Source organism: Sphingopyxis sp. OPL5, from assembly GCF_003797775.2.
GTDB lineage: Bacteria > Pseudomonadota > Alphaproteobacteria > Sphingomonadales > Sphingomonadaceae > Sphingopyxis.
In genome coordinates this window covers 3,868,639-4,326,654 of sequence record NZ_CP060725.1, presented here as the reverse complement: position 1 = coordinate 4,326,654, position 458,016 = coordinate 3,868,639, and the positions used below count along the sequence as shown (strand labels likewise).

The following is a 458,016-nucleotide window of genomic DNA, read 5'->3' as shown; positions in this document are numbered from 1 at the left end:
GCAGCACAAGGTCGACGGGATCGATATCGCGACCAATAGCGCGGGCGAGCGGCGGGTGCAGGGCGTACATCTGGCGGGTGGCGATTATATCGAGGCCGATCGCGTTGTGATGGCGGTCGGGCACAGCGCGCGCGATACCTTTGCCATGCTCTTGGCTGCGGGCGTGTATGTCGAGGCCAAGCCCTTTTCTATCGGCGTCCGCATCGAGCATCCGCAATCGTGGATCGACACGTCGCGCTTCGGCGCCGATGCGGGCAACCCGATATTGGGCGCCGCCGAATATCATATCTCGCACCACTGCAAGAACGGCCGCACCGTCTACAGCTTCTGCATGTGCCCCGGCGGCACCGTGGTCGCCGCGACGTCGGAGGAGGGGCGCGTCGCGACCAACGGCATGAGCCAATATTCGCGCAACGAACGCAACGCCAATTCGGGCTTCGTCGTCGCGATTGACCCGGCGCGCGACTATCCCGGCGATCCGCTCGCGGGCATCGCCTTCCAGCGGCATTGGGAATCGCTCGCCTTTGTTGCCGGCGGGTCGAACTATCGGGCGCCGGCGCAGCGCGTCGGCGATTTCCTGAAGGGGCGCGCGTCGACATCGCTGGGCAGCGTCATCCCCTCCTATCGTCCCGGCGTCACGCCGACCGACCTCGCGGCGTGCCTGCCCGATTTCGCGGTCGAGGCGATGCGCGAGGCGATCCCGGTCTTCGGGCGCCAGATCGCGGGATACGACCACCCCGACGTCGTGATGACCGGGGTCGAGACGCGCACCTCGTCGCCGGTGCGCTTCACCCGCGGCGACGATTTTCAGAGCCTGAACACCGCCGGGCTGTTTCCGGCGGGTGAGGGGGCGGGCTATGCAGGGGGCATCCTCTCGGCGGCGGTCGACGGCATCAAGGTCGCCGAGGCCGTGGCCCAAAGTCTCATGCGAGCCTGATGCCGTGACGCTAATCCTGTTCAACAAGCCTTATGACGTGCTCAGCCAGTTCACCGATCGCGGCACCGCAGGGTCGACGCGCCGCACGCTGTCGGATTTCATCGACCTGCCCGGCGTCTATCCGGCGGGGCGGCTCGACCTCGACAGCGAGGGGCTGATGCTGCTCACCGACGACGGGCGGCTGCAGGCACGCATCGCCGACCCGAAATACAAGATGCCCAAGACCTATTGGGCGCAGGTCGAGGGTGAGGTGAGCGAGGAGGCGCTGGTGGCGTTGCGGCGGGGCGTGAAGCTCAAGGACGGGCTGACCCGTCCGGCCGAGGCCGAGGCGATCGCCGACCCCGGCCTGTGGCCGCGTGATCCGCCGATCCGGGTGCGCAAGAGCATTCCCGATGGCTGGATCAGCCTGACGATATCCGAGGGGCGCAACCGCCAGGTGCGGCGGATGACCGCCGCCGTCGGGTACCCGACCCTGCGGCTGGTGCGCTGGCGCATCGGCGACTGGACGCTGGGCGATCTGAAGCCCGGCGAATGGCGGCGCAGCGACGACTAGGACGACCTCACCCTTCCGGCGCTTTGCGCCTCTCTCCCTCTCCCGGCGGGAGAGGGAAGGGGCCCGCCGGCAACGCCGGTGGGAAGGGTGAGGGTGGCCCGAGCAATCTACACATAAGAAAAGGGCCGGTCGCTTCGCAGCGCCGGCCCTTTCTTTTTCGTTCGCCGTCCGGTTCAGAACAGCTTGGTCACCGTTGCCGTCCGGCGCTCCGGCTCGGCTTCGCCGGTGTAGAGGCTGGCCATCGGCTCGTCGCTGACGACATGGGTCTCGTCGGCGCCGAAGCCGTTGAACTTGGTCCGCATCGCGCAGCCATAGGCGCCGAGCATGCCGATCTCGATGAAATCGCCCGCCTTGATGTCCGCCGGCAGGAAAAACGGACCCGCCATATGGTCGAGGTCGTCGCAGGTCGGGCCGTAGAAGCTGAACGCCGTCATTTCGGCGTCGCTCTCGGGCTCGCGCAGCAGCGTGACCGGGAAGCGCCAGCCGACATGCGCCGCGTCGAACAGCGCGCCGTAAGCGCCGTCGTTGATGTACAGCTCGTCGCCGCGGCGCTTTTCGACGCGCACGATCAGCGAGCTATACTCGGCGGCGAGCGCGCGGCCGGGTTCGCACCACAGTTCGGCCGAATAGCTGATCGGCAGGCTTTCGAACGTGCGGTGGATCGTTTCGAAATAGGCGCCGAGCGGCGGGGGTTCCATGCCCGGGTAGGACGAGGGGAAGCCGCCGCCGACATCGATGATGTCGACCGTCACCGATGCCGAAACGATCGCGGCGCGGACGCGCTCCATCGCCTGCGCATAGGCATGCGGGGTCATCGCCTGGCTGCCGACGTGGAAGCAGATGCCGAGCGCGTCGCTGGCCTGGCGGGTCGCCATCAGCAGTTCGGCGACATCCTCGGGCTCGGCACCGAACTTGGCGGCGAGGCTGAGCTTCGAATGGTCGGACGAGACCCGGAGACGGACCAGCAGGTTGAGATCCTGAGCACCCTCGGTCGCGCGGACGATCTTTTCGAGTTCGTCCATCGTGTCGAGCGAGAAGGTACGCACGCCATGCTTCCAATAGGCTTCGGAAATCGCTTCCTCGGCCTTCACCGGATGCATGAAGCAGAGCGTCGCCTTGGGCAGGGTGCGCGCAACGAGGCGGACCTCGGCGATCGAAGCGACGTCATAATGCGTGACACCCGAATCCCACAGCACGCGCAGCAGGTCGGGCGACGGATTCGCCTTGACCGCATACATGGTCGTGCCGGGAAATCGCTCGATGAAGAAACGCGCTGCGCGCGCCGCAGCGTGCGGGCGGACAAGCGTGACAGGTTCGACCGGCGAAAGTGCCTGAATCAGCCCGTGGGCGCTATGATGCTGGTGCAACTCAAGGGACCCCCAAAAAATACGTTAAACATCCGAGGCTGCCTTGCGGTTATTGGAAGTCCCCCTGGGGCAGCGGAGGGCGATATATGCAGGGGGGTCCCCCCTGTAAAGACCCTATCGCGCAATTTTGTAACGCAGCGGTAACAGTCGCGCCAAAGCGGGCCTGACGCACGGTAACCGGGGGACAAAGGGGCGGTTTCCGGCTATTGCGGGCATCTTCTCCCGCCGAAGGACCGCGCCGCATGACCGCACCCGCCGACGTCAATCACACCTTTGCCGATGCCGAGATCGACGAACTGCTCGCGTTCGGCACGGTCGAATCGCACAAAGCGGGCGATCTGATCCTCGCCGAAGGGACGATGGCGCCCGACTGTATCCTCACCCTGTCGGGACACACCGACATCTTCGCGACGACCGACGAGGGCCCCAAGCGCGTCGGCTGGATGGAGCGCGGGCAGTTTGCGGGCGACCTGTCGGTGCTGACCGGACAACGCCATTCGTCGCGGATCGAAATGGGCGCCGACGGCGATATTCTGCGGATCGCGCACGCCGATTTCCAGCGGCTGATCGCGGGCAACAGCCATTTCTCCGACGTCTTTGTGCGCGTCTTTGCGGCGCGGCGCGAGTTCGGCAACAGCCGCGGCTTCGCCGCGATCATCGTGATCGGCGCGGCGATGGACCGCGGCGTCTATGCGCTGCGCGACCTGTTGATGAAACATGGCGTCGCGCATCGCTGGTTCGACCCGGCCGACGGACCGGTCGCCGGGCATTTGATGGCCGAGCGAGGGCTGACCGACGAACAATTGCCGCTGGTGATCCTGGGGGCGACCGAGCCGCTTGTGCAGCCGACCCCCGAGCAGCTTGCGGTGGCGCTCGGACTCGACCTGCTTCCCGACGGCGCGACCGCCGACGTGCTGGTGGTGGGCAGCGGGCCGGGCGGGCTGGCGGCGGCGGTCTATGCCGCGTCCGAAGGGCTGACGGTGATCGCGCTCGATTCGCTCGCGCCCGGCGGACAGGCCGGTACCTCGTCGAAGATCGAGAATTATCTGGGCTTTCCGACCGGCATTTCGGGCAACGAACTGGCGCGGCGGGCGACGGTGCAGGCGCAGAAATTCGGCGCGCGGCTGGTGTCGCCGGTGCGCGCGGCGTCGATCGGGCGCGACGGCGATGCCTATTGCCTGCACCTCGTCGACGGCCGCAAGCTACGCAGCCGCGCGGTGGTGGTCGCGAGCGGGGCGCAATATCAGCGGCTGCCGATCGAGGGTATCGAGGCCTATGAAGGCCGCGGCATCTATTATGGCGCGACCCCGATGGAGGCGCAGCTGTGCGGCAATGCCGAGGTCACCGTCGTCGGGTCGGGCAATTCGGCGGGGCAGGGGGCGATCTATCTCGCGAGCGTCGCAAAGAAGGTTTACGTCATTTTCCGCCGCAAGAGCCTGCGCGAGACGATGTCCGAATATCTGGTCAAACGGCTCGAGGAACATCCGAACATCGAAATCATCGGGTCGACCGATGTCGTGGCATTGCACGGCGAGGATCGCCTGGGCGGCCTGACCTATCGCTGCCGCGAGACGGGCGCCGAGGATCATTGCGATTGCGGCTTCCTGTTCCTGTTCCTCGGCGCGACCCCGAACACTGCCTGGCTGCCCAAGGAAATGGTGTGCGACGATCGCGGTTTCGTGAAGACCGGCACCGACATCGCGCCGATCGAACTGGTCAGGGCCGGGTGGGCGCTCGACCGCATGCCGAGCCGTTACGAGACGAGCTGGCCGCGCATCTATGCGATCGGTGACGTTCGCAAGGGATCGGTCAAGCGCGTCGCTTCGTCGGTCGGCGAGGGATCGGTGGTGGTCAGCGATATCCACCAGGCGCTGGCGGAGGTCGCATCCTGATTTTGTGATGGAAAGCGCGGGTATCGTTCGATAACCTTCTGTTATCCATAAGAGTCGGTGAGGAGAGCATCATGGCGTTCATTCCTGGCGGTCCGGGCGACGATATCCTTCCGGGCACCCCCGATGCGGACGTGATCGAGGGTTATGACGGCAACGACCGGATCAACGCCGGCGAGGGCGATGATGTCGTCAAGGGCGGCCGCGGCAATGACGTGATCGACGGCGGGGGCGGCAACGACACGCTCTATGGCAATGGCGGCAGCGATACGCTCATCGGCCGCGACGGCAACGACATCATCTATGCCGGCGGCGGCGCCGACACGGTTCAGGGCGGCGACGGCGACGACAGCATCTATGATATCGACTCCCCGGCGTCGCCCGGCAGCGGCGGCGGCGTCGACCGGTTCGACGGCGGCGCGGGCAACGACAGTTTCTTCATCGATCGCGCGACCCCGTCGACGCTTTCGGAACGCATTACCATCTTCGCCGACCCCAGTCCGACGGTGATCGGCAACGACCTCGTCGATTATCGCAACGCGCATAACGACATCGCGACGATCAGGCTCGAGGGCGGCGCGGACACCTTCATCCTGCGCGACAGTGGCGGCGGGCGGGTCGATCTCGACCTCGGCGCGGGGCCCGAACAGGATAAGATCATCTTCATGGATACGACGCCGGGCGTGGCGGGTCAGGCGGGGCTGGTCGTTTCGGACTTCGGCACGGTGGCGCGGCAATCGTCGCTGACCGGGCTGGACGTCGTCGACCTGTCGCCGCTGCTGTCGTCGCTCACCAATTGGGACGGTGCCAACCCGTTTCTGACCGGGCACTTCCGGCTGGTGGAAGCGACGGGCGGCACCGTCCTGCTGCAGGCCGATTTCGATGGCGCGGGCTCCGGGGGCTATTCGACGCTGATCCAGTTCAAGCCGCTAAGCCTGTTCGCCTCCGACCATCTGCGTGTTTCGGACTTCGGCGAGGCCAATTTCATCAATATCCCGCTGGGCGGCGCGACCAAGGTCGGCGGCTCGGGCGACGACGAATTGAATGGCACCCCCTACGGCGACACGCTGTCGGGCGCGGGGGGCGACGACAGCCTCTACGGTTTCGCCGACGATGACGTGCTGAACGGCAATGACGGCAACGATCTGCTCGACGGCGGCGCGGGCGCCGACACGATGACCGGCGGGACCGGTGATGATGTCTATTATGTCGATAATGTGCTCGATGTCGTCGTCGAAGGGACGAATGGTGGCGAGGACCGGGTTGTCTCTTCGATCAACTACACGCTCGGCGCCAATCTCGAGCTTCTCGACCTCCGGGCGGGCGCGGGGTTGGCGGTGACCGGCATCGGCAACAATCTCGACAATAATATCCAGGGCAATGCCCAGAATAATTCGCTGATCGGTGGAGCGGGCAACGACGTGCTCGCGGGCGGCTATGGCAATGATACGCTCAACGGCGGCGGAGGCAACGACTCGCTGCTCGGCAACGAGGGCAATGACGTGTTGAACCCGGGTCCGGGGCTCGACGTGATGGACGGCGGCGAGGGCGCCGACCGCTATGTCTTCATTCCGTCAGGGATGAGCACGACGCAGATCGACCGCATCTATTTTTCGACGCCCGACGGCGACGTCATCGACCTCAGCCTGATCGACGCGATCGCCGGGGGGGCCGACAATGCCTTCAGCTTCATCGGTACCAACGCGTTCAGCGGCACGGCGGGCGAACTGCGCTACGACTATCTCGGGGTCTGGGACGAGGGCCCGCGCGCGGGAACGACCTATCATGTCAGCGGCGACGTCGACGGCGATGGAATAGCCGATTTCATCATCGAGATTTCGCAGTTGGGCACAACGCCGCCCGGCCTCGGCGACTTCATCTTGTAGCGTGCGCGACGCGGCCTCGAGAGGGCCGGTGCCCACAGCGTGCCTCGTTCAATCGCAGGACGGTTTGAAACTGCGACACTGCCTTAGTCGGAAATCGGCGATCAACTGCTGCACCTCGGGCGCATCGCCGGTCCAGTCGCCTTGACTGCACAACAGCTCCCGGTGCGGGAGCAGCCGTTGTTCCATGGTTTCCTGCCAATCGGGCAGCGTCTGCAATATCTGCTCGGAGGTATAGAGCAGATATTCCACATATATCTCATACGCCGCCTCGTTCGGCGTCCCGCGGATGGCGCAATAATTGGGATTGGCAAACTCGGGCTTGCTGATCGAGAGGTTCAAAAATTCCCGGTAGATGTCGCGCGCGGACTGCTCTCGCTGTTGCCGCGCGCTGGCGTCGATCTGGAATTTGACGCTGACAAGCGCGACCACTGCCGCCAGAATCGTGACGATCACCCCCACCGATTGCATCGCCTTGGCATGGCGTTCGAGCCATTTTTTCACCTCAGGCACCTTTCGGCTGCTGCTGCGTGGCGCAGTGAATGCCGCCCCCCGATTCGCCGATCGCATCGATTTCGATCATTTCCACCGTCCGCCCAGGATAGAGGGATTGGAGCAGCTCGCGCGCATGGCCATCCGCCGCGCGGTCGCCGAACTCGGCTGCGATGACGGCGTCGTTGCAGACATAATAATTGACATAGCTGGCGACGAAATCGGCTTTGGTCGAGCGGATGTCCATCGGATCGGGCAGCCGGACAATCTGGAGCTTCTGCCCGCGTGCGTCGGTCGATTTCTGCAGGATATTCAGCGTTTTATGTCCCGACACCGACCAGGGATCGTCGGGGTCGATTTCGTCGCCCAATTGGATCAGCACCTTCCCCGGTCCGACAAACCGCGCGAGCGCGTCGATGTGATAATCGGTGATGTCCTTCCCCGCGATGCCCGGGGCCCAGATCATCTTTTCGCCGCCAAGCGCTCGCAGCAGTTTTTCGCCAATCTCGCTCTCGCTCATGCGATTGCGGTTTGGGTTCGCCCAGCAGCTTGCGTGGGCGAGCAGCGTGCCCGCTCCATCATGCTCGACGCCGCCCTGCTCGCCGACCAGGCCCGTTTCGATCAGCGGCAGGCCCAGGCGCTCGGCGACGCGTTCGGCGATCCGCGCATCATGGTCGTGTGGCTGCTTGTTCCCCCAGCCGTTGAACCGGATATGGGCGACGGCCAGCTTGCCGGCGGCGTCGCGCACGAAGGTCGGTCCGGAATCGCGACACCACAGATCGTCGGTCGGAATGTCCCAAAGCTCGACCGCACCGGACAACTGCGTCCGGGCGCTTGCCGCATCGCCGCCCGCGACCAGCATGGCCACGGGTTCATATTGCGCAATGCGGTTGGCGATCCGCGCGATGGCGCTTTGCACGCGCCCGAGCGATGCCCTGTCATAGATATCGAGATTGACGGGCCACTGCATGATCGTTCGTTCATGCGGCCCTGATTCCAAGGGCATTTCGTAGCGCGTGTCGATATCGGTCCTCGCGTCGCTTGCCGGCCCGCAGCCCCCTATCGCGGGTGAAAGCATCACGCCTGCGCCGGTGTACAGAAATTGCCGACGATCCATTGCGCTCCACCCCGTTGCGCGCGCCACGCTTTGCTCGTTCAACTCAGGCGCGTCTTGAAATCCTCATAACCGAACTCGCGGACCAGTTGGAGTTCGTCGCTCTCGCTGTCCCACAACCAGATCGACGGCAATGGCACGCCGTTGAATGTGTTGGTCTTTACCATAGAATAATGCGCCTGGTCGAGAAAGGCGAAACGCTGACCGACCGCCGCGCCGCCGGGCAGACGATAGTCGCCGATCACGTCGCCGGCGAGGCATGAGGGACCGCCGAGGCGGGTCGGCGCGCCGTCTGTTTCCTCGCCGAGCATCGCCGGGCGGTAGGGCGCCTCGATGACGTCGGGCATGTGGCAGGTCGCGCTGATGTCGGTGATGCCGATGTTCATGCCATTGTCGAACAGGTCGAGCACTTCGCCGATCAGGATCCCGGCGTCGAGCGCGACCGCCTCGCCGGGCTCGATCATCACGTCGCAGCCGGTCGCTTCGCGCACGCCCTTGAGGAAGGCGATCAGGTCGTCGACCTGATAATCGGCGCGGGTGACATGATGACCGCCGCCGAAATTGATCCATTTTAGCTGGCCGACATAGGGCGCGAGCAAGGGTTCGACCGCCGCCCAGGTGCGCGCGAGCGGCGGGAAATCCTGTTCGCACAACACGTGCATGTGGATGCCGTCGACGCCTTCCATATGCTCGGGCTTGAGCTGGTCGATCGGGAAGCCGAGCCGGCTGCACGGCGCGGCGGGGTCATATTTCGCAACCTCGCCCTCGCTGTGCAGCGGGTTGATGCGCAGGCCGACGTCGAACGTCTCGCCGGCCATGCGCGCGGCTTCGAGCAAAGGGCGGAAACGGGCGTGCTGGCCGGGGGAGTTTAAGATCAGATGGTCCGACAGGCGGCAGATCTCGGGCAGATCCTCGGCCTTGTAGGCGGCGCAATAGGTCGCGACTTCACCGCCATATTCCTCGCGCCCCAGCCGCGCCTCGTAGAGCCCCGAGGCGCAGACGCCGTCGAGCGCGCCCGCGACGGTCGATCCGAGCGACCACATCGAAAAGGCCTTGAGCGCCGCGAGCACGCGGGCGCCCGACGCGTCGCCGATATGGCGCAGGACCGCCAGGTTTGCGCGGACCTTCGCCGCATCGACGACGAAGGCGGGCGAGGGAACGCGGGTAAGGTCGAACTGCGCAAAGGCTCCGGGATCGCCGGCTCTGGTTTCCATGGGTCGAATGTTCCTGTCAGGCCGCGATCGGCCCCTTGAAGATGAAGAAGGCGCCGCCGGCGATGAGCAGGAAGCCGACGAGATGGTTGATCGTCAGCTTCTCGCCGAGCCAGAAAACGGCGAAGCCCGCGAAGACGATCAAGGTAATCACCTCCTGCATCGTCTTCAACTCGGCGGTCGAATAGACGCTGTGGCCGATGCGGTTGGCGGGGACGGCGAGGCAATATTCGAAGAAGGCGATGCCCCACGCGAGCAGGATCGCGAGCCATATCGGGCGCGAGACATCGCCGAGATGCCCGTACCAGGCGATCGTCATGAAGATGTTCGAGATAACGAGCAGGCCTATCGGCGCAAGATAAGCGGTCATTTCTTGCCTTTCGGCTCTTTGGTGAGGGGCAGCACGTCGCGGAGCAGCGCGGCGAGGAAACGCCCCGGCTCCTCGACCATCGGCATATGCGCCGAATGTTCGAGCCAGACGAGCGTCTTCGACGGCGCCTTGACCTTGGCGAACCAGTCGGCGGCGACCGGCGAGGGGACGGTATAGTCGTGGCGGCCGAGCAGGAAGACGATCGGCACGTCCATCTTCCTCACCGGCCTGAAGCTGACGTCGGCGAGGCGTGGCCAGAGTGTCGTCACCGAAAATTCGCTGCCCTTGCCCCACGCTTGCCGGTCGGCTTCGCTATATTCGGGCGAGAGGCGCGGGGTCTGGAAATAATAGCTGAGGTCGGGTTTGCCTGCGATCAGCGAGCCATAGGGAATCGCATATTTGCGCCAGCCGTCGGCTTTGGCGATGGTGAAGTCGCCCGCCGGATAAGGCGCGAGCGCGTCGATCGCGGCGACGGCCTCGGCGTTTCCGGCCGCGACCGCCTTGGCGCGGGTCCATGCCATGCCGACCTTTTCGCCTTCGCGAAAATCGATGCCCTGACCGACACCGACATAAGCGTAGAGCAGGTCGGGACGCTTGACCGCGACCGACAGGCCGACGATCGAGCCCCAGCTGTGGCCGAGCAGCACGACCTTGCGCTTGGCGTAACGCTTTTTCAGCAGCTCGATCAGTTCGATGGCGTCGTCGCGGTAGCGGTCGACCGTCATCGTTGGCGCGAGCGTCGCGGGGTCGTTGAGCGGATAGGAGCGCCCGGCGCCGCGCTGGTCGTAATGGACGACGGTGAAGACATCCTCCCACGGACGCTGAAAGGCCCAGGCAAAAGGCATTTCGACCGCGCCGGGGCCACCGTGAACGAAGATCAGGATCGGGTTGTCGCGGTCGGCGCCGCGCACATTGACGACTTGCCGCGCGCCCCCGAGCGTGACCTCGAAGGTTTCCTGCACGCCGTTCGGGGTGACGATCCTGCCGATATCGGCGACGATCGCGCGGGCGGGGGCATAGGCCTCGTCGGGTTGCGCGGCGGCGGGGGTCGCGAGGGCGGCGAGCAGGGCAAACGCTGCAGTAAGAATTTTCATCGAAAACAGCCCTTCGTCATCCCCGCGAAAGCGGGGACCCAGTCCTGCCGTCGCTACTGGGTTCCCGCTTTCGCGGGAATGACAAAAGTGGGTTGGGATCGCGGCGATCAGAAATCCAGCGGCCCGTCCAGTTCCTTCACCTGCCAGGGCAGGCCATGATTGTTCAGCATGTCCATGAAGGGATCGGGATCGAACTGCTCCATGTTGAACACCCCGGTGCCTTCCCAGGCGCCGGTCACCATCATCGCGGCGCCGATCATCGCGGGCACGCCGGTGGTATAGCTCACCGCCTGGTTGCCGGTTTCGGCATAGGCGTCCTCATGGTCGCAGATGTTATAGAGGTAGAGCGTCTTTTCCTTGCCGTCCTGACCCAGGCCGGTTGCGATGACGCCGATATTGGTCTTGCCCTTGGTGGTCTCGCCCAGGCTCGACGGTTCGGGCAGCACGGCTTTCAGGAACTGCAGCGGGATGATCTCACGGCCTTCGTAAATCACCGGGTCGATCCGGGTCATGCCGACATTCTGCAGCACGTTGAGGTGGGTGATATACGCCTCGCCAAAGGTCATCCAGAACCGGATGCGCTGGATTTCGGGCAGGTGCGTCTTCAGGCTTTCGATTTCCTCATGATACATGAGGTACATCGTCTTTTCGCCCACCGCCTCGAAGTCGAAATTCTGCTTCACCGACATCGGCGGGGTTTCGACCCAGTCGCCATTTTCCCAGTGGCGCGCGACCGCGGTCACTTCGCGGATGTTGATCTCGGGATTGAAGTTGGTCGCGAAATGCTGGCCATGGTCGCCGCCGTTGCAATCGAGAATGTCGAGCGTGTCGATGCGGGTAAAATGATGTTTCTTGAGCCAGGTGGTGAAGACGCTCGTCACCCCGGGGTCGAAGCCCGAGCCGAGCAGCGCCATCAGCCCGGCGTCCTTGAAGCGGTCCTGATACGCCCATTGCCAGTGATATTCGAACTTAGCCTCGTCGCGCGGTTCGTAGTTCGCGGTGTCCATATAATGGGCGCCGGTCGACAGGCACGCCTCCATGATGGTGAGGTCCTGGTAGGGAAGCGCGAGATTGACGACATGCGTTGCGCCTATCGAGCGGATCAGCGCCGCGGTCGCGTCGATATGGTCGGCGTCGACCTCGGCGGTGTCGATGGTTACGCCGGTGCGCGCCTTCACCGATTCGGCGATCGCGTCGCATTTGAACTTGCGGCGGCTCGCCAGCGTGATGTGCGGAAAGATGTCGGGGTTCATCGCCATCTTGTGCACCGCGACCGAACCGACGCCGCCTGCGCCGATCACCAAAACCTTGCTCATGAAAATCTCCTGCGCCTGTCTATGCGGCTTGTCTTGTATGACCGGCCCTATAGGACGAAGCGATGACACAGCAAAGCCCCGAACCCCTGCTCGATCCGGCGCGCGCGCCGAGCCTCGCGGGGGTCGAACGCGCCGCGGCGAAAGTCGCTGCATTGTTGCCGCAAACCCCGCTGCTGCCGCTCGAGGTCGACGGCGTCACGATCTGGTGCAAGGCCGAATGCCTGCAGCCGGTTGGCGCCTTCAAGATTCGCGGCGCCTGGCACCGGCTGTCCGACCTGACCCCTGAGCAGGCCGGCGCGGGCGTCGTCGGCGTGTCGAGCGGCAATCATGCGCAGGGCGTCGCCTGGGCGGCGAAGCGGCTGGGGGTCAAGGCGACGATCGTGATGCCCAGCAACGCGCCCGCGATGAAGCTGGCGGCGACGCGCGCGCTGGGGGCAGAGGTGGTGCTCTATGACCGCGTCACGGAATCGCGCGACGCGGTGGCGACGAAGCTACTTGAGGAACGCGGCGGGACGCTGGTGCATGCCTATGGCGATCCGTGGATCATCGAAGGGCAGGGGACCGCGGGGATCGAGGCGCGCGCGCAGATGGCGGAGCGCGGGATCGATGGCCCGGACAAGGTGATCGCCTGTTGCGGTGGCGGCGGCTTGTCGGCGGGGCTGGCGCTCGCCTGTCCCGAGGCCGAGGTGATCGCGGTCGAGCCCGAGGGTTGGGACGATGTCACCCGCAGCCTGGCGGCGGGGGAGATCTTGTCGGTCGAGAACCTGGTCTATCCGACCGAATGTGATGCGCTGCAGACGCCCGAGACCTGGCCGATCAATTTCGCGGTGTTGCAGGCGCGCGGGGTTCGCGGCGTCGTGGTGACGCGCGAGGAAGTGCGTCATGCGATGCGTATGGCGTTCGAGAAATTGCACCTCGTCGTCGAGCCCGGCGGCGCGGCGGCGCTTGCGGCGGTACTCGCGGGCAAGGTGTCGCCGGGCAAGGCGACGCTGGTCACCCTGTCGGGGGGCAATGTCGACCCGCAGAAATATGCGGAAATTTTGGCCGGATATTAATCGGCCCCGGTGCGTTGTAAGGGCAAAGGAGATATATGATGCAGAAGAGCATGATCCTGTTCGGAGCCACCGCGATGGTGTTGCTGGCCGGCTGCGAAAAGGCCGAGGCCCCCGCGCCCGCGCCGACCGAAACCACGGTGGTCCCGGACGAAACCGTTCCCGCCGACGACGCGACCGATCCCGAAGCCGACCCCGCGACCGCGCCGCACCGCTTCGCGAGCTGGGCCGGAAAATGGACGGGGGTCGAGGGCATGTTCGTGACCATCACCCCCGGCGAACCCGGCAAATACAAGCTGGAGATGCAGTCGGACCTCGACACCAAGGGGACCTATGACGGCAACGACAGCGAGCATGGCATCAAGTTCAAGCGCGGCAACGAGGAATTGAGCCTGCGCCGCGGCAATGGTGACGAAACCGGACTGAAATGGCTGGCGGGCAAGAAGGAATGCCTGATCGTCAAGGACGGCGAGGGCTATTGCCGGGATTGACCTGGCCGTCATCCCGGCCTTCGCGGGCGCGCCCACGCTACTGCTCCACCGGAATAGCCATTTGAGTCCGCGTGCCATTCGAAGAATTGGCGACTTTGCCGGCCCTCAGATCTTTCGGCAGCTCCTCTTCAGGCGGCGAGCAGTTCGTCGGCCGGACCGAAAAACTCGTAGTGAATATGGTCGGACGGCACACCGGCGAGCGACAGGCCGGCCACCGCGGCGCGCAGGAAGGGGCGCGGGCCGCAGATATAATAGTCCGCCTCGCCCACCGGGGTGTTTGCGACCAGCCATTCTTCGGTGATCAGGCCTGCATGGTCATAGTCGCGGCCCGCCACCTCATCGGCCAGCGGCGTCTGGTGGAAGTCGATGACGCGAACCGTACGCCCCTTCGCCGCCAGCGCGCGGACATGATCGCGCATCGCGTGGGTGTCGCGATCGTGCGTGCCATGAATATACTGGACGGGGACATCGCCGCCGCCCTCGACGAGAGCCTCCAGCATCGACACCATCGGCGTCAGGCCGACGCCGCCCGACAGCAGGACGACGGGGCGCTGCGGCGACTGGCCTAGGAAAAACTCGCCGGCGGGCGCCGCGACTTTCAGGATCGTGCCGACATCGACGCTGTCGTGAAGCCAGCCCGATGCAAGCCCCTGCGGCTCGCGCTTCACCGAGATGCGATAGGTTTCCCCATTGGGTGCGGCCGAGATCGAATAGTTGCGCTTGACCGGCGGATGTCCGGGAATCTCGAACCAGAAGGTCAGATACTGACCCGGCTTGAAGGCCATGGCCGCGCCGCCATCGGCGGGGCGCAAGGTGAAGGATTTGATCACGCTGCTCTCGCGCGTCACCGTCTCGACACGGAAATCGCGCCAGCCGTTCCAGCCCCCGGTCGTCGCCTTCTGCTCGCCATAGACCCGGGCCTCGCGCGCGATCAGGATGTTGGCGAGGAACCAATAGGCTTCCCCCCAGGCGGCCAGGATTTCGTCGGTTGCCGCGTCGCCGAGTACGGCCTTGATCGCGCCGAGCAGCGCGTCGCCGACATGCGGATAATGTTCGGGCAGGATCTGAAGCCCGACATGCTTCTGGGCGATGCGCTCGACGGCGGGCGCGAGCGCCGCCAGATTGTCGATGTTGCCGGCATAGGCGAGGATGGCCCCGGTCAGGGCGCGCGGCTGCGATCCCGTATCCCCATGATGCGACTGGTTGAACAGGTCGCGGATCTCGGGGTTTTCGAACATGCGCGCATACATTTCGTGGACGATGTCGAGACCATGCGCTTCGAGCGCCGGGACGGTGGCTTTGACAAGCGCGATGGTGCGATCGCTGAGCGGCTGTGACATGGTATCTCCTGTGGATATGGGAAAAGCGGCCCGACTCGATTAAACATGTATTAATTGCGCATGTATGGCGATCGATTGAAACATGCAATAGAAATGCATATTATTGGCGACGAGCCGGTGAAAGGAATGTGCGATGCGCCTGACGCGCTACTCCGACTATGCGATCCGGGTGCTGCTCTATCTGGGTAGTCAGCCCGACGACCGGCTGTCTTCGATCGGCGATATCGCGCGAAGCTATGGCATTTCGCAGAATCATCTGATGAAGGTCGTCAACGATCTGGTGAACGCCGGTTATCTGGAAAGCGTGCGTGGGCGGTTCGGGGGCATCCGTCTCGCCCGCGCACCCGAGGCGATCAACATCGGGGACGTCGTACGCCATACCGAGGATGGCTTTGACCTGGTCGATTGCGCGAACTGTATCATTGCTCCGGCGTGCGGGCTGACGGGGGTGCTGCACGAAGCGCTGGCGGCGTTCATGCAAGTCCTCGACCGCTACACACTCGCCGATCTCCGAGCCAACCGGGCTGGCCTATGGACGATTCTGGAGACAAAGAGCGCAATCCCGGATTGAGCCGGCCCAATCCTGTGGGGTCAGGCCGATGGCTGGCCAAGGGTCGGGACACATTAGACAGCGCCAGACGATGACGGTTGCGGCGAGAGCGATGGCGGAGAAATAGACTCTATTCAGGCTCCTCGCAGCGAGCCTGAATCACCGCCATCAACGTAAATCAATGGGTCCTGACCCTGGGCGTCACCGAACCGGATGCGGAGAAGTTTGATCCAGCGCAAATTCATTGGCGGCTACTCTGCTATCTCGCAGAGCGGGGAGGCGAGGCAAACCCATGGAGGATAGACGATGTTCTGCCCGGAATGCGGCGAAGTGATCGGATCGGGGCCGCTCGATGTGCGGCGTGCGCGCCACTCTGGCAATGACGGCGTCGGCGTCGCGAAAGCCGTCGGCCAATGGTTTCGCATTCTCCTTCGCTCTCTCCGTCGAGGCGACTGAGCATGGCGCCGCACCATTGCCGGCCCGGCGCGGGTGGCGATCCGGCGACGGCCACCGCGGCGCTTGCCTGCCCCTCGGCTTTCGAAACGACCCAAATGGTGGCGCGCGCCGGTCAGTCGATCGCGCCGGAATGACCATAGGCGCGAACGTGACGGAGGCGGCCGGCGGCTCGGGCGCCGGGGCGCCGCTCTGGCTTCAGGGCGGCTATCGCCTGCTCTTCGCCTGCGGCGCGTTGTGGGCGGCGCTCGTCGTGATTCTGTGGGTTGGCGCGTTCGGCGGTCGCTGGACGCTCCCGACCGCGATGGCGCCGCTCGCCTGGCATCAGCACGAGATGCTGTTTGGCTATCTGGGCGCGATCATCGGCGGCTTCGTCAGCGCCGCCATCCCCAACTGGACGGGGCGCCCGACGGTGACCGGGTGGCGCATCGCCGCAGTTGTCGGCCTGTGGCTGGCGGCGCGGCTGGCAATCCTCTTTTCGGCGACGGTGCCGCCGCTGATCGGCGCAGCGCTCGACAGCCTCTATCTCCTTATCCTCCTCGCCTATGCGGCGCGCGAGATTTTCGCCTCGGGCAATCGCAACAAGCCGATCCTGATCATCCTCTTTCTGTTCGCCGCCGCCTCGGCGCTCGATCACGCCGCGATGATGGGCGCGCTCGCCGATCCGATGCTCGGGATGCACATGGGCTTTGCGCTGGTCCTGCTGTTGATCGCGCTCATCGGCGGGCGCATCATCCCCGCCTTCACACGCAACTGGCTGGTACGGCAGGGCGCCGCCGAAGGCCTGCCGACGATGCCGAACCGTTTCGACATGATCGCGATGGGAACGACCGCGCTCGCGCTCGCGGCGTGGGTCGCCGGCCCGGCAAGCCCCGTCGCGGCGGGATTGCTGATCGTCGCGGGCGGGCTTCAGGCAGTCCGCCTCACGCGCTGGGCCGGGTTGAAGGCGTTGCGCGACCCGATCGTCTTTGTCCTTCATCTTTCCTACGCTTGGCTGCCGGTCGGGCTGATCTTGCTGGGGAGCGCGATGCTGTATCCGCTCCTGCCCGTGTCGAGCGCCGTCCATGCGCTCGGCGCCGGGGCGATGGGGACGATGACGCTGGCGGTGATGACGCGCGCGACGCGGGGGCACACCGGTCGCCCGCTCGTGGCCGACCGCGCGACCGTCCTCATCTATGTTCTGATCCATTCGGGCACGCTGCTGCGCGTGATCGCGCCGTTGCTGCCGTTCGAATATTTGCGGGTCATCGCGCTCGCGGGCGCGCTGTGGGCGACGGCGTTCCTGCTGTTCCTGATCGCCTATGTCCCGATGGCGGTGCGGCCGGTTTCCGGCGCCCATCTGGCATGATCGACGCACCCGTCACGGGTTCGCGCCGGACGCGCATGGCGATGGCGGCAAACCCATCGTCCCTTCCCACGACCGCCGCAGTCGACTACGGGGGAGGGGTGATCGACTGTACCACCTGCGTCGTCCGCAACCGGGCAATTTGTGCAAGCCTCGACGCCGACGAACTGGCGCTGCTCAGCAAGCTGGGTCGGCGCCAGCGCGTGAAGGCGGGCCATACCTTGTTGTGGGAGGGCGATGATGCACCCGTCGTGGCCAATGTCCTCGACGGCGTGCTGAAACTGGTCGTCGCGTCCGCTGACGGCCGCGAACAGATCGTCGGCGTCGTTTTTCCGTCCGATTTCATCGGCCGCCCGTTCGGCAAGGAAAGCCCGTACAGCGCCACCGCGATGACCGATGCCGAGGTTTGCATCTTCAATCGCAAGAGTTTCGACGATTTCGCCTGTGCGCACCCAGATTTGCAACACAAGCTGCTGCGCCGCACGCTCGACGAACTGGACCGCGCGCGGCACTGGATGATGCTGCTCGGCCGCAAATCAGCCGAAGAGAAGGTCGCGTCCTTCCTGCTCGAAATGTCCGAGCGCTTGTCGGGGCAAGGGTGCGGCGGCGGCGCGCGGAGCAGTTTTGAGCTTCCGTTCGGCCGCCAGCAGATCGCCGACATATTGGGGCTGACGATCGAGACGACGAGCCGTCAGCTCACCCGGATGCGCGCTGCGGGCCTGCTCGACCTGCCGTCGCGCCGCGAGATCGTCATTATCGACCGTGCGGCGATGGAGACCCTCGCGGGCTGACCGCCCGCGCATGGTGTTTTTCTGGGGCAAATCGCCCCGTTGATGCGCCGCAACATTTTTCGTTGATCCAGGTCAATGTTCGGTGGCGCTCGCACCGCCATGGACGATCGTGAACGCGCGGGATGGAGCCGCGCCGAACAGGGATTCGCGATGATGGACGATCTGGTTTTCAAGGCTGGCGGCTGGCTGGCGCTCGCGCTGCTGGCGCTGGTCTTCGCGGCGCTGGCTGTCGACGCGCCCTTTGCGGTTCATATGATCATCATCGCGATCACCTGCATGATCGCGCTGTGGTTCCGCGTCTCACGCGCCGATTATGCGGGGATGGCGCGCGGGCTGCTGAAGATGCCCGCGGACCAAGGCGTCTATGATGACGATCCGGTGCGCTGGGGCGTCATCGCTACCATCTTCTGGGGCGTCGCGGGGCTGGCGGTCGGCCTCTATATCGCGTTGCAACTCGCCTTTCCGGCGCTCAATCTTGGGATCGAATATACCAGCTTCGGGCGGCTGCGCCCGCTCCACACATCGGCGGTCGTCTTCGCCTTTGGCGGCAATGCCCTGATCGCGACGAGCTTTTATGTCGTGCAGCGCACCTGCCGCGCGCGGCTCGCCTTTCCCGGCGCCGCGCGCTTCGTCTTCTGGGGTTATCAGCTCTTTCTGGTTCTTGCCGCCACCGGCTATGTCATGGGCGTCACCGAGGCGCGCGAATATGCCGAGCCCGAATGGTATGTCGACCTGTGGCTGACGATCGTCTGGATCGTCTATTTCATCGTCTTCGTCGGCACGATCGTCAAACGCCGCGAGCCGCATATCTATGTCGCCAACTGGTTCTATTTGAGCTTCATCGTCACCATCGCGATGTTGCACATCGTCAACAATCTTTCGATTCCAGTGACGATTTTCGGGTCAAAAAGCTATTCGGCTTTTGCGGGGGTGCAGGATGCGCTGACGCAGTGGTGGTACGGGCATAATGCGGTCGCCTTTTTCCTGACCGTGCCCTTCCTCGCGATGATGTACTATTTCGTTCCCAAGCAGGCGGAACGGCCGATCTACAGCTATCGCCTGTCGATCCTGCATTTCTGGTCGCTGATCTTCCTCTATATCTGGGCCGGGCCGCACCACCTCCATTACACAGCGCTGCCCGACTGGGCGCAGACGTTGGGCATGGTGTTTTCGGTCGTCCTGTGGATGCCGAGTTGGGGCGGCATGATCAACGGGCTGATGACGCTGAACGGCGCGTGGGACAAGATTCGTACCGACCCGATCATCCGCATGATGGTCGTCGCGCTCGCCTTCTATGGCATGGCGACGTTCGAGGGGCCGATGCTGTCGGTGAAGGCGTTCAACAGTTTGAGCCACTATACCGAATGGACGATCGCGCACGTTCACGCCGGGGCGCTCGGCTGGAACGGCATGATCACCTTTGCCGCGGTCTATTATCTGGTGCCGCGCCTGTGGGGACGCCCGCGCCTCTATTCGCTGCGCATGGTCAACTGGCACTTCTGGCTCGCGACGCTGGGGATCGTCTTTTACGCCGCCTCGATGTGGGTGGCGGGGATCATGCAGGGGCTGATGTGGCGCGAATATGGGGCCGACGGCTACCTCGTCTACAGCTTTGCCGAGACCGTTGCGGCGATGCACCCGATGTATCTGATCCGGGCCGCGGGCGGAGCGATGTATCTCGCCGGCTTCCTGCTGATGGTCTTCAACGTCTGGGCGACGCTTGCGGGCAGGGTCCGCGAGGAAAAACCGATGACCGAAACGCCGTACAACGCCGCCGCGGACCGTCCGCTGGCGCCCGTTCCCGCCGAATAAGGAGCCAAGGCAAATGGCGATCCAACCCGCCGAAAAACGCTTCAGCCACAAGAAGCTCGAACGCAACGTCAGCCTGCTCGGCTTCTTTTCGCTGATCGCCGTTGCGATCGGCGGCATCGTCGAGATCGCGCCCCTGTTCTGGATCGACAACACGATCGAGAAGGTCGACGGGATGCGCCCTTACACCCCGCTCGAGCTTGCGGGGCGCAACATCTATATGCGTGAAGGCTGTTACACCTGTCACAGCCAGATGATCCGCCCGTTCCGCGACGAGGTCGAACGCTATGGCCATTACAGTCTGGCGGCCGAGAGCATGTACGACCATCCGTTCCAGTGGGGGTCGAAGCGGACCGGGCCGGACCTCGCCCGTGTCGGCGGTCGTTATTCGGACGAATGGCACAAGGCGCATCTGATCGACCCGCGCAGCGTCGTCCCCGAATCGATCATGCCCGGTTATGCCTTCCTCGCCGAGCGCGATCTTGCCCCGGGCGACATGAAGCGCGACCTGACCGCGCTCACCCGCGTCGGCGTTCCGTATACGAAGCAGGACATTGCCAAGGCGAACGACGACATCCGCGCGCAGGCCGATCCCGACGCGGGGGCCGGCGACCTCGTCAAACGCTACCCGAAGGCGCAGGTGCGCGATTTCGATGGCGACCCCGCCCAGGTGACCGAAATGGACGCGCTGATCGCCTATCTCCAGATGCTCGGCACGTTGGTCGATGTCGAAAAGGCGGCACCGCAGGAACAGGCGCACGCGCCTGCCGCGGCTTCGGGAGCGGTGCGATGAGCTATGACGAGGTGCGGCATTTCGCCGACAGCTGGGGCCTGATCGTCATGGTGGCGATGTTCCTCCTCTTCATCGCCTGGCCGTTTCGCAAGGGCGCCCGCCGTCACCATGACGAAGCGGCAAATATGATCTTCAAGGACGATGAGCATGGCCGATCATAAACGTATCGACGAAGTGACCGGCACGCACACGTCGGGTCACGAATGGGACGGCATCGAGGAACTCGACACGCCGATGCCGCGCTGGTGGCTATGGTCGCTCTATGCGACGATCGTCTGGGGCATCGTCTATGTCATCCTCTATCCCGCCTGGCCGATGATCCATGGCGCGACCGAGGGTGTGCTCGGCTGGAGCAGTCGCGGCCAGCTCGAACAGGAGATGCAGGCCGACGCGGCGCGCCGCGCCCCGGTGATGAACGCGATCGCCGCGACCTCGATCGCCGACCTGCCCGCAAAACCCGAACTGATGCAGGCGGCGGTGCAGGGCGGGGCGGCCGCCTTTCGTGTCCATTGCGTCCAATGCCACGGCGCGGGCGGCGCGGGGGTGAAGAAGCTCTATCCCAGCCTGACCGACGACGACTGGCTGTGGGGCGGCGATCTTGCGACGATCGAATATACGATCACCCATGGCATCAGGAATCCCGATCACAAGGCGACGCGGACCAGCCAGATGCCCGCCTTCGGACGCGACGGCATCCTCGAGCCAACGCAGATCGCCGACGTGGTGAGCTTTGTCCGCACGATCAGCCATCAGGAAAAGCGGAGCGCATCGTCAGCGCGCGGCGCGGTGCTGTTCGAGGCGAATTGCGCGGTATGCCATGGCTCGACCGGCAACGGCGGGCGCGAGGTCGGCGCGCCGAAGCTGAACGATGCGATTTGGCTCTATGGCGGCGACCGCGCCAGCATCACTGCGACGGTGACTCAGCCGCGCAACGGCGTGATGCCGCGCTGGAACAGCCGGCTCGACCCGGGGACGATCAAGATGCTCGCCGCTTATGTCTATTCGCTCGGCGGCGGCGAAAAGGCGCCGGCGCCGGCCTTGGCCGCCGCCGCGGCGGAAGGACCGGGAGCCGATGGCCAGCCCTGACGACCTGACCGGCGAGCATGGATCGCTCTATGCGGCGCGCAAGGGCGTCTACCCCAAGAAGGTGGACGGCCCTTTCCGGCGTTTCAAATGGGCGATCATGGCGGTCACGCTGGCGATCTATTACGGAACGCCGTGGATCCGCTGGGATCGCGGCCCCCATGCGCCCGACCAGGCTGTGCTCGTCGATCTGGCGAACCGGCGCTTCTACATGTTCCAGATCGAGATCTGGCCGCATGAATTCTATTATGTCGCGGGCCTGCTCATCATGGCGGGGATCGGGCTGTTCCTCGTCACCAGTGCGGTCGGGCGCGCGTGGTGCGGTTATGCCTGTCCACAGACGGTGTGGACCGACCTGTTCCAGCATGTCGACCGGCTGATCGACGGCGACCGCAACGCGCAGATCCGCCTCGCGAACGCTCCATGGACGGCCGAGAAGATCGTCAAGCGGACGCTGAAATATGCGGTCTACCTGACCGTCGCATTCTGGACCGGCGGTGCGTGGATCATGTATTTCGCCGACGCGCCGACGCTGACGCATGATTTCTGGACCGGGCAAGCCGCGCCGGTCGCCTATGTCACGGTGGCGGTGCTGACCGCGACGACCTTTGTCCTCGGCGGCTTCCTGCGCGAACAGGTGTGCATTTATATGTGCCCCTGGCCGCGCATCCAGACCGCGATGATGGACGAGAAATCGCTGCTGGTGACGTACAAGGACTGGCGCGGCGAGCCGCGCGCCAGCGTCAAGAAGGCCGAGAAGAACCCCGGCGCCTTTGGCGACTGTGTCGATTGCAACCAGTGCGTCGCGGTCTGCCCGACCGGCATCGACATTCGCGAGGGGCCGCAGATCGGCTGCATCACCTGCGCGCTGTGCATCGACGCCTGCGACAGCGTGATGGCGCAGGTCGGCCGACCGCGCGGCCTGATCGACTATTGCACGCTCGACGACGCCGCGACCGAAAAGGCGGGCGGGGTCGCGCCGCCGATCCGCAAGACGCTCTTCCGCCCGCGGACGCTACTGTATTTCGGCCTGTGGGGGGCGATCGGCCTCGCGATGCTCTTCACCCTCGGCCAGCGCACCCGTCTCGATCTTGCCGTCCAGCACGAGCGCAGCCCGCTCTATGTTCAGCTTTCCGACGGCGCGATCCGCAACAATTACACGCTGAAGCTGCGCAACATGGAACTCCGCCCGCGCATGATCGAGGTCACGCTGAGCGGCCTGCCCGGCGCGCGGTTGTGGACCGACGGCGGCGCGCGCGAGACGGCGCGGCAGAGCCTGCGCATGTCGCTCGCGCCTGACCGGGTGACGAGCGCGCGGCTGTTTATCGTCGCTCCTGGCGCGGGCCCGGCGCGGCAGGAATTCATGATCGCGGTGCGCGCGCTCGACGACGATCCGCGCGGCGACAGCGAGACCATCCAGTTCGACCGGCCGGGGACCGAACCATGACCGACAAGCGCGAACGAAAGCCCTTCACCGGGCGCCATGCGGCGATCATCCTGATCGCCTTCTTCGGCGTCGTCATCAGCGTCAATATCGTGATGGCGAGCTTTGCGCTGTCGACCTTTGGCGGCACCGTGGTCGACAACAGCTATGTTGCGAGCCAACATTACAATGAATGGCTCGCGCGGGCCGCGGCGCAAGAGCGGCTCGGCTGGGACAAGAGCGTCACTGTCGACTCTGACCGGCATGTCCGGCTGATCGTCCGCAAGGACGGCGCGCCGCTGGACGGGCTGCGCATCGTTGCGACGCTCCGTCATCCGCTCGGTCAAGCGCCTGCGCGCGCGATGCGCTTCGTACCAGCTGCAGGCGGCGCTTTGCGTTCGGCCGAGGCCTTGCCAGCCGGGCGCTGGCAGATCGACCTGTCGGTGCATCACGGTGCCGACGAGGCGCGCTATCGGATCGATCTCCAATGACCGCGGTCGCGAACTCGTTGATCGAACGCGATTTCGCGGTGCCCGACATCCGCTGCGCGGGCTGCATCGCCAAGCTGGAGCAGGGGTTGGTGCGCGACCGGCGGATCGCCGCCGCGCGGGTCAATTTCACCGAAAAGCGCGTGCATCTGTCCTGCACCCCCGACGCCGAAACGCCCGAGTTGATCGGCGCCTTCTCGCGGCTCGGGTTCGAGGCGCATCCGATCGGCGACGGTCCGCCGGAGGTCGATCGTGGAGCCTCCGACAGCCGCGCGCTGCTGCGCGCGGTCGCGGTGTCGGGCTTCGCGATGATGAACATCATGCTGCTGTCTGTGTCGGTCTGGTCAGGCGCAAGCGGCGCGACGCGTGACCTGTTCCATTGGCTGTCGGCGGCGATCGCGCTGCCGACGGTCGCCTATGCCGGGCGGTCCTTCTTCCGTTCGGCGTGGCGCGCGGTTCGCCACGGCCGGACCAATATGGACGTGCCGATCAGCATCGGGGTGCTGATCGCGACCGCGCTCAGCCTGTACGAAACTGCGACCCACGGCCCCCACGCCTATTTCGACGGCGTCGTGATGCTGCTGTTCTTCTTGCTCTGCGGCCGCTGGCTCGACAGCGTGATGCGCGACCGCGCGCGGGGCGGGGTGACGGCGCTGCTCCGCAACATGGGCACCGGCGCGATGGTCGTCGACCCGGACGAAGCAAGCCGCTGGGTCGACGCCACTGCGATCGAACCCGGCTTGGTCATGCTGGTCGCCGCGGGCGAGCGGCTGGCGGCCGACGGCGTGATCGTCGGCGGTGCCAGCCAGATCGACCTGTCGCTGCTGACCGGCGAAAGCGCGCCGCGGGAGGTGCTGAGCGGCGATCCCGTTCACGCCGGGACGCTGAATATCGAAGCGCCGATCCGTGTCCTGGTGACTGCGGCGGGCGCCGACACCGCGATCGCCGACATTGCGCGTCTGATGGGCGAGGCGGCGCAGGGCAAGTCGCGTTATGTCCGCATCGCCGATCGCGCGGCGCGCTATTATGCGCCTGCGGTCCACACCCTGGCTTTGCTCGCTTTCGCCGGCTGGATGATCGCCGGGGCCGGCTGGCACCACAGCTTGCTGATTGCAGTCGCGGTGCTGATCATCACATGTCCCTGTGCGCTCGGCCTCGCGGTGCCTGCGGCGCAGATCGTCGCGGCGGGCGCGCTGATGCGGGTCGGGGTGCTGGTGAAGGACGGATCGGCGCTTGAACGGCTGGCCGAGGTCGATCGGGCGATGATCGACAAGACGGGAACGCTGACTCTCGGGCGACCGGTCGCGGCCAATCTCGATGCCGCCGACGCCACCGCCCGCGCGCTGCTGCTCGCGCTGGGGCGCGCCAGCCGTCATCCGCTCAGCGAGGCGCTGACCCGCGACCTGACGGCGGCGGGCGTGACGCCGCTTGCGGTCGAGGCGATCCGCGAAACCCCCGGCGCCGGGATCGAGGCGCGGTGGGGGACGCGCCGGGTGACGCTGGGTCGGCCCGCGCAGACCCTCGCCGACAGCGCGCTCGCGACCGAGCTGGCGATCGACGGCGTGCCGGCGATCATCGTCCGCTTCTCCGACACGCTTCGTCCCGACGCCCCCGACACGATCGCGGCGCTGCGGCGCGCCGACGTCGTGCCAACGATCTTGTCGGGCGATCGTGCCGCAGCTGTCGCGCCGGTGGCGCGCGCGCTCGGGCTGACCGCCCAGACCAGCATGAGCCCGCAGGACAAGCTCGCCGCCATCGCGCGGCAGGCCGCAATGGGACATAAGGTGTTGATGATCGGCGACGGGCTGAACGATGGTCCGGCGCTGGCCGCCGGTCATGCCTCGATCGCGCCGGCCTCGGCGAGCGATGCGGGCAAGAATGCCGCCGATTGCATCTTCCTTGGCGACCGGCTGATGCCGGTAATGCAGGCGATCCGGGTGGCGCGGCGGACGCAGGCGATCGTGCGACAGAATTTCGCGCTCGCGATCGGCTATAATGTCGTCGCGGTCCCGCTCGCTTTTCTCGGCTATGTAACACCGTTGGTCGCCGCCATCGCAATGTCGGGATCGTCGCTGATCGTCGTCGGCAATGCGCTGCGGTTGAAGGGCTCGGCGCGATGAACGGGCTGCTCGTCCTGATCCCGGTCGCACTCGGCCTCGGGCTCATAGGCCTCGCCGCTTTTTTCTGGTCGCTGCGCGGCGGGCAGTTCGACGATCTTGACGGCGCGGCGCTGCGCATCTTCGTCGAGGATGAGGAGAAGGACGTCCCATGATCGCGCGGTATTTCGTTCTGGCGTTGGCCGCGGCGGTGCTGATGCAGCCGCCCGGTGCAGCCGAAGCGCGCGTCCTGACCGTTCCCTCGTGCGGCGGCGCGGCGCACCGGATGATCGTACCGGGCGATCCCGCCGACCCGAAACAGCGGCGCGACTGTGCCAAGGCCTGCCACATGATCGGCGAACGTCGCGGCAAGCGGGCGGGGTCGTTGGGCTGCTGCTGATTCCGTCGCCGTTGATCCCGATCAATGTCGTGGTGCCGGTTCGGGCATAGGGTGCGTGCATGTGGTCCTATCATCCCGATCTGCTCGCAAAGCCGGTTCCGCGCTACACCAGCTATCCGACGGCGATGGAATTCGCCGAAGATGTTGGCGCGGACGATTATGCGCGCGCCCTTGATGCAGTCGAACCGGCGACGCCGGTCTCGCTCTATGTCCATATCCCCTTTTGCGAGAGCATCTGCTGGTATTGCGGCTGCAACACCGGCGCGGCGGGTCGTAAGCAGCGGCTCGACGATTATCTGACGGCGCTCAGGTCGGAGATCGCGCTGGTCGCGAAGCGGCTGGGCGGACGCGGGCGCGTGAGCCGCATCGCTTTCGGCGGCGGCAGCCCCAATGCGATCGCGCCGGTCGAACTGGTGCGCTTGCTCGACCTGCTGCTCACCGTTTTCGATGCGCACCGGCCCGACGTCTCTATCGAGCTGGATCCGCGTGGCTTCTCACCCGAATGGGCGCTGGTGCTCGCGGCGGCGCATGTCACGCGGGTCAGCCTCGGCATCCAGACCTTCGCGCCGCACGTCCAGCAGGCGATCGGGCGCATCCAGCCGCTTTCGCACATCGAGCGCGTCGTCGCCGCGCTGCGCCTGCGCGATATCAACGCGATCAATTTCGATCTGATGTACGGCCTGCCCGGACAGGAACTGGCCGATGTTGAATCGACGATCGACGAGGCGCTGGCGCTGGCGCCGAGCCGCATCGCCTTTTTCGGTTACGCCCATCTTCCGCAGATGATCGCGCGCCAGCGGCGGATCGACGCGAGCCGGCTGCCCGACCAGCGCCTTCGCTTCGAGCAGGCCGAGCTTGGCTATCGACGGCTGACCGCGGCTGGTTATCTCCCCGTCGGCTTCGATCATTTCGCCCGGCCCGACGATTCGCTCGCCCTCGCAGCTCGCGAAGGCCGGGTGAATCGCAATTTTCAGGGCTTTACCGAGGACGCCGCCCCCATTTTGCTTGGTTTCGGCGCCAGCGCGATCAGCAAGTTTCCCGATCTGATCGTCCAGAACGAGAAGCGGTCCGGCTCCTATCGCGATCTTGTCGGCGGGGGGCGACTCACCGCGGTGAGAGGCGTCCGGGTCGAGGCGGGAGAGCAGCGGCGCGCGCGGCATATTCGCGACCTGTTGTGCAACGGGCGCGCGCATTTGAGTTTCGATGAGCTCGCGCCGGCTCGAAGCGCCCTGACGGATTTCGAACGACGAGGGATTGTCGAGTGGGATGGCGATGCGCTCGTGATTCGCGACCACGGCCTGCCCTACGCGCGGCACGTCGCCGCACGGTTCGATCGCATCCGGGGCGACATTCGGCCGATCTAGCAGCGGGGCGCGGCTTCCGGGCGACAATTGGCAATTCACGCCCAAAAGCTTTCTGACCGCAAACGTGAAGGGTTTACGGTCAGCAGCGCGACGCCATGGATTCGCCGGGATGACGATGCGAGTTTTTTCCGCCGTCCCCGATTTGTCATCGAACCGACGCGGGAATCGCAAGAATCGCTGCCATGGGCGAGGCCGGATCCACCTTTCTCCGGGAGACCTGCCATGGCCAGCCAGCCCAATCGCAAGATCGCCGCCGCCGTCGTTCGCGAGGACGCCGAGCAGAAGCAACGCCTGCTCGACCGCGCCTTCGCGTTCGCCTTTCGCGGGCTCGTCTACGCCCAGATCTGGGAGGACCCGGTGGTCGACATGGAGGCACTGGCGATCCGGCCCGGCAACCGCATCGCGACGATCGCGAGCGGCGGGTGCAATGTCTTCTCCTATCTGACCGCCGATCCCGCCGAGATCGTCGCGGTCGATCTCAACACCGCGCATGTGGCGCTGGGCCATCTCAAGCGCATCGCGGCGGCCCGGCTGCCCGATTATGCAAGCTTTCGCCGCTTTTTCGCCGACGCCGACAGCCGCGACAATGTCGAGGCGTACAAGGCGTATGTGCGGCCGCATCTCGACGAGGTCAGCCGCCGTTACTGGGAAGGCCGCGACCTTGTCGGACGCCGCCGCATCAACGGCTTTGCGACCGGGCTCTACAAGCGTGGACTGCTCGGCAATTTCATCGGCGTCGCGCATTTGCTGGCGCGGCTGATGAAGGCCGATCCGCGCGCGCTGCTCGAGGCGCGCGACATCGACGAACAGCGCCACATCTTCGAAACGAAATTCGCGCCCTTCTTCGACAGGAAGTTCGTGCGCTGGGTCACCGACCAGCGCTCGTCCTTGTTCGGACTCGGCATCCCCCCCGCGCAATATGACGCGCTGGCGGGTGGCAAGCCGATGGCCGATGTGCTGCGCGCGCGGCTCGAGAAACTGAGCTGTGATTTCGACCTCAAGGACAATTATTTCGCCTGGCAGGCGTTCGGGCGCGGCTATGGCCGCGACGCGCAGGCGCCGCTGCCGCCCTATCTGCAGGCGGACAATTATGCCGCGGTCAAGGCGCGCGCCGAACGGGTGACGATGCTCCACGCCAACATGACCGACATGCTGGCGGCGGCGGATGACGCCAGCTTCGATCGCTATATCTTCCTCGACGCGCAGGACTGGATGAGCGACCCGCAACTGCTTGCGTTGTGGAGCGAGGTCCTGCGCACCGCGCGACCGGGCGCGCGGGTGCTGTTCCGCACCGCCGCCGAGCCCAGCCTGCTGCCCGGGCGTCTGCCCGACGCGCTGCTCGACCGCTGGGACTATCGCGCCGCAGAATCGCGCGATTATACGCGGCGCGATCGGTCGGCGATCTATGGCGGCGTCCATCTCTATGTGCTGAAAGCCTGATCGTGGCGGCGGCACAGGGGCATGCCGCGTTGATGGACAATGTCTATCGCGGCCAGCGCCATATCTATGACCTGACCCGCAAATATTATCTGCTCGGGCGCGACCGGCTGATCGACGAACTGCAGCCGCCGGTCGGCGGTCATGTGCTCGAGGTCGGCTGCGGCACCGGGCGCAACCTGATCGCGGCGGCACGCTGTTGGCCCGGCGCGCATATTCACGGCATCGACATTTCGGCCGAGATGCTGAAAAGCGCGCGCGCCGCGATCGCCCGGGCGGGGCTGGAGCGGCGGGTGACGGTAGCGCAGGGCGACGCCACCGGGTTCGACCCCAAGGCGCTGTTCGGCGTCCCGCACTTCGACCGGGTCTTTCAGAGCTATACGCTGTCGATGATCCCCGACTGGCAGGGCGCGATCGGCGAGGCGGTGCGCCATCTGTCGCCGAACGGATCGCTGCATATCGTCGATTTCGGCCAGCAGGAGCAACTGCCCGGCTGGTTCCGCGCTGCGCTGTTCGGCTGGCTGGCGCGTTTCCATGTCGCGCCGCGCGCGATGATGATCGACGCGATGCGCGAATTGTCGGCCGACGCCGGCGGCCGGCTGGTCGTGACACGCCTCTATCGCGGTTATGCCTGGTCGCTGCGGTTCGACAGGAGGCGACGCTGATATTGCCAAAGCGCGCGCGACCTGCTCCCATCGGCGACGGAGGGAATGATGAGCGAGACAATAGGACCGGTGGGTCCGGCCGACCAGCCGGCCGTGATCGAGACATTGGCACAGGCATTCCAGACCGATCCGGCGCTGTCGTGGATATTGCCCGACCCCGATCATCGTGCGCGGGCGCTGCGCGGCCTGTTTCGCGTACTGGTACCCGCCGACATGCGCGCGGGAGTAACGCTGCGATCCGAAGGCGACGCGGCGGCGGCGCTCTGGCGCGCGCCGGGGCAGGCGCATAGCGGGACACTGGAGTTCCTGCGCACCGTCATCCCGCTCGTCGCGACGTTCGGTACCGCCCTGCCACGCGGACTGAAGGTGCAGGCCAGCATCGACGCGCACCGCCCAAAGGCGCGCTTCTGGTATCTTCATTATGTCGGCGTGCGGACCGCGCATCAGGGCAAGGGCCATGGCGGCCGGATCATCCGCGCGCAGACGGACGTCGCCGACGCCGAGGGACTGCCGTGCTGGCTGGAAACCGCGACGCCGGAAAATGTGCCGCTCTACGAACGGCTGGGGTTCGTCACGCAGGTCGAATGGGATGTACCGGGCGGCGGCCCGCATTTCTGGGGCATGATGCGCCCGGTGTGCTGAGCGTCAGTCGTCGAACCCGACGAAGCGCACCGCTTCTTCGACGCTCTTGCGGTTCGACACCACGGCGTTGGCGGGGAAATCCGCTTCGGGCCAGCCCATCGCGACGCAGATCATGATCACCTGGTCGTCGGGGATGGCGGCATGTTCGCGCACCACCGGGCTTTGCATGATGCCCTGGCTGTTGATGACGCAGCCGAGCCCGCGCGACCAGGCGGCGTTGACCAGCGCGTTGGTCACCGCGCCGCAGTCGAAGGGCGCGATGTCGCTGCCGAGCAATATGCGGTCATAGGTGACGACGATGCTGACCGGCGCGTCGAACTGGCGGAAGCCGCGGAGCACCCAGTCCTGGCGCGCGTCCTTGTCGTCGCGCGCGATGCCCATCGCACCGAAGAGCTGCTTGGCGATCTCGATCTGGCGTGCGCGATGGTCGTCGGCGATGCCGTCGAAGCGGCGGAATTCGCGGCTGTCGGGCTTGCCGGCGAGAATGCCGTCGGTGTTACCCCGGCGGATCGCGTCAAGCGGATCGCCGGTGACGACCGAGAAATTCCAGCACTGGTTGTTGAACGACGAGGGCGCGCGCATCGCGACTTCGATCACCTCGGCGACCAGCGCCTTGGGAACGGGCTTGTCGAGGAAGCCGCGAATGCTGCGGCGTCCCCGGACAACCTCGTCAAAACCCGGTGCGGCGCTCACGCGGCCTTGCGCAGTTCCAGACGATCCCAGATTTCGGTGAGAGCCTGGGTCAGGTCGCGCATCATCGCCTCGTCATGCGCCGGGCCGGGGGTAAAGCGCAGCCGTTCGGTGCCGCGCGGCACGGTCGGGAAATTGATCGGCTGCACATAGACGCCATATTCGGCGAGCAATATGTCGCTGATCTTCTTGGCGCGCACCGGATCGCCGACCATCAGCGGGACGATGTGCGTGGTCGAATCCATCACCGGCAGGCCGGCGTCGCGGAAGCTCTGCTTGAGGTAAGCGGCGGCTTCCTGCTGCGCGTCGCGCTCGACGCTCGAGGCCTTGAGGTGGCGCACGCTCGCGAGCACGCCGGCGACGAGCACCGGCGACAGGCTGGTCGTGAAGATGAAACCCGGCGCATAGCTGCGGATCACGTCGATGATATTCTTGTCGGCGGCGATATAGCCGCCCATCACGCCGAACGCCTTGCCGAGGGTTCCCTCGATGATCGTGATGCGATCGGCGGCTTCGTCGCGATCGCTGATGCCGCCGCCGCGCGGGCCGTACATGCCGACGGCATGGACTTCGTCGCAATAGGTCAGCGCATTATATTTGTCGGCAAGGTCGCAGATCGCGTGGATCGGGGCGACGTCGCCGTCCATCGAATAGACGCTTTCGAAGGCGATCAGCTTGGCGGCTTCGGGATCGTCGGCGGCCATCAACTCTTCGAGATGTGCGAGGTCGTTGTGACGCCAAACGCGCTTTTCGCAGCCCGAGTTGCGGATGCCCGCGATCATCGAGGCGTGGTTGAGTTCGTCCGAATAGATGATGCAGTTGGGCAGCAGCTTGCCGAGCGTGCCAAGCGTCGCCTCGTTCGAGATATAGCCCGACGTGAAGAGCAGCGCGCCGTCCTTGCCGTGCAGGTCGGCGAGTTCGGCTTCGAGGTCGATATGATAATGGGTGTTGCCGCCGATGTTGCGGGTGCCGCCCGAACCGGCGCCGACGTCATGCAGCGCTTCTTCCATCGCGGCGACGACCTTGGGATGCTGGCCCATGGCGAGATAGTCGTTCGAACACCATACGGTGATCGGCTTCGGGCCGTTGTGACCGGCGAAGCAGCGTGCGTTGGGAAAGGACCCGCGATTCCGGAGGATGTCGATGAAGACGCGATAGCGCCCTTCTTCGTGCAGCCGGTCGATGGCGCGTGCGAAAATATCGTTATAGTTCACGTATCAGCCCCGCAGTCAGGTGCCAGTCCAAGCCATTGGGCCGCTCCCTCCGGGCGGCTATTAACACGGGGGCCAATAACGCCGAAACAACCCGAAATCCAGTGCGAACGATTCGCAACTTCTGCGCCAAATCAGTGTGATCGAGCCGCTAGATCAGTTCGATGCGAGCGAGGCCGTAGGGCGCCAGCGCGGCCAGCGGCGGCGGCGGACGCTCGTCGCTACGCGTGAAGACCGCGAGGCCGGGGGCGACCGCCGCGGGCCAGGGCTGGCCGTCGGTCAGGTGGGCGATGCGGCGGGCAATGCCCTGCGCCCCGTCGATCAAGCGGACGTGCGATCCCGCCTCGGCCTGCAATTCGTCGGCGAGCAGCGGGAAGTGGGTGCAGGCGAGGACGATGACGTCGAGCTTGTCGCCGCCGGGCTGGCTTGTCAGGCCGGCGATGGCGCGCGCAATGACGTCCATATCCACGGGGTCGCCGCGCAGCTTCGCTTCGGCGGCGGTGACGAGGCCGGGGCTGCCGTGGCGCAGCACCGTCTTGCCCGCTGCAAAGCGCGCGCTGAGATCGTCGACATAGGGCTGGCGCACCGTCGCTTCGGTGCCGAGCACCCCGATGACGCCGGTCTTCGTCATCTCGGCGGCGGGCTTGATCGCGGGCACGGTCCCGACGATCGGCAGGTCGAGTGCGGCGCGGACATGCGTCAGCGCGATCGTCGACGCAGTGTTGCACGCGATTACCGCGAGGCGTGGCTGGTAGCGCTCGACGAGGCGGCCGAGCAGCGCGGGAACGCGCGCCGCGAGTTCGGCCTCGCTCTTCTGGCCATAGGGCAGGCCGGCATAATCGGCGGCATAGACGATCGGCGCGGTCGGCAGCAGCGCGCGCGTCGGGCCGAGCACGGTGAGGCCACCGAGGCCGGAGTCGAAGAACAGGATCGGGGCGTCGGCGCGGGGGGTGGGCATCCACGCGCCCTAGCAGCGGCGACGGGGCCGCTCAATGGCCGCCACGAGTTTGTCCGATTTGGCGGTCATCATGCGCGAAAGCGTTGATTGCTACGCGTAAAATCGCCACAAAGGCGCAAAGGGAGCAGGGGTTGCCATGACGACATATTTGCTGATCGCCGCGGGCTATCTGCTCGGATCGATCCCCTTCGGGGTCATCCTGACGCGAGCCTTCGGGGCGGGTGATTTGCGCCAGATCGGGTCAGGCAATATCGGTGCGACCAATGTGCTGCGCACCGGGCGCAAGGGGCTGGCGGCGGCAACCTTGATCCTCGACGGTGCGAAGGGCGCGGTCGCGGTGCTGCTCGCTCGGCATTTTTTCCCCGAAACCGGCGACCATGGCGCGATGGTCGCGGGCGCGGCGGCGATGATCGGCCATTGCTACCCCGTCTGGCTGAAATTCAAGGGCGGGAAGGGGGTTGCGACGCTGCTCGGCCTCTCGCTGGCGCTCGCCTGGCCGATCGGGCTGGTGTTTGCGGGCGTCTGGCTCGGCGCCGTCCTGCTGTTGCGCATCTCGTCGCTCGGCGGGATGCTGGGGGCCGTCGCTGCGCCGCTTGCCGCGCTGGCGCTCGGCTATCCCATCTATGCGATCGGTCTGGCGGGACTCGCGGCCATCGTGCTCTGGCGCCACCGCGAGAATATCGCGCGGCTGCGCGCGGGAACCGAACCGCGCGTCGGCGTGATGAAAAGCGCCGAATGACCGACGCCGAAAGGCTGGCGCGGTTGCGGCTCATCCGCACGCCGCACGTCGGCCCGGTCAGTTGGCACCAGCTGATGGCGCGCTTCGGATCGGGCGAGGCGGCGCTCGCCGCGCTGCCCGATCTTGTGCTGCGCGGTGGCGCGGGCCGCGCGCGTATCGCGCCTTCCGAAATCGCCGAGCGTGAGATCGAGCGCGTGGCCTCGCTTGGCGCGCGTCATGTCTTCAGTGACGAGGCGGATTATTCGCCGCTGATGCGCGAGGTCGAGGGTGCCCCGCCGGTGATGATTGTCCGCGGCGATACCGCGATGCTCCGGCACCCCTGCGTCGCGATCGTTGGTGCACGCAACGCCTCGGCGGTCGCGTGCCGCTTCGCGCGGCAGATGGCGGCCGAGCTGGCGGGGCAGGGCATCACGGTGGTCAGCGGACTGGCGCGCGGGGTCGACACCGCGGCGCATGTCGGCGCGCTGGGTGGACGGACCGCGGCGGTGATCGCGAGTGGCATCGATATCGCCTTTCCGCCCGAAAATGCCGGGCTGCAGGAAAAGCTCGGCGCCGACCAGTTGTTGATCGCCGAACAGCCGCCGGGCACCGAACCGCTGGCGCGCCATTTTCCGTCGCGCAACCGGATCATCGCCGGACTGTCGCACGGGACCCTGGTGATCGAGGCGGCGCCCAAGTCGGGGTCGCTGATCACCGCGCGCCGCGCCGGCGACTATGGGCGCGAGGTGATGGCGGTGCCCGGATCGCCGCTCGACCCGCGCGCGCAGGGCTGCAACCAGCTAATCCGCGAAGGCGCGACGCTGATCCAGACGGTCGACGATGTGCTTGAGGCGCTGGGTCCGATCGATGCGCGCATGGTGCGCGAACCGGTGCGCAGCTATGCCGCGACGCCCGCCGTGCACGACGCCGGCGAAGGGGACCGCCGGATCGTCGTCGAACTGCTCGGGCCGACCCCCGTCGCGGTCGACGAGCTCGCCCGCCAGTCGGGCTGCGCAGCCGCGACGGTGCAACTGATCCTGCTCGAACTCGAACTCGCGGGGCGTATCGAGCGCCACGCGGGCGCCAGGATTTCACGGCTGTGATGACCCGCACAGCGGCCTAACCTGCAGCAATCTAACCATTCATCGCGGTTCAGCCACGGTTCAGCGGTCGGGTCACAGGTTCATGATATTGTATCACATGGCGGGGAGTTCGATGATGCGAAGCCGATTTCTGACGGGCGTGACGATGATCGCCGTTCTCGCGGGCGGCCTCGCCCCCGCGCCCCTGACCATCGCTTATGCCAAGCCGGGTGCGCCGCAGCAGGGCTTCTGCCGCAACGCCGACCCGCTGCCGCGCCTCGATGCCGAGGTGCAGCCGCCCCGGCCGCAACAGACGGGCGTGCCCATGACCAAGGGCGGCAAGCGCGAGCGCGATGACAAGTCGAGCGCCGACTATGCGCCGATGGCGCCGCCGCCACCCCCGCCACCTCCGCCGCCCCCACCGCCGCCGATGGCGCCGCCACCACCCAGCTATGACAGCGCTGCCGCCGACGTCGTCGTCACCGGCTCGGCGCGATCCGGATCGTCGGCTGCGGTCAGCGCGGTCGGCAGCGGCGAGTCGGTACGGGTAGCCCCGACCGCCCCGCCGCCGGCGTCGACGTCGCCCGTTCCCGGGTCGTCGTCGGACTATACGGGGCGACCCGTGCCGGTGCCGCCGCGCTATATCCCGCCCCAGCCACAATCGGGCATCCTGACCGCGGGCGAGCATGACGACCTGCTCAATCCGGAACTCTATGCGGCCTATGTCAACCGCACCGACTTGGGCCAGGACATCCGCGCCCTGCCGCGCGTCGACACGATGCGCGTCGTCACGGTGAAGGTGAACGACCGCAACGGCCAGCCGATCCCCTTCGCCGACGTCGTCGTCACCTGCAGCGACGGCAACAGCATCATCATGGCGACGCAGGCCGACGGCAGCGCGGTCTTCTTCCCCGGGCTCGACCGGCTGAGCGAACGGATCACCGTGTCGGCGAAAAAGGCGGGCCGCGGCATCGCCGATGCGCGGCCGGTGCTCGTGTCCGATGCGCCGGGCGGACAAGTCGTGGGGCTGACCGCCAATCAGGCGGCGACCAAGGCGACCAAGCTCGACCTGATGCTCGTCATCGACACGACGGGCAGCATGGGCGACGAGATCCGATACCTGCAGTCGGAAATGCGCGCGATCATCGCGTCGATCACCGCCAAGCACCGCGACCTCGATATTCGCGTCGGTTTTGTCTTCTATCGCGATATCGGCGACGAATATGTTACGCGCACCGTGGTGTTCGACCGCGACATCGGCCGCGCGCAGGGCACGCTGGCGGCGCAATATGCGACCGGCGGTGGTGATTATCCCGAGGCGATGGACCAGGCGCTGATCCGCGCGGTCGGGCAGGAGTGGCGCCCCGACGCGGTGAAGTCGCTGCTGCTCGTCGCCGATGCGCCGCCGCACAACGAACAGTTCGGCCGCACCTGGGCCGCCGCCGAGGCGGCGCGCGCCAAGCGTATCCACATCACCCCGGTCGCCGCCTCGGGCGTCGCCGACGAGGCTGAATATGCGATGCGCGCGATGGCCGCGGCGACCCAGTCGCGTTATCTGTTCCTGACCGACGACAGCGGTGTGGGCAATGCCCATGCGGCGCCGGCGATCGACTGTTATCTGGTGACGCGGCTCGACGCGCTCGTCCGCCGCGTGATCGACAGCCAGATCAGCGGTCGCCGCATCGAGCCCGAGGACAGCGAGGTCATGCGCAGCGTCGGCAATTACGACGCCGGCAAATGCATCCTGCCCGCCGACTTCAAATGGCAGAACCAGTAAGCCGTTGACTTGCCCCCGCATCTGTTCGATGCGGGGGCAAGGGTCGCTTCGGGAACCCCCGCCGACCGGATATATCCGGTCCGTGAGGGTCGGAGGACCAATCCATGAAAAAACTGCTGTCGGCCGTCGCCATCACGGCGATGCTGCTCCAGCCCGTCGCCGTGATCGCCAAGGACAAGGAACCGGTGAAGATCGCTGGTCCCGCCAATGCGAAGGGCGTCACCACCGTCACCGTCGGCGCCTTCAATGTCGGCTTCATCTTTGAATCGACCGACGAGACCGCGGCGTCGGGCGGGTTGATGGGGGCGTTCGGCGGTACCACCAAGGCGAAGAGCGAGCTGGTCGGGGTGACCCCCGAAATGATGCAGGCGGTCACCGACGCCGCCTATGCCGACTTCGTGTCGCAGCTGACCGCCAGCGGCTATGCGGTGCAGGTACCGACCGACATGTTCGGCCACGCCGCGCTCGCCAAGACCAAGTCGCAGGACATGCCGCTCGACATCAACATCGCGCTCGAAAAGGGCAGCAAGGGCAAGGCGACCTATTACAAGCCGACGGCGCTGCCCTCGCTGTTGATGATTCCGGGTGATTTCGTCGGGTCGGGGATGAGCAGCATCGGGATGAACATGGCGGCGGGGCAAGCGGTCGGGGCGCTGAACGCCTACGCAAAACAGGCGGGAGTCGGCGTGATCGACGTCGTCTATCTGATCGACTTTTCGCAGCAGAAGCGCCCCGGCGCCTTCAGCTTCGGCGGGTTGGAGGTCAACAGCGCGCTGTCGGTCAGTGCCGACTATTCGCGCATCACGCTGATCGCGCCCAGCGGCAAGCAGTCGGTGATCACCGTCAAGGCGCCGGTCGCGGTCGAGGGCGAGTTCGTCGAAAAGAGCGACGCGACCAGCGGCACCGACAAGGCGATGCAATCGGCCGGCAATGTCGTGGGCGGCCTCGCCGCGGTCGCGGGGTTCGGGGGCTTGCGCTTCGGCAAGACGCGCAAGTTCGCCTTCACCGCCAAGCCGGGGAATTACGAAGAAGGCGCGGCCAAGGCGGCGAGTCTGGCGAGCGCGATGCTGATCGGACGGCTCGCGCCGCTGCGCTGATTTTCACAACCACTTTGCTGGGGCGGGCGCGCCGAAACCCTCTTGACGACAGGACCGGACGCCCGCCACCCTCGCGCGTACATACGTGAGGCACAGCAGGACAACGCTTTTACATGCAATTGGTTATTGTGGAATCGCCCGCCAAGGCGAAGACGATCGAGAAATATCTCGGGCGCGATTTCAAGGTGCTGGCCAGCTATGGCCATGTTCGCGACCTGCCGCCCAAGGACGGGTCGGTAAATCCCGACGACGGTTTCGCGATGCAGTGGCAGCTGTATCCCGACAAGACGAAGCGGATGAAGGAAATCCAGGACGCGGCGAAGGGTGCCGAGCGCCTGATCCTCGCGACCGACCCTGACCGCGAGGGTGAGGCTATCAGCTGGCATGTGCAGGAACTGTTGCGCAGCAAGAAGGCGCTGCCGGCCAAGGTCGACCGGGTCACCTTCAACGCGATCACCAAGGACGCGGTGCTCACCGCGATGGCGGCCCCGCGCGCGCTCGACGACGATCTGATCGACGCCTACCGCGCCCGCCGCGCGCTCGATTATCTGGTCGGTTTCACCCTGTCGCCGGTGCTGTGGCGCAAGCTGCCCGGCGCCAAGTCTGCGGGGCGTGTCCAGTCGGTGTCGCTGCGGCTGATCGTCGAGCGCGAGCGCGAGATTGAAGCATTCGTTGCACTGCAATACTGGTCGATCACCGGCCTGTTCGAAATGTCGGGCACGCCGTTCAAGGCGCGCCTGGCACGCTGGCGCGGCGACAAGATCGAGCGGCTGACGATCACCAGCGAAGCCGATGCGCGCGCCGCCGAGGCCGATGTGAAGGCGGGGCATTTCACCGTCGAGAATGTCGAGACCAAGCCGCTGACGCGCAACCCGCCGCCGCCCTTCACGACGTCGACGCTGCAGCAGGAAGCCGCGCGCAAGCTCGGCTTCTCGGCGAGCCACACGATGCGCATCGCACAGGGCCTCTACGAGGACGGCGCGATCACCTATATGCGTACCGACGGCGTCCAGATGGACGGCAGCGCGATCAGCGCCGCGCGCAAGGCGATCGCGACGCGCTACGACGGCGGCTATGTCCCCGACCAGCCACGCCAGTATCAGACCAAGGCGAAGAATGCCCAGGAAGCGCATGAAGCAATCCGTCCGACCGATTTTTCGAAGGACAAGGCCGGCAGCGGCGACCATGGCCGACTCTACGAGTTGATCTGGAAACGCGCGATGGCGAGCCAGATGGCGTCGGCACGCCTCGAACGCACGAGCATCGACCTCAGCGACGGCACCGGCAAGACGATGCTGCGCGCGACCGGGCAGGTCGTGAAATTCCCCGGTTTCCTCGCGCTCTATGACGAAAGCCGCGACGACGCGGGCGACGATGACGATGCGCGCCTGCTGCCCGCGATGGCGAAGGGCGACGCGCCGGCCAAGACCGGGGTCGAGGTCGAAAGCCACGAAACCCAGCCGCCGCCGCGCTATTCGGAAGCGAGCCTGGTCAAGAAGATGGAGGAACTCGGCATCGGGCGCCCGTCGACCTATGCGTCGATCCTGCAGGTATTGAAGGACCGCGCCTATGTGACGGTCGAGAAGAACCGCTTCATGCCCGAAGAGAGCGGGCGGCTGCTCACCGCCTTTCTCGAACGCTATTTCACCCGTTATGTCGAATATGACTATACCGCCGGGCTCGAGGAAGAGCTCGACGATGTGTCGGGCGGCCGCGCGCAGTGGCAGGCGGTGCTCGATGCCTTCTGGCGCGACTTCAAGCCGCGCACCGGCGAGGTGATGGAACTCAAGCCGTCGGAGATCACCGCGGCGCTCGACGAATTCCTTGGCCCTTATCTCTTCCCCGACAAGGGCGACGGCAGCGATCCGCGGCTCTGCCCCAATTGCGGCACCGGCAAGCTGGCGCTGCGCGGCGGCAAGTTCGGGCCGTTCATCGCGTGCAGCAATTATCCCGACTGCAAGTTCACGCGCAAATTCGCGCAGCCGGGCGGCAGCGACGGCGCCGACACGGGTCCCGAGACGATGGGCAACGATCCCGAATCCGGGCTGGAAGTGACCAAGCGCAGCGGACGCTTCGGCCCCTATATCCAGCTCGGGGACGGCAAGGAGGCGAAGCGTTCGTCGATCCCCAAGGACATCCCGGGCGAGGATTTCGACCTCGACTATGCGCTGCGGCTCTTGAGCCTGCCGCGCGAGGTCGGCGTGCATCCCGAAAGCGGCAAGGTCATCATGGCGGGGTTGGGGCGTTACGGCCCGTACCTGCTCCATGACGGCAAATATGCGAAGCTGACCGGGACGACCGAAATCTTCGACATCGGCATGAACGCCGCGGTCGTCCGCATCGCCGAAGCGGCGGCGGGCGGCGGGCGCGGGCGCACCAAGGCCGAACCGCTCAACACCTTTGGCCCGCACCCGACGAGCGGCGGCGAGATGAAGCTGATGGAAGGACGCTTCGGTCCCTATGTCACCGACGGCACGACCAACGCGACCTTGCCCAAGTCGATGGAACCCGCCGCGCTGACGCTCGAGGAAGCGATCGCGCTGATCGACGCGCGCGCCGCGAAGGGGCCTGCAAAGGGCAAGAAAAAGGCGGCGCCCAAGAAGGCGGCGGCGAAGAAGCCGGCGGCCAAGAAAAAGGCGCCCGCAAAGAAGGCCGCGGCGACAGAATAAGCCTCGTCATTGCGAGCGAAGCGAAGCAATCCAGAGCGGCCTTACACCGCTCTGGATTGCCGCGTCGCTACGTTCCTCGCAATGACCGGTTGCTGGCCCCCTAAGGCCGCTGCTCGTTCCACGCCGTGCCGGTCACCGGTGCGCCCGCGAACGTCCCCGCCGCGGTCGCCACGCCTTCATAGACATTGGCGTTGAAGGCGTCGAAGACCTGATCGGGGATCGACGAGGTGATCGTGATCGCCGCGTCGAAATCGGGGATCTGCACGAGGAATTCGAGAAAGAAGACTTGTCCGTTCGGCGCGGTCCACGTCGCCTCGCCGGGAGTCGTGATGCAATCCTCGAGGAAATAGGTCGTGCCGTCGGGAAACTGGATCGTCGCGTTCGACTGGTGCGGCTGGCCGCCCTGCGGCGGGGTCTCGGCGCTGACCGTCATATAGCTCGAGATATGGATGCCATTGTCGAGCTGCATGTCTTGCAGATACCACAGGATGGGGTTCGCTGAAGAACCGAACAGGCCATATTCATGGTCCATCCACGTCTGGCCGGTGACCGCGAACACCGTATCGCCGATCGCCACCGACCCGCTGACCTGGAGCCGCGTGAACGAGTAATAATAATTGTTGGTCTTCACCCCGCCGGGGTTCGCCGGGGTCGGATTGCACCCTGTGCCCCACACGATGAGCGGCGGACCCTGCTGCGCCATCACCAGGTCGAAGAGGATCGTCGATCCCGTCCCCTCGTCCTGGAACTGCGCCTTGACCGTCATGTTCGACGGGTCGGCTTGCGGCGCGGTCATCCACGCCCAATCATGATCGATCCCCGGATTGCCGAGTTTGACGTACCAGTCCTTGCTCGGGTCGGTTTCGGCCCATTCGCCGGGGGTGTGGGTCGCGGTGCTCTGATAATGGATCTGGTTCGCGACGTCGGACAGCATGATTTCGGTAAAGGCGAGCGGCGCGAAGCTCGCGGCGTTGATCTCGAAGCCGAAAACGCGGTCGCCGGCGACGAGTGTGCCGGTGTGCCACCACCATTCGGTGGGCGCTTCGGCGTGGCAATATTGGTCCTGCGGCAGCTTGATCGCGACTTCGGACGGTGGAACGGGAACGGGACTATTGGGCGACATGATCGATACTCCCCCTGTTGTGCCGCAAGATGCGGATGGTGATGATTATCATGCAGCATGTCTGGCGCGGACTTTTATTTGGTGACATCGCGAAAATATCGTCACCAATATTGTTATATTACCGCTGCATGACGTTTTTGCGGGAGAAAAGCGCAGATATTATTCGCTGCTCCGCGTAGTTCCCGCCTGCCGGAAGTCGTGATAGGATGCTCCCAACCGGGAGGTGTCCGATGCGCCGTTTGTGGGTTTTACTGTTGCTCCTCGCGGCCTCGTTCGCCGTCCCCGCAGCCGCGCAGCAGGCGGGCAGCCTGATCGCTGCCGAGCCGGTCGTCGACACGCCACCGGGGGTGCAGGCGTGGCGCGTGCAATATTGGACCTCCAACCAGAAGGGCGAACGGCTGCGCGTCACCGGCATCGTCGCCGCGCCGCGCGAGGCGGTGCCGCCGCGGCCGCGCCGCGTTATCGCCTGGACCCACGGCGCGTGGGGTGTCGCCGAAAAATGCGCACCGTCGCTCAGCCCCAATTTCTTTGCCGTGACGGCTGGAATCGATGCGGTGCGGCAGGGCTATGTCGTTGTCGCGCCCGATTATATCGGCCTCGCGAGCCCGACGATGCATCCGTTCCTCGTCGGCCCCGATACCGCGAATTCGGTGCTCGACGCGGTGCGCGCGGCGCGGGCGATCCCCGGCGCGGCAGCGGGCAACAGCTTTGCCGTGTGGGGCGAATCGCAGGGTGCGCACGCCGCGCTGTGGACCGCGATCGCCGCGCGCAGCTACGCGCCCGACCTGAACCTCGTCGCCACCGCCGCGGCCGCGCCGCCGACCGACCTTGCCGCCAATCTGCGCGACGGCAGCGACAAGAATGCGCGCGCCTTGCTGCTGTCCTTCACGCTGCACAGCTGGTCGACGCTTTATGGCTATTCGATGGACGGCGTCGCCAACCGTACGAACCAGGGCATCATCCACCGGCTGGCGGAAAACAACTGCATCAGCCTGGAAAAGAAGCCGAAGCTCGGCACGATCCTGGGCGTGCTGACCATCGTGCGCGCGACGAAGAACAAGGATATCGCCAAAATCGAGCCGTGGGGAAGCTTCGCCCGCGCCAACAGCGTCGACGCCGCGCGCGTTCCCGGCCCGCTGCTCATCGCGCAAAGCAGCAAGGACACGATCATCGCGCCCGCAGTGACGCGCAAATTCGCCAAGTCCGTCTGCCGGCGCGGCACGGCGCTGCGTTGGATCGACATGACCGGAGGCCATGTCGACGCGGCGCGCGACAGCGCCCAAGAAACGATCGGCTGGATCGGTGAACGGTTCGATGGGCAACCGCCGCCGAATGATTGTCGGCGGATTTAGCGCGTCAGCTGAAAATCCCGGGGTCGACGGGCGGCTTGCCGGACAGCCATGCGACGGCGTCGGCGCGGAACAGCACGGCTGCCGACGCGACCGAAAGCGCGGTCGAAAGCAGCGAGCCTGCGAGCGACAATGTCCCCAACCCGTCGGGATTGAACAGCCCGGCAATTGTCTGCAGCGCACCGATCGCGGTCAGCACGACGTAAATCCATTTCGCGACGTTGCTGCCGCGCCGCGCAATGGCGTACCAGAGCGCGAAAACGATCGCCAAGCTGATCACGAGGATGACAAAGACCACGCCGAACGACCCGCTTGATCGGCCGACGCCGGCCTCGCGGTCGAACGCCGTCGCCATCTCGTTCCAGGTGATGAAGGTGGTTACGATGCTGACCAAGGTCGACGACCAGAAGAGGCGTTCAAACAGGATGATCGACGGCGGTCGTTGCAAGATTTTTCCCCTTGATCGAAGCGGCTGCAGATCGATTAGCGACAAATATTGATCCGCGCCATTCAATCTCGGGCGATGCTCGGATCAGCATCTTATCAGTTGGCGCAGGCCACCAGTGCGGCGTGAAAAGTCCGGCCGAGGGAGTTGTCGCGCTGAATGATCCTGATTGCCGATCCAGTGCTGCAATTTGTTCGGCTAGGCAGCAGCACGACGGCTTCTGACCCATTAGCCAGCCGCACGACAGTACGGGTCTGCAATTGCCTCGTCCCGATTTGCTCGATACGAACGACCGTACCGCGAACAACCGTTTCTACGCCAGTTGCCGAAATATAGCCCCAGGCCAGGATCAGTGTCAGCGTGATCGATATGACGCCCAAGGCTATCCCATTGAGGAATATTGAACGAGGACGGGTGCCGGGTGTGTTCAACGGGTCGCTGGGCATGGCCCCGCCTCAATCCACCCAGTCAAGCCCCATGTCGCGGTACACGCCGCGGTCCTCGTCCCAGTTTGCCTTCACCTTCACATGCAGGAACAGATGCACCTTGCGCCCGAGCAATTCGGCGAGCTCGGCGCGCGATTTGCTGCCGATTTCCTTGATCCGCTCACCCTTGTGGCCGAGGATGATCGCGCGCTGATTGTCGCGTGCGACCAGAATCTGCTGGTGGATTTCGGCGCTGCCGTCCTTGCGCGTCGTGAATTTCTCGGTCTCGACGGTCGACTGGTAGGGCAGTTCCTCGTGGAGCTGGCGATAGAGCTGCTCGCGGGTGATTTCGGCGGCGAGCATCCGTTCGGGGGCATCGCTGACCTCGTCCTCGGGGAAATGCCAGGGTCCCTCGGGCATCAGGGCCGCCAGCGTCGTCTTGAGTTCGGGAACCCCGTCGCCGGTGCTCGCCGAGATGAAGAAGGTTTCGTCGAAGGCGACCCGCTCGTTGAGCTGGGTCGCGATCGTCAGCAGCTTGTCCTTCTTGGTCAGGTCGACCTTGTTGAGGACCAGGAATTTCTTCTCGGGGCGCCCCTCGATCCCCTGCAACACGCGTTCGGCGCGCTCGCCGAGCTTTGCCGCGGCATCGATCATCACCAGGATCGCCTCGGCCTGGTCGAGGCTGTTCCACGCCGCGGCGACCATCGCGCGGTCGAGCCGGCGGGTCGGGGCAAAAATGCCGGGGGTGTCGATCAGCACGATCTGCGTCTCGCCGTCCATGGCGACGCCCATCAGGCGGGTGCGTGTCGTCTGCGCCTTGGGGCTGACGATCGCGACCTTCTGGCCGACGAGCGCGTTGACGATGGTCGATTTGCCCGCATTCGGCGCGCCGACGACGGCGACGAAACCGCAACGATGGGTCATTCTTTCAATCCTTCCAGGATCGCGAGCATCGCGATCGCCGCGGCCTTTTCGGCCGCCTGTTTCGATGCGCCTTCGCCTTCGGCCTCGGCGAGCTTGCCGACGGTCACGCCGACGCGAAAGCGCGGGGCATGGTCGGGGCCTTCGCGGCGGATCAGGCGATATTCGGGGGGCTTGCGGCCCTTGGCGGCGGCCCATTCCTGCAGCGCCGCCTTGGGGTGTTTGGGCGCCGACACCTGGCCGTCGATCATCTCACCCCAATATTTGACGATGAAGGCGCGCGCGGGCTCGTCGCCATGGTCGAGCCACAGCGCGCCGATCAGCGCCTCGAGCACGTCGGCGGCGATATTGTCGCTGTACCGCCCGCCGTCGCCGATCGCCTGGGTGCCGAAGCGGACATGCGCGTTGAGGTCGAGCCCCTGCGCGATCCGCGCGCAGGTTTCGCCCGAGGCGAGCACATGGAGGCGCGACGACAGCTCGCCCTCGGTCGCCTTGGGAAAGCGGCGGAAGAGTTCGGACGCGATGACGAGGCCGAGCACGCGGTCGCCGAGATATTCGAGCCGCTGATAATCGGCAGCGCCGCTGCTGCCGTGGGTCAGCGCCTCATGATAGAGGCCGATGTCGCGCGGTTCGGCGCCGGTGATGGCTGCGATCGTTTCGGCGGAGGCGCCGCCGCTCAAAAGCCTTCCCCGATGCGCTCCCAGCGCGCCGCGGTGAACCAGCTGATCGGGTTGATCCAGCTTGCCGAACCATCGGTCGAGAACATGCCGACCAGCGCGTGGCCGACCAGATTTTCCTCGGGGACCAGGCCGATGCCGCCACCTTCCTGCGCCGGGAAGCGGCTGTCGGCGCTGCGGTCGCGGTTGTCGCCCATCAGGAACAAATGCCCCTCGGGCACCGTGACCAGCGTCGTATTGTCCTGCGCGATGCTCATGATGTCGAGCACGGCATAGCTTTTGCCGTTGGGCAGCGTTTCCTTGAACTGCGGATAGCGGCACTGGCGCTGGCCGTCGGCGGCGATTTCCTCGAACTGCATCGCGAAGCAGGGCAGGGTGCCTTCGTTGCGCGCGGCGTCGATCATGTTCGCGGTCACCGGGATCACGAAATCGGCCATCTTTTCGCGCGGCAGCGGCTTGCCGTTCAGCCAGACGATGCCGTCGCGGACCTGCACCGTGTCGCCGGGCAGGCCGATCACGCGCTTGATATAATCATTGTCGTTGACCGGCGGCGCCTTGAACACGACGACGTCGCCGCGCTCGGGGGTCTTGGCGAAGATGCGCCCGGGGATCAGGGGCACGCTGAACGGCAGGCTGTATTTCGAATAGCCATAGGCCATCTTGTTGACGAGCAGATAGTCCCCGATCAGCAGCCGTGGCTGCATCGATTCCGACGGAATATTGAACGGCGACAGGAAAAAGCTGCGGAAAATCAGCACCGCGATCGCCAACCAGGCGAGGAAGCGCACCGTGTCGATCGCCTCTTCCTTCGCGCTCATCGGAGCGGGGGCGGGCGTCGGGTTCGCGGGGCCGGCGGGGGCGGCGTATTGGCGGTCAGGCTGGCGTCGGTCATGGCGCGGCATTTGGCGATGAATAGGTCTTCGCGCAAGCAAATATCGGCGGATGGCACTGGCGTGCGCGGCAGCGCGGACCTATGGATTGAGCCATTATTCATCCCGTTCGCATCGAACGAAGTAGAGATGCCCGTCGGCCTGGCGCCGTGCTTCGGGGTGTCTCGACTTCGCTCGACACGAACGGAGAGAGGGAAGTTCGATATATGACCCGATCCGATCAAGCCTGGCAGGCGCTCGCCGACTGGCAGCCGCAGCGGCTGACCGACCTCGTCGCCGCCGACCCCGCGGCGCGACTGGGCAAGCTGGTCCGCAATGTCGCCGACATCCGCTTCGACTTCGCCAAGACCCATCTCGACGACGCCGCGATCGCCATATTGTCGGACCTCGCGGCTGCGCAGGATTTCGGCGGACGCCGCAAGACCTTGTTCGCGGGCGGCGTCGCCAACCCGAGCGAGGACCGCGCCGCCGAACATAGTGCCGAACGCGGCGACGGCGCGCCCGAGTCCGTGCACCGCGCGCAGGCGCTGCACCAGCGGATGCGGATGCTGATCGACGCGATCGAGGCCGGTGCGTTCGGCGAAATCCGCCATTTGCTGCACATCGGCATCGGCGGGTCGGCGCTCGGCCCCGACCTGCTCGTCGATGCTCTGGGGCGCGGCGGGGCGCGCTATGACGTCGCGGTCGTCTCGAACGTCGACGGCGCCGCGCTCGACGAGGCCTTCGCCAAATTCGATCCGGCCTGCACATTGATCGCGGTCGCGTCGAAGACTTTCACCACGACCGAAACCCTGCTCAACGCCGCCTCGGCGCTGCAATGGCTGGAGGAGGCCGGGGTGCCCGATCCGTTCGGGCGCGTCATCGCGCTCACCGCGATGCCCGAACGCGCGATGGAGTGGGGTGTCGACGAGACGCGCATCCTGCCCTTCGCGGAATCGGTCGGCGGACGCTATTCGCTCTGGTCGTCGATCGGTTTTCCGGCCGCGCTGGCGCTCGGCTGGGACGCCTTCGCCGACATGCTCGAGGGCGCAGCCGAGATGGACCGCCATTTTCGCCTGTGCGACGGCGCCGACAATGTCGGCCTGCTCGCCGCCTTTGCGGATCAGATCTACGCCAACCGCCTCGCCTGCCAGACGCGCGCGGTCTTCGCCTATGACGAACGGCTGCGCCTGCTGCCCTCCTATCTCCAGCAGCTCGAAATGGAATCGAACGGCAAGGGCGTGATGCTGGACGGCAAGCCGCTCGACCGCGCGAGCGCGTTGATCACCTGGGGCGGGGTCGGCACCGATGCGCAGCATGCGGTGTTCCAGCTTCTGCATCAGGGCACCCACCTGATCCCCGTCGAATTCGTCGTCGCGCGCGAGCCCGATCATCTGCTCGACGAGGCGCATCACGAAACGCTCGTCGCCAACTGCATCGCGCAGGGCGCGGCGCTGATGACCGGGCGCGCGAGCAGCGACGGCGCGCGCAACTACCCCGGCGACCGGCCGTCGACGACGATCCTCCTTGACCAGGTCACCCCGCGCAGCCTCGGCGCGCTGATCGCCTTTTACGAGCATCGCGTCTTTGCCAATGCGGTGCTGCTCGGCATCAATCCCTTCGACCAGTTCGGGGTCGAACTGGGCAAGGAAATGGCCAAGGGCCTGTCCGAAGGCACCGTCGAGTTCGACGCCGCGACACAGGCGCTGATGGCGGCGGCGCTGGGGGAATAGCCTTCGTCATTGCGAGAAGCCGAAGGCGACGAAGCAATCTCCAGCCATCGGCCTTGCGCGTGGTCGATAGCTGGAGATTGCTTCGCTTCGCTCGCAATGACGAGTTTGGACGGTCTGAGCGTAAAATTCGATTGGCAAGCTGCCGCCGCGTAACCACATAGGCGCTCGCTGCGAAGTGCAGCCACCATCCTTCAGGGGCCGTCCATGAGCAATTTCGACTATGATCTCTTCGTCATCGGCGCCGGGTCGGGCGGGGTACGCGCCTCGCGCATCGCCGCGTCGCACGGTGCGCGCGTCGCGGTGGCCGAGGATTATCGCGTCGGCGGCACCTGCGTCATCCGCGGCTGTGTGCCCAAGAAACTGCTCGTCTATGGCGCCCATTTCGCCGAGGACCTGAAGGATGCGCGCCATTTCGGCTGGGACGTCCCCGACTGCAAATTCGACTGGGACCGGCTGCGCGACAATGTCCAGGCGGAGGTCACGCGGCTCGAAGGCCTCTATGGCCAGACGCTCGAAAACCATAAGGTCACCGTCTTCAAGACGCGCGCGACGATCGCGGGGCCGCAGAAGGTGCGGCTTGCCGACGGCACCGAACTGACCGCCGAACGCATCCTCGTCGCGACCGGCGGCTGGCCGCATGTTCCCGAGTTTCCGGGCAGCGAGCATGCGATCACCTCGAACGAGGTGTTCCACTTGGATAAATTGCCCAAGCGCGTGGTGATCGCGGGCGGCGGCTATATCGCCAACGAATTCGCTGGCATCTTCAACGAATTCGGCAGCAAGGTGACGATCGTCAATCGCGGCGACACGATCCTGCGCGGTTACGACGAGCAGATCCGCGACCGGCTGCTGCAGATTTCGATGACCAAGGGCATCGACTTCAAGTTCAACGCGCCTTTCGAGAAGATCGTCAAGAATGACGACGGTACATTGACCGTGCATCTGGGCGGCTGCGAGCCGATCGTCGCCGATGCGGTGCTCGTCGCGGCGGGGCGTGTGCCGAACACCAAGGGCGTCGGGCTGGAGGAGGTCGGCGTCGACCTCGACGACCATGGCGCGATCAAGGTCGACGAAAGCAATCAGTCCTCGGTGCCGAGCATCTATGCCGTCGGCGACGTTACCAATCGCATCCAGTTGACGCCCGTCGCGATCCGCGAGGGGCAGGCCTTTGCCGACAGCGTGTTCGGCGGCAAGCCGACCGTGGTCGATTATCAGAATGTCCCGAGCGCGGTGTTCAGCCACCCGCCGATCGGCGCGGTCGGCATGACCGAAGCCGAGGCGCGCAACAAGCTGGGCAGCATCCGCGTTTATACCAGCGATTTCCGCGCGATGAAGAATGTCCTCGCCGGCCGTAACGAGCGCGCGCTGTACAAGATGGTGGTCAATGCCGCGACCGACCAGGTCGTCGGGCTCCACATGATCGGCCCCGACGCGCCCGAGATTTTGCAGGCGGCGGCGATCGCGGTGAAGGCGGGACTGACCAAGGCCGATTTCGACAACACCGTCGCGCTGCACCCGAGCATGGCCGAGGAACTGGTGCTGCTGAAATAAGGTTTCGGCCTGCAACGCAAATGCGCTACCTTCGCGGCCAGAACAGGCATGGAGGGGCGCATGGCGGGCACGGCATTGGTCACCGGGGGCAGCGGTTATATCGCGGGTTTCCTGATCCGGCAGCTGATCGACAATGGCTGGCACGTCCACACGACCGTGCGCAGCCTGAAGCGCGAGCCGGAGGTGCGCGGCTGGCTCGATGTCGACAACGACAAGCTCGACTTCTTCGCCGCCGACCTCGAGCATGACACGGGCTGGGCCGAGGCGATCACGGGTTGTTCGCATGTCGCGCATGTCGCCTCGCCGTTTCCGCTCGATGTTCCTAGACAGGCCGACGATCTGGTGATCCCGGCGCGCGAGGGGGCGCTCAGGGCGCTGCGTTTCGCGCGCGCTGCCGGGGTGACACGCTTCGTCCTGACCTCGTCGATGGCGGCGGTCGCCTATGGGCATGGCAAGGGCCGCGACCTCTATAACGAGGCCGACTGGAGCAATCTCGATAACCCCGAGGTCATGCCCTATCCACGCTCCAAGACCGTCGCCGAGCGCGCGGCGCGCGACTGGGTCGCGGCCGAGGGCGGCGATATGGAATTCGCCTCGGTCAATCCGGCAGCGGTGTTCGGACCTTTGCTCAGCGACGACCTGTCGACATCGATCGAGGTCGTGAAACAATTGCTCGAAGGCAAGGTGCCGATGTGCCCCGACGTCGGGTTCGGCATCATCGACGTGCGCGACGTTGCCGACATGCATTATCGCGCGCTGACGGTCGAGGGGATCCGGGACGAACGCTTCGTCTGCTCGGGCCCCTTCCTGAAATTCATCGATGTTGCGTATATCCTGACCGCCAATCTTGGCGAAGAGGCGCGCAAGGTGCCGACGCGTAAGATGCCCGACTGGCTGCTCAAGGCGCTCGCGATCTTTCGGCCCGAACTCAAACAGGTCGTCGCCGAACTCGGCAATGTGCGCGGCGGCGACAGCAGCCATGCGATGCAGCGGCTCGGTTGGTCGATGCGGCTGCCCGAGGAAGCGATCCTCGCGACGGCGCATGATTTGATCGGGCGCGGGATTGTGAAGGTCTGAAAATCCCCCTCCCATTTATGGGAGGGGTTAGGGGAGGGCCTGTTTCCTTCCAAAGGTAGGCGTCTTTGGACACGCCCTCCCCCAACCCCTCCCGCAAGCGGGAGGGGAGAAAGATCAAGCAATCGTCGGAACGATCCCGCCTTCGGCGCGGATCGCCGCGCCGTTGGTCGCCGCCGCAAGCGGGCTGGCGAGGAACGCTACCGTCGCGCCGATTTCATCGGCGTCGATCAGCCGGCGGATCAGCGACAGCGGGCGCAGTTCCTCGAAAAACGCCGTTTCGCGTTCGGCTTCGGGCGCGTCGGGGTTCGACACCACCGACTGGATGAAATCGACGATCCCTTCGGACCGCGTTGGCCCCGGCAGCACCGAATTGACCGTCACACCGCTGCCCCTGGTCTGCTCGGCGAGGCCGCGCGCGATGGTCAGCTGCGCGGTCTTGGTCATGCCGTAATGGATCATCTCGGCGGGCGGCAGCAGCCCGCTTTCGCTCGCGATGAAGATCACCCGGCCCCAGTTCTTCTCGAGCATCTTGGGGAAATAATGCCGCGACAGCCGCGCGCCGCTGACGACATTGACCTCGAAGATATGGTGCCAGTCGGCGTCGCTGATCTCCGCGAAGGGCTTGGCTTCGTAGATGCCGAGGTTGTTGACGAGGATATCGACTGCGGGAACCGCGGCGATCAGCGTCGCGGCGCCTTCGGCGGTCGCGGGGTCGGCGAGCACGGGGCGGATCGTCCCCGCCTGCGCCAGTTCGGCGGCGGCTTCGTCGAGCTTCGCCTGGTTGCGGCCGGTGATGACGACTTCGACGCCCGCCTCGGCGAGGCGCTTCGCGATGGCGAAGCCGATACCGGCGGTCGATCCGGTGACGAGGGCGGTCTTGCCTTGAAGTTTCAGGTCCATGATGCGTTTCCTTGGATAAAGGCCTGCTGATGGAGACGAAGATAGCGTTGCCGCTCATTGTTGATTAGAATGTCGCTTATCATTTCAGAAGTGATTCAAGATCATGGATAATCGGTTCGGCGATATCGAGACCTTCCTGGCGGTGGCGAGCGGCGGCAGCTTTGCCGCGGCTGCAAAGGCGCTGCGGCTCACACCCTCGGCGGTCAGCCGCAGCATCGCGCGATTGGAGCAAAGGCTCGGCACGATACTCTTCCGCCGCACGACGCGCTCGCTGGCGCTGACCGCCGAAGGCAGTGCCTATCGCGACCGGATGAGCGTGCTGCTCGCCGAGATCGAAACGGTTGAGAGTGACCTCGGCCGCGAGAAACAGGGGCCGCGCGGATTGCTTCGCGTCAACGCATCGCCGTCGATCGGGGTGCCGTTGCTGCCGATCCTGCCGCGCTTCACCGCGCGCTATCCCGAGATTATCCTCGACCTCGCGCTCTCGGACACAATCGTCGACCTGGTCGAGGAACGCGCCGACATCGCGATCCGCATCGGCCCGCTGCGCGACACCAGCCTGCGCGCCAAGAAGCTCGGGCACAGCCGGATGGTCCTCGTCGCGAGCCCGGCCTATCTCGCGCGCCGCGGCACCCCGCACACGCCCGACGATCTCGACGGACATGATTGCCTGCGTTTCAGCTTCCGCCGCTCGATCGACAGCTGGCCCTTCCTTGTTGGTGGCCGCGTCGTCCACCGACCGGTTCCCGGCAGCTTCTTCGGCAATTCGGGCGACCTCGTGCGCCAGATGGCGGTCGCTGGCGGCGGCATTGCGCGCCACGGCCATTTTCATGTCGCCGCCGATCTCGCGGCGGGGCGGCTCGTCGAGTTGCTGCCCGATTATCACCCCGGCGATGGCGAGGATATCCACGCGCTCTACGCGCCCGAGGACCGCGCCGCGACGCGCATCCGCGCCTTTCTCGATTTCCTCGACGAAGAGCTGGTGATCGACGGCTAGCCGATCCGGTACGGCACCACGTCGCGCCGGTCGGGATCGACCAGTATGGGTCGGTCGCTCGGCGGGAAGGCGCGTTGGTCGCAATCGTCGCGCGGGCAGATGCGGCACGACGATCCGATGCGCGTTGCCGCCTGCGGCGCGGCGACATCGACCCCGTCGGCATAAACGAACTCGCCCGCATATTGCGCCTCGCATCCCAGCGCGACGGCGTAGCGGCGTGGGGATCGTGCATAGCTGCCCGAGGGTTTGACCAGCCCCTTCGCCATCGACACATAGCGCAGCCCGTCGGGCGTCTCGGCGAGCTGGAACAATATGCGGTCGGGGATCGCGGCGGCTTCGTGGACGATCCACAGCGGACAGGCGCCGCCGAAACGCGCGAATTGCAGCCGCGTCGCGCTGTGCCGCTTGGTGATATTGCCCGCCATATCGACGCGGCAGAAAAACATCGGGATGCCGCGCGCGCCGGGGCGCTGGAGGGTCGAGAGGCGGTGGCACGCCTGCTCGAAACTGACGCCATAATCCATGCGCAGCCGGTCGATGTCGTGGCGCACGCTGCGCGCGCTGGCGCGGAATGGCGCATAGGGCATCAGCACCGCGCCCGCGGCGTAATTGGCCAGCCCGACGTGGAGCAACTGCCGCGCTGCCGCGGTGCGCAGCGGCGACGCCTCGACCACCGCCGCGATCTCGTTCGCGAGCGCCAGCGCGGCGAGCTGGTGCGCCAACTGAAACCGCCGGCTTTCGGCGGGCTGCGACGGGTCGATCACCAGATGGCGCATTGTCGCGTCATAATCGCGCAGCGCCTGCGTCTGGTTGTAGACGATCGAAATGCCGAGCGCGTCGCGCAGCCGCCGCTCGATCGTCTCGACCGCGGGAGAGGGCGATTTGCCGCGCAATTGCGCCGCCAGCACCTCGGCGGCGCGGTCGATGCTGTCGACATAATTGCCCGCGTCGTGAAACCAGTCGCGCACCTCTTCCCACGGCAGGCGGCTGCCCTCGGCGGTGCCGCCGGTCAGCGCCTCGTCGATGATCTGCAATCGCTGGCCCGCGCGGCGATAGGCGGCGTGGAGCGCGACGAATTGGTCGGCGAGCTGCGGCTGTTGCAGCGCGGCGCGTTCGAGCTGTTCGGGGGGCAGGGGCGAGGCGGCGAAGAGCGGATCGGCGGCGGCTTCGCGCAGCGCGCCCTGGCGGCGGTCGCCGGTGTCGGTTGCAACCTCTTCCCATTCGAGCGGAAACAGGCGTTGCAGCCGGTCGAGCAGCGCGGGGGTCAGCGGGCGGTCGTCATGCTCGATCTGGCTGAGGTAGGAGGCCGAGATGCCGAGCTGCGCGGCGAAGTCGGCCTGGCGGATCGCGCGGGTTTCCCGAAGTTGGCGAAGTTGTCGCCCAGCGTAGAGGCGGGTTGGGGTCATATGACGCAGGCTACTTTGCAAACTGTCACTTTGCAACTTTGCAAATTCGCATTTGCATCGCGGCCCCGGTGGGCGCAGACGGCATGTTCGATTTATCCGGAGAGACGCATGTCCGCCAATATCGCCGAAATGGAACGCCGCCGCGCCGCCGCCGCTTTGGGCGGCGGGCAAAAGCGCATCGATGCGCAGCACAGCAAGGGCAAGCTGACCGCGCGCGAGCGGCTCGACGTGCTGCTCGACCATGGCTCGTTCGAAGAGCTCGACACCTATGTCGAACATAATTGCACCGATTTCGGCATGGAAAATCAGAAGATACCGGGCGACGGCGTCGTCACCGGCAGCGGCACGATCAACGGTCGCCTCGTCTATGTGTTCAGCCAGGACTTCACGGTTTTCGGCGGCGCTTTGTCCGAGCGCCACGCCGAGAAGATCATGAAAGTCATGGACAATGCGATGAAGGTCGGCGCGCCGGTGATCGGCCTGAACGACAGCGGCGGCGCGCGCATCCAGGAGGGCGTCGCGTCGCTCGGCGGCTATGCCGAGGTGTTCCAGCGCAACGTGCTGGCGTCGGGCGTGGTGCCGCAGATCAGCCTGATCATGGGCCCGTGCGCGGGCGGCGCGGTTTACAGCCCGGCGATGACCGACTTCATCTTCATGGTGAAGGACAGCAGCTACATGTTCGTCACCGGCCCCGATGTGGTCAAGACGGTGACCAACGAGGTGGTGACGCAGGAAGAACTGGGCGGCGCGATCACCCACACGACCAAGAGCTCGGTCGCCGATATCGCGTTCGAGAATGATATCGAGGCGCTGCTCGCGACGCGCGACTTCTTCGACTATCTGCCCGAAAACAACCGCAGCGGGGTGCCCGAGCGCCCGACCGACGACCCGTGGGACCGCGCCGAGCCGAGCCTCGACACGCTGATCCCGCCCAATGCGAACCAGCCCTATGACATGCACGAGCTGATCCGCAAAACGGTCGACGAGGGCGATTTCTTCGAGGTGCAGCCGGCGCATGCGGGCAATATCCTCTGCGGCTTCGGGCGCATCGAGGGGCGCACGATCGGCATCGTCGCGAACCAGCCGATGGTGCTCGCGGGGGTGCTCGACATCAATTCGTCGAAGAAGGCCGCGCGTTTCGTGCGCTTCTGCGACGCGTTCGAAATCCCGATCGTCACCTTCGTCGACGTGCCCGGCTTCCTGCCCGGCACCGCGCAAGAATATAATGGCATCATCAAACATGGTGCGAAGCTGCTGTTCGCTTATGCCGAGGCGACGGTGCCCAAGATCACGGTCATCACGCGCAAGGCCTATGGCGGCGCCTATGACGTGATGGCGTCGAAGCATCTGCGCGGCGATCTGAATTATGCCTGGCCGACCGCCGAGATCGCGGTGATGGGCGCAAAGGGCGCGGTCGAGATCATCTTCCGCAGCGACATCGGCGACCCCGAGAAGATCGCGCAGCGCACCAGGGAATATGAGGACCGCTTCGCCAACCCGTTCGTCGCGGCGTCACGCGGCTATATCGACGAGGTCATCCACCCGCACAACACGCGCAAAAGGATCGCGCTGGGGCTGCGCAAGCTGCGGAACAAGCAGTTGGAGAATCCGTGGAAGAAGCATGACAATATTCCGCTGTGACCGATCAAAGGCGCAAGGATTTGAGAGTTGCGGCCTTTTTTGTGGTCGCGGTGATTCTGGTAGTAGTCGCTGTTTTCGTCGGTCAACCCGGTCGCCGGTCAATCGGCGGTTTGGTATTGGGACCGATGATGATTGGATACGCTTTGTACGGACTGTCGAAGGGCAATTTTACGGAGCTTTCGAAAAGCAACCGGGGGGCGAGCCCAGCGCAGTTTTGGTTCGTGTTTGGGGTCTTCGCATCGTGTGGAGTGGCGATGCTGGTCATCGGCATTGAAGCGTTGGTAAGGGATTGAATCGCATGAAACTGGGCCGACTGAGCCACATCGGTGCAATCTTACTTATTGCCGCGGTTCCGTCGGCCGCACAGGAAGGCGCCGATCAATGGGAGCGCGGCGACGATCCGGTGACGCTGACCAATGGATTGCGCCATATTGCGAGCAATATCTATGTTACCTGTTCGCCGCACGGCGGTTTCGTCCGCATATCGGTCCCCGCGGCGAGCGACCATGACATGGCACTGGCGGCGGGCGATGTGACGAGCAGCGTCTTCGAACGCACGCTGACCGACGGGCGGCTTCATGGTTTCACCAATGCCGACGATCCGCTCTACGCGGCGGCTCTTGCCCATCGCGGCCTGAACATCGACGGCAAGGCGCTCGGCTTTTCGGACAAGGATGTCCGCTATTTCTCGCTGCTGATGCGCGTGTGCAAGGACCCTTCATGATCGCCAAATTCGTTCTCCCCGCGCTGGTGCCGATCTTCGCCGCGCCGACCGCCGCGCTCGCGGCGGACAAGGCTTTCCCGATCCAGCTCGCCGACGAGGCGACCCCCGATCTTGCCGAAGCCTTTGTCGAGGCGTTCGAGACTCCGATGGCCGCGTCGAGCGACCTCGAAGCGGTGCGGGTGATCGACGAGCGGAGCTATCATTTCCGCCCTGTGGCGATGCACAAGATCGGCGACCATCTGTGGGCGCTGCTCAGCACCGGCAGTCTGGAGGATGCGGGGCATAGCGACGGCGGCATCAACGCGGTCCATTATCTGCGCGATGCCGAGGGCGGCTGGCAGCGGGCGGGCGAATGGCTGAACCTCGGTGCGGTCGGCACCGTCGGCAATGCCGCGACCGGCTGGGCGTTCAGCGATGCGATCGGCAAATATCCCTATCTGGTCACCTCGGGCGGCGGCGTGTGGCAGGGCTGCGCGATCAGCACCGCGACGCTGACCGAACTGGCGCCGGGTGGCCCGGTCGACCGCGCGGGCTTCACCGACGCGATGAGTTCGGGCGCGGGGACCGGGCAGGCGGACGGCGAATATGACGGCCGGATCGTCGCCGCCGAACCCGACAAGAGCTTTACCGTCGGTTACACCGGCACGCGATCGTTCACGCAGCGCTATGTGCTGAAGGACGGAAAATATGCGCTGGTCGGCATCGACCAGGTTCCGGGTTGCTGAGGCGGCGTGATGGAATGGCTCTGGGCCGCCATCTCGGTCTGCTGGACCATCGGTGCATGGGTCGTCGCGCGCGCGGTGTGGGCGATGGCGCAGAGTTGGAGCGCGAGCGGCATGGTCGATAGCGGGTTGGCCGGCGGCCTGTCGCGCGACGCCAACCCCGTCGGCTTTGCGCTGGCACGCGGCGCCGCGTTGCTGGTCGCGGGATTGGCGTTGCTTTTCGTCGCGATCGGGATCGCGATCACCTTGGGATGGATATCGAGGGCTTTATGAAACTGGGACGTTTGAACCATATCGGCGTTGCGACGCCGTCGATCGCCGACAGCATCGTCTTTTACCGCGACGTGATGGGCGCGACGAAGATCCACGCGCCGTTCGACCTGCCCGAGCAAGGGGTGAAGGTGTGTTTCGTCGATACGCCGGGCACCGACGGCGCTCTGAACGGGACGCAGATCGAGCTGGTCGAGCCGCTGCCCGGCAACACGTCGATCGCGAGCTTCCTCGAGAAGAACCCGGCGGGCGGGCAGCATCATATGTGCTACGAGGTGCCCGACATTCATGCCGCCAAGGCGGCGTTCGAGGCGCTGGGCAAGCGCGTGCTCGGCGAGCCCCGCATCGGGGCGCATGGGACGCTGATTTTCTTCGTCCACCCGCGCGATATGGGCGGGGTGCTGACCGAGATCATGGAGACGCCGAAGGGCGATCATTAATCCGTGTTCCCCGGCGCAAGCCGGGGCCCATGACTTCTGGACCCCGGCTTGCGCCGGGGAACATAAAAAGAGACTGCATATGACCGACAAACCAACGCTCGACCAATGGGCCGCCGCCGCGACCAAGGAAGTGAAGGGCAAGGACCTCACCTGGCACACCCCCGAGGGGATTGACGTCAAGCCGCTCTACACGGCCGAGGACGTCACCACCGACCCCGGCCTGCCCGGCTTCGCGCCCTTCACGCGCGGGGTGCGCGCGTCGATGTATGCCGGGCGGCCGTGGACGATCCGGCAATATGCCGGCTTTTCGACCGCCGAGGAATCGAATGCCTTCTATCGCCGCAACCTCGCGGCGGGGCAGAAAGGCCTGTCGGTCGCTTTCGACCTTGCGACCCACCGCGGCTATGACAGCGACCATCCGCGCGTTACCGGCGACGTCGGCAAGGCGGGGGTCGCGATCGACAGCGTCGAGGATATGAAAATCCTGTTCGACGGCATTCCGCTCGACCAGATGTCGGTTTCGATGACGATGAACGGCGCGGTGATCCCGATCCTCGCCTTCTTCATCGTCGCGGGCGAGGAGCAGGGAGTCGACCGCAAATTGCTCGACGGCACGATCCAGAACGACATCCTCAAGGAGTTCATGGTCCGCAACACGTACATCTATCCGCCCGAACCGAGTATGCGGATCATTTCGGACATTTTCGGCTATACCAGCCGCGAGATGCCGAAGTTCAACAGCATCTCCATCTCCGGCTATCATATGCAGGAAGCCGGCGCGACGCAGGTGCAGGAGCTGGCCTTCACCATCGCCGACGGCATGGAATATGTGAAATATGGCGTGGCGTCGGGGCTCGATATCGACAAATTCGCCGGGCGGCTGAGCTTCTTTTTCGCGATCGGCATGAATTTCTTCATGGAAATCGCCAAGCTGCGCGCGGCGCGCGTGTTGTGGCATCGCGCAATGACCACGCTGGGCGCGCAGGACGAGCGGTCGAAGATGCTGCGCACCCACTGCCAGACATCGGGCGTCTCGCTGACCGAACAAGACCCGTATAACAACGTCATGCGGACGACGATCGAGGCGATGGCGGCGATGCTCGGCGGCACGCAGAGCCTGCACACCAACGCGCTCGACGAGGCGATCGCGCTGCCGACCGATTTCTCGGCGCGTATCGCGCGCAACACCCAGATCGTCATCCAGGAAGAGACCGGGATGACCAAGGTCGTCGACCCGCTCGGCGGCAGTTATTATGTCGAAGCGCTGACCCAGCAACTCGTCGATGCGGCGCAGGAAATCATCGACCGCGTCCAGTCCGAAGGCGGCATGGCGAAAGCGGTCGCGGCGGGCTGGCCCAAGGCGATGATCGAGACCGCGGCGGCGTCGCGGCAGGCGCGGGTCGATCGCGGCGACGACGTCATCGTCGGGGTGAACAAATATCGTCTGAAGGACGAGGACCTGCTCGAAACGCTCGAGGTCGATAACGCCAAGGTGCGCGAGGGCCAGATCGCGCGGATCAACAAGACCAAGGCGAACCGCGACGAAGCGGTGTGCCAGGCGGCGCTGAAAGCCTTGCGCGACGGCGCGGCGGGGCAGTCGAGCATCGAGAACAACCTCCTCGCGCTCGCGGTCGAGGCGGCGCGCGCCCGCGCGACGCTCGGCGAAATCTCGTCGGCGATGGAGGAAAGCTTCGAGCGTTACGGCACCCAGCCGACCCCGGTGAAGGGCGTCTATGCCGCGCCCTATGAGGGCGACGCGCGCTGGCAGCAGGTGCTCGACGGCGTCGCGGCGGTTGAACGTCGCATGGGGCGCAAACCCAAATTGCTCGTCGCCAAGATGGGGCAGGACGGCCACGACCGCGGCGCGAACATCATCGCCTCGGCCTTCGGCGACATGGGCTTCGACGTCGTGTCGGGGCCGCTGTTCCAGACCCCCGAAGAGACGGTCGTGCTTGCGCTCGACAGCGGCGTCGATGTCGTCGGCGCGTCGAGCCTCGCCGCCGGGCACAAGACGCTGATCCCCGAACTGATCGGCAAGCTGCGCGAAGCCGGCCGCACCGACATCAAGGTGATCGCGGGCGGGGTCATCCCGCCGCAGGATTACGACTATCTGCGCGACGCCGGGGTGCAGGGCATCTACGGCCCCGGATCGAATGTCGTCGAATGCGCGGCCGATGTGCTGCGCCTGCTCGGCCACAATATGCCGCCGCTGGAGGATGCCGCATGACCGGACAGAAGCCTGAAACGCTGTCGGTCCATGCGGGGACCGCTCCCGATCCGACGACCAAGGCGCGGATCACCCCGATCTATCAGACCGCATCCTATGTCTTCGACGACGTCGATCATGCGGCGCGCCTGTTCAACCTGCAGGAATTCGGGAATATCTACACCCGGATCATGAACCCGACGAACGGCGCGCTGGAAGGCAAGATCGCCGCGCTCGAAGGCGGGCAGGCGGCGTTGGCGGTGGCGTCGGGCCATGCCGCGCAATTCCTGGCGTTTCACACGCTGATGGAGCCGGGCTGCGAGATCGTCGCGGCGAAGAAACTCTATGGCGGGTCGCTCAACCAGCTCGGCCAGAGCTTTCGCAAGATGGCCTGGCACACGCAGTTCGTCGACGCCGACGATGCGGGCAATGTCGCCGCGGCGATCAGCGACAAGACACGCGCGGTGTTCATCGAAAGCCTCGCCAATCCGGGCGGCGTCGTGCAGGACATCGAGGCGATCGCCAAGGTCGCGCATGATGCCGGGGTGCCGCTGATCGTCGACAACACGATGGCGACGCCGATCCTGTGCCGCCCGATCGAGCATGGCGCCGACATCGTCGTCCATTCGACCACCAAATTCCTCAACGGCCATGGCAATGCCATCGGCGGGGTGATCGTCGATGCGGGCAGCTTCGACTGGGCGAAGGGCGGCAAATATCCGACGCTGAGCGAACCCAATGCCTCCTATCACGGGCTGAAGTTCACCGAGGCGTTCGGCAATCTCGCCTTCATCCTCGCCGCGCGCACGCTGGGCCTGCGCGACCTGGGGCCCGCGCTCGCGCCGATGAACGCCTTCCTCGCGCTGACCGGCATGGAGACGCTGGCGCTGCGGATGGACCGGCATTGCAGCAATGCGATCGCGCTCGCCAAATGGCTGCAGGCGCATCCGGCGGTGAGCTGGGTGTCCTATGCGGGGCTGCGCGAAAGCCCGTACCACGAACTGGCACACAAATATCTCGGCGGCCGCGCCGGATCGGTTTTCACCTTCGGGCTCAAGGGCGGATATGATGCCGGGGTCCGGCTGGTGTCGTCGGTCAAGCTGTTCAGCCACCTCGCCAATCTTGGCGATACGCGCTCGCTCATCATCCACCCCGCATCGACCACGCACAGCCAATTGGACGCCGACGAACTGGCACAGGCGGGGGCCGGCCCCGACGTCGTGCGCGTGTCGGTGGGCATCGAGCATATCGACGACATCATCGCCGACCTGGCGCAGGCATTGGAGACTATCGCGTGACTGAGAGCCGTACCGACTGGACCCGCGAGGAAATCGCCGAGCTGTTCGACCTGCCGTTCGACGAGCTGATGTGGGAGGCGCAGGGCGTCCACCGCCGGCATCATGCGCGCGGGCAGGTGCAGCTGTGCACCTTGCTCAGCATCAAGACCGGCGGCTGCGTCGAGGATTGCGGCTATTGCTCGCAGTCGAAGCATGCCGACAGCGGGCTCAAGGCGACCAAGCTGATGGACGTGCGCGCGGTGCTGCAGGCCGCGGCGCAGGCGAAGGACGCGGGATCGCAGCGCTTCTGCATGGGTGCCGCCTGGCGCAACCCCAAGGACCGGGACATGCCCGCGATCGTCGAGATGATCGAGGGCGTGCGCCAGATGGGCATGGAAACCTGCATGACGCTCGGCATGCTCAACAAGGACCAGGCGCAGACGCTCGCGGTCGCGGGGCTCGACTATTATAACCATAATGTCGACACGAGCCCGGAGAATTACGAGAATATCATCTCGACCCGCACCTTCCAGGACCGGCTCGACACGCTCGAAGAGGTCCGCAATGCGGGCATCAACGTCTGTTCGGGCGGGATCGTCGGCATGGGCGAAACGCGCGCCGACCGCGTCGGCTTCATCCACGCGCTCGCGACCTTGCCGCGCCATCCCGAAAGCGTGCCGGTCAACGCGCTGGTGCCGGTGAAGGGCACCGTGCTCGGCGACATGCTGGCCGACACCCCGCTGGCGCAGATCGACGAGATCGAGTTCGTCCGCACCGTCGCGGTCGCGCGCATCTCCATGCCGCTGAGCATGGTCCGCCTGTCGGCGGGGCGCGAGAGCATGTCGGAGGCGACACAGGCGCTCTGCTTCATGGCGGGCGCGAACAGCATCTTCACCGGCGACAAATTGCTCACCACCGCGAACGCGGGAGACAGCAAGGACGCGGCGCTGTTCGCGAAGCTGGGCATCGTTCCGATGGTGAGCGAAGAGCCGATGCGGATGGAAGCGGCGGAATAGTGACCAGCAAGCCGCTCCTTGCTGTTTTGACCTCGGTGCTGTTGCTGCCCGCGTCTTGCGCGTGCGGCTATAGCGCGAACCGGATGCAGGGGGTGCGGATGGGGTCCGAGGGTGGCGCGGCGTCGCCCTTGTGGGCCGAGAATTTGCTGTGGATCGGCGCGCTGGCGCTGATCCTGGTGTGGGCACGGCAGGTGTCGAAAATCTATCGGACCGAGCCGGCGGTGAAGGAGACGGGCGAATGATGCTGATGTCGTTGATGCTGCTCGTCGCCGCGGCGCAGGACCCCGAGGTTGACTGCGAGAACCCACAATATCAGGTCGAAATGAACCTCTGCGCAGGCAAGGATTATGACGCCGTCGACGCGGAGCTCAACGCGCAGTGGAAGGCCACGGTCGCAGCGCTGAAGGCGCGCGATAAGACCATCGACCGCAGTTACGACAGCCAGCCGACGCATTACGACACTTTGCTCGCGGCTCAGCGCGCTTGGCTGACCTATCGCGACCAGCAGTGCCTCTCCGAAAGCTTCGCCGCCCGCGGCGGGAGCATGGCGCCGATGCTGCACAGCGGCTGCATGGCGCGGCTGACGAGGGAGCGGACGGTCGAGTTGAAAGAGTTGGCGGGCGAAAATTGATGATCTGGGAAAATCGTTGCGTTCGATGGGAGGCTGCCGGGTGACCGCTCAAAAGCCTTTCTGGACGATCGGAAAAGAACGGGAAAAGGCTCACGCAGCCAAATTTATCCCCCAAGAAGATCAGCAGGATTTGATTTTTCCTGTCATCGACGCGGCCCTCGATATCAACGATGGCCACGGCAACGAAGGGATGTTCCGCGAACTCGCGCGAACAGCGTTCGTTTCAGGCAAATCTGCGGTTTGGCAGGCAGCTGCTAACTGGTTGCGGAAAGTGGGTGGGCTCAAGCCGACGGTGCTGGATCTGTGGGATGAACTCGGCGCACATTCTGATTGGACGATCAGGTGGCGGGTAGCTTGCGTATTGTATGCCGACATTCCGGAACCGAAATCAGACCTCGTCTTCGGTGTCCTTCGCCACGACAAAAGTGCGAAGGTCCGTAGATATGCCGTAGATCGATATGAAAACAGGCCCGGCCCGGATCGCAATGTAGTTTTCAAAATGTTTGATGCGGGCGACTCATCGTCCCCGGGTTTCAGAAGAGGTTAGAGATGTTCAAGAAAATCCTGATCGCCAACCGCGGTGAAATCGCCTGCCGCGTCATCAAGACCGCACGCCGCATGGGCATCGCCACCGTCGCCGTCTATTCGGACGCCGACGCGCGCGCGCCATTCGTGCAGATGGCCGACGAGGCCGTGCATATCGGCGCGTCGCCGGCGTCCGAATCCTATCTGATCGCCGACAAGATCATCGCCGCGTGCAAGGAAACCGGCGCCGAGGCGGTGCACCCGGGTTACGGCTTCCTGTCCGAGCGCACCAGCTTCGCCGAGGCGCTGGCGAAGGAAGGCATCGCTTTCGTCGGCCCGCCGGTGAACGCGATCGCCGCGATGGGCGACAAGATCGAGTCGAAGAAGCTCGCGCTCGCGGCGGGGGTTAATGTCGTCCCCGGCTTCGTCGGCGAGATCGACGACACCGAACATGCGGTGCGGATCGCGAACGAGATCGGCTATCCGGTGATGATGAAGGCGTCGGCGGGCGGCGGCGGCAAGGGCATGCGCCTCGCCTATGACGAAAAGGACGTCCGCGAAGGGTTTGAGGCGACCAAGCGCGAGGGGCTCAACAGCTTCGGCGACGACCGCGTCTTCATCGAGAAGTTCATCCTCAACCCGCGCCATATCGAGATCCAGATCCTCGGCGACCAGCACGGCAATATCCTCTACCTCAACGAACGCGAATGCAGCATCCAGCGCCGCCATCAGAAGGTGGTCGAGGAAGCGCCGTCGCCCTTCGTCACTGAAAAGATGCGCAAGGCGATGGGCGAACAGTGCGTCGCGCTGGCGCGCGCGGTCGGCTATTACAGCGCCGGCACGGTCGAACTGATCGTGTCTGGCGCCGACCCGACGGGCGAGAGCTTCTACTTCCTCGAAATGAACACAAGGCTCCAGGTCGAGCATCCGGTGACCGAGGCGATCACCGGCATCGACCTGGTCGAGCAGATGATCCGCGTCGCTTACGGAGAAAAGCTCGACCTCAAGCAGGAAGATGTGAAACTCGACGGCTGGGCGATCGAGAATCGCGTCTACGCCGAGGATCCCTATCGCGGCTTCCTGCCCTCGACCGGGCGGCTCGTGCGCTATCGCACCCCGGTTCCGGCGTGGGAAGGCGACGAGCGCGGCGAGGACGGCGTGCGCGTCGATGCAGGGGTCGAGGAAGGCGGCGAGGTGTCGATCTTCTATGACCCGATGATCGCCAAGCTGATCACCTGGGGCAAGACCCGCGACGAGGCGGCCGACCTGCAGGTCGCGGCGCTCGACCGCTTCGAACTCGAAGGGCTCGGCCACAATATCGACTTCCTGTCGGCGATCATGCAGCACCCGCGCTTCCGCTCGGGCGATCTGACCACCGGCTTTATCGCCGAGGAATATCCCGAGGGCTTCCACGGCGCCGACACCGACGCCGATGTGACGCGCGCGCTGGCGGCGATCGCGGGCTTCATGGCCAGCGCCGAGGCCGACCGCGCGCGGCGCACCGACGGCCAGCTCGGCGACCGGCTGAACCCGCCGGCCAAATGGCAGGTGACGATCGACGGCAGCCCGCACAAGGTGAAGGTCGGCGAAAAGCATATCAAGGTCGACGGCGACAAGGTCGATATCGCGCTCGAATATACGCCGGGCGACAAGCTCGTCGTTGCCGACATCGACGACAGCGAACTGGCGGTGAAGGTCGCGAAGACGCGCACCGGCTGGCGCATGACGACGCGCGGGCGCATCCACAATGTCCGCGCCCTGCCCTGGCACATCGCGCCGCTGACCGCGCATATGATCGAAAAGGTGCCGCCCGACCTGTCGAAGTTCCTGATCTGCCCGATGCCCGGCCTGCTCGTCGCGCTGCATGTCGACGAGGGCGACAAGGTCGAAGCCGGCCAGCCGCTCGCGACGGTCGAAGCGATGAAGATGGAGAACATCCTGCGCGCCGAAAAGACCGGCACGGTGAAAACCGTCAACGCGGCGCAGGGCGACAGCCTGGCGGTCGACGCGGTGATTTTGGAGATGGAATAGCGCTCCCGCATTTCGTCATTGCGAGGAGCGAAGCGACGAAGCAATCCAGAGTGGGCGCAAGCCGGTCTGGATTGCTTCGCTTCGCTCGCAATGACGGAATTGGACAATGCACCTGAATCACGACAACCACACGCCCGCCGCCGCCTCGATCACCTTCGACGATTTCCTGAAGGTCGATATCCGCATCGGCACGATCGTCGAGGCCGAACCCTTTCCCGAAGCGCGCAAACCCGCCTTCAAGCTGAAGATCGATTTCGGTCCCGCAATCGGGGTGAAGAAAAGCAGCGCGCAGATCGTCGACCGTTATGCGCTGGACGAATTGGTCGGGCGGCAGGTCGCCGCGGTGGTGAACTTCCCGCCGCGCCAGATCGGCAAGTTCATGTCCGAAGTGCTGACGCTCGGCTTCGCCGATGAGGAAGGCGCGGTGATCCTGTTCGCGCCGGATCGGGTGGTGCCGAACGGGTCGCGATTGTTCTGATCGCGCTACCCGAAATACCGTCATTGCGAGCATAGCGAAGCAATCCAGAGTAGCGTAAACCGCTCTGGATTGCTTCGCTACGCTCGCAATGACGAGCTTTGGGACGCGGGGCAGGGGGAGAAACGATCATGACTTTACCGGTAACCGCCTTTGTGGCCGCCGTCTGCGCGCTGCTTTTGCTCGCGACCGCGATCGACACGGTGCGCCAGCGGCTGCGCGTACAGGCCGCCTTTGGCGATCATGGCGACGCGAAGCTGATCAGCGCGAGCCGCAGCCACGGTAATCTCGCCGAATATGCGCCGATCACAATCATCCTGCTCGGCCTGCTCGAAAGTGCGCGCGCCAATCATATGGCGCTGATGGTCATCGGCGCGATCTTCCTGATCGGCCGCGTCGCGCATATCGCGGGACTTTATGCGAAGATTGAGCCGGGCAAGGCACCGATCCCGCGCCAGATCGGCGTCGTCGCGACCTTTGGGACGTTGCTGGCGCTGGGCGGATGGACCTTGTGGATGCTGGCGACGGTTAAACGCGGCTCAACTTTCCACCAACGCCACCGCCCTTATCCACCCCGCGCTGGCGCGTTCGATCTTCACCGGGAAACAGCTCAGCGTCCAGCCGGTCGGCGGTAGCGCCGCGAGGTTGGTGAGTTTCTCTATCTGGTAATAGGGCTGGATGCGCCCCGCCTTGTGCCCCTCCCAGATGATCTTCGGGTCGCGCGTTTCGGCCCAGCGCCTTGCGGTGTGGCTGAACGGCGCGTCCCAGCTCCACGCGTCGGTGCCGACGACCTGTACGCCGCGTTCGGTCAGGTAGAGCGTCGCTTCCTCGCCCATGCCGCAGCCCTGGTCGGTGAAATTGTCGGTGCCATAGATGGCGCCCGACTGGACGAGCACGATGTCGAAGGGCTGAAGGCTATGCCCGATGCGCGTCAGTTCGGCTTCGACCTCGGCGGCGCTCACGACATGGCCCGCGGGGCGGTCCGAAAAATCGAGCTTCACCCCCGGCCGGAAGAAGAGGTCGAGCGGCGCCTCGTCGATGCTGGGCGCCGGCGTGGCGCCGCGGTCGGTGGTCGAGTGGAAATGCCAGGGCGCGTCCATATGGGTGCCGTTGTGCGTGCTCAATGTCAGGCTCTCGACCGCCCAGCCTTCGCCATCGGGCAGGTCGTCCTGCGTCAGTCCCGGGAAGAACATCGCGATCTGCTGCCACGTGTTTTCGTGGGTCATGTAGGTGATCTGCGGGCGCATCACCGGGGGGTCGGAGACGACGTCGTTGGTGATCGGGATCGAAAGGTCGATGAACTGGGTCATGCGGCGCAGTCTGCCACCGGTTTGACGCTACGCCAAGAAGGCTTGCGCAGCGCTCGCGCCCGACTAGACGTAGCAAACTGTTCGTGTCGAGCGAAGTCGAGACACGTTGGCGTCGCGCATGCCCTCCAGGCATCTCGACTTCGCTCGATGCGAACGGGAAGGGGAAAGGCCCGAGAGGCCAAAGGGAGAGCATATGACCGACGCAGCCGCTGTCGCCAGCCATGGCGCAGCCTATACGCCGACCAAGAAGGATATCCGCATGGTCATCGCCGCCTCGTCGGCGGGGACGATCTTCGAATGGTATGATTTCTTCATATACGGCACGCTCGCGGCGATCATCGGCAAGGCCTTTTTCCCCAGCGACAATGCGACGCTCGAAATCCTGCTGGTCTGGGCGGGATTCGCGGTCGGTTTCGGGTTTCGTCCGCTGGGCGCGGTGCTGTTCGGCTTTCTCGGCGACCGGCTGGGGCGGAAATATACCTTCCTCGTCACCGTCACGCTGATGGGCATCGCGACGGCGGGGGTCGGCATGATCCCGTCGGCGGCGACGATCGGCATCGCGGCGCCGATCATCGTCATTCTGCTGCGCGTGCTGCAGGGGCTCGCGCTCGGCGGCGAATATGGCGGTGCCGCCGTGTATGTGGCCGAACATTCGCCGCCCGAACGGCGCGGCTTCTATACCAGCTTCATCCAGGCGAGCGTCGTCGGCGGCTTCGTGCTCAGCCTGATCGTCGTGCTCGGGTGCAAGGCGCTGATGTCCGATGCGGTGTGGGAAAGCTGGGGGTGGCGCGTGCCGTTCCTGCTGTCGCTGATCCTGCTCGCCATCTCTTTGTGGATGCGGCTCAAGCTGTCCGAAAGCCCGGTGTTCCAGGCGATGAAGGCCGAGGGCGAACTGGCGAAGAACCCGCTCAAGGAAAGCTTCACCTTCCCCGGCAATCCGCGCCGCATCTTCATCGCACTGTTCGGCATCGCCGCCGGCCTGACGGTGATCTGGTACACCGCGATGTTCTCGGGCCTCGCCTTCCTGAAAGGCCCGATGAAGGTGGAGGATACCGCCGCCGAGATCATCGTCGGGTTCGCCGCCGCGCTCGGCATGGGCTTTTTCCTGTGGGCGGGGCATCTCTCCGACCGCATCGGGCGCAAGAAGCCGATCGTCTGGGGTTATGCCGCGACGCTGGTGCTGCTGTTCCCGCTGTTCTGGCTGATGGGCAGCGTCGGCAATCCGGCGCTGACCGCGGCGGCCGAAAAGGCGCCGGTGGTGGTCACCGGATCGCAGTGCAGCTTCGACCCCTTCGCATCGAAACAGGCGACCGCGTGCGGCAAGACGCTCGGCGAACTCACCAAGCTCGGCGTGCCGTACAAAGTGGTCAGCAGCGGCAACACCTTCGACAGCGTCAAGGTTCACATCGGCGGGCGCGAGGTCGCGGGCGAGGACCCGGCGGTACTGAAACCCGCGCTCGAGGCGATGGGCTATGATTTCGAAAAGCAGATCCCCGGCCCGCTCGGCATCGCGGTGATCTTGGTCGCGTTGCTCGGTCTCAGCGCGCTGTCGGGCTTCACCTATGGTCCGGTCGCGGCGCTGCTCTCCGAAATGTTCCCGCCGCACGTCCGCTATTCGTCGCTGTCGATCCCCTATCATCTGGGGACGGGCTATTTTGGCGGTTTCCTGCCGCTGATCGCGAGCTTCATCATCGCCAAGACCGGCGATGCCTATGCCGGGCTGTGGTACACCTGGGGCGTGGTTCTGGTGGCGTTCCTCGTTGCGGCGTTCATGCTCAAGGACCCCGTTGAGGGGCAGTGGGACAAGGTCGCACCGTCACCGGGGCCGGCCGTCTGAACAGCCATTGGCGCTGCCGCCAATCGCGGCTAGGGGCGAGAGGATGATCGACATCGCCTCGCCGCTCCGCCTCCGCCTCGATGCCGGGGCGCTCGTTGCCAACTGGCGCTGGCTGGCCGCGCAAAGCGGTGGCGCGGCGTGCGGCGCCGCGATCAAGGCCAATGGTTATGGGCTGGGCGCGCGCGACGTGATGCGCCATCTGGCGGCTGCGGGGTGCCGCGACTTCTTCGTTGCGACCTGGGCCGAGGCGGCAGCATTGATGCCGTTGCCTGTTGGGGTGTCACTGTCAGTGCTGCACGGGGTCGGGGAGGCCGACATGGTCGCGGCGTGCATGCTGCCGGTGCGCCCGGTGCTGAACAGCGTCGAACAGGTTGCGCGCTGGCGCGCGGCCGGGGACGGGCGGCCGTGCGACGTGATGGTCGATACCGGGATGAGCCGGCTCGGGCTGCGGATCGAAGAAGCGGTCGGCGGCGTGCTCGACGGGCTGGTGATCGAAACCCTGCTCAGCCATCTGGCGTCGGCGGATGAGGACAGCGGCCAGAATGCGCGCCAGCTCGCTGCGTTTCGCGCACTTCGCGATGCGATACCCGCCCGCCGCTACAGCCTGGCGAACAGCGCGGGCATCAGCCTCGGTGCAGATTACGCGTTCGACCTCACGCGCCCCGGCCTCGCGCTCTACGGCGGTACGCCGCGGATCGAGGCGGCTGGCCATATCCGCCAGGTCGTCTTTCCCGAGGCGCGCGTCCTGCAGGTGCGCGACGTGCGCGCGGGCGAGACGGTCGGTTATGGTGCAGCCTGGACCGCGCCGCGTGAGGCCTGCATCGCGGTCGCCAATCTCGGCTATGCCGACGGCTATCTGCGCTGCCACGCGGGCAGCGGCGGTGCGACGTGGAACGGCCATGCCCTGCCGCTCGTGGGGCGGGTGTCGATGGACTTGACCGCCTTCGACGCCGGCGCTGCCGGCGCGATCGGCGAGGGCGACTGGCTGGCGATCGATTACGACCTGCCGGTCACCGCGGCGGCGACCGGCCGGTCGCAATATGAATTGCTGACCGGACTCGGGCGCCGGTTCGAGCGCATCTGGGGCTGAGACCCGCGCGGACGCGCCTTCGCCCGACCGCTTCCTTCGATCGTAGACAAAGAAAAAGGCCGCCCTCCCGAAGGAAGGCGGCCCGTTTCCGTGGCCGGAGCCGACTGGCTTACCAGCTGGCTTTGATGCCGGCGTAGAAGTAGCGGCCGAAGCTGTCGAACGGATCGCCAGCGGCGGTGCCGAGCAGGCCGAGCGGCGGCAGCTTGTCGAACACATTGTCCACACCGATATAGAAGTTGAACTTCTTGTCGATTTCCATGTTGGCGCGGAAGTTGTGGTAGAACACGTCCGGGTAGTTGACTTCCGCGAATGCGTCCGGGTTCGTCGGCGGCAAGGTCACGATCGCACCCGGAGTGCAGGTGCCGCCGCCCAACGGAATGTTGCCGCTGGCCGGGCAAGCGCCTTGGTAGGAGTGCTGCGCCTCATAGGTGCCGATCGTCTGCTTGCCGATGTAACGCACGGACCAGCTGAGATCGAGTTCGCCGAAGTCATAGTTGACGCTGGCGTTCGCGGCCCAGCGCGGATCGCCGAGTTCGCTCATCTGGCGGTTCGGTTCAAGCGGGTTGAGCGGCTGCGTGTAGTTGTCGAGACGAATGAGGTGCGTCGCGATCGCGCGAAGCGAGAAGCGATGACCATTGTCGAACGTCCGACGATACTGGATGTCAAAATCGACACCTTCGGTCTTCTGCGCCGCAAAGTTCACGCCGCCCGAGATGACCGCCGGTTCGATGAAGAAGCCGGCGGCGTTACGCTGCACGGTCGCACAGAACGGGTTGTTGATCCCGGTCGAGCTATCATAGCACAGGTCGATGATCTGCTGCGCGCCCAGCGCCGAGATCAGCCTTTCGACCTTGATCTTGTAATAGTCGACGGTGAAGTTGAAGCCCGGCAGGAAGCTGGGTTCGACGACGACGCCGAGCGTCAGGCTCTTGCCGATTTCGTTCTGCAGGGTGGGGTTGCCGCCCGACAGGTAACCCGTCGTCTGGCTGTTCGCGATCGTGTTGATGAAACCGACCGGAACCCCCGCCGCGGCGCAGTTCGCTACGCGATTCGGACCGTTGTTGATGCGGCTGATGTCGCACGGATCCGCGATCTGCGCGAAGTTTTCGCTGTTCGTCGAGAACAGATCGCTCTGCGTCGGAGTACGAACCGACTTGGCGTAAGCGGCGCGGAAACGGACGTCGGGGATCGGCGCATACAGACCCTGGACGTTATACGCCCACACGGTACCGGCTGCACTGTTGTAATCCGAGACGCGCGCAGCGCCGCTGATCGACAGTTCTTCGGCGAAGGGCATGTTGGCGAGCAGCGGAAGGCTGATTTCGCCGAATGCTTCCTTCACGCTGAGCTTCGCCGGATCGAAAGGCGGGATCGCGTTGAGGAACGTACCGCCGCTGGCGACCAGATCGTCATACGCCGAATAGGCCGTTTCTTCGCGGTACTCGGCGCCGAAAGCGAAACCGATCGGGCCGCCGGGCAGTTCGAACAGCTGCGAAAGGTCGCCCGAGATGCTCGCCGAGGCGACGAATTCTTCGGCGCGTTCCTTGCGGAGCGAATTGACGTTGACGAAAGCCAGGGCTTCGGCGCTGGGTTTGCCTTGGCCGAACAGATTGATCGGCACGCAATCCGGACGGTCATTGGTCGTGATCGCGTCGGCGTTGACGCGGCAGACGATCTGACCGGCGTTGTTGCGGACGGCATCATAGGCGAGCAGGAAACCGTCCAGATTGCCGGCGGTATCATACAGCTTCAGGTTGTTCAGCGACTTCATGCGCGTGTCGAGGCGACCGTAGTTTAGCGAGACTTCATAGTTCCAGTCGTCGTTGAACGTACCTTCGACACCACCGACGATGCGGTAGGTTTCGCGCGTGTGATATTCGCCGCGGCCACCGAAGTCGGTGTTGAAGCGCGAAATCGCGAACGGGGTACCGTCAGGCGTCGCGCCGCAAACACCAAAGCCCGAGAGGGTCTGGAAGGCCTGCGTGGTCAGGAACGGGTTGTCGCAACGCAGTTCCGGAATTGCGTCGAACTGTTCGTCGGTGTTGGCGAAGAAACCCGCCAGCGAACCTTGGAAGAAGCTCGGCTGACCTTCCTGAACGGCGTTCACCCGCACATATTTGGCTTCGACGAAAGGACGGAAGGCGTCGCTGACGTCGTAGTGCGCGAGCAGGTTGATCGCGTAGCGCTTCAGGCCTGCAGCAAGCTGACCGGTGTTGCGCAACGTCGAGCCGGCGCCGCCCTGCTGGTTGCCGGTCGAGCCGATGTCCGAGAAGGAATCGTCAGGGGTGTCGATGAAGATATCGCCGTTCGAGGCGAAGCGGAGGTAACGGCGACGGGCGGCGGCGGTGCCGTCGATCGCGCCGAGGGTGCCACCATCGCTGATCGATGCGTTCTTGATGCCGCACAGGAAGGTGCTGTCGGGAATGCCGTCGCCTGCCTGGGTTTCATCGGTCGTGCGGTCGGTCTGCTGGAACTGGCAGCGGCCCGAATAGGCTCCGGTCAGGCTGTCGCGGTCGGTGAAATACAGCGGGTTGGATTCGGCATATTCGGCCGATACCGCGATGTTGCCGCGACCGTCGGCGAAATTCTTGCCCCAGGTGCCGCTGACGAACAGGTTGCCGCGATCGCCGCGCGACGAAACGCCGCCCTGCGCGCGCAGGTTCATACCTTCGAAGTTGCGCTTGGTGATGAAGTTGACGACGCCGGCGACGGCGTCCGAACCGTAGATCGCCGAGTTGCCGCCGGTCACGATATCGACGCGTTCGAGCAGGTCGACCGGAATGGTGTTGACGTCGACCAGATAGTCGCCCGGCAGCGCGGTGATGTGGCGCTTGCCGTTGACGAGAACCAGCGTGCGCGAAATGCCAAGGCCGCGAAGGTCGAGGATGTTCAGGCCGGCGGTGCCGATGAAGCGGGTCGAGTTGCCCTGGCTGAAGGTCGAGCGCAGCGACGGAAGGTCGTTCAGCGCGTCGCCCAGCGAGACGTCGCCGGTGTCGGTCAGTTCGCCGACGTCGACCGAGGTCAGCGGAACCGACGATTCGAGCGTCGGGCGCGAAATACGCGAGCCGGTGACGACGATGGCGCGGTCGGTATTTTCGTCCGAATCACAGACGCCATTCTCGTTGGCGTCGACGCAATCCGCGGTGCTCTGTGCGAGGACAGGCTGGCTCACGGACATTGCTACTGCAAAAGCAGCAGCACCCATAAGCAGGTGCGACTTGTTCATTTGGTAACTCCCCGGTTGCCCGTTCAAAAATAGAGATGAACGGATTGACAGCTAGAAAGCCGGAAAACGGAAAGCACACAAGCCCTTGGGGAAAAATTTATGACCGCTTCGCCGCATCGGTATGACATTGTGTCATTTTCGCAACAGTGGCCAAGGCTTGTGTCGAAAAACCGTCAAATAATAAGCTTATTGCAGCGCGACATGAAGCGGCTGACCTTGGTGCCTTGGCGCGATAATTATGTCGCGATGACAGTTTCTGTTGAAACTATGTTGCTTTAATGGCAGCGCGGCCGCGGCCCCTGCCTGTCAGGCCTTCTCGTTCGGGAGAGGGCGATCCGGCGGATTAAGACAGTGTCGCGACGGCACTAAAGCGAATCGCCGCCGCCGCGCCGCCTCATGTTGCGATGCATCATAGATTGGTGCTAATGCCCGTAACTCACTATTCAAAAGCCCGGAGCGGCGGGGTCGCCTTTGCCACCGGATCAGGGAGCAGCATCACCATGGCGAAGTCCAAGGCGTCCGCCGATGGCGACACGGTCATCATCAAGAAATATGCGAACCGGCGCCTCTATGACACCGAACGCAGCTGCTATATCACGCTCGAAGATCTCGGCACGATGGTGCGCGACGGCCGCGAATTCCGCGTCCTCGATGCCAAGAGCGGCGACGACATCACGCACAATGTGCTCACGCAAATCATCATGGACGAGGAAACGCGCGGCGAGACGCTGTTGCCGGTCAATTTCCTGCGCCACCTGATCGGCATGTACGGCGACAAGATGCAGTCGATGGTGCCGCAATATCTCGAAGCCTCGATGACCGCGTTCCGCAAGAACCAGCAGGATGTGCGATCGGCGCTCGAAGGGGCGCTCGGCGCCAACCCGCTCGCCGAGCTGACGCGCCGCAACATGGAAATGTTCCAGCAGGCGGCGGGCGCCTTCATTCCGGGCGCGGGGGGCAGCAAGGCCAAGGACGCCGAAATCGCGGCGCTCAAGGCCGAAATCGCCGAACTCAAGGCGGAACTCGCCAACAAGAAATGACAAGAAGGGCTTCTCCCGCCCTCAACGACGGAAAAAACGAATATCATGGTCAAACATGCGCTCAGCGTAACCCGGCAGGCCGACTTCGCGGCCTGGTATCAGGATGTCATTGCCGAAGCCGACCTCGCCGAAGAGTCCGGCGTCCGCGGCTGTATGGTCATCAAGCCGTGGGGCTATGGCATGTGGGAACGCATCCAGACTGTGATGGACGCCCGCATCAAGGATGCCGGGGTCCAGAACTGCTATTTCCCGCTCTTCATCCCGTTGAGCTTCTTTGAAAAGGAAGCCGACCATGTCGATGGTTTTGCCAAGGAAATGGCGGTCGTCACCCACCATCGCCTGATCGCCAACGACAAGGGCAAGCTGGTTCCCGATCCCGAAGCGAAGCTCGAAGAGCCGCTGATCGTCCGCCCGACCTCGGAGACGGTGATCGGCGCGGCGATGAGCCGCTGGGTGCAGAGCTGGCGCGATCTGCCGCTCAAGGTCAACCAATGGGCCAATGTCGTGCGCTGGGAAATGCGCACGCGCATGTTCCTGCGCACCAGCGAATTCCTGTGGCAGGAAGGCCATACCGCGCACGCCGACAAGGCCGACGCGATGGCCGAGACGCTGCGCGCGCTCGAAATGTACCGCGCCTTCGCCGAGGATGTGCTGGCGATGCCGGTCGTCGCGGGCGAAAAACCCGAGAATGAGCGCTTTCCGGGCGCCGTCGCGACCTATTCGATCGAGGCGATGATGCAGGACGGCAAGGCGTTGCAGGCTGGCACCTCGCATTATCTGGGCACCGGTTTCGCCGAAGCCGCGGGCATCCGTTATCAGGACAAGGATGGCGGCCACAGCCTGTGCCACACGACGAGTTGGGGCACGTCGACGCGGATGATCGGCGGGGTCATCATGACGCATGGCGACGACGACGGCCTGCGTTGCCCGCCGCGCATCGCGCCGCATCAGATCGTCATTGTGCCGATGCTGCGCGAGAATGAGGAAGACGCCGCGATCCTCGATTATTGCCGTGGTATCGAGGCGAGCCTCAAGGCGCTCGACGCCTTTCGCGAACCCGTGCGCGTCCATCTCGACGCCGGCGCCAACAAGGCGCAGACCAAGCGCTGGGGCTGGGTCAAGAAGGGCGCGCCGATCATCCTCGAAATCGGCCCGCGCGACGTCGCCGGCGGCAATGTCGCGGTGATCCGCCGCGACCGATTGTACAAGGACGACGGCAAGCTGAACACCGCGTTCGTCGGCAAGGACGAATTCGCCGCCGGCGCGGTCGCGATGCTTGAGGAAATCCAGGCGAACCTCTACGCCGAGGCCAAGGCTCGACTCGACGGCAATATTCGCCGCGATGTCACCGATTTGAAAGCGCATTTTGCCGGCGACGACAAATTTGTCGGCTGGACCGAAGTCCAATGGTCGCGCCCGACCGGCGTCGCGCTCGACAAGATCGTCGAGCAGTTGAAGGCGCTCAAGCTGACGATGCGCAACACCCCGCTCGACGCCGCACCCGCCGACGGCGCCTGCTTCTTCACCGGCGAACCCGCGGTCGAACGCGTGCTGATAGGACGGACCTATTAATTGGCAAAAGCGCAACGGCCCGCGGGGTTGCCCAAGCCCGACCAGATCCTCCGTTTCATCGAAACGAGCAGCGGTCCGGTCGGCAAGCGCGAGATCGCCAAGCATTTCGCGCTGCACGGCGCCGACAAGATCGCGCTGAAGGCGCTGCTCAAGGATATGACCGACGAGGGGCTCGTCGATCTCGCGGCGGGGCGTTCGTTCCACAAGCACGGCGGGCTGCCGCGCGTTACCGTGCTGCGCGTCACCTCGATCGACGGCAGCACCGTCTGGGCCGTCCCCGAACATTGGGAAGCCGCCGGTCCCGCACCGCGGCTGCGCGTGATGGAGCAGGGGCGCAAGGGCGCGCTCGGCGTCGGCGACCGCATCCTCGCGCGCACCGAGGAACGCGGCAGCGGCCATGTCGCGCACCCGATGAAGAAATTGCAGACGGGCGGCGAGACTGTGATCGGCGTTCTCGTCGAGGATATGGGACCCGGCGGCAAGCCGATCCTGTGGCTGCGCCCCGCCGACAAGCGCGCGCGCTACGACTTCGCGGTTGCCGACAAGGGTGATGCCAATGTCGGCGATCTGGTGCGCGCCGAACTGAGCGGCCGCGGACCGGCGATCAAGGCGAAGGTCGTCGAGCGCCTCGGCGATCCGTTCGCGCCGCGCGCGCTGAGCATGATCGCGATCGCGCGCCATGAAATCCCGCATGTCTTCGGCACCGAAACAATCGCCGAAGCCGAGGTCGCCGCGAAACTCCCGCTGACCCCCGACGGGCGCGAGGATCTGCGCGACCTGCCGATCGTCGCGATCGACCCGATCGACGCGCGCGACCATGACGACGCCGTCTGGGCGGCGCCCGACGAGGATGCGACCAACAAGGGCGGCTGGCGCGCGATCGTCGCGATCGCCGATGTCAGCTTCTATGTCCGCCCCGATGGCGCGCTCGACCGCGAGGCGCGGCGGCGTGGCAACAGCGTCTATTTCCCCGATCAGGTTGTGCCGATGCTGCCCGAGACTTTGTCGGCGGGTGTCTGCTCGCTGAAAGCCGGGCAGGACCGCGCCGCGATGGCGTGCCACCTCGTCATCGACAAGCATGGCAAGGTGACGTCATGGCGCTTCACCCGCGCGCTGGTGCGGCTGCGCGCGAACATCGCCTATGAACATGCGCAGGCGGCCTATGATGCCGATACGGCGCGGGACGATTGGGACGCCGAGGTGCTGCCGGGGCTGCGCAATCTCTGGGCCTGCTGGAAATTGCTGGCGACCGCGCGCGCCGCCCGCGCGCCGCTCGACCTCGACCTGCCCGAACGCCAGGTCATCCTCGACGAGAAGGGCGGCATCGCCGAAATCCGCGTCCGCGACCGGCTCGATTCGATGCGGCTGATCGAGGATTATATGATCGCCGCCAACGTCGCTGCGGCGAAGGCGCTCGAGGCGAAGAAATCGCCGGTGATGTACCGCATCCACGAGCCGCCGAGCCGTGAGAAACTCGTCAGCCTCAAGGATTATCTCGAAACCTTCGAACAGAGTTTCGCGCTCGGACAGGTGATCACCCCCGCGGTGTTCAACCGCCTGATCGACGGCTTTTCCGAAGACGACCGGCTGCCCGAAATCATGCAGGCGATCCTGCGCAGCCAGACCCAGGCCTATTATGGTCCCGCCAACGCCGGCCATTTCGGCCTCGCGCTCGGCAGCTACGCGCATTTCACCTCGCCGATCCGGCGTTACGCCGATCTGATCGTCCACCGCGCGCTCGTCGATGGCTATAAGCTCGAAGTGCCGGGCAAGCCCAAGGGCTTGCCCGAGCGCACCGGGCTCGGCGAGGCCGACGCCAAGGGCCTGTCGCGCATCGGGGAGGCGATCAGCGCCCTCGAACGCCGCGCGATGGAGGCCGAGCGCGAAACGATCGACCGCTATGTCGCGGCCTATCTGTCGAGCCGGAAGGGCGAGATCGTCCAGGCGCGGATCACCGGGGTGCAGCCGTTCGGTTTCTTCGCGACCGTCGACGGCCTCGGCGGCGACGGGCTGGTGCCGGTGTCGACATTGGGAGCCGAGCGCTTCTTCTATGACGAGGCGGCGCGCAGCCTCGACAGCGAGCATGGGCGGGTGAGTTTCACCACCGGCCAACGGCTCGATCTGCGGCTGGTCGATGCCAACCCGGTCAGCGGCTCTCTGCGTTTCGAACTGCCCGACGCGCCCGAAGGCGGTTTCCGGGGCCGCCCGCCGCGCCGCGACGGGTTGAAGGACAAGGCGGGCAAACACAGCGTCGGCAAGCGCGGGCGCCCGGCGAATATCAAGCATAAGGGGCGGCGGCGCTAAACCGCATCTCGTCATTGCGAGGAACCGAAGGCGACGCGGCAATCCAGAGTGGCGGTAACCGCCCTGGATTGTTTCGCTTCGCTCGCAATGACGAGGTTCAAGATTTCCCCGCCAACCTTGCCAACAACGCCGCACTCGCCGCATCCGCCGGGAAAAACGCCTCGATCGCCAGCTCCGACAGCGTGATATCGACCGGCGTCCCGAAGATCGTCACGGTCGATACGAACGCTATCCGCCCCGCGATGGTGTCGAGGATCAGCGGTACCGCGATGCCGCTCACCGGGCCGCCGTCATTGTCGTTCGCCTGCCGGTCATAACCCGCCAGTTCCTCGCGCAGTGCGATCAGCCCCGCGTCGGCGCTCGCCTCGATCTGCAAGTCGATCCGGTGCAGGATATGCGCGCGCCACGCGCCGAAATTGACGATCTGCGGCGCCAGCCCGTCGGGGTGCAGCGCGATCCGCAGCACGTTGACCGGCGGGACGAGCAGGGCGGGGGCTACTTGCTCGATCAGGATCGCGATCGCATCATTCGCCGCGACCATGTTCCAGTGGCGGTCGACCGCGAGCGCCGGATAGGGCTCGTGCCCCTTCAATACATGCTCGACGATCGCGCGCATCCCCGCCATTTCGGCGCTGTCGAGCGCGCGTTCCTGATAATCGGGCGCGTAACCCGCCGCGAGCAGCATGGCGTTGCGCGCGCGGTGCGGGACTTCGAGGCAATCGGCGATCCGCGCCAGCATCGCGGCGCTCGGTTTCGACCGCCCGGTCTCGATAAAGCTCAGGTGGCGGGTCGAAATCTCGCTGTCGAGCGCGAGGTCCATCTGGCTCATCCGGCGCCGCGTACGCCATTCGCGCAATTGCTCGCCCAGCGGTGCAACCTGCATTGACCTTCTCCTTCGCTGCGGGAGCTATACCTCCATCTTCCTCTTTTCCATTACCTCGGGCGTAATCGACTGGCGTTGTTTCGCGGCATAATTGGGCCCAGTTCGAAAGGAGAACCCGTCATGTCCTATTTCAATCTCAAGAATGTCCTGATCATCGACGCCATCACCTGCACGGGGCTGTTCGTGCTGGGCGTCTTTGCGACCGCGACGGTTGCGGCACTTCTCGGCCTCCCCTCCGAAGTCGTGACCGTCGCGGGATGGATCGGGCTGCCGAGCGCCCTGCTGATGCTGTTCGTCGCCACGCAGAAGGCGCCGAGCAAGGGGCTCGCGAACCTGATCGCGGTCGGCAATATCGGCTGGGTCGCCGCGAGCTTCGGCGTCCTCGCGGTGTTCGCCGGCCAGATGACATGGATCGGCATCGCGGTCGTCGTGGTGCAGGCGCTGGTCGTGCTCGATCTGGCTTTCTTCGAAGCGAAGGGCGCCGCCGCCCTGCCGCGCCTTGCGACCGCCTAGCTCAACGCATCGAGCCGGCTGATATCGATCCCGCCGGGCACCAGCATCACCGGACAGGGGAGCGTTCCCGCATCCTGTCCGGTGAAATGCGCAACCAGCGGCCCCGGCGCGCCGCTCGCCGCCGTCGCCAGCACCAGCGCAGCGACCTCGTCATTCTCGGCGATCACCTGGCACACGACCTCGGCGGGTTTGCCCGACTTGACCATGATCTGCGGCGTGACATTGGCTTCCTGCGCGACCGTGTCGGCCGCCGCCGCCACCAGCGCTTCGGCATGTTCGCGCGCCTCGGCCTCGATCGTCGCCTGCACCCCGCCGAACGCGACGAAGTCCTGTGGCGGGATGATCGCCAGCACCATCACGCCGCCGCCGGTGCGCGCCGCGCGGCGCGCCGCGAAGCGCAGCGCGAGGCTGGCCTCGGGACTGTCGTCGATCACCACCAGATAAGTCCGCATCGCCCCGACCCCCGCTATGCTTTTTATGAGGGGAGAGTGCGTCACATTCGTATGAAAGGCAAGTTTGACCCGATGGACCTTGACCCCGGCTCCGCTTATGGAGAGGTACAGGCCGTAACGGCAGGGGCAACCTGCCAGACTGACAGGGAACATGCCTCACCATGCCGATCGAACTCAAAATGCCCGCGCTCTCGCCGACGATGGAGGAGGGCACGCTCGCCAAATGGCTGGTCAAGGAGGGCGATACGGTTAAGTCGGGCGACCTGCTCGCCGAGATCGAGACCGACAAGGCGACGATGGAATATGAGGCGATCGACGATGGCGTAATCGCGCAGATATTGGTCGCCGAGGGCACCGACAATGTGAAGGTCGGCACCGTGATCGCGACGATCACCGGCGAAGGCGAGGATGCGGGGAGCGCCAAGGCGGCGCCCGCCGCTGCGACGCCTGCTCCCGAGGCGAAGGCTGAGCCTGCTCCGGCACCCGCCGCTACCCCCGCAGCGGCGCCCGCACCCGCACCGACCCCTGCTGCGGCGTCCGCCGCATCGGGCGACCGCATCAAGGCGAGCCCGCTCGCCAAGCGCCTCGCCGCCGAGCGCGGCATCGACCTGTCGACCATCACCGGCACCGGCCCCGGCGGCCGCATCGTCAAGGACGACCTCGACGGCGCCCCCGCCGGCGCCGCGGCTGTTCCCGCCGCGGCTCCGGTCGCTGCGGCCCCGTCGGCGGCGCCCGCTGCCGCCGCACCCGCCCCTGCCGCGCACGGCGAAATCCCCGATTTCGGCATCCCGCACGAGGACAGCAAGCTGTCGGGCATGCGCAAGACGATCGCGCGCCGCCTGACGGAATCGATGCAGCAATCGCCGCACATCTACCTGACGGTAGATATCCGCCTCGACGCGCTGCTCAAGCTGCGCGGTGAACTCAACGCCAGCCTCGAAGGCCGCGGGGTGAAGCTCAGCGTCAACGACATGCTGATCAAGGCGCTCGCGGTCGCGCTCGAACGCGTCCCGGCGTGCAACGTCAGCTTCGGCGGCGATGTGATGCGCCAGTACAGCCGTGCCGACATTTCGGTCGCGGTCAGCATCCCCGGCGGGCTGATCACCCCGATCATCACCGACGCCGGCGGCAAGTCGATGTCGAAAATCTCGACCGAAATGTCCGAGCTCGCCGCGAAGGCCAAGGAGGGCAAGCTCCAGCCCAGCGAATATCAGGGCGGCACCGCCAGCATCTCGAACATGGGGATGATGGGGATCAAGCAGTTCACCGCCGTCATCAACCCGCCGCAGGGTATGATCATGGCGATCGGCGCGGGCGAGAAGCGCCCCTATGTCGTCGACGACGCCCTCGCGATCGCGACCGTCATGTCGGCGACCGGCAGCTTCGACCACCGCGCGATCGATGGCGCGGATGGCGCGCTGTTGATGAAGACTTTCAAGGAACTAGTGGAGAACCCGCTGGGGCTGGTGGCGTAAAATGCCCGCAAGGGGCCAAAGCCCCTCTCCCCTTGCGGGAGAGGGGTTGGGGAGAGGGGTCCGCGCCGCGTCTGCGGCGCATAAGACTGTAACCGACGCTCTCGCCCGCAAGGCACTTTTGCTGGAACGCGCCCGCGACATGCGATCCCATCCCACCGACGCTGAACGTCGGCTTTGGTCGGTCCTGCGCGCCAAACGATTGGCCGAGCTGCGATGGCGGCGTCAGGTCATCATCGATGACCTCTACATTGCCGATTTCGTCTGCTTCGAGCATCGGCTGATCGTCGAGGCGGACGGCGGACAGCATGCGGAAAACGCGTATGATGCCGGTCGCGACGCCTATCTGGGCGCGCAAGGCTTTCGCATCCTGCGTTTCTGGAACAACGATGTATTGAACAATAGTGACGGCGTTGCCGAAGCCATATTGCACGCCATCGATTCTCTTGGCGCGCAGACGCGCGCCGACCCCACTCCCCAACCCCTCTCCCGCAAGGGGAGAGGGGCCTTAGAAGGAGCCCATAATGGCTGACACCAACTACGACCTCATCGTCCTCGGCTCGGGGCCCGGCGGCTATGTCGCGGCGATCCGCGCGGCGCAATTGGGACTGAAAACCGCGATCGTCGAGCGCGAGAATCTGGGCGGCATCTGTCTCAACTGGGGCTGCATCCCGACCAAGGCGCTGCTGCGTTCGGCCGAAATCTATCATTATATGCAGCATGCCGGCGATTACGGCCTGATCGCGCAGCAGATCAGCGCCGACATCGACGCGGTGGTGAAGCGGTCGCGCGGGGTCGCGAAGCAGCTTAGCCAGGGCGTCGCCTTCCTGATGAAGAAGCACAAGATCACCGTGCATATGGGCGAGGGCAAGCTGACGGCGCCGGGCAAGCTCGAGGTGAAGGGCGAGAAGGGCAGCGAAACCCTCACCGCCAAGAACATCATCGTCGCGACCGGCGCGCGCGCCCGCGACCTGCCGTTCGCGCCCGCCGACGGCAAGCGCATCTGGACCTATCGCCACGCGCTCGTCCCGCCCGAAATGCCCAAGAAGCTGCTCGTCATCGGTTCGGGCGCGATCGGGATCGAGTTCGCGAGCTTCTACAGCGACATGGGCGCCCAAGTGACGGTGGTCGAAATGCTCGACCGCGTCGTCCCGGTCGAGGACGCCGATGTGTCGGCCTTCCTCGAAAAATCGCTCAAGAAGCAGGGCATGACGATCTTCACCGGCGCCGGCGTCGAGGAATTGAAGGCGACCGCGACCGGCGTTACCGCGAAGATCAAGACCAAGGACGGCAAGACCGAAAGCGCCGAATTCAGCCACGCGATCGTCGCGATCGGCATCGTCCCGAACACCGAGAATATCGGGCTCGAAGCGCTCGGCGTGAAGACCACCAAGGGCCATATCGACACCGACGCGATGTGTCGCACCAACGTCCCCGGCCTGTGGGCGATCGGCGATGTCACCGCGCCGCCCTGGCTTGCGCACAAGGCGATGCATGAATCGATCATTTCGGTCGAGGCGATCGCGGGCGGCCACCCGCACGCCATGGACCCGCGCAACATTCCCGGCTGCACCTATTGCCGCCCGCAGATCGCGAGCGTCGGTCTGACCGAAGCGAAGGCGAAGGAACTGGGTTACGAGGTGAAGGCCGGCACCTTCCCCTTCATCGGCAATGGCAAGGCGATTGCCTTGGGCGAGTCCGAAGGCTTCACCAAGACCATCTTCGACGCCAAGACCGGCGAACTGCTCGGCGCGCACATGATCGGCGCCGAGGTCACCGAACTGATCCAGGGCTATACGATCGGCAAGACCGCCGAGCTGGTCGAGGATGATTTCATCGGCACCGTCTTCCCGCATCCGACGCTGAGCGAGACGATGCACGAAGGCGTGCTCGCGGCGTTCGGGCGGCCGCTTCACATCTAACCGCAGCCTCGTCATCCCCGCGCAGGCGGGGATCCAGCTGTTCGCAACAAGGAGCTGGGTCCCCGCCTGCGCGGGGATGGCGAAGGAGGATTGATGCCGAACAAGATCAACCGCTTCCTCATCGCCGCCGCCATCCTGCTCGCTGCCGTCATCCTGCTCGGCTTTGCGGTCGTCGCGGGCTGGACGCAGGCGATCGACCTGCGCATCTCGACCGACCTTGTCCTCCATGTCGGCAAGAGCGACCCCGCTTTCATCGCCTTCATGCAGGGCGCGAGCTGGATCGGCGGCGGCGCGGCGCGCTGGGTCATCGTCATCGGCCTGACCGCGCTCGTCTGGCGGCTCTGCGGGCAGCGCTGTGCGGTCGCACTGGCGGGGGCGTCGCTATTGTCGAATCTCGTGTCGAGCCTGCTCAAAATGGCTTTCGGCGTCGCACGCCCCGACCTGATCCCGCATCTCGACCATCAGACGAGCTTTTCCTATCCCAGCGGCCATGCGACGAGCGCCGCGGTCGTCTATCTGATGCTCGCCTGGCTGGTGCCGCCGCGCTGGCGCCGCGCGGCGTGGAGCCTTGCGGGGGTGATGATCGTGCTCAACGGCACCTCGCGCATGATGCTTGGCGTCCATTGGGCGAGCGACATCGTCGGCGGCACGATGCTCGGCACCGCCTTCGCGCTGCTCGGTGCCGCCTGGGTGCGGCGCGGCCGGCCCGCGACATAAGAAAATCCTAACCGCTTGGCGCTATGACCCTCTTTGAAAAGAGGAGGGTCTTCCTATGGGTGGTTCGATCGGCGGGGTGTTCCGCTGGCTGCTGGCGCTGATTCCGGTCGCCTATATCGGTTTCTTCCTGTGGCATTTCATGGGCGTCGGCGGCAATTCGATGGAGGGCATCGTTGGCATCGGACTCGGTCCGACCGTGCTCGGCCTGTCGATCATCGCGCTGCTGTTCCTGATCGGCCCGCTGATCAAGCTGCTCCGCGTCGCGTCGGGCGCGAACCGCGTGCCCGGTGCGGCGGTCAAGGTCGGTGACGACCTGCCGGCGACCGAGGGGTTCGACGCCGACGCCGCTTTCGCGCGCTATATGAGCAAGCGCGGCGAAGCGCCCGCTGTACCCGCGGAAGCGTCGCCGCCCGCCGACACGCCGCGCCCGCAATTCGGCCGCAAGATCGGCTGATCGCCGATGGTGATCGTCCAGTATAGCGGCGGCAAGCTCGTCACCCGCGCGCTGCTGTTTTTCTTCGGCGGCTTTGCGCTGATGGGCACGCTGATCGGCGCGCCGCTCGGGCTCTATCTGATCGCTTATGGATGCCGCGCGCTGTGGAAGGCGATGGCGCCGGACAAAGCGGCGATCACCCAGCATGCGCGCGGCCTCGAAATCCGCACGCTCTGGACCAAGCGTTTCGTCTCCTTCGACCATTATACGCATGTCGGCGCCGAAACGCTCTTCCTCAGCGCCGCTGGCCTGCCGATCCCGGGACCGGTCCTGCTGGTGATCCACAGCGACAAGGGCGGCATCGCCGGCAAGCGCAAGCTGCGCCTCCCGCTCGGTTATCTGAAGCTCGTCGAACGCGCGGTGCCGCTCGTCGGGGAAGCGATCGAAATCTTCGCGATGCCGCACCGCGAAGCGGGTGCCGTCTGGCATAAGGTGCTCGACGAAAAGCGCGCGGCCGAGGGTGGCCCGCCGCCGCCGCGCCAACTCGCCACCGCCGAGGAACGCGCGGCGGCGCGCCGTGACCCGCTCGAGGGCGCCGCCCGCGGCCGTCTCGACCGCCCGCCGCCGGGCAGTTTCGGGCGCAAGGTCGCCTGACCCCTCGACACCGGCGCGCCAGCGGCTAGGCTGGCGCCATGGCTCAAGGCACCCACGACTTCGTCCCCGATCCGCGCAACGACGCGATCCTGATCAACGTCAACGGCACGCTGGTGCCCCGCGCCGAGGCGAGCGTGTCGGTGTTCGACAGCGGCTTCATGCTCGGCGACGGGGTGTGGGAGGGGATCCGCGTCCACGACGGCCGCATGGCTTTCCTCGACCAGCATCTTGACCGTCTGTTCGAAGGCGCGAAGGCGATCGCGATGGACATCGGGATCAGCCGCGAGGCGCTGATCCAGCGGCTCTACGACACGATCGCGGGCAACCAGATGGACGCCTGTCACATCCGCCTGATGGTCACCCGCGGCATCCGCTCGACCCCGTATCAGGACCCGCGCGTCGTAATCTCGCCCGCGACGATCGTCATCATCGCCGAGCATAAGGACCCGCTGCCCGCGACGGTCGAAAAGGGACTGTCGCTGTTTACCGTCCATGTCCGCCGCGGCGACCCCGCGGTGCAGGACCCCAAGCTCAATTCGCACAGCAAATTGAACTGCATCACCGCGTGCATCCAGGCGGCGCAGGCGGGCGCCGATGAGGCGCTGATGCTCGACCCGCACGGCTTCGTCGCGACCTGCAATTCGACCCATTTCTTCATCGTGCGCAAGGGCGAGGTATGGACCTCGAGCGGCGATTATTGCCTCGCCGGCATCACCCGCAGCAACGTCATCCGCATCTGCCGCGAGGCGGGCATCCCGGTGTATGAGAAGAATTTCTCGCTCACCGACGTCTATGGCGCCGAGGAGGCGTTCGTGACCGGCACCTTCGCGGGGGTCGTGCCCGCGCACACGATCGACGGGCGGGTATTGACCGAGGGCCGGGGCCCGATCGTCGAGCGATTGCAAGGTCTATACAAGATATTGATCGAGCGCGATATTTCTGGCGAACTACATGGGTAAGCCGCCCTCCAGATCCCGTTTGTGTCGAGCGAAGTCGAGGCACCGTGCATGACTGAGGGGCGTCTCGACTTCGCTCGACGCGAACGGAAAAGGGGAGGATTCCTGTGACTATCCGCATCGCCATGTGGTCGGGGCCGCGCAACCTGTCGACGGCGATGATGCGCAGCTTCGGCAGCCGGACCGATACCCATGTCAGCGACGAACCCTTTTATGGAGCGTACCTGCGGCACACTGGCGATCCGCAGCCGATGATGGACGAAGTGATGGCGTCGATGGACTGCGACTGGTTTGGCGTCGCGCGCAGCATGACCGGCCCGAACCCCGCCGCGACGCAGATCTGGTACCAGAAACATATGGCGCACCATATGGTCGGCCCCATAAGGCATGACGACCTGCCGGGGCTGCGCCACGCCTTCCTGATCCGTGACCCGGCGCGCGTCGTCGCGAGCTATGCCGCGAAGCGCGTATCGGTACGCCCCGACCATCTCGGCACCGACAAGCAGGTCGAATTTTTCGACCGCGAGGCCGACCGGTTGGGCCATGCGCCGCCGGTGATCGACAGCGCAGACATCCTGCGCGACCCGCCCGCGATGCTCGCGAAATTATGCGCCGCGCTCGGCATCGAATGGGACCCGGCGATGCTGCACTGGCAGGCAGGGCTGCGCGACACCGACGGCATCTGGGCCTCGCATTGGTACGACGCGGTGATGTCGAGCACGGGTTTCGGGGTTCCGGACAAGCCGATCCCCGAACTGACGGCGGAAGCGCAGGCCGTCGCCGAGGCGTGCCGGCCGGATTATGATTATCTGGCGCGGTTCAAGATCGATCTCTGAGCACCAACAAACGTCATCCCCGCGAAAGCGGGGACCCGCCTTCTTCTTCCTTCTTCGTGCCTTTGCGCCTTTGCGTGAGATTTTATTTTTCTCGGACTCACGCAAAGGCGCAAAGGCGCAAAGAAAAGGCGGGTCCCCGCTTTCGCGGGGATGACGAAGCGCTATCGCATTTTCCGCTGTCCTAATTTCCCCGCCTTTGCCATCACGGAAGCGGGCAATAAAAACAGGCGGGTCAAACATGCAATCACGAGTAAAGTTCGGGACTTTTCTGCGGCGAATCGCTTTTGGCGGCACCGCGCTTCTGGCCGTCGCGGCGGCCCCTGCGCAGGCCCAGGACTCGACCGGCCAGACCGTCATCACCGCCGCGCGCTATGTCGATGTGCTGACCGGCAAGACGATCGACTATCCCTCGATCTTCGTCGGCGCCGATGGCCGCATCACCGGGGTTGCCGATGCGCGCACCGTGAAATGGGGCGCGAACGTCAAGCATATCGACCTCGGCGACAAGACGCTGCTGCCGGGCCTGATCGACATGCACGTCCACCTCGACGGCCCCGCTGATATCGGCGGATACAACGGGCTGGAATTCACCGACAGCTTCTGGGGCATGACCGCGGTCAAGAACGCCCACGACATGCTCGACGCCGGTTTCACCACCGTGCGCAATGTTGGCTCTAGCGACCGCAACGACATCGGGCTCAAGCAGGCGATCGAGGCCGGTTATGCGGTCGGGCCGCGCATCGTGCCCGCGGGTTATGCGCTCGGCGCCACCGGCGGCCATTGCGATTCGACCTTCTTCCCGCCGAGCTTCGAAAAGGAGGACGCGAAGAAGGAGGGGATCGGCGATACCCCCGACGAACTGCGCTATCAGGTTCGCCGCCAGCGCAAATATGGCGCCGAGGTCATCAAGGTCTGCGCCACCGGCGGCGTCTTTTCCCGCAACACCGAACCCGGCCAGTTGCAGGTGTCCGAGGTCGAGCTGCGCGCCATCGCCGACGAGGCGCATCAATGGGGCCTGCGCGTCGCCGCGCATGCGCATGGCGCGGCGGGCATCCGCGCCGCGATCAACGCCGGGATCGACACGATCGAGCATGCCAGCCTGGTCGACGACGAAGGCATCCGCCTCGCCGTCGCGCGCAAGCAGCCCGTGTGGTTCTCGATGGATATCTATAACACCGAATATACCCAGGCCGAGGGTGCGAAGAACGGCGTGCTTGAGGATAATCTGCGCAAGGACCGCGAGATCGCACAGGCGCAGCGCGACAATTTCCGCAAGGCGCACAAGGCCGGTGTGCGCATGGTGTTCGGCAGCGATGCGGGCGTGATGCCGCATGGCCAGGTCGGCAAGCAGTTCCGCGTCATGGTCGAATATGGGATGACCCCGATCGAGGCCATTCAGGCCGCAACGCGCAACGCCGCGCAGGCGCTGAACCGCGAAAAGGATGTCGGCGCGATTGCGGTCGGCCGCTACGCCGACATTATCGCGGTCGACGGCGATCCGCTGACCGACGTGCGCCAGCTCGAGGATGTCGATGCGGTGGTCAAGGGCGGGGTGCTGGTGAAGGGCGGCTGATCACCGTCGCCTCCGTGAAGGCGGGGGCCGCTATCGGCCTTTTCCGGCTTCGTTGAATAGATCTCCAGCGGCCCCCGCCTTCGCGGGGGCGACGAGGGCGCTCAGTAAACCACCAGCTTGTCGACGATCGCGTCGCGCATCTCGGGGGTGAAGTTCAGCACCGTCTCGGCATAGGTCGCGATGTCGCCATGGTCGCGGCGCACCGTCGCCAATGCGGCCTCGAGAAAGATCGGATTGACCGACATCAAAGTGCGGATCGCGTCATCGGGGATGTCCGCATTGTAGCGCGCCCGGATGACATCGCCGCCCTGCGCGATCCGCTCCTCGATGTTGCCAGCACTGTTGGTGAGCAGATAATCGTGCATCAGATCGTCCTCATGCACCCCGAGCAGGCGGTGGACGATCGCCACGGCAAAGCCGGTGCGGTCCTTGCCCGCGACGCAATGCACCAGGCTCGGCGCGTCATATTCGGCGAGCGCGGCGAGATACAGGCGCAGCGTCGCGACCAGCACCGGGCGGTACGGCATGCCGGCATAGGTATCGATCATCCGCGCCCGTGCGGTTTCGTTGTCGATCGTGCCCTTGGCGGCCTGCAGATGCGGCGCGAGGCCCGCGGTGTTGCCGTCGGCGAACAGCACCCGCGCCGAAAAGCCGTCGGACCTTTTGCACGGGTGTGCGGCGCGCTCGTCGTCGCCGCGCAGGTCGACGATCGTCTCGATCCCCAGCGCGTCGACCGCGCCAAGGTCGGCCGGGGTCGCATCCTGATGGTGCGCCGAGCGCCACAGCATCCCGCTGCGCAGCTTGCCGCCGCCCTCGACGTCATAGCCGCCATAGTCGCGGAAATTGTGGATGCCGGACAGCGGCAGGACGCGCTCGGCGAGCATGGTCAGTCTCCTGTAAAAACGGGGGGGCGTTTTTCGACGAAAGCGTTGATCGCCTCGCGGTTGTCGGCGGTTTCGTGGACGATCGCCTGATAGGCGGCGCTGAGTTCGAGGATGTCGCTCATCCGGCTGTGCTGCGCCTCGCGGAGCAGCCGCTTGGTGAGCCGCAACGCGCGCGGCGGGTTGCACACGATGCGCTCGGCGATGGCGATCGCGCGGTCGAGCAGTTCCTCGTCGGGCACCACCTCGGTGACGAGGCCGTACTCCTTGGCCTGCGCCGCGTCGAAGCGGTCGCCGGTCAGGAACAGTTCGGCGGCGCGCGGATAGCCGAGGATCTTCTGCAGCAGCCACGCCCCGCCATCGCCGGGGACGATGCCGACCTTGATGAAGCTGCACGCGAATTTCGCGCTCTCGGCGGCAATGCGGATGTCGCAGGTGCAGGCGAGGTCGGCACCGAGGCCGATGGCATGGCCGTTGACCGCGGCGATCATCGGCACTTCGCAGTCCATCAGCGCGCGGATCACCGCCTGCACGCCCTTGCGGTAGTTGGCGCGCGTCGAATCGGGCTGGTCGAGCACCCCGATGCCGGTGCGGTCCTGCATGCCCTTCAGGTTCCCACCGGCGCTGAACGCTTTGCCGCTGCCGGTGAGGATGATCGCGCTGACGCCACGGTCGTCGCCCAGCGTGCGCAGCGTGTCGATGATGTCCTGGCAATCCTCGTGCGTCCCGATCGCATTCATGCTCTCGGGCTTGATCATCGTCAGGATTGCGATCTTGCCGCGCCGCTCGACGCTCAGAAATTCGCCCATTATTCTCTCCTTATCGGCAACCCGCAGGCTACGCCTCGCGGCCGCCGCGTGCAAGTTCAGCGCACCGCGCCGCCGCTGCGCAGCGCCGCGATTTTGTCGGCATCGTAACCAAGCGCTGCGAGCACCGCATCGCCGTCGCCACCGACCGCCGGGGCGGGACGCGGGGTGTCGTTGACCGTCGCCGAATAGCGCGGGGCAGGGGCGGGATGCGGGACGCCCGCGACGCTGACGAAGGTCTCGCGCTCGACATTGTGCGGATGGTGCGGTGCCTCGCTCAGCGACAGCACGGGGGCGAAGCAGACGTCGGTCATCTCCATCAGCTCGCACCACTCGTCGCGGGTCTTGGTGGCGAAGAGCGCGGCGACCTTTTCCTTCTTGGCGGGCCAATTTTCCTGGTCGTCCTGCACGTCGAAAGCGGGGTCGGCGTCGAGCCCGGTCTTGGCGCGCAGCAGCGCGTAAAATTGCGGCTCGATCGACCCGATCGATATGAACTTGCCGTCGCTGCAGGTGTAGGTGTCGTAATAGGGGGCGCCGCCGTCGAGACGGTTGACGCCGGCCTCGTCCTTGAGCGCGCCCGCGGCGTGGAACCACCAACTCATGCCCGCGAGCAGCGCCGAACCGTCGGTCATCGCGCAGTCGATCACCTGGCCCTCGCCGGTCTTCGCCGCATGGAGCAGCGCGCTCGACATGCCGAAGGCGAGCATCATGCCGCCGCCGCCGAAATCGCCGACATAATTGACCGGCGGCACCGGCTTGCCGCCGCGCACGCCGACGGTGTGGAGCACGCCCGACAGCGAGATATAGTTGATGTCATGGCCGGCAGCTTGCGCATAAGGACCGAACTGGCCCCAGCCGGTCATGCGGCCATAGACGAGCTTCGGATTGTCCGCGAGCAGCACATCGGGGCCGAGGCCGAGCCGCTCCATCACGCCGGGGCGATAGCCCTCGATGATGCCGTCGGCGCTTTTGCACAGGTCACGCGCGGTCTGGACGGCTTCGGGGTTCTTCATGTCGAGCGAGATCGAGGTGCGGTTGCGCGACAGCGGATCGCGCGGGTCCATGAAGCCGCCCGGGCGGTCGATACGGATGACCTCGGCGCCATGATCGGCGAGCATCATGCCGCAGAAGGGGCCGGGACCAATGCCGGCGAATTCGATGATACGGATACCCTGAAGCGGACCTGCCATGTCTTTCTTCTCCCAATATGTCGCTTTGGCCATGCCGACGCAAAAGGGGCAGTGCAAGGGCGAAGGAACCCTTAGGAGGGAAAGGATTTCTTTGCTCCCAGGGCGCCGTGCGGGATGCGAACAGGGCGGCTGCGCCAAATGTTGCACTAATGTGCCAGCCAACTTCAAAATGTCGCCAAACTGTCAGGCTTCCGCAGCCCGGCTGTCACCTCATGCCCGTATCGCGCGGCCATGGAACGGGCATCCATCGCACTCGATCGCCGCGGCTTCGCCAAGGGGCTGATGGCCGCCGCCTTCGCCGGGCTAGCGCTGCACAGCCGCCATGTTTCCGCTGCGATGCTGGCCGAAGGGCAGGGCTTCGGGGCGCCGATCCCCGACCCGGCGCGGCTCCTCGACCTGCCAAAGGGCTTTTCGTACAAGATCGTGTCGCAATATGGCCAGCTGATGAGCGACGGGCGGCAGGTGCCGAACAGCGCCGACGGCATGGGCTGCACCACCTTGCCCGACGGACGGCTGTGCCTGATGCGCAATCACGAGCTTGGCGCCGACGAGCTGAAGCACGGTGCCTGTCCGGTGGGGGCCGCAGGCGATGCGGCGGCGTTCGACTGTTACCGTGCGGGAAGCGGCGAGGCGCTGCCCGGCGGCGTCTCCACGATCATCCTCGATCCCGCGACCCTCGACGTCGAGGAACAATATCTCTCGCTCGTCGGCACCATCTATAATTGTTCGGGTGGCATCACCCCCTGGGGCACATGGCTGAGCTGCGAGGAAGATGTTTCGCGCGGCGGCGGGCTGCACAAGGAAGACCATGGCTGGGTCTTCGAAATGCCCGTCGCGCCGGGCGGGCTGGTCACCGCCGAGCCGATCAAGGCGATGGGGCGTTTCAACCATGAGGCCGCAGTCGTCGATACCCGGAGCGGCGCGGTCTATATGACCGAGGACCGACAGGACAGCCTCTTCTATCGCTTCGTTCCCGCGGTGCCGGGACAGCTTCGCAAGGGCGGACGGCTGCAGGCGCTGGCGCTGGTCGATCCGGCGCTCGCCGACACGCGCAACTGGACGCGGCCGGTGCTGGCGAGCGGCGGCTGGCACGATGTGCGCTGGATCGACCTCGGCGACCCCGAAAGTCCCAAGGACGATCTGCGCAAGCGCGGCGCGCGGGCCGGTGCGACGATCTTCGCGCGCGGCGAGGGGATCCATGGCGGCGATGGCGAGATTTATTTCACCTGCACCTCGGGCGGTCCGGCACGGCGCGGGCAGATCATGCGTTATCGCCCGTCGCCGGCCGAAGGGACGGCGGCCGAGACGGCGCAGCCGGGGCAATTGCAATTGTTCGTCGAAACGACCGATCCCGCGCATTTCAGCTTCGGCGACAATCTGAGCGTTGCGCCGAATGGCGACCTGATGGTGTGCGAGGACCGGCGCGGCAGCCGCCCTGACAATTGGCTGCGTGGGGTGACGCCGGAGGGGAAGGTCTATCCCTTTGCGCGGGTGAGTGCGGCGACCAAGGTGTCGGGTGTGTGCTTCGCGCCCGACGGTAAGACGATGTTCCTGAACCTCTACAACCCCGCGCGGACGATCGCGGTGCGCGGGCCGTTCTGATCGAAGCCCCTCCCGCAAGGAGAGGGGCTTCGCTTCAGGATCAGATGCGTTCGATGATGATCGCCGGCGCCATGCCGCCTGCGGCGCACATGGTGACGAGGCCGTAACGACCGCCCGAGCGTTCGAGTTCGTCGAGCGCGGTGCCGATCAGGATCGAGCCGGTGGCGCCGATCGGGTGGCCCAGCGCCATCGCGCCGCCGTTGATGTTGACCTTTTCGCGGTCGAGTTCGAGGTCACGGATGAACTTCTCGGCGACCACCGCGAACGCCTCGTTGATTTCCCAGACGTCGATGTCGGCGACGGTCAGCCCGGCCTTTTCGAGGACCTTCTTCGCCGCGGGGACCGGGGCGTTGAGCATCAGCGTCGGGTCGTCGCCCTGGTTGGCATAAGCGACGATGCGGGCGCGCGGCTTCAGGCCGTGCTTGTCGGCATAGTCCTTCGAGGTCAGGAGCAGCGCCGCGGCGCCATCGACGACACCCGACGAGTTGCCGGCGTGATGGACGCCTTCCCATTCGAGGCCGGGATAGACGCGCTGGATCTGCTTGCCGAAGGTCACCCCGCCGCCGAGGTCGAAGTCCTTGAGCGCGCCGAAGCTCGCCTTCAGGCCGGCGAGGCCTTCGGCGGTAGTTTCGGGGCGGGGGAATTCCTCGCGGTCGAGCGCAACGCTGCCGTCTTCGTTATAGACCGGCACCACCGACTTGGCGAAGCGGCCTTCCTTGATCGCGCGGTCGGCGCGCTGCTGGCTGACGAGCGCGAGCGCGTCGACGGCTTCGCGGCTGATGCCTTCCTTCGCGGCGATCGCGTCGCCGCACACGCCCTGGTGCGACTGGGGGTGGATGGCGTCGAGTGCGGCGTTGCCCGACCCCATGCCGAGCGGCTTGAGGCCCGCATTGGCTTCCTCGGCACCGATCTGCGCGGTGTAGCTCATCATTTCGGTGCCGCCGGCGATGACGCAATCTTCCATGCCCGACATCACGGTCGCCGCAGCGAAATTCACGCTGCTGATGCCGCCGCCGCAGAAGCGGTCGAGCGTCGTGCCCGAGGCCTTGGTGTCATAACCCGCGGCGAGCGCGGCCATGCGGCCGAGGTCGCCGCCCTGCTTGCCCTTTTGGGTCGAGGTCGACCAGATGATGTCGTCGACGGTCGCGGTGTCGAGATTGTTGCGATCCTTGATCGCCTTCAGCACCGTCGCGGCGAGATGCTGCGGGTGGAGATGCGACAGCGCGCCCTTGCCGGGCTTGCCGATCCCGCGCGGGGTGCGGACGGCGTCGATGATATAGGCTTCGGACATTTCACAGGGTTCCTTCTTCGAGGGGAGTTTTCGGATTAACGCGGGGCCATGCGGATCGCGCCGTCGAGACGGACGGCCTGGCCGTTGAAATAGCTGTTGCGGAGCATCTCCATCGCCAGGCTGGCATATTCCTCGGCGTGGCCGAGCCGCTTGGGGAAGGGGACCGACGCGCCAAGGCTGGCGAGCACCGGTTCGGGCAACCCCGCGACGAGCGGCGTCTTGAACACTCCGGGCATGATCGAATTGACGCGAATCCCAAGGTCCATCAGGTCGCGCGCCATCGGCAGCACAAGCCCGTTCACGCCCGCCTTCGCCGAGCCATAGATGACCTGGCCGATCTGCGCGTCCTGCGCCGCGACCGACGCGGTGAGGACGATCGCGCCGCGTTCGCCGTCTTCGAGTTCAGGCAAGGTCGCCATGCCCTCGGCCGAGATCGAGGCGATGCGGTAGCTCGCGGTCAATATGCCGGCGACGCCAAAGGCATAATCCTCGGTCGGGGTGCGGCGGAAACTGCCGCTCGTCTTGTCGAAGGCAAGCGTCTTGCCGCGGCGCGAGGTCATCGCGCAATGGACGCAGATACGCTCCTGCCCGTGCGCGGCGCGCGCGGCGGCATAGCCGTCGAGTACCGATTGCTCGTCGGTGATGTCGACATGGACAAACAGGCCGCCGATCGATGCGGCGACTTCTTCGCCGAGCGCGTCGTTGATGTCGAAGATGGCGACCTTGACGCCCTGCGCCGCGAGCGCCTCTGCGGTCGCGCGGCCGAGGCCCGATGCGCCGCCGGTGACGACGGCTGCGGTGGTGGAATCGATCTTCATGCGCTGGCCCTCCTCAGGCCGGAATCTGGTTGAACGCGACGCCCTTGTCGGGGCGGTGGTCCTGCGGCAGGCCGAGGATCTTTTCCGCGATCGTGTTGAGCAATGTTTCGTCCGAACCGCCCGCGATGCGGCCGGTGGGGGCGTTGATCCAGCTTGCCGTCCAATCCTCCTTTTGCGAGGCGTGGTCGTCATAGGCAAAGCCGCCCGACCCCTGCAGGTCGATCGCAAGTTCGGACAATTTCTGGCGCGAACGCACCGCGACCAGCTTGTTCAGCGAGCCTTCGGGGCCTGGCGTCATGCCCGCCTGCATCAGCGCCATCGCGCGCGCCGTGATCGATTGCAGGCCGCTGCGCATCGCATAGTTGCGCGCGATCTGCTGACGGATGCGGCCGTCCTCGATCGCGGGCTTGCCGTTGAGTTCGGTATTTTTGGCAAGGTCGACGAACAGGTCAAGGTGCGGGCCGAAGCCGCCGCTGTCGGTCGCGACATAGCGTTCGATCATCAGCGTCGCGATGGCAACGGCAAAGCCGCCACCCACCGGCGACATACGGTGATCGTCGGTGATCTTCACATCGTCGAAAAAGACCTCGTTGACGTGGCTGTCGCCGCCGACCAGCTTGATCGGGCGGACGGTGACGCCCGGCGCCTTCATGTCGACCCAGAAATAGGTCAGTCCCTTGTGCTTGGGCACATTGGGATCGGTGCGCACGACGATGACGCCATAGTCGCTATATTGCGCCCAGCTAGTCCATACCTTCTGGCCGTTGATCTTCCAGCCGTTGCCGTCGGCCTCGGCCTTGGTGCGCAGGCCGGCAAGATCGGAACCGCCCGAGGGTTCGGAGAAGAGTTGGCACCAGATTTCCTCGCCCTTCAGCGCCTTCAGGACGCGGGTCTTCACGAAATCCTTGTCGCTGCCGAACTGCATCAGCACCGGGATCGGCATGCCGAGCGAGATGCCGAAATAGAAGCTGGGGAAGCCGTGCTTCATTTCCTCGCTGTCGAAGGTGACCTTTTCGAGGTGCCCGAGGCCCTGGCCGCCATAGTCGACCGGCCAGTTGATGCCTGCGTAACCCGCGTCGAACTTGGCGCGCTGATATTGGCGTGCGACGGCGAGGTCTTCCTCGACGCTCAGCCCCTTGCGGGCTTCCTTGCCGAAGGTCGGGACCATCGATTCCAGCCAGGCCGCGGCCTTGGCGCGATACGCTTCGAGATCGCTCATGCAGCTTCTCCGGTCAGGCGGTCGACGAGGATGTCTTCCCAGAACAGCAGATTGCCCTGTTCGATCGCGAGGCTGCGCGCGCGGCGGGTGTGGAGGTGGAGCCCGAGTTCCCAAGTCACCCCGATGCCGCCGTGAATCTGCACGCAGTCGCGCGAAGCGGTGTCATAGGCCTCGGTCGCCGAGATGCGCGCCGCGGCGGCGGCGGTGACGAAATCGGCCTGTCCCTCGCGCGATGCCGCATGGATGCAGTTGGCGCGCGCCAGTTCGACGAAGCCGTAGAGTTCGGCGATGCGGTGCTTGATCGACTGGAAGGCGCCGATGACCTGTCCGAAGGCGCGGCGGGTGACGGCATAGTCGCGCGCGATTTCCATCATCGCTTCGGCGCCGCCGGTCTGTTCGTGCGCGGTGATCACCGCCTGCAGGGCGAGGATGTGCAGCGCCGCCTCGCGCGCCGTGCCCCCGATGACCAGCGTGTCGGCGGGCGTGCCGGCGAAGGTCAGGTCGGCGTAGAGGCGGCTGTTGTCGAAGCTGTCGATCGCGCTGCGCGTGACGTTGGCCAGGTCGGCCACCACGAGCACCGGCATGCCGGGGCCATTGGCATAGACGACCGCGATATCGGCAGCGAGTCCGCCTGCGACGCCGGTCGATGTCCCGTCGAGGCAGTTATCGGTGAGCGTCACGCTCGGCAGCACCGGCAGCGCGTTCGATCCCGCGGCGAAAGCAATCGCACCGATCGTCTCGCCGCTGGCGAGGCCGGGTAGATATTTCGCTTTCTGCTCGTCGCTACCGTAAAGCTCGATCGCCTTGGCGGCGCCGAAGCTGCCGGTGAGGAAGGGCGCGCCGCTGAGGCTGCGGCCCGCTTGGTGCGCGATCAGCCCGAGTTCGACGAGGCCGAGATCGAGCCCGCCATAGGCTTCGGGAAGGGCGAGGGCGGTCCAGCCTTGTTCCTTCGCGGTGGTCCAGAAGCCGTCGTGGAATTTTCCGGTGGTTTCGAGCAGCGGCAGCAACTCGTCCTTGTTCATCCGGGCTTCGAGCACGCGCCGCGACTCGGTCGCGATCGCCTGTTGCCCTTCGTCGTATAAAATCGACATGCGCGTTCGAGTCCTCACCCTATGTGTTGAGACCATGACCGGACGTTGACGTAAACGTCAAGTAGAATTGCCGCTACGGCTATCGGACGGTGAATTTCTTGGCCTTGTCGGCCATCAGCGCGGCGCGGTCGACCTGCGGCACCCCGACCGGATTGCCGATCTGGCAATATTTCAGGCCCTGTTGCATCGCGACCGAGCGGGGGAGGTCGAGCGATTCCCAGATCGCCTTCACCGAACCCGCGGTCGCCGCGGGCGGCTTGGCAGCGATCGCGGTCGCCAGTTCCTGCGCGCGCGGCCACAGATCCTCGAGCGTCGTAATCTCGCTGACCAGCCCTATGCGCAGCGCGGTCCCCGCGCCGATTCGTTCATCATTGCCGAGCAGCACCATGCGCAGCACGTCGTGCAGCGGCATATGATAGGTCATGCCGATCGGCTCGAGCGCGCTCGTCATGCCATAGGTGACATGCGGGTCGAAGAAGGTCGCTTCTTCGGAACAGATGATGATGTCGCTCTCGTTGAGCCAGTAGAAGGCGCCGCCAGCCGCCATGCCATGGACTGCGGCGATCACCGGCTTCCAGCATTTCATCGACTTGGGGCCGAGGTAATTGCCGGGATCCTCGCAATGCCAGATATTGGCAAGGTCGACGACGGTTCCGCCTTCCTTCTGCGATTCCTTGACGTCGACCCCGGTGCACCAGGCCTTGCCCGGCGCCGCGCGCAGCACGACGCAATGGACGTCATCCTCGCGGCCAATCCACTTCCACAGATGCTCGAATTCGTCCATCATCCGCTTGGTGAAGCTGTTCATCGCGTCGGGGCGGTTGATCGTGATCGTCGCGATATGGTCGGCGACGTCGACCAGGATGGTTTCATATTGCATGACGGTGCTTCCTCTCCCGGCCCGGTTATCGCTGAGCGCTCATGGTTGACCTAGTTATACAACTCGCTATGACACAGACCGATATGAAGGGGCAAGGCCTGCGATGAATTTCGACCTTAGCGATGAACAGAAAATGCTCGGCGAGCAAGCCCGCGTGCTGCTTTCCGACCTGTCGCCGTTCGACCGGCTGCGCAGCCTGATCGATTCGGGCGCCGAATGGGACGAACCCTTGTGGCGAGCGCTCGCCGAAATGGGCTTCCTCGGCGCCGCTATTCCCGAGGACCATGGCGGACTGGGGCTCGGCGCGCTCGATCTCGGCGTCATCATGGAGGCGCTGGGCGGTGCCAATGCGGCGGTGCCCTTCATGAGCTCGATCATCCTCGGTGCCGAGGCGATTCGCCTTGCGGGTAGCGACGCGCAGAAGGCGGCGTGGCTGCCCAAGCTCGCGAGCGGCGAGGCGGTGGCGACCTTCGCTTATGCCGAAGGACCGGGGCCGGTATTCGCGAGCGGGGCGACGCTTGAAGGCGGCAAGCTCAACGGCAACAAGTCGCCGGTTGCCGACGCGGGCATCGCCGACATCGCGGTCGTGCTCGTCGCGGGCGGCACCTTCGCACTCGTCGAACTGAATCAGCCCGGCGTCACCCGCACGCGGCTCGACAGCTTCGACCAGCTCCGCCCGCACTACCGCCTCGACTTCGCCGATGCGGTTGCCGAAGCGCTGCCCGGCGCGGGCAAGCTCGACCAGCTGATCGACCAAGCCGCGGTGCAGGCCGCGTTCGAAGCCTCCGGCGCTGCCGAAGCCTGCCTCACCATGGCGCGCGACTATGCGATGGAGCGGCAGATGTTCGGCCGTCCGCTCGCGGGCTATCAGGCGATCAAGCACAAGCTCGCCGATGTCGCGGTCGCGACCGAACTCGCGCGCTCCAACGCTTATTATGGCGGCTGGGCGGCCGAATCGTCGCCCGATGACCTGCCTGCGGCAGCGGCGGCCGCGCGCCTGTCGGGGATCAAATGCCTCGAAATCGCGGCGCGCGAGAATCTGCAGGTCCATGGCGGCATCGGCTACACCTTCGAGGCGAACTGCCATTTCTATTACCGGCGCGAGCGGATGCTCGCGGTGCATCTCGGCAACCGCGGTTTCTGGGCCGACCGCCTGCTGAACGCCCAGCCGGGCAGCCAAGGGAAAGCGGCGTAAGATGGATTTCAACGACAGCCCGGCGGAAGCCGCCTTCCGCGCCGAAGCACGCGCCTGGCTCGCCGCTCACGCCCCCGCGCACGTGCTGACGCCCGGTGAGAAGATGCCCGACACCGAAGAGGCCGATCGCGGCCGCGCCTGGATGCGCGCGCTTTACGCCGGCGGCTGGTCGGGACTGACCTTTCCCAAGGCGCTCGGCGGGCGCGGCCTGTCGGGACCCGAAGCGGTGATCTTCGCCGAGGAAGAGGGCAAATATCAGCTGCCCAAGGGCCCCTTCACCTCGATCGGCACCGGCATGGCGCTGCCCGTCATCGCGAAGCACGGCAGTGACGAACAGAAAGCGCGCTTCATCGAGGCGACGCTGAAGGGCGACACCACCTGGTGCCAGCTCTTTTCCGAACCCGCCGCTGGCTCGGATCTTGCCGCGCTGCGCACCAAGGCGGTGCGCGCCGACGATGGTAGCGGCGACTGGATCGTCAACGGCCAGAAAGTCTGGTCGAGCTGGGCGCATCTGACCGACTGGGGCATCCTCGTCGTGCGCACCGACCCGACCTTGCCCAAGCACAAGGGGCTGACCTTCTTCGTCGTCGACATGAAGACGCCGGGCATCGAAACCCGCCCGATCCGCCAGATTTCGGGGGCGAGCGAGTTCAACGAAACCTTCCTCACCGACGTCCGCATCCCCGACGCCAACCGGCTCGGCGCCGAGGGCGAGGGTTGGGCGTGCTGCATGACGGTGCTGATGGGTGAACGGCTCGGCTCGGGCGCGCATCGCAGCGGGGTCGAGCCGCTGATCGACTATGCCGCCGCGACCCCCGATGGCCATGGCGGCACGATGCTCGACGACCGCGCGATCCGCCAGCAACTCGCCGAGGCGCTGGCCGAGGAGCAGGGCGAACGCTTTTTCCAGGCGCGGCTGCGCACGATGGTGTCGAAGGGCGAGAACCCCGGCGCGCTCGCGGGCATGGTCAAACTCGCCTATGCCGGTCGCTACCAGAAGACCAACGGCCTCGCGCTCGAACTGCGCGGCCTCGCGGGCATCGCGCCCGAGGCCGGGGATACCGCGACCGGCGACGTCCAGTACGACTATATCTATTCGACCGTGATGCGCATCGCGGGCGGTGCCGACGAGGTGCTGCGCAACCAAATCGCCGAACGCGTGCTCGGCATGCCCGGCGAGGTGCGCATGGACAAGAATGTGCCGTTCGAGACGTTGAAGGGTTAAGTCCCAATCCTCGTCATTGCGAGGAGCCGAAGGCGACGCGGCAATCCAGAGTGGCGTAAACCGCCCTGGATTGCTTCGCTCCGCTCGCAATGACGAGTGTTGGAGAGCTACGCCGCCCGCCGCCGCGCTTCCGCCGCCTTTGCCAGCGGCCCCGCCAGATCCTTCTTCAGGATCTTCCCGTTCGGGTTGAGTGGCATGTGATCCATCACCACCAAGGTCCGCGGCACCTTGTTGTCGCCGAGATGCGCCTTGCAGAAGGCGATGATGTCGTCGGCGGTCGCTTCGCCGCAGCCGGGGCGCAAAGTCACCGCCGCCGCGATATCCTCGCCCAGCACCTCATGCGGGACGCCGACCACCGCCGCCTGCTGGACCGCGGGATGCAAATGCAGCACCGTCTCGATCTCGAGCGGGGTGATGTTGTAGCCGCCGCGAATGATCAGTTCCTTCGACCGGCCGGCCATGATCAGATCGCCGTCAGCATCGACGAAGCCGAGGTCGCCGGTCTTGGTCCAGCCGCCCTTGAAGCTCGCTGCGGTCGCTTCTTCATCGTTCCAGTAACGCCGTGCATGCTTCTGCCAGCCGTAGATCTCGCCGACGACGCCCGCTTCGGTGATGACATTGCCGCCCTCGTCGCGGATCTGCATATGCGCGGGTAGCTTGCCGACGCAGCCGGGTTTGAGCACCTGTTCCTGGCTGGTCGTGCCCAAGCCCACGCCGCCCTCGGACATGCCATAGCTGTTACGTATGCGCAGGTGCGGCCACAGTTCGGCCGCGCGCTTCACCGAATCATGCGGCAGCGGCGCGGTGCCGGTCATCAGATATTTGACTCCCTCCATGTCGTAATCGGCGACATCGGGATGATCGAGCACGAGCCGCAGCATCGACGGCACCAGGTAGACAAGATTCGGCCGCTTTTCCTTCGCCAGCTCCAGAAAGCCCTTCGGATCGAATTTCTGCTGGGTGATCGCGGTCGCGCCGCCGCGCGCGGGCAGCATCACGATGCCGATGTTGCCGCCGGACCCGGTGAGCGGCAGCGCGTTCAGCGTCGAGCGCGAGCGGTCCATGTTGAGGCCGGTGACGCCGGTCATCAGATCGGGGTGCGATATCACCACGCCCTTGATCTTGCCGGTCGTGCCCGAGGTGCCGAGGATTTCGGCGTCGGCCGCCGGGTCGAGGCTCGTCTGGTCGGGCAGCGCCGCGATATCGCGCGGCATGGCATCGACGCGCCAGCAACCGGCAAGCGGCACATCCTTCATCAAATCGGGCGCATCGGTCAGGCAGAAGCGCGGTTCGCACAAGGCCGCATAATCGGCGATTTCCCGCGGGTTGAGGCGCGTGCTGATCGGGCAGGCGATGCCGCCGGCGCGGAACACCGCGAACACCGCGATCGCCATCTCGATCGCATGCGCATTGCTGATCGGCAGGAATACCCGGTCGCCGGGAACCAGCCCCGCCGCCGCCAGCCCGCCGCCCACTTCGTCGGCTTCGCGGTCCCATTCGGCGAAGGTGATTTGCCGCCGCGTGTCGTCGTGCGCGATGTCATTCGACTGGTGCGTCGCGCGCACCTTCAAGGCATCGCTGATGCGGCGAACTTCCATTGCGGCTTTATCCCCTTGCGTCATTCTTGAGCATGTATTACCTAGTTATACAACTCGTGACAAGGGAGATAGTGATGGCCGAGGCGAAAAGCGACATCAAGCAGAGCGATGAGTGGCAGAAAGCCGTCGCCTATGAGATTACCGACGAGGATATCGAGCGGCAGCGCAAATTGCTGGGATTCGATCAGGCGGCGAAGACTCGCGAATATATCCAGACCGCGACCGAGGATAATATCCGCAACTTCGCGCACGGCATGGGCGACGACAAGCCGCTCTACACCGATCCCAATTATGCCAAGAAGACCCGCTGGGGCAGCGTGATCGCACCGGGCATGATGGCGGGCATCATCAACAAGCCGATGAAGGGCGACCCGATTCCCGACGAGATCAAGGCTCTCAAGAAAAGCCTGTTCCGTGGCATCCACGTTTTCGTGTCGGGGTCGCAATGGGATTTCTATCGCCCGATCTTTCCGGGCGACACCATCTACAGCTTCAACGGCGACGAGACGTGCGAGGTCAAGCAGTCCGAATTCGCCGGGCGCTCGGTGATCACCAATCGCCGTGACGTGAAGATCAACCAGCGCGGCGAGGTCGTCGCGGTCTATCGCATCCTGCGCGTGCTAACCGAGCGCAAGACGGCGGCCAAGAAGGGCAAATATTCGGCGATCGAACCCGCGAGCTATACCGACGAGGAAATGCAGGCGATCGAGGGCATCTACGCCGCCGAACGCGTCCAGGGTGCCGAAAAGCGCTGGTTCGAAAGCGTCGCAAAGGGCGATTCGGTGGGACTGCAGGCGAAAGGCCCGCTGACCGTCACCGACGTCATCTGTTTCCACGCCGGCGGTTACGGCTTCGTGCCCTATGCCCCGACCGCCAACCGCCTCGCGCACAAGAACCGCCAGCGCATCCCGGCCTTTTACGTCAAGAACGAGCATGGCATTCCCGACGTCGCGCAGCGGCTGCACTGGGACCCGGTGTGGGCGCAGGCGATCGGCAATCCGATGGCCTATGACTATGGAGTCATGCGCGAAAATTACCTGTGGCAATATCTCAGCGACTGGGCCGGCGACGACGCCGTCATCACCCACATCCATGATGAGATCCGCAAGTTCAACTATATGGGCGACGTCCAGCGCGTCACCGGCGAAGTGCTGGCGAAGCGCCAGGAGGGTGGCCAGAACCTCGTCGATGTTGCGGTGAAATTCACCAACCAGCGCGACGAGGAAACGGTGCGCGCCACCGCGACGATCGCGCTGCCGAGCAAGGATCGCCCGCAGCCGCTCTATCCGCAGGTTCCCGAGGAACTCGCGCAAAAGGCGGTTCAGATGCTGGCGCGCCACCGCGAACTCGGCGGGGATTGACCGGAAGCCGATCGCCGATCGCGTTCACGTCGTCATTGCGAGGAGCGAAGCGACGCGGCAATCCAGAGCGCGCGTAAACCGCTCTGGATTGCTTCGCTTCGCTCGCAATGACGAAGTATTTGCGGAGCCGCCGAGGAACCAAACTCGTGATAAATGATGTGTCGCACGGGGAGGAATTATGGCTGACGAAATATTGATCGACGATGATGCGGGGGTCCGCACCATCACCCTCAACCGGCCCGACCGGCTCAACGCGCTGACCGGTTCGATCATGGCGCCGCTCGCCGACGCCTGCGCCGATGCGGCGCGCGATGCGTCGGTCGGCTGCGTCGTCGTCACCGGGGCAGGCAGGGGCTTTTGCGCCGGCGGCGATTTGAAGGAGGGCGGCGCCGACAAGGCGGTCGTTCCCGCCAATGCCGACAGCGGCAGCCGCACCGAACAGGGTCATGTGCGCCTCCGCACCTTCATGGAAACGTCGCGCCTGCTCCACGAAATGCCCAAGCCGACGATCGCGATGGTGAACGGTCCCGTCGCCGGGGCGGGCATCGGCATCGCGGGGGCGTGCGACCTGCGCTTCGCCGCGAAAAGCGCCAGCTTCCTGACCGCGTTCGACCGCATCGGCGCGGGGGGCGATTTCGGATCGACCTGGTTCTGGACCAAGATCGTCGGCACCGGCGTCGCGCGCGAGCTTTTCCTGCTCGGTGAAAAACTGACCGCCGATGAGGCCTTCGCCAAGGGACTCTACACCCGCCTGTTCGACGACGACGTGCTGGTCGGCGAAACGATGAAAGCTGCCCGCCGCCTCGCCGACGGCCCGCGCATGGGCTATCGCTATATGAAGGCGAACCTCAACAATGCCGAGGATTGGGCGTTCGAGGCCGCGCTCGATGCCGAGGCGCTCAACATGGGGCTGTCGACCAGCGCGACCGCGATGATCTGGCGCGAGAAGAAGAAGGCCGAAAACCCCGATGGCTGATTTTGCGCATATCCGCATCGACCGCCATGATGCCGGTATCGCCGCCGTCACCGTCGCGCGCGCCGACATCGGCAACGCTTCCTCGCCCGAAATGCTTGGCGAGATTCGTGATGCGTTTGTTACCCTCTCAGCCGACCGCGACGTCCGCGCAATCATCCTCGCGGCGGAGGGCAAGCATTTCTCGGTTGGCGCCGATTTCGCCTTCCTGCAAAAACTCACCGGCATGGCGGCGAGCGAGATCAAGGACACCGTCTACGCCAATTTTCAGGGCGCCGCCCGCGCCATATACCGCTGTCCGAAACCGACGCTCGCGCTGGTGCAGGGCGCGGCGGTGACGGTCGGCTGCGAACTCGCGCTCGCCTGCGATTTCCGCATCGCCGCCGACAGCGCGATGTTCCAGGAAAGCTGGATCAAGCTCGGCATCATGCCGCCGCTCGGCGGCACCTTCCTGCTGCCGCGCATCGTCGGGCTCGGCCGCGCGATGGAAATGTGCCTGCGCGGGAAACAGGTGCGGGCCGAGGAAGCGTTGAGCATCGGTCTGGTGAGCGAGGTGGTCGCGAAGGACGAACTCGCCGCGCGCGGCATGGACCTCGCGCGCGAACTCGCCGCATCGGCCCCGCTCGGCTATGCGACGGTGAAGCAATCGATCCAGCGCGCGCTCGAAAGCAGCATGGAGGCCGAATGGCAGGCCAATTTGCCCAATCAGGCGCTATTGCTCGGTAGCCAGGATCACCGCGAGGGGCTGGCTGCGGTCACCGAGAAGCGCGCGCCGGTTTTTAGGGGCGAATAACTCACCTCGTCATTGCGAGGAGCCGAAGGCGACGCGGCGATCTCCAGCTATCGGGCTTGCGCAAACTGGATGGCCGGAGATTGCTACCGCCGCGACCCCGGCGCGACGAAGATCGTCTGCGTGCCCTTGGCATAGACGCCGTCCTCGTCGGCGAAGAGATTCTGCGCCACCGCATGCCCGTTGCCCGCGCCTTCGGTGTGGGCGTCGAGCAGCAGCCATGCGCCGCGCGGCATGCGAAAGAACTGGATGCCGATGTCGAGGTTCGCATAGCTCCATTCATGCGCATGCGTCGCGCTGCCGACGCCATTGCCGAAATCGGCGAACAGGCACGCCTTGACGAAGGGCGACGCCGGCACGCCGCGCACGACCTCGCCGTTCATGCACATCCAAGCCACGCCGCGCCCCGGTTCGCGCACCTGGCCCATGACCGGCCGCGTCCGGATCGCCCCCGCCATGCTCGCGCCGATCAGGAAATCATCCTCGGGCACATCCTCGGGCGCGGGGTGCGGGTGTGGGGGATGGAATTCGGGGGTGTCGAGCTGCCGTGCCAGCAGCACATGCGCCTGCGCGACCATCTTCGCGCCCGCCAGCAGTTCGATGCGGTAAAGCTGCGCCTGTCGCCCCTGGCGCACCGGGACGATGCGCGGGACCAGCGGTGCGCGCGGCACGATGCCCAAAAAGTCGATCGTCACGCGGCAAATTTCGAACCCCGGATCGAAACCGGCTTGCTCGATCGCATGCGCGAACAGCGCCGAGATCGGCCCGCCCGCGACCGCATCGGCGAACCAGGGGTTGCGTGACAGGCCGGTGGGCTCGAAACCTTCCTCGGTGTGGACGAAATAATGGGGGATCGGGTCGGTGGTGCTGTTCATCGGCGCCTCCTACCATGCTTCGCACGCCGTACAACATGGTTGACGTAGTTATATAACTCAAGCATAGAATCACCATCGACAAGGGAGAGCGAGCGATGGATCTGAGCTATGGCGAGGCCGCCGAGGTCTTTCGTACGGAGGTCCGCGCCTTTCTGTCGTCGCGCTGGCCCCCGGCTGCCGACCTGCGCGGCGCCGATCTCAAGGCCTTCATCCGCACCTTTCGCGCCCAGGCGACCGACGCTGGCTATCTCTACCGCGCGATCCCGAAAATATATGGTGGATCCGAGCAAAGCGTCGACGTCATCAAAGCGCAGGTGATCCGCGAGGAGTTCGCGCGCGCCCGCGCCCCGATGGAAGTCGGCGGCAACGGCATGAACATGACCGTGCCGACCCTGCTCGAAAAGGGCAGTGACGAGCAGAAGGACCTTTTCATCCGCAAGACGGTGTCGGGCGATTATATCTGGGGGCAGGGCTATTCCGAACCCGGCTCGGGCAGCGACCTCGCGAGCGTGCGCACCAAGGGCGAGCTGTCGCCCGACGGCAAAAAATGGATCATCAACGGCCAGAAAATCTGGACGTCGCAAGGCATGCAATCGACGCACATGTTCATGCTCGTGCGCACCGAACCCGACGCGCCGAAGCATGACGGCATCACCTATTTGCTGATCGACCTCGACCAGCCCGGTGTCACCCGCCGCCCGATCCGCCAGATGACCGGCGAGGAGGGCGATCACACCTTCTGCGAATTTTTCTTCGACAACGCCGAGACGCCGGTGAGCTGGCAGGTCGGTGAACGCGGGCAGGGCTGGTACGTCAGCCGCACGACGCTCAAGCACGAACGCGCGAGCATCGGCGGCGCCGACGGGCTCGGGCGCCAGTTCGCCAAGCTGGTCGAATTGGCGAAGGAGGTCGGCCGCATCGACGATCTGATCGTTCGCGACAAGCTCGCCCAGATCGAAGGCTCGGTCCTTTCGCACCGCTACACCAGCTACCGCCTGTTCAGCTGTGCGGCGGCAGGCGAGGATCCCGGCCCGGTCGCGCTGATGATGAAGCTTTTGCTCACCGAAATCGGGCACGAGATGGCGCTGCTCGCGCAGGACCTGATCGGTGAGCATGGCTTCCTTGAGCCCGTGGGTGCGGGCGGACGCGGCAATCGCGGGCCGCGCGGGCCCGAAAAATGGCTCGACCAGATCATGGGTAGCCTCGGCAATTCGATCGCCGGCGGCGCGTCGAACATCCAGCGCAACATCGTCGGCGAACGCGGGCTCGGGCTGCCGCGCGACCTCGCGATGAGCGGGGAGCGCTGAGATGCATTTCCACCTGACCGAAGAACAGACGGCGATCCAGGACGCGGTGCGCGGCACGCTCGCCGGTGCCTGGCCGATCGAGCGGCTTCATGCCTTTGCCGATGGCGACGATGATTTCGACCGCACCAGCTGGGATGCGCTGATGGCGCTCGGCCTCGGCGGCACGCTCGCGCCCGACAGCGGGATGGGGCTGCTCGACGCCGCGCTGGTGTGCGAGGTCGTGGGCGAGGCGGCGGCACCGGGGCCGCTGATCGGCCAGCTTCTCGCCGTCGCCGCCGCTGCGTGCAGCGACAATGGCGCAGCAAAATCCCATCTCGAAACGCTGGCGAGCGGCGAAAAGGTCGCGACGCTGGTCCACGGCGGCAGCGCGTTTGTCCCTTGCGCGCGCGCCGCCGACTTTTTCCTGATTGTCGACCGCGAAGCCGGGGTCCGCCTTGTCGCCGCGGTCGACGCGGCGATCGAGGCGGTCAAGGCCGCCGACCGCAGCCGCCCTGTATCGAAGGTCGCGATTCCCGCCGATGCTGGCGAGACGCTCTTCGCCGCGAGCGACCCGATGACCGGTCGTCTCGCCGACGCGGCGCTCGTCCTCGTCGCCGCCGACGCGCTCGGCGGCGCGCAGAAGGTCACCGACATGAGCGTCGCCTACGCCAAGGAGCGCGAACAGTTCGGCCAGCCGATCGGGCGTTTCCAGGCGCTCAAGCACCAGCTCGCGCATATGGCGCTCGATGTGGAGCCGGCGCGTGCGCTCCTGTGGTACGCCGCCTATGCCTGGGATGCGGGCCTCCCCGACGCGCCGCGTGCGGCCGCGATGGCAAAGGCCCATCTGTGTGACATCTACGTCCGGTCGACCCGGGCGGCGGTCGCCGCGCATGGGGGCATCGGGTACACTTGGGAATATGGACTCCATTACTGGTTTCGTCGCGCGGCTTTTGACCGGGCATGGCTCGGAAGCCCGGCCGCGCATCGCGCGCGGGCGGCGGTCCTCGCGGGGTGGTGACGGGGTGAGCGGCGCTCGCGACCGGCTGCAACTTGTCCCCGGCGTCCGCCGGTTGCGCCCCGACGATCATTTCATGATCCTGTCCGAAACCGACGCGTCGCCGATGCATGTCGGGGCCCTGATAATGCTCGATGTGCCGCCCGACCGGCAGGACGTTTTCGCCGCTGCGATCCGCCGCCAATTCGCCGAGCGTCTGCCGGCGACGCCGCTGCTCGCGCGGCTGCACGAAGCGCCCGACGGTTTCGATTCGGACGTCTGGGCGGACCTCGCGAGTTGCAACCTCGACGCGCTCGTCGCGGTCCAGCCGCATCCCGGTGCGTGGGCCGACGACGAGCTTCATGCGGCCGTCGCGATGCTCAACATGCGGCGGCTCGACCTCGAAGGTCCGCCCTTCGCGGCGCATGTCTTCGAACGGCTCGCGCACGGCGGCAGCGCGCTCTACCTCAAGATGCACCACAGCGTCGCCGACGGTATCGGTTTTCAGACCGTCCTCGCCCTGCTCAGCGACGCCGCGCCACCGGCACCGCAGCGCACCGCCGACGCGGCGTTGCCCGACGGCGGGACGTGGCGCGTGCTGGCGCAAACGCGTTTCGCCGACGAGGCCGCGCAGCGCGCCGAACAGTCGGAGCGCCGCCGGGACGCGCTCGCCAAGCTCGAAGCCCATAAGGGCGACCGCGCCCCGACGCCGCAGCTCAAGATGTCGGGCTCGACCTCGGCACGCCGCCGCTACGCGACGATCAGCCTGCCGCTCGCGCGCGTGAAGGCGGTCGGCAAGGCTCTCGGAGCCACGGTCAACGATGTCTTCCTGACGCTCGCCAGCACGGCGCTCCGCGAATATCTGATCGAGATCGACGATCTTCCCGGCACGCCGCTCGTCGTCAATTCGGCGCGGTCCTATCGCCGTCCAGACCATGGCGATTTCGGCAACCGCATCGTCGCGCTGCATCCGCATCTCGCGACGCACCTCGCCGACCCCGTCGAACGCCTGCGCGCGATCCAGGCGTCGATGGCCGCCGAGATGCGCCGTACCCCGCACGACGAGGCGCTGCTCGACGCCGCTGAAAAGCCTTTCGGCGCCAAGGATCGCCGCATCGCCTTTGCCGAGCGGCTGGCGGGCGGCAAACGCCTGATCCCCGGCAATTTGACGTTGTCGAACGTGCCCGGCCCGGCCGAGGCGCGCAGCTATGCCGGCTTTCGCCAGCGCAACAATTACCCCGTGCCGATCATCGGCTCGGGCCGCTTTCTCAACATCACTTCGCGGCGTAGCGGCGACAATCTCGACATGGGCGTGATCGCCGATGCCGAAAAAATCGCCGACGCGGGCCGCATCGCGGCGCTGTTCGCCGCCGCGCTCGACGAACTGGAGACCATTGCATGACCGACGACCTGGCGTTCAAGCCGGAAGACGACCGTTACCATCAGCTATCCGATGATCCGTATGAAACCGAGACCAACTGGTGGTCGTTCAACATCCCCGAACGCAAGATCGGCTGCTGGATCCATGCGCCCTATTATCAGAACCGCAAGGCGGTCACCTGGCGCATCTTCGCCTGGGATGACGAGGGCTATGACCAGGCGCGCATGGCCTATTATCGCAAGGTCGAGGAAGCGGCGATGCCCGACGCGCCCGATCTCACCGACATCGTCTTTCCCGGCGACAAGAACGGTGGCGGCTACAGCCTCAAGATGATCGAGCCGGGGATGAAATATCACCTCCAGTACGAGGACGCGTCGCGCGGTTTCGCGCTCGATTTCACCCACACGGGCCTCCACGAACCGCACCGCTTCCCGCCGGGCAAGCCGCCGTTCATGGCGACCCCGCATTACGACCAACTTGGCCATGTCGAAGGCTGGATGACCCTGCGCGGCGAAAAGATTCGCATCGACGGCATCGGGGTGCGCGACCGCACCTGGGGGCCGCGCGGCGGGCCCTATGCGGCGAGCCCGAAAGTCTATGCCAGCGACATCGAACGCGTGAAGCACCCCGGCGGCGCGCGCTGGCGCGAGATCGAGCGTGAGCGCGGCCGCGGACGGATCCAGTATATCTTCGGCCACCGCCGCGACGGCACCGGCTTCCTCGGCTTCGCGCGCGTGCAGGACGGCGACGCCGACGGCTGGTCGCCGATGAACGCCGGCTGGATCCGCCGCGACGGGAGCTTTGGCAGCCTCGATTCGAGCCAATCGCGCATGCGCGTGTTTCGTAGCCCGAAAACCGGCTGGAGCACGCATATGCAGGTCGAACTGGTCGACGACCAAGGCCGCGAAATGAAGAGCGAAGGCTTCGTCGTCAGCACGATGAGCGAAGCGGGTTATGGCGTGAACCAGCTGATGCGCTGGGACATCGACGGCGGCATCGGCTGGGGCGAGGATCAGGACGTATGGAATCCGGTCCATTATGTCCGGGTGCTCGACGCGCTGAAGGCGACTGTCTGAAATAAGGGGGGATATGCGGAAAATCCTGATCGGGCTGACGGCGGCGGTTGCGCTAGCCGGATGCCAGCCAAAGCCCGAAGCCACGACGCCGGAGCGCGATGCCAAGGCGGTGATGGAAGCGTTCTGGAAGAACACGGACGCGAACCGCTTCGGCGCCAACGGGGCGCTGCTCGCCGACGACATCGTCTTCATCGACCCGATCTGGGGACGACATGAGGGCAAGGAAGCGGCGACCAGATTCCTCGCGCAGTTCGAAGGGGCGGGCGACGGCTGCTGCACGCTCGACCGGCTGGTCACCGATGGCAATGTCGGCTGGGCCTTCTGGACGCTGCATGCACCGAACGACGAACAGCCTTGGGTCGGGGTCTATCAGGTCAAGGACGGCAAGATCGTCTTTTATCAGGATATCCACCAGCGCGTCTATTCGGCGGAAGAGCAGGCCGCACACAAGGCTGCGTTCAAACAGGCGCAGGACGCGAAAAAATCTGCCAAGACGCGCGGATGACGATCTTTTCCAACCTCTCGCTTCCCCTGATGTGTGCGCCGATGAGCTTCGCCTCGTCGGTCCCGCTCGCGGTCGCCTGTTGCCAAGCGGGCGTGATCGGCGGCTGGCAGGGCGGCACGATCACGCCCTTTGAACAGTTCGAAAACTATCTGGCGGCGCTCGCCGGCATCGAAGGCGCCGCGCCGCCGATCGTCAACATGCCGGCGCGCTGGGGTGCCGATCCCAAGGCCGCCGACCGCCTTGCGCTGCTCGAACGCTACCGCGTCCCTCTCGTCCTCTCGAGCCTCGGCGATCCGTCGGCACTCGTCGAGCGTGTCCATGGCTGGGGCGGGCGCGTCGTCCACGACGTGACGACGATGAAACACGCCGAAAAGGCGATCGCGGCGGGGGCGGACGGGCTGATGCTGACCTGCGCCGGCGCAGGCGGGCATACTGGGTTTTTGACACCGATGGCGTTTGTTCCCGCGGTGCGGCGGATGTTCGGCGGGCTGCTGATTGTCGCGGGCGGCATCGCCGACGCGCATGGCATCGCCGCCTCGCTCGCGCTGGGCGGCGACATCGCCTGCATGGGCACGCGCTTTATCGCGACGCCTGAGAGCGGGGTGGTCGAGGGCCACCGGTCGATGATCCCGGCGGTGAGCGCCGACGATATCGTAGCCTCGGCGGCGATGAACGGCGTTCCCGCGCACTGGATGCGGCAATCTATCGAGGCGGTCGGCCTCGATGCGAAAACGCTGCCCAACACGCGCTCGCCGATGCCCGAGGGCGTGATACCCTGGCGCGACATTTGGAGCGCCGGGCAGAGTGCCGGGCTGATCGACGCTGTCGAGCCGGTGGATGCGTTGGTGGCACGGTTGAAGGGTGAGTTCGTGGACTTGCCGGCGGTGCCGGACTGGCGGTCCAATCTCGGGGCGCGGACCGCGGGCTGGGCGTAATCCCCCTCACCAAAAAGCCTCGTCATTGCGAGCGGAGCGAAGCAATCCAGAGCAGGCTACGCGACTCTGGATTGCCGCGTCGCTTCGCTCCTCGCAATGACGAACATGATTATCCCATCACCAACACGATCCGCCCTGCGCTCTTGCCCGCCGCCGCATCGGTCATCGCCGCGCGAAACTCTTCCAGCGGATAGGCCCGCGCCACCGCCGGTCGCAGCGTGCCTTCGCCCGCCAGCGCGAACACCGTATCGCGATTGGCCTCACTCTTCTCGGGTTCGAAAATGCCGAACTGGCGGATATCGACCCCGATCAGGCTCGCCCCTTTCAGTAGCGGCAAATTGGTCTTTAGCGCCGCGATCCCGCCCGGAAAGCCGATCACCAGATGCCGTCCGTTCCACGCCAGCGAGCGGAATGCCGGATCGGTCGCCTCGCCACCAACGGGGTCGAACACGACGTCGACGCCCTTGCCGCCGTTCGCCGCCTTGACCTGATCGCGCCAGTCGTCGCCGCGCGCGTCGACCACGGCATTGGCGCCGCCCGCAGTGGCCAGCGCGCGTTTTTCCTCGCTCGATGCCGACCCGATCACCCGCGCGCCCAGATGCTTGCCGATCTGTACCGCGGCATAGCCGGTTGCGCCGCCCGCGCCGAGCACCAGCAAGGTCTCTCCCGCCTTGAGGCTGCCGCGATCGACCAGCGCGTGCCACGCGGTCGCATAGCTCACGGGGAAGACCGCGGCTTCCGCGAACGACAGTGCTCCGGGCATCTTGCGCACCGTGCGCGCGGGCAGGTTGGTCGCGTCGGCGAACATCCCGCCCCAGCCGCTCGCGACGACCTTGTCGCCGACCGCCAATCCTGCGACCTCTGCCCCGACCGCGGTCACCACCCCCGCGCACTCGCTGCCCGGAATGAAGGGCACCGGCGGCTTCACCTGATATCCGCCACCCGCGGTCAGCACATCGACGAAGCTGATCCCTGCCGCCCTGATAGAAATGCTCACTTGTGTGGGCGCGGGCGGCCCCGGATCATGATCGACGAGCGCGTAATTTTCGGGCGGGCCGAGTTCGTCGGCACGAACGGCGCGGGGCAGGGGAGCGGTCATCGGACACCTCTTGTCATTGCGGATTTAGAAGTATAACCAAGTTATATAACTATTGGAGGGAAAGCTGATGGGTTTCAAGACGCGGATCACCGAAATGCTGGGGATCGAACATCCGATCGTCCAGGGCGGCATGCAGGCGGTGGGCACCGCCGAGATGGCGAGCTCGGTGTCGAACGCCGGCGGCCTCGGCATCATCACCGCGCTGACCCAGCCGACGCCGCAGGCGCTGCGCGACGAGATCGAGAAGTGCCGGTCGATGACCGACAAGCCCTTCGGCGTCAACCTGACCGTCTTCCCCACGATCAATTCGCCCGACTACAACGCCTATGCCGACGCCGTCGTCGAAAGCGGGGTGAAGATCATGGAAACCGCGGGCACCCCGGCGGTGCGCGAGATCTGGGCGCGGGTGAAACCGCACGGCGTCACCATCCTGCACAAATGCACGGCTGTCCGCCACGCGCTGTCGGCCGAGAAAGCCGGCTGCGACATCATCTCGATCGACGGTTTCGAATGCGCGGGCCACCCGGGCGAGGACGATATCCCCGGGCTGATCCTGATCCCCGCCGCCGCCGACAAGGTCAAGATTCCGATGCTCGCGTCGGGCGGTTTCGGCGACGGCCGTGGCCTGATCGCCGCGCTCAGCCTCGGCGCCGAGGGCATCAACATGGGCACGCGTTTTTGCGCGACCAAGGAAGCGCCGGTGCACGACAATGTGAAACAGGCCTATGTCGACAATGACGAGCGCGGCAGCTTCCTGATCTTCCGCAACTTCAAGAACACCGCGCGCGTCGGCAAGAGCGAAGTCAGCGAAGAAGTCGTCCGCCGTCTCGCCTTGCCCGACGCGAAGTTCGGCGACGTGCAGGAACTGGTCGCCGGCACCGCGGGCCGCGAACTGCTGACCACCGGCGACCTGTCGAAGGGCGTCTTCTGGGCCGGCATGATCCAGGGGCTGATCCACGATATTCCGACCTGTCAGGAATTGATCGACCGGATCATTTCGGAAGCCGAAGCGATCGTCGACCAGCGGCTGGCGGGGTTTCGCCGGTAAGCCTTGCGCAAAATCCTCCCCGTCGCGAAGCGATGGGGAGGGGGACCGCGCCCGAAGGGCGTGGTGGAGGGGCCGCGGCCTTGCACAGACATCGAGGGCGTCGGCCCCTCCGTCAGCGCTTCGCGCCGCCACCTCCCCATCGCTCCGCGACAGGGAGGATTATATTCACAGCTGCCCGCCATCCACTCGCACCAGCGCCCCCGTCGTGTACGACGACGCCGGGCTCGCGAGCATCAGTGCCGCGGTCACGATCTCGTCGGGGTTCCCCGGCCGCCTCAGCGCGACCGGCTGCGTCTCGCGCTTCCGCTCGTCCCACGCTTCGGCAATGTCGGTCAGGAATGGTCCGGGGCTGATCGTGTTCACCCGCACCTTGGGCGCATATTCGCGGCTCAACGACACGCTCATCGCGTTGAGCGCCGCCTTCGCCGACCCATAAGGAATCACCATCGGCAGCGCCATCAGCGCGCCGGTCGAACTGATGTTGATGATGGTGCCGCCATCGCCCTCGCTCATCCGGTGCGCGACCTGGCTCGCGAGCCGGAACGGCCCCTTGAAATTCAGGTTCAGCACCGAATCGAACAGGTTTTCCGGCATTTCGTGGCTGGGGCAGGCGGGCGACATGCCGGCGTTGTTGATCAATATGTCGACACGGCCGAATTCCGCATAAGTGGCCGCGATCAGCCCGTCGATCTCGTCCCAGCGTCCGCAATGTACCGAATGCGCCATCGCCCGGCGGCCGAGCGCGCGGCATTCGGCCGCCACCTCTTCGCATTTGTCGAGCTTGCGGCTCGCCACGATCACATCGGCGCCGCGTTCGGCCAGCGCCTTGACCATCCGGTAGCCCAACCCGCGCGATCCGCCGGTGACGAGCGCGACTTTGCCGGTGAAATCGAACAAGGGATCAGGCGTCATTTTTCGGTTCCTCATATTTTTGGGTATCCGACGCCGGGCGGCTGTCGGGGTGATCGGTTGGAATATCGTCAAAGGCGGCGACTACCCGCGCCATGCGGTCGGCGACGAGCCCGCGATGCTGTCCGTGGGTCACGATGTGCAGCCGGTTTTCGCGAATGCCGCGAACGACCATGTCGCCGACCATGGCCGGGTCCATCCCGCCGGCTCGGGGCGCACGCCCCGTGCTTCGGCCGAGGTTGGTCGTCACCAGTCCGGGACAGAGCACCGAAACGCCGATCCCCTCGGGCTCCAGTTCGGCGCGCAGCACTTCACTCAGGCCCACGACGGCAAATTTGCTCGCGGTATAACCTCCCAACTTTGCGCTGGCGATCAGCCCGGCCATCGACGCGGTGTTGACGACGTGGCCGCCGCGACCTGCCTCGCGCATTGCGGGGACGAAGCAGCGGACGCCATTATAGGTGCCGGTCAGCTTGACCGCGACGATCCGGTCGAAATGCGCTTCGGGCATCGCATCGAGCGGATTGAGATCGGGGCCGATGCCCGCGTTGTTGATGAGGATCGAGACCGGACCGAACCGCGCCTCGACAGCCTGCCGCGCGCGCGCCCAAGCATCGCGGTCGGTCACGTCGAGCGCAACCGCCATCGCCGCGTCGCCCAGCGCCGCCGTCTCGCGCTCGAGGGCTCCGCCGTCGATGTCTGCGAGCGCGACGCGCGCACCTTCCCGCGCTAGCGCACGGCCGATCGCAAGGCCGATCCCGCTGCCGCCACCGGTGACAAAGGCGGTCCGCCCCTCGATCGCAAAGGATGCGCGCATCGCGACTAGCGCGCCCGGATCGCCGCCAGCCGGGTCGGGATATGCTCGCTCGGAAACAGCCCCGCCGCCGGCGTGGCGTTCCGCAGATAAGCCTTGGCGACCTGCACCTTGTGCACTTCGGTCGGTCCGTCGGCCAGCGCCATGCTCGGCAGGCCCATCCACATGTCGGCGAGCGGCAGTTCGAGCGTCATGCCAAGGCTGCCGTGGAGCTGGATCGCACGCTGGATGATGTCGCGATAGACCTTCGCCATCTGCACCTTGCACATCGCGATGTGCGTGCGCGACGCGCCGTGCGGCATGCGGCCGGCCTCGACCTCGTCGATGATCCACGCGGTCTTGAGCACCAGCAGGCGGAATTGTTCGAGTTCGATGATCGAATCGGCGATCGCCCCCTGGACGAACTGATGCTCGCTGAGCTGCTTGCCCTGCGTGCGGCGCGACACCGCGCGTTCGAGCATCATGTCGATCGCGCGCTGGCATTTGCCGACGGTGCGCATCGCATGATGGACGCGCCCGCCGCCGAGCCGCGCCTGCGCGACCTTGAAGCCTTCGCCCGGCCCGCCGAGCATCGCGTCGAGCGGCACGCGCACCTTGTTGTAGCGGATATAGGCGTGGGTGCCGTCATCCTCGCCTTTGCTGTCGCCCATCGTCTGCGAATGACGGATGAATTCGACCCCCGGCGTGTCGGTGGGGACGATCAGCATCGACATCCGCTCGTGGGGCGGGCTTTCGGGGTTGGTCACCACCATCACGATCAGGAAGGCGGCGAAGCGCGCGTTCGACGAGAACCATTTTTCGCCCTCGATCACCCATTCATTCCCTTCCTGCCAAGCGCGGCAGGTGAATTCCTTGGGGTCGGCACCCGCCTGCGGCTCGGTCATCGAAAAGGTCGAGACGATCGTGCCGTCCATCAGCGGCTGAAGGTAGGTCGCCTTCTGTTCCGCGGTCCCGAACATCGCGAGGATCTCGCTGTTGCCGGTATCGGGCGCGGCGGTGCCGAACACCGTCGGTGCCCAGTAACTCCGCCCGAGAATCTCGTTCATCAGCGCGAGGGTGAGCTGGCCAAAGCCAGGGCCGCCAAGCTCGGTGCCGAGGTGGCAGCCCCACAGCCCCTGTGCCTTCACCTGGTCCTGCAGCGGCTTCATATACGCCCGCGATTCCCTGTTCGCGACGTCATAGGGCGCGCCGTGGCCGGGGAAGAGCAGGTCCATCGCTTCGCATTCGTCGCGTACGAATTTCGACATCCAGTCGAGCTTTGCCTGCAATTCGGGTTCGATGCGGAAATCGATCATGCGTCTGTCCTTGATTAGCCGATGAGGCGGATGAGTTTTTCGGCCTCGGCGAAATTGCCGCGGACCAGCCGGTCGAAGAAGCGCCCGGTCTCGGCGCTGAGAATGCCCTTGGCGGCCTGCGCGACCTTATATTCGAGGATGCAGCCGCCCTTGAACATCGCGAGGATCAGATAATAATCGAAGCTCGCCATGCTGCGCCCGGTTCCCGCGGCATAATGCGCCATCAGTTCCTGCCGCGTCGGCCAGTCCATGACATTGTACAGAGCCTTTTCGGGGACATGGCCGGGGAAACGATCGTCGCGGATGCCGTTGCAGAACCAGGCAAGGTCGAGCAGCGGATCGGCGATCGTCGACAGCTCCCAGTCGATCAGCGCGGTCAGCCGGCACGGCGGGTCGAAGGCGAACAGCGCGTTGGGCGTTCCGACATCGCCGTGGATGATTCCGGGGCGGAAATCCGCAGGCTTGTTCGCGCGCAGCCAGTCGCGCGCGAGCGCAAAACCGGGCAGCTCGCGCCATTCGAAATCATAGAGCTGCTTGTAGCTCTTGATCTGGCCTTCCCAGCGGTCGACCTGCCGTTCGAGGAAATTGTCGGGGCGTCCGAAATCTTCGAGACCGACGGCCTTATAATCGACATTGGCGAGCGCGATCAGCCCGTCGACCATCGCGAAGGGCACTTCGCGCGCATGCGGCGGCTTGTCGAAGGGTGGGCGGTCGTGGATGCGTCCGTCGGTGAGGTCGGCGGGCCAGCCCTCGACCAGATCCATGACATAGAAGGGCGCGCCGATCACATCGGCGTCGGCGCAGCTGCCGTGGCAGACGGGGTGGGGGACAGCGGTGCCGTTCAATGCGGTGAGTACCCGCGCCTCGCGCAGCACGCTCTTTGCGCTCCCCGGCGGCGGCACCGCTGGCGGGCGGCGCAGGATCAGCGTGTCGCCGCCGCGATTCAGCGACAGGATGACGTTCGACGTCCCGCCATGGATCTTGCGGGTCACCAGCGGCCCGTTCCCGAGCGCCGGAATATTGGCGTCGAGCCATGCGGTCAGCCGCACGGGATCGGCCAGCGCCGTCACATCGTCGCTCATCGCTCGCGCTCCCGCAAATAGGCTTCGATTTCGGTTCGGATCGCGTGCATCCGCGTCGCGGCGTCGGCGAAGGCGCTGCCGCCGACCCGCGCCATCACTGCGCGTGTTGCCACCTGCGCACGTTCATGATCGGCCGCCTTCAAGGCCCGCCCGGCCGCGGTCGCAACGATCAGCGACGCACGCTTATGCTCCGGATTGTCGGCAAAGGCCGCCAGGCCCAGCTCGGCGAGCCGGTTCGCCGCGCGTTGCACCACCTGGCGCGGATGGCCGAGGCTGCGCCCGATCTGTGCGACCGTGGGCGGCGCCGCGGCGTTCACTACCGCGGTCAGCACCATCAGCTCCATCTCGGGCAACCCGCTCTCGGCGCGCGTGTCGGCAAAAAGCGCCCGCATCCGCCCGCGCAGCCGCGCGACCTCGTCGGCGAATCGTTCGAAATCGGTGAAACGTTCTGACATGGCACTTTGATGTCAAAATGACACTAAGGTGTCAATATGCCAAAGGCGGCTGTGTTGAATTCGATTGGGGTTCAGCGCGACGTCATCGAGTCGAACAGCGACCCTTCGGCCTGCCAGTCGATCCGCACCCGGCGATGCGCAAAGCGCCAGCCGTCGGCGGTCCGTGTCAGCTTGTCGTCATAGGTGCCGCTATGGTCGGGCCCGAAATTGCTGTGCACCGCGAAATAGCTGCGCGCGGTCGCGCGATCGCCGTTGACCGCGATCAGCGGGTTGGTGATATGGTGGCGGATGAAGGTCAGCCGCGCATCGCGCGTTCCCGACGACAGTGCAGCCTCGATCGCGGCGGCACCCTGCGGCGCCTTACCGAGATATTCGAGCACGCCGTCGGCTGCGAAACACGCCGTCATTTCGTTCAGCCGCCCGCGGTCGCCATTGTAGGTGTAGCGCGCGAGCAGGTCGCGGATCGCGTCGCGATCACCGGCAAGATCAGCCATAATAATACAACTCCAACCCCGGCTCGTCCCAGCGTGTCTTCACCAGCCGGCCGGTGGTCGACAGCGTGATATAGGCATCGCGCATATCCGCGCCGCCGAAGGCGATATTGGTGACATAGGGTTCGCCCGCGATCGCGAACTTCGACACCGCGCCGTCGGGGGTGATCGTCGAAATGCCGCCGTCATAGAGCGTCGCGACGCAGATATTGCCCGCCGCCGTCACCGCGAGGCTGTCGAACCCGACGGGGCCGGGTGCGGTCGCGACCCACGCCGGGCGCTGCGGCTCGACCTTGCGGTCATAGCGCCACAGCCGCGCCTGGTGCGTGTCGGCGACATAGACGTGGAGCCCGTCGGGCGACAGGCCGACGCCGTTGTACGACACCGCATGGCGGTTGATCGCGACGATGTCCGACCCGTCGGGCAGCGTGCTGAACAGCCCGCTCGCGGTGCGGATGCCGTCGTGGGTCTTGCCGAGGTCGGTGAACCATATCCGCCCCTCGGCATCGAAGACGATGTCGTTCGGCGCTTCGAGCGCGATGCCGTCGCAGCTGTCGCAAATCCGCTCATACCGGCCGGTCGCCAGGTCGACACGCTCGATGCGGCCCTCATGCCCGGCCCCGCGCGCATTCTGGAATTTAACGAGGTCGAGCCCGCCGCTGTTGCAGACATAGAGCGCGCCGTCGGGCCCGATCGCCGCGCCGTTCGGTCCGCCGCCGATGTCGCAGACCGTCTCGGTCCGGCCGTTCCAGCAGCGCGTGATCCGCCCGCCTGCGAGTTCGACGACGATCACCGATCCGTCGGCCATCACCACGGGGCCTTCGGGAAAGGCGAGACCTTCCGCGATTATCTCCATCATCCTCTCCTATATAACCTAGTTATGTATGTCTTGACACGCACGTGGCTGAGGCGCAACCCTGCGCGAAGGGAGAGAAAATTGCCGGTTCCAGCACATCATATCGTGGCGGCCCCGCCGCCGTTCGACGCACCGCCCTATCCGGCGGATATCTTCGCGGGTCAGACGGTGCTCGTCACCGGCGGCGGATCGGGCATGGGGCTCGCGATGGCCAAGGCCTTCGCACAGGGCGGCGCCAATGTCGCGGTCATGGGCCGCAGTATCGAACGCGCGCGGGAAGGCGCGGCGGAAATCGCGGCGCTTGGCGTGCGCGCCCATGCGATGAGCTGCGACGTGCGGCTCCCCGAAGCCGTCGCCGCGGCTTTCGACGAGGCCGAAGAGGCGCTCGGCCCGATCGGCCTGCTCGCCAACAATGCCGGCGCCAATTTTCCGGTCCTCGCCGAGGATATCTCGCCCAACGCGTGGAATGCCGTCACCCGCATCGCGATCGACGGCACCTTCCTTTGTTCGACCGAATTTGCCCGCCGCCGCATCGCGCGGGGCAAAGGTGGCGCGATCGTCAACAACAGCGCCCAATATATCTGGACCGGCTTTCCCGGCGATGCGCACAGCGCCGCCGCCAAGACCGCGCAGGCGACGATGACCCGCAAACTCGCCGCCGACTGGGCGCCCTATGGCATCCGGGTCAACGCGATCGCCGCGGGGTTTTTCCCGCATGCGAGCTCGACCGCCGGAAACCGCGAAGGCGGCATCGAGCCGCTTCAGAATATGATCCCCGCGGGGCGCACCGGCAGCATCTGGGAATTCGGCTGGCTTTCGGCGATGACCTGCACACCCCTGTTTGGCGACATGACCGGGCAGGTGATCGTGCAGGACGGCGGCGAAAGCTTGCGCCGGTCGCTGATGATGCCCGACTTCGTGCCGCCGCGCGAACGCGCCGACGGGCCTTGGGGGTGGAAATGACGCGGGTGGAAATGAGCGGTTGGCTGGCGGGCAAACGCGCACGGATCGAGGGCGATAGCCCGGCGATCATTGCGGCCTTCCAAGCGGCGGGCGCGACGCTGGTGAGCGACGGCGACCATGATATCTGGGTTCATATCGCGCCGCCGCCCGCGACAAAGCTGGCGCAGGACCTCACCCATGCCGAATGGCGCGCCAGCCTCGACGTCGGTCTCGACCGCCGCTTCCTCGGCGCTAAGGATTTCGCCGAGGCCTGTCGCGCTCGCGGGCAGGGCGGGGCAGTGCTGTTTATCGGCGCCCCCGAACAGGCGCTTGGCGCCGACCATGCCGCCGCCGCGGGTGCGCTCGGCAACCTCACCAAGACGCTTGGCGTCGAATGGGCGCGCGACGGTATCCGCGTGAACAGCATTCTCACGCGCGAGACCGGCGACACGCTCGGAAAGCTCGCTGCCTATCTCGCCAGCGATTACGCCGCTTATGTCACCGGCGCGGTCATGGGCATCACCCTTGATGACTGACCGCATCCGCCTCGACGGGCAGGCGGCGTTCGTCACCGGCGGCGGCGGCGGCATCGGCCGTGCCATCGCAATCCGCCTCGCCGAAGCGGGCGCCGACATCGCGATCTTCGACATCTTTCCCGAGCGCGCCGAAGAGGCGGCCGAGCGGGTCCGCGAAGCGGGGCGCAAGGCGCTCGCCATCCCCGGCGACGTCATGGACGCCGACGCATTGCGCGCCGCAATCGACCGCACCGCCGCCGAATATGGCCGGCTCGACATTCTCGCCAACAATGCCGGCGGCGTCTCGGCGCGCCCCTTCCTCGAACAGAGCGAGCGCAGCATGCGCAAACATGTCGACATCAACCTGATGTCGATGCTGGTCGCCACCCAAGCCGCGGCGCAGCATATGGTCGCGGGCGGGCGCGGCGGATCGATCGTCAACGTCGCGAGCATCGAGGCGAGCCGCGCCGCGCCGAACTTTGCCGTCTATGCCGCGTGCAAGGCGGGCATGCTCAGCTTCACCAAATCGATGGCGGTCGAACTCTCGGGCCATGGCATCCGCGTCAACTGCATTGCCCCCGACCATACGATCACCCCGGGCAATCAGGGCAATCGCGCCGGCCCGGTCGATCCGGCGACCTGGAAACAGCATAGCGACGAGGCCGTCGATGCGATGAACCGCCTCATCCCGCTCGGGCGCGAGGGTGTCGACATGGAGTGCGGCGATGCCGCGGTCTTCCTGTCGAGCGCGATGGCGAGCTATATCAGCGGTGTCCTGCTGCCCGTCGATGGCGGCACCTGGGCATCGTCGGGCTGGGTGCGCGGGCAAAACGGCAAATGGACACTCAACGAAGGATTGTCTTTCGGCGCCTAAATGGAGGAAATGGCAGCAACATTGCGGGCTGGCACCAAAGCCACTAAAGACGCAGTTAGAGTAACGCATCCTTATAGAATGACCGGGTCAGGGGGCAGGAATTTTGCAGATGGATAGTGGCAATTCGCGCATCCGGGTTCCGAAGACGTCGGAACTGGTCGCCGACCAGATCAGGGCCCAGATCGTCCGCGGTGAGCTGAAAGAAGGCGACTCGCTGCCACCCGAGGGCACGTTGATGGCTACCCTCGGCATATCGCGCCCGACCCTGCGCGAAGCCTTCCGTATCCTCGAGGCCGAAAATCTGATCAGCGTCGTTCGCGGTTCGCGCAGCGGTGCGCGGGTGCACCAGCCGTCGGTCGAACTCGTGTCGCGTTACGCCGGCTACCTGCTTGAGGCCGAGGGGACGACGATCGCCGATCTCTATGCCGCGCGGCTCGCGATCGAGCCGACCGTCGTGCGCTGGCTCGCGACCTCGAAGGGCCAGACGCCCGGCTTCGCAAGGCTACGGCAAGCGCTTTCCGAGCTTGAGGACATGCTCAAGAATGAAGGCTATGCCGAATTCGTCGACAATGTGTCGATTTTCCACCAGACGCTGGTCGAGGCAACGGGAAACAAGACGTTGAGCTTGATGAACCGCATGCTGCTCAACCTGGGGCGCCATCATCAGAATGACTATCAGCGCCGCCACCCTCGCACGACCGAGGACAAGTACAAGAGCCTGCGCGCGGGGTTCAAATCTTTCGAGAAACTGGTCACGATGATCGAGGCCGGCGACGTTGAGGGTGCCGTCGCGCACTGGCGGCTCCACCTGCGCAACGCCAACGACACCTGGGCGGCGCGCGGCGAGGGCGAGCGGACCGTCGACTCCCTGCACGGATGAGTTCGAATTTCATCGAGGCGATGACCGCCGCCGCGGCGCGGGCGCCCGGCGCGTCGCTGACCGTTGCCTCGGATCGTCTGCCCTGCATCACCACGCTGAGTGACGTCGTCGCAGCGGGACGCCGCATGGGAACGCGAATGACAGCGGCGGGCGTCGGCCGCGGCGACATTATCGCTTGCATGCTCGCCAACTGGCGCGAATGGCTCGTCGTCGCGGTCGCCTCCGGGCAGGCGGGCGCCGTGATGCTGCCGATCGTCACCATCTATGGCGCGAAAGAACTCGGCTTCATCCTGCGCCAGTCAGGCGCGAAATGGCTGTTCACGCCCGACCGCTTCCGAAATGTCGATTATGCGCAGGTGGTAGCCGACTGCGGCGACCTTCCCGCGCTTGAGCGCCACATCGCCATCGGCCGCGCCTTCGCTGCGCTCGAAGCCGACGGGCCGATTGCCGATCCGGTGCCGGTCGATGCGAACGACCTCGCGCTGCTGGTCTATACCTCGGGCACCACCGCTGATCCCAAGGGTGTGATGCACAGCGCGCGCGGTTTCCTCGCCGAGCTTGAAACGATGCGCGCGATGCGGGCCGGCGGCGACGATGATGCGGTGATCTCGCCCTGGCCGCCCGGCCATGTCGCGGGCGCGCTGTCGATGTACCGCTTCCTTTGCCAGGGCACGCCGCTGATCCTGATGGACCAGTGGGATGCGGCGCTCGCCGCTGAGCTCATCGACCGCCACAAGGTGACCTCATCGTCGGGCACGCCCTTCCACCTGTCGGGCATGATCGCCGCCGCTGACATCCATGGCTATGACCTGACCTCGCTGCGCCAGTATCTCGTTGGCGCCGCGCCCGTGCCGCCTTCGCTGATCGAGCGCTGTCAGCGCCAAGGCCTCGCCGTCTATCATTGCTACGGATCGAGCGAGCATCCGACGGTGACTTCGGGGGTCGTCGACGACCCGCTCGACAAGCAACTCCATACCGAGGGCCGCGCGATCGCTGGCTCTGAAATGCGCTTCATCGACGACGACGGTCACGACGTCGCGCCGGGCGAAGACGGCGAAATCTGTACCCGCGGTCCCGAACTCTTCCTGGGCTATCTCGACCCCGCGCTGAACGAGACCGCCTTCCTGCCCGGCGGCTGGTACCGCACCGGCGACATCGGCCGCCTCGACGAGGGCGGCTATCTCCTCATCACCGACCGCAAGAAGGACATCATCATCCGCGGCGGCGAGAATATCTCGTCGAAAGAGGTCGAGGCGGTGCTGTTGGCGCATCCGGCGGTCGCCGACGTTGCCGTGGTCGCCGCACCCGACGACCGCATGGGCGAGGTAGTGCGCGCTTGCGTCGTGCTCGCGCCGGGTGGGTCGCTGACGCTCGATGAGGTGCGCGACCATTTCTTTTCGTCGGGCATCGCGAAACAGAAAACGCCTGAACGGCTGAGCATTGTCGACGAACTGCCGCGTAACGCTTCGGGCAAGGTGTTGAAGCACCAGTTGCGCGAAACCGCCTAGCGCTTCCTGGACTCGCCGAGTGGGACGAGCGGGAAGAGCAATTGCCGCCACCAGTCATGCTCGCCGCCGGGCAGGCCGTAACGCCACGGGCGACCTTCGGGCACATGCAGCGTCCCGAACATCCGATCATAAAAGCTGAGCATCGTGCAGAAGTTGCGATAGGCCTTGCCGTCTTTGCCATAACCATGATGCGTGTGGTGGATGCGCGGGGTCACGAACACCCATTCGAAGGCACGGACGAAGCGTGCGCCACCCGGCACCTTTCGCGCGATCACGTCGTCCCAGCGCCAGTCGCTGTGAGTGATCGCGTTCCACGCCATGATGGTGATGTAGAATATCGTCGTCGCACCGGTCATGCCGAGGTAAAATCCCAGCGCCGCCACCCAAGTATAAGCGTGGACCAGCGGCCAGACCAGATTGGTACGCCACATTAAGGTGACATTGACATAGGGCGCGCTGTGATGGGTGCGGTGCATGCCGTGGAGCCACGGGTGGTTGATCGTATCATGCGCCGAACGGTGGATCCAATATTGGCCGAACTCGGCGACAAGCAGCAGGCCCACGAACCCCGACCAGATTGGCACGTCGCCAAGCGCGCCTTTGCCTGTCGGCAGCAACAGGCCGACGATCCATGCCGTCAGCCACGCCATTCCGATGCGCGTCACCTGCGAGCCGAGAATTACCGAGCCGATGATGAAGAAATCATGCTTGCGATGGACGCCCTTGTGACGGCCCGTGGCCAGTTCGATCGCCAATATCGCGGCGATCAATATGAAGGTCCAATGTTGCGGCTGCATCGATATTCTCCCCTGCGATGCGGCAATCCATCCCACGACGCGGGCAATAAATCCAATGCATAGATATTGCATTTTTAATGCATAAACTGCATGATTGGTCATGGATTTGCGAAGACTTCGCCACGCCGTGTTTTTGGCCGACTGGGGCAATTTCACCGCCGCCGCCGCGCGGCTGCACCTGTCGCAATCCGCGCTCAGCCGCAGCATCCAGAGTCTCGAAGGCGAACTGGGGCTAAAATTGTTCGAACGCATTGCAACGGGCGTCGTCACCACGGCGGCGGGTTCGGCGGTGGTCGAAGAAGCGCGCACGCTGCTTGGGCAGGCGGAAGGGCTGAAGGCGCATGCGCAGCGGCTGTCGCGCGGCGAAACGGGGCGCGTACGCATCGGCCTCGGCCCGATGTTCGCCGGCCTTCTCACCGATTATCTGCAGGCCGTGTGGCAACCGTCGCAGGCGGTCGAGGTTCAGGTGCATATCCTGCCGGTCGAACGGCTGGTCAGCCGCCTGCTGTCCGATGATCTCGACTTCTTCGTCGCCGACGGCCGCGCGGCGCGCGATCACCCGAGCATCGCGGTCGAACCGATTGGCACGGCGCCGATCGGTTATCATGTACGCCCGGGGCATGAACTGCTCGACCGCAAGCGGCTTTCGGTTGCCGACATCGCCGCATATCCGCGCGCGTCGCCCAATCTGCCGATGGTGCCGCTCGATGCGGGGCCGGCCGTGCGCCAGTCGAGCCGCCCCGAGGCTGGCAGCGTGTATTGCGAACAAGTGTCGACGCTGGTCGAACTGACCGCGCGCAGCGACGCCGTCTTGCTCGCGATTTCAGCGGCCATCGCCGAGCATATCGACGCCGGGCGGCTCCTCACGCTTGCCATCCCCGAAATCGCCGACTGGTCGGCGCAGATCGTCATCGCCCGCCGCGCCCGGCTTTACCCCACCCCGACCGCCGAACGTTATGCGGTCGCGATGGCCACTCATGTTCGCAATCGCTGGATCGAGACGGCCCAGCCTAATTGCGCATTATGAACCCGCCATCGACGTTGAGCGCCTGACCGGTGATCCAGTCGCCCGCGGACGAGCACAGCAACAACAGCGCCCCGACCAGATCCTCCGGCAGCCCGCGCGGCTGCTTGACCACGCGCGCCATCGCCGCCTGAACGAACGGGCTTTCCTCGGGGGTCAGCGCCTTGCCCGCGTCGGACATCGTCATCCCCGGCGCGATCGCGTTGACGTTGACGTTCATCCGGCCGAGTTCGGTCGCCAGTGTCGTCGTCAGTCCGAGCAACGCCACCTTGCTGATCCCGTAGGTGGTCTGCGCGGGGAAGCCGCCCGCCGACAGCTGGTTGACGATCTTGCCGCCGCCGCGCGCCTGGAACAACGGCACAGCGGCCTTCGAACAGATCAAGGCACCGGTCAGATTGACGCGCATCAATTTGTCGAAATCGGCGATGCTCGTCTGAATCGCCAGCGTACCGACCGCCTCGACCATCAGCGCAGCGTTGTTGACGAGGATATCGAGCCCGCCGAAGGCTGCGGCGGTCGCCTCCATCATTGCCGCGACCGACGCCTCGTCGGCGATATCGACTTCCACTGCCAGCGCCTTGCCGCCTGCCGCTTCGATCTCGCCCGCGACGCGCTCGGCGCCTCCCTTGTTGAGGTCGGCGACGACAACGCTAGCCCCCGCGTTGGCGAGGCCCACTGCATAAGCGCGCCCGATGCTGTTCCCGCGCCCGCCGGCGCCGGTGACGATCGCCACCTTGCCGTCGAGCCGGAACTGGTCGTTCGTGAAATCGGCCATGGTCACGCCTCCTGCTTCGGAAAGATCGGCGCGCCGACGCCGATGGTCACCGTCTTGTAGTGCAGGAATTCGTCGATCCCCGCCTTGCCGCCTTCCTTGCCAAAGCCCGAAATGCCGACCCCGCCAAATGGCGTGTACGGATTGATCTGGAACCCACCGTTGACATAGACGCCGCCGGCATTGAGCCGCTCCGACAGACGGTGCACGCGCTGCAGATCGTTCGACTGGATCATCGCGGCGAGACCATATTCGCTGTTGTTGGCGATCGCGATCGCTTCATCTTCGGTGTGGAATTTCATCACCACCACTGCCGGGCCGAAAATCTCGACCTGGCTGATTTCATGGTCTGGATCGGCATCGACGATCAGCGTCGGCTCGATGAAATTGCCCTCGGCGAATTCGCCGCCGCAGCGCCCGCCGCCGAGCAGGAAGGTCGCGGCGCCGTCGGCCTTGGCGCGGTCGAACATGCCGGTGATCCGCTCGACCGCCGCCTTGTTGATGACGGGTCCGACCATCACCGTCGGGTCCATCGGGTCGCCGACCTTGAACTGGCCGATGATCGCTTTCACCCGCGCAACGAAATCGTCGTAGATATCGGCGTGGACGACCTGACGCGTGGGGAGGGCGCAGCCCTGCCCCGACAGGCAGCCGACGGTCCAGAACACCGCGCGCTCGGCCGCCGCCTGCACGTCGCAATCGGGGAAGACGAGGCTCGCCGACTTGCCGCCGAGTTCCATCACCGACGGCTTGATCTCCTCGGCGCAGGCGATGAGGATCTTGCGCGCGGTGATCGGACCGCCGGTGAAGCTGATCTTGCGGATCTTCTTGTGCCGCACGATCGCATCGCCCGCCTCGGCGGTCCCCGGAAAGATCGACAGCACGCCGTCGGGAACCCCCGCTTCAGCACATAGCCGTGCAAACAGCTCGGGGGCAAAGGGAGTCAATTCGGCGGGCTTGCAGATCACGCAATTGCCCGCCGCCAGCGCCGCCACGACCTTCATGCCGAGCGAGATCAGCGGCCCGTTCCAGGTGATGATGATCCCGACGATGCCGATCGGTTCGGGCACCGTGTACGACAGCTCGCCGCGCGTATCGAAGGTCGAGATCAGCTCGCCCGACATCTTGTCGCACCAGCCGGCGTAATAGCGCGTCCAGCCGACCGCGGTATCGACCCCGCGCTCGCCGACCATCAGCGTTGTGCCGCCGTCGAGCGCCGCCATGCGCGCCAGCTCGGCCTTGTTCGCCTTGAGCAGGTCGGCCAACCGGTTCAAGATGTCGCGCCGCGTCTCGGGCGCCGTGCGGCGCCAGGACTCGCGCACCGCCTCGGCCTTGGCGACCGCTTCCTCGACCTCCTTCGCACCGGCGAGCGGGATATCGGCTTGCGTCACTTGTGTAACGGGATGCAGATGCGGGTGCGTCCCGCCGCTGCCGCTGCTGCGTTGTTCGTGCCCCAGATGCAGGTGAACTGCGGGTGCTGCGCTGGCCATGATGATATCCTCTTCTCGGTTGTTCAGTGGGTTTCGGGCGTGGCGAGGACGAGTCCGCCATCGGCACCCGGACGCATCACCGGGCTCCAGACGATTTCCCAGCCATTGCCCTCGGGGTCGGCGAAATAGCCCGAATAGAGGCCGCCATCGCGGTCGCGGATCGGACTGGTAACGATGGCGCCGGCGGCGATTGCTCTGGCGAATTGCGTGTCGACGTCGGCCTTGGTCTCGACGAAGGTCGCGTTGACCGCGCGCGGCGCTGCGGCGAGATCGATGCCGCTTTCGGCCGCCAGATAGTCGCGCGGAACGAAGACGATCACCGCCGTCCCGGCACGCAGCATCAGCGAACCAGGACTGTCGGGACCCCATGGCTGCCAGCCGAGGCCGTCCAGATAGAAGGTACGCAGCGCCGCCATGTCGCCCGCGGGCACCATCAGCATGTGCAGGGCCTGATCCATCTTGCTCACCCCCACGCCAGATGCAGATGTTCGAGCGCCATCACGCTACCGCCACGGCACGTCTCGTCGCCTTTTGCGACCTGCCGGAAATGGCCGACGCGCGCGAACCAGGCGCGGTAGAAGACGATCAGTTCCATCCGCGCGAGGTGCAGCCCGAGGCAGGTGTGGATTCCCGACCCGAATGCCGCGTGGCGATAAAATTGCCGTTCGACCGACACCGTCTTCGGATCCTCGGTCAGCCCCTCGTCCCAGCCGACGAGCGGCAGCGGCGCGAGGATGCAGTCGCCGGCACGAAGCTGCGCGCCCTCCAGCACCGTGTCCTCGACGATGTAGCGCGGCGTCGCGACAAAGGCGTAGCGGCGCAGCAATTCCTCGACCATGTCGGGGATCACCGCCGGGTCGTCGATGGCGCGCTGGCGCAGTTTCTCGTCATGCGCGAGGTGGCGCATCCCGAAACTCATCGCGTTGGTGACGGTGTCGAGCCCGGCGAGGAACATCAGGAAGCCGATCGACATCAGCTCCTCGAAATTCACCTTGCGTCCATCGACCTCGCTCGCGACGATCTTGGAAATCATGTCGTCGCGCGGCTCGGCCATGCGCTGCTGGATCAGTTCGGCGAGATGACCGACGATCGCCTGCGCCAGATTGTTGCGCACCTCGTTGCTGGCCTGCGAGTGGAAAAAGCCGGTGACCAGACCGCGAAATTCCTCGAACTTCTCCATCGGAAAGCCGAACAATTCCATGAACACCGCGACGGGCAGCCGCGATCCGATCGCTTCGACGAAGTCGCATTCGCCCTTGCTGACCACTTCGTCGAGAAGCTGGTCGGTCCATGCCGACACGCGCGGCTCGAGCGGTTCGATCGCCTTGGATTCGAAAAAGGGCCGCAGCATCTGGCGATACGGCCGGTGCTCGGGCGGATCGAGCATTTCGGGGATCATCTTCGGCTGGTTCGGATTGGGCGGGATCGACAGATAGCGGCTCGAGAAAATCTCGGGATGCCGCACCACATGCTGCACCGACGCGCCGGTGTTGCACACCCAATGGCCGCCATGCGCGCTCGTCCAGAAAACCGGCGGTGCGGTCTCCTTCAGATCCCAGTAGCGCGCGTGACAATCGGCCAGAACGCCGGGGTCCGCGATATAATCGAATTCATGGACCGGCGAACGCGCCGGAGCCTGCGACTCGGTCATTTTCTCTCTCCCATTGACGTAAGTAAACGATGGTTTACATAACGAGTCAACGGGGAGATGTCATGACGACGACGATGGAAGCACCGACGCGCGATGCCGATCGCACAAAAGCGGCGATCCTTTTTGCTGCGCAGCAAATTTTCGCCGAAAAAGGATTTTCCGAAGCGGGCGTGCGCGACATCACCGCGCGCGCCGGGGTCAACCCGTCGCTCGTCAGCCGCTATTTCGGCGGCAAGCTCAAATTGTTCGAGGCGGCGCTCGACGCCGCGCTCAACACGCGGCTGATGACCGATCTGCCCAAGGAAGGCTTCGGCAAGATGATCGTCGCGCGCTTCGCCGACGACGACGACCGCGTCAGCCCGCTGCCGATGATGTTCAGCGCCGCCTCCGACCGCGAGGCGCGCGCGGTCGCGCAGCGCCTGCTCCGCGACCGCGTGTTCGAGCCGCTCAAAGACTGGTTCGGCGGCGGCGATGCCGATGTGAAGGCGGCGCGTTTCATGATGGTCTCGCTCGGCTTCTTCGCCTACCGCGACCAGCTCCCGCTCGCCGAATTCGCCGGCCGCGTCGAACCGCGGCTGCGTCAATGGCTGGAGCGCGAGTTCCAGGCCATTGTCGACGACTGACATCGTCAGCCGAGCAAGAGCGCCGCATCGGCGGGCGCGATGAACTGCAGCAGATGCGCGCGCTTGAGGCAGAGGTGCGGGGACGCCTCGTCGGTCATGCCGATGCCACCATGGACCTGGATATTCGCTCGGCCGTTGTCGAGCGCCGCCTGATCGGCAAGCCGCTTTGCTGCAGCCACATGAAAGACCGCATCCGCAGCATTTTCGTCGAGCGCGCACGCCGCATAGTATAGCTGCGACCGCGCCACCGCGGCGCGTACCGCCATGTCGGCGCACATATGCTTGATCGCCTGGAACGACCCGATCGGGCGCTCGAACTGTTCGCGCACCTTGGCATAATCGACGGCCATGTCGCGCGCGGCATCGGCGCAGCCGACCGCGAAGGCGACGGCGAGCAATTGCAGGTGAAGGGGCGGACGGACATCGTCCTCGGTCCACACCGCGGTCGTCGTCCACTCCTGCCAGCTCTGCATCGTCGAGGGGTCGAGTGAAGACCGGTGTTCGGTGACGTGCCGCTGTCCGCTATTCAGGTCGGTAAAGCTGTCGGGGATGTCGAACACGCGCACCGATCCGGGCTGCAGCATCAGCACCGCCGCCGAATTCTCAGGGTCGAGCACCCGGATCGGCTCTGGTTCCTGGGCGGTCAGTGCGAGCGCGACCTTGCCGTCGAACGGCTCGGCGAACCAGCGGTTCGCGACCGCCGAGGACAGGAGGCCTACTGGTGCCAGAAAGCGGCCGAGTTCGGCAAAGACCAGCGCCTCGGTCGCGTGATCGAGCGCTAGCCCGCCATTGGCCTCCGGCGCCGTGATGCGCGGCAGTCCCATCGCCTCGAGCTGCGCCCAAATATCGGCGGGCCGGCTGCGTGCCTGCTCCAGCGGCATCGCGTCGCGGCACCAGTCGGTGGTTGCCGCCACAAAGGCGGCCTGATCGTCGTTCGGGGTCAGGTCCATGCGGAGTCCTTCGTTCCTGGGCCCCGGCCTGCGCCGGGGCGCGATGCCCGCTGCGCGCTCATCGCGATTTGGGCAGGCCGAGCAAGCGCTCGCCGATGATGTCGCGCTGGATCTGGGCGCTGCCGCCCGCGATCGTGCCGGCAAAGCCGCGCAGATAGTCGCCGACCGCATTGTCGTCGCCATATTGGAAATCGAGCATTTCGGGTCCCATCAACGCCACCGCCATGCGGTCGAGCCGCTGGCCCAGTTCGGCGGTGAACAGGCGGATCAGCGACGCCTCTGGACCGGGCTGTCCGGTGCGGACCACTTCAGAAATATTACGATAGGTCATCGCGCGCAGCGCCGCGACCTCGGCGCGCATCTGCGCCAGTTCGTGCGCGATACGGTCGTCCTTGATCATCCCGTTGGCGCGCGCCGCCTCGATCAGGTCGGCGATTTCCTGGCTCTGCTTGACCTGGTCGGCGATGAAGCCGGTGCCGCGTTCGAAGCTCAGCGTCGACATCGCCACTTTCCACCCGTTGCCGAGTCCGCCGACGACATTCGCCAGCGGAATACGAACATCGTCGTAGAAGACCTGCGCGAACTCGACCTGCCCCGACATCTTGCGGATCGGGCGGACGTCGATCCCGGGCGCGTGCATGTCGCAGATCGCCCAGCTGAGGCCGGCGTGCCGCCGCGACCCGTCCTCGGTACGCAGCACCAATTCCTGCCAGTCGGCGACATGCGCGAAGCTCGTCCAGATCTTCGATCCGTTGATGACCAGTTCGTCGCCCTCGATCCGCCCGCGCGTCTTGATCCCGGCAAGGTCCGATCCCGCGCCGGGCTCGGAGAAGCCCTGACACCAGATCGCCTCGCCCGACAGGATGCGCGGCAGGTGCCAGGCTTTCTGGTCTTCGCTCGCGTTGATGATCAGCGTCGGCCCGCCATGGTTGATGCCGACGAAATTGGCGCCGATCCACGGCGCATGGGCCTTCGCATATTCCTCGAGCCAGATGACCTGCTGGACGATCGACAGGCCGCGCCCGCCATATTCGGTGGGCCAGTTGATCCCCGCCCAGCCGGCATCGAACAATTGCCGCTGCCACGCTTTGTCGAAATCGATCGCGTCGGCGGCGTGCAGCGGACGCTGTTCGGCGGGCACATTGGCGTGCAGCCAGTCGCGACATTCTTCGCGGAAACGCGTTTCGTCGGGGGAGAAGCCGATATCCATCAGACCGCCTTCTTCGCGGCGGCGATCGGCTCGCCCTTCTTGCGCATCGCCGGGTCGAACCCCGCGTTGCGCATCAGTTCGTGATTGAGGCCCGCCCCGATCGCCAGGCCATCGGTGTCGTAGATCAGCCTTTTGTTCTCGGCATTGCTGTGTCGGCTATTGCCGAGGATCAGCGCGGCCAGTTCGGCCACCTTCGCGTCAAGCGCTTCATCGGCGACGCAAGTATTGGCGAGCCCCATCGCGGCGGCATCCTCACCCGAATAGGGCTGGCACGTCAGCATCATCTCGAGTGCCTTTGCCTGTCCGACGCGGCGCGGCAGCCGCTGCGACAGCCCCCAGCCGGGGACGAGGCCCCATTTGCCATGCGTGTCGGCAAAGCGGGCGCTCGTCCCGCAGACGATGAAATCGGCGGCAAGCGCGAGTTCGAGCCCGCCGGTGTAGCAAGTGCCGCGGATCTTCGCGATCACCGGCTGGCGCAACTGGGTCAGCCGCTCGACGATCAGCATCTCCTGCCGCAGCCAGCCAAGCGCATCGGCGTGCGGCGGTGATTTCAAATCGTGCCCGGCGCAGAAATGATCGCCCGCGCCGGTGATCACCACCAGCCCGGCATCGCCGACACCCGCCTCGATATCGCGGATATGCGAGCGGAATTCGCGAAACAGCTCACGGTTGATCGCATTGCGCTTGTCGGGCCGGTTGAGCGTCAGCGTGCACACGCCGCCTGCATCCTCGCGCAGGACCAGCGCCGCGCTCATGCCTTGTCTCCGCGCGTTTTCGCGATGGCGTCTTGCGCGGTCCCGCTCTCTCGCGCGCGCTTGCCGAACTGTTCGCGGATCGGCACGAACTCGGGCATCACCAGCGACCGCCGCAGCCAGTTGGCGGCATCGACCACCAGCGTATGCCCGCTGATATAACTCGCATAGGGCGAGCAGAGGAAGGTCGCCGCCCAGCCCAATTCGCGGACTTCGCCGACGCGCATCCCCGGGATCGTATTGTCGCCGCGCTCGCCGACACGGTGGCGCGTCATATGGTCGGGCAGATCGTCGTGCGGGAAGCGCCCCGGCGCGATGCAGTTGACGCGAATGCCGTCGGGCGCCCATTCGACCGCCAGGCTCTGGGTGAGGTTGGTCACCCCAGCCTTCGCCGCCGCCGAATGCGACGTCCCCGGACCGCCGGTCCAGCTATATGTCGCCCCGATGTTGAGGATCGCCCCCGGCAGCCCCGCCGCCAGCCGCCGGATCGCGAATTCGCGGCTGCAATTATAGGTCCCGTTGAGCACGATATCGACGACGGTACGAAACCCGTTCGGGGTCATCTCCTCGGCCGGCGCGGGGAAATTGCCCGCCGCATTGTTGATCAGCACGTCGACCGGCCCCAGCTTCGCCTCGATCTCGTCGAACGCCGCCGCGATCGCCTCGGGATCGCGCACGTCGCACGCCACCGCGATCACGTCGCCACCGACGTCGCGGATCGCGGCGAGCCCGGCCTCCAGATGCTCGGGCTTGCGGCTCAGCACCGCGATCTTCGCGCCCAATCGCGCGAACTCGACCGCCATGCCCTTGCCAAGCCCGGTGCCGCCGCCGGTGACCGCGACCACCTGTCCGTCATAAGTGCCGTCGGGCAGCGCCTTGGCGCCGATCGGAGGAGGGGAAGGGAGGGCCATCTTATTTCCCCTTGTAGCTCGGCGCGCGCTTCTCGCGGATCGCGGCGCGGGCTTCCTGATAATCCTCGGTCTTGAACAAATAGCTTTGCGCGTAGAGTTCGGCGCGGGTGCCGGTGCGGATCGTCGATCCGTGCGTCAGATTGATCATCTCCTTCGCCAGCGCGAGGTTGATCGGCGGCTTGGCGGCGATATCGCGCGCCATCTCCAGCGCTTTCGCGTCGAGGTCCTCAGGCGCGACGACAAAATCGACCGCGCCCCATTCGAGCGCGGTCGCGGCGTCGATCTTCTGTCCGGTCATCACCATATATTTGGTTCGCGACGGCCCGATCAGCGCGGTCATCATCTGCGTCCCCCCGGTATCGGGCAAAACGCCGTACAGGATTTCGGGCAGTGCCATTTTCAGTGTCGTGTCGCTGATCCGGATATCGGCCGCGAGCGCCAGTTCGCACCCGCCGCCGATTGCACCACCCTTGACCGCGGCGATGATCGGCTTGGTCGATTCCTGCATCCGCAGCCGCCCCTCCTGATGCCGCCGCACGAAGTGGAAATCGCTCTCGTCGCGCGCGCGGTGCCCCAGCACATTGGTGTCGCGCCCCGAACAAAAGCTCTTGCCATTGGCGCGGATCAGGATCGCGCTCGACTCGGTTTCGTCGAGCGCTTCGCCGAGCAGCTTCTGGAACAGCGACGACATGTCGTCGTCCATCGCATTGTGCCGGTCGGGCCGGTTCAACGTCAGGATACGCAGCGCGCCTTCGCGCTCGCTCAGGATCAATTCGGACATGCCCGCTCCCATTTTCTTTGCGACGGGGCTTGCACGACATATATAACTAAGTCAATTACGTCGAACGATATGGGGAGAGACGAAATGGCGGAACTGAGCGGAAAGACCGCGCTCGTCACCGGCGCATCGCGCGGCATCGGCGCCGCGATCGCGCGCCGACTCGGCATGGCCGGCGCGCATGTCGCGGTGAACTATGCCGGCAGCAAGGACGCCGCCGAAACGCTCGTCGCCGAAATCGTCGCGGCCGGCGGCCGGGCCTTTGCGGTGCAAGCCGATGTCGGGACGATGGCGGGTATCACATCGATGCTCGCCGCGTGCGACACCGCGTTCGGCGGGGCGCCCAATCTCGATATCCTCGTCAACAACGCCGGGGTCGGCGGCGAGGGCGACGAGGGCAGCCTAAAAAAATGCAGCGAGGAGCTGTTCGACCGCATGATCGCGGTGAACCAGAAGGCGCCGCATTTCATTACCCAGCTCTGCCTCGATCGCCTGCGCGACGGCGGGCGCATCATCAACATCGGCTCGCTCGGCGGGCGTTCGGCGCTGCCGCCCTTCGCCGCCTATGCCGCGACCAAGCGCGCGCTGCAGAGCCTGACCATGTCAACCGCGGTCGTCGTCGGCCCGCGCGGCATCACCTGCAACCTCGTCGCCCCCGGCGCGGTCGATACCGAATTCAACAAGACGCTGTCCGAAAAACCCGGCTGGGCCGAGGCGACGTCGAAGCTCACCCCGATGAAGCGTCTCGGCGTGCCCGACGACATCGCCGGCGCGGTGATGATGCTGTGCCGCGACGAAGCGCATTGGGTCACCGGCCAGATCGTCGAAGCCAGCGGAGGATTGTTTCTATGAGTGATTTTACCGGAAAGACCGCGCTCGTCACCGGCGGTTCGCGGGGCATCGGCGCCGCGATCGTGCGGCGGCTTGGGCAAGCGGGCGCGCATGTCGCGATCAACTATGCGGGGAGCAAGGACGTCGCCGATGCCCTTGCAGCGGAGATCGTCGCGGCGGGTGGCAAGGCCTTTGCGGTGCAGGCCGACGTCTCGACCCTCTCGGGCATCGAGGCACTGTTCACCGCCTGCGATGCGCAGTTCGGCGGCGCGCCCAATCTCGACTTCCTGATCAACAACGCCGGCGTCGGACGCAGCGGCCGTGACGGCACGCTCAAGGGCGCGGGCGAAGACCTGTTCGACGAATTGTTCGCGGTCAACGTCAAGGGTCCGCATTTCGTGACGCAGGCGGCGCTGTCGCGCCTTCGCGACGGCGGCCGCATCGTCAACATCGGGTCGATGTCGGGCAAGGTCGGTCAGCCCTTCGCCGCCAGCTATGCGATGACCAAGCGTGCGGTGCAGAGCCTGACCTTCTCGACCGCGCTCGCGGTGGCGAAACGCCAGATCACCTGCAACTGCGTCGCCCCCGGCGCGGTCGCGACCGACTTCATCACCGCGCTGCGCGACCAGCCCGGCTGGGACGAGGCGACCGCGAAGCACACCCCGATGGGCCGCCTCGGCGAGCCCGAGGACATTGCTGGCGCGGTGATGATGCTGCTCGGCGACGATGCCCGCTGGGTCACCGGCCAGATCATCGAAGCGAGCGGGGGACTCGCGCTGTAATGGCCTTGATGACCGACAAACTGCGCGCGATCATGGCGCTCGAACCCGATCGGACCCAGATCGATTTCGAGGGCGTCGATTACAGCTGGCGCCAGATCGCCGACAATGTGGGCGCGATCGAAGAGGCGCTGGGCGCGATGGGCCTGCCCGAGGATGCACGCGTCGGCGTGATGCTGCGCAACCGTCCCGGCCATGTCGCGGCGGCAGCGGCGGTGCTCTCGACCGATCGCTGCCTCGTCACGCTCAATCCGGTCCTGCCCGACGCGAGGCTGTTCGCCGACGTCGAAACGCTCCGCCTTCCCGTGGTCATCGCCGATGCCACCGATCTCGCCCGTCCCGGGCTCGCCGAAGCGCTGACCCGGGCCGGATCGGCGATCATCGAGATCGGCCCGCGCCTCGAAGGCGTGCGCGTGGTGCAGCGCGACATCCGCGCCGCGATCCAGACCTCGCCTGGCGTCGCGATCGAGATGCTGACCAGCGGCACGACGGGCACGCCGAAACGCGTGCCGCTGAGCCGCGACGCCTTCGACGCGAGCTTCCGCGGCTTCGCCAAATATGAACGCGGCAAGAGCTTCGACGATCCGCCCCGGCTCGGTTCGGGCTGTACGATGGTGGTCAACCCGCTGACCCATATCGGCGGCATCTATGGCTGCATCGGCGCGCTGATGGCGGGGCGCAAGATCGCGCTGCTCGAAAAATTCAGCGTCGACGCCTGGCTCGATGCGGTCCGCCGCCACCGGCCCGCCGTCGCTTCCGCCGTGCCCTCGGCGGTGCGTATGCTGCTCGACGCCGATGTCGATCCCGCCGACCTGTCGAGCCTCAAGTCGCTGATCTCGGGCACCGCCCCGCTGGCGCCCGAATTGGTCGATGCCTTCTACGCGCGCTACGGCATCCCGATCTGCAGCAATTATGGCGCGACCGAATTCGCCGGTGCGATCGCGGGCTGGACGATCGATGACTTTCATCGCCACTGGGCGGAAAAGCGCGGCGCGGTCGGCCGCGTTCACGCCAATATGGCGGCGCGTGTCGTCGATCCCGACAGCGGCGCGGAATTGCCGCACGGCACCGAAGGCCTGCTCGAACTCAAAGGCGAGCAACTCGGCAACGGCCTGCGATGGCTGCGCACCACCGACCGCGCCGCGCTCGACAGCGACGGCTTTCTCTTCATCAAGGGCCGCGCCGACAATGCGATCATCCGCGGCGGCTTCAAGATCCACCCTGACGATGTGGTCCGCGCGCTCAATGACCATCCGGCGATCCGCGAGGCCGCCGTCGTCGGCGTCCCCGACGACCGCCTCGGTTCGGTTCCCGCCGCCGCGATCATCCTGAAGGAGGGCGCTGCCGAACCGCCCGCCGACGATCTCAAGGCATGGCTCAAGGACCGGCTGATCGCCTATCAGGTCCCGGTCCATATCCAATATGTCGTCGATTTTCCGCGCACCCCGTCGATGAAACCATCGGCACCGGGGCTGCGCGCGTTGTTCGAGGGGTAGGTCGATGCCGATCCGCGTCATCGCCTGGGGCATGGGCTATCTCGGCAAACAGGGATTGCTCCAGATCATTGGCGACCCCGCGCTGGAGCTTGTCGGCCTGCATGTCTCGGGCGACGACAAGCGTGGCCGCGACGCGGGCGAGATCGGGGGTACCGCTCCGACCGGCGTCATTGCGACCTCCAACATCGACGAGCTGCTCGCGCTCGGTGCCGACTGCCTCGTCTATTTTTCCAGCACCGTCGGTCGTGACGATGAAGCGACCGCCGAAATCCTGCCCTTCCTCGCCGCCGGGACGAACGTCGTCAGCATCTCGCACTTCGACTTGCAGTATCCGGCGCACGGCGACCCGCGCCATGTCGACCCGATCGTCGCGGCGTGTGAACGCGGCGGCAGCAGCTTCCTGCTCACCGGCGAGGAACCGGGCTTCGCCTTCGGCCAGCAACTTTTCGCGATCCTCTCGACCATCGCGCGGCTCGACGCGGTGCGCATCGTCGAGATGTCCGACGTGCAAGGCTATGGCGGCACCGACTCGCTGCTGATGTACGGCTTCAACGGCGACCCCGCGGTCGAGCCGCCGATGTTCACCAGCCAGGTCGGCGCGTCGTGGCACATCGCGACGCTCAAGGGCATTGCCGATTTCCTTGGCCTCGCGGTCGATCGGATCGAACAGCAATGGGATTCGATCGCGGTCGATTATCCCATCGACACCGCCGCTTTCGGGGAGGTTGTCGCCGGGCGGACCGCCGCGACCCGCTGGCGCGTCTCGGCGCATTGCCTCGGCCGGCCGATGATCCGCTATGAGAAAATTTTGCGCCTCCACCACGCCGCCGCGCCCGAATGGGAAACGCCGGCGCTCGCGAAAGGTGCGGGGGTGACCCACAAGATCTTCGTCGAAGGGGCGCCCGAGGTCAGCGAGGAATTGCACCGCCCGCGCGGCACGTCGGCGACGCCGACGATCGCGGTCAACGCTGTACCCTTCGTCTGCGCCGCGCCGCCGGGCGTGCTGACCCAGATGGATATCCCGCTGTTCCCGCCGCGCCAGTTCGGCGGCATCCCCGCAAAAGGAGTAAGCGCATGAGCGAGAGCTTCGCCGGAAAATCGGTGATCGTGACAGGCGGCGGCAAGGGCGTTGGGCGCGGCGTCGCCAAGGCGTTCGCCGCCGCAGGCGCCGAGGTCATGCTAGGCGCGCGTACCCTGTCTTCTGCGCAGGATGTGAAGGCCGAGATCGAAAAGGCGGGCGGCATCGCCGAATGCTTCGCCGCCGACATCGCGCGCCACGCCGATTGCCGCGCACTCGTCGAGGCGACCGCACAGGCGTTCGGCAGCGTCGATATCATCGTGCACGCCGCCGCCGACATTCCGCACGGCGGCCTCGGCCATGTCGACGACGAACGGCTCGAAGCGGGCTTCGCCAGCATCGCCAAGGCGGCCTGGTGGCTGCTCGACGCCGCGCGGCCCCATCTGGGTAAAGCGCAGGACGGTGGCCGCTTCATCGCGATCGGCTCGATCAACGGCACCTTCAACGTCGTCCCCAACATGACCGCCTATGGCATGGCCAAGGCGGCGCTCGACGCCTTCATCCGCGCCGCGGCGGGCGATGTGGTGGGCGAGGGGATCACCGTCAACGCGATCAACCCCGGCCTCGTCGCCAGCGACCGGGCGCGATCGGTGCTCGGCGACGAAGGGCTGGCGGCTTATGGTGCGACGGTGCCGGTCGGGCGCGCCGGAACCCCCGCCGACATCGCCCACGCCTGCCTGTTCCTCGCCTCGGCAAAGTCCGATTATATCACCGGCACGACGATCAAGATGGACGGCGGCTCGACCGTCGCCGCCTCGCCCGGCCGCAACGATATTTTGCAGGAGCGGCTCAAGCTCCAGCAAGGAAAGGCACCCTGATGGACCTCGGGATTTCCGGCAAGGTCGCGCTCGTCTTCGGCGGCTCGAAAGGCATCGGCCTCGGCTGCGCGCACGAGTTCGCGCGCGAAGGCTGCCGTGTCGTCATCGCGGCGCGCACGCAATTAACGATCGACGCCGCGGTCGCCGAGGTGCAGGTGGCGGGCGGGCAGGCGGTCGGCGTCTCCGCCGACTGCACGACCAAGGACGGCATCGGGCAGGCCGTACAGGCCGCGACCGAAGCTTTCGGCCCGCCCGACATCCTGATCTTCAACGTCGATTCCGGACCTAAAGGGTCGTTCCTCGAAGTCGACGACGACACCTTCGCCGCCGCGAACACCAACAATGTCATGGCGTTCCGCTGGGCGGTACAGGCGGTGATCCCGCATATGCAATCGCGCGGCTGGGGCCGCATCCTCACCATAGGCACCAATTCGGTCAAGGCGCCGCACCGCAAGCTCGCGCGCGCGGCGCAGAACACGTACCGCGTCGGCGCGCTCGCGCTGTCGAAGACGATCTCGGCCGAACTCGGCCCGATGGGCATCACCGTCAACACGCTCGGCACCGGCGCCATCGCGACCCCGCAGTTCAAGCAGGTCTTCACCAAGATCGCTGAGGCACAGGGCCAGACCTATGACGAGCATATCGCCGAGCGCACAGCGGCCTATCCGATCCCGCGCATGGGCACGCCCGAGGATATGGCGGCGGCCGCCGCCTTCCTCTGCTCGGACCGCGCCGGCTTCATCACCGGGCAGGTGCTCGTGATCGATGGCGGCAATCTCGAAGTTCTGCAATAATTAGCAATCAAAGGAATCGACATGAAACTGGGTAACGATATCGCGGCAGTGGTGACGGGCGGAGCCTCGGGCCTCGGCCGCGCGAGCGCCGAGGCGCTGGCGGGCGAGGGGGTCAAGGTCGCGATCTTCGACGTCAATGAAGAGGGCGGCAAGGCGGTCGCCGACGCGATCGGCGGCGTCTTCTGCAAGGTCGACATCACCAGCGAGGACAGCGTCGTCGCGGGTTATGAAGCCGCGCGCGCCGCGCACGGCCAGGAACGTATCCTCGTCCACTGCGCGCAAATCTCGAAAGGCGGCAAGACCGTCCGCTTTGACAAGGCCAGCGGCGGCTATGTCCGCTATTCGACCGACGATTACGCATTCTCGGCGCAGGGCATTCTCATCGCCAGCTACCGCCTCGCGTCGCTCGCCGCGCTTGGCATGGCGAACGCCGATCCGCTCAACGACGATGGCGAACGCGGCGCGATCGTGTTGACCGCGTCGGCGGCGGCGCAGGATGCGCAGATCGGGCAGGTCGGCTATGGTTCGCTCAAGGCCGGCGTCAACGGCCTCGTCCTGCCGCTCGCGCGCGACCTGATGGACCTCGGCATTCGCGTCAATTCGATCATGCCCGGCATCTTCGCGACCCCACCGATGCTCGCGGTCAAGGATCGTGCGCCGGCGATCTTCGAAGGCCTCGCCGCCTCGGTGCCTTTCCCGAAACGCCTCGGCCATCCGCATGAATTCGGCAGCCTCGTGCTCGAACTCGCGCGCAACGGTTATTTCAATGGCCAGACCTTACGCCTCGACGGCGCCATCCGCATGCCCCCCAAATAGGAATCCCGTTTTGAACGCACCCCAGCAATTCCCCTTCGCACGCCAGTCGGCGGGTCCGGCGCCGCTCCGCCGTCCGGGTTCGATCCGCCGCACCAGTTCGATCGACTCGGACTGGCCCGACGGTTTCGGCCAGCCGTGGATCATGTCGGGCCGCGCGCGCGACCTGCTCACGCCGTTCGAAGGGGAACCGGTTGTGCTGGATAGCGGCGAGTTCCGCATCCGCACCTCGCCGATCCGCGAGATCGTGGAGATCGACGTCGCTCCCCACCATGCGCGCGCGCAGGACATGGTCGGGGTGCGGGCAGGGGGCGCGAGCCGCCAGGCGCTGGCGGCGACGCTCGGCGACCTGCGCGGCACGCCTTTGTTCCAGGTCCTCGACGATTTCGCGGGGGCGAGCCTTGTCGCGGGGTGGATCTGGTCGCGCTGGACCGACGACTGGCACGCCCGCATGGCGAGCCAGAAGCTCAAATCGACCGCGGGCAACAAGGGGCGGATGGTCAATATCTGCACCGGCTTCACCGAAGGCGGCAGTTCGCTGTCGGAGGATGGCAGTGTCGATCACAGCGACCAGTCGGCAACCGAGGTCGGCCCGCTCGCCAACCCCGACGACCCCGCCGGCTGGCACGACATGCCGGTGCAGGAGGGGCGCCCGCTCGCCCGCCGCGCCCGCCGCATCGATATCTGGCGCGCCGAGGGCGTGCTCAAGGTCGACGCCGGGTTCCAGGACAGCGGCCCCAATCCGGGCGGCACGCGCACCGCGATCCACGAATATCGCGTTTATGCCGAAATCGACGAGACCGACGGCACCCTGCTCGCGCTGCAGGCGCTGCCGTTGATCCTGCCGTTTCGCGAATGTCCCGGCGCCTCGATGAAGGCGGCGCGCATGGTCGGGCAAAATGTCGGCGAATTCCGCCAGTCGGTGCTCGACACGCTCGTCGGCACGATCGGCTGCACCCACCTCAACGATGTGCTGCGTGCGCTCGCCGACGTGCCCGCGCTCGCGGCGATGTTGCCGAAAAACCACGATTGACACCGTTTCCGTAGCGTTTCGTGACAATGTGACGCAATCCACTTGTCTGACGTGTTAGACTTAGTTATATAACTGACGAAGCGAGGACGCCAGGAAGCCTCGCGGGGAGGATGTTGACCATGATTTTCAAGCAGAAGCGCGATTCGGCCCGAATGCTCGCCGCGGTATCGCTGGCGGCGATTGCCCTGTCGTCGACCCCGGCCTTTGCCCAGGCCACCACGCAGCCTGCCGCCGAAGAGACGCAATATGACGATGATGCCATCGTCGTCATCGGCATCACCAAGCAGGATGCCAACATTCAGGATACGCCGATCGCGATCACCGCATTCAGCGGCGAAAAGCTCACCGAGCAGGGCATCAACAAGGTCGACGAAATCGCGACCTTCACCCCCGGCTTCAACATTCGCGGCGCCGGCAACAACCCGACCGCGCTGACGCTGTCGATGCGTGGCCAGATCCAGGTCGACAATATCGCGACGCTCGAACCGTCGGTCGGCACCTATCTCGACGAACTCTATATCGCGCGCGCCTATGGCCTGAACACCGAACTCGTCGACGTCGAAAGCGTCCAGGTGCTCAAGGGTCCGCAGGGCACGCTGTTCGGCCGCAACACCTCGGCCGGCGCGGTGCTGATCCAGACCGCCAATCCGCGCTACGGCGAAGTTTCGGGCAAGGTCAGCGCGACCTATGGCCGTTTCGACGAACGCACCGGCCAGGCCGTCGTCAACCTTGGCCTGTCGGACGAGTTCGCGATCCGCGGCGCGATCTATTATCAGAAGCGCGACGGTTACAAGACCGATGTCGACACCGGCAAGAAATATGAAGGCCGCGAGACGATCAACGGTCGCCTCAAGCTCGGCTGGAAGCCGACCGACACGTTCGAGGTCATCCTGTCGGGCGAATGGTATGATACCGACATCGACGGCCCGGCCCGCCAGAACCTCTTTTTCAACGCACCGGCCGCGTTCGGCCCCGCTAAGCCGATCGTCGACGGCATCGCCGCGACCGACCGCGCACAGTTCGGCGGCAACCCGAACCTGGTGTCGATCACGCCGCCCTCGGCGGTCATCGGCGCCGACCCGCGCGGCATCTTCAACAAGACCAAGACCCAGACCTTCTCGGCGAAATTCATTCTCGACACGAGCTTCGGCCAGGTGCGCTGGATCAACGGCTATCGTGGTATCCAGAGCGAGAATCTTGTCGATCTCGACGGGTCGAGCTTCGCCGGTCACTTCACCGGCGGCACGCAGGACCTGAAGCAATATTCGTCCGAACTGCAGCTCACCGGAACGGGCTTGGACGACCGGCTGAACTTCGCGACCGGCCTGACCTATTTCCGCGAAACCGGCTTCGACCAGTCGCGCTCGAACCTGTTCAACGGCAAGTTTACCGCCGGTCCGACGGTTCCGGCGCAATATGTCGGCCGCACGAGCTGGTCGAACTTCTCCGGCGCGCTCGATAACGACAGCTTCGGGCTGTACGGCCAGCTCAACTACAAGCTGACCGATCGCTTCCGCGTGACCGGCGGCCTGCGCTATTCGATCGACGACAAGCGCGTGACCACCCAGACGGGCGACGTCGTCGACAATACCGACGAATTCGTGCGCTGCACGCCCTCGACGGTGGCGCTGCCCTGTCTGCGTTCGCGACAGAAGACCTTCTCGAACCTGTCCTATACCGCCGGCGTCGATTATGACGTCAGCGACGATATCCTGCTCTATGCCAAGCACAGCAAGGGCTATCGCTCGGGGGCGATGCAGCTGCGCACGGTGACGCTCGCGGACTCGACCCCGGCCGAACCCGAACTGGTCTACGAACAGGAACTCGGCGCCAAGCTCACCTTCATGGACGGCCGCGGCAAGTTCAACGTCGCGGGTTATCACAACGTCGTGAAGGGCGCGCAGCGCAGTCCGGTGCTCGCACCGAACGGCATCAGCCAGACGGTGATTGAAAATGCCGACACCGAAACCTGGGGCGTCGAGATCGACACCTCGTTCGAGGTCGTCGACGGCTTCACCATCTTCGCCAACGGCGCGCTGACCGATCCCAAATATACGCGCTACGAGGGCAAGGCGCTGGCCGGCAGCCCGCCGAACCAGACGATCGTGACGGTCGACAAAAAGGATTATCTGCTCGTCGGCATCGTCAAGAAGCAATTCTCGGTCGGCGCCAACTTCAAGCAGGATCTCGGCGGCGTCGGCCTCGATGCCAACATCGTCTATGCCTGGCAGGGCAAGATGCCGCAGATCGACATTCCGACGAACATGTTCACCTCGACCGGACCCGGCGGCCTCGCGCTGACGCAGGCTCAGGCCGATCAGGTCGCGGCGGTTGCGCAGTCGGGCTCGCTCGGCATCCTCAATGCGCGCGTCGCGGTGAGCTTCGGGCCGGAGAAGAACTTCGAGCTGGCGCTGTGGGGCAAGAACCTGACGGGCGATCAGGAACAGCAATACACGCTTTTGCTGAGCAACATCTACATCGGCACCTCGTACAACGAACCGCGCAGCTACGGCGTGACCGGTACATTCAAATTCTGAGGACCACAGGGCGCTCCTAGGAGCATTGGGGGAGGGACGGCTTGCCGGACCTCCCTCTTTTTTTGCCCGGGATTTTTAGACCTTCGTCCCCCCGCGAAAGGAAGAATATGTCTTCGGAAACCAGCAACCGCCGCGGCCTCACGCTGACCCTGCTCATTATCGTCGCGATCCTCAGTTACGTCGATCGCCAGGTTTTCACGTTGTTTCAGGACGACATCAAGGTCGAACTCGGCCTCGACGATGGCCAGCTCGGGCTGCTCACCGGCATCGCCTTCGCCGCCTTCTACGCGATCGCCGCGTTCCCGATCGCGCGCTACGCCGACCGCGGCGACCGCCGCCTCGTCATCGCGGTGTGCGTCTCGATCTGGAGCGCCGCGACCGCGCTCTCGGCCTTCGCGAACAGCTTCGTCCAGATGCTGCTCGCGCGCATCGGTCTCGCGGCGGCCGAGGCGGGGGCCGGGCCGGCGGGCATGTCGCTGCTCACCGACATCTTCCCCAAGGACCGCCGCACGACGATCATCTCGGTGATGCTCGCCGCCAATGCCGTCGGGCTGTCGGGCGGGCTCGCGCTCGCCGGCTGGCTGTCGCAATGGTATGACTGGCGCACCGTGTTTCTGATCGTCGGTCTCCCGGGCATCGGGGTTGGCCTGCTTGTCTATCTGCTCGCCGCCGAACCGCGGCGGCGCGGTGTGGTCGAACCGGTGGCGCCGCCGCAGACCAGCCTTGGCGAGGTCCTCCGCACCATGGGCGCCAGCACCTCGCTGCGCTGGGTCGGGCTGCTGCTCTGCATGGTCCCGCTCACCGGTTTCGCCTTCATCCTGTGGGGCGCCTCCTTCTTTCAGCGCGTCCATGGCATGGACAAGACCGAAACCGGCTTCTGGCTCGGCGGTGCGATGGCGGCGGGGCTGGTGATCGGCAATCTCGTCGCAGGATGGGTCAGCGACCGTTATGGCAAGGCCGACCCGCGCTTCAATGGCTGGTTTGCCGGGATCGGCCTGCTCGTCAGCTTCCCCTTCGGCGTCGGCTTCGCGCTCGCGGGCAACGCCTATGTCGCGCTCGCCTGTTTCGTCGTCGTGAAGTTCATGATGACGCTCCACCTCGGCCCGATCATCGCGCTCTGCTTCGCGCAGGTTCCGGTCCAGATGCGCGCGATGATGTCGGCGACGATCAATATGTTCATCGGGCTGGCCGGCGTCGGGCTGGGCGGCACCGTCGCCGGCTATCTCAGCAAGGCCTTCACGCCGGGCTATGGCGAGCTGTCGCTGCAGCCGTCACTGGCGATCCTGTCCTGTTGCCTGCTGGTCGGCGGTATCGCGGCGATCATGGCGGGGCGGACCGCGAAGCCGCTGGCGGAGTAAGCTTCTAAAGCCTCGTCATTGCGAGCGGAGCGAAGCAATCCAAGGCGGGTTTAGGCCAGCTCTGGATTGCTTCGCTCCGCTCGCAATGACGAAGTGAATTGGGCGATGCCCGTCAGGCCGCGACCCGCTCGCTCGTCGCCACCTTGGGCTCCAACCCGAACAGCCGCGCCGCGTTCAGCCCCAGGATGTTCCGCCGCACCTCGTCGCTGACCTCCATGCCCTCGAACAACTCGTCGATGATCCGGCGGCTGATCGGGAAGGTGCCTTCGGCGTGCGGATAGTCCGACCCCCACATGACATTCTTCGCCCCCGGCAGTCCGGCGGATGCCGACGCGATGCACGCGCGGTCGTGCTGGAAGCTCGCCCAGATCTGGTCGTCGACGATCTGGCTCGGCGAGCGCGACAGCTTCGGAAACACGAAATTCGCATGCGCCACCGACACCTCGTCCATCCGCTCGGCGAGCGCGACGAGCCAGCTCGCGCCGCTCTCTATAAAGGCGACCTTCGCCCCCGGATTGCGGTCGAGCACCCCGCCCGACACCAGATACATCGCGCTGTGCTGCGCATCGTTCATCTGGTTGGTGTAATTGATGATTCCCGCGCCGGGACCGCGCTCGACGATCACGCTTTCGAGGCCCGTGCCCGTGTGCATCACGAACACGATGCCGAGCGCTGCCCCCTTGGCAAAGATCGGGTCCCACGCGTCGCTGTTATATTTGGGCAGTCCCGGCGGCGTCACCGCGGGCAGCATCGCCGCGGTAAAACCTTTCGACGCCAGATAGTCGAGTTCGGCCAGCGTGTTCGAAAAATCGAGCACCGGCAGCATGCCGCAGCGCACGAAGCGGTTCGGATGGCCACCGAGGAAGCTGTCGTTCCAGTCGTTGTACAGCCGGGCCGACGCGGCTTCGGCCTCGGGGTTATCGAGGCAATAGAGCCACAGGCCGAGCGAGGGGAAACAGATTTCGCTGTCGATCCCCTCCATCTCCATATCCTCGAGTCGCCCCGGAATTTCGCGGATGCCCTTGCGCTGCGCATCGCCGAGTTGCTTTTCGCGATGCTGCCCGACGCGCAGGCGGTAGATGATCTTGTCCTTGGTCCCGGTGACCAGATATTCACCCTCCATCCGCGCATGGATCGCATGATCCTTGAGCGACGCGGGCAGGCCGTCGAGGAAGATATCCGCCGGTTCCATGATGTGGCTGTCGGCGCTGAACACAAAGGGTTTCATCACAGTCTCCTGTCGACTCGCTATCGGTCTTTGCGACATTAAAAGATACCTAGTTATATAAGTCAAGCGGCTCTTGGGATGGACATCGCGGCAAAGGGCTAATAAATAGATATCTGTTATGGCAACAAGCTCCGAACTCCACCGCCCCGGCGAAACCCTCGCCAGCCGTACCGCGCGCGACCTCGCAAATCTCAGCCTTGCCTCCGATCCGGGCACGCACCTCGGCGCCGAAGACGATCTGCTCGCGCGTTTCGGGGTCAGCCGCCCGACGCTCCGCCAGGCCGCGAAGCTCGTCGAGCGCGACCGCCTGATCAGCATCCGCCGCGGCGCGCAGGGCGGCTATTATGCCGAGCGCCCCGACGCGCGCGACGCGATCCATTCGCTCGCGCGCTTCCTGCGGATGAAGGGCGCGCATCTCGGCCATGTCATCCAGGTCACCCGTCCGGTGTCCGAAGAGGCTGCCGTCGCCGCCGCGCGGCTCCGCAGTGTTGCCGATGTCGAAGCGTTGCAGGCCTTCGTCGCCACGATCGACGACCGAGACACGCCGCGCGAATTGATCGCGGCCGAGGTCGAAATGGCGCGTCTGATCTCGGGCATGAGCGGCAATCCGGTCGTCGAACTGATCCTCGAAATCGGCTACAGCTTTGGCCTCGACGAACGCGGCAGCGACCTCTACGCCGATCCTGACCGGCGCGAACGCACGCGCGCCATGCAGCGCAGCCTGTGTACGGCGATCATCGACGGTGATGCCGATATCGCCCGGCTGATGATGCGGCGCCGGTCGGACCAGTTCGACGCATGGCTGCACCTGACCGGAGCGGCAAAGAAGGATCAGGCATGAGCATCGTTGAGTATCGCGGCTTCGCAGGTGTTCGGCTCGAAGCCGAGGTGATCGGCGCCGAGAATGACCCGGCGGTGCTGCTGCTCCACGGCGCCGGGCAAACGCGCGCGGTGTGGGCGAGCGTTGCGAATTCGCTCGAACAGGCCGGGCGTCGCGTCATCAGCCTCGACCTGCGCGGTCATGGCGGCAGTGAATGGCCCGAGGACGCGCGCTATGATTTCGAGGCGCTGGTCGAGGATCTGCGCGCCGTGCTGTCGCAGATGGGCACGCGCCCGGTCGTCGTCGCCTCGACCCTTGGCGGCTGGATCGCCAGCGCCGCGCTCGAACGCGACGCTGCGGTCCTCGCTTCGGGCCTCGTCCTCGTCGACTCGCCCGTCCATGTCGATCCGCAGGTGGCGCAGCGCGTCGGCGAGCGGCTGCGCGAAGCCGCGACGCTCGCGCCGGGACAGGCGCAATGGGACGTCCGCCTGTTCGACACGCTCGACACCTCGGCGATGGCCGAGCGGCTCGACGGGGTCGCGGCCAAGATCGCGCTGCCGACGCTCTATGTGCGCGGTGCGATCAGCGAACTGGTCTCAAAGGGCGATGCCGCCGCTTTCGTCGCCCAGCTTCCCGACGGCGAACTCGTCGAGGTCGAGAATAGCGCGCTCGTCGTCACCGACGACCGCGCCGACGCGCTCGGCGGCTATCTCATCGATTTCCTCGAACGCCGCGCCCCGCGCGGTTCGCCCGAATTTCGCGCCGGCAGCGATGCGCGCACCTTCCGTGACGCGCTCGGTTGTTTCGCGACCGGGGTCACCGTCGTCACCGCGATGTGCCCCGACGGCACCCCGATCGGGCTGACCGCGAACAGCTTCACCTCTGTCTCGCTCGACCCGCCGTTGCTGCTCGTCTGCATCGCCAACAATGCCGGCAGCGCGCCCTACCTCCGCGACGCCGAACGCTTCGCGGTCAATGTGCTCCAGATCGGCCAGCAGCCGACCTCGAATCGCTTCGCCGGCAAGGGCGAGGATCGCTTCGGCGTCACGCCATGGGAAGTCGGTGAATATGGCACCCCGGTGCTCACCGGGTCGCTCAGCAGCTTCGAATGTTCGCGCGACGCGGTGCACGACGGCGGCGATCATTTTCTCCTCGTCGGGCGCGTGCTCAAGGCCATTTTCGAACCGCGTCGTGACCCCTTGCTCTATTTCCGCGGCAAGTATCGCAAACTCCATTTCGCTTGACGGCTGGACAATATGGCCTAGGCATCATATCCAACCTAGTTAGATAACTGGGAATCGGGAGAGAAGCATGGCCTGGGTGAATCAGGACAAGTGCGCGATCGTCGGGGTCGGGGCGACCGACTATTATGTCCGCGGCAAAAGCTGGCCGCGCACGATCAACGACATGGCGGCTGAGGCGATCATGAACGCCTGCGCTGACGCGGGGATCAGCCACAAGCAGATCGACGGCTTCTCTTATTATTCGACCGCAGGCGCGGGCTATCTCGACAAGTTCGACACCGCCAGCCTGATGGAAACGCTCGGCATGCCGCACATCAGCTGGTCGGCGACGCTGACCAGCGGCGGCGGCGGCTGCCCTGGCGCGATCGGCCTCGCGACCGCGGGGCTGATGAACGAGGATTGCACCTATACCGTCACCCTGATGGCGCTGCAGCAATTGCCGCAGCATCGGCTCGGCGTCGTCTTCGGCTCGGCGGCGCCCAATCCCGAAAACAGCTTCCTCCAGCCCTCGGGCCTCGTCGGCCCCGGGCATCTGATGTCTGTCCTCGCGCGCCGCCACATGCACCTCTACGGCACGACGCAGGACGCGTTCGGCGAGGTCGTGATGGCGACCCGCGCGAACACCCACAACCGGCCGAAGGCGGTACGCAAGGAACCGCTATCCAAGGAACAATATGACGCCTCGGTGATGCTCGCCGATCCGCTGCGTCGCCTCGACTTCTGCCTCGAAACCGACGGCGCGGTCGCGGTGATCACGACGACGATGGACCGTGCCAAGGACTGTCGCCACAAGCCCGCGGTGGTCCACGCCGCCGCGCATGGCGGCCAGCGCGAATGGGGCAGGGCGTTCGCCTGGATGGGCATGCCCGATCCGCATTTCGCGAGCTCAGGCCACAAGTTCACCGCCGATCGCGTCTGGGCGCAATCGGGCCTGACCGCGAAGGACATGGACGTCGCGCTGATCTACGATCATTTCAGCCCGATGGTGCTGATGCAGCTCGAGGATTATGGCTTTTGCGAAAAGGGCGAGGGCAATGACTATGTCCTGTCGGGCAAGCTGCGCTACGATCCCGCGACGGGCAAGGGCGTCAATGGCGGCGTGCCCGTGAACACCCACGGCGGCAACCTCAACGAAGCCTATATCATCGGCATGACCCACATCGTCGAGGGCGTCGAACAGGTGCGCGGCACCGCGATCAATCAGGTCAAGGACGCCGAATTCGCGCTCGTTTCGGGCGGCCCGGCGTCGCTCCCCGTCTCCAGCCTCATCCTGCGCAAGGACTGACCCTCATGACCTATGGCCCCGCCCGCGCGCTTCCCGGCGACCAGATTCGCATCACCACCAACCCCGATACCGAGCCCTTCTGGCAGGCGGCGAAAGAGCATAAGCTCACCGCGTGCCAGTGCGGCGACTGCGGCCATTTCCGCATGCCGCCGACCGCGATCTGCCCCGAATGCGGCAGCCGCGCGAAGGAGTGGCCCGCGCTCCCCGGGACCGCGACGGTGTTCAGTTTTGCGATCTGCAACAAGAATCCGAAGAATGGCGAGGATTATGTCTATGTCCCCGTCGTCGTCGACCTCGACGGCGCGCCGGGCACCCGCCTGAATGCGAACGTCTCGGGCTGCGATGCCGAAGAAGTCCATATCGGGATGAAGGTGACCGTCGACTGGACCCCGATCCAGGACGACTGGGTCCTGCCCAACTTCAAGAAGGCCTGACCGATGCTCGGCGACCTTCGCATCGTCGAGATCGGCGAGGGCATGGCGGTCCAGGTCGCCGGGTTGATGATGTCCGAACTCGGCGCTGATGTCCTCAAGGTCGAACGCCCCGGCGGCGACCCCGCGCGCGGCACCGCGCCCTTCGCCAATTGGAACCGCGGCAAGAAAAGCCTCGGGCTTGATCTCGATACGCCCGAAGGCTTGACCGCGCTCGACGACCGCCTCGCCGGCGCCGACGCCTTGCTCCACCAGTTCACCCCTGCGCGCGCCAAGGCGCTCGGTCTCGACGACGCCAGCCTCGCCGCACGCCATCCGCATCTCGTCGTCACCGCGATCACCGGCTCGCCCGCGAACCACCCCGACGTCGAACGCAGCGACGACGAACTGCTCGTCGCCGCGCGCGTCGGCGCGATGTACGAGAATGACGGCTATCGTCCCGGCCCGATCGTCTACCGTTACCAGCAAGGCAGCTGGTCTGCCGCGCATCTCGCCGCCGCCGGCCTGCTCGCACGCCTCGTCATGCGGTTGCAAACCGGGCAGGGCGGTCCCGCGCACACCTCGATCTTCCAGGGCTTCCTCGCGACGCTGCCGCTCGTCTGGGCGCGCAACAGCGAAGGGCCGATGCCGAACCCGCTGACCTATCCATCCGGCGCCCGCCCGATTTCGCAGCAGCTGTTCCAATGCCAGGGCGGCGACTGGCTCCAGATCATGGATCCGACCCGCCAGTTCGATTACGCCACCATGCCGACGATGTGGGACGTCATGGCCGAGACCGACGTCGACCTTGAAACCGAGGCCGGGCAGGCGGCCGCCTTCAAACTCCGCCCGCTCGACAACTGGCTCGCCGACCTTCGCGCCGCCGACATCGCCGCCGAACCCGCCTTTCCGATGGGCGAGATGCTCCGCCACGACGACGTCGAGGCCAACGCCTATGTCGTCGAAGTCGACGACCCCGACCTCGGTCGGACCCGCCAGCCCAATGTCCCGTTCCACACCGACGCCGATCTGCCGCAGGGCCGCCCGGCGCCGCGCCTCGGCGAAGGTGGCGACACGATATGGACCGCCAAACCCGCGCCCGCTTCCAACGCTGCCCCCGCCGAAGTCCTCGAAGGCGTCCGCGTGCTCGACCTCGGCATGTTCCTCGCCGGGCCGATGGGGCCGTCGATGATGGGCGACATGGGCGCCAATGTCATCAAGGTCGAGGCGCTGACCGGCGACCGCATCCGCTTCATGCACCGCTATTATCAGGCCGCGGCGCGCAGCAAGCGCAGTCTCGCGCTCGACCTCACCAAGCCCGAAGCCCAGCCGATCCTCGAACGGCTGATCCAGTGGGCCGAACTCGTCCACCACAATATGCGCTTCAAGGGCGCGGCGAAGCTCGGCCTCAGCGAAGAGGGCATCCGCCAATACAATCCCGACGTGGCCTTCAACTATGCCAGCGCCTATGGCCAGCGCGGCGCGCGCGGCAACTGGCCCGGCTATGACTCGATCTTCAACGCGATCGCCGGCTGGGAATTCGAAAATGGCGGCGAAGGCAACAAACCCATCTTCAACCGCCCCGGCACGATGGACGTCTCGACCGCGCAAAGCTGTCTCGTCGAACTCATGGCCTCGCTCTATGCCAGGCGCACGACGGGCCGTGGCTATACGACGCAGACCTCGCTGCTCGGCATGGCCGCCTTCACCCAGGGCGAACGGTTGATCGGCGCCGACGGCGAACTCACCGAAACCTATCACCTCACCAGCGACCAGACCGGCTTTTCGCCTTACCACCGCATCTTCGAATGCGTCGACGGATGGGTCGCGGTCGCCGCGCTCAAGCCCGACCAGCAAGCCGCGATGCGCGATCTGCTCGGCGACGATTTCGCGGCCGCTGCGAAAGACCGCACCGCCAACGACCTCCTCGCTTCACTCGAAGCCGCAGGCGTCCCCGCCGACGCGGTCAATTTCGAAAATGCGATGCACCGCTTCTTCGACGATCCGCGCAATCGCGAACTGAACCTCGTCTCGGTGCTGCCGCAACCGCTCTACGGCATCGTCGAACAGCCCGGCGCCTTCTGGAATTTCGGCGAAATCCCTGTCGTCTTCAAACGCTGCTGCCCCGCGGTCGGCGAGCATAGCGACGAAATCCTGCGCGAAATCGGCTATTCGGACGAAGAGATCGCCGCGTTCCGCGAAGCGAAGATCGTCGGATGAACCCACACGACCTCCTCCCGCCGGGCCTCGCGTCGGCGGTCGAATCCGCCAGCGGCGCGCGCGTTGTCGCGGTTCGCCCACGCGGCGGCGGCGGCGCCTCGCGCGAGGGCGCCGAACTCGATCTTCAATGGCCCGACCGCCGCACCGCCAGCGCTTATATGAACTACGACGTCCACAAGGCCGGGGCAGGGGACGACGCCGCCTTCCTGCGCGAAGCCGCGGTGCTCCGCGCCCTCTCGGGTCCGCTTGCCGATGCCGGCGTCCGCGTCGCGCCCTATTACGCCTCGGTCCCCTATCAGCGCGCGCTGGTCTGCGGCATGATCCCGGGCAAGGACCGCTTCGGCGCGATCGCCGATACCGCGCAGCGCGACACGCTGGCGCAGGACTTCATGGCGCAGCTCGCCGCGCTCCACCGCATCGACGTCACCGCGCACCCGATCGACGGCATGGGCCCGGTCGAACCCGCCGAGGTCTTCATCCGCCGCCGCATCGCCGAACTGCGCGCGGGCAACGGCGGCAAGGGCTGGGACCCGCTGATCCACCTGTCGCTGAACTGGCTCGAGGCGAATATCCCCGCCGACATGCCCGCGCCGGTGATCGTCCACGGCGACGCCGGCCCCGGCAATTTCCTCTATGAAGAGGACCGCGTCACCGCGCTGCTCGACTGGGAACTCGTCCATTATGGCGACCCGATGGCCGACCTCGCGATGCTCGCGCTGCGCATGTTGTTTCAGGGCTTCGTGCCGCTCCCGCAGGCCTTCGCCGCCTATGAGGCCGCAGGCGGCCACAAAGTCGACCTGCCGCGCCTCCGCTATTGGCGGCTGCTGTTCCAGACCAGCTTCGCACGCCGCTCGCGCTACGACGATCCCGACGCGCCGCCGCCGCCCAATCTCGGCATGAACCTCGTCTATTCGACGATCCACCGCCGCGTCCTCTCGAACGCCTTGGCAGAAGCGGCGGGCATTGCGCTGCCGTCCGTCACAATGCCCGACGCGCCGCAGGGATCGCACGACCGCAGCTTCGCCATCGCGCTCGACGATATTCGTGACACCATCGTCCCGCGCCTCGCCGACCAGCAGGCGGCGGTAAAGGCCAAGGGCATGGCGCGCCTGATCAAATGGTGGCGCGCGATCGAGCGTTTCGAACCGGGATTTCACGCGGCCGAGAAGCAGGAAATCGAAGCCACACTCGGCGCCGAATTCGAAGACTATCGCGCCGCCTGGACGGCCTTTCGCACCGCCGTGGCGGCAGGCACCATCGCCACCGCTCCCGCGATCATCCTCTGCAACGCGCACGAGGTGCGCGAGGCGGCGCTGATGGCCGACGCGATGGGCGGCCTCGCGAACACGAAATTTGCCGCGCTCGCATAGCGGCGATCCGACATAATCAGGAAAGGTTTGGGACATGGCTACCGACATTTTGGGATATAAGGGCAAGCGCGTCGTCGTGATGGGCTGCTTCTCGGGCACCGGCGAAGCCGCCGCGCGCGCGCTCGTCGACCTCGGCGCCGAAGTGCATGGCGCCGACATCAAACCCTCGCCGGTCAATCTCGCGAGCTTTACCGAAGTCGACCTCAAGAACCCCGATGCCATCGCGGCGGGTATCGACAAGATCGGCGGCAAGATCGACGCCGTCTTCAACGTCTCGGGCCTGCCGCAGACCTTCCCCGGTGAGGATGTCGTCACCGTCAACTTCCTCGGCATCCGCGCCTGGACCGAGGGATGGATTCCGCACCTCAACCCCGGCGCCGCGATCGTCTCGGTCTCGTCGCTCGGCGGCATGAAATGGCTGACGCGCCAGCCGTTGCTGCGCGAATTCATCGCCATCGAGGATTTCGCCGAGGCGCGCCAATGGTATCTCGACCGTGCCGGGGAAGTGGGCGATCCGTACAGCCTCGCCAAGGAAGCGATCAACACCTGGACGCAGGTCCGCGCCCCCGACCTGATCGGTCGCGACATCCGCATCAACTGCACCATGCCCAGCCCGATCGACACCCCGATGCTCGGTGAATTCCGCAAGGTGGCGGGCGACGCCGTGCTCGGCGCCTTCGCCAAGGCCAAGGGACGCTATTCGACCGCCGAGGAACAGGCGCTGCCGCTGATCCTGCTCAACAGCGACGCCGCGAGCTTCATCAGCGGCGTGTGTTTGCCCGTCGACGCGGGCCTCGCGGGTGGTTTGGCGACCGGCGTACTCGACATCCAGAAGATGATCGCGGAAGCGGCGGGCTAATGTTCCCCTCCCGCTTGCGGGAGGGGTTAGGGGAGGGCCTGTGACCTCGCCAACCCTCCCCGCTGCGACTAGCGAGCAAGCTCGCAAGTCTCGCTGCCCCTCCCGCAAGCGGAAGGGGAAATATCTCTCACCCCCGCGCGCCCAGCATCATCGCGATGCTATGCGCCGCCGCCGCCTTCAGATCGGCATAGCCGACACCGTCCGAATGGCTGCTCATCGGCCCGATCGCCGACAGGCGCTCGAGGATCATCAGCACCGTGCCCGCGCACGACCGCGGCGACAGGTGCGCGGGTGTCCGTCCTGCGGCCTGCGCGCGTACGACCTGCTGGCTGATCGCATCCATCATCGGACGCGCCTGCGTCATGCGCGCCTCATAGAAACGCGCATCGCCCTCCTCGGCCGCGAGGTTGCGCACGACGAAGATCGTCCGGTTGCGATTCCAGATGCCGGTATATTCCTCGACGAACGCCGCCGCAGCTTCCTCGGCACCGGGGGCCAGCCAGTCGCGCGCGATCACCGCTTCGAGCGCGGGCGAGGTCTGGCTCGCATGCTCGAGCGCCGCCAGCACCACCTCGGGCACCCCTTTGAAATAGACATAGAAGGTTGCGGGCGACGTCTGCGCTGCGCGCGCGACGTCGACCACCGACACGTCGCGCAATCCGTGCGTTTCGAGCAGGTCGACCGTCGCCTCGATCAGTTGTTGCCGTGTCCGCTGCCCCTTTGCGCCGAGCTTGCGCTCGGGCGGGGTCGGTGCCGTCGTAATAGCCTGTGTCTGCGTCAAATAGGTGATCCTGCCCCGAAATCTTGCCGCCATCCTAACAGCGGGGTTGCGATATGGCAAAAAATTGACGTATCGTCAAAAATGAAACGAAAAGACCAAAAATCAGGGGATTCGGGATGGAAGGGCTGAGCGGCAAGGTCGCCGTCGTAACCGGCGCGTCAAAAGGAATGGGACGACATTTCGTCGCCGCGCTTGTCGCGGCGGGCGTGAAGGTCGCGTGCCTCGCACGTCCGTCGGAGGAGTTCGAGACCCTCGCCGCCGAGTTCGGCGATGCGGTGCTGCCGATCGCCTGCGATGTCGCCTCGTCGGAGGCGGTGAACGCCGCCGTCGCGCAGACGGCCACCCATTTCGGCCGCATCGATGTCGTCGTTGCCAATGCCGCCATCTTCCACCCCTTCGCCTTCGAAGCGGGCAGCGACGAGATGATCCGCAGCCATATCGACATCAACATCCTCGGCGTTTCCTGGCTGATCCGCGCCGCGATCCCGCATCTGCGCGCCACCAAGGGTCAGGTCATCGCGATCAGCAGCGAGTCGGTGAACATGCCGTTCCCGATGCTGGCGCTCTACGCCGCGACCAAGGCGGCGGTCGAAACCCTCTGCCATGGCCTCCGCGACGAACTGCGCAGCGACGACATTCGCGTCACCGTGCTGCGCTCGGGGTCGGTCAAGGGCGGTTCGGGAGGCAAGAGCTGGTCGCAGGAAACCGTCGCCGCCTTTTACAAAAAGATCGTCGAGACCGGCCATGCGTCGATGACGGGCGAGGGCGCGACCCCCGAATCGATGGCAAAGGCTTTGCTCTCGGTCATCGGCCTGCCGGCGGACATCGGCGTCGACCTGATCGAGGTCCGCGCCGCGCAGGTCGGGGTGCCCGAGGGCGCCAAGGCGATCGCGGGCTAGGGTGACACCGCGCCGTAACCTTCCGCTCATCATCGGCGCGCTCTGGATCGCCGAGGTCACGGGCTCGTTCGAGACCGCAATGATCCTCGCCGCGCTCAAAAAGCTGATCGAGGATTTCGGCAACCCCGCGATGGTCGGCTGGCTGATCACCGGCTATCTGATCGTCGGCGCGGCGATCGCCGCGATCGTCGGGCGTCTCGGCGACCTGTTCGGGCGGCGGCAGGTGCTCGTCGTGGTGCTGATCATCGGCGCGGTCGGCTCGCTGATCAGCGCGCTGTCGACCAATTTCCCGGTGCTCCTCGCGGGGCGCCTGATGCAGGGCGTCACCGGCGCGATCCTGCCTTTGTGCATCGGTCTCGTCCACGAAAATGCCGGCAAGGACCGCGCGCCGATGGCGATCGGGCTGATGATCTCGGGCGCCTCGATCGGCACCGCGGCGGGGCTCGTCGTCGGCGGCGTGATCGTCGACAATTTCAGCTGGCACGGCGTCTTCTTCGCCAGCGCGGGCCTCTGCACCGTCTCCGCGGTCGCGATCGCCGGCCTCTTGCCACGCTCGCCGCGCCAAGCCGCGAGCCAACCCGTCGACTGGCTCTCGGGCCTCGCCTTCGCGCCCGGTGTCGCGCTTGTCCTCGTCTATTTCACCATGGGCAAGGACTGGGGTTGGGCCGCCCCGCTGCCGCTCGCGGCGCTCGGCGCGGGGATCTTGCTCACCCTCTGGTGGTTGCGCGCCAGCCTCGCCAGCCCGAATCCGTTGATCGCGGTGCGCAGCTTTTCGGACCGCACCATCGCGGTCGGCAGCGCGGTGACCGCGCTCGTCGCGATGAGCACACTCCAGATCACCGTCTTCTTCTCGCTGCTGATGCAGGCGCCGCTCTGGACGCTCGCCGGCCTTGGTTTCACCGCGACGCTCGCGGGCGTCGCCAAACTGCCGTCGAACCTCAGCTCGGTCTTCGCCGGGCCACTCGGCGGCTGGCTCGCGGCGCGCGGTGGTGGACGTTTTGCGCTGATCGCGGGCGGGATCGTGACGGTCTCCGGCTGGCTGCTCTGGTTCGTCATGGACATCGACAGCTTCGGGAAGGTCGTCGTCCAGCTCATCGTCATCAGCTTCGGCACCACCATGCTCTTCTCGGTCGCCCCGACGATCATCGCCCAGGCCTCGCCGCCCGAACGGATCAGCGAGATTTCGGGCCTGCTCACCGTCATCCGCCAGCTCTTCATGGGCATCGGGGCGCAGATGGTGACCACGCTGCTGGCCGTCGACATCGCTCGCCGTGGCAAGGAAAGCTATCCGTCGCCCTTCGCCTACGACATCACCGTCATCGTCATCGCCGCGCTGTGCACCGCCGCCGTGCTGGTCGCATTGCTGCTGCCAAAGACGGCGGCTGCCGCAGGCGGAGAAGGCCGTGACCGTGCATGATCTGACGGGCAAGGTCGCCGTCATCACCGGCGGCGGGCGCGGCTTTGGCAAGGCGTTCGGCATGGCGCTCGCGGAGCGCGGCGCCCAGGTGGTGCAACTCGATCTCGACGAAGCTGCGGCAAAGGCGGCGGCCGCCGAAATTGGCCATGGCGCCGAGGCTATCATGGTCGATGTTGCGGACGAGGAGGGGGTTCACGCCGCGATGGCCGACATCGCCGATCGTCATGGCGGCATCGATATCTTGATCAACAATGCCGGCATCCATTCGGCCGAAGCGAATGAATTCATCGGTAAACTCGGTACCGCACGCACGCGGCAAATGTTCGAGGTCAATGTCTGGGGCGTCGTCTATTGCACGCTCGGCGCGCGGCCCTTCATGACCGGGCGCGAGGGCGCATCGATCATCAACATCGCCTCGATGGCGGCCTATGGCGCGCAAAAGGCCTATGGCGTCTCGAAGCTCGCGGTGCGCGGCCTGACCGTCTCCTTCGCGAACGAACTCGCGCCCGAGGGCATCCGGGTCAACGCGATCGCGCCGGGACTGATCTTCACCGACACCATCCGCGCCGAACTGCCTCAGCCGGTGGTCGACCAGGTGATGGCGATGCAGATCATCCAACGCGAAGGCGAGGAGCGCGACATCGTCGAGGCGATGCTGTGGCTCGTGTCGCCGGGCGCAAGCTTCGTCACCGGCGAAACGCTCCGCGTCAGCGGCGGTGCCACGCTCCAGGTTTGAACTTCCAAGATCGTTTTGCAGGAAAATCGATGCGACCACTCCCCGAACTTACCCCCGAAAACACCGCCTTCTGGACCGGCGGCGCGCAAGGCGAACTCATCATCGCCTTTTGCGGCGATTGCGATCATGCGATCCATCCGCCGCAACTCGTCTGCCCGAAGTGCTGGAGCGAAGCGGTTGAATTCAAAACGGTTCCCGGCACCGGTACCGTCTATACCTACACCGTGAACCACCAGCCATGGATGCCCGATATGCCGGTGCCTTTCGCGCTCGCGGTGGTCGATCTCGACGGCGCCCCGGGCGTTCGCGTCACCGCCGAGGTGGTGAACACCGACCCAGAAACCGTCAGGATAGGGCAGGCCGTGCGCGTGACCTTTGCCAACGTCGACGATGTCTGGTTCCCCCAGTGGGAGCCCGCGCAATGACCCTGAACGCCGCCATCACCGGCGTCGGCATGTCCGACATCGGCCGCAAGACGAACCGCCCTGCGATCCTCCATCTCGCCGAGGCGGTCAAACGCGCGCTCGACTGTGCGGGCCTCACCAAGGACGATATCGACGGCATCTCGACCTATCCGGGCAAGGCCGACAATTCGCCGGGCATGTCGCCGCTCGGCACCGGAGAAGTCCGCAACGCGCTCGGCCTCAAGACCCGCTGGCACAGCGCCGTCCCCGACGGTCCGTCGCAGATGGCGCCCATCCAGGTCGCGGCGATGGCGGTCGCGACCGGGCAGGCGCGCCATGTCCTCTGTTTCCGCGCGCTCACCGAAAGCAGTTCGCAGACCGCGACTCGGCGCGCCAGCATCCCCGGCGCCGGCCGCGCTCGGCTCGGCGGCTGGTACTCCTATCTCGTCCCCGCCAACGCGATGTCGGCGTCGAACTGGGCCGGCTGGATGGCGCAGCGCTATTTCCATGAATTCGGCATGACCCGCGAGCATCTCGGCCTCGTTGCCACCGGGCAGCGCGCCTTTGCGCAGAAAAACCCCTCTGCCGTCATGCGCACCCCGCTGACGATGGACGAGTATCTCGGCGCCCGCATGATCTCGTCGCCGCTCGGCCTGTTCGACTGCGACGTGCCGATCGACGGCGCCTGCGTCGTGATCGTCTCGGCCGCCGACGCCGCCAAGGATTGCGCCAAGGCGCCGCTGACGATCGAAGCGATGGGCGCCGCGCTCGGTTCGCAGGAAACATGGGACCAGCGGACCGACCTCACAACGATGGGCGCGCACGACAGCGCCGCCGACATGTGGAAACGCACCGACCTGAAGCCCGCCGATGTCGACATGCTCGCGCTCTACGACGGCTTCAGCATCTTCGTGCCCTATTGGCTCGAAGCGCTCGGCTTCTGCGGCCATGGCGAAGCGAAGGATTTCATCGCCGAGGGCAATATCGGCCCCGGCGGGCGCTTCCCGGTCAACACCGGCGGCGGGCAGTTGTCGGGCGGGCGGCTGCACGGCTTCGGGTTGCTGCACGAGGCGTGCATGCAGCTTTGGGGGCAGGCCGACGGACGTCAGGTCGCCGACGCCAAGGTCGCGGCGTGCGGCATGGGCGGCGGATTTATCGCGGGCTCGATGCTGCTGCGGCGGGATTGAAATCCAGCGATGGAAAAAGGGTCTGTGTCCCCGCGAAGGCGGGTACCCATCTCCGGTCGGTTCAAAGTGGCGCCGGCTGGTGATGGACTCCCCCATTCGCGGGAGCACGGGTTCTTTTTCTAAGCTTGAATATCGACCCAGCGCCGCTCGTCGCTCGCGCGCACCGCCGCTTCGACCACCTCCTGCACATGCAATCCCTGCGCGAAATCGGGCGCCGCCATACCCTCGCCATTGATCGCATCGCGCATCGCCGCAAAGATCGACGCGAGCGCGAACAGCCCGGTCTCGGGGCGCTCGGCCACCGCATGGCAACCCGCCACCGCCCGATAGTCCGCCTCGACCATAATCTCGTCCATTGCCGCCGTGCCCAGCGCCGCATCGCGCGTTCCGAACAATCGCGTATCATGCGCCATCGGAAACACCGGCGCGCGCGCTTCGAGGCGTCCCTTCGACCCCCAGACCGAAAAGCGGAACCCCTCGCCGCCGATCTTGCCCCAGTTCGCCTCGACCCGCGTCGGCAGGCCTGAAGCATGGCGCAGCAGCATCGACGCCCGGTCGGGCACTTCGGGGCGGATGATCTCGCCGTCCAGCGGCCATTCTTTCAACGCCAGCGACATATCGGACGTCACCGACGCCACCGGCCCGAAAAAATGCACCAGCAGGTGCAGCATATGGCTTCCCAAATTGCGCCCCGCGCTCGCGCCGTTGGCGGGATCGGCGAACCAGACATAGCCCGGCACATTGGTCTGCGCGGCGCTGAACAACGGCACCTCGAACGCGATATCGGCACCGAAGACTTCGCCGAGCCAGCCGGCGTCGACCATCGCCTTCATCTGCACCATCCCCGGCACCGCCTGCATGAAGGCATCGACCACCGCGACCGTCCCGGCCTTCCGCCAGGCGTCGGTCATCGCCCGCGCGTCGCTCAGGTCCTTGGCGAACGGGATGCCGTTATAGACATGCTTGCCCGCGCCGAGCGCGGCCATCACCATATCGTAACGCAGCGGCGGGCGGGTGCCGCAATCGACGATGTCGATGTCTGGGTCGGCGGCCATCTCGCGGAAATCGTGGAACGCCCGCGCCACGCCATAATCCGCCGCCGCCTTCGCCGCCGTCTCGGGCCGCGAGGTGCAGATCGCGGTCACCTCGATCCCGTCGAGGCTGCGCCAAGCCGGGAGGTGCGCCTTGGCGCCCCAGGCGGCGCTGATGATGCCGACGCGAAGGGGAGGGGAGGCCATGCCGCGCCCGCCGGTCAGGCGATCGCCTTCTTGTTTTTCAGGTCCTCGATCCGGTCCCATTCGAGCCCCAGTTCCATCAGGAACAGCTCGGTATGCTCGGACGCCTCGGGCGCGCGCGTGTTTTCGACGCCCGCGTGATTGAACTGCACCGGGTTCGCGACCAGCCGGATCGGCGCGCCGCCGTCTGCGGACTCGACTTCGAAGATCAGGTCGTTGGCCAGCACCTGTTCGTCGCTCGCGACATCATGGACCGACTGGTATGCGGCCCATTGCCCGCGCATCGTCTTGAGATGCTGGATCCAATAGGCATAAGGCTGCGCCGCGATCGCCGCCTTGACCAGCGGATAGGCCTCCGCCGCATTCGCCATGATCGCCTCGGCGGTCGAGAAGCGTTCGTCCAGCGCCGCTTCGGGGATGCCGAGATGGCCGAATACATCCTCGATATAGGGTCCGGGCGACAGCACGGTGAGATTGATGAACTTGCCGTCCGCCGTCTTGAACACCCCCATGAAGGGGTTTGTGCCGACCGACTGCCCGCCGCCGGGCATCAGATTCTCGAACGGGTCCTTGTCCAGTTCCATCGCGACGTCGACCGAACAGGCGGTCGCCCAGATGCCCGACGACAGCAGCGACACATCGACTTCGGTCGCCTCGCCGGTGCGTTCGCGGTGAAACAGCGCCGCGGCGATGCCGCCCGCGATGTTCATACCGCCGATCGTGTCGCCATAGGCCGGGCCCGGCTGGGTCAGCGGGCCGTCGAGCGCCTTCGGGGTTACCAGCACCGCGGACCCGCCGCGCGCCCAGTAAGCGGTGCTGTCGAACCCGCCCTTGTCGCGCTCGGGCCCCTTGTCGCCAAAGGCGCTGCCGCGGACATAGATGATGTTCGGATTGGCGGCGCGGATATGCTCGATATCGATACCGAGTTTTTGCCTGGCCGAGGGCAGGTAGTTGGTCAGGAAGACGTCGGAGGTCTTCGCGATCTCATAGAGGAGTTTGCGGCCTTCCTCGGTCGAAATGTCGATCCCGACGCTGCGTTTGCCGCGATTGGGATGTTGCATCAGCGACGATCGCTGCGGGTTAACCGCCAGCCGCTGCAGCATCTGGATGCCGCGCTGCGCGTCGCCGCGCACCGGATGCTCGATCTTGATCACATCGGCGCCCCAGTCGGTCATCACCCCGCCCGCCGCCGGAACGAAGGTGAATTGCGCGACCTCGAGGACGCGGATGCCGGACATCACTTTGGTCATGGCTGATCCCCTTATTCGGCGTGAAAGCCGATGACCTTCTGGTAGGTGAATTCGTTGAGGCCCTCTTCGCCATATTCGCGGCCATAGCCCGAGCGTTTGATGCCGCCGAACGGTGCGTCGGACTGCATCGTCCCGGCGCCGCCGTTGATGCCGACCCCGCCGGTGCGCAGCTTCAGCGCCATGCGGTACGCCTGTCCCGCATCGGCCGAATAGATCGCGCCCGACAGCCCGAAATCGCTGTGATTGGCCATCGCGATCGCCTCTTCGTCGTCGTCATAGCCGATGACCGCGCCGATCGGCCCGAACACCTCTTCCTGCGCGAGGCGGCTGTTGTTCTTCACATCATCGAACAACGTCGGCTCATAATAATAGCCCTTGTCGAGCCCCTCGGGCCGCTTGCCGCCCGCGACCAGCGTCGCGCCCTCGTCCTGTGCGATCGCGACATAATCCTCGGTGCGTTTGCGCGCGACTTCGCGGATCAGCGGGCCGTAATTGACGGTCGGGTCGACCGGATTGCCGATCTTCAGATGCCCGAGCATCGCCTGCATCGCCGCGACGAACTGCGGACGGACGCTGTTGTGGACGATGTGGCGCGTGGTGAGCGCGCAGCCCTGGCCGCCATGCGTGGTGAAGCCCATGATCCCCGCCGCTGCGGCTTTTGCGATGTCGGCGTCGGCGCGCACGATCAGCGCCGACTTGCCGCCAAGCTCCATCACGATGCGCTTCAGCGTCGGCGCCGCTTGCGCCTGGATCATCGCCCCGACCTTGTCCGACCCCGTGAAGTGGACGAGGTCGACGCGCGGGTCGGTGGTCAGCAGCTTGCCGGTCTCGATATCGCCGGTGACGATGCTTAGCACGCCCTTGGGCAGCCCGACCTCGTCGGCGATCTCGCCGAGGATGAGCGCCTGCATAGGCGTATAGGGTGAGGGTTTGAGTACCACGGTGCAGCCGACCGCAAGCGCCGGGATCACCTTGCCGATGTTGAGAAAGAAGGGGAAGTTGTACGGCGAGATCGCCGCGACCACGCCCACTGGCTCGCGGCTGACCACTCCGGTGCCCAGCGTCGTGCGGCCCTGTGCATTGGGGGTCAGCTCGACCGGCAGCGACGAGACGGCGGGGCGTGAGGCGACCTCGATCGTCCGCCGGGCATGTTTCATCGGGATGCCGTACTGCAGGAACTCGGCGAGCATCCGCGTCGCGCCGGCTTCGGCAACGATCATGTCGACGATCGCGCTCTTGCGCGCGTCGAGCGCGTCGAGGAAGCGCGTCAGGATGGCCTGCCGCTGGGCAACCGGCATATAGGCCCAGTCGCCCTGGTCGAACGCCACACGCGCCGCGCCGATCGCGGCGTCGACCTGCGCCGCGCTGCCGACGGGTGCTTCGATGAGCAGGCTTTCGTCGGCGGGGTTGATCACCGCCTCGCGCTGGTCGGTCTTCTGCCATTCGCCGCCGACATAAATGGCGTCGTCATATTTCAAAAAGGCCATGGTCTTGTTCCTGTCAGGCGGTTTCGGTGTCCCAGACGATCGGCAGGTTGCGGATCGACAGCAGCCCCGGGATCACGGTGGTATCGGCGCCGGGCTTGAGGCGGAAGGGCGGCACGCGCGTCAGCCATTCACTCAGCAGCACGCGCAGCTCGCGCCGCGCCAGATGCGCGCCGAGGCAGATATGCACTCCGCCGATCAGCGTGAAATGGCGGTTGTTCTTGCGCTCGGGATCGAAATCGCGCGGGCGGGCGAACTGATTTTCGTCGAAATTGCCCGAACTGTTGATGCAGGCGATCCAGTCGCCTTCTTTCAGGTCGACGCCGTGCCAGGTGAAATCCTTCTTGATCCGCCGCCCGCTGTTGACCAGCGGCTGGACCCGCAGGAACTCCTCGACCGCGCTGTTGATGATCTCCGGATTGGCACGGATGCGCGCCTGAAGCTCGGTGTCGAGCGCCATGCGGCGGAACATCTGGCTGATCGTCGACGCGACGGTGTCGAGCCCGCCGAGCCACAGGAACCAGGTCATGCCGATCGTCTCGTCGGGGGTCAGCGGCTGGCCGTCCATCGACCCGTTGGCGATATAGCTCCCCAGCGTCTCGTCGGGGTTCGCCTGCTTCTCGGCGATGAAGCCGCGAAGATAAGCGAGGATGCCCTTCACCGCCTCGGCCTTGGCGCCGATGTCGGGGTTGTGCAGGATCGCATATTCCCATTCGAGGAACTGGTCGAACATGCTGAAGGGAAAGCCCATCAGGTTCAGGAAGACGCGGACCGGGTAGATGCGCCCGAAATCATAGGCGATGTCGACCTCGCCGTCCTTGACCACGGCGTCGATCATCTCGCTGACGATCGCGCGGATCTTCGGCTCCATGTCGTTCATCGCGACCGGGGTGAACCAGGGGTTCAGGAAGCGGCGATACCGGCCATGGTCGGGCGGATCGATGCCGAGCGGGATCGAGGGAAAGGTCTCGCCCGCCAGCGCCTGAAACTGCGCCGCACCCTCGGTCGAGAAGATGTCGTTGTCCTCATAGACGCGGCGGATGTCGTCATAGTGCGATACCGTCCACGCGCCATGCTGCCGCCCGCTCGTCGGCCACGGATAATAGAGGATACGCGGCACCTCGGGGTCGCGCATCACATCGGCGGGCAGATAGGGATCGGGCAGATCATAGGCGATCTGGCCCTGCGCGAAACGGGTATCGAGCACCCGTTCGGGCGGGACATGCGCCGGCACCGGCGGGGCATCCGCCGGGGCATGCGCGATCGGACAGCGAGAGAGCGTCGTCTCGGTCATAATATCCTCCGCTCAGGCCGACGCGAACATGCGTTCGATGTCGCCCGACGTCACCGGACGCCGCGCCTGGCCGATCGCGTCCATGCTGTCGGTCTTCAGACCGCCCAGATTGTGGCGCGGGCTGACATCGACATCCTTGCCCAGCTCGCGCAGGTGCGCGACCGTGCAATTTTCGCGCCCGCCGTTCAGCGCAAAGGCATCGAAGCTATATTCGCGCATCGCGTTGAGGTGGGTGATCTTGTCGATCGTCGCCTTCTCGATCCCGTTGACCGACGCCCACAGATATTCGGGGACATTGGGCCACACCGTGTCCGAATGCGGATAATCGCATTCATAGGCGATCATGTCGGTGTTCATATACTCGAGGTTCTTCACCCCGAACTGGTCGTCGATGAAGCAGCAGATGATGTGGCGCTTGAACAGGTCCGACGGGCGCTCGCCGTTGAAGTCGGTGTAGGTCCATTCATGATGATGTTCGTGCGTAAAATCGGCGCGCTCGAGGAAGTAAGGGATCCAGCCGATGCCGCCTTCGGACAGCGCCATGCGCAGATCGGGGTAGCGCTGCCAGAATTTCGCGAAGGTCCAGTCGGCCGCCGAATTGGCGATCGAGATCGGCATCGCGGTGATCCATGCGTCGATCGGGCTTTCGGGCGAGGGATGCATCGCGCGCGCCCCGGTGCCGATATGGCAGTTGATCACCATCTTGTAATCGCTGCACGCCTTCCAGAACGGCTCCCAATATTCATTGTGGATGCTCGGCAGGCCGATGTTCGACGGGTTGTCGGAGAAGCTGACGGCGTGGACGCCGAGGTCGCTCATCCGCTTCAGTTCGGCGAGCGTGTCGTCCATGTTCCACATCGGGATCAGGCACATCGGGATAAAGCGGCCCGGCGCGGTCGCGCACCATTCCTGGACATGCCAGTCGTTCCACGCGCGGCAGGCGAGCAGCGCCTCCTCGGGGTCCTTCTGCGCCATCGAGACAAAGGTCCCGCCGGCAAAGCTCGGCATCGTCGGAAAGTTCAGCGAGGCGAGCACGCCGTTCGCGTTCATGTCGTCGACGCGGAGTTTTGGATCATAGGTGCCTGGGCGGAGCTGCGCGAAGGCGCTCGGCTCCATGCCATATTCGCTGCGCGGGCGGCCGACGACGGCGTTCAGCCCGATCGTGGGAAAACGCTGGCCGTTCCACGACCAGATATCCTTGCCATTGTCCTGGACGATGCGCGGCGCGCGGTCCTTCTTGCCCTCGGGATAGTGGCGGATAAAAGCCTCGGGGGGTTCGACCGCATGATCGTCGACGCTGATGATCACCATATCGTCCATCTGCATGGCGACTCTCCTCTTCCAGTTGATTTATCGTTGGGCGCATCATCGCAAAAATTGACGATGTGTCAACTCTTGGTTTATGACCTAGTGTAATAACTGGGAGAGAGACATGATTGCGCGAACGCTGCCGGTGATCGACCGGGACAATCAGGCCTATTGGATATGGGGCCGCGACGGCAAGCTCGCGATCCATCGCTGCGCCGCCTGCGAATATTATGTTCACCCCCCAGTGGCTTTCTGCCCGCGCTGCGAGAGCCGCGACGTCGCGCCGCACGCGGTGTCGGGACGGGGCAGGGTGGTTACCTTCACCGTCAATCACAAGGCTTGGGTACCCGACCTGACCGAACCCTATGTCCTCGCGCTGGTCGCGATCGCGGAGCAGGACGATGTCCGCATTCCCTGCAACATCGTCGAATGTCCGCCCGACGCAGTCGATTTCGACATGGAGGTCGAGGTCGTCTTCGAACCCGCCGAGGATTTGTGGATACCCCTCTTCCGTCCGGTGCAATCATGACCCGTTTCGCCGAGAAAAACACCGCGATCACCGGCGTCGGTATGTCCGAAGTCTCGCGCGGCGCGACCAAGTCGGCGCTCGGCCTCACCGTCGATGCCGCGCTCGAAGCGATCGCCGACGCCGGCCTGACCCGCGCCGACATCGACGGCATAGCGACCTGGCCTGGCGAAAAAGCCGACGGCTCGGGCTTCTCGCCGGTCGGCTGCGCGGCGCTGCAGGATGCGCTGCGGCTCGAAGTCGGCTGGTACGGCGGCGGTGGCGAGGCGCCGGGCCAATATGGCGCGGTGTTCAACGCGATCGGTGCGATCGCCGCGGGTCTGTGCCGCAACGTCCTGATCTTCCGCACCATGTACGAAGCGACGGCGCGCAAGACCGCCTACGCCAATTCGCTGCTCCGCGAGGGGCAGCGTCAGGCGGGCCCCTTCGCCTGGTACGCGCCCTATTACACTTACGCGGCCGCACTCCAGCAGGCGCTATTCTTCAATCTCTATGTCCACAAAAGCGGCATCAAGCCCGAGCAGGTCGGCCAGATCGCGGTCAACCAGCGCCGCAACGCCGCGCTCAATCCGAACGCGATCTACAAGACCCCGATCACCATCGACGATTATCTCGCGTCGCCGCTGATCGCGACCCCGCTGCGCATCTACGACTGCGACGTGCCGATCGACGGCGCCGCGGCGATCATCGTCTCGCGCATGGACGTCGCGCGCGACCTGAAGAATCCGCCGATCCGCATCGAGGCGATCGGCTCGTCGATGCGCTACCGCAACAGTTGGACCCAACTGGCCGAACTCGACACGCAGGCGCAGCCCAAGGTTGCCGAGATGATGTGGGGCCGCACCGACCTCAAGGCAGCTGATGTCGACATCGCGCAGCTTTATGACGGGTTCAGCTTCCACACGATCAACTGGCTCGAAAATTTCGGCTTTTGCGAACGTTATGGCGCCAAGGATTTCATCGACGGCGGCCACCGTATCGCGCTGGGCGGCGAACTGCCGGTCAACTCCGGCGGCGGCGCGATGTCGGGCGGCCGCCTCCACGCCTATGGCGCGGTCCACGAAGCCTGCACCCAGCTGTGGGGCCGCGCCGGGGCGCGGCAGGTGAAGGGCGACCCGCAGGTCTGCGCAACGTCAACCTCGGGCGGCCCGCTCGCGGGGGCGATGCTGCTGGTGCGGGATTGAAGCAGCGCGTTCCAGACATATAAACGTCGTCATTGCGAGCGCAGCGAAACAATCCAGGGCGGTTTACGCCTACTCTGGATTGCCGCGTCGCTTCGCTCCTCGCAATGACGATCCAGACAGAGGTCGGTTTCACTGCTGCCAGACGATCTCGCCGCCGATCATGGTCAAACTAACAGTCCCCAACGCGCCCATATCCTGGGGCCAGTCATACAATATCAGGTCCGCTGGAGCCCCGATCGCAAGCGCGCCCTGATACAGCGCCAAAGCCTCCGCCCGCCCGACGGCTTCGCTCTCCCCGATGATGTCGCCCCCGCGCGTCCGCCGATTGGTCGCCGCCCGCAAAGCCACCCAAGGATTGGCATCGCCATAAGGCGCGTCCGAACCCCCAAGCACTCGCACCCCGCCGCGCGTCAGCGAACCCAGCCTATAGAGATCGCCAAGATCGTCCGCCTCCATCTGTGACAGATAGCGATCGCCGCGGTCGTGAATGAAATTCGGCTGCGTCACCACCGTCAATCCTGCCGCCGCGATATCGCCGATCAGGCTGTCGGCGATCACCCCGCCATGCTCGATCCGGTCGCCGGGCTTCGCCCCCCCCGCAACAGCCAGTGCTTCCAGATAGAAGACCAGTTCGCCCAGCGTCACGCAATGCGCCGCGACGTTGCGCCCCAGCACGCGTGCCGCCGCAATCCGCCGCGCGACGGCCTCGACCGGCGGCAGGTCGTTCTCGTCGAGCAGCAGCTTCACCGGGCCGAGTGCATAGCCTTCACCGGCAGGCAGGTCCTCGCTCCCCATCATCACCAGCCGCTGCGGCATCGCCCCCGCGAGCAGCGCGGCCTCCGCCGGACCATTCAACGCGCCCGCGTCGGTCACGCCCGTCACGCCCCACTCGGCCAGCTTCATACCCAACGCCGCAAGCGACGGCGGTGCCCCGCCGATCCGCCCGCGCAGCCAGCCATCGCCGCGCCAGATCCGTCCGTTCGCTCGCCCATCAGCATCGCGCTCGACGCAATCGGGGAAGGGCGGTTCGCCGAGCTTCGCGACGCCCGCGCTGTTCAGCAGCCAATAGCCCCCCGTCCGATCCTGCACCCGCAACGGATGATCGGGCAGCCAGGCGTCGAGCAAGACCCGGTCGGGCAACCCCGCCACCCGCTCGTCATAGCCGATCGCGCGCACCCAGGTTCCGGGTGCCCCGGGGCGGGCGCGCAGCTTGGCGACCACCGCCCCGACCGTTCGGCAATCGGCGAGATCGACCGACTCCATCCGCGCCGCGGTCGCCAGCAAGTGCAGATGATGATCGTGCAGGCCCGACCCCAAAGTCAACCCCTTGGCGTCGATCTCGGGCCCATGGCCATCCACCGCCGCGCCGAGGGCCGCGATGCATCCATCCCGAACGGCGACAGCGCACGGCTTCCCATCGGCGGCGCGCGCATTGCGGATAATCAGGTCGAACCGCTCGCTCATGCCATCGCCTTGGCGAAAGTCGCGGCGGTGCGGGCGAGCGAAACATCGAGCAACCCGCACTCATCCGCCGCCAACGCCTCCAGCGCCAGCGTCGCCGCGGTCAGCCCGGTCAACGGATCGGCCAGCGCGTCGCCGATGAACCGCGGCCGGCCATCCTCCCACCGCACCAGCCCGCCCGCCGCCGCGCAATCGTCGCCGAAACCGACCCGCATCGCGGCATCGCCCGACCAGCCATGCGCGGTGATCGCGATCCACAACAGGTCGGGATTGATCGCAAACAGCCGCGCCTCATCGAGTCCCAGTCGCGCCAGCGCGTGCGGCCGCGCCGAGGTGATCAGAACGCGCGCTTCGCCGATCATCGCCAGCAGGTCCGGGCCGTCGAGAGCCATGACCAGATGTCGCTTGCCGCCGTTCAGCCTTTTGTCGAGGTGCGGCGTATGCAGCCGGGTCGGGTCGGGGCGTTCGGCGGCTTCGACCTTGACCACCGCATAGCCCGCCTCGGCGAGCAGCGCCCCGCAATAGGGACCCGCCCACAGCGCCGACAGGTCGACGATGATGCCGTCGCTCGGCTTGCCGGACCCGAGGTCGGACATCGCCAGCGGCTCCGCTTCGCCCACCCGCGCCACCGGCATATGCAGGTCGGTGGCCCCGGTAACCACCACCCCCGCTGCGCGCTCCGCCGCAAAGCCCGTGATCGCGTCCCACGGCTCGTCCTCAAACCTTGCTCCCGTCCATGCCGGAACCAGTTCGCGGTCCTCGTCGCGCGCCAGCGTTACTGCGATCCACCCATCGCGACACGGCACCAGCCGGCAATGGCGGTTCGGCGACCACTCGCCCGGCTCCGCGAGCGTCAGATCGTCGTGCCGCGACAATGCCCGGTGCGGATCGAAGGCGATCCGTTTGCCCGACGCTGCCACCAGCCGGTCGCCCGCCGCCGCCACGGCGTCGAGCAACGCGGTCACGAACGGTCCTCGATTGCGGTCACGAGCCCCCAGTCGAGAGCCATCCTGGCGCCGACCCGCTTGCCCGACAGCAGCATCCACAGCGTCCGATGCCGCCCGATCGCGCGCGCGACGGTCGCGGTCCCGCCTGCGCCGGGAATCAGCCCCATGCCGATTTCGGGCAGCTGAAACCACGCGTCGGGCGCCGCGATGCGGTGATGCGCCGCCGCCGCGACTTCGATCCCCGACCCGACACAGGCGCCGTGCAGCCGCGCCGTCCCCCGATCGCCCAGCGCATCGAGCGCGCGCGCGCAGCTGTGCAATGTCCGCACCAGATGCGCCTCCGCCAGGTCGCGCGCACTGCCGAATTCGGACAGGCCGCCGCCGGTCGAGAAGCATTTGCCCGCGCCCCGCAGCAGCACATCGGGCGCGCTCGGGTCGTCGAGTGCGTTGGCCAGCGCCTCGTACAATGCGTCGCGCATCGCGGCGGTCATCGCATTATGGTTGGCGGGGTCGTTCAGCGTCAGAGTCAGCCGGTCGCCGTCGCGCTCAATCATCACCGGTTCGGCGGGCGTCGGCGGACCGTCGTCGATGAGCGCGGTTTCGCGCCAGGCGGCGAATTCCGCCCCGCCGAGCAACGCCGAATAGGCAAGGGATTCGGCCGTCAGCGCATCGCCCAGCGGCATTCTCGCCGTGAGCCGCAACAACTGTGCCGCGATCGTTGCCGCCAACGGATTGCTACGCACCGCGCTTGCCAGCCGTTCGACCTGGCCCTCGACATCGCGCCCGTCGAGCGACACCCACGGCCGCGGCGCGTCGTTCGTCAAAGTCAGCAACAGGTCGAAATCGTCGACCACGACGGCAGGCAACGCGCCCTCGCGATCGACGCCGATCACCACCGCCTGGATCGGTGCCTTCGGCCGCGACCACCGCGCCGCATCGACCACCAACACCGGCTCGCCGCCCGGCGCCGACAGACGGTCGGCCCCAAGATGATCGGCGTGATAATCGGGTGCGGTCATCGCGCCGTCCTACCCGGCGCAAACCTCTTCGGCCAGTTCGGCCTTGAGGATTCGGCGCAGCAGCTTTCCGGTCTCGTTATAGGGCAGCTCATCGCGCACAAACCATTGTTCGGGGGTCTTGGTCGAACGCAGCTTGGCGCGGATCGTTGCCGCCATCGCAGCGGTGTCGGGCGCGCCCGATCGCGACACGATCACCGCCACCACCTTCTCGCCCCATTGAACGCATGGAATGCCGAGCACCGCGCAGTCGGCGATATCGTCGAACCCGCGCAGCACATCCTCGATCTCGCCCGGCGAGATATTCTCGCCGCCGCGCACGATCACGTCGTCGAGCCGCCCCTCGACGAACAGATAGCCGCCCTCGTCGAGCCAGCCGGCGTCGTTGGTCGCGAACCAGCCGTCGTCGGCGATCGACTTTTTGTGCAGATATTCGCCCGACACCTGCTCGCCGCGGACATGGATTTCGCCATGCTCGCCCACGTCGCAGCAAGTTCCGTCGTCGCGCCGGATTTCAAGCTCGAGGCTCGGCAGCGGCTGGCCGACCGAGGCGATGCGCCGGCGCACCGCCGGATCGTCCGAGGCGAAGGCCGCGCGATGATCCTCGGCGCCGAGCAAGGCGATCGTTGAGCTGGTTTCGGTCAGCCCATAGGCGTTGACAAAGGCGACATGCGGCAAGGCTGAGAGCGCCCGCGCGATCACCGGCTCGGGCATCTTGCCACCGCCATAGGAAAGCGCGCGTAGCGTCGGAAGCGTCTCGGCCGTCGCCGCCATCACATCGAGAATGCGATTGAGCATCGTCGGCACCACCATCGCATGCGTGATGCCCTCCGCCGCCACCGTCGTTACCCAATCCTCGGCGGTAAAGGCGGGCAGATAGACGATCCGTCGCCCACCATAGGCTGCGGTCAAAATTGCCGAAATGCCCGCGATATGGTAAGATGGCACGCTGACCAGCGCCGCCTCATCCTCATCGGCGCCGAGAAACTCGACGGTCGACATCACATAGGAGGTCAGATTGCCATGGCGCAGCACCGCGGCCTTCGGATCGCCGGTCGTGCCGCTGGTGAACAGCAGCACCGCGATATCATTCTCGGCCTCGTCCAGCATCACGGGTTCGGGTACGTCGCCGCGTAAAAACTCGGCCTCGAAATCGCTTCGCGCGATCAGCTCAACCCCCTCGACCGGCGCGATCCTGGCCAACATATCGTCGTCGGCGATCAGCATCGCGGGCGCGGTGCGCGCGACCAGCTTGTTCAAATCGCCATCGGCGAGGCGGTAGTTGAGCGGCACGAACGGCGTCCCCGCCATCCCGCTCGCGAACAGCAGCACGGGCAAAGCGTCGCCGTTCATGCCGAGGAACGCGGTGTTCGCCTTGCCCTTGTCGGCCAGCCACGCGGCAACCCGGCTCGCCCGCGCGCGATAGGCGGCGAAATCGAGCCCGCCGTCGCGCCCGCCGACCGCCAGGCGGTCGCAGCATGCATCGGCGGCAATGTCGAGGAGCAGCGGCGTGCGCATATCTGTCAGTCCGAGGCGGGAAGCGGCTTCGCGCCCTTGATCGACATCGCGACACCATTGAACGCCAGCGATCCCTTGCCCGCCTTGGCGCCAAGCACTTCGATCCCGCTCGCCTCATCGGTGTAGCGCTTGCCGATCATCACGCCCTCGGCGAAATCGGCGCTGACATCGCCGCTTGGCGCGCTCGCATCGTCGATCGGCAGCACCGGAACGCCGCCACACTGCAGTTCGCCCGCCGCGCTCGGCGGCCGCACGACCACCAGTTGCGCGTCGCACACCGCGCTTTTCCAGCGCGAACCCGGCTTCAAATCCATGCCATTCGTCCTTTCCCGTGACCGGCGACCTTCGGCCGTCTGTCCTCTTTCCCCCGCCAATATGTCAATCGCGATAGAAAGTAAACGTAGTTATATAACTCAAAATGACGCTTCGCTCCGCCCATCGGCTCTAGCTGCGCCCCGGACCCCACAGGATCAGCGCCGCGCCGCCGAGGCAGATGAGGCCGCCGAGCAAATCCCACCGGTCGGGCGACACCCCTTCGACCAGTCTGAGCCAGACGAGCGAGGCGATGATATAGATGCCGCCATAGGCCGCGAACGCGCGCCCCGCCGCCTCGGCCTCGACCCGGGTCAGCGCATAAGCGAAAAAGGCGAGGGCGATCGCGCCCGGCGCCAGCCACCAGGACGGCTTGTCCAGCCGCAACACCGCCCACACCGCAAAGCAGCCGCCGATCTCGCCCAGCGCCGCCAGCACATACCAGCCGATCGTCGCCAGCGGCGCGCTCATGCGTGCGTGGCTTCGCACAGCTGATGATCGCCCAGCGCCTCGATCACCCGGCAATCGCCGGCCAGTCCGCCGCGGCACCGCCCGACGATCCGCGCCAATTCGTCGCGCAGCGTAGCGAGCTGTGCGATCTTCGCCTCGACCTGCTCCAGATGGCCGGTGGCGATGCGGTCGGCTTCCGAACAGTCGCGCTCGGGATGGTCCGACAGGTCGAGCAGCGAGCGGATTTCCTCGATCGTGAACCCCAGCTCGCGCGAATGGCGCACGAACGCCAGCCGCGAGCGGTGCTTGTCGCCATAGCTGCGATAATTGGCCGCGGTGCGGTCGGGCTCGGGAAGCAGGCCGATCCGCTCATAATAGCGGATCGTCTCGATATTGGCGCCGGTGGTGCGCGCGAGTTCGCCGATTTTCATGCCTTGACCCTGTAGTTGCTACAGGGTGCATAGTCGATGTCGACTCGAAATCCCAAGGAGATTCGGCAGATGGCCGACCAATGCTGTGCCGGCAAAAGCGGCACGACCGCGCTCAATGATCCCAAGTGGCGGCGCGTGTTGTGGATCGCGCTGCTGATCAACGCCGCGATGTTCGCGGTCGAGATCGTCGCGGGCGTCGCGGCGGACTCGCGCGCGCTTCAGGCCGACGCGCTCGATTTCCTTGGCGATGCCGCCAACTATGCGATCAGCCTCGGCGTCGCCGGCATGGCGCTCGCCTGGCGCGCCCGCGCCGCGCTGTTCAAGGCCGCGACGATGCTGCTCTTCGGGCTCGGCGTACTCGGCGCGACGGTCTGGGGTTTCGTCAGCGGCACGACGCCGCACGCCGAAACCATGGGCCTCGTCGGTGGCGCGGCGCTCGTCGCCAATGTCGTCGTCGCGCTGATGCTCTATCGTTATCGCACCGGCGACGCGAACATGCGCTCGGTGTGGATATGCTCGCGCAACGACGCGATCGGCAACCTCGCGGTGCTCGCCGCCGCGCTCGGGGTGTTCGGCACCGGCCGCGGCTGGCCCGACCTCGCGGTCGCCGCGATCATGGCGAGTCTTGCGATCTGGGGCAGCCTTGAAGTCTTCCGCCAGGCGCGCGGCGAATTGCGGCAGGCCGCCGCGCTGGCGGCATCCTGACGGAGAAGCGATATGGGCGCAGGGCATGATCATGGCGAGGCGGGGCACGCGCACAATCACGGCGCGGGTGCCAATGCGCGCAGCCTGTCGATCGCGCTCGGGCTGACCTCGATCTTCCTCGTCGCCGAACTGGTCGGTGCTTGGCTGTTCAACAGCCTCGCCTTGCTGTCCGACGCCGCGCATATGTTCACCGACGCGGCGGCGCTGGCGATCGCGCTCGCCGCGATCCGCATCGGCCAGCGTCCCGCCGACAAGCGACGCACCTATGGCTATCGCCGCTTTGAAATCCTCGCCGCGGCCTTCAATGCGGTGCTGTTGTTTCTCGTCGCGGGCTTCGTCCTTTATGAAGGCGTTCAGCGTTTCTTCGCGCCGCCCGAGGTCCAGTCGCTCGGCATGCTGCTGGTCGCGAGCGCCGGGCTGCTCGTCAACCTCTTCGCGATGCGTATCCTCGCGGGCGGCAAGGATGACAGCCTCAACGTCAAAGGCGCCTATCTTGAGGTGTGGGCCGACATGCTGGGGTCGGTCGGCGTGATCGGCGCGGCGTTGCTGATCTGGGGGACCGGATGGAACTGGGTCGATCCCGTCGTAGCGATCGCGATCGGTCTGTGGGTGCTGCCGCGGACGTGGATATTGCTCCGCGACACGACGCATATCCTGTTGCAGGGCGTACCGCGCGGCATTGATCTCGACGCGGTGCGCGCGGCGATGCGCGCGCAGCCGGGGGTCGCCGACGTGCACGACCTTCACATCTGGTCGGTCGCGGGCGACGATGCGAGCCTGACGGCACATGTCGTCGTTTCCGATGGCGGCGATGTGGACGTGGTCCGCGTCGCGTTGGCCGCGATGCTGGAGGCGCGGTTCGAAATCCATCACGCCACGATCCAGCCCGAAACCGCGCCTTGCGCCGATGCGGCGTCGCTGCACGACTAGCCGGGCTGGTTGTACAACTCGGTCGGCCCCGGATATTCGCGGCCGTCGTCGAGCCCGACGCCGATCTCGCGGTCCGCGAGCGCGTTCACCATCGCGTTGAGCCGCATCACCTCCTTGCGGTGCTTCGGATCATTGGCGAGGTTGACCATTTCCCTGGGGTCGGCGTGGGTGTCGTAGAGCTCGAGGTCGTTGCGGGCATTGAGCGTCTTCCAGTCCTTCGGCTGGTGGTGGTGCGCCGGCGCGAAATAGCGCGCGAATTTCCAGCGCCCGTCATGGACGCCGCGGTGCAGGCGGCGTTTCTCGAGGTCATAGATCTTGCTGTAATCGGCGACCTGTTCGCCCGGCGGACGCGGGCCGACGACCTTGGTCGAATTGGGTTCCCACATATGCGCGACCGCATAGTTGAAGAAATGCCCGCGCTTGTCGCGCTCCGTCGGGACGGCCGGCGACGACAGCAGTCCTGACACGTCGACCCCCGGCAGGTTCGGGAAGCGGTTCTTCCCTTCGTCCGCCGACAGCCCGGCGATCGTCATCAGCGTCGGCGCGATGTCGATCGCGCCCATCAGCCCTTTGGTGGTCTGTCCGCCCTTCACATCGGGATGCGCGATGATCATCGGAATGTTGGTTTCCTCGCGGTACATCGTGCCGGCCTTCTGGCGCAGCCCGTGCGCCCCGGCGCGCTCGCCATGGTCGCTGGTGTACAGGATGATCGTATTGTCGATCTGGCCGCTTTCCTTGAGCGCCCACAGCAATTGCCCCAGCCGCCGGTCGACGTCGCGCAGGCAATTGTAATAATAATTGTTGAAGCGGTGCCAGCTGTCGAGGTCGTCGAGCGGCATCGGCCCGTAGAAAAGATCGTTGAGCCGCTGGATGCCCTTATGCGCCTCGGGCTTGGTGGAAAGATCGTCCTTGTAGAAGCTCTCGGGCAGGTCGAACTTGTTGTCGACCTCATAGATCGGGTCGCCCGGCTCGCGGCGCAGCGGCGCGAGGATATCGGGATGGACGCGATGCTTTGCCTGCTCGCCGGTGGCGTCATAGAACATGATGTCGTGCGGGTTGATCAGTCCGACGACCATAAACCACGGCATCCCGCCCGCCTTGTCGCGGCGCACGAAATCGAAGATGCTGCGTGCCGCATCGCCCGCGACGAACATGTCGGCGCGATAGCCGTCCCAGGTCAGCCCCAGTTCCTCGCCGTCGAAGCCATAATCGTGGAAGCCGTATTTCTCCATCGCGCGCTCGGTGCTCGGATAGATGCCGCCCGGCACGCGGTTCCAGTTGCGCTCGAAATTCATCCGGCTGAGATGCCACTTGCCCTTGTAGCTCGTGTAGTAACCTGCCGCCTGCATCATATGGCCCAGCGTCGGCATATCCTCCGCCGCGACCGGGTTCGGCGCATTGTCACTGTTCAGGAACAGCCCGGTCTGCTGCGTGTGGTGGCCCTGGAAGATCGTCGAGCGCGACGGGGTGCAGGGGGTGGTGTGAACATGGTAGTTTTCGACCAGCATCCCGCGTTCCATCAACTCACGGTGATGGGGCAGTTTTTCGAGCAGCCCGGCAGGGTAGCTCGCGACGCTCTGTTCCTGATCGGTGACGATCATCAGCACGTTGAGCTTCTTGCCGTTCTTCGCATAGGTCGGCAGCGCCAGCCCCGCCGCGAGCGCGCCCATGCCGCCGACGAAGGTTCGCCGATTCACATCCCAGCCCATGTCTCTCTCCCGATCGTTGCCGGCCCGCGGCGCGCCTCACGCACCGCGGGCGCAGGATTTTAGAACTTCACCGCAAAGTCGACCCCGAACTCGCGCGGCGCCTGATAGAATTGGCTGATCGGCGTTGCGCCCGCATTGGTCGCGCCCGACATCACCTTCTTGTCGGTCAGGTTGGTGCCATAAAGCGTGACCTTCCACCGCTCGTCATCGCCGGCGACCGCGATGCTCGCATTCACCAGCACCACCTCGTTGCGGTAATAGCCCGGATTGTTGCTGCGGCCCCAGGTATTGAAGCGCGCCGAATAGCGCGCGTCGCTGTGCAGCTTCACCTCGCCGAACGAGGTCGGGATCGCATAGTCGAGCGACAGGCTGCCGCTCCACTTGGGCGCATTGGCGAGGTCCAACCCCGACGAATCGACCGGGACCGCGAAGGTGCCGTTGGGAACGCCGTTGAGCAGGACCGGCACCGCCGGCCCGCACTGGCCCGGCTCTGGCGCGCCGTTGGTGAACACGCCGTTGGTGTCCGCGCAGAAGTCGGTGTAGCGCGCATGCAGATAGGCCACATTGGCGCCGATCGAGAAGCCGGTTGCAGGGCGCAGCACGCTTTCGACCTCGAAGCCATAAATCTTCGCTGCGGCGATATTTGTCGTGACATTCTCGGCGCGGACCGATCCCATCTTGGTTACCGAACTTTGCAGGTCGCGGTAATTGTTGAGGAAGCCCGCGACGTTCAGGCGCAGCAGCCGGTCGAACAGGTCGGTCTTGGCGCCAAGCTCGAATGCGGTAACCCGCTCGGGATCATAGGGGCCGACATTCTCGGGGATGGTGCCGCGCGAATTATAGCCGCCGGCCTTATAGCCCTGCGAATAATTGGCGTAGACCATGACGTCGGGGGTGACTTCATAATTCACCGTCAGGCGCGGCGTGAACTCGGCCCACGAGGCCTCGAGGCTGCTCGCGAAGGACGAGATTCGGTTACCGTTGACGAACGCCTGCGATGCGATGTCGTACTTCTTGCGATCATGACTGTACCTGCCGCCGATCGACAGTGTCAGCCCGTCGGCGGGATGCGCATTGACGAGCGCGAAAGCCGCATAGCTCTCGGTATCCTGGTGGAGCTGCGCCAGCGTCGTGGTCGTCGGGTTGGCGAGCACGGTGTTGAACTGACGCCATTTATCCGCCTGATAATAGAGGCCGACGACGAAATCGACCGGCTCGCCGGCGGGCGAGACATAGCGCAGTTCGGCGCTCTTCGATTCGCCCGAGAAATCGCGCGTGACGTCGAGCTGCGGGGCGGGGGTGATCAGGCCGTCGAAGTCGCCGCGCGTGACATAGGTCAGGTGGCGATAGCCGAGCACCGAACTGATCGTGCCCCAACCCACATCGAGGTTCGAATTCCACGACCCGCCATAGCTTTCGGTCTTGGCATAGGGATCGAAAAGAACGGCCGCCTTATAGACGTCGGTCTTCACCGCGTCGGGCAGCAGGTCCCAATTGGGATCGCCATTGTCGAGCACATGCGGCGCCGGGCCGATCGTCTTCTGCTTCAGCCAATCGACGATCAGCGTCGAATCGAACGCGCCGCCCTGATCATATTCGAGCGCGCCGCGCACCGACTTCACATTGGCGCCGTTCAGGCGGTTGCCGGTGATCACGTTGCGCGCATAGCCATTATAGTCGCGGAAATTGACCGCGATCTTGGCCGCCAGCGCGTCGTTCGCGAAGCGGCCAGAGTTGATCTTGCCGCGGAACTGCTTGAGCCCGTAGGAGCCGAGCGAGACGCGCGCTTCGCCGCCGAAATCGTCGGTCGGGCGCGCGCTGATGACGTTGATCGTGCCGGCAAGGTTGTTCTTGCCGAACAGAACCCCCTGCGGGCCTTTCAGGATCTCGATCCGCTCGACGTCGAACAGGTCGAGCATCGTGCTCGACACGAAGGGTATATAGACGCCGTCGATGATCGTGCTGACCTTGGGGTCGGCGTTCGGATCGGGGTCGGCGGTGCTCATGCCGCGGATCGAGATCATCGGCACGTTGGCGACCAAGCCCTGCGTCTGCAGCACGACATTGGGCGCGAGGCCGTTGAGGCTGGTGATGTTGGTGCTGCCACTCGCCTCGACCATCTCGCTGTTGAAGGCGGAGATGGCGATCGGCACGTCCTGCACGCTTTCGGAACGGCGCTGCGCGGTGACGAGGATTTCGCCATAGGTGTCGTCGGCGGTCGTGCCTTCGTCGGTCGCGGCCTGGGCGGCCATATCCTGAGCGTGCGCCGGCGCGGCTGAAAGCGCGATTGCGGCGGTCGAAAGCAATAGCAAAGCGGTCTTCATGTCGTCCTCCCGTTCGCCGGCGCGCGGAATCCGTTTCCGCACGCATAATCGCGTTCGGAAGTGCGGCGCACGCATCCGGCTCGTCTGTCCAAGGAACGGGTGTGTCGGCTTGTGCCGTGTTGTCGCCGGTCGGGATTATCCATCCTCGGTTCGTACCGTCGGTTCTATCCTCGTTCCCGAGGCTCTCATATCATGCCGAAATAATACTTCAACTACTAAGTATTGCATGATTGTGAAAATCGAGATTGGCGGAAAAGCGCTTGATACGAGCCGCGAACATGCCATATAAGTTAGATATCTAAGTATTATGGCGCGCCCCGAAGTCGTGCCGGCGGGGGTGATGCGGCATGACCAATCCGGCGCGAGCGCGCACATTATATGACAAGATATGGGACGCGCATGTCGTGGCGCAGGACGATGGCGAATCGATCCTCTACATCGACCTGCACCTGCTTCATGAGGTGACCTCGCCGCAGGCCTTCGCGGCGCTTGCGGCCTCGGGCCGCATCGTGCGCAGGCCTGAACGCGCGCTGGCCCTCTCCGATCACAATGTTCCGACCGAAGGGCAGGCGGCCGGGGCATCGGGGGTCGCCGACGAAGCGGCGCGCGCGCAGCTCTTGGCGCTGGAGGTCAACGCCGACCGTGCGGGCGTCGAGCGTTTTGCAATGGGCGATCCGCGCAACGGCATCGTCCATGTCGTCGGACCCGAACAGGGGCGGTCGCAACCGGGGATGACGATTGTCTGCGGCGACAGTCACACCTCGACCCACGGCGCCTTCGGCGCGCTCGCCTTCGGCATCGGCACCAGCGAGGTCGAACATGTGCTCGCGACCCAGACGATCCGCCAACGCAAGTCGCGGAGCATGCGGATCACGGTCGATGGCGCGCTTCCGGCCGATGTTTCGGCCAAGGACCTGGCGCTGCACCTGCTCCGTACCGTCGGCGTCGATGGTGCCACCGGCCATGTCGTCGAATATGCCGGCGCGGCCATCCGCGCGCTGTCGATGGAGGCGCGCATGACCTTGTGCAACCTCTGCATCGAAATGGGTGCGCGTGCCGGCCTGGTTGCCCCCGACGAGACGAGCTTTGCTTATCTTGCCGGGCGTCCGGCGGCGCCGACCGGGGACGCATGGGGCAGGGCGGTCGCCCGCTGGCGGGGCCTCACCAGCGATGCCGATGCGACCTTCGATCGCGAACTGCGCATCGACGCCGCCGCCGTTCGCCCGATGGTCAGTTGGGGCACCAATCCGTCGCAGGTCGTCGGCATCGGCGAGCTTGTGCCCGATCCGTCCGAACTGCCCGACCTCGATGCGCGCGCGACGGCTGAACGGGCGCTCGCCTATATGGACCTGACGCCCGGCCGGCCGATCGCGGGCCAGCGGCTCGACCGGATTTTCATCGGCAGTTGCACCAACAGCCGGATCGAGGATCTGCGCGTTGCGGCGGCCATCGCTCGCGGCCGGCACGTCGCGCCGCATATCCGCGCGATGGTCGTGCCGGGCTCGGGGCTCGTCAAGCGGCAGGCCGAGGCCGAGGGGCTCGACCGCGTGTTCCGCGCCGCAGGCTTCGAATGGCGCGAACCCGGCTGTTCGCTGTGCGTCGGCATGAACCCCGACCGCCTCGCTCCCGGCGAACGCTGTGCCGCGACCTCGAACCGCAATTTCGAGAACCGCCAGGGGCGCGGCGGGCGCACCCATCTGATGAGCCCGGCGCTCGCGGCGGCAAGTGCGATAGCGGGCGCGATCGCGTCGCCCGATATGCTGGGCTAGGTGGCCTCGAACTGCGTGATCGCCGCTTCGTGCCGCAGCGTCCGTCCGATGTCGTCGAGTCCTTCCATCAGCACCCGCCGGTCGTCGGCATCGATCACGAACGCCACGACCTCGCCCGACGCGAGCCGGATTTCCTGTGCCGTCAGGTCCACCTCGATCGGCGCATATTGCGACAGCGCCACCTCGGCGCACAGCCGCGCGCAGATCGCTTCGGGCAGGCGGACCAGCAACAACCCGTTCTTGCGGGCATTGCTTGCGAAAATGTCGCCGAAGCTCGGCGCGATCACGCAGCGGATGCCGAAATCGTCGAGCGCCCACACCGCATGTTCGCGCGACGACCCGCAGCCGAAATTGCGGTCGGCGATCAGGACCTCCGCACGGCGACAGGTCGGGTTGTTGAGGATGAAATCGGGGCGTTCGCTGCCGTCGGGCGCGAAACGCAGTTCCTCGAACAGATGCGCGCCGAGCCCGTTCCGCGTCAGTGCCTTCATGAATCGCGCCGGAATGATCATGTCCGTATCGACATTGGCCAGCGGCAGCGGCGCCGCGACGCCGCGCACCCGGACGAATTGTTGCACGATCATCTCCGACCAAATAACTTAGTAGTCTAAGTAAATTGCTTTCGCCGCTTTGTCCAATCATATCGACGGTTTGAACCGGTGCGGCGACGATAGAGGTTGCCGCCCGATTCTTCGGCCTCTAAGAATCGGGACAGGCACAAGGCCGCGCGAGCGGCCACAGGGGAGCAGTGCATTGGCCAAAACCAACCAGAGCTTTCGGCATCCCGCCGAATTTTACACCGATCCCGAAAACAGCATCGGCTATCTCGCGCGCGTCGTCTTCCGATCCTTTTCGCGGTTGCTCGAACGCCGCACGCTGACCCATGATGTGTCCGCCGGCCAGTGGCGCTTCCTGCGCCAGTTGTGGCGCGAGGACGGCATCACCCAGCGCGAACTCAGCGAACGCGTCGGCATGCGCGAGCCGACGACGGTCGTCGCGCTCAAAGGTTTGGAAAAGGCGGGTTTCATCACCCGCAAGAAGACCGAAGACGACCGCCGCAAGACCTTCATCTTCCTCACCCCCCATGCGCGCAAACTCGAGCTGGTGCTCGCGCCGATGAACGCCGAGATCCACGAGATCGCGACGCGCGGGATGAGCGATGAGGAGGTCGAGGTGCTGCAGTCGCTGATGCGCCGCGTGATCGGCAACCTCGCCGACGAAACGCAAAAGCTGTCGGTGCTGTCGGACGTCAAGGCTTGATCCGGCCGCGCTAAGTTGCGATGCCCGCCGCGAATCGGTTAGTATTCTAACCAAATGCAGCGGGAGGCATTATGACCAGAATTGCGGTGATCGTCGGCAGCACGCGCGACGGATCGTTCAACCGGGCGCTTGGTGCGCTCGCGGCGGCGCGGCTGGCGGCGCATGGGGCCGACGTGACCGTCGTCGACCTCGCCGCGCTCGACCTGCCGATCTACACCGCCGCGCTCGAGGCGGATGCCTTTCCTGCCGACGCGCTGAAACTGAAAGACCTGCTGGCCGCGCAGGACGGGCTGCTCGTCGTGTCGCCCGAATATAATGGCTCGATCCCGGCGCTGCTAAAAAACGCGATCGACTGGGCGTCGCGTCCGACCAGCGACGAAGGACCCGTCGCGCTCACCGCCTTTCGCGGCAAGGCTGCGGCGATCATGGGCGCGTCGATCAGCCCGTTCGGCGGCATTCGCGGCCTCACGCATCTGCGCCAAATCCTCGGCACGATCCAGATGCTCGTGATTCCCGACCAGGTTCTGGTCCCGAACGCGCACGCCGCCTTCGACGAGGCCGGGCAGCTTCGGGAGCCGCTCCCCGCCTCGCTCGTCGACATGACCGCGGCGCGGCTGGTCGCGGTGGCGAAGGCGCTTGCGGCCTAGGCGCGCTTCTTCTTCGTCGGCGCCGTTGCCCGTTCGATATTGTCGCCCCAGTCGTCCTCGAGCGCCGCGAGCAGCGCGTCGAAGCGGTCCTGTCCCAGCACCTCGGCGATCTGGGCGGTCAGCGCGTCCATCGCGCGCTGTGCATCCCGGCGCATCCGCGCGCCGGTCTCGGTCAGCGACACGATCATGTGCCGTCGGTCGCCGGGATCGGTGTCGAGCTGGACCATGCCGAGCGCGACCATCTGGTTGATCGTGCTGTGAATCGCCTGCCGCGACACCCCCAGGTTGCGCGCGATGTCCGACGGGCGGACGACGCCGCTGACGATGTTGGTCATCACCATCGATTGCGGGCGGTTGACGTCTGGCCAGCCGCGGTCGTGCAGACGCGCCTGCAGCCCCTCGTCGAGCCAGCAGAAACGCTGGAACAGTGCGATGATCAATTGGTTGGTGCGCATAAGATGCTGCGGTCGGCCCCCTTTGCCTTTGGTCCGTGCTAGAAGAAGGGCAGGGGGCGCGCAAGGCAGCGCGGCGTTGCAAAGCCATAATACTTAGTATACTATCCTTTTAACAGGCGCCAGACGCCGTCGGCATGGGAGCGACACGAGCGATGATGGGATTGATGCAGGATGTGCCGCTGACGGTCGACCGCATCCTCGATCATGCCGCCAATTGGCATGGCGGGCGCGAAGTCGTGTCGCGCGATGCCGAGGGCCGCGTCGCCCGCTCGACCTATGCCGCGATCCACAAGGATGCGAAGCGCGTCTCGAATGCGCTCGCCGCCGAAGGAATCGTCGCGGGCGACCGCGTCGCGACGATGGGCTGGAACAGCGCGCGCCACCTCGCGGCCTGGTACGGTGCGGCGGGCATGGGCGCCGTCCTCCACACGCTCAATCCGCGGCTCTTCCTCGAACAGATCGCCTATATCGCGAACCATGCCGGCGACCGGCTGCTGATCGCCGACCCCGCGACCGCCGATCTGGTCGAAGAATTGCTGCCGCAGGTGCCGAGCATCGAGAAGGTGATCTTCTTCTGCGACGCTGCTTCTCTGCCGAAAACCAGCTTTCCCGCTATCGCCTTCGACGACTGGATCGCCGGTCAACCCGCCGACTATGCATGGGGCGGCTTTGACGAAAATGCCGCCTGCGGCCTCTGCTACACCAGCGGCACCACGGGCAATCCCAAGGGCGTGCTCTATTCGCACCGCTCGAACTATATCCACGCGCTGATGACGCTCCAGCGCGACGCGCTCGGCCTGTCGGCGCGCGATACGGTGCTGCTTGTCGTCCCGATGTACCACGCCAATGCCTGGGGCGTCGTCTATTCGGCGCCTGCGGTCGGCGCCAAGCTCGTGCTGCCGGGGCAGCGCATGGACGGCGAATCGATCTACAATCTGATCGAGCAGGAGGGCGTGACTTACTCGGCCGCGGTCCCGACAGTGTGGCAGATGCTGCTCCAGTATATGCAGGAGAACGGCAAACGCTTCACCACGCTCGAACGCGTCACCATCGGCGGTTCGGCGTGCCCCGAATCGATCATCCGCACCTTCCGCGACGATTATGGTGTCGACGTCATCCAGGGCTGGGGCATGACCGAGACCTCGCCGCTCGGCACCGTCTCGGTCCCCAATGCCGCGGTCGCCGCCAAGTCCGATGCCGAACAAATGGCCTATAAGCTCAAGCAGGGCCGCCTGCTCTGCGGGCTCGACATGAAGCTCGTCGACGATGCCGGAAATCGCCTGCCGCACGACGGCAAGACCCCCGGCCGGCTGATGATCAAGGGTCCGACGATCGCCGGCGCCTATTTTGGCGGCGAAGGCGGCGACGTGCTCGACGCCGAAGGTTTCTTCGACACCGGCGACGTCAGCACGATCGACCGCGAAGGCTATATGCAGATCACCGACCGCGCCAAGGATGTCGTCAAGTCGGGCGGCGAATGGATCAGCTCGATCGAGATCGAGAATATCGCGATGGGCCATGACGCGGTCGCCAACGCCGCGGTGGTCGGTGTGTCGCATCCGAAATGGGACGAACGCCCGATCCTGCTCTGTCAATTGAAGCTCGGCGCCAGCGCGACGGCCGCCGACCTGACCGCCTATCTCGACGGCAAGATCGCCAAATGGTGGATGCCCGACGACGTGATCTTCGTCGATGACATCCCGCTCGGCCCGACGGGCAAGATCGACAAGAAGGCGATCCGCGCCGGGCTGGAGGGCTATAAATTGCCCTTCGACGTCACCCGCTAGAACAACCCGAAAACAGGAGAGAGACTTATGGACCCCAATGGCATCGAGGGACTCGACGCGACATTCATCGGCCGCGCGCCGCCGACCGCGCCGCGCATCCAGGCCGGCGGCCACCCGTGCCAGGGCATCTATTGGACCGAGGCGGGCAAGCGCCCCAAGGTCGCGATCATCGCCACCCATTATAACGTCGATTTCTCCGAACATTATATCGCGCCATACTTTGCGCGGCAGGGCTTCGGCTTCCTCGGCTGGAACACCCGCTATCGCGGTTTCGAGGACCAGTTCCTGCTCGAACACGCGGTACTCGACATCGGCGTCGGCGTGCGGTGGCTGAAGGAAGAGGCCGGGGTCGAACAGGTCGTCATCCTCGGCAATTCGGGCGGCGGCTCGCTGATGGGCGCCTATCAGGCCGAAGCGATCGCCCCGACGCTCACCGATCGCCTGCCGTCGATCGGACAGGATGCGCTCGCGCAGCTCATCAAGGGCGATCTCTACATCAGCTTCAACGCGCACCAGGGCCGCCCCGAAGTCCTCACCGACTGGATGGATGCATCGGTCATCGACGAGAATGACCCGACCCTGACCGACCCCGAACTCGACCCGTTCAACCCCGACAATGGCCCGCCCTATTCGGACGCCTTCATCGCCAAATACCGCGCCGGTCAGCGCGCCCGCAACCAGCGCATCACCGACTGGGCGAAGGCCGAACTCGCGCGGCTCAACGCGGCGGGCATCCCCGACCGCATCTTCCCGCTGTTCCGCTGCTGGGGCGACATCCGCTGCGTCGATCCGGCGATCGACCCGTCGGAGCGCAAGCCCAACTGGTGCTATCGTGGCGACCCCGCGATCGCCAACCGCACGCCGAGCATCGGTCGTGCCAACACGCTCAAGACCTGGCTCAACATGTGGAGCCTCGAATCCTCGCCGTGCCAGGGCGAGCCGCATCTCGCGAAGCACGACACGCCCGCGCTGGTGGTACAGGGCCTCGCCGACACCGGCGTCTTCCCCAGCGACGCGCGCAAGATCTTCGACTTCCTCGGCTCGACCGACAAAAAGCTCGAACTGATCCCTGGCGCGCATTATTTCGAGGATTCGATCAAGGAACGGCAGGACGCCGCCGACCTCGTCGGCGCATGGATCCGGGAGAAGCTGTGACGTGACGGCGGACGCGGACATCATCGAAGCGCTGCGCGGCGCCGGGCTGGCGGGGGAGGGTGAGGTCGCCCTCCAGCCGCTGACCGGTGGCGTGTCGTGCGACGTATGGAAGGTCGACAGCCCGACCGGCCCGATCGTCGTCAAGCGTCCGCTGCCGCAACTCCGCGTCGCCGCTGAATGGCTCGCGCCCGTCGAGCGCGGGATCAGCGAGGTGCGCTGGCTGCGCCGCGCGCGCGGCGTCGATCCGCATATCGTGCCCGAAGTGCTCGCCGAACTGCCCGGCCACGCCTTTGCGATGCGCTTCCTCCCCGGCTGTCCGGTGTGGAAGGACGAGCTGATGGCGAGCCGCGTCGATGCCGATTTCGCGGCGCAGGTGGGGAAGGGGATCGCTGCGGTCCACGCCGCCACCGCGTACAACGACGGCGACCGCGCCGACTTCCCCAACGACGACATGTTTCGCGCGCTGCGCGTCGATCCCTTCCTGCTCTATGTTGCGCAGCATGACGCCGAACTCGCGCCGGCGCTCACGACGCTCGCCGCCGACCTGTCGGGCCGCAAGATCGCGCTCGTCCATGGCGACGTCAGCCCGAAGAATATCCTCGTCAGCGCCGACGGCCCCGTCTTCCTCGACGCCGAATGCGCGGTCTATGGCGACCCCGCCTTCGACCTCGCTTTCTGCGCTACGCACCTGCTGCTCAAGGCGGTGTGGTCGGGCGACGCGCGGCTGAGTGAAGCGGCGGCCGCGCTCGTCGCCGCCTATCGCGCGGGCATCGACTGGGAGGATGCGGACGATCTGCTGCTCCGTGCGGGCAAGCTCACCGCGGCGCTGCTCCTCGCGCGCGTCGAGGGCAAGTCGCCCGCCCCCTATCTCACCGACCCCGCTCACAAGCATATCGTGCGCGATCAGGCGCGTGCGCTGATCCGCGCGCCGCAACCGATCGACGCGCTCGTCGCCCACTGGAAAAGGACCTAGAATGCCATCGCCTATAGCTTCCGTCACCGGCCGCCAGCTCTGGGATTCGCGCGGCCGCCCCACGGTCGAGGCTGAAGTCATCCTCGCCTCGGGCGCCGTCGGCCGCGCCATCGCCCCCGCAGGCGCCTCGCGCGGCGCGCATGAAGCGATTGACCTCCGCGATGGCGGCGCAGCGTTCGGCGGCTATGGCGTCAACCGCGCCGTGGCCGGCATCGGCGCCGAGATCGCCCCCGCGATCACCGGCATGGAGGCGCACGACCAGGCCGCGGTCGACGCCGCGCTCTGCGCGCTCGACAACACGCCGAACAAGGCGCGCCTCGGCGCCAACGCCGTCGTTGCGGTCTCGATGGCGGTGCTCCACGCCGCCGCCGCCGATGCGCGGCTGCCGCTATGGCGCTATCTTGCGGGCGACACGAAGGTCCGCATCCCGCTCCCCGAGATCCAGATTTTCGGCGGCGGCGCGCACGCCGGGCGGCGCACCGACGTGCAGGACTTCATGATCATGTGCCCCACAGCAGGCAGCTTCCGCCGCGCGCTCGAAATCACCGACGATGTCTACCGCGCTGCAGGCAGGCTGATGGAGGCGAAAGGCCCGCTCAGCGGCGTCGCCGACGAGGGCGGCTGGTGGCCCAATTTCGCGTCGAACGAGGATGCGCTCGACACGCTCACCAGGGCGATCGAGGCGAGCGGCCACCGCGCGGGCGAGGATGTCTTCATTTCGCTCGACATCGCCGCCAACGAACTCGGCGACGCCTCGGGCTACAGCCTCGCGCTCGACGACGGCCGCCTGACGAGCGAGGCGATGGCGGCGCGCATCGGCGAATGGGCGGGTCGCTATCCGATCCTGTCGATCGAGGATCCGGCGGGGCAGGACGACTGGACCGCGATGGCTGCCGTTACGGCCGCGATCGGCGACCGCGTCCAGATCATCGGCGACGATGTGCTCGTCACCAATGCCGAGCGCGTCGAACGCGCCGGCGACGCGGGGGTGTGCAACGCCGCGCTGATCAAGGTCAACCAGGTCGGCACCGTCACCGAGGCGAAGGCCGCGCTCGACGCCGCAGTCGCGCGCGGCTGGGGCGCGATCGTCTCGGCGCGATCGGGCGAGAGCGAGGACGTCACCATCGCGCATCTCGCGACCGGTTGGAACGCGGGGCAGCTCAAGGTCGGCAGCTTCACCCGTTCCGAACGCATGGCGAAGTGGAACGAAATGCTGCGCATCGAGGAGGCGATGGGCGCCGACGCGGTGTTCGCGGGCTTCTCGGCCTTCGCGGGCAGCATCGGCGCGGTCGCATGATCGTCCTCCACGCGCGTCCCAGCCCCGGTTTCCGCGACGCCGTCGACGCGATCTTCGGTCCGGGCGTCGTCACCCACGTCGACGAGGCCGAACCGCTCGACGCCGTCGCCCCCGACATCACCGCGCTGCTCCATGTGCTGACCCCGGTCACCCCCGACTTCATCGCTTCGGCGCCGAAGCTCAAACTGATCCAGAAACTCGGCGTCGGGGTGAACACCATCGCGCTCGATGCCGCCCGCGATCACGGCGCCGCGGTGTGCAACATGCCCGGCACCAACAGCCAGGCGGTCGCCGAAATGGCGCTGTCGCTGATGATGGCGGTGCTGCGCCGCACCTGCTTCTTCGACGCCCGCACCCGCGCCGGCGAAGGCTGGACCGCCGACCCGTCCGAACTCGATCAGGTAGGCGAGATCGGCGGGCGCACCATCGGCCTCGTCGGATTCGGCAATTCGGCCCAATTGCTCGCGCCCGCGCTGGCCGCGCTCGGCGCGAAGATCGTCTATGCGGCGCGCAGCAAGCGCGATGTGCCCTACCAATTCCTGCCGCTCGACGAACTGCTCGCCACCAGCGACATCGTCTCGCTGCACATGCCGCTAACCGACGAAACGCGCGCCAGCATCAATCCCTTCGCGATGAAAAAGGGCGCGGTGCTGGTGAACACCGCGCGCGGTGAACTCGTCGATGAAGCGAGGCTGGTCGAGGCGCTGACCAGCGGCCACCTCCGTGGCGCGGGCCTCGACGTCTTCGCCGAAGAGCCGTTGCCGCGCAGCAATCCATTGCTCGGACTGCCCAATGCCGTCCTCGCCCCGCACATCGCCTGGCTCACCCCCGAAACGCTTGTGCGCAGCCTGACGGTGGCGCACGAAAACTGCCGCCGCCTCGCCGCCGGCGAACCGCTCCTGCATCAGGTGGTCTAATGTCGCTCCCTATCGTCCTCATCACAGGCCAACTCCTGACCGACGCCGTATGGCAGCCGCTGCTCGACGCCTGGTCCGACCGCGAAATCATCGTCGCCGACAATCAGAGCGACGACACGATCAAGGGTTTCGCGCAGCGCCTCCTCGACAATGCCCCGCCCAAATTCGCGCTCGTCGCCCACGCCATGGGCGGCTTCATCGCCTTCGAAGTCATGCGCCGTGCGCCCGAGCGCGTCGCCAAGCTTGTGCTGATCTCGACGCTCGCTTCCGCCGACGGTCCCGCCCAGACCGCGCGGCGGCAGGGCTATATCGACCTCGTCGAGAGCGGCCAGTTCGAGCAAGTGGTCGAGGAACGCATCCCGATCCTCTTCCCCGAGGACAAGCGAAACCACGCCCACCTGCTCGGCATCGCGCGCCAGATGGCGTCCGACACCGGCGCCGCCACCTTTCTCGCCCAGCAGCGCGCGATCATGGCGCGCATCGACAGCCGCCCGCGCCTTGGCGAGATCGCGGTGCCGACCTTGCTGGTCTGGGGCGAAAAGGACGGCATCACCAGCCGCGCGCATCATGATGAAATACTGGACGCGATCCCCGGCGCACGGCTCGAGGTGATCGCGGGGGCCGGTCATCTGCCGACCGTCGAGGCGCCCGAGGTTGTGGTGCCGTTGCTGGCCGATTTCATCGACGCCTGACTTTCTGTCATCCCCGCGAAAGCGGGGACCCAGTGCGTGCATCGACTTAGCTAGCCCCTGGGTCCCCGCTTTCGCGGGGATGACAATATTATTTGAGCTCCCCCCGCACCAGCGCCGTCCCATCGACCATCGCCTTCAGCTTGGCCTGGCTATGCGCGCGGCTGTGATATTTCATCCCGCAATCGGGCGCGATCCACAGCCTCTCGGCGTCGACATAGCGCAAAGCCTCACGGATGCGCCCCGCAACCACCTCGGGCGTCTCCACCTCGGGGGTCGACAGGTCGAGCACGCCATACATGATCGTCTTGGTCGGCAGTTCGGCGAGGATCGCGGGGTCGAGCCCCGGCTGCGCCGCCTCGATCGAGATCACGTCGACGTTCGAGGCTTCGAGCTCGGCAAGGAAGTCATAGGCCTTGGGCTTTGGCCCCGTCGCGCCCGCGCCGTGATGCACCATCGCATAGCCGAAACAGATATGCAGCGCGGTCGTCCCGCCGACCCCGTCGAGCGCGCGGTTGATCGACTCGATCGCATAGGCATTGGCCTCCGCCGCGCGCGCCTGAAGATAGGGCTCGTCGAGCTGGACGACATCGACCCCCGCCGCGAACAGATCCTTCACCTCGGCATTGACCGCATCGGCATAGTCCATCGCGAGCGAGCGCGCGTCGGGATAATAGCCATTCTCGGCCTGCTGCGTCATCGTGAACGGGCCGGGCAGGGTGAGCTTCACCGGCTTGCTCGAATGGCGCCGCAGGAAGGCCGCATCCTGCGCCTCGATCGGCGCCACGCGGCGGATCGGGCCCGAGACGAGCGGCACCGGATTGGCGTTGCCGGTGCGGTCGATCGCCGTGCCATGCTTCTCGGTGTCGATGCCCGACAGCGCGGTCGCGAGCCGGTTCGAGTAACTTTCGCGGCGCATCTCGCCGTCGCCGACGATGTCGATGCCGATCTCTTCCTGGTCGCGGATCGCCATCAGCGTCGCGGCCTCCTGCGCATCGGCCAGCCAGGGTTCGGGGATGCGCCACAAGGTCTCGGCACGCACGCGCGGCGGCAGGCTTGCCTTCAGCCGTTCGCGGTCGATCAGCCAGTCGGGCTGGGGGTAGCTTCCGACGATTGTTGTCGGCAATAAGGGAAGTGGAGCCAAGGCTTGTCCTCTCGATTTTTTGCTGGCCAAGCATTTGCTTAGTATTCTATCTAATTCAAGAAAAATTGACCTTGGGGAGAGCGAAATGATCGATCTGGATGCCATCCGGACCTTGGCCCACATCCCGGGCGCGCAGGCACGCGTGCGCGGCGAGGCCGTCGCGGTGAAATATGGCGACCGCGAAACCAGCTTCGCCGACCTCGACAAGCGCTCGAACCGAGTCGCCAACGCGCTAATCGCCGCCGGCATCCAGCCCGGCGACCGCATCTCCGCGCTGACCAAGAACCATGATGCCTGGTATCCGCTCTTCTTCGGCACTGCGCTCGCACGCGCCTGTTTCGCCCCGATTAACAACCGGCTGGTGCCCGCCGAAGTCGGCTTCATCGTCGGCGATGCCGCGCCGAAGTTGCTCTTCGTCGGCGAGGATTTCTTCGACTGCGCGCTCGCCGCCGTCGCCGGTCTCGCCAACCCGCCGCGCCTCGTCGCGCTCTACGGCGAGCATCCGGCGTTCGAGCCATTCGACCAGTGGCTCGGTGACGCATCCGACAGCGGGCTGCCCGGCCCCGATCTCGCCGACGATGTCCTGCAACTCTACACCAGCGGCACCACCGGGCTGCCCAAGGGCGTCGTGCTGACCCACCGCAATTACCGTACCTTCCTTGAGGCGGCGACCGAGGTCGACGGCTTCGCTTATGGCGAGGACGAGACGGTGATGATCGTCATGCCGCTCTTCCACGTCGCGGGCACCAACGTCAGCTTCTCGGGGTTGGCGCAGGGCGGCCGCCTGCTGCTCGTCAAGGACTTCACTGCCAACGACGCGATCCAGATGCTCCGGCACGAGCGCGTCGCCCACGCCTTCCTCGCTCCCGCGATGATCCAGATGATGCTGATGCAGCCCTCGGCCGCCGCCGGCCGCTATCCCGCGCTCCGGTCGATCGCTTATGGGGCCTCGCCGATCGCCGAAGATGTGCTGCGCCGCGCGCGCGCGACCTTCGGCTGCGACTTCGTGCAATTCTATGGCATGACCGAATCCGCCGGCGGCGGCTCCTATCTCTCGCCCTCGGCACACGACCTGCCCGGCAAGCTCACCTCGTGCGGAAAGCCCTGGCCGGGGGTCGCGATGGCGATCCTCGACGGCGAGGGGAAGGAACTCGGTGACGGTGAGATCGGCGAGATCGCGATCCGCGGCGGCATCGTGATGAAGCAATATTGGAACCGCGGCCCCGCGACCGCAGAGACGCTTGCGGGCGGCTGGCTCCACACCGGCGACGTCGGCTACCGCGACGCCGACGGCTTCTACTTCGTCCACGACCGCATCAAGGACATGATCGTGTCGGGCGGCGAGAATATCTATCCGGCCGAGGTCGAAAGCGCGATCATGGGCTGCCCCGGCGTCGCCGACGTCGCGGTGATCGGCGTCCCCGACGCCAAATGGGGGGAGTCGGCGAAGGCGCTGATCGTCCCCGTCGCGGGCGCGGCCCCCGACCCCGCCGCCGTCATCGCCTGGGCGCGCAAGCGCATCGCCGCGTACAAGCTGCCCAAGAGCGTCGAGTTCATCGAAGCGCTGCCGCGCAACCCGTCGGGCAAGGTGCTCCGTCGCGAACTGCGCGCACCCTATTGGGAGGGCAAGGGCCGCGCGGTGGGGTGACGCCTAGTTGCCATCCCGGGGCAGGAATCTATGATTTCTCGAGCGGGCGCTAGCGGAGCAAATAGGAAATTAAGGCTACCGGCGTGCCGATCAATACTGCGCCGCCCAATACGGCCATGATCCAGGCTGCCGTCCGACCGTATCGGTCATCGACGTGCTCCACGATGGCTCGAACCAGGTCAACGATCGATGATTCCATGCCGCAACAATAGCAGTTGCATTGCGGCCCGCAATTGACCGTTTCAACTCCATCTGCCCCCCAAAAAAGAAGGCCCGACGCTCGCGCGCCGGGCCAAGGAGTGCTCCTGGGGAAGAGGTTTATTCGGCCGGCACCGGGGTGCGGCCGGTGATGAAGCCATCGCGGCGGGTGCCGTCGGCCTGCATCGGGTCGTGCGCGACGTCGCTGTCGTCGAATTCCTTGGTCCACGCCGCGAACTCGAGGCACACGCCGTCTGGATCGAAGAAATAGACCGAGCGCACGAACACGCCGGGATGCACTTCGGCGGCGATATTTGTCTCTGAATCATCGTGGTTCAGAACGCCCGAAACCTTGACGCCCTTTTCGACCAGCCGGTTGCAATAGGCATCGAACTTGTCGGCGGCGACGTTGATCGCGATATGGTTCATCGACCCGTGCGCCGACATGAAATTGCCCTCGCCGGGCAGCGCCTCGGGCGCCGAAATGCCGGGGACCGCTTCGGGTGCGTCCTTGAACCAGAAGAAGGCGAGGGCGTCGCCATTGCCGACGTCGAAGAAGAAATGCTGGCCGCGCCCGCCGGCGAGGTCGAGCGTCTTGATCAGCGGCATGCCGAGGATGTCGCGGTAGAATTCCACCGTCTTGGCCATGTCCTTGCACACCAGTGCCAGGTGGTTGACGCCGCGGAACTCGAATTCGGGGTTTGCTGCAGCCATTGTCCGTCTCCTTGCGCTTAGTTGGGATTGATGCCGGGGCGGCTTTTCATCCGCTCGTACCAGCTTGTGATGTTGGTAAAGGCCGGGTCGATCGGCTGGCCGACCCCGGCGCCGAAATCGAGGAAGGCGAACAGCATCAGGTCGGCGAGCGTCAACCGCTCGCCGGTGACGAAGCTGCGGCCCGCGATCTGGGCATCGACCCATTGGATACCGTCCTGCGCGATCGCTTTCAGCCCCGCCGCCGCTTCGGGCAGGCAGCGCATGCGCGGCTCGAACAGCGGCAGCCCTTCGGCGAAACGGAAGCCGTTGGTCAGCGGTTCGCAGATCTTGAGGTCGATGCGGCGCACCCACATGCGCGTGATCGCGCGCTCCTCCGCCGTCGATCCGATCAGCGTCGGTTCGGGAAATTTCTCGTCCAGATATTCGCAGATGGGGACGATCTCGGTCAGCACCGATCCGTCGTCGAGTGCGAGCGCGGGGGTCTGCCCCGCCGGATTGACCTCGACATTATACGGCGCCCGCCGGTTCTCGCCGCCGCGCAGGTCGATCGTGACCTGCGGCAGTTCGATGCCCTTTTCGGCCATGAACATGTTCACGACGCGTGGGTTGGGGCCGATGGAGTTATAATATTTCATGCCCATCCTCTCTTGGTCTGTTTATCACGCGCGCCGATAATCGTCAAGTTAATTGACGGTTATCGGCGCCGCGCTCATTGGCCCGCGGGCCGCGGCGCGCTGAGGAAGTCGGCGGCGCTGAAGCCTTCTGGCGCGGCGACCTCGACGATCGGATCCTCGCGCGCGTCATATTCCATGCGCAGCGCGCGGGTGATCACTGCGTGCATGTCGTAAAGGCAGGTGATGTAGGTGAATTCGAAAATCTGCTCGTCGTTCCAGAAGGTCTTGAGCTTGTCGAACACCTCGAGCGGTACGCGCCCGCTGGCCTGCGCGAGGCAGTCGGCATAGGCGAGCACGGTGCGTTCCTGTTCGTTGTAGCAATCGGCGACCTGCCAGTGCGCGATCGCCGCGATCTTCTCGTCGCTGACGCCGAGACCGCGCAGCGACTTGCAATGCTGCGAAAAGACGAACTGGCTGCCCTTGACCCAGCCCGCACGCGTCTGGCCGAGTTCGCGCAGCACCGGATCGATCGTGCGCGCGGGGTTGCGGTACACGGCGAAACCCTTGACCGCATGTTCGAAGATGTCGGGCGACAGCGCGAACACCGTCCACCAGTCGCCCGGCGTGCCGGTCGCGGTGCCGGGCTCGGCCACGGGGTCGCGGTCGCCGAACAGGCGGTTGTAATAGGCGAGAACGGTCTCGTCGGTGACTTCCGAGCGGGGAACCTGGCGCAGGACGGGCATGCTATACTCCTGAATAAAACTTGGAACTCAAAACTTCGTCATTGCGAGCGAAGCGAAGCAATCCAGAGCGGTTTACGCAGACTCTGGATTGCCGCGTCGCTTCGCTCCTCGCAATGACGAGCCATGACGAGGGCGTGCATCAAGCATTGGCGAACTTGCGGAATTCGGCGACATGCGCGCTGTCGAAATATTCGTCGAGCCGCGTGATCTTGCCGTTCTCGACCTTGCAGATGATCGCGCAGGGCAGGCGTACGGCGCCGTCGTCGTGGGTGCGGCGGCCCTTCAGCACATGCTGCTGGACGAAACCGCCGGGAAAGACCGTGAGCCGGCGCTCGGCATATTCGCGGTCCTTGATCCGCGCGACCATGCCGGTCAGCACTGCGGCGGTCTGCTCGGGCGTGCCGACCAGTTCGTCGGTGTTGTGCCAGATCTCGGCATCGGCCGCGAAGCTGTTCTTCATCGCGGCGATGTCGCCTTCCTCGATCGCGTCGAAGAAGCGCGTCGCCATCGTGCGGATGTCGTCCATTTCGGCCATCATCGCGTCTCCCTGTTCATTCCGCGAAATCCTTATCCAGATGCCGCGTCATCGCGAATTGCACGGCGCAGGCGGCGGCGGCGAACGGAATCAGCGCCATGATGCCCCAACGCAGACTTTCGACGCCATAGTCGGGTTTCAGCGTGTCGCTGACGAATCCGACGAACAGCGGGCCGAACCCCAGCCCGATGATGTTGAACATCAGCATCAGGATCGACGTGCCCGTCGCCCGCGCGCGCGGCGGCATCAGATTCTGCACCAGCGCCAGGGCGGGGGCGATGTAGAAGGTGCAGGCGGTCAGTGGGACGAGCATCAGCGCCAGCGCGAGCGGCCAGCTGTCGACCATCAGCGAGGCGATCAGCGACGGGATGAGGATCAGCGTCGCGATCGCCGGGACCTGGCCATAGGCGCGCGGCGAGGTGCGCGCGCGCCGGGCTACCAACCAGCCGCCGCCGAGCGTGCCGGCGGCAAAAGTAATCCCGGCGGCGGGGGCGAACCAGGTCCCCATCGCCGACAACGGCATGTCCTGCACCCGCATCAGATAGGCCGGAATCCAGTTGAGCATGCCATAGCTCACGAAAGCGGCGAGCGCCGTCGCCGGCAACAGCAGCATCAGCGAACCATAGGCTCGGAACAGCGCCATCGCCTTGGCAAAGGGGATCGGTTCGTCGCCCGCACCCTTGTCCATCTGGCCGCGCGCCGGTTCGCGCACCAGCCAGATCAGCAGCGGCGCGACGAGGATGCCGACCGCGCCGATCAGCAGAAAGGCGTTGCGCCAGCCGATCGTCGACGCGGCCCAGGCACCGAACGCGGCGCCGACGAAGACGCCGAAGGGGCCGTTGCAGGTGAACAGCGCCATCGCGATCGGCCGCTGGTGCGGGGGATAATAGTCGGCGAGGACCGAAACCGAGGGGGCGGTGCCACCCGCCTCGCCCGCGCCGACGCCGAACCGCATCAGGGCGAGTTGCCAGAAATTGGAGACCATCCCGCACGCCGCGGTGAAGACGCTCCACACCAGGCAGGCGATGCCGACCAGTTTGACGCGGTTCCAACGGTCGGCGAGGATGGCGACCGGTACGCCCATGCCGGCGTAAAAGAGCGCGAAGGCCAGCCCGGTGAGCAGCCCGAACTGGGTATCGCTGAGCGGGATGTCGACGCGGATCGGTTCGATCAGCATCGCGAGCAACTGGCGGTCGACGAAGTTGATCGTGCCGATGAGGAACAGCATGGCGAGGGCGATGTTGCGCCGCCCCGCAAGTCCGTGATCGGCGCCCGCGGGACCTCCGGCGAGAGTGGTAGCCTCAGTCATAACACTCCCCGAAGGCCGCCGATTCCGGACGGCTGAAAATATTCAAAGCTCGCGGTCCATCCGCATCGCGATGCCGCCGGACCGCGAGGCCCGGCGGCACGCCATCAGAAGCTCGCGCCAAGGGTCAGGCCAAAGGTCCGCGGGGCGTTGTAGAAGCGCTGGGTGAAGAACTGCGCCGTCGGCGTCAGCGCCGCGACATAGGTCTTGTTGGTCAGGTTCTTGCCCCACAGCATCGCGCGGAACCGTCCGTCTTCGCTTTCCCAGCCGATCGAGCCGTCGACCAGCGTGAAGTCGCCGGTCTTCCCCGCCAAATCATTGGCGACGGTCGAATAATAGGTGCTGCGATACGACATCGCGCCGCGCAGGTTGATGTTGCCGGCGCTGCCGAGCGGGATCGTATATTCCGCCGACAACTGCGTCTGCCACTTCGGCGCGCGGACCAGCTTTTTGCCGGTGTGATCGATGTCGACCAGATAGGTGCCGTTGGGCAGCGCGGTGACGTCGCCGCAGGTCGACGTCGGCGGCGTCGGGAAAGCCGAGGGGCCGTCGATATCGGCGCAGAAGCTGGTATATTTCGCGTCGAGATAGCCGACATTCGCCGACAGGCGGAAATTCTGCGTCGGCTTCAGCGTGGCTTCGAGTTCAAGCCCCTTGGTCGTCGCCGAACCGATGTTCAACTGCGCCGTTTCCTGCCCCGATGCGACATTGGGGTTGGGGAAGAAGACGCCGAATTCCAGCTGCTTGAACTTGGTGACGAAACCCGTGAGGTTGAGGCGGAGCAGGCGGTCGAAGAAATCGCCCTTGATCCCGGCCTCGAACAGGTTGGCGGTGTTGTCTTCCGTCGGCCCCGCAGTGGAGGTGGTCGCCGAGCGCGCGCCGAAGCCGCCGCCCTTATACCCCTGGCTGAAGCCCGCATAGAGCATCACATCGTCGGTCAGGCGATAGTCGAGCCCGGCCTTGAAGGTCATGCGATCGCGGTTGTAACCCAGCTTGAAGGCCTTGCCCGCCGCCAGGTTGGTGTTCGCGATCGCCTCCATTTCGGCGAGCGACTTGACCGTCGCGCGCGTCGAGAAAAAGGCGGGCGACAACAGGACGCCGGTGGGGTCGCGGAAATAATCCTTCGATTCCCAGCTCTGGCGCACGCCGAGCGTGATGTTCAGGCGGTCGGTGATGCCATAGATCGCCTGCGCGAACAGCGCCTTGGCGGTGTTGTCCTGCGCGACGAAGTCCTCGCTGCCGAAACGCAATGTCGGGGCGAGCAGCACCGGCAGCGTCGGGAAGGCCTGCGCCAGTTCAAAGCTCTGCTTCAGGAAATAGCCGCCGAACACCAGGCTCAGGCGTGACAGCGCGTCGGTGCGGTCCGAAAAATCGGACTGCAGGCGCAGTTCCTGGCTGAACTGGCGGTGCGACTGCAGGCGGAAGGTGGGGAAGAAGAAGACTTCGGACTGGTCGAAGTCGCTGTCGTTGAAATCGTCGGTCTCGATATAGCCGGTGATCGACTTGGCCTGCCACGACCCCATGTCGAGGCCGATGTTGCTGATCAGGCCGAGCTGGTCGGTGTCGTGATCGGCGGGGAAATCGCGTCCGATCGTATAGGCGCCGTCGTTCGGCTCTTCGAAGCGGAAAACCTGCCACAGCAACTGGTTCCGGTTCGGCGCGGTGTCGCCGCCCGGTGCGCTCGAACGGTCGCGGACGAGGAAGGCCTTGAGGTTGATGTCGAGATTGTCGGTCGGGGTGAACACCACCGTGCCGCGCAAGGTCAGCCGGTCCTGCCCGCCGATCTTCTTCCCGTTCAGGCGGTTGGTGAAATAGCCGTCATAGGTCTCTTTGTTCAGCACCAGCCGGACGGCGAGCGTGTCGCGAATGAGCGGCATATTGACCGCCGCGCGGGCATCCATCCGGCCATAGTTGCCGACGGTGACCTCGGTCTGGACGCCCCAGTCGCGGCCGGGATTCTTGGTATAGGCGGCGATGCCGCCGGCGAGCGAGTTCTTGCCGAAGGAGGTGCCCTGCGGCCCGCGCAGCACTTCGATGCGGTCGAGGTCGAAGGTGTCGAGCATCGTGGCGACCGGGCGCGTCACATAGACGCCGTCGATCGACACGCCGACCGGGCTTTCCTCGGTCGATTCGATGCCCTGCGCGCCGAGCCCGCGAATGAAGATCGCCGCCGAGTTGGAAAAGGTCGCGACGGGCTGGATGCTGACGTTCGGCGTCGAGGGCGCGAGGTCGGTGATGTCGCGTGCGGCGATCTTGGCGAGCGTCTGTTCGCCGAAGGCCGAAATCGCCTGCGGCACGTCCTGCAACGATTCATTGCGGAAACGGGCGGTGACGATGATCTCGTCGGTGCCGTTATCGGCCTCGGTCTCGGTCGTGTCGGCAGGGGCGGCGGCATCCTGTGCCATCGCCGGCGCGGCGTAGGTCAGCGTCGCGATCGATGCGACGCCTGCCAGCAGAATCTGGTTACGAAAATTCATTTTTACCCTCCCATTGAACGGTTGCTGGCGATACCGGACATGCGGGTCCGATCCGTCAATCTCATTGACCCTTAGTATACTAATGGTCTTATGCTTGTCCAGAGCCTCACAAGCAGGAGTCGAATGATGGAGCAGGATTTTTCAGCGGGTGTTCCCACGGGCCTTTCGAGCCGGTTTTTGTGCACCGTGGAGTTTGAGGTCGGTGGCGGAATCTTCGGCATCGGCGCGTCGCCGTTCGGCGATCAGCGCATCGGATATATCAGCGGCGGCCGTTTTTTCGGCCCACGAATCAACGGCATCGTCCTGCCCGGCGGCGGCAATTGGTCGCGCGGCGGTCGGCTGGCGTCGGGCGCCGCGGTCGGGACTTTCGATGCCCGCGCGGTGTGGCGGACCGATGACGGCGACCTCATCCAGCTCGGCTACAGCGGCCGCAGCGTCGTCCCCGACGATGTCCGCGCCGAATTTGCCGATCCCGCCGCGCCGCCGGTCGATTCGGCGCGCTATTATCTGCGAATCGCTCCGGTGTTCGAAACCGCGAGCGCGAAATACGACTGGCTCAACGGCCTCCTCGCCATCGGCGTCGGCGAGCGCACCGACTTCGGCGTCCGCCACCAGATCTACGAGGTGCTGTGATGATCGACCTTCATTATTCGGCGACCCCGAACGGGCAAAAGGTCGCGATCATGCTGGAAGAGATCGGCGCCGATTATCGGGTCATCCCCTATGACATCTTCAACGGCGACCAGCTCACCGCCGAATTCGGCCGCATTAACCCCAACCACAAGTTGCCGGCGATCGTCGACCGGGCGCCGGTGGACGGCGGCGATCCGGTCGCGGTCTTCGAATCGGGCGCGATCCTGCAATATCTTGCCGAAAAGAGCGGACGATTTCTGCCCGCGTCGGGCGCCGCGCGCGCTTCGACCCTGTCCTGGCTGACCTGGCAGATGGCGGGGCTGGGGCCGATGGGCGGGCAGGCGAGCCATTTCCTGCGCTATGCCCCCGCCGGACAGGATTATGCGATCGAGCGCTATACGAAGGAAGTGGCCCGCCTGCTCACCGTCCTCGAAAAGCGGTTGGAAAAATCCCCATATGTCGCCGGCGACGATTACGGCATCGCCGACATGGCGATCTGGCCCGGCCGCGCCTCGGCCTTCGTCATGGGCATGGGCCTCGACGACTGGCCCGCGACGCGCGGCTGGTTCGAACGCATCGGCCAGCGCCCCGCCGTCGCCTGCGCCATGGCGCGCGAGGATCTGAAGCCACCCGCCAAATATCTCGGCCGCCACCAGACACTCGACGAGACCGAATGGTCGAACATGTTCGGCGACGCCAACCGCGCGGCGGTGCAGGGCGATTGAGAAGCGAGCGTGGCCCGCTCCACCAGTCGGATGTCATGCTCGGGGGCCGGGCCTTTCGATTTCCAGCCATCGCGGGGCGCCTGAAGCACCGTCTTGACTGGGCGATCATTCAGGCTTCCTATCCGGAACAGCCCATTCCCGGCGGTCTGAATCGAGGGAGTCGAACATGCGCCTATCTCAAAAAACCCGTAACCTGCTGATGCTTGCGGCGTCGCTGTCGATCGCGGCGTGTTCGGCCCCTAAAACGTCCGACAAGGCCGGCGGCTCGGCGACCGCCGATGAGACCGGCCGCACCGAAGAGCAGCAGCGCAATCTCGCCAATTTCGACGATCTCGATTTCCGCGTGTACAGCGGGCAGAAATGGGATGAGTTCAACAAGAGCCATGCCGAGGACATTCTGGTTCACTATCCTGACGGATCGACGACGACCGGCATCGCCGACCACCTCGTCAAACTGAAACCGCAGTTCGCCTTTGCTCCCGACACCAGGATTGCGGAGCATCCGATCAAGCTCGCGGACGGGAAATACACCGCGGTGCAGGGCATCATGACCGGGACCTTCACGAAACCGATGGACCTCGGCGGCGGCAAGACGCTCCAACCCACCGACAAGAAATTCGTGCTGCCGATGATGACCGTCGGGCGGTGGAAAATGGCCTGATGAAGGAGGAATGGCTGTTTTGGGACAATGCCTCGTTCATGGCGCAGATCGGCGCGACCTGACGGGCCGTCCGATGGATATGATGCCCGCCCTGTTCATCGGCCATGGCAGCCCGATGAACACACTCGAATTGAACGGCCATACGCGCGCCTGGCGCCGGCTGGGGAAGGCCTTGCCGCGACCGCGCGCGCTATTGGTCGTCTCGGCGCATTGGTTCATCGGGGCGACTGCCGTCACCGCGATGGCACGCCCCCGCACCATCCATGATTTTTACGGCTTCCCCGACGTTCCGGTCGTGCAACTGTCGATCAACGCGCTCCAGCCGATGGACTATCATCTGGAATTGGGCAGCCGGCTATCGGCGTTGCGCGGGCAGGGCGTCATGATCGTTTCGAGCGGCAATGTCGTTCACAACCTCCGCAAGATCGATCGGCACAATCCGGATGGCGGAACCGATTGGGCGCAGCGGTTCGACGATGCCGTTGTCGACCAGATGATGCGCGATCCGGGCGGCATCTTGAATGTCCTCCAGCATCCGGATTACGACCTCGCGGTTCCCACGCCCGATCATTTCATTCCGCTCCTCCATGCCGCCGGCCTCGCCGCGGCGGGGGGCGGGGCCGCGCCGCTCCTGCGCGGCTATGCGATGGGATCGCTATCCATGACCTGTTACGGCGTTGGCACGGAGAGCCTGCCGTGCGAAGAGGCCGCAGGGAGCGCGACGATGCCCGAAGGGGTTCCGGCCGACCAGACCAATATTTAGGCAGGCGTCATGCTGCTGTCGATTTGGACCGCGGGCAAAGGCTCGTGCGTCGCCAAAGCACGGAGATTGGCGCCGACAAGGCTTGGAGTAAGCGATGAACGATCCGTCAAAAGCGTGGAATGGCGAGCAGGTCCGGAAATGGCTGGACCGGCGGTTTGAGGCTTCGAGGCTCGATCAGGCGGCAGCGGACCGGCGCGGGTATGAGGCACAGGACGACTATGACAAGGCGGCCGCCGAGGAATGGGTCTGCCGTGCCCTGATCGCCGCGCATTGCAGCGATGAGCAGAGTGCCTTCGCTGCGCAGATCAAGAAACTGGTCGGGCAGGAAGACTATCGGGCGACGGGCATCTATGACGACGCGCGGTTCCAGCGCCATGTTCGCGGTCAACTCAGGAAACTGGCAAAGATGACCAAGGCGAATGAGGGGTTCGAAAAGACGCTGCGCTATCAATGAGCGAGATGATCGATTGGAAGTGGAAACCGATGAAGCTTTTGTCCTGTCTGTTCGCCGTGGCGCTCACCTGATGCGCTGGCTGGGCGGCGAACAAAGATGAGTGGCGGAACGATGCCCGGACGGCGGGCGGTGCTGGTCGGATCGGCGGCGCTGATCGCCGGCGGCGCGGCGCCCGCCCGCGCCGGAACTGGCGGGCAATGCCCGGACGGCAACGCCGCCTGGATCCCGCCCGAGGAACTGGTCGCGGACCTTCCGCGTCTCATGCGGATCGCCGGGGTGCCCGGCGCCGCCATCGCGGTCGTGGATCGCGGGATGCTGGCCTGGAGCCACAGCTTCGGCGTCAAAAACATCCTCACCCGCGACCCGGTGCGCGAGGATACGCTGTTCGAAGCCGCGTCGATGACCAAGCCTGTCTTCGCCTATGTCGTGATGCGGCTGGTCGATGAAAAGCGCCTCGATCTCGATACGCCGCTCGTCGCCTATCGCCGGCCGGAGAATTTGGGCGATGACCCGAATCTCGAGCGCATCACGGCCCGGCATGTGCTGGAACATTCGACGGGCTTGCCCAACTGGGCCTCCGAGCCGCTGGTCACGAGCAGCGCGCCCGGATCGATTTACACCTATTCCGGCGAAGCCTTCATCTGGCTCCAGCTGGTTGTCGAGACCATCATGGGAATGGGTCTCGGCAGCGTGATGCGGGCGAAACTGTTCGACCCGGCCGGGATGTCCCACAGCAGCTTTGGCTGGGACGAAGCCATCGCAAAGTCGGCGGTCTTCGGCCATTCCGAACCTCCGGAAGGCGAGCAGGTGCTTCCGCCCCAGCCCACCCGCGAACTGGGCGACCGGCTGCTACGGGTCGCGAAAAAGCGGGGCAAGCCGATCGCAACCTGGACCTATGAGGATTCGGTCGCCGCGATGCGAGAGACGGATCCCAAGACGCCGCCATCGACCCACGACCTGCTGGTCAATTCGGCGGGCGGGCTGCTGATGACCGCGTCCGACTATGCGACGTTCATGGCGCTCATGATGGACCGGCCGACGCGGGCGGCGTGGGAGATCAGTGACACGACGCAGCGGGCGATGCTCACCCCCCGGCTCGACGTGCGCGGGCGCGACATTTCGCGGGGGCTGGGCTGGGAACTCGAACAATCCCCGGCGGGCCTGCTGTTCCAGCACAGTGGCAGCAACTACGGGATCTTCAAAACCATGGGCGTCGGCGATCCCCGTAACGGACGCGCGATCGTCGTCTTCACCAATGCCGTGAACGGAAATGCGCTCGCGGCCCGAATCCTTCGGCAGGCGACGGGAATCGACCGGTTGAAGTCGCTGATCTGATCGGTGCGGCAACCGGATCGAGAGCGCGAGCGACCAGGTCGTCTTCCGCGCTCCGTCCGGCATCGCGATCCATCCCCCGGCGGCGCTACCGCGCCTGATGCTGCCGGTCGCCCCACAGGATCGCGCGATGCTCGTCGGTAAATCCGGTCAGCCCGCCCTCGATCGTCTCGGCGCGGGCGACGCCGACGGTCATGCCCTCGGCGACCGCGGGCCGTTCGAGCATCGCCGCGCCCCAGCGCTCGACATGGGGGAAACGCCCCGCCTTGTCGATCAGCTGGCGACGCAAATAGGGCAGGGTGGCCATGTCGGCGATCGTATAATCCTCGCCGGCCAGCCAGGTCGCTTCGCCCAGCCTTTTGTCGAGCACCATCATCAACCGGTCGACCTCGCGGCTGTAGCGCGCGATGGCATAATCGTGCCGATCCTTGGCGTAATGGGTGAAATGCACTTCCTGCCCGAACATCGGCCCGACGCCGGAGACCTGGAACATCAGCCACTGCCAGCAGGTCGCGCGCTTCACCGGATCGGTCGGCACGAAGCGGCCGGTCTTTTCGGCGAGATAGAGCAGGATCGCGCCGGTCTCCCACAGCACGAAGCGCTCGCCGCCGGGACCGTCCTCGTCGACGATCACCGGCGTCTTGTTGTTCGGGTTGAGCGCAAGGAATTCGGGGGTCAGCTGGTCGCCCGCGAGGATATCGATATATTCGAGCCGCCAGGGCAGCCCCATCTCCAGCAGTGCGATCGCGATCTTGCGCGCATTGGGGGTGGCGCCGCCATAGAGGGTGATCATCGTCTCAACCCTCGCGTCCGAGCCAGCGCTTCAGCACATCGTCCGTATCCTGTCCGACGACCAGCGGGGCAGGCCGGCGGACGCTGCCCGGCGTGCCCGACAGCTTGGGGAAGACTCCCTGCATGCGGATTTCGCCGAGCTCGGCGTCGGGCACCGTGACCAGCGCGTCGCGCGCGGCGAAATGCGGGTCGGCCAGCATGTCCTCGGCATCGAATACGCGTCCGGCGGGAACGCTCGCCTCGACCATCTTCGCCTCGAGCTGCTCGATCGTCAGCGTGGCCGTCCATTCGCCGATCAGCGCGTCGAGCTCCTCCTGCCGCACCCCGCGCGCGCGGTGCGTCGCATAGCGTTCGTCGTCCGCGAGTTCGGGGCGGCCCATCGCCGCGGCGAGCCGCGCGAAGACGCCGTCCTGATTGGCGCCGATCAAATATTCGCCATCGCTGCACGGATAGACGTTCGACGGCGCGATCCCGGGCAGCGTCGAACCGGTGCGGCGGCGCTTGGTGCCGCTCGCCGAATAATCCGACACCGTCGATTCCATCACCTGCAGCACCGCTTCGTACAGCGCCGAATCGACGATCTGGCCTTCACCGGTCTTGCTGCGGTGGTGCAGCGCGGCGAGCGCGCCCATGCAGCCGTAAGTGGCGGCGAGGGTATCGCCGATCGACACCCCCATGCGCGCGGGGGGCAGGTCGGGATAGCCGACGATGCCGCGCCACCCGCCCATCGCCTCGCCGATGCCGCCAAAGCCGGCGCGCGACGAATAGGGGCCCGTCTGGCCGTAGCCCGACACGCGCACGACGATCAGCCCGGGGTTGGTCTTGCGCAGCACCTGCGGGTCGAGGTTCCATTTCTCGAGCGTGCCGGGCCGGAAATTCTCGATCAATATGTCGGCCTTGGCGATCAGCTCGCGGGCGAGGGCCTGGCCTTCTTCGCTGCGCAGGTCGACCGCGACCGAATATTTGTTGCGCGCGATGACGCGCCACCAGCTCGGCTTGTCACCCTGGCCCCAGTTGCGCATCTGGTCGCCGCCGACCGGCGGCTCGAGCTTGACGATCTCGGCGCCCATGTCGCCGAGCAACTGGCCGCAAAAGGGGCCGGCGATCAGCTGCCCCATCTCGACGACCTTCAACCCTTCCAGCGCTCCCCCGCTGCTCGCTTCCGTCATATCATTCCCTTCGGGCGTCTCTTTAGCCTAGGAAGGGGACCGCGCGCGGCCCGACATCCTCAATCCCTATGGCCATGATATACTTAGAATGCTATGCAATTATCAACTGCAATCTCGGATATGCGCGAAGATAGGCAAAATCGTGAAGCAAACCAGCATCGAAATCGTCGAAGTCGGCCCCCGCGACGGCCTGCAAAATGAAGCACTTGCGGTCGCCACCGCCGACAAGCTCGCGCTGATCGACCGCGCGATCGGTTACGGCGCGCGCCGCATCGAAGTGACGAGCTTCGTCAATCCCAAGAAGGTGCCGCAACTGGCCGATGCGGAGGAATTGGTGGCGCAGCTCCCCGACCGCGCCGACGTCACCTATATCGGCCTCGTCCTCAACCGCCGCGGCGCCGAACGCGCCATCGCGACCGGTCGCATCGACGAACTTGGCGCCGTGTGCGTGACCAGCGACAGCTTCGGCATCCGCAACCAGGGCCAGACGTCCGACGAAGCGCTCGCCGCCGCGATGGACATCGTCGCGCTTGCGAAATCGGCGGGCCGCAGCGGTCAGATCACCATCGCCACCGCCTTCGGTTGCCCGTTCGAGGGCGAGATCGCGATTGACCGCGTCGTCGAAATGGCCAAGCGCGCCGCCGATGCGGCGCCGCGCGAGATCGCGCTCGCCGACACGATCGGTGTCGGGGTGCCGTCGCAGGTCGCCGACATGGTCGGCCGCGTCCGCGAAGCGGTCGGCGGGTTGCCCGTTCGTGTCCATTTCCACAACACCCGCAATACCGGCCTCGCCAATGTCTGGGCGGCGGTTGCCGAAGGCGCCGCGACCGTCGATGCGTCGCTCGGCGGGCTCGGCGGCTGCCCCTTCGCGCCGGGCGCCGCGGGCAATGTCCCGACCGAGGACGTCGTCTATTTGCTCGAACGCGGCGGGGTGGCTACGGGGCTGGACCTGCCCGCGATCGTCGACGCTGCGACCTGGTTTACCGGCGTCATGGGCCGCGCGTTGCCGGCAATGGTCAGCAAGGCGCCCGCTTTCCCGGGTTGATCCGGTCGTCGGCGGGCAGGGGCCAGCGCGGCGCCGTTGTCTGTCCGGGTCTTCCGGTCTAACAGGGGGCATGGGTCAAATCTTCGATATCCCTCGCTTTCTGCGCATGACGGCGTCGCTGCTCCTGTTGGGAATGGCGGGCTGTCACGGGCTCGACAAAAGCCAGACCGTCGCCGCTGCGGCCGAAACCCCGAATTCCGCGACCGCTGCCGCTGCGGCTTGCCCGCCCGACGGCAAGCGGGCAGCGGGCGGCAAGGCGGAACCCGGTGCGCGTTTTGCCTGTTACGCCGACGCCGGCAAGGCCTGCGCCAGCGGCAGCGAGTGCGCCGGCGATTGCCTCGTCCCGAACGACCGCGCTTCGCGCATCCTGCAGCCGGGGCAACAGGTCGTGGGTCGCTGCCAGGCCACCGCCAGCCCCTTCGGTTGCCGGGCTACCGTCGAAAATGGCCGCGTCGCGGCACCATGGGTTTGCCGTGACTGATACGCTCGCTGGAAAGCGGGACATAACCCGCCCCGAAGAATCGCTCGCCGCTATGGCCGACGGGTTTTTCCTGATCGCCGGACCCTGCGTCGTCGAAACGCCCGCGATCATGGACGAGATCGCCGATATGCTGGTCGCGATCCGTGATCGGTTCGGGATTCCCGTCGTCTTCAAGGCGTCGGCGCTCAAGGCCAATCGCAGTTCGTCCGAATCCTATCGCGGACCGGGCTGGACAAACGGACTCGCGCAGCTCGCCGCGATACGCGAACGCACCGGACTCCCGGTCCTCACCGACATTCACGAAACCGCCGACGCCGCCGAAGCCGCGGCGGTCATCGATATCGTCCAGATTCCCGCGCTGCTTTCGCGCCAGACCGCGCTCGTCGAAGCGGCCGCGCTGACCGGCAAGCGGATGCTTGTCAAAAAGGGCCAGTTCATGGCCGGTTCCGACATGGCGCAGGTGCTGGCGAAGATCGATCGCGCGAGGATGCAGGCCGGGGTGCCGTCGCTTCCGACGATCGTCTGCGAACGCGGCAACATCTTCGGCTACCAGAATATCGTCGCCGACATGCGAAACCTCGCGATCATGCGGGCGCCGGGCGTCGCCGTCGCTTTCGATGCCGCGCACACCGTGCAACTGCCGTCGTCGCAGGGGGCGATGTCGGGCGGGCAGCCGCAATTTTCGCCGTTGCTGGCGCGCGCTGCGGTCGCTGCGGGCTGCGACGGCCTGTTTATCGAGGTCCACCCCGACCCGGCGTCGGCATCGTCCGATCCGGCGACCTCGTTGCCGCTTCGCCATTTGCTCGCATTGGTCGGACAATGCGTCGCGCTTCACCGGCTGGTTCGCGACGGGCAAATGCTTGACCTCGATGACAGCCTAATCTAGCGCCGAACAAGGGGTTTTTACTGGCTGGGTGTCGACAGCTATTGTGTTTCAGGGTGTTACGGGTCTCCGATGCTCCAGATGAGCCAATATGCCGATACCTCTCTGGCCGCCGCGCAGCCCTATCCTGTGCGGCATTTCTTGTTTCTCCAGGGGCTTCCGGGCCCGTTTTTCCGTAAGCTGGCCGACGCTTTACGTGCGGGCGGCCATCGGACCTCGCGGATCAATTTCAACGGCGGCGATATGTGGGACTGGCGCGGATCGGGCGCCATCGGTTTTCGCGGCGATATCGCGGCATTCCCGGCCTGGTTTGACGACTATCTGTCGGGCAGCGACATCAGCGATGTCGTGTTGTTCGGGGACAATCGGCCGCTCCATCTTCAGGCGATCGCCATTTGCCGGCAGCGCGCAATTCGCGTGTTCGTCGTCGAAGAAGGGATGCTCCGCCCCAATTTCGTCTCGTTCGAACAAGGCGGCACCAATTATTGGTCGTCCCTGCCGCGCGACCTCGATCAACTGCGCCGGATTGCCGACGATCATGAAGACGAACCCGTCGACCCCGTCACCAGCAATGTTCGCCGTCGGATCGTCGAAGCGGTTGGCTATTATGTCGTCCAGACGCTGACGATCCCCTTCTTTCCTCATTATCGTTCGCACCGCCGCAATGCGCCGGTCGGGGAGATGTGGGCATGGATTCGTCGCCGTGCGGGCCGGGGGCGCGAGGATGCCGCCAGCTCTGCGGCGGTTTCGGCGGTCATCGACTCGCGTTTTTTTCTTTTTCCCATGCAACTCGACGGCGATCACCAGATCGATTCCCACTCGGACTTCCCCGACATGGCGAGCGCGATCGACTGCGTCTTTCACAGCTTTGCCGTCCACGCGCCGCGCGCCACGAAGCTGCTCGTCAAGATGCATCCCTTCGATCCCGACCTCGACGGCTGGCGTGCCGATGTGCTGCATCGGGCGTCGCGTTACGGGATTGCCGACCGGGTGCGCTTCATCGAGCGCTTCGACCTCGCGCCGCTGTTGCAAAAGGCGGCCGGCGTCGTCACGATCAACAGCACGGTCGGGCCACTGGCGCTCGAACAGGCGTGCCCGGTCTTTTGTCTCGGCCGCGCGGCCTATGACATTCCGGGCGTCACCGCGCAGTGCGGCCTCGATCGATTCTGGGCCGAGCCGCCGCCGGTCGACGCCGGAAATTTCGAACTGATGTGCCGCGCGATGCGGGCGACGGCCTTGGTGAATGGTGGCTTCCATGACCCGAAGGCGCTTGACATGCTCGTCGCGGGCGCTGTCCGACGTCTGACCGGCCAAGCCTTCGCGTCGCCGACCGCTTGAAGCCCACATGCATCTGATTTTCGATGTGACGCGGCTCGTTCGACGCGGCCATCTGGCGGCGCCGACGGGAATCGATCGCGTCGAACAGGCCTATCTGTCCTTCCTGATGGCGGCGGACGCGATCGAACCGAGCTTCGAAGCCTTTGTCCCGCCGGGGCATTGGGTCGCACTTTCGCGCGCCGCCGTGGCCAGGCTGCTCCAGGCGCAGCGTCTCCGCTGGAGCGGCGCCGTGGGCAGGACCTCGCCATTGTCGGTGGTGCGGCACTTCCGCCCGGTCCGTTCGCAGCTTCACGCCGGTACGCGCTTCCTCACCGTGTCGCATCCCGGCGCCCGCGCGATGGGGCAATGGCGCCGCCGGGCCGACCGGTGCGGCGGCAAGATCTGCTATTTCGTCCACGACCTGATTCCGATCGAATATCCCGAATATGCGCTGGCCAAACATGCCAAGGCCAATCAGGCGCGGATCGCGGCGGCGACGAGTTTGGCCGACGGTCTGCTCGTCAATTCGGATTGCACGGCGCGTTCGATCGCGCGCTTCTGCGGCGACCTGCCCGTCGCTCCGATCGCTAAGCTCCCCTTCGGGATCACCTTGCCCGAGGTTGCCGAGGCCCGCGCTGCGTCGACCGGAGCTAACGGCGATCATCCCTATTTCCTCGTCGTCGGGACGATCGAACCGCGCAAGAACCATCTGCTGCTGCTCAAATTGTGGCGCGAGATGGCGCGGCAGGACGGCGCGGCTGCGGCGCATCTGGTGATCGCGGGCCGCCGGGGCTGGGAGAATGGCCAGATTCTCGCGATGATCGAACGCTCGCCCGCGCTCCGCGACGTGTTGGTCGAGATGCGGACTCCCGGCGACGACGCGCTGCAGGGCCTGATGCGCGGGGCGAGGGCGCTCCTCGCCCCCTCCTTCGCCGAGGGTTTCGACTTGCCCGTGGCAGAAGCCTTGAACATGGGTTGCCCCGTGATCGCCAGCGATATCGCGGCGCACCGCGAAGTGGGCGGCGATGCGCCATTGTTTCTGCATCCGCTCGACGCCACGGGATGGATGGCGGCGGTTCGGGATTTTGCGGCGGCCGATTCGCCGCTAAGGAAGCATCATCTCCAGGCGGCGCGCGCCTGGCGCCCGGCGAGCTGGGACGATCATTTTTCGCAGCTGACCGAATTTCTGGAACCGCTTTGACCCGAGCCGCCGACACCGACGCCTTGTTCCAGCGCCTCGACACCCGGAGGCGGGTCATCGGTGCGCTCGTCATTCGGGAACTGCACACGCGTTTTGGCCGCGAAAACCTTGGGTTTCTTTGGATCTTCATGGAACCGGTGCTGCTCGCGGTTGCCGTCGCGGCGCTGCATGGCAATTACAAATTGCCGATCAGCGGCAATGTGCAGCCGGTCCCTTTCGCGCTTGGCGGCTACATCCTCTTCATCATGTTCCGCTCGGTACTGTCGCGCGCGGAAACCCTGCTCGAGGCCAATCGGCCCTTGCTCTATCATCGCCCGGTCACCCTGTTCGACATGCTGCTCGCGCGGTCTTTGCTCGAAATGGTGAGTACCGGCGCGGTGCTCTTTTTCCTGCTGTTCGTGGCCCAGTATCTGGGTCTTGCCGAGCCGATCCACGATCCGTTGCTGGTCATCCTCGCACTCGTGTTGATGAGCTGGTTCTGCTTCGGGCTGGCGATGATCATCATGGTCGCATCGCACGAGAGTTCGTTTTTCGGGCGGATCATCCATCCGCTGCTTTACCTCTCGCTTCCGATATCCGGGGCTTTCTATCTTCTGGCCTGGCTACCCGAGAATGTTCAGCGCGTCGCTATGTGGGTCCCGACCGTGCATATCTTCGAATTGCTGCGCGAAGGGCAGTTCCGCGACTTCGCGTCGGACCGCCTGGACCTCGTCTATCCCATTGTCTGTTCGGCGCTATTGATGTTGGTTGGCTATGCCGCCATCAGGTTCGTCCGGCCCAGGATCGAGTTGCAATGAACCGCCACACCAACATCACCGAAACGGCCGGCGACACGGCGGAAAACGCCACGGCGACAACACGCCACTGGCCGCGACGGCTGGTTCGCAGCGCGCTGTTCTGGATCGTCGTGGTTCCCACGTTGGTGGCGGCCATCTACCTGTTTCTCATCGCCGCGCCGCAATATCGCTCGGAGGCGCAATTCGTCATTCGCGGTCTCGACGCGCCGCGCAGCGAAGCGAATGGTTTCGGGCAGCTTCTCGGTGTGTCGCCGGTCCTCGATCCGAGCGCCAAGGCCAGCTACATCCTGATCGAATATCTCCGTTCGCCCGAAGCGATCCGGGCGCTCAAATCCGAAAAGATCGACCTCGCCGCGGTCTTTCGTCGGCCCGAAGCCGATTTCGTCGCGCGGCTGTCGGAATCCGACCCGGCGATGGAAGATCTGCTCAAATATTATCGCGACAAGGTCCAGATCAGTCTCGACAGCGACACCGGGATCACCCGTGTGACGGTCACCGCCTTTCGCCCCGACGATGCCCGCACGATCGGCGAGGCGGTGATCAGGCTCGGAGAAGCCCGGATCAACGCGCTCAACCGCCGGCTGTTCGACAATACGGTCAAGATCGCGCGCGACGAATTCCAGCAGGCGGCTGACGAACTGTCGGGGGCACAGAAGGCGATGTCGCTGTTCCGCAACCGCAGCGGCGACATCGACCCGCAAAGCAGCGGCAAGGGCGAGCAGGAACAGGCGCTCACCCAACAGGCCGAAATCGATCGTCAGCGGGCCCGGCTCGCCGACATGCGCCGCTATCTCAGCCCCGCCAGCCCGCAGGTCGTGGCTATGCAGGGCTATGTCAGCAGCCTCGAAGCGGCGGCATCGCGCAATCGCGGCCGACTGACCGGCTCCCCCGGCGCGGTATCGCAGCGGCTCGGTGAATATGAAGAACTCAGCCTGAAACAGGAGCTTGCGGCCAAGCGTTACGAAGCTTCGCGGCTCGGGCTGCAGTCCGCCAACGACCGCGTCGAAAAGGAACAATTGTTCGTGATCCCCGTGGTCCGGCCCACCGCGCCGGAAAAGCCGGTCTATCCCAAACCGCTTCGCACGCTGGCGACCATCCTGCTCGGTGCGCTGTTGGTCTATGCCTTTTTCATGATCGTCACCGCCGGCATTCGCGAACACCGCGCGTAAACGGCCGCGGGTTCAGGCGTGCGCGAAATGGCTCGCGATCGCCTCGTCGATGCTGTCGAACTGCAGCACTTCGCTGGCTCGCACGGCCATGCCCCGATCGCAATATTCGCGGAGCGTGGCGGGGTCGTGCGACACCATGATCAGGCTGCGTTCCTGCCTGCGTTGCAGCAGCGCTTCGCGGCAGCGATCCTGGAACCGCTCGTCGCCGACCGCCGTGATCTCGTCGATCAGGTAACAGTCGAACGAGACGGCGAGCGACACCGCGAAAGCGAGGCGCGCCATCATACCGGCCGAATAGGTGCGCAGAGGCATGCGCAGATAATTGCCCAGCTCGGCGAAATCCTCGACGAAAGCGAGCGTGTCGTCGACCGGACGGCCATAGATGCGGGCGATGAAGCGCGCATTGTCGGCCCCGCTCAGGCTGCTCTGGAAACTGCTCGACAGGCCGAGCGGCCAGGACACCGACATGCCGCGTCGGATCGTGCCGCTGCTCGGCTGTTCGACGCCGGCGATCAGGCGCAGCAAGGTCGACTTGCCCGCGCCATTGTGCCCGCATACGCCGACCGATTGGCCTTTTTCGATCGCGAAACTGACGTTATCGAGGACGTAATGGCGCCCGTTGCGGGTCGCATAGGATTTGGAAACCCGATTGAAGACGATCATCGATAAAGGCTCGCGTCGCAAGCCGGCGGGCTGCGTGGCCCTCTAGATGACGGTTCGGGTCGCACTTGACAAGCGGAGCGTCGGTTGGGGGCAGGGGACGGGGGTCCGCCGCTATCGCGACCGGCTGCGGCAGTGTATCGAACGTCACGATGATTTGTTCGCGCCGCCGCAATCGCTGACCGACGAAATCGGGTCCGACGGCGAAACGATGCGGGTAAACGCGCGCTATTTTGCCGATGCCCAGAAATGGTTCACGCTGACCGGCCGGCTGCGCAGCGTCAGGCTGGATCGGCCGGTCGATCTTTTCCATTGGTCGCATCCGATGCCGATGTGGGCGAAAGGGGCGCTGAACGTGGTGACGGTCCACGACCTGATCCCGATCCGTCAGCCCGAATATTCGGCCATCCCATCGGGCCGTTTCCGCCGCCTTTTGACGGCATTGGCCGAACGGGGCGCCTGTTTCACCTGCGTGTCGGAAGGAGTGTGCGATGAACTGCTCGCCTTCACCGGCATTGATGCGCGGCGCGCGATATGCACCTGGCAGCCCGTGGAGGCGCCGCGCGCCGTGGCGTCCTTGCCCGCCGGGCTTGAGCGCGGACGCTATTTCCTCCTGCTCGGCAGCGTCGAACCCCGCAAAAATGTCCATCGCGCAGTGGAAGCGTGGCGCGCGGCGAAAACCGGCGTGAAACTGGTGATTGCCGGGCCCGACGGGCATTGGACCGATCGCCGCGACCGGGCCGCCTTCGAACGCGACATCGCTTCGCCCGACATTGTCCGGTTGCCCTGGCTTGGCGATGCGGTCGTCGCACGCCTGACCGTCGATTGCCGTGCGTTGCTGATGCCGTCGCTCGCCGAAGGCTTCGGTTTGCCGCCGGTCGAGGCGCTGATGGCGGGGGTTCCGGTGATCGCGTCGGATAGCCCCGTCTCGCGTGAGGTTCTGGGCGCGGCGGCGGCGCTCGTCGATCCGCGCGACGCCGCGTCGATCACCGGCGCGATTGTTCGGGTGAACGCGGCCGCACAAGGGATGCGAACGCCGCTGCCGGCGATGTTCGAACGGTATGGCGAAGCCGCCTTCGCCGCGCGCTTGCGCCTTGCCTATGACCGGTTTCTCCAGCTAGGTGAACGCAATTAAAGCGGAATTTCGAATCGACGATCCACTCCGCCCAACAGTGTCGGAGGAATAATGCGGGTCGGAATCGATGGTTTTAATCTGGCTTTGCCATTTGGAACCGGTGTCGCGACTTATTCGATGTCGCTCGCGCACGCCATTCAGACCGCCGGCCATCAACTCGACGGCGTTTATGGTCTTCGCACGCCGTTCCGCAAAGTCCTGCGCAACGTCAATTTCTTCGAAGCGCTCGGCGCCGAATATCAGTCGAAGGCGCCGCGATCGTGGAGCTTTGGCTGGGGCCGCGAACTCAGCTGGACGGTCAAGGCGCGCAAGGCGCGGCAGGTCGATCTGCACGGCAAGCAGGAAGTCCGGCCCTTTGCGCACCGATTGCCCGATTTCGACCGGCTGTTCACCGTGTCGGACCTGTTCGACCAGGCGATGCGCAATTTTCGCCGATTCGGAACCTTCACGACCGTTTCCTTGCCCGATGCGCCCGACATCATGCACTGGACCTATCCGTGGCCGATCCGCGTCGCCGGGGCGCGCAACATCTACACGATGCACGATCTGGTGCCGCTGAAGCTTCCCTATGCCAGCCTCGACAACAAGAAGATCTATCACAAGCTGATGCGCGCCTGCATTCGCAAGGGCGATCATATCGCCACGGTGTCCGAGGCGAGCCGCGCGGATATCGTCGACTTTTTTCCCGAAGCCGAGGGAAAGATCACCAACACCTATCAGGCGATCAGGCCCTCTGCGCAGAGCCTGAGCCTCGCGAGCGGCGACGAGGCCGAGGTGGCGCAGGCCATCAAGAGCATTTTTCGTCTCGATTTTCAGGATTATTTCCTCTTCTTCGGCGCGATCGAGCCGAAGAAGAATGTCGGACGGCTGATCGAGGCCTATCTCGCCTCGGGCGTGAAGGCGCCGCTCGTTGTCCTCGGTCGCCGTGCATGGGGCGCCGACGTCGAACTGTCGCTGATCCAGCGCGACGAGACCCGGCCGATGAAGACGATCTTCAAGAATATCCGGCGGATCGACTATCTGCCGCGCCGGCTGCTTATGCTGCTGGTGCGCGGGGCCAGGGGTGTGGCTTTTCCTTCTCTCTATGAGGGTTTCGGGTTACCGATCCTCGAGGCCATGACTTTGGGGACGCCCGTCATCACTGCGAACACCAGTTCCATGCCCGAAGTCGCGGGCTCGGCGGCGCTGCTCGTCGATCCTTATGATATTCAGGACATTGCCGCGGCGCTGCGCCGGATCGATACCGATGCCGAACTGCGCGCCGACCTTTTCGGGCGTGGTATCGCGCAGGCGGAGAAATTTTCGATGCCAGCCTATCAGGGCCGGCTCAACGCGCTCTACGACAGCCTGCTGTCCGGACCCCGCCGGTGACGATGATCCGCTCGGTGGCGGCGGCGCTGTTGCTTGCCGGCGCGCTCGGCGGCTGCGCGATGCTGCCTTCGGCGGCGCCGACGACCGGGCAGGTGAAGAAACCGGCGACGCTCGCCGACGGCCGCACACTCAATCTGGTCGACCTGACCGAAAGCGGATGGACCGAGGTTCAGGTGCCGACGCTGCCGTCCGCCGGTTGGTCGTTCACCGACGGAACGACCAGCAGCGAAGAGATATTGGTCGGCGACAATCTGGAAATCGTCGTGTTCGAGGTCGGCTATCGCCTGTTCGGCGCGGTCGACAGCGGCAGCAATGCAAAGGATCCGACGGTGTCGGCGGCCGGTGCGACGCTGCCGACGATTAGCGTACCGCAAGGCGGCTATATCAACATCCCCTATGTCGGGCCGATCGACGTCCTCGGACGTACGCCGCAGGGGGTCGCGGCTGAAATCCGCACCCGGCTGCGCGGCCTGTCGCAACAGGCCGACGTGCTGGTGCGCGTGGCGTCGGGACCGATGCGGTCGATCACCGTCGGCGGCGAGGTCAAGGCACCGGGTCGCATCGCGATTACCGCGGCGGGCGAACGCGTCCTCGACGTCGTCGCCGCCGCGGGTGGTCCCGCCGATCAGCAGTCGAATCTGATCGTACGGCTGGCGCGTGCGGGAGAAAGCCAGGAAATGCCGCTCGACCAGATTCGAGCGGGCGACGCCGCGAACATCCGCCTGATGCCCGGCGATGTCGTCCAGTTGCTGAAACGGCAGCAGAGTTTCTCGGTCATCGGCGCGGCGCGCGACGTCGCCGAGGTGCCGCTTGCCGACACGCCGGTTTCGCTCGTCGAGGGGCTGGCGCGCGCGGGCGGGCCGATCGACAATCAGGCCGATGCGACCGGCGTCTTCGTCTTTCGCTATGTCGATACCGACGTGGACGGCACGGTGACGTCGGTGCCGACCATCTACCGCCTCAATCTTCTCGATCCGCGCAGCTATTTCGTCGCCAGCCGCTTTCGCATGCAGGACGACGATGTGGTCCTGATCGCCAATGCCCGGTCGGCGCAGTTCGCGAAGCTGGTCCAGATGCTCAACCAGCTGACTTCTCCCGTCGTGACGGTCGACGTGCTGACGCGCTGACCCGACGATGTCGGCTCCGGCCATCTTGGCATTGCCGCCGCACCGGCGTCACAAGACGCGGATCCGGCGGCGTGCCGGGCACGTCGCCTTGCCCGAGACCGGCACGGTCGAGGCGGTGGCAGCGCGGATCGTCGGCGGTCGCGTCGGCGGCCTGTTCTGGCGCCCGCTCGACGCCCGGCTGGCGGCTTGGCTCGGCGGGGTCGAGGGCGACATTTGCGCGATCGTCTGCCGCGACCCTGCAAATTTGCAGATGCTGCTCGACATTTGCGCGCGCGCGTGTCCCGGCCCGATCCTCTTAGTGGCCCCGAATATCCCTGCTTCGGATTGGCCGGAGCATGCGCGGTTCGATGAAAAATCGGACCCGTGGCCACTGATCGACCGCGTTTCGACGGTTTACTGCGACGACCCCGAGCGCGTTTTTGTTCAGCTGGCGGCGCTCGCGGGCCGGAGGATCGTGGCGGTCGAAAAGGGCCGGGTCAGGCATGCCGAAACGGCGACCGTGGCCGAGCGGGCGATAGCATGTTTGCGGACCGACTGGCGCTATGTTTCCCCTTATGACGATCGCGATTGGTCGCTCGATCAAATGATCGACTATCTCGCGCTCTGGCGCGAGGTTGCCGGACGCACTGCGGGCGTTGGCGCGATGCTCGGCATCGCGGGCTGGAAGAGGCGGCGGATTCGCCAGTTCCTGATCGGGTCGCCCCACGCACCCTTCCTGTCCGACGTCCGGGAAGCCCACCGCGTCGAGGGGGCCGTTGCCGCCTGGCCATCGCGGACCGACATCGCGGCGCTGGAACGCTTGCGAGGAGGGGATTCCGTCTGGCGCGTCGAGGACGGCTTTATCCGCTCGGCCGGGCTTGGGGCCGCGCTCGTCCAGCCTTGCTCGATCGTCCTCGACAAGCGCGGCATCTATTTCGACCCCGCGCGTCCCGGCGATCTGGACATGCTGCTGCAGACCGCATCGATCGACGCTGAACTGGCCGCCCGTGCGGCCGCGCTGATCGCGCAGATCCGGACGAACGGCGCGACCAAATATAATTTGGGTGGCAAGCGCGTCGATCTTCCGACGGACCGGCATAGGATATTGATCGCGGGACAGGTCGCGGACGACCTGTCGGTGATCGCGGGCGGCGGCGGGATATCCTTCGCGCAGATCGTTTCCGCCGCACGGCGGGAAAATCCCGGCAGCTTCATTATCTTCAAACCGCATCCCGACGTCGTCGCCGGACTGCGCGACGGCGAATGGCGCGAGCCCGCGATCGCCGCCGACGCGGACCTCGTCCTCGCCGACGGAGCGACCCATGATCTGCTCGAACGGGTCGATGCGGTGCAAGTCCTCTCGTCCCTGTTGGGGTTCGAGGCGCTTTTGCGTGGGCGCCGGGTGAGTGTGTACGGCCAGCCCTTTTACGCCGGGTGGGGGCTCACCGACGATCGCGGCGCGGCACAACAGCGGTCACGCCCGCTGTCGCTGGAGCAATTGGTCGCGGCGACACTGATCCTTTACCCGCTCTATGCCGATCCGCGGACCGGGCTGCCCTGTTCGCCCGAACATCTGCTGGTGGCCCTTGCCGACATGCCGCCACGGTCGCGCATCCGCGGCATGGTCGCGCGGCTTGTCGCAAAGTCGCGAAAATGGAACAAATACCGCTAGTATCACAAGAAATTGCACGATATCGACTGCAATAAGAGGGGTTTATGGGCGCGGCCAACTATTACGACATCTGGCGCTTACTCAGCCATCCGCGCAACGACAACGAAGCCGATATTCGCGGCCTTTGCCGATCGCACTATCTTGGCGACCATGAGGCGCTGTGCCGCGTCCTGGGGCGCTACAAGATGTATGTCGATACGCGCGATATCGGCATTGCCAGCCACCTGATGATGGACGGCTTCTGGGAAATGTGGGTGACCGAAGCGATGCTGCGCAGCGTGCGGCGCGGTTCGGTGGTCCTCGATGTCGGCGCCAATCTTGGCTATTTTTCGGTGCTGCTCGCCGACCTCACCGGGCCAGAGGGGCGGGTGCTGTCCTTCGAACCCAATCCCCGCCTAGCCGGCTTGCTCGACAAGAGCCTGCAGGTGAACGGCTTTGCGGGATTTACCGATCTCCACAAAATTGCGCTCGGCGCCGGGGAATCGGAGTTGCGGCTCGAGGTGCAGGACAGTTCGCCGGGCGGCGGCCGGGTTCTGCTTCCCGGCACCAGCCGGTCGCACAATACCACATCGGAAGTCGTGGTGCCGGTGCGCCGGCTCGACACGATCGAACATGCGCTCGCCGCCGAATTCATCAAGATCGATGTCGAGGGCTTTGAACAACAGGTGTGGCACGGCATGACCGGCATCCTGAAGCAGAAGCGCCCGCTGACCATCTTCATGGAATTCACCGTCCAGCGCTACGACGACCCGCGCGGCTTCCTCGACGAGGTGCTCGCCTATGATTTCTCACTCGAAATCGTCGACCCGGTCGCCGGCGTGCGTCCGATAGCGAAAGACGAAATTTTCGCCATGCCGCACAATATCGATCACATGCTGGTGTTCCGGCGGTGACATTCAAACACGCGTCCGTCAGATTTTGACCTAGGACGCTGCCAGAAAGGGTAAGGCATTGGCCGACGACAGCGTCACGACAAAAGAAATTCAGGCCAGCGGCGCGTCGGATATCGCGTTCAGCCCGGACGGATCGCGCGTTTATGTCGCGACGCAGAATTCGCGCATCCACGTCTTCGACGCCGCGACGGGCACGCTGATCAAGACATGGCAGTTCGGACCCGGCTTCGGCGCGATGAGCGTGTCCGACGACGGCTCGTTCCTGCTCCTCACGCGCGCCGAAAGCGGCGGACCCGCGGCCATCTATCGGGTGGCGACCGACACCGGCGCGGTGACGTCTTTTGCGCAGGCAAGTGGTCCTTATGCGACCGACGTCCAGGCGACCGACGGCACCCACGCCATTGTCGCGCTCTACGGCGGCAAGATGCAACTGCTCGACCTCGCCACGGGCACCTACACGCCGATCGAGGGCATTTTTGGTGATGGAAACAACACGCGCGTTTTCCTGACCGATTCCGGCCGTCTCACGCTCGCTGCGTCGTCGCAGACCTCGGGCGGCGAGTGGTCGGTTTACGACGAGGTGGCCGGGCGCTTCGTTGTAAGGGGCGATAGCGGCAACGGCCCGCTGCAGCCGGGCTTCAATAGCGGCGTCCAGTCGATCAGCGAGTCCGGTGGGTTGATCGCCCAATATATCGTCGAACTCGCGATCAATATTTCCGATGTTTCTGGCAATGATCTTCGCCGCGTCAATAGCGGCGGCTTTGTCGACGCGATGACCTTCGATCCCAGCGGCGATATTCTCTATTATCACCTCGTCGGCGGCGAGATTGTCGCGCTGGAAACGACCAATTTCACCGAAATCGACCGCTTTTTCGTCGATGTCGGCGCGACGCCGAGCGCGGGCAGCATGACCGGCGCGCAGCTCGACATCAGTCCCGACGGCAAGCATCTCGTCTATCGCGACCATGCGTCGGGTCAGGTGTTCCTGATCGACCTTTCGGTGCGCGACCAGCAATTCGCCGGGACGAGCGGCGCCGATGCCTTCGATGGCGGCAAGGGCGACGACGTCTATCTGGTCAACCATGTGGGCGACACGGTCACCGAACTGGCGTTCCAGGGGAATGACCGGATCAACGCGACCATCGACTATACCCTCGGCGCGAATGCCCAGGTCGAAACGCTGGCGGCGGCCGATGCCGCGGCAACCACGGCGATCGTCCTGACCGGCAACGCGCTCGATAACCGGCTGGTCGGTAACGCCGGGATCAACATCCTGTCGGGTCTGGTCGGCAGCGACGAATTGCGCGGCCTGGGCGGAGCCGACATTTTGAACGGCGGCGACGGTAACGACCTGCTGCTGGGTGGCACCGGCAGTGACACGCTCAACGGAGGTGCCGGCACCGATACGGCAAGCTACGACGATCTGAACACCGGCGTCACGCTTTCGCTCGCCGCCGGAACCGCCAGCGCCCCGGGCGGCGACATCGATACTTTGGTGTCGATCGAAAATGTCATTGGCAGCCGCTTTGCCGACTCGCTGACGGGCGATGACGCGATCAACCTGCTGGAAGGCGGCGCCGGCGACGACCTGCTCTTCGGGCGCGGCGGCGAGGATATTCTCGATGGCGGGACCGGCGCAGACCATATGCATGGCGGCGCGGGCAACGACAAATATCGCGTCGACAATCAGAACGACCTGATCTTCGAAATCGCGGGCGAGGGCGTGGACGAGGTCACCGCCTCGGTCGGACACTATCTTCACGCCAATGTCGAGAATCTGACCCTCTCGGCGACCGCCGGTGGCATTTTCGGCGTCGGCAACGATCTTGCGAACACGATCCAGGGCAATGCGGAATCGAATCTGTTGCTCGGCGGCGGCGGCGACGACATCCTTCGCGGCGGGGCCGGGGGCGACAGCCTGTTCGGCGAGGATGGCGCCGACCAGCTCTTCGGCGATGCGGGCGTCGACTATCTCGTCGGCGGCGCGGGCAACGACCGGCTGAACGGCGGCGACGATGCCGACGCCCTTTATGGTCAGGATGGCGACGACGTCCTGACCGGTGGCAACAGCTTCCACACCGACATTCTGGTCGGGGGGGCGGGCAACGACATATTGAACGGCCTGAACGGCCGCGGCGACTATGACCTGATGGACGGCGGCGAGGGGAACGACATCTATTATGTCGACACCCCCGACGACCTGACCTTCGAGGCAGTCGGCGGCGGCACCGACACGGTGTACGCAAGGATCAACGGTGCGGGTTATTATCTCTACGCCAATGTCGAGAATCTCATACTCGACGGCGGCACGCCCTTCGGCGTGGGCAACGATCTCGACAACCGCCTGACCGGCAATGCGATCGGCAATTATCTGCTCGGCGGCGCCGGCAACGACACGCTGAACGGCAAGGCGGGCGAGGATGTGCTGTTCGGGGAAGCGGGCGCCGATATCTTCGTCTTCGAAAGCGGCACCGGCGGCGACGTGATCGGCGATTTCGCGCGCGGCACCGACAAGATCGACATCTCGGCCTTCGGTTTCGCGAGCTTCGCGGCGCTGCAGGCGGGTTTCAGCCAGGTCGGCGCCAATGGGGCGATCAACCTCGGCAATGGCGATTTCATCGTTCTCCACAATGTGACGATGAGCCAGCTGACCCAGGGCGATTTCATCCTGTCGGCGACGGCGGGAAAACCGAACCTGTTCGGCGACGGCGCAAAAGCTGTCGAAGACGCCGTCTTCGCTCCCGATGCCGGTACGCCCGTGCTCGACTGGCATCCCGATCACTGGATGGCGCGGCACCATGCCGCCGATCTATGGGCGTGACGGGGCGATACATGACGAATAGCGCGGGCGCGGGGGCCGGCGCAGGATTTCTTGGGGACAAAGACTGACATGGCGACGATCAACGGCACCACGGGGAACGACAAGCTCTACGGCACCGGCACCGACGATGTCATCAATGGCGGGGTGGGTAACGACACCATTCTTGCGAGCGATGGCGACGACGTGATAAACGGCGAGGATGGCGACGATGTGATCGTCGCGGGCTTCGGCAACCAGACGATCAACGGCGGTGCCGGCAACGACCAGATCAGCCTTCGCGAGGTGGTCCAGTCGGGCATGTTCGCGATCCGTACCCGGCACGAGATCGACGCCGGCAGCGGTAACGACCTGGTCCGAATCGAGTCCGATCTGGGCGGCAGTATCGAGGTCGATCTGGGGACTGGCGACGATGTCGTCATCATCGATCGCCTGCGCGGATCGCAGCCCGAACTGACGCTCGGTGCGGGCCGCGACACGGTCGTTCTTGGAACGCGCTTCCCGCCGATCCAGCAGGGTGACGGAAATATCATTGTCATCAATGATTTCGCCGCGGGTGATAGCGGCGATTCGATCGATCTGTCCTTGTTCCTGCGCGACATCATGCATCGTTCGATTGGCCCGGCGAGCGAGCCGGCGGCCAACCCGTTCGCCAGCGGGCATTTGCGTCTGATTCAGGACGGCGCCGACGTTCTGATCCAGACCGACTTCAACGGCAACGTGCCCGGGCAGGTGGAGTTGGCGGTCGCGCGGCTTCGTAACGTCGACATGAGCCAGCTGACTGCCGCCAATTTCGGGGGCTATGACCCTGCGGGCGCTGCACCGGTGCCCGGCACGCAGAATGGAACGGCGGTCGGGGATTTCCTTGTCGCATCGGCGATCGGCGGCACGCTCAACGGCCTCGGCGGCGACGACCTGTTGTTCGGCCGCGCGGGCAATGACATGCTGAACGGCGGTGGCGGGAACGACCGGATCACCGGCGGTTTTGGCAACGACGTCCTGTCGGGCGGCGATGGCAACGATCATCTGTCCGACTCCGATGGCGACGACAGTTTCATCGGCGGCGCGGGCGACGACGAGATCGAGATCATCCGCTATTCGATCGACGGGCGACTGACGTCCAGAACTGACCAGATTTCGATTTCGGGCGGCGACGGCAATGATCGCGTCAATGTTGTTTTCAATGCCTCGACCGAATCGGGCATTCCCGGATTGCGGCGCGACGGACGGCTGACCGTCGATCTGGGTGCCGGGGACGATTTCTTCACCCAGTCGGGCCGCGCCATCACGACGCTCACGCTGGGCGGCGGACGCGACACCGTGGAAATTCTCCCTGATTTCTCGTTATCCCCCGAAGCTGTGGCCTTGACGATTACGGATTTTGCTGCCGGAACGGGTGGCGACGTGCTGGACCTGAACCGTCTTCTGTCGCTCGGTGGGGGCGGTAGCGGCCCCCAGGCATGGGCTGAAGGAAGCAATCCCTTCGCGACCGGCCACCTGCGGCTCGAACGGGCGGGCAACGACACCTTGGTGCTGTTCGATTATGACGGTTTCGGGGGTGCGGGCGGAGATGACGCCGAATATATTGTGGCGCGGCTGCAGGGCGTCCTGCCCGAACAGCTGACGGCGGCCAATTTCACCGGCTATGCGCCCGACGGCTCGGCCGTTGCATCATTGACGCTGACCGGAACCGCGGGGGCCGACACGCTTGTGGGCGGCGGCGGTAACGATACGCTCAACGGCGGGGACGGCAACGACCGGCTGAACGGCGGTTTCGGCGGCGATACGCTGATCGGTGGCAACGGCGACGATATTCTCGAAAGTGGTGGCGGGCTGGGGTCCGACAACCTGTCGGGGGGGATTGGCAACGACACGCTGATCGCGACCGGTGCGGGGACCGACGTCCTGTCGGGCGGCGATGGTCACGACCATATCATCATTACCCGTTCGGGACGCATTTCGCCGATGCCGTCGGAGCTAGTCACCGTGACGGGCGGTGCCGGTAATGATCTGGTCGAATTCACGGGGAACAGCACGGGGCGCCTGCTCGTCGATCTCGGCAGCGGCGACGACCGGATCATTCTCTACAGCATCTTGTCGGCCGGCTATGCCGTGGGTGACGGGATCGAGATCACGACGGGGACCGGGCGCGACACGGTTGAGCTCAGCCTTTCCATGTTCGGCACCGGTACCGGCGATATCGTCATCACCGACTTCACCACGGGCGCGGGCGGCGACAGGCTCGAATGGCTGAGCCTCGCGATTCAGCGGACCTTCGACGACTATTTCCGTGATTCCTTTCCGGTCACCGGTATTTCGGGCCTGAACCTTTTCGCAACCGGTCTGGCAACGCTGACCCAGTCGGGCGCCGATACGATCCTGCGCTTCGATCGGTATCAGGTGATTTTCCGGAACACGACGGCGACCAGCTTCACCGCGGACAATCTCGGCATCGATCCGCTGCACGCGACCCAGCCGGCGACGACCGGCAACGACAGCTTCACCGGTACGGCGGGGCGCGACTATCTTTTCGGCCAGGCCGGCAACGACACGATCGACGGCCTCGACGGCGACGATGTGCTGTGGGGCCAAGCGGGCAACGACACCATCAACGGCGGCCTCGGTAACGATATCATCGACGGCGGGATCGGAGAGGACGTGTTGAACGGCGGCGACGGCGATGACCGGATCATCGGCGTCGGCAAGGATCGGATCGATGCCGGTGCGGGCGACGACACCATCTATGATACTGCCATGTCGACGATCATTGCCGGTACTGGCAATGATGTCATCCGGCTCAACGTCCCATATGAATTGACGCAGAGCGGCGTCGGACTCGGCAGCCTCCAGGCGGGTGACGGCAACGATGTCCTTGCCGGCACCCACATCGCGGGCGCCCTGATCGATGTCTTCAACAAGGGCAGCTATGTCGTCAACATGGGGGCGGGCGACGACTATGTCGTCGATTTCGTCGGCACGATCACGCTTGGCGCCGGCCGGGACACGGTCGAACGGGTGCGCGGGGCGATCACCGATTTCCAAACCGGAAACGGCGGCGATACCTACGACCTGACCGGCTATTCCTATTTCGCCAACGTCGGGGCCGCGGCGAGTTTCGAATATTTTGGGATCAATCCCTTTGCCGCTGGCTATTTGCGGCTGGTGCAACAGGGCGCCAACGTCATCCTGCAATCGGCGCCCTATGGCTTCAACGCGGGCTATGTGCCGGATACCATCGTCACGTTCCGGAACACGACCGTGGCTCAGTTCACTGCCGAAAATTTCGGCGGATATGATCCGCACGCGCGCAACCCCGTGACGACGGTCTTTCGCAGCTCGACGACGATCGACGCCAACCGCACCTATGAGATGAACAATCCGCTGGGGCATGCCGAAAATATGGGGACGGTCGCCTTCCTGCCGACCTCGACGGGCACCTTTATCAATAACGGTACGATCCTCTTTAACATCACCGGGTTTGTGACGGGACCATCACCCTATGTGACATCGGCCGCAGGTCTCGTCGTAAGCGACCGCAACACGTCGTCGACCTTCGTCAATTCGGTCGATGGCGAGATCCGCGCGAACATGTCTGCCACCTACGAGGATGGTGCTGTTGTCAAAGACCCGACACAGCTCTTCGCGACCGGGTTGAGGCTGAGCGGCAGTTTCACAAATCATGGCATAATTTCCGCCCACTCCGCGGTTGGAGGAAGCGCAGTGGCGGTCGGCGTATCAGGCGGAACGCTCCATAACACTGGCACCATCCTTGCGACATCGGCCTATCAGGCAGCTGGTGTTACCGTCACCACCGGTGCCCAACTGGACAACACGGGTACGATCCGCGCCGAGGGCGGCTATCTGGCGATCGGGGTCAGCGGTTCCAACCTGCCGATGCAGAATGGCCTGCACAACGCCGGCATGATCATCGCGCGGACCGACGCATCGTCGCCCTATGCGTCGATCGGCGTGATGGTGCAGTCCTCGGCGCTTCCGGGACCTGCGCCGATATGGAGCAATGCGGGGCAGATTACGGCTGACATCGGCTACTATTTCTATGATTTTACCGACGATGGAATTGCCGAGATATTGCACAACAGCGGCACGATCACCGGCACGATCCTGATCAACAAGGGTGATGATCAGGTCATCAACAGCGGGCAAATCAACGGCGACGTCTTGCTCGACAACGGCAACGACACCTATGACGGCCGTGCGGGACAGATCAACGGCGCGGTGTGGGGCGGTAACGGCGACGACACGCTGCTCGGCGGTCAGGGGGCCGATGTGTTCCTCGGTGGCGCCGGAGCCGATGTGATCTCCGCGGGCGGTGGAGACGACTATGTCGAGGGCGGCTTTGGCAGCGACACGCTCGACGGCGGCGCCGGGACCGACATCCTGTCCTATTTCTACTCCTCCTCCGTGGTCACCGCCAATCTTGCCCTGGGCACGGTTATCGGCGGTGGCAGCACCGACTATGTCCGCAATTTCGAATTCTTTGTCGGGTCGCAGGGGAACGACGTCATCGTCGGCAGCGGCCTCGGCGAGCGGATCTACGGCGAGGGTGGCAACGACCAGATCGACGGCGGCGGCGGCGACGACATCCTGTTCGGCGGCGCGGGCGTCGATACGCTCACCGGCGGCAGCGGCAACGACATCTTCGAATTCCAGGCCGGCGGCGGTCGCGACGTTGTCACGGACTTCGCCAATGGCGACCGCATCAACATCTACGGCTATGCCGCAGCGATCGCGATCGAGCAGTCGGGAGCCGATACGATCATCCGTCTGTCGGCGAACGACAGCCTGCTGCTGCGCGACACCGATGCTACCACGCTGACCACCGCGAACCTCAGCTTCAAGGGCGCGGTCGCGCCGATCCAGACTCCGCGCTTCGTTTTCGACACGATCGAAACCGCATCCAACCTTGTGCTCGGGGCGGGAACACAAATCGTCCTCGGCGACACCGGTTCGGAAAACCCGCTTTTCGAAGATACGCGTTCGGTCGGGATTCTGCAGGAGGGGGAGAATTACATATCCTCGCTGTGGAATGGCGGAACCTTCCGCATGACGACGACGCTGGGCGATCTCCTGACGATCGGCGTGTTCGGCCTCTGGGACAAATTCGTGAACCAGGCGGGTGCGATTTTCGAGATAACGGCGCAGAACGCCTCGGCACTCGGCGGCTCTTATTTCCAGTCGGTCTGGAATGCTGGCCAGATTCGCGTAACGTCGAACGATGGCGACGCGACCGCCTTCATGGACCTGAATTTGCAGGACGGGGTCTTTGTGAACAGCGGAACGATCGCCGTGACGGCGACGGGCCGCGCGGCTGGCGCGATACAAGACTATAATTCGGCCAGTCCCGAGCATTTCTTCAACAGCGGCAGCATCATCGCGTCCGGCGGCACGGGAGCCATCGCTCTCGGAATTCGGGCGCCCTATCGCGGCGATGTCGATGTCGTCAATTCGGGCACGTTGACGGCGAATGACAATGGCGCGCCTGGGGATAGCGTGGCCATCCTCTTCGACGAGTTCTCGTCGCTTTCGGAGGTCTGGAACCGCGGCACGATCAACGGCGACTACGCCATTCGCGTGACCGACCTGGACTTCTACGAACAATTTGCGTCGGAAACGGGGTTGCGCGTTTACAACAGCGGGACGATCAACGGGATCGTCGCGCTCAGCAGCTATGCCGACATCGTCGTCAACACGAACGCTATCAATGGGCAGGTTCGGCTGGGCGGCGGTGACGATATCTTCGACGGCCGGGGCGGCCGTCTGACCGGCGATCTTCGTGGCGGTGCGGGCAACGACACACTGCTGACCGGCGCGGGCAACGACAATCTGTTCGGCGATACGGGCGACGACATATTGTCGGGCGGGGCCGGCAACGACACGCTGACGGGCGGAGCCGGGCGCGACAGTTTCCGGTTGGAAACCGGCTTTGGTGACGATATCGTCACCGACTTCCAGACCGGCAGCGCCCACGACTATATCGATGTCGCGGGCTATACCGCCTATCAGTCGATCACCCAGAGCGGCAACGACGTCCTCATCCGCTTCTCGGCAACCGACAGCCTGCTCATCCGCGGGACGACGGTCGCGGCGATCACGCCGACGATGATCCGCTTTGGCGCTGCTCCGATCGCCGCCCAGCCGATCCCGACCGCCCCGGTGGCGCCGGCGGCGCCGCCGCCCGTCCTCGCAACCGACGTCGCGCGCGCCTTCGCTCCGGTATTCGGGACGGCGGGCAACGATATGATAACGGGCGGCACCGGCCCCGACGACCTGCGCGGGCTGGCGGGCAACGACACGCTTGATGGCCTGACTGGCAGCGACCTGCTCTACGGTGGTCGCGGCGACGACGTCTATCATGTCGATGTCGCCAGTGACCTGATCTTCGAGGCGGCGGGCGAGGGCATCGACACCGCGATCGCGACCGCCGGCTATTACCTCTATGCCAATGTAGAAAATCTGACGTTGGCGGCCAACGCGGGCCATATCTTCGGCGTGGGCAACAATCTCGCCAACACCATCCTCGGCAATGCCGGGTCGAACCTGCTGCTCGGCGGCGACGGCGACGATGTCGTCCGCGGCGGAGATGGGGTCGATAGCCTGTTCGGCGAAAACGGCGCCGACCAACTGTTCGGCGACGCCGGGATCGACTATCTGGTCGGCGGCATCGGCAACGACATCCTCGACGGCGGAGCCGATGCCGACGCGCTCTATGGCGAGGATGGCAACGACACGCTGATCGGCGGCGCGGGCTTCTTTACCGACATCCTCGTCGGCGGCGCGGGCAACGACATATTGCGCGGCAATTCGGGGCTCGGCGATTACGACCTGATGGACGGCGGCGCGGGGAACGACAGCTACTATGTCGACACCCCCGATGACCTGACCTTCGAGGCGGTCGGCGGCGGGACCGACACCGTCTATGCCAACATCAACGGCGCCGGCTATTATCTCTACGCCAATGTCGAAAATCTGGTGCTGGAGGGCAATACGCCGTTCGGGGTCGGCAACGATCTCGCGAACCGGCTGACCGGCAATGCGACCGGCAACTATCTGCTTGGCGGGCGCGGCAACGACACGCTGAACGGCAAGGCCGGAAACGACGTGCTGTTTGGCGAGAGCGGCGCGGACACCTTCATATTCGAACGCGGCACCGGCGGCGACGTGATCGGCGATTTCGCGCGCGGAACCGACAAGATCGACCTGTCGGCCTTCGGTTTCGCGAGCTTCGCGGCGCTGCAGGCGACCTTTGTGCAAGCGGGCGCCGACGGCGCGATCCAATTGGGTTCGGGCGACCTGATCGTGTTGCACGGGGTCGATATGGCGGCGCTTGCCTCGGCCGATTTCATCCTGTCGGCGTCATCGCCAAAGCTCGATCCGTTCGAAGCGGCGGGCAAGATCGACGCCCTGTTCGTCGGCGACGCCGATGTGGATCATATGCCGATCCGCTTCGGCGCGCAGATCCACGGCGCATGGATCGACCAGGGTTTCTGGGCCTGATATGAAAATCTTTTCAGGTTCGTCCGATCCACGTCCATGATATCCTATCGCTTTCCTTCCATCCGTTTTTCAGCCGAATAGGGTCGTTCCATGGTTCTTTCCACCCGCCTCCAGACTGTCGGCGAAAGCGGCAATGTCTTCATCGATACGCTCGTCTATGGCGTCGCCTTTCGCCCCGCGACGACGGTGATCTATGCGTTGCAGGGAAATCCGGGCGATACCGGGCTGAACGGCGGCGCCTTGTGGGCCGCCAACGGTGCGGCCGGCGCCTATGCCGCCGCGCTCGCAAGCTGGGCCGCGGTGGCCAACATCCATTTCCAGGCCGCGACGACCGCCTATGACGGCACGGGCAGCCGCGCCAGCTACGACTTTGTCGGCCAGTTGAGCACCAGCCTGCCGTCCGATGTCCTGGGACAGCATACGCTGCCGACGACCGGCGACATGGTCGGTCAGTTTAACACGACGATCTCCTATTTTACCACCGCGAGCAATCAGGCCGGCGGTCTCAGCTTCCTGACCTTCGTGCACGAGCTGGGTCATGGCATCGGACTGCTGCATCCGCATGCCGATGAGCCGGGCGATGACAGCTTCCCCGGCCTCGGCGACGCGTTCTCGACCGGGCCGTTCGGCCTCAACCAGGGCATCTTCACCACGATGACCTATAATGACGGCTATGAGGACGTCGGCAGATCCCCGTCGGTCAATTATGGCTGGCAGATGGGGCCCGGGGCTTTCGATATCGCTGCGGTGCAGTTCCTCTATGGCGCGAATACCAGCACCGGCGCCGGCAACACCACCTACACCATGCCGACGCTTAACCAGGCTGGCACGGGCTGGATGACGATCTGGGACGTCGGGGGAACCGATACCATCTCGGCACAGGGTAGCCAACTCGATGCGATCATCGACCTGCGGGCGGCCACCCTGCGCAACGAGGAAGGCGGCGGCGGGTTCGTCTCGCGCAATGGCGGCGTGCTGGGCGGCGTCACCATCGCCAACGGGGCCGTCATCGAAAATGCGATTGGCGGCAATGGCGACGATTTGCTGGTTGGTAACGGCGCGAACAATAGCCTGACGGGTGGCACGGGTTGGGACACGGTCGATTATTCGCATGCGACAGGGCCGCTGACGATCAACCTCCAGACCGGGGTCGCGACGGGAGATGGCAGCGATACGCTCAGCGGCATCGAACATGTCGTCGGGGGCAGCGGCGACGACGTCATCACGGCGTTCAACGGCCTCAGCATCGTCAACGGATCGCAGGATATGATCAAGACGGCGGCGCAGCGGAACAATTCGGACGCGACCGCCATGTCGCTCGACGGCCGCTTCTCGTCGCATGCCGGTGACCCCACGATCCAGGCGGTTGGCGCGGGTGTCAACAGCGTCACCGTCCACGCCGAGGGCGGCGATCAGGAAGATCTCTACAGTTTCACACTGTCGGCGGGAACGACGATCACGATCGATATCGACAGTAGCTTTCGGCTCGACGCGATAGTCGGGCTCTATGGCCCTTCGGGTTTCCTCGCGTTTAACGATGATTCAGAAGGAGGACTCGACACCGGATCGGCGAATCTCCGCGACAGCTTTCTGACCTTCACTGCGGCGACCGCGGGCACCTACAGGGTCGTCGTCTCGGCCTATAATCCTGAGACGAATGGTGCGGGCCGTATCGCGGTGGGCAGTTCCTATACGCTCAACATTTCGGCCGCCAACACCATTACTGCGGCGGGCACGATCCTCCTCGGCTCAACGCTCGACGGCGGCGCAGGCAACGACACGCTCAACGGCGGTGCGGGTATCGATACGTTGATCGGGGGCATCGGCAACGACATGCTGAATGGCGGTGCGGGCGCCGACCTGATGTACGGCGGCACCGGCAACGACAATTATGTCATCGATGCGCAGGGCGACCTGACCTTCGAAGGCCTGAACGGCGGCACCGACACGGTGACAGCATCGGTCGGCCACTATCTCTACGCCAATCTCGAAAACCTGACCCTCGCGACCGGCGCGGGCGACATTTTCGGGGTCGGCAACGAACTGGCGAATACGCTCCAGGGCAATGCGGGGGCGAACCTGCTGCTCGGCGGTCTCGGCGACGACGTGATCCGCGGTGGTGCGGGCGTCGACAGCTTGTTCGGCGAAGCCGGTGTCGATCAGTTGTTCGGCGATGCCGGGATCGATTATCTGGTGGGCGGTCTCGGCAACGACATCCTCGACGGCGGCGCTGACGCCGACGCGCTTTATGGCGAGGACGGCGACGATACGCTGATCGGCGGCGCGGGCTTCTTTACCGATATCCTTGTCGGCGGTGCGGGCAACGACATATTGCGCGGGGCCTCGGGTCTTGGAGACTATGATCTCATGGACGGCGGTGCGGGCAACGACATTTATTATGTCGACACCCCCGATGACCTGACCTTCGAAGCGGTCGGCGGCGGGGCCGACACCGTCTATGCCAACATCAATGGTGCCGGCTATTATCTCTATGCCAATGTCGAAAATCTGGTGCTGGAGGGCAATACGCCGTTCGGGGTCGGCAACGATCTCGCGAATCGGCTGACCGGCAACGCGATCGGCAATTATCTGCTCGGCGGGCGCGGCAACGACACGCTGAATGGCAAGGGCGGCAACGATGTGCTGTTCGGCGAGGGCGGAGTGGACACCTTTGTCTTCGAACGCGGCACCGGCGGCGACGTGATCGGCGATTTCGCGCGTGGCACCGACAAGATCGACGTCTCGGCCTTTGGTTTCGCAAGCTTCGGGGCGCTGCAGGCGGGCTTCACCCAGGTCGGCGCGAACGGCGCCATCAACCTTGGCAATGGCGACTTCATCGTCCTCCACAATGTGACGATGAGCCAACTGACCCAGGGCGATTTCATCCTGTCGGCGACGGCGGGCAAACCGGACCTGTTCGGGGACGGCGCAAAAGCTGTCGAAGACGCCGCCTTCGCTCCCGATGCCGGTACGCCCGTGCTCGACTGGCATCCCGATCACTGGACGGCGCAATATCATACCGCGTATCAACTCGGCTTCGTGTGAGCTTGCGGTGATGCCCTATGCGGTTTCGATCGATGATCCCGGGGTGGCCGATGCGCATGATATGCTGTCGCCGGCAAAAAACGTGCTGCGATCCCACATCGTTGCGCTTGAACAATTGCTCGACGGCCTCGACGACACGCTGCTCAAGCTTGCAATCAGGATCGCCGCCTGCCGCGGGCGTGTGATCCTGACCGGCATCGGCAAGTCGGGGATCGCCGCCAGAAAGATCGCGGCCAGCCTTGCTGCGCGCGATGTCGCGGCGACCTTCATGCACGGCGCCGACGCGCTGCACGGCGATCTCGGGATGGTACGGGCGGACGATATCGTGATTGCGATCACGATATCGGGCGCGTCGAGCGAGTTGTTGTATGTCATCCGCCATGCCCGGTCGATCGGCGCCGAGACGGTGGCGATCACCGCGGCGCCGGACGAGGCCGTGCCGGCATCGTGCGACCATGTCATCGCGATACCGGCACTCGACACCGCATGCGATTTCGGCATCGCGCCTTTTTCCTCGACCATCGCGAGCATCGCGGTCGGCGACGCGCTGACGATGCTCGTGGCGCGCGAAATAGCGTTCAGCCGCAATCAGTTCGCGCGGCTGCACCCCGCCGGCCGGATCGGCGGTCGCTTCCTGTCGGTTTGTGAATTGATGCTGCAGGACGACGCGCTTCCCATGGTCGGCCCCGATGCGCCGGTCGAACAGGTGATCGCGGAGGCGTCGCGAACCGGCATCGGCGCCTGTGCGGTCGTCGATGCGAACCGGATGCTGCTGGGCATCGTCACCGACGGCGACATCCGACGGCATTTCCTGGACGGCAGCGAAAGCCCGGCGTCGGGCATCATGACCGCCGACCCCGTCACGGTTGGCGACGATACCGACCAGCACGATGCCTTTGCGATCATGCGCGGCCATCGCATCGCGGTGTTGCCGGTGATGGCCGCCGATGGCCGGACGCTGGTCGGCATGCTCAATATCCAGGACATGCTGCAGGCCGGCTATCCCGAAAAGTGAGTGATGCGCGCCGCGATGTCCTGATCATCATCCCCGCGCGTTTCGGCTCGCTGCGCTTTCCTGGCAAGCTGCTGTCGCCGCTGCGCGGCGCTGACGGCGTCTCCCGTCCGCTGGTCGAACATAGCTGGCGGGCGGCGAATGCCCTGCGCGACCTCGCCGATATCGTGATCGCGACCGATGATCGCGCGATCGCCGATGTGGCGTCCGGTTTCGGCGCGCGCTGCGTGATGACTTCCGCCACCGCACGCAACGGGACCGAACGTTGTGCCGAAGCCGTCGCGTCACTGGCGGAGGCTCCGTCGCTGGTTATCAATCTGCAGGGCGATTCGCCGGCGATCGATCGTGCGCATGTTGCGGCGTTAATCGCGGCGTGGCGCGCCGGTGCCGGCGCCGTCCTCACCGCCTTCGTTCGTTGCTCAGGGGAGATGCGGGCGCATCTTGCGGGCGAGATTGCCGCTGGACGGCCATCGGGGGTTTTTGCCGTCGCCGACGGCGCCGGGAACGCCCTCTATTTTTCGCGTTCGCCGATCCCTTCGGGCGTCAATGCCGAATGGAAGCTGCATCTGGGTCTCTATGCCTATGAGCCAGCGATGCTGGCGCGCTATGCGGGCTGGCAGGCTGGTGCGCTCGAAGTCGCAGAAAGCCTGGAACAGCTACGATTTCTCGAAAATGGCCAGCCGATTGCGCTGGTCGAGGTCGATCCCGTCGCGGGGGGCTATGGCGATGTCAACTATCCCTCGGACGTCGAAAAGGTCGAGGCGCTGCTGCGCGAGCGCGGCGACTTTTGACCGGCGGGTGTCACTGCCGAAAAGCGTGGTTGATCTGGTCGAGCAGCGGTTTCAGCAGATAGGACATCAGCGACCGGCTGCCGGTGCGCAGGAACACCTCCGCCGGCAATCCCGCGCGAAGCTGGGTATGGATCGGCATGTTGCGGGTCGTGACCGGCAGTTCGACGCGAATGCGGAAAAAGGGCGGGCCACCCCGGCCGTCGTCGGTGGCATCGGCGGCAAGATAGATGAGCTTGCCGGCAAGTTCGGGCGTGACATTCTGTTCGAGCGTCGGGAACATGATCCGTGCCGGCTGTCCGACCTTCAACTGGTCGATATCGGAAGGCCGCACGCTTGCTTCGACGATCAGGGCATCCTTGTCGGGCACGATCTGCGCGATCGGGGTGCCGCCGGGAACCGCGCTTCCGATCGTTGTAAAGGCCAGCTTTTCGATCACCCCCGCCGCCGGAGCCCGTACGACGGAGCGTGAAAAGCGGTCGTCGGCGTCGGCAATACGGATGCGCTGGTCGGCGATCGCGGCGTCGACCTGGGCCAGTTCGGCGCCGGCTTCGGCGCGGCGCGATTGTTCGATGGTGAGTTTTTGCTCACGGACTTCGGAAATGCGCGCGTTGGTCTGCGCGATATTCGCCTCGAGCGCGCCGATCGACCCTTCGAGTTCGACCGCCTGGCGTTCGAGCTGGTTGAGCCGGTTCACCGTGACCAGCCGCTTTTCATATAGCTGCCGCAGACCGGCCAGCTCGGGCTGGATGATTTCGAGCTGTCGCCGCGCCGAACTGATCTGGACGCGATAGCTTTGATTGAGCTCGTTGAACTGCGAAATCCGCTCGTCGAGCAGCCGGCGGTTGCCGGTCATCTCGCTCTGGCGCAGTTGCAACAATCGCAGTTCCTGCGCCAGCGCGGCGCGGGCCTCGTCATCGGCGGGCGGCGGATATCCTGCGGGCCAGCGCATCTGCGAACGGCCCGATCGTTCGGCATCGAGCCGCGCCTGCCGCGCGAGCAACTGGTCCAGCGACTGGTTGCTGAGTTCGGAACTCGGTCCCGACACGTCGGTCGCGAATTCCATCACGATGTCATTCTCGCGCACCCGATCGCCGTCCCGAACGAGCAGGCGCGACAGGATGCCGCCGGTGGGATGCGCGATCGTCTTCACCCGCGATTCAGCCGACAGCGCGCCGCTGCCGACGACCGCGCCGTCGATCTGCACGATCGTTGAGATGGCCAGCAGCACGGCGATGATCCCCGCCATCAACCACAGCGCGCGCCGCATCCGCGTCGCAAGCGCGGCGGCAATGTCGGGCGACGAAACGCTCACTGCTGCGGCAGCGGGAGTCCCCGTTGGCTGGTCCTGAGCGTCGGTCATAGCGGCCTAATTCACGGCCTTCAGGCCGCCGTCGCGCGGCGCCTGTTTCGCGCCCTGCGCGAGCGCCGCCAACACCTTGTCACGCGGTCCCCATGCTGCGACCTTGCCGTCGCGAAGCACCAGCAGCTTGTTGGTCGAACTCAAAATGCGCGTCTGATGGGTGACCAGCAAGGTGATCGCACCACGACCCTGCGCGCGCTTGATCGCTCCCGCCAGCGCCGCCTCGCCCTCGGGATCGAGGTTGGAATTGGGCTCGTCGAGCAAAAGCAGGAACGGATCGCCATAGAGCGCACGGGCGAGGGCTATACGCTGGCGCTGGCCGGCCGACAGATTATGCCCGCCCGACCCGATTTCGGTTTCATACCCGCCGGGCAGCGAGACCACCAGGTCGTGGACCCCGGCCTGCTGCGCCGCCGCCAAAATCTGGTCCGACCCCGCCGTCGGCAAGAAGCGGCCGATATTCGCCGCGACGCTGCCCGACAAAAGCCCGACTTCCTGCGGCAAATAACCCAGATAGCTGCCGAGTTCGTCGCCCTCCCACTGGTCGAGCATCGCGCCGTCGAGCCGGATGCCGCCGCGCACCGGCGGCCATATCCCGGCAAGGCCGCGCAGCAGCGAAGATTTTCCCGATCCGCTCGGGCCGATCACCCCGATGACGTCGCCTGCCTGCGCGTCGAAACTGACGTCGGCGATCGCGATCCGGTCGCTGCCGGCGGGAACGAGGGTGAGCCGGTCGACCTGCAACTGTTTCGTCGGCCGCGGCAGGCGAACGGGCTTTGCGGTCTCTTCGGCATGTTTGCCGAGCATCTCGTCGAGCCGGGTCCAGCTTTGCCGGGCCGCGACGAAGCCGCGCCACTGCGCGATCGCCTGATCGATCGGCGCCAGCGCGCGGCCGGCGAGGATCGAGCTGGCGAAGATGATTCCGCCCGACGCCTTGCCGTCGATCACCAGCAGCGCGCCGACGCTGAGCACCGCCGATTGCAGGAAGATGCGAAAGATGCGTCCGGTTCCGCCCGCGCGGGCGACGATCCGGCTGATGCGGTTGCTTTCATCCTGATAGGCGCCGTCGCTCTGCCGCAGCCGCGACGAGAGGGTTCCGGTCATGCCCAGCCCCTTCAGCGTCGCAGCGTTCTGGAAGCTCATTTCCTGATCCTGCCCGCGCGTATAGCGCAGCGGTTCGAGCAGGGTCATGTTCTTCGCGATCGACCGCTCGGTGTGCCAGGTCAGCAGCGCGAGCACGATGATGCCGGCCAGCGTCGCGACACCCAGCCACGGATGCAGCAGGAACAGGACCGCGAGAAAGAAGATCACCCACGGCAGGTCGATGAAGGCGGCGGGTCCCGAACCCGACATGAAACCACGAATATGGTCGAGGTCCTGCGTCGGGCGCGGCCTGCCCGGCGGCGGGGCGATGGCGAACTGCCACTGCAACTGCTCGATCCGCGGCGACAGCTTGTCGCCGAACGCCCGCCCGATATCGACGAGCATCTGCGCGCGCGATACGTCGAGCACGCCATGAAAGACGAAGGCGAGGCCGAACAGGACGAACAGCCCGAACAGCGTCGCCCCGCTGCCGCTCGGCAGCACCCGGTCATAGACCATCATCAGGAAGATTGAGCTGGCGAGCGCGAGGACGTTGATGAAGGCGCTGAGCCCGCCGACGACCATCAACGGTCCGCGGAGCGAGCGAAGGGCATCGGCCAGTTCGGAATTCTTGGATAACCGCAACCGAACCATCGACCGAATAAACTCCCCGCTTTCAGCTGGCTGCATAGGGTGACACGCCCGAAAGCGCAATCGGAAGCCGTTGGGGGAGATGGTGAGCCTTGCTGGGTTCGAACCACGCCCGATCTACTTGGCGATCGGGCCGCGGGTGACTCGCTGGTTCGCAGGGCGAGACTGGAGGTGGTGAGCCCTGCTGGGTTCGAACCAGCGACCTACTGATTAAAAGTCAGTTGCTCTACCGACTGAGCTAAGGGCCCATCGCGGTGCCTCGAAAAGGTCGCCCGCGAAGTGAGCCGTCGCCCTAGTGCGCCGATGCGTTCCGGTCAACCGGCTTTGCCCGCACCAGTTTCGCCGCGAGCTGGCGGACGCTGCGGCCGAGCAGCGGGTGCTGCCAGTCGGGCGCGATCGCGCGCAGCGGGCCGAGGACGAAAGCGCGGCTCGCCATGGCGGGGTGCGGGATGGTGAGATCGCGGTCGGCCCAGGTGCCGCCCGACCAGAGCAATATGTCGAGGTCGAGGGTTCGCGCGCTCCAGCGTTGCCCGGTGCGGCGGCCGAATGCGGCTTCGATCGCCTGCAGTCGCCCCAGCATCTCGGACGGGGAAAGCGGCGAGGCGACAAGCGCGACGGCATTGGCATAGCGGCGCCGCGACGGGCCGATCGGCTCGCTGGCGATGATCGGGCTGGCATCGACGGGTTCGATGTCGTCGCTTTCGAGTGCGGTGAGCGCCGCCATCAGCACCGCGCGCGGGTCGCCGAACCGCGCGTGGCGGCGGTTCGAGCCAAGGCCGATCGCATAGAGGGCCAAGGGGACGCGGGATGGCGTTGCGTTGCTCACGGGCTTGCGCCTATCGCAGGCGGGTGGAGATTGTAAGCCCTTTGCCCGGCACCGAACCGCCGCGCGACTGTCCGCGCTGCCCGCGGCTGGTGGCATTCCGGGCCGCGTGCCGCGCCGAATATCCCGATTGGTGGAACGCCCCCGTCCATGCCTTTGGCGATCCCGGCGCCTGGCTCGTGCTCGCCGGCCTCGCCCCGGGCAAGCACGGCGCCAACCGCACCGGACGGCCCTTCACCGGCGATTATGCCGGCGACCTCTTGTTCGCGACGCTCGCCGAGTTCGGCCTCAGCCGCGGCCGCTACGATGCCCGCGTCGACGACGGCCTGACCCTCGACGGTGCGATCATCGTCAACAGCGTCAAATGCCTGCCGCCGCAAAACAAGCCGACGCCGCAGGAAATCGCTGCCTGCCGCCCGTTTTTCGAAACGCAAATGGCTGCGCTTCCCAAGGTCCGCGTGATCATCGCGCTGGGCAAGATCGCGCATGACGCGGTCGTCCGGTCATTCGGCGGCCGCTTCGCCGCCTATCCCTTCGCCCATAGCGCCGTCCATGCACTCCCCGATGGTCGGCACCTCGTCGATAGCTATCACTGCTCGCGCTACAACACGAACACCGGGCGGCTAACCGCGGCGATGTTCGCCGATGTCTTCCGCACCGCGCTGGCGCTCCGCGATCAGACCAGCGGCCCGAACTCCTCGACCAGCGAACGGTAAAGCGCGCGCTTGAACGGCACGATCAATTTCTCGATCTCGTTCAGGTCGGACCAGCGCCAGGCGCGAAACTCCTGATGTTCGGTCGCGATATTGACGTCGCTGTCCTCGCCCATGAACCGCATCAGGAACCAGTGCTGGCGCTGGCCGCGATATTTGCCGCCCCACATCTTGCCGATCAGATGGTCGGGCAGGTCATAGAAATATTCCTCGCGGCTGCGTGCGATGATCTCGACCAGCCCGCCATGCACCCCGGTTTCCTCGCCGAGTTCGCGGATCGCCGCCATCTCGGCGTCCTCGCCGGGGTCGATCCCGCCCTGCGGCATCTGCCAGGCCTCGCTCGTCGTATCGAGCCGCTGCCCGACGAACACCCGCCCGTCGCGATTGGCCAGCATCACCCCGGCGCAGGGGCGATAGGGCAGGCTGCTATGATCGATCATGCCGTCGCGGTCGCTTCGGCGACCATCGCCTTGAGCATGGTCAGCGCGCCCTTGATGTCGTCCTTGGCGCTCGGAATGCCCTGCGACAGGTTGATATAGCCGTGGATCGTGCCCGCGCCCTCGCGGTAAACCGTCGTCACCCCCGCCTCGACCAGCTTGGCGGCATAGGCGCGGCCCTGATCGCGCAGCGGATCGAGCCCTGCCGTGACCAGCAGCGTCGGCGGCAGGCCCTCGGCCGGGAAATCGAGCGGCGACGCGCGATAGTCGGCGGGGTCGGCGGCATATTGATCGCTGAACCAGGTCATGCTGCCCTGGGTCAGCAAATGGCCCTCGCCGAAATCGCGGTAGCTTTGCCAGTCGTCGTGGGTGGTCACCGCGGGATAGATGGGGTGAATCGCGATCACCGGCTTCGACGCCGGCTTGTCGCGCAGCGTCAGCGCGGTCGCGATGGTCAGATTGCCGCCCGCGCTTTCGCCCGCCAGCACAAGCCCGGTGCAAGGGATATTGTCGGCGACCCAGCGCGTCGCCGCCTCGCAATCCTCGGGCGCGGCGGGAAAGGGATGTTCGGGCGCAAGCCGATAATCGACCGCGATCACCGGCATGTCGAGCTGGCGCGCCGCCTCGGCGCACCAGCCGTCGTGCGTGTCGAGGTCGCCGATCACCCAGCCGCCGCCATGATAGAAGACCAGCACCGGACCGGTCTCGCGATCGGGTCGGCTGTCATAATGGCGGATCGCGATATCGCCGGCGGGGCCGGGGATGCTGCGGTCTTCGACCTTCGCGATCTCGCCGCGCGGGCTGTCGGCCATCTGGGTCATCACCCGGAACATTTCGCGAGCGCCCTCGGCCGGCATCTCCTCCATCTTCGGGCCTTCCTGTGCATTCAGGAAGGCAAGAAAGGCCGCCACATCGGGGCGCGTGTAGTGGGTGGTGCCGTCGGTCATCCTGTTCGTCCCTCGCTTATGTTGTTGGCGCAGCTATTCGGCATCGCGGCCGATAATTCAATGGCAATTGGCAACCGATCTCGTCGCCTATGGCGCGCATTCGCTTTGCAGCGCACAATTTTTTCTGAATTGCGGCATCGCGCCGACGGGCCTAGGCCGATGTCACAGGTTCGCAAAATTCAAAGGCAGAGATAGAAAATGGCGAGTGCGGTAGAGGACCGAGCCGACAATCGGCAGTCCCCCCTTTCCGATGCAGTGGTGGTTCGATTTGCCGGCGATAGCGGCGACGGGATGCAGTTGACGGGTGGCCAGTTCACCCTGTCGTCGGCGCTCGCGGGCAACGACTTCGCGACCTTCCCCGACTTCCCCGCCGAGATCCGCGCGCCGCAGGGCACGTTGTTCGGCGTGTCGGCGTTCCAGATCAATTTCGGGTCGTCGGCGATCGATACCGCGGGCGACGCGCCCGACGTCCTCGTCGCGATGAACCCCGCGGCGCTCAAGACCAATGTGCCGTCGCTCAAGCAGGGCGGGCTTATCATCGCCGACGAGGGTGAGTTCAACGACCGCAACCTCGCCAAGGCGAAATATGACGCCAACCCGCTCGAGGATGGCAGCCTCGCCAAATGGCAGCTGCTCAAGCTCAACATCAGTCAGTTGACGGTGGAAGCGGTCAAGCAATTTGGGCTTGGCACCAAGGACGCGCTGCGCTGCAAGAATATGTGGACGCTGGGGCTCGCGCTCTGGATGTTCGACCGCGACCGCCAGCCTCTGATCGACTGGCTCAACGGAAAATTCGCCAAGGATCCGAATCTCGCCGCCGCCAACGTCGCGGCGCTGAACGCCGGCCACGCTTATGGCGAGACTGCGGAGCTTGCCGGACCGCTCAAACAGCATCATGTCGACCCCGCGCCCGCCGCACCGGGCCTCTATCGCACCCTGACCGGCGCGGAGGGCATTGCACTCGGCCTCGTCGCGGGCGCACAGCTTGCGAAGCTGCCGATGTTCTTCGGCGGCTATCCGATCACCCCTGCGTCGGCGATCCTGCATCACCTGTCGCGGCTCAAGGAATATGACGTCACGACCTTCCAGGCCGAGGACGAAATCGCGGCGATCTGTTCGGCGATCGGCGCCAGCTATGGCGGTTCTCTCGGCGTGACCAGCTCGTCGGGCCCCGGCATCGCGCTCAAGGGCGAGGCGATGGGCCTCGCGATCATGACCGAACTGCCGCTCGTCATCGTCAATTCGCAGCGCGGCGGTCCGTCGACCGGCCTGCCGACCAAGACCGAGCAATCGGACCTCTATCAGGCGGTCTACGGCCGCAACGGCGACGCGCCGCTGCCGGTCATCGCCGCGCGCTCGCCCGGCGACGCGTTCGACTGCGCGATCGAGGCGGTGCGCATCGCGGTCCAATATATGACCCCGGTGATGTTGCTCACCGACGGCTATATCGCCAATGCCGCCGAACCCTGGGCGGTCCCCGACCTGACGACTTACGAGGCGTTCCCGGTCGAATTCCTCACCGAAGTGCCCGAAGGCGGGTTCAAACCCTATGGCCGCGACGAAAATCTCAAGCGCCCGTGGGTCAAGCCCGGCACCCCCGGCCTGCTCCACCGCATCGGCGGGATCGAGAAGGAACTCGACACCGGCCACATCAACTACGAGGCGTCGAACCATCAGGCGATGACCGACATCCGCAAGGACAAGATCGACGGCATCAAGGTACCCGATCAGGTCGTCGAACTGGGTGCCGAGGGCGGCAAGCTCGCGGTCGTCGGCTGGGGCTCGACCTTCGGCCCGATCCATCAGGCCGTGCGCCGTAAGCGCGCCGAGGGCGCCGACGTCAGCCATATCCACATCCGCCACATCTGGCCGCTGCCCGCCAACCTCGGCGAACTGCTCAAAAGCTATGACAAGGTGATCGTGCCCGAAATGAACACCGGCCAATTGAAGACCGTGCTGCGCGATCAATATCTGGTCGATGCGAAACCGGTGAACAAGGTGTCGGGCCAGCCCTTCACCATCGCCGAAATCGAAGCCGCCATCGAGGAGGCACTGGCATGAACGAGATGACCACCATCGCGCGGACCACGACGCTCAAGGATTGGGAAACCGATCAGGAAGTCCGCTGGTGCCCCGGCTGCGGCGACTATGCGATCCTCAAGGCGGTGCAGCGCACCATGCCCGAAATCGGCACCGCGCCCGAGAATACCGTGTTCATCAGCGGCATCGGCTGCTCGTCGCGCTTCCCCTATTATATGGAAACCTATGGCTTCCACACGATCCACGGCCGCGCGCCGGCGTTCGCGACGGGGCTGAAGCTCGCCAATCCGGGGCTCGACATCTGGATCGTCACCGGCGACGGCGACGGGCTGTCGATCGGCGGCAACCACACGATGCACCTCATTCGCCGCAATCTCGATTGCCAGATCATGCTGTTCAACAACGAGATCTACGGGCTGACCAAGGGCCAATATTCGCCGACCAGCCGCGTCGGCACCTCCAGCCCCTCGACGCCTTATGGTTCGGTCGATCGCCCCGCGCAGCCCGCCGCCTTCGCGCTCGGCGCCGGTGCCCGCTTCGTCGCACGCGGCTTCGACGTGTCGAAAAAGCTGCCCGAAGTGCTCAAGGCCGCCCATGCCCACAAGGGCGCGGCGTTCATCGAGATTTTCCAGAATTGCATCGTCTATAACAAGGACGTGTTCGAGGATTTCGCCGCCCCCAAGGGCGCCGAGGACCGCCAGCTCTGGCTCGAGAATGGCGAGCCGATGCTCTTCGCCAAGGGCACCAAGGGCATCGCGCTCGACAGCGTGGAACTGCACCTCAAGGTCGTCGACGTCGTCGATGGCGACTGGCAGTCGGCAGGCGTGATCGTCCACGACGTCACCAACCGCAGTGTTGCGCACATGCTCGTCGAAATGCGCTTCGGCGAATTCCCGATGGCGCTCGGCGTCCTCTACGACGACCCGCGCCCGACCTTCGAAGCCGACGTCTGGCGCCAGAACAAGGCGGCATCGGAAGGCAAGAAGGCCGACCTGCAAGGCCTGCTCAAGAAAGGCCAGACCTGGACGGTAACCGAGGGCGGGCCGGAGTTGTAACCATGCGCGGGGTCGTGCTTAGCCTCGGCCTCGCCTTGTTCGCTGTCAGTTTCCACGCGAAGGCTGCCGCAGAAGAGGCCGAGCGTTCCACTTTGCTGGTGCAGATCGTGACGCCCGCCGAATATGTCGGTGTTTCGCAATGGTGCGTAGATGCCATTGATGATGGCGATCTTTGCGTTGGCGAGCTTTACGAAGCCGATGTAAAGGTGCTCCGCCATTTGGGCGGGCCGCCAACCGCCGCGCGTCTCAAGATGCGCTTCACGGCGCACAGCTTCAGCAGCAAATGGCAGCGCGATGTTCGTTTTCTCCTGGTCGCGTCACCTTTCGAAGACAAAGGCTCTTCGGGATATTTCACGAACAACTGGGATTGGGAAAATAGGGATGGTCTGTTTTGCCGCGAGGCAGAGGATGCTGCTGATGAGGACGATGGCCCGTTGAAACGGCTCTATGCCACGCGGCAGCCTGAAGTCGTGCCGATCGACACCCGCGATTGGTCAAAGGGGACGCAGGTCATCTGCGTCACCGGCAATGAGGTTTTGAGAGACTGAATGGACAATCTGACTCACAGCCTCGTCGGTGCCGTGCTCGGCCAGATGGGGCTCAAGAAAAAGACCGGGCTCGCGATGCCGACGCTCGTCATCGCCGCGAACATCCCCGATATCGACGCCGCCTGCACCGTCTACGGTCAGCTTTCGCTCGCCATGCGCCGCGGCATCACCCACGGGCCGATTGCGCTGATCCTGCTCCCGATCCTGCTCTGGGCCGCGATGATCGCCTTCGACAATTGGCAGGCGAAGCGCGGCAAGCGCCCTGCAAACCGGCTGCCGATCCACAAGGGCTGGCTGCTCGCGCTCGCCTATATCGGTTGCTTCAGCCATCCCGCGCTCGACTGGCTCAACAATTACGGCATCCGCCTGCTCGAACCCTTCAGCCACCGCTGGTTCTACGGCGACAGCATCTTCATCATCGACCTGTGGATCTGGATCGCGCTCGGCCTGTCGATCTGGCTCTCGCTGCGGCGTGAACGCGCCAAGGTCGCCGCCTGGACACGCCCGGCGTGGGTCGGCTTTACCGCGGTCTGCGGCTATATCCTGTTCAACGGCGTGATCACGGGCACCGCCGAGCGCGAGATCGCCGCGGTGCTGCGCGGTGGGGGCCACCCCGACGCGCTCGTCGTCGCCAGCCCGCCGCCGCTGCTATTCTGGAAACGCGACGTCTTCTGGCGGAGCGGCGAGCGTTACGGCAGCGCGAGTTTCGACATCGGCTCGGGCGGCGAGGTTGATATCACCGGCACGCCGACCGGGATGGACGACCCGCGCGTCGCCCCGCTCGTCGAAACCAGCCCGGTGGCGCAGGCCTTCCTCTTCTGGTCGCGGATGCCGGTCGCGAAGTTCGATACGAAGGGCCGGTTGATCCTGTCGGACCAGCGCTTCGGGAACCGCCTGAGCCGCGGGCAGTTTCAGGTCATTCTCGACCCCAAACCGGAACCCACGCCCTGACCGCACCCTCGATCGTCTGGTTTCGCCGCGACCTTCGCCTGTCCGATCAGGCGGCACTGCTCGTCGCTGCGGCGGCGGGGCCGGTGATCCCGGTCTATATCCTCGACGACGAAACGCCGAAACACCGCGCGATGGGCGGCGCCTCGCGCTGGTGGCTGCACCACAGCCTCGCCAGTCTCGATGCCGCCTTGCGCGAAAAGGGCTCGCGGCTGATCCTGCGCCGCGGCAAGTGCGACGAGCAACTTGCTAAAATCGCCGAGGAATACGGGGCAGGGCAGGTCCATTGCCTGCATCACTACGAACCCTGGTGGCGGAACGCCGAGCGCGCCGTCGCCAAGAGCCTCGACCTGGTCTGCCACGACGGCAATTATCTCGCCCCGCCGGGATCGGTAACGACCGGCACCGGCAACCTCTACAAGATCTACACCCCCTTCTGGCGGGCGCTCAAAGAACGCATGCCGCCGCCAGCGCCGGCGAACCGCCCGAGCGAGATCGCCGCACCGCCGAAGTGGCCGGCCTCCGACAGACTCCCCGACTGGAACCTCCTCCCTACCAAGCCCGACTGGGCGACGGGGTTCGGCAACGAATGGACGCCCGGCGAGGAGGGCGCCCGCACCTGCGTTGCCGATTTCATCGATGAAGCGCGCGATTACGACCGCCGCCGCAACTTGCCGTCCGAAGAAGGCAGTTCGCGCCTGTCGCCGCACCTCCACTTCGGCGAAGTCTCGCCGGCATATGTCTGGCACCGGCTCTCCGATGCGGGCGGATCGGTCGACGTGTTTCTCAGTGAGGTCGGCTGGCGCGATTATGCGCAGAATGTCATCCTGCAATATCCGGATTACGGCGGTTGTAACGCCCGCGAAGCCTTCGACGCCTTCCCTTGGCGCACCGGCAAGGCGGCCGACACCGACCTCAAAGCCTGGCAACAGGGCCGTACCGGCTATCCGATCGTCGATGCCGGGATGCGCCAGCTCTGGGCGACCGGCTGGATGCACAACCGGGTGCGGATGATCGCGGCGAGTTTCCTGATCAAGCATCTGCTGATCGACTGGCGGCTCGGCGAGCAATGGTTCTGGGACACGCTGGTCGACGCGGATTACGGGAACAACAGCGTCAACTGGCAGTGGACCGCCGGCACCGGTATCGATTCGAACATGTTTCCGCGCATCATGGCGCCGTTGACGCAGTCGGAGAAGTTCGATGCGGCGGACTATATTCGCGAATGGGTGCCGGAATTGCTCGATCTTCACGCACATCACGTACATGACCCGGATGAACATGGGGTACGGCCGTCGGGCTATCCCGCCAAGCTCATCGGGCATCGCGAGGCGCGGGCCCGGGCGCTTGCGGCGTATGACGTCATGAAGGCGCACGACAATTGATTGTCAGCCGCGCCGCTTTGCGGCAGTGATGACCCTATGAACACGCATGTCAGGACGGGGCGGGGCCGACGGTTGCTGCGGGCGGATCGCGCCTTTCGGTCGGGCGGGCTGATCGCCTCGATGATGGCGCGAGCGCCCGCCGCCTTTTTCCATGGCCGTCTCGACAAGATCGACGCCGGACTCGAACAGGGCACGCTCGAAGCCCATCTCCCCGATGGCAGCATTCGCATTCTCGGGGGGCGAGGCCGCGGGCCGGTCGCGGTAGTGCATGTCCACAGCTGGGCGGGCCTCGTCCGCCTCGCGCTGTCGGGATCGGTGGGCTGGTACCGTGCCTGGGACAAGGGCGAATGGTCTTCGCCCGACCCGGTGCCGCTGTTCGACCTGTTCATGCGCAATGGCGAGACGTTGGGCAATGCCGCACGATCGCGCGGACCGTGGCGCTGGCTCAATCTCACGGCGCATTTCCTCAACCGTAACAGCCGCCGCGGCGCCAAGCGCAACATCCATGCTCACTATGATTTGGGCAATGATTTCTATCGCTTGTGGCTCGACACTGGCATGAACTATTCGAGTGCGCTGTTTGCGGGAGCGGCGCAATCGCTGGAGGAGGCGCAGGTCGAAAAGCTCGACGCGATCCTCGACCGGCTCGACCTGCGGTCGGGTAGCCGGTTGCTCGAAATCGGCTGCGGCTGGGGCGCGCTTGCCGAACGGGCGGTCGAACGCCACGACGTGATCTACACGGGGATCACCCTTTCGCCGGCGCAGGCGGAGATTGCCGATGCGCGGCTCTCCGAGGTCGACCTGTCGGGACGCAGTGCGATCGAATTATGCGATTATCGCGATGCGCAGGGCCCCTATGATGCGATCGCGAGCGTCGAGATGGTCGAGGCGGTCGGGCAGGCCTATTGGCCCGCCTATCTCGACACCGTCGCGCGGCTGTTGCGGCCCGGTGGCCGCGCCGCGATCCAGTATATCCTGATCAACGACGCCCTGTTCGAGCGCTATGCCGCGAGCAGCGACTTCATCCAAGCCTATGTCTTTCCAGGCGGCTGCCTGATATCCGAAAGCCGCTTCCGCAAGCTTGCCGAGGAACGCGGGCTTGCCTGGCGCGATGTGCGACGGTTCGGACCCGACTATGCCGAGACGCTGCGAAGCTGGCGTGAACGCTTCGACGCGGCGGTGGCGAGCCAGCAATTGCCCGCAGGGTTCGACGAGCGGTTCATCCGGCTCTGGCGTTATTATCTGCAATATTGCGAGGGCGGTTTTCGCGGTGGCGGTATCGACGTCGCCCAGGTCACGCTCGAAAAAACAGCCTGAAAACAAGCAGGGGGAGACGATACATGCGAAGACTTATGGCGGCGGCGCTGCTGTGCGCGACGGCGGGATGCACATCCCCCGCACCCACGAAAACCGACACTCTGCCGAAGGATTTGAATGTGCTGTTCTGGACCCAGGATCAACGCGACGCCGCTTTTCGCACGATGGAGACGGTGCCCAAGGTCGTGGTCAACACCGTTGAAGCCGGAGGGCCGGTCTATCCCTTGCCGCAGGGCAAGCCGCTCGATATCGGGGCCGATGTCGATGCCTATATGGGCAAGCAGCGCAATGCCGGGCTGATCATTGTCCAGGACGGTAAGATCAGGCTCGAAAAATATGCGCTCGGCTATAGCGCCGCGGGCCGTTGGACGAGCTTTTCGGTCGCCAAGAGCTTCACCTCGACGCTGGTCGGTGCTGCGGTGAAGGACGGCTATATCAAGAGCCTCGACGACAAGGTCACCGTCTATATCCCCGGGCTCAAGGGCTCGGCCTATGACGATGTCTCGGTGAAGCAGCTGCTTACGATGACTTCGGGCGTCAAATGGAATGAGGATTATACCGATCCCAAATCCGATGTGGCGCAGTTCAACCTGCAGAAACCGGTGGCGGGAGAAGACATCACCGTCAGCTATATGAAGACCTTGCCGCGTGAAGCGCCTGCGGGGTCGAAGTGGGTGTACAAGACCGGCGAGACCAATCTTATCGGGGTGCTGGTGTCGAGCGCGACGGGCAAGACGCTGTCCGCCTATCTGTCGGAGAAGGTCTGGAAGCCGTTCGGCATGGAGCAGAATGCGGTGTGGATGCTCGGGCCGACGGGGCATGAGATCAGCGGCTGCTGCATGTCGGCGAGCCTCAAGGATTATGCACGTTTCGGCCAGTTCATCCTGAACGGCGGCGTTGCGGGCGGGCAGAAGGTCCTGCCCGACGACTGGATCGCGTCGGCCACGACCAAACAGACGGGCATCGACATCCCGGGCCGCGGCTATGGCTATCAATGGTGGACCAATGACGACGGCAGCTTCGCCGCGCAGGGCATCTTCGGGCAGGGGATCTTCATCGATCCCAAGCGCAAGTTGGTGATCGCGTCGAACGGCAACTGGCCGACCGCGACCGATCCCGAGGGCGTCGGCGCGGCGCGCGAGGCGTTTTACAAGACGGTGCAGGCGGCCGTCGACAAGGACGCCGCGGTCAAGCCGTAGCCGGGGTCGCGAAGCCCGTCGCGCGCTGCGCAAGCCAGGCAGCGGCGGCGGGGACGAGTACGGCCAGGGCAAAAATCCACCATTCGTCGACGGGCGAAGAGGCGCGGTAGATGGCCGCACCCATCACCGCGCCGGCGACGATCCAGCCGGCGCCAGTGCCTGCCGACACCCGCATGGCGAGCCATCCGCCGGCGAAGGTGCCGACGAACCAACCGATGATCAGCGCGATCGTCGTGCCAAGCGGCGCCTCGATTTCCTCGGCGGAAACATCATAGACCGCCGTGTCATAGCCGGCGGGAAACAGGCTCGCGCTGGCATATTGGAAGAGCAGGATGAGGCCGAACGCCACGACGATGCCGACGATCGTTGCAATCGCCGATCGAATAAGTCCGCTGGTCATTCCCGAAACCTTCATGAAAACCCGTATCGAACGGACATCCTAGGTCGCGAAAGCAAATATCGCGTTAAGCCTCCGCCATCACCTTGGGCAGCGCATGAAAGGCGGTGCTGTCGAAGCCGTCGATCATCAGTCGCGCGACAAAGGCGCCGACCGCGGCGGGGTCCTTGATGCTCTGCGGGTCTTCGCCGGGATAGGCGCGCGCACGCATCTGGGTGCGGGTGCCCCCGGGGTCGAGGATCGCGGTGCGCACGGTTGAGATATTGCGCATCTCGGCGCCATAGCTTGTGATCAACGTTTCGAGCGCCGCCTTGGTCGCGGCATAGGCGCCCCAATAGGCGCGCGGTTCGCGCGCCACGCTGCTCGACAGCGCGAGGACGCGACCGTTGGCGGCGCGGCGCAGCAAAGGGTCGAAATTGGCGATCAGCGCCTGCTGTGCGATCAGGTTGAGCGTCAGCAGCTTGTTGAATTCCTTGCCGTCGATCGCGCCGACCGGGGTCAGCGTGCCGAGCATCGCGGCGTTGAGCACCAGCATGTCGAGCTTCTGCCAGCGTTCGGCCATCGCACTCGCCAGCCGGGCGATGCTGTCGCCGTCGGTCAGGTCGAGCGGCGCGATCGTGGCGCTGCCGCCGGCGGCATGGATGCGGTCTTCGAGCTCTTCGAGCCCGCCCGCGGTGCGCGCGGTGATGACGACATGCGCGCCGCGCGCCGCCAGTGCTTCGGCGATCGCTTCGCCGATGCCACGGCTTGCCCCGGTGACGAGCGCGACCTGGCCCGCCAATTCTTCAGACTGAATATGCATCGTGTCAGACAACTCGTTCGGCGAGCAGGGAAAATTGATCTTCCAATCCATGCTCGTCGAAATCGGTGAGCGTGGTCGGATAGTCGCCCGTGAAGCAGGCGTCGCAATATTGCGGCGCGCGGTCGCTGCGTTCGGCCTCGCCGAGCGCGCGATACAGGCCGTCGATCGAGATGAACGACAGGCTGTCGGCGTTGATGAAATTCGCCATCTGCCCGACCGTCATCTGCGCCGCGAGCAGCTTGGCGCGCTCGGGGGTGTCGACGCCATAGAAACAGCTGTGCTGGGTCGGCGGGCTGGCGATGCGCATATGCACCTCGGTCGCGCCGGCATCGCGCATCATCTGCACGATCTTGAGGCTCGTCGTGCCGCGCACGATCGAATCGTCGATCAGCACCACACGCTTGCCGGCAATCAGCGCCTTGTTCGCATTGTGCTTCAGCTTGACGCCGAGGTGACGGACCTTGTCGCCCGGCTGGATGAAGGTGCGCCCGACATAGTGCGAGCGGATGATCCCGAGTTCGAACGGAATGCCCGATTCCTGCGCGTAGCCGATCGCCGCCGGGGTGCCCGAATCGGGAACCGGGATGACGAGGTCGGCCTCGACCGGATTTTCGCGCGCCAGTTCGGCGCCGATCGCCTTGCGCACCGAATAGACGCTCGTCCCGTCGACGATCGAATCGGGACGCGAGAAATAGACATATTCGAAGATGCACGGGCGCGCCGGGCGTTCGGCGAAGGGGCGGTGCGAGGTGAGTTCGCCGTCGCGGATGATCACCAGTTCGCCGGGGTCGACCGAGCGCACGAAATCGGCGCCGACGACGTCGAGCGCCACGGTTTCCGACGCGAGGATGAAGGCATCGCCAAGCTTGCCGATGACCAGCGGGCGGATGCCGAGCGGGTCGCGGCAGCCGATCATGCCCTCGGCGGTCAGGCAGATCAGCGAATAGGCGCCCTCGACCTGTTTCAGCGCGTCGATGAAGCGGTCGAGCAGGGTGCGATAGTTCGACGTCGCGACGAGGTGGATGATCACCTCGGTATCGCTCGTAGACTGGAAGATCGAACCGCGGCGGACGAGAATCTTCTTCAGCGCCGTCGCGTTGGAAATATTGCCGTTGTGCGCGACGGCAAAACCGCCGGTCGACAGGTCGGCGTAGAGCGGCTGGACGTTGCGCAGCGCGGTTTCGCCGGTCGTCGAATAGCGGACATGCCCGACCGCCGAGGCACCGGCGAGCTGGCGCATGATGTCGTCGCGGTCGAAATTGCCCGCGACATGGCCCATCGCGCGGTGGGTATGGAACTCCCTGCCGTCGAAGCCGGTGATGCCCGCGGCCTCCTGGCCGCGATGCTGGAGCGCGTGGAGGCCCAGCGCGACGACTGCGGCCGCGCTTTCGGCGCCGTGAATACCAAAGACGCCACACTCCTCACGGAGCTTGTCGTCATCGAACGGGTGTGTGGTGAGCATTTTTGTCCAGCTGTGCGGGGCAGTGACTGCGGCGCATATAGGGAGGGGAATCGCAATTGTCGCCCCCCCAATTTGGACTCTTGCGTGACAGTTGCATTTGTCCTGCTCTAAAGCGCCTGTCATGACCGATATCCGTGATGCCACCGACCGCTTCGACCCGCGTTTTGATTCCGCCGGACTGGTGACGGCGATCGTCACCGATGCGGACAGCGGGATTTTGCTGATGGTGGCGCATATGAACGATGCCGCGATCCGGCTGACGCAGGAGACGGGGCAGGCGCATTTCTGGTCGCGGTCACGTAAGGCCTTGTGGCGTAAGGGAGAAACCTCGGGCAACGGGCTGGCGATGGTCGAAATGCGCGTCGATTGCGATCAGGACGCGCTGTTGCTCCGCGTCACCCCCGCGGGGCCGGCCTGTCACACCGGGCGGCGATCCTGCTTCTATCGCCGCGTCGAGAGCGATGGCCGGCTGACCTTCCTCGACGATGATGCGTAAGTTCGGCTGCGCGCTGTTGCTGCTGCTCGCGGCCTGCGGGCGGCCCGCGCCCGAGGCCGCCGAGCGCGCCGATAGCGGCAATCCGCTCGAGATCGCGGCGCGCGAACGCGGGATCGTCCGGCCCGAGGCGACCGACCTGACCGGCGTGTTCGAACGGCGCCACGATCTGGGCCGCGACGCGATGTGCGTCGTCCCCGACGGCGCCGACCGCTGGCGCTTCGCCGTCACCGCCGCCTTCGGCCCGGGCCTGTCGTGCGAGGCGAGCGGACGCATCATTCGCGACGGCGAAGGCTGGCGGCTCGATTTCGCCGGCGCCGAGGGCTGCAGCGCTTTGGTTCGCGAGGAAGAGGATGAGCTGCAACTGCCCGGCGGGCTGCCGTCGCAGTGCGACAAGCTCTGCCCCGAACGCGCGTCGTTGTCGGGTCTGCGTCTGCCGCGTGCGAGCTGGGCGGAGGGCGATGCAAGGCGCTTGCAGATGAAGGACAAGCGCGGCAATATGATCATGCCGTGCGGCGCCTGATCCACCGGTTTCCTTCCGCTCCGCCAGCCTTGACGTTCACGTCAACGGAAACTATTCTCCTCCGATGACCGACGATTACGGCCACGCCCACATCGATACGCCCGATCACCTCGGCCGCGAACAGTTCAGCATCACCGACCTGTCGTCGGAGTTCAGCGTCACCGCGCGTGCGCTGCGCTTCTATGAGGATGAGGGGCTGATCAGCCCGTCGCGCAAGGGGTTGTCGCGCATCTATTCGAAGCGCGACCGGGCGCGGCTTGCCTGGATCCTGCGCGCCAAGCGCACCGGTTTCAGCCTCGCCGATATTCGCGAGATGATCGACCTTTACGACGTCGGCGACGACCGCAAGACCCAGCGCCAGGTGACGATCGAAAAATGCCAGGAGCGCATCGCGTTGCTCCGCAGCCAGCGGGACGACATCGACAGCGCCGTCGATGAACTGTCACGCTTCATCGACATGGTGAAAAAGGTCGACGCGCGCCAAAAGGCGAACTGACGCTCGACAATCCAGCCTCCCCGGGCAAGACATGATACCAACCCCTGTTTTGCAGAGAGATTTCGCATGCCCGTCTATCGCGCCCCCGTCCAAGACACGCTGTTCCTGATCAACGAAGTGCTCGGGATCGAGCGCTACGCCAATTTGCCGGGCTTCGCCAATGCGAGCCCCGACATGGTCGAGGCGGTGCTGACCGAGGCGGGCAAGTTCTGCGAAGAAGTGCTGTTCCCGATCAACCTGTCGGGCGACCTCGAAGGTTGTACGCGCCACGAAGACGGCAGCGTCACCACCCCGGCGGGTTTCAAGGAGGCGTATAAGGCCTATTGCGACGCCGGCTGGACGCTGCTGACCCAGCCCGAAGAGTTCGGCGGACAGGGCCTGCCGCACGTCGTCGGTTTCCCGGTCGAGGAATATCGCATGGCGGCCAATCAGGCGTTCGCCATGTACCCCGGTCTGACCCAGGCCGCGGTCGCCGCGATCCTCGTCAAGGGATCGGACGAGCAGAAGGCCATCTATGTCCCCAAGATGATTTCCGGCGAGTGGGGCGGGACGATGAACCTGACCGAACCGCACTGCGGCACCGACCTCGGCCTGATCCGCACCCGCGCGGTGCCCAATGGCGACGGCAGCCATGCGATCACCGGCACCAAGATCTTCATCTCGTCGGGCGAACATGACCTGACCGACAATATCATCCACCTTGTGCTGGCGAAGACCCCCGATGCGCCCGACAGCGTCAAGGGCATTTCGCTGTTCATCGTGCCCAAATATCTGGTGAACGAAGACGGCTCGCTCGGCGATCATAACCAGCTGCTGTGCGGGTCGATCGAGCACAAGATGGGCATCCACGCCAATTCGACCTGCGTGATGAACTACGACGGCGCGACTGGCTGGATGGTCGGCGAGGAGAATAAGGGGCTCGCCGCGATGTTCGTGATGATGAACGCCGCGCGGCTGGGCGTCGGCATCCAGGGGCTGGGGCAGGCCGAAATCGCGTTCCAGAACGCGGTGCAATATGCGCAGGACCGTCGCCAGGGCCGCGCGCTTACCGGCCCGCAGGACCCGCAGGAAAAGGCCGATCCGCTGTTCGTCCACCCCGACGTGCGCCGCATGCTGATGGACGGCAAGGCGACGGTCGAGGGGCTGCGGGCGCTGTGCCTGTGGGGTGCGCTGCAGGTCGATCTGGCGCATGTCGCCGAGACCGAGGAGGAACGCCAGCAGGCCGACGACCTCGTCAGCCTGCTCACCCCCGTGATCAAGGGCTATGGCACCGACAAGGGCTATGAGGTCGCGACCAACGCGCAGCAGGTGTTCGGCGGGCACGGCTACATCGAGGAAACGGGCATGTCGCAATATGTCCGCGATGCCCGCATCACGATGATCTACGAAGGCGCCAACGGGGTGCAGGCGATGGACCTTGTCGGGCGCAAGCTGGCGCAGAACGGCGGGCGTGCGGTGCAGGCGCTGTTCGCGGTGGTCGACGGCGAATGCGCGCGGGCGAAGGACGTGCCCGAGCTCGCCGATTTCGCGGAACGCCTTGAAAAGGCCAATGGCGAGCTCAAGGCCGCGACGATGTGGTTCATGGCGAACGGCATGGCCAACCCGAACAATGTCGGCGCCGGCGCGCATCATTATATGCACATCATGGGTATCGTCGCGCTCGGGTCGATGTGGCTGATGATGGCCGAAGCAGCGCAAAAGGCGCTGGTCGAGGGTCGCGGCGACAAGGCGTTCATGGAGGCCAAGCTGGTCACCGCGCGTCACTTCGCCGAACGCTTCATGCCCGACGCGGGCGCGCTGCGCCGCAAGATCGAGGCGGGCAGCGAGGCGATGATGGCGCTGACGCCGGAGCAGTTCCACGCTGCTTGATGGCGTCTTTGCAGGTCGGGGCAACCAAAGTGGTTGCGGTGCGTCTCAGCGACCATGAGCGAGGGCGCGCTTTCCCCGATCGTTGTCGAAGGCCGCAATTGCTGGCGGATCGAACGCGCCGACAAGGCGCGGATGATCGTCGATGCCGCCGATTATTATGCGCTGCTCAAAGAGTTGATGGCGGGTGCGAAGGAACGCATCCTGCTGATCGGCTGGGACTTCGATCCGCGCATCGCCCTATGCCCCGACGAGAAGGGCGAGGGCGAGGCGCTCGGCCACTATCTGCTGCGGCTGGCGCATGATGCCCCCGATCGCGACATCGACATCCTGCGATGGAATTTCGGCGGACTGAAGCAATATCTGTCGCCCGCCATCGTGACGATGATCGCGCGCTGGAAACTGACGCGCTCGATCAGCTTTCGCATGGACAGCGCGCACCCGTTCGGGTGTAGCCATCACCAGAAGGTCGCGGTGTTCGACGACCATCTGGCGGTATGCGGCGGCATCGACGTCGCCGCGCGCCGCTGGGATACGCGCGACCACTCCGACGAAGATCCGCGCCGCACCGATCCCGACGATAAATCCTATATGCCCTGGCATGATTCGACGATGATCCTCGCCGGGCCGGTCGGCAATGCGCTGGCCGAACTGGGCAACGAGCGGTGGCAGCGCGCGACCAAGAAGCCGTTGCGCGAGGTGAAGGGCGACGGGGAGAATTGGCCCGAAGCGCTCGAGGCCGACTTCTTCGGGGTCGATGTCGCCATTTCGCGCACCCGCGCCGAATATGACGGCTATGAGGAAATCCGCGAGATCGAGCAGCTCTATCTCGACATGATCGCGGCGGCGCAGCGCTTCATCTATTTCGAAAATCAATATTTCACGAGCGCCAAGATCGCTGCCGCGATCGCCGAGCGGCTGAACGAGGACGATCCGCCCGAATTTGTGCTGGTGATGCCGAAGCAGGCTGACGGCTGGCTGGAGCAGATGGCGATGGACGCCGCGCGCGTGCAGCTGGTGCGCGAAATCGCGAAGGCGAAGCATGGCGACCGGCTGCGCGTCTATGTCCCGCATACCGAGGGGGGCGAGGCCATCTATGTCCATGCCAAGACCGCGATCGTCGACGACCGGATGATCCGTGTCGGGTCGGCGAACATGAACAACCGCTCGATGGGGCTCGACAGCGAATGCGATGTGACGATCGATGCCGCGTTGGCGGCGAACACCGGGGTTGAGCCGACGATCCGCCGGCTGCGCGAGTCGCTGATCGCCGAGCATCTGGGGGTCGAGCCGAGCGAGGTCGGCCGCGCGTTCGAAGGCAGCGGGTCGCTGGTTGCGGCGATCGAGGCGTTGCGCGGGAGCGAAGGGCGGACGCTCGAACTGCTCGACCTGACCAAACCGGGGCCGTTCGACCAATATATCGCCGAGCATGAACTGCTCGACCCCGAAAGCCCCGACGCGATGTTCGATGCGATCCCCGAGCGCGGGATGCGCAAGAACTGGCACAAGGGCAAGGCCTGGATCAGGCGGCACCGGCCGTTCGGGCGAAAGCCGGCCTAAATTCCCGTTTGTGTCGAGCGAAGTCGAGACACGCTTGGGAAACCCCCGCCTTCAGGGTGTCTCGACTTCGCTCGACACCAATGGAGATTGGGTGCGAAGTTCTTTAGTCCGCCAGCGACAGGATATGCCGCGCCTGTTTCAGGTGCGGCGCGTCGACCATCTTGCCGTCGACCTGCAGCACCCCGACGTCGGGGTTGGCGGCAAAGGCATCGACGATCGCCTGAGCCCGCGCGACCTCGTCGGCGGCGGGGGTGAAGGCGGCGTTGATCGGGCCGACCTGCGACGGATGGATCGCCATCATGCCGGTGAAACCGTCGCGCCGCGCGCGGGCGGCATAGGCGGCGAGGCCGGCCTCGTCCTTGATCGCGGGAAAGACCGTGTCGATCGCGGCGGTGCCCGCGGCGTGCGCGGCAAAGAGCGTCATGGCGCGGGCGACGTCATAGGGCGCGGTATAGCTGCCGTCGGCTTCGCGGCTCGTTGTGGCGCCGATCGCGGCGGGCAGGTCCTCGGCGCCCCAGGTCAGTCCGACGAGCCGATCCTTGATTTCGCGGTAGCTGCCGAGGGTGAAGAGGGCGGCGGGGGTTTCGGTGGCGATCGGCAGGATCGCTGGTAGCGACGCGTCGCTTGCCGACTCGCTGCGCATGATGGTGTCGAGTTGCTGGATGCTGGGGGCGCCTTCGGCCTTGGGCAGCATGATCGCGTCGGGGCGCGCGGCGATGATCGCGGCGACGTCGGCGGCGGTCAGATGGCCGTCGAGCGGATTGACGCGCACCAAGGTGATCACCTCGCGGGTGCCCGCCAAATAGTCGGCGATCGCGTGGCGGGCGACATCCTTGTTCGCGAGCGACACCGAATCCTCGAGGTCGAGGATGATCGCGTCGGCGCCCGAGGCGGCGGCCTTGGCGAAGCGTTCGGGCCGGTCGCCGGGGACGAAGAGGAGGGAGCGGAGTCTCATGCCATCACCTATGCCGTTCGTGTCGAGCGAAGTCGAGACGCGCGAAGGGCAAACGGTTCTCGACTTCGCTCGAACCGAACGGAAAAATCAGTTCTTCTTCTTGATCAGCGCGGAGCGTTCGCACTGGCAGACGATTTCGTCGCGCTGGTTGATCGCGCGGTGCAGGAAGGTCACGATACCCGCATTCGGCCGCGATTTGGACTCCTTGAGACCAACGACTTCGGATTCGGCGCGAAGCGTGTCGCCGATGAACACCGGCTTGGGCATGACGAGCTTGTCGTAACCGAGGTTGGCGACCAGCGTGCCGAGCGTCGTATCGCCGACCGACAGCCCGACCATCAAGCTGAAGGTGAAGGTGCCGTTGACGAGGATCTGGCCGAATTCCGACGCCTTCGCCGCCTCGACGTCGAGGTGCAGCGGCTGCGGATTGTGCGTCATCACCGTGAACAGCAGATTGTCGGTCTCGGTCACCGTGCGGCGGATGTCATGCGCCAGCGTATCGCCGATCGCCCATTCGTCGAAATATTTGCCGGCCATCAGCCTTCTTCCTTCTCGATCCGCACCAGCAGCGCTTCGACCTGCACTTGCGCGCCGGCCACCGCATTGAGTTCGGCGACCACCCCGTCGAAGGGCGCGGTCAGGCTGTGCTCCATCTTCATCGCTTCGAGCGTCAGCAGTTTCTGGCCCTTGGTCACCGTGTCGCCCGCGGCGACCTCCACCGCGATGATCTTGCCAGGCATCGGCGACAGGATCGCGCCGTCGCCTGCGGCCCCGCCTGTGCCGCCCGCCGCGCGCCAGAGGGTGAGCTGCCACACCGATCCCGCTTCGGCGACGAGCATCGCGGGGGCGGGTTCTTCGGCGCCGGGGCCGTGGAGCATCACCTCGACGCGCTTGCCGTCGAGCAGGAAGGGCGCGCTGCGCACATCGGGCGCGTTGAGGCGGAAACCCGCCTGCAGGACACGCGGCGTCATCGCCATCGCGGCGTTGGTCAGCGCCTGCGCCGACGGCTCGGGCTCGGCGGTCATGCTGTCGCCGTCGCGGCCGATCAGCCCGGTATCGACGCTGCCCGCGACGAAGTCGGGGTGGTCGAGCGCGTTGATCAGGAAGGCCGAATTGGTCTTCACTGGCCAGATCGCGCTGTCCTCCAGCATCTCGGACAGCAATTCGCGCGCTTCCTCGCGGTCTTCGCCCCAGGCGATGACCTTGGCGATCATCGGATCGTAGAAGGGCGAGACCTCGGCACCTTCATAGACGCCGGTGTCGACGCGGCCGCTATGCTCGGGAAGCTGGAACAGCTCCAGTGTGCCGATCGAGGGCAGGAAGCCCTTGCTCGGATCCTCGGCATAAAGCCGCGCTTCCATCGCCCAGCCGTTGATCGCGAGGTCGTCCTGCGCCAGCGGAATCGGCTCACCCGATGCGACGCGCAGCTGCCATTCGACCAGATCGACGCCGGTGATTTCCTCGGTCACCGGATGCTCGACCTGCAGCCGTGTGTTCATTTCCATGAACCAGATGCGGTCGGCGCGCAGGCCTTCCGAGGCGTCGGCGATGAACTCGATCGTGCCGGCGCCGACATAGTCGACCGCCTTCGCCGCGCGCACCGCGGCGTCGCAGAGGTCGGCGCGCGTCGCGTCGTCCATGCCGGGGGCAGGGGCTTCCTCGATCACCTTCTGATGACGGCGCTGCAGCGAGCAGTCGCGCTCGAACAGATGGACGACGTTGCCGTGGGTGTCGCCGAAGACCTGCACCTCGATATGGCGCGGGGTCAGGATATATTTCTCGATCAGCACATGGGCGTTGCCGAACGACGCCGCGGCCTCGCGCTGGCACGAGGTGAGTGCGTCGAGGAAATCGCCTGCGGCGTCGACCTTGCGCATCCCCTTGCCGCCGCCGCCGGCGACCGCCTTGATGAGCACCGGATAGCCGATTTGCCCGGCCTGTTCAGCGAGGAAGGCTGGGTCCTGATTTTCGCCCATATAGCCCGGGGTCACGGGCACCCCGGCTTCGGCCATCAGCTTCTTGGCCGCGTCCTTGAGGCCCATCGCGGTGATCGACGAAGGTTTCGGTCCGACCCACACGAGCCCGGCATCGGCGACAGCTTGCGCGAACTCGGCGTTTTCGGACAGGAAGCCATAGCCCGGATGGATCGCCTCGGCGCCGGTGGCTTTGGCGGCGGCGATGATCTTCTCGCCGACGAGGTAGGATTCGCGTACCGGTGGCGGCCCGATATGCACCGCCTCATCGGCCTCGCGCACATGCAGCGCCTTCGCGTCGGCGTCCGAATAGACCGCGACGGTCCGAATGCCCATCTCGCGCGCGGTGCGGATGATACGGCAGGCGATCTCGCCGCGATTGGCGATGAGGAGGGATTGGATCATTCTAAGCCTATCACTTCTTCCAAAGACACACCTTGACCAGTTGCTGGTAGGTGTCAGATGGCTGGCGTTTAGTTTCGTTTGAATAGCAAGCGCCGTTTCTGACCAGTTCGTACCAAGCGCTTCCATCGCCCTTCACGTAGCGGACATCCTCATTGCCATAACCGGTCCATTTGCCGTCTTCGTCCTTGAAGACGTTAGCCCAGTAATCCGTAGACATCTCGTAAGCAGTGATTTGAGCTTTGGGGTAATCGATCCCATCATAGACTTGCCTAGGGCCGTCAATGTGAAACTCTCCGCCCTTATGAATGATGTATGCGCAAGGTCCCGAAATTCTGCTCTGGCCATCGACGACCAATAGACATCTTCCGATCTTGTATCCCTTCGGCAAGCGATCCGCCGAAAGATAAGGCGGTTTTGCAGCAAGCTTCGAATAGTGCTGCTCATAGTCAAAATGCGGCGGCATTTTGAATTCGTTGGCTTCGCTAGAGGTCGAAGGGATCGATAAGCAAGCCACCAAAGAGAGCAATAAAATTCGCATATCTTCCCTACATCCGGAACACGCCGAACCCGCGCTCTTCGACCGGGGCGTTCAGCGTCGCCGCAAAGGCCAGTCCCAACACATCCCTTGTCTGCGCCGGATCGATAATCCCATCGTCCCACAACCGCGCCGTCGCATGGTACGGATTGCCCTCATCCTCGTACTTCTGCCGGATCGGTGCCTTGAAAGCCTCGGCCTCCTCGGGCGTCCATTTGTCCGCATCGCGGTGGACCGTCGCCAGCACCGACGCCGCCTGCTCGCCGCCCATCACCGAAATCCGCGCATTGGGCCAGGTGAACAGGAAACGCGGCGAATAAGCCCGCCCGCACATGCCGTAATTGCCCGCGCCAAAGCTGCCGCCGATCAGCACCGTGATCTTCGGCACCGTCGCGGTCGCGACCGCGGTGACCAGCTTGGCGCCATGTTTCGCAATGCCTTCGGCTTCGTACTTCCCACCGACCATGAAACCGCTGATGTTCTGCAGGAAGAGCAGGGGGATGCGCCGCTGCTGCGCCAGTTCGATGAAATGCGCGCCCTTGACCGCGGACTCGCTGAACAACACGCCGTTGTTCGCGAGGATCGCGACCGGGATGCCCCAGATATGCGCGAAGCCGCAAACGAGCGTGGCGCCGTAATTGGCCTTGAACTCGTGGAATTCGCTGCCGTCGACGATGCGCGCGATCACCTCGTGCACATCATAGGGCGCGCGCACGTCTTGCGGGACGATGCCGTAGAGCTCCTCGCCGTCATATTTGGGCGGGCGCGGGTCCTTGATAGCGACGTCAAAGCCCGCGTCGGTTCCCAAATGGCTGACGATGTCGCGGACGATCGTCAGCGCATGCTCGTCATTCTCGGCGAGATGGTCGACGACCCCCGATTTCTTCGCGTGCAAATCGCCGCCGCCGAGGTCCTCGGCGCTGATTTCCTCGCCCGTCGCCGCCTTGACCAGCGGCGGGCCGGCGAGGAAGATCGTGCCCTGGTTGCGGACGATCACCGTCTCGTCGCTCATCGCGGGCACATAAGCGCCGCCCGCGGTGCAGCTGCCCATCACACAGGCGATCTGCGGGATGCGCTTGGCGCTCATATTCGCCTGGTTGAAGAAGATGCGCCCGAAATGGTCGCGGTCGGGAAACACCTGATCCTGATGCGGCAGGTTCGCGCCGCCGCTGTCGACCAGGTAGATGCACGGCAGGCGGTTCGCTTCGGCAATCTCCTGCGCGCGGAGATGCTTCTTCACCGTCATCGGATAATAGGTGCCGCCCTTTACCGTGGCGTCGTTGCACACGATCATGCACTGGCGCCCCGACACGCGCCCGATGCCGCAGATCAGCCCTGCGCCGGGCACTTCGCCCTCGTAAAGGTCGTTCGCCGCCAGCTGGCCGATCTCGAGAAAGGGCGAGCCCGCGTCGAGCAGCCGCTCGACGCGCTCGCGCGGCAGCAATTTGCCGCGGCTGGTGTGGCGCTCGCGCGACTTTTCATTGCCGCCCAGCCCGGCTTCGGCGACGCGTGCCCGCAGTTCCTCCCGCAGCGCGATATTGTGTGCGGCATTGGCGCGATAGGCTTCGCTATCGGCGTTGATCATGGTTCCGAGGACCGGTGCGCTCACGTCCATTACTCTCCCGTTCAGAAGGGCGGAGTTAGCCGGTCGCTCGTCGATTGGAAAGCGCCGCACGCCGAAATCGGTTGGCGTTGAAACCATCGGCACACAGGCGTATCGCTTCGGCATATTTTGAAACAGACAAGGTCCTTCCCCCCATGAAGCATCCCATCCTCGCCATCCTGCTGTCCACCGCGGCGATCCTCGGTGGCCCCGTTGCCTGCACCAGCGGCAAGGAGGCAAGCAGCGCCGCCTATACCGTCGGCACCGAACTCGGCATCAACAAGGCGGCGATGGATACCGCCGCCAAGCCGGGCGACGACTTCTTCGCTTACGCCAACGGCAATTGGGCGAAGACCACCGAGATTCCGGCCGACCGGTCGAACATCGGCGCTTTCTATGTGGCGCAGCTCGAAACCGAAAAGCGCAACCGCGAACTGGTCGATGCGATCGTCAAGGGCGCGCCGGGCGCGGACAGCAACAATTCGCGCATCGCGGCCTTTTATCGCGCCTATGTCGATACCAAGGCGATCGACGCCGCGGGCATGAAGCCGGTGGCGGCCGACATCGCGCGCTTCGATGCGATCGCCGACAAGGCGGCGCTGTCGAAGATACTGGGCGAACAGACGCGCGCCGACGTCGACCCGCTGAATGCCACCGACTTCAACACCGAAAACCTGTTCGGTATCTTCGTGACGCAGGGACTCGCCACGCCCGGCGACGTCATTCCCTATGTGCTGCAAGGCGGGCTGGGTTTGCCCGAGCGCGAATATTATCTGTCCGCCGATCCCAAGATGGCGAAGATTCGCACCGAATATCAGGCCTATATCGCCCGGCTGCTGACTGCCGCGGGGCAGGCCGACGCCGCTGCGAAGGCGAAGCGCATCTACGATCTCGAGGTCAAGATCGCCAAGGCGCATGTGTCGCGCGAAGACAGCGAGGATTTCGCCAAATCGTCGGGCGTGTGGAGCAAGGCCGATTTCGCGAAAAAGGCCCCCGGCATCGACTGGTCGGCCTATCTGGCGGGTGCCGGACTCGACGGGGCCAGCAAGTTCGGCGCCTATCACGCGGCGGCGATCACCGGCCTGTCCGCGCTCGTCGCATCCGAACCGCTCGACGCGTGGAAGGACTGGCTGGTCTTCCACCAGATCAATACGCACAGCGACGTGCTGCCGACCGCGGTCGACAACGCCCATTTCGCCTTTTACGGCACGACGCTCGCCGGCACGCCGCAGCAGCGTGCGCGGGACAAGCGCGCGCTCGACGCGCTCGACACCTATCTCGGCGATGCGGTCGGCAAGGCCTATGCCGACAAATATTTCCCCGCCTCGGCGAAGGCCGAAGTCGGCGACATGGTGACCAACATCAAGGCGGCCTTTGCGACGCGGGTCGAAGGCCTCGACTGGATGGCGCCCGACACCAAGAAGGAAGCGGTCAAGAAGGTCGAGACGATCGTCGTCGGCGTGGGCTATCCCGACACCTGGCGCGACTATGGCAGCTACACGGTCGGCAACGATGCCTATGCCAATGTCGTCGCGGGCGAAAAGGCCGAGACCGCACACCAGTTCGCCAAGATCGGCAAGCCGATGGACAAGGGTGAATGGTGGATGGTGCCGCAGACGGTCAATGCCGTGAACCTGCCGGTCCAGAATGCGCTGAACTTCCCCGCCGCGATCCTGCAGCCGCCCTTCTTCAACCCCAAGGCCGACCCCGCATACAATTATGGCGCGATCGGCGCGGTGATCGGACATGAGATCAGCCACAGCTTCGACAATAATGGCGCCGCGTTCGATTCGACCGGCGCGCTGCGCAACTGGTGGACCCCGGCCGATCTCGCGAAGTTCAACGCGGCCGGCGCCGCGCTCGCTGCGCAGTTCGACACCTACAAGCCGTTCCCCGACCTCGCGATCAACGGCAAGCTGACGTTGGGTGAGAATATCGCCGACGTCGCGGGACTGCAGGCCGCTTATGACGCCTATCGCGCCTCGCTGAACGGCAAGGAAGCCCCCGTGATCGACGGCTTCACCGGCGACCAGCGCTTCTTCATCGCCTATGCGCAGACCTGGGCGACCAAGATGCGCGACGAGGCGCTGCGCGCGCGCGTCGCGACCGATGGCCATGCGCCGGGCATGTACCGCGCGCTGACGGTCCGCAACCTCGACGCCTGGTACAAGGCGTTCGACGTGAAGGAAGGCGACAAGCTGTATCTGGCGCCCGACAAGCGCGTGCGGGTTTGGGGGTAAAATACCTCGACAGTCTGGAGCGGCCCAAAAGATCCTCCCCATCGCGGAGCGTTGGGGAGGGGGACCGCCGCGAAGCGGTGGTGGAGGGGTTTCGACGTCGGCGCCATTACCCCTCCGTCAGCGGCTACGCCGCTGCCACCTCCCCATCGCTTCGCGTGGGGAGGATCTTTGGCGCTACTCTTCTTGGGCTGGCTGCCCGCCCGGCTTTTCCTTCAGGATCAGATAACGATAGACCCCAATCGCGTTGATGATCAGCAGCGCGATATTCTGCCACCCGATGCCCTCGCTGTCGGGTTGCAGAAAGCCCCACGCGACCAGCGCGATGCTGCTCGTGACGAACACCACGAACGCCCAGCCGGTCCAGCGCCGCCCAAGGTTGAGCGACACCACCAGCGCCGCCAGCGTCGCCGCGCCGGCGCCATAATATTGCATCGCGGTCAGCAGCGTGTCGTTCAAGCCCAGGCTCCGATCAGCGCCAGCACCCCCGATCCGGCCAGAAAGGGCCAGATGATGTGCCGTCCACCGGTACACGCGGCGTTGACCAGTCCGGTTCCCAGCCAGCCGATGCCGAGGACGATAATCAGCCCGCGCGGGGTGCCCGGCCAAGCGACCGTCGCCGCCGACAGCAGCATCAGCACCGCCATCGCGTGCCACGCGAAGCGAAAGACCTTGCGCGGCAGGTCGGCGAGCAGGATGCCGCGCTTGATGCGCAGCAGCGGCTGGATCAGCCGCTTTTCGCCTAGAATCGAATGGGTGAGGGCCGATGCGACCATGGCCGCGGCGGCAAGCCATAGCCAGTTCACGCGCCGCGCATCCCGCCGCCAATACCCCTCATTTAGCCCCCCTTCGGCTGGTCTCAGCCCGCTCCGATAAGCTCCCGGCCGATCAACATACGGCGAATTTCGTTGGTTCCGGCGCCGATGTCGAGCAGCTTGGCGTCGCGCCAATAGCGTTCGACCGGCCAGTCCTTGGTGTAGCCCGCGCCGCCCAGTGCCTGGATCGCTTCGCCCGCGACCTTCACGGCGTTCTCGCTCGCCAGCAATATGCAGCCGGCGGCGTCGAAGCGCGTCGTCTGGCCGGCGTCGCAGGCCTTGGCGACGTTGTAGACATAGGAGCGTGCCGACTGGAGCATCACATACATGTCGGCAACCTTCGCCTGCATCAGCTGGAACGATCCGATCGGCTTGCCGAACTGCTTGCGCTCGCGGACGTAAGGAATCACGGTGTCGAGGCACGCTTGCATGATGCCGAGCTGCAGTCCCGCGAGTACGACGCGTTCATAATCGAGCCCCGACATCAGCACACCGACGCCGCCATTTTCGGGGCCGATCACCTGCTCTTCGCTCACTTCGCAATCGTCGAACACCAGTTCGGCGGTCGGCGAGCCGCGCATGCCGACCTTGTCGATTTTCTGCCCGATGCTGAACCCCGGCATGTCCTTTTCGATCAGGAAGGCGGTGATCCCGCGCGATCCCGCCTCGGGGCTGGTCTTGGCATAGACGACGAGCGTGTCGGCGCAGGTCGCGTTGGTGATCCAGAATTTGGTGCCGTTGAGGACATAGCCGCTGCCCTTCCGCTCGGCCTTGAGCTTCATCGACACGACGTCGCTGCCGGCGCCGGCTTCGGACATCGCAAGGCTGCCGACATGCTCGCCCGAGATCAGCTTGGGGAGGTATTTCGCCTTTTGTTCGGCATTGCCCCAGCGGCGGATCTGGTTGACGCACAGGTTCGAATGCGCGCCATAGCTGAGACCGATCGCGCCCGATGCGCGGCTGACTTCCTCGACCGCGATGACATGTTCGAGATAGCCGAGGCCGAGCCCGCCGTAGTCTTCCTCGACGGTGATGCCGTGCAGGCCGAGGTCGCCCATCGCGGTCCACAGTTCGTCGCGCGGGAACCAGTCCTCGGCATCGGCCCTGGCCGCGAGCGGCGCGATCTTGTCGTCGGCGAAGCGCGCGGCGCTCTCGCGGATCATCTCGGCATTGTCACCGAGCGCGAAATCGAAATCGGGGGTGGCGCGCATATGTTCCTCTATCTGCTTGTTGTTGCGACTAGCAGGAAGGTGCCGCAAACAGAAGGGGATGCACAAGCCAGACTATTTTGCCGCAAAGCCCATACTGCTTGCCTGTCGGCGCGCCGAGTGGCTAGGGGCGATCGGCGCGGACGGTCGTCCGCGTGGCTCCCATTTGGGAATAGTCTACGCCGGATAGGCGCTTATGTCGCCGATCCAGCGCCATCGAATAAAGAGGAACCGGAGCTTGTCGTCTCCCACGCCGCAAAGTCCATCGAACCTGACCCATCTCGACCGTCTGGAGTCGGAGGCGATTCACATCATGCGCGAGGTGCTGGCGGATGCGGCGGCGCCGGTGATGCTGTATTCGGTGGGCAAGGACAGCGCGGTGATGCTGCACCTGGCGCGCAAGGCGTTTTACCCGTCGCCGCCGCCGTTCCCGCTGCTCCACGTCGATACGACGTGGAAGTTCCAGGCGATGTACGAGTTGCGCGACCGGATGGCGGCCGAGAGCGGCATGGAGCTGCTCGTCTATCAGAACCCCGAGGCGAAGGCGCGCGGGATCAACCCGTTCGACCATGGGCCCTTGCATACTGACATGTGGAAGACCGAGGGGCTCAAGCAGGCGCTCGATTTGCATGGCTTCGACGTCGCCTTCGGCGGCGCGCGCCGCGACGAGGAGAAGAGCCGCGCCAAGGAACGCATCTTCTCGTTCCGCACCGCGAGCCACGGCTGGGATCCCAAGAAGCAGCGCCCCGAGCTGTGGAACCTCTACAACGCCAGGAAAGCGAAGGGCGAGAGCATCCGGGTCTTCCCGATCTCGAACTGGACCGAGCTCGATATCTGGCAATATATCGCCCGCGAGGCCATTCCCATCGTACCGCTCTACTTCGCGGCGCCGCGTCCGACGGTGGAGCGCGACGGCCTGCTGCTGATGGTCGACGACGACCGCTTCCCGCTCCGCGAGGGCGAAGTCCCCGTCACCCGCTCGATCCGCTTCCGCACGCTGGGCTGCTACCCGCTCACCGGCGCGGTCGAGAGCGAGGCGGCGACCTTGAGCGAGGTCATCCAGGAGATGCTGCTGACCACCACGAGCGAGCGGCAGGGCCGCGCGATCGACAAGGACGGCGGCGACGCGTCGATGGAGAAGAAGAAGCAGGAGGGGTATTTTTGACCCGCCGCGTCAATCTTCAGATTGACGAAGGGTCAACCCCCGCGAAGGCGGGGGTCGCCAGCGGCGGAGTACCCACGCCAACGGCCCCCGCCTTCGCGGGGGCGACGAGTAAGGCCATATGACCAAAACATCTACCGACCCCATCTATGTCACCGACGCGCTGATCGCCGAGGATATCGACGCTTACCTTGCGCAGCATCAGCAAAAGTCGCTGCTCCGCTTCATCACCTGCGGCTCGGTCGACGACGGCAAGTCGACGCTGATCGGGCGGCTGCTCTACGACAGCAAGATGATCTTCGAGGATCAGCTGGCGGCCTTGGAAGCCGACAGCAAGCGCGTCGGCACCCAAGGCGGCGAGATCGACTTTGCCCTCCTCGTCGACGGCCTCGCCGCCGAGCGCGAGCAGGGGATCACGATCGACGTCGCCTACCGCTTCTTCACCACCGAGAAGCGCAAGTTCATCGTCGCCGACACCCCGGGGCACGAGCAGTACACGCGCAACATGGTCACCGGCGCCTCGACCGCCGACCTCGCGGTGATCCTGATCGACGCGCGCAAGGGCGTGCTCACCCAGACGCGGCGCCACAGCTTCCTCGCGCACCTGATCGGCATCCGCCATATCGTGCTCGCGGTGAACAAGATGGACCTCGTCGACTACGACAAGGCCGTCTTCGAGCGCATCCTGCTCAGCTACCGGGCGTTCGCGACCGAGATCGGCATCACCCAGTTCACCGCGATCCCGATCTCGGGGTTCAAGGGCGATAACATCACCGCCCTGTCGGACAACACCCCCTGGTACAAGGGACCGGCGCTGGTCGAGCATCTCGAGAGCGTCGAGGTCGCCGCGCAGCGCGATGTTGAGACGCCGTTCCGCATGCCGGTGCAATGGGTCAACCGCCCGAACCTCGACTTCCGCGGCTTCTCCGGCCTCATCGCGGGCGGTTCGGTCAAGCCGGGCGATGCGGTGCGCATCCTGCCGAGCGGCAAGACCTCGACCGTCAGCCGCATCGTGACGCTCGATGGTGATCTCGAAGAGGCCGTCGCAGGGCAGTCGGTGACGATCTGCCTCGCCGACGAGGTCGACTGTTCGCGCGGCGATGTCATCGCGCTCGCCGACGCGCCGCCCGAGGTCGCCGACCGCTTCGAGGCGACCCTCGTGTGGATGGCCGACGAGGCGATGATCGCGGGGCGCGCTTACTGGCTCAAGCTCGCGACCCAGACCGTCTCGGCGACGGTGCAGGCGCCGAAGTATGAGATCAACGTCAACACCCTCGATCATCTGGCGGCGAAGACGCTCGAGCTCAACGGCATCGGCGTCGTCGAGGTCGCGACCGACAAGCCGCTGGTGTTCGAAGCCTATGGCGAGAACCGCAGCCTCGGCGGGTTCATCCTGATCGACAAGCTGACCAATGCGACGGTCGCGGCGGGCATGCTGCACTTCAGCCTGCGCCGCGCCCAGAATGTCCATTGGCAGGCGCTCGACATCGGCCGCGAGGCGCACGCCGCGCTCAAGAACCAGAAGCCCGCGGTGCTCTGGTTCACCGGCCTCTCGGGCTCGGGCAAGTCGACGATCGCCAACCTCGTCGAGAAGAAGCTGCACCGGATGAACCGGCACACCTTCCTGCTCGACGGCGACAATGTCCGCCACGGGCTGAACAAGGACCTCGGCTTTACCGAGGCCGACCGGATCGAGAACATCCGCCGCGTCGGCGAGGTCGCCAAGCTGATGACCGACGCCGGGCTGATCGTGATCACCGCGTTCATCAGCCCGTTCAAGGTCGAACGCGACATGGTGCGTTCGATGCTGCCCGACGGCGAGTTCGTCGAGATCTTCATCGACACGCCCCTGGCCGAAGCCGAGAAGCGCGACGTCAAGGGGCTCTACAAAAAGGCCCGCAGCGGCCAGCTCAAGAACTTCACCGGCATCGACAGCCCCTATGAGGCGCCCGAAGATGCCGAAATCAGGATAGACACCACCGCGATGACCCCCGAAGAGGCGGCCGACCTGATCGTGGACCGCTTGCTGGGGTAAAAGATGATTCATGAAAGTGACGAGGCGCTGGCCGAGCGGCTGGCAACCGCGGCGGGGGTGATCCTGCTCGCGTTGCAGGTGTCGGGCGAGTTCGAGGGCAAGGCGCTCGGCAACGCCGGCGATGCGCGCGCCAATGCGATGCTGATGCACGAACTGCGCGCCGCGCGGCCCGAGGATGCGATCCTGTCCGAAGAGGAAAAGGACAGCGTGGCCCGCTGTTCGTTCAGCCGCGTGTGGGTGGTCGACCCGCTCGACGGCACCCGCGAATATGGCGAGGGTCGCAGCGACTGGGCGGTGCATGTCGCGCTCGCGGTCGATGGCGTGCCGACGGTGGGCGCGGTGGCACTGCCCGGGCTGGGGCTGACCTTGACGTCGGGGGCGCCGAAGCCGCTCGCACCGGCGAATGTGCCGCCGAAGATGCTGGTCAGCCGCACCCGCCCCGCCGCCGAAGCGGTGTTCGTCGCCGAAAAGATCGGCGCCGAACTGCTCGGCATGGGCTCGGCGGGCGCCAAGGCAATGGCGGTGGTGCGCGGCGAGGCCGACATCTATCTCCACACCGGCGGGCAGTATGAATGGGACAATTGCGCCCCCGCGGCGGTGGCGGCGGCGGCGGGGCTGCACGTCAGCCGCGTCGACGGCTCGCCTTTGGTCTATAATTGCGCCAACCCCTATCTGCCCGACCTGCTGATCTGCCGGAAGGAATTCGCGGCGGAAGCGTTGCGGCTGGCGGCGGAGTTTGTCGCGGCGGAGTAGGGCGCGCGCGAGGTAGGTTCCGGGCGGTTGCGGCCTTCGCTCTTCCCTCCCTGAAAGGGAGGAGAATCCCCTATATCTACCTTCAAAAACCACACGGGCGTCGCGCTTCGCGATTGCCAGTCCGGCCGCGTCCGCCTATTTCGGTTGCATCGAAAAACCGAACCCATGGGAGACGCGCGATGACCGACCTGCCTGACACCAACCTCGTGATGCTGACGCTGGTGAAGCCTGAGGGCGAACTTGAGGTGTCGTTCGAGCGCCGCCCGATGCCCGAACCCGCGGCGCATGAGGTGCTGGTCAAGATTCTCGCGACCCCGATCAACCCGTCGGACCTCGGCCTGCTGTTCGGCGGCGCCGACATGTCGACCGCGCGGGCGTCGGAGCGCGACGGGCTGCCGGTGATCAGCGCCGATATTCCGCCCGCCGGGATGCGCGCGATGACGGGCCGCGTCGGCGATGCGCTGGCGATCGGCAACGAAGGCTGCGGGCTGGTCGTGAAAGCGGGCGCGTCGCCCGAGGCGCAGGCGCTGGTCGGCAAGACCGTCGCGCTGATCGGCGGCGAAATCTATGCCGAATATCGCTGCCTGCCGGCGATGATGTGCATGGTCCTGCCCGACGGCACCGAGCCCGCCGACGGCGCCTCCTGCTTCGTCAATCCGCTGACGTCGCTCGCCTTCACCGAGACGATGAAGGCCGAGGGGCATCGCGCGCTCGTCCACACCGCGGCGGCGTCGAACCTCGGCCAGATGCTCGTCAAGATCTGCGCCAAGGACGGTATTCCGCTGGTCAACATCGTGCGCAGCGATGCGCAGGTCGAAATCTTGAAGGGCATCGGCGCGACGCATATCGTTAATAGCGGCGCTGACGATTTCGTCGAGCAGCTGACCGCGGCGCTGGTCGAGACCGGCGCGACGCTGGGTTTCGATGCGATCGGCGGCGGCAAGCTCGCCGGGCAGATATTGTCGGCGATGGAGGTCGCGGCGGTGAAGCGGATGACGACGTACAGCCGCTATGGCTCGGACACGTTCAAGCAGGTCTATATCTATGGCGCGCTCGACCTGGGGGCGACGGTGCTGAACCGCAGCTTCGGGCTGACCTGGTCGCTGTCGGGCTTCCTGCTGACGCCGTTCCTGCAGAAGGCGGGGATGGAGACCAATATGCGGCTCCGCAAACGCGTGGTCGACGAACTGACGACGACGTTCAAGAGCCATTACAGCCATGAGATTTCGCTGGTCGAGGCTTTGAACCTCGATGTGATCGCGGGCTATAATGCGAAGCGGACGGGCGAGAAATATCTGATCCGGCCTTAGGGCTGCGGGGTACAGAGGAAAGGCGGGGGTTTCATGCGCCGGACATTGCCATTCATCGCGGTCGCCGTGATCGGGGCGGCGCCGATCGCGCCGGCGGTCGTCGCGACGCAGGCGAGCGAGCCGACGCTGGCCAAGAAGATGGGTCTGAAGCCCGGGCAATGGCGAACCGTTCTTCGGGTTACCGACGCAGAAATCACCGCCCGACCGGGCGAAAGCGTCCCGGCGGACGCCGAGCCGGCTCTGCGAAAGCTGATCGGCTCGACGACCGAGACCTATGAATGCATCGGATGGCAACAGCCCGCCGGGAGCGCGCTGACTTTGCCCGGAATCAAGATCGACGCCGCCTGCACCTTCGAAGAGCTTGTGGCCGACGGGCGCACGCTGAAGATCAAAGGGCGCTGCGGGTCGCCTTCTGAAGGCTTTCACGCCGACATGAAGGTGCAGGCCGAGCATGATGATGTCGAGATGACCGCCAGTGTCGAAACGATCGCCTTTTCCGAAGGTGTGGGCTTGGGCACGACCGTCGTCGCCACCACGACGAGCAGCCATGTCGGACCATGTCCCGCTGGCGGCCCCGAGGCGGGAAAGAATATCAACTAGAACCCCGCCTTGTCGTCGCGGCAGGCCGAAAATCCACCGGCATTGGCCCCCCGTCGATCAATCGACTCCGTCCGCCGCAAAATCCCGCGCCGTCGCTTGCGGGCGCGGAATCGCGTTCATAGGGTCCCCGCATTCATCTGATCATGGGGAACAAAATGCCTGCTCTCAAATCCGTGGTGCTCTTCGGCGTGCTGGCCTTGCTGGCCGTTCCTGCGGCTGCCGGCGCGCAGGATATTGCGGTCGAAGGCAATGTCGCGCGGGCGCAGGGGCATTGGGGCGGCGAACTGGGGTGGGCTACAGCCTCCATGCCGGGCCGGTCACGCTGCGGCCGATCGGCGGGCTGTTCATCCATTCCGATAGTGACGAGCGCGAGGTGAAGCCCTTTGCCAAGGCCGAGGCGACGGTGACGATCCCGACGATCGCCGAACTGGGTGCGGGGGTCCGGATCAGCGGCGACCGGACGCGGATTTATGGCACGGCGGCGTTCGGCCTGCTGCCGAAGCTGAAGCTGAAGGGCAATTTGGGTGACCGTTACGCGGCGATCGGGATCATGGGGCAGTTTTGACCGGACAGGACCGGCGCGGGCGCTGGGGCGCGAACCCAAGCCTGTTCACACCTTCCCGAAGCCAAGCCATCCCGCCCACGCATATCGCACGGCCAGCCCGGCCGCGGCCAGAAAGGGGAAAAAGGATGGATGATCCCTGTGTTCGTGCACCGATCAGGCCGCAGACAATCAGACAAAATGCCAGCCACACGCCGTTGCGGCGCAAGTCGGACCGAATTGCAGACCTGTCGATATGGATCATCCTTGGTCCCTCTATCAGTCTCGTTTGCCGCAGCCTGCGCTAGTCACACGACCGCATCTTCCATCCGAGATCAACGATTGCTGTGATAAGGCCCGGTCCATCGCCAGAGCCTATCGCTTCATGCACTGCCGCACATCGTCGCGCTTATATTCGCTGCAGTTCCACAGCGCTTTCTCGAACCCCGCCTTGTCGTCGCGGAGGTAGGAGAAGGTCATGCCGGCGCGCTGGGTGTCGCTCATCGCTTCGCTCTCGGGCTTGAGCACCGGGTTGGTCCAGCCCATGAACTTGCAATATTCGCGGGTGCCGCAGAGGCGCAGCGCGAGGGTGACGAAGCTTTCGGGGGTCGCCTTGCGGTCGAGGGTGATGGTGATCGTCTCGCGCCCGCCCGAGACCACCTGGCCGGGTACCGCGGCGCCGGTGACGCGCGGTTCGCCGGCGGCGGGATCGACCTCGGTGGCGGCGAGTTCGGCAGGGAGGCCGGCCATGTGCAGCGGCGAGAGTGCCGCCATCTTGGCGACCGGCGCCTCGACCCCCGCGACATTGCCGCGAAAGGCACCGGGCGTGCCCCAATAGCCGGGCCAGCGGAAGAAGAGGTGGGTGTCGACGACCGCGATCTTTTCGAGGCTGTCGCTCCAATAGGGGCGGACCCAGTCGGTGTGATAATGCGTCGCGAGGCCGACCGACGGGTCGGTGCCGCCCGACAGGATGATCTCGGCATTGACCTGCGCCCGCGTCCACGCGGCATCCGAATAGCGGCGGGCCAACGCGCCGTCGCAGGTGAAGGTGAACTGGCAGCCGGTGACGCGTTCCGACCCCTGGAACACGACGCCGCAGATCGATTTGGGGAAGGCGGGATGGCGGACGCGGTTGATGATGACCTGGCCGACCGAGCGTTGGCCCTTGTTGTCGTCGCCCGCCTCATAGAGCATCGCGGCGGCGAGGCAGTCGCGCGCGCGTCCGCGGTTGTCGGCGTCGCCGGCATAGACGAAGGGTCGCGCCGCGACGAAACCCTTGGTCACCAGCGGGATTTTGGCATTGGCGGCGCGCGCGTCGTCCTCGGCGATCGGCGCCAATTCCATCGGGAGCACCTCCGGAACCGTGCTGGCGGGCGGCGCGACGGGAGGCAGGTGCACGCTGTAGCTCGCGGGACCGCCGAGGCTGCTCGCGTAGAGCACCGCGACGATCGCGCCGACCGCCAGCAGCGCGAACAGCCATGCCGACCGGTCGCGCCACAATGGCGTCGTTGCTGCGGGCGCTTCGCGCGCCATGGGAGTGCCTCAGATTTCCGGGAGGAAGTCGGGGACCGAGAGGTAGCGTTCGCCGGTGTCGTAGTTGAAGCCGAGGACGCGGCTGCCCGCGGGCAGCTCGGCGAGTTTCTGGGCGATCGCGGCAAGGGTGGCGCCCGACGAGATGCCGACGAGCATGCCTTCCTCGGTCGCCGAGCGGCGCGCATAGTCCTTGGCGTCGGCGGCCTCGACCTTGATCACGCCGTCGAGCAGGTCGGTGTGCAGGTTGCGCGGGATGAAGCCGGCGCCGATGCCCTGGATCGGATGCGGGCCGGGTTGGCCGCCCGAGATGACCGGCGATGCGACGGGCTCGACCGCGAAGACCTTGAGGTTCGGCCAATGGCCTTTCAGAAATTGCGCAACGCCGGTGATATGGCCGCCGGTGCCAACCCCGGTGATCAGCGCGTCGATCGGGGTGTCGGCGAAATCGGCGAGGATTTCGGGGCCGGTGGTGCGGACATGGACGTCGATGTTCGCCTCATTCTCGAACTGCTGCGGCATCCACGCGCCCGGAGTCGTCTCGACCAATTCGATCGCGCGTTCGATCGCACCCTTCATGCCCTTTTCGCGCGGCGTCAGGTCGAAGGTCGCGCCATAGGCGAGCATCAGGCGGCGGCGTTCGAGCGACATGCTTTCGGGCATGACGAGCACGAGCTTGTAGCCCTTGACCGCGGCGGCCATCGCGAGGCCGATGCCAGTGTTGCCCGACGTCGGCTCGACGATGGTGCCGCCGGGTTGAAGGCTGCCGTCACGCTCGGCCGCCTCGATCATCGCCAGGCCGATGCGATCCTTGATCGACCCGCCCGGGTTGCTGCGTTCCGACTTCACCCAGACTTCTGCGTCGGGGAACAGCTTGGCGACCCGGATGTGCGGGGTGTTGCCGATGGTATCGAGGATCGAATTGGCTTTCATGGTCGGTGCAGGCTTTCCTTGAAGTCGAACCGCGGATCGCGCCGCGCGAGACGATTGGGCCAGTCTCCGCTGCGGAGCCAAAGCGCTTCGTCGGCGAGGGCGGGCGTGGGCGCGGGTTGTAACGATGCGAGCAGATACTGTCCATAAGGCCAATCGGCGACGCCCGAGTCGGCGTTGATATGCCCGAACGGCCCGGCATTGACGAAGCGCGCGTCCCATTGCCGCGACAGCCGCCAGACGTGCGAGGTCTTGGCATAGGGATCATTGTCGCTCGCCACCACGACGATCGGGGTGCGCGAGGTGAAGGCGGGGGCGTCGCTGAAGTCGGCGACGCGGCTGTCGCGGCGCAGGTCGCCGAGGTCGGGCGGCGCGACGAGCAGCGCCCCGGCGACGCGGGCACGGGCGACGCCGCCGGCATGGGCGAACCAGTGGGCGAAGGCGTGGCAGCCGAGGCTGTGCGCCGCGATCAGCACCGGTTCGTCCTCGGCGGCGATCGCGTCGGCGATGCGTTCGACCCATTGGTCCTTTGCGGGCGCGGCCCAGTTGCCGAGGTCGACTCGCTCGCAGTCGGCGAATTTATGTTCCCACAGGCTCTGCCAATGGCGCGGGCCGCTGTTGTCGAGGCCCGGAATCGTCAGGATTTTGTGGCGTATCAGCGTGGTGTGCATCTCTGGATCTCCATCGGATGAAGGAAGGAAACCGCGGTGACGGGTGCAACCGAGATAATTCAACTAAATAAATTGACAATCACTTTGTGGCGAAAGGAAGGCAGTTTGCGACGAGTTGATTTCGCGCTTTCGGACGGGCGCGGAAATGCGTCAGGCGGCCTGTTTGAACTGCGGTTCGAAGGTGCGGGCGCGGCGCAGTTCGGGGAATATCCATGCCCAGAGCGCGGTGACGCCGATCGCCGCCGCGCCGCCGAAGACGATCGCGGTGATCGGGCCGAAGGCAGCGGCCATCGATCCGGCGCGCATTTCGCCGAGCTCGTTCGAAGCCGAGATCGCGAGGCCCGACACCGCGCTGACGCGGCCGCGCATATGGTCGGGGGTGTTGAGCTGGATCAGCGTGCCACGCACGAAGACCGAGAACATGTCGGCGGCGCCGAGCAACGCCAGCATCGCGAGCGAGAGGAAGAGGTTGGTCGACAGACCGAAGGCCATGGTCGCGGCGCCGAAGGCGACGACCGCCCACAGCATCTTCACCCCGACATTGCGCTCGATCGGGCGCCAGGCGAGGCCCAATGCGACGATCGCGGCGCCGACCGCAGGGGCGGCGCGCAACAGGCCGAGCATGGTGGCATTTTCCATGAGGTCGCTGTGGAGAATGTCGCGCGCGAACACCGGCAGCAGCGCGGTCGCGCCCGACAGGATCACCGCGAACAGGTCGAGGGTGATCGTGCCGAGCAGGAATCGCTCGCGCCAGGTGAATTGCAGCCCGTCGAGCATTTCGCGCAACGGGTGACGACGCACCTCGACCGGCGGCGGCAGCACGGGGCGGACGCGGCTGATCGTGAAGGCCGAGATAGCGAGCAGCACGGCGGCGAAGATATAGACCGAGGTCGGATGGGCCGCGTAGATCAATCCGCCCGCGGCGGGGCCGATGACCGAGGCCGACTGCCAGGCGATGCTGCTCATCGCGATCGCGCGCGGCAGCACGGCGGGGGGCACAATGTTCGGCGCGATCGCGCTCATCGCCGGACCCGAAAAGACGCGCGCGACGCCGTGCAGCGCGGCGAGGCCGAAGAGCAGGGGCAGGGTGAGTCCGTCGGTATAAGTGAACCAGCCGAGCGCGGCGGCGATGGTGAGGTCGATCAGGTTCGAGAAGATCGCGACGCTGCGCCGTTCGAAACGGTCGGCGACCCAGCCCGCGACCGGGGTGAGCACCGCGAGCGGCACGAACTGGAACAGCCCGAGCAGGCCGAGCTGGAACGACGCCTCCTTGATCGACATGCCGTAATCGGTGCGCGCGGTGTCGTAGAGCTGGTAACCGATGACCACGACCATCGCGATCGTCGCCATCACCGCGGTGAAGCGCGCGAGCCAGAAATATCGGTAGTCGACGAAACTGAGCGGGGAGGGGGCCCTGGACTGGGTTTCGGGCATCGCCGGTTCGTCGGCGTCGGGCGGGAGGATCGTTGCCATTGCGATCCGCCCTAACCGGCTTTTCCCCGCTGTCCAGACCGCATAGGTCTGCCGTTCGTCGATTAGCAGGTGTCACATGCCGGTCATGGTGGCAGAAACCCGCCATCGTCATCGGGGAGTTTCAAGATATGACACGCAAATTCGCTCGCTTCGGCGGGGTCGCCATGGCCGCGACGCTGTTCGTCCTGGCCGGTTGCAACGCGTCGGACAACAAGTCGGCGTCGGCGACTGCCGCCAAGAGCTGGACCCAGTTTCGCGACGGCTTCATCGAGGGCTATTTCCCGCTCAACCCGAATTTCGCGGTCTATCAGGGCAAGCATGAGTATGACGGGCAACTGCCCGACTGGTCGCCCGCGGGACTGGAGAAGCAGGCGGCGTATCTGGAAAAGGCGATCGCCGACGCCAAGGCGTTCGATGGCGCGATGACCGACGCCGAGAAATTCGAGCGCGACTATCTGGTCAAGGTTGCCGAGGGACAGCTGTTCTTCCTGCGCGATACCGATTTCGCGGCGAAGAACCCGGCCTTCTACACCGGTGCACTCGACCCCAATGTCTATATCTCGCGGCCCTATGCCGATGCGACGACGCGGATGAAGGCGTTCATCGCCTATGCCGAAAAGGTCCCCGCAGCCGCCGCGCAGATCAAGGCGAACCTCAAGCTGCCGCTGCCCGCAACCTTCGTCAAATATGGCACTGCGGGTTTCGGCGGCTTTGCCGACTATTATAAGGGCGACGCCAAGGCCGCTTTCGCTTCGGTCAAGGACCAAGCGCTGCAGAAGCAGTTCGACGACGCGGCGGCGAAAGCGGGCGCGGCGATGACCGACCTTGCCAAATATGTCGGATCGCAGCCGGGCACGACCGACGGCTATGCGCTCGGCGCCGACAAATTCGCCAAGATGATCCTGACCAACGAGGGCGTCGACACGCCGATCGACGAACTCGAACGGATCGGGCAGGCGGACCTCAAGCGCAATCAGGACGCCTTGAAGGCCGCCTGCGCCACCTATGCCGCGGGCATGACGATCGCCGACTGCATGAAGAAGATGAACAGCGATAAGCCCGCCGACGGCCCGGTCGCCGAAGCGCGGCGCCAGTTGCCGACGCTGCGCGCCTTCCTCGTCGAAAAGGATCTCGTCAGCATCCCGGGCACCGAACAGGCGCAGGTCGAGGAATCGCCGCCGTACAACCGGCAGAACAGCGCCTATATCGACATTCCCGGACCCTATGAGAAAGGGCTGCCGTCGGTCTATTATATCTCGCCGCCCGACCCGGCGTGGGACAAGCAGACGCAGGCGGACTTCGTGCCGGGGCGCAAGGACCTGTTGTTCACCTCGGTCCATGAGGTGTGGCCGGGCCACTTCCTGAACTTCCTCCATGCGAACCGCGCCGAGAGCATCTTCGGCAAATTGTTCGTCGGCTATGCCTTTGCCGAGGGCTGGGCGCATTATACCGAGGAGATGATGTGGGACGCCGGGCTGGGCGAGGGCGACCCCGAGACGCACATCGGCCAGTTGTCGAACGCGCTGCTGCGCGATTGCCGCTATCTGTCGGCGATCAGGCTGCACACCAAGGGCATGACGGTCGTGGATTCGGAAAAGCTGTTCAAGGACCAATGTTATCAGGACGAGGGCAATGCGCGGCAACAGGCGGCGCGCGGCACCTATGATCCCGCCTATCTCAATTACACGATGGGCAAGCTGATGATCCGCAAGTTGCGCGACGACTGGACAAAAGGCGACAAGACGAAGTGGAAGGCGTTCCACGACGAATTCCTGTCGTACGGCGGCCCGCCGATCCCGATGGTGCGCGCGGCGATGATGAAGGAAACGACGCCGAAGGCGGTGTTCTGAAGCTCATAACCCTCTCCCCTGCAGGGGAGAGGGTTGGATGTGACCGCGAGCACTGGCAATAGGCACCAACCCCCGCTAGCCTTCCCCGGCAACAAGGGGCGAGCCGATGGTCGATGTCTTCATTTCCTATTCGCGCGACAACAAGACGCGCGTGGCCGAAATCGCCCAGGCGGTCAAAGCGGCGGGTTATGAGGTTTGGTGGGACGCCGAACTGCCGCCGCACCGCAGCTATGGCGATGTGATCACCGAAAAGATCGGCATGGCGAAGGCCGCGATCGTCGTCTGGTCGCACACCTCGGCGCAGTCCGAATGGGTGCGCGCCGAGGCCGATGTCGCGCGCAACCAGAAGAAGCTGGTGCAGACCGCGATCGATGACGTCATGCCGCCGCTGCCGTTCAACCAGATCCAGTTCGCCGAACTCGCCGACTGGCATGGCGAGGCCGACCATCGCGGCTGGCGCAAGGTGCTGATGAGCCTGGAGGAATTGTGCGGACGGGCGCCGGTGGATGCGTCGCCGGCGGCTCCTGTTCCCGTCCGGGTACCCACGCCCGCCCCGGCGCCCGCCGCCTATTCCGCGCCCGCCGAGCCGACGGCGCCGCGGTCCTCGCCACTGCCGTGGATATTGGGCGCGGCGGCGGTCATCGGTGCGGGCCTGCTCTGGTGGCTGCTGCAGCCGACGCCGATGCGGACGACGGTGAGCGACGGCTCCGGATCGGGCAGCGCCGCCGTCGCGGGGGCCCCGGAAACGGCAGATGATGGTGCGGCGCCGGTTGAGGCTTTTGTCCTCGCCGCGGTGATCAACGATCCCGAAGGTTTCACCAACATCCGTGCGCAAGCCTCGTCGCAGTCGGCGATCCTCGGTAAGGTGCTCGAGGGCGAGAAGTTCCTGACCTATCAGCAAAGCGGTAGCTGGTGGCGCGTGCGCAAGGGCGACGGCACCACCGGCTATATGTTCCGCAAGCTGATTCGCGTGCTCGACGGGGCGAACCCCGATCCGGCGCCCGGCGCGGGGGCGGCGTCGCTTCCCGCCGGGCCGATGCCGACCGGCGTCGGCGGTAGCGGCGTCGTCATTCCCGATTCGTCGGATCGGCTGCTGTCGGCGGACGAACTCGGCAATTACAGCGCGCTCGAACTGCGGATCGCGCGCAACGAGATTTTCGCGCGCAACGGCTTCCGCTTCAAGGACGCCAGCCTGCGTGCACATTTCGGCCAGTTCGGCTGGTACAAGCCGACCACCGACAATGTGCAGCTTTCGGGCGTTGAAAAGGCCAATGTCGCGCTGTTGAAATCGGCCGAAGCCGCCGCGCAATGAGCGAAGGCGCAGCGCCGGACTGCGCCGCGAGCGAGGCGGAGGTGGCGCACCGGCTGGGGCAGGGCGACGCGCTGAGCGCCTTCGACTGCGCCGCCGCCGCGCGCCGCGCGGGCATCGACAGCCCGCGATTGCGGTACCTGATGGTGCGCGCGCTGGCCGCATCGGGCGACAGCCTGGGCGCGATGCATCTGTACGAGGCGCTCGATCTCGCCGGTTCGGGCGACGTCGACAGCCTCGCGCTCGCGGGGCGGATCTGGAAGGACCGCGCCTTCGACCAGCGCGCCGACGAACGGCGGCCCTGGCTCGAAAAGGCGGCCGCCGCCTATCATCACGCGTGGGAGGTGTCGGGCGCGACCTTTCCGGCGATCAACGCCGCGAGCCTGTTCGCGCTGCTCGGCGACCGCGCGCGCGGCGCCGCGCTCGCCGAACCGATCGCGGCGGCGGGAGCGGCGGGCAATTATTGGGATGCGGTGACGCTGATCGAGGCGCTGTTGCTGCTCGGGCGCGGCGACGAGGCGCTGCGTCACGCGCAGGCGGTCGATATGATGGGCAGCGCGCGCGCCGGGGATCGCGCCTCGACCTGCCGGCAATTCGCGCGGCTGGCGCAGAGCGGCGCGATCGAGGCCGCCAGCGCGGCGGCGATCGTCGACCTGCTGCGCCCGCCGCCGGTCGGCGTCTATTGCGGGCGGATGTTCCGGGCCGGCGGCGAGGGCGAGGCGGGGGCGCAGCGCGCGATCGCCGCCGCGCTCGATGCGCAGCCCTTGTCGGCCTTGATCGGCCCGCTCGCCTGCGGTGCCGACATCATCTTCGCCGAAGAGGCGATCGCGCGCGGCATTGACCTGACGATCATCCTGCCCTTTGCCGAGGAGGATTTTATCGCGCAGTCGGTGCGGTCGGGCGGCGAGACATGGGTCGCGCGCTATATTCGTTGCCGCGACGCGGCGGCGATGGTTCATTTCGCGAGCAACACCCGCTTCGTCAGCGACGATTGCCAGTTCATCCTCGGCTCGCACACCGCGATGGGGCTCGCCCGATTGCGCGCGCGCGAACTGGAAAGCGACGCGATCCAGTTCGCGGTCGTCGACCCCGCGGTGGCGGCGCGCAGCGCCAATGCGATCGCCGGGACCAACGCCGATCTCGCGCTGTGGCAGGCGCATGGCGGGCGCACGGTGACCATCGCGGTCGGCGGCCTCGATCGGTCGCTGGAGTTCCCGCCGGCCCCCAAGCCGCCCGAGGGAACGAGGCGCGGGCTGTATGCGATCCTGTTCGCCGATTTTGCTGGGTTTTCAAAGCTTGGCGAGGCGGAGTTACCGATCTTTGCACAGGAAGTGATGGGCGGGATAGGGCGCGTGCTCGACGAATATGGCGAGGCGGTGCTGTTCCGGAATACGTGGGGCGATGCGGTTTACGCGATCATTTCGGACCCTGCGGTCGCGGCGCGGATCGCGCTCGACATGCAGGAACGGCTCGATGTGCTGCCCGCCGGGCTGGGGCTGGAAGGCCATCAGGCGGGGATGCGCACCGGCATTCACTTCGGGCCGATCTATCGCGGGCAGGACCCGGTGGTTGGCAACGAACTATGGTACGGCACCGAAGTCACGCGCACCGCGCGGATCGAGCCGGTGACGTTGGTCGGGCAAATCTATTGCACCCAGCCGATGGCGGCGATGCTCGCGCTCGGCGACGCGCGCGAGTTCGACTGCGACTATGTCGGCAAGGTGCGGCTCGCCAAGGATTATGGCGAGCTGGCGCTGTACCGCCTGTCGCGCCGCGCGGCCTAGGGCGCCCGCAACCGCGCGATGAAGAAACCGTCAAGGCCGCCCGCTTCGGCCAGCATCCCGGGAAGGGTGCGGATGAAGCCCTGTTCGGTCGGGACGATTCCCGCGGGAAGTTCGTCGGCGCGTGCGGGGTCGATGGTCCAGTCCGGATGATCGGCCAGGAAGGCGGCGATCCGCTCCTCGCCCTCGGCGGGTTCGAGCGAGCAGGTGGCATAGACGAGCACCCCGCCCGGCTTCACCCACAACGCGGCACGGCCGAGCAGTTCGGCCTGCAATTCCGCCATTTCGGCAATCTGGCGCGGCTCGATGCGGTGGAGCACATCGGGGTGGCGGCGGAAGATGCCGGTCGCCGAACAGGGCGCGTCGAGCAGCACCGCGTCGGCGGCCTCGCCGGGTTGCCATTTGCGGATATCGCCCTGGACGACGGCGGCGTGAAGGCCGGTGCGGTCGAGATTCTCCTCGAGCCGCGCGAGGCGCTTGGCGCTCGAATCGACCGCGAGAACCGACCAGCTGGCGGCGGCGAGCTGCATCGTCTTGCCGCCCGGCGCGGCGCAGAGGTCGAGGACCGAGCGGCCTTCGCCGGCCCCGAGCAGGCGCGCGGGCAGGGTGGCGGCGAGATCCTGGACCCACCAGCCGCCTTCGCGAAAGCCAGGCAGGGTTTCGATCGCGTGGCCGCGGGGCAGGCGAAGGTGATGCGGGGCGAGCGACTGCGCGCCCTCCCAGCCGGCCGCGTCGGGTGCGGCGGCGAAGCTGAGGTCGACCGGCGGCGGAGCGCTCCATGCGGTTTCGGCGGCGGCGACGAAGGCGTCGCCCCATAAAGCGGCCCAGCGCTCGGCGGTGGCCGGCGGCAGGCTCGCGCTTTCGGGCAGCTGCCATTCCTCCTGCTGCGCGCGCGACAGGATCGCATGGACGAGGCGGCGCGGGCCACCGTCGACGAGCGGCAGCGCGGTCGACACGACGGCGTGCGGCGGGCTTTTCAGCACCAGCAACTGCGCCAGCGCGATCCGCAGCACGGCACGCGACTTGACGTCGTCGGGCAGCGGCTGGGCGGTCGCACCGTCGATGAGCATGTCGATGTCGCTCATCCACCGCAGCGCTTCGGAGACGATCGCCACGGCAAAGGCGCGGTCGGGCGGCGGCAGGCCCTGCGTCGCCGCATGCGCGGCGAGGTCGAGCGGGTCGCCGCGGCGCAGCACCGCGTCGATCAGGCGCAGCGCCGCCTTGCGCGTCGCGGTGCCCGGCGGGTCGGCCTGATGCGCGCCGCGGGGGCGGCGGGGACGACGGTCAGCCATGACGGCGGAATCCGGTACGGGGGCGGTTGGCGTGGGGCACGGAAACTCCTATAACATCGGCGTCATGACCGAAAACAGCCAAGCAGAGACCATCGGCGGCACGCCGCGCGCGGCCAAGCGCCCCGCGCATGTGAAAGCGCCCGAAGGCTGGACCAACGCCCCGGTTCCGGCGCCCGAACCGATCCTCGAGGAAAAGGCCGAGGACCAGCCCGGCGGCCGCAACCCCGTGCGCTATGGCGACTGGGAACTCAAGGGACTGGCGATCGATTTCTGACCCCGCCGACGCGGCGGTCAAAAGGGATTCATCCGCCCGATCAGCCCGGTGCGGTCGACGAACTGGTGCTTCAGCGCCGCGAGGACGTGGATCGCGGCGAGGGCGAGCATCGCGAGACCCAGCACTTCATGCCGTTCGTGCAGCGTGTCGGCGAGGCTTTTGCTGGGGCTGGCGATCGACGGCACGGTAAACAGGCCGAAGAAGTCGATCGGGCGGTCGGCGGCCGACATCCAGACCCATCCCGATAGCGGTAGCAGGATGAGCAGCGCGTAGAAAAGGAAATGGACGAGCTTGCTGACCGGCCGTTGCCAGGCGGGAGTCGCGGCGGGCAGCGGTGGCGGCTTGTGGCCGAGCCGCCAGAGGATACGCAGCACCGTCAAGCCGAGGATCGCGATGCCGAGCGCCTTGTGGATCAACATCGCCGTCCGATGCGTTTCGCGCGGCATATCCTCGGTCAGCATCGCGAGGCCGATATTGGCGATCACCGCGAGGCCGATCGCCCAATGAAGCCAGATGGCCACCTTCGTGTAGCGCGGGGCGCCGGTCGACATGGTGGCCATCGGGTTCAATTCCTCAGACGAGCGGGGCTTCCGAAATCAACGGCACCTTGCCGGCCTTGACCTGCTCGGCAAAGACTTCGCGCATCAGCTGCAGCGAAAAGAGGTGCGCGAAGATCAGGCCGAGCATGCCGTTCTGCATCATCTTGCGCAGCACGTCGCCGCGCAGTTCGCGCAGCTTGTTCTCGTCGACCATCTGGAAGCCGCGGTAGATGAAGGGCTTGTCGCTGCCTTCGGGCTGGATGCTGACTTCGCCGTCCATCAGCAGGTCGGCCTTTTTCAGCTCGTCCACCATGACGCCGGTGCGCTGGCCGGCTTCTTCGAAATTCTTGCAGAATTCGAGCACCGCCTTGGTCGGATCGGTCGGTTCGGGGCCGTCGAACAGCGCATCGCCCTCTTCGAATTCGCCGACGGCGCCCGAAGTCGGGTCGAAGCACAGCGACAGCTCGTCGGTGTCGGGACGCAGCTTGGCGAGCAGGAACGGATAGCGGCGGACGTAGGCCGGGACATAGACCGGGTTGATCAGCTTGCCCTCGTCGTCGACGAAGGTGTTGACGCCCTCGTTGAGGCCCATCAGCGCGAGCGGCACGGGATTGTCGCCGGCCGAAAAGACGATCGGGTAGAAACGGCTCGCCGAGACGAATTCGTCCGCGGTCAGCGGCACCGCATGCTGGTTGATCAGGAATTCGGCCTTGTCGAGCGACCGTGCGTGGAAATTGGCGTGATCGACGCTCGAGAGCGGAACCAGATCCTTGTAGAAAAGCGGCAGATTGGCGGCGGGCGCAGTGGCCATGATGAAACTCCGAACTGAACACCCGCACCGGCGGGCGAAAAAATGCGATTGCGCGCCTTATTGGGCTGCGCGCCGCGACGCAAGGGGGACGGTGGCGGGCCTAGCCGATCAGTTTGCCCGGATTGAACAGGCCCGCGGGGTCGAGCCCCGCCTTGATCGCGCGTAGCGCCGCGAGCCGCGCCGGGCTGTCGAGCGCGGCGAACAGGTCGCGCTTCATCTGGCCGATGCCATGTTCGGCCGAAAGCGAGCCGCCGAGTTCGATGACATGGCTGTAGACGAGGCGGCTCGCGTCCTCGCCATGCGCGGCGATCCAGGCGCGGCCGTCGACCCCGGCGGGCGGCTGGACATGATGATGGACGTTGCCGTCGCCGAGATGGCCGAAGGACAGGGCGCGGGCGCCGGGGAAGGCGGCGGTCAGGCGCGCCGGATTGTCGGCGATGAAGCGCGGCATCAGGTCGACCGGCACGCTGACGTCGTGCTGGATCGCAGGCCCCTCGGCACGCTCGGCCTCCGAAATCGAATCGCGCAGCCGCCAGAAATCGTCGCTTTCGCGATCGTTCTTGGCGATCACGACATCGTCGATCAGCCCGGCCTGCAGCGCGATGGCGAGTTGGGTTTCGAGCCGCGACGACAGGTCGTCGGCCTTGTCGTCGGCGAGTTCGACCAGTGCATACCAAGGGCAGTCGCCGCCCAGCGGGTGGCGCGTCTGCGGGATGTGGCGCAGCACCGCGTCTAGGCAGCCGTGCGGGACGATCTCGAAGCCTTCGAGCGGGGCGCCGATCGCTGCGTCGAGCTGGCGCAGCAGGAGCAGCGCCTTGTCGGGACTTTCGAGGCCTATCCATGCGGTCGCGCGGTCCTGTGCGGCGGGGACGAGGCGCAGCGTCGCGGCGGTGACGATGCCCAGCGTCCCCTCCGCCCCGCACAGCAGGTGCCGCAGGTCATAGCCGCGATTGTCCTTCTTGAGCGGCGCCAGTCCGTCGAAGACTTGGCCGTCGGGCAGCACCGCCTCGACCCCCGCGACGAGGGCGCGCATCGTGCCGTGGCGCAGCACCTGGGTGCCGCCGGCGTTGGTCGATACCAGCCCGCCGATCGTCGCCGACCCCTTGCCGCCGAGGGTCAGCGGGAACCGGAAACCTTCCGCCAGCACGGCATTGTGGAAATTCTCGAGGATAACGCCGGCTTCGGCCACGGCGAGTCCCGCCGCGCGATCGATGGTACGGACGCGGTTCATGCGGCGCGTGCTGAGCAGCAATTGCGCGCCGCTGGCGTCGGGGGTCGCGCCGCCGACCATGCCGCTGTTGCCGCCCTGCGGGACGATGGCGACGTCCTGCGCGGCGCAAAGCCGGACGACGGCGGCGACTTCGGCGGTGGTGGCGGGGGAGAGCATCGCGGCGGCGCGGCCGTGATATTTGCCGCGCCAGTCGGTGAGCCAGGGCGCGAGGCTGTCGTCGTCGGTCGCGAAGCCCTTGGGGCCGAGCAGGGCGGCAAGCTGTGCCAGCAGGTCGGGCGTCGGGGGCCGCGTCATCGGCGCGGACATTCGCGGACGAGGTGACGGATCGTCAAAATGGGTCGACAACAGTTCATTTGCTGTTCAATCATGATCGCTATTGGGGAGGCCATGGACGAGTGAAGCCCGCGCGTCCAGCCAGCATCGGGTTCGGGAGCCAAGGGTGAACAACGGTTTTTGTCAGCGCGCCGAGGGGGCGCCCGACGCGCAGTGACGGCAGCGTTTGCCCTGTTCCTCGTGGCCGCGGCACCCGCGGCCGACACGGAGGCGCCGATAGCGCCGCCCGAGCCGATCGCCGCGATGGTGCCCATGCCCGAAAGCGCCGGCGCTCCGTGGTTCCAGGTTATCATCGAACAGCAGTTGATCATCCGCGTACCGGCGCAGCGATCGTCGCTCACCAATTTCGCGGCAAGCCCCGGCGAGCCGCAGCGCAAGCGCGAAGCGCCGCCGATCGTCTGGAAAGAGAAAAAGGCGCCGAAATGCGTCGCGATGCGGAACATCATCGGAATGCAGGCGGTTCAGCGCGACAGCATCGACCTGATCACGCGGCAGAGGCAGCGATTGCGCGCGCAGCTCAACCGCGGTTGCCGCGCGCTCGATTTCTATGCCGGTTTCTATATGAAGGGTAACGAGGACGGCCAGCTTTGCGAGGATCGCGACGAGATTCACGCACGAACCGGTGCCAAATGCGAAATCGACAAGTTCCGCCTGATGGTCGCGGTGCGCGACGACGATTGATCGGCGATTTTCGCCAGCTTTTCTTGACTTTCGGCTGGTAGTTCCGCAAGGGCGCCGCAGCGCGGGCTGGCGTGGGACGCCGTGCGACCTCAATTTTCCGGACATGATGACCCTATGAAATTTGCCGACCTCGGCCTTTCCGACGAAACCCTGCGCGCGATCACTGAATCGGGCTATGACGAACCGACGCCGATTCAGGCGGGTGCGATCCCCTCGGTGCTGATGATGCGCGACATGATCGGCATCGCCCAGACGGGCACCGGCAAGACCGCATCCTTCGTGCTGCCGATGATCGACATATTGGCGCATGGCCGCGCGCGGGCGCGCATGCCGCGCTCGCTGATCCTCGAACCGACGCGCGAACTCGCGGCGCAGGTCGCGGAAAACTTCGAAAAATACGGCAAATATCACAAGCTCTCGATGGCGTTGCTGATCGGCGGCGTGCAGATGGGCGATCAGGTCAAGGCGCTGGAAAAGGGCGTCGACGTGTTGATCGCGACCCCGGGCCGCCTGATGGACCTGTTCGAGCGCGGCAAGATCCTGCTCACCGGGTGCAACCTGCTGGTGATCGACGAAGCCGATCGCATGCTCGACATGGGCTTCATCCCCGACATCGAGAATATCTGCACCAAGCTGCCGGCGAATCGGCAGACCCTGCTGTTCTCGGCGACGATGCCGCCGCCGATCAAGAAGCTGGCCGACAAATTTCTGTCGAATCCCAAGACGATCGAAGTCGCACGCCCGGCGAGCCGCAACGAGAATATCGAGCAATTCGTCGTCAAGACCAGCGAGCGCGGCAAGCGCGACACGCTGCGCGACCTGCTCGAGTCGGAAGACATCAGCACCGCGATCATCTTTTGCAACCGCAAGACGACGGTGCGCGACCTGGCCAAAGCCTTGCAGCGCGACCGGTACAAGGCGGGCGAAATCCATGGCGACATGGACCAGTCGAGCCGTATCGCCGAGCTCGACCGCTTCAAGGCCGGGACGATCAATATCCTGGTCGCGTCCGACGTGGCGGCGCGCGGGCTCGATGTGAAGGGCGTGAGTCATGTCTTCAACTTCGACGCACCCTGGCACCCCGATGATTATGTCCACCGCATCGGCCGCACCGGCCGCGCGGGCGCGCAGGGTCGTGCCTTCACGCTTATCACGCCGTCGGACGACGAGGCGATCGACAATATCCAGAAGCTGACCGGCTATACGATCCCGGTCCATGGCGGCGGCGGCAAGGCCGAGGCTGCCAAGGCGTCGACGGACGAGCCGCGCGAAGAGCGCGAACCGCGCCGCGAACGATCCGCCCGCGGCGGTCGCGGCCGTGCCAAGCCCGCTGCCGAACCGAAACGCGCCGAAGCACCGCGTGCCGAAACCGTCGCGGATAAGCCGGCGGCCAGACCCGCGAAGAAGGCCGACGATCGCAAGCCCGCACCGGCGAAGTCGCGCAATCAGGATGATGATGGCCCCGACGACGGCTGGAACGGCCCGATGCCGGACTTTTTGTCGTTCGGGTTCGGTAGCTGATCTGCTCGTCGCCCCCGAGAAGGCGGGGGCCGCTATCGGTTTACGCGGCGAGGTCGAGCAAAGCGGCCAGCGGCCCCCGCCTTCGCGGGGGCGACGGTATGGGCATCAAACCCGAACCAGCATCTTCCCCATATTCGTCCCCGCGAACAGCCCCAGGAACGCCTCGGGCGTCGCCTCCAGCCCCTCATGCACGGTCTCGCGCATCGTCACCGCGCCGCTGGCGATCAGCCCGCCCATGTCGGCGTAGAATTCCTCGACGCAGTCGAAGAACTGGTCGGTGTAGATGAAGCCTTCCATGCGGATGCGCGCCGGGATGGTGCGGATCAGATATTTCATCTCCTGCGCCTTGCCATCGTTATAGACGTCGATCATGCCGCAGATCGCGAAGCGCGCGAAATCGCTGGCGGTCGCGAAGGCGGCGTCGAGATGTTCGCCGCCGACATTGTCGAAATAGACGTCGATCCCCGGCTTGCCGAGCTTTTCGAGCGCAGCGGCAAGTTGCGGCAGCACCGGGCCGGCCTTGTAGTCGATCACCGCATCGGCGCCGAGATCGAGGGCCCAGGCGCATTTGTCGGCGCCGCCGGCCGAGCCGATCACCGTCATCTCGCGCGCCTTGGCGATCTGGACCACCGCCGACCCGACCGCGCCCGCCGCCGCCGAAACGAAGACAGTGTCGCTGGGTTTCGCCGCCGCGATGCGGAGCAGGCCGATCCAGGCGGTGCCACCGGTCAGTCCCATATTGTGCAGGAAGGTCTGCGGGGTCATCCCCGCCGCGAGCATGGCGGCGGGCAGCTTGTTCGGCGACATGTCGAGGCCGATGACGCCGCCATCGCGCCAGCCGCCCATGTGAAGGATCAGGTCGCCGGGGGCAAAGCCGCCCATATTGCTTTCGATCACCTCGCCGATCGCGCCGCCGGTCATCGGCTGGTCGATCTGGAAGCTGGCCGAATAGCTTTTCGCGTCGTTCATCCGGCCGCGCATATAGGGGTCGACCGACAGCCACAGATTCTTCACCCGCAGCTGGTCGGCCTGCAACGGCGCGTAGGGGAGGTCGCGGAGGGCGAAATTGTCCATCGTCGGCAGGCCCGTTGGCCTGCTGGTCAGGTGCCACGCTCGCGCCATCATATCCCCCTCGATAAGTGTCCGTCGCCCAATCGTCAGAAAAGCCGTTGCCAGCCGTATTCGGTGCCGTTAAGACCCCGCCGTCGCGGGGCCGTAGCTCAGATGGGAGAGCGCTGCAATCGCACTGCAGAGGTCAGGGGTTCGATTCCCCTCGGCTCCACCAGCGACCCGATTCCCCCAATTTCCGAACCGCTTACCCCGCGAAGTCGCGAATCATGTTCTTCGCGATCACTAGCTGCTGAATCTGCGTGGTTCCTTCATAGATGCGGTAAATGCGGCAGTCGCGATAGAAGCGCTCGGCCAGATATTCCTTGAGATAGCCGGCGCCGCCGTGGATCTGGACGACGCGATCGGCGACCCGCCCGCACATTTCGCTCGCGAACATCTTGGTCGCGGCGGCCTCGACGATGATCTTTTCGCCGCGGTCGGCGCGCGCGCAGGCGTCGGCGAGCATGCATTCGGCGGCGTAGATTTCGGCTTTGCTGTCGGCGAGCATCGCCTGGATCAACTGGAAATTGGCGATCGGCTCGCCGAACGCCTTGCGCTCCATCGCATATTGCAGGCCCGCATCGAGCATGCGCTTGGCATAGCCGACGCTGGCGGCGGCCACCGACAGCCGTCCGTTGTCGAGGCTCTGCATCGCGGCGCGGAAACCGATGCCTTCTTCGCCGCCGAGCAGCGCATCGCCGTCAACCCGGACATTATCGAGGATGACGTCGGCGATCTGCGATCCCGCCTGGCCCATCTTGCCGTCGGGCTTTCCGATCGACACACCGGGCGCGTCGCGCGGGACCATGAAGGCGCTGACATGCGCGTTCTTGGGCAGCGCCTCGGCATTGGTGCGCGCCATGACGAGGATGACGTCGGCGAAGGGGGCGTTGGTGATGTAGCGCTTGGTGCCGTTGAGCACATAGCCGTTGCCGTCGCGCACCGCGCGCGTCTTCATCGCCGCGCTGTCCGACCCGCTGTCGGGTTCGGTGAGGCCGAAGGCGGCGATGGTGCCGGTCGCGAGCTTGGGCAGCCAATGTTCCTTCTGCTGATCGGTGCCGAAACCGGTCAGCGACTTGCACACCATGCCGATGTTGATCGACACGATCGAGCGATAGGCGGGCGAGGCATAAGCGATCTCGCGGATGAAGCCGACATATTGGCTGACGTTCATGCCCGCCCCGCCATATTCGGGGGGCATGGTGATGCCGAACAGGCCCATGTCCTTCATCTCGGCGAGGATGTCGTCGGGAACGCGGCCAAGCTCCTCAAGCTGGTCTTCGGCGGGGATCAGCCGGTCGCGGACATAGCGCTGCAACTGTTCGATAAAGGCTTCGTAGATGTCGGCGTCCATTCCCGGGTTGGTCATCATATTTTCCTCATTTGGCTCATTGTTCTGAATAGCTGTCGATCGCGGAGAAGATGCGCGTCAACTGGTCGCGCTCGTCGGCGTCGATGTCGGGGCGCCAGATTTCGAAGAGCATCACGGTGCGGTCGCTGGTCCCGCGGTTCCACGCTTCATGTTCGAAACTGTCGTCGAAGATCGTCAATTCGCCTTCGCGCCATGCGCGCGTCTCGGCGCCGACGCGCAGACCGCAGCCGTCGGGGACGATCAGCGGCAGGTGGCAGATCAGGCGGGTGTTGAGCATGCCGTGGTGCGGCTGGATATGCGTGCCGGGTTTGAGCCGCGAGAAGAGCGCGAGTGGCGCGCGGCCCGGGATCACCGGTTGCGGCGCCTGCGCGAGCGCGGCGAGGGCCTCTGGGCAGAGCATGTCCATGCCCTCGGCGATTTCGCCGTCCTTCCAAAGCCAGGCGGCGCCCCAGTCGGCTTTATCGAGCAGCGGATTATTGGGGGGAGGCCGGTCGGGGCTGGCGGTGACATAGGGGCCGAAACGGTCGGCGGTACCCGCGATCAAGGCCTGCAGTTCGGCGCGGATCGCATTGGTTGCGGCCTCGACCGCGGGCACCCAGCCGAAATCGGCGCGGTCGAAAAAGGGGCGCTGCGTCAGGCCGGGGAAATAGAACATGCTCGGCTGTTGCAGGTAGAGCGGCTGGTCGCCGGCGAGCATGCGCAGCGCCTCGGCAACGCGCGGGGTCGCGCCGGCGGCGTCGATCCCCGCGCCGCGCAATTGGCCGAGCAGGTGATCGGCAAAGGCTTGTTCGGTCGCGGCGAGAAAGATCTCGGCGCGCTGGAGGCCGGGGTGCAGCGTGGGCGGGACGCTGCGGGCCTGGGCGGCGGTACCGAGCGCGAGGCGATAGAAGCTGCCCGCGGCGCGGTCGTCGGACAGCCGGCGCTTGAGTTCGGCCATGGCGAGGATCGCGGCGATATTGGCGCGATCGGCGCGGATCGCGGCGTCGAGCGCGGCGCTTTCGCCCGCGTCGTCGCCGCGCCGGTGGGCCGCGCGCGCCTGCTCCAGCCATGTCCCCTCGCCGGTCATGGCGCTTGCCATAGCGCCGCGCGGCCCCTTTGCAAGAAGCGGTGGGCCTAGATTTCCGGCGGCGGCGTTGCCGAAGGCGCGGCGCGCTTGCCGACCAACCACCTGCGGACCGCGACGACCGGCGGGGTGCGCCACAGCAGCAGCAGCCCGGCGAAGAACAGCGCCCAGGGCAGGACCGCGGCGCCGACGACGAGGACGAACGAGAGCAGGGTGCTGCCGCTGCGCACCAGCATGTTCGCCGCGTCGCTGAACGGATTGCCGTAACCGATGCCGGGCAGGCCGCCGGTGCCCTGATAGTCGAAGACCATCGGGGTCGTCGCGAGCTGGACCTCGCCGCCGCGCCGCGTTTCGCGCTCACCGTCGAGTTGCTGGCGCAGCCCGGCGATCTGCTGCTGGAGTTCGGTGCGTTCGCGGTCGCCTAGCCCGCCCTGTTTAAGTCGGGTTTCGAGGCGCGTGATCTCGTCGGCGAGGCCCGCGCTGCGGCGCTGCGAATCGCTGATCTGCCCGCCGACGTCCTCGCCGGTGATATTGGCTGCGGCGAGCACGCCCTCGGCCTTGGCGACGCTGGCGATCGCATCCTTGCCGAACTTGCGGGCGATGGCGGGGTCGAGCTTGAATTCCAGCCGGCCCTCGACCTCATTGTCGCGGATCAGCCGGTAATCCATGCCGGTGATCCGGCAGCGCGCGACGCCGAGCGTTTCGCAGGCGGCGGCATGTTCCTCCTGCACCGCAGCGATGCGGTCGTCGTCGAGGCGGAAGGCGTAGCGATAGTTGAAGGCGACCCCGGGAGCGGCGGTGATCGCGACGTCGGGGCCGCCGGCGGCGTCGGCGGAAACCATTTCGGTGGCGGCGGGGGCGCTGCTCGCCGCCGATTCCTCGGACGCTTTTTGGCCGCAGCCGACCAGCACGAGCGCCATCGCGCCCGCCAAGAGCTTGGTTTTCATGAGACTCTCCCAAAGATGCGACTCGTTGGCCGCACGATATGGAGTATCATAACTGATCTGGTTGACAATGGATTTTGTGGGGCGCGGAATTGGAGCGGAATGGGACCGGTTTCGGGTGAGAGTTGCCGTCTGACTCCCCTCCCGCAGGCGGGAGGGGTTGGGGGTGGGCCAGCAGCGGCGCGATTGCCCACCCCGCTGCGACTAACGAGCAAGCTCGTAAGTCTCACTGCCCCTCCCGCCTGCGGGATGGGGGTATCCGTTCATTTCTCGAACGTTCCCTCTCCACCGCCAATACCCGGGCAATCGATCCCGCCAAAACAGCCTTCGTCAGGCCGCCTTCACAAAACTGTCGAGCACCCTCTTGCTGCCAGCCGACTCGAATTCGACCTCCAGCTTGTTGCCGTCGATATCGACGATCTCACCGTAACCGAACTTCTCGTGAAACACGCGCATCCCGATCGCGAGGTCGGCGCGCGGCTTGGCACCGACCGAGGCGGCGGGGCCGCGTTCGCTGGGTGCGGGAGCGCGGGTGATCGTCGTCGACCCTGCCACGGCGCGCTGCCAGGCGGGGCCGCGCGTCATCGTGCGCGAGGGGTTGCGCTCGGCGACATGCGCGAACGGATCGCCCTGCGCCGACCAGTTGGCGCGCCACAGGCTTTGGCCGCCGCCGAAGCTGTTTTCGCTGTCGACATGTTCGGGCGGAATTTCGGCGATGAAGCGGCTGGGGATGCTGCTCGTCCACTGGCCGTAGATGCGGCGGTTGGCGGCGTGATAGATGCTGGCGCGCACGCGGGCGCGGGTGATCGCGACATAGGCGAGGCGGCGTTCTTCCTCGAGGCTGGCGATGCCGCCTTCGTCCATTGAGCGCTGCGACGGAAACACGCCGTCTTCCCACCCTGCAAGGAATACATGGTCGAACTCCAGCCCCTTGGCGGCGTGGATCGTCATGATCGTCACCGTCTCGGTGGTGTCGTCATTGTCGCGGTCCATGACCAGGCTGACATGTTCGAGGAACGCCTCGAGCGACTCATATTCCTCCATCGCGCGGACGAGTTCGGACAGGTTTTCGAGGCGGCCCGCGGCCTCGACGCTGCGGTCGGCCTGCAGCATCGCGGTATAGCCCGATTCGTCGAGGATCAGTTGGGTCAGCTCGGGGTGCGACAGGTCGTTCGCCTTGGTCCGCCAGCCGCGCATCTGCGCGACGAACGTGGCGAGCTGGCGTCGCGCCTGCGGGGTGAGTTCGTCGGTTTCGGTGATCTGCGACGCCGCCTGCAGCAAGGGCGCGCGTTCGGCGCGGGCGAACTGGTGGATGCGCTGGATCGCCTTGTCGCCGAGGCCGCGTTTGGGGACATTGACGATGCGTTCGAAGGCGAGGTCGTCGGCGGGCGACTGGACGAGGCGCAGATAGGCGAGGGCATCGCGGATTTCGGCGCGTTCGTAAAAGCGGAAACCGCCGACGATGCGGTACGGCATGCCGATCGCGATGAAGCGGTCTTCGAACTCGCGGGTCTGGAACTGGGCGCGGACGAGGATCGCGGCGCGGTCGAGCGAGACACGGCGGTGCTGGAGCGTTTCGAGTTCCTCGCCGACGCGGCGCGCCTCCTCGGGGCCGTCCCAGACGCCGACGACGCGGACCTTGTCGCCGGGCTCAAGCTCGGTCCACAACGTCTTGCCGAGCCGACCGCTGTTCTGCGCGATCAGCGCCGAGGCGGCGGCAAGAATCTGCGGGGTCGATCGATAATTTTGTTCGAGGCGGATGACGGTCGCGCCCGGGAAATCCTTGTCAAAGCGCAGGATGTTCGCGACCTCGGCGCCGCGCCAGCTGTACACCGACTGGTCGTCGTCGCCGACGACGCAGATATTCTTGCGCGATTGCGCCAGCAGCCGCAGCCACAGATATTGGCTGGCGTTGGTGTCCTGATATTCGTCGACGAGGATATATTTGAAGCGTTGCTGATACTGCTCGAGCACGTCGCGGTGGGTTTTCAGGATCACCAGCATGTGGAGCAGCAGGTCGCCGAAATCGCAGGCGTTCAATGTCTTGAGCCGCGCCTGATAGAGCGCGTAAAAATGCTGGCCCTTGCCGTCGGCCCAGGCTTCCTTGTCGGCGGCGTCGAGGTCGGACGGGACGAGACCGCGGTTCTTCCACTTGTCGATCAGCCCCGCGAGCTGGCGCGCCGGCCAGCGCTTCTCGTCGAGTCCCTCGGCCTGAATCAGCTGTTTGAGCACGCGGAGCTGGTCGTCGGTGTCGAGGATGGTGAAATTGCTTTGCAGCCCGACGAGTTCGGCGTGGCGGCGCAGCATTTTGGCCGCGATGCTGTGGAAGGTGCCGAGCCAGGGCATGCCCTCGACCGCGTCGCCGATCATCCGTCCGATCCGCTCGCGCATCTCGCGCGCCGCCTTGTTGGTGAAGGTGACCGCGAGGATTTCGGAGGGCCAGGCGCGGCGCGTCGCGATGATATGCGCGAGGCGGGCGGTGAGCGCCGCGGTCTTGCCGGTGCCCGCACCCGCGAGCATCAGCACCGGGCCTTCGGTGGTCAGCACCGCCTGCCGCTGAGGGCCGTTGAGGCCGCGCAGATAGGGCGGGTCCGAGGGGGCGGGGCGGGCGAGGTCGGGCATCGAGGCAGGGGTATCGTTCACGCGCGAACGATTAGGAACAGCGCGCGCGCTGTCCAGCGGGGAGGGGTGGATTTGGTTGCGGGGGTGATCGCCGGCGATCGGTGGCGGGCATAGCGATCCTCCCCGGCACGGGGAGGATCGCTATGCCCGCGCCGCCCTCCAATCCCGTTCGTGTCGAGCGAAGTCGAGACACCCCGAAGGCATGCACTCCCGATGGGTGTCTCGACTTCGCTCGACACGAACGGAAATTGAGCGTGGTTTCAAACCCAACCTCCCTCTTTATCCCGGCCATCTTCGCCTCTACCGTCACCCCGATGCGAGCCTATCCCATACTCCGGCTGACGGGCACGGCATCGGCGGCCCTGCTGCTGACCGCCTGCGCCGGCGGCAATTTTCGTCCGGTCAGCGACACGCCGGTGCGGATCGGCCCGGCCTATGCGGTTCGCGGCACCACCTATGTGCCCGCCGCCGCGCCGGGTTATGACGCGGTCGGCTACGCCAGCTGGTACGGCAACGAATCGGGCAACCGCACCGCCAATGGCGAGCCATTCCGGCCCGGCTGGATCACCGCCGCGCACACCACGCTGCCGCTGCCGACCTATGTCGAGGTGACCGCGCTCGACAGCGGGCGGCGGATCATCGTGCGGGTCAACGACCGCGGCCCCTTTGCGCAAGGCCGGATCATCGACCTGTCGCGCGCTGCCGCCGAGGAACTGGGCATCAAGGCGCAGGGGTATGCGCCGGTAAGGGTCCGCCGCGTCGAGCCGTCGGAAAAGGACCGCAAACGCCTGCGCGACGGCAAAGCGGCGGCGTCGCTGCCGCCTTTGTCGGGGCGGGAATTGCAAGGGTTGCGGGCGCGGATACCGGGGAAAGACCGATAGGCGCGGCGGCGTTGGAGCGCCATCGGGCTTGCGTGGTGCGGGCCAGTGCGTCCAAGGCGGATAAAACCATCAAGGGGAGGGGTTGGTCGCCATGGATCTGGCACCCTATCGCAAGCATCGGCGCATCCTGACCGCGAGCCTCGTCGGCACCGCGGTCGAATTCTACGATTTCTACATCTATGGCACCGCCGCCGCCTTGGTGTTCGGGCCGCTGTTCTTTCCGTCCGAATCGCCGTCGGCGCAGCTGATGCTGAGCTTCATGAGCTTCGGCCTCGCCTTTTTTGCGCGGCCCGTCGGGGCGGTGGTGTTCGGCCATTATGGCGACCGGATCGGGCGCAAGTCGACGCTGGTGGCGTCGCTGATGCTGATGGGCATATCGACGCTGCTGATCGCCTTCCTGCCGACCTATGCGATGGTCGGCTGGGTCGCGCCGCTGTTGCTCTGCATCCTGCGCTTCGGTCAGGGGTTCGGGCTCGGCGGCGAGTGGGGCGGGGCGGCGTTGCTCGCGGTCGAGAATGCGCCGCCGGGCTGGCGCGCGCGTTTCGGCATGGTGCCGCAATTGGGCGCGCCGGTGGGGTTCATCGCGGCGAATGGCCTGTTCCTGCTGCTCGGGCTGGGCATGAGCGATGCCGAGTTCGCTTCATGGGGATGGCGCATCCCCTTCCTGCTCTCGGCGATCCTCGTCGGGCTCGGGCTGTGGGTGCGGCTCAAGATCGGCGAGACCCCCGATTTCGCCGAGGCGCTCGAACAGGATCGGCCCGTCGGCGTCCCGATCGGCGAACTCCTGAATCGCCATCTGCTGCCGACCCTCGCGGGGACCTTCGCGGTCGTCGCCTGTTTCGCGATCTTCTATCTCTCGACCAGCTTCGCGCTCGCGCATGGGACGACGACGCTCGGTTATCCGAAGGAGCAGTTCCTGCTGATCCAGCTCGGCGCGATCCTGTTCATGGCGGTAGGGATTATCGTCGCCGGGTACTGGAGCGACGCGGCAAGCGCGCAGAAGGTGCTGACCTGGGGCTGCGGGGCGACGATCCTGATCGGCTTCCTGTTCGGGCCGGCGCTGGCGTCGGGATCGTGGTGGCTGATCTTCGCCGGGCTTGCGTCGGCGCTGTTCGTGATGGGGCTGGTCTATGGCCCGCTCGGCGCCTGGCTGACCGGGCTGTTCCCGGTCGAGGTGCGTTACACCGGCGCGTCGATGACCTTCAACGCTGGCGGAATCCTGGGTGGCGCCGCCGCACCCATCGTCGCGCAGGCGCTGGGCGACTGGCGCGGCACCGCGGCGGTCGGGCTGTATCTCGCGCTGGCCGGGGTGATCAGTTTCGGCGGGCTGGCGATGGTGCGCGGGCGCCCATCCTGAATCCTCCTCGCGGCTATGCCGCAGGGAGGACTTAGACGGAGCGGAGCAGCGTGAGCTTCGCTTTGCCAACCTTGCGTTCGGCATCGATCTCGAAGCCCGCGACCTCGATGGCCTCCTTCTCGCCGGTTTCGACCGAAACCCAGGTCTCGGGCGCGATCCAGCCGAGGCGGTTCAATTTGTCGAGCGCGACGCTGCCGGCGCCGGTGGCGTATGGGGCGTCGAGCAGCAGCAGGTCGTAGCTGCGTTTCGCCGGGCCGAGGCTGAGCACCGATCCGGCGCGCACATCCGCACGCGCGGCGGCGCCAAGCGCGGCGAGATTGCCCTTCAACGCATCGAGCGCGTCGCGGTCCTGCTCGGCGAACAGGCAATGCTCGGCGCCGCGCGACAGCGCCTCGATGCCGAGCGCGCCCGATCCCGCGAACAGGTCGGCGACATAAAGCCCTTCGAAGCTGCCGAGGCGGCTCGCGAGCATCGAGAACAGGGTCTCGCGCGTGCGGTCGGCGGTCGGCCGCGTGGCGTCGCCCTTGGGCGCGATCAGCTTGCGGCCGCGCCATTCTCCCGAAATCACACGCATCAGGGCTTGCCCGAACCGAGGTGGCGGCGGAATTTGAACAGATCGTCGCGCGGCACGACGTCGACGTCGCCCATGCCAAGCCCTTCGAGGCTGAACTCGCCGTAACGGGTGCGGATCAGGCGGCTGACTTGCAGCCCGAAATGTTCGAGCACCTTGCGCACTTCGCGATTCTTGCCCTCGGTCAGCGTCATTTCGACCCACTGGTTGCGCCCGGTGCGGCGTTCGAGGTTGGCGATGATCTTGCCATAGCGGACGCCCTCGATCTCGATCCCCATCGCCAGTTCCTCGAGCTGCGTCTGGCTGATCTCGCCAAAGGCGCGGGCGCGATAGGTGCGTTCGACCCCGCTGGCGGGCAGTTCGAGCTGGCGCTTGAACTCGCCGTCGTTGGTCAGCAGCAGCAGCCCCTCGGTGTTGTAGTCGAGGCGGCCGACTGGCATGACGCGCGGCAGGCCCTTGGGCAGCAGATCATAGATCGTCTTGCGCCCCTTGGGATCGCGCGCCGCGGTGATGCAGCCCGCGGGCTTGTGAAAACGATAGAGGCGCGTCGACACCGGCTTGGCGACCGGATTGCCGTCGACGGTCAGCCCTTCGAGCGAGGTCAGCAGCGGCGCCGGGTGGACCACGATCTGGCCGTTGAGCGCGATGCGCCCTTCCTCGACCATACGGTCGACGTCGCGGCGCGACCCGACGCCGGCGCGGGCGAGCAGCTTGGCGATGCGCTGCGGGCCGTCCTCATGCTCGGGCTCGGCCTCTTTGGCTTTGCGCGGGGGCGCGGCGACGCGCGCGGCGCGGCGCCCGCGGGGGGCGTCGGGCTTGTCGTCGGCGGGGCGCGCGGCGCGCGGTCCCGATCGGGGAGGGCGGGGTGATTTCATGGGAACGGAAACGGCTTTCTTGTCGTTATTCGGGGCAAAGTGTTGCGCTGTGACCACGCTCATAGCCGGAAATGCACCGCTTCGTCGATGGTGCGCAAAAGCCGGCTTGCAGGAAGGGTATCAGCGCGTCATGTCGCCGATAAAGGGAGTCATCATGCTGTTCGCGCCCCGCCCGTCGTGCATCAAGCGGCTGCTGGTCATCGAGGATGACCCGCTGGTCGCGTTCGACAATGAGCGGACGCTGAAACACAGCGGTTACGACGTGATCGCCTCGGTCGATTCGGGCGAGGCGGCGGTGGCGCTGATGGCGGTCGAACAGATCGACGCGCTGGTGCTTGATCTGGGACTCGCGGGCGACATGACCGGGCGCGACGTCGCGCGGCTGGCGCGCGATCGCGGCATCGCGGTGCTGCTGGTCACCGGCCAATGCCCCGAGGATGCCGCCGACATCGCGCTCGCCTGCCTGAACAAGCCACACAGCGCGTCGGCGCTGGTCGCGGCGCTGCGGGCGCTCGAGGCGATGAGCTGCAAGAACGAGGCGCCGCCGCGCAAGGTGAGCGGGCTGACGACATATTGGCGGCCCGAGGCGGCGTAAGCCGAACGGTTCAGCGCTGGGCCGCCAAATAGGCGCTTCCAATTTGACCCCGAGGCTTTAGGCCCGTCTTCGAGGTTCCGCGTGGCGGGAAGGGGAGACGAGCTTGCAGCCTGAAACCGTGACGCCGCCGCGCCAGAGCTGGTCGGACAGTATCCGCCCCTATCTTCAGCGCGCGCCGCTGGCTGCCTTGCTTCTCGGCATTTCGTCGGGCTTTCCCTTTGCGATGATCGGGGCGACGCTGACCACGCGACTGGCGCAGGACGGGTTTCAGAAATCGTCCATCACCGCCTTTTCGCTCGCGTTCCTCGTCTATAATCTCAAGCCTCTATGGGCGTGGGTCGTCGATGCGGTGCGCCTTCCCGTCGTTGGCCGTCTCGGTCAGCGCGTGTCGTGGCTGATCCTGACCGCAGCGCTGGTGATGCTCGCGGTTGGCAACCTTGCGCTGGTCGATCCAACCAACGTCGGTGGGTCGCCGGTGGGCCAATTCATGCAATTGTTCGGACTTGGCCACGAAGGCGAATTCGCCGCGCTGTTCGAAATGGCCGTCGGTGCCGTCCTCGTCGGCTTTGCCGGCGCGACGTTCGACGTCGTCATCGACGCCTATCGCATCGAGATTCTCAAGCCCGAACAGCTTGGCGTCGGATCGGGCATGTCGCAATATGGCTGGCGGCTGGGGTCCGCAGGCGCGGGCGGGCTGGCGCTGTTTCTGGCGGCACGACAGGGATGGGAAGCGGCTTATCTGGCCTGCGCGCTGTTCGCCCTGCCGGCCGTGATCGCCGCCTTCTGGGTCGGTGAGCCCGAGCGACACCGCGACGCGGTGACCCGCGAGGGGCGTCCCGGCATCGTCGCCGGCATCGTCGGCCCGTTCACCGAATTTTTCAGCCGCCATGGCGCGTGGCTGGTGCTGCTGTTCATCCTTCTTCACAAGATCGGCGACACGCTGGGCCAGCTGACGCTGCGCCTGCTGCTCGATGACCTGGGATTCAGCAACGACGAGATCGCCATCTATGACGTCGGTATCGGTTTCTGGGCCTATCTGATCGGCATTTTCATCGGCGGCATCCTCTATGCCCGGCTCGGCATGAAGAAGTCGGTGCTGATCAGCCTGATCCTGATGGCGGTGAGCAATTTCAGTTTCGCGCTGCTCGCGATGGCGGGGCACAGCAATTGGGGCCTCGCGGGCGCGATTGGCTTCGAGAATATCGCGAGCGGGATCGGCGGCGTTGTGGTCGTCGCCTATTTCTCGGCCCTGTGCGACCTCCGCTTCACCGCCGCGCATTATGCGCTGATCAGCTCGGCGGCGAGCGTCGTGGGGCGCTTCCTGACGGGTACGACCGCGGGTACGATGATGGAGGAGTTCGGCAATGTGAACTTCTACCTCTTCACCGTCGTCGCGGCGCTGCCAGGAATATTGCTGTTCTGGTGGATGATGCGCAGCGGGCTGGTCGACCTGTCGGTCGGCACAGCCGGCAAGGTGGATGTTGACCAAGAAGCCGCTCCCAAGCCGGTGGGCTGACCATGCTCTGGATCGGCGTCACCATCGCGCTGCAGGTCGCCTGCATCGTCCATGTCTTCCGCAACGGGCGGAACACGGCGTGGGTGATGGCGATCGCCTTCCTGCCGATGATCGGCATGCTCGCCTATTTCATCGTCGAGATCATGCCGAACCTGTCGCGCGACCGGCGGGTGCGGCAGGTGCAGGCGAATATCGCCGACAGCATCGATCCCGAACGCCGGGTGCGCGAGGCGCGCGACGCGGTAGCGTTCAGCGACACGATCGCCAACCGGCTGGAATATGGCGACGCGCTGATGATCCGCGAACGCTATGACGAGGCCTTGAAACAGTTTCGCGAGGCCGAGCGCATGTCGCCGCATACCGACCGCGCGATCGGGATGCGGATCGCCGAGGCGGCATATGACGCCGGTCTTGTCGCCGATGCGCTGGCGGCGCTCGACCGGCTGCCCGAAACCGGATCGCAATCGGAGCGCGACCGGCGCGATCTGCTGCGCGCGAAGGTCGCCGAACTCGACGGGCGGACCCGCGATGCGCTGGCGCTGTACCGGGCGATCGTCGACCGGGTACCAGGCGACGAGGTACGCTGCCGGATCGCGGCGCTGCTGATCGCCGATGGTGACAAGGCCGGCGCGCGGTCGGTGCTGAAAGAGGTCGAGATGCGGATGCAACGCACGCCGCCGGCAATGCTCAAGACCAACGCTGACATGTATGGCTGGGCGAAACGGATGCTCGCGGAGCTAGGGTAGCGCGGTTCCTGGGTGGAACGCGACGCTCCTTTTCCCGTCACCCCGGGCTTGACCCGGGGCCTGCCTTGTCTTTGATCCGGCGGCGAAAGAAGGAAGGCGGGTCCCGGGTCAAGCCGGGGATGACGATGAAATAGGCGTGTGCTCTCCACCCCAAACCGCCCCTCAAATCGGCACTTCACCATTGGCGCCCAGCACCACCCCCGCGAGGTACAGCGACCCGCACATCAGCACCTCGCCCGGCGGTCGGTGCGCCGCGATATGACACAGCGCCGCCACGACATCGGCGCAGGGCTGTGCGTCGATGATCCCCAGATCGCTCTGCACCCAATGACAGAGATCCTTGGGATCGTGATGCTCGTGTCCCGGGATCGGCACCGCCTGGAATGATGCGATGCGGTTGGCGAAGGGTCGCAGGAAGCCCGTCGCGTCCTTGTTGCTCAGCAGGCCGCAGACGATGTGGAGCGGCGCATGGTCCTCCAGCGCGCGCCCGAGCGCGTTGCCGGCGTCGGGATTGTGACCGCCGTCGAGCCAGACGGTTGTGCCGGCGGGTAGAAGGCGGGTGAGCGGGCCGTCGGCGAGCTTCTGCATCCGGCCCGGCCAGAAGGCGGTGGCGACGCCTTGCGCCACCGCGGCCTCGTCAGGGCGCGGATGCGGGGCGATGTTGAGCATCGCGATCGCGAGGCCTGCGTTGCGCTGCTGGTGCGCGCCGGCCATCCGCGTTTCGAGCAGGGCGGCGATCGAGCCGAATTTCGAGGTCCAGCGAAAGCCTTCGTCCTGTGTCTCGATGCTCCAGTCGCGCCCTTCGGAAAACAGCGAACCGCCAACGGCTTCGGCGCGATCCCCGATGATGCGCATAAGCGGTTCGGGATAAGCGAGCGTCGCGAGCGCCGCGCCGGGCTTGAAGATGCCGGCCTTTTCCCACGCGATGCGCACGGCGGGGTCGTCGGGGGTGCCCGCCTCGGGTGCCAGCAGGAACGCCTCATGGTCGATGCCGAGCGAGGCGATCCCGCACACCGCGGGCGCCGGGATGACATTCGTCGCATCGAGCCGCCCGCCGAGGCCGACCTCGATGATGCAGTCGTCGGCGGGGGTGCGCGCAAAGGCGAGGAAGGCGGCAGCGGTCGTGATCTCGAAGAAGCTCGCCTGCAGGTCGTGGGCGACGTCGAGCACTTCTTTGAGCAGCGACGCGAGATGGGCATCGTCGATCAGCGTTCCCGCGATCCGGATGCGCTCGTTGAAGCGCACGAGATGCGGGCTGGTGTAGCTGTGCACGCGGCGCCCCTGCGCTTCGAGGATCGCGCGGAGATAGGCGCAGGTCGAACCCTTGCCGTTGGTGCCCGCGACATGGAAAGTGCGCGGCAGGCGATCTTGCGGATCGCCGAGGCGTGCGCAAATCTCGGCGATGCGGTCGAGGCCGAGAATGTCGCGCCCCGGCGACAGCGCGGTCAGGCGGTCGAGCTGGGCCTGGACGGCGGGATCGGCGCTGTGCGCGTGGTCGGGCATGATCGTTGCTCTAAATCACTTCGTCATTGCGAGCGAAGCGAAGCAATCCAGGGCGGTTTATGCGACACTGGATTGCTTCGCTTCGCTCGCAATGACGATGTTGTGGTCGTCAGGCCGCCTTCTCGGGCGCCAGATAGCCGATCAACCGGCCCAGCGTTGCGGGCAATTCCTTGCGGTGCACCACCATGTCGATCATCCCGTGATCGAGCAGATATTCGGCGCGCTGGAACCCCTCGGGCAATTTTTCGCGGATCGTATTCTCGATCACGCGCTGGCCTGCAAAGCCGATGAGCGCCTTGGGTTCGCTGATCTGGACGTCGCCGAGCATCGCATAGCTCGCGGTGACCCCGCCGGTCGTCGGGTCGGTGAGCAGCACGATATAGGGCAGGCCGGCCCGGCGCAGCCGCGCGAGCGCGACGGTCGCGCGCGGCATCTGCATCAGCGACAGCGTGCCTTCCTGCATCCGCGCGCCGCCCGCGGCGGTGATCGCGATGTAGGGGGCACCGCGCCGCATCGATTCCTCGACCCCGGCGACAAAGGCTTCGCCCACCGCGACCCCCATTGAGCCGCCCATGAAGGCGAAATCCTGGACGCCGACCACCGCCGGGTGGCCCCCGATGCGGCCAAAGGCGTTCTGATAGGCGTCGCGGTCGCCGGTCGAGGCGCGCGCGGCCTTGATGCGATCGACATATTTCTTGGTGTCGCGGAACTTTAGCGGGTCCTCGGGCGCGGGCGGCGCGGCGAGGATTTCGTGCAGACCGCCGTCGAACAATTGCAGGAACCGCTCGCTGGCGCCGATGCGGTCGTGATGGTCGCAGCGCGGGCAGACGTTGAGATTGTCGGCCCATTCCTTGACGAACACCATCTGCTGGCACTCGCGGCATTTGTGCCAAAGATTGTCGGCGGTATCGCGCTTCGCCGCGAAGGGCAGGGCGTTGCGGACGCGTTCGAGCCAGCTCATGCGGCGATCTCCTTGGCGCTATGAATAGCATCGGCGAGGGTGCGGGTGAAGTCCTCGACATAAGGCGCGGCGGCGTCGCCATGCTCGGCGATGATGTCGATGAACGCCGAACCGACGACGACGCCGTCGGCGACCTTCGCGATTTGCGCCGCCTGGTCGGGGGTGCGGACGCCGAAGCCGACCGCGACGGGCAGGTCGGTGGCGGCTTTCAGCCGCGCGACCGCTTCGTCGATGCTCGCCTGCGCCGCCTGTTGCTGGCCGGTGATGCCCGCGACGCTGACATAATAGAGGAAGCCGCCCGCGCCATCCAGGACGGCGGGCAGGCGCGCGGGGTCGGTGGTCGGCGTCGCGAGGCGGATCAGGTCGACCCCGGCGGCGCGCAGCGCGGGGCCGAGTTCGGGGTCTTCCTCCGACGGGATGTCGACGCAGATGATCCCGTCGACCCCCGCTTTGGTGCATTCGGCGGCGAACCAGTCGGCGCCGCGCACCGTCATCGGATTGGCATAGCCCATCAGGACGAGCGGGGTGTCGGGATGGCGTGCACGGAAAGCTGTCGCTATCGCGAAGATATCGGCGGTGGTCGTCCCCTTGGCGAGACTGCGCAAATTCGCCGCCTGGATCGCGGGGCCGTCGGCCATCGGATCGGTGAAGGGCATGCCGAGTTCGATCACATCGGCCCCCCCCGCGACGAGCGCGTCGAGGTTCGCGGCGGTATCGCCGTCGCCCGCGGTGATGAACGCGACGAGCGCGGGGTGGGGCTTGGCGAAGGTGGCGGCGAAGCGGCTCATTACAACATTGGTCCAATCATGAAAGATATCGTCAACTTCCCCTTTGACCACCATGCGGGCTTCGCCCCGTGATAGCCGGTATTTTCGCATCAGGCCTTCATAGTCCGTGAGATGATGCCGAATATAGTTATGTGCAACAATACGGACCGCCTTCTTCGGCGAGATTTCGGCGGTCCAGTCTTCCGCAGCAACCCGACTATGGATGGACGTGCGATGCTCGTCGGGACAGCCGGCGAGGTGCTTCACAAGCGCGCGTCTGATTGTCGATTCCCGAAAACGGACCATCAGCCCCTCAAAGTTTCACCCCCAGCGCGTCGGCGACGGTGAAGATATCCTTGTCGCCGCGGCCCGAGCAATTGACGATGATGATCTTGTCCTTGCCCAGCGTCGGCGCAATACGTTCGGCGGCGGCGATGGCGTGGGCGCTTTCGAGCGCGGGGATGATGCCTTCGAGCTTGGTCAGCTTCTGGAAGCTCGCCAGCGCCTCGGCATCGGTCACGGGTTCGTAGCGGACGCGGCCGATGTCGTGGAGCCAGCTATGCTCGGGGCCGATGCCCGGATAATCGAGCCCCGCCGAGATGCTGTGCGCCTCGGTGATCTGGCCGTCTTCGTCCTGGAGCAGATAGGTCTTGTTGCCGTGCAGGATGCCCGGCCGCCCGCCGGCAAGGCTCGCGGCATGCTTGCCGTCCAGCCCTTCGCCCGCCGCTTCGACGCCGACGATCTCGACGCCGTCGTCATCCAGAAACGGATGGAACAGCCCGATCGCGTTCGATCCGCCGCCGACGGGGGCGATGAGCATGTCGGGCAGGCGGCCCTCGGCTTCGAGGATCTGCGCGCGCGCCTCGTCGCCGATCACCGACTGGAAGTCGCGGACAAGTTCGGGGTAGGGGTGCGGCCCGGCGACGGTGCCGATGATGTAGAAGGTGTCGTGGACGTTCGCGACCCAGTGGCGCAGCGCCTCGTTCATCGCATCCTTGAGCGTTTTTGCGCCGCTCTCGACCGCGACCACCTCGGCGCCGAGCAGCTTCATGCGGAACACGTTCGGCTGCTGCCGCGCGACGTCGACCGCGCCCATGAAGATTGTGCAGGGCAGGCCGAACAGCGCCGCGACGGTTGCGGTCGCGACGCCATGCTGGCCGGCGCCGGTCTCGGCGATGATCTTTTGCTTGCCCATCCTTTTCGCGAGCAGGATCTGGCCGATGCAATTGTTGATCTTGTGCGCGCCGGTGTGGTTGAGGTCCTCGCGCTTGAGGTAAATCTTCGCCCCGCCGAGGTGATCGGTCAGCCGCTGCGCGAGCCACAAGGGGCTGGGGCGGCCGACATAATTTTTCAGCAGATCGTCGAATTCGGCCTTGAACGCCGGGTCGGCCTGCGCCGCGCGATATTCGCGCTCGAGGTCGAGGATCAGCGGCATCAGCGTTTCGGCGACGTAGCGCCCGCCGAATTGGCCGAAATGGCCGCGCTCGTCGGGGCCGGTGCGAAGGCTGTTGGGTGCGTGTGTCATCGGCCCGCCGCTTTAAGGAAAGCCGCGATCTTGTCCATATCCTTGACGCCCGGCGCGCTCTCGACACCCGACGAGACGTCGACGAGCGGCGCGTTGGTCGCGGCGATCGCTTCGGCGACGTTGACGGGCGTGAGGCCGCCGGCAATGCCCCAGTCGATGCTGTGCCGATGCCCGACGAGCAGCGACCAGTCGAAGCGCGTGCCGGTCCCGCCCGGCATCGCCTGCGCGGGGGCATCGAAGAGCAGCCGGTCGACGACGCCCTCATATTGCAGCGAGCGCGTCAGCGTCCCCGCATCCTTCAGCCCGACCGCCTTCCACGCCTCGGTCTTGGTGTTCGTCTTGACCGCGTTGATCCACTCGGGGGTCTCGTTGCCGTGGAACTGGAGGATGTCAGGCCGCACCGCGCTCCATGCGGCGCCGGTGAGTTGCGGCCCCGCGTTGACGAGCAGGAGTGCGACCTTGACGCCGCCCGCGGCGGCCTGCTTGCGCAACTCGGCCGCGGTGTCGAGATCGACGTAGCGCGGGCTGGGTTCGTAATGATTGAGACCGATGTGCGTGGCGCCGTGACGGATGGCGGCCTCGACCTCTTCGGACGTCTTGAGGCCGCAGATTTTGACGAGTGGAGGCATGGCTACCGGATGATCCAATGTCCGTTCGTGTCGAGCGAAGTCGAGACACGTCTGGCGCTGTGTTGGCGTGTCTCGACTTCGCTCGACACGAACGGGAAAGGGAGTGCGTGCAGGCCTAAAGCGTTGCCTCGATCTCGCGCGCTGCCAGGTCGGGGTCGGGCGACTGGCTGATCGGGCGGCCGACCACCAGGATCGACGCGCCGTCGGCCATCGCCTGCGCCGGGGTGACGATCCGCTTCTGGTCACCGGCGCTGCCGTTCGCGGGGCGGACGCCGGGGACGACGAAATAGCCGCCTGGCCAGGTGTTGCGCGCGATCTTCACTTCCTGACCCGAACAGACGATGCCGTCGAGGCCCGATTCGCGCGCGAGTTTGGTCAGGCGGACGACCTGGTCGTGCGGGGTGCCGCCGACGCCGATATCTTCGAGATCGGGGGCGTCGAGGCTGGTCAGCACCGTGACCGCCACAACCTTGGTGTTCGTCCCGGCGGACGCCTTCGCCTCTTCGAGCATCGCACGGCCGCCCGCCGCGTGGACGGTGATGATCGCGGGTTCGAGCGGGCGCAGCGCCTGAATCGCCTTGGCGACGGTATTCGGGATGTCGTGGAGCTTGAGATCGAGGAAGATCGGCAGGCCGATCTTGGCCATTTCATGCACGCCATGATGGCCGTTGGCGCAGAAGAATTCGAGCCCGAGTTTCAGCCCGCCGACATGGTGCCGCACCTTCTGCGCCAGCGTCTGTGCGACGTCGAGGTGGGTGGTATCGATCGCGAGATAGAGCGGCGAGGTCATGGCTTGTCCGTGGGAAAGAGGTCGGTCGAGGTGGCGGTCGGGGGAACGTCGTTCACCGGCGTCGCGGCAAGCGGCGCCGCCGCCGCCGGGACATCGGCGGGGCGGTTCGCCATCGCGCGCAGGTCGGCGAGCTGGCGCTCGCTATGGTCGAGGCGGCGCTTGAGCGACCAGCGCGCGGCGCGCAGCGCGATCCACAGCGGGACGCTGCCGATCAGGAACGAGACGAGGATCAGCACCGGCAGTTTGGTGTCGAGCACCTGACCCGGCCAGATGGTCACGGTGACGGGAATCCAGTTCGCCATCGAGAAGATCACCAGTACGGCGGTGAGCAACACCCAGATGATCGTCCGGACAATTCCCATGCGGCTGCTCCTGTTTCTTGGCGACGTGACGGAAGCCTAGGCGAGTTTGACGCGGGTTTCCAGAGGGGGGCGTGCCTTTGATCCTCCCTGCCGCGAAGCGGTGGGGAGGGGAACCGTTCGCGAAGCGAATGGTGGAGGGGCCGAAAGCTTGCACGGCGCCTGACGGCGTCGGCCCCTCCGTCAGCCCCGCGGGCTGCCACCTCCCCATCGTTACGCGACAGGGAGGATTGAGCCGTTACTCCCCGAACACCCGCGCGAAGATCGTGTCGACATGCTTGAGGTGGTAACCGAGGTCGAACAGCGCGGTCAGTTCGCCGGCCGACAGTTTCGCGGTGACGTCGGCGTCGGCCTTGAGCAGGTCGAGCAGTGACAGCGCGCCGTCGCTTTCCCACACCTTCATCGCGTTGCGCTGGACGAGGACATAGCTTTCCTCGCGGCTTGCCCCCGCCTGTGTCAGCGCGAGCAGGACGCGCTGCGAATGGACGAGGCCGCCCATGCGGTCGAGATTCTTCTGCATCCGTTCGGGATAGACGAGCAATTTGTCGACCACGCCGGTCAGGCGGCCCAATGCGAAGTCGAGGGTGATCGTCGCGTCGGGACCGATGAAGCGCTCGACCGACGAATGGCTGATGTCGCGTTCGTGCCACAGCGCGACATTTTCGAGCGCCGGGACGACCGCGCTGCGCACCATGCGCGCAAGGCCGGTGAGATTCTCGGTCAGGATCGGGTTGCGCTTGTGCGGCATCGCCGACGAACCCTTCTGGCCCGGCGAGAAATATTCCTCGGCTTCCAGCACTTCGGTCCGCTGCAGGTGGCGGACTTCGGTCGCGAGCCGCTCGATCGATCCGGCGATGACGCCCAGCGTCGCGAAGAACATCGCATGGCGGTCGCGCGGGATGACCTGGGTCGAGACGGGTTCGACCGACAGGCCGAGCTTGGCCGCGACATGTTCCTCGACGCGCGGGTCGATGTTGGCGAAGGTGCCGACGGCGCCCGAAATGGCGCAGGTCGCGATGTCGGCGCGCGCCGCGATCAGGCGCGTCTTGCAGCGGTCGAATTCGGCATAGGCCTGCGCGAGCTTCAATCCGAAGGTCACCGGTTCGGCGTGGATGCCATGGCTGCGGCCGATCGTCGGGGTCATTTTATGTTCGCGGGCGCGGCGTTCGATCGCCGCAAGCAAGGCGTCGAGATCGGCGAGCAACAGGTCGGCGGCCTGGCTGAGTTGGACCGCGAGACAGGTGTCGAGCACGTCGCTCGACGTCATGCCCTGGTGCATGAAGCGCGCCTGATCGCCGACATTTTCGGCTACCCACGTCAGGAAGGCGATGACGTCATGCTTGGTGACCGCCTCGATCGCGTCGATCGCGGGCACGTCGATGACGGGATTCGTCGCCCACCATTCCCACAGCGCTTTGGCGGCATCCTGGGGTACGACACCCAATTCGGCGAGCGCGTCGGTGGCGTGCGCCTCGATCTCGAACCAGATGCGGAACCGGTTTTCGGCCGACCAGATGGCGGTCATTTCGGGCCGGGCGTAACGCGGAACCATGGTTTTTCCTTCCTTTAGGATCAATTTATCGCGGAATCGGCGCGGAATCGCGACAGGGCGCGCCCTAGCAGGGACGGGCCGCCCCGCCAATCGCCACCGAAATGCAACTTACGCTTTTGGCGCGCGGTTGACCCTATGCCCCTTCAGGACAGCGGCGCGCAAGGCGAAGCGTCGCACCACAACAGGAGAAATATCATGTTGAAAACCATGCTTTTGATTGGCGCCGCCGCGATCAGTTTCCCCGCGCTGGCGCAGGATCAGCCCGCCGATCCGACCGCACCGCCGGCCCAGACCGACAGCGCGCCGCCGGCAAGCCAGCCGTCGGAACCCGCGACCGAGGCGACGCAGCCCGCACCGGCTCCCGAAGCCGCACAGCCGGCGCCGGCCCCCGATGCTTCGACAACCCCGCCGGCGAGCCAGCCCGCTCCCCCGGCTGGCGAAGCAACTACCGCGCAGTCCGCGCCGAGCGGCAGCGCCGCAACCCCGGCCCAGGTCGCCCAGATCGTCGACAAGGAGTTCCCCACCTATGACGCCGATTCGAGTGCCGAGCTCAGCGAGGTCGAATTCGCCGGCTGGATGAAGAAGCTACGCAGCGCGAGCGAGCCGACGGTCGATGTCGAATCGGCCGAGGTTCAGACCTGGATTGGTCAGGCCTGGGGTGCTGCCGATGCCGACAAGAACGGCACCGTCAGCAAGGAAGAACTGACCGCGTTCCTGTCGCGCGGCGCGTAAGCGCCCCTGACTGGGTGGTGAAGCCGTCGGAGCGATCCGGCGGCTTCATCGCGTCTGGCCTTCATTCGGACGGCTGTTTCACCGCGATGATCGTCAACCGATGTTCCTGTCCGCCGCGGTCGGGCCACATGATCGACTGGCCGGTACGCAGGCCGATGAGTCCTGCCCCGACCGGCGTCAGGATCGACACGCGTCCCGCCGCGATGTCGGCAAAGGCGGGGTAGACGAGTTCGACCGTGCGCTGGGTCCCGGTCTTTTCATCGGTGAAGGTCACCTCGGACCCCATGGTCACGACATTGGCGGCAATCTTGTCGCGGCTGCAGATCGACGCACGGTCGATCTCGCCGAGCAGCATTTCATAAATGCGGTTCAGTTCGTGCTGCTTGTGCAGCGCGAGTTCGGTCAGCCGGTCGGCTTCGACGTCGATCATGTGGATCGCCGGACGCGCGGCGCGCGATTTGGTTTTGGTCTGGGTCATGGTGCGGACTTTCCGGATAAGGGCAGGCGCACGCAATCGTTCGCGCACGCGATCAAATTTTGTCGGAAATTTGCCCCGGGCTCGGGGCGAACGCGCCGGAACCCGGGGCTAGATGCCCGCGAGAAGTTGACCCCCGTGGAAACGGAAGCGGAGAAGGCCGCGTCGAATCTGCATAAAGGGATGATGTCCTGTGTGGCGGGGGAAGTCAAATCGCGGGTCTTCAGTCAGGATCCTAGAGCAATCCCATCGCGCGCATGCTGCGATAATCGGACCCGCCGATGATGATATGGTCGTGGAGGGTGATGCTCAGCTTCGCCGCCGCTGCCGCGATATCGCGGGTGATCGCAATATCCTGGCGGCTCGGTTCGGGGCTGCCGCTGGGATGATTATGGACGAGGATGATCGCCGCGGCGCCAAGCTCAAGCGCGCGCTTGACGACTTCGCGTGTGTAGATGGCGGACTGGTCGATTGATCCTTCGCTGACCAGTTCGTCGCGAATCAGCATGTTGCGCGTGTTGAGATAGAGGACGCGGACGCGTTCGATATCGAGCGGCCCCATGTCGGCACGCAGATAATCGAGCAGGGCATCCCAGCTGGAGAGCAGCGGCCGTTCGGCGAATTCGCCCCTGAGCATGCGCAGGCCGGTTGCCTGGACGACCTTGAGTGCCGCGATCGCGCCGTCGCCGAGCCCGTCGACACGGCGCAGCGCATCGGGGTCGGCGGCGATCAGCTGTGCCAGCGAGCCGAACTCGCGGAGCAGCGCCTTGGCGAGCGGCTTGGTGTCGCGGCGCGGGATGGCGAGGGCGAGCAGATATTCGACGAGCTCGTAATCGGCGAGCGCCTCGCCGCCGGTATCGAGCAGCCGCGCGCGCAGCCGCGCGCGATGTCCCGTATGATCGGCGTCCCCCATGGATCCGGAATAGCAGCTTGTGGGGCGCACTCAACGGCCATAAGGTTTGTCGCATATGGCAACGTCCTGTCTTTTGCAGCCAATTGCGCCATTTCGGCGTTATCTTTCAGCAAAGGGCGGACCCGCCGGGGCGCATGAGGATCGAATAAAGGCGCCATGACCGACTCCGTCGAAACCGCCAGAATGGTCAGGCAGCGTCGCCGCATCAAGAAGCGCTGGCTGACCGGCGCGGCGCTCGCGGTGCTTGTCGGCGGGCTGTGGCTGGCGCGCGAGCCGATCGCCGACCGCTTCGTGCGCGAACAGCTCGATTCGCTGGGCGTACCCGCGACTTACGACATCGAAGAGATCGGTTTTCGTACCGAGCGCATTTCCAATGTCGTCATCGGCGACCCCAAACGCCCCGACCTGACCGCGAAGGTCGTCGAAATCTCGCTCGGTTACGGTTGGAGCGGGCCTTATGTTTCGACGATCACCGCCGACGGCGTGCGGCTGTACGGGCGGTTCGCGGACGGACGGCTGTCGCTGGGAGCGCTCGACAAGTTTCGCGATCCCACGAGCACCGATCCCTTTGCGCTGCCTGACCTGTCGGCGGTGCTGACCGACGCGCGGGCGCGGGTCGAGACGCCATGGGGCAATGTCGGCGCGACGCTGAACGGGCGCGGGCATCTGCAGCGCGATTTTTCGGGGACGCTCGCGCTGGTGGCCCCGACGATCGATGCGGGCGGATGCCGGGGGGATGCGATCAGTTTTTACGGCCCCTTGACGGTGCGTGACCTGAAACCGCGTCTGAAAGGACCGCTGCGCGGGCGCGAAGTGCGCTGCGCCGAGGAAAGCGTCATCGCGCGCGCGCCGCAGGTCGCGCTCGACGTGACGCTGGGCGCCGACATGCTGAGTTGGGAGGGCAAGGCCGATGCGGCGCTGGTATCGCTTATCGCGGGTCCGGCGCGTGCCGAACGGGTGGCGCTGCTCGCCGGGTTCAAGGGCAATGCCGACCGAACCGCGCTGACCCTCGACGGCGAGGCGCAGCGGTTGAGCGGACCCGAATTCGCCGCGAGCCGCGTCGACATCGACGCGACCGGCGAGGTCGGCAAAGCGGCACCCAAGCTTAAGGGCAGCATCGGCTTCGCGCGCGCTTCGGCCAGCGCCGGGCTGCGCCAGCGCATCGCCGCGAGTGCGAATGGACTGGCCGGCAGTCCGGTCGGACCGCTGGGCTCCAAGGCCAGCGGGGCACTGGCGCGGATGCTGGGCGACATCGGCGGCAAGGCCGATTTTGCGCTGGCGGGCGAGGGCAAGACCGCACGTATCGAACTGATCGGGCTCGATCTGGTCGGCGAAAGCGGCGCGCGGCTGACGGGAGGCGCCGACAGCCGGATCGGCTATCTGTTCGCGGCCGCCGCGCCAGCTTTCGTCGTGCAGGGCCAATGGGCGTTCGGCGGTGGCGGACTGCCCGAAGGCACACTCGATCTCGACCGCCGCGCCGACGGCACGCTGTCCGGCCTGGCGCGGATTGAGCCCTATGTCGCCGAGGGTTCGCGGCTGGCGCTGGCGCCGGTGCGCTTCTCTGGCGGGGCAGGCGGGATGATGCGCTTTGCAACGGTGGCCGAACTCACCGGCCCGCTCGCGGGCGGACGCGTGGAGCGATTGCGCGTGCCGATCGACGGGGTGCTGGCGCCGACCGGGGCGCTGGCGCTGAGCGGTGGTTGCACGCGGATCGCCGCCGACCGCATCGACGTCAGCGGCTTCCGGCTCGCCGGGCCGGCGGTCGACTTGTGCAGCCGCGCGGGGCAGCCTCTGCTCGCGGCGGGTCCCGACGGGCTGCGCGGACAGATCCGCATGCCGCGGCTGGCGCTGCGCGGGACGAGCGGGACCTCGCCCTTCTCGCTGGCGTCGGGGGCGGGCGAGTTCGACCTGGCGACGATGCGCTGGTCGCTGGCGGGCGCCGACGTCCGTCTGGGCGAAGGCGATGGCGTCACCCGGTTCAGCGCCGAACGGATCACCGGCGCCGCGACGCCGAAGGGACTCGCGGGCGACCTCGTCGGCGCGGCGGGCAGGATCGGCGCGGTGCCGCTCGACATGAGCGAGATCGGCGGGCGCTGGACCTGGACCGGCGGCGTGCTCGGGCTCGACGGATCGATCGTCGTCACCGACGCGCTGCCCGAATCCGACGCGCGCTTCTTCCCGCTGATCAGTACCAACGCCGCGCTGCGCTTCGCCGATGGCCGGATCAACGCGACCGCGGGCTTCGCCGAACGGCGGAGCGGCGCGCATGTGCTCGACACCGTGATTCGGCACGAACTCGGCAGTGGAACCGGATTTGCCGATCTGAAGGTTCCCGAATTGCGCTTTGGCGACACTTTTCAGCCGGACCAGCTCACCCGTCTTGCGCTCGGCGTCGTCGCCAATGTGCAGGGATCGGTGGTCGGCGATGGCCGGATCGACTGGTCGCCCGCCGGGGTGACGAGCCGCGGCACCTTTGCGACCGCGAACAGCAATCTCGCCGCCGCCTTTGGTCCGGTCACCGGCGCGACGACGACGCTGACCTTCGACGACCTGATCGGTCTCCATTCGGCGCCGAACCAGAAGGTCCGGCTCGCCGAGCTCAATCCGGGAATTCCGGTGAAGGACGGCGAGATCGAATATCAGCTGCTCGGTGACAATCGGGTACGAATTCAAGGCGGCAGCTGGCCCTTTGCCGGCGGCACGCTCGAGCTGCATCCGACGACGCTCAATTTCAACGCCGACCAGCCGCGACGGCTGACCTTCGATCTCGTCGGGGTCGATGCCGCGATCTTCCTCCAGAATTTCGGGTTTGAAAATATCAACGCGACGGGCAAGTTCGACGGCACCCTGCCGGTCGAGTTCGACGGACTCGGCGGACGGATCGTCGGCGGCCGCATCGACGCGCGCGATGGCGGCGGAACGCTGGCCTATGTCGGCGAGCTGACCAACCACGACCTTGGCGTGATGGCCAATTTTGCCTTCGGCGCGCTGCGCAGCCTCAAATATGACGACCTCACCATCATCCTCAACGGCGACCTCGACGGCGAGATGGTCACCGACATCCGCTTCGGCGGCATCGGGCAGGGCGAAGGCGCGACGCAGAACTTCATCACGCGCCAGGTCGCCAAGCTGCCCCTCGTCTTCAACATCAAGATTCAGGCGCCGTTCCGCCAGTTGATCACATCGGCCAAGGGCTTTTATGATCCGACCGTCTATATCGAACAGAATCTGCCGGCGCTGATGCAGGCGCAGGAAGACGCCAAAGCCGCCGCCGCGAAAAATTCGACCGTTCAGCCTCCAGCAAGCGAGCCCGTGCAATGAAGAGAACAAGAAGTGAAGCGAGGAGGCGGGCCGGGATCGGTCGGTGTCTTGCGGTAACGATCGGCGCGGCGGCCCTCACCGGCTGCGTGCAGATCGAAACCCCCGACAAGCCGATCGAGATCAACCTGAATATCAACATCAAGCAGGAAATCGTGTACCGGCTTGATGGAGATGCCAAAAAGCTGATCGAACAGAATAGCTCGATATTCTGACAGGGAAAAAATATGATGACGAAGATTTGGAAACCCACCGGAATTGCGATGGCCGCCTTGGCCGCGACCGCCGCCGTGGCGCTGATGGTGCCCGCGGCGATGGCGCAGCGCGACCCCGCTTATGAGGCCGCCCGTTCGGCAGGGCAGGTCGGCGAGCAACCCGACGGCTATCTCGGCTATGCCTCGACCCCGACCCCGGCGGTCCGCGCGATCGTCGACGACATCAATATCAAGCGCAAGGCCGCCTACACCAGCGGGGCCCCGGCAGGCAGCACGGTCGAACAGTTCGCCTTCGTCACCGGTTGCAATTTGATCGCCAAGACCAAGCCGGGCGAGAAATATATGGCGCCCGACAAGAGCTGGAAGACCCGCGACGCCGGCGCGCCGGTTCGCGATTCGCGCTGCCCCTGATTTTTCGGAACGACAAGGGCGCCTGCGGGCGTCACATGCCGCCGCGCCCCTAAACGCGGCGGCATTTTTGTGCGCCCGCCCGGCGCCATTTTTGTGCAGTTGCGCACAAGCATTGACTTAATGGGGCGTCATTCCTAAACGGACCGCGCCTTAGGGGTCCCCCGATTTTTCGGGCCTTTTTTCGCAGGCGGAACCGGAGCTTTCCGGCGCTGTTTCAGGAGGATGGCGGGAAATGACGGGGAACGGCAGCGATCCGGAACCAGCTTCGGAGGATTCGCGCCTGGTCTCGCTCGAAGAGCGATTGGACCGGGCCGAAGCCGCAGAAGCAAAACGGAACGCGGTGAACGCCGGACCGGAGACCGATGCCAATTACAAGCTCGGTAACCGCGTATTGGCGGAATTGCTGGGCGGCATCGGTGGCGGCGCGTTGGTCGGTTGGACGATCGATCATTTTGCCGGCACTGCGCCCTGGGGTCTGTTGGTGGTGCTGTTCCTCGGAGTGGCGGTCGCCTTCAGAAACATATTTCGAATTGCCAATATTCGGCCGACAAAGCCGGATTGAAGCTGGTTTGACTGGGATTTAGGCGAGGTATCGCGTGGCGGATCAAGGTAAAGTGGACCCGATGCACCAGTTCGAGGTGCAGAAGATGTTCGACATGTTCCATGTCGGGGGTCACGAGGTCGCTTTCACGACGAGTGCGATGTGGATGATCGTCGCCGGCCTGCTTTTGTGGGTGTTCATGATCGGCGGCATGAAGCGTCAGCTCGTCCCCGGTCGCTGGCAGGTCGCGGTCGAGGGTTTCACCGGCTTCATCTCCAGCATGATGAACGCGAATATCGGCCCCGAAGGCCGCAAATATACGCCCTATGTCTTCTCGCTCTTCATGTTCATCCTGATGCTCAACCTCATCGGCCTCGCGCCGCTCGGGCTGTTCGGCGTCCATCCCTTCACCGTGACGAGCCATTTCACGATCACCGGTTTCCTCGCGATCCTCAGCTTCGCGATCGTGCTGATCGTCGGTTTCTGGCGCCACGGCCTGCATTTCTTCTCGCTCTTCGTCCCGCACGGCACGCCCTGGTGGCTGCTGTGGCTGATCCCGGTGATCGAACTCGTGTCGTTCATGGTCCGCCCGTTCAGCCTCGCGCTGCGACTGTTCGTCGCGATGACCGCCGGTCACGTGCTGATGAAGGTGTTCGCTTCGTTCATCATCGATGGTCTGGCCGCGAGCCCGGCGATCGGCATCGGCGTCGGCATCCCCAGCATGGCGCTGATGGTCGGCATCAGCGGGCTCGAGCTGCTGGTCGCGGGTATCCAAGCCTATGTTTTCGCGTTGCTCACGTCGCTCTATCTGAACGACGCGATCAACCTGCACTGATTTTTCAACCGTTTAACTAACGTTTTTCCCAAGGAGTTTATACAATGGACGTTCAAGCAGCTTCGCTCATCGGTGCCGGTCTGGCCGCCATCGGCGCCGGTATGGCCGCCATCGGTGTGGGCAATGTGTTCGGCAGCTTCCTCGAAAGCGCGCTTCGCAATCCGGCAGCTGCCGACGGCCAGCAGGGCCGCCTGTTCATCGGCTTCGCGGCTGCCGAACTTCTCGGCCTGCTGTCGTTCCTGATCGCGATCCTGCTGTACCTCAAGGCAGCCTGATTTCGTCGGCGGGGCGGGCGTTTCGGCGCCCGCCCCGCGACCGCTTTCCTCTTTGTTCGTTGAGATAGTCCATGCCTCAGATCAGCCAATTCGCTGAAAACTGGTATGCCGCATCGCAGATTTTCTGGGTGCTGCTGACCTTCGGCTTCGTTTTCCTTGTCATCGGCCGCGGCATGCTGCCGAAGATCGAGGCGACGGTGGACGCGCGCGACCGCAAGGTCGCCGACGATCTCGCGGCGGCAAAGGCGGCGCATGCCGCCGCCGACAACCTCGAGGAAAGCTACCGCCAGCAAAGCGACGCGAGCCGCGCCGCCGCGCAAAAGGCGGTGGCTGACGCCAAGGACAAGGCCGTGAAGGACGCCGAAAAGCGTCTCGCCAAGGTCGATGCCGAACTGGCGGACAAGCTGGGTGCGGCCGAAGCCGATATTTCGGCGGCGCGCACCTCGGCGATGGCCGAGATCGAATCGGTTGCGGCCGAGGCGGCGAGCGACCTGGTCGCCAAGCTGTCGGGTGTGAAGATCGGCGCGGCGGATGCCAAGTCGGCGGTGAAGGCGGTGCTCCATGGCTAATCTGGCTCTGATCCTGTCCGAAGCCGCGGGCGAGACGCATGTCGAACCGGCATCGTTCGGTTTCATCGACGCGACCGTCTGGGTTTCGATCGCGATGGCGCTCTTCATCGCCATCCTGCTGTGGAAAAAGGTGCCGGCGCTGGTCGCGGGCATGCTCGACAACAAGATTGCCGAGATTTCAAAGCAGCTCAAGGAAGCCGAACAGCTTCGCCTCGATGCCGAAGCGCTGAAGGCCGAATATGAAGCCAAGCTCGCCGACGCCGCCAAGGAAGCCGACCAGATGCGCATCCGCGCCGAGGCCGAGGCCGAAACGCTGGTGACCAAGGCCAAGGCCGACGCCACCGCGCTGATCGCGCGCCGCAAGCAGATGGCCGAAGACCGCATCGCCGCCGCCGAAGCCGGCGCCCTCGCCGAGGTTCGCGCCGCGACCGCGAAAGCCGCGACCGACGCCGCGGCGAAGCTGATCGCCGACAAGCATGACGCCGGTGCCGACAAGGCGCTGGTCGACCAGGCCATCGCAGGCGTCGCCAAGGGCTGAGCCCGGGCGACAGTGCCGACAACAAGGCGCCCGCGGATTTCCGCGGGCGTTTTGTTTTGGGGTGCTAGGGGATGGTGAGCCCCGCGACCCATGCCTTGGTGGCGGGACAGGCGTCCATCGCGCGGGCGTAGCTTTCCCGCGCCGTGGTGCGGGCGATGTAAGCGCGTTCGGTGTCGCCGAGGACGTAGCCGATCGTGCGCTGGGCGAACTGCAGCGCGTAGGTCACCGAGATGTCGGCGGCGGTGAAGCGGTCACCCGCGATGTAAGGCGTCTTCGCCAATTGGCGGCTGACGAGGCCGAGGCGGCTTTCGAAGATGTCGCGCGCCCATTTTGTCGTCCAGTTCGCCTGCTCGGCCTCGGGGGCGAGGATGATGGTGGCGACGATCGCGTTGATCGGCCCGGCAAGCCCGGCCTCGCCCATGTGCAGGAACTGCAGATAGGTTGCGAAGTCGGTGTCGGTCGGTGCGGGTGCGAGCGGGCTCGGGCCGTGGCGCGCGAGCAGATATTCGAGGATCGCGATCGATTCGACGAGCACCGTGTCGCCGTCGACGATCGCCGGGATGAAACCGGCGGGGTTGATCGCGAGGAATTCGGTGTCCTTCTCCAAGCCGCTAAGCAGATCGACCGGGCGCATGCGATAGGGCAGGCCCAGTTCCTCGAGCAGCCAGGCGACGCGGAAGCCGCGGCCTTCGCCATAGAGGGTGATCATCGCGTCCTCCTTCAGAACCCGATCATGATCCGCCGGGCGAGGGCGGGGGAGATGCTGTGGAGGGTCTGCAACAGCTTCACCATGCCGGCGTTGACCTCGCGCTTGTTCGACCGGATGCCGGCGACGATTTCGGCGGCGCAGTCGTGCGCGCTCATCTTTTTACCGCTGCGGCCCGCGGTCATATTGGTCTCGACCACCGGGGGGAGCGCCTCGATGACATGGACGTTGCTGTCCTTGAGCAGGTGGCGGATCGCCTGCGTATAGCTGCGCAGCCCGGCCTTGGTGGCGCAATAGATCGATCCGCCGGCGCGCGGCGCGATGGCGAGGCCCGAGGTGACGTTGACGATCGCGGCCTCGGGCTGGGCGCGCAGCACCGGCAGCAGCCGGGTGCACAGCGCGATCGGCGCGTCGAGATTGGTGCGGATGCAGTGCGCGGCGCTGTCGAGCGTGGCCGGCTCGTCGAGTTCATAGTCGCTGCCGACCCCGGCGTTGTTGACGAGGATCGCGAGCGGCTTGCCCGCGACGCCGTCGACCACCGCATCGACGCCCGCCGCGGTCGACAGGTCACCCGCGATGGTGCCGAAGCCGAGCGCGGCCATGGCCTGCAACTTGTCGGGCGACCGGCCCGTGACGATGACGTCGGCGCCTGATCCCTGCAGTTGCAGCGCGATCTCGCGCCCGATGCCGTCGCTGCCGCCGGTTACCAGCGCCAATTTGCCGCGTATCTCCATCCGACCCCTCCGATGTCAATTTGCCTGTCACTTTACCTGTCACACTATGGCGGGTCGCATCGTCCTCGCCTACATGCAAAATCATGGCCCGCCCGAACGCTCCCGACCGATTCAACGAAGAGAAGGCGACCTATGTGATGCGCGGCGGCGACGGGGAGGGCGACCAGCCCGACCTCGAGCGCGGCGCCGAGGCGATCCGCAATGTCGTGAAGAAGCTGCCGACGCGGCCCGGGGTGTATCGCATGCTCGATGCGCGCGGCGATGTGCTTTACGTCGGCAAGGCACGCGCGCTGAAGAACCGGGTGACCAATTATACGCAGGTCGCGCGGCTGCCGCAGCGGTTGCAGCGCATGGTGTCGCAGACGCGCGCGATGGAGATCGTCACGACGACGAGCGAGGCCGAGGCGCTGTTGCTCGAGGCGCAGCTGATCAAGCGCTATCGCCCGCCGTACAATGTGCTGCTGCGCGACGATAAAAGCTTTCCCTTCATCCTGTTGCGCATGGATCACAAATTTCCGCGGGTGCAGAAGCATCGCGGCGCGCGGCGCGCCAAGGGGCGCTATTACGGCCCGTTCGCCAGCGCGGGGTCGGTGAACCAGACGCTCAACGCGTTGCAGAAGACGTTCCTGCTGCGCAGTTGCACCGACAGCTTTTTCTCCAATCGGTCGCGGCCGTGCCTGCTCTATCAGATCAAGCGGTGCAGCGCGCCGTGCGTCGGTCGTATCTCGACCGAGGATTATGCGCAGCTCGTCGGAGATGCGCAGGATTTCCTCGAAGGGCGGTCGATCGCAGTCCAGAAAAGGCTCGGCGATGCGATGACGCAGGCCGCCGAGGCGATGGATTTCGAGACGGCGGCGATCGTGCGCGACCGGCTGAAGGCGCTGACCTTCATCCAGGGCAGCCAGTCGGTCCACGCCGACGGGCTGGGCGATGCCGATGTGTTCGCGCTGGCGGCGAAGGGCGGGCAGCTCTGCATCGCCGGCTTCTTCATCCGCGGCGGGCAGAATTGGGGGCATCGCAGCTTTTTCCCCGCGCATGTGTCGGGGGTTCCCGAAGCCGAGGTGATGGCGAGCTTCCTGATGCAATTTTACGAAGGCGTGCCGCCGCCGAAGCTGATTCTCGTCGACCGCGAGCCTGAGGAATGCGCTTTGGTCGCCGAGGCGCTGGGCGAACTCGCCGAACGCAAGATCGAGATCAGCGTGCCGCAGCGCGGCAACCGGCGGCGGTTGCTGGAGCAGGCGGTGCGAAACGCGGGCGAGGAACTCGACCGGCGGCTCGCCGAGAGCAGTTCGCAGGCGAAGCTGGGGCGCGAGCTGGCCGACCTGTTCGACCTCGACAATCCGCCGCAGCGGATCGAAATCTACGACAACAGCCATATCCAGGGCACCAATGCGCTGGGCGCGATGGTCGTCGCGGGGCCCGAGGGCTGGATCAAGGGCGCCTATCGCAAGTTCAACATCAAGCGTGCCGAGACCCAGCCGGGCGACGATTTCGCGATGATGGCGGAGGTGTTCCAGCGCCGCTTCGCGCGCGCGATCGAGGAAGACCCCGAGCGCACCAAGGGCGAATGGCCCGACCTGGTGCTGATCGACGGCGGCAAGGGGCAGGTATCGGCGGCGGGCGCGGTGCTGGCCGAACTGGGAATCGACGATCTCCCTTACATTGGCGTCGCCAAGGGGCCGGACCGCAATGCCGGGCGCGAGACCTTCTATTACCCCGATGGACGCGAATTCACGCTGCCGCCGAACAATGCGGTGCTGTTCTATATCCAGCGGTTGCGCGACGAGGCGCACCGCTTCGCGATCGGCGCGCATCGGGCGAAGCGGGCGAAAGCGATGGGAAGCTCGCCGCTCGACGAGGTGCCGGGGATCGGTCCAGCGCGCAAGAAGGCGCTGCTGATGCATTTCGGCACCGCGCGCGCTGTGCGCGGCGCGAGCCTCGAGGATTTGCAGAAAGCGCCGGGCGTTAGCGCGGCGGTGGCGCAGGCGGTGCATGATTTCTACCACGCGGGACGGTGAGGAGAGCGGGACGATGGATTTTGGCGCGATGATGCCGCTGGCGGGGACGCTCGGGGTGACGATCCACGAAGGGACTAAGGAGCGCGTCGCGGGCAAGCTGCCGGTGCGGGCGGAGATCTGCACCGCTGGGAACATTGTCCATGGTGGCGCGATCATGGCGTTCGCCGATTGCCTTGGCGCGGTCGGCGCTTTCCTGACGCTGCCCGAGGGCGCCACGGGCACGACGACGATCGAGAGCAAGACCAATTTCCTCGGTGGCGGGCCGGTCGGGTCGGTGCTGATCGGCGAAGCGACCCCGGTGAAGGTCGGCAAGCGCGTGTCGGTGTGGCAGACGCGCATTCGGACCGAGGAAGGCGCCGATGTCGCGCTGGTGACGCAGACGCAGCTGGTGCTTTGGCCAGCCTGAGCGCCGAAGCCATCGTTTGCGCGGTGCGCGCGCATGGCGAGCATGGCGCGATATTGCGCGCGCTAACGCGTGAGGCCGGGCTGGTCGCGGGCTATGTGCGCGGCGGGCGGTCGCGGCGGTTGCGCCCGATATTGATGCCGGGCAATCTGGTCGCGCTCGAACTGCGGGCGCGGACCGAGGAGCAGTTGGCGGGGGCGACGGCCGAATTGCTGGCGAGCCGCGCGCCGTTGCTGGCCGAACCGCTGCCGTCGGCGGCGATCGACTGGGTGACGAGCCTGACTGCGGCGATCCTGCCCGAGAGCCAGCCTTACCCGGCGCTTTTCGATGCGCTGTCGGGGTTGCTCGATGCGATCGGGGTGGCGCCTTCGGCGCGGCTATGGGCGGCGGCGCTGGCGCGGTATGAGCTGTTGCTGCTCGCCGAGCTGGGGTTCGGGCTCGATCTCGACGAATGCGTGGTGACGGGGTCACGGAATGGTCTGGCATTTGTCAGTCCGAAGTCGGGCGGCGCGGTGTGTGTCGAGGCGGCGGTCGGGTATGAGGAGCGGTTGCTTCGCCTTCCGGCGTTCCTGCGAGGCGCAGGCGCGGTCGAGGCGATGGGCGATGTGCTAGACGGGCTGGCGATCACCGGGCATTTCCTCGACCGCGACCTGCTGGAGGGGCGCAACCGCGAACTGCTCGGCGTACGCGCGCGGCTGATCGACCGGCTCGGCAGGGCAGTTGCATAGCCCATTCGCCATGCCGGGCTTGACCTGGCACCCGCCGTTTCCTCCTCAAGACAAGGCAGGCCCCGGATCAAGTCCGGGATAAGGAACAAGAAGGCCCGGCGGTGCTCCGCCAACGCGACGGTTGCGTCGCGCGCGCTCGCTGCCTAAGCGGCTCGCGAGACACGAAAGGGCGACGCATTGAATATCCTGCTGCTGGCTGGCGATGGTATCGGTCCGGAAATCATGGCGGAGGCCGAGAAGGTGCTCGCCGCGCTCGCGCTTCCGGTGACGCTCGACCGCGCGCTCGTCGGTGGTGCCGCCTATGAAGCGACCGGCCATCCGCTGCCGGCGGAAACGCTGGCCAAGGCGAAGGCCAGCGACGCGATCCTGTTCGGGGCGGTCGGCGACCCGCGCTTCGATAGCGTCGAGCGCCATCTGCGGCCCGAGCAGGCGATTTTGGGGCTGCGCTCCGAACTCGGGCTGTTCGCCAATCTGCGGCCCGCGAAGCTGTTCGCGGGGCTGGAAGACAGTTCGGCGCTGCGTCCCGAGGTCGCCGCGGCGATCGACCTGCTGATCGTGCGCGAGCTCAACGGCGACGTCTATTTCGGCGAGAAGGGCACCCGCACCACCGCCAGCGGCGAGCGTGAAGGCTATGACATCATGTCGTACAGCGAGAGCGAAGTGCGGCGCATCGCGCATGTCGCGTTCCGCGCGACGCAGGGACGCCAGAAGCGGCTCTGCTCGGTCGACAAGGCCAATGTGCTCGAAACCTCGCAGCTGTGGCGCGATGTCGTGATCGAGGTGGCGGCGGAATACCCCGATGTGACGCTGAGCCATATGTATGTCGACAATGCCGCGATGCAGCTGGTGCGCAATCCCGGGCAGTTCGACGTCGTCGTCACCGGCAATCTGTTCGGCGACATCTTGTCGGACCAGGCATCGATGTGCGTCGGGTCGATCGGGCTGCTCGCCTCGGCCTCGCTGAGCGAAGGCAAGCAGGGGCTGTACGAGCCGATCCACGGCAGCGCCCCCGACATTGCCGGCAAGGGCATAGCCAACCCGCTGGCAATGATATTGTCGCTGGCGATGCTGCTGCGCCATTCGGGCGGCGACGAGGCCAGCGCGGCGCGGATCGAGGCAGCGGTGGGACAAGTGCTGGCGGACGGCTGCCGCGGCGCCGACCTGGGCGGCAATATGACCACGGTGGCGCTGGGTGACGCGGTCGTGGCGGTTTTGAACGGATAAGGCAGATGAAAAAGACAACGGGTTTCGATCGCGACACGACGCGCAACTGGCATCCCGCGACGCAAGCGGTGCGCGGCGGCACCTGGCGCAGCGAGCATGGCGAGACGTCGGAGGCGCTGTTCCTGACCTCGGGCTATACCTATGACAGCGCCGAGGAAGTGGCGGCGCGCTTTGCCGGCGAAGCGCAGGGCATGACCTATTCGCGGCTGCAGAACCCGACGGTTGCGATGCTAGAGGAGCGGATCGCGCTGATGGAAGGCGCCGAGGCGTGCCGGACGCAGGCGACCGGCATGGCGGCGATGACCACGGCACTGCTGTGCCAGCTGTCGGCGGGCGACCATATCGTCGCGGCGAAGGCGGCGTTCGGGTCGTGCCGCTGGCTGATCGACCATCTCTGTCCGCGCTTCGGCATCGAGACGACGGTGATCGACGGGCGCGACAATGACGCCTGGGAAAAGGCGATCAAGCCGAACACCAAGGTCTTTTTCTTTGAGACGCCCGCCAATCCGACGATGGACATCGTCGACATGAAGCATGTCTGCGCCGTCGCGAAAGCGCACGGGATCACCAGCGTCGTCGACAATGCGTTCGCGACCGCGGTGCTGCAGCGCCCGATGGATTTCGGCGCCGATGTTGTCGCCTATTCGGCGACCAAGCTGATGGAAGGGCAGGGCCGTGTGCTCGCCGGCGCGGTGTGCGGGACCGAGAAGTTCATCAACGAGGTGCTGCTGCCGTTCCAGCGCAACACCGGGCCGAACCTGTCGCCGTTCAACGCCTGGGTGGTGCTGAAGGGGCTCGAAACGCTCGACCTGCGCGCGCGGCGCCAGTCCGAAAATGCGCTGGCGGTCGGCAAGTCGATCGAAAAGCGGGTGACCAGGATGTTGCACCCCGGACTGGCGAGCCATCCGCAGCATAATCTGGCGATGAGCCAGATGGACGCGTGCGGGCCGATCTTCTCGTTCGTCCTCGAAGGCCGCGAACAGGCGATGGGATTTCTCAACGCGCTGGAACTGGTCGATATTTCGAACAATATCGGCGATTCGCGCAGCCTGTGCTGCCATCCCGCCTCGACCACCCATTATGGCGTCAGCGCCGAGGCGCGCGCCGATATGGGCGTCGTCGAAGGCATGTTGCGGATCAATATCGGGCTGGAGGATCCGCGCGACCTGATCGCCGATCTGGACCAGGCATTGACCAAGGTCGGGCTTTAGGCGATTTTGACGGCGTGACGATGATCGACTCCTTCTTTCCCTATGCGGAAACGACCGGCGCGGTGACGGTGCGGGTGGCGGTCAGCTATCTGCCCGAACAGTCGCACCCGTCGCTGGGGCGCTGGTTCTGGGCCTATCATGTCCGCATCGAAAACCATGGGGACACCGCCGTGCAACTGATCAACCGCCATTGGCGCATCGTCGACGGGCGCGGACAGGTCAGCGAGGTCGAGGGCGAAGGCGTGGTCGGCGAGCAGCCGATCATCCAGCCGGGCGGTGCGTTCGACTATGTTTCGGGATGCCCGTTGCCGACCCCGGAGGGATCGATGATCGGCAGTTACGACATGGAGGGCGCCGACGGCGGACATATGCTGATCGCGATCCCCCAATTCGCCCTGAAGATGCCTGCGACCGCCCCATGAAACGCACCCATTTGCCGCTCAACGCGCTGCGCGTATTCGATGCAGCGGCCCGCCACCTGAGCTTCACCCGCGCCGCCGACGAGCTGGCGGTGACCCCCGCCGCAGTCGGCCAGCAGATTCGCGCGCTCGAGGATATGCTGGGCGTGGTGCTGTTCCGCCGCACGCCCAAGGGGCTGGAACTGACCGGCGAAGCCGATGCCGGACTAGACGCGCTGCGCCAGGGGTTCCTGCAGTTCGAGGAATCGGTGCGCGCGATGCAGGCGGGGCAATCGTCGCAGTCGCTGACGATCGCCGCGCCGCGGGACCTGACCGCCAAATGGCTGGCACCGCGGCTCGCGCGTTACAGCCAGCAGGCGCCCGATGTGCGCTTTACCCTGGTGTCGGCGGACGGCGGGATCGATTTCACCGAAGCCAACCTCGACCTCGCGATCTTCTGGAGCGACGGCACGGGCGATCATGAGGGCGTCGCGCTGGCCGAGGCGATGATGGTGACTGTCGCTGGGCCGGGCAGCGCGAGCGACACGCGGATCGCCTGGCCGGGTTGCCCGGTCGACGACGGCGAACCCGCGCTGCGGCTGGGCGATGCGGGGCTGGCGATCGACGCCGCCGCCAACGGGCTGGGACAGGCGAACGTCCCCGCGATGCTCGCCGAGGCCGATATCGCCTCGGGCCGGGTGCGGCTGGTGCGCGAGGCCTTTGCCGTGAAGCGCGGTTACTGGCTGGTCGCGCCGACGCCGCAGTGGCGGCAGGCGAAGGTCAAGGCGCTGGTCGCGGCGCTGACGGCCTGACGGTTATTTGGCGGCGAGCGCGAGCAGCCGCGTGACCAGCCCGGCGATCGTTTCGGTCGAGACCGCCGCGTCGGGGTTGTTCCAGCTCATCGTGACGACGACCCATTTGCCGTCGGCCTCGCGCTGGCCGAGCAGGCTCATCGACAGCACACCAAGCTCGGAGCCGCCCTTGTAGCCGAGATAGGACCAGCCCTTCGCCGCGCCGGGGCCGACGCCGTTGTTGATCGCCATCGCTGCCATCGTCGTATCCGACTGGCGCGCGCGCAGGTCGATGAAGGCGCGGGCGATGTCGGTGGGGCTGGCGAACCATTCGAGGCTGTGGATGAAGCGCGGGCCGCCGCTGAAGCTGACGCCATCGACGTTGGCGAGGGTCAGCCGGTCCTTGTTCGTTTCGATGAGTTTGCGCTGCGCCTTGTCGTCGGCGGCGACGAAGGCGGTGCGTTCGGCGGCGAAATTGTCGCCCTTGAGCGCGAAGGCCTCGACCGTGGTCAGGAAGGGGATGTTACGCGACGGGTCGCTGTGGCCGGTGCCGCGCATCCGCGCCTCGATCCTCTCGCGGCCGAGCAGGTGGATCAGCGTGTCGGTGGCGCCATTGTCGCTGACCGAGATCATCCAGTTGGCGAGCGTCTGGAGCGTCACCGGGGTGTCTTTCGGCCAGTTGCCGGTCGCGCTCGACGAAAAGCTGAAGTGCGACAGCGGCACGACGTCGGACCATTTGCGCTGGCCGGCGGCGACCTGGGCCGCCAGTTCGTCGAGAATGTAGAGCTTGAAGGTCGAGCCGATCGCGAATTGCCGGTCGGGCTGCGTGGCGGCGATGGGCCTGATCGTCGCGCCGTCGAGTTCGGCGACGAGGAAGCCGGTGGCGCCGGGGAGCGCGGCGATCTCGCTTGTTACACGGTCGAAACTGTCGCCCGCCATGGTGAAGCCGGTGATCCGCAGCCCGGTGACGCGGGCGCCCTCGCCGGCGCCGACTTCGAGCGCGATCGTGCCGACGCCCTTTTCGAAGCGGAGCATCACCGTTCCGGCGCGGCCATTGGCCGATGTGGCGCTGTCGACGGCTACCGGGGGGCCATATTGGGCGATCAGGCTGGCGGTGATCGCCTGGAACTGCGCCTCGGGCACTGCGGTCTGGAAGGACGGGTCGAAATAGTCGGCATAGGCGATGCGCCCTGCGAGCAGGTCGACGAGCTGCGCAGCGTGCTTGTCAAAGGCGATGGCGGCGGCGGCCGTTTCGGGCGGCTGGGCATAAGACACGGCCGACGGGGCGATCAGCGTCGCAGCGAGCAGGGCGGTCAGCATGGGCTTCATTCGGAGTCTCCTGGCGTGGCCGCGCGGTCGATCCGGTCGATCCGGGCGCGGAGCATGGCGGCGGCGCGGTGGTTGAGCAACCAGATGCCGGCAAAAAGCAGCAGCGGAAGCACGAGGAACAGCGTGAGGCCGAGCGCATCGGTCCGGCCGAGCAATATCGCCTCGCCTGCCATGAAGGTCAGCAGGCCGGGAAGCAGCGGCGCGAGATACCAAAGGCCAACCCGCGCGAGCATATGTTCCTCGCGGACCAGCCGGGCGCGGTAGAAGGCCCGAACGTCGGCCGCCTCGGCGTCCGGGTCGGGGCGCGAGGTGCGGCGCGCCAGTTGCCAGACGACGACCAGCACGCCGGCGATGACCAGCAGGCTGCCGATCTTGAGCAGCGCGCCGGGCAGGATGATGGCGTAGAGCGAGAAGCCCGCGAGCACGATCGCGGCGGCGATATATTCGCGGCGGTTGCGGCGCCGGACGATATCGCCGAACCGCGCCGCACGGCGCTTGATCTCGTCGAGCGGCAGCGGGGCGAGGGCGGCGTCGCCGCCCTGCCAAAGCCCGTGCAGGCGGGCGTCGTCGGAAAAATCGGTCATACGGCACCTCCTGGCGCGAAGCGGCGCGTGAGCATGGTTTTGAAGCGGTGGATCTTGGTCGTCACGGAGTCTGGCGAAACGCCGGTCACCTCGCCAATCTCCGCGCTTGCTATCCCCTCGAGATAGAGCAGCAATATCTGGCGGTCGGGCGGGTCGAGGCGGTCGATGATCGACAGGATCAGCGCCATCGCCCGATCACTTTCCGTCGCGTCGAAAGGGGAGGGGGCGTCGGTCGCGAGGTCGACATCCTCGATGCTCATCCAGCCGCGGGCGTTGCGGCGGCGGTGTGCCAGCATGTGCGAGGTCGCACGATTGTGCGCGACGCGCCAGACCCAGGTGCTCAGCGAACAGCGCCCGTCGAAATTGGCGAAGCTTCGCCACAGTGCGACCTGCATATCCTGTTCGAGATCGCGGCGCAGGTCGGGGTCGGCTTCATAGCCGCGCGCCATGCGGGCGAGCGCCGGGCCGAAGCGCGCCATCGCATCCGTAAAGAGCCTGTCCCGTCCGGATTGGTCCACGCCGATCTCCCGTCTTTCGTGTCGCATGGTCTTTTAGTCGGCCGCGACGGAAATTTCTGACGGGAGGGGTGAAATTTATTTCGTCAGGCGTCGATCGCCGCCTCGTCGAGGGTCGCGGCATTGGCCTGGATGAACTGGAAGCGGTGCTCGGGATGCTTGCCCATCAGCCGGTCGACGAGGTCTTTGACCAGATGGCGTTCCTCATATTCCTGCGGCAGCGTGACGCGCAGCATCGAGCGGGTCGCGGGATCCATCGTCGTTTCTTTCAACTGGTTGGGGTTCATTTCTCCCAAGCCCTTGAAGCGGCCGACGTCGACCTTCTTGCCCTTGAACTGCGTTGCTTCGAGTTCGGCGCGGTGCGCGTCGTCGCGGGCATAGGCGGTCACATTGCCCGCGGTCAGGCGATAGAGCGGCGGCTGCGCCAGATAGACATGGCCGTTGCGCACGATGTCGGGCATTTCCTGAAAGAAGAAGGTCATCAGCAAGGTCGCGATATGCGCGCCGTCGACGTCGGCGTCGGTCATGATGACGATCTTTTCGTAGCGCAGCCGGTCGGAATCGCAGTCCTTGCGCATCCCGCAGCCGAGCGCGAGCGCAAGGTCGGCGATTTCGGTGTTGGCGCGGATCTTGTCGTTGCTGGCGCTCGCGACATTGAGGATCTTGCCGCGGATCGGCAGGATCGCCTGCGTCTTGCGGTTGCGCGCCTGTTTGGCGCTGCCGCCCGCGCTGTCGCCCTCGACGATGAACAATTCGGTGCCTTCGGGACCGTCATTGGCGCAGTCGGTAAGCTTGCCCGGCAGGCGGAGCTTGCGGCCGCTGGTCGCGGTCTTGCGTTTCACTTCGCGCTCGGCCTTGCGCTTCAGGCGCTCGTCCATGCGTTCGAGGATGAGGCCCAGCAGCGCGCGGCCCCGGTCCATATTGTCCGACAGGAAATGGTCGAAATGGTCGCGCACCGCATTTTCGGTGAGGCGCGCCGCTTCGGGACTCGACAGCCGGTCCTTGGTCTGGCTCTGGAACTGCGGATCGCGGATGAAGACCGAGAGCATCATCTCGCCGCCATTGAAGACGTCCTCGGCGGTGATCTGCGCCGCCTTCTTCTGCCCGATCAACTCGCCGAAACCGCGGAGCCCCTTGGTCAGCGCCGAGCGCAGCCCGGCTTCGTGGGTGCCGCCGGCGGGGGTCGGGATGGTGTTGCAATACCAGCTGTACGACCCGTCGGACCACAAAGGCCAGGCGATCGCCCATTCGGCGCGGCCCTGATCGCCCGGAAAGTCCTGGCGTCCGATAAAAGGCTCGGCGGTCGCGCATTCGCGGGTACCGATCTGTTCCTTCAGATGGTCGGCGAGGCCGCCGGGGAACTGGAACACCGCTTCGGCGGGGGTGTCGTCGCCGATCAGTTCGGGGGCGCATTTCCAGCGGATTTCCACCCCGGCAAACAGATAGGCTTTCGAGCGCGCCATGCGATAGAGGCGCTGCGGCTTGAAACGCCCGTGGTCGCCGAAGATTTCAGGATCGGGGATGAACGATACGCTGGTGCCGCGCCGGTTGGGGGTGGGGCCGAGTTCTTCGAGTCCGCCCTGCGGCGCACCCCGTGAAAAACGCTGGCGGTACAGCAATTTGTTGCGCGCGACCTCGATCACCGTGTCGGCCGACAGCGCGTTGACGACGCTGACCCCGACGCCGTGCAGGCCGCCCGAGGTCGCATAGGCCTTGCCCTCGAACTTGCCGCCCGAATGGAGCATGGTCATGATGACCTCGAGCGCCGACTTGCCGGGGAATTTGGGGTGCGGATCGACGGGCATGCCGCGGCCGTTGTCGACCACGGTCAGGCGATTGCCCGCGTCGAGCGTGACTTCGATGCGGTTGGCATGGCCGGCGACCGCCTCGTCCATGCTGTTGTCGATCACTTCGGCGGCGAGATGGTGGAGCGCGCGTTCGTCGGTGCCGCCAATGTACATGCCGGGGCGGCGGCGCACGGGTTCGAGCCCTTCGAGCACCTCGATCTGCGAGGCGTTGTAGCTGTCGGTGGCGGGCGTGTTGCCGTCGAACAAATCGTGACTCATGGCCCTGCTATAGGAGGGCGCGAAGGGCGCTGGCAAGGGCGGTTGTCGCGCCGTTCGGCCATCGCCCGGCGCACTCGCTTCGTCCGATTTTCGGCAGCATGAGGAACTTCGGGGGGAAGGGGAAGGTTTCTCCGTCGACGCAAAGTCATTCAAAAAGCGGAGCAAAAAATGAAAACCCTCTCTCTCCTCGCCGCCACGGCGGCCGTGGCCGCAATGGCGACCCCGGCGTTCGCTCAAAGCGGTCGCGACACCTCGCAGGATTTCAACGGTCCCTATGTCGGCGTCACCGGCGGTTATACCGTTCAGCCGAACGATGGTCGCGAAACCTTCGTCTTCGACACCAACCAGGACGGCACCTATGGCGAAAATGTCAATACGTCGGGCGGCGCCAACGCCTTTTCGCCCGGATTCTGCGGCGGCTCGCCGACCGGCACGGCAAACGGCAATTGCCGGAACGACAAGGACGGTTTCGAATATTTCGGCAAGCTTGGTTATGACCGGCGCATGGGCAATATCGTGATCGGTGCGGTCCTCGAAGGTGGACGTAGCGAAGCCAAGGACAGCGTGTCGGGCTTCTCGACGACCCCCGCTGCCTATCGCTTCTCGCGCTCGGCCGACTACCAGGCCAATGCGCGGCTGCGTGCCGGCTATACCCCCGGCGGCGGCGTGCTGTTCTATGCGACCGGCGGCGGCGCCTATGCCAAGCTCGACAATCGCTTTTCGACGACGAACAGCGTGAACAGCTTCGCCGACAACGGCCGCACCAACGGCTGGGGCTATGTCGCGGGCGGCGGTGCCGAGGCGATGCTGACCAAGAATGTCTCGCTCGGCCTCGAATATCTCTACACCGACATCCAGGACGATGATTTTGTCGTCAATGTCGGGCCGGGAACCGCGGCGGCGACCAATCCGTTCCTGCAGAACGGTCCGGGTACCGACATCAAGCGCAGCGACGACCATTTCCGGACGCATAGCGTGCGTGCGAGTTTGAACTTCCGCTTCTAAACGGTTGGTACCCGCGGAAGATTTAAAGGAAGGCGCCGGACCTGCGACAGGTTCGGCGCCTTTTTACGATCGGGCGCCAGGCGCCGGAAAAATCGCGAAGCTGCCGTTGGCGCTGCTGACCAGACGCTCGTCCTGGTAGAGGCGCGCTTCGATGTTGGCGATGCGCTTGCCGCGGTGGAGTACCGCAGCCTCGCAGGTCAGCCTGCCTTCGCCGACCCGAACATGATAGTTGAACTTGATCTCGAGCGTCGCACACCAATAATCGTCGGGCAGGAGGCTGGTCAGCGCTCCGCCCATCGCCGAATCCGCGAGACTATAGGCGACGCCGCCGTGCGCCGCGCGTTGCGGGCTGAAATGCTGCTTTGCATTGATGTCGATCGCCATCGTGCAGCGCCCGTCGCCGCGCTCGATCATTTTCATGCCGAGCGCGCGCGCGAAATCGAAATCCTGCTCGAACGGCCTCAACGGACGCCCCTCAACGGACCCGGGGGCCTCCGAACGGCGGCGGCGGCGGCGGGCGGCGGGTGCCGCGCGGCAGCTGCGCCTGATAGGCGCGGCCGCAATGCTCGACGCAATAGGGGAAGCCCGGGTTCACGGCGACGCCGCAGAAATGGAAGTCGGGTTCGCCCGGGTGCCCCATCGGCCAGCGGCAGATGCGGTCGTTGAGGTCGAGCAACGTGGTCTTGCCGGCGATCTCGGGGCTCGGCTTCGCGGGCACCAGACGGCGCGGCGGCGCGGGCGGAATCGGCGCCTGCTGGTCGCCGGGACCCTGGCGGATGAAGCCGCCGGGGCCAATCGAGACGATACGCGGTGCGTCGGGCTTGCGCGGTGCGGCGTCGACGCCGCTTTCGTCATCCGACTCCGTTTGGGGGGCGGGCTGCGGTTCGGGGCGCACGGGCGCGACCGGGCGCACGGGAGCCGGCGCCGCGGCGCGCGGCGCGGGCGGCGGTGCCGCAGGCTTGGGAGCCACCGGTGCGGCGACCTTTGCCGGCTTTGCCTTTTCGGTCGCCTTCACCGGCGAGGGGCGCGATTTCAGGCCCAGGCGATGCGCCTTGCCGATCACCGCGTTGCGGCTGACTCCGCCGAGTTCGTCGGCGATCTGGCTGGCGGTCAGCCCCTTTTCCCACATGTTGCGCAGGCTCTCGATGCGCTCGTCGGTCCAAGACATTCTTCAAATCCTTATCATTCCGCCGTGCGGGCGGTCCGGCGGTCCCCTGCGGAACGCGGCCGTCGTTGCCCAGCTTGCGGGAAAGTCGGGGAGGCGATAGGCGAGAACGCCATGAACGACCAGCCCCAAATTTCGCGCCCCGACTCGGGCACCATGTCGGGAGAATTCGCCGCGACCCCGCGCTTTGCGGAGCCGGGCGTCCCGCATATCCGGACGCTCAACGTGCCCGGCATGCAGGCCCTATATGTCAAAGAGGTGCGGCGCTTTTTCAAGGTGCAGCTGCAAACAATCTGGGCGCCGGCGATCACCACGCTTCTTTTTCTGGTGATATTCACCGTCGCGCTGGGCGGGGCGGGGCGCACCGTCATCGGCGTGCCCTTCGCCGATTTCGTCGCGCCGGGGCTGATCATGATGGCGATGCTGCAGAACAGCTTTGCCAATAGCTCCTTTTCTCTGCTCGTCGGCAAGATCCAGGGGACGATCGTCGACTATCTGATGCCGCCGCTCGCCGTCGGCGAATTGATCATCGCGCTGATCGGCGCGGCGGTGACGCGGGCGATCCTGGTCGGATGCGCGCTGTGGCTCGCGATGCTGCTGTGGCCGAACGTCCATGTCGTGCCCGACCATTTGTGGGCGGTCGCGGTGTTCGGCGTGCTGGGGGCTTCGATGCTCGGTTTCCTCGGCCTGATCACTTCGGTGTGGGCCGAGAAGTTCGACCATGCCGCCGCGGTGACCAATTTTGTCGTCACCCCGCTCGCGCTGCTCTCGGGCACTTTCTATGCGATCGACCGGCTGGCGCCGGCCTTCCAGTCCGTGGCGCATGCGAACCCGGTCTATTATGCGATCATGGGGTTCCGCTACGGGTTCATCGGCACCGTCGATTCGACGATCACGAACCCGGTGCTGACCGCGATTCTCGTGCTCGTCGGGGTCAATGTCGCGCTGGGCGTTGTGACCTATCGCCTGCTGGCGTCGGGCTGGAAGCTGAAGGCGTAACCGCCTGCCTCAGTGGCGGTGGATCGCGCGGAGGCGATAGCCGCCCTGGTCGAGCCATTCGAACATCGCGTCGATCTGCGGATGGTCGACCGGACCATGCTCGCCGTCGGCGACGAGATTCTGCTGGCTGACATAGGCGATATAGGACGAATCCTCGTTTTCGGCGAGCAGGTGGTAGAAGGGCTGCTCCTTCGCCGGGCGCATGCCCTCGGGAATCGCGTCATACCATTCGTCGCTGTTCGAAAAGACGGGGTCGATGTCGAAGACGACGCCGCGGAAATCGAACAGGCGGTGACGCACGATATCGCCCGGCGCGAAGCGCGCGCGCTCGATCAGCGGGGCGACGACGGCCTTCGGGGCGCTGGCAGGGAATTCCATGGGAGATTCGGACATCATCGCCTCTATCTATGGCTATTCCCTCTTGTTTCAAGCCCGTTACACTTGGCCTGCCGAATCCCGGCTGTGACGACGGTTACAGAGGCGTCGGCAAGTTGAGCTACTGTGCTCCCGGGACGCGTACCCGGATCCGCTCGGGTTTCGGGGCCGTCCCTGGCAACCAGGGAAAGGCATAGCATGAACGAAACACCTTTTGGCGAACCCATCCCCCCCGGCACGCCGGCCGCGGGAATCGTCCAGCGTGCCAAGGACATCATCCTGAAGCCGAGCGAGACCTGGGCCGCGATCGACACCGAGCCGGCGACCACCCAGTCGATCTATATGCCCTATGTGCTGGTCCTCGCTGCGATCGGTCCGGTCGCGCAGTTCATCGGCGGACAGGTGTTCGGCATCGGCATTTTGGGCATGACCTTTCGCCCGCCGCTCGTCGGCGCGCTGGTGTCGTCCATCCTGTCCTATGGCATGACGCTTGCGACCACGTTCGTGCTGGCGCTGATCATCGACGGGCTGGCGCCCAATTTCGGCGGCCAGAAGAACCAGATCCAGGCGTTGAAGGTTGCGGCTTATTCGGCCACGGCCGCCTGGCTCGCCGGAATCTTCGGCATTGTGCCGTCGCTGGCGGTCCTGGGGATCGTGGGGCTTTACAGCCTGTATCTGCTCTATCTGGGCCTGCCGATCCTGATGAAGGTGCCGCAGGATAAGGCGGTCGGCTATACGGTCGTCGTGGTGATCGCCGCGATCGCGCTGTTCCTGGTGGTCGGGCTGGTCGTCGGGCTGATCGCCGCGCCGCTCATCGCCCCGACGATCGTCGCACCAACGCTCTGAAGCCCCGCGGCCGCTCCGAAGATCCTTCGAAGCGGCCCGCGGCCTCACCGTTGGTCGATAACGGGAAAATGGAGGAGAGTGAGGGATTCGAACCCTCGGTACCGTTGCCGGCACTTCGCATTTCGAGTGCGACGCTTTCGACCACTCAGCCAACTCTCCTCGCTGAGGCAGACGCCCCTAGCGACGGCGCGATGATGTTGCAACCCCCCTGCGGCACGCAAAGCGTGCCTCGGCGACAAGAGTCCGCGAAAAGAGCGAGATAGCGCGTCCCCGTCCGTTTTCGCTCGCATGGTTAAGCGCTTGCTAGCCATGTCCGATCCTGTCATGTTCGCGCCGGGGAGACCGCCGCTTCACCGAAGCCGGCGAATCTTCGTGCGCGATCGGGAAGGGGCGGCACGAAAGGCACCGCTTTTCCGGATCGATCGCAGCATTTGGGTGGGACTTGTTCGGATCGCGCGGCCTTGGGCCGACAGGCGACCGGGCGATCATTGGGGGTGTTTATGACCAGATATACTATACGCGCGCTGTGGGCGGCGTTTGCGGTGCTGTTGGCCATTCCGCTGGCGACGCCGGCCTCGGCACAGGCGACGCGGACCTGGGTTTCGGGCGTCGGCGACGACGTCAATCCGTGCAGCCGGACCGCGCCGTGTCGCACTTTCGCAGGCTCGATTTCGAAGACCGCAGCGGGCGGTGAGATCAATTGCCTCGACCCCGCCAGCTTTGGCACGGTGACGATCACCAAGTCGATCAAGCTGCTCTGCGACAATGTCGATGCGACGATCATCGCCAGCGGTACCAATGGCATCACGATCGCCGCCGGCGCGTCCGACAATGTCGTGATCAGCGGCATCAACATCGATGGGATCAACACGGGAACCAACGGCGTGCGCATCAATAGCGCGGCCAATGTGCACCTGCGCAATATGACGATTCGCGGTTTCCGTGGCGCGACGAGCTATGGCGTCACCTTCACGCCGACCACCGCCACGACCTCGCTGGTCATCGACAATGTCACGCTGGTCAAGAACGGCGTCGGCAACGGGTCGGGCGGCATCCTGGTGCAGCCGGGGAACAATGTCGCCGCGAAGGTCGCGATCAACAATCTCCAGGCCAGCGACATCGCCGGCACGGCGGTGCGTTTCGACACGACCGGTTTCACCGGCGTGACGGTGAAGGCCACGCTGACGAACAGCGTGTTCACCGACTCGGCCAGCGCGATCTTCGCGAAGGTTCCGACCGGCAATGTCGTCGATGCGGTGATCAGCAAGAATGTGATCAGCGGCGGCCAGAACGGCATCGTCGCGCAGGACGTCGGCGCAAGCCTTTATGCCAGCGGTAACCTGATTTCGCAGAACAGCGCCTTTGGCGTGCGTTCGGTCAGCGGCGGTGCGATGGTCAGCCTCGGCGACAATGAGGTGATCAACAACGGCAACAACGGCGCGTTCACCGCGACCGTCGGCAAGCAATAATCTCCGGCGCGCCGCCCCCGGGGGTGGTGCGCTTTGGGTACAGATTTGGGGAAACGATCATGAGACATTCCATCAAAGCGCTGATTTACGCGTCCGCCGCGGTTGCCGGCACGATGGCCTTTGCCGCACCGGCATCGGCGCAGGCCACGAAGACCTGGATTTCGGGGGTCGGTGACGACGCCAATCCGTGCAGCCGCACCGCGCCGTGCAAGACCTTTGCCGGGGCGATTTCGAAGACCGCCGCCAGCGGCGAGATCAGCTGCCTTGATCCGGGCGGCTTTGGCGCGGTGACGATCACCAAGGCGATCACCATCGAATGCGACACGACGACCGCCGCCATCCTGGTTTCCGCCGGCAACGGCATCAACGTCAATGCGGGTGTGAGCGACATTGTCATCATCAGCGGCATCGATTTCGAAGGGTTCGGCCAGGGCGGACGCGCGGTGAACATCCTCCAGGCTGGCGGGGTGGTTGTGCGCAATTCGACCGTTCGCGGGTTCCGTGGGGGCGCCACCGGCAATGCGATCAATTTCGCCCCGGCCAATGCGGGAAGCTCGTTGACAGTCGAGAATGTGACGATGACGGCCAATAATGGCGGAATCGTCGTGGTTCCCGCGAACGGCGGCCTTGCGACGGTTTCGGTGAACAATGTCCGGATCACCGGCAACACCGATTCGGGCGTGTTCATCCAGCCGGTCAACGCAGGCACCACGGTCAAGGCGACGGTGTCCAACAGCCTGCTCGCCGATACCGGCACTGCGCTTGCAGCAACGACGTCGGGCAATTCGATCCAGTTGCTGGTCAAGGACAATGTCATCACCGGCAACAGCAATGGCGTGGTGGTTGCCGGCAGCAGCCTGTCGTCGCAGCTCGTCGGCAACCGCATCGCGGGCAACGGAATCGCCATCGCGGCCGCGAGCGGCGCCAATCTGCAATCCTATGGCGACAATGTCATCGTCGCCAACACGACGAACGGCAGTTTCACTGGCTCGGTCGTGAAGCAGTAACGGCGCGATCGGCAGAAAATCGGGGCGTCCGGCGAAAGCCGGGCGCCCTTTTTCGTGTGCGTCAGACATCGCGGGATTGTTGCGATCAGTTTTTCGCTCTCGATTGCAGGGCATTAACCCCGCGTTGTCCGGTTATGGCTACGATCGTGGTCGGCGACGGCTCGAGGGGAAGAACATGCCGGAATATTTTATGCGGGCATCGCTCACCGCGTGCGCATCGCTGTTGGCGTTGCCGTTCGCGACGCCGGCAGCGGCGCAGGTAACGCGGACATGGGTGTCGGGAGTTGGCGATGACGTCAACCCTTGCAGCCGCGCTGCGCCGTGCAAGACTTTTGCCGGGGCGGTTTCCAAGACTGCATGGGGCGGCGAGATCAACTGTCTCGACGGGGGCGGCTTTGGTGCGGTGACCATCACCAAAAGCATCGCAATCATATGTGACGACACATTCAATGGTGTGCTGGTGACGGGGGCGAATGCGATCACCGTGAACGCGGCCGACTATGATGTCGTTTTCTTAAGCGGCTTTGACTTTGAGGGTTTTGGAACGGGGGTCAACGCCGTTCGGTTCTTGGGCGGTGGCGGGCTGCTCATCCGCAATTCGACGATCCGCAACTTTCGCGGAACCAATGGATTCGGGATCAATTTCACACCAACCTTACCCGCCGCCCGGTTGGTGCTCGACGATGTTACCATTGTCGGCAACGGCGCGTCGAGCGGCGTGACGGGAGGGGTAATGATCCAGCCGGCAGTGAATGCCTCCGCCTCCTTCACCATTGTCAACAGCCGGGTGACCGACAATAATCGGGGCGGTATTCGCGTCGATGCTTCCGCTGACGGCGCGAGCGTCAAGGGGATGATTTCAAGCAGTGTCGTCTCTGGCAACCAGATTGGCCTTTATGTTCGGTCGGTAACTGGCGGCGGTAACGCAAATGTTGCGCTGATCGATACGGTCGTCAACGGCAACAGCAGCAGCGGCGTGCTGTCCGAGAGCGGTGCCGCCACAGTCAGCGCCAGTCGAAGCACGATCACTGACAATGGCAACGGTGTTCGGACGATGACGGGAGGAAACATCGTTAGCTTTGGCGACAACGTCGTGGCCGGTAACAACAATAATGGCGTTTTTACTGTCGTGGTACCAAAACAGTGAGAAGGTCCGCGTCGATCCACAATGAGCAACAGGCAGGTTTTCCGGGGGCGATGGCGTGATGCGATATTTGAGCCACATAGTGATGGCGTCTGCACTTGCAGCGGCCATGGGCTTTGCGGTGCCCGCATCGGCTCAGGCGACGCGCACCTGGGTGTCCGGAGTTGGAGACGATCTCAATCCTTGCAGCCGCACGGCGCCCTGCCAAACCTTTGCGGGTGCCATCGTCAAAACGGCGTCCGGGGGAGAGATCAACTGCCTCGATGCCGGGCTGTACGGCATGGTGACGATCACCAAGTCGATCTCGATCATTTGCGAAGGTCAGACTGGTAAGATACAGCCAGAGCTAACATACGAAAATCGCTTTGGCGCGATAGTCGTGGAAGCTGGCCCAGATGATAAGGTATTTCTCAGCGGGCTTGATATCCGCGGAGGAAACTGGGCCGGTCAAGGCGGGATAGCGTTCCTATCGGGCAAGGAGCTTCATGTCCGAAATTCAACCTTCCACAATCTGGGCAGTTGCGCGATCGGAGTCAGCGACGCTGGTTCGGTTCTTCTGGAAAATATAACTTCGAGCGCCAATTTTTGCGGTTTGGGTCTTCATAGAAGCTCCGCGGGGACGTTGAACTTTACGGCCAGAAATATCCGTATAACGGATAGCTTGCGGTCAGGAATTACCGTCGGCACGTCTTCGTCCACGGCGTCGGTGAAAGGCGTGGTGTCGGAGAGTCTGATTGCCACAACGACTGACGACAGCTGGGGCTTTGATAACCACGGAATAACGGCAAATGCGTCGAGCGGACAGATACATCTGACGATCGAAAACAGCATCATCAAGGACCAAAAGGTCGGAGCGATCGATGCGCGGGGGGCCGGTGCCATCCTCGGCGTGAGGGGCAGCGTTATCGCGCACAACATGCTCGGCGTTTCCTCGCAAGGCGGTGCCAGGGTGTCGAGCTACGGCGACAATATTCTGCTCGATAATGTGTCAAACGGCAGTTTCACCAATAGCGCTACCAAGAAATAGCTAGCGTCGGACGCTCAACGGATCGCCAATCGTGGGAAGCCTTCCGGCGGTCAGACGTCGCGCAGTTTGACTTCCGCGATATGGCGCTTGCCGCCGCTGCGCCCGAGCTGGACGAAGACATCGACGGTCGAGCGCACATAATGATGAACGTCGGCGCGGTCGAGGCGGCTGCCCGATTGCAGGACGAGCAGCGTGAGCTGTTCGATGGCGCGTTCGGGGCTGTCGGCGTGGATCGTCGTCATCGAGCCGGGATGGCCGCTGTTGACCGCGCGCAGGAACGAGAAGGCCTCGACGCCGCGCAGTTCGCCGAGGATGATGCGGTCGGGGCGCAGGCGCAGCGAGGCGCTAAGCAGGTCCTCCGCGGTCGTATGCGTCTCACCGAGCGCGCTGCGGGCGGCGAGCAGGCCGACGGCGTTGGGATGGTGGATGGTGATTTCGGGCGTGTCCTCGATCAGGATCAGCCGTTCGCTTGTCGACACTTCGCGCAGCAGGGCGTTGAGAAAAGTCGTCTTGCCCGACGATGTGCCGCCCGAGATCAGGACATTCTTGCGGTTCTGCACCGCGGCGCGGAGCAGTGCGGGAATGTCGCCGGCGTCGAGCAGGTCGTGCAATTTGCGGTCGAGGTCGCTGGCCTCGCCAAGGCGCCCCGCCCTGGTCGCGGCAAAGGCGCCGCTGTCGGCATAGTCCTCGAGCCGAAGGTCGGGTGAGACATGTTTGCGGATCGCCAGCACCATGCCGCCACGCGTCGCCGGCGGTGCGACGATCTGGACGCGCGCGCCGTCGGGCATCGTGGCGGACAGCAGCGGATGCTCGCGGTTGATCCCCTGATGCGACAGCGCCGCGATCTGGCGTGCGAGCCGTTCGAGCACCTGTTCGGTCAGCGCCGGGATGTCGTGGGTTTCGATCCTGCCGGTCAGCGTTTCCGCCCAGGCCTCGCCCGGGCGATTGACGTAGATGTCGGTGACGTCATCGCGGCCGAGCAGGGGCGCGAGCGGCGCGAGGTAGCTGCGAAAATAGACGCGGTCGTCCGGCAGGGCCGCGACATTGCTCATCTCAGCGCCGCTCCACGCCCGAAAAATCGAGATCGCGTGCGACGAACACCGAAATGCTGGTGCCCTGCGCAACCTTCAGGGTCGGGGCAATATTGCTCGGCTGCGGGCGCTGGGTTCCGCTGCCGCCGGGCAGGATGACGACCGGCGAATTGGTCGCGCTCGCTGCGGCGTTGACGCCGATGTCGAGCACCGACTGCAGGATCGCCTCGCCGAAGCGCGAGAAGAAATGGCTGTTCACCTTGGCCTTGATCCCGCCGCGGCCGAGCGGGTCGCCCGAAGGCGAGTTCAGCGAGATCGTCGCACCGTCGGGGCGGATCAGGCGCGTCCAGGTGATGAAGGCGCGCTTCTGTCCCTGCGTCGCTTCGGAGCGATATTCGCCGATCAGGCGGCTGCCGCGCGGGATCAGCACCCGGCTGCCGTCGAAGCTGCGCACATCGCGCGAGACGACGGCGCGCGAGAAGCCGGGGCGCGAGCTGTCGAGCGGGGTCTCGAGCACGGCGGGGATCAGCGAGCCCTGCACGACGGTGGTCGAGCGGTTGGCGAGCACCCCGGCGCGGACACGCCCGGCCTCGGCGGGTGCGGCGGCGCGCGATGTCGAACCGTTGCCGTCGTCCTGCGATCCGCTCGCCGCGCCGGTCGAACCCGCACCGTCGTAGACGAGGACCGGTCCGGCCCCGACCGCACGCGGCGGCGGCTGGGGCGGGTCATAACCCTGCGGCGGGCCCGGATTGGGCTGTGGCATATAGACGATCTGCGGCGGCGGGGGCGGCGCGTTGCGGGCCGGCGCTTCGAGATCGCGTTCCAGCGGCGCGGGCAAAAGCTGTGGCGGCTGTGGGTAATCGTCGGGGATGGCGAGCGGTGGCGGCGCCGAGATCATCGCGGTCTGGGCGCCGGTCACCGCCGGGGCCTCGGCATTCTGGCGCCGCGCTTCGAGCGCGACGAACAGGATGATGGCGGCCAGGATCGCAAGCCCGACGAGCAGCGCGGTCGGGAGACCCTGACGCGGGCGGCGCACCTGCGGCGCGTTGGTCGGTGCCGGTTCGGGGGTGATCGTGGTGTCGGTCATTTCGCGCGCGCCTGACTGCGGCGCACCGCGCGGGCGAGCTTGCCGTCGAGACGGAAGACGAGGCTGGGCACGACCTCGTCGATGGTCAGGATACCGTCGCGCATCATCGCATCGACCAGCACCTCCTGCCCCAGCTTGTCGACGATATAGATGGCCGGGAGCAGGGCGTCGTCGTTCCACTGCATATAGGTGCGCTTGCCATCCTCGCTGATCGCGGCGGGATAAAGTTCGCGCGTGCCGCTGAGCTTGTAGAGTCCCTGGTCGATACGCTGCTCGTCGGGTGGGGTCGAAACAGCGGTCGGTTCGGGATAGGCGAAACGAACGATCTGAGCCGCGCCCGCTCCACCATAATTTGCCGGCGCGAGTTCGAACAAATAGGTGCGGGTGCCGGTCACCACCGTCATGTTGGTGGTGATCCCATATTGCAGCGGCTTGATGAAAATCCGGTCGCCGCGGCGGCTGGGCGAAACCTGCCAGGCGCTGCTGTCGCCGAGCGCGATATTCTCGATCGTCTCATCGGGCGAGATTTCGACGGTGAGTTGGTAGCCGGTCGCTGCGGTCAGTCGCACGACCTTGCCCTCGGCATAGGTGACCGACTGGATCGCCGGATCGATGCCGACCGGTTGCGGGTCGATCTGCGCCGCCGCGGGCAGCGCGACCAGCGCGGCTAGCAGGACGGGCGTCAGGCGAATCACAGCGTTACCTGTGTGCCGTCGGGAAGGACCTTCACGACGTCGCCGCGACGCGTCCCCCCGGCGGGGGGTTGTGGCAGCACCTCGTCGCCGACCGCGATCGGGGCGCCTGCCGCCCCCTTTGTGGCGGGCGTGTTCGTCGCGGCAGGAACGGCGACGGGAAGCATTTCGGCGTCGCGGCGATAGCTCAGCACCTGGAAGCCGAGCGGGTTGAACACCCGGTCCTCCTGCTTCATCGGCTCGCCCGAATAGCGATATTTGATCGTCGACACCCAGCTTTGCGCCGGCTGCCAGTCGCCCGCGGCGTCGCGGCGGCGGGTGTCGAAGCGGATCAGCGCGACATTGGCGCTGATCGGCGACACGCTCTTCACCAGCGTCTCGACCATCGTGCCGCGCGGATATTTGACGAGCGGGCTGGCGGCATTGTTCGACTGCATGATCGTCAGATAATCGCTGCGCGCCTTGTCGGCCGACCAGAGCGCGACCTTGCGATAGTCGTTCTGCACCGTGTCGACGTTATAATTCTCGCGCGCGATGACGTACTGGACGAGGAAACTTTGCGTCAGCGCGGTGTCGCCGCTGACCCGCTGCGGCTCGAGCGGGTTGAGCGCCTGGACGAAACCGGTGTGACGGTCGACGAGCAACGTATAGGGCTCGACGGTCTTGAGCGGGGTCAGGAAGACCAGCGCGATCGCTTCGAACAGTGCGATCGCCGCCGCAACGCCGGCGACGATCCACGCGGTCCGGCGCGATTTCGTCAGCTCGTCGTGACGGTCGGCGCCCCAGCTTTCGGCGGCCTGCAGATAGTCTTCGCGGTTCTGTTTCATATCCTGCTTCATCAGCGTGTGTCCCGGCGGCTGCCGCTCGTCGAGGTGCGACCGGTGGTGCGGCGGCGCGACGGTGCGTCGCTGCCGCCATCGATGGAGGCGCGTTGCGGATTGCGCGGCGCGTTGGTGGCGGACACGGCCCCGGCGACCGCACGGGCGCGGTCATTGCCGCCGCCTGCACCCGCGCCGGCGGTCGTTTCGCGGCGTTGCATCGCCTCGACCGCATCGACGACGACCGCGGCGCGCGAGCGCGGGTCCTGACGTTCGGCGGGCTGGGCGAGCGGGCGCTGACCGGCCTGTCCGGCGCCGCCGCCGAGCGAGGCGGGCAGATATTGCTGCGTCCACTGCCAGCTCGGCAGGCGCAGGCCCGCCGCGACATAGAAGGAGACGAGCAGCACCGCGAGGGCGACGAAGGCGAAGACGATGCCGAGCACGAGCAATTCGGTCGCCGATCCCTGGATCGAATAGCCCGACGCGCGCAGGTTGATCAGCGTCACGACACGCGGCTGGACGATCGCGGTCTCGACCGCGAGAACCAGCGAACTCGCGGTGGTGCCGAGGGTGAGGCCGATCAGTCCGCGCAGCCAGCCGCCGAACAGGCCGCGCGTCGCGTCGAAGAGCAGGAAGGCGATGAAGAGCGGGCCGAGCGCGAGCAGGACGCCGGCGGCGAGGCGGGTGAGAGCGATGCTGCCGATCGCGCCGGTCAGAAAACTCATCCGCGCGGCGCCGAGCGCCTTGGTCTCATAGGTGGTGTCGGGTTCGATGCCCTGATCATCGCTGACCCCGGCTCGGTTAGGCTCGGCGCCGATGCCCCAGGCGTTGAGCGTGCGCAGCGCGCGGTCGGTTTCGGACAGGCGCGTGGTCAGCGCCGTCCCGCCGCCGTCGAGCGAGGCCGCGCCGCCGACGGTCGCGCCGAGCTGTGCCGGTGCGTCGATCGCGACGTCATAGACAAGGGTGCGGAAGGCCGGCCAGCTCGTTGCGAGGGCGAGGACGATGCCGATCTTGGCGAAGATCAGCAGTCCGCCGCCAAGGTCGGGGCCGCGCCCGACGAACATGCGGTAACCGATCAGCGCGACGAAAATCGTCAGCATCGCGGTGAGGAAGGCCATGATGCCCGACCCCGGCGCCGACAGCGCGAGATAACCGGCGTTGCCGATCGTCTGCGCCTGACACTCGATGGCGCTCAATGTCCCGGCGACGAAGCTGTCGCCCGAGGATGGCGTGCAGGTGGCGAGGGCGAAACTCATGCGACGGCCAGCAGGCGCGACATCCACACGCCGGGATCGTCGCCCGCGGTCTCGCGGATCTGGTCGAGAAGGCGCACCGTGCGCTCGCGGCCCGAGAGGATGGTGAGCAGGTCGCGCTCGCCGGTCAGGTTGAGCCGCACGACGACGCTGTCATTGCCATGCTTGACGAGGAAGCAATGCGCATCGTCGGGCAGGGTGCGGATGAGCTGATACTCATGCTCGGTCAGCCCGAAGCCGTCCATATAGTCGGCGGCGCGGGCTTTCGGGTTCGCCATGAAGATCTGCGTCGCGACCTGTTCGATCAGCGCGCTGGCGATCTTGCTTTCGAGCGCGTCCTGCGCGCTCTGCGTCGCGAAACCGACGATGCCGTTGCGTTTGCGGATCGTCTTTTCCCAATCCTTGATCCGCCGCACGAAGACATCGTCGTCGAGCGCCTTCCAACCCTCGTCGACGACGATGATCGTTTTCTCGCCGGTCAGCCGCTCCTCGACGCGGTGGAAGAGATACATCATCGTCGGGGTGCGCATCGCGGCATCGTCGAGGATGACGGTCATATCGAAGCCGATCGTCGGGCTGTCCATGTCGGTCAGGTCCTCGACATTGTCGAACAGCCAGGCGCGCTCGCCGTCGCCCCACCAGGGGCGCAAGCGCGACCACATGTCGTCGGCACGCGGACGGGCGCCGCCGCGGAACAGCTCGGCGACATGGCGCAGGCGGCGGTGCGCGGGCGGCTGCGCATAGCTTGCGTCGACCGCATCCTTGATCTGCGCCATTTCCTCGATGCTGGCGCCGCCGACGAGCTGCGCGAGCCAGTCGATGAGGAACTGGCGGTTGACCGGGGTGTCGTCGAGCTGGAGCGGGTTCAGCCCGCTCGCGACCCCGGGCCGAAGCTGGTCGTAGCGACCGCCGATCGCGCGGATGAACAGCTCGGCACCGCGATCCTTGTCGAAGAAGATGATGCGCGGGTCGAAACGGCGCGCCTGCGCGAGCAGGAAATTGACGACGACGGTCTTGCCCGAGCCCGACGGGCCGATGACGGTGAAGTTGCCGAGATCGCCCTGGTGGAAATTGAAATAATAGGGACCGGCGGCGGTGGTTTCGAAGACGGTGACCGCCTTGCCCCAGGCATTGCCCTCGGCGCGGCCCGCGGCGAAATTATGCCCGCTGGCGAGGCCGGCGAAATTGGCCGAGGAGACCATGCCGCGGCGGACGATATATTTGAAGTTGCCGGGGAATTGCGACCAGAAGCTCGGCTCGAGCGCGATATCCTCGCGCACCGATATGATCCCGAGTTCGGCGAGCGACGCCTGGACGTCGGCGATATTGGCGCTGACCTCCGACTCGCTCGCGCCATGGACGGCGATCGTCATATGATGTTCGCCGAAGGCGGCGCGGCCCGCGGCGACATCGTCCTTGGCGCGGGCGAGCTGGTCGCGCAGGCTAAGCGCCTCATCTTCGGTCGAACGCATGCGCCGCAGCGCGAGGTTCATCTTGCCGAGCGCCGGCTGGCGGTCGACGAAGGCGAAGCTCTGCGCCATCACCATTTCGAAGGGCAGGCGCAGCAGTTCGTCGAACATGCCGGTCGCGGTCGATGCGGGATAATCCTTGATCGCGACGATGCCGACGAAACGGCGGTCGGTATTGCCGACGGGGGCGAGTTCGATCGTCTCGGCGCCGAAGCTGATCCGCCGGTCGGGCAAATAGTCGCCGGCGTCCTGATGCGGCGCCAGCAGGCGGCGCGGTTCGCCCGAGAAGAGCTGGCCGAAAAATTCGAGCGGCTCGGAGCAAAGCCCCTGATCGGTATCGTAGAGACCGAGCAGCTCGGGCTGGTAGCTGCCGAGCTGCGCCATCAACGCCTCGCGCGCGGTATCGAGCAGGCGCAGTTCCTGCGTCACCGTGGCGCGGTAATCCTGCCCGGTCGAACCAAGCCAGCCCGACAGGCGGTCGAGCAATCCCATGCGGCCCGGTGCCGGGCGGCGGACGAGGGTGAGATAGAGGTCGTTGCGATAGAGTTGCTTGGTCGCGAGCCGCGCCTGCCAGCGTTCGTCGAGTCCCGCCGAGAAATCATCGCCGAAATCGCTGTCGAGGGTGATGCTCGCCTCGCGCCGCACGACGTGATGATAGAGCGCGTAGCGCGACGATCCGATCGCCTGCAGCATCGCGTCGCGGAGCAGCTTGCGGTAATTGAGCTCGTCGCTGTCGGCGGTCTCGAACAGGATGCCGCGCAGGCGGATGACCTGCATCAGCATGCCGTCGCGGGTCTCGATCGTGTGATCGTCGACATGGCGGCCATAGGGCAAATGCTTGCCCGCCGGCACCTCGCCGTCGCTCGCCGCCGGGTGCGGTTTCAGGGTCGGTAGGAGTTGCACTGCCAGGTCTTGAAATTCTTGACGCGGGGACAGCGGCTGACCTTGGTCAGCCATATGTCGAAGAAGCGCGGTTCGCGCAGGCACAGCAATGCGCCGACCAGGTGGACCAGCAGCGCGCCGAACAGCGCCCAGAGCGAGCGGAAGATCAGGAACAGCTCGGTCGCCACGATCGCGTTGATCACGAAGAAGCTGTAGGTGACGCCCGCGAACATCTGCGGGCGGGTCAGCGCTACAAACAGGGGGTCGCGGTCGAGGTCGCTCACGGCGAGCCCCTAGAGTCCGCCGGAGGTCGACTGGATGCCGGCGACGATGCTGGCAGCGCCGAACAGGATGAAGCAGCCGAGGATCACGGTGGCGCCGTAACGCCAATTGATCCGTCCGGTGAGCATCAGGAAACCGACCGAGGCGACCGCGATGATCGCGACGACGGTGGCGACGGTGCCGAGCAGCGTGCCTTGCAGCCACCGCACCGCGTTGACGATGGCGCCAGACCCCTCGGGGTCGGGAAGGCTGCTTTGCGCATAGGCGGCGGATGCATGGAAAAGGCCGGTCGCGGTGGCAGCAATCGCCGATAGTCTGGCACTTAGTTTACGCAAAATCATCCCCCCGGCCTGCAGGCCTCAGCACTCCCCAAGCTTAAAACTCTATAGGCAAAGGGCTTCATGGTGCAAGGGCGATGCGCCGTTCACCCCAACAGTTCGTCGTTTCATAGCGGGAGCATGAATCCAGTCTCCGTCATTGCGAGGAGCCGAAGGCGACGCGGCAATCCAGAGCCTGCGTAAACCGCTCTGGATTGCTTCGCTTCGCTCGCAATGACGACCAGATTAATTCGATGGTGCCGACGGCAAATCGCCTTCCCAGCCATAGGGTGCCCGCTTGCGGCTCCCGGTGTCGACCTCGTTCATCGTCAGCGGATCGTACAGCCGCCCGCCGAGCATCACGCGATGGATCTTGTCGGTGTTGCGGATGTCCTGCGTCGGATCAGCGTCGAGGATCAAGAGATCGGCGAGCTTGCCGGGTTCGAGCGAGCCGATGTCCTTCGCATAGCCGAGCGATCGCGCGGGCATGATCGTGGCGGCGCGCAGCGCGTCGATGTTGCTCCAGCCGCCGCGCACGAACGACCATATCTCCCAATGTGCGCCGAGTCCCGATTGCTGGCCGTGTGCGCCGATCGAGACGTTGCGGCCCGCCTGCGCTATCTTCCACGCCTCGCGCGCCGAATCGTCGTCGACATAATCGCCCTCGGGCGCGATCGTGCGGCGCTTGTTCTGGGCGGCGAGTTCGGTCGGCGGCGCGTGGCGCGACAGGATCGGATGCTCCCAGACATTGGTGTGAGCGCGCCAGTAGGGATCGCCCGCCGGGCCGCCATAGGTCACGACCAATGTCGGGGTGTAATCGACAGTGGTCTGGCCCCAGAGCTGAACCAGATCCTGATAGAAGGTGTGTAGCGGGATATTATGCTCGACGGTCGAATTGCCGTCCTGGATCAGCGTCAGGTCCATCGTGTAGAGCGAGCCACCCTCGGGAACGACCTCCATGCCTTCGGCCTGGGCGGCCTTCACGACCATTTGCCGCTGTTCGCGGCGTGGCTGGTTGTAATTCTTGACGCTGTGAGCGCCCTGCGCCTTCAGGCGGCGGACATGCGCGAGGGCGTCTTCATAGCTGTTGATCTCGGCATAGACCCCTGCCGCCTTGGCGCCGTAGATGATCTCGCCGGTCGAGAAGATGCGCGGCGCGAGGATCACCCCGGCGCGCTGCATTTCGGCCGAGGGGAAAATCTCCGATGCGCGCGACGACGGGTTGTGGCTGGTCGTCGTGCCCATCGCGAGATTGACGATTTCGGACCAGTTCCGCTGCGGCACCAGTTCGTCGTCGCCGTGCGAGCCATGGGCATGGGCGTCGACGAAGCCCGGGACGATCGTCTTGCCCGCCGCATCGACGGTCACCGCGCCCGCGGGGACGCTGATCGACGCGAGCGGACCGACCGCGGTGATGCGGTCGCCTTCGATGACGATCGCGCCATTGTCGATGATGCCCCCGTCGTTGCCGGCCATGGTGACGATGCGGGCGCCGGTGATGACGACCGTGCCTTTGTGCTTCGCGGCGGCCTGCGTCATCGCCAGCGAAACGCCGTCGGTTGGCGGCGCAAATTTGGGTGCCTTGTCGTCCGCCGGGGCGTTGGTGAAGAGGCTGGCGAGGTCGGCGCTGAACAGGGTCGCGCCGCGGCTCCAGTGAAGCTTCGCGCCGCCGTTCGACCAGTGCATGAAATCGGCGCCGCTGCCGCTGACGCGGGTGACCGGCAGCGCGCCGCTCTTGGTGCCGAGCGACACGTCCTGCCCGCCGGGCATGAGCGGCGTTACATAAGCATCGTAATTCTGCCGGAACGCGAGCGTGCGGCCGTCGGGCGAGATTTCATAGTCGCTGACCAGTTCGCCGTTCGCATGGGTGCGCTTGTCCTGCCCGTGGAGGTCGGTGCTGACGAGCTGACTCTTGCCGTCGCCTGCCGTGATCATGAAGATGCGGTCGTTGTCGGCACCGAATTGCGGCTTGGCGCCATCCGCACTGATGCGCTCGGGCGTGCCGCCGGCGGCGGCGATGCGATAGATGCCGGGATCCTCGCTCCAACGCGTCGAGGTCAGCCCGCCGCTACCACGCTTTTCGAAGGTGATCGTCTTACCGTCGGGCGAGAAGCGCGGTTCGGCGTAATGGCCGGGATTGACCGAGACCTTGCGCGAGGTGCCGCCAGCCGCCGGGATGACGTGGATTTCGCCGAGGCCGCTGTCGGTCCAGCGCACAAAAACGATCGATTTGTTGTCGCGCGACCAGCTCGGCCACAGCTCCATCGCATCGTCCTTCGCCGAGGTCAGCCGGCGCGCGGTGCCGCCGGTCGCGGGCTTGGTCCACAGCTTGCCGAGCGTTTCGAACACCACAGTGCGGCCATCGGGCGAGACTTCGGCCCAGCGCGGCATCTTCGTTTCGAAGCTGTCGGGGGCGACGTCGACGGTCGGGTGGGTCGAGTCGATCACGACGCGGTCGTCGGCGATGCGGAACGGGATGATCCGCGCCTCGCCGCCATCCGCGCCGACGCGGCGGAGCTTGCCGCCGGCCCAGAAGACGATGTCCTTGTTGTCGCGGGTCCATGCCATGTTCGGATAGACGCCGGTGACCGCCCAGGTTTCCTGCACATCCTGGTCGAGCGCGTCGTAGATCTTGCGCTCCTGCCCCGAAGCGAGGTCCTTCACATAGAGTTTCGACTGGGTGCCTTCGCGGCGGACGAAGGCAAGCTTCTTGCCGTCGGGCGAAGGGGTGGGACGCACCGCGCCGCCGGCACCCGAGGCCGCGGTGCTGATTTCGCCATCGGCGAGCGCATAGCGTTCGATGTGGAACAGGTCGCTGTTGCTGTCCTGCGCATATTCGAAGATCGGGCCGGGGGTGACGTTGCGCGTGTAGAAGACGCTCTTGCCGTCGGCGGCGAAGATCGGCTCACCGAGTTCCTTTTGCAGCCGCTCGCTCGCCTTCTTGACCAGCGGCACGCCCGCGCCGCCCGAGACATGGTACATCCAGACTTCGCCGGTGCCGAGCGAGCGACCGGTGGTGAAATGCTTCTTCGCGACGATGAACTGGCCGTCGGGCGACCAGCTCGGCTGGTTGAGCAGGCGGAAATCCTCCTTCGACAGCTGGACCTTGCCGCTGCCGTCGCGGTTCATCAGCCAGATATTGTCGCCGCCGCCGCGATCCGAGACAAAGGCGATGCGGCCGCCGTCGGGCGAGAAGCGCGGCTGGTGCTCATAGGCGAGGCCTTCGGCGATGCGCGTTGGCGTGCCACCCTCGATCGGCATCGTGTAGATATCGCCGAGCAGGTCGAAAGCGATCGTCCGCCCGTCGGGCGCGACGTCGACATTCATCCAGCTGCCCTCGTCGACCGCGATGCTCACCTTGCGCGTCGTCATGCCGGGGGGCGCGTTGACGTCCCATTTTTCGGCCTTCTTGTCTCCGTTTTCGGATGGGGCGGGCGCCGCAGCGGTTTGAGCGAAGACCGAGGTCGAGCAGGCCAGCGACATGGCCAGGGCGAGTGCATAGCGCGCCATTTTAGTTTCCCCTGTTGAAATAATGCTGCGACCATATGGCTTTGCCGCCCGAGTGCAAGCGCGGGGTTTCGATGAAGGCGCTGGTCCGGTCGACGGACGGCTGCTAGCCCGTTCGCCAGAAACATAAGCGGGAGAGCAAGGCGTGCCATTGACGGGTATCCGGGTGCTGGATTTCGGACGTTATATCGCCGGTCCCTATTGCGGCGCGCTGCTCGCCGACTACGGCGCCGACGTGATCCGCATCGAGGCGCCCGGCGGGAATGAGGACCGTTTTTCGGTGCCGGTTGCCGAGGATGGGTCGGGGGCGATGTTCCTGCAGATGAACCGCGGCAAGCGCTGCCTCACGCTCAAGCCAGGCAGCGATGAGGGGCGCGCGATCGTGCGCAAGCTGGTCGCCACCGCCGATGTCGTGATCGCCAACATGCCCGACGACGCGCTGGTTAAGCTGGGGCTCGATTATCCGACGCTGTCGGCGCTCAACCCACGCATCATCCTGGTCACCGCTTCGGCTTTCGGAACAGAAGGGCCGTTGGCGCAGCATGTCGGTTTCGACGCGGTCGGACAGGCGATGTCGGGCGCGGTGCATATCGGCGGCAAGCATGGCGAACCCGCGCGGGCGCAGGTCAATTATGTCGACTTCACCACCGCGCTGCATTGCGCCTTCGGCGTGATGCTCGCGCTGCGCGAGCGCGAGACGACGGGCGAGGGCCAGCGCGTGTCGGGATCGCTGCTCGGCACAGCGCTCGCGATCACCAACGGGCTGACGATCGACCATGCGCTGAACGGCATCGACCGCGGCATGATGGGCAACCGGGCCTTCAGTTCGGCGCCAACCGACATCTTTGCGACGCAGGACGGATGGATCATGACGCAGGTCGTCGGCAACCCGATCTTTGCGCGCTGGGCGCGGCTGGTCGGGCGGCCGGAGCTGGCCGACGACCCGCGCTTCTCTAACGACATTGCGCGTGGTGGCCATGGTGAGGAACTGAGCGCAGTGATGGCCGAATGGTGTGCGGCGCGGACGAACGAAGCGGCGCTGGCCGAACTCGGCGCGGCGAGGGTGCCGGCGGGGGCGGTGCTGAAGCCGTCGGAGGCGCTGGCGCACCCGCAGGTCGCGGCGGCGGGGCTGGTCGAAGCGATGGCCTATCCGGGCGCCTTTGGTGCGGCGCCCGTCGTGCGCACCCCGATCACCCTGTCGGCGAGTGCCAAGGCCGATCCCGCCGCCGCGCCGCAGGTCGGCGAGCATAGCGACGCGATCCTCGCGGCGATCGGTTATGATACCGACGCGATTTCGGCTTTGCGTGCGCGAAGTATAATTTGAACGGCCTCACTGGACGTCGCGGCTGCGGATGATTAGATACCGGTCAGTACAGATTTAGCGCAGGAGTGCCCGATGAGCGACGCCAACGACTATATTCCGCCGAAGGTCTGGACCTGGGACAAGGAAAGCGGAGGGCGTTTCGCGAACATCAACCGGCCGATCGCCGGGCCAACCCACGACAAGGACCTGCCGGTCGGCAAGCACCCGCTCCAGCTCTATTCGCTCGGCACGCCCAATGGCGTGAAGGTGACGGTCATGCTCGAAGAGCTGCTCGCGGCGGGCCATAGCGGCGCCGAATATGACGCCTGGCTGATCAACATCGGCGAGGGCGACCAGTTTTCGAGCGGTTATGTCGCCGCCAACCCCAACAGCAAGATCCCGGTCATGGTCGACCGCAGCGGTGCGGCGCCGATCCGCATCTTTGAATCGGGCGCGATCCTGATCCACCTTGCCGAGAAATTCGGCGCTTTCCTGCCGACCGAAACCGCGGCGCGCGCCGAGGTGCTGTCATGGCTGATGTGGCAGATGGGCAGCACGCCTTTCCTCGGCGGCGGTTTCGGCCATTTCTACGCCTATGCGCCCTATAAGATGGAGTATCCGATCAACCGCTATGCGATGGAGGTGAAGCGCCAGCTCGACGTGCTCGACCGCCGCCTTGCCGAAAGCGAGTATCTGGGCGGCAGCGACTACAGCATTGCCGACATGGCGACCTGGCCCTGGTATGGCGCGCTGGCCAAGGGGCTGGTCTATGACGCCGGCGAGTTCCTGCAGGTGCAGGAGTATAAGAATGTCCAGCGCTGGACAGATGCAATCGCCAAGCGGCCCGCAGTCAAGCGCGGACGCATGGTCAACCGGGTGACCGGCGACCCCGCGAGCCAGTTGCACGAGCGGCACGACGCGTCGGATTTCGACACGCGGACGCAGGATAAATTGGCGGTCGCCGACGGCAGCTGATCATCGAGGCCGGTTCAAGCGGCTGAAATATATGAATTGTCGGCTTTGACTTTTGGCAAGCAGCCGTTACCGTTCCCCGACTTGCGGCATCAAGGGGGGTGATGGCTGTGCCACGCAGATTCACATATATTTCGGTATCCGCACTGGCGATCGGCGCGGCGAGCCTTGCGGCACCCGCAGCGGCGCAGAACAATTATGTCGGTCAGATCGTCAAGACTGCCGGCAGTTTCTGTCCGATCGGCACGTTGAATGCCGAGGGGCAGCTGCTGAGCATCGCGCAGGAAAGCACGCTCTATAATCTATACGGCACCACTTATGGCGGCGACGGGGTCACCACCTTTGCATTGCCCGATTTTCGTGGACGCTCGTCGATCAGCGTGGGGCAGGGCCCGGGTCTGACCAACCGTGTCCTCGGGCAAAAAAGCGGCACCGAGACCAATTTGATGACGATCGCCAACATGCCGCGGCATGAGCATGTCGCGCTGCTCCGCACCACATCGGCGGCGGGTGATTCGCAGCGTTCGTTCCGCAACGTTTTCGCGACCACGCCCGCGAACAAATATGTCAGCGGAACCGTCCCGGTGTCAAACCTGATGAATCGCGAGACGGTGATCATCCGGCCGACCGGCGGCGACCAGCCGTGGGACCATCGGCCGCCGACGCTGACGATCCGTTATTGCGTCGTCACGGCCGGCATCTATCCGTCGTCGAATTAGGCGGTGCTGGGCGCGGCGGCGCTTCGGGTAAAGGGCTTTAGGGGAAATATCATGCGGCACGGAAAATCTCTGGCGCTGGCCACGGCATCGGTGGCGGCGATTGCATCGGCAACGCCCGCGACGGCGCAAACTTTCTTTCTCGGACAGATTTTGGAGGTCGGAGCGGCTTACTGCCCGCGCGGTTTTGCAAGCGCGAGCGGACAGCTTCTCTCGATCCAGCAGAATACGGCCTTGTTTTCGCTGCTCGGCACGACCTATGGCGGCAATGGCGTCAACACTTTTGCGCTTCCCGACATCCGCGGCCGGATGGTGATCGGCGACGGGCAACTCGGCGGTGGCGCATTCTATCAACAAGGTCAGATTTCCGGGCAGGAGACTGTCACGCTGACGAGCAATACGCTGCCGTCGCATTCCCATGCCGGGGCGTTCTTGTCGTTGACCGATGCGACGAACGAGCGGCGGTCGTTCCGCAATGCCTTTGCGACGACCCCCGACAACCAGTATAAAACGCCGCCGGTGAGCGGCCCGGTGTCGTTTGACGGCACCATGCATTCCGAAACGCTGACGGTCCAGAAGACCGGCACCGACGGGGTGCCGATTCCGAATATGTCGCCCTTTCTGGTGACCCAGTATTGCGTCGTGCTGCAGGGCATATTCCCCTCGCGCAACTGAGCTGCGCTTTCGGGCGATCGAAACATCGAAATTGGAGGCGGGACATGGCAGGCAAGACGGCAATCCGGAATTTCACCCTGGCGCTCGTGGCGGGCGGCAGCACTTTGGCCTATTCGGCACCGGCGCAGGCCGACGCTGCAGATCCTTACCTCGGCGAAATGTTTCAGGTCGGCTTCAACTTCTGTCCGCGCGGCTTTCTCCAGGCCAGCGGTCAAACATTGCCGATTTCGCAGAATACGGCGCTTTTTTCGCTGTTGGGCACCACCTATGGCGGCAATGGCCAGACGACCTTTGCCCTGCCGAATATGAGCGGCCGCTCCGCCAATCATCCGGGGCAGGGGCCCGGGCTGTCGACCTATGACCCCGGGCAGCAGGCGGGAGCCGAAACCACGACGCTGACTGTGGCCAACCTGCCCAAGCACGACCACCGCGCCGCGATCCAGACCGCGAATGCGCAGGCCAATAGCACGACCGCTTCGGGCAACGCGTTCGGCATCTCGTCGAACAACAGCTTCCTGACCGGGATCGATCCGACGGGCAACACCATGGATCGCACGATGGTACAGGTCCTGCCGACCGGCGGGTCGCAGCCGCTTACGAACCGGCCGCCCTATATTGCGCTGAAATGGTGCATCGCGGTCGAGGGCATTTTCCCGGCGCGCAACTAAAGTCCTCCCAAATTCTTTTGGGATAAGCAAAGGTCGTTTGACTTTGAAGTAAAAACATTTAGCCTTCGCGCCATTGATCAGGGCAGGGGGACGGGGCAATGGCTTTCGTGCATAAATCGCGTTGGTATGCGGCTGCGGTCGCGGTGATCGGACTGGCGGCGCCGGCGGCGGCTCAGGACACTTATATGGGGGAATTGTTGAAGGTCCCCTATAATTTCTGCCCGCGCGATACCTATGAAGCGAACGGGCAATTGATCTCGATCGCGAACAATTCGGCGCTCTATACGCTGTTCGGGACGACCTATGGCGGCGACGGGGTGAACACCTTCGCCATGCCCGACATGCGCGGGCGCTATTCGATGCACGTCGGGACCGGCAACGGGTTGACCACGCGCGTTCAGGGCCAGACCGGCGGCACCGAAACCAACACGATGACGCTGGCCGGGATGCCGAAGCACGAGCATATCGCGCTGATGAAGGCGACGAGCGACGCCGCCAATGCCACCACGCCGGTTGGCAATAACTTTGCGACGACGCCGGCGATGAAATATATCAACGGTACCGCACCCAACTCGAACCTGATGGAGCGCGGGTCGATCGTCGTCGCGAACGCCGGCGGCAATCAGCCCTATTTGATCGTCCCGCCGCTGCTGGCGATCCGATATTGCGTGAAGGCATTCGGGATTTTCCCGTCGTCGAACTGACGGCGCGGGTCGGCGCGCGCTGGCGCGCATCGAGGGTAGAGGGATTTCAGGGGAGTATGACGATGCGGCATACAAAAATTCTCGCACTGGGCGCGGCAAGCGCGGCAGCGATCGCGGCGGTGCCGGCGGCGGCGCAGGACTATTATCTCGGGCAGATTATCGAGGTCGGCAACAGCTTCTGCCCGCGCGGCTGGGCCACCACCGACGGCCAGATTCTTTCGATCGCACAGAATACAGCGCTTTTTTCGTTGCTGGGGACCACCTATGGCGGCAATGGTGTCCAGACCTTCGCGCTGCCCGACCTGCGCGGGCGCATGGCGATCAGCCAGGGTCAGGGGCCGGGCCTTAGCCCCTATGCCCTGGGCCAGGTCGGCGGAGCGCAGCAGGCAACACTGAACCAGTCGAACCTGCCGGCGCATATCCACGTCGCGACGATCGAAACCAATCCGGGCAATGCGACCGAGCGACGCTCTTTCCGCAATGCCTTCGCCGTGACGGCCGACAATCAATATGCGACCGGGACCAACCTGAACGTCACGATGCATGTCGATACGATCACGGTACAGGGCGCGGGCGACACCGCGACGACGACGGCGCCGACGGTGTCGCCGTTCCTCGTCAACCGTTTCTGCATCGCGCTGCAGGGCATATTCCCGTCGCGCAACTGATCGCGCTCGACGAACCTATTGAAATTTGGGGAGGCGTATATGACACGCACTGGGAATTTTCATAAAGTCGCGTTGCTGTTGGCGACGACCGCCAGCTCGCTGGCCTATACGTCGCCGGCATCGGCGCAGGCGACCGAGATGTACCTTGGCCAGATGATGCAGGTCGGCTTCAATTTCTGCCCGCGTGGCTGGGCATCGGCGTCGGGCCAGATTCTGGCGATCAGCACCAACACGGCGTTGTTCTCGTTGCTGGGAACCACCTATGGCGGCAATGGGCAGACGACGTTCGCGCTGCCCGACATGCGCGGGCGCATGGCGATCAACCAGGGCAGCGGACCGGGTCTGTCGCCCTATCTTTTGGGCGAACAGACGGGAACCGAAACGACGACGTTGCTGACGACCCAAATCCCGAGCCACACCCACCGCTCGGCGGTCCAGACCGCGGTGCCGCAGGCGAATGCGACCACCGCGAGCGGCAATGCCTTCGGTATTTCGTCGAACAGCAGCTTCCTGGGCGGCAGTGACCCGGTCGGCAATTTGATGAGTCCGGGAACAGTCCAGTTCCAGCCGACGGGCAACAATATCCCGATCCCCGTTCGCCCGCCCTATCTGACGGTGCAGTGGTGCATCGCGACGCAGGGCATTTTCCCCGCGCGCAACTGACGCGGGGATAGGGATTTCGCGATCGTCTGACCGATCGTCGTGGTTTCGAAAGCCGCGCCCTCCAGGGGGTGCGGCTTTCGCCGTTTTCGGCGCCTAATTTTCCTGTTTTCCGACATCGGGGCCGGCGGCCATGGCAGGATCGCGTTAGCAATGTTCCTGCATCGAAACAAAAATGGCCGATTGCCGCCCGGACTGAAATATGCCCTCGATCAATCGGGTCCGGCAAAAATGTGTAATTCCGGTATTTCGCGATTCCGCGATGCAGGCAGGCCCGGTTACGCCCGCTGCGCATAATCGCCGGCATGACAAAGACATCGACCCGACTGGCCCGCGACCGGCGCGGCACCGCGATGATCGAGACGGCGCTGCTGCTGCCGCTCTTCCTGATGCTGTTGCTCGGCATCCTCATCTATGGTCAATATTTCCTGCTCGCGCACAGCGTGCAGCAGGCGGCGAACGACGGCGCACGCGCCGCGATCACCGGGCTCGATGCCGCCGATCGGCGCGCCGTCGCGATCCGCGCGATCGACCGCAGCATGCACGGTGTCGGCGGTTATCGACGCGAATTGCGCAGCGTGCTGGTGTCCGAAAACGCGCAGACGGTGACGGTCGATCTCGCCTATCATGTGCCCGAAGGCAATTTGCTGCGCTCGACACTGGTGCTCACGCCGGGCGATATCATCCGCGCCAGCGCGACCTTCGAACTGCCGGTCGAATGATGCGCGCGCGGCCCCTTGTTGCCCGGCTGTCGCGCGACGCTCGTGGCAGCATCAGCGTCGCCGCCGCCTTCGGCATGATCATGCTGATCGGCGCCGCCGCGCTCGCGGTCGATGTCGGATCGCTCCACCTCGATCGCCGCAAACTGCAGGGGATCGCCGACGCCGCGGCGATGGCGGCGGCGGCGAAGCCGGGCGAGGAGCGCGCCGCGGCCGAGCGCATCATCGCCGCCAATTGCAACTGCGACATCACGATCGCCGCGCTGACCCCCGGCAGCTATGTCGCCGACGTCGGTGTCGCCGCTGAACGGCGCTTCACGCCCGGCGGTGCGTCGCCCAACGCGGTGCGCGTCGTGCTAACGCGCGAGCATCGGCTGTTCTTCGGCCGCGTCATCACCGGACGCGACAGCAATATCATCAGCGCTTCGGCGACGGGGTCGCGGCGAGGCTACGCCGCCTTCTCGCTCGGTTCGCGCGTCGCGGCGGTGAGCGGCGGGGTCCCCAATGCTATCCTGTCGGCGCTAACCGGCAGCGAGCTCAACCTGTCGCTGATGGATTACAACGCGCTCGCCAGCGCCGACGTCGACCTGCTGAAATTCTCCGACGCCTTGCGCAGCGAGATCGGGGTCGAGGCGCTGACCTTTGGCCAGACGCTCGACAGCCGGGTGACGATGCCGCAGGTGTTGTCGGCGCTCGCGGCGGCATCGGACAGCCATGTCGCGCCGCTGGTCGACCATATGGCAGCGCGGGCCAGCGCGACGCAACTTGTGCCGGCGTCGGCGATCGACCTCGGCCCGCGTTCGTCGAGCGTGCGGGTCGACGCCGCCAACCCGGTGCGCGTCAACCTGCTCAGCTTGCTGCGCACGATGCTGATCCTGGGATCCGCGGACCGGCAGGTCGACCTCGACCTCGTCGGCGCGCTGCCGGGCGGGACACAGGCGAAGCTGGCGCTGATCATCGGCGAGCCGCCGGCGAATTCGCCGCTGATCGCGGTGACCGACGACAATCAGGTCGTCGTCCGCACCGCGCAGGTGCGATTGCGGATCGACACCCGGATCGCGACGCCGGTCGCGACGATCGAATTGCCGATCCTCGCCGAACTCGGATCGGCCTCGGCGCGGATTTCTGCGATCGATTGCAGCAAGAATGCGAGCAAGGCGGTAACGCTGGCGGTAACGACGTCGCCCGCGTCGCTGGCGATCGGGACGGTCACCGACAGCGCGTTTCGCGACATGAGCCGCCCGCTCGATCCCCAAAAGGCGCGCCTGCTGAAACTGCCGCTGGCCAGCGTCGACGCCGAGGCCGAACTTGTTCTGTCCGATCTGGCGGAAAAACCCGTCGCTTTTTCGCGGACCAATATCGCCGACGGCACGGTCAAGACGGTGTCGAGCACGGGGCTGGTCGCGGGGGCGGCCAAGTCGCTCGCCGACCGCATGGACCTTAGCGGGGCGGTGCTGGGAATCGGGCTGAATCTGAGCGCTTTGAAGTCGCTTGTCGCCACCACGGTCGGCGCAACCGCGCCGCTGCTCGACGGGGTGCTGCAGCAGGTGACCGGGGTGCTCGGGGTCCATGTCGGGCAGGCCGATGCACGGGTCAACGCGCTGCGCTGCGGCCAGGCGAAGCTCGTCGGTTAGTCCGTTCCGGAGCGAAAGCGTCCCAAACCGACCCATAAGGGAAGGAGCATCGATGCTTCGGAGGATGAGATGGAAACAGGCCAGTCCCATGCGCGCGTATCGGCGGCGGACTTCATTCGCGGTTTTGCCAGCTGGCGACTGCATTCGGCGCGCAAGCCGGTCGTGGTGACCCATCATGGCAAGGACGCGCATGTGCTGATCTCGCTCGACGATTACCGGCGGCTGGGCGGGGCGGGCGAGGGCGGCGAAGCGCAACTGCGCGATTCACAGGTCCTGCTGCTTGAATCGGTGCGCGACAGCCTGATCCTCGTCGATCGGCAGCGGCGGATCGCGGCGGCCAATCCGGCGGCGGCCGACATGCTCGAGGTCTCCGCAGCGGCGCTGGTCGGGCAACCGCTCGCCGCGGCGCTGCCGGCGATCGAGACGAGCCTGATCTTCCACCACATCCTGCGCATGATCGACCATCGCGAGCGCTTCTCGGGCGACCTGCCGTCGCTGCTGCGGCCCGGGCAATGGCTGCATGCCGACCTGGTGCCGCTGCCGATCGGCGGCGCGATCATCCTGCGCGACGTCAGCGAAGCGATCGCCGCGCTCGAGGCCAGCGATGCGCGGACGGCGGCGCTCCGCGCGCTCGATGCCGATGGCGGTATCGGCCATGCGTGCATCTCGCTGCGCGAGGCGGTCGAATATGCGAATGCCTCGCTGACCGCCATGCTGGGGGTCGGCGACGAGGCGATCCGGCGGGTGAAATTCTCCGCCTTGCTCGCGGTCGCGCGGCGGGCGCAATTTTCGGATGCGCTGGAGGGGGTGCTGCGCGACGGGAAACCGGCGCGGATCGAATCCGACCTGGTGGTTCGCGACGGCGCCATCGTCCCGGTGACGCTGTCGATCGCCGAGCGGCGCAACGCCTATTTCAGCGACGGGGCGGTGGTCATCGTGACGCGGCGGGGCGGCGTGGGCTGACGCATTCTCGCTGCGCTGGACAAAGACGCGCATCTTCACGATGATCGCGCATATCGCGTAGCAAGAAGCAACTTACCTTTACGTAAGCGTGAACCGGCCATATAAGGTCGGCATAGCCCTTGGGAGAATCATAATGGACATGGAGTTCAGCCCCGAAGACCTCGCCTTCCAGCAGGAAGTGCGCAGCTTCATCGCCGAAAATTACCCCGCCGACCTGCGCGGCAAGCAGGATGAGGGCGACGAACTCGCCAAGGAAGATTTCCTCGCCTGGCACAAGATCCTGTACAACAAGGGCTGGGTCGCCCCGGCATGGCCGGTCGAATATGGCGGCACCGGCTGGACCCCGACGCAGCGCTTCATCTTTTCCGAGGAAACCGCGCGCGCCGACTGTATTCGCCTGATGCCCTTCGGCCTCGCGATGGTCGGCCCGGTGATCTACACCTTTGGCACCCCCGAGCAGAAGGCTTACTTCCTGCCCCGCATCCTGTCGGGCGAGGATTGGTGGTGCCAGGGCTATTCGGAACCCGGCGCCGGGTCCGATCTTGCCAGCCTGCGCACCGCGGCGGTCCCCGATGGCGACGACTATATCGTCAACGGCCAGAAGACCTGGACGACGATGGCGCAGCACGCCGACTGGGGTTTCTTCCTCGTCCGCACCGACAAGGACGCGAAGCAGCAGGAAGGCATTTCTTTCCTCCTGATCGACATGAAGTCGCCCGGCATCACCGTGCGCCCGATCATCACGCTCGGCGGCGAGCATGAGGTCAACGAGGTGTGGCTCGAGGACGTTCGCGTCCCGCAGTCGCAGCGTGTTTACGAAGAGAATAAGGGCTGGACCTGCGCCAAGTTCCTGCTCGCCCACGAACGCACCGGCATCGCCGGCGTCGCGTCGTCGAAGCGCGGAGTCGAGAAGGTCAAGCAAATCGCCCGCACCGAGCTCGACGGCGACAAGCCTTTGCTCGCCAACGCGTTCTTCAAGCGCAAGATCGCCGAGCTGGAGATCGACCTGACCGCGCTCGAATTCACCGAGTTGCGCAGCCTTGCGGGGCCGAACGCGGGCAAAGGTCCGGGGCCGGAATCGAGCTTGCTCAAGATCAAGGGCAGCGAAATCCAGCAGCGGCTGACCGAACTGACGCTGGAAGCGGTCGGCCATTATGGCGCGCCCTATTTCCGCGGTTTCGGGGAAGGCGACAACGAGCATCCGATCGGGCCCGACTATGCCCACCGCGCCGCGCCGACCTATTTCAACGTCCGCAAGACGACGATTTACGGCGGGTCGAACGAGATCCAGCGCAACATCATCGCGAAGATGGTGCTCGGACTCTGAAGCATGCGTCGCCCCCGCGCAGGCGGGGGCCGCAGTCGGCCTTATCCAGCGCCGCAGTGTAAAACGATAGCGGCCCCCGCCTTCGCGGGGGCGACGAGGATATAGAGATGGATTTCACCTACACCGAAACGCAGGACATGATCCGCGACACGCTCGCCCGTTTCCTGAGCGACACCTATGATTTCGAGACGCGCCAGAAGTTCATCGCGAGCGACGAAGGCCGCGACCCCGCGATCTGGACCGCGCTGGCGCAGGAACTCGGCATGCTCGGCGCGTCCTTTTCCGAAGAGCATGGCGGCCTTGGCGGCGGCGCGCTGGAAAATGCGATCATCATGGAAGAACTGGGCAAGGTGCTCGGCATCGAGCCCTATCTGCCGACCGTCGTGATCGCGGGCGGCGCACTCAAGGCCGTTGGCGGCGCGCAGGCGGACAAATTCATCCCCGAGATCATCGCGGGCAATGTCATCGTCGCCTTCGCCTATGCCGAACCGCAGGGCCGCTACGATCTCGCGAACCTGCGCACGACCGCCAAGAAGGACGGTGCGGGCTATGTGCTCAACGGACACAAGGGCGTGGTCTATGCCGCGCCCTGGGCAACGCATCTGCTCGTCACCGCGCGCACCGGCGGCGGCCAGCGCGACCGCGACGGCGTGTCTCTGTTCCTGATCGACGCGACCCTGCCGGGCATCGTACGCCGCGACTATCCAACCGTCGACGGCAGCCGCGCGTCCGAAATCTATTTCGAGAATGTCGCGATCCCTGCGGACGCGCTGCTCGGCGGCGAGGGCGCGGGGCTGGGGCTGATCGAACAGGTCGTCGATGAAGCCACGGTCGCGGTCTGCGCCGAGGCGACGGGTGTGATGCAGAAGCTGCACGAAGGCACGCTGGAATATACCCAGCAGCGCAAGCAGTTCGGCATCCCGATCGCCAAATTCCAGGTGCTGCAGCACCGCATGGTCGACATGTTCATGGAGGTCGAACAGTCGCGTTCGATGACGATCATGGGCACGCTGAAGCTGGACCTGCCCGCCGACGAACGCAAGGCGGCAGTGTCGGCGGCGAAAAACAAGGTTGCGCGCGGCGCGAACTTCGTCGGGCAGAATGCGATCCAGACCCATGGCGGCATCGGGATCACGCAGGAACTGGCGATCGGCCATTATTTTAAGCGCGCCACGATGATCGAGGGCCAGTTCGGCAGCGCCGACTATCATATGGAACGCTATGAGGCGCTGACGCTGGCGGAGTAGCCTGTAAGGCGGCTCGCGGGCGTTAGCGGGTCCCATTCAATCCTCCCTGCGGCGAAGCCGTGGGGAGGAGGACCGCCGCGCAGCGGTGGTGGAGGGGCTGCGGCCTTGCGCCAGCCTTTGACGGCGTCGGCCCCTCCGTCAGCGCTTCGCGCTGCCACCTCCCCATCGCTGCGCGACAGGGAGGATTGAGACGGCCGCTAACCGCCCAAAAGCGGTCGTTCGGCTGAAATCAATACGCCACGTCGATCGCGATGCGGATCGTCCTCGGGCGTAGCGGGGTCAGGAAGCCCGCGCTGCCCTCGACGAACGGCGTGCCAAGCGCGAAGCGATTGCCCTTGGCGTCGAACAGGTTGGTCAGCGTCAGCGACAGGCCGCGGCGATGATCGCCGAGGCGCATCGCGAGGCCGGTGTCGAGATATTTGCCCTGACCCTCGCCGAGGATCGGGCCGATACCGAGCCGCGACGGGCCGACATAATTGGCCCAACCGTTGATGCGCAGATCCTCGTCGCCCATCGGTGCGGCGTAGTTGAACGAACCGCGTACCGCGTAGCGCGCGACATTGGGAATCTGGCCGAGCCGCGCGAGCAGCGCCTCCTGCGGGATGGTGATCCCGACATCGCCCCCCGCGGCGGCGGCGCGAACCGCGATGGTACGCAGTTCGCCGGAGAAAAGCTCGGTCACGCGGCTGTGGTTATAGACCGCGCCGAGTTCGAACGACAATCCGGGCGTCGGCCGCACCGCAAAGGCGCCGGTGATGCTGGTGATCCGGCCGTCGCCGATATTGGCGGTGGTCGGAAAGCCGTTGGTGTCGATGAAATCGGCCTGGATGTCGCGCCAGCGGCTGTGCGAGACCGAGAGGCTGGCGTCGAACGGCGTCCAGCCCTTTTCGCCGAAGCGCACGCCGGCTTCGAGCGTCTGGACCTGGTCGTTGCGGAAACGGCGGACGAAATTATTGTCGACAGCGAGGCCGCCGGGACGGAAGCCCTCCTGGTAGCGAACGTAGAGCGTCACGTTGCGCACCGGTAAGGCGAGCAGCGACGCCGACGGCAACAGGTCGGTCTCCGACCGATGCGCGGTTTCGGCGCGGCCCGCGAAAGCGACATCGAGCGGGATATCCCTGCCGGACCCGTCGAGGCTCGCATGCGACAGGCGAAGGCCGCCCGCTGCGATCAGGTTCGGCGTGACTTCGACCGTCGCCTCGCCATAACCGGTGAATTCGGTGATGCGGTTGGCAACGCCGGTAAGCGGCATCTGGACAAGTGCGTTGCCGAGTTCGCGGCTTTGGCGGGTGCGATTGTCGAGGATGCTGGCCCCGATCACCCAGCCGAGGCCATCGTCGAACGGCCGCGACAGGCGGGTCTCGCTGACGAACATCCGCGTCGCGTTGCGCTGGTCGAGGATGCGCGGCGGGTCGTTCGGATTGCTCGCGTCGAAGCGCTCGAACAGACGGTGGCTGACGAAGGCGTTCGACGACTGGAAATGCAGCCCGTCCCAGTCCTTCATCACCACGATCGTGCCGAGGCCGTATTTCGCCTTGGCATTTTGCTCGACCATCGAATTGCGGATCAGCGGCGGGGCGTTCTTGTCGGCATATTGCGCGTCCTGCGAGACGATCGACTGATAGACACCTCCGAGATCGACGGTCCAGTCGTCGCCGGCGTCGACGCGGAAGGTGGCACGGCCGCCGCGAACATTGACGCGGTTGACGTCCTTCTGCCCGCGCAGCGGATTGTCGATATAGCCGCCGTCGCTGATCATATAGCCGACGAGGCGCAGCGCATGGCCGGTCTCGCCGATCGGCAGGTTGACCGTCGCGCCGAGGTCGCCGCCGGGGTCGCCGTGCTGGGTCAGCGACACGCCGGCACTCGCCTGTACCGTCTGCCGGTCGGGATCGGGCGCCTGCGGCACGACGCGGATGATGCCGCCGAGCGACCCGGCGCCATAGAGGGTGCCCTGCGGCCCTTCGAGAATCTCGACGCTTTCGATGTCGTACAGGCGCAGGTCGGGGTCGGGGGCGTTGTAGCTCAGCCGGATGTCGCCGAGATACTGGCCGACGGTCGACTGGGTCGGACCGGTGAAGCTGGAATCGGCGATGCCGCGAATGAACAGCTTGTTGCGCCCCGAGCCGAGGTGGGTCGAGGAGACGGTCGCCATCCGCGACAGGATCGATTCCATCCCGCGCTCGCCGCCGAACGCCAAATCGCCGCCATCGAGAACGGTGGCGACGCCAGCAAAGCTTGCGTAGGGAAGGTCGGTCTTCGAGGCGGTGACGATGATCTCGTCGCCGGGACCCGCGACCAGATTGTCGGGTTCCCGTGCCCTCGATGGCGGCGTTTTTGGCGGCGAGGTCGCCCGCCGCGCGACCTTCGGCGGCGGTGAGGGGCGGCGCTCGATCCGCCAGCTGGTCGCGCTGACCCGTATCGCGCGTGCTTCGGTACCGGCGAGCATGCGGCGGATCGCCTCGTCGACGCTCATCCGCCCGCGCACCGCCTTGACCCGCCCGTTCCACAATTGTGCATCGGCGACGCTGATGCTGACCCCGCCCTGGCGGCTGACGAGCGGCAGCGCCGTCGCGAGGCTGCCCTTGGGCACGTCGAACGCCCGCTCTTCCGCCGCCGACGCCACGGTGGGCGCGCACAGGGCGGCGGCCGCGACGAGGAAGGGCAGGCTGCGGTTCATATCAGCGCGTCAGCACCCAGCCGTCGCCGCGCTTTTCGGCGCGTGTCCCCGACAGGGCGGCGAGGTCGGCGATGGTGCGGGCCGGATCGTCGCCGACGACCAGCGCGCCGCGGAACGATTGTTGCGCCGCCTCGGGCGCGACGGTCACTTTCATCCCGGCGGTGCGCTGCAAATCCTCGGCGACCACCGCCAGCGGCGTGTCGGCATAGACGAGCAGGCCCGAGCGCCAGCCGCCGATCGACGCGGCATCGACGCTGCGCACCTTGGGCGGCCTGGCATCGCCGTCCCGGGCCTCGATGCCTTCGCCGGCAAGCATGCGGACATTGTCGCGCTGCGGATTATAGACGACGATGCCTTCGGACACGGCGACCGATGTTTTGCGGTGGCGGCGCACGACGTTGAAAGCGGTGCCGAGGTCGACGATGCGGTTTTCGCCGGCCTCGACGACGAAGGGATCGCCTTCGCGGTGGACGACGTGGAACATCGCCTCGCCGCTTTCGAGGCGCGCGAAACGCGGGCGATCCTCGTCGAGCGTGACGACCGAGCCACCGTTGATCTCGATCTTCGACCCGTCGGCGAGCGTCAGGGTGCGATGTTCGCCCGCCGCGGTCTGGATGCGGTTCGGGTCGGCGAACAGGCCGAGGTTGGGCAGGACGATCGCGCCGACCAGCGCCGCGGCGATCGCGCCGCCGAACCAGGCGCGGCGCGAAGGGGCGCGGCGCGGTGCCGCGTCTTCGCGGATGACGACCGACGGCGCGGGAGCGCGGGGCAGCGCGTCGAGATCGGCGTCGAGGAGCGCGACCGCGTCATAGGCCGCCGCGTGGTCGGGGCTTGTGCCGAGCCAATCGGCGAAGGCGTTCCAGTCGGCGAATTCGGGGTCGCGCTGGCGGATCACCCAGTCGATCGCGCGGGCTTCGATGATGGGGTCGGTTTCAGGACGCATCGAAATGCCTCCTGACCGCGGCAAGCGCCGCATAGACCTTGCGCAAATCGGCCTCGACGGTGCTGAGGCTGACGCCGAATTCGGCGGCGATGTCGCGCTGGGCGATGCCGTCGACACGGAAACGGCGGAAGATGCGCGCCGGTCGCTCGCCGGTCGCGGTCACCGCTGCCTCGACCTGCACGAGCTGCTCGCGCGCGATCAGCGCGGCCTCGGCCGAGGGTCTTTCGACCGCGGTATTTTCGCCCCACGCATGGTCGCGCAGCATGCGCTGGCGCGCCGAGCGATAGCGATCGAGCATCAGATTGTTCGCGGCGCGCATCACATAGGACAAGGGATCGGCGATCGGTCCGGTGCGGCGCTCGGTCAGCCGCATCCACAGGTCCTGGAACAGGTCCTCGGCGCCGTCGCCCGCGCCGCGCACTTCGAGGAACCGCACGATGCGGTCGCGGTTGGCGAGCAATACGCCTTCGATGCCCTGCGCGGGCGAGGGTGCGTCGGTCGCATCGGTCATGGATCGGTTGATTCGGAACGCCATCTGCTGCTGAACGACACCTGTTTGGCCGGCGCCCCCCGTCCCCCTGGCGGAGCCGTCATATAGCGCACCGTGCGGCACGCGCAACCGCAGCATGACTCCGCCGATGCCCGGACGGCGGTCCTGCTGGGGGAGAAAGGGGACGGTGGCGGCAATCATGGTCCTCATCGTTCGTTCAAAAAGCAAGGCAAGGGGGAAGCGGAGGGTGGGGTAATGCTTCCCCCTTGCGGACAAGGCCGGTCAGGGGCGGGGGCGTGCCCTTCAGAGACCGACCTTGAGGCTCGCGCGGAAAGCCCAGCCGATATGGCTCTGCTGTTCTTCCGCAGAAAGTTCACCGCCCACCTGGAAGGAGGAGTTGCCGGCCATCCCGCGGATGCGGCCGACCCAGCCGCTCGTGCGATCGTCGGGGACGAGGGTGAAGGGCGTGCCGTCCTTGAACGACGCCGTCGTCGTGCCAAGCGAGCCGCCGACGATCTGGCGCCGGCCACCTTCGATCTCGAAGCGCGTCCAGCCGTCATATTCGTCGGTGCCGCCGAAATCGAGGCCGACCGCCACGGTGCCCGAGACCGCGAGTTCGTCGCTGTCGCGGCCGAGGACCGTCAGGTCGAGTGCATCGCCGCCGCCGGTTTCGGTGTAGCCCTTTTCGGTGAGCTTGTAATAGTCGACCGCGACCGTCGGGCGCACCGACAGTCCGCCCAGACGGCCGTCGTGCGCGACCGAACCCGAGGCGGACCACAGGGTGCCGTCCCATTTGCCGCGGATCGTTTCGTCGATGTCGTCGGCGCCGGCCTCGGCCTGGAACCGGCGGGTGCCCTTGAAGCTGATCGGCGCGCCCGAGATACGGGCATTCGCCATCCAGCCGTCCGACCGCAGGCGCCAGTGCAGCGCGCCTTCGAACTGGCTCGACGTCACCTCATTGAGGTTGCTGGCGTTGCCGTCCTTGCCGCTGAGGAACGCGATCGAGCCGCCGAAATTGCCCATGTCGGACTTGATTTCGGCGCCGAGCGAGATGCCCCAGCCGGTGACGTCGTAACCGGCGGTGTCGCCGATGCTCTTCGACGTGCCCCACACGGCCTGGTTGACCCAATAGCCCCATTTGCCTTCGTCCTGGAACGGCGCGTTGGGATCCATCAGGTAGCGGCCGAGCGCGCGCGAGCCCGAGGTGACGGTTTCGAACACGCCGCCTTCATGCTCGGGCAGCATCTGGCCGAGCTGGCCCTTGAACTGGGTGCCGTTGGTGATGTCGAGGAACACCTGTTCGATGGCCTCGTCCCCCGCGAGCGCGTCGATCACCGCGTTGAAGGCGCCCGCTTCCGAGCGGTTGAGGCCGAGTTCGGTGGTGCTCTTGCGCGACACGTCGACGATCAGCTGGGTGGCGTTCGAGGTCAGGGTGCCCTTGAACAGGAAGGGCAGCGTCGTCGAGGTGGTGGTGAGGTTGCTGGCACCCGTCAACGTGCCGGCGGTCAGCACGACATGCTGGCCCTCGGCATTGTCGAGGCTGGACAGCCGCAGCGCCAGTTTCGATTCGGCGCCGAAGCTGGCGTTGCCGGTGACCTGGATCGCGGTGCCGGTGGTGCCGCCGTCGAGGGTGACACCGAGCACGCCCTTGTTGGTGACCGCGAGCGACGAAATCGTCGCCGCGCCGACGACGTCGAAGGCGCCGCCGTTGACCGCGACCGCGAGGCCTTGGGCATTGGCGAGGCGACCCGAGAAGATCGCGGTGCCGCCGATGGTCAGCGTGTCGCTGCCGCCGCCGAAGTCGGCAAGGCCGCCGAATTTCGAGGTGCCGGCGAGCGTCATGATGTCGTTGCCGTTACCGAACTGGGCGGTGCCGTCGTACGTCGCGTCACCCGACAGCGCGAGGGTGTTGTTGCCGGTGCCGAAGAAGCTGTCGCCCTTCACCGAACCGTCGGCGATGTCGATCAGGTCGTTGCCGACGCCGAAACGGATGTCGCCGACGATCGACGGTGCGGTGATGCCCGAAGCGACGGCGGTCTGCTTGACCGACGCGCCGCCGGTATTGGCCGACAGGTCGATCGCGATGTTGCGGTCGGAGGTGCCCAGCGCGCCGGTCGCGGTGATCGTGCCGCTGTTTTCGACCAGCCCGACATTGCCCGACAGGTCGACGATACCGCGTGCGGTTCCGTCGGTGCCCGCCGCCTTGGCGCTGACCGTGCCGCTGTTGCGGATCATCCCGACATTGCTGCCGGCCTGAACGAGGATGCCGGTCGAGATCGCGGTCGCGGCGTTGCCGCCCGAGGCTTCGATCTTGCCCGCGTTACGGATTTCGGGGACGGTCGCGCCGGCGCCGACCTGCAGCGCGGTCGCCGAAGCGCCGTTGGAAACCGCCGTGACGGTGCCGCTGCTGCCGATCGCGAGGCCGCCGGCGATGGTGACGTTGCCGCCCATGCCGCCGATCTGGATCGCGGCCGCATTCTTGCCGGCATAGAGGCCGTTGCCGAGGATCGCGCCGTCGATGATGACGCCGAAATTGGTACCGGTGCCCGCGACGGGGCCGATGGTGACATCGCGGCCCGCGGCGCCGATGCGCACGGCGGGTGCCGACCCGAAGGAGCGGACCGAAGCCGAGCCTTCCTTGGCGTCTTCGATGCCGTCCTTGTCCTCGTCATTGTCGGTGGTGCTGCTGTCCTTGGGCGGGACGGCGAAGATGATGCCGCCGGTCACGTCGCCCTCGATCGACAGCGCCGGGCCGCCGATGAGCAGATCGTCGGCGTCGAGCTTCGACGGGTCGGCGGGGACGGTGGTGGTGCGGTAGCCGGTCGAGCTCAACGTGCCCTGGATCTCAAGCGCGCCGGTGATGTTGCCCGAGAGACGCGCTGCGGTGGCATCGAGGCCGGTGGCGGTGATCGTGCCCGCGAGGCGGACATTGCCGGTGACATCCTGCAGGCCGACGCCGAGCGCGCGGTCGCCGAGGACCGAGATCGTGCCGTCATTGGTGAACTTGCCGGTCAGCGGGCCGCCGAGGCGGATGCCGGCCGAATCATTGCCCTCGACCGTGATCGCACCCGAATTGACGATGTTGCCGGTAAAGGCGCCGGCAGTCGCGATGCCGACGCGTCCGGTGCCGACCGCGAAGGGGCCGTCGATGTCGCCGTCATTGTCGATGTCGGTCGGCGCATAGGTCTCGTCGATGACGATCTTGCCGCTGGCCGCGTTGGTGATCGCGCCGGTCGTGCCCGCATTGGCCAAAATGCCGATCGAACCATCGGCGTTGGTGATCTGGATCGTGCCCTCGTTGGTCATCTTGTGATTGCTGTCGATCGTGACCGCGGTCCCCGAGGTCGGCTTGATCGATCCCGAAGCGGCGAGCCTCGCGTCATCGGGGGCGGTTCCGCCATTGACCGTCGAGGTGCGGATGGGCGTGGTGAGCGCGTTGCCGATCACGGTTTCGGCATAGGCAGGCGTGGCGATGACAGCCACAAGACAGGTGGACGCGAGTAGGGTCTTGCGCATGAAGGTCCTCTTGAAATCGGGGCGGGAAGGGTCCCGCGACAATCTCAAGACGGACCCCGCCCTGCGCAGCCTTGGAAAAAAATCGCTCGCGGCCAGCAAAATTGTCGCAACCTGTCGCAATCGTAACCAAAGCATTGCGCAAGACCGCCCAATTTGCTCAAGGATAGCGACTTAAGGCTAGTCCCCAGCCCGAAAAGGTTCTTCGAATGCATGTGAATGGGCGGCCGAGGCTTCGGCTCGGCGCGATCTGTGTCGCGATGGCGCTGCTTGCGGGCTGTTCGGCGAGCGACGAGGGCGATGGCAACCGGCAGGCCCCGGAGGTCGGCTATGTCGTCGTCCAGCCGGCCACCGTTCCGGTGCCGATCGAACTCGGCGCGCGGACGGTGGCGTTCGAGACGAGCGAAGTCCGCCCGCAGATCAACGGTCTGATCCGGCGGCGCTTGTTCGAACAGGGCGGTTATGTCCGCGCCGGCCAGCCGCTGTTCCAGATCGACGCCAGCCTGTATCAGGCCGCGGTCGACCAGGCGGCCGCCAATCTGTCGAGCGCGCGCGCCAGCGCCGAAGCGGCGAAGGTCAAGGCTGACCGTTTCCGCCCGCTCGCCGAGATGGAGGCGATCGCCAAGCAGGATTACACCGACGCACTGGCGCAGGCGCGCGTTGCCAATGCGGTCGTCGCACAGAATGGAGCGGCGCTCGAAACCGCGCGGATCAACCTGCGCTATACGACGATCACCGCGCCGATCAGCGGTCGCATCGGGCGAACCTTGTTCACCGCCGGTGCGCTGGTCAACGCCAACCAGACCGATCCGCTCGCGGTGATCCAGCGTACGGACCCGATGTATGTCGACATGCAGCAGTCGAGCGCCGAATTGACCGCGCTGCGCCAGTCGATCGCCGCGGGCGGCGTCCTGCCGGGCAGCACCAGCGTGCGGTTGATCCTCGAAGACGGCAGCGCCTATGGCTTTGCCGGAACGATCGAATTTTCCGAAGCGGTGGTCAGCGAGGAAACCGGCACGGTGACCCTGCGCGCGCGTTTCCCGAATCCCAAAGGCACGCTGCTTCCCGGCATGTTCGTGAAGGCGGCGTTCGACCAGGCGATCGAAGAAAATGCCTTCCGCGTGCCGCAGGCGGCGATGCAGCGCGATTTCGACGGGTCGGCATTCGTCTATCTGGTCGGCAAGGACAACAAGGCCGAGCGCCGCAAGGTGAAGGCCGATCGCACATTGGGCACCGACTGGATCGTCACCGACGGATTGAAGGCGGGCGACCGCGTCATCAGCCAGGGGCTCGGCAATTTGCGGCAGGGGCAGCCGATCCGTCCGGTCACGGCGAGCAGCGGGCAACGTGTCGGCGTGCCCAAGGGCGGCACGGCGGGCGGCGCTTCGGAAAAGCCAGCGGCGAAGGGTAACTGACCGCCCATGTCGCGTCTGTTCATCGATCGTCCGATTTTCGCATGGGTGCTGGCGATCATCGTCATGCTCGGCGGGGTCGGCGGGTTGTACCTGCTGCCGATCGAGCAATATCCCGACATCGCGCCGGCGCAGGTCAACATCCGCGCGCAATATCCGGGCGCATCGGCCGAGACGATCGAGAATAGCGTCACCCAAGTGCTGGAGCAGCAACTGACCGGGATCGACGGGCTGCTCTATTTCAGTTCGCAGTCGAGTTCGCGCGGGCAGGCGAACATCACCGCCATCTTCGCCAAGGGCACCGACCCCGACATCGCGCAGGTGCAGGTCCAGAACAAGATCCAGGCGGCGCTGTCGCGCCTGCCGCAACAGGTGCAGGCGCAGGGCATTCGCGTCACCAAGGCCAATTCGGACACGCTGTTGCTCGTCGGCGTCTATGACGCGACCGACACGCGCGTGAACCAGGACGTGTCCGACTATATGGCGTCGAACATCCAGGACCCGCTGTCGCGCGTCGAGGGCGTGGGTGAGGTCAATATCTTCGGCGGCCCGCACGCGATGCGGATCTGGCTCAACCCGCAGCGGCTCGCCGCGGTGTCGCTGATGCCGAGCGATGTGATTTCGGCGATCACCGCGCAGAATGCCGAAGTCGCGGCGGGCGAGGTCGGCGGCCTGCCGTCGCCGCAGGGCCAGATGCTCAACGCCACGGTCACCGCCCAGTCGCGAATGCAGACGGTGGCCGAGTTCGAAAATATCGTGCTCAAGACGCTGCCCGACGGGGCGGCGGTGCGGATCAAGGATGTCGCGCGGGTCGAGATCGGCGCCGAAAGCTATGCCGTCGTGAGCCGCATCAACGGCCACCCCGGCGCCGGCATGTCGATCTCGTTGTCGCCCGGCTCCGACGCGCTGGAAACCGCCGACCGGGTGAAGGCGCGGATGGAGGAACTCGCCGCCGATTTCCCCGACGGACTGACCTACAGCTACGCCAACGATGCCACCGCCTTCATCAAGCTGTCGGTGAGCGAGGTGCAGAAATCGCTGTTCGAGGCGATCCTGCTAGTCATCCTCGTCATGTTCGTCTTCCTGCAAAGCTGGCGCGCGGTGCTTATCCCGGCGATCGCGGTGCCGGTGGTGCTGCTCGGGACCTTTGCGATCTTCTATATCCTGGGGTTCAGCATCAACACGCTGACGCTGTTCGGGCTGACGCTCGCGATCGGCCTGCTCGTCGACGACGCGATCGTCGTCGTCGAGAATGTCGAGCGGTTAATGGAAGAGAATCCCGAAATGTCGGCGCGCGAGGCGACGATCCAGTCGATGCAGGAATTGCAGGTTGCGCTGATCGCGATCGCGCTGGTGCTGTCGGCAGTGTTCCTGCCGATGGCCTTTTTCGGCGGATCGACCGGTGTCATCTATCGCCAGTTCTCGGTCACGATCATTTCGGCGATGATGCTGTCGGTGCTCGTCGCGCTGATCCTCAGCCCGGCGCTGACCTCGACCCTGCTCAAGCCCAAGCATCAGGGCGATGCCGCGACGCCGCGAGGGCGTTTTCCGCGCGCGCGCGCCTTGCTCGAACGGGCGAAAGACGGCTTCAACACGCGCTTCGACCGCACCGTCGAGCGATATGTCGGCAGCGTGACCAAGGTGGTCGACCATAAATGGCTGTTCCTCGGCATCTATGCGGTGCTGCTCGTCGCGCTGGCCGTGCTCTTCCTGCGCCTGCCCGGCGGCTTCCTGCCCAACGAGGACCAGGGGCGCGTCCAGGTCCAGTTCCGCCTGCCCGCCGGCGCAACGCAGGGGCGGACGCTCGAGGTCCGCGACGCGATCGAAAAATATATGCTGACCGAGGAAAAGGCGAACGTCGGGGCGCTGTTCCTGATCGCGGGTGGCGGCGGCGGTTCGGCCGCGGGACAGAATACCGGGCAGGGTTTCGTCAACCTCGTCCATTGGGACGAGCGTTCGGGCGATGAAAACACCGCCGACGCGATCGCTGCGCGCGCGCGCAAGGCGCTGAGCGGACTGCGCGATGCCCAGATCTTTGCGCTCGTGCCCGGCGCGGTGCGCGGTCTCGGCGATTCCTCGGGTTTCACGATGCAGTTCCAGAACCGCAGCGGCATGAGCCGCGATGAATTCGTGGAAGCGCGCGAGAAACTGCTGGCGATGGCGAACGCCAATCCCAAGCTGACATCGGTGCGCCTGTCCGACCTTCCCGACGTCGCGACGCTGAAGGTCGACGTCGATACCCAGCGGCTGACCGCTTATGGACTGACCAACAGCGACGTGAATTCGACGCTCGCGACCGCCTGGGGCGGGCGCTACGTCAACGACTTCATCGACAAGGGCCGCGTCAAGCGCGTCTATGTGCAGGGCGATGCGCCCTATCGCGCCAAACCCGAGGATCTGGGTCAATGGTATGTCCGGTCGAGCGACGGCGAGATGTCGCCCTTCTCGGCCTTTGCGAAGGTCGGATGGTCGACGACACCGAGCAGCAGTTCGCGCTTTCAGGGCGTGCCGGCGTTCGAAATCTCAGGGCAGCCGGCCCCCGGCACCAGCTCGGGCGAAGCGATGAACGAGATGGAGCGCATGGCGGGCGAGATTGCCGGCACCAGCGTCGCCTGGTCGGGGTCCTCCTATCAGGAGCGGCTGTCGTCGGGGCAGGCGCCCTTCCTATATGCGATTTCGCTGCTCGTCGTCTTCCTGTGCCTCGCGGCGCTCTATGAAAGCTGGTCGATCCCGCTCGCGGTGCTGCTCGTCATTCCGCTCGGACTGATTGGCGCGGTCTTCGCGGTGACGCTGCGCGGGCTCGAAAACGATGTCTATCTGCAGATCGGCCTGCTCACGACGATGGGACTCGCGGCGAAAAATGCGATCCTGATGATCGAATTCGCCGAACAGGAAGAGCGCAAGGGCAAGCGCGTGATCGAGGCGGCGGTCGCCGCGGCGCGCATCCGCCTGCGTCCGATCCTGATGACCAGCTTCGCCTTCATCTTCGGCGTGCTGCCGCTGGCGATCGCGACCGGGGCGGGCGCGAACAGTCGCGTCGCGATCGGCACCTCGGTGATCGGCGGCATGCTCACCGCCGCCTTCCTCGCGATCTTCTTCATTCCGCTCTTCTTCGTCCTCGTCCGCCGCGGGGTGCGCGACGGGTTGCTCGCGGTGCGCGGCTGGATCGGCCGCCGGCGTGACGGCAGCGAGGTGGCGGCATGACGCGCGTCCTGCTTCTGGGCGCGGCGACGCTGGCGCTGGGCGCTTGTTCGCTGGCGCCCAAATATGTCCAGCCGGCGCCGCCGGTGCCGGCGTCGTGGCCGGTCGGCGATGCTTATCTGGCGCAGAGCGAGGCGGCGCTGCCGCGGGTGACGCTCGCCGCCCTGTTTCGCGATCCACGGCTGCAGGCGCTGATCGATCAGGCGCTCGCCAACAACCGCGACCTGCGCGTCGCCGCCGCCAATGTCGCGGCGGCGCGGGCGCAGGTGCGGGTGACCCGATCGGCGCAGTTCCCGGCGATCGGGATCAGCGGCTCGGGCGACTATACCGACGGCGGTATTGCGGGCGGCGTCGCGAGCGGCGGACGCGAGAGCTATGCGCTACAGGCCGGGGTTTCGGCGTTCGAACTCGACCTGTTCGGGCGGCTCGCCAATGCGACCGCCGCCGACCGCGACCGCGCCTTTTCCACCGAGGCGGTGGCCCGCACCGTGCGCCTGGCGCTGGTCGCCGATCTCGCCGAGGCCTGGACCAACCATGCCGCCGACCGCGAACTGCTGGGAATCGCGCGCGAGACCGCCGACAGCGCGCGGCGCAGCGTGACGCTGACCCGCGCGCGGCTGGAGGGCGGGGTCGCGCCGCGCACCGACCTGCGCCAGGCCGAGCAGGTGCTGGCGACCGCCGAGGGCGACCTGGCGTTGCAAACCGCCGCGGTGGCGCAGGATGAGAATCTGATCCGGCTGCTCGTCGGTGCCGATTATGACAAGGCGCTGTTGCCGCAGAAACTTGATGACGTCAGCGCGTCGATCGCGACGCTGCCGGCGGGAACCAATTCGCAAGTCCTGCTGCGCCGACCCGACGTGGTCGAGGCCGAATATCTGCTCCGCGCCGCCAATGCCGATATCGGCGTCGCGCGTGCGCGGTTGTTCCCGACGATCTCGCTCACCGGGCTGCTCGGTTTCGCGAGCGATGCGCTGGGGTCGCTGTTCACCGGCGACGCGTTGCGCTTCAGCGCGGGCGCCGACGCCAGCCTGTCGATCTTCGACGCCGGCGGGCGCCGTGCCGGGGTCGCCGTCAGCGAGGCGCAGCGCGATGCGGCGCTCGCGAGTTACGAACGCGCGATCCAGACCGCGTTCCGCGAAGTCGCCGACGCGCTCGCCGATCAGGGCACGCTTGGCGAGCGGCTGCGCGCCGCGCGCGCGAACACCGAGGCGGCGGCCGATACGGCAAGGCTGACCGACGCCCGCTATCGCGGCGGGGTCGACAGCTTCCTGTCGAGCCTCGACGCGCAGCGCAGCCTCTACAGCGCCCGCCGCGCGCAGATCGCGGTCGAACTGGCGGCGGTGCGGAACAGGATCACGCTGTACCGCTCGCTGGGCGACGACGGGATTTCGACCGAATAGGGAAAATGGCGGAGCGGGAGGGATTCGAACCCTCGATACGCTTTTGACGTATACTCACTTTCCAGGCGAGCGCCTTCGACCACTCGGCCACCGCTCCGCATGCACTGGAAGGGGCGCCCTAATCGCTTGGCGGGGCTTTCGCAAGCGGCATGGGCGTGGCAGACATCGCCTATGAAACACAGCCTCCTCGCCGCCGCAGCGGCCCTCACGCTCACCGCTCCCTCCGCCGCGCAGCAGGCACCGGCGCCGGCCGCCGAAATCCCGTCACCGGGCGAGATCGCGGCGGCCGCGCCGGCGAAGGACTGGATCGCGATTCCTGCGTCGGACCTGCTGGTGATGGACCTCGCACCGGACGTGAAGGGCAAGCCGCGCCGCGTCGTCATCCAGCTGATGCCCGCCCCGTTCAGCCAGGGGTGGATCGGCAATATTCGCAAGCTCGCCGCCGCGCATTGGTGGGACGGGACGAGCGTCAACCGGGTGCAGGACAATTATGTCGCGCAATGGGGCGATGCGACCGAGAAGAAGGCGTTGCCCGACGGTTTGGCAGTGGTGCCGGAATCGAATTATTTGGCCAGCGGCAGGGCTTTCCCCATCAAGGTTGTTTTGCGACGTCAGAATCGAAAGGACGCTTATACCGGTGCGGCCGTACCCTTGCTTGGGTGGCCGATTGCATTGGACAAGGGCAGCGCTTGGCCCGTCCATTGTTACGGCATGGTCGGCGTTGGCCGTAATATGTCACCCGACACCGGATCGGGCGCCGAACTCTACACCGTCATCGGCCATGCGCCGCGCCATCTTGACCGCAACATAGCGCTTGTCGGGCGCGTGATCAGCGGCATCGAATATCTGTCGAGCCTGCCGCGCGGGACGGGGGCACTCGGCTTTTATGAAACCGAAGCCGAGCGGGTGCCGATCGCGTCGATCCGGATCGCGACCGACCTGCCGTCCGCCGACCAGCCGAAATTCGAATATCTGTCGACCGAGAGCGACAGCTTTGCAAAATATGCCGATGCGCGGGCGAACCGGCGCGATCCGTTCTTCATCAAGCCCGCCGGCGGTGCCGACATCTGCAATATCCCGGTCCCGGTGCGCGCGGCGAAATAGCAGGCGTGGAAAGCTTCACCACAACCACACCGCTGTGGCGCTGGCAATCGGCGACGGCGCCCGCCGCCTGGTTTTTCCTGACGATCGACGGCGAGGTCGCCGACGGCATTCGCGTTGCGGCGATGTCGGGGCAATGGCTCGACAAGCGCGGCGGATTCGGGTCGGCGCGGGTCGCGGTTACGATCGGCGATACAAGCTGGAACACCTCGGTCTTTCCGCACAAGGAAAGCGGCGGCTGGATTCTTCCGGTGAAGGCCGCGGTGCGCAAGGCCGAGGGGATCGCCGAGGGCGACGACGTGACGGTGACCGTCAGTCTTTAGGCGGGGTTTCGGTCCGGGTTTCGCGCGCCTGCGCCTTTCGTTTGCGCAGATTTTCGCGCAGTGCTTCGGCCAGACGGCGTTCGCGTTCGAGGTCGGCGGGGGAGGGGGGCTTGCTCACGCCATCGTCCATGCCCGTGAAATCGGCAAAGCGTCAAGCCTATCGCCTTGACAGGCGGCAGAGGCCCCGCCATAGGCCGCGCCTGCCCAGCGAACACGCGTTCGCGGCGGCCCGGTTGCTGCTGTAGCTCAGTGGTAGAGCGCGTCATTGGTAATGACGAGGTCGACAGTTCAATCCTGTCCAGCAGCACCATTTTCCTGACATCGACGTTCAGCTTTACGGCGGCGCACCTCGCGGCCTAGAGTCGCGGGCGTGCCGCGTCCGGCGGCATCGACGGGGAGAAGCATGGCGGACAGCGACGATCGGATGCGGGACGGCAATCGCTGGTCCTTTCTGGCGATCCTGATCGCGATTTCGATCGCCTTTGCGGTGGTCCTGTTGCCGTTCGCCGCCGCGATCCTGTGGGCGGTGATTGCCGCCATCCTGTTCGAGCCGCTCTATCGTCGCCTGCTGACGAAGATGCCCCGGCGGCGCAACGGCGCCGCGCTGCTGACCATTCTGCTGATCCTGGCGATGGTCATCCTGCCCGCGTCCATCCTCGCCGTCGCGCTGATCAACGAAGCCGCCGCCGTCTATCAGCGCATCCATTCGGGGGCGATCGACCCGACGCTTATCTGGACCAACTTTCGCGCCGGCATGCCCGAATGGCTGGCATCGTGGGTCGACCGCATCGACCTGGGCAATATCGCGACCGCGAAGAGCATTTTGGGCGGCGGAGCGGCCGATGGCGTCCGCGCGATCCTGGGGCAGGCGCTGTCGATCGGACAGAGCCTCTTCGGATTGCTGATCAACCTGATGGTGATGCTCTATCTCGCCTATTTCCTGATCCGCGACGGGGAGAGCCTGCAACAGAGCATCCGGCGTGCGATGCCGCTGCGCACCGACCATCTCGAACTGCTCGCCAGTCGTTTCGTCGTCGTGGTTCGCGCCACAATCAAGGGCAGCATCGTCGTCGCGATCCTGCAGGGGCTGATCGGCGGGATCGTGCTGTGGGCGCTGGGGATCGAGGCGGCGCTGTTGTGGGGGGTGCTGATGGGCGCGGCCTCGCTGCTTCCCGCGGTCGGGACGGGGCTGGTCTGGGTTCCGATGGCGCTCTACCTGCTGTTCACCGGGCAAATATGGCAGGGGCTGGTGCTGGTGCTGTGCGGGTTGTTCGTCATCGGGATGGTCGACAATGTGCTGCGCCCGGTGCTGGTCGGACGCGAGACCCGCATTCCCGATTATGTCGTGCTGATCACCACGCTCGGCGGGCTCCAGCTTTTCGGGTTTCACGGCATCGTGATCGGCCCGGTGATCGCCGCGATGTTCATCGCCGTATGGGACATTGCGACGACCATGCGCGGCGAATCCGCTACCAGCCCGGCCTGACCGCTCAGATCTTCGCCGCGAGCAGCCAGTCGTGGAACAGCTTCACCGCCGGCTGGCGCAGCGCGCGCGGGCGGCAGACGAACCAATAGCTGTACGGGCTGTCGACGTCGAAATCGAACAGGCGGATGAGCCGCGGGTCGTGCGCGTCGTCGAGATGATGGCCGTGCATGAAGGCGACGCCGATGCCCTGCGCCGCGGCCTCGAGCATCAGCGGCCCCGAATCGAAATAGTCGATCCCGGCGGGCTCGAGATAGGGCATGCCGATCGCCTTTTTCCATTCGGTGAAGGTTTCGGGCATTTCGCGATGGACGAGGATCGTCAGGCGCTGGAACTGTTCGGGGACCGTGATCGGACGGCCCGTTTCGGTCAGCGTCCGCGACGCGATCGGGAACACCTTGTCCTGGTCGAGCCGCGCCGCATAGAGCGCGGGGTCGATCGTGCGGGCGAGCGCGATCGCGGCGTCGATCCCTTCGCCCAGCCGCGCCTCGGCGTGCGACATGGTGTCGATGTCGATATGCAGTTCGGGATGTTGTTGCCGGAGTTCGGGCAGGCGCGGGAACAGGCGCTGCTGGGCAAAGAGCGGCAGGACGTTGAGGTGCAGCCGCATCGACGCGTCGGGGCTGCTCGCCTGCACCACCACCGCGCGCAATTCGTCGAGGATCGGCGACAATTGGTCCTGCAGCGCGCGTCCCGCTTCGGTCAGCCGCAATCCATGGTGGTGGCGATCGAACAGCGGTCGGCCGACGGCATGTTCGAGCGTCTGGATGCGCCGCGACAACGCGGGCATCGACAGGCCGAGTTCGCTCGCCGCGGCCTTGACCGTTCCGTGCCGGGCAACCTCGAGAAAGGCTTCCATGCTGCTGAGGGGAGGGAGACGTGGCATATCGTGTGTCCATGATAGTGACATGACAGTGCTGCCCATGCCAACAATTTTTGTGCGCTGCGGCATAAGTCCCGCTTGGCCGGCGTGTATCCAAAGGGGTCGCAAAACGGGAACCGGCGTCCTATCTTCGCCGTTCTGACCATTTTGCGGGAGACACGCCTTGGCCGAAGCAGCGGTAAAAGAAAAACAGGTCAAATTGCAGGTGGCGAACGCCCGCGCCGAAGAAAGCGGTGGCGGCATCGCCCGTATTCCGCGCGCGGCGATGGCCGAACTGGGCGTCACCGAGGGCGATATCGTCCAGATCAGCGGCAAGCGCGACACCGCGTCGCGCGTCGTGCTGCCCTATGCCGAGGACGAGGGACTCGATGTGATCCGCCTCGACGGCCTGCAGCGCGCCAATGCCGGTGCGGGTGCGGGCGACATGGTGGCGCTGACCCGCGTCGAAACGCGTCCCGCGACGCGCGTGGTGTTCGCCCCGGCGCAGGAAAATCTGCGGCTGCAGGGATCGGCGAACGCGCTGAAACGCAGCTTTTTCGGCCGTCCGCTGGTGGCCGGCGATACCGTGGCGACCGCCGGGCAGCAGCGCTTGCCGTCGGGCGACATGCCGCCGCAATTGCGGCAGATGCTCAACGCGCCGGCCTATGCGCTCGCCGAAGTTCGCCTGATCGTCGTATCGGCCGCCCCGAAGGGCGTCGTCTTCATCGACGAGAATACCGAGATCGAGCTGCTCCCCGAATATCAGGAGCCGCAGGATGCGCGGCGCACCGACGTCACTTATGACGATCTGGGCGGGCTGGGCGAGACGATCGACCAGTTGCGCGAGATGGTCGAGCTGCCGCTGCGTTACCCTGAACTGTTCCGCCGCCTCGGCGTCGATCCGCCGCGCGGGGTGCTGCTGCACGGGCCGCCGGGCACCGGCAAGACGCGGCTGGCGCGCGCGGTCGCCAACGAGAGCGATGCGCAATTCTTCCTGATCAACGGGCCCGAGATCATGGGGTCCGCCTATGGCGAGTCCGAAAAGCGGCTGCGGGACGTGTTCGAGGCTGCGACCAAGGCCGCTCCGTCGATCCTGTTCATCGACGAAATCGATTCGATCGCGCCGAAACGCGGACAGGTAACCGGCGAGGCCGAAAAGCGCCTTGTCGCGCAGTTGCTGACGCTAATGGACGGGCTGGAACCGCGCACCAACCTGGTCGTGATCGCGGCGACCAATCGTCCCGACGCGATCGACGAGGCGCTGCGGCGTCCGGGCCGCTTCGACCGCGAAATCGTCATCGGCGTCCCCGACGAAAGCGGGCGGCGCGAGATTTTGGGCATCCACACGCGCGGTATGCCGCTGGCCGAGGATGTCGACCTGGGCGAACTGGCGCGCACGACCTTTGGCTTTGTCGGCGCCGATATGGCGGCGCTGACCCGCGAGGCGGCGATCGAGGCGGTGCGGCGGATAATGCCCAAGCTCAACCTGGAGGAGGGGACGATCCCGCCCGAGGTGCTGGAGGAGCTTCGCGTCACGCGCGAGGACTTCAACAATGCGCTGAAACGCGTGCAGCCGTCGGCGATGCGCGAGGTGATGGTGCAGGCGCCCAAGACGCGCTGGAGCGACATCGGCGGGCTCGACGCGGCGCGCGACAAGCTGATCGAGGGGATCGAACTGCCGCTGAAGAACCCCGAGGCGTTCCGGCGGCTCGGCATTCGTCCGGCCAAGGGCTTCCTGCTCTATGGCCCGCCGGGCACGGGCAAGACGCTGCTCGCCAAGGCAGCGGCGCGCGAATCCGACGCCAACTTCATCTCGATCAAGTCGTCCGACCTCTTGTCGAAATGGTATGGCGAGAGCGAGCAGCAGATCGCGCGGCTGTTCGCCCGCGCTCGCGCCGTCGCGCCGACGATCATCTTCATCGACGAACTCGACAGCCTGGTGCCCGCGCGCGGCAGCGGCACGTCGGGCGAGCCGCAGGTGACCGAACGCGTCGTCAACACGATCCTCGCCGAGATGGACGGGATCGAGGAGATGCAGTCGGTCGTCGTGATCGGGGCGACCAACCGGCCCAATCTGATCGACCCGGCGCTGCTCCGTCCGGGGCGGCTCGACGAGTTGATCTATGTGTCGGTGCCCAATGCCGAGGGGCGCAAGCGCATCTTGGAAATCCAGACCGGCAAGATGCCGCTGGCGGACGATGTCGACCTGTCGGTGCTCGCCGAGAAATCGGACCGCTTCACCGGCGCCGATCTGGAGGATTTGACGCGCCGTGCCGGCCTCGCCGCGCTCAAGCGGTCGATCGACAGCGATACGGTGACGATGACGGACTTCGACACCGCGCTCAAGGATACGCGCGCCTCGGTCACCGAGGCGATGGAGAAGGATTATGAAAAGATCCAGGGCGAGATCAAACAGAACGCGATGAGCGTCGACCCGATCGGTTTTTTCGCGCCCGGCATGCTCAAGCCGGTGCGCGAGCGCAAGCACGACGAGTCGACCGACTGAATTGCCCCTAGCCCCGAACCGACAGGCTCGGGGCTAGGGTTCGTGGGCGATACCGAAGGCCTGGTCCTGCCGCAGCGCCTTCCATCCCCAGAGGACCAGCCAGCCGCAGAATCCGGCCATCAGGCCGTAGGCGACCATCGGGTGCCAGTTATAGAGCAGCACGCCGATCGCGGGCGAAACGATATAGGCCGATCCGTTGATCGATGCGGTCATGCCCGCGACGGCGCCCTGGTCGCGGCGCGGCACGGCGAGCGACGAGCCCGCAGTAAAGCCCGGGCGGAACAGCCCGAAACCCAGCGAAGCGGTGGCGAAACCGATGACGATGCCGTGCAGATCCTGTGCGAGGCCGGTCATCAATATGCCGCCGATGGCGAGCGTCGCGCCCCACAGCACGGTAGGGCGGGGGGTCAGCCTGAACAGCGGGATCAGCCCCCATTGGGCAAGCAGGGTCGCGAAGGCGCCGGCCATCAGCACGATCCCGGTCATCGCCGCCCCTTCGTCGGGGCGAAGGCGCAGTTCGAGCCGGTCGAGGATCAGGAAGCCGATGACGCCGAGCATCATCGCCTGCGCCTGTCCGCCGAAAAAGCCTGCGAGCAGCCAGGGGCGCACGCGCCGGTCGTTCCAGCTCAAGGGTTCCTGTGGCGGCAGGTCGGGTTCATTCTCGTCTTCGGCGGTGGGTTCGGAAGGGCCCGCCGACAGCGGGTAGGACGCGATCGCGCCGCGCGCGGCGAAGCGCGGGATGTCGTTGGGCAGGCGCCAGCGCAGCATGACCAGCACGATGATTCCGATCAGCGCGAACACCAACAGGGGGCCCGCCAACCCGACGATGGGCAGGATGAAGAAGGGCGCGATCGCCGGGCCAATGACGGTGCCGAGACCGAAGGACGAGGAGACGAGCGACAGGGCCTGGGTGCGCTCTTCCGGGTCGGTGCGCGCCGCGACATAGGCCTGTACCGCCGGCGGCGCGGCCGAGCCGAAGCCGCCATAGAGGCTGCGGAAAAGCGCGAAGAGGATGAAGGTGGTGCCGGCGGCGAGCCAGCCCATCAGCCCGGACCAGAGGACGAGCCCGCACAGCGCCATCGACGACAGGAAACCGATGACGCCGAGCGCCATCAGCGCCTTGCGCCCCCGCTTGTCCGACTGGCGCGCCCAATGCGGCGCGGTGAGCACCCAGAGCAAAGCCGACCAGCTGAACGCCAGGCTGACCCAGACGTCGGGAATATGCAGTTTCGCGCCGATCGCGGGCAGGATCGATTGCATCGCGGTATTGCCCGCGGCGGCGACAAGCATCACCGCGAACAGCACCGCCATGCGGTCGGGGGGGATCGAACGGCTGACATTCGACATTCCCGGCTCCCCCTCTTTTGCATAAGTCGTTGGCCCGATTGTCCTACACGGCCTGTCCCGTCTGTCCAGCGACGGAACGTGGGCGGGGATTGTCAAGCGCACTCTTTCCTTGCGCCGCGCGCCCGATTTTGCCACGCCTCAAGGGTCCGCAACAACGCGAAAGCCATCATGTCCAATCCCCGGGCGCAGGCCCAAGAACAAAAGGTTCCCTTGATCAAACGGATCAGGGACCGCGCGCGGCGCTTTTTCGGGCCGTGGGGCATGTTCGTGAAGGGCTTCATCAAGCATCCGGTGATGGTCGGGTCGATCGTGCCGTCGTCGCCGACGCTGATCCGCCACATGCTGAAGCCGGTGGACTGGAAGAACACCAAATTGTTCGTCGAATATGGTCCCGGCGTCGGCACCTTTTGCCGCCCGGTGCTCGAACGGATGGCGGGCGATGCGACGCTGATCGCGATCGACACCAATGAGGATTTCATCGACTATCTGCGCAAGGACATCCGCGACAGCCGCTTCATCGCGGTGCACGGATCGGCCGCCGACGTCGAGGAGATCATTCGCGCCCATGGTTTCGACCATGCCGACTATGTCCTGTCGGGCCTGCCTTTCTCGACCCTGCCGGCAGGTGTCGGACCGGCGATCGCGGCGGCGACGCACCGCGCATTGCGCCCCGGCGGCGCCTTCCTCGTCTACCAGTTCCGCGCCCGCGCGCGCGATTTCCTCGCGGCGCATTTCGCGCGCATCGACAATGCCTTCGAATGGGTCAACGTCCCGCCCTGCTTCCTGTTCTGGGGCTGGAAGGACTGAGGATCAGATCTCGGTCTCGGGATCGATCTCGCCAAGCCCGAAGTTGAGCCGGCGCGTCACCGTATAATCGACCACCCCGACCACGAACCAGGCGAGCGTCCAGCGCAGCCGGGTCAGCCAGCTCGCGCGCGCCTTGTGGCGCTTGCGCGTGATGACCTCGCAGTCGGGCTTTTGCCGGGTGACGAAATCGCGCATCTGCGCCGCGAATCCGGCGTCCTCGATACGCAGCATCACCTCGACGTTCACGAACAGGCTGCGCATGTCGAAATTGGCGGTGCCGACGTGCACGACATTGTCGATGACGATCAGCTTCATATGCAGTCGGCACGGCTGATATTCCCAGATCGCCGCCCTTTTTCGCAGCAAGTAGCCATAGAGCAGCCGCGAGGCGCCGATCGTCGCGGGATTGTCGGACTTCGCCGACATGATGAAGCGTGTCCGTCCGCGCCGCGCGACCTTGCCCAGCCGCCGCAACATGCCCTGCCCGGGCGAGAAATAGGCCATCACCATATCGAGCCGACGCGCACCCTCAAGGTCGGTACGCACCGCGCGTGCCCAGGGCGACAGCCGCTGGGTCGGGCCGCCGACGAGCCAGGTCACCGGCCCGCTGTCCACCGGCCATTCGCGGATCAGGCGGCGCAGCGCGAGCAGCTTGCCGTCGTCGTTGACGGTGTAATCGTGGATCTCGGCGAACCAGTCGACCATCCGCGCCACCGAGGGCCCGCGCACGACGATGCCAAGGTCGAACCAGCAATGGGTGTCGCGGCGGCTGAGATAGGGGTCGGCGATGTTGAAACCGCCGGTCACCGCGACCTCCTCGTCGACCAGTAACAGCTTCTGGTGATTGCGGATGAGATAGGTCGAACGCCAGTGGCGCGAAAAAAAGGTCACGCCGCCGCCAGCGTCGCGCAACGGGGCGAAGACGGCGTCGGCGGTGTCCGACGAGCCGAAGCTGTCGATCACGGCGCGAACGCGCACCCCGCGTTTCGCCGCCATCGTCATCGCGTCGAGAATCCGCGTGCCCGCGCCGTCGTGCCGGAAGATGTACATGACCAGGTCGATGCTGCGGATCGCGCCGTTGATCAGCGCCAGCAGCCGTTCGAGCCGTTCCGCCCCGTCGAAGATGACCTCCAGCCGGTGGCCGGCGACGTCGGCGCGCAGCGTCTGGAGTTCGCTGGCGGGGACGGGGTCGGCGATCATGCCATCGCTCATAGGACGGCCGCGACGGTGGGGGCAAGGGCAGGGGATTCGTTGACATTCGTCGGGCCGCCTGCTAGCGCGCAGCGCTTGCCGCCATGCCTCCGGGCTGGCCTCTCCTCGATCAAGGAAAACACATGGCCCGCGTTACCGTCGAAGATTGCGTCGACAAAGTTTCCAACCGTTTCGACCTGGTTCTGCTCTCGGCGCACCGCGCCCGCGAAATCTCGGGCGGCTCGGAGCTGACCATCGACCGCGACCGCGACAAGAACCCCGTCGTCGCGCTGCGCGAGATCGCCGAACAGACCGTGCGCCCGAAGGATCTGTCGGAAGCGCTGACCATATCGTTGCAGAAGGTTGTCGTCGACGACGACGATACGCCCGATGAAATCAGCTCGATCAGCCGCTCGGCCGAAGCCCTGCGCCTCACCGCCGCCGCGCCGCCGCGCAGCCCCGCAGGCGGCGGCAGCGACTTCGAATAAGTCGAAGCGACATTGGATCACCAAGGGGGCCGCGGGAAACCGCGGCCCTTTTTGTTGGGTGAAAATGATGCCTGCTTGCGACCGATTGCGGACAGGCTGCCTTCAAAGTCCCGTTCGTGTCGAGCGAAGTCGAGACACCCCATAGGCGTGCACGACCCATGGGTGTCTCGACTTCGCTCGACACGAACGGAAACAAGAGGCGGTCTGGAAACCATCCCATAGCGGCCAACCCAGCTAAGAGAGTTCTTTCAACTCCGCCACCCGGATCGCCTTCGACGCCAGCATCGGCTCGATGATCCGCGCGATCCGCGCCGCGCGTGGGGACTTCACCGCGATGTTGAACAGGCTGTTGGCGATCACGTCGGCGATCTGGACGCCGTCGCTGCGCTTGCTGTCGGCGAGCGAGGCGCGGCCCCATTGCCCGAGGCCAGCCTGGATTTCCGCGCGGACGTGCGACAGGATCTTGGGGTCGTAGCGCCCGTCGTCGATGACGACGTCGGTGCACACGCCGCCGGTCTCGGGCAGCCAGTGGCCGACTGCGCTGTTGAGCAATGCGCCATAGAGAGCGAGGTCGCTCGGCATGGTGCCGTCCGCGTTTTTCGCAAGCGTATCGCGCTCAGCCACCGCGACCCAGGCGCGGCCGCCGGCTCGGTCGAACAGTTCGAGCAGATAGGCGCGCTCGACGACCGAGATGCGGCTGCCTTTCAGTTCGCCGCGCAGCCCGGTGACGCCGCGAAAACGCTTGTGGATGTCCGCCGCCGCTTCGGGCGTCAGCATCACCGCGGCGAAGGTCATCGCGCCCGCGTTGAGTCCGCCCGATTCATCGCAATAAATGGTCATGCCCGCAGCCTAGCGGACGATGCCGAAAAAGGTCACCTTCTTGACCGCGCCCGCCGCCAGCGGTTCGGGCAGGACCCATTGGACATGGGTGACGTCGTCGGCGGTCGCCGGACGTGCCGCCGCGCCAGCCACCGGCACCGTCAGCCCGGCAAGGGTCCCATAGGTCTTGCCGCCGTCGATCGAGACCGAAAATCCCGCCATATCGTCGGTGCTGGCGAAGCGCACCTCGGGCGGGATCGGGTTGACGAATTTGAGGCCGGCGGCGGATTCGCTGGTCTGGTTGTCGAGTTGCAGCGTGAAGCGCAGCCGGTCGCCGGGAACGACGGTCTCGGGTGCTGAGAAACTGATCTTGCGCTGGCCCTCGGCGCCGGTCGTCACGGTCTCGACCTCGACATTCTGGCTGAACTCGACGCGCTGGAACGCCTGCACCGGACTGGCGAGCGCGAACATCGCCGCGACGCCGAGGCCGAACCGCGGCAGGCCGAACTTCTTGCGCTTCATTCCCAAACCCCCACCGACGGAAATTTACGCACCCTGCGGATTGACGTCGCCGAAGGGGCGCGGTTTGCGCTTGATCTGCGGCAGCGAGCCGGCGTGGCCCGACACCGGGGTGCCGTGCTTGCTCTGGTCGTCCTCGCGACCGATGTCCTCGCCCTTGATCGCGCGCTTCGATTCCTCACCCGACAGCGTCTCATATTCGAGCAGCGCGGCGGCGAGCAGGTGAAGCTCGTCGAGATTGTCGGTGAGCACCTTGCGCGCGACATTCTCGCCTTCCTCGACGAGGCGGCGGACTTCGGCGTCGATCAGCCGCGCGGTGTCTTCGGACATATTCTGCGCGCGCGACACGCTGTGGCCCAGGAACACCTCGTCCTGGTTGTCGCGATAGCGCAGCCAGCCGAGCTTTTCGGACATGCCATATTCCATGACCATCGAGCGCGCCATGTCGGTCGCCTGCTGGATATCGTTCGACGCGCCGGTGTTGAGCTCATCCTTGCCATAGATCAGCTGCTCGGCGATGCGGCCACCGAAACAGAGCGCGAGCCGCGCCTTCATCTGCTTCATGTTGGTCGAATAGCGATCACGCTCGGGCAGGTTCCAGGTCACGCCCAGCGCACGGCCGCGCGGGATGATCGTCACCTTGTGGAGCGGGTCGCAGCCTTCGACGTGCAGCGAGACGAGCGCATGGCCGGCCTCATGATAGGCGGTCGACTTCTTCTCGTCCTCGGTCATCACCATCGAACGCCGCTCGGCGCCCATCATGACCTTGTCCTTGGCTTCCTCGAATTCGTCGCTGGCGATCAGGCGTTTGCCCTTGCGCGCTGCGAGCAGTGCGGCTTCGTTGCAGAGGTTGGCCAGATCGGCGCCCGAGAAGCCCGGCGTACCGCGCGCGACGCGGCGCAGATCGACGTCGGGCGCGAGCGGTTTCTTGCGCGTGTGGACCTCAAGGATCTTCTGGCGACCCTCGATGTCGGGGCGCGGCACGACGACCTGACGGTCGAAGCGGCCCGGACGCAGCAGCGCGGGGTCGAGCACGTCGGGGCGGTTGGTCGCGGCGACGATGATGATACCCTCGTTCGCCTCGAAGCCGTCCATTTCGACGAGCAGCTGGTTGAGCGTCTGTTCGCGCTCGTCATTGCCGTTGCCGAGCCCGGCGCCGCGATGGCGGCCGACGGCGTCGATTTCGTCGATAAAGACGATGCACGGCGCGTTGCGCTTGGCCTGTTCGAACATGTCGCGGACACGGCTGGCGCCGACGCCGACGAACATTTCGACGAAGTCCGAGCCCGAAATGGTGAAGAAGGGCACGCCCGCCTCGCCGGCGATCGCGCGGGCGAGCAGGGTCTTGCCGGTGCCGGGCGAGCCGACGAGCAGCGCGCCCTTGGGAATCTGGCCGCCAAGCTTTGAGAATTTGGTCGGGTCTTTCAGGAACTCGACGATTTCCTCGAGCTCCTCGCGCGCCTCGTCGATGCCGGCGACGTCGTCGAAGGTCACCTTGCCCTGTTTCTCGGTGAGCATCTTGGCGCGCGACTTGCCGAATCCCATCGCGCCCGAACCGTTGTTCTTCTGCACCTGGCGGAAGACGAAGAAGGCGATGCCGAGAATCAGCAGGAAGGGCAGCGACTGGATCAGCAGATAGACCCAGATATTGCCGGTTTCGGTCGGCTTGCCGTCATATTTGACATTGTTGTCGTTGAGCAGCTTGAGCAGGCTGGGATCGGGCACCAGGTTGGCGCTGAACCGTTCGTTGTTCGTCAACGTGCCCGTGGCGCGCTCTTCGGTCAGCACGACATCCTTGACCGTGCCTTCCTGCACCTTCTGGCGGAATTCGGAGTAGGTCAGCGGGGTCCCCGCGGGCTGCGACGCGCCGCCGAACATCGAGGCGACGAGGAGCATGGCGAGCAAGATGCCGCTCCAAATCATCACGCTCTTCATCCAGGGGTTGCCCTGCGGTTCCTTGTCGTCCTGCATCGGAAACTTTCCAAATATCGCGCACGTCGCGCATCAACCCTGCCAAGATAGGATAATCGCGTTAAATGACAATGAGCCAAAGGCGGTTATTTGCGGGCTTTCCGGCGCGGCGCGGCGGAAATACGCCAGATGGTGCCGGCGAGGCCCGGAACCGCATCGATCAGCAGCGCCCCCACCATCGCGCGCCGCCCATTCTTCATCGCCGTGACGACCCCGTCGAGCGAGGCGCCGCGTAGCGCAAGACCGCCGTCGTTGGCGCGCAGCCGCTGGGTTACGACCCGGCGGAAAATCTCCGGCGGATAGCCTTCGTCGCGGATCACCGCGATGTCGGAGGCGTCGGGCCAGGAGGCGATCAGCCGTTCGACCGCCCAGTCGATCGCGTCGTCGGCCTCGGCCAGCCAGTCGGCCGAACGCGACGCCGCCTCGACGTCGAGCAGCTTCTGCGAGGCGAGGGCATGACGCAGCCGGGCACGGTCGAAACGGCTGTCGCTGTTCGACGGATCGTCGACGAAGGGAAGGTCCTCGTCGAGCGCGATGCGGACCAGTTCGTCGTGCCGCCAATGAAGCAGCGGACGCAGAATAGTGCCGTTCCTGGCGCGGATCGACGCCAGCCCGCCGACGCCGCTGCTGCGGTTGAGCCGCATCACGATCGTTTCGAGCTGGTCGTCGGCATGATGCGCGGTGAGGATGTGGCCGAGCCCCTCGTCCTTGCGCCACTGTTCGAGCAAGCGATAGCGTTCGGTGCGCGCCGCCGCCTGCTGCGACCCCTTGATCGGGGTCGGCGGGGTCAGCGTGGCATGCGGGATGAGTTCGCGCGCGCAAAAGCCAGCGACCATGCGGGCTTCCTCGTCGGAACCCTGTCGCAGGCCGTGATCGACGGTCGCCGCGCGCACCTGCCCGGGCAGCAGGCTGGTCATCAGCCAGAGCAGCGCCATCGAATCCGGCCCGCCCGATACCGCGACGCCATAGCTGCGCTGCTGCCAGTCCGGACCGACGAGCGACGCCAGCTGGCGCCCCAGCCGGTGGACGGCGTCGGCCTCAGCAGCCGGCTTTTGTTTTTGCGGCGGCAGCATCGGTACGCACATCCTGCGGAGCCTTGTCGCCATAGACTTCCTCGAGCTCGCGGAAAGCCTTGCAGGCGTCGGCCTTGCGGCCCAGCTTGTCGAGTGCGACCCCCATGTACATCAGGCTGTGCGGGGCGCGGGCGCCGCTCGGCCGATCCTTGTAATTGTTATAGAAGGCGACCGCGGCGAGGCTCGGCTTGCCTTCGTCGAGATAGGTGCGGCCGAGCAGATTCTGCGCGAAGCTGGCGAGGCGGTGCTGCGGCCATTTGGCGACGACGTCCTTCAGCTGGGTCTGCGCCTCGGGATAGAGCTTCGCCTCCCACAGCCGGTAGCCATAATTATAGGCATCGTCGGTTTCGTTTCCCGTCGCCGGGATCTCGACCTTCTTCACCAGCGCGAGGCGCGCGGCGCTCGCGGCGGGTGCCGCCGGGGTCGCCGCAGGCTTTTTCACCGGCGCGGCGGCGGTGGTGGTGGCGGGCTTCGTCGTCGAGGCGGTCGTCGTCGCGGGCGGCTTGGCGGCCGTCGTGACAGGCAGGCTCGCGGGCGTCGTCTCGACCGTCGGCGGCGGCGCGGCGAAGCGCTTGTCCATCTCGGCCTTGTAGGCGGTGAACTGTTTTTCGAGTTCGCGCAGCTGGAACGCGTTCTGCTCGGTCTGGCCCGTCAGCGTCTGCAGCTGGTTTTCGAGTGCGTCGACACGTGCGGTGAGGTCGATCACCGGCGCGCTGCTCTTCACCCGGTCGCCGGCGACATTGTCGGGTGCGATCTCGCCTTCGAAAAAGGCGGGGCTGCCGCCCGGAAACACCGAGCGCTGTACCGCGCGCATTTCCTTTTCGAGCCGGTCGACGCGCTTGCCGATCGTGTCGTCCTGCGCGTGCGCGGCACCGGGAAGCGAAACCAGCAGCGCGGCGGCCGCGGTTCCCAGAAAATAGTTACGCATCGTCATCTGCCTTTTCGGCTCCCACACCCGATTAACCATTACCTGGCTCATAACGCGCCAAGGGCCGCTTGCGCAAACCCAATTCGGCGCGGCGACCTTTCAGCCCGGCGGACCGGGGCGCCGCTCAGCGCTTCGTCGCCACCGGCGGGATGGTTTGCGCCGCCCCCGCGCCGTCGGCGCGCGCGACCAGATCGGCGGGCTTGAGCGAGATATTCTTGACCAGCGTATCGGCGGGTCCGACCGCACCGATGTCGCGGCCGCCGACGGTGACCTTCAGCGCCTGCGGAATGCTGGTGCGCAGCGTGAACTGCTGAACATAGGCCGCCGGCACCTCATAGGTTTCGCCCGCGTCGAGGGTGCGCCAATTCTCGGTCTTGCCGGTCGCATCGTCGAAGCCGATCCACACTTCGGACAGGCCGGTCAGCACGACCGGCGCATCGGCGGGGACGGACTGGCCCGGCGCGGCGGCTTTCGGCGTCGGCGCGGTGCCGGGCGCGGTCGCCGGGGCCTCGGAGTTGTCGGCGGCCTGATTCTGCGCCGCGATCAGCGCCTCGTCGGGTTCGACCGACAGGAAGCGCCAGATCCCATAAGCGGACCCGAGCAGCAGCGCGACGATGACCAGGGTCCAGGCGAGCCGGGCGGTCGGCAGGCGCGCCGGGTCGGTCGGTTCATAGGCTTCGTAAAGCGGGCGCGAACCATAAGCGTCTTCTTCGAGCTCGCGGCGGATGGCCGCGCCGATCTCGGCCTCGGGCAGGTCGACGGCGCGGGCATAGGCGCGCGCGAATCCGGTCACATAGGTGCGGCCCGGCAGTCCCGAAAACTCGGACTTCTCGATCGCTTCGAGATGGCGCTGGGTGATGCGCGTCCGCGTCGCGACATCGGCGAGCGACAGGCCCACGGCTTCGCGGGCCAACCGCAGCCGGTCACCCGTCCGCGTGATCGCCAGTTCGCCCTGCTCCGGGGCCTCCTCGTCTGCCATCAAAATCTCCGTGCCGGTCGTTTGCAACCCATGTCGACCTTGCGCGCCGTTCATCGCACTGACGGCGCGGCAAAGTCAAATGAAGTTCGGCAAAGGAACGGCTGAAAAGGACGGGAATTACGCCCGTCCGCGCGGCAGGCCGTCAGAGCACATATTTGCTGAGGTCGGTGTCGCCGACGATGTCGGAAAGCTGGCTGTCGACATAGGCGGCATCGATGTCGATGACCGTTCCGCCGCGGTCCTCGGCGGTGAAGCTGATTTCCTCGACCAGCCGTTCCATGATCGTCTGCAATCGCCGCGCGCCGATATTCTCAACCTTCTCGTTGACGTCGGCGGCGAGCTTCGCGACGCGCGCGATGGCATCGGGCGTGAAGTTCAGCGTCACGCCCTCGGTCGCGATCAGCGCGCTATACTGTTCGGGCAAACCTGCCTTGGTTTCGGTGAGGATTCGGACGAAATCCCCCTCGGTCAGGGCGCCGAGTTCGACCCGGATCGGCAGGCGACCCTGGAGTTCGGGGAGCAGGTCGCTCGGCTTGGCGACATGGAAGGCCCCCGAGGCGATGAACAGGATATGGTCGGTCTTCATCGGCCCATATTTGGTCGCGACGGTCGTGCCTTCGATCAGCGGCAGCAGGTCGCGCTGGACGCCCTCGCGGCTCACCGATCCGCCGCGCACGTCGCTGACCGCGATCTTGTCGATCTCGTCGAGGAAGACGATACCGTTCGCCTCGGCGTCGGCGAGCGCGATGCGCGCGACATCGTCCTGGTCGAGGCGCTTGTCCTGCTCCTCCTCGATCAGCCGCGTCGCGGCCTCGATGACCTTCAGCTTGCGGCGCTTCTTGGGCGCACCACCCATCGCCTTGCCGAGCATGTCGGACAGGTTGATCATGCTCATCTGCCCCGGCTGGCCCGGCAGTTCGAACGGCATCGACGGCGCGTCGGAAACCTCGATCTCGACCTCGCTGTCGTCGAGATGGCCTTCGCGGATGCGCTGGCGGAAACTCTGCCGCGTTGCTTCGCTGGCGCCCTTGCCGGTGAGCGCGTCGAGCAGCCGCTCCATCGCGGCTTCCTCGGCGGCGGCGCGCACCGCCTCGCGGCGGCGGTCCTTCTCCAGCCGCACCGCTTCCTCGACAAGGTCACGGGCGATCTGTTCGACGTCGCGGCCCACGTAGCCGACCTCGGTGAATTTCGTCGCCTCGACCTTGATGAAGGGCGCGTCGGCGAGCTTGGCCAGGCGGCGCGAGATCTCGGTCTTGCCGCAGCCGGTGGGGCCGATCATCAGGATATTCTTGGGGCTGACCTCGTCGCGGAGGTCGGGGCCGAGCTGCTGGCGGCGCCAGCGGTTGCGCATCGCGACGGCGACGGCGCGCTTGGCGGCATTCTGGCCGATGATGTGCGTGTCGAGCGCGGCGACGATCGCCTTCGGGGTAAGGGCTTCGTTCATGGGGTCTTATGCCTGGATTTCGATGGTTTCTTGGGTGAACTGGTCGTTGGTATAGACGCAGATGTCAGCGGCGACTTCCATCGCCTTGCGCACCAGCACCTCCGGGTCCTTTTCGTAATCGACCAGCGCGCGGGCGGCCGATAGCGCGAAATTGCCGCCCGAGCCGATCGCGGCGATGCCGCCCTTGGGTTCGAGCACGTCGCCGTTGCCGGTGATGACGAGCGTCACCTCCTTGTCGGCGACGATCATCATCGCTTCGAGGTTGCGGAGATATTTGTCGGTGCGCCAGTCCTTGGCGAGTTCGACCGCGGCGCGCAGCAACTGGCCATTGTGGCGTTCGAGCTTGCTCTCGAGCCGTTCGAACAGGGTGAAGGCGTCGGCGGTCGCGCCGGCGAAACCGCCGATGACGCTGCCGTCGTGCAGGCGGCGCACCTTGCGCGCGTTGGGCTTCATCACCGTCTGGCCCATCGACACCTGGCCGTCGCCGATGATGACGACCTTGTCGGCGCTGCGGGCGGAAAGAATGGTGGTTCCGTGCCAGGGCGCGGCACTATGCGCATGGGGATCGTTCATGCGGCGGATATGGGAGAGTGGGGCGAGGGGTGCAAGGGGAGGGCGGCGATCCTCCCTGTGGCCGGAGGCCATGGGGAGGGGGACCGCGCCCGAGGGGCGTGGTGGAGGGGCAGCGACATCGCGCCATTGCCCCTCCGTCAGCGCTACGCGCTGCCACCTCCCCATCGCTTCGCGACAGGGAGGATTTGACGTTAAGCCACCGCCCGCGGTGCGGGCGCCGTCGTCGGCCATCCCTGATCGGGCCACAGTCCGCGCGTGTCATAAACGATCTTGCCGCTGCGTTCCTCGAGCGGGACCGATTTGAACACGTCATGGTCGACGAGCACGATCATGACGTCACAGTCCGCCAGCGCATCGTCGAGTTCGACGAGTTCGGCGCCGCTGCCGGCGAATTCCATCGGCAGACCCTTGGCAAAGGGTTCGACGATCTGGATGCGCTGGCCGAACTGGCGCGCGAGCGCTGCCGCGACTTCGACCGCCGGGCTTTCGCGGAAATCGTCGATATTGGGTTTGAAGGCGAGGCCGAGCACGCCGATTTTCGCCTGCGGATGGCTTGCGACGAGCGTGGCGGTCGCGGCGATGACGTGCGACGTCTTGGCCAGGTTGACCTCGCGCGCGGTGCGGATAAGCCGGCTTTCGTCAGGCGCGCCATGCACCAGGAACCAGGGGTCGACGGCGATGCAATGACCGCCGACGCCGGGGCCCGGCTGGAGGATGTTGACGCGCGGATGGCGGTTGGCGAGGCGGATCACGTCCCACACATCGACCCCCATCTTGTCGGCGATCATCGACAATTCATTGGCAAAGGCGATGTTGACGTCGCGGTAGCTGTTCTCGACCAGCTTGACCATTTCGGCGGCGCGCGCGGTGGTGGTGACGCAGGCGCCGCGCACGAACTGGCGGTAAAAGGTCATCGCGCGGCGGGCGCAGCGCGGGGTGATACCGCCGATGCAGCGGTCGTTGTCTACCAGCTCGATCAGGATGCGGCCGGGCAACACGCGCTCGGGGCAATAAGCGACGAAGATGTCGGGGGTGCCGGTGCAGCGCCCCGGGACCTTGAGGTCGGGACGCTCGGCGGCGAGCAGTTCGGCGACCTGTTCGGTCGTACCGACCGGCGAGGTCGATTCGAGGATCACGAGATTGCCCGGTTGCAGCACCTTGGCGATGCCGCGTGCGGCGTCGAGGACATAGCTGATGTCGGGGCGATGCTCTTCGTCGTGCGGGGTCGGCACGGCGATGACGAAGGTGTCGGCGGCGACCATGGTGGTCGAGGCGACGAGCGCGCCGCGCGACACGACCCCCTGGACCAGGCCGTCAAGATCGACTTCCTCGATATGCACCTTGCCGTTGTTGACGGTCTCGACGACATGCGCGCTGACGTCGATGCCGGTGACCTTGCAGCCCGAGCGCGCGATCAGCGCGGCGGTCGGCAGGCCGATATAGCCGAGACCGACGACGGTGACTTTCTGTTCGATATCAACGGGCACGCGCGACAATCTCCGCAATCTGGGTGCCAGCCGTGCCGTCGCCGAAAGGATTGTGGGCGCGCGCCATGGCGGCATAGGCTTCGCTATCGTCCAAAAGGCTGAAAATTTCGGAAACGATGCGGTCCTTGTTCGTACCTACGAGCCGCGCGGTGCCGGCTTCGATGCCTTCGGGCCGCTCGGTCGTCTCGCGCATCACCAGCACCGGCTTGCCGAGCGAGGGCGCTTCTTCCTGCACCCCGCCGCTATCGGTCAGCACCAGTTCGCTCGACGCGAGCAGGCGGACGAAATGTGGATAATCGAGCGGATCGATCAGTGCGACATTGCCGAGGGCACCAAGGATCGGCTCCATCGCCGCACGCACATGCGGGTTGGGATGGACCGGAAAGATCACCGCGACGTCGGGGCGTGCCGCGATCGCGGCGATGGCATCGGCGATCGCCTTCATGCCGTCGCCGAAATTCTCGCGCCGGTGCGAGGTGACCGCGACGATGCGCTTGCCCGCGAACCGCGCGAGCAAGGGATCGAGCCCCGCCGCCAGCGATGGCTCCTCGTCGATCCGCGCCTTCGTCGCCAGCAAGGCGTCGATCACGGTATTGCCGGTGATATGGATACTCGCCGCCGGCACATTCTCCGCCCGCAGCGCCGCTGCGGCGGTTTCGGTGGGTGCGAAATGGAGGTCGGCGACCGCGCCGGTGACCTTGCGGTTCACCTCCTCAGGCCAGGGGTGATAGATGTTGCCGCTGCGCAGGCCGGCCTCGACATGGCCGACGGGAATCTTGCGGAAATAGGCCGACAGCGTCGCCGCCATCGTCGTCAGCGTGTCGCCATGGACGAGGATGCGGTCGGGCTTCTCGGCGTCGAACGTCTCGCCCAAACCGACGACCAGCCGCGCCAGCAGCCCGTCGAGCGTCTGGTTCGCCTGCATGACGTCAAGGTCGATGTCGGGCGTGATCCGGGCGATTTCGAGCACCTGGTCGAGCATTTCGCGATGCTGCGCGGTGACGCAGACACGGACGTCGAGCTCCGACTGGCGCCGCAAGGCGTGCACCACAGGGAACATCTTGATCGCTTCGGGACGCGTCCCGAACACCGTCATCACCTTCATTTTTCGCTCTTGCCTCGGCTGTTCATGGCGCTGTCCCTAATTGATTTTGGTTGTTATCCGCTTAACTTCGTGGCGAAACTCGTCAGGGTGTGATCCTTGTCATTGCGATGATCGCCGGTAAATGCCTGAAGCCATGCATCCCGATCGCGGTTCGTGCGTTGCTACGGCGCTGCGGCATAGACCGACGATTTGGGGTAGGGCGTCAGTTTCAATCGGTAAGACCATGTTAAAAAGACTTTTCAGCCGCAAAGCGGCCCCCGAACCCGTAGCCGAAGACTGGCCGCAGGTGCCGTCCGGCACGCGCGTCTATGCCATCGGCGACGTCCATGGCCGGCTCGATCTGCTCGACGCGCTGCTCGCGCGGATCGCCGACGAAAGCGCGCGCGATCCGGCAGATACCGTCCATCTCGTGATGCTCGGCGACCTCATCGATCGCGGCCCGCAATCGGCACAGGTCGTCGAACGGCTGTTGACCAGGCCTTCCGGCATCGACGAACTGCATCTGCTGATGGGCAATCACGAAGAAGCGCTGCTCGAAATCCTCGATGGCGCGCATTCGCAGCTCCCCGGCTGGATCCGCTATGGCGGCGAGCAGGCGCTGCAGAGCTACGGACTTGAAGACTCGACAATTTTCGGCGATAGAGAGGCATTGGTCGCCAAAATCCATGCCGGCATACCGGCTTCGCATGTTCGTTTGTTCCGCTCGATGGTGGATTATGTGCAGATTGGCGACTATCTCTTTGTTCATGCAGGGATTTTCCCCGGGCGCCCGCTCGACCAGCAACAGGTCCACGACCTGCGCTGGATCCGCGAGCAATTTCTCGATGACGACCGGGATCATGGCGTGATGGTCGTTCATGGCCACACGATCACCGCCGACGTCGATTGCCGCGCGAACCGTATCGGCATCGATACCGGTGCCTATCGCAGCGGCATGCTCACCGCGCTCGTCCTCGAAGGGCGGACGCAGCGCTTCCTCAAGACCGGGGAGAGCGTCGCGGCATGATATTGGGGCGAATTTGGGGGGTGGTCGAGGAGCATATCCTCGCGATGCTCGAAACGCTGGTCGGACTCGGCCGCAGCGAGAAGCGCGCGATCCTTATCGTCGCCGACGCACTGCTTTGCGTCGCCGCGGTTCTGGTCGCTTTCTCGCTTCGTCTCGGCCGCTGGGAAATCTTCGATCGCGAGGTCGGGCTGGCGGCGGTCATCGCGCTGTCGAGCTGGCTGCCGATCTTCCTGATGCGCGGCACTTACAGTTCGATCCTGCGCTTCTCGGGCGGGCGTACCATGGTCGGGCTCGGCTACTCGGTCCTCCTCTATTCGATCCCGCTCATCGTCATTTTCGGGATTATCGGGATGACCGGCATCCCGCGGACCCTGGCGTTCATCCAGCCTTTGCTGTTCCTGCTGTTCCTCGCCACCGCGCGTATCATCGCGCGCTACGCTGTCGTCGACCTGCTCAAGCGCCGCGATATCCAGCAGCAGTCGGTCGTGCTCATCTATGGCGCGGGCGAGGCGGGGCAACAGCTTGCGATGGCGCTGCGCGGCGACCCGGGGATGCGGCTCGTCGGCTTCATCGACGACGACCGCAAGATCGAGGGCGAGATCATCGACGGCGTGCCCATCTATTCGCGCCCGAAACTGCCTTATCTGGTCGATAGCTTCGGCGTCACCGACGTGCTGCTCGCGCTGCCCCACGTCACCCGCTCGAAGCGGCGCCGGGTGATGAAATCGCTCGAAGATTGGCCGATCCGCGTCCGTATGCTGCCCAATATGCGGCAGATCATCGACGAACAGGTGTCGGTCAGCGACCTGCGCGACGTCCAGATCGAGGATCTGCTCGGCCGCGATCCGGTGCCGCCGAACCAGTTGCTGCTCGGCCGGACGATCGTCGGCAAGACGGTGATGGTAAGCGGCGCCGGCGGCTCGATCGGCAGCGAACTCTGCCGCCAGGTCGTGACGATGCGCCCCGACCGGCTGATCCTCGTCGAATCGTCCGAATATGGCCTCTATGCGATCGGTCAGGAACTGCAGGCGGTGATCGCCGAATTGCCCGAAGGGCAGCAGCCCGAACTGGTCGAGGAACTGGGCAATGTCACCGATCAGCCCACCGTGCGGCGCCTGCTCGCGCGGTGGCGGCCCGACACGATATTCCACGCCGCCGCCTATAAGCATGTGCCGCTGGTCGAGGCGAACCCGATCGCGGGCATCGGCAACAATGTGTGCGGCACCCTGTTCATGGCGAGCGAGGCCGACCGCGTCGGGGTCACGAACTTCGTGCTGATCAGCACCGACAAGGCGGTGCGCCCGACCAACGTCATGGGCGCCTCGAAACGCGTGTGCGAACTGGTGCTACAGGGATTGGCGGCGCGTGGCAGCAAGACGATCTTCGCGATGGTCCGCTTCGGCAATGTGCTGGGGTCGAGCGGCTCGGTCGTGCCGCTGTTTCGCGAGCAGATCCGGATTGGCGGCCCGGTCACCGTCACGCACCGCGACGTCACGCGTTTCTTCATGACCATCCCCGAGGCCGCGCAACTTGTTATCCAGGCCGGCGCGATGGCCAAGGGCGGTGAGGTGTTCGTGCTCGACATGGGCAAGCCGGTGCGGATCATCGAACTGGCGCGCACGATGATCAACCTGTCGGGGCTGACCGTGCGCGACGAGGACCATCCCGACGGCGACATCGAGATCGCCGAGGTCGGACTGCGCCAGGGCGAAAAACTCTACGAGGAACTGCTGATCGGTGACGATCCCAAGCCGACGAGCCACAGCCGCATCATGCAGGCACGCGAGGCGATGCTCGAATGGGCCGACCTGTCGGCGAAGCTCGACCTGCTGCGCGACGCGATGGACCATGGCCGGGCCGAGGCATGCCTCGACATCCTGCACGACCTCGTCCCCGAATTTCGGCCGCCCGAAGAGGTCAATCGGGCGAGCGCCGACATTCAGGCGCCGCTGGCCGGCTGACGCCCCACCGAACGCGCTGTTGCCCGCACCGGCCCGGTGCGATAGCGCGTGGCGTCCCTCCATGGAGTTTCACCTTTGCCCGCAAATTTCGACGCGCTAGACCAATATATCGACCGGCAGATCGAGGCCGTCGCGGGCTATTTCGGCCATGTCGAATGGGCGGCGATCGACGCGATCGGGCGCTGGCAGGTCGAGGCGGGGATCGAGGGCAATCTCGCCGAAATCGGCGTTCATCATGGCAAGCTCTACTTCATTCTCGCGCTGCTCCGCCAGGCCGGCGAACGTGCGCTCGCGATCGACCTGTTCCAGGATGACGGCCTGAACACCGGTATCCACGCCGGCCGCGACAAGGCCTTTTTCGACAATCGCGACAAACTCGACATCGCGCTCGACGAGCAAGAAATCTGGACCGTCGACACGCTGACGCTGACGCCCGAGGCGCTGCGCGCGCGCATCGGCGACGTCCGGCTGTTCAGCGTCGATGGCGGCCACGCCTATGCGAATGTCGTTCACGACATGCGCCTTGCCGAAGCCGTTCTGGCCGACGATGGTGTGATGATCATCCATGATTTTTTCGGCATCGGCTGGCCCGATGTCTCGGTCGCCGCGATCCATATGCTCACCGAGATGAAGGATCGGCTGCAACCTTTTCTGATCACGCAATATAAATTGTTCGTTGCGCGCCCGGCGGCGGTCGAGCGCTATCGCGCGATGCTTGCGGCTAACCCACGCCTCGCCACCGCGCAAATGTCCGACCGGGCGATGTTCGACAACCCGATCACCCTGCTCAACCTCGCGCGGCGCGACCTGCTCGAGCGGCGGATCAAGCGCAAGCTGGGCTTCTATCCCAAAAAGCTGTGACCGCGCGTCAGCCGGCGAGGACTTCGGCGAGGCGCTCGGCGGGGCAGACGACATATTCGGAGAGCGAAAGGTCGCCATGGATGCCGATCGCCTCGATCGGCGCCAGTTCGAAACCGCCGCCGCGCCCTTCGTGGAGCACTCGCAGCATGCGATAGCCGAGTTCGGCGAAGCGCGCTTCGATGCGGGCCTGCCGCGCGATGCGATCGGTGCGGCCTTCGTCGTAGCAGGGCAGGATTTCCATCGAGATCAGCGGGCGATCGCGCGCGATGACCGGCGCGAGCGCGTCGATGACGTCGGCCTCGGCGCCCTCAACGTCGATCTTGACGAGGCCGACGGGTGCGGCGAGCAGGTCGTCGGGCAGGTCCGATGCGCCGAGGATGGCGACGGTCTTGCGAAAGCTGATCGTTTCGCCGGGTCGGAACCCCTCGACGATCGACGCCGAGGAATCGCCGCTGCGGCCGTTGTAGAGTTCGAGCGTCACGATCCCGCTTCGCGCCCCCAGCCCGGCGGGCACGACGCGGCAATCGGGCCAGCCGTTGGCGGCAAGCAATTCCTCGACATAATGAACGCACACCGGATTGGGTTCGAACCCGACATAGCGGCGGCCCGGATCGATCGCTTTCACTTTGATCAGCGTCTGGCCGAGATTCACCCCGACATCGACGAAGGCGCCGGTCGTCATGCCCATCAACCGGCACAACAGCGCAAGCATCCACGGCTCGGTCAGTTCGGCCATCAGCCCCGCCGACACCGGCACCGCCACCTGGGCCCCTCCGACATGGGCGGAAACATTGCGGTTGAGCCGCGAAAATTGCCCGATCCGGCGCAGGACACGGTTCGCGAAGCGGCTGCTGGCGTTGATCTCCATGCTCATGTCATCGGGTCCTTCAGATCATGACGGCTTTCAGATGGGCGGCGATGCGCTCGGCGTGGGCGCGATAGCTGTTGGCGAGCGCCAGTTCGACGCGTTTGCGCCAGCCCGTGTCGCGACCTTCGCGCACGGCGGCGATCGCCGCATCGAGCTTGGCGCCGATTTCGCCGGGCGCCTCGCGCGGCGCCATGAAGATGCCAGGGGCACCGGCCTGGGCCGCGATCGGGCTGCTGACCACCTCACCGCCGAGCGCGAAATATTCGAGCAATTTGTGCGAATTGACCCCGCGATTGCGGTCGCGGGCGTAGTCGTAGAGCAGAAGCCAGACATCGACATCCTCGGCCGCCGCGATCAGCGCGTCGCCGGTCAGCAATCCCGCCAGCTCGACATTCGGCCGCTGCGCCAGCGTGTCGGCCCAGGCATGGCTTTCGGGGGTGCCGCCCTGGACGGGGCCGATGAAGCGGAAGAGGCAGTCGGGCCGTTCGGCGACGAGGCGGGCGAAGCGCTCGCGGTCCATCGCCGGCTGCGCAAGGTTGCCGATGAAACCGACGGTGACCGGAGCATCCGCATCGCGTTTCCGCGGCGCGGCGAGGCGGCGCTGTGCGGCGCGCGCGAACAACGGTGAGAGGCCGTGGCCGACGACATGCCTCGGCGCCTTCGAAGGCGCGATTTCGGCGATCAGCAACTCGTCGACGCCGAGTATCAGATCGGCATGGCGGTGCATCGTATCGCCGGGATCGAGCATGTCGACGACGTGCAGGATCGAAAAGGGTGCGGCAAAGGCGCGATGGTCGGCGAATTGCCGCGCATTGTCGAAATCCCACAACAGGTCGACCGGGCCGACGGCGCGGGCGATCGCCTTCGCCCGCCGCCGCGCGGCCCAGATGAACAGCCATTGCGCACGATATTTTGTGCGTGAGGCGGGCATGCGCGGATGGTCGACGAGGGTGATGCCGGGAACATCGCTCGGCGACAGGCGGATGGCGTCGCCGCCGTTCGGCGGATTAACGAAATAGACGGTGTGCCCCAGCGCCGCGAGTTCACGGGCATAGTGATGCTTCGAAACCTGAAGCCCTGCCCAGGGTTGCGGCGAGATGAGCAGGATCCGCAGCGGCGGTGCCAGGAGGTCGAGCGTCGTCGCCATCAGCGCTTCAATCCGACGGTACGCAGGATCTTGCCGGCCGTGCCTATGACGCGAAAATAGAATTCGCGCTGCTTTTGATCGGTGCCGTAAATCTCGTGCCGCTGGTTGGGCCGCACCAGCAGCTCTTCGAATTCGGCCTCGCTGAACCCCAGCTTCTTGCGAACATAGGCCTTGTCGCGCTCCTGCATCGCCGCGTCATAGGTCGGTTGTTGCAATTCGCGCAATGCTTCGTCGCGCGTCGCCTGACCCGACAGGATCAGGTTCGACAGATGCGCCTTGCGTTTGTCGACACCGAATTTCCGCGGGAGGATGTAACCCTGGTAAAAACGGGTGAAGAGCGATTCATAATGTTTGCCGCCATAATCGACCCAGTCGAGTTCGCGGATCAGCAATTCCTTGGCCTTCGCCTTGTCGAAATCGACGAGGTCGAGCACGGCTTCGCTGTGGATGCCGCGCACCAGTTGATACCAGGCGCGCTGCCAGACCCCGAGCGCGGGGAGTTTCCTGAGCGGCTTCTCGCCGAATGTCCGGTGGATGCTCTTCAGGTTGACGAGGTCGAACTTCGCATAGTTCCACGACGGCGGCATCAGCCATTCGGTGGCGTGGTTGAGACCCGAGAGAATGTATTTGAGGTTGTACTTCGCCGCGAGCCTGTAGAGCGCACCCGAGATCATGTGATCGGTCGGCACCTCGATATCGACGACCGACGCCTTGAAATAAGCGCGCTGCAGGTCGCGGAACTCGTCCCAGTCCATCACGAAGGTGTGGAGTTCGAAGTCGAGCTTTTTGCAGATATTCTCGATGTTGCGGACCGCGAGTTCGTTGTTCCAGCCATTGTCGAAATGGACGATCAGCGGCCGCAGGTCCCATTGCTTCGCGAGCCAGGTGACATAGCTGCTGTCGACCCCGCCCGACAGGCCGATGACGCAGTCATAGGGCTTGCCCTTGCCGTCGGCGCGCACCGCCGCCAGCAGCGTGTCGAGCCGCGCCTGTTTGGCGGCGGCATCGGGAAGCGTCGCGGCGAAAGCCTGATATTCGTGCCAGTAGTTGCACACCCCGTCGGCGTCGAACCGGATGTCGGGATCGCTGCCGTCCATCACCGTTCGCGTGCAGACCTGCGCCGAGGTTGCGGGCAGGGGCGACGTGGCTAGGGTCATGCATCGAGCTTTGCGAACAGCCGGTCGCGCAGATCGGCCTCGTCGGGATAGGAAATCAGCACCCCCTGTTTGGGCGCGCGATAGACGAACAGGCTCGATGCGGCGACCGCCGAAGCCCCACCGTCGCGGATCGCGGGCAGGAAATCGTCGAGGCCCGCGGCACCGCCGCAGGCGACCACCGGGATGGCGACCGCCGCCGCGACCGCGCTGACCGTCGGCAGGTCGAAGCCGGTCCATTTGCCGTCGCGGTCGATGCTGTAGACGATGATCTCGCCGGCGCCCGCCGCCGCCATCGCCTGCGCCGCCGCGACCGGCGCCTGGCCGGTGCGCTGCTTGCCGCTGCGGGTCAGGACCTGCTCGCCGCCGATGAGCTTGCGACCATAGGGGAGCGACACCGCGACGGCCTGGCTGCCGAAACGGTCGGCGATCGCCGTCACCAGCCCGGGATCGGCGAAGGCTTCGGTCGATAGCACGACCTTTTCCAGCCCGAGCGCGAACAGCCGCGCCGCGTCGTCGACGCTGCGGATACCGCCGCCATAGCCCATCGGCAGAAAGGCCTCTTCGACGATGTCGCCGATCGCATCGAAATTGGGTCCGCGTCCGTCGGTGCTGGCGTCGATGTCGAGCAGCAGGATTTCGTCGACCATCTTGGTGTTGAAGATGCGCACGGCGTTGATCGGGTCACCGATATAGGTGCGCTTGCCGAAGCCGACCGTCTTCACCAGCCGCGCATCGCGGTCGATGGTCAGCACGGGAATGACGCGAATACGGCGCATGGGGCGTCGGTCAGACCTGCCAGCCGGCAAAATCCATGCCGGTCAGTGCGCGCAGCTGCGCGACGTCCTTTGCATAACGTTCCTTCAGCCGGTCGACCTCTTCCTCGCTCAGATCGGGCTTGTTGAGGCCGTAAAAGAGCCGGCGGCTGATCGCCGGACGGTTCATCAGCGCGTCGAAATCGAAGGGCGCCAGCTTGCGCGCGGCGCGATAGGGCAGGGATTTCTGCCAGTGCACCGGAATGCCGTTCGACGAATTCTCGTTCGTCTTGAACGAGAAGCTGTCGGGATCTTCGAGCCATTCGAGCCCGAGGAAGGAAAAGATCATGTTCATCGTCATATGCCGGTGGTTGAGCAGGCTGTCGGCATCGACGACCTTGATCTGTTCCATCGGGAAATGGTCGAGGAAGGATTCGAGCTGGTAGGCATACATGCCCGTCATCACCTGATTGTCGCTCGTCTCCGACCATTGGCGCGCGGCGGGCGTTTCCCCATGGTAATTTTCGACCTTGTGCGAGCGGTAACGCTCGATCGGGTCGCGCACCACATAGATCAGCTTCACATCGGGGATCAGCGCCTTGATCGCCTCGGCCGCGCCGGGGAACAGGGGATTGTGGCGCTTCGAATAATTTTGCGAGGATTCGCCGCGGATCGGCGCGTCGACCGGGAACTGCGCCTTGTACCAGTCGAGCGACTGGTTGCTGTTCGAACCGGTGAAGAAGTTGATCTCCTTTTCTTCCGACATGAAGATGTCCGGATGGCGCGCCAGATAATTGTGCAGGCTGCTGGTCCCGCACTTCATCGCGCCGATGACCAGGAGGTTGGGAAGATACATCGGGCTATCCTGCTTTCACGTCGGCGATCAGACGCGAGATGGTGGCGATATGGTCGGCATAGCTGTTTTCGGCGGCGAAACGCGCGCGTGTGGCCGCGAGCGGTGCGCCGACCTCGGCATAATCGGCGACGATCCGGCCCATCAGCTCGGGCATGTCGCGATTATCTTCATAGGCCGAACAGGTCACCGCCCCGGGGGGAAAGGTGAAGGACAATTGGCTGGCGAGGACGGGCTTTCCGGTGGCGAGAAACTCGTTGATCTTGTGCGGATAGATCAGGCCCTTCGCCTTTTCGTAGCGATAGGCGACGAACCAGATGTCGACATCCGCCGAGCGGGCGATGACTTCGTGCGATTCGAGCCGCCCGAGCAGGGTGACATTGGCGAAGGCCCGCAGTTTTTCGATCCTGGGGTCGGGCGGGGTCGAACTGCGATAGGGACCGATCATCCGGAATTCGAGTTCGGGGTGCGCGCCGATCACGGCGTAGAGCGCCTCCCAGTCGATATCCTTGCGGTCGAGGTTGCCGACATAGCCGACGACTTTCGGCACCGCGCGAAACGCCGGTTGCGTGCCGTCAAGGCGCGTGCGCGCGAGGTCGAGGAACGCGCCCTGCGTCCCGTGCGGGATCAAGGCGGTGCGGGCGCCGCTTGCGGGCAGCGAGGAAATGTAAAAGCCGTTGTTGGCGAGGATCAGCCGCGCGAACTTGGTCGACGAAAATTGCGGCGCAATGTCATCTACGGGATGGAAGATACTGAAATCGGCAGAAAAATCGCCGAGATCATTGAACATATATTCATTGTCGAAATCCCAAACCAGGTCGATCGGCCCCGGAACGGTCCTTGCCACCCGGCGGGTGACCCCCTTCATCAGCCATTTGAACAGCGGCCGGGCGTGAAATTTGATGCGATAGGGGAAGGGCAGGCGATAGCGGACAAGCGACACGCCCGCCGCGTCGCTCGGCAGGATGGCGACATTGCGGTCGCGACGGCTGTGGTCGGGCGGTTCGACGAAAAAGACGCGATGCCCCAATTCGCCGAGCAGGCGCGCATAATGATGCTTCGACACATTGGGCGCGTTCCACGCCTGCGGCGAGATGATCAGGATCGTTCGCGGTTGCGAAAAATAGCCCTCCACGCCCTCAGCCTCCCTGCAATGCCGGATTCAGCGCCTGCTTCGCGAAGGCGGGGAAATCGGCTTCCGGGATATAGCCATGATAGCGGTGGTCGCGCGCATAATCGACACATTGCGCCGCATCGATCTGACGCACCGGCTTGGCCGGGATGCCGGCGAGGACCTGATAGCCTTCGGGGAAGGAGCGGGTGACGACCGCGCCGGCGGCGACGATGGTGAAGGGGCCGAGTTCGACACCCGGCATGATCTTCGCCCCGCCGCCCAGCCAGCTGTGACGGCCGACGACGACCCGGTCGGGATGGTGGAGCCGGTGGTCGTGGATATCATGGTTCGCGGAGATGATATGCACCCCCGGCGCGATCCACACATAGTCGCCGATGTCGATCAGGCCGATGCCCTGAATATAGCAGTTCGGCATGAACCCCGGCGCGACGTCGATACCGACCTTGATATTGCGCCAGTTGACCACCTTGCTCGACCGGTCGACGGGCCAATAGGCCTTGGCCGCGCGCTGGTAGACGAACTGGTCGAGCCAATGTTCGGGGGTGCCGGTCACCGCATAGCCGGCGGTGTCGCGGTGGACGCGGCGCGCGATATGCTGCCGGCCCATCAACTGGCGCGCCATGTAGCGCGGCAGGAACCGCGACAGGCGCAGCGCCGCGCTGATTTCCATCCTGTCGGCGAGGCAGGTCGCCGGATCGGCAGAAATATAGGTCATATCAATGGTATCGCGTGCAACAATCGAAAGAATATCAGGAAGTGCCCGTCCAAGGCATATGACAGGCTTTCCGATATGTCTATCACAGCGCCGCCGGTTCGGCGCGAAGATGGCGATGGCGATGCGCGATCCAGAAGGCGACCGCGAGGAACGCGACGTACATCACACCCTGCGCCATCGCATAAGCGACGATCACGTTCATCGGACTGGAGATGATCTGCGTCGCGAGCAGCACGGCGCCGATGGTGAAGGCCGCGAAGCTGATCGACATGATGAAATCGAGCCGCTGGTAGCCGTGCAGCCACAGGATCTTAGTCAGCGGCTGGACCACGAATTGCAGCCCGATGACGGGGGCGAGGATGCGCGCGACCTCGCCGGTCTCGTGCCAATTGGGGCCGAGCACGAAGACGAACAGCGTCGGGGCGATCAGATAGAGGATGCCGAACATCGGGACAGCGATCGCGGTGAGCCCGATCGCCAGCCGGTAAAAAAGATGGGTGGCGCTATCGAGCCGCGCGATCTCTTCGGCGCCGCGCCGGAAGAACACCTGGCCGATGGCGGTCGCGAACATCTGGACGGGCAGTGCGAGAAGGCTGCGCGCGCGGTTGAAATGGCCGACGACGTCGAGCATCCCGCCCCGCAGGCCAAGGACATAGATCGGGAAGGCCATCGCGACCTGTTCGACGACCGCGGTCGGGGTGGTCCATTGCGCAAAATCGCGGTGGCGCACCGCCGCGGCGCGCATATCGGCCCATTGCGCCCGGCGCGCTAGCCCGAAAGCCTCGCGATTTCCGGCGATCACATAGAAAAAGGCGATGATCTGTCCGGCGAAATAGGCAGTCATCAGGCCGGCGGCACCCCATTTCAGCAGCCCCAGTCCGATCGACAGGCCGGTCGTGACCACGACGCTGACGATCTGCAGCCGGCTCATGAAGCCATAGCGGTTCTGGCGGTTGGCGAAGGCCTGCAGCGCGGCGGTCTGGCTGGCCATCAGGATGGTGAGCGGCAGCAGCCAGAACCAGGGCCAGAGTTCGCTGTTCGACCAGCTCGCCGGTTCCAGAAGCCGGACCAGCGCGACGACCGCGAGCGCCAGTACCGACATGCCAAGCGTGATGCGCATCGCCAGCGCAAGCGTCGCGATCGCGTCATGCTCTTGCTTGTCGACGATCACGCCTTTGAAATATTGGAGATTTCCTATCGTCGCGAGCACCGCGCCGAACGCCATATAGGTGCCGAGCACGCCATAGTCGGCGGGCAGGTAGAGCCGCCCGAGGATCGGTGCGGTGAGGATCGGGATCAGCGTCGCGATCGCCTGTCCGCCCGAGAGCGTCGCGAAATTGCGAACGAAGTTCAGACGGGAGATATTCACCAGCCTGTCGGCGATCGTCTTCACCAAATCGTCTCCGCATCGCGTTGAAGGGCCTGGCGAACCGCCTGTGCCGACATGGGCCGGCCCCGGCGGTTACAGAAAAGGGTGCGCGGCGCCAATCGAATTCATGGCCCCGCGCCGATCAGATCGCCGCAAAACGATCGAGCACCGCCATGCCGAACGACAGGCTCTTTTCGGGGTGGAACTGGACCCCGAAGACATTGTCCTTTTCGACCCCGGCGGTGAAGCGATAGCCATGGACGGTGCTGCACAGCTCGGTCGCCGGGGCGTCGCAGGCGATGTGGAAGCTGTGGACGTAATAATAGCGGGCGGCATCGGCATCGAGCGCCATGCGGTGTCCGGCGTTCCAGGCGGTGTCGGCCCAGCCGATGTGCGGAACCTTGAGCCGGTCGCCGAGGCGCGAACGGTCGAAGGCGACGGTCTTTGCGGGCACCCAATCGAACCCCGGCAATTCACCCTCTTCGCTGCCGCGCGTCAGCAATTGGGCGCCGAGGCAGATGCCGAGCATGGGGACGGCGCGGCGTTCGACCGCCTCGCGCAGCGGCGCGACGAGTCCCTTGTCGTGCAGGCGCTGCATGCCCCAGTCGAACTTGCCGACGCCGGGCAGGATTAGCCGCTCGGCGCGTGCGATCGTGTCGGGATCTCCGGTCAATTCGGCGCGGTGGCCGAGATACTGCAGCATGTTGATGATCGATCGCGGGTTGCCCGCGTCATAATCGACGATGGTGATCATAGCGGCACCGCGAAGCGCCGCACCCAGGCGGCGAGGCTGATCAGACGGAAATTCGCCGGATCATAGGGCAGGCTATGGCGCGCCGAAGCGGCGATCCGTTCGCGAAGCGTCGTCACGTCGAGCAGCGGCGCCAGCACGCGCAGCGCATCGTCGATCATCGCCGCCATGCGGTCGGGATGGTCGCGGCCGAAACTCGCATCGGGGGAAGAGAAACCGATCTTGTCGCGCCGCCAGCGCACGGTGTCGGGCAGCGCATCCATCGCGTCGCGCAGGATCAGTTTCTGCCACCCCTTGCCGACGAGGAAGCGCGTCGGCAGCCCCATGACGAACTCGACGAGCCGGTGATCGAGGAAGGGAACGCGCGATTCGATACCGAACTGCATCGCGTTGCGGTCCTGCGAATGGAGCTGGTACGGGATGCTCGTCCGCGTCAGCTCGTCGAGCGACAACGGCTTGTAAGCGGTCGGCGGGGCGACGGGGGTGTAGGATTCCGTGCCGCCACCGCGCCAGATCCCCGACATCAGCGGCGAAATCAGCCGGTCCGATTGCCGCCCGGCGGCAAGATATTTGCGCAAGGTCAGCGGCAGGCCATCGCCCGTCGTCAGGCTCCGCCCGCGAAAATTTTGCCATGCCTCGCCGAGCCGCCCCGCACCGAGAGCCTCACGCTGCGCCGCGAGCCAGAATTCGCCATAGCCGCCGAAATATTCGTCGGCACCCTGGCCGTCGAGCATCACCGTCACCCCCGCTTCATGCGCGGCGCGGAACAGCGCATGTTCGTTGAAATGGCTACCGCTCGGCAGCGGCTGGTCCTGCGACCAGGCGAAGGCCTCGAGCCATTCGGGGGTGTAATAGTCGACCAGCGAGACCGGAACCTCGACCTGGCGATAGCCGAAGCGCTGTGCGACCTGGGCGGCGTATCCGCGTTCGTCATGGTGCCGGTCGGCGTGGAAGACGGTGAAGACCGGAAACTGCGCCGGATCGCCCACGACGCCGGCGCTCGCCGCGGCGATCGACGAGCTGTCGACCCCGCCCGACAGGCTGGCGCCGAGCGGAACATTGGCGACATGGTGCGCGCGCACCGCGTCGAAAAACAGCGCCCGGAGCCGTTCGCGCGCTTCTTCATAGCCGATAGCGAGCGGCTCGACCTGTGCGGCAAGATCGTACCAGCGCGCAGTCGCGAACGCGCGGGTCGTCAGGTCATAGGTGGCGAGATGGCCGGGCGGCAGCGCCTTGATCCCGACAAAGAAGCTCCGCGCGTCGAAATTGAGATGCCCATATTCGAGGAAGCGGCGCAGCATGTCGTGGTTGGGGGCGCTGTCGACGAGCCCGGTGGCGAGCAACTGTTTCGCCTCCGACCCGGCGAGCAGCACGCGATCGGACAGATGATAGCAGAGCGGCTTGATCCCGAAACGGTCGCGCCCGAGGAGCATCGTCTGCCGCCGCGCGTCGTAGAAGACGAAGGAGAACATGCCGCGCAGCCGCGGCAGCGCGTCGGTCCACCACTGGTCCAGCGCGTGGAGCAGCACCTCGGTATCCGATTGGGTATGGAAATGGCGGCCCAAACCCTCCAGCTCGGCGCGCAATTCGGGGAAGTTATAGATGGCGCCGTTGAACAGCAGCCAGTTGTCGCCGTCGCGCATCGGCTGGTTCGACCGGTCGTCGACGTCGATCACCGCCAGCCGGCGGTGCGCGAGTCCGACCGGGCCGAGGGTGACGATGCCTTCGGAATCGGGACCGCGGTGCGCGACAGCGTCGGCCATCGCCTGCAATTGTCCGGGTTCGACCGGGCGGCCGTCGCGATTTGCCAATATTCCCCAGCCGCACATGCGGTTCAGCTAGCCTCCGCAGGCGGCGAGGTAAAGGCGGCGGCGAAACGGCCGAGATATTGGTGGCGCAGGTTGCGGCGCGCGAAATCGGCGAAATCACCCGCAGCGACATAGCCGTGCCGGGCGTCGGCGGGGATCGGCGGGGCAGGGCGGTCGTGCGTGCCCACGACCTTCGCGGGGTTGCCGGTCAGGATCGATCGCGGCTCGAGGCACGAGCGGGTGACGACGCTGCCACGCGTCACGATGCAGAAATCGGCGAGTTCGACTCCGGGCAGGATCGTACAGCCGTCCTCGATCACGCAATGGTCGCCGATCACCAGCGGCGGGCCTTCGAGATAGTCGGTCAGCCGCACCGGGTCGTGATTGCCGCTGATCAGGCCGACGCCGCGCCCGACCGACACGCCATGGCCGACGACGATCCCCATGTTCGCGCTGACATAACAAAAAGGCTCGATCCCCGGCGCGCTGCCGCGCCCGAGCAGGACGCGGTTCGGATAATCGAGCTGGCTCGCCGGGTGCATCGGCCAATAGGCCCCGCCGTTGATCCCGAGGACCTGCTGCGCGAAACGGGTCTTCCAGGACGGATTCATGACGCACCCCAGATGCGGTCGAACAGCACCGGGTCGACCCTGTCGCCGCGCAAGGCATCGATTCGCGCCAGCGGCGTGTAGCCGACATAGGCGTTCGGGCGCTGCCAGGTTTCGCATTGCGCCGGGTCGAGGCGCGAGACGACACGCGCGGGATTGCCGGCGACGACGCAATGGCCCTCGGGAAAGCTTTCGGTCACCACCGCGCCCGCGCCGACGATGGTGAAATCGCCGAGCTTGACGCCGGCCTGCACCGTCGCATTCATCGCGATCAGGCAATGGCGGCCGATGGCGATCGCAAAATCCTTCGGCGGCAAAGGCGATCCCGCGCCATCGGCGAGCGACAACAGCCGGACATTGGGAGCGAGCTGCGTATAATCGCCGACATAAAGCCCGCCGCGCCCGTCGATTTCGCAGCCGGTGCTCCATCCCGGCGAGGTTTCGGCGCCGATGACGATGAAGCGTGCGCCGGACACGCGGGTCGAGGGGTGCACCGGCCAATAGGCGTCGGCGTTGCCGCGCAGGATCTTCTGCGCAAACCATATCCGGAAATGCACTTCGACCTGCGTCCCCGCGGTGTCGATGAAATAGCGGCGGCCGCTCAGCCGGTGCCAGTTCGACTCGAACAGGCGGCGCAACCGTTCGAGCAGGGTCGCCGGCCAACTCAGCTGCATGTTGAGGAGGCGGCTCATGCCCGCCCCTAGACCGAACCGGCCCCTGCCAGCACCGCGGCGATGACGCGATCCTGGACATCGTCGGTCAGATAGGCGTGCATCGGCAGGCTGAAGACTTGTGCCGCCCAGCGGTCGGTTTCGGCCATGCTCCCGCTGACGCGGCATTTGTCCCGATACGCCGGCTGAACGTGCATCGGTTCGGGATAATGCACCCCGCTCGGCACCCCTGCCGCCTTGAGCGCATCGAGGATCGCGGCGCGTTCCGCCGATTTCAGGGCGAAATAGCCCCAGACACTGGTGCGATCTTCGCCGATCATCGGCAATTCGAGCGCATTATGGCCGGCAAAGGCGGCAAGATAGCGTGCCCCGAGCGCATGGCGCCGCGCGATCTCCTCGTCGAAGATTTCGAGCTTCGCGAGCAGCACCGCCGCCTGGATCGTGTCGAGCCGCCCGCCGACCCCGACCCGGGTGTGGTGGAAACGCTTCGACTGGCCATGAACGCGGATTTCGCGGCACGCCTGCGCCAGCGCGTCGTCGTCGGTGAAGATCGCGCCGCCGTCGCCATAGCAACCGAGCGGCTTGGCCGGGAAAAAGCTGGTACAGCCCAGCAGCGACTGGTTGCCGCTGCGCCGCCCCTTGTAGGTCGCGCCGAAGCTCTGCGCGCCATCCTCGATCACCGCGATGCCGTGCGGTGCCGCGATCGCATTGATTGCGTCCATGTCGGCGCACTGGCCATAGAGCGAGACGGGGATGATCGCACGTGTCTTCTCGCCGATCGCCGCTTTCACCGCCTGGTGATCGATAGTCGAAGTGGCGGGGTCGATGTCGACGAACACGGGGGTCGCGCCGAGCAACGCGATCACCTCGACCGTCGCGACGAAGGTCGCCGAGGTGGTGATGACCTCGTCGCCGCGGCCCACGTCGAGCGCCATCAGCGCGATCAGCAGCGCCTCGGTCCCCGACGCGACCCCGATGCAATGCTTCGCGCCGGTATAGGCGGCGAGCTTTTCCTCGAGCTCGGCGACTTCGGGACCCATGATATATTGGCCATGGTCGAGCACCGCCTGGATGCGCGCGTCGACCGACGCCTTCACCGCACGATATTGCGCCTTCAGGTCGTTGAACTCGATCGTCTCGCTCATCGCGACGCGCAGTCTTCAGCGGTGATCCGGTAGTTGCTGGCGCAGGCGGTGCAGGTTACGTCGCCGCTGCCCTCCAGCCGGACGCCGCATTCGCACATCCAGCCGATCCGCCGCGCCGGCACCCCGACCATCAGCGCATAGGGCTTCACATCGCGCGTGATCACGCTGCCCGCACCGACGAAGCCATATTCGCCGATCGTCACGCCGCACACGATCGTGCAGTTCGCCCCCAGCGTCGCACCCTTGCGCACCAGCGTTTCGCGATACTCGTCCTTGCGCGGCACCGCGGCGCGCGGGTTATAGACGTTGGTGAAGACCATCGCGGGGCCGCAGAAGACATCGTCCTCCAGCGTCACCGCATCATAGACCGACACCCCGTTCTGGATGCGGACATTGTTGCCGATCGAGACATGATTGCCGACATAGACATTCTGCCCGAGCGAGCTTCCCGCACCGATGCGCGCGGTGCCGCAGACATGCACCCAATGCCAGATCGCGGTGCCGTCGCCGATCTCGGCGCCGGGATCGACGATCGCGGTTTCATGGATTTTGACGCCCATCAGTAATCCAGCGGCAGCGAGACGCGCTTGCCGTCGCGCGCGGAAAGATAGGAAGCGATCAGCACCTCCATGCTGCGCAGCCCTTCGCGTCCGTCGGTCGTCGGGGCGCATTCGCCCGCCAGCGTGCCGATGACATTGTCGTAATAAAGCTGATGCCCGAAACCATAGACCGAGCCGGTGTCGTACGAGGCGTTCGCGACGAGGTCGTCATCGGGGTGCGGGGTGTCGAATTCCCAATGGTCGATCTTGTTGAGCGCGACCCCGCCGACCTTGACGCTGCCCTTTTCGCCGAGGATCGTGATCGAGCCTTCGAGATTCCTGGGATAGGTCAGCATGGTGACGTTCATCGACCCGAGCGCGCCCGAACGCCAGCGGATGTTCATCACGGCGCTGTCCTCGACCTCGATATTGCGCGCGAGTGTCGCGGTATAGGCGTGCAGGCTTTCGATCGGGCCGCCGAGCCAGTCGAGCAGGTCGACATAATGGCTCGCCTGGTTCATCAGCGCGCCGCCGTCATACTCCCACGTCCCGCGCCAGGCCGCGCTGTCATAATAATCCTGTGGCCGTGTCCAGAACACATTCAGCGCGATCATGTAGATGCGCCCGAAGCGCGCTTCGGTGACCGCGCGGCGGAGCAGCTGGAGCGTCGCGTTGAGCCGGTTCTGCTTGACGATGAACAGCCGGACCCCGGCTTCCTCGCACACCTCGACCATCCGCAGCGCGTCGCGCCAGCGGGTCGCCATCGGCTTTTCGGACACGACATGGCGTCCGGATTGGGCGACCTCGATCACCTGATCGGGGTGGAGGCCGCTCGGCGAGGAGACGATCACCGCGTCGGCATCGGTGGCCGCGAGCATATCGGTCAGCGACGCATGGCCGCGAGCGCCAGTGCATTCGACCGCCCGGGCGAGCGCGACCGGGTCGACGTCGCATACATCGACGATCTCCGCCCGGTCGGCGTGCGCCTTGATCGCCGCAAAATGATGTCCTGAAATACGTCCGCATCCAACCAGCGCATAGCGCTGACGGCGGCCGGTAATCGGCGCGTTTGCAACACTCATATGGTCTTGTTCATCCTGTTGCATCCCCCCGTCGCGGTGCGGGCCGGTTGTCGGCATCTATGGACAAGCTGCGCAAAAAGATCAATCGGCGCGCGGTGCCCCGGCGCGGAAGAGTGCGGCGAGCAGCGCGAGCAGAACGAGGTCGATTCCGGCGATCCAGAAGGGCAGTTTCCACGCCACCGCATACGCGACGGGCAGCTGGATCAGCAGCGTCAGCGCGAACAGGCCATAGCTGACCCGCGCGTGCCCCCAGCGGCGCTTGGCGTGCTGATAGGCATGCTCGCTGTGGGCGTGCGTCACATTCTGACGGCGCAGGAAACGGCGGAGCAGCGTGACCGCGCTGTCGCACAGGAACACCCCCTGCAACACGAGCAGCGCGAGTCCGAAGCGCCAGTTCGACGCCGCGACCGCCAGCGTGACCGCGGCGACGATCAGCCCCAGCGGCGCGCTGCCGCTGTCGCCCATGAACAGCTTGGCCGGCGGCCGGTTGAACAGGAAGAAACCGAGCACCGCCGCGCCGAGCAACAGCATCGGCAGGGTCAGCACGGTGGGTGGCAGGATCAGCAGCGTGCCGGCGACGAAGCCAAGCATCTGCAGCGCGACGATGCCGTCGATGCCGTCCATGAAATTGGTGATATTCGCCGAATAGACGAGATAGAGCAGCGCGACGATCGCCAGCGGCCAGAACCAGGGGCCGATCGTGTCGGGCCATGGCCAGAGCAGCAGGAACAGCCCCGCCGAGCCGAACTGGACCGCGAAGCGCAAGGACGTCGGCAGGGGCGTGCGGTCGTCGATCCAGCCGAGCCACATCAGCGCCACGACGGCGGGGCCGAGCGCGAGGGCGGGAATGACCTGATAGGGGATGAGCAGCGCCCCGGCGGCGAGCATGACGACCCAGACCGACAGGAAAACGATCCCGCCGCCGGTCGGGGTCGCGACGACATGCGCGCTGCGCTCGTTCGGCGTGTCGACCATCCGCTGCTTCGCCCAGCCGACATAGAGGCTGAGCAGCATAAGCGTGGCGATCAGGCAGATGCCGGTGAGCGCGAGGCCGGTATCGATCATGCGCGCCGCTCCGCTGCCGCCATGCGCGCCAGTTCCTCGGCCATCGTCACCGGCGGGTGCCAGCCGAGCAATGCACGCGTCGGAGCGCCATCGACCAGCAGCGGGTCGCACAGGCGGTCGATCGCGGCGCGCTGGCCGATGACACTGCCGAGCAGCCGCAGCAGCGCAACGGGCACCGGCAACAATCGCGCGGGGCGGCCGAAGGCGATGCCGATCTGTGCCAGCAACTCTCGCACGCTGACGCTTTCGGCGTCGCTCGCCATCAGCGTCGCGCCCGCCGCGGCCGGATGCCGGCTCGCCGCGATCGCGAGCGAGGCGAGATTGGCCACCGCGACCAGACTGCGCCGGTTGTTGCAAAGGCCGAAGGGCAGGGGGCGCCCGCGCGCCACCCACGACACCATGCGCGCGAAATTGGCGCGCACTGTGGGGCCATAGACGAGCGGCGGGCGGACGATGGTCACTTCGAGACCCGTTTCGGCGGCGATGGCATGGAGGTCCTGTTCGGCCTCCCATTTGGACTGGCCATAAGGGTCTTGCGGCGACGCCGCATCGGCGGCGGTGAAAGGCGCGCGGCCGCGCGTCGTCTCGCCATTGACCTTGATCGAGCTCAGAAAGACGAGTCGCGTCGCCCCCGCGGCCGCGGCCTGCCGCGCCAAGGCGGCGGTGCCGTCGCGGTTGACGGCGCGGAAGGCAGCGAGCGGATCGGTTGCGCGGTCGTCCATCTGATGGACACGCGCCGCGCAGTGGATCACCCGATCGACCCCGGCGAGCGCAGCGCTCCAGTCGGTATCGGGGCCGATATCGCCGACCGCGACCTCATCGGCGCCGGCCACCGTCCGCACCGCGCTGCGCGCGGCCAGGCCCTGCGCGCGCAATTGGCGCACGATCTCGGCCCCGACGAAGCCGTTGGCGCCGGTGACAAGGGTCGTCCCGCTAGGCATCAAACCGCCTTGCGCGGCCAATATTGGAAGATTTTGGTGAGATATTTCGACCAGATCATCAGCGAATTGGTCTTCACCCCGTTGCGCTTGCACGCGACGCCGATTTCGCGGTTGATGATTTTGCGGCTCTGCAAGCCCTGGTTCGATACGCCGCCGGTCGCCATGGTGACGATCGGGGAGGGCACATGCACCGCCTGGCGCCCCGCGGTGCAGAAGAAGCGGAGCATCAGGTCGTAATCGGCAGCGATCCGGTAATCGGTGGCAAAGCCGCCCATTTCGCGGAACAGGTCGCTGCGCATGTAGAAACCGGGATGCGGCGGCATCTGGCCCCAGCGCAGGCGTCGCTGCCAGTTGCCGGCGCCCGAATAATAGCGTTGGCGCCCCGGCTTGTCGGGATCGACGATGACGACATCGCCCTGCACCGCATCGGCGCCCGGATGTGCGGCGGCAGCGGCAGCGAGCCTAGCGATCGCATCGGGGTCACCGAGCCAGTCGTCAGCGTTCAGGAAGCCCAGATAATCGCCGGTCGCAAGCGCGGCGCCCTTGTTCATCGCGTCGTAAATGCCCTTGTCGGGTTCGGACACCAGCCGGCCCTTGAACCAGTCGAGCGCAGCGATGCGTTCGGCGGTGCCGTCGGGCGAGGCGCCGTCGATGACGATATGTTCGATATGCGGATAGCCCTGCTCGGCGACCGAACGCAGGCAGGCCAGGATCGTCTCGCCGGGATTATAGCAGACGGTGACGATCGAAAAGCGCACGCCGGGAACAACCAACGAAAATCCCCCGATTAAACCAACGAAGGGTTGGCTATCGCGTCCGCATAGGCATCGGCAAACTGCTTGGCAATGGCGGGCCAGTGCAGGTTATCGGCAACCCATGAACGTCCCGTCGCACCCATGGCGATCAGGTCGCGGTCGGGCCGCGCGGTCGCGTCGGCGAGGGCGGCTGCGATCGCCGCGGTCTCGGGCGCGACCCACCAGCCGCAGCCCTCGGTTTCCAGAACCTGCCAGGGCGTTCCGGTCGTCGTGATGACAGGAATGGCGTGGGCCAGCGCCTCTGCCGCCGAAATCCCGAAATTCTCGGTATAGCTCGGCAGCAGGAACAGCGACGCCTCGTCATAGAATGCGGTTTTCGCGGCACCACTCGCGGGGCCTGCAAGCGAAATTGTGTCCGAAAGGCCTGCGGCGGCGATTTGCGCTTCCAGTTGCGCGCGGAACCCGTCCTCGTCGGGACCGACCAGTTGCAGCCGCCAGCCCGCCGGCCTGACCGCAGCCCAGGCATCGACCAGCATCGTCAACCCCTTCACCGGATGGATCCGGCCGAGGAACAACGCGGTGCGGACCGCGCCATCGGCCTTCGGCGCGCGCGACGGCTGGTCCGGAATGTCGATACCGTTGGCGATCAGCAGCGGGCGTCGCGCGGGATAACGCTCGCGGATGCGCGCGACCTCGTCGTCCGCCGTGGCGTGGAGCCGCGTCGCCTGTTCGACCCCGCGCTTCTGGTACAGCGCCCAGGCCAGCCGCTTCTTCCAGCGCCGGTGGTTCCACGCCCAGGGCTGCATCATGCCCCTGACGCTCAGCAGGCGCGGGATCGCGTGGGTGCGGCAGTGGCCGGCGATCCGCGCGCCATGGGGCAGCCAAAGGCCATTGTCGTGCACAACGTCCCAGCGCTGCGCGGTCAGGACCATGTCCAGTTCGGCGGCGGCGATCGTCACGCTGCCGCTGGGGTCCATCGTCGCGACACGGTCGGCGCTGCCGTCGGCGGCCCACACCGTGACGTCATGGCCCAGCGCCGCGAGTGCCCCCGCCAGCCGTCCGACCGAATAGGCCGGACCGCCATGTTCGAGCCGGAAACTGGGATTGGTCAGCAGGATCCGCGTCATACCCGCTGGGTTCGGCCCTGTTTCTCGGCGAACTGCCGGATATCGAGATAGCGCTCGAGAATCTTCGCCACGATGAAGCCGATCACCAGCGAGGCGTAGAAGGTCGAGAACAGGCTCGACATGTTCGCCAGCGGCTGGACCATCGCGACCAGACCCGACATCAGCGGGATCGCCTCGGTCATCCGCCCGTCGGCGAGCGCGCGGTAGGCCCGCAGGTCGAGATAGCGGACGAACAGGCCCATCAGGAACGAGAAGAAGATCACGCCGAACATCGCGAAATTGGCATAAAACTCAAAAAAGGGCCCGATGCCGAACGTCGTTTCGTTGCTTGCCTGATAGCCGGTATGCGCGGTGAGGAATTCCGAGCCGCCGCGGACCGGCTTGGTCGTCCAGATCGCGCGCGGGACAAAAGCGAAGAGACCGGCGAGCAGCGTCGAGCCATTTTCATAGGTGTCGGGCTGCGCCTGGAGTTTTTCGACCGCCATGCCGGTGAACAGGCTCTGATTCAGGCGCGAGTCGAGAACGTATAGCTGCTTCTGGTCGCTGCTCGACAGCGAGCCGAACTGGCCGATCGCGTCGACGAGGCCGTCGACGCGCTCCGACAGCGTCGATGTCGGTTCCCACACCACTTCGCGAAACTGACCGCGGGTCAGCAGATAGTTGGTCGACAGGAACAGGAAGATATAGCTGGCGGCGACGACCGCGAGTATCACCCGGCCGATGCCGAAACGACGGCCCGCAATGGTCAGCCAGAAACAGCCGATGATGATGATCGCCGCCACCGCATCGGCCAGAATCGCGTTGCCGAGCAGGTTGGCGATGGGAATGGCGACGGTGATCGCACCGATCTGCCACATCGTCAGACCTTCGTTCAGCCAGACGCGGCGCAGGATCGACAAGCAGATACCGATGATCAGCAGGTTCTTGCCGCTGACGATGACGGCGCCGATCGTCGGAATCTGCGCGATCGCGGGAACGACGGTGATGGCGAAAAAGAAGAATACGCCAATCGCCAGCACGCTTTTTTGCGCCACGCGGAGGAACCGGGCCGGCATACGGCGCGCGTCGAAATCGACATGATAATTGTCGCCCAGATACGACATCAACCAGATGCCCAGCGCCATCATCACGAACCCGATGGTCGAAACTTGCAACCCCTTGGCCACCGTGTCGCGGGTATAGCCGATGCCGTTCAGATAGGGGTCGTACTGGTGATAATATCCGGGAATCAGGTGAACGCCGGCGGCCACATGCATGATCGCCAGCGCGAACAGCATGGCCATTGGAAAGCCGAGCGTACCCTTGTTCGAGCGGATCGTGTGCGCCATCACGCCGAACATCGTGACGGCGCCGACCGACAGCCAGAACAGGATCGTGGATTCTGCGGTTTCGAAAAGCATGCCCAGTCCTAATGCCCTGCTACGCGCGCGCTGTCGAGCGCCGCGGACCATGTCGACGCGGTACGCATCAGGCGCGCATGCCGAGCAACAGCCGCCGCGTCGGCGAAGACAGCGCGAACAGCCGATGCAGCGCGACCCCGACAGCAACCGCCACGACCACGATAATCGGCCATTCCAAGGCGGGTTTGAGCAGCGTCAGCACCAGAAGATGGGTGTACATGATCGTCAACGACGCGCGCCCGATCGCGGCCACACCGGGGACGGGGACGGCGGAAACAAAGCAGATCGCGGCGATCGCGGCGGCAGCGGCGAGGGTTGCGACCGGAAAGACGCCATAATCCAGATATTTGAAATCGACCTTTCCGCCATAGGGGGCGAGGAGGAAGAAGGCGGCAGCGCAGAGCGCCAGCCCGGCGACCGCCTTCCAATCGGCTTTTGCGACCCGATCGAGTCCGACATGATGGCCGGCGGCGGCAAAGGGCAGCGCCATGCCGACGGTCAGCAGGCCATAGGGATTGAACGGCGTGAGACCGCCGAGCAGGAAGGAAGCGGTCGCTGTCGCGGCGAGGACGACGCCCTGCGCCCACAAGGGCAGGCGAAGCAGCAGGTTCAGCAGAAGCAAGGTGGCGAGCAGCGCGGTCGGGAACCAGAAGGTCCCGAACGCACCGGTCAGGAAGGTGCCGCCGAACAGGAAGTGAAGCGGGCCGGGTACGGGAAGCCCGCTTCCCACCGCTGCATTGGCGAGGATCAGGCAAAACAGGATGAGCAGGGCGAAGGCGACATAGGGAAGCAGCAGCGCCCGCGCCTTGCCGAGCGTCGCGGCGACGCCGCTGAAGGACCGGAAGGTGAGACCCGACAGGAAGAAGAACAGCGGCATGTGAAACAGGAATATGTCGTGGACCAGCCGGTCGACGGTCGCGATATGGCCGACGACGACCAGGATGATGCCATAGCCCTTGGCGCGGTCGACCCATAAGGCGCGCGGTGGCGGCGTTGCCGTCTCCATCTAGGGTCGTCCGAGGCGGGTGCCGGCGATCAGCGCGCGCATCGCTTGCTCGATGCTCTTTGCAAAGGCGCCGAAGCTGTAGACGTCAAGCGCCGCACGCGGCGGCGCCTTCGCCGTCAGCACCGCCTCGACCCCCGCCGCGACCGCAGCGCGATCGCCCGGATCGACCAGCAGACCCAATTCGCCGTCGAGCAGCGCGTCGCGCCCGCCGTCGAGCGTGCTGCCCATCACCGGCACCCCGCACGCCAGCGATTCGAGAAAGACGATGCCGAAACCCTCGCCGCGGCTGGGCATCGCGAAGGCATCGGCGAGCCGGTAATGATCGAGCTTTTCGGCGCGGTCGATGAAACCGGCGAAGATCACCGTGTCGGCGACCCCCAGTCCAGCGGCGAGATCGATCAGCCGCTGTTTGTCGGGGCCCTCGCCGGCGACGAGATAGCGCAGGTCGGGCTGGCGCTCCTTGAGGTCGGCCATCGCCTGGATCATCTCGTCGACGCCCTTGTGCCGGTCCCATCCGGGCAGGCGCGCCAGCGTCATCACCACTTTCTTGCCCGCCAGCCCGTAACGATCGACCAGATAGTCAGGCCGGGGGCCGGGGGTGAAGTCCGACAGCTCGACGCAATTGTGGACGATGTGCATCGGCACACCCGGCATCCAGTCGCGCATGCGGTCCTGCGTCGTCCGGCTCACCGGCCAGATTTCGGTCACCTGTTCGGTGGCGCGCAGCCGCGAGGGACCCGGCTTGTCCCACACTTCGATGCCATGCGCAGGGAGGACGACCGGGATGCCGAAACGCCGCGCGATCCCGATGACCAGCGGGACGAGGTTGATATGGCCGACAAAGATCAGGTCGGGGCGCCAGACGAGGCAGTGGAACAGCGCCTGCACGCCGAACACCGCCTTGTCGGCGGCGGCGCTGCCCATGCGCCCGCGGCAGACGATCCGCATTTCGGCGTCGTCGATCCCGCGCAGCGCGTCGGCGACGTTGCGATTATATTGCGCGATGCCGCTCGCCGCCTGATAATCTTCGTTGAGGAGCAGCAGCACCTTCATGCCGTGATCACCCGGCGAATTTCGGCCAGCATCGCGCGCGCGCGGTCGTCGAAATGGGATTCGATTTCGACCGTCCGCCGCCGCGCCGAAGCCCGAACTTCATCGGCCTCGGCGGCGGGCATCGCCAGCAGCCGCTGGGCCTTCGCCAGCATTTCGGCGGGGGTGGCGAAATAAAAGGCGTCGCGGTCGGCCACAAAGAAGTCGCGATGCTCGGGGCTGTCGGGCGCCAGCAATATGCCGCCGACCGCCGGCACTTCGAAGCTGCGCAGATTATGCGAGCCTTCGTTGTGCGGCCGGAACATGTTGAGCTGGAACCGGTAGCGCCGCAGGATGCGCAGCATGTCGGTGCCGCGCTCGACCGGATAGATGCCGAGCATCGGCCCCGGGGTCAGGAACTTCTCCCACCCCCAGCCGAACAGGTCCATCGCGACGCCATTTTCGATGAGCAGCCGGACCGCCGCCGCGCGATCCTCGTCGGGATTGGCGTTGAAACAGCCGCGCAGCACCTCGGGCTCGCTCGCGAGTTCGTCGTGCAGCGCATCGTCGACCGCATGGCCGAAGGGCAGCACGGCGACCGGCAGGTCCGGATAGGCCTCGCGCATTTCGCGCCCGATCGGGCCGCTATAGGTGAAATAGAGCCGATAGGCCGGAATGCTGTCGCGGACATTCGCGTTGCCCGCGCCCGACAGGAAAAAGCGAAAGGGGTGATCGGGGTTGTAGTTGACCAGCTGGACACCGCGCGCCGCGATTTTGCGGAGCAGGGCGGGGGGATAGTCGAAGCCCTTGAAGACGATCAGCACGTCGGGTTTTTCGGCGGCGACCGCACGCTCGAGCGTCTTCGCCGCTACCGATCCTGCCAGCCGTCGCAGGCGCAGCAGGATGCGCCCGGCCAGCGAGGCGGGCGCTTCGCCGATGTCATAAGCAGCGACATCGGCCCCGGCATGGACCAGCCCGCGATAATAGCAATCGGGCACTGCCCAGGGATTGCCGCTGACCGGCGTCAAGATCTTCACGATGCGCCCCCGCGGGTCCGCGTCATGATCCGCAGCACCGGCGCGAATTGCTCTTCATAGGCCCATTCGGCGATCATCCGCTGGCGTGCGGCTTCGCCCATCGCGCGCACCGCGTCGCGGTCGCCGCCAAGCTTCCGGAACGCCTCGGCGATCGATGCCGCGTCGGCGGGGTCGCAGGCAACCGCATAACCCGGCTCGACGAACATCGCGTGCCAGTCGGCGCCCGGCCCGACGACGAGCGCCTGTCCCTGGCCGATCGCGTCGAAGGTCTTGTTCGAGGCCCCGGCCATGTAGCGCAAATTGACTTCGAAGGCATCGAGCGGCAGCGCCGCAAAGGTGACGTCATAGCCCTGCAATGCGCCGAGCAGTTCGTGATAGGGCATCGCGCCGCGGAACAGCAGCCGATCCGCACAGCCCCGCGTTTCGGCATGGGCGCGGAGGCGGTCGCAATGGCCGCGCGACGACACGGTCTCATATCCGATCACCGTCAGTTCGATGTTCGGCACCGCGGCCAGCGCGTCGACCAGCGCGAAGGGGACGCGGTGGATATTGATCGACCCGGCATAGACGACACGTACCGGGCCTTCGGCGGCGATGGCGCGCGGCGGCCCGACCTCGTCGCGGCAGGGAGTGTTCCAGGCGACGATCGGCGCGCGTCCCGCGGGCAGCCCGGCGTCGCGCGCCAGCAGTGCCGCTCGGTCGGCGTTGGGCAGCACGACGGCGTCGGCGCGGCGCGCCATCGCCTTGCGCCCGGCCCACTCTGCCCGCAGCCGCGCCGACGCGCCTTCGACCGGCGAGTCATGCTCGTGATAAACGATGCCGCCGCGATGAAACGCACGGACCGGTGCGCAGAGCAGCGCCGCGGTCGCGTCGGCGATATAGAGCCAGTCGGGCTTCCAGCGCCGCACCAGAGCGGCTGCCTTTGCGGCGAAACGCAGCGGGGTCAGGCGCCCGAAATACACCCAGTCACAGGCATCCGAAAGATCGTCGGCGACCGCAAGCGGGTCGCTCTCGCCGAACCCGACGCCGAGATAGCGGACCTCGTGCCCGTCGCGGCGCCACAGCCGCCCGGCGCGCATCGCCGCAGGAAAACCGCCGGGGTTGGCATATTGGATATATAGGATTTTCATCGCGTGTGATCGCCGGATGCCTAGACGGCGATTCCGTAGACATCGACCGGCGGCGCGCTTTGCAGCCGCTGCGCCACAAGCGCCTCGTCGCGGACATAGAGGCTGTTGTTCGCGGCGTGAACCGGGGTCGACGAAAGCCGCCGGGTGAACGGGTCATAGTGGCGCTGCACGAAGCCATGGCCCGCCAGCAGGTCGGCGATGTCCTGTGTCACCGTTTCGACCTCGACCGCCTGCAACTGCGGTGAAGCCAGGGTCTTCGGCGCGCCCGCGATGACAGCGGGTTCATGGCCCTCGACGTCGATCTTGATGAGCAGGGGCACGCGGCCCGCCAGCACCGTGTCGAGCGTCGTGCCATGGACGCGCACCGCGCCCGGGGTATCGGCGTCGGCGACATGGTTGATCGTGTCCATGCCGCTGGTGAACCATAGCTCCTGTTCGCGGTCGCCGAGCGCGCTCGTGTGCACTTCGACCTGGCCGCCGACGCCATTGGCGTCGATGTTGCGCGCCAGCGTCGCGACCGTGTTGGTGTCGGGTTCGAACGCGATCACGCGGGCGCCCGCAACCTTGGCGGCGAGGATCGTGAAGCTGCCGATATTGGCGCCGATATCGACGAACAGGTCGTCGGCACGCAACATATGGAGCACGAAGCCCATGTCGGCGAACTCGTGCAGCCCGAAATAGACGTTGCCGGTCGCGCCGGTCATCCCGCGTTCGACGACGAGCCGGCTACCGCCGACCCACGAATGGACGCGCGGTCCGCCGAGCAGCCGGGCACTGAGCTGCCATCGCGCGATCCGCGCAAGGGTGCGCAGCCGCTGCCGCTCGCCGATCGGGTGTGCCATCGCATAGCGGACAAGCCGCGCCGGCGAAAAACCGCTCATCGTGCATCGTTTCCCGATGTTGAGGCCGCCATCAGCGGACCGGCTGAAGGTCGACTTGCTGAAACTCCGCCTGCAGCGCCGAGGTACCGAAACCGCCCGCGACGATCAGGCCGACCCAATAGTTGCGGCAACCGCCGCTCGGGACGCTGAAGTCGACGGGATCCGCTGCAACGCCGCGCGCATATTTGATGCTTGCGAACACGCCCGACTTGTCCTGTTCGGCGCAGGCGACCTGCCAGACCGCCGACGCATCGTCGTTGCTGGTCACCAGCCTGCCGCGCGTGGCGAAACGATAGCTGCCGGGGGTCAACTGGATGAGCTGGCGCGCGACCAGATTGGGCCGTTCCTCGTCGGACACGACGACGAGCCGGTTGCCCTTCGCGTCCTTGGCGATGTCCGAGCCATAGGCCGATTCGCGGATCAGATGCCAGTCGATCGGCGGGTAGGGGCCTTCCTCCTGAAAGCGGCCGTGATGGACGATCGACGTGTCGGCTTTCGGCCCGGCGCCCGCGATCTGGCGCTCATAGGCGCGCGCGGCGTCGAAATCATGCTGGACGACCATCATGCTGATCAGCGTCCGGTCGAGTTCGCCAAAACTGGGCGGCAGATCCTTGCGCACCGACAGGATGACCTGCGCGAGCGGCACCGCCTTCTGCTTGGTCCCGATATAATAGCTCAGGAAGCTGGGCAGCCAGTCGGGCGCCGGACGAAACAGCCGCACGAACTGCGGCTTCATTTCGGGTTCGGCTATCGCCTTCGACAGGATCGGGAACAGCAGCGCCTGGCCGCGGCGCGAGGTGCGCAGCGAGGCGTCGACGTCGGTCATCGCCTGATCCATGCGGCCGCGTTTCACGGCATCCTCGATCAGCCACAGATTGGCGACATAGTCGCGCCGCGTAAGATAGGTCGCGGCCATGATCGCGGGTTTCACCGGCTTGCCATGGCGCGCGTTGTCGAGGCCGATCATGCGATAGGCCGCGGGCAGCATCGGGTTACCGTCGAGCGCCTCGCGGCTCAGCTTTGCCGCCGCGCCGGTCTGGCTCGCGTCGCCGGTGGCATAGACGAGGTCGCTCGCCATCTGCGCCTTGACGGTGGCATTGAACGGATTGAGCGTCAGCGCGCGCGCCGGGCTGTAGACCGCCATGACCGACGACGCGGTGAACGTCGTGACCAGCAGCCAGACCACGAGCACCGCGGCGCCATAGAGGAGGACACCCCGGCCCGGCAGGCGCGAGACATGACGCGCGCCCGATCCACCGATTTTCCTGCCCCCGACTGCGACCCTATTCACCCGGCTGCGTGTCGGCATAGCCGTACCCATATTCATAACCATAGCCGTAATAGGCCCGCTTTTCGTCGAACTTGGTCAGCACGACACCGAGCAAGGTCGCTCCGGCGGCGCGCAGGCGTGCGAGCGAATAACGGATCGCATTGGTTCGGGCGCCTTCGGCCTCGACGCAATAGACGACGCCTTCGACCTTGCTCGCCAGCAACGGCGAGTCGGCAAGGCCGAGGACCGGCGGCGCGTCGAGCACGACGTGCTGGAAATGCTGGCCCAGCGCCGCGACCAGGTCGGCGATGCGATCGCTCGACAGCAGTTCGGCCGCGTTCGGCGGCATCGGGCCGGCGGTGATGAAGGGCAGGCCATCCTGTTCGTCGTGATGGATCATCGCCATGATGTCGTTGTTGCCCGACAGGAAATTGCTCGTCCCCGCGCCATTGGCGACACCGGCGAGGCGGTGGACCGACGGCGAGCGCAGATCGCAATCGACGATGATCGCGCTGCGTCCGATGCGATGGAGCGATAGCGCCAGCGCATAGGAAGAGGTCGATTTGCCTTCGCCCTTGCGCGTCGAAGTGCACATGAGCGAGCGCGGGACGCCGGTGGTAGTCGAGAAGCGCAGCGCGGTCTGGACCGACAGATAGGCTTCGGACTGCGACGACTTGCGATCGCGCACCTCCTCGATGGCCAGTTCGTTGTCGGTATCCGGAATGACGCCGAGCAGCGGGAGGTCGGTGACTTCCTGTGCTTCGGCGGGGTCGCGGACCGTGGTGTCGATCTGGGCGAGGATGATCGTCAGCAGCGCGGCAAGCGCAAGGCCGATCAGCAGCGCGGTGAACATGTTGCTCGTCAGCCGCGGGCTCGACGGCACGCCGGGGACCAGCGCGCGATCGACGATCGCGACATTGTTCGTGCCGACGCCGCCGGCGATTCCGACTTCCTTGTAGCGCTGGAGCAGGCCGTCATAAAGTTCGCGGTTGGTGTCGACCTCGCGCTGCAGGATGCCGTACTGGACACTGCGGCGACGTTCATCGACCAGATTGACCTTGGTCCCCGACACGCGCGAGCGCAGTTCCTCTTCGCGGGCGGCTGCGGCCGTATAGGCGGCGCGCGCGGTCGCGACGTTCGATCCGCCGACCTGGTTCTGCTCGGCGTTGATCGCCCGGTCGACTTCCTTGATCTGGCGGTCGAGCGCCTGCGCCGGCGGGTAGTCGGGCTGGAATATCACCATCAGCTTGGCATATTCGGATTGCAGGTCCGCCTTGCGTTGGCGCAGGCCGGCGACGCTGGCGCTCCCGCTGGCGAGGGCGGAGGCCTGTCCGGTTGCGGCCTTCAACGCGCTCTCGGCGGCGATCCGTTCGATCGTCGCCTTATTGAGCGCATCGTTCAGCGCGACCAGGTCCGTGGCCATGATCGAACGTTCGACGGTCGGTGCCTTCGGGTCGCTGCTGTCCGACTGCGCGATGGTGAGGATGCCCTGCCGTTCGGCATAGCTCATCATCTCGCGCTCGGCCTCTTCCATCTTGGCTTTGGTCTGCTGCAGCTGATCCTCGAGGAACCGGCGTGCGTAGGACGCGGAATCATAGCGGCGCTCGAGATTGCCGGCGATGAAATTCTCGGCCCAGCTGTTGGCGATCTTCGCCGACAATTCGGGGTTGGGGGTCGACACCGAGATGTCGACCAGCGCCGATCCGATGACCGGCTTTATCTGGACCATGCTGCCGAGCACCGAGGCGACGCCGCGGGTCGCGGCATCGAGTTCGGCCTTCGACATCACGCGCAGCGACGATGGCGGCGCCTTGCCGCCAAAGGCTGCCAGGAAGGTCGGGTCTCGCGCCAGGTTCAGGCTTTTGGCGACGCGCGCGGCCTGCGAACGGGCGCGCAGCAAGTTATACTGCGTCTGATAGAATTCCTGCTCGACGCGGCCGCCCCGTTCGGGCTCGACGCCGCTCATGTTGAGCACCTTGGATTCGGTACGCGAAACCTCGATCCGTGCGTTCGCGGTATAGATGCGCTGGGCGAGCATGGTGTAGACCGCGCCGCCGATCAGGCAGGCGATGATCGTGCCGATGATCACCCATTTCCAGCGCAGCGCGACGCGCCAATATTGCAGGATCCACGGCATCGCCGTCGCGAAGCCGCCGGCCTGCCGCCCCTGATCGCCTTCGGCGGTCTGGCTTGCTGGCACGGGCAACGGCTGGGATTTGGGGGTTGCGTCGGTCATGGAGCGAGTCGAACTTCCTGCAAATCTTACTTGATGAGAGCTACGATCGGCGAGACCAGCAGCGGTGTGGTCGCCAAGATGTCCTTGAACAGGCGGCGCCCTGGCGAATCGCCGACCACGACGACGTCGTTGGCAAAGACTTCGGGATCGTCATACACGCCGGTCCGGATGGCTTTCAGATTGTAGAGCGCGGCCATGCGTTGCCCGCCGACGGTGCGAAAGATCACCACATCGTCGAGCTTGGCGAATTCGGTCGTCCCCTTGGCGAGCGCGACGGCGCGGATCAGCGACATCTTGCCGACCACCGGATACAGGCCCGGCTGCGCCACCTGTCCCTCGACCGTCAGCACCTGGCTGACCGATTCGGTGACGTTGACGCTGACATCGGGGCGGCGAACGAAGCGCGTGAGCTTTTGCTCGATCGCCTCGGCGAGTTCGGCGCTCGTCTGGTTCGATGCCTTGATCTGTCCGACCAGCGGCAACTGGATCATCCCCGCAGCGTCGGTCTGCACCTGCTTGCTGAGGTCGGGGACGCCATAGACGTCGACGCTGAGCCGGTCGAACGGGCCGATCAGATAGGGACGCGTCTCACCGACGAGGTCGTTCCCGGTTGGCGCGGGCAGCGCATTGCCGTCCATGACCTGGAGCGTCTGGGTGCTCGTGAGCTGCGGGCGACCGCCACAGCCGGCCAACAGGCAGGCGGCGGTCAGGCTAGCGATAGCCAAACGAAAGTTCACCGAAACATCATCCCTTTTTTATGTCCTGAGGGGACTAGCCCGCCCACCCCGCAAAGGAAACCGCAAAATCAAACCTATGTCGCAACGCAGCATCGGTTCAGCGGAAACCGGCGGAGGTCTTTTGCCCCTTGCGGCGCGCGCTGGGGATGTCGGGGCGACGATAGACGAGCACCGTGGCAAGCGTCGCCATCGCGGCGAGCGCGGGCGTCCGCAGCGGATAATCGACCAGGCTGGCGGCCGCGAAAATCGCCAGCATCATCAGCGATACGAGGATTCCGATGCGGTCGGTCGGCGCCGACTGCTCGTGCTGCCAACCGCGCTTCGCCGCGCGCCAGACGATCACGCCCCAGCCGACCAGCAGCAGAAGCGCGGGAAATCCGCCGTCGATCAACAGCTCGAGATAGTCGTTATGGGCGTGGTTCAGATATTGCAGCGACAGGAGGTTGACCGGTTCGACGATCTTGTACGCCGCCTCGAAACTGCCAAAACCGCCGCCGAACGGCGCATAGTGCCAGATCATCGCGTTGAGCGTCGGAAGGACCGCGAAACGCAGGTCTGCGACCACGTCGCTCTGGTCGAGCCGATCCATGAAACCAGCCCCGAACAACAGCATCGCCGCCGCACCGGCGAGCGTTCCGGCGATCGACGCGATCAGCGTGAGCCGCACGATCTTTGCCGCCGATTCGGTGCCGACCGCGGCGCTGCGCATCCGGTAGAGCAAGATGCTGGTGACGAGGAAGCTGACGCCGCCGATGGCTAGGCCGGCGCGCGAGCCGGTCGCCATGATCGCGAGCATCATCGCCACCCCGCCGAGCACGCCGAGCAGGGTTGCGGCGTGGCTGCCGGCGCGATCGGCGCGGCCATGGACGTACCACAGCAGCAGCGGCCAATAGAGCGCGAGTAGCACCGCATGATGGTTGCGGTTGGCGAAAAAGCCCACCGCGGCGCCGGTGTTGGTTATGCGGTGGAAATAAGGCGCGCCCTCACCGCCGAGCAATTGCAGCACGCCGAACACCGCCGCGACGCCGAGGAAGGCGAGCAGGCGCAGCGGCAGTTGCCGCAAATCCTGGTCGGACGTGCGCCCGACCAGCAGCACGACCGCCAGCGGGACCAGCAGGTCGAGCAGCGAATGGATCGCGCGGCCCGGCGACAGCGCCAGCGGGCGCCAGCCGATCTCGACCCCGGCGGCGGTCATCCGCGACGCGAGTTCGCCATGGCCGGGCAGCGCCGACCAAAGGCCGGCGGGCAGCGGGATGATCTGGATCAGCATCCATCCCGCGGTGGCGGCGAGGAGCAGCAGCAGCGGGCGGCAGCGTTGCAGCCGGTCACGCCCGCGCTCCTCAACCCAATAGGGAAGAGCAATCGCGATCGCGACGATCGCCAGCGTGCGCACGATCACCAGCCCGACGCTGTCGACGCGGGCCGACCCGCCGAACAGCAGGATGGCGATCAGGAAAATCGCCAGAAACCAACGATCGAAGAGGGACTCCCGGGAACGCGACATTCATTCTTCCATGTTTTCAGTCGTTGACCGCGCCTTAGGCAGATATTGCCGCATGCGCCACCCCCGGATGGTTAAATCGACCAGTAGCGGTGGGTCGAAGCCGCGTCGGCGGCAGGCGCCGGCCACATGCGCTTGATGTCGGCGACAAGCCCGCCGGGACGCAATATCGCCGCGAGATCGGCCCCTGAAAGCGTGCGAAACGCCTCGTGGCGCACCGCGCCGATCACGCAGTCATAGGTGGGTTCGCCAGGCATCGATGCCAGGTCGAGTCCATATTCGTGCCGCGCTTCGGCGGGGTCGGCGTGCGGGTCATGGACCGCGACGCTGTGGCCGTGTCCGCGCAGCGCCTGCACCAGATCGATGACCTTGCTGTTGCGCAGGTCGGGGACGTTTTCCTTGAAGGTCAGTCCCAGGATCAGGATGTCGGCGCCCGGCTTGCCGAGCGCGGCGTGGATGCCGTCGGCCATCCACTGCGCCATGCCGTCGTTGATCGCGCGGCCCGACAACACGACCTGCGGGTCGATGCCGAGTTCCTGCGCACGGTGGCTGAGATAATAGGGGTCGACCCCGATGCAGTGGCCGCCGACGAGGCCGGGTTCGAAGGGCAGGAAATTCCACTTCGTCCGCGCCGCGTCGAGCACGTCCCACACCGAAATGTCTAGCGCCGAGAAGATCTTGGTCACTTCGTTGATGAAGGCGATGTTGATATCGCGCTGGGCGTTCTCGATCACCTTCGCGGCTTCGGCGGCGCGGATCGACCTGGCGCGGAACACCCCGCCGCTCGTCACCTTGCCATAGACGGTGGCGAGCAATTCGGTGACCTGGTCGTTCTCGCCCGCCAGCACCTTCATGATCTTGTCGACCGTATGCTCGCGGTCGCCCGGATTGATGCGCTCGGGCGAATAGCCGAGGAAAAAATCGCGCCCGCGCACCAGCCCCGACAGGTCCTCGATCATGGGCCCGCAAATATCCTCGGTCACCCCGGGATAGACGGTGCTTTCATAGACGACCGTCGGCGTTTTCGCCGCGTCGAGAAGGGCCGCGACGGTGCGTGTCGCGCTGCGCACCGGCGACAGGTCGGGGCGGTTGTCGGCATCGATCGGCGTCGGTACGGTCACGATATAGAGGTCGGCGCCACTGCAATCCGCCGCATCGCTGGTCAGCGCCAGCCCGCACGCGGCCAATGCCGCGGCATCGACCTCGCCCGTCCGGTCGTGACCATCGCGCAGCTCGGCGATCCGCGCAGCATTGCTGTCCAGCCCGACGGTGTCGAAATGCTTCGCGAGCTGGACCGCGAGCGGCAATCCGACATAGCCCAGCCCGATGACGACGATTTTCATTTTCGCTCTGATCCTTTGCCGCTTTGGCAGCGGTCCTTGGGGGAGTGGGGGAGGCGTCAAAGCCCGTGATAGTCGCGGTACCAAGCGACGAAATTGGGGATGCCGACGTCGATCGGGGTCGTCGGCTCGTAACCGAGGTCGCCCGAAATCGCGCTGATGTCGGCATAGGTTTCGGGGACGTCGCCGGGTTGCAGCGGCGCCATCTGCTTGATCGCCTCGCGCCCGCAGGCCTCCTCGATCAGCGAAATCATCCGCGTCAGCTCTTCGGACCGGTTGTTGCCGATATTGTAGAGCCGGTGCGGCGCGACGCTGCCGCCGGCCTTGAGTTCGCCGTCGTCGGGCGGCGGATTGGCGATGCACGCAGCGACGCCCGACACGATATCGTCGATATAGGTGAAGTCGCGGCGCATCGCGCCGGCGTTGAACACCTGGATCGGCGTCCCCTCGAAAATCGCTTTGGTGAAGATCCACATCGCCATGTCGGGGCGGCCCCAGGGGCCATAGACGGTGAAGAAGCGCAGGCCGGTCAGCGGGATGCGATAGAGATGGGCGTAGGTCTCGCTCATCAGTTCGTCGGCCTTCTTGGTCGCGGCATAGAGCGACATCGGATGGTCGACGCGGTCCTCGACGCGGAAGGGCAGGGTCTTGTTGCCGCCATAGACCGACGAGGAGGAGGCATAGACCATCGGCACACCGCGGGTCCGCGCGACTTCGAGCAGGTTGAGATGCCCGACGAGGTTCGACTGGACATAGGCGCGCGGGTTATCGATCGAATAACGGACCCCCGCCTGCGCGCCCAGATGCGCGATATCGGCGAATTTCAGGTCGGCGAGCGCTTCGTCGAGCGCGGTCGCGTCGGCGAAATCGACCTGGCGGAAGGTGAAGAGATCGCCATATTCCGCCGACAATTTCGCCAGCCGCGCGCGCTTGAGCTCCGGGTCGTAATAGTCGTTGACGATGTCGATGCCGATCACCGGCCGGCCTTCGCCCATCAACCGCCGCGCGAGATGGAAACCGATAAATCCGGCGGCCCCGGTAATCAACACGGTCAACAATCATCTCCTGTCGGATGCGGTTTGTGGCACCGCAGCATGGCCGCGATAGACATGTGAGCCTTTGGCAACAAGGGCGAAGTTCCCCTGCCGGCAACAGCCCGGTTGACTTCGCGGGCTAGGCGCGGAAAGGGATGCACCGCCGAATAGCGCGGATCACACGCGCTCGAACACTCTCCCCGGAACGAGGAATAAAGTCTTGGCGGAACAGGAAAAAATTGCCCTTGTGACCGGAATTACCGGACAGGATGGCGCCTATCTCGCGCGGCTGCTGCTCGACAAGGGCTATGTCGTCCACGGCCTCAAGCGCCGCTCATCTTCGTTCAACACCAGCCGGATCGAGGATATCTACCAGGACCCGCACGTCGAAAACTCGCGTTTCCACCTTCATTATGGCGACCTGACCGACAGCACCAACCTGATCCGCATCGTTCAGGAAACGAAACCGACCGAAATCTACAACCTCGCGGCGCAGAGCCATGTGCAGGTGAGTTTCGAGACCCCCGAATATACCGCGAACAGCGACGCGATCGGCACGCTGCGGCTGCTCGAGGCGATGCGCATCCTCGGCATGGAAAAGACCTGCCGTTTCTATCAGGCTTCGACCTCGGAACTGTACGGGCTGGTGCAGGAAGTGCCGCAGCGCGAAACCACGCCCTTCTATCCGCGCAGCCCTTATGCGGCGGCGAAGCTCTACGCTTATTGGATCGTCGTGAACTACCGCGAAGCCTATGGCATGCACGCGTCGAACGGCATCCTGTTCAACCATGAAAGCCCGCTGCGCGGCGAAACCTTCGTCACGCGCAAGATCACCCGCGCCGCTGCGGCGATCAGCCTCGGCCAGCAGGACAAGCTGTACCTCGGCAACCTCGACGCCAAGCGCGACTGGGGGCATGCCCGCGAATATGTCCGCGGCATGTGGATGATGATACAGCAGGACGAGCCCGACGATTATGTCCTCGCGACGGGCGAAACCACGCCGGTGCGCGACTTCGTCGAATGGGCGTTCGAGGATGTCGGCATCGCGCTCGAGTGGAAGGGCGAGGGCGTCGACGAAAAGGGCTATTGCAAGGCCAGCGGCAAATGCCTCGTCGAGGTCGACCCGCGCTATTTCCGCCCGACCGAGGTCGACCTGCTGATCGGCGACCCGTCGAAGGCGCATCAAAAGCTTGGCTGGCGCCACGAAACCTCGGTGCGCGAGCTGTGCCGCGAAATGGTCGCCGCCGACGTCGCGGCATACAAGGCCGGCACGACCCCGTCGCATGACTGAGGCCTTTTCGCTCGCGGGCAAGCGCGTCTGGGTCGCGGGACACCGCGGCATGGTCGGCAGCGCGCTGGTACGCCGGCTTGCCGATGAGAATTGCGAGGTCCTGACGGCAGGGCGCGATACGCTCGACCTGCTCGACCAGGCGGCGGTGCGCGCATGGACCGCGCGCGAAAGGCCCGACGCGGTCTTCCTCGCGGCGGCGAAGGTTGGCGGCATCCTTGCCAACGATAGTTTTCCAGCCGATTTCCTTTACCAGAATCTCGTCATCGAAACGAATATCGTCGATGCGGCGCACCGCGCCAACGTCGCGAAACTCTGCTTCCTCGGCTCGTCGTGCATCTATCCGAAGTTCGCCGAGCAGCCGATCGTCGAGGAGGCGTTGCTCACCGGCCCGCTCGAGCCGACCAACGAATGGTATGCGATCGCCAAGATCGCCGGGATCAAGCTCGCGCAAAGCTATCGCCGGCAATATGGCGCCGATTATATCTCGGCGATGCCGACCAACCTTTATGGCCCCGGCGACAATTTCGACCTCAACTCCAGCCATGTGCTGCCCGCGCTGATCCGCAAGGCGCATGAAGCGAAAGAGAGCGGCGCCAAGACGATGACGCTGTGGGGAAGCGGCACGCCGATGCGCGAATTCCTCCACGTCGACGATTGCGCCGACGCCTGCGTCTTCCTGATGAAGCGCTATTCGGACGCCGGGCACATCAATGTCGGGTCGGGAACCGACATCGCGATCATCGACCTCGCGCGCCTCGTCTGTCAGGTCGTCGGCGCCGATGTCGAGATCGTCCTCGACACCGACAAGCCCGACGGCACCCCGCGCAAGCTGATGTCGAACGCCAAGCTTGCCGGCATGGGCTGGTCGCCGCGCATCGCGCTGCGCGACGGGATCGCCTCGACCTACGACTGGTTCCTCGCGCACCGGCGCTGACGCCCGGCGCTTGCATTCGCGCCCGACAGGCTCGACATAGAAAGGCGAGGAGCAGGGCCATGGATTTCGCCTTCGACAATAGTTTTCACCGCGACATGGAGGGCTTTTACGCCCCCGCCGAAGCCGCGCCGCCCTCGGCGCCGAAGCTGCTGGTCTTCAACCATGCGCTCGCCCGGAAACTGGGCCTCGATATCGACGGCGCCGATGACGATACGCTCGTGCGCCTCTTCTCGGGCGAGGCGATGCCCGGCGGCGCCAATCCGCTCGCCTTTGCCTATGCGGGGCATCAGTTTGGCCACTTCTCGTCGCAGCTCGGCGATGGCCGCGCTTTGCTGCTCGGCGAAATCGTCGCCCCCGATGGGGCGCGTTTCGACGTCCAGCTCAAGGGCTCGGGTCCGACGCCTTTCTCGCGCAACGGCGACGGCAAGGCCGCGATCGGCCCGGTGCTGCGCGAATTTCTCGTCTCCGAGGCGATGGCGGCGATGCATGTGCCGACCACGCGCGCCTTGGCGGCGGTGGCGACCGGCGACCGCGTCCAGCGCGAACGCGCCCACCCCGGCGCGGTGCTCACCCGCATCGCGAGCAGCCATATCCGCGTCGGCACCTTCCAGTTCTTCGCCGCCCACTTCGGCGCCGAGCATGTGGTGCAATTGTCCGACTATAGCATTCGGCGTCATTTTCCGGACCTTGCGACAAGCCCCAACCCGCATCTCGCGCTGCTCGACCGCGTGATCGGCCTGCAATGCGAACTGGTTGCGCACTGGCTCGGGGTCGGCTTTATCCATGGCGTGATGAACACCGACAATGTCGCGATCAGCGGCGAGACGATCGATTATGGCCCCTGTGCTTTCATGGACCGCTTTTCCGCCAACACGGTGTTCAGCTCGATCGATGCCAATGGCCGTTACGCCTATGGCCGTCAGCCGCAGATCCTCCACTGGAACATGGCGCGTTTGACCGAAGCCCTGCTGCCTGCCATCCACGCCGTCGATCCGGCGGACGTCGAGAAGGCCAAGGGACTCGTCGATGCGATCCCCGACCGCTTTCGCACCCATTGGTTCGCCCGCATGCAAACCAAGCTTGGCCTTGCCAGCGCGCATGAGGGCGATGCGGAGCTGATCGACAATCTTTTCGGCGAACTCGAAACCCATGCGATCGATTTTACCGGCTTCTTCCGCGCCCTCGCCACGCTGCTGCGCGGCGATGCGAGCGAACTCGAAGCCTTGCTCCCGCAACCCGAGGTGATGGCGCCCTGGATTGCCAGCTGGTGGGCCGAACTCGAACGCGAGGATATCCATCCGCTCGAACGCGCCGCGGCGATGGATGCGGTGAACCCGCGCTATGTCCCGCGCAACCACCGGGTCGAAGAAGCACTGACGGCCGCGGAGCAGGGCGATCTGGCGCCGTTCCAAGCGCTGCTCGAAGTCGTGCGCGCGCCCTATGTCGAACGCGCCGACTGGGCGGCTTATGCCGGCCCGGGCCCTGCCGAAGGCGCCCCTTATGTGACCTTCTGCGGCACATGAATTGGCGATCAAGGTTCGAAGCGCGTTGCAGCGTCCTGGCTTTGCGGCTACCGAGCGGGCGCTTGATAGCCCAATTGATTCCGCCACATCCTGACAATCAGAACGGAACGAGCTCACCCCTATGAAAGCATTGATTCTCTGTGGCGGCCGGGGAACCCGGCTGCGCGAAGTGTCCGAAACGCTGCCCAAACCGATGGTGCCGATCGGCGACAAGCCGATCGTGTGGCACATCATGAAAATCTATGCGGCGCACGGCATCACCGACTTCGTCCTGCTGCTCGGCTACAAGGGCGACATCATCCGCGATTTCTTCCTGAATTACGCGAACCAGTCGTCCGACGTCACCGTCGACCTGTCGAAGCGCGGCGAGGACCGATTGCAGTTCCACAAGCACCAGACCGAAGACTGGAAGGTCACCCTCGCCGAGACCGGCGAGGACGCGATGACCGGCGCGCGCATCCGCCGCGGCGCGCGCTATCTCGACGGGGTCGATCAGTTCTGCGCCACCTATGGCGACGGCGTCGGCGATATCGACATTTCGGGGCTCGTCGATTTCCACAAGGGCCATGGCAAGACCGCAACGCTCACCGGCGTCTACCCGCCGGGCCGCTTCGGCGAACTCGGGACAGAGGGCGGCGTCGTCGCCAGCTTCAACGAAAAGCCGCAGGTGTCGGGCGGCCATATCAACGGCGGCTTCTTCGTCTTCAACCGCAATTTCGTCGACGACTATCTCGACGATCGCGAAGAGCTGATCCTCGAGCGCGAGCCGATGGAACGCCTCGCCGCCGACCGTGAGTTGATGATGTACGAACATAATGGTTTCTGGCAGCCGATGGACACGCCGCGCGAATATTCGCTGCTCAACGAGCTGTGGGCGGACGGGCAGGCACCCTGGAAAAAGTGGTAGGCACCGCGATGTTCGGCGACGCCTATCGCGGCAAGACTGTGCTGCTCACCGGTCACACGGGCTTCAAGGGTTCGTGGATGGCCGAATGGCTACTGATGCTCGGCGCCAATGTCGTTGGCTTCTCGCACAAGGTCGATGACGGCCCGTCGCATTTCGACAGCCTCGGTCTCGCCGACCGGATGACGCATATCCTTGGCGACGTGCGCGATGCCGATGCACTGTACGACGTCGTCACGGCGCACCGGCCCGACTATGTCTTCCACCTCGCGGCGCAGTCGCTCGTTCGTTATTCCTACGACCATCCGGTCGAGACGATGGCGACCAACGTCATGGGCACCGTCAACCTGCTCGACGCGCTGCGCCGCGCCGGAAATCCGGCGGCGGTCGTCTGCGTCACCTCGGACAAATGCTACGAGAATCGCGAAGTCCTGTCGGGATATCGCGAGGACGATCCGATGGGCGGCCACGACACCTATAGCGCGTCGAAGGGCGCCGCCGAAATCGTCGCGCACAGCTATCGCCGCAGCTTCTTTTCCGCCCCCGACAGCCCGGTGAAGATGGCGACGGTGCGCGCCGGCAATGTCATCGGCGGCGGCGACTGGTCGCTCGACCGCATCGTCCCCGATTGCGTGCGCAGCCTGGCCAAGGGCGAGCCGATCCGCCTGCGCAACCCGGCGGCGACGCGGCCCTGGCAGCATGTGCTGGAATCGCTGAGCGGCTATCTCTGGCTCGGCGCGCTGCTCGGCGGCGCCGCGACCACGCCGCGGGTAAAATCGCCGGCGGACGTCACCGAAGCGTTCAACTTCGGCCCTTGGGTCGAAGCCAATGGCTCGGTCGAGCGGCTGGTCACCGAATTCCTCAAGCATTGGCCCGGCGAATGGATCAACGCGGCGGAAGCCGGCGCGGTGCACGAGGCGGGCCTGCTCGGCCTGTCGATCGACAAGGCGTATCACAAGCTCGGCTGGGCGCCGACGCTAGACTTCGCCGGCGGCGTCGCGCTGACTGCGGGCTGGTACAAGGCGGTGGTCGCCGACCAGGCGCCGGCGCTCGACCAGACGCGTCACGATATCGAAACCTTCGTCGCCGAGGCGCGAGCGAAATCGCTCGCCTGGGCGGCCTGAACCAACCCAAGGGGAATAGAATGATCGACGGCGTCCTGATTACACCGCTGCGGCAAATAGCGGACGAGCGCGGCAAGATCATGCACATGCTGCGCAGCGATGCGCCGCATTTCGACCAGTTCGGCGAGATCTATTTCTCGTGTGTCCAGCCCGGCGCGATCAAGGCCTGGCACATCCACAGCGAAATGACGCTGAACTATGCCGTCGTCCACGGCCGCATCAAATTCGTCCTCTACGACGACCGCGAAGGCTCGCCGACGCGCGGTGAACTCCAGGAAATCTTCATGGGCGAGGATAATTATTGCCTCGTCACCGTGCCGCCCTTCGTCTGGAACGGCTTCAAGGGTTACGGTCAGTATCCGGCGATCGTCGCGAACTGCACCACCCACGTCCATTCGGCCGACGAGATCGACCGCATGGATCCGTTCACCGACAAGATCCCGTACAACTGGGACGTTCGCCATGGCTGATGGCCGGCTGCTGCTCGTCGGCGGCAGCGGATATTTCGGGGCGCGGCTGGCCGAGGCGCTGGCCGGCGCCTGGGATGTCGCGGTCACGGTACGCTCGGACACGCCCGCGCGCGCCGCATGGCTCGCCGAGCGCGGCATCGCGTCCTTTCGCTACGACAGCAGCCGCGACGCGGAGCTGCCCGGCGGCGATTTCAACGCGATCGTCAATCTCGCGATGCCGGGCGCGCAGGCGGCGGGCAAGGACGCCGACGCCGCGATGGCACAGGGCCGCAGCACCGCCGCCGCCTGCCTCGCCGCGCTGCGCGAGGGCAGGGCGACGCGGCTGATCCATTTCTCGACCTTCCACGTCTATGGCGGCAATGCCGCCGCGCTTTATACCGAAGACATGCCCAAGGCGCCGGGCCATCCCTATGGCAAGACGCACCTCGCGATCGAGGGCGATCTCACCGCCAGCGACGTCGCCGAGCGCATCGCGATCCTCCGCCCGACCAACATGGTCGGCGCGCCCGCGCACAAGGACCTTGGCGAACAGGCGGGGCTGATCTTCCTCGATCTCTGCCGTCAGGTCGCCGAAAGCGGCGCGATGAGCCTGCGCAACGACGGGCAGAGCTATCGCGACATATTGCCGTTCGGCGATGCGATCACCGCGGTCGAGCTGTTGCTGCGCGCGACAAGTGGCTGGAACAATCTCTTCAACCTCGGCGCCGGGCGTGCGATCACGATGCAGACGCTCGCCGAGACCATCGCCGTCGCCGCACCGCAGCCCGTCGGGATCGGCTATGGCGACGGCACCGACGCCTTCCGCAGCCCGTTCACGGTCGACATCGCGCGGCTCGGCGCGCTTGGCTGGGCGCCCTCGGCCTCGATCGCCGACGAGGCCCGCCGCACCATCGCCGCCTTTACCGCGTGACCACCCCGCGTCTCCTCGCCATCTCGCTCTCGTGCCACGAGCCGGTGAATCGCGCGCTGTTCCGCGAAATCGGCGCGCTCGGCATCCCCGTCCAGCTCGTCGTCCCGCGCCGCCATTTCGTCGGCGGCCAGTGGCGCGACACCCCCGACTTTCCGCCCGAAAATTATGAGCTCACGCTGCTCGACCTCACCGGCACCAACCAGCGCACCCACAGGTTGCAGGGGCTACAGGGAGTCGTCGATGCCTTCCAGCCGACGCATATCTATTGCGACAGCGATCCCGCGAGCATGATGGTGCGGCAGGCCAAACAGGTCGCGCCGAACGCGCGGCTGTGGTCGCTCACTGCCGAGAATATGCCGCAGAGCCTGGGCATCGACCTCAAAAAGGCGCTCGAAACGCGCCAGCCCGCCGGCATCGCCTCGGCGCTGGTCAAGGCGTGGCTTCGCCGCTCGGCGCGCCGCAAGGTCGACCGCGTGCTGACGCTCAGCCAGGATGGCACCGCGCTGATCGAGGCGATGGGGCTGACCGCGACGCAGGTGCCGATCGGTTTCGACCCGCGCCTGTTCCAGCCCTTGCCCGAAGCCGAACGCGCCGCGGTGCGCGCCGAGCTCGGTCTCACCCGGCCAGTGATCGCCTATTTCGGGCGCCAGACCCCCGAAAAGGGCATCCATGTCCTGATCGACGCGCTCGACCGCATCCGTGACCGCCCCTGGCAGTTCCTGATCGACGATTTCATCGGCGCCTCGGGCTACACCGCGCAGCTCCAGGCGCAGATCGAGCGTCTCGGACTATCCGATCGCGTGACTTTTTTCGAATCCCGGCACGAAGACATGGCGCGTTACATGAACGCAGCTGACATCGTCGTCCTGCCGTCGCTAAGCACCCCCAAGTGGAAGGAGCAGTACGGCCGCGTCATCCAGGAAGTGATGGCGTGCGGTCGCACCATGGTCGGCAGCCGATCGGGCGCGATCCCCGAAGTGATGGGCGGGCAGGGGCATTTGTTCGACGAAGGCGACGTTGCCGGCCTCGCGAAACTGCTCGGCGATCTGCTCGACAAGGGGCAATATGCCGATGAAGCGGCGCGAAACTACGCGCTGGCGAACCTGTCGGTGAACCGTCAGGCCGAGATCATGGCCGGCCATCTGCGCGCGGAAACCTGACCCGCACTTTTCCGGGTGCGGAACCCTATGCCTTTCGCCACGTTGCGAAAAGCGACGACGGCAGTGATCGATACAGGGCCGATCGATCGCGCAGGCAGGGGGAATGGGTTCTGCATCGCACCGCAAGTCATCGCAAAACCGCCAGAATCTGGTTGCGCCGCTGCGCGTCAGCGGACAGAAGCGCATCTGGTAGCGGGCAGCAGATGCAAGATTCTGAAAACCTTCGCGAATTGATCCGCCGGACCGCGACGAGGACGTCGCTGCGTCCAACGCTCGCGCTGTCGGCATCCTTGCTCTGCCTCGCCGCAACGACTGCGCATGGGCAAGTGGCGCCGCAGCCGCCACCGGTCACCGAAACGATTGCTCCCGACGCCGCGCCCGAAACCGAGCTGGCCAAGCCCACCCCGCCGCCGCCCGATGCGGTTTTCCCGCCGGTCGAACCGATCATCGAGGATGACGAGTTCGATCGCGCCATCCCTCCAATTTCGGCCGAGGACGACCCCGAACTCGGCGTCCCGCTCGAATCGATCGCCGAATTCGAACGCCGGCAGGCGGCAAAGGCCGCGACACAAGGTGAAGCGCCGCCCGGCTCCGAACCCGCCCCCACTCCGGCGCTGGCCGACGGCGATGCGGTCGAGGCGATCGGCGACGCGCCGATCAGCGACACCGAACTCGCCGCGCCGCTGCCCTCGCTCGAAAGCTTCAACGTCGAACCGGTCGAATTCGCCGAACCCGAATCCGCCGACGAAACGGTCAAGATCGCTTACACGGTTCAGGTCAACGGCCTTGCGCCCGCCGACGACGGCACCGACGCCGACCTCGCCGACCTGTTCGGCGACCTGTCGGCGCTCTACGATGGCGATGGCGAAGCCGCCAATGCGTCGATGGTCCGCGCCCGCCTGACCGCCGATGCCGACCTGATGCGGCGTATCCTCGCCTCGGAGGGCTATTATGACGCGCAGGTCGAAACGCGGATCGACCGCAGCGGCGGCAGCGACAATGACGGCACTGACCGCGGAAACCGAACTGCGGATGGCCCCGCCGCCACAACCACGCAGGGTCAGTCCGGGCGTCCGCGGTCGCTGGTCGCGATTATCGATGTCGTGCCGGGGCAGCGCTACACCCTCTCCGACATCGTCATCAACGCCGCGCCGACGGTGCCGCCAACGCTGATCAAGGATAATTTCCCGCTGGCGATCGGCGAACCGATCGTCGCGCAACGCGTCCAGGGGGCCGAGGCGGCGATCGCGCTCAAACTGCCCGAGGAGGGCTATCCGTTCGCGGTCGTCGGGCAACGCGACATCCTGCTCGATGGAGCGACCGGTGACGGGGTTTACACCTTGCCCGTCGAAATCGGGCCCCGCGCGCGCTTCGGCGGCTTCGAGACGACCGGCAAGCAGGCCTTCGATGTCGAGCATGTCGAACTGCTGGCGCGGTTCAAGCGCGGCGACCTTTATGACAGCCGCAGGGCCGACGACCTCCGCCAGGCGCTCGTCGCGACCGGGCTGTTCTCGACCGTGTCTGTCGAACCGCAAAAGACCGGTGAAAGTGCAGGCGACGACACCGAGTTTGTCACGATGCTGGTGACGCAGGAGGCGGGGCCGCCGCGCACTCTCGCTGCGAGTGCGGGCTATGGCACCGGTCAGGGTATCCGGGTCGAGGGAAGCTGGACTCACCGCAACCTGTTCCCGCCCGAAGGCGCGCTGATCGTCCGCGGCATCGCGGGAACGCAGGAACAGGCGCTGGGCGTCACCTTCCGCCGCTCGAACGCCGGGCGCCGCGACCGCACCTTCGAACTGGTCGCCGAAGCATCGCGCAGCAATTACAACGCATTCGAGGCGCTGACCGGGCGTGTCGGTTTTCGCGTCAGCCGCGAATCGACGCCGATCTGGCAGAAAAAGATCACCTATGCCTATGGCCTCGATCTGATCGCCACGAGTGAAGACGACTACAGCTTCCTCCTCGGCGCGCGCGACCGCAGCCTCTATTATATCGCGGGCTTGTCCGGCCAGGTCGGCATCGACCGCAGCGACAATCTGCTTAACCCGAGCAAGGGTTTCCGCGTCACCACGCTGATCCAGCCCGAAGGCTCGCTCAGCGGCAGCTTCTCGCCCTATGCCCGCGTCCGGATCGATGCGAGCGGCTATTATCCGGTGACCGACAGCGTCGTGCTCGCGGGGCGCGTCCGCGTCGGCTCGATCCTCGGTGCCTCGCGCGAAAATCTCGCGCCGTCGCGGCGCTTCTATGCCGGCGGCGGCGGTTCGGTGCGCGGCTTCGGTTATCAGGAACTGGGGCCCAAAGACCCGAACAACGACCCGATCGGGGGCCGCAGCGTCAACGAAGCGGCGGTCGAGGCCCGCTATCGCTTTGGGAACTATGGTATCGTGGGCTTCGTCGACGCGGGGCAGGTCTATCGCGGCTCGACCCCGGATTTTTCGAACCTGCGCTACGGTGTCGGCATCGGCGGGCGGTTCTACACCAATTTCGGTCCGATGCGCCTCGACATCGCGACTCCGATCGATCGCCAGCCGGGTGAAGGCCGGGTCAGCGTCTATGTCTCGATCGGGCAGGCTTTCTGATGGCCGCCGACGCCGCCTTCGACGATAGCCCGCCGCCGCCAAAGGCAAAGCCGTCCTGGCCGCGCCGCATCGCGCGCGGCGTCGGCATCACGATCGTCGGCCTGATCGCGCTGATCGGCCTCTTCCTCATCGGGCTCAACAGCGATGCCGGGCGGCGTTTCGTCGTCACCCAGATCGAAAAATATGAATTCGAAAACGGGATGAAGATCGGGATCGGTCGGCTCGACGGCTCGCTCTATGGCGCGATGTCGATCCGTGAACTCACCCTGTCCGATACCAAAGGCGTCTTCCTGCGCTCGCCCGAGGTCAAGGTCGACTGGCGGCCCTTCGCTTACCTATCGAACCATGTCGACATCCGCTCGGCGACCGCGCGGACGATGACGCTGGCACGGATACCCGCGTTCAAGCCAGTTCCCGATACCGGCGAACCCTTGCTGCCCGACCTCGATATCGATGTCGCGAAAGTGCAGGTCGACCGCTTCATCTTCGAACCCGCCGTCGCGGGCGAACGGCAGGAAGCGCGCATCACCGGCAAGGTTGCGATCGCCGACCGCCGCGCACAGGTCACCGCCAACGCCGAAACGGTCGGGGGCAAGGCGAAGGGCGACAAGCTTGCGCTGATCCTCGACGCCGTGCCCGAGACGAACCGGCTGTCGATCGACATGGACATCAACGCGCCGCAGGGCGGTGTGCTCGCGGCGATGGGTGGATTCAAGGAGCCGCTGACCGCGAAACTCTCGGGTAAGGGTGACTGGAAGGTCTGGAACGGCACGCTGACCGGCAACCTCGGCAGCCAGCCGCTCGCGCGCCTCGGCCTTGCCGCGCGCGACGGGGTGTTCGCGGTCAAGGGCACGGCCCGGCCGTCGCGCCTGCTCGCCGCCGGCCCCGTCGCCGACATGCTCGGCACCGAAACCGCGATCGACCTCACGGCCCGGCTGGCCGAGCGCAAGGTCGGTCTCGACGGCCGCATTTCGTCCGACGCCGCGCGCGTCGGACTCAGCGGCGGTATCGACCTCGGTACCAGCCGTTATGACGGGTTGCAGGTCGCCTTCGTCCTCCTCAAGCCCGGCGCCATCGCCCCTTATGTACGCGGCAGCGGGCTGCGCGCGCAGGCCCGTCTCGACGGTGAATTCCGCCTGCCGACGGTCGAATATCAGGCCAATGCGACCAGCCTCGCGGTCAACGACATCGTCATCGAGGCGCTGACCCTGTCGGGCAAGGCGCGGGTCGATCCCGACCAGATCTTCATCCCCGTCGCAGGCCGCGCCAGCCGCATCCGCGGCCTCGACACCGTCGCCGGCGGCACGTTGGTGCAGGTGAGCCTCAACGGCGACCTCGCTTACAAGGACGGCCGTCTGCTCAGCGACAATATGCGCCTGCGGTCGAGCCGCATCGATGCCAAGGCGATCCTGATCGCCGACCTCAACCGCGGTTTCTATACCGGCGCGATCGACGGCCGCATCGACGATTATCGCATCGAAAGCGTCGGCATCTTCGACATCAACACCGACGCCGACCTCAAGACCGCGGCGAACGGCGGGTTTGAGATCGTCGGCCGCGTCCGCGCCCGCTCGACCCAGCTGTTCAACTCGGGCGTCCGCAACGTGCTGGGCGGCAACGCCACGGCGTCGAGCGACGTGCGTTACGGCACCGACGGGATCATCCGCTTCGCCAACCTGCGCATGAGCGCGCCGCTGATGCGGGTTGTCAGCGGGCAGGGGACCTACAACCCCAATGGCCAGATCAACCTGACCGCCCGCGCGTCCTCGACCGAATATGGCCCGCTCGGCCTGCAACTCGCGGGCACGATCACCGATTCACGCGCGACGCTCACCGCCGATCGCCCGGGCCTCGGGATCGGACTCCAGAACCTCGTCGCGCGGATCACCGGCGCAACCGGTGGCTACCGCCTCGCCGCGACCGGCGACACCGACTATGGTCCGCTCAGCGCCGACGTCGTGCTGATCACCGCCAAGGGGCCGCTGACGATCGATATCGAGCGCGGCGACCTGTCGGGCATCGGTTTCAAGGGGCAGCTCGTGCAGGGCGCCGCCGGGCCCTTCGTCGGCCAGCTCGACGCCTCGGGTCAGGGCCTCGGCGGCCTCGTCCGCCTCAGCGCCGCGGGCCAGTATCAGGCCGCAGCCATCAACGTGCGCGCCAACAATGTCGTGCTGCCCGGGCCGGCCCAGCTCGCGATCGGCTCGGCGATCGTCGATGCCGATGTCATCCTCTACGACCAGCCGCGCGTCATCGCCGACATCCAGATCGCCCAGACGCGCATCCGCGAATTCGACATCGCGGTCGGCCGCGTCAAGATCGATTACCAGAACGGCACCGGCAAGGCGCAGGCGCTGGTCGAGGGGACGAGCGGCGTGCCCTTCCGCGTCGCCGCCAACGCCGATCTGCAACCCGATCTGTGGCGCGCCTCGGTGCAGGGCCGCGCCACCGGCATCAATTTCCGCACCACCAGCCCGGCGCGCATCATCCCCGGCAAGGATGGGTATGAACTGCTGCCCACCAACGTCGATTTCGGGCGCGGAAGCAGCGCGCGGCTCGCGGGGCGGTTCGGCGACGGCATCATGGTCCAGAGCCGGCTCGACCGCGTCAATCTCGCGATGCTCAACGCGGTCTATCCCGACCTCGGCCTGGGCGGCCGCGCGACGGGCAGCCTCGATTTCGAACAGGCCAGCGCCGACAGCTTCCCGCGCGCCGACGCGCGCCTGACGATCACCGGTTTCACCCGCACCACCGCCGCGACGGTCAGCCAGCCGGTCGACGTCAATTTCGCCGGCAAGCTGCTCGCCGACGGCGGCGAGGCCAGCGCCGTTATGCGCAAGCGCGGCAGCGTCATCGGACGCCTCCAGGCCTCGCTCCGCCCGCTGCCCCCCGGCGCAGGTACCTGGATGACGCGGCTGCAGGCCGCGCCGCTCAGCGGCGGCATCCGCTACAACGGCCCCGCCGACACGCTCTTCTCCTTCGTGGGATCGGGCGATCAGCGCATCGCCGGGCCGATCGGCGTCGCCGCCGATTTCAGCTGCCGCCTGATGGCTCCCTGCCTGAACGGGGTCGTGCGCGGCAATGCGCTGACCTATGAGAATCTGACCTATGGCACGCGGCTGACCAACATGGTCGTCAACGGCCGCTTCTCGGGCGACCGCCTCGAAATCGAACAGATGACTGCGACCGCCGGCGACGGCACCGTCAAGGCGTCGGGCTATGTCAGCCTTGCCGCGGCGAGCGGCTATCCGATGAAGATCGACGCCGTGCTCGACAACGCCCGCCTCGCGCGCAGCGACAATCTGGCAGCGCGCGCCACCGGCAATTTGACGCTCGAAAAGGTCGCGGGCCAGACCGCGCTGCTCTCGGGCGACCTCCGCCTTCCCGAAACGCGCTACAAGATCGTCCGCCAGGGCGCCGCGAGCGTGCCGGTGCTGACCGGCGTCCGCCGCAAGCCCCCCGCCGGGCGCCAGCGGATCAGCGGCGACGGCATGGCCGCGGTGGGCGGCAGCCTGTTCGACCTGATCCGCCTCGACGTCCGCCTGCGTGCCGGCGACGAAATCTATGTCAGCGGCATGGGGCTCGAATCCGAATGGATGGCCGACGTCACGCTGAAGGGCACGACGGAAGCGCCGCGCGTCACCGGCGAGATCGAACTGGTGCGCGGGACGCTCGGTTTCGCGGGCCGCTCTTTCGACCTCGAAGAGGGCAGGGTGACCTTCCCGACCGGCGATGCCTATGATCCGTCGATCCGCCTGATCGCGAGCGACACGTTCGACGACGTCACCGTCACGGTCAACGTGTCGGGCCGCGCCCAGAACCCGCAGATCGCCTTCTCCAGCGTCCCCGGCCTGCCGCAGGACGAGATCGTGTCGCGCATCCTGTTCGGTGATTCGATCACCGCGTTGTCGCCGCTGCAGGCGGTCCAGCTTGCCGCTTCGCTCAACAGCCTGCGCGGCAGCGGTGGCCTCAGCCCGCTCGGCGCGCTACAATCGGCGACCGGCATCGACCGCCTCCGGGTGCTCAGCCCCGACGATACGCAGGGGCGCGGCACCGCGCTCGCGGCGGGCCAGCACATCACCAACGATATCTATATCGAGGTGATCACCGACGGTCGCGGCTACACCGCGACCCAGCTCGAAATCAGCCTGACCCCGGCGCTGTCGATCCTCAGCCAGGCCGGCGGATCGGGCCAGACCAATTTCAGCGTCCGCTACCGCAAGGATTATTGATGCGCGCCGCGCTCCTCCTGCTGCCCCTGCTCCTCGCCGCCTGCAAGGAGGAGCCGAAGTTCGAGGATCGCTTCGACAAGGCGGCAAAGGAAATCGACGCGCGCGCCAAGGCAATGGACGCCGACATCGCGGCGGCGGACAAGGCGGCGAAGGATGCGGGGGAGGCGGAACCAAAAGCCTTGCCTCCCGAAGCGTCCCCGTCTAACCCCGCCCCGTCATCTGGGGAGTAGCCAGCCGTCCGTTCAGGACGGGCCATCGTGTCAACATACTCGGTCGAGAGGCCGTGGTGCGGTGGAAGCGGGAACACCGCTTGGGCGAGACCAATGGCATCGACCCCACGTCCGGGCCGGGCGGCGGGTATCGATGTCCGTTGGAATCGCAACGCCGCCCGGCCCCGGAGTCTATCCATGGAAGCCCTCTTCACCTCGACCGCCGTCGTCGCGCTCGCCGAAATCGGCGACAAGACGCAATTGCTCGCGATCCTGCTCGCGACGCGCTTCAACAAGCCGGTGCCGATCATCTTCGGCATTCTCTTCGCCACCCTCGCCAACCACGCGCTCGCCGCGCTGCTCGGCGCGTCCGCGGCGTCGTTTCTTGACAGCCCGGTCTTCCGCTATGCCATCGGCCTCAGCTTCATCGCGATGGCGGCATGGACCCTCGTCCCCGACAAGCTCGACGACGATGAAGCCCCCAAGCCGCGCTTCGGCGCCTTCCTGACCACGCTCGTCGCCTTCTTCCTCGTCGAAATGGGCGACAAGACGCAGGTCGCGACGATCGCGCTCGGCGCCCAATATCACAGCGTGCTGCTCGTCACGACCGGCACCACCCTCGGCATGATGATCGCCAATGTCCCGGCGATCTTCCTCGGCCACGAACTGCTCAAGCGCGTCAATCTCGACACGGTGCGCAAGGTCGCCGCCGTACTTTTCCTCGTCATCGGCATCTGGGTGCTGATACAGGCGGCCGGCCTGTTCGGCTGACGCCGCAGGGAAGGAGAAGGCGATGAACTATCTCTATCTGGCGCTGGCGATCGTCGCGGAGGTCATCGCGACCTCGTGCCTCAAATGGTCGGCGGGCTTCACCAAATTGCTGCCGTCGGTCGTCACCGTCGTCGGCTATGCCATCGCCTTCTATTTCCTCTCGCTCACCCTGCGCACCATCCCGACCGGCATCGCCTATGCGATCTGGTCGGGGGCGGGCATCGTGCTGATCGCCGCCGTCGCCTGGGCGTTTCAGGGCCAGAAGCTCGATGCGCCCGCGATCGTCGGTATGGGGTTGATCATCAGCGGCGTCGCGGTGATGAACCTCTTCTCGAAGGTCAGCGCGCATTGATGCGTCTGCGGCTGTTCATGACAGGCAATATAGGGTAGGGGGCTATCCCATGTCGCATCTGAAACCCAACAAGGATCAACTCCTTGCTCGCGTCCGCCGGATCGCCGGACAAGTCGCCGCGATCGAAAAGGCGATCATCGACGACGCCAGTTGTTCGGCGGTGCTGCACCATGTCGCGGGAGTTCGCGGGGCGGTCCTCGGGCTCGCCGACGAACTGGTCGAGGACCATGTCCGCGAACATCTCGCGCGTCCGGGACTCACCGACGCGGAGCGCAGCGAAGCGGCGGACGAGCTGCTGACGGTCATCCGGCGCTACGGCAAATAGGGGCGGCACAATGTCTTTCGATAGCCAGGTCGACGACCTCACCCACGACCATGTCTTCCTCGGCCCCGGCCACGACGAAAACGGCCGCCGCACCCTGTGGGTGGTCGCGATCACCGCGGTGATGATGGTCGCCGAAATCGTCGCGGGGATCGCCTACAACTCGATGGCGCTGCTCGCCGACGGCTTTCATATGGCGACCCACGCCGGCGCGCTCGGCATTGCCGCCATCGCATATGCTTATGCGCGCAAACATGCCCGCAACCCGCGCTACAGCTTCGGCACCGGCAAGGTCGGCGACCTCGCCGGCTTCGCCTCGGCACTGATCCTCGGCATCGTCGCGCTCGGTATCGCCTTTGAATCGGCGCAACGCCTGCTTGATCCGCGCCCGGTCGACTTCCTCGACGCCACCATCGTCGCCACCATCGGCCTCGTGGTGAACATCGTCTGCGCGGTGCTGCTCGGCGGTGGTCACAGCCATGGTCCGGGGCAAAGCC

The 458,016-nt window shown here is 65.7% G+C and carries 424 protein-coding genes, 5 tRNA genes and 1 pseudogene (2 of these 430 cut by a window edge); 237 read left to right on the top strand and 193 right to left on the bottom strand.

The features are described 5' to 3' along the window. Both EEB18_RS20805 and EEB18_RS20800 read left to right on the top strand, forming a co-directional pair. Positions 1–937: the 3' portion of an NAD(P)/FAD-dependent oxidoreductase gene (locus tag EEB18_RS20805; RefSeq protein ID WP_187141550.1), read on the top strand. 683 nt of this gene lie to the left of the window's left edge; the window shows 937 of its 1,620 coding nt (coding positions 684–1,620); its start codon lies off the left edge, out of view; it ends in the stop codon at positions 935–937. 4 nt (positions 938–941) lie between these two features. Further along, positions 942–1,490 (top strand): pseudouridine synthase, encoded by a 549-nt coding sequence (locus EEB18_RS20800; RefSeq protein WP_262408025.1) that lies wholly within the window; start codon positions 942–944, stop codon positions 1,488–1,490. A gap of 173 nt (positions 1,491–1,663) precedes the next feature. On the opposite strand, the gene EEB18_RS20795 is transcribed toward EEB18_RS20800, so the two are convergent. Next, a complete protein-coding gene (locus EEB18_RS20795; protein ID WP_187141552.1) occupies positions 1,664–2,857 on the bottom strand; it encodes a type III PLP-dependent enzyme in 1,194 nt (397 codons plus the stop codon). Positions 2,858–3,099: 242 nt separating this feature from the next. On the opposite strand from EEB18_RS20795, the gene EEB18_RS20790 reads away from it, so the two are divergent. Both EEB18_RS20790 and EEB18_RS20785 read left to right on the top strand, forming a co-directional pair. Next, positions 3,100–4,749, top strand: a complete 1,650-nt coding sequence (locus tag EEB18_RS20790) for an FAD-dependent oxidoreductase (RefSeq protein ID WP_187141553.1) — start codon at positions 3,100–3,102, stop codon at positions 4,747–4,749. Between the two features lie 71 nt (positions 4,750–4,820). Further along, the gene (locus EEB18_RS20785; protein WP_187141554.1) at positions 4,821–6,632 is read left to right on the top strand and encodes a calcium-binding protein; all 1,812 of its coding nucleotides are present in this window, start codon (positions 4,821–4,823) and stop codon (positions 6,630–6,632) included. 48 nt (positions 6,633–6,680) lie between these two features. On the opposite strand, the gene EEB18_RS20780 is transcribed toward EEB18_RS20785, so the two are convergent. The 6 genes from EEB18_RS20780 to EEB18_RS20755 form a co-directional block, all read right to left on the bottom strand. Continuing rightward, positions 6,681–7,133: a hypothetical protein gene (locus EEB18_RS20780; RefSeq protein ID WP_187141555.1), complete on the bottom strand. Its 453-nt coding sequence runs from the start codon at positions 7,131–7,133 to the stop codon at positions 6,681–6,683. 1 nt (position 7,134) lies between these two features. Beyond that, positions 7,135–8,127, bottom strand: a complete 993-nt coding sequence (locus EEB18_RS20775) for an agmatine deiminase family protein (RefSeq protein ID WP_262408024.1) — start codon at positions 8,125–8,127, stop codon at positions 7,135–7,137. Between the two features lie 149 nt (positions 8,128–8,276). Then, positions 8,277–9,449, bottom strand: a complete 1,173-nt coding sequence (locus EEB18_RS20770; RefSeq protein WP_187141557.1) for a carboxynorspermidine decarboxylase — start codon at positions 9,447–9,449, stop codon at positions 8,277–8,279. A gap of 16 nt (positions 9,450–9,465) precedes the next feature. After that, positions 9,466–9,816 (bottom strand): DMT family protein, encoded by a 351-nt coding sequence (locus tag EEB18_RS20765; protein WP_187141558.1) that lies wholly within the window; start codon positions 9,814–9,816, stop codon positions 9,466–9,468. Next, a complete protein-coding gene (locus tag EEB18_RS20760) occupies positions 9,813–10,910 on the bottom strand; it encodes an alpha/beta fold hydrolase (RefSeq protein WP_187141559.1) in 1,098 nt (365 codons plus the stop codon). Before EEB18_RS20760 ends, EEB18_RS20765 begins: the two co-directional genes overlap by 4 nt. Positions 10,911–11,017: 107 nt before the next feature. Continuing rightward, a complete protein-coding gene (locus tag EEB18_RS20755; RefSeq protein WP_187141560.1) occupies positions 11,018–12,226 on the bottom strand; it encodes a saccharopine dehydrogenase family protein in 1,209 nt (402 codons plus the stop codon). 62 nt (positions 12,227–12,288) lie between these two features. Here EEB18_RS20755 and EEB18_RS20750 point away from each other — a divergent pair, with 62 nt between their 5' ends. Both EEB18_RS20750 and EEB18_RS20745 read left to right on the top strand, forming a co-directional pair. Then, positions 12,289–13,281 carry a threonine/serine dehydratase gene (locus EEB18_RS20750; RefSeq protein ID WP_187141561.1) on the top strand — a complete coding sequence of 331 codons (993 nt, stop codon included), beginning with the start codon at positions 12,289–12,291 and terminating at the stop codon, positions 13,279–13,281. A gap of 35 nt (positions 13,282–13,316) precedes the next feature. Next, entirely contained in the window at positions 13,317–13,769 is a 453-nt protein-coding gene (locus EEB18_RS20745) for a hypothetical protein (RefSeq protein ID WP_262408023.1), read from the top strand. Positions 13,770–13,897: 128 nt separating this feature from the next. Here the strand turns inward: EEB18_RS20745 and hmpA are convergent, their stop codons facing one another. Next, positions 13,898–15,109: an NO-inducible flavohemoprotein gene (gene hmpA / locus EEB18_RS20740; RefSeq protein WP_187141562.1), complete on the bottom strand. Its 1,212-nt coding sequence runs from the start codon at positions 15,107–15,109 to the stop codon at positions 13,898–13,900. 133 nt (positions 15,110–15,242) lie between these two features. Here hmpA and EEB18_RS20735 point away from each other — a divergent pair, with 133 nt between their 5' ends. The 16 genes from EEB18_RS20735 to EEB18_RS20660 all read left to right on the top strand — a co-directional run bounded on the left by EEB18_RS20735 (position 15,243) and on the right by EEB18_RS20660 (position 30,448). Then, a complete protein-coding gene (locus EEB18_RS20735) occupies positions 15,243–15,680 on the top strand; it encodes an RrF2 family transcriptional regulator (protein WP_056347773.1) in 438 nt (145 codons plus the stop codon). Between the two features lie 565 nt (positions 15,681–16,245). Beyond that, on the top strand, positions 16,246–17,460 hold the full coding sequence (locus tag EEB18_RS20730; protein ID WP_187669042.1) for an NnrS family protein: 1,215 nt from the start codon (positions 16,246–16,248) through the stop codon (positions 17,458–17,460). Positions 17,461–17,558: 98 nt separating this feature from the next. Further along, entirely contained in the window at positions 17,559–18,248 is a 690-nt protein-coding gene (locus EEB18_RS20725) for a Crp/Fnr family transcriptional regulator (RefSeq protein WP_187141579.1), read from the top strand. A 153-nt stretch (positions 18,249–18,401) separates the two neighbouring features. Then, a complete protein-coding gene (gene ccoN, locus EEB18_RS20720) occupies positions 18,402–20,060 on the top strand; it encodes a cytochrome-c oxidase, cbb3-type subunit I (protein ID WP_187141580.1) in 1,659 nt (552 codons plus the stop codon). A gap of 13 nt (positions 20,061–20,073) precedes the next feature. Beyond that, positions 20,074–20,850, top strand: a complete 777-nt coding sequence (gene ccoO, locus EEB18_RS20715; protein WP_187141564.1) for a cytochrome-c oxidase, cbb3-type subunit II — start codon at positions 20,074–20,076, stop codon at positions 20,848–20,850. Beyond that, the gene (locus EEB18_RS20710; RefSeq protein WP_056347764.1) at positions 20,847–21,011 is read left to right on the top strand and encodes a cbb3-type cytochrome c oxidase subunit 3; all 165 of its coding nucleotides are present in this window, start codon (positions 20,847–20,849) and stop codon (positions 21,009–21,011) included. Before ccoO ends, EEB18_RS20710 begins: the two co-directional genes overlap by 4 nt. Next, positions 20,998–21,936: a cytochrome-c oxidase, cbb3-type subunit III gene (gene ccoP / locus EEB18_RS20705; protein ID WP_056347762.1), complete on the top strand. Its 939-nt coding sequence runs from the start codon at positions 20,998–21,000 to the stop codon at positions 21,934–21,936. Before EEB18_RS20710 ends, ccoP begins: the two co-directional genes overlap by 14 nt. Continuing rightward, on the top strand, positions 21,923–23,380 hold the full coding sequence (ccoG, locus tag EEB18_RS20700; RefSeq protein ID WP_187141565.1) for a cytochrome c oxidase accessory protein CcoG: 1,458 nt from the start codon (positions 21,923–21,925) through the stop codon (positions 23,378–23,380). The genes ccoP and ccoG overlap by 14 nt, the downstream gene beginning before the upstream one ends. Further along, positions 23,377–23,847, top strand: a complete 471-nt coding sequence (locus EEB18_RS20695; protein ID WP_056347758.1) for a FixH family protein — start codon at positions 23,377–23,379, stop codon at positions 23,845–23,847. Before ccoG ends, EEB18_RS20695 begins: the two co-directional genes overlap by 4 nt. Next, positions 23,844–25,964, top strand: coding sequence for a heavy metal translocating P-type ATPase (locus tag EEB18_RS20690; protein WP_187141566.1), 2,121 nt, complete (start codon positions 23,844–23,846; stop codon positions 25,962–25,964). Before EEB18_RS20695 ends, EEB18_RS20690 begins: the two co-directional genes overlap by 4 nt. Next, positions 25,961–26,116: a cbb3-type cytochrome oxidase assembly protein CcoS gene (gene ccoS / locus EEB18_RS20685; protein WP_056347754.1), complete on the top strand. Its 156-nt coding sequence runs from the start codon at positions 25,961–25,963 to the stop codon at positions 26,114–26,116. The genes EEB18_RS20690 and ccoS overlap by 4 nt, the downstream gene beginning before the upstream one ends. Next, a complete protein-coding gene (locus EEB18_RS20680) occupies positions 26,113–26,340 on the top strand; it encodes a hypothetical protein (RefSeq protein ID WP_187141567.1) in 228 nt (75 codons plus the stop codon). Before ccoS ends, EEB18_RS20680 begins: the two co-directional genes overlap by 4 nt. A 59-nt stretch (positions 26,341–26,399) precedes the next feature. Next, positions 26,400–27,704, top strand: a complete 1,305-nt coding sequence (gene hemN / locus EEB18_RS20675) for an oxygen-independent coproporphyrinogen III oxidase (RefSeq protein ID WP_187141568.1) — start codon at positions 26,400–26,402, stop codon at positions 27,702–27,704. A gap of 222 nt (positions 27,705–27,926) precedes the next feature. Further along, entirely contained in the window at positions 27,927–29,144 is a 1,218-nt protein-coding gene (locus EEB18_RS20670; protein ID WP_187141569.1) for a DUF3419 family protein, read from the top strand. 32 nt (positions 29,145–29,176) lie between these two features. Next, positions 29,177–29,806 (top strand): class I SAM-dependent methyltransferase, encoded by a 630-nt coding sequence (locus EEB18_RS20665; protein ID WP_187141581.1) that lies wholly within the window; start codon positions 29,177–29,179, stop codon positions 29,804–29,806. Between the two features lie 48 nt (positions 29,807–29,854). Beyond that, positions 29,855–30,448 carry a GNAT family N-acetyltransferase gene (locus tag EEB18_RS20660; RefSeq protein ID WP_187141570.1) on the top strand — a complete coding sequence of 198 codons (594 nt, stop codon included), beginning with the start codon at positions 29,855–29,857 and terminating at the stop codon, positions 30,446–30,448. A gap of 3 nt (positions 30,449–30,451) precedes the next feature. Here EEB18_RS20660 and EEB18_RS20655 read toward each other — a convergent pair whose 3' ends face one another. From EEB18_RS20655 to murI, 3 genes are all read right to left on the bottom strand, one after another. Continuing rightward, positions 30,452–31,141, bottom strand: a complete 690-nt coding sequence (locus tag EEB18_RS20655) for a nitroreductase (RefSeq protein WP_187141571.1) — start codon at positions 31,139–31,141, stop codon at positions 30,452–30,454. Further along, positions 31,138–32,352, bottom strand: a complete 1,215-nt coding sequence (hemA, locus tag EEB18_RS20650) for a 5-aminolevulinate synthase (RefSeq protein ID WP_056347741.1) — start codon at positions 32,350–32,352, stop codon at positions 31,138–31,140. The genes EEB18_RS20655 and hemA overlap by 4 nt, the downstream gene beginning before the upstream one ends. A 148-nt stretch (positions 32,353–32,500) precedes the next feature. Continuing rightward, positions 32,501–33,307, bottom strand: a complete 807-nt coding sequence (gene murI / locus EEB18_RS20645) for a glutamate racemase (protein ID WP_187141572.1) — start codon at positions 33,305–33,307, stop codon at positions 32,501–32,503. Between the two features lie 136 nt (positions 33,308–33,443). Here murI and plsY point away from each other — a divergent pair, with 136 nt between their 5' ends. The 5 genes from plsY (at position 33,444) to topA (ending at position 40,650) form a co-directional block, all read left to right on the top strand. Then, complete coding sequence (gene plsY, locus EEB18_RS20640; RefSeq protein WP_187141573.1) at positions 33,444–34,046, top strand: glycerol-3-phosphate 1-O-acyltransferase PlsY; 603 nt, start codon at positions 33,444–33,446, stop codon at positions 34,044–34,046. After that, on the top strand, positions 34,043–35,128 hold the full coding sequence (dprA, locus tag EEB18_RS20635; protein WP_187141574.1) for a DNA-processing protein DprA: 1,086 nt from the start codon (positions 34,043–34,045) through the stop codon (positions 35,126–35,128). The genes plsY and dprA overlap by 4 nt, the downstream gene beginning before the upstream one ends. Positions 35,129–35,243: 115 nt before the next feature. Beyond that, positions 35,244–36,884, top strand: coding sequence for a VWA domain-containing protein (locus EEB18_RS20630; RefSeq protein WP_262408022.1), 1,641 nt, complete (start codon positions 35,244–35,246; stop codon positions 36,882–36,884). Between the two features lie 104 nt (positions 36,885–36,988). Then, entirely contained in the window at positions 36,989–37,981 is a 993-nt protein-coding gene (locus tag EEB18_RS20625) for a hypothetical protein (RefSeq protein WP_187142381.1), read from the top strand. A gap of 113 nt (positions 37,982–38,094) precedes the next feature. After that, a complete protein-coding gene (gene topA, locus EEB18_RS20620; RefSeq protein ID WP_187142382.1) occupies positions 38,095–40,650 on the top strand; it encodes a type I DNA topoisomerase in 2,556 nt (851 codons plus the stop codon). Between the two features lie 100 nt (positions 40,651–40,750). Here the strand turns inward: topA and EEB18_RS20615 are convergent, their stop codons facing one another. Further along, a complete protein-coding gene (locus EEB18_RS20615) occupies positions 40,751–41,773 on the bottom strand; it encodes a lipocalin-like domain-containing protein (RefSeq protein WP_187142383.1) in 1,023 nt (340 codons plus the stop codon). A gap of 230 nt (positions 41,774–42,003) precedes the next feature. Between EEB18_RS20615 and EEB18_RS20610 the strand changes: the two genes are divergently transcribed. Beyond that, the gene (locus EEB18_RS20610; protein ID WP_187142384.1) at positions 42,004–43,125 is read left to right on the top strand and encodes a lipase family protein; all 1,122 of its coding nucleotides are present in this window, start codon (positions 42,004–42,006) and stop codon (positions 43,123–43,125) included. A gap of 4 nt (positions 43,126–43,129) precedes the next feature. Here EEB18_RS20610 and EEB18_RS20605 read toward each other — a convergent pair whose 3' ends face one another. Genes EEB18_RS20605 through lepB form a run of 5 tightly spaced genes read right to left on the bottom strand, consistent with a single transcriptional unit; the run spans position 43,130 to position 46,408 of the window. Beyond that, positions 43,130–43,636, bottom strand: coding sequence for a hypothetical protein (locus EEB18_RS20605; RefSeq protein WP_187669041.1), 507 nt, complete (start codon positions 43,634–43,636; stop codon positions 43,130–43,132). A 29-nt stretch (positions 43,637–43,665) separates the two neighbouring features. Continuing rightward, complete coding sequence (locus tag EEB18_RS20600; protein ID WP_187142385.1) at positions 43,666–44,013, bottom strand: hypothetical protein; 348 nt, start codon at positions 44,011–44,013, stop codon at positions 43,666–43,668. Positions 44,014–44,022: 9 nt separating this feature from the next. Then, a complete protein-coding gene (gene era / locus EEB18_RS20595; protein WP_187142386.1) occupies positions 44,023–44,916 on the bottom strand; it encodes a GTPase Era in 894 nt (297 codons plus the stop codon). Beyond that, positions 44,913–45,593: a ribonuclease III gene (gene rnc, locus EEB18_RS20590; RefSeq protein ID WP_187142387.1), complete on the bottom strand. Its 681-nt coding sequence runs from the start codon at positions 45,591–45,593 to the stop codon at positions 44,913–44,915. Before rnc ends, era begins: the two co-directional genes overlap by 4 nt. Next, positions 45,590–46,408 (bottom strand): signal peptidase I, encoded by an 819-nt coding sequence (lepB, locus tag EEB18_RS20585; protein WP_056348481.1) that lies wholly within the window; start codon positions 46,406–46,408, stop codon positions 45,590–45,592. The genes rnc and lepB overlap by 4 nt, the downstream gene beginning before the upstream one ends. Positions 46,409–46,686: 278 nt before the next feature. Between lepB and pgi the strand changes: the two genes are divergently transcribed. The 3 genes from pgi (at position 46,687) to EEB18_RS20570 (ending at position 50,820) form a co-directional block, all read left to right on the top strand. Further along, complete coding sequence (pgi, locus tag EEB18_RS20580) at positions 46,687–48,192, top strand: glucose-6-phosphate isomerase (protein WP_187139832.1); 1,506 nt, start codon at positions 46,687–46,689, stop codon at positions 48,190–48,192. 204 nt (positions 48,193–48,396) lie between these two features. After that, a complete protein-coding gene (gene gor, locus EEB18_RS20575) occupies positions 48,397–49,743 on the top strand; it encodes a glutathione-disulfide reductase (protein ID WP_187139833.1) in 1,347 nt (448 codons plus the stop codon). Positions 49,744–49,803: 60 nt separating this feature from the next. Next, positions 49,804–50,820 (top strand): NAD-dependent epimerase/dehydratase family protein, encoded by a 1,017-nt coding sequence (locus EEB18_RS20570; RefSeq protein ID WP_187139834.1) that lies wholly within the window; start codon positions 49,804–49,806, stop codon positions 50,818–50,820. A gap of 114 nt (positions 50,821–50,934) precedes the next feature. Here the strand turns inward: EEB18_RS20570 and EEB18_RS20565 are convergent, their stop codons facing one another. Next, the gene (locus EEB18_RS20565) at positions 50,935–51,720 is read right to left on the bottom strand and encodes an SDR family NAD(P)-dependent oxidoreductase (RefSeq protein ID WP_187139835.1); all 786 of its coding nucleotides are present in this window, start codon (positions 51,718–51,720) and stop codon (positions 50,935–50,937) included. Between the two features lie 103 nt (positions 51,721–51,823). Between EEB18_RS20565 and EEB18_RS20560 the strand changes: the two genes are divergently transcribed. After that, entirely contained in the window at positions 51,824–52,717 is an 894-nt protein-coding gene (locus tag EEB18_RS20560; RefSeq protein ID WP_187139836.1) for a LysR family transcriptional regulator, read from the top strand. Here EEB18_RS20560 and EEB18_RS20555 read toward each other — a convergent pair. After that, positions 52,714–54,123, bottom strand: a complete 1,410-nt coding sequence (locus EEB18_RS20555; protein WP_187139837.1) for a short-chain fatty acyl-CoA regulator family protein — start codon at positions 54,121–54,123, stop codon at positions 52,714–52,716. The two genes, EEB18_RS20560 and EEB18_RS20555, sit on opposite strands and share 4 nt — an antisense overlap. Before the next feature lie 108 nt (positions 54,124–54,231). Here EEB18_RS20555 and EEB18_RS20550 point away from each other — a divergent pair, with 108 nt between their 5' ends. The 15 genes from EEB18_RS20550 to EEB18_RS20480 all read left to right on the top strand — a co-directional run bounded on the left by EEB18_RS20550 (position 54,232) and on the right by EEB18_RS20480 (position 66,716). Next, positions 54,232–55,764 (top strand): acyl-CoA carboxylase subunit beta, encoded by a 1,533-nt coding sequence (locus EEB18_RS20550; protein ID WP_187139838.1) that lies wholly within the window; start codon positions 54,232–54,234, stop codon positions 55,762–55,764. Beyond that, positions 55,761–56,057, top strand: coding sequence for a hypothetical protein (locus EEB18_RS20545; protein WP_187139839.1), 297 nt, complete (start codon positions 55,761–55,763; stop codon positions 56,055–56,057). The genes EEB18_RS20550 and EEB18_RS20545 overlap by 4 nt, the downstream gene beginning before the upstream one ends. A 5-nt stretch (positions 56,058–56,062) precedes the next feature. Continuing rightward, entirely contained in the window at positions 56,063–56,488 is a 426-nt protein-coding gene (locus tag EEB18_RS20540; protein WP_187139840.1) for a hypothetical protein, read from the top strand. Beyond that, on the top strand, positions 56,485–57,213 hold the full coding sequence (locus tag EEB18_RS20535) for a hypothetical protein (RefSeq protein ID WP_187139841.1): 729 nt from the start codon (positions 56,485–56,487) through the stop codon (positions 57,211–57,213). The genes EEB18_RS20540 and EEB18_RS20535 overlap by 4 nt, the downstream gene beginning before the upstream one ends. 9 nt (positions 57,214–57,222) lie before the next feature. After that, positions 57,223–57,483: a hypothetical protein gene (locus EEB18_RS20530; RefSeq protein ID WP_187139842.1), complete on the top strand. Its 261-nt coding sequence runs from the start codon at positions 57,223–57,225 to the stop codon at positions 57,481–57,483. Then, entirely contained in the window at positions 57,480–57,920 is a 441-nt protein-coding gene (mce, locus tag EEB18_RS20525; protein WP_187139843.1) for a methylmalonyl-CoA epimerase, read from the top strand. The genes EEB18_RS20530 and mce overlap by 4 nt, the downstream gene beginning before the upstream one ends. A gap of 79 nt (positions 57,921–57,999) precedes the next feature. Then, the gene (scpA, locus tag EEB18_RS20520; protein WP_187139844.1) at positions 58,000–60,147 is read left to right on the top strand and encodes a methylmalonyl-CoA mutase; all 2,148 of its coding nucleotides are present in this window, start codon (positions 58,000–58,002) and stop codon (positions 60,145–60,147) included. Next, positions 60,144–61,424: an O-acetylhomoserine aminocarboxypropyltransferase gene (locus EEB18_RS20515; RefSeq protein ID WP_187139845.1), complete on the top strand. Its 1,281-nt coding sequence runs from the start codon at positions 60,144–60,146 to the stop codon at positions 61,422–61,424. The genes scpA and EEB18_RS20515 overlap by 4 nt, the downstream gene beginning before the upstream one ends. Further along, a complete protein-coding gene (bioB, locus tag EEB18_RS20510; protein WP_187139846.1) occupies positions 61,421–62,419 on the top strand; it encodes a biotin synthase BioB in 999 nt (332 codons plus the stop codon). Before EEB18_RS20515 ends, bioB begins: the two co-directional genes overlap by 4 nt. Beyond that, positions 62,419–62,661 (top strand): hypothetical protein, encoded by a 243-nt coding sequence (locus tag EEB18_RS20505; RefSeq protein WP_187139847.1) that lies wholly within the window; start codon positions 62,419–62,421, stop codon positions 62,659–62,661. Before bioB ends, EEB18_RS20505 begins: the two co-directional genes overlap by 1 nt. Then, a complete protein-coding gene (locus EEB18_RS20500) occupies positions 62,658–63,050 on the top strand; it encodes a lysozyme inhibitor LprI family protein (protein WP_187139848.1) in 393 nt (130 codons plus the stop codon). Before EEB18_RS20505 ends, EEB18_RS20500 begins: the two co-directional genes overlap by 4 nt. 40 nt (positions 63,051–63,090) lie before the next feature. Then, positions 63,091–63,597 (top strand): hypothetical protein, encoded by a 507-nt coding sequence (locus EEB18_RS20495; protein WP_187139849.1) that lies wholly within the window; start codon positions 63,091–63,093, stop codon positions 63,595–63,597. Positions 63,598–63,599: 2 nt separating this feature from the next. Continuing rightward, positions 63,600–65,606, top strand: coding sequence for an acetyl/propionyl/methylcrotonyl-CoA carboxylase subunit alpha (locus tag EEB18_RS20490; protein WP_187139850.1), 2,007 nt, complete (start codon positions 63,600–63,602; stop codon positions 65,604–65,606). A 106-nt stretch (positions 65,607–65,712) separates the two neighbouring features. Beyond that, complete coding sequence (locus EEB18_RS20485; protein WP_187139851.1) at positions 65,713–66,084, top strand: tRNA-binding protein; 372 nt, start codon at positions 65,713–65,715, stop codon at positions 66,082–66,084. Positions 66,085–66,212: 128 nt separating this feature from the next. Further along, positions 66,213–66,716, top strand: a complete 504-nt coding sequence (locus EEB18_RS20480; protein WP_187139852.1) for an MAPEG family protein — start codon at positions 66,213–66,215, stop codon at positions 66,714–66,716. On the opposite strand, the gene EEB18_RS20475 is transcribed toward EEB18_RS20480, so the two are convergent. Beyond that, positions 66,621–67,391, bottom strand: a complete 771-nt coding sequence (locus EEB18_RS20475) for a cyclase family protein (RefSeq protein ID WP_187139853.1) — start codon at positions 67,389–67,391, stop codon at positions 66,621–66,623. The genes EEB18_RS20480 and EEB18_RS20475 overlap by 96 nt on opposite strands. Before the next feature lie 193 nt (positions 67,392–67,584). On the opposite strand from EEB18_RS20475, the gene EEB18_RS20470 reads away from it, so the two are divergent. Both EEB18_RS20470 and alr read left to right on the top strand, forming a co-directional pair. Continuing rightward, entirely contained in the window at positions 67,585–69,228 is a 1,644-nt protein-coding gene (locus EEB18_RS20470; protein ID WP_187139854.1) for an MFS transporter, read from the top strand. Between the two features lie 43 nt (positions 69,229–69,271). Then, positions 69,272–70,318 (top strand): alanine racemase, encoded by a 1,047-nt coding sequence (gene alr / locus EEB18_RS20465; RefSeq protein WP_187139855.1) that lies wholly within the window; start codon positions 69,272–69,274, stop codon positions 70,316–70,318. Between the two features lie 109 nt (positions 70,319–70,427). On the opposite strand, the gene EEB18_RS20460 is transcribed toward alr, so the two are convergent. Continuing rightward, the gene (locus EEB18_RS20460) at positions 70,428–73,496 is read right to left on the bottom strand and encodes a TonB-dependent receptor domain-containing protein (protein WP_187139856.1); all 3,069 of its coding nucleotides are present in this window, start codon (positions 73,494–73,496) and stop codon (positions 70,428–70,430) included. A gap of 548 nt (positions 73,497–74,044) precedes the next feature. On the opposite strand from EEB18_RS20460, the gene phaR reads away from it, so the two are divergent. The 3 genes from phaR to EEB18_RS20445 are packed head-to-tail and all read left to right on the top strand — an operon-like array spanning position 74,045 to position 78,460. Further along, on the top strand, positions 74,045–74,584 hold the full coding sequence (gene phaR, locus EEB18_RS20455) for a polyhydroxyalkanoate synthesis repressor PhaR (protein WP_056347676.1): 540 nt from the start codon (positions 74,045–74,047) through the stop codon (positions 74,582–74,584). A 45-nt stretch (positions 74,585–74,629) separates the two neighbouring features. Beyond that, entirely contained in the window at positions 74,630–76,156 is a 1,527-nt protein-coding gene (gene proS / locus EEB18_RS20450; protein ID WP_187139857.1) for a proline--tRNA ligase, read from the top strand. After that, positions 76,157–78,460, top strand: coding sequence for a ribonuclease R family protein (locus EEB18_RS20445; protein ID WP_187139858.1), 2,304 nt, complete (start codon positions 76,157–76,159; stop codon positions 78,458–78,460). 97 nt (positions 78,461–78,557) lie between these two features. Here the strand turns inward: EEB18_RS20445 and EEB18_RS20440 are convergent, their stop codons facing one another. Next, complete coding sequence (locus EEB18_RS20440; RefSeq protein WP_187139859.1) at positions 78,558–79,343, bottom strand: helix-turn-helix domain-containing protein; 786 nt, start codon at positions 79,341–79,343, stop codon at positions 78,558–78,560. A 120-nt stretch (positions 79,344–79,463) separates the two neighbouring features. On the opposite strand from EEB18_RS20440, the gene EEB18_RS20435 reads away from it, so the two are divergent. Then, entirely contained in the window at positions 79,464–79,856 is a 393-nt protein-coding gene (locus EEB18_RS20435) for a hypothetical protein (protein WP_187139860.1), read from the top strand. Here the strand turns inward: EEB18_RS20435 and EEB18_RS20430 are convergent. Next, the gene (locus EEB18_RS20430) at positions 79,853–80,308 is read right to left on the bottom strand and encodes a universal stress protein (protein ID WP_056347666.1); all 456 of its coding nucleotides are present in this window, start codon (positions 80,306–80,308) and stop codon (positions 79,853–79,855) included. The two genes, EEB18_RS20435 and EEB18_RS20430, sit on opposite strands and share 4 nt — an antisense overlap. A 161-nt stretch (positions 80,309–80,469) precedes the next feature. Here EEB18_RS20430 and EEB18_RS20425 point away from each other — a divergent pair, with 161 nt between their 5' ends. The 9 genes from EEB18_RS20425 (at position 80,470) to EEB18_RS20385 (ending at position 88,871) form a co-directional block, all read left to right on the top strand. Next, entirely contained in the window at positions 80,470–81,783 is a 1,314-nt protein-coding gene (locus EEB18_RS20425) for a pyruvate dehydrogenase complex dihydrolipoamide acetyltransferase (RefSeq protein WP_187139861.1), read from the top strand. 118 nt (positions 81,784–81,901) lie between these two features. Further along, positions 81,902–82,312 (top strand): endonuclease domain-containing protein, encoded by a 411-nt coding sequence (locus EEB18_RS20420; RefSeq protein ID WP_262408021.1) that lies wholly within the window; start codon positions 81,902–81,904, stop codon positions 82,310–82,312. Continuing rightward, a complete protein-coding gene (lpdA, locus tag EEB18_RS20415; RefSeq protein ID WP_187139862.1) occupies positions 82,305–83,702 on the top strand; it encodes a dihydrolipoyl dehydrogenase in 1,398 nt (465 codons plus the stop codon). Before EEB18_RS20420 ends, lpdA begins: the two co-directional genes overlap by 8 nt. A 93-nt stretch (positions 83,703–83,795) precedes the next feature. Further along, the gene (locus EEB18_RS20410; protein ID WP_187139863.1) at positions 83,796–84,419 is read left to right on the top strand and encodes a phosphatase PAP2 family protein; all 624 of its coding nucleotides are present in this window, start codon (positions 83,796–83,798) and stop codon (positions 84,417–84,419) included. A gap of 55 nt (positions 84,420–84,474) precedes the next feature. After that, positions 84,475–84,873: a hypothetical protein gene (locus EEB18_RS20405; RefSeq protein WP_187139864.1), complete on the top strand. Its 399-nt coding sequence runs from the start codon at positions 84,475–84,477 to the stop codon at positions 84,871–84,873. Positions 84,874–84,879: 6 nt separating this feature from the next. After that, positions 84,880–85,506, top strand: coding sequence for a hypothetical protein (locus tag EEB18_RS20400; protein ID WP_187139865.1), 627 nt, complete (start codon positions 84,880–84,882; stop codon positions 85,504–85,506). Between the two features lie 38 nt (positions 85,507–85,544). Beyond that, positions 85,545–86,465, top strand: coding sequence for an aminotransferase class IV (locus EEB18_RS20395; RefSeq protein ID WP_187139866.1), 921 nt, complete (start codon positions 85,545–85,547; stop codon positions 86,463–86,465). A 104-nt stretch (positions 86,466–86,569) separates the two neighbouring features. Next, on the top strand, positions 86,570–87,298 hold the full coding sequence (locus EEB18_RS20390) for a sulfotransferase (RefSeq protein ID WP_262408020.1): 729 nt from the start codon (positions 86,570–86,572) through the stop codon (positions 87,296–87,298). A 238-nt stretch (positions 87,299–87,536) separates the two neighbouring features. After that, positions 87,537–88,871 (top strand): metal-dependent hydrolase family protein, encoded by a 1,335-nt coding sequence (locus EEB18_RS20385; RefSeq protein WP_187139867.1) that lies wholly within the window; start codon positions 87,537–87,539, stop codon positions 88,869–88,871. 101 nt (positions 88,872–88,972) lie between these two features. Here EEB18_RS20385 and EEB18_RS20380 read toward each other — a convergent pair whose 3' ends face one another. Genes EEB18_RS20380 through EEB18_RS20370 form a run of 3 tightly spaced genes read right to left on the bottom strand, consistent with a single transcriptional unit; the run spans position 88,973 to position 91,748 of the window. Further along, entirely contained in the window at positions 88,973–89,755 is a 783-nt protein-coding gene (locus EEB18_RS20380; protein WP_187139868.1) for a tyrosine-protein phosphatase, read from the bottom strand. A 2-nt stretch (positions 89,756–89,757) separates the two neighbouring features. Further along, complete coding sequence (locus EEB18_RS20375; RefSeq protein WP_056347641.1) at positions 89,758–90,561, bottom strand: crotonase/enoyl-CoA hydratase family protein; 804 nt, start codon at positions 90,559–90,561, stop codon at positions 89,758–89,760. A 56-nt stretch (positions 90,562–90,617) separates the two neighbouring features. Further along, a complete protein-coding gene (locus EEB18_RS20370) occupies positions 90,618–91,748 on the bottom strand; it encodes a CaiB/BaiF CoA transferase family protein (protein ID WP_187139869.1) in 1,131 nt (376 codons plus the stop codon). Between the two features lie 231 nt (positions 91,749–91,979). On the opposite strand from EEB18_RS20370, the gene EEB18_RS20365 reads away from it, so the two are divergent. Continuing rightward, positions 91,980–93,350, top strand: coding sequence for an alkaline phosphatase PhoX (locus EEB18_RS20365; RefSeq protein ID WP_187139870.1), 1,371 nt, complete (start codon positions 91,980–91,982; stop codon positions 93,348–93,350). A 40-nt stretch (positions 93,351–93,390) separates the two neighbouring features. On the opposite strand, the gene EEB18_RS20360 is transcribed toward EEB18_RS20365, so the two are convergent. The 5 genes from EEB18_RS20360 to EEB18_RS20340 form a co-directional block, all read right to left on the bottom strand. Then, on the bottom strand, positions 93,391–94,641 hold the full coding sequence (locus EEB18_RS20360) for an acetyl-CoA C-acetyltransferase (protein ID WP_187139871.1): 1,251 nt from the start codon (positions 94,639–94,641) through the stop codon (positions 93,391–93,393). 35 nt (positions 94,642–94,676) lie between these two features. Further along, complete coding sequence (locus EEB18_RS20355) at positions 94,677–95,459, bottom strand: SDR family oxidoreductase (RefSeq protein WP_187139872.1); 783 nt, start codon at positions 95,457–95,459, stop codon at positions 94,677–94,679. A 13-nt stretch (positions 95,460–95,472) separates the two neighbouring features. Continuing rightward, entirely contained in the window at positions 95,473–96,678 is a 1,206-nt protein-coding gene (locus EEB18_RS20350) for an acyl-CoA dehydrogenase family protein (protein ID WP_187139873.1), read from the bottom strand. Next, complete coding sequence (locus EEB18_RS20345; protein WP_187139874.1) at positions 96,675–97,769, bottom strand: acyl-CoA dehydrogenase family protein; 1,095 nt, start codon at positions 97,767–97,769, stop codon at positions 96,675–96,677. The genes EEB18_RS20350 and EEB18_RS20345 overlap by 4 nt, the downstream gene beginning before the upstream one ends. 79 nt (positions 97,770–97,848) lie before the next feature. Further along, on the bottom strand, positions 97,849–98,649 hold the full coding sequence (locus tag EEB18_RS20340) for an enoyl-CoA hydratase/isomerase family protein (RefSeq protein WP_056347628.1): 801 nt from the start codon (positions 98,647–98,649) through the stop codon (positions 97,849–97,851). A 103-nt stretch (positions 98,650–98,752) separates the two neighbouring features. Here EEB18_RS20340 and EEB18_RS20335 point away from each other — a divergent pair, with 103 nt between their 5' ends. Both EEB18_RS20335 and EEB18_RS20330 read left to right on the top strand, forming a co-directional pair. Further along, positions 98,753–99,844: an acyl-CoA dehydrogenase family protein gene (locus EEB18_RS20335; RefSeq protein ID WP_187669040.1), complete on the top strand. Its 1,092-nt coding sequence runs from the start codon at positions 98,753–98,755 to the stop codon at positions 99,842–99,844. Between the two features lies 1 nt (position 99,845). Next, positions 99,846–101,069 carry an acyl-CoA dehydrogenase family protein gene (locus EEB18_RS20330; protein WP_187139876.1) on the top strand — a complete coding sequence of 408 codons (1,224 nt, stop codon included), beginning with the start codon at positions 99,846–99,848 and terminating at the stop codon, positions 101,067–101,069. 107 nt (positions 101,070–101,176) lie between these two features. On the opposite strand, the gene EEB18_RS20325 is transcribed toward EEB18_RS20330, so the two are convergent. Then, the gene (locus EEB18_RS20325; RefSeq protein WP_187139877.1) at positions 101,177–102,667 is read right to left on the bottom strand and encodes a class I adenylate-forming enzyme family protein; all 1,491 of its coding nucleotides are present in this window, start codon (positions 102,665–102,667) and stop codon (positions 101,177–101,179) included. A 74-nt stretch (positions 102,668–102,741) separates the two neighbouring features. Between EEB18_RS20325 and EEB18_RS20320 the strand changes: the two genes are divergently transcribed. The 3 genes from EEB18_RS20320 (at position 102,742) to EEB18_RS20310 (ending at position 105,794) form a co-directional block, all read left to right on the top strand. Next, the gene (locus EEB18_RS20320; RefSeq protein ID WP_187139878.1) at positions 102,742–104,028 is read left to right on the top strand and encodes a MaoC family dehydratase N-terminal domain-containing protein; all 1,287 of its coding nucleotides are present in this window, start codon (positions 102,742–102,744) and stop codon (positions 104,026–104,028) included. A gap of 178 nt (positions 104,029–104,206) precedes the next feature. Beyond that, on the top strand, positions 104,207–105,004 hold the full coding sequence (locus EEB18_RS20315; protein WP_187139879.1) for an enoyl-CoA hydratase-related protein: 798 nt from the start codon (positions 104,207–104,209) through the stop codon (positions 105,002–105,004). Then, positions 104,997–105,794, top strand: a complete 798-nt coding sequence (locus EEB18_RS20310; RefSeq protein ID WP_187139880.1) for an enoyl-CoA hydratase/isomerase family protein — start codon at positions 104,997–104,999, stop codon at positions 105,792–105,794. The genes EEB18_RS20315 and EEB18_RS20310 overlap by 8 nt, the downstream gene beginning before the upstream one ends. A gap of 83 nt (positions 105,795–105,877) precedes the next feature. Here EEB18_RS20310 and EEB18_RS20305 read toward each other — a convergent pair whose 3' ends face one another. Next, positions 105,878–106,666, bottom strand: a complete 789-nt coding sequence (locus tag EEB18_RS20305; protein WP_187139881.1) for an acyl-CoA thioesterase domain-containing protein — start codon at positions 106,664–106,666, stop codon at positions 105,878–105,880. Between the two features lie 95 nt (positions 106,667–106,761). Here EEB18_RS20305 and EEB18_RS20300 point away from each other — a divergent pair, with 95 nt between their 5' ends. Genes EEB18_RS20300 through EEB18_RS20275 form a run of 6 tightly spaced genes read left to right on the top strand, consistent with a single transcriptional unit; the run spans position 106,762 to position 112,843 of the window. Continuing rightward, the gene (locus EEB18_RS20300) at positions 106,762–107,973 is read left to right on the top strand and encodes an acyl-CoA dehydrogenase family protein (protein WP_187139882.1); all 1,212 of its coding nucleotides are present in this window, start codon (positions 106,762–106,764) and stop codon (positions 107,971–107,973) included. Position 107,974: 1 nt separating this feature from the next. Then, a complete protein-coding gene (locus EEB18_RS20295; protein ID WP_187139883.1) occupies positions 107,975–108,970 on the top strand; it encodes an acyl-CoA dehydrogenase family protein in 996 nt (331 codons plus the stop codon). A 4-nt stretch (positions 108,971–108,974) separates the two neighbouring features. After that, a complete protein-coding gene (locus EEB18_RS20290) occupies positions 108,975–110,348 on the top strand; it encodes a wax ester/triacylglycerol synthase domain-containing protein (RefSeq protein WP_187139884.1) in 1,374 nt (457 codons plus the stop codon). Beyond that, positions 110,345–111,403: a hypothetical protein gene (locus EEB18_RS20285; protein ID WP_187139885.1), complete on the top strand. Its 1,059-nt coding sequence runs from the start codon at positions 110,345–110,347 to the stop codon at positions 111,401–111,403. Before EEB18_RS20290 ends, EEB18_RS20285 begins: the two co-directional genes overlap by 4 nt. A gap of 13 nt (positions 111,404–111,416) precedes the next feature. Beyond that, a complete protein-coding gene (locus EEB18_RS20280) occupies positions 111,417–111,908 on the top strand; it encodes a nuclear transport factor 2 family protein (RefSeq protein ID WP_187139886.1) in 492 nt (163 codons plus the stop codon). Next, positions 111,905–112,843 (top strand): NAD(P)H-dependent flavin oxidoreductase, encoded by a 939-nt coding sequence (locus EEB18_RS20275; protein ID WP_187139887.1) that lies wholly within the window; start codon positions 111,905–111,907, stop codon positions 112,841–112,843. Before EEB18_RS20280 ends, EEB18_RS20275 begins: the two co-directional genes overlap by 4 nt. A 109-nt stretch (positions 112,844–112,952) precedes the next feature. Here EEB18_RS20275 and EEB18_RS20270 read toward each other — a convergent pair whose 3' ends face one another. Further along, positions 112,953–113,942: an NADPH:quinone oxidoreductase family protein gene (locus EEB18_RS20270; protein ID WP_187139888.1), complete on the bottom strand. Its 990-nt coding sequence runs from the start codon at positions 113,940–113,942 to the stop codon at positions 112,953–112,955. Positions 113,943–114,009: 67 nt separating this feature from the next. Here EEB18_RS20270 and EEB18_RS20265 point away from each other — a divergent pair, with 67 nt between their 5' ends. Then, the gene (locus EEB18_RS20265; protein ID WP_187139889.1) at positions 114,010–114,990 is read left to right on the top strand and encodes an NAD(P)H-dependent flavin oxidoreductase; all 981 of its coding nucleotides are present in this window, start codon (positions 114,010–114,012) and stop codon (positions 114,988–114,990) included. 165 nt (positions 114,991–115,155) lie between these two features. Here the strand turns inward: EEB18_RS20265 and EEB18_RS20260 are convergent, their stop codons facing one another. The 7 genes from EEB18_RS20260 to EEB18_RS20230 all read right to left on the bottom strand — a co-directional run bounded on the left by EEB18_RS20260 (position 115,156) and on the right by EEB18_RS20230 (position 120,892). Beyond that, positions 115,156–115,902 (bottom strand): SDR family NAD(P)-dependent oxidoreductase, encoded by a 747-nt coding sequence (locus EEB18_RS20260; RefSeq protein WP_187139890.1) that lies wholly within the window; start codon positions 115,900–115,902, stop codon positions 115,156–115,158. Continuing rightward, positions 115,892–116,716, bottom strand: a complete 825-nt coding sequence (locus EEB18_RS20255) for an SDR family oxidoreductase (protein WP_187139891.1) — start codon at positions 116,714–116,716, stop codon at positions 115,892–115,894. The genes EEB18_RS20260 and EEB18_RS20255 overlap by 11 nt, the downstream gene beginning before the upstream one ends. A gap of 5 nt (positions 116,717–116,721) precedes the next feature. Next, positions 116,722–118,008, bottom strand: a complete 1,287-nt coding sequence (locus tag EEB18_RS20250) for an acyl-CoA dehydrogenase family protein (RefSeq protein ID WP_187139892.1) — start codon at positions 118,006–118,008, stop codon at positions 116,722–116,724. 14 nt (positions 118,009–118,022) lie between these two features. Next, on the bottom strand, positions 118,023–119,090 hold the full coding sequence (locus EEB18_RS20245) for a phosphotransferase family protein (protein ID WP_187139893.1): 1,068 nt from the start codon (positions 119,088–119,090) through the stop codon (positions 118,023–118,025). Continuing rightward, positions 119,087–119,545 (bottom strand): MarR family winged helix-turn-helix transcriptional regulator, encoded by a 459-nt coding sequence (locus EEB18_RS20240; RefSeq protein WP_187139894.1) that lies wholly within the window; start codon positions 119,543–119,545, stop codon positions 119,087–119,089. Before EEB18_RS20240 ends, EEB18_RS20245 begins: the two co-directional genes overlap by 4 nt. 71 nt (positions 119,546–119,616) lie before the next feature. Beyond that, on the bottom strand, positions 119,617–120,039 hold the full coding sequence (locus tag EEB18_RS20235) for a nuclear transport factor 2 family protein (protein WP_187139895.1): 423 nt from the start codon (positions 120,037–120,039) through the stop codon (positions 119,617–119,619). Next, the gene (locus EEB18_RS20230; RefSeq protein ID WP_187139896.1) at positions 120,032–120,892 is read right to left on the bottom strand and encodes an SMP-30/gluconolactonase/LRE family protein; all 861 of its coding nucleotides are present in this window, start codon (positions 120,890–120,892) and stop codon (positions 120,032–120,034) included. Before EEB18_RS20230 ends, EEB18_RS20235 begins: the two co-directional genes overlap by 8 nt. An 81-nt stretch (positions 120,893–120,973) precedes the next feature. Between EEB18_RS20230 and EEB18_RS20225 the strand changes: the two genes are divergently transcribed. The 5 genes from EEB18_RS20225 to EEB18_RS20205 all read left to right on the top strand — a co-directional run bounded on the left by EEB18_RS20225 (position 120,974) and on the right by EEB18_RS20205 (position 125,611). Beyond that, a complete protein-coding gene (locus EEB18_RS20225; RefSeq protein ID WP_187139897.1) occupies positions 120,974–121,855 on the top strand; it encodes an SDR family oxidoreductase in 882 nt (293 codons plus the stop codon). A gap of 11 nt (positions 121,856–121,866) precedes the next feature. Beyond that, positions 121,867–122,370, top strand: coding sequence for an SDR family oxidoreductase (locus EEB18_RS20220; protein WP_187669039.1), 504 nt, complete (start codon positions 121,867–121,869; stop codon positions 122,368–122,370). Beyond that, entirely contained in the window at positions 122,363–123,223 is an 861-nt protein-coding gene (locus EEB18_RS20215; RefSeq protein WP_187139899.1) for an SDR family NAD(P)-dependent oxidoreductase, read from the top strand. The genes EEB18_RS20220 and EEB18_RS20215 overlap by 8 nt, the downstream gene beginning before the upstream one ends. A gap of 109 nt (positions 123,224–123,332) precedes the next feature. After that, entirely contained in the window at positions 123,333–124,103 is a 771-nt protein-coding gene (locus EEB18_RS20210) for a FadR/GntR family transcriptional regulator (RefSeq protein WP_187139900.1), read from the top strand. Further along, the gene (locus EEB18_RS20205) at positions 124,100–125,611 is read left to right on the top strand and encodes an AMP-binding protein (RefSeq protein WP_187139901.1); all 1,512 of its coding nucleotides are present in this window, start codon (positions 124,100–124,102) and stop codon (positions 125,609–125,611) included. The genes EEB18_RS20210 and EEB18_RS20205 overlap by 4 nt, the downstream gene beginning before the upstream one ends. Here EEB18_RS20205 and EEB18_RS20200 read toward each other — a convergent pair. Continuing rightward, positions 125,608–126,408, bottom strand: a complete 801-nt coding sequence (locus EEB18_RS20200) for a sterol desaturase family protein (RefSeq protein WP_187139902.1) — start codon at positions 126,406–126,408, stop codon at positions 125,608–125,610. The genes EEB18_RS20205 and EEB18_RS20200 overlap by 4 nt on opposite strands. 100 nt (positions 126,409–126,508) lie before the next feature. Between EEB18_RS20200 and EEB18_RS20195 the strand changes: the two genes are divergently transcribed. Further along, positions 126,509–127,435, top strand: a complete 927-nt coding sequence (locus EEB18_RS20195) for a LysR family transcriptional regulator (RefSeq protein WP_187139903.1) — start codon at positions 126,509–126,511, stop codon at positions 127,433–127,435. Here the strand turns inward: EEB18_RS20195 and EEB18_RS20190 are convergent. Genes EEB18_RS20190 through EEB18_RS20175 form a run of 4 tightly spaced genes read right to left on the bottom strand, consistent with a single transcriptional unit; the run spans position 127,419 to position 131,345 of the window. Beyond that, positions 127,419–128,207, bottom strand: a complete 789-nt coding sequence (locus EEB18_RS20190; protein WP_187139904.1) for an SDR family oxidoreductase — start codon at positions 128,205–128,207, stop codon at positions 127,419–127,421. The genes EEB18_RS20195 and EEB18_RS20190 overlap by 17 nt on opposite strands. Positions 128,208–128,209: 2 nt before the next feature. Continuing rightward, positions 128,210–129,694, bottom strand: coding sequence for an aldehyde dehydrogenase family protein (locus EEB18_RS20185; protein ID WP_187139905.1), 1,485 nt, complete (start codon positions 129,692–129,694; stop codon positions 128,210–128,212). A gap of 23 nt (positions 129,695–129,717) precedes the next feature. After that, a complete protein-coding gene (locus EEB18_RS20180) occupies positions 129,718–130,152 on the bottom strand; it encodes a VOC family protein (protein ID WP_187139906.1) in 435 nt (144 codons plus the stop codon). Between the two features lie 5 nt (positions 130,153–130,157). Then, positions 130,158–131,345, bottom strand: coding sequence for a cytochrome P450 (locus tag EEB18_RS20175; RefSeq protein ID WP_187139907.1), 1,188 nt, complete (start codon positions 131,343–131,345; stop codon positions 130,158–130,160). Positions 131,346–131,407: 62 nt separating this feature from the next. On the opposite strand from EEB18_RS20175, the gene EEB18_RS20170 reads away from it, so the two are divergent. Next, on the top strand, positions 131,408–131,968 hold the full coding sequence (locus EEB18_RS20170) for a TetR/AcrR family transcriptional regulator (RefSeq protein WP_187139908.1): 561 nt from the start codon (positions 131,408–131,410) through the stop codon (positions 131,966–131,968). Between the two features lie 5 nt (positions 131,969–131,973). Here EEB18_RS20170 and EEB18_RS20165 read toward each other — a convergent pair whose 3' ends face one another. From EEB18_RS20165 to EEB18_RS20145, 5 genes are read right to left on the bottom strand one after another with little or no spacing between them, the layout of a single operon-like run. Further along, positions 131,974–132,918 (bottom strand): acyl-CoA dehydrogenase family protein, encoded by a 945-nt coding sequence (locus tag EEB18_RS20165; RefSeq protein WP_187139909.1) that lies wholly within the window; start codon positions 132,916–132,918, stop codon positions 131,974–131,976. A gap of 58 nt (positions 132,919–132,976) precedes the next feature. Further along, positions 132,977–134,128, bottom strand: coding sequence for an acyl-CoA dehydrogenase family protein (locus EEB18_RS20160; protein ID WP_056347555.1), 1,152 nt, complete (start codon positions 134,126–134,128; stop codon positions 132,977–132,979). Beyond that, complete coding sequence (locus EEB18_RS20155; RefSeq protein WP_187139910.1) at positions 134,128–134,883, bottom strand: enoyl-CoA hydratase/isomerase family protein; 756 nt, start codon at positions 134,881–134,883, stop codon at positions 134,128–134,130. Before EEB18_RS20155 ends, EEB18_RS20160 begins: the two co-directional genes overlap by 1 nt. Further along, on the bottom strand, positions 134,880–135,791 hold the full coding sequence (locus EEB18_RS20150; RefSeq protein ID WP_187139911.1) for an SDR family oxidoreductase: 912 nt from the start codon (positions 135,789–135,791) through the stop codon (positions 134,880–134,882). The genes EEB18_RS20155 and EEB18_RS20150 overlap by 4 nt, the downstream gene beginning before the upstream one ends. 1 nt (position 135,792) lies before the next feature. After that, a complete protein-coding gene (locus EEB18_RS20145; protein ID WP_056347549.1) occupies positions 135,793–136,572 on the bottom strand; it encodes an enoyl-CoA hydratase/isomerase family protein in 780 nt (259 codons plus the stop codon). Between the two features lie 84 nt (positions 136,573–136,656). Here EEB18_RS20145 and EEB18_RS20140 point away from each other — a divergent pair, with 84 nt between their 5' ends. The 10 genes from EEB18_RS20140 (at position 136,657) to EEB18_RS20095 (ending at position 148,106) form a co-directional block, all read left to right on the top strand. Then, entirely contained in the window at positions 136,657–137,421 is a 765-nt protein-coding gene (locus EEB18_RS20140) for an SDR family NAD(P)-dependent oxidoreductase (RefSeq protein WP_187139912.1), read from the top strand. After that, positions 137,418–138,182 (top strand): SDR family NAD(P)-dependent oxidoreductase, encoded by a 765-nt coding sequence (locus EEB18_RS20135; RefSeq protein ID WP_187139913.1) that lies wholly within the window; start codon positions 137,418–137,420, stop codon positions 138,180–138,182. Before EEB18_RS20140 ends, EEB18_RS20135 begins: the two co-directional genes overlap by 4 nt. An 8-nt stretch (positions 138,183–138,190) precedes the next feature. Continuing rightward, the gene (locus EEB18_RS20130) at positions 138,191–139,675 is read left to right on the top strand and encodes a class I adenylate-forming enzyme family protein (protein WP_187139914.1); all 1,485 of its coding nucleotides are present in this window, start codon (positions 138,191–138,193) and stop codon (positions 139,673–139,675) included. 4 nt (positions 139,676–139,679) lie between these two features. After that, complete coding sequence (locus tag EEB18_RS20125) at positions 139,680–140,753, top strand: hypothetical protein (protein ID WP_187139915.1); 1,074 nt, start codon at positions 139,680–139,682, stop codon at positions 140,751–140,753. Beyond that, entirely contained in the window at positions 140,750–141,571 is an 822-nt protein-coding gene (locus tag EEB18_RS20120) for an SDR family NAD(P)-dependent oxidoreductase (protein WP_187139916.1), read from the top strand. Before EEB18_RS20125 ends, EEB18_RS20120 begins: the two co-directional genes overlap by 4 nt. After that, entirely contained in the window at positions 141,571–142,365 is a 795-nt protein-coding gene (locus EEB18_RS20115; protein ID WP_187139917.1) for an SDR family oxidoreductase, read from the top strand. The genes EEB18_RS20120 and EEB18_RS20115 overlap by 1 nt, the downstream gene beginning before the upstream one ends. A 21-nt stretch (positions 142,366–142,386) precedes the next feature. Continuing rightward, positions 142,387–143,181 carry an SDR family oxidoreductase gene (locus EEB18_RS20110; protein ID WP_187139918.1) on the top strand — a complete coding sequence of 265 codons (795 nt, stop codon included), beginning with the start codon at positions 142,387–142,389 and terminating at the stop codon, positions 143,179–143,181. A gap of 10 nt (positions 143,182–143,191) precedes the next feature. After that, a complete protein-coding gene (locus tag EEB18_RS20105) occupies positions 143,192–144,211 on the top strand; it encodes a DUF2889 domain-containing protein (protein ID WP_187139919.1) in 1,020 nt (339 codons plus the stop codon). Between the two features lie 119 nt (positions 144,212–144,330). Next, the gene (locus EEB18_RS20100; protein WP_187139920.1) at positions 144,331–146,748 is read left to right on the top strand and encodes a TonB-dependent receptor; all 2,418 of its coding nucleotides are present in this window, start codon (positions 144,331–144,333) and stop codon (positions 146,746–146,748) included. A gap of 107 nt (positions 146,749–146,855) precedes the next feature. After that, the gene (locus EEB18_RS20095; protein ID WP_187139921.1) at positions 146,856–148,106 is read left to right on the top strand and encodes an MFS transporter; all 1,251 of its coding nucleotides are present in this window, start codon (positions 146,856–146,858) and stop codon (positions 148,104–148,106) included. Between the two features lie 112 nt (positions 148,107–148,218). Here EEB18_RS20095 and EEB18_RS20090 read toward each other — a convergent pair whose 3' ends face one another. Next, positions 148,219–149,334: an amidohydrolase family protein gene (locus EEB18_RS20090; RefSeq protein ID WP_187139922.1), complete on the bottom strand. Its 1,116-nt coding sequence runs from the start codon at positions 149,332–149,334 to the stop codon at positions 148,219–148,221. 118 nt (positions 149,335–149,452) lie between these two features. Here EEB18_RS20090 and EEB18_RS20085 point away from each other — a divergent pair, with 118 nt between their 5' ends. From EEB18_RS20085 to EEB18_RS20055, 7 genes are all read left to right on the top strand, one after another. After that, positions 149,453–150,175, top strand: coding sequence for a FadR/GntR family transcriptional regulator (locus tag EEB18_RS20085; RefSeq protein WP_187139923.1), 723 nt, complete (start codon positions 149,453–149,455; stop codon positions 150,173–150,175). Continuing rightward, the gene (locus tag EEB18_RS20080) at positions 150,172–151,398 is read left to right on the top strand and encodes an alpha/beta fold hydrolase (protein WP_056347523.1); all 1,227 of its coding nucleotides are present in this window, start codon (positions 150,172–150,174) and stop codon (positions 151,396–151,398) included. Before EEB18_RS20085 ends, EEB18_RS20080 begins: the two co-directional genes overlap by 4 nt. Positions 151,399–151,465: 67 nt before the next feature. Further along, positions 151,466–152,683, top strand: a complete 1,218-nt coding sequence (locus tag EEB18_RS20075) for a thiolase C-terminal domain-containing protein (protein WP_187139924.1) — start codon at positions 151,466–151,468, stop codon at positions 152,681–152,683. A gap of 5 nt (positions 152,684–152,688) precedes the next feature. Further along, positions 152,689–153,117, top strand: a complete 429-nt coding sequence (locus EEB18_RS20070) for a Zn-ribbon domain-containing OB-fold protein (RefSeq protein ID WP_187139925.1) — start codon at positions 152,689–152,691, stop codon at positions 153,115–153,117. A gap of 3 nt (positions 153,118–153,120) precedes the next feature. Beyond that, positions 153,121–155,313: a CaiB/BaiF CoA-transferase family protein gene (locus tag EEB18_RS20065; RefSeq protein ID WP_187139926.1), complete on the top strand. Its 2,193-nt coding sequence runs from the start codon at positions 153,121–153,123 to the stop codon at positions 155,311–155,313. Next, on the top strand, positions 155,310–156,683 hold the full coding sequence (locus tag EEB18_RS20060) for a phosphotransferase family protein (protein WP_187139927.1): 1,374 nt from the start codon (positions 155,310–155,312) through the stop codon (positions 156,681–156,683). The genes EEB18_RS20065 and EEB18_RS20060 overlap by 4 nt, the downstream gene beginning before the upstream one ends. A 34-nt stretch (positions 156,684–156,717) precedes the next feature. Beyond that, on the top strand, positions 156,718–157,542 hold the full coding sequence (locus EEB18_RS20055; RefSeq protein ID WP_187139928.1) for a coniferyl-alcohol dehydrogenase: 825 nt from the start codon (positions 156,718–156,720) through the stop codon (positions 157,540–157,542). 127 nt (positions 157,543–157,669) lie between these two features. Here EEB18_RS20055 and EEB18_RS20050 read toward each other — a convergent pair whose 3' ends face one another. Then, on the bottom strand, positions 157,670–158,323 hold the full coding sequence (locus EEB18_RS20050) for a TetR/AcrR family transcriptional regulator (RefSeq protein ID WP_187139929.1): 654 nt from the start codon (positions 158,321–158,323) through the stop codon (positions 157,670–157,672). Positions 158,324–158,439: 116 nt separating this feature from the next. Here EEB18_RS20050 and EEB18_RS20045 point away from each other — a divergent pair, with 116 nt between their 5' ends. From EEB18_RS20045 to EEB18_RS20025, 5 genes are read left to right on the top strand one after another with little or no spacing between them, the layout of a single operon-like run. Next, positions 158,440–159,222: an SDR family oxidoreductase gene (locus EEB18_RS20045; protein WP_187139930.1), complete on the top strand. Its 783-nt coding sequence runs from the start codon at positions 158,440–158,442 to the stop codon at positions 159,220–159,222. 1 nt (position 159,223) lies between these two features. Further along, positions 159,224–160,639, top strand: coding sequence for an MFS transporter (locus EEB18_RS20040; protein ID WP_187139931.1), 1,416 nt, complete (start codon positions 159,224–159,226; stop codon positions 160,637–160,639). Beyond that, positions 160,626–161,375 (top strand): SDR family NAD(P)-dependent oxidoreductase, encoded by a 750-nt coding sequence (locus EEB18_RS20035; protein WP_262408018.1) that lies wholly within the window; start codon positions 160,626–160,628, stop codon positions 161,373–161,375. The genes EEB18_RS20040 and EEB18_RS20035 overlap by 14 nt, the downstream gene beginning before the upstream one ends. 29 nt (positions 161,376–161,404) lie before the next feature. After that, entirely contained in the window at positions 161,405–161,800 is a 396-nt protein-coding gene (locus EEB18_RS20030) for a Zn-ribbon domain-containing OB-fold protein (protein WP_187139932.1), read from the top strand. Next, a complete protein-coding gene (locus EEB18_RS20025) occupies positions 161,797–162,966 on the top strand; it encodes a thiolase family protein (RefSeq protein ID WP_187139933.1) in 1,170 nt (389 codons plus the stop codon). The genes EEB18_RS20030 and EEB18_RS20025 overlap by 4 nt, the downstream gene beginning before the upstream one ends. Positions 162,967–163,085: 119 nt before the next feature. Here EEB18_RS20025 and EEB18_RS20020 read toward each other — a convergent pair whose 3' ends face one another. From EEB18_RS20020 to EEB18_RS20000, 5 genes are read right to left on the bottom strand one after another with little or no spacing between them, the layout of a single operon-like run. Next, positions 163,086–164,204 carry a Gfo/Idh/MocA family protein gene (locus EEB18_RS20020; protein WP_187139934.1) on the bottom strand — a complete coding sequence of 373 codons (1,119 nt, stop codon included), beginning with the start codon at positions 164,202–164,204 and terminating at the stop codon, positions 163,086–163,088. Between the two features lie 14 nt (positions 164,205–164,218). Then, complete coding sequence (locus tag EEB18_RS20015) at positions 164,219–165,451, bottom strand: CaiB/BaiF CoA transferase family protein (protein ID WP_222943120.1); 1,233 nt, start codon at positions 165,449–165,451, stop codon at positions 164,219–164,221. A gap of 11 nt (positions 165,452–165,462) precedes the next feature. After that, a complete protein-coding gene (locus EEB18_RS20010; RefSeq protein ID WP_187139935.1) occupies positions 165,463–166,938 on the bottom strand; it encodes an aldehyde dehydrogenase family protein in 1,476 nt (491 codons plus the stop codon). Positions 166,939–166,951: 13 nt separating this feature from the next. Beyond that, complete coding sequence (locus EEB18_RS20005) at positions 166,952–168,229, bottom strand: cytochrome P450 (protein WP_187139936.1); 1,278 nt, start codon at positions 168,227–168,229, stop codon at positions 166,952–166,954. Between the two features lie 12 nt (positions 168,230–168,241). After that, positions 168,242–169,555, bottom strand: coding sequence for an amidohydrolase family protein (locus EEB18_RS20000; protein WP_187139937.1), 1,314 nt, complete (start codon positions 169,553–169,555; stop codon positions 168,242–168,244). Between the two features lie 106 nt (positions 169,556–169,661). On the opposite strand from EEB18_RS20000, the gene EEB18_RS19995 reads away from it, so the two are divergent. Together EEB18_RS19995 and EEB18_RS19990 are read left to right on the top strand one after the other, a co-directional pair. Continuing rightward, a complete protein-coding gene (locus EEB18_RS19995) occupies positions 169,662–170,066 on the top strand; it encodes a Zn-ribbon domain-containing OB-fold protein (protein ID WP_187139938.1) in 405 nt (134 codons plus the stop codon). Continuing rightward, positions 170,063–171,247, top strand: coding sequence for a thiolase family protein (locus EEB18_RS19990; protein WP_187139939.1), 1,185 nt, complete (start codon positions 170,063–170,065; stop codon positions 171,245–171,247). Before EEB18_RS19995 ends, EEB18_RS19990 begins: the two co-directional genes overlap by 4 nt. A gap of 129 nt (positions 171,248–171,376) precedes the next feature. On the opposite strand, the gene EEB18_RS19985 is transcribed toward EEB18_RS19990, so the two are convergent. The 7 genes from EEB18_RS19985 to EEB18_RS19955 all read right to left on the bottom strand — a co-directional run bounded on the left by EEB18_RS19985 (position 171,377) and on the right by EEB18_RS19955 (position 177,382). Next, the gene (locus EEB18_RS19985) at positions 171,377–172,711 is read right to left on the bottom strand and encodes an amidohydrolase family protein (RefSeq protein ID WP_187139940.1); all 1,335 of its coding nucleotides are present in this window, start codon (positions 172,709–172,711) and stop codon (positions 171,377–171,379) included. Continuing rightward, positions 172,708–173,673 carry a CoA transferase gene (locus EEB18_RS19980; RefSeq protein ID WP_187139941.1) on the bottom strand — a complete coding sequence of 322 codons (966 nt, stop codon included), beginning with the start codon at positions 173,671–173,673 and terminating at the stop codon, positions 172,708–172,710. Before EEB18_RS19980 ends, EEB18_RS19985 begins: the two co-directional genes overlap by 4 nt. Continuing rightward, positions 173,670–174,674 carry an enoyl-CoA hydratase/isomerase family protein gene (locus tag EEB18_RS19975; protein WP_187139942.1) on the bottom strand — a complete coding sequence of 335 codons (1,005 nt, stop codon included), beginning with the start codon at positions 174,672–174,674 and terminating at the stop codon, positions 173,670–173,672. Before EEB18_RS19975 ends, EEB18_RS19980 begins: the two co-directional genes overlap by 4 nt. 9 nt (positions 174,675–174,683) lie before the next feature. Beyond that, on the bottom strand, positions 174,684–176,189 hold the full coding sequence (locus tag EEB18_RS19970) for a class I adenylate-forming enzyme family protein (protein ID WP_187139943.1): 1,506 nt from the start codon (positions 176,187–176,189) through the stop codon (positions 174,684–174,686). 5 nt (positions 176,190–176,194) lie between these two features. Then, on the bottom strand, positions 176,195–176,503 hold the full coding sequence (locus EEB18_RS19965; protein ID WP_187139944.1) for a hypothetical protein: 309 nt from the start codon (positions 176,501–176,503) through the stop codon (positions 176,195–176,197). 130 nt (positions 176,504–176,633) lie between these two features. Beyond that, complete coding sequence (locus EEB18_RS19960; protein WP_187139945.1) at positions 176,634–176,972, bottom strand: YnfA family protein; 339 nt, start codon at positions 176,970–176,972, stop codon at positions 176,634–176,636. Next, on the bottom strand, positions 176,969–177,382 hold the full coding sequence (locus EEB18_RS19955) for a MerR family transcriptional regulator (protein WP_056347484.1): 414 nt from the start codon (positions 177,380–177,382) through the stop codon (positions 176,969–176,971). Before EEB18_RS19955 ends, EEB18_RS19960 begins: the two co-directional genes overlap by 4 nt. A 69-nt stretch (positions 177,383–177,451) precedes the next feature. On the opposite strand from EEB18_RS19955, the gene EEB18_RS19950 reads away from it, so the two are divergent. Both EEB18_RS19950 and EEB18_RS19945 read left to right on the top strand, forming a co-directional pair. Continuing rightward, positions 177,452–178,087 (top strand): cation transporter, encoded by a 636-nt coding sequence (locus EEB18_RS19950; protein ID WP_187139946.1) that lies wholly within the window; start codon positions 177,452–177,454, stop codon positions 178,085–178,087. 12 nt (positions 178,088–178,099) lie between these two features. Next, the gene (locus EEB18_RS19945; RefSeq protein ID WP_187139947.1) at positions 178,100–179,017 is read left to right on the top strand and encodes a cation diffusion facilitator family transporter; all 918 of its coding nucleotides are present in this window, start codon (positions 178,100–178,102) and stop codon (positions 179,015–179,017) included. Here the strand turns inward: EEB18_RS19945 and EEB18_RS19940 are convergent. Together EEB18_RS19940 and EEB18_RS19935 are read right to left on the bottom strand one after the other, a co-directional pair. Further along, the gene (locus tag EEB18_RS19940) at positions 179,014–180,726 is read right to left on the bottom strand and encodes a sulfatase-like hydrolase/transferase (RefSeq protein ID WP_187139948.1); all 1,713 of its coding nucleotides are present in this window, start codon (positions 180,724–180,726) and stop codon (positions 179,014–179,016) included. The genes EEB18_RS19945 and EEB18_RS19940 overlap by 4 nt on opposite strands. Positions 180,727–180,785: 59 nt before the next feature. Further along, entirely contained in the window at positions 180,786–183,050 is a 2,265-nt protein-coding gene (locus EEB18_RS19935) for a TonB-dependent receptor (RefSeq protein ID WP_187139949.1), read from the bottom strand. Positions 183,051–183,397: 347 nt separating this feature from the next. Between EEB18_RS19935 and leuC the strand changes: the two genes are divergently transcribed. Continuing rightward, positions 183,398–184,819 (top strand): 3-isopropylmalate dehydratase large subunit, encoded by a 1,422-nt coding sequence (gene leuC / locus EEB18_RS19930; protein WP_187139950.1) that lies wholly within the window; start codon positions 183,398–183,400, stop codon positions 184,817–184,819. Here leuC and leuD read toward each other — a convergent pair. Further along, positions 184,816–185,397: a 3-isopropylmalate dehydratase small subunit gene (gene leuD, locus EEB18_RS19925; protein ID WP_187139951.1), complete on the bottom strand. Its 582-nt coding sequence runs from the start codon at positions 185,395–185,397 to the stop codon at positions 184,816–184,818. The two genes, leuC and leuD, sit on opposite strands and share 4 nt — an antisense overlap. Before the next feature lie 175 nt (positions 185,398–185,572). Here leuD and EEB18_RS19920 point away from each other — a divergent pair, with 175 nt between their 5' ends. After that, the gene (locus tag EEB18_RS19920) at positions 185,573–186,079 is read left to right on the top strand and encodes a MarR family winged helix-turn-helix transcriptional regulator (RefSeq protein ID WP_056347472.1); all 507 of its coding nucleotides are present in this window, start codon (positions 185,573–185,575) and stop codon (positions 186,077–186,079) included. A 71-nt stretch (positions 186,080–186,150) separates the two neighbouring features. Beyond that, positions 186,151–186,726, top strand: a complete 576-nt coding sequence (locus tag EEB18_RS19915) for an NADPH-dependent FMN reductase (RefSeq protein ID WP_187139952.1) — start codon at positions 186,151–186,153, stop codon at positions 186,724–186,726. Here the strand turns inward: EEB18_RS19915 and EEB18_RS19910 are convergent. Beyond that, the gene (locus EEB18_RS19910; RefSeq protein ID WP_187139953.1) at positions 186,723–187,181 is read right to left on the bottom strand and encodes a MarR family winged helix-turn-helix transcriptional regulator; all 459 of its coding nucleotides are present in this window, start codon (positions 187,179–187,181) and stop codon (positions 186,723–186,725) included. The genes EEB18_RS19915 and EEB18_RS19910 overlap by 4 nt on opposite strands. 152 nt (positions 187,182–187,333) lie before the next feature. On the opposite strand from EEB18_RS19910, the gene EEB18_RS19905 reads away from it, so the two are divergent. From EEB18_RS19905 to EEB18_RS19880, 6 genes are read left to right on the top strand one after another with little or no spacing between them, the layout of a single operon-like run. Further along, positions 187,334–188,968: a long-chain-fatty-acid--CoA ligase gene (locus EEB18_RS19905; protein WP_187139954.1), complete on the top strand. Its 1,635-nt coding sequence runs from the start codon at positions 187,334–187,336 to the stop codon at positions 188,966–188,968. A gap of 27 nt (positions 188,969–188,995) precedes the next feature. Continuing rightward, a complete protein-coding gene (locus EEB18_RS19900) occupies positions 188,996–190,123 on the top strand; it encodes an alpha/beta hydrolase (RefSeq protein ID WP_187139955.1) in 1,128 nt (375 codons plus the stop codon). A gap of 1 nt (position 190,124) precedes the next feature. Continuing rightward, positions 190,125–191,096, top strand: a complete 972-nt coding sequence (locus EEB18_RS19895) for a phosphotransferase family protein (protein ID WP_187139956.1) — start codon at positions 190,125–190,127, stop codon at positions 191,094–191,096. Position 191,097: 1 nt separating this feature from the next. Then, a complete protein-coding gene (gene eno, locus EEB18_RS19890) occupies positions 191,098–192,393 on the top strand; it encodes a phosphopyruvate hydratase (protein WP_187139957.1) in 1,296 nt (431 codons plus the stop codon). Further along, positions 192,390–193,310 carry an NAD(P)-dependent oxidoreductase gene (locus EEB18_RS19885; RefSeq protein WP_187139958.1) on the top strand — a complete coding sequence of 307 codons (921 nt, stop codon included), beginning with the start codon at positions 192,390–192,392 and terminating at the stop codon, positions 193,308–193,310. The genes eno and EEB18_RS19885 overlap by 4 nt, the downstream gene beginning before the upstream one ends. Then, positions 193,310–194,002, top strand: a complete 693-nt coding sequence (locus EEB18_RS19880) for an alpha/beta fold hydrolase (protein WP_187139959.1) — start codon at positions 193,310–193,312, stop codon at positions 194,000–194,002. Before EEB18_RS19885 ends, EEB18_RS19880 begins: the two co-directional genes overlap by 1 nt. 88 nt (positions 194,003–194,090) lie before the next feature. On the opposite strand, the gene EEB18_RS19875 is transcribed toward EEB18_RS19880, so the two are convergent. Further along, entirely contained in the window at positions 194,091–195,248 is a 1,158-nt protein-coding gene (locus tag EEB18_RS19875; protein ID WP_410468114.1) for a 5-methyltetrahydropteroyltriglutamate--homocysteine methyltransferase, read from the bottom strand. Between EEB18_RS19875 and EEB18_RS19870 the strand changes: the two genes are divergently transcribed. Beyond that, positions 195,229–196,791 carry a long-chain-fatty-acid--CoA ligase gene (locus tag EEB18_RS19870; RefSeq protein WP_187139961.1) on the top strand — a complete coding sequence of 521 codons (1,563 nt, stop codon included), beginning with the start codon at positions 195,229–195,231 and terminating at the stop codon, positions 196,789–196,791. The genes EEB18_RS19875 and EEB18_RS19870 overlap by 20 nt on opposite strands. A gap of 49 nt (positions 196,792–196,840) precedes the next feature. On the opposite strand, the gene EEB18_RS19865 is transcribed toward EEB18_RS19870, so the two are convergent. From EEB18_RS19865 to EEB18_RS19835, 7 genes are all read right to left on the bottom strand, one after another. Beyond that, positions 196,841–196,990: a hypothetical protein gene (locus EEB18_RS19865; RefSeq protein WP_187669037.1), complete on the bottom strand. Its 150-nt coding sequence runs from the start codon at positions 196,988–196,990 to the stop codon at positions 196,841–196,843. Positions 196,991–197,109: 119 nt separating this feature from the next. After that, positions 197,110–197,703, bottom strand: a complete 594-nt coding sequence (locus EEB18_RS19860; protein ID WP_056347450.1) for a VOC family protein — start codon at positions 197,701–197,703, stop codon at positions 197,110–197,112. A 17-nt stretch (positions 197,704–197,720) separates the two neighbouring features. Beyond that, positions 197,721–198,338 carry a glutathione S-transferase family protein gene (locus EEB18_RS19855; protein WP_187139962.1) on the bottom strand — a complete coding sequence of 206 codons (618 nt, stop codon included), beginning with the start codon at positions 198,336–198,338 and terminating at the stop codon, positions 197,721–197,723. A gap of 74 nt (positions 198,339–198,412) precedes the next feature. Then, positions 198,413–199,060, bottom strand: coding sequence for a carboxymuconolactone decarboxylase family protein (locus tag EEB18_RS19850; protein ID WP_056347445.1), 648 nt, complete (start codon positions 199,058–199,060; stop codon positions 198,413–198,415). Positions 199,061–199,199: 139 nt separating this feature from the next. Next, positions 199,200–199,598 carry a nuclear transport factor 2 family protein gene (locus EEB18_RS19845; protein ID WP_187139963.1) on the bottom strand — a complete coding sequence of 133 codons (399 nt, stop codon included), beginning with the start codon at positions 199,596–199,598 and terminating at the stop codon, positions 199,200–199,202. A gap of 13 nt (positions 199,599–199,611) precedes the next feature. Beyond that, a complete protein-coding gene (locus EEB18_RS19840; protein WP_187139964.1) occupies positions 199,612–200,904 on the bottom strand; it encodes a spinster family MFS transporter in 1,293 nt (430 codons plus the stop codon). Positions 200,905–201,008: 104 nt separating this feature from the next. Next, positions 201,009–203,378, bottom strand: coding sequence for a TonB-dependent receptor (locus EEB18_RS19835; RefSeq protein WP_187139965.1), 2,370 nt, complete (start codon positions 203,376–203,378; stop codon positions 201,009–201,011). 90 nt (positions 203,379–203,468) lie between these two features. Here EEB18_RS19835 and EEB18_RS19830 point away from each other — a divergent pair, with 90 nt between their 5' ends. From EEB18_RS19830 to EEB18_RS19805, 6 genes are all read left to right on the top strand, one after another. Then, entirely contained in the window at positions 203,469–204,011 is a 543-nt protein-coding gene (locus EEB18_RS19830; RefSeq protein WP_316248977.1) for a DUF3237 domain-containing protein, read from the top strand. Then, the gene (locus EEB18_RS19825) at positions 204,011–204,736 is read left to right on the top strand and encodes a glutathione S-transferase N-terminal domain-containing protein (protein ID WP_187139967.1); all 726 of its coding nucleotides are present in this window, start codon (positions 204,011–204,013) and stop codon (positions 204,734–204,736) included. The genes EEB18_RS19830 and EEB18_RS19825 overlap by 1 nt, the downstream gene beginning before the upstream one ends. A 166-nt stretch (positions 204,737–204,902) precedes the next feature. Beyond that, a complete protein-coding gene (locus EEB18_RS19820) occupies positions 204,903–205,397 on the top strand; it encodes an ester cyclase (RefSeq protein WP_187139968.1) in 495 nt (164 codons plus the stop codon). Positions 205,398–205,470: 73 nt separating this feature from the next. Further along, complete coding sequence (locus EEB18_RS19815) at positions 205,471–206,160, top strand: dioxygenase (RefSeq protein WP_187139969.1); 690 nt, start codon at positions 205,471–205,473, stop codon at positions 206,158–206,160. A gap of 94 nt (positions 206,161–206,254) precedes the next feature. Further along, a complete protein-coding gene (locus tag EEB18_RS19810) occupies positions 206,255–206,614 on the top strand; it encodes a hypothetical protein (RefSeq protein ID WP_187139970.1) in 360 nt (119 codons plus the stop codon). Positions 206,615–206,725: 111 nt separating this feature from the next. Beyond that, a complete protein-coding gene (locus tag EEB18_RS19805; protein ID WP_222943118.1) occupies positions 206,726–207,949 on the top strand; it encodes a serine hydrolase domain-containing protein in 1,224 nt (407 codons plus the stop codon). Positions 207,950–208,034: 85 nt separating this feature from the next. Here EEB18_RS19805 and EEB18_RS19800 read toward each other — a convergent pair whose 3' ends face one another. Together EEB18_RS19800 and EEB18_RS19795 are read right to left on the bottom strand one after the other, a co-directional pair. After that, positions 208,035–208,739: a glutathione S-transferase family protein gene (locus tag EEB18_RS19800; RefSeq protein WP_056347428.1), complete on the bottom strand. Its 705-nt coding sequence runs from the start codon at positions 208,737–208,739 to the stop codon at positions 208,035–208,037. A gap of 4 nt (positions 208,740–208,743) precedes the next feature. After that, positions 208,744–209,907: a CaiB/BaiF CoA transferase family protein gene (locus EEB18_RS19795; protein ID WP_187139971.1), complete on the bottom strand. Its 1,164-nt coding sequence runs from the start codon at positions 209,905–209,907 to the stop codon at positions 208,744–208,746. A gap of 142 nt (positions 209,908–210,049) precedes the next feature. Between EEB18_RS19795 and EEB18_RS19790 the strand changes: the two genes are divergently transcribed. The 7 genes from EEB18_RS19790 to EEB18_RS19760 all read left to right on the top strand — a co-directional run bounded on the left by EEB18_RS19790 (position 210,050) and on the right by EEB18_RS19760 (position 216,800). Then, on the top strand, positions 210,050–210,952 hold the full coding sequence (locus EEB18_RS19790) for a hydroxymethylglutaryl-CoA lyase (protein ID WP_410468113.1): 903 nt from the start codon (positions 210,050–210,052) through the stop codon (positions 210,950–210,952). A gap of 106 nt (positions 210,953–211,058) precedes the next feature. After that, positions 211,059–211,433 carry a hypothetical protein gene (locus EEB18_RS19785; RefSeq protein ID WP_187669035.1) on the top strand — a complete coding sequence of 125 codons (375 nt, stop codon included), beginning with the start codon at positions 211,059–211,061 and terminating at the stop codon, positions 211,431–211,433. Positions 211,434–211,485: 52 nt separating this feature from the next. Beyond that, positions 211,486–212,319, top strand: coding sequence for a 3-deoxy-8-phosphooctulonate synthase (gene kdsA / locus EEB18_RS19780; protein ID WP_187139974.1), 834 nt, complete (start codon positions 211,486–211,488; stop codon positions 212,317–212,319). Positions 212,320–212,388: 69 nt separating this feature from the next. After that, complete coding sequence (locus EEB18_RS19775; RefSeq protein ID WP_187139975.1) at positions 212,389–213,654, top strand: capsular biosynthesis protein; 1,266 nt, start codon at positions 212,389–212,391, stop codon at positions 213,652–213,654. Positions 213,655–213,661: 7 nt separating this feature from the next. Then, positions 213,662–214,834: a glycosyltransferase family 4 protein gene (locus tag EEB18_RS19770; RefSeq protein WP_187139976.1), complete on the top strand. Its 1,173-nt coding sequence runs from the start codon at positions 213,662–213,664 to the stop codon at positions 214,832–214,834. Between the two features lie 23 nt (positions 214,835–214,857). Further along, complete coding sequence (locus EEB18_RS19765; RefSeq protein WP_056348444.1) at positions 214,858–215,631, top strand: ABC transporter permease; 774 nt, start codon at positions 214,858–214,860, stop codon at positions 215,629–215,631. After that, complete coding sequence (locus EEB18_RS19760) at positions 215,628–216,800, top strand: hypothetical protein (RefSeq protein WP_187139977.1); 1,173 nt, start codon at positions 215,628–215,630, stop codon at positions 216,798–216,800. The genes EEB18_RS19765 and EEB18_RS19760 overlap by 4 nt, the downstream gene beginning before the upstream one ends. A 12-nt stretch (positions 216,801–216,812) precedes the next feature. On the opposite strand, the gene EEB18_RS19755 is transcribed toward EEB18_RS19760, so the two are convergent. Then, entirely contained in the window at positions 216,813–217,463 is a 651-nt protein-coding gene (locus tag EEB18_RS19755) for an ABC transporter ATP-binding protein (protein ID WP_056347418.1), read from the bottom strand. A 46-nt stretch (positions 217,464–217,509) separates the two neighbouring features. Between EEB18_RS19755 and EEB18_RS19750 the strand changes: the two genes are divergently transcribed. The 10 genes from EEB18_RS19750 to EEB18_RS19705 all read left to right on the top strand — a co-directional run bounded on the left by EEB18_RS19750 (position 217,510) and on the right by EEB18_RS19705 (position 238,818). Continuing rightward, positions 217,510–218,595 (top strand): glycosyltransferase family 4 protein, encoded by a 1,086-nt coding sequence (locus EEB18_RS19750; protein ID WP_187139978.1) that lies wholly within the window; start codon positions 217,510–217,512, stop codon positions 218,593–218,595. 84 nt (positions 218,596–218,679) lie between these two features. Next, positions 218,680–219,966 (top strand): glycosyltransferase family 4 protein, encoded by a 1,287-nt coding sequence (locus tag EEB18_RS19745; RefSeq protein ID WP_187669034.1) that lies wholly within the window; start codon positions 218,680–218,682, stop codon positions 219,964–219,966. A 2-nt stretch (positions 219,967–219,968) separates the two neighbouring features. After that, positions 219,969–221,093, top strand: coding sequence for a polysaccharide biosynthesis/export family protein (locus EEB18_RS19740; RefSeq protein WP_262408255.1), 1,125 nt, complete (start codon positions 219,969–219,971; stop codon positions 221,091–221,093). A gap of 7 nt (positions 221,094–221,100) precedes the next feature. Beyond that, positions 221,101–222,744 carry a hypothetical protein gene (locus EEB18_RS19735; protein ID WP_187141949.1) on the top strand — a complete coding sequence of 548 codons (1,644 nt, stop codon included), beginning with the start codon at positions 221,101–221,103 and terminating at the stop codon, positions 222,742–222,744. 44 nt (positions 222,745–222,788) lie between these two features. Continuing rightward, positions 222,789–223,637 (top strand): FkbM family methyltransferase, encoded by an 849-nt coding sequence (locus EEB18_RS19730; protein ID WP_187141948.1) that lies wholly within the window; start codon positions 222,789–222,791, stop codon positions 223,635–223,637. Between the two features lie 58 nt (positions 223,638–223,695). Further along, complete coding sequence (locus EEB18_RS19725) at positions 223,696–226,458, top strand: hypothetical protein (protein ID WP_187141947.1); 2,763 nt, start codon at positions 223,696–223,698, stop codon at positions 226,456–226,458. Positions 226,459–226,527: 69 nt separating this feature from the next. After that, a complete protein-coding gene (locus EEB18_RS22800) occupies positions 226,528–233,970 on the top strand; it encodes a hypothetical protein (protein ID WP_187141946.1) in 7,443 nt (2,480 codons plus the stop codon). 90 nt (positions 233,971–234,060) lie between these two features. Continuing rightward, positions 234,061–237,015 (top strand): M10 family metallopeptidase C-terminal domain-containing protein, encoded by a 2,955-nt coding sequence (locus tag EEB18_RS19715; protein WP_187141945.1) that lies wholly within the window; start codon positions 234,061–234,063, stop codon positions 237,013–237,015. A 10-nt stretch (positions 237,016–237,025) separates the two neighbouring features. Further along, positions 237,026–238,030, top strand: a complete 1,005-nt coding sequence (locus EEB18_RS19710) for a KpsF/GutQ family sugar-phosphate isomerase (protein ID WP_187141944.1) — start codon at positions 237,026–237,028, stop codon at positions 238,028–238,030. After that, positions 238,027–238,818, top strand: a complete 792-nt coding sequence (locus tag EEB18_RS19705) for a 3-deoxy-manno-octulosonate cytidylyltransferase (protein WP_187141943.1) — start codon at positions 238,027–238,029, stop codon at positions 238,816–238,818. Before EEB18_RS19710 ends, EEB18_RS19705 begins: the two co-directional genes overlap by 4 nt. A 10-nt stretch (positions 238,819–238,828) precedes the next feature. Here the strand turns inward: EEB18_RS19705 and EEB18_RS19700 are convergent, their stop codons facing one another. The 4 genes from EEB18_RS19700 to folK form a co-directional block, all read right to left on the bottom strand. Further along, positions 238,829–240,178: an HlyD family type I secretion periplasmic adaptor subunit gene (locus EEB18_RS19700; protein WP_187141942.1), complete on the bottom strand. Its 1,350-nt coding sequence runs from the start codon at positions 240,176–240,178 to the stop codon at positions 238,829–238,831. A gap of 6 nt (positions 240,179–240,184) precedes the next feature. Further along, positions 240,185–241,915 (bottom strand): type I secretion system permease/ATPase, encoded by a 1,731-nt coding sequence (locus tag EEB18_RS19695; protein WP_187141941.1) that lies wholly within the window; start codon positions 241,913–241,915, stop codon positions 240,185–240,187. Between the two features lie 169 nt (positions 241,916–242,084). Further along, positions 242,085–242,160: transfer RNA gene (locus EEB18_RS19690), tRNA-Lys, on the bottom strand. Between the two features lie 44 nt (positions 242,161–242,204). After that, the gene (gene folK / locus EEB18_RS19685) at positions 242,205–242,738 is read right to left on the bottom strand and encodes a 2-amino-4-hydroxy-6-hydroxymethyldihydropteridine diphosphokinase (protein WP_262408017.1); all 534 of its coding nucleotides are present in this window, start codon (positions 242,736–242,738) and stop codon (positions 242,205–242,207) included. A gap of 23 nt (positions 242,739–242,761) precedes the next feature. Here folK and EEB18_RS19680 point away from each other — a divergent pair, with 23 nt between their 5' ends. Further along, a complete protein-coding gene (locus EEB18_RS19680) occupies positions 242,762–243,451 on the top strand; it encodes a uracil-DNA glycosylase (protein ID WP_187141939.1) in 690 nt (229 codons plus the stop codon). On the opposite strand, the gene EEB18_RS19675 is transcribed toward EEB18_RS19680, so the two are convergent. Together EEB18_RS19675 and EEB18_RS19670 are read right to left on the bottom strand one after the other, a co-directional pair. Continuing rightward, complete coding sequence (locus tag EEB18_RS19675; protein WP_187141938.1) at positions 243,412–243,888, bottom strand: RNA pyrophosphohydrolase; 477 nt, start codon at positions 243,886–243,888, stop codon at positions 243,412–243,414. The genes EEB18_RS19680 and EEB18_RS19675 overlap by 40 nt on opposite strands. Continuing rightward, entirely contained in the window at positions 243,885–244,832 is a 948-nt protein-coding gene (locus EEB18_RS19670; RefSeq protein ID WP_187141937.1) for an alpha/beta hydrolase, read from the bottom strand. The genes EEB18_RS19675 and EEB18_RS19670 overlap by 4 nt, the downstream gene beginning before the upstream one ends. A 198-nt stretch (positions 244,833–245,030) precedes the next feature. On the opposite strand from EEB18_RS19670, the gene EEB18_RS19665 reads away from it, so the two are divergent. The 7 genes from EEB18_RS19665 (at position 245,031) to EEB18_RS19635 (ending at position 253,324) form a co-directional block, all read left to right on the top strand. Next, positions 245,031–246,893, top strand: coding sequence for a 2-oxoacid:acceptor oxidoreductase subunit alpha (locus EEB18_RS19665; RefSeq protein WP_187141936.1), 1,863 nt, complete (start codon positions 245,031–245,033; stop codon positions 246,891–246,893). Then, positions 246,890–247,927: a 2-oxoacid:ferredoxin oxidoreductase subunit beta gene (locus tag EEB18_RS19660; RefSeq protein WP_187141935.1), complete on the top strand. Its 1,038-nt coding sequence runs from the start codon at positions 246,890–246,892 to the stop codon at positions 247,925–247,927. Before EEB18_RS19665 ends, EEB18_RS19660 begins: the two co-directional genes overlap by 4 nt. A 2-nt stretch (positions 247,928–247,929) precedes the next feature. After that, the gene (locus EEB18_RS19655; protein ID WP_187141934.1) at positions 247,930–248,475 is read left to right on the top strand and encodes a hypothetical protein; all 546 of its coding nucleotides are present in this window, start codon (positions 247,930–247,932) and stop codon (positions 248,473–248,475) included. Then, a complete protein-coding gene (locus tag EEB18_RS19650) occupies positions 248,476–249,426 on the top strand; it encodes a metal-dependent hydrolase (protein WP_187141933.1) in 951 nt (316 codons plus the stop codon). Further along, a complete protein-coding gene (locus EEB18_RS19645) occupies positions 249,423–250,808 on the top strand; it encodes a cryptochrome/photolyase family protein (protein ID WP_187141952.1) in 1,386 nt (461 codons plus the stop codon). Before EEB18_RS19650 ends, EEB18_RS19645 begins: the two co-directional genes overlap by 4 nt. A gap of 36 nt (positions 250,809–250,844) precedes the next feature. Continuing rightward, complete coding sequence (locus EEB18_RS19640; RefSeq protein ID WP_187141932.1) at positions 250,845–252,125, top strand: SAM-dependent methyltransferase; 1,281 nt, start codon at positions 250,845–250,847, stop codon at positions 252,123–252,125. A gap of 119 nt (positions 252,126–252,244) precedes the next feature. After that, complete coding sequence (locus EEB18_RS19635; protein ID WP_262408016.1) at positions 252,245–253,324, top strand: serine hydrolase domain-containing protein; 1,080 nt, start codon at positions 252,245–252,247, stop codon at positions 253,322–253,324. Here the strand turns inward: EEB18_RS19635 and EEB18_RS19630 are convergent. The 3 genes from EEB18_RS19630 to purF all read right to left on the bottom strand — a co-directional run bounded on the left by EEB18_RS19630 (position 253,314) and on the right by purF (position 255,985). Beyond that, positions 253,314–253,724, bottom strand: a complete 411-nt coding sequence (locus EEB18_RS19630) for a hypothetical protein (protein ID WP_056347369.1) — start codon at positions 253,722–253,724, stop codon at positions 253,314–253,316. The genes EEB18_RS19635 and EEB18_RS19630 overlap by 11 nt on opposite strands. A gap of 64 nt (positions 253,725–253,788) precedes the next feature. Next, entirely contained in the window at positions 253,789–254,523 is a 735-nt protein-coding gene (locus tag EEB18_RS19625) for an SDR family NAD(P)-dependent oxidoreductase (RefSeq protein ID WP_056347367.1), read from the bottom strand. A 4-nt stretch (positions 254,524–254,527) separates the two neighbouring features. Beyond that, complete coding sequence (gene purF, locus EEB18_RS19620) at positions 254,528–255,985, bottom strand: amidophosphoribosyltransferase (protein WP_056347365.1); 1,458 nt, start codon at positions 255,983–255,985, stop codon at positions 254,528–254,530. 121 nt (positions 255,986–256,106) lie between these two features. On the opposite strand from purF, the gene hisI reads away from it, so the two are divergent. The 5 genes from hisI to EEB18_RS19595 all read left to right on the top strand — a co-directional run bounded on the left by hisI (position 256,107) and on the right by EEB18_RS19595 (position 260,923). After that, a complete protein-coding gene (gene hisI, locus EEB18_RS19615; RefSeq protein ID WP_187141930.1) occupies positions 256,107–256,481 on the top strand; it encodes a phosphoribosyl-AMP cyclohydrolase in 375 nt (124 codons plus the stop codon). Next, complete coding sequence (locus EEB18_RS19610) at positions 256,471–257,001, top strand: hypothetical protein (protein WP_262408015.1); 531 nt, start codon at positions 256,471–256,473, stop codon at positions 256,999–257,001. Before hisI ends, EEB18_RS19610 begins: the two co-directional genes overlap by 11 nt. A gap of 64 nt (positions 257,002–257,065) precedes the next feature. Then, positions 257,066–257,497, top strand: coding sequence for a MerR family transcriptional regulator (locus EEB18_RS19605; protein ID WP_056347361.1), 432 nt, complete (start codon positions 257,066–257,068; stop codon positions 257,495–257,497). 66 nt (positions 257,498–257,563) lie between these two features. Then, entirely contained in the window at positions 257,564–259,366 is a 1,803-nt protein-coding gene (locus EEB18_RS19600; RefSeq protein ID WP_187141929.1) for an acyl-CoA dehydrogenase C-terminal domain-containing protein, read from the top strand. Positions 259,367–259,420: 54 nt separating this feature from the next. Next, entirely contained in the window at positions 259,421–260,923 is a 1,503-nt protein-coding gene (locus EEB18_RS19595; protein WP_187141928.1) for a phospholipase D-like domain-containing protein, read from the top strand. A 103-nt stretch (positions 260,924–261,026) separates the two neighbouring features. On the opposite strand, the gene EEB18_RS19590 is transcribed toward EEB18_RS19595, so the two are convergent. The 5 genes from EEB18_RS19590 to EEB18_RS19570 form a co-directional block, all read right to left on the bottom strand. Further along, positions 261,027–261,878: an HpcH/HpaI aldolase/citrate lyase family protein gene (locus tag EEB18_RS19590; RefSeq protein ID WP_187141927.1), complete on the bottom strand. Its 852-nt coding sequence runs from the start codon at positions 261,876–261,878 to the stop codon at positions 261,027–261,029. 87 nt (positions 261,879–261,965) lie between these two features. After that, on the bottom strand, positions 261,966–262,415 hold the full coding sequence (locus EEB18_RS19585; protein ID WP_187141926.1) for a MaoC family dehydratase: 450 nt from the start codon (positions 262,413–262,415) through the stop codon (positions 261,966–261,968). Further along, positions 262,415–264,256: an acetyl/propionyl/methylcrotonyl-CoA carboxylase subunit alpha gene (locus tag EEB18_RS19580; RefSeq protein ID WP_187141925.1), complete on the bottom strand. Its 1,842-nt coding sequence runs from the start codon at positions 264,254–264,256 to the stop codon at positions 262,415–262,417. Before EEB18_RS19580 ends, EEB18_RS19585 begins: the two co-directional genes overlap by 1 nt. Positions 264,257–264,266: 10 nt before the next feature. After that, a complete protein-coding gene (locus EEB18_RS19575; RefSeq protein WP_187141924.1) occupies positions 264,267–264,794 on the bottom strand; it encodes a hypothetical protein in 528 nt (175 codons plus the stop codon). Between the two features lie 7 nt (positions 264,795–264,801). Beyond that, positions 264,802–266,400: a carboxyl transferase domain-containing protein gene (locus EEB18_RS19570; RefSeq protein WP_187141923.1), complete on the bottom strand. Its 1,599-nt coding sequence runs from the start codon at positions 266,398–266,400 to the stop codon at positions 264,802–264,804. Between the two features lie 149 nt (positions 266,401–266,549). Here EEB18_RS19570 and EEB18_RS19565 point away from each other — a divergent pair, with 149 nt between their 5' ends. Beyond that, a complete protein-coding gene (locus EEB18_RS19565; RefSeq protein ID WP_187141922.1) occupies positions 266,550–268,634 on the top strand; it encodes a M13 family metallopeptidase in 2,085 nt (694 codons plus the stop codon). Between the two features lie 174 nt (positions 268,635–268,808). Here the strand turns inward: EEB18_RS19565 and EEB18_RS19560 are convergent, their stop codons facing one another. The 3 genes from EEB18_RS19560 to EEB18_RS19550 are packed head-to-tail and all read right to left on the bottom strand — an operon-like array spanning position 268,809 to position 270,657. Next, positions 268,809–269,090, bottom strand: coding sequence for a hypothetical protein (locus EEB18_RS19560; RefSeq protein WP_187141921.1), 282 nt, complete (start codon positions 269,088–269,090; stop codon positions 268,809–268,811). Then, positions 269,087–269,437 carry a hypothetical protein gene (locus tag EEB18_RS19555; RefSeq protein WP_056347344.1) on the bottom strand — a complete coding sequence of 117 codons (351 nt, stop codon included), beginning with the start codon at positions 269,435–269,437 and terminating at the stop codon, positions 269,087–269,089. Before EEB18_RS19555 ends, EEB18_RS19560 begins: the two co-directional genes overlap by 4 nt. Positions 269,438–269,490: 53 nt before the next feature. Beyond that, positions 269,491–270,657 (bottom strand): isovaleryl-CoA dehydrogenase, encoded by a 1,167-nt coding sequence (locus EEB18_RS19550; protein WP_056347342.1) that lies wholly within the window; start codon positions 270,655–270,657, stop codon positions 269,491–269,493. Between the two features lie 235 nt (positions 270,658–270,892). On the opposite strand from EEB18_RS19550, the gene cysD reads away from it, so the two are divergent. The 5 genes from cysD to EEB18_RS19525 all read left to right on the top strand — a co-directional run bounded on the left by cysD (position 270,893) and on the right by EEB18_RS19525 (position 276,514). Next, a complete protein-coding gene (cysD, locus tag EEB18_RS19545) occupies positions 270,893–271,819 on the top strand; it encodes a sulfate adenylyltransferase subunit CysD (protein ID WP_187669032.1) in 927 nt (308 codons plus the stop codon). Between the two features lie 118 nt (positions 271,820–271,937). After that, positions 271,938–273,851 (top strand): sulfate adenylyltransferase subunit CysN, encoded by a 1,914-nt coding sequence (cysN, locus tag EEB18_RS19540; RefSeq protein ID WP_187669031.1) that lies wholly within the window; start codon positions 271,938–271,940, stop codon positions 273,849–273,851. 3 nt (positions 273,852–273,854) lie between these two features. Next, positions 273,855–274,604 (top strand): 3'(2'),5'-bisphosphate nucleotidase CysQ, encoded by a 750-nt coding sequence (locus EEB18_RS19535; protein WP_187142476.1) that lies wholly within the window; start codon positions 273,855–273,857, stop codon positions 274,602–274,604. Between the two features lie 179 nt (positions 274,605–274,783). Next, positions 274,784–275,914 carry a zinc-binding dehydrogenase gene (locus EEB18_RS19530; protein WP_187142477.1) on the top strand — a complete coding sequence of 377 codons (1,131 nt, stop codon included), beginning with the start codon at positions 274,784–274,786 and terminating at the stop codon, positions 275,912–275,914. Positions 275,915–275,947: 33 nt separating this feature from the next. Further along, positions 275,948–276,514: a DUF3617 family protein gene (locus tag EEB18_RS19525; RefSeq protein WP_187142478.1), complete on the top strand. Its 567-nt coding sequence runs from the start codon at positions 275,948–275,950 to the stop codon at positions 276,512–276,514. 116 nt (positions 276,515–276,630) lie between these two features. On the opposite strand, the gene EEB18_RS19520 is transcribed toward EEB18_RS19525, so the two are convergent. After that, the gene (locus tag EEB18_RS19520) at positions 276,631–276,786 is read right to left on the bottom strand and encodes a hypothetical protein (RefSeq protein ID WP_187669030.1); all 156 of its coding nucleotides are present in this window, start codon (positions 276,784–276,786) and stop codon (positions 276,631–276,633) included. Positions 276,787–276,803: 17 nt separating this feature from the next. Here EEB18_RS19520 and EEB18_RS19515 point away from each other — a divergent pair, with 17 nt between their 5' ends. After that, positions 276,804–277,079: a hypothetical protein gene (locus tag EEB18_RS19515; protein ID WP_187669029.1), complete on the top strand. Its 276-nt coding sequence runs from the start codon at positions 276,804–276,806 to the stop codon at positions 277,077–277,079. Positions 277,080–277,430: 351 nt separating this feature from the next. Here EEB18_RS19515 and EEB18_RS19510 read toward each other — a convergent pair whose 3' ends face one another. The 4 genes from EEB18_RS19510 to EEB18_RS19495 form a co-directional block, all read right to left on the bottom strand. Further along, on the bottom strand, positions 277,431–278,588 hold the full coding sequence (locus tag EEB18_RS19510) for a cell wall hydrolase (protein ID WP_187142225.1): 1,158 nt from the start codon (positions 278,586–278,588) through the stop codon (positions 277,431–277,433). A 9-nt stretch (positions 278,589–278,597) separates the two neighbouring features. Continuing rightward, positions 278,598–279,518, bottom strand: a complete 921-nt coding sequence (gene cysK / locus EEB18_RS19505) for a cysteine synthase A (protein WP_187142226.1) — start codon at positions 279,516–279,518, stop codon at positions 278,598–278,600. Continuing rightward, positions 279,515–280,186 carry an RBBP9/YdeN family alpha/beta hydrolase gene (locus tag EEB18_RS19500; RefSeq protein WP_056351924.1) on the bottom strand — a complete coding sequence of 224 codons (672 nt, stop codon included), beginning with the start codon at positions 280,184–280,186 and terminating at the stop codon, positions 279,515–279,517. Before EEB18_RS19500 ends, cysK begins: the two co-directional genes overlap by 4 nt. A gap of 150 nt (positions 280,187–280,336) precedes the next feature. Next, complete coding sequence (locus tag EEB18_RS19495; RefSeq protein ID WP_187142227.1) at positions 280,337–281,659, bottom strand: MFS transporter; 1,323 nt, start codon at positions 281,657–281,659, stop codon at positions 280,337–280,339. 128 nt (positions 281,660–281,787) lie between these two features. Between EEB18_RS19495 and EEB18_RS19490 the strand changes: the two genes are divergently transcribed. From EEB18_RS19490 to EEB18_RS19480, 3 genes are all read left to right on the top strand, one after another. Continuing rightward, positions 281,788–283,509, top strand: a complete 1,722-nt coding sequence (locus tag EEB18_RS19490; RefSeq protein ID WP_187142228.1) for a DUF885 domain-containing protein — start codon at positions 281,788–281,790, stop codon at positions 283,507–283,509. A gap of 106 nt (positions 283,510–283,615) precedes the next feature. Next, positions 283,616–284,821, top strand: coding sequence for a YARHG domain-containing protein (locus EEB18_RS19485; RefSeq protein ID WP_187142229.1), 1,206 nt, complete (start codon positions 283,616–283,618; stop codon positions 284,819–284,821). Beyond that, positions 284,818–286,602 carry an adenylate/guanylate cyclase domain-containing protein gene (locus tag EEB18_RS19480; RefSeq protein ID WP_187142230.1) on the top strand — a complete coding sequence of 595 codons (1,785 nt, stop codon included), beginning with the start codon at positions 284,818–284,820 and terminating at the stop codon, positions 286,600–286,602. Before EEB18_RS19485 ends, EEB18_RS19480 begins: the two co-directional genes overlap by 4 nt. On the opposite strand, the gene EEB18_RS19475 is transcribed toward EEB18_RS19480, so the two are convergent. After that, positions 286,599–287,891, bottom strand: coding sequence for an RsmB/NOP family class I SAM-dependent RNA methyltransferase (locus tag EEB18_RS19475; RefSeq protein WP_187142231.1), 1,293 nt, complete (start codon positions 287,889–287,891; stop codon positions 286,599–286,601). The two genes, EEB18_RS19480 and EEB18_RS19475, sit on opposite strands and share 4 nt — an antisense overlap. A 64-nt stretch (positions 287,892–287,955) precedes the next feature. Here EEB18_RS19475 and EEB18_RS19470 point away from each other — a divergent pair, with 64 nt between their 5' ends. Then, positions 287,956–288,165 carry a DUF1674 domain-containing protein gene (locus EEB18_RS19470; protein WP_187142232.1) on the top strand — a complete coding sequence of 70 codons (210 nt, stop codon included), beginning with the start codon at positions 287,956–287,958 and terminating at the stop codon, positions 288,163–288,165. A gap of 17 nt (positions 288,166–288,182) precedes the next feature. Here EEB18_RS19470 and EEB18_RS19465 read toward each other — a convergent pair whose 3' ends face one another. The 3 genes from EEB18_RS19465 to EEB18_RS19455 all read right to left on the bottom strand — a co-directional run bounded on the left by EEB18_RS19465 (position 288,183) and on the right by EEB18_RS19455 (position 291,040). After that, positions 288,183–288,725, bottom strand: coding sequence for a cytochrome b (locus tag EEB18_RS19465; RefSeq protein ID WP_187142233.1), 543 nt, complete (start codon positions 288,723–288,725; stop codon positions 288,183–288,185). Between the two features lie 13 nt (positions 288,726–288,738). Then, entirely contained in the window at positions 288,739–289,515 is a 777-nt protein-coding gene (locus EEB18_RS19460) for a SapC family protein (RefSeq protein ID WP_187142234.1), read from the bottom strand. Positions 289,516–289,615: 100 nt separating this feature from the next. Then, on the bottom strand, positions 289,616–291,040 hold the full coding sequence (locus EEB18_RS19455; protein WP_187142235.1) for an FAD-binding oxidoreductase: 1,425 nt from the start codon (positions 291,038–291,040) through the stop codon (positions 289,616–289,618). A 192-nt stretch (positions 291,041–291,232) separates the two neighbouring features. Here EEB18_RS19455 and EEB18_RS19450 point away from each other — a divergent pair, with 192 nt between their 5' ends. Then, positions 291,233–291,760: a hypothetical protein gene (locus EEB18_RS19450; protein WP_187142236.1), complete on the top strand. Its 528-nt coding sequence runs from the start codon at positions 291,233–291,235 to the stop codon at positions 291,758–291,760. Between the two features lie 114 nt (positions 291,761–291,874). After that, positions 291,875–293,281 carry a DEAD/DEAH box helicase gene (locus EEB18_RS19445; protein ID WP_187142237.1) on the top strand — a complete coding sequence of 469 codons (1,407 nt, stop codon included), beginning with the start codon at positions 291,875–291,877 and terminating at the stop codon, positions 293,279–293,281. Positions 293,282–293,386: 105 nt separating this feature from the next. Here the strand turns inward: EEB18_RS19445 and EEB18_RS19440 are convergent, their stop codons facing one another. Continuing rightward, positions 293,387–294,403 (bottom strand): NADP-dependent oxidoreductase, encoded by a 1,017-nt coding sequence (locus tag EEB18_RS19440; protein ID WP_187142238.1) that lies wholly within the window; start codon positions 294,401–294,403, stop codon positions 293,387–293,389. Positions 294,404–294,490: 87 nt separating this feature from the next. Here EEB18_RS19440 and EEB18_RS19435 point away from each other — a divergent pair. Then, a tRNA-Ala gene (locus EEB18_RS19435) sits at positions 294,491–294,566 on the top strand. A 30-nt stretch (positions 294,567–294,596) separates the two neighbouring features. Here the strand turns inward: EEB18_RS19435 and EEB18_RS19430 are convergent. The 4 genes from EEB18_RS19430 to EEB18_RS19415 form a co-directional block, all read right to left on the bottom strand. After that, positions 294,597–295,760: an acyl-CoA dehydrogenase family protein gene (locus EEB18_RS19430; RefSeq protein ID WP_056351895.1), complete on the bottom strand. Its 1,164-nt coding sequence runs from the start codon at positions 295,758–295,760 to the stop codon at positions 294,597–294,599. Positions 295,761–295,779: 19 nt separating this feature from the next. After that, positions 295,780–296,829 (bottom strand): aspartyl/asparaginyl beta-hydroxylase domain-containing protein, encoded by a 1,050-nt coding sequence (locus tag EEB18_RS19425; RefSeq protein ID WP_262408014.1) that lies wholly within the window; start codon positions 296,827–296,829, stop codon positions 295,780–295,782. A 47-nt stretch (positions 296,830–296,876) separates the two neighbouring features. Then, positions 296,877–297,773 carry a DUF4349 domain-containing protein gene (locus tag EEB18_RS19420; RefSeq protein WP_187142240.1) on the bottom strand — a complete coding sequence of 299 codons (897 nt, stop codon included), beginning with the start codon at positions 297,771–297,773 and terminating at the stop codon, positions 296,877–296,879. Between the two features lie 327 nt (positions 297,774–298,100). Continuing rightward, positions 298,101–300,392, bottom strand: coding sequence for an ATP-dependent helicase (locus tag EEB18_RS19415; RefSeq protein WP_187669122.1), 2,292 nt, complete (start codon positions 300,390–300,392; stop codon positions 298,101–298,103). Between the two features lie 314 nt (positions 300,393–300,706). Here EEB18_RS19415 and EEB18_RS19410 point away from each other — a divergent pair, with 314 nt between their 5' ends. Together EEB18_RS19410 and EEB18_RS19405 are read left to right on the top strand one after the other, a co-directional pair. Then, positions 300,707–301,273: a septal ring lytic transglycosylase RlpA family protein gene (locus EEB18_RS19410; protein WP_187142470.1), complete on the top strand. Its 567-nt coding sequence runs from the start codon at positions 300,707–300,709 to the stop codon at positions 301,271–301,273. 91 nt (positions 301,274–301,364) lie between these two features. Then, on the top strand, positions 301,365–302,630 hold the full coding sequence (locus EEB18_RS19405; RefSeq protein WP_187142471.1) for an MFS transporter: 1,266 nt from the start codon (positions 301,365–301,367) through the stop codon (positions 302,628–302,630). Between the two features lie 31 nt (positions 302,631–302,661). On the opposite strand, the gene rsmD is transcribed toward EEB18_RS19405, so the two are convergent. Next, entirely contained in the window at positions 302,662–303,204 is a 543-nt protein-coding gene (rsmD, locus tag EEB18_RS19400; RefSeq protein WP_187142472.1) for a 16S rRNA (guanine(966)-N(2))-methyltransferase RsmD, read from the bottom strand. Continuing rightward, positions 303,204–304,076 carry a pseudouridine synthase gene (locus EEB18_RS19395; protein WP_187669028.1) on the bottom strand — a complete coding sequence of 291 codons (873 nt, stop codon included), beginning with the start codon at positions 304,074–304,076 and terminating at the stop codon, positions 303,204–303,206. Before EEB18_RS19395 ends, rsmD begins: the two co-directional genes overlap by 1 nt. A 154-nt stretch (positions 304,077–304,230) precedes the next feature. Here EEB18_RS19395 and EEB18_RS19390 point away from each other — a divergent pair, with 154 nt between their 5' ends. From EEB18_RS19390 to EEB18_RS19380, 3 genes are all read left to right on the top strand, one after another. Beyond that, a complete protein-coding gene (locus EEB18_RS19390) occupies positions 304,231–304,671 on the top strand; it encodes a response regulator (protein WP_056351872.1) in 441 nt (146 codons plus the stop codon). Positions 304,672–304,774: 103 nt separating this feature from the next. Further along, positions 304,775–306,187, top strand: a complete 1,413-nt coding sequence (locus tag EEB18_RS19385) for an MFS transporter (RefSeq protein ID WP_262408013.1) — start codon at positions 304,775–304,777, stop codon at positions 306,185–306,187. Between the two features lie 2 nt (positions 306,188–306,189). Further along, entirely contained in the window at positions 306,190–306,933 is a 744-nt protein-coding gene (locus EEB18_RS19380) for a tetratricopeptide repeat protein (RefSeq protein ID WP_187141447.1), read from the top strand. Between the two features lie 162 nt (positions 306,934–307,095). On the opposite strand, the gene EEB18_RS19375 is transcribed toward EEB18_RS19380, so the two are convergent. The 9 genes and pseudogenes from EEB18_RS19375 to purB form a co-directional block, all read right to left on the bottom strand. After that, complete coding sequence (locus EEB18_RS19375; RefSeq protein WP_187141446.1) at positions 307,096–308,436, bottom strand: bifunctional folylpolyglutamate synthase/dihydrofolate synthase; 1,341 nt, start codon at positions 308,434–308,436, stop codon at positions 307,096–307,098. 109 nt (positions 308,437–308,545) lie between these two features. Continuing rightward, a complete protein-coding gene (gene accD / locus EEB18_RS19370; protein ID WP_056351863.1) occupies positions 308,546–309,397 on the bottom strand; it encodes an acetyl-CoA carboxylase, carboxyltransferase subunit beta in 852 nt (283 codons plus the stop codon). Next, the gene (trpA, locus tag EEB18_RS19365) at positions 309,394–310,185 is read right to left on the bottom strand and encodes a tryptophan synthase subunit alpha (protein ID WP_262408012.1); all 792 of its coding nucleotides are present in this window, start codon (positions 310,183–310,185) and stop codon (positions 309,394–309,396) included. Before trpA ends, accD begins: the two co-directional genes overlap by 4 nt. 24 nt (positions 310,186–310,209) lie before the next feature. Beyond that, positions 310,210–310,470: pseudogene (locus tag EEB18_RS22855) on the bottom strand (DUF2293 domain-containing protein); the annotation flags it as partial. A 7-nt stretch (positions 310,471–310,477) separates the two neighbouring features. After that, positions 310,478–311,689 carry a tryptophan synthase subunit beta gene (trpB, locus tag EEB18_RS19360; protein WP_187141444.1) on the bottom strand — a complete coding sequence of 404 codons (1,212 nt, stop codon included), beginning with the start codon at positions 311,687–311,689 and terminating at the stop codon, positions 310,478–310,480. After that, a complete protein-coding gene (locus tag EEB18_RS19355) occupies positions 311,686–312,318 on the bottom strand; it encodes a phosphoribosylanthranilate isomerase (protein WP_187141443.1) in 633 nt (210 codons plus the stop codon). The genes trpB and EEB18_RS19355 overlap by 4 nt, the downstream gene beginning before the upstream one ends. A gap of 115 nt (positions 312,319–312,433) precedes the next feature. Beyond that, entirely contained in the window at positions 312,434–313,108 is a 675-nt protein-coding gene (gene pyrF, locus EEB18_RS19350) for an orotidine-5'-phosphate decarboxylase (protein ID WP_056351851.1), read from the bottom strand. Further along, complete coding sequence (locus EEB18_RS19345; RefSeq protein WP_187141442.1) at positions 313,105–313,470, bottom strand: lipopolysaccharide assembly protein LapA domain-containing protein; 366 nt, start codon at positions 313,468–313,470, stop codon at positions 313,105–313,107. Before EEB18_RS19345 ends, pyrF begins: the two co-directional genes overlap by 4 nt. A gap of 235 nt (positions 313,471–313,705) precedes the next feature. After that, on the bottom strand, positions 313,706–315,019 hold the full coding sequence (gene purB, locus EEB18_RS19340; protein ID WP_187141441.1) for an adenylosuccinate lyase: 1,314 nt from the start codon (positions 315,017–315,019) through the stop codon (positions 313,706–313,708). Between the two features lie 195 nt (positions 315,020–315,214). On the opposite strand from purB, the gene EEB18_RS19335 reads away from it, so the two are divergent. Continuing rightward, on the top strand, positions 315,215–315,751 hold the full coding sequence (locus tag EEB18_RS19335) for a calcium-binding protein (RefSeq protein WP_187141440.1): 537 nt from the start codon (positions 315,215–315,217) through the stop codon (positions 315,749–315,751). Positions 315,752–315,812: 61 nt separating this feature from the next. Here EEB18_RS19335 and rnk read toward each other — a convergent pair whose 3' ends face one another. Next, complete coding sequence (gene rnk, locus EEB18_RS19330; RefSeq protein ID WP_082545252.1) at positions 315,813–316,229, bottom strand: nucleoside diphosphate kinase regulator; 417 nt, start codon at positions 316,227–316,229, stop codon at positions 315,813–315,815. Between the two features lie 232 nt (positions 316,230–316,461). Then, positions 316,462–317,139 (bottom strand): RadC family protein, encoded by a 678-nt coding sequence (gene radC, locus EEB18_RS19325; RefSeq protein ID WP_056351838.1) that lies wholly within the window; start codon positions 317,137–317,139, stop codon positions 316,462–316,464. A 156-nt stretch (positions 317,140–317,295) separates the two neighbouring features. On the opposite strand from radC, the gene EEB18_RS19320 reads away from it, so the two are divergent. From EEB18_RS19320 to EEB18_RS19285, 8 genes are all read left to right on the top strand, one after another. Then, positions 317,296–320,460: a YdbH domain-containing protein gene (locus EEB18_RS19320; protein ID WP_262408011.1), complete on the top strand. Its 3,165-nt coding sequence runs from the start codon at positions 317,296–317,298 to the stop codon at positions 320,458–320,460. Positions 320,461–320,546: 86 nt separating this feature from the next. Beyond that, positions 320,547–320,672, top strand: coding sequence for a YnbE family lipoprotein (locus tag EEB18_RS22795; RefSeq protein ID WP_235535788.1), 126 nt, complete (start codon positions 320,547–320,549; stop codon positions 320,670–320,672). Between the two features lie 12 nt (positions 320,673–320,684). Beyond that, positions 320,685–321,083, top strand: coding sequence for a YdbL family protein (locus EEB18_RS19310; protein ID WP_156377831.1), 399 nt, complete (start codon positions 320,685–320,687; stop codon positions 321,081–321,083). Between the two features lie 232 nt (positions 321,084–321,315). Then, positions 321,316–321,645: an AtpZ/AtpI family protein gene (locus tag EEB18_RS19305; protein ID WP_056351833.1), complete on the top strand. Its 330-nt coding sequence runs from the start codon at positions 321,316–321,318 to the stop codon at positions 321,643–321,645. A gap of 61 nt (positions 321,646–321,706) precedes the next feature. Next, a complete protein-coding gene (locus EEB18_RS19300) occupies positions 321,707–322,459 on the top strand; it encodes a F0F1 ATP synthase subunit A (protein WP_056351830.1) in 753 nt (250 codons plus the stop codon). A 44-nt stretch (positions 322,460–322,503) separates the two neighbouring features. Then, positions 322,504–322,734, top strand: coding sequence for a F0F1 ATP synthase subunit C (locus EEB18_RS19295; protein WP_037515205.1), 231 nt, complete (start codon positions 322,504–322,506; stop codon positions 322,732–322,734). A 71-nt stretch (positions 322,735–322,805) separates the two neighbouring features. Continuing rightward, complete coding sequence (locus EEB18_RS19290; protein WP_187141439.1) at positions 322,806–323,303, top strand: ATPase; 498 nt, start codon at positions 322,806–322,808, stop codon at positions 323,301–323,303. Further along, positions 323,296–323,841 (top strand): F0F1 ATP synthase subunit B, encoded by a 546-nt coding sequence (locus tag EEB18_RS19285; RefSeq protein ID WP_187141438.1) that lies wholly within the window; start codon positions 323,296–323,298, stop codon positions 323,839–323,841. Before EEB18_RS19290 ends, EEB18_RS19285 begins: the two co-directional genes overlap by 8 nt. A gap of 64 nt (positions 323,842–323,905) precedes the next feature. Here the strand turns inward: EEB18_RS19285 and EEB18_RS19280 are convergent, their stop codons facing one another. After that, positions 323,906–324,550, bottom strand: a complete 645-nt coding sequence (locus EEB18_RS19280) for a glutathione S-transferase family protein (RefSeq protein WP_187141437.1) — start codon at positions 324,548–324,550, stop codon at positions 323,906–323,908. Between the two features lie 11 nt (positions 324,551–324,561). Then, positions 324,562–325,281, bottom strand: coding sequence for an SDR family oxidoreductase (locus EEB18_RS19275; RefSeq protein WP_187141436.1), 720 nt, complete (start codon positions 325,279–325,281; stop codon positions 324,562–324,564). 83 nt (positions 325,282–325,364) lie between these two features. Here EEB18_RS19275 and uvrC point away from each other — a divergent pair, with 83 nt between their 5' ends. The 7 genes from uvrC to EEB18_RS19240 all read left to right on the top strand — a co-directional run bounded on the left by uvrC (position 325,365) and on the right by EEB18_RS19240 (position 332,075). Beyond that, the gene (uvrC, locus tag EEB18_RS19270; protein WP_187141435.1) at positions 325,365–327,299 is read left to right on the top strand and encodes an excinuclease ABC subunit UvrC; all 1,935 of its coding nucleotides are present in this window, start codon (positions 325,365–325,367) and stop codon (positions 327,297–327,299) included. Positions 327,300–327,312: 13 nt separating this feature from the next. Beyond that, positions 327,313–327,705: a PaaI family thioesterase gene (locus EEB18_RS19265; protein WP_187141434.1), complete on the top strand. Its 393-nt coding sequence runs from the start codon at positions 327,313–327,315 to the stop codon at positions 327,703–327,705. Then, positions 327,693–328,430 carry a DNA repair protein RecO gene (recO, locus tag EEB18_RS19260; RefSeq protein WP_187141433.1) on the top strand — a complete coding sequence of 246 codons (738 nt, stop codon included), beginning with the start codon at positions 327,693–327,695 and terminating at the stop codon, positions 328,428–328,430. Before EEB18_RS19265 ends, recO begins: the two co-directional genes overlap by 13 nt. Before the next feature lie 177 nt (positions 328,431–328,607). Then, positions 328,608–329,654, top strand: coding sequence for a 3-isopropylmalate dehydrogenase (gene leuB / locus EEB18_RS19255; protein ID WP_187141432.1), 1,047 nt, complete (start codon positions 328,608–328,610; stop codon positions 329,652–329,654). Positions 329,655–329,659: 5 nt separating this feature from the next. Further along, positions 329,660–330,865, top strand: coding sequence for a trans-sulfuration enzyme family protein (locus EEB18_RS19250; RefSeq protein ID WP_187141431.1), 1,206 nt, complete (start codon positions 329,660–329,662; stop codon positions 330,863–330,865). 20 nt (positions 330,866–330,885) lie between these two features. Further along, complete coding sequence (apaG, locus tag EEB18_RS19245) at positions 330,886–331,287, top strand: Co2+/Mg2+ efflux protein ApaG (RefSeq protein WP_187141451.1); 402 nt, start codon at positions 330,886–330,888, stop codon at positions 331,285–331,287. Beyond that, positions 331,284–332,075, top strand: coding sequence for a LysR family transcriptional regulator (locus EEB18_RS19240; RefSeq protein ID WP_056351805.1), 792 nt, complete (start codon positions 331,284–331,286; stop codon positions 332,073–332,075). The genes apaG and EEB18_RS19240 overlap by 4 nt, the downstream gene beginning before the upstream one ends. A 3-nt stretch (positions 332,076–332,078) precedes the next feature. Here EEB18_RS19240 and EEB18_RS19235 read toward each other — a convergent pair whose 3' ends face one another. The 4 genes from EEB18_RS19235 to parE all read right to left on the bottom strand — a co-directional run bounded on the left by EEB18_RS19235 (position 332,079) and on the right by parE (position 336,548). After that, positions 332,079–333,383: a serine hydrolase gene (locus EEB18_RS19235; protein WP_187141430.1), complete on the bottom strand. Its 1,305-nt coding sequence runs from the start codon at positions 333,381–333,383 to the stop codon at positions 332,079–332,081. Further along, positions 333,380–333,967 (bottom strand): hypothetical protein, encoded by a 588-nt coding sequence (locus tag EEB18_RS19230; RefSeq protein ID WP_187141429.1) that lies wholly within the window; start codon positions 333,965–333,967, stop codon positions 333,380–333,382. Before EEB18_RS19230 ends, EEB18_RS19235 begins: the two co-directional genes overlap by 4 nt. Then, positions 333,964–334,446 (bottom strand): RNA polymerase sigma factor, encoded by a 483-nt coding sequence (locus EEB18_RS19225; RefSeq protein WP_222943117.1) that lies wholly within the window; start codon positions 334,444–334,446, stop codon positions 333,964–333,966. Before EEB18_RS19225 ends, EEB18_RS19230 begins: the two co-directional genes overlap by 4 nt. Before the next feature lie 122 nt (positions 334,447–334,568). Next, on the bottom strand, positions 334,569–336,548 hold the full coding sequence (parE, locus tag EEB18_RS19220) for a DNA topoisomerase IV subunit B (RefSeq protein WP_056351787.1): 1,980 nt from the start codon (positions 336,546–336,548) through the stop codon (positions 334,569–334,571). A 168-nt stretch (positions 336,549–336,716) separates the two neighbouring features. Here parE and EEB18_RS19215 point away from each other — a divergent pair, with 168 nt between their 5' ends. After that, positions 336,717–337,553, top strand: a complete 837-nt coding sequence (locus EEB18_RS19215; protein WP_056351783.1) for an outer membrane protein — start codon at positions 336,717–336,719, stop codon at positions 337,551–337,553. A gap of 63 nt (positions 337,554–337,616) precedes the next feature. Here the strand turns inward: EEB18_RS19215 and EEB18_RS19210 are convergent, their stop codons facing one another. Next, positions 337,617–338,018 carry a PaaI family thioesterase gene (locus EEB18_RS19210; RefSeq protein WP_187141427.1) on the bottom strand — a complete coding sequence of 134 codons (402 nt, stop codon included), beginning with the start codon at positions 338,016–338,018 and terminating at the stop codon, positions 337,617–337,619. A gap of 10 nt (positions 338,019–338,028) precedes the next feature. Then, entirely contained in the window at positions 338,029–338,721 is a 693-nt protein-coding gene (locus EEB18_RS19205) for a GcrA family cell cycle regulator (RefSeq protein WP_056351777.1), read from the bottom strand. 111 nt (positions 338,722–338,832) lie between these two features. On the opposite strand from EEB18_RS19205, the gene EEB18_RS19200 reads away from it, so the two are divergent. Continuing rightward, positions 338,833–339,717 (top strand): ABC transporter permease, encoded by an 885-nt coding sequence (locus EEB18_RS19200; RefSeq protein ID WP_187141426.1) that lies wholly within the window; start codon positions 338,833–338,835, stop codon positions 339,715–339,717. Between the two features lie 9 nt (positions 339,718–339,726). Here the strand turns inward: EEB18_RS19200 and hspQ are convergent, their stop codons facing one another. Beyond that, positions 339,727–340,110, bottom strand: a complete 384-nt coding sequence (gene hspQ, locus EEB18_RS19195) for a heat shock protein HspQ (protein WP_082545292.1) — start codon at positions 340,108–340,110, stop codon at positions 339,727–339,729. A gap of 180 nt (positions 340,111–340,290) precedes the next feature. Here hspQ and EEB18_RS19190 point away from each other — a divergent pair, with 180 nt between their 5' ends. Continuing rightward, positions 340,291–340,938: a Yip1 family protein gene (locus EEB18_RS19190; RefSeq protein ID WP_187141425.1), complete on the top strand. Its 648-nt coding sequence runs from the start codon at positions 340,291–340,293 to the stop codon at positions 340,936–340,938. A 69-nt stretch (positions 340,939–341,007) separates the two neighbouring features. On the opposite strand, the gene EEB18_RS19185 is transcribed toward EEB18_RS19190, so the two are convergent. Then, a tRNA-Ser gene (locus EEB18_RS19185) sits at positions 341,008–341,097 on the bottom strand. Between the two features lie 341 nt (positions 341,098–341,438). Between EEB18_RS19185 and EEB18_RS19180 the strand changes: the two genes are divergently transcribed. The 4 genes from EEB18_RS19180 (at position 341,439) to EEB18_RS19165 (ending at position 345,585) form a co-directional block, all read left to right on the top strand. Continuing rightward, on the top strand, positions 341,439–342,407 hold the full coding sequence (locus EEB18_RS19180) for a hypothetical protein (protein WP_187141424.1): 969 nt from the start codon (positions 341,439–341,441) through the stop codon (positions 342,405–342,407). Between the two features lie 59 nt (positions 342,408–342,466). Next, positions 342,467–343,414, top strand: a complete 948-nt coding sequence (locus EEB18_RS19175; RefSeq protein WP_056351761.1) for a NosD domain-containing protein — start codon at positions 342,467–342,469, stop codon at positions 343,412–343,414. A gap of 175 nt (positions 343,415–343,589) precedes the next feature. After that, entirely contained in the window at positions 343,590–344,561 is a 972-nt protein-coding gene (locus EEB18_RS19170; protein WP_187141423.1) for a right-handed parallel beta-helix repeat-containing protein, read from the top strand. Between the two features lie 58 nt (positions 344,562–344,619). Continuing rightward, the gene (locus EEB18_RS19165) at positions 344,620–345,585 is read left to right on the top strand and encodes a right-handed parallel beta-helix repeat-containing protein (RefSeq protein WP_262408253.1); all 966 of its coding nucleotides are present in this window, start codon (positions 344,620–344,622) and stop codon (positions 345,583–345,585) included. A gap of 50 nt (positions 345,586–345,635) precedes the next feature. On the opposite strand, the gene virB11 is transcribed toward EEB18_RS19165, so the two are convergent. From virB11 to EEB18_RS19120, 9 genes are all read right to left on the bottom strand, one after another. Next, complete coding sequence (virB11, locus tag EEB18_RS19160) at positions 345,636–346,637, bottom strand: P-type DNA transfer ATPase VirB11 (protein ID WP_187141421.1); 1,002 nt, start codon at positions 346,635–346,637, stop codon at positions 345,636–345,638. A gap of 1 nt (position 346,638) precedes the next feature. Continuing rightward, positions 346,639–347,703 carry a TrbI/VirB10 family protein gene (locus EEB18_RS19155; protein ID WP_262408010.1) on the bottom strand — a complete coding sequence of 355 codons (1,065 nt, stop codon included), beginning with the start codon at positions 347,701–347,703 and terminating at the stop codon, positions 346,639–346,641. After that, positions 347,700–348,398, bottom strand: a complete 699-nt coding sequence (locus EEB18_RS19150; protein WP_056351748.1) for a TrbG/VirB9 family P-type conjugative transfer protein — start codon at positions 348,396–348,398, stop codon at positions 347,700–347,702. Before EEB18_RS19150 ends, EEB18_RS19155 begins: the two co-directional genes overlap by 4 nt. Then, positions 348,395–349,234, bottom strand: coding sequence for a virB8 family protein (locus EEB18_RS19145; RefSeq protein ID WP_187141420.1), 840 nt, complete (start codon positions 349,232–349,234; stop codon positions 348,395–348,397). The genes EEB18_RS19150 and EEB18_RS19145 overlap by 4 nt, the downstream gene beginning before the upstream one ends. Beyond that, the gene (locus EEB18_RS19140) at positions 349,234–350,469 is read right to left on the bottom strand and encodes a type IV secretion system protein (RefSeq protein ID WP_187141419.1); all 1,236 of its coding nucleotides are present in this window, start codon (positions 350,467–350,469) and stop codon (positions 349,234–349,236) included. Before EEB18_RS19140 ends, EEB18_RS19145 begins: the two co-directional genes overlap by 1 nt. Continuing rightward, entirely contained in the window at positions 350,466–352,844 is a 2,379-nt protein-coding gene (locus EEB18_RS19135) for a VirB4 family type IV secretion/conjugal transfer ATPase (protein WP_410468137.1), read from the bottom strand. The genes EEB18_RS19140 and EEB18_RS19135 overlap by 4 nt, the downstream gene beginning before the upstream one ends. Then, positions 352,817–353,101, bottom strand: coding sequence for a type IV secretion system protein VirB3 (locus EEB18_RS19130; protein ID WP_056351740.1), 285 nt, complete (start codon positions 353,099–353,101; stop codon positions 352,817–352,819). The genes EEB18_RS19135 and EEB18_RS19130 overlap by 28 nt, the downstream gene beginning before the upstream one ends. A gap of 9 nt (positions 353,102–353,110) precedes the next feature. Further along, entirely contained in the window at positions 353,111–353,434 is a 324-nt protein-coding gene (locus EEB18_RS19125) for a TrbC/VirB2 family protein (RefSeq protein WP_262408008.1), read from the bottom strand. Between the two features lie 228 nt (positions 353,435–353,662). Beyond that, positions 353,663–356,926 (bottom strand): amidohydrolase family protein, encoded by a 3,264-nt coding sequence (locus EEB18_RS19120; RefSeq protein ID WP_187141417.1) that lies wholly within the window; start codon positions 356,924–356,926, stop codon positions 353,663–353,665. Between the two features lie 142 nt (positions 356,927–357,068). On the opposite strand from EEB18_RS19120, the gene EEB18_RS19115 reads away from it, so the two are divergent. The 13 genes from EEB18_RS19115 to EEB18_RS19055 all read left to right on the top strand — a co-directional run bounded on the left by EEB18_RS19115 (position 357,069) and on the right by EEB18_RS19055 (position 369,179). Then, a complete protein-coding gene (locus EEB18_RS19115) occupies positions 357,069–358,247 on the top strand; it encodes a CaiB/BaiF CoA transferase family protein (protein WP_187141416.1) in 1,179 nt (392 codons plus the stop codon). 72 nt (positions 358,248–358,319) lie between these two features. After that, a complete protein-coding gene (gene yghU / locus EEB18_RS19110) occupies positions 358,320–359,201 on the top strand; it encodes a glutathione-dependent disulfide-bond oxidoreductase (protein ID WP_187141415.1) in 882 nt (293 codons plus the stop codon). A gap of 107 nt (positions 359,202–359,308) precedes the next feature. Continuing rightward, positions 359,309–359,917 carry a phage tail protein gene (locus tag EEB18_RS19105; RefSeq protein ID WP_187141414.1) on the top strand — a complete coding sequence of 203 codons (609 nt, stop codon included), beginning with the start codon at positions 359,309–359,311 and terminating at the stop codon, positions 359,915–359,917. A gap of 51 nt (positions 359,918–359,968) precedes the next feature. Next, positions 359,969–360,589: a phage tail protein gene (locus EEB18_RS19100; protein WP_187141413.1), complete on the top strand. Its 621-nt coding sequence runs from the start codon at positions 359,969–359,971 to the stop codon at positions 360,587–360,589. A 44-nt stretch (positions 360,590–360,633) separates the two neighbouring features. Further along, entirely contained in the window at positions 360,634–361,257 is a 624-nt protein-coding gene (locus tag EEB18_RS19095) for a phage tail protein (protein ID WP_187141412.1), read from the top strand. A 98-nt stretch (positions 361,258–361,355) separates the two neighbouring features. Then, a complete protein-coding gene (locus tag EEB18_RS19090) occupies positions 361,356–361,961 on the top strand; it encodes a phage tail protein (protein WP_187141411.1) in 606 nt (201 codons plus the stop codon). A gap of 62 nt (positions 361,962–362,023) precedes the next feature. After that, positions 362,024–362,629, top strand: a complete 606-nt coding sequence (locus EEB18_RS19085; RefSeq protein WP_187141410.1) for a phage tail protein — start codon at positions 362,024–362,026, stop codon at positions 362,627–362,629. 78 nt (positions 362,630–362,707) lie between these two features. Next, a complete protein-coding gene (locus EEB18_RS19080; RefSeq protein WP_262408007.1) occupies positions 362,708–363,292 on the top strand; it encodes a phage tail protein in 585 nt (194 codons plus the stop codon). 302 nt (positions 363,293–363,594) lie between these two features. Next, positions 363,595–364,011: a TadE/TadG family type IV pilus assembly protein gene (locus tag EEB18_RS19075; protein WP_187141408.1), complete on the top strand. Its 417-nt coding sequence runs from the start codon at positions 363,595–363,597 to the stop codon at positions 364,009–364,011. Further along, a complete protein-coding gene (locus EEB18_RS19070; RefSeq protein ID WP_187669027.1) occupies positions 364,008–365,642 on the top strand; it encodes a TadG family pilus assembly protein in 1,635 nt (544 codons plus the stop codon). Before EEB18_RS19075 ends, EEB18_RS19070 begins: the two co-directional genes overlap by 4 nt. A 69-nt stretch (positions 365,643–365,711) precedes the next feature. Beyond that, positions 365,712–366,605: a PAS domain-containing protein gene (locus EEB18_RS19065; RefSeq protein ID WP_187141406.1), complete on the top strand. Its 894-nt coding sequence runs from the start codon at positions 365,712–365,714 to the stop codon at positions 366,603–366,605. A 133-nt stretch (positions 366,606–366,738) separates the two neighbouring features. Beyond that, entirely contained in the window at positions 366,739–367,932 is a 1,194-nt protein-coding gene (locus EEB18_RS19060; protein WP_056351696.1) for an acyl-CoA dehydrogenase family protein, read from the top strand. Between the two features lie 107 nt (positions 367,933–368,039). Then, a complete protein-coding gene (locus EEB18_RS19055) occupies positions 368,040–369,179 on the top strand; it encodes an acyl-CoA dehydrogenase family protein (RefSeq protein WP_187141405.1) in 1,140 nt (379 codons plus the stop codon). Positions 369,180–369,408: 229 nt separating this feature from the next. Here the strand turns inward: EEB18_RS19055 and EEB18_RS19050 are convergent, their stop codons facing one another. From EEB18_RS19050 to EEB18_RS19035, 4 genes are all read right to left on the bottom strand, one after another. Beyond that, positions 369,409–371,859 carry a TonB-dependent receptor domain-containing protein gene (locus EEB18_RS19050; RefSeq protein WP_187141404.1) on the bottom strand — a complete coding sequence of 817 codons (2,451 nt, stop codon included), beginning with the start codon at positions 371,857–371,859 and terminating at the stop codon, positions 369,409–369,411. 1 nt (position 371,860) lies between these two features. After that, positions 371,861–372,802, bottom strand: a complete 942-nt coding sequence (locus EEB18_RS19045) for a FecR family protein (RefSeq protein ID WP_187141403.1) — start codon at positions 372,800–372,802, stop codon at positions 371,861–371,863. Next, entirely contained in the window at positions 372,792–373,502 is a 711-nt protein-coding gene (locus tag EEB18_RS19040) for an RNA polymerase sigma factor (RefSeq protein WP_316248976.1), read from the bottom strand. Before EEB18_RS19040 ends, EEB18_RS19045 begins: the two co-directional genes overlap by 11 nt. A 93-nt stretch (positions 373,503–373,595) precedes the next feature. Beyond that, the gene (locus EEB18_RS19035; RefSeq protein ID WP_187141402.1) at positions 373,596–376,808 is read right to left on the bottom strand and encodes an autotransporter domain-containing protein; all 3,213 of its coding nucleotides are present in this window, start codon (positions 376,806–376,808) and stop codon (positions 373,596–373,598) included. A 257-nt stretch (positions 376,809–377,065) separates the two neighbouring features. Between EEB18_RS19035 and EEB18_RS19030 the strand changes: the two genes are divergently transcribed. Genes EEB18_RS19030 through EEB18_RS19020 form a run of 3 tightly spaced genes read left to right on the top strand, consistent with a single transcriptional unit; the run spans position 377,066 to position 382,818 of the window. Continuing rightward, positions 377,066–378,220 (top strand): efflux RND transporter periplasmic adaptor subunit, encoded by a 1,155-nt coding sequence (locus EEB18_RS19030; protein ID WP_262408006.1) that lies wholly within the window; start codon positions 377,066–377,068, stop codon positions 378,218–378,220. A 6-nt stretch (positions 378,221–378,226) separates the two neighbouring features. After that, complete coding sequence (locus EEB18_RS19025; protein ID WP_187141400.1) at positions 378,227–381,421, top strand: efflux RND transporter permease subunit; 3,195 nt, start codon at positions 378,227–378,229, stop codon at positions 381,419–381,421. Next, positions 381,418–382,818, top strand: a complete 1,401-nt coding sequence (locus tag EEB18_RS19020; protein WP_187141399.1) for an efflux transporter outer membrane subunit — start codon at positions 381,418–381,420, stop codon at positions 382,816–382,818. Before EEB18_RS19025 ends, EEB18_RS19020 begins: the two co-directional genes overlap by 4 nt. A gap of 6 nt (positions 382,819–382,824) precedes the next feature. Here the strand turns inward: EEB18_RS19020 and EEB18_RS19015 are convergent. Beyond that, positions 382,825–382,915 (bottom strand) — tRNA-Ser (locus EEB18_RS19015). 74 nt (positions 382,916–382,989) lie between these two features. Between EEB18_RS19015 and EEB18_RS19010 the strand changes: the two genes are divergently transcribed. Both EEB18_RS19010 and EEB18_RS19005 read left to right on the top strand, forming a co-directional pair. Continuing rightward, positions 382,990–383,922, top strand: a complete 933-nt coding sequence (locus EEB18_RS19010; protein ID WP_187141398.1) for a peptidylprolyl isomerase — start codon at positions 382,990–382,992, stop codon at positions 383,920–383,922. 5 nt (positions 383,923–383,927) lie between these two features. Beyond that, complete coding sequence (locus tag EEB18_RS19005) at positions 383,928–384,242, top strand: DUF1905 domain-containing protein (protein WP_187141397.1); 315 nt, start codon at positions 383,928–383,930, stop codon at positions 384,240–384,242. On the opposite strand, the gene EEB18_RS22790 is transcribed toward EEB18_RS19005, so the two are convergent. After that, a complete protein-coding gene (locus tag EEB18_RS22790; RefSeq protein WP_262408005.1) occupies positions 384,232–384,360 on the bottom strand; it encodes a hypothetical protein in 129 nt (42 codons plus the stop codon). The genes EEB18_RS19005 and EEB18_RS22790 overlap by 11 nt on opposite strands. A 117-nt stretch (positions 384,361–384,477) precedes the next feature. Here EEB18_RS22790 and EEB18_RS19000 point away from each other — a divergent pair. Together EEB18_RS19000 and EEB18_RS18995 are read left to right on the top strand one after the other, a co-directional pair. Beyond that, a tRNA-Thr gene (locus EEB18_RS19000) sits at positions 384,478–384,552 on the top strand. Positions 384,553–384,645: 93 nt separating this feature from the next. Further along, a complete protein-coding gene (locus EEB18_RS18995) occupies positions 384,646–385,728 on the top strand; it encodes an AI-2E family transporter (protein WP_187141396.1) in 1,083 nt (360 codons plus the stop codon). 4 nt (positions 385,729–385,732) lie between these two features. Here the strand turns inward: EEB18_RS18995 and EEB18_RS18990 are convergent, their stop codons facing one another. After that, the gene (locus EEB18_RS18990) at positions 385,733–386,611 is read right to left on the bottom strand and encodes a LysR substrate-binding domain-containing protein (protein WP_056351661.1); all 879 of its coding nucleotides are present in this window, start codon (positions 386,609–386,611) and stop codon (positions 385,733–385,735) included. Positions 386,612–386,771: 160 nt separating this feature from the next. Here EEB18_RS18990 and EEB18_RS18985 point away from each other — a divergent pair, with 160 nt between their 5' ends. Further along, positions 386,772–389,093 carry a CDC48 family AAA ATPase gene (locus EEB18_RS18985; protein WP_262408004.1) on the top strand — a complete coding sequence of 774 codons (2,322 nt, stop codon included), beginning with the start codon at positions 386,772–386,774 and terminating at the stop codon, positions 389,091–389,093. 33 nt (positions 389,094–389,126) lie between these two features. Here EEB18_RS18985 and EEB18_RS18980 read toward each other — a convergent pair whose 3' ends face one another. Beyond that, positions 389,127–390,440, bottom strand: a complete 1,314-nt coding sequence (locus tag EEB18_RS18980) for an MFS transporter (protein WP_187141395.1) — start codon at positions 390,438–390,440, stop codon at positions 389,127–389,129. A gap of 168 nt (positions 390,441–390,608) precedes the next feature. Between EEB18_RS18980 and EEB18_RS18975 the strand changes: the two genes are divergently transcribed. Beyond that, positions 390,609–391,247 carry a class I SAM-dependent methyltransferase gene (locus tag EEB18_RS18975; protein WP_156377828.1) on the top strand — a complete coding sequence of 213 codons (639 nt, stop codon included), beginning with the start codon at positions 390,609–390,611 and terminating at the stop codon, positions 391,245–391,247. Between the two features lie 3 nt (positions 391,248–391,250). Here EEB18_RS18975 and EEB18_RS18970 read toward each other — a convergent pair whose 3' ends face one another. Then, complete coding sequence (locus tag EEB18_RS18970) at positions 391,251–392,447, bottom strand: phospholipase D-like domain-containing protein (RefSeq protein ID WP_187141394.1); 1,197 nt, start codon at positions 392,445–392,447, stop codon at positions 391,251–391,253. 134 nt (positions 392,448–392,581) lie between these two features. On the opposite strand from EEB18_RS18970, the gene rpoZ reads away from it, so the two are divergent. Further along, the gene (gene rpoZ, locus EEB18_RS18965; RefSeq protein WP_187141393.1) at positions 392,582–392,926 is read left to right on the top strand and encodes a DNA-directed RNA polymerase subunit omega; all 345 of its coding nucleotides are present in this window, start codon (positions 392,582–392,584) and stop codon (positions 392,924–392,926) included. 234 nt (positions 392,927–393,160) lie between these two features. Here rpoZ and EEB18_RS18960 read toward each other — a convergent pair whose 3' ends face one another. From EEB18_RS18960 to wecB, 10 genes are all read right to left on the bottom strand, one after another. Next, the gene (locus EEB18_RS18960) at positions 393,161–393,766 is read right to left on the bottom strand and encodes a DUF3800 domain-containing protein (RefSeq protein ID WP_187141392.1); all 606 of its coding nucleotides are present in this window, start codon (positions 393,764–393,766) and stop codon (positions 393,161–393,163) included. Positions 393,767–393,775: 9 nt separating this feature from the next. Further along, positions 393,776–394,267 (bottom strand): hypothetical protein, encoded by a 492-nt coding sequence (locus EEB18_RS18955; RefSeq protein WP_056351644.1) that lies wholly within the window; start codon positions 394,265–394,267, stop codon positions 393,776–393,778. Positions 394,268–394,291: 24 nt separating this feature from the next. Then, positions 394,292–396,235, bottom strand: a complete 1,944-nt coding sequence (gene ftsH, locus EEB18_RS18950; protein ID WP_056351640.1) for an ATP-dependent zinc metalloprotease FtsH — start codon at positions 396,233–396,235, stop codon at positions 394,292–394,294. 86 nt (positions 396,236–396,321) lie between these two features. Beyond that, complete coding sequence (gene tilS / locus EEB18_RS18945) at positions 396,322–397,320, bottom strand: tRNA lysidine(34) synthetase TilS (RefSeq protein ID WP_187141391.1); 999 nt, start codon at positions 397,318–397,320, stop codon at positions 396,322–396,324. Continuing rightward, positions 397,274–398,236, bottom strand: coding sequence for a hypothetical protein (locus EEB18_RS18940; RefSeq protein WP_187141390.1), 963 nt, complete (start codon positions 398,234–398,236; stop codon positions 397,274–397,276). Before EEB18_RS18940 ends, tilS begins: the two co-directional genes overlap by 47 nt. A gap of 124 nt (positions 398,237–398,360) precedes the next feature. Then, entirely contained in the window at positions 398,361–399,215 is an 855-nt protein-coding gene (locus EEB18_RS18935; protein WP_187141389.1) for a RodZ domain-containing protein, read from the bottom strand. Between the two features lie 142 nt (positions 399,216–399,357). Further along, positions 399,358–400,659, bottom strand: coding sequence for an ATP-dependent protease ATPase subunit HslU (gene hslU, locus EEB18_RS18930; RefSeq protein WP_187141388.1), 1,302 nt, complete (start codon positions 400,657–400,659; stop codon positions 399,358–399,360). A 6-nt stretch (positions 400,660–400,665) separates the two neighbouring features. After that, positions 400,666–401,232, bottom strand: a complete 567-nt coding sequence (gene hslV / locus EEB18_RS18925; RefSeq protein ID WP_056351629.1) for an ATP-dependent protease subunit HslV — start codon at positions 401,230–401,232, stop codon at positions 400,666–400,668. Positions 401,233–401,423: 191 nt separating this feature from the next. Then, positions 401,424–402,719 (bottom strand): UDP-N-acetyl-D-mannosamine dehydrogenase, encoded by a 1,296-nt coding sequence (gene wecC, locus EEB18_RS18920; RefSeq protein ID WP_187140111.1) that lies wholly within the window; start codon positions 402,717–402,719, stop codon positions 401,424–401,426. Continuing rightward, complete coding sequence (gene wecB / locus EEB18_RS18915) at positions 402,709–403,824, bottom strand: non-hydrolyzing UDP-N-acetylglucosamine 2-epimerase (protein ID WP_187140112.1); 1,116 nt, start codon at positions 403,822–403,824, stop codon at positions 402,709–402,711. Before wecB ends, wecC begins: the two co-directional genes overlap by 11 nt. Before the next feature lie 121 nt (positions 403,825–403,945). On the opposite strand from wecB, the gene EEB18_RS18910 reads away from it, so the two are divergent. The 3 genes from EEB18_RS18910 to EEB18_RS18900 all read left to right on the top strand — a co-directional run bounded on the left by EEB18_RS18910 (position 403,946) and on the right by EEB18_RS18900 (position 407,652). After that, a complete protein-coding gene (locus EEB18_RS18910; protein ID WP_262408003.1) occupies positions 403,946–404,830 on the top strand; it encodes a metallophosphoesterase in 885 nt (294 codons plus the stop codon). Further along, positions 404,827–406,791, top strand: coding sequence for a polysaccharide biosynthesis protein (locus tag EEB18_RS18905; RefSeq protein ID WP_187140113.1), 1,965 nt, complete (start codon positions 404,827–404,829; stop codon positions 406,789–406,791). The genes EEB18_RS18910 and EEB18_RS18905 overlap by 4 nt, the downstream gene beginning before the upstream one ends. 75 nt (positions 406,792–406,866) lie before the next feature. Then, positions 406,867–407,652 (top strand): class I SAM-dependent methyltransferase, encoded by a 786-nt coding sequence (locus EEB18_RS18900; RefSeq protein ID WP_187140114.1) that lies wholly within the window; start codon positions 406,867–406,869, stop codon positions 407,650–407,652. Between the two features lie 7 nt (positions 407,653–407,659). On the opposite strand, the gene EEB18_RS18895 is transcribed toward EEB18_RS18900, so the two are convergent. The 31 genes from EEB18_RS18895 to EEB18_RS18745 form a co-directional block, all read right to left on the bottom strand. Further along, positions 407,660–408,526, bottom strand: coding sequence for an FkbM family methyltransferase (locus EEB18_RS18895; RefSeq protein WP_187140115.1), 867 nt, complete (start codon positions 408,524–408,526; stop codon positions 407,660–407,662). Positions 408,527–408,539: 13 nt separating this feature from the next. Further along, the gene (locus EEB18_RS18890; protein WP_187140116.1) at positions 408,540–409,667 is read right to left on the bottom strand and encodes a hypothetical protein; all 1,128 of its coding nucleotides are present in this window, start codon (positions 409,665–409,667) and stop codon (positions 408,540–408,542) included. Continuing rightward, entirely contained in the window at positions 409,667–410,824 is a 1,158-nt protein-coding gene (locus tag EEB18_RS18885) for an N-acetyl sugar amidotransferase (RefSeq protein WP_187140117.1), read from the bottom strand. Before EEB18_RS18885 ends, EEB18_RS18890 begins: the two co-directional genes overlap by 1 nt. Then, the gene (locus EEB18_RS18880; RefSeq protein WP_187140118.1) at positions 410,821–411,600 is read right to left on the bottom strand and encodes a HisA/HisF-related TIM barrel protein; all 780 of its coding nucleotides are present in this window, start codon (positions 411,598–411,600) and stop codon (positions 410,821–410,823) included. The genes EEB18_RS18885 and EEB18_RS18880 overlap by 4 nt, the downstream gene beginning before the upstream one ends. Positions 411,601–411,610: 10 nt before the next feature. Continuing rightward, entirely contained in the window at positions 411,611–412,432 is an 822-nt protein-coding gene (locus EEB18_RS18875) for a sulfotransferase family protein (RefSeq protein ID WP_187140119.1), read from the bottom strand. 4 nt (positions 412,433–412,436) lie between these two features. Then, entirely contained in the window at positions 412,437–413,564 is a 1,128-nt protein-coding gene (locus EEB18_RS18870; RefSeq protein WP_187140120.1) for a hypothetical protein, read from the bottom strand. 4 nt (positions 413,565–413,568) lie between these two features. Beyond that, positions 413,569–414,279: an acyltransferase gene (locus tag EEB18_RS18865; protein ID WP_187140121.1), complete on the bottom strand. Its 711-nt coding sequence runs from the start codon at positions 414,277–414,279 to the stop codon at positions 413,569–413,571. Between the two features lie 82 nt (positions 414,280–414,361). Continuing rightward, positions 414,362–415,672 (bottom strand): lipopolysaccharide biosynthesis protein, encoded by a 1,311-nt coding sequence (locus tag EEB18_RS18860; protein WP_187140122.1) that lies wholly within the window; start codon positions 415,670–415,672, stop codon positions 414,362–414,364. Positions 415,673–415,790: 118 nt separating this feature from the next. Beyond that, positions 415,791–416,402, bottom strand: coding sequence for an imidazole glycerol phosphate synthase subunit HisH (gene hisH / locus EEB18_RS18855; RefSeq protein ID WP_187140123.1), 612 nt, complete (start codon positions 416,400–416,402; stop codon positions 415,791–415,793). Further along, on the bottom strand, positions 416,399–418,210 hold the full coding sequence (asnB, locus tag EEB18_RS18850) for an asparagine synthase (glutamine-hydrolyzing) (RefSeq protein WP_187140124.1): 1,812 nt from the start codon (positions 418,208–418,210) through the stop codon (positions 416,399–416,401). Before asnB ends, hisH begins: the two co-directional genes overlap by 4 nt. A gap of 23 nt (positions 418,211–418,233) precedes the next feature. Continuing rightward, positions 418,234–418,818 (bottom strand): acyltransferase, encoded by a 585-nt coding sequence (locus tag EEB18_RS18845; protein WP_187140125.1) that lies wholly within the window; start codon positions 418,816–418,818, stop codon positions 418,234–418,236. After that, positions 418,815–419,507, bottom strand: coding sequence for an acyltransferase (locus EEB18_RS18840; RefSeq protein ID WP_187140126.1), 693 nt, complete (start codon positions 419,505–419,507; stop codon positions 418,815–418,817). Before EEB18_RS18840 ends, EEB18_RS18845 begins: the two co-directional genes overlap by 4 nt. An 8-nt stretch (positions 419,508–419,515) precedes the next feature. Next, positions 419,516–420,631, bottom strand: coding sequence for a DegT/DnrJ/EryC1/StrS family aminotransferase (locus EEB18_RS18835; RefSeq protein WP_316248975.1), 1,116 nt, complete (start codon positions 420,629–420,631; stop codon positions 419,516–419,518). Then, positions 420,628–421,191 carry an acyltransferase gene (locus EEB18_RS18830; protein WP_056351575.1) on the bottom strand — a complete coding sequence of 188 codons (564 nt, stop codon included), beginning with the start codon at positions 421,189–421,191 and terminating at the stop codon, positions 420,628–420,630. The genes EEB18_RS18835 and EEB18_RS18830 overlap by 4 nt, the downstream gene beginning before the upstream one ends. Next, positions 421,191–422,252, bottom strand: a complete 1,062-nt coding sequence (locus EEB18_RS18825; RefSeq protein WP_056351570.1) for a Gfo/Idh/MocA family protein — start codon at positions 422,250–422,252, stop codon at positions 421,191–421,193. Before EEB18_RS18825 ends, EEB18_RS18830 begins: the two co-directional genes overlap by 1 nt. Before the next feature lie 81 nt (positions 422,253–422,333). After that, a complete protein-coding gene (locus tag EEB18_RS18820; protein ID WP_056351567.1) occupies positions 422,334–423,317 on the bottom strand; it encodes a hypothetical protein in 984 nt (327 codons plus the stop codon). Then, positions 423,314–424,258: an NAD-dependent epimerase/dehydratase family protein gene (locus EEB18_RS18815; protein ID WP_056351564.1), complete on the bottom strand. Its 945-nt coding sequence runs from the start codon at positions 424,256–424,258 to the stop codon at positions 423,314–423,316. The genes EEB18_RS18820 and EEB18_RS18815 overlap by 4 nt, the downstream gene beginning before the upstream one ends. Continuing rightward, the gene (locus tag EEB18_RS18810) at positions 424,258–425,031 is read right to left on the bottom strand and encodes a glycosyltransferase family 2 protein (protein ID WP_056351562.1); all 774 of its coding nucleotides are present in this window, start codon (positions 425,029–425,031) and stop codon (positions 424,258–424,260) included. The genes EEB18_RS18815 and EEB18_RS18810 overlap by 1 nt, the downstream gene beginning before the upstream one ends. A 14-nt stretch (positions 425,032–425,045) precedes the next feature. Then, entirely contained in the window at positions 425,046–426,140 is a 1,095-nt protein-coding gene (locus tag EEB18_RS18805) for a glycosyltransferase (protein ID WP_187140127.1), read from the bottom strand. After that, positions 426,137–427,540, bottom strand: a complete 1,404-nt coding sequence (locus EEB18_RS18800) for a hypothetical protein (protein ID WP_056351557.1) — start codon at positions 427,538–427,540, stop codon at positions 426,137–426,139. The genes EEB18_RS18805 and EEB18_RS18800 overlap by 4 nt, the downstream gene beginning before the upstream one ends. 67 nt (positions 427,541–427,607) lie before the next feature. Further along, on the bottom strand, positions 427,608–428,546 hold the full coding sequence (locus tag EEB18_RS18795; protein ID WP_187140128.1) for an acyltransferase family protein: 939 nt from the start codon (positions 428,544–428,546) through the stop codon (positions 427,608–427,610). Continuing rightward, positions 428,547–429,599 carry a glycosyltransferase family 4 protein gene (locus EEB18_RS18790; protein WP_187140129.1) on the bottom strand — a complete coding sequence of 351 codons (1,053 nt, stop codon included), beginning with the start codon at positions 429,597–429,599 and terminating at the stop codon, positions 428,547–428,549. Then, positions 429,596–430,612, bottom strand: a complete 1,017-nt coding sequence (locus tag EEB18_RS18785) for a glycosyltransferase (RefSeq protein WP_187140130.1) — start codon at positions 430,610–430,612, stop codon at positions 429,596–429,598. The genes EEB18_RS18790 and EEB18_RS18785 overlap by 4 nt, the downstream gene beginning before the upstream one ends. Beyond that, the gene (locus EEB18_RS18780) at positions 430,609–431,742 is read right to left on the bottom strand and encodes a glycosyltransferase (protein WP_187140131.1); all 1,134 of its coding nucleotides are present in this window, start codon (positions 431,740–431,742) and stop codon (positions 430,609–430,611) included. The genes EEB18_RS18785 and EEB18_RS18780 overlap by 4 nt, the downstream gene beginning before the upstream one ends. Positions 431,743–431,762: 20 nt before the next feature. Next, complete coding sequence (locus tag EEB18_RS18775; RefSeq protein ID WP_187140132.1) at positions 431,763–432,623, bottom strand: FkbM family methyltransferase; 861 nt, start codon at positions 432,621–432,623, stop codon at positions 431,763–431,765. A 31-nt stretch (positions 432,624–432,654) separates the two neighbouring features. Further along, on the bottom strand, positions 432,655–433,914 hold the full coding sequence (locus EEB18_RS18770) for a hypothetical protein (RefSeq protein WP_187669026.1): 1,260 nt from the start codon (positions 433,912–433,914) through the stop codon (positions 432,655–432,657). After that, positions 433,907–436,129: a GumC family protein gene (locus EEB18_RS18765; protein ID WP_056351533.1), complete on the bottom strand. Its 2,223-nt coding sequence runs from the start codon at positions 436,127–436,129 to the stop codon at positions 433,907–433,909. The genes EEB18_RS18770 and EEB18_RS18765 overlap by 8 nt, the downstream gene beginning before the upstream one ends. Positions 436,130–436,155: 26 nt before the next feature. After that, a complete protein-coding gene (locus EEB18_RS18760) occupies positions 436,156–436,866 on the bottom strand; it encodes a polysaccharide biosynthesis/export family protein (protein WP_056351531.1) in 711 nt (236 codons plus the stop codon). 97 nt (positions 436,867–436,963) lie between these two features. Next, a complete protein-coding gene (locus EEB18_RS18755; protein ID WP_187140134.1) occupies positions 436,964–438,370 on the bottom strand; it encodes an O-antigen ligase family protein in 1,407 nt (468 codons plus the stop codon). Positions 438,371–438,441: 71 nt separating this feature from the next. Next, positions 438,442–439,710, bottom strand: a complete 1,269-nt coding sequence (locus tag EEB18_RS18750; protein WP_187140135.1) for a nucleotide sugar dehydrogenase — start codon at positions 439,708–439,710, stop codon at positions 438,442–438,444. Positions 439,711–439,766: 56 nt separating this feature from the next. Continuing rightward, positions 439,767–440,762 (bottom strand): SDR family NAD(P)-dependent oxidoreductase, encoded by a 996-nt coding sequence (locus EEB18_RS18745; RefSeq protein ID WP_187140136.1) that lies wholly within the window; start codon positions 440,760–440,762, stop codon positions 439,767–439,769. Between the two features lie 226 nt (positions 440,763–440,988). On the opposite strand from EEB18_RS18745, the gene gmd reads away from it, so the two are divergent. The 15 genes from gmd to dmeF form a co-directional block, all read left to right on the top strand. Beyond that, positions 440,989–442,032 (top strand): GDP-mannose 4,6-dehydratase, encoded by a 1,044-nt coding sequence (gene gmd, locus EEB18_RS18740; RefSeq protein WP_410468112.1) that lies wholly within the window; start codon positions 440,989–440,991, stop codon positions 442,030–442,032. Then, positions 442,025–442,966, top strand: a complete 942-nt coding sequence (locus tag EEB18_RS18735) for a GDP-L-fucose synthase family protein (RefSeq protein ID WP_187140138.1) — start codon at positions 442,025–442,027, stop codon at positions 442,964–442,966. The genes gmd and EEB18_RS18735 overlap by 8 nt, the downstream gene beginning before the upstream one ends. 59 nt (positions 442,967–443,025) lie before the next feature. Next, positions 443,026–444,489, top strand: a complete 1,464-nt coding sequence (locus EEB18_RS18730; RefSeq protein ID WP_187140139.1) for a protein adenylyltransferase SelO — start codon at positions 443,026–443,028, stop codon at positions 444,487–444,489. Positions 444,490–444,610: 121 nt separating this feature from the next. Continuing rightward, on the top strand, positions 444,611–445,396 hold the full coding sequence (gene rfbF / locus EEB18_RS18725) for a glucose-1-phosphate cytidylyltransferase (RefSeq protein WP_187140140.1): 786 nt from the start codon (positions 444,611–444,613) through the stop codon (positions 445,394–445,396). Further along, on the top strand, positions 445,390–446,517 hold the full coding sequence (rfbG, locus tag EEB18_RS18720; RefSeq protein WP_222943116.1) for a CDP-glucose 4,6-dehydratase: 1,128 nt from the start codon (positions 445,390–445,392) through the stop codon (positions 446,515–446,517). Before rfbF ends, rfbG begins: the two co-directional genes overlap by 7 nt. 20 nt (positions 446,518–446,537) lie before the next feature. Beyond that, entirely contained in the window at positions 446,538–446,987 is a 450-nt protein-coding gene (locus EEB18_RS18715; RefSeq protein WP_187140141.1) for a dTDP-4-dehydrorhamnose 3,5-epimerase family protein, read from the top strand. Further along, positions 446,980–447,897: an NAD-dependent epimerase/dehydratase family protein gene (locus EEB18_RS18710; RefSeq protein WP_187140142.1), complete on the top strand. Its 918-nt coding sequence runs from the start codon at positions 446,980–446,982 to the stop codon at positions 447,895–447,897. The genes EEB18_RS18715 and EEB18_RS18710 overlap by 8 nt, the downstream gene beginning before the upstream one ends. Then, the gene (locus EEB18_RS18705) at positions 447,894–449,057 is read left to right on the top strand and encodes a glycosyltransferase (RefSeq protein ID WP_187140143.1); all 1,164 of its coding nucleotides are present in this window, start codon (positions 447,894–447,896) and stop codon (positions 449,055–449,057) included. Before EEB18_RS18710 ends, EEB18_RS18705 begins: the two co-directional genes overlap by 4 nt. Positions 449,058–449,260: 203 nt before the next feature. Then, the gene (locus EEB18_RS18700; protein WP_187140144.1) at positions 449,261–451,636 is read left to right on the top strand and encodes a BamA/TamA family outer membrane protein; all 2,376 of its coding nucleotides are present in this window, start codon (positions 449,261–449,263) and stop codon (positions 451,634–451,636) included. Continuing rightward, complete coding sequence (locus tag EEB18_RS18695; protein WP_187140145.1) at positions 451,636–455,865, top strand: translocation/assembly module TamB domain-containing protein; 4,230 nt, start codon at positions 451,636–451,638, stop codon at positions 455,863–455,865. Before EEB18_RS18700 ends, EEB18_RS18695 begins: the two co-directional genes overlap by 1 nt. Then, positions 455,865–456,095, top strand: coding sequence for a hypothetical protein (locus EEB18_RS18690; RefSeq protein ID WP_056351484.1), 231 nt, complete (start codon positions 455,865–455,867; stop codon positions 456,093–456,095). Before EEB18_RS18695 ends, EEB18_RS18690 begins: the two co-directional genes overlap by 1 nt. Before the next feature lie 177 nt (positions 456,096–456,272). Further along, positions 456,273–456,845 carry a TMEM165/GDT1 family protein gene (locus EEB18_RS18685; RefSeq protein ID WP_187140146.1) on the top strand — a complete coding sequence of 191 codons (573 nt, stop codon included), beginning with the start codon at positions 456,273–456,275 and terminating at the stop codon, positions 456,843–456,845. 22 nt (positions 456,846–456,867) lie between these two features. Then, positions 456,868–457,197, top strand: a complete 330-nt coding sequence (locus tag EEB18_RS18680) for an SMR family transporter (protein ID WP_187140147.1) — start codon at positions 456,868–456,870, stop codon at positions 457,195–457,197. 49 nt (positions 457,198–457,246) lie between these two features. After that, complete coding sequence (locus EEB18_RS18675) at positions 457,247–457,522, top strand: metal/formaldehyde-sensitive transcriptional repressor (protein WP_056351476.1); 276 nt, start codon at positions 457,247–457,249, stop codon at positions 457,520–457,522. Between the two features lie 10 nt (positions 457,523–457,532). After that, positions 457,533–458,016 carry the 5' portion of a CDF family Co(II)/Ni(II) efflux transporter DmeF gene (gene dmeF / locus EEB18_RS18670; protein ID WP_187140148.1) on the top strand. The gene runs 536 nt beyond the window's last position, so the window shows 484 of its 1,020 coding nt (coding positions 1–484); it begins with the start codon at positions 457,533–457,535; its stop codon lies off the right edge, out of view.

Coding starts and splice junctions, on each gene's coding strand:
- EEB18_RS20055 (WP_187139928.1), top strand. CDS start 156,718: ATGGCTACCGACATTTTGGGATATAAGGGCAAGCGCGTCGTCGTGATG.
- pyrF (WP_056351851.1), bottom strand. CDS start 313,108: ATGACCTCGCCGCTCTATCTCGCGATCGATACCACCCACCTCGACGTC.
- EEB18_RS19785 (WP_187669035.1), top strand. CDS start 211,059: ATGACGGCGTCGCTGCTCCTGTTGGGAATGGCGGGCTGTCACGGGCTC.
- EEB18_RS19770 (WP_187139976.1), top strand. CDS start 213,662: ATGCATCTGATTTTCGATGTGACGCGGCTCGTTCGACGCGGCCATCTG.
- EEB18_RS20440 (WP_187139859.1), bottom strand. CDS start 79,343: ATGCAGGTTGCACCGCTGGGCGAGCAATTGCGCGAATGGCGTACGCGG.
- EEB18_RS19205 (WP_056351777.1), bottom strand. CDS start 338,721: ATGTCTTGGACCGACGAGCGCATCGAGAGCCTGCGCAACATGTGGGAA.
- EEB18_RS19200 (WP_187141426.1), top strand. CDS start 338,833: ATGAACGACCAGCCCCAAATTTCGCGCCCCGACTCGGGCACCATGTCG.
- EEB18_RS20120 (WP_187139916.1), top strand. CDS start 140,750: ATGAGCGAGAGCTTCGCCGGAAAATCGGTGATCGTGACAGGCGGCGGC.
- ccoN (WP_187141580.1), top strand. CDS start 18,402: ATGGACGATCTGGTTTTCAAGGCTGGCGGCTGGCTGGCGCTCGCGCTG.
- EEB18_RS20100 (WP_187139920.1), top strand. CDS start 144,331: ATGATTTTCAAGCAGAAGCGCGATTCGGCCCGAATGCTCGCCGCGGTA.
- accD (WP_056351863.1), bottom strand. CDS start 309,397: ATGAGCTGGCTCGAACGCGTCCGCAACGCCCTGCCCTTCGCGGCGAAG.
- EEB18_RS20770 (WP_187141557.1), bottom strand. CDS start 9,449: ATGGAAACCAGAGCCGGCGATCCCGGAGCCTTTGCGCAGTTCGACCTT.
- EEB18_RS20280 (WP_187139886.1), top strand. CDS start 111,417: ATGCGGAAAATCCTGATCGGGCTGACGGCGGCGGTTGCGCTAGCCGGA.
- EEB18_RS20785 (WP_187141554.1), top strand. CDS start 4,821: ATGGCGTTCATTCCTGGCGGTCCGGGCGACGATATCCTTCCGGGCACC.
- EEB18_RS20045 (WP_187139930.1), top strand. CDS start 158,440: ATGGAAGGGCTGAGCGGCAAGGTCGCCGTCGTAACCGGCGCGTCAAAA.
- kdsA (WP_187139974.1), top strand. CDS start 211,486: ATGGCCGACGGGTTTTTCCTGATCGCCGGACCCTGCGTCGTCGAAACG.
- EEB18_RS20475 (WP_187139853.1), bottom strand. CDS start 67,391: ATGACCCAGTTCATCGACCTTTCGATCCCGATCACCAACGACGTCGTC.
- EEB18_RS19485 (WP_187142229.1), top strand. CDS start 283,616: ATGGTCGATGTCTTCATTTCCTATTCGCGCGACAACAAGACGCGCGTG.
- EEB18_RS19625 (WP_056347367.1), bottom strand. CDS start 254,523: ATGCATATTCAGTCTGAAGAATTGGCGGGCCAGGTCGCGCTCGTCACC.
- EEB18_RS19380 (WP_187141447.1), top strand. CDS start 306,190: ATGCTCTGGATCGGCGTCACCATCGCGCTGCAGGTCGCCTGCATCGTC.
- EEB18_RS19455 (WP_187142235.1), bottom strand. CDS start 291,040: ATGACGCGGCCCCCGACGCCCGACCTGCTGGCACAGCTTGCCGCCCTG.
- EEB18_RS20250 (WP_187139892.1), bottom strand. CDS start 118,008: ATGATCGATTTCCGCATCGAACCCGAATTGCAGGCAAAGCTCGACTGG.
- cysK (WP_187142226.1), bottom strand. CDS start 279,518: ATGAAAGCCAATTCGATCCTCGATACCATCGGCAACACCCCGCACATC.
- EEB18_RS19950 (WP_187139946.1), top strand. CDS start 177,452: ATGGCCGACCAATGCTGTGCCGGCAAAAGCGGCACGACCGCGCTCAAT.
- EEB18_RS20425 (WP_187139861.1), top strand. CDS start 80,470: ATGCCGATCGAACTCAAAATGCCCGCGCTCTCGCCGACGATGGAGGAG.
- EEB18_RS20625 (WP_187142381.1), top strand. CDS start 36,989: ATGAAAAAACTGCTGTCGGCCGTCGCCATCACGGCGATGCTGCTCCAG.
- EEB18_RS20775 (WP_262408024.1), bottom strand. CDS start 8,127: ATGCCCTTGGAATCAGGGCCGCATGAACGAACGATCATGCAGTGGCCC.
- EEB18_RS19470 (WP_187142232.1), top strand. CDS start 287,956: ATGACCGAAAACAGCCAAGCAGAGACCATCGGCGGCACGCCGCGCGCG.
- EEB18_RS20070 (WP_187139925.1), top strand. CDS start 152,689: ATGACCTATGGCCCCGCCCGCGCGCTTCCCGGCGACCAGATTCGCATC.
- eno (WP_187139957.1), top strand. CDS start 191,098: ATGCCATCGCCTATAGCTTCCGTCACCGGCCGCCAGCTCTGGGATTCG.
- hspQ (WP_082545292.1), bottom strand. CDS start 340,110: ATGTCCGAATCTCCCATGGAATTCCCTGCCAGCGCCCCGAAGGCCGTC.
- topA (WP_187142382.1), top strand. CDS start 38,095: ATGCAATTGGTTATTGTGGAATCGCCCGCCAAGGCGAAGACGATCGAG.
- EEB18_RS19975 (WP_187139942.1), bottom strand. CDS start 174,674: ATGACCGCACCCGATTATCACGCCGATCATCTTGGGGCCGACCGTCTG.
- EEB18_RS20285 (WP_187139885.1), top strand. CDS start 110,345: ATGACCGACGACCTGGCGTTCAAGCCGGAAGACGACCGTTACCATCAG.
- cysN (WP_187669031.1), top strand. CDS start 271,938: ATGACCAAAACATCTACCGACCCCATCTATGTCACCGACGCGCTGATC.
- EEB18_RS19750 (WP_187139978.1), top strand. CDS start 217,510: ATGACGGTTCGGGTCGCACTTGACAAGCGGAGCGTCGGTTGGGGGCAG.
- pgi (WP_187139832.1), top strand. CDS start 46,687: ATGACCCGATCCGATCAAGCCTGGCAGGCGCTCGCCGACTGGCAGCCG.
- EEB18_RS19500 (WP_056351924.1), bottom strand. CDS start 280,186: ATGCACACCACGCTGATACGCCACAAAATCCTGACGATTCCGGGCCTC.
- EEB18_RS18845 (WP_187140125.1), bottom strand. CDS start 418,818: ATGAATCCGTCCTGGAAGACCCGTTTCGCGCAGCAGGTCCTCGGGATC.
- trpB (WP_187141444.1), bottom strand. CDS start 311,689: ATGACACACGCACCCAACAGCCTTCGCACCGGCCCCGACGAGCGCGGC.
- EEB18_RS20240 (WP_187139894.1), bottom strand. CDS start 119,545: ATGTCAGAACGTTTCACCGATTTCGAACGATTCGCCGACGAGGTCGCG.
- EEB18_RS19290 (WP_187141439.1), top strand. CDS start 322,806: ATGCCTCAGATCAGCCAATTCGCTGAAAACTGGTATGCCGCATCGCAG.
- EEB18_RS20175 (WP_187139907.1), bottom strand. CDS start 131,345: ATGACCGAGTCGCAGGCTCCGGCGCGTTCGCCGGTCCATGAATTCGAT.
- EEB18_RS20000 (WP_187139937.1), bottom strand. CDS start 169,555: ATGCAGATGGACGATATGGTGATCATCAGCGTCGACGATCATGCGGTC.
- EEB18_RS18885 (WP_187140117.1), bottom strand. CDS start 410,824: ATGACCCTAGCCACGTCGCCCCTGCCCGCAACCTCGGCGCAGGTCTGC.
- dprA (WP_187141574.1), top strand. CDS start 34,043: ATGACCGACGCCGAAAGGCTGGCGCGGTTGCGGCTCATCCGCACGCCG.
- EEB18_RS18910 (WP_262408003.1), top strand. CDS start 403,946: ATGCCTGAAGCCATGCATCCCGATCGCGGTTCGTGCGTTGCTACGGCG.
- EEB18_RS18730 (WP_187140139.1), top strand. CDS start 443,026: ATGGATTTCGCCTTCGACAATAGTTTTCACCGCGACATGGAGGGCTTT.
- EEB18_RS19120 (WP_187141417.1), bottom strand. CDS start 356,926: ATGGCGCGCTATGCACTCGCCCTGGCCATGTCGCTGGCCTGCTCGACC.
- EEB18_RS20335 (WP_187669040.1), top strand. CDS start 98,753: ATGAATTTCGACCTTAGCGATGAACAGAAAATGCTCGGCGAGCAAGCC.
- EEB18_RS19265 (WP_187141434.1), top strand. CDS start 327,313: ATGGATTTTGGCGCGATGATGCCGCTGGCGGGGACGCTCGGGGTGACG.
- rpoZ (WP_187141393.1), top strand. CDS start 392,582: ATGGCCCGCGTTACCGTCGAAGATTGCGTCGACAAAGTTTCCAACCGT.
- EEB18_RS20540 (WP_187139840.1), top strand. CDS start 56,063: ATGAAACTGGGCCGACTGAGCCACATCGGTGCAATCTTACTTATTGCC.
- hmpA (WP_187141562.1), bottom strand. CDS start 15,109: ATGTCACAGCCGCTCAGCGATCGCACCATCGCGCTTGTCAAAGCCACC.
- EEB18_RS19425 (WP_262408014.1), bottom strand. CDS start 296,829: ATGACCGGCGAGGGGACATGGCTGGAGCAGGCGCGCGCGGCCCACCGG.
- EEB18_RS18675 (WP_056351476.1), top strand. CDS start 457,247: ATGTCGCATCTGAAACCCAACAAGGATCAACTCCTTGCTCGCGTCCGC.
- uvrC (WP_187141435.1), top strand. CDS start 325,365: ATGGCCCGCCCGAACGCTCCCGACCGATTCAACGAAGAGAAGGCGACC.
- EEB18_RS18975 (WP_156377828.1), top strand. CDS start 390,609: ATGTCCAATCCCCGGGCGCAGGCCCAAGAACAAAAGGTTCCCTTGATC.
- EEB18_RS18695 (WP_187140145.1), top strand. CDS start 451,636: ATGGCCGCCGACGCCGCCTTCGACGATAGCCCGCCGCCGCCAAAGGCA.
- EEB18_RS19480 (WP_187142230.1), top strand. CDS start 284,818: ATGAGCGAAGGCGCAGCGCCGGACTGCGCCGCGAGCGAGGCGGAGGTG.
- EEB18_RS19840 (WP_187139964.1), bottom strand. CDS start 200,904: ATGACTGAGGCTACCACTCTCGCCGGAGGTCCCGCGGGCGCCGATCAC.
- EEB18_RS19860 (WP_056347450.1), bottom strand. CDS start 197,703: ATGGCTGCAGCAAACCCCGAATTCGAGTTCCGCGGCGTCAACCACCTG.
- lepB (WP_056348481.1), bottom strand. CDS start 46,408: ATGAGCGCGAAGGAAGAGGCGATCGACACGGTGCGCTTCCTCGCCTGG.
- EEB18_RS18960 (WP_187141392.1), bottom strand. CDS start 393,766: ATGACCATTTATTGCGATGAATCGGGCGGACTCAACGCGGGCGCGATG.
- EEB18_RS19670 (WP_187141937.1), bottom strand. CDS start 244,832: ATGACCGACGGCACCACCCACTACACGCGCCCCGATGTGGCGGCCTTT.
- EEB18_RS20630 (WP_262408022.1), top strand. CDS start 35,244: ATGCGAAGCCGATTTCTGACGGGCGTGACGATGATCGCCGTTCTCGCG.
- EEB18_RS20460 (WP_187139856.1), bottom strand. CDS start 73,496: ATGTCCGTGAGCCAGCCTGTCCTCGCACAGAGCACCGCGGATTGCGTC.
- proS (WP_187139857.1), top strand. CDS start 74,630: ATGGTCAAACATGCGCTCAGCGTAACCCGGCAGGCCGACTTCGCGGCC.
- EEB18_RS19230 (WP_187141429.1), bottom strand. CDS start 333,967: ATGACCGATTTTTCCGACGACGCCCGCCTGCACGGGCTTTGGCAGGGC.
- EEB18_RS19905 (WP_187139954.1), top strand. CDS start 187,334: ATGATGGGATTGATGCAGGATGTGCCGCTGACGGTCGACCGCATCCTC.
- ccoO (WP_187141564.1), top strand. CDS start 20,074: ATGGCGATCCAACCCGCCGAAAAACGCTTCAGCCACAAGAAGCTCGAA.
- EEB18_RS18795 (WP_187140128.1), bottom strand. CDS start 428,546: ATGGAGACGGCAACGCCGCCACCGCGCGCCTTATGGGTCGACCGCGCC.
- EEB18_RS18890 (WP_187140116.1), bottom strand. CDS start 409,667: ATGGCGACGACGCTCGACCTCCTGGCACCGCCGCTGCGGATCCTGCTC.
- EEB18_RS19640 (WP_187141932.1), top strand. CDS start 250,845: ATGAACACGCATGTCAGGACGGGGCGGGGCCGACGGTTGCTGCGGGCG.
- EEB18_RS20140 (WP_187139912.1), top strand. CDS start 136,657: ATGGCGGAACTGAGCGGAAAGACCGCGCTCGTCACCGGCGCATCGCGC.
- EEB18_RS19520 (WP_187669030.1), bottom strand. CDS start 276,786: ATGCCCCTGCGCCCGCGCGACATTGCCTTCGACCGCAATATCCTGCGC.
- EEB18_RS19025 (WP_187141400.1), top strand. CDS start 378,227: ATGTCGCGTCTGTTCATCGATCGTCCGATTTTCGCATGGGTGCTGGCG.
- EEB18_RS19585 (WP_187141926.1), bottom strand. CDS start 262,415: ATGGCCGGCAAATATTTCGACGAATGGGCGATCGGCGATACGCTGGCG.
- EEB18_RS19580 (WP_187141925.1), bottom strand. CDS start 264,256: ATGATCCAATCCCTCCTCATCGCCAATCGCGGCGAGATCGCCTGCCGT.
- EEB18_RS20305 (WP_187139881.1), bottom strand. CDS start 106,666: ATGAACAGCACCACCGACCCGATCCCCCATTATTTCGTCCACACCGAG.
- EEB18_RS19250 (WP_187141431.1), top strand. CDS start 329,660: ATGAAAAAGACAACGGGTTTCGATCGCGACACGACGCGCAACTGGCAT.
- EEB18_RS20515 (WP_187139845.1), top strand. CDS start 60,144: ATGACCGGACAGAAGCCTGAAACGCTGTCGGTCCATGCGGGGACCGCT.
- EEB18_RS18895 (WP_187140115.1), bottom strand. CDS start 408,526: ATGAGCATGGAGATCAACGCCAGCAGCCGCTTCGCGAACCGTGTCCTG.
- EEB18_RS19390 (WP_056351872.1), top strand. CDS start 304,231: ATGCTGTTCGCGCCCCGCCCGTCGTGCATCAAGCGGCTGCTGGTCATC.
- EEB18_RS20300 (WP_187139882.1), top strand. CDS start 106,762: ATGGATCTGAGCTATGGCGAGGCCGCCGAGGTCTTTCGTACGGAGGTC.
- EEB18_RS18805 (WP_187140127.1), bottom strand. CDS start 426,140: ATGACGCGGATCCTGCTGACCAATCCCAGTTTCCGGCTCGAACATGGC.
- EEB18_RS20500 (WP_187139848.1), top strand. CDS start 62,658: ATGATGCTGATGTCGTTGATGCTGCTCGTCGCCGCGGCGCAGGACCCC.
- EEB18_RS19880 (WP_187139959.1), top strand. CDS start 193,310: ATGTCGCTCCCTATCGTCCTCATCACAGGCCAACTCCTGACCGACGCC.
- EEB18_RS20195 (WP_187139903.1), top strand. CDS start 126,509: ATGGATTTGCGAAGACTTCGCCACGCCGTGTTTTTGGCCGACTGGGGC.
- EEB18_RS19490 (WP_187142228.1), top strand. CDS start 281,788: ATGACACGCAAATTCGCTCGCTTCGGCGGGGTCGCCATGGCCGCGACG.
- EEB18_RS20745 (WP_262408023.1), top strand. CDS start 13,317: ATGATGCAGAAGAGCATGATCCTGTTCGGAGCCACCGCGATGGTGTTG.
- EEB18_RS20090 (WP_187139922.1), bottom strand. CDS start 149,334: ATGAAACCCTTTGTGTTCAGCGCCGACAGCCACATCATGGAACCGGCG.
- EEB18_RS19215 (WP_056351783.1), top strand. CDS start 336,717: ATGAAAACCCTCTCTCTCCTCGCCGCCACGGCGGCCGTGGCCGCAATG.
- EEB18_RS20660 (WP_187141570.1), top strand. CDS start 29,855: ATGAGCGAGACAATAGGACCGGTGGGTCCGGCCGACCAGCCGGCCGTG.
- EEB18_RS20025 (WP_187139933.1), top strand. CDS start 161,797: ATGACCCTGAACGCCGCCATCACCGGCGTCGGCATGTCCGACATCGGC.
- EEB18_RS20340 (WP_056347628.1), bottom strand. CDS start 98,649: ATGCAATATGAAACCATCCTGGTCGACGTCGCCGACCATATCGCGACG.
- EEB18_RS20185 (WP_187139905.1), bottom strand. CDS start 129,694: ATGGCCAGCGCAGCACCCGCAGTTCACCTGCATCTGGGGCACGAACAA.
- EEB18_RS18970 (WP_187141394.1), bottom strand. CDS start 392,447: ATGATCGCCGACCCCGTCCCCGCCAGCGAACTCCAGACGCTGCGCGCC.
- EEB18_RS18690 (WP_056351484.1), top strand. CDS start 455,865: ATGCGCGCCGCGCTCCTCCTGCTGCCCCTGCTCCTCGCCGCCTGCAAG.
- EEB18_RS20010 (WP_187139935.1), bottom strand. CDS start 166,938: ATGGCCTTTTTGAAATATGACGACGCCATTTATGTCGGCGGCGAATGG.
- EEB18_RS19145 (WP_187141420.1), bottom strand. CDS start 349,234: ATGAAGCAGGATATGAAACAGAACCGCGAAGACTATCTGCAGGCCGCC.
- era (WP_187142386.1), bottom strand. CDS start 44,916: ATGACCCATCGTTGCGGTTTCGTCGCCGTCGTCGGCGCGCCGAATGCG.
- EEB18_RS20345 (WP_187139874.1), bottom strand. CDS start 97,769: ATGTCGATTTTATACGACGAAGGGCAACAGGCGATCGCGACCGAGTCG.
- hslU (WP_187141388.1), bottom strand. CDS start 400,659: ATGAACGAAGCCCTTACCCCGAAGGCGATCGTCGCCGCGCTCGACACG.
- ccoP (WP_056347762.1), top strand. CDS start 20,998: ATGGCCGATCATAAACGTATCGACGAAGTGACCGGCACGCACACGTCG.
- ccoG (WP_187141565.1), top strand. CDS start 21,923: ATGGCCAGCCCTGACGACCTGACCGGCGAGCATGGATCGCTCTATGCG.
- EEB18_RS20270 (WP_187139888.1), bottom strand. CDS start 113,942: ATGACCGCTCCCCTGCCCCGCGCCGTTCGTGCCGACGAACTCGGCCCG.
- EEB18_RS20435 (WP_187139860.1), top strand. CDS start 79,464: ATGTCCTATTTCAATCTCAAGAATGTCCTGATCATCGACGCCATCACC.
- alr (WP_187139855.1), top strand. CDS start 69,272: ATGATCGACATCGCCTCGCCGCTCCGCCTCCGCCTCGATGCCGGGGCG.
- EEB18_RS19320 (WP_262408011.1), top strand. CDS start 317,296: ATGACCGACTCCGTCGAAACCGCCAGAATGGTCAGGCAGCGTCGCCGC.
- EEB18_RS20170 (WP_187139908.1), top strand. CDS start 131,408: ATGACGACGACGATGGAAGCACCGACGCGCGATGCCGATCGCACAAAA.
- EEB18_RS19985 (WP_187139940.1), bottom strand. CDS start 172,711: ATGAGCGAGCGGTTCGACCTGATTATCCGCAATGCGCGCGCCGCCGAT.
- EEB18_RS18980 (WP_187141395.1), bottom strand. CDS start 390,440: ATGTCGAATGTCAGCCGTTCGATCCCCCCCGACCGCATGGCGGTGCTG.
- EEB18_RS19550 (WP_056347342.1), bottom strand. CDS start 270,657: ATGCGCGCCACCCCCGATTTCGATTTCGCGCTCGGTGACAATGCCGAG.
- EEB18_RS20750 (WP_187141561.1), top strand. CDS start 12,289: ATGACACAGCAAAGCCCCGAACCCCTGCTCGATCCGGCGCGCGCGCCG.
- EEB18_RS19190 (WP_187141425.1), top strand. CDS start 340,291: ATGAACGAAACACCTTTTGGCGAACCCATCCCCCCCGGCACGCCGGCC.
- EEB18_RS20355 (WP_187139872.1), bottom strand. CDS start 95,459: ATGAAGATCGATTCCACCACCGCAGCCGTCGTCACCGGCGGCGCATCG.
- EEB18_RS19735 (WP_187141949.1), top strand. CDS start 221,101: ATGTCGGCTCCGGCCATCTTGGCATTGCCGCCGCACCGGCGTCACAAG.
- EEB18_RS18700 (WP_187140144.1), top strand. CDS start 449,261: ATGCAAGATTCTGAAAACCTTCGCGAATTGATCCGCCGGACCGCGACG.
- hslV (WP_056351629.1), bottom strand. CDS start 401,232: ATGAACGATCCCCATGCGCATAGTGCCGCGCCCTGGCACGGAACCACC.
- EEB18_RS19940 (WP_187139948.1), bottom strand. CDS start 180,726: ATGGGCTGGGATGTGAATCGGCGAACCTTCGTCGGCGGCATGGGCGCG.
- EEB18_RS20155 (WP_187139910.1), bottom strand. CDS start 134,883: ATGAGCGCGGCGCTGGTCCTGCGCGAGGATGCAGGCGGCGTGTGCACG.
- EEB18_RS19665 (WP_187141936.1), top strand. CDS start 245,031: ATGGCGAGTGCGGTAGAGGACCGAGCCGACAATCGGCAGTCCCCCCTT.
- EEB18_RS19815 (WP_187139969.1), top strand. CDS start 205,471: ATGGATATGATGCCCGCCCTGTTCATCGGCCATGGCAGCCCGATGAAC.
- EEB18_RS18765 (WP_056351533.1), bottom strand. CDS start 436,129: ATGACCGACGCAACCCCCAAATCCCAGCCGTTGCCCGTGCCAGCAAGC.
- EEB18_RS18715 (WP_187140141.1), top strand. CDS start 446,538: ATGATCGACGGCGTCCTGATTACACCGCTGCGGCAAATAGCGGACGAG.
- EEB18_RS19155 (WP_262408010.1), bottom strand. CDS start 347,703: ATGACCGACACCACGATCACCCCCGAACCGGCACCGACCAACGCGCCG.
- EEB18_RS19345 (WP_187141442.1), bottom strand. CDS start 313,470: ATGGGAATTGTCCGGACGATCATCTGGGTGTTGCTCACCGCCGTACTG.
- EEB18_RS20215 (WP_187139899.1), top strand. CDS start 122,363: ATGACTGACCGCATCCGCCTCGACGGGCAGGCGGCGTTCGTCACCGGC.
- EEB18_RS19595 (WP_187141928.1), top strand. CDS start 259,421: ATGAGCGAGGGCGCGCTTTCCCCGATCGTTGTCGAAGGCCGCAATTGC.
- EEB18_RS19305 (WP_056351833.1), top strand. CDS start 321,316: ATGACGGGGAACGGCAGCGATCCGGAACCAGCTTCGGAGGATTCGCGC.
- murI (WP_187141572.1), bottom strand. CDS start 33,307: ATGCCCACCCCCCGCGCCGACGCCCCGATCCTGTTCTTCGACTCCGGC.
- EEB18_RS20570 (WP_187139834.1), top strand. CDS start 49,804: ATGGCGGGCACGGCATTGGTCACCGGGGGCAGCGGTTATATCGCGGGT.
- EEB18_RS20015 (WP_222943120.1), bottom strand. CDS start 165,451: ATGACCAAAGTGATGTCCGGCATCCGCGTCCTCGAGGTCGCGCAATTC.
- EEB18_RS19035 (WP_187141402.1), bottom strand. CDS start 376,808: ATGCGCAAGACCCTACTCGCGTCCACCTGTCTTGTGGCTGTCATCGCC.
- EEB18_RS20165 (WP_187139909.1), bottom strand. CDS start 132,918: ATGGACCTGACCCCGAACGACGATCAGGCCGCCTTTGTGGCGGCAACC.
- purB (WP_187141441.1), bottom strand. CDS start 315,019: ATGGTTCCGCGTTACGCCCGGCCCGAAATGACCGCCATCTGGTCGGCC.
- EEB18_RS19410 (WP_187142470.1), top strand. CDS start 300,707: ATGCGAGCCTATCCCATACTCCGGCTGACGGGCACGGCATCGGCGGCC.
- EEB18_RS20490 (WP_187139850.1), top strand. CDS start 63,600: ATGTTCAAGAAAATCCTGATCGCCAACCGCGGTGAAATCGCCTGCCGC.
- EEB18_RS19995 (WP_187139938.1), top strand. CDS start 169,662: ATGATTGCGCGAACGCTGCCGGTGATCGACCGGGACAATCAGGCCTAT.
- EEB18_RS19630 (WP_056347369.1), bottom strand. CDS start 253,724: ATGACCAGCGGACTTATTCGATCGGCGATTGCAACGATCGTCGGCATC.
- EEB18_RS19070 (WP_187669027.1), top strand. CDS start 364,008: ATGATGCGCGCGCGGCCCCTTGTTGCCCGGCTGTCGCGCGACGCTCGT.
- EEB18_RS19535 (WP_187142476.1), top strand. CDS start 273,855: ATGATTCATGAAAGTGACGAGGCGCTGGCCGAGCGGCTGGCAACCGCG.
- EEB18_RS19900 (WP_187139955.1), top strand. CDS start 188,996: ATGGACCCCAATGGCATCGAGGGACTCGACGCGACATTCATCGGCCGC.
- EEB18_RS20695 (WP_056347758.1), top strand. CDS start 23,377: ATGACCGACAAGCGCGAACGAAAGCCCTTCACCGGGCGCCATGCGGCG.
- EEB18_RS20190 (WP_187139904.1), bottom strand. CDS start 128,207: ATGGCCGATTTCACGAACGACCAGTTCCGGCTCGACGGCAAGGTGGCG.
- EEB18_RS20075 (WP_187139924.1), top strand. CDS start 151,466: ATGGCCTGGGTGAATCAGGACAAGTGCGCGATCGTCGGGGTCGGGGCG.
- EEB18_RS19030 (WP_262408006.1), top strand. CDS start 377,066: ATGGCGCTGCTTGCGGGCTGTTCGGCGAGCGACGAGGGCGATGGCAAC.
- EEB18_RS18955 (WP_056351644.1), bottom strand. CDS start 394,267: ATGAAGCGCAAGAAGTTCGGCCTGCCGCGGTTCGGCCTCGGCGTCGCG.
- lpdA (WP_187139862.1), top strand. CDS start 82,305: ATGGCTGACACCAACTACGACCTCATCGTCCTCGGCTCGGGGCCCGGC.
- EEB18_RS19525 (WP_187142478.1), top strand. CDS start 275,948: ATGCGCCGGACATTGCCATTCATCGCGGTCGCCGTGATCGGGGCGGCG.
- EEB18_RS20760 (WP_187141559.1), bottom strand. CDS start 10,910: ATGAAAATTCTTACTGCAGCGTTTGCCCTGCTCGCCGCCCTCGCGACC.
- EEB18_RS19590 (WP_187141927.1), bottom strand. CDS start 261,878: ATGAGACTCCGCTCCCTCCTCTTCGTCCCCGGCGACCGGCCCGAACGC.
- EEB18_RS19430 (WP_056351895.1), bottom strand. CDS start 295,760: ATGACCAACCCGGGAATGGACGCCGACATCTACGAAGCCTTTATCGAA.
- phaR (WP_056347676.1), top strand. CDS start 74,045: ATGGCGAAGTCCAAGGCGTCCGCCGATGGCGACACGGTCATCATCAAG.
- EEB18_RS20690 (WP_187141566.1), top strand. CDS start 23,844: ATGACCGCGGTCGCGAACTCGTTGATCGAACGCGATTTCGCGGTGCCC.
- EEB18_RS19945 (WP_187139947.1), top strand. CDS start 178,100: ATGGGCGCAGGGCATGATCATGGCGAGGCGGGGCACGCGCACAATCAC.
- EEB18_RS20205 (WP_187139901.1), top strand. CDS start 124,100: ATGAGTTCGAATTTCATCGAGGCGATGACCGCCGCCGCGGCGCGGGCG.
- EEB18_RS20200 (WP_187139902.1), bottom strand. CDS start 126,408: ATGCAGCCGCAACATTGGACCTTCATATTGATCGCCGCGATATTGGCG.
- EEB18_RS20095 (WP_187139921.1), top strand. CDS start 146,856: ATGTCTTCGGAAACCAGCAACCGCCGCGGCCTCACGCTGACCCTGCTC.
- EEB18_RS19795 (WP_187139971.1), bottom strand. CDS start 209,907: ATGACGGAAGCGAGCAGCGGGGGAGCGCTGGAAGGGTTGAAGGTCGTC.
- EEB18_RS19760 (WP_187139977.1), top strand. CDS start 215,628: ATGAACCGCCACACCAACATCACCGAAACGGCCGGCGACACGGCGGAA.
- EEB18_RS19445 (WP_187142237.1), top strand. CDS start 291,875: ATGAAATTTGCCGACCTCGGCCTTTCCGACGAAACCCTGCGCGCGATC.
- plsY (WP_187141573.1), top strand. CDS start 33,444: ATGACGACATATTTGCTGATCGCCGCGGGCTATCTGCTCGGATCGATC.
- EEB18_RS19510 (WP_187142225.1), bottom strand. CDS start 278,588: ATGGCGCGCGAAGCGCCCGCAGCAACGACGCCATTGTGGCGCGACCGG.
- EEB18_RS19335 (WP_187141440.1), top strand. CDS start 315,215: ATGTTGAAAACCATGCTTTTGATTGGCGCCGCCGCGATCAGTTTCCCC.
- EEB18_RS19915 (WP_187139952.1), top strand. CDS start 186,151: ATGACCAGAATTGCGGTGATCGTCGGCAGCACGCGCGACGGATCGTTC.
- apaG (WP_187141451.1), top strand. CDS start 330,886: ATGATCGACTCCTTCTTTCCCTATGCGGAAACGACCGGCGCGGTGACG.
- EEB18_RS20765 (WP_187141558.1), bottom strand. CDS start 9,816: ATGACCGCTTATCTTGCGCCGATAGGCCTGCTCGTTATCTCGAACATC.
- rfbF (WP_187140140.1), top strand. CDS start 444,611: ATGAAAGCATTGATTCTCTGTGGCGGCCGGGGAACCCGGCTGCGCGAA.
- EEB18_RS19310 (WP_156377831.1), top strand. CDS start 320,685: ATGATGACGAAGATTTGGAAACCCACCGGAATTGCGATGGCCGCCTTG.
- wecB (WP_187140112.1), bottom strand. CDS start 403,824: ATGAAGGTGATGACGGTGTTCGGGACGCGTCCCGAAGCGATCAAGATG.
- EEB18_RS20210 (WP_187139900.1), top strand. CDS start 123,333: ATGGATAGTGGCAATTCGCGCATCCGGGTTCCGAAGACGTCGGAACTG.
- EEB18_RS18835 (WP_316248975.1), bottom strand. CDS start 420,631: ATGAGCGAGACGATCGAGTTCAACGACCTGAAGGCGCAATATCGTGCG.
- EEB18_RS19040 (WP_316248976.1), bottom strand. CDS start 373,502: ATGAGGACCATGATTGCCGCCACCGTCCCCTTTCTCCCCCAGCAGGAC.
- EEB18_RS19465 (WP_187142233.1), bottom strand. CDS start 288,725: ATGGCCACCATGTCGACCGGCGCCCCGCGCTACACGAAGGTGGCCATC.
- EEB18_RS19140 (WP_187141419.1), bottom strand. CDS start 350,469: ATGAGTTTCGCCCTCGCCACCTGCACGCCATCCTCGGGCGACAGCTTC.
- EEB18_RS20130 (WP_187139914.1), top strand. CDS start 138,191: ATGACCGACAAACTGCGCGCGATCATGGCGCTCGAACCCGATCGGACC.
- EEB18_RS20330 (WP_187139876.1), top strand. CDS start 99,846: ATGGATTTCAACGACAGCCCGGCGGAAGCCGCCTTCCGCGCCGAAGCA.
- EEB18_RS19935 (WP_187139949.1), bottom strand. CDS start 183,050: ATGAAGACCGCTTTGCTATTGCTTTCGACCGCCGCAATCGCGCTTTCA.
- EEB18_RS19575 (WP_187141924.1), bottom strand. CDS start 264,794: ATGCGAATTTTATTGCTCTCTTTGGTGGCTTGCTTATCGATCCCTTCG.
- EEB18_RS19660 (WP_187141935.1), top strand. CDS start 246,890: ATGAACGAGATGACCACCATCGCGCGGACCACGACGCTCAAGGATTGG.
- EEB18_RS19530 (WP_187142477.1), top strand. CDS start 274,784: ATGACCGACCTGCCTGACACCAACCTCGTGATGCTGACGCTGGTGAAG.
- purF (WP_056347365.1), bottom strand. CDS start 255,985: ATGCTCACCACACACCCGTTCGATGACGACAAGCTCCGTGAGGAGTGT.
- EEB18_RS20235 (WP_187139895.1), bottom strand. CDS start 120,039: ATGGCTGATCTTGCCGGTGATCGCGACGCGATCCGCGACCTGCTCGCG.
- EEB18_RS19460 (WP_187142234.1), bottom strand. CDS start 289,515: ATGGCCACTGCGCCCGCCGCCAATCTGCCGCTTTTCTACAAGGATCTG.
- scpA (WP_187139844.1), top strand. CDS start 58,000: ATGACCGACAAACCAACGCTCGACCAATGGGCCGCCGCCGCGACCAAG.
- hisI (WP_187141930.1), top strand. CDS start 256,107: ATGACCGATATCCGTGATGCCACCGACCGCTTCGACCCGCGTTTTGAT.
- EEB18_RS19865 (WP_187669037.1), bottom strand. CDS start 196,990: ATGGAATCATCGATCGTTGACCTGGTTCGAGCCATCGTGGAGCACGTC.
- EEB18_RS19045 (WP_187141403.1), bottom strand. CDS start 372,802: ATGCGTCCTGAAACCGACCCCATCATCGAAGCCCGCGCGATCGACTGG.
- EEB18_RS19100 (WP_187141413.1), top strand. CDS start 359,969: ATGCGGCACGGAAAATCTCTGGCGCTGGCCACGGCATCGGTGGCGGCG.
- EEB18_RS20400 (WP_187139865.1), top strand. CDS start 84,880: ATGGTGATCGTCCAGTATAGCGGCGGCAAGCTCGTCACCCGCGCGCTG.
- EEB18_RS19850 (WP_056347445.1), bottom strand. CDS start 199,060: ATGCCCGTCCTGCGCCAGGTTCCCCGCTCGGAAGTCACCGACGAGACC.
- EEB18_RS20220 (WP_187669039.1), top strand. CDS start 121,867: ATGAGCGGTTGGCTGGCGGGCAAACGCGCACGGATCGAGGGCGATAGC.
- EEB18_RS20710 (WP_056347764.1), top strand. CDS start 20,847: ATGAGCTATGACGAGGTGCGGCATTTCGCCGACAGCTGGGGCCTGATC.
- EEB18_RS20360 (WP_187139871.1), bottom strand. CDS start 94,641: ATGTCCGAAGCCTATATCATCGACGCCGTCCGCACCCCGCGCGGGATC.
- EEB18_RS19820 (WP_187139968.1), top strand. CDS start 204,903: ATGCGCCTATCTCAAAAAACCCGTAACCTGCTGATGCTTGCGGCGTCG.
- EEB18_RS20670 (WP_187141569.1), top strand. CDS start 27,927: ATGGCCAGCCAGCCCAATCGCAAGATCGCCGCCGCCGTCGTTCGCGAG.
- EEB18_RS19175 (WP_056351761.1), top strand. CDS start 342,467: ATGAGACATTCCATCAAAGCGCTGATTTACGCGTCCGCCGCGGTTGCC.
- EEB18_RS20020 (WP_187139934.1), bottom strand. CDS start 164,204: ATGGCCTCCCCTCCCCTTCGCGTCGGCATCATCAGCGCCGCCTGGGGC.
- EEB18_RS20370 (WP_187139869.1), bottom strand. CDS start 91,748: ATGGCAGGTCCGCTTCAGGGTATCCGTATCATCGAATTCGCCGGCATT.
- EEB18_RS19610 (WP_262408015.1), top strand. CDS start 256,471: ATGATGCGTAAGTTCGGCTGCGCGCTGTTGCTGCTGCTCGCGGCCTGC.
- hemN (WP_187141568.1), top strand. CDS start 26,400: ATGTGGTCCTATCATCCCGATCTGCTCGCAAAGCCGGTTCCGCGCTAC.
- EEB18_RS20755 (WP_187141560.1), bottom strand. CDS start 12,226: ATGAGCAAGGTTTTGGTGATCGGCGCAGGCGGCGTCGGTTCGGTCGCG.
- EEB18_RS18710 (WP_187140142.1), top strand. CDS start 446,980: ATGGCTGATGGCCGGCTGCTGCTCGTCGGCGGCAGCGGATATTTCGGG.
- EEB18_RS19415 (WP_187669122.1), bottom strand. CDS start 300,392: ATGCCCGACCTCGCCCGCCCCGCCCCCTCGGACCCGCCCTATCTGCGC.
- EEB18_RS18755 (WP_187140134.1), bottom strand. CDS start 438,370: ATGTCGCGTTCCCGGGAGTCCCTCTTCGATCGTTGGTTTCTGGCGATT.
- EEB18_RS19090 (WP_187141411.1), top strand. CDS start 361,356: ATGGCTTTCGTGCATAAATCGCGTTGGTATGCGGCTGCGGTCGCGGTG.
- EEB18_RS20295 (WP_187139883.1), top strand. CDS start 107,975: ATGCATTTCCACCTGACCGAAGAACAGACGGCGATCCAGGACGCGGTG.
- EEB18_RS19805 (WP_222943118.1), top strand. CDS start 206,726: ATGCCCGGACGGCGGGCGGTGCTGGTCGGATCGGCGGCGCTGATCGCC.
- EEB18_RS20600 (WP_187142385.1), bottom strand. CDS start 44,013: ATGCCCAGCGACCCGTTGAACACACCCGGCACCCGTCCTCGTTCAATA.
- EEB18_RS19600 (WP_187141929.1), top strand. CDS start 257,564: ATGCCCGTCTATCGCGCCCCCGTCCAAGACACGCTGTTCCTGATCAAC.
- EEB18_RS19065 (WP_187141406.1), top strand. CDS start 365,712: ATGGAAACAGGCCAGTCCCATGCGCGCGTATCGGCGGCGGACTTCATT.
- EEB18_RS19655 (WP_187141934.1), top strand. CDS start 247,930: ATGCGCGGGGTCGTGCTTAGCCTCGGCCTCGCCTTGTTCGCTGTCAGT.
- EEB18_RS20365 (WP_187139870.1), top strand. CDS start 91,980: ATGGAACGGGCATCCATCGCACTCGATCGCCGCGGCTTCGCCAAGGGG.
- EEB18_RS20735 (WP_056347773.1), top strand. CDS start 15,243: ATGCGCCTGACGCGCTACTCCGACTATGCGATCCGGGTGCTGCTCTAT.
- EEB18_RS19740 (WP_262408255.1), top strand. CDS start 219,969: ATGATCCGCTCGGTGGCGGCGGCGCTGTTGCTTGCCGGCGCGCTCGGC.
- ccoS (WP_056347754.1), top strand. CDS start 25,961: ATGAACGGGCTGCTCGTCCTGATCCCGGTCGCACTCGGCCTCGGGCTC.
- EEB18_RS19170 (WP_187141423.1), top strand. CDS start 343,590: ATGCCGGAATATTTTATGCGGGCATCGCTCACCGCGTGCGCATCGCTG.
- EEB18_RS20565 (WP_187139835.1), bottom strand. CDS start 51,720: ATGGACCTGAAACTTCAAGGCAAGACCGCCCTCGTCACCGGATCGACC.
- EEB18_RS19495 (WP_187142227.1), bottom strand. CDS start 281,659: ATGGCAACGATCCTCCCGCCCGACGCCGACGAACCGGCGATGCCCGAA.
- EEB18_RS20255 (WP_187139891.1), bottom strand. CDS start 116,716: ATGCGCGCATCCTTTGCGATCGAGGGGCGGACCGCCTTTGTCACCGGT.
- EEB18_RS19180 (WP_187141424.1), top strand. CDS start 341,439: ATGACCAGATATACTATACGCGCGCTGTGGGCGGCGTTTGCGGTGCTG.
- EEB18_RS19715 (WP_187141945.1), top strand. CDS start 234,061: ATGGTTCTTTCCACCCGCCTCCAGACTGTCGGCGAAAGCGGCAATGTC.
- EEB18_RS20160 (WP_056347555.1), bottom strand. CDS start 134,128: ATGGATATCGGCTTCTCCCCCGACGAAACGCGTTTCCGCGAAGAATGT.
- EEB18_RS19910 (WP_187139953.1), bottom strand. CDS start 187,181: ATGCGCACCAACCAATTGATCATCGCACTGTTCCAGCGTTTCTGCTGG.
- EEB18_RS18830 (WP_056351575.1), bottom strand. CDS start 421,191: ATGGGCGTCAAAATCCATGAAACCGCGATCGTCGATCCCGGCGCCGAG.
- EEB18_RS19825 (WP_187139967.1), top strand. CDS start 204,011: ATGATCGACCTTCATTATTCGGCGACCCCGAACGGGCAAAAGGTCGCG.
- EEB18_RS19240 (WP_056351805.1), top strand. CDS start 331,284: ATGAAACGCACCCATTTGCCGCTCAACGCGCTGCGCGTATTCGATGCA.
- EEB18_RS19565 (WP_187141922.1), top strand. CDS start 266,550: ATGAAGCATCCCATCCTCGCCATCCTGCTGTCCACCGCGGCGATCCTC.
- hisH (WP_187140123.1), bottom strand. CDS start 416,402: ATGATCACCATCGTCGATTATGACGCGGGCAACCCGCGATCGATCATC.
- EEB18_RS19395 (WP_187669028.1), bottom strand. CDS start 304,076: ATGAAATCACCCCGCCCTCCCCGATCGGGACCGCGCGCCGCGCGCCCC.
- EEB18_RS19875 (WP_410468114.1), bottom strand. CDS start 195,248: ATGGCATCCAGATCGATCATTTCGCTCTCCCCAAGGTCAATTTTTCTT.
- yghU (WP_187141415.1), top strand. CDS start 358,320: ATGAGCGACGCCAACGACTATATTCCGCCGAAGGTCTGGACCTGGGAC.
- EEB18_RS19675 (WP_187141938.1), bottom strand. CDS start 243,888: ATGATCGATCATAGCAGCCTGCCCTATCGCCCCTGCGCCGGGGTGATG.
- EEB18_RS20405 (WP_187139864.1), top strand. CDS start 84,475: ATGGGTGGTTCGATCGGCGGGGTGTTCCGCTGGCTGCTGGCGCTGATT.
- EEB18_RS20085 (WP_187139923.1), top strand. CDS start 149,453: ATGGCAACAAGCTCCGAACTCCACCGCCCCGGCGAAACCCTCGCCAGC.
- EEB18_RS20615 (WP_187142383.1), bottom strand. CDS start 41,773: ATGTCGCCCAATAGTCCCGTTCCCGTTCCACCGTCCGAAGTCGCGATC.
- tilS (WP_187141391.1), bottom strand. CDS start 397,320: ATGTGCGTACCGATGCTGCCGCCGCAAAAACAAAAGCCGGCTGCTGAG.
- EEB18_RS19700 (WP_187141942.1), bottom strand. CDS start 240,178: ATGACCGACGCTCAGGACCAGCCAACGGGGACTCCCGCTGCCGCAGCA.
- EEB18_RS19835 (WP_187139965.1), bottom strand. CDS start 203,378: ATGAATTTTCGTAACCAGATTCTGCTGGCAGGCGTCGCATCGATCGCG.
- EEB18_RS19955 (WP_056347484.1), bottom strand. CDS start 177,382: ATGAAAATCGGCGAACTCGCGCGCACCACCGGCGCCAATATCGAGACG.
- EEB18_RS19375 (WP_187141446.1), bottom strand. CDS start 308,436: ATGCCCGACCACGCGCACAGCGCCGATCCCGCCGTCCAGGCCCAGCTC.
- EEB18_RS19010 (WP_187141398.1), top strand. CDS start 382,990: ATGAAACACAGCCTCCTCGCCGCCGCAGCGGCCCTCACGCTCACCGCT.
- EEB18_RS20180 (WP_187139906.1), bottom strand. CDS start 130,152: ATGGATCAGGCCCTGCACATGCTGATGGTGCCCGCGGGCGACATGGCG.
- EEB18_RS20550 (WP_187139838.1), top strand. CDS start 54,232: ATGTCCGCCAATATCGCCGAAATGGAACGCCGCCGCGCCGCCGCCGCT.
- EEB18_RS18825 (WP_056351570.1), bottom strand. CDS start 422,252: ATGAGTGTTGCAAACGCGCCGATTACCGGCCGCCGTCAGCGCTATGCG.
- EEB18_RS18840 (WP_187140126.1), bottom strand. CDS start 419,507: ATGAGCCGCCTCCTCAACATGCAGCTGAGTTGGCCGGCGACCCTGCTC.
- EEB18_RS19855 (WP_187139962.1), bottom strand. CDS start 198,338: ATGAAATATTATAACTCCATCGGCCCCAACCCACGCGTCGTGAACATG.
- leuC (WP_187139950.1), top strand. CDS start 183,398: ATGACCAATCCGGCGCGAGCGCGCACATTATATGACAAGATATGGGAC.
- EEB18_RS18685 (WP_187140146.1), top strand. CDS start 456,273: ATGGAAGCCCTCTTCACCTCGACCGCCGTCGTCGCGCTCGCCGAAATC.
- EEB18_RS19810 (WP_187139970.1), top strand. CDS start 206,255: ATGAACGATCCGTCAAAAGCGTGGAATGGCGAGCAGGTCCGGAAATGG.
- EEB18_RS19800 (WP_056347428.1), bottom strand. CDS start 208,739: ATGATCACCCTCTATGGCGGCGCCACCCCCAATGCGCGCAAGATCGCG.
- gor (WP_187139833.1), top strand. CDS start 48,397: ATGAGCAATTTCGACTATGATCTCTTCGTCATCGGCGCCGGGTCGGGC.
- EEB18_RS20030 (WP_187139932.1), top strand. CDS start 161,405: ATGCGACCACTCCCCGAACTTACCCCCGAAAACACCGCCTTCTGGACC.
- parE (WP_056351787.1), bottom strand. CDS start 336,548: ATGAGTCACGATTTGTTCGACGGCAACACGCCCGCCACCGACAGCTAC.
- EEB18_RS20485 (WP_187139851.1), top strand. CDS start 65,713: ATGCACCTGAATCACGACAACCACACGCCCGCCGCCGCCTCGATCACC.
- EEB18_RS19075 (WP_187141408.1), top strand. CDS start 363,595: ATGACAAAGACATCGACCCGACTGGCCCGCGACCGGCGCGGCACCGCG.
- EEB18_RS20135 (WP_187139913.1), top strand. CDS start 137,418: ATGAGTGATTTTACCGGAAAGACCGCGCTCGTCACCGGCGGTTCGCGG.
- EEB18_RS20665 (WP_187141581.1), top strand. CDS start 29,177: ATGGACAATGTCTATCGCGGCCAGCGCCATATCTATGACCTGACCCGC.
- EEB18_RS18990 (WP_056351661.1), bottom strand. CDS start 386,611: ATGCCACGTCTCCCTCCCCTCAGCAGCATGGAAGCCTTTCTCGAGGTT.
- EEB18_RS20680 (WP_187141567.1), top strand. CDS start 26,113: ATGATCGCGCGGTATTTCGTTCTGGCGTTGGCCGCGGCGGTGCTGATG.
- EEB18_RS20395 (WP_187139866.1), top strand. CDS start 85,545: ATGGCTCAAGGCACCCACGACTTCGTCCCCGATCCGCGCAACGACGCG.
- rnk (WP_082545252.1), bottom strand. CDS start 316,229: ATGACCCAGACCAAAACCAAATCGCGCGCCGCGCGTCCGGCGATCCAC.
- virB11 (WP_187141421.1), bottom strand. CDS start 346,637: ATGAGCAATGTCGCGGCCCTGCCGGACGACCGCGTCTATTTTCGCAGC.
- EEB18_RS19830 (WP_316248977.1), top strand. CDS start 203,469: ATGCTTGTCCAGAGCCTCACAAGCAGGAGTCGAATGATGGAGCAGGAT.
- EEB18_RS19440 (WP_187142238.1), bottom strand. CDS start 294,403: ATGGCGCGAGCGTGGCACCTGACCAGCAGGCCAACGGGCCTGCCGACG.
- EEB18_RS18680 (WP_187140147.1), top strand. CDS start 456,868: ATGAACTATCTCTATCTGGCGCTGGCGATCGTCGCGGAGGTCATCGCG.
- EEB18_RS19300 (WP_056351830.1), top strand. CDS start 321,707: ATGCACCAGTTCGAGGTGCAGAAGATGTTCGACATGTTCCATGTCGGG.
- radC (WP_056351838.1), bottom strand. CDS start 317,139: ATGGGGGACGCCGATCATACGGGACATCGCGCGCGGCTGCGCGCGCGG.
- EEB18_RS20315 (WP_187139879.1), top strand. CDS start 104,207: ATGGCTGACGAAATATTGATCGACGATGATGCGGGGGTCCGCACCATC.
- EEB18_RS18940 (WP_187141390.1), bottom strand. CDS start 398,236: ATGCGTAACTATTTTCTGGGAACCGCGGCCGCCGCGCTGCTGGTTTCG.
- EEB18_RS19990 (WP_187139939.1), top strand. CDS start 170,063: ATGACCCGTTTCGCCGAGAAAAACACCGCGATCACCGGCGTCGGTATG.
- mce (WP_187139843.1), top strand. CDS start 57,480: ATGAAACTGGGACGTTTGAACCATATCGGCGTTGCGACGCCGTCGATC.
- EEB18_RS20065 (WP_187139926.1), top strand. CDS start 153,121: ATGCTCGGCGACCTTCGCATCGTCGAGATCGGCGAGGGCATGGCGGTC.
- EEB18_RS18905 (WP_187140113.1), top strand. CDS start 404,827: ATGATATTGGGGCGAATTTGGGGGGTGGTCGAGGAGCATATCCTCGCG.
- EEB18_RS19775 (WP_187139975.1), top strand. CDS start 212,389: ATGCTCCAGATGAGCCAATATGCCGATACCTCTCTGGCCGCCGCGCAG.
- EEB18_RS20265 (WP_187139889.1), top strand. CDS start 114,010: ATGGGTTTCAAGACGCGGATCACCGAAATGCTGGGGATCGAACATCCG.
- EEB18_RS19235 (WP_187141430.1), bottom strand. CDS start 333,383: ATGAAGCCCATGCTGACCGCCCTGCTCGCTGCGACGCTGATCGCCCCG.
- EEB18_RS18775 (WP_187140132.1), bottom strand. CDS start 432,623: ATGAGCGGTTTTTCGCCGGCGCGGCTTGTCCGCTATGCGATGGCACAC.
- EEB18_RS20310 (WP_187139880.1), top strand. CDS start 104,997: ATGGCTGATTTTGCGCATATCCGCATCGACCGCCATGATGCCGGTATC.
- EEB18_RS20115 (WP_187139917.1), top strand. CDS start 141,571: ATGGACCTCGGGATTTCCGGCAAGGTCGCGCTCGTCTTCGGCGGCTCG.
- EEB18_RS18800 (WP_056351557.1), bottom strand. CDS start 427,540: ATGCTTTTCGAAACCGCAGAATCCACGATCCTGTTCTGGCTGTCGGTC.
- EEB18_RS19965 (WP_187139944.1), bottom strand. CDS start 176,503: ATGGATTTGAAGCCGGGTTCGCGCTGGAAAAGCGCGGTGTGCGACGCG.
- EEB18_RS19475 (WP_187142231.1), bottom strand. CDS start 287,891: ATGGCTGACCGTCGTCCCCGCCGCCCCCGCGGCGCGCATCAGGCCGAC.
- EEB18_RS19870 (WP_187139961.1), top strand. CDS start 195,229: ATGATCGATCTGGATGCCATCCGGACCTTGGCCCACATCCCGGGCGCG.
- EEB18_RS22800 (WP_187141946.1), top strand. CDS start 226,528: ATGGCGACGATCAACGGCACCACGGGGAACGACAAGCTCTACGGCACC.
- EEB18_RS20325 (WP_187139877.1), bottom strand. CDS start 102,667: ATGGAAGTTCGCCGCATCAGCGATGCCTTGAAGGTGCGCGCGACGCAC.
- EEB18_RS19275 (WP_187141436.1), bottom strand. CDS start 325,281: ATGGAGATACGCGGCAAATTGGCGCTGGTAACCGGCGGCAGCGACGGC.
- EEB18_RS20005 (WP_187139936.1), bottom strand. CDS start 168,229: ATGACCGAGACGACGCTCTCTCGCTGTCCGATCGCGCATGCCCCGGCG.
- EEB18_RS19295 (WP_037515205.1), top strand. CDS start 322,504: ATGGACGTTCAAGCAGCTTCGCTCATCGGTGCCGGTCTGGCCGCCATC.
- EEB18_RS19420 (WP_187142240.1), bottom strand. CDS start 297,773: ATGAAAACCAAGCTCTTGGCGGGCGCGATGGCGCTCGTGCTGGTCGGC.
- EEB18_RS19055 (WP_187141405.1), top strand. CDS start 368,040: ATGGATTTCACCTACACCGAAACGCAGGACATGATCCGCGACACGCTC.
- EEB18_RS20275 (WP_187139887.1), top strand. CDS start 111,905: ATGACGATCTTTTCCAACCTCTCGCTTCCCCTGATGTGTGCGCCGATG.
- EEB18_RS20380 (WP_187139868.1), bottom strand. CDS start 89,755: ATGCTCGCCGAGCGCGTCCTGCCGCTGTCCGGCATCCACAATTTCCGC.
- EEB18_RS20410 (WP_187139863.1), top strand. CDS start 83,796: ATGCCGAACAAGATCAACCGCTTCCTCATCGCCGCCGCCATCCTGCTC.
- EEB18_RS20375 (WP_056347641.1), bottom strand. CDS start 90,561: ATGGGCGAATTTCTGAGCGTCGAGCGGCGCGGCAAGATCGCAATCCTG.
- EEB18_RS20230 (WP_187139896.1), bottom strand. CDS start 120,892: ATGGAGATAATCGCGGAAGGTCTCGCCTTTCCCGAAGGCCCCGTGGTG.
- EEB18_RS20560 (WP_187139836.1), top strand. CDS start 51,824: ATGGATAATCGGTTCGGCGATATCGAGACCTTCCTGGCGGTGGCGAGC.
- EEB18_RS18735 (WP_187140138.1), top strand. CDS start 442,025: ATGACTGAGGCCTTTTCGCTCGCGGGCAAGCGCGTCTGGGTCGCGGGA.
- EEB18_RS18750 (WP_187140135.1), bottom strand. CDS start 439,710: ATGAAAATCGTCGTCATCGGGCTGGGCTATGTCGGATTGCCGCTCGCG.
- EEB18_RS20150 (WP_187139911.1), bottom strand. CDS start 135,791: ATGGCCCTCCCTTCCCCTCCTCCGATCGGCGCCAAGGCGCTGCCCGAC.
- EEB18_RS20060 (WP_187139927.1), top strand. CDS start 155,310: ATGAACCCACACGACCTCCTCCCGCCGGGCCTCGCGTCGGCGGTCGAA.
- EEB18_RS18875 (WP_187140119.1), bottom strand. CDS start 412,432: ATGTATCTTCCCAACCTCCTGGTCATCGGCGCGATGAAGTGCGGGACC.
- trpA (WP_262408012.1), bottom strand. CDS start 310,185: ATGAGCCGCTTCGCCGCCACCTTCGCCAAGCCCCACCCCGCGCTCGTC.
- EEB18_RS19285 (WP_187141438.1), top strand. CDS start 323,296: ATGGCTAATCTGGCTCTGATCCTGTCCGAAGCCGCGGGCGAGACGCAT.
- EEB18_RS19710 (WP_187141944.1), top strand. CDS start 237,026: ATGCCCTATGCGGTTTCGATCGATGATCCCGGGGTGGCCGATGCGCAT.
- EEB18_RS19695 (WP_187141941.1), bottom strand. CDS start 241,915: ATGGTTCGGTTGCGGTTATCCAAGAATTCCGAACTGGCCGATGCCCTT.
- EEB18_RS19960 (WP_187139945.1), bottom strand. CDS start 176,972: ATGAGCGCGCCGCTGGCGACGATCGGCTGGTATGTGCTGGCGGCGCTG.
- EEB18_RS20535 (WP_187139841.1), top strand. CDS start 56,485: ATGATCGCCAAATTCGTTCTCCCCGCGCTGGTGCCGATCTTCGCCGCG.
- EEB18_RS20555 (WP_187139837.1), bottom strand. CDS start 54,123: ATGACCCCAACCCGCCTCTACGCTGGGCGACAACTTCGCCAACTTCGG.
- EEB18_RS20260 (WP_187139890.1), bottom strand. CDS start 115,902: ATGACGCCTGATCCCTTGTTCGATTTCACCGGCAAAGTCGCGCTCGTC.
- EEB18_RS18790 (WP_187140129.1), bottom strand. CDS start 429,599: ATGAAGGTGCTGCTGCTCCTCAACGAAGATTATCAGGCGGCGAGCGGC.
- EEB18_RS20385 (WP_187139867.1), top strand. CDS start 87,537: ATGCAATCACGAGTAAAGTTCGGGACTTTTCTGCGGCGAATCGCTTTT.
- EEB18_RS19280 (WP_187141437.1), bottom strand. CDS start 324,550: ATGATCACCCTCTATGGCGAAGGCCGCGGCTTCCGCGTCGCCTGGCTG.
- EEB18_RS19845 (WP_187139963.1), bottom strand. CDS start 199,598: ATGATGGCCGAAATGGACGACATCCGCACGATGGCGACGCGCTTCTTC.
- EEB18_RS20430 (WP_056347666.1), bottom strand. CDS start 80,308: ATGCGGACTTATCTGGTGGTGATCGACGACAGTCCCGAGGCCAGCCTC.
- EEB18_RS19355 (WP_187141443.1), bottom strand. CDS start 312,318: ATGCCTCCACTCGTCAAAATCTGCGGCCTCAAGACGTCCGAAGAGGTC.
- EEB18_RS19405 (WP_187142471.1), top strand. CDS start 301,365: ATGGATCTGGCACCCTATCGCAAGCATCGGCGCATCCTGACCGCGAGC.
- EEB18_RS20125 (WP_187139915.1), top strand. CDS start 139,680: ATGCCGATCCGCGTCATCGCCTGGGGCATGGGCTATCTCGGCAAACAG.
- EEB18_RS20480 (WP_187139852.1), top strand. CDS start 66,213: ATGACTTTACCGGTAACCGCCTTTGTGGCCGCCGTCTGCGCGCTGCTT.
- EEB18_RS19095 (WP_187141412.1), top strand. CDS start 360,634: ATGGCAGGCAAGACGGCAATCCGGAATTTCACCCTGGCGCTCGTGGCG.
- EEB18_RS18880 (WP_187140118.1), bottom strand. CDS start 411,600: ATGCGCCGTATTCGCGTCATTCCCGTGCTGACCATCGACCGCGATGCG.
- EEB18_RS20080 (WP_056347523.1), top strand. CDS start 150,172: ATGAGCATCGTTGAGTATCGCGGCTTCGCAGGTGTTCGGCTCGAAGCC.
- EEB18_RS20110 (WP_187139918.1), top strand. CDS start 142,387: ATGAAACTGGGTAACGATATCGCGGCAGTGGTGACGGGCGGAGCCTCG.
- EEB18_RS20145 (WP_056347549.1), bottom strand. CDS start 136,572: ATGTCCGAATTGATCCTGAGCGAGCGCGAAGGCGCGCTGCGTATCCTG.
- EEB18_RS19650 (WP_187141933.1), top strand. CDS start 248,476: ATGGACAATCTGACTCACAGCCTCGTCGGTGCCGTGCTCGGCCAGATG.
- EEB18_RS19020 (WP_187141399.1), top strand. CDS start 381,418: ATGACGCGCGTCCTGCTTCTGGGCGCGGCGACGCTGGCGCTGGGCGCT.
- EEB18_RS18780 (WP_187140131.1), bottom strand. CDS start 431,742: ATGAAAATCCTATATATCCAATATGCCAACCCCGGCGGTTTTCCTGCG.
- EEB18_RS18820 (WP_056351567.1), bottom strand. CDS start 423,317: ATGATCGATACCGGCCTCGCGCTCACCGGCATCTGCCTGATCGCCACG.
- rsmD (WP_187142472.1), bottom strand. CDS start 303,204: ATGCGTGTGATTTCGGGAGAATGGCGCGGCCGCAAGCTGATCGCGCCC.
- ftsH (WP_056351640.1), bottom strand. CDS start 396,235: ATGCAGGACGACAAGGAACCGCAGGGCAACCCCTGGATGAAGAGCGTG.
- EEB18_RS19605 (WP_056347361.1), top strand. CDS start 257,066: ATGACCGACGATTACGGCCACGCCCACATCGATACGCCCGATCACCTC.
- EEB18_RS19085 (WP_187141410.1), top strand. CDS start 362,024: ATGCGGCATACAAAAATTCTCGCACTGGGCGCGGCAAGCGCGGCAGCG.
- EEB18_RS20320 (WP_187139878.1), top strand. CDS start 102,742: ATGGCCGAGGCGAAAAGCGACATCAAGCAGAGCGATGAGTGGCAGAAA.
- EEB18_RS18935 (WP_187141389.1), bottom strand. CDS start 399,215: ATGGCAGACGAGGAGGCCCCGGAGCAGGGCGAACTGGCGATCACGCGG.
- EEB18_RS19730 (WP_187141948.1), top strand. CDS start 222,789: ATGGGCGCGGCCAACTATTACGACATCTGGCGCTTACTCAGCCATCCG.
- EEB18_RS19755 (WP_056347418.1), bottom strand. CDS start 217,463: ATGATCGTCTTCAATCGGGTTTCCAAATCCTATGCGACCCGCAACGGG.
- EEB18_RS20610 (WP_187142384.1), top strand. CDS start 42,004: ATGCGCCGTTTGTGGGTTTTACTGTTGCTCCTCGCGGCCTCGTTCGCC.
- EEB18_RS19060 (WP_056351696.1), top strand. CDS start 366,739: ATGGACATGGAGTTCAGCCCCGAAGACCTCGCCTTCCAGCAGGAAGTG.
- EEB18_RS19165 (WP_262408253.1), top strand. CDS start 344,620: ATGCGATATTTGAGCCACATAGTGATGGCGTCTGCACTTGCAGCGGCC.
- EEB18_RS19225 (WP_222943117.1), bottom strand. CDS start 334,446: ATGGCGCGCTTCGGCCCGGCGCTCGCCCGCATGGCGCGCGGCTATGAA.
- EEB18_RS18865 (WP_187140121.1), bottom strand. CDS start 414,279: ATGACCTATATTTCTGCCGATCCGGCGACCTGCCTCGCCGACAGGATG.
- EEB18_RS20730 (WP_187669042.1), top strand. CDS start 16,246: ATGACCATAGGCGCGAACGTGACGGAGGCGGCCGGCGGCTCGGGCGCC.
- EEB18_RS20790 (WP_187141553.1), top strand. CDS start 3,100: ATGACCGCACCCGCCGACGTCAATCACACCTTTGCCGATGCCGAGATC.
- EEB18_RS20470 (WP_187139854.1), top strand. CDS start 67,585: ATGACCGACGCAGCCGCTGTCGCCAGCCATGGCGCAGCCTATACGCCG.
- EEB18_RS19970 (WP_187139943.1), bottom strand. CDS start 176,189: ATGCGCACGCCGCTGCTCCTCGACATTGCCGCCGATGCATGCTGCGAC.
- EEB18_RS18995 (WP_187141396.1), top strand. CDS start 384,646: ATGGCGGACAGCGACGATCGGATGCGGGACGGCAATCGCTGGTCCTTT.
- EEB18_RS18815 (WP_056351564.1), bottom strand. CDS start 424,258: ATGCCTAGCGGGACGACCCTTGTCACCGGCGCCAACGGCTTCGTCGGG.
- EEB18_RS19885 (WP_187139958.1), top strand. CDS start 192,390: ATGATCGTCCTCCACGCGCGTCCCAGCCCCGGTTTCCGCGACGCCGTC.
- EEB18_RS20530 (WP_187139842.1), top strand. CDS start 57,223: ATGGAATGGCTCTGGGCCGCCATCTCGGTCTGCTGGACCATCGGTGCA.
- EEB18_RS19050 (WP_187141404.1), bottom strand. CDS start 371,859: ATGAACCGCAGCCTGCCCTTCCTCGTCGCGGCCGCCGCCCTGTGCGCG.
- EEB18_RS20245 (WP_187139893.1), bottom strand. CDS start 119,090: ATGAGCGACGATGTGACGGCGCTGGCCGATCCCGTGCGGCTGACCGCA.
- EEB18_RS20350 (WP_187139873.1), bottom strand. CDS start 96,678: ATGAGCGATCTCGAAGCGTATCGCGCCAAGGCCGCGGCCTGGCTGGAA.